This is a genomic window from Micromonospora coerulea, from assembly GCF_016598485.1.
GTDB lineage: Bacteria > Actinomycetota > Actinomycetes > Mycobacteriales > Micromonosporaceae > Micromonospora > Micromonospora coerulea.
Genome location: NZ_JAEMUW010000004.1, coordinates 57,672 through 381,369 on the forward strand (window position 1 = coordinate 57,672; position 323,698 = coordinate 381,369).

At 72.5% G+C, this 323,698-nt stretch carries 312 protein-coding genes, 6 tRNA genes, 4 pseudogenes and 1 riboswitch; of the genes and pseudogenes, 203 read left to right on the forward strand and 119 right to left on the reverse strand.

From position 1 onward, the window contains the following. Positions 1 to 14: 14 nt before the first annotated feature. The 3 genes from I8N68_RS06870 to I8N68_RS06880 all read right to left on the reverse strand — a co-directional run bounded on the left by I8N68_RS06870 (position 15) and on the right by I8N68_RS06880 (position 1,594). Entirely contained in the window at positions 15 to 611 is a 597-nt protein-coding gene (locus tag I8N68_RS06870; protein WP_200209014.1) for a PadR family transcriptional regulator, read from the reverse strand. A gap of 84 nt (positions 612 to 695) precedes the next feature. Beyond that, positions 696 to 1,145 carry a ferritin-like domain-containing protein gene (locus I8N68_RS06875; RefSeq protein ID WP_200209015.1) on the reverse strand — a complete coding sequence of 150 codons (450 nt, stop codon included), beginning with the start codon at positions 1,143 to 1,145 and terminating at the stop codon, positions 696 to 698. After that, positions 1,142 to 1,594, reverse strand: a complete 453-nt coding sequence (locus I8N68_RS06880; RefSeq protein WP_200209291.1) for a hypothetical protein — start codon at positions 1,592 to 1,594, stop codon at positions 1,142 to 1,144. Before I8N68_RS06880 ends, I8N68_RS06875 begins: the two co-directional genes overlap by 4 nt. A gap of 234 nt (positions 1,595 to 1,828) precedes the next feature. Here I8N68_RS06880 and rimP point away from each other — a divergent pair, with 234 nt between their 5' ends. The 11 genes from rimP to I8N68_RS06940 all read left to right on the forward strand — a co-directional run bounded on the left by rimP (position 1,829) and on the right by I8N68_RS06940 (position 12,286). Then, positions 1,829 to 2,524, forward strand: a complete 696-nt coding sequence (rimP, locus tag I8N68_RS06885) for a ribosome maturation factor RimP (protein ID WP_200209016.1) — start codon at positions 1,829 to 1,831, stop codon at positions 2,522 to 2,524. Continuing rightward, on the forward strand, positions 2,521 to 3,564 hold the full coding sequence (gene nusA, locus I8N68_RS06890; protein ID WP_200209017.1) for a transcription termination factor NusA: 1,044 nt from the start codon (positions 2,521 to 2,523) through the stop codon (positions 3,562 to 3,564). The genes rimP and nusA overlap by 4 nt, the downstream gene beginning before the upstream one ends. Positions 3,565 to 3,580: 16 nt before the next feature. Next, positions 3,581 to 3,913, forward strand: coding sequence for a YlxR family protein (locus I8N68_RS06895; protein ID WP_200209018.1), 333 nt, complete (start codon positions 3,581 to 3,583; stop codon positions 3,911 to 3,913). A gap of 93 nt (positions 3,914 to 4,006) precedes the next feature. Next, the gene (gene infB / locus I8N68_RS06900; RefSeq protein WP_200209019.1) at positions 4,007 to 7,024 is read left to right on the forward strand and encodes a translation initiation factor IF-2; all 3,018 of its coding nucleotides are present in this window, start codon (positions 4,007 to 4,009) and stop codon (positions 7,022 to 7,024) included. Between the two features lie 88 nt (positions 7,025 to 7,112). Further along, positions 7,113 to 7,406: a DUF503 domain-containing protein gene (locus I8N68_RS06905; RefSeq protein WP_200209020.1), complete on the forward strand. Its 294-nt coding sequence runs from the start codon at positions 7,113 to 7,115 to the stop codon at positions 7,404 to 7,406. A gap of 169 nt (positions 7,407 to 7,575) precedes the next feature. Next, on the forward strand, positions 7,576 to 8,058 hold the full coding sequence (gene rbfA, locus I8N68_RS06910; RefSeq protein ID WP_200209021.1) for a 30S ribosome-binding factor RbfA: 483 nt from the start codon (positions 7,576 to 7,578) through the stop codon (positions 8,056 to 8,058). After that, the gene (locus I8N68_RS06915) at positions 8,055 to 9,092 is read left to right on the forward strand and encodes a DHH family phosphoesterase (protein WP_200209022.1); all 1,038 of its coding nucleotides are present in this window, start codon (positions 8,055 to 8,057) and stop codon (positions 9,090 to 9,092) included. The genes rbfA and I8N68_RS06915 overlap by 4 nt, the downstream gene beginning before the upstream one ends. Before the next feature lie 67 nt (positions 9,093 to 9,159). After that, positions 9,160 to 9,567, forward strand: a complete 408-nt coding sequence (locus I8N68_RS06920; RefSeq protein WP_200209023.1) for a hypothetical protein — start codon at positions 9,160 to 9,162, stop codon at positions 9,565 to 9,567. Next, the gene (locus tag I8N68_RS06925) at positions 9,567 to 9,776 is read left to right on the forward strand and encodes a DUF6186 family protein (protein ID WP_200209292.1); all 210 of its coding nucleotides are present in this window, start codon (positions 9,567 to 9,569) and stop codon (positions 9,774 to 9,776) included. Before I8N68_RS06920 ends, I8N68_RS06925 begins: the two co-directional genes overlap by 1 nt. 476 nt (positions 9,777 to 10,252) lie before the next feature. Beyond that, positions 10,253 to 10,765 (forward strand): P-loop NTPase family protein, encoded by a 513-nt coding sequence (locus tag I8N68_RS06935; RefSeq protein ID WP_234038931.1) that lies wholly within the window; start codon positions 10,253 to 10,255, stop codon positions 10,763 to 10,765. Between the two features lie 186 nt (positions 10,766 to 10,951). Continuing rightward, the gene (locus I8N68_RS06940) at positions 10,952 to 12,286 is read left to right on the forward strand and encodes an MATE family efflux transporter (protein WP_200209024.1); all 1,335 of its coding nucleotides are present in this window, start codon (positions 10,952 to 10,954) and stop codon (positions 12,284 to 12,286) included. A gap of 122 nt (positions 12,287 to 12,408) precedes the next feature. Here the strand turns inward: I8N68_RS06940 and I8N68_RS06945 are convergent, their stop codons facing one another. Beyond that, complete coding sequence (locus tag I8N68_RS06945) at positions 12,409 to 13,242, reverse strand: hypothetical protein (protein ID WP_200209025.1); 834 nt, start codon at positions 13,240 to 13,242, stop codon at positions 12,409 to 12,411. 293 nt (positions 13,243 to 13,535) lie between these two features. Between I8N68_RS06945 and truB the strand changes: the two genes are divergently transcribed. From truB to I8N68_RS06990, 9 genes and pseudogenes are all read left to right on the forward strand, one after another. Then, the gene (truB, locus tag I8N68_RS06950; RefSeq protein ID WP_200209026.1) at positions 13,536 to 14,420 is read left to right on the forward strand and encodes a tRNA pseudouridine(55) synthase TruB; all 885 of its coding nucleotides are present in this window, start codon (positions 13,536 to 13,538) and stop codon (positions 14,418 to 14,420) included. A gap of 59 nt (positions 14,421 to 14,479) precedes the next feature. Continuing rightward, entirely contained in the window at positions 14,480 to 15,409 is a 930-nt protein-coding gene (locus I8N68_RS06955) for a bifunctional riboflavin kinase/FAD synthetase (RefSeq protein WP_200209027.1), read from the forward strand. A 204-nt stretch (positions 15,410 to 15,613) separates the two neighbouring features. Continuing rightward, positions 15,614 to 15,883: a 30S ribosomal protein S15 gene (rpsO, locus tag I8N68_RS06960; RefSeq protein ID WP_109804764.1), complete on the forward strand. Its 270-nt coding sequence runs from the start codon at positions 15,614 to 15,616 to the stop codon at positions 15,881 to 15,883. Between the two features lie 222 nt (positions 15,884 to 16,105). Further along, complete coding sequence (locus I8N68_RS06965; protein WP_200209028.1) at positions 16,106 to 18,490, forward strand: polyribonucleotide nucleotidyltransferase; 2,385 nt, start codon at positions 16,106 to 16,108, stop codon at positions 18,488 to 18,490. Positions 18,491 to 18,668: 178 nt separating this feature from the next. Then, positions 18,669 to 20,042: a M16 family metallopeptidase gene (locus I8N68_RS06970; protein ID WP_372433682.1), complete on the forward strand. Its 1,374-nt coding sequence runs from the start codon at positions 18,669 to 18,671 to the stop codon at positions 20,040 to 20,042. 47 nt (positions 20,043 to 20,089) lie between these two features. Then, on the forward strand, positions 20,090 to 20,863 hold the full coding sequence (gene dapB, locus I8N68_RS06975) for a 4-hydroxy-tetrahydrodipicolinate reductase (protein WP_200209030.1): 774 nt from the start codon (positions 20,090 to 20,092) through the stop codon (positions 20,861 to 20,863). A gap of 91 nt (positions 20,864 to 20,954) precedes the next feature. Beyond that, positions 20,955 to 21,263, forward strand: a pseudogene (locus tag I8N68_RS34180) (helix-turn-helix domain-containing protein); the annotation flags it as partial. A 115-nt stretch (positions 21,264 to 21,378) separates the two neighbouring features. Next, positions 21,379 to 21,879, forward strand: coding sequence for a hypothetical protein (locus tag I8N68_RS06985; RefSeq protein WP_200209031.1), 501 nt, complete (start codon positions 21,379 to 21,381; stop codon positions 21,877 to 21,879). 63 nt (positions 21,880 to 21,942) lie between these two features. Next, the gene (locus I8N68_RS06990; protein WP_200209032.1) at positions 21,943 to 22,419 is read left to right on the forward strand and encodes a GNAT family N-acetyltransferase; all 477 of its coding nucleotides are present in this window, start codon (positions 21,943 to 21,945) and stop codon (positions 22,417 to 22,419) included. A gap of 71 nt (positions 22,420 to 22,490) precedes the next feature. Here the strand turns inward: I8N68_RS06990 and I8N68_RS06995 are convergent, their stop codons facing one another. The 3 genes from I8N68_RS06995 to I8N68_RS07005 form a co-directional block, all read right to left on the reverse strand. Further along, positions 22,491 to 22,871 carry a VOC family protein gene (locus I8N68_RS06995; protein ID WP_200209033.1) on the reverse strand — a complete coding sequence of 127 codons (381 nt, stop codon included), beginning with the start codon at positions 22,869 to 22,871 and terminating at the stop codon, positions 22,491 to 22,493. Between the two features lie 70 nt (positions 22,872 to 22,941). Beyond that, the gene (locus I8N68_RS07000; protein ID WP_200209034.1) at positions 22,942 to 23,901 is read right to left on the reverse strand and encodes a sigma-70 family RNA polymerase sigma factor; all 960 of its coding nucleotides are present in this window, start codon (positions 23,899 to 23,901) and stop codon (positions 22,942 to 22,944) included. Between the two features lie 48 nt (positions 23,902 to 23,949). Continuing rightward, positions 23,950 to 24,531 (reverse strand): GNAT family N-acetyltransferase, encoded by a 582-nt coding sequence (locus tag I8N68_RS07005; protein WP_200209035.1) that lies wholly within the window; start codon positions 24,529 to 24,531, stop codon positions 23,950 to 23,952. A gap of 35 nt (positions 24,532 to 24,566) precedes the next feature. On the opposite strand from I8N68_RS07005, the gene I8N68_RS07010 reads away from it, so the two are divergent. Beyond that, positions 24,567 to 25,904 (forward strand): glycosyltransferase family 87 protein, encoded by a 1,338-nt coding sequence (locus I8N68_RS07010; RefSeq protein WP_200209294.1) that lies wholly within the window; start codon positions 24,567 to 24,569, stop codon positions 25,902 to 25,904. Here I8N68_RS07010 and I8N68_RS07015 read toward each other — a convergent pair. Further along, positions 25,803 to 26,354 carry a GNAT family N-acetyltransferase gene (locus I8N68_RS07015; RefSeq protein ID WP_200209036.1) on the reverse strand — a complete coding sequence of 184 codons (552 nt, stop codon included), beginning with the start codon at positions 26,352 to 26,354 and terminating at the stop codon, positions 25,803 to 25,805. The genes I8N68_RS07010 and I8N68_RS07015 overlap by 102 nt on opposite strands. A gap of 78 nt (positions 26,355 to 26,432) precedes the next feature. On the opposite strand from I8N68_RS07015, the gene I8N68_RS07020 reads away from it, so the two are divergent. From I8N68_RS07020 to I8N68_RS07045, 6 genes are all read left to right on the forward strand, one after another. Further along, positions 26,433 to 27,662, forward strand: coding sequence for a winged helix-turn-helix domain-containing protein (locus I8N68_RS07020; protein ID WP_200209037.1), 1,230 nt, complete (start codon positions 26,433 to 26,435; stop codon positions 27,660 to 27,662). A gap of 4 nt (positions 27,663 to 27,666) precedes the next feature. Then, a complete protein-coding gene (locus I8N68_RS07025; protein WP_307812665.1) occupies positions 27,667 to 28,329 on the forward strand; it encodes a DUF2752 domain-containing protein in 663 nt (220 codons plus the stop codon). A gap of 201 nt (positions 28,330 to 28,530) precedes the next feature. After that, positions 28,531 to 29,268, forward strand: a complete 738-nt coding sequence (gene thyX, locus I8N68_RS07030) for an FAD-dependent thymidylate synthase (protein ID WP_200209296.1) — start codon at positions 28,531 to 28,533, stop codon at positions 29,266 to 29,268. A gap of 53 nt (positions 29,269 to 29,321) precedes the next feature. After that, on the forward strand, positions 29,322 to 30,248 hold the full coding sequence (dapA, locus tag I8N68_RS07035) for a 4-hydroxy-tetrahydrodipicolinate synthase (protein WP_200209038.1): 927 nt from the start codon (positions 29,322 to 29,324) through the stop codon (positions 30,246 to 30,248). Positions 30,249 to 30,300: 52 nt separating this feature from the next. Further along, entirely contained in the window at positions 30,301 to 31,989 is a 1,689-nt protein-coding gene (locus tag I8N68_RS07040; protein ID WP_200209039.1) for a ribonuclease J, read from the forward strand. Positions 31,990 to 32,173: 184 nt separating this feature from the next. Beyond that, entirely contained in the window at positions 32,174 to 33,418 is a 1,245-nt protein-coding gene (locus tag I8N68_RS07045) for a S1 family peptidase (protein WP_200209040.1), read from the forward strand. A gap of 52 nt (positions 33,419 to 33,470) precedes the next feature. On the opposite strand, the gene I8N68_RS07050 is transcribed toward I8N68_RS07045, so the two are convergent. Together I8N68_RS07050 and I8N68_RS07055 are read right to left on the reverse strand one after the other, a co-directional pair. Continuing rightward, the gene (locus I8N68_RS07050; protein WP_200209041.1) at positions 33,471 to 35,156 is read right to left on the reverse strand and encodes a type III secretion system chaperone family protein; all 1,686 of its coding nucleotides are present in this window, start codon (positions 35,154 to 35,156) and stop codon (positions 33,471 to 33,473) included. After that, positions 35,153 to 35,632, reverse strand: coding sequence for a type III secretion system chaperone family protein (locus I8N68_RS07055; RefSeq protein WP_200209042.1), 480 nt, complete (start codon positions 35,630 to 35,632; stop codon positions 35,153 to 35,155). Before I8N68_RS07055 ends, I8N68_RS07050 begins: the two co-directional genes overlap by 4 nt. 113 nt (positions 35,633 to 35,745) lie before the next feature. Here I8N68_RS07055 and I8N68_RS07060 point away from each other — a divergent pair, with 113 nt between their 5' ends. Continuing rightward, positions 35,746 to 38,202, forward strand: coding sequence for an FtsK/SpoIIIE family DNA translocase (locus I8N68_RS07060; RefSeq protein ID WP_200209043.1), 2,457 nt, complete (start codon positions 35,746 to 35,748; stop codon positions 38,200 to 38,202). Positions 38,203 to 38,274: 72 nt separating this feature from the next. Here the strand turns inward: I8N68_RS07060 and I8N68_RS07065 are convergent, their stop codons facing one another. Together I8N68_RS07065 and I8N68_RS07070 are read right to left on the reverse strand one after the other, a co-directional pair. Continuing rightward, entirely contained in the window at positions 38,275 to 38,520 is a 246-nt protein-coding gene (locus I8N68_RS07065; protein ID WP_200209044.1) for a hypothetical protein, read from the reverse strand. Between the two features lie 110 nt (positions 38,521 to 38,630). Then, complete coding sequence (locus tag I8N68_RS07070; protein WP_200209045.1) at positions 38,631 to 38,945, reverse strand: DMT family transporter; 315 nt, start codon at positions 38,943 to 38,945, stop codon at positions 38,631 to 38,633. Between the two features lie 54 nt (positions 38,946 to 38,999). Beyond that, a riboswitch (guanidine-III (ykkC-III) riboswitch) is annotated at positions 39,000 to 39,060 on the reverse strand. 122 nt (positions 39,061 to 39,182) lie between these two features. Between I8N68_RS07070 and I8N68_RS07075 the strand changes: the two genes are divergently transcribed. The 7 genes from I8N68_RS07075 (at position 39,183) to pspM (ending at position 45,615) form a co-directional block, all read left to right on the forward strand. Beyond that, positions 39,183 to 40,106, forward strand: coding sequence for an ornithine cyclodeaminase family protein (locus I8N68_RS07075; RefSeq protein WP_200209297.1), 924 nt, complete (start codon positions 39,183 to 39,185; stop codon positions 40,104 to 40,106). 78 nt (positions 40,107 to 40,184) lie between these two features. Then, positions 40,185 to 41,738, forward strand: coding sequence for a 30S ribosomal protein S12 methylthiotransferase RimO (gene rimO, locus I8N68_RS07080; RefSeq protein ID WP_234038933.1), 1,554 nt, complete (start codon positions 40,185 to 40,187; stop codon positions 41,736 to 41,738). A gap of 77 nt (positions 41,739 to 41,815) precedes the next feature. Beyond that, a complete protein-coding gene (pgsA, locus tag I8N68_RS07085; RefSeq protein WP_200209046.1) occupies positions 41,816 to 42,397 on the forward strand; it encodes a CDP-diacylglycerol--glycerol-3-phosphate 3-phosphatidyltransferase in 582 nt (193 codons plus the stop codon). Positions 42,398 to 42,516: 119 nt separating this feature from the next. Then, positions 42,517 to 43,071, forward strand: a complete 555-nt coding sequence (locus I8N68_RS07090; RefSeq protein ID WP_200209047.1) for a CinA family protein — start codon at positions 42,517 to 42,519, stop codon at positions 43,069 to 43,071. Positions 43,072 to 43,311: 240 nt separating this feature from the next. Further along, a complete protein-coding gene (locus tag I8N68_RS07095) occupies positions 43,312 to 43,752 on the forward strand; it encodes a helix-turn-helix domain-containing protein (RefSeq protein WP_200209048.1) in 441 nt (146 codons plus the stop codon). Between the two features lie 188 nt (positions 43,753 to 43,940). Further along, positions 43,941 to 44,813, forward strand: coding sequence for a PspA/IM30 family protein (locus tag I8N68_RS07100; protein ID WP_200209049.1), 873 nt, complete (start codon positions 43,941 to 43,943; stop codon positions 44,811 to 44,813). A gap of 22 nt (positions 44,814 to 44,835) precedes the next feature. Beyond that, positions 44,836 to 45,615 carry a phage shock envelope stress response protein PspM gene (gene pspM / locus I8N68_RS07105; RefSeq protein WP_200209050.1) on the forward strand — a complete coding sequence of 260 codons (780 nt, stop codon included), beginning with the start codon at positions 44,836 to 44,838 and terminating at the stop codon, positions 45,613 to 45,615. A gap of 13 nt (positions 45,616 to 45,628) precedes the next feature. On the opposite strand, the gene I8N68_RS07110 is transcribed toward pspM, so the two are convergent. The 5 genes from I8N68_RS07110 to I8N68_RS07130 form a co-directional block, all read right to left on the reverse strand. After that, positions 45,629 to 49,234 carry a multicopper oxidase domain-containing protein gene (locus I8N68_RS07110; RefSeq protein WP_200209051.1) on the reverse strand — a complete coding sequence of 1,202 codons (3,606 nt, stop codon included), beginning with the start codon at positions 49,232 to 49,234 and terminating at the stop codon, positions 45,629 to 45,631. Positions 49,235 to 49,399: 165 nt separating this feature from the next. Next, on the reverse strand, positions 49,400 to 50,260 hold the full coding sequence (locus I8N68_RS07115; RefSeq protein WP_200209052.1) for a zinc finger domain-containing protein: 861 nt from the start codon (positions 50,258 to 50,260) through the stop codon (positions 49,400 to 49,402). Between the two features lie 226 nt (positions 50,261 to 50,486). After that, positions 50,487 to 50,747 carry a CPCC family cysteine-rich protein gene (locus tag I8N68_RS07120; protein WP_307812667.1) on the reverse strand — a complete coding sequence of 87 codons (261 nt, stop codon included), beginning with the start codon at positions 50,745 to 50,747 and terminating at the stop codon, positions 50,487 to 50,489. 26 nt (positions 50,748 to 50,773) lie between these two features. Next, positions 50,774 to 51,604 carry an SAM hydrolase/SAM-dependent halogenase family protein gene (locus tag I8N68_RS07125; protein ID WP_200209054.1) on the reverse strand — a complete coding sequence of 277 codons (831 nt, stop codon included), beginning with the start codon at positions 51,602 to 51,604 and terminating at the stop codon, positions 50,774 to 50,776. 105 nt (positions 51,605 to 51,709) lie between these two features. Then, a complete protein-coding gene (locus I8N68_RS07130) occupies positions 51,710 to 56,434 on the reverse strand; it encodes an Lhr family helicase (protein ID WP_372433683.1) in 4,725 nt (1,574 codons plus the stop codon). Between the two features lie 181 nt (positions 56,435 to 56,615). Here I8N68_RS07130 and I8N68_RS07135 point away from each other — a divergent pair, with 181 nt between their 5' ends. The 10 genes from I8N68_RS07135 (at position 56,616) to I8N68_RS07180 (ending at position 66,920) form a co-directional block, all read left to right on the forward strand. Further along, positions 56,616 to 57,002 (forward strand): hypothetical protein, encoded by a 387-nt coding sequence (locus I8N68_RS07135; RefSeq protein WP_200209055.1) that lies wholly within the window; start codon positions 56,616 to 56,618, stop codon positions 57,000 to 57,002. Between the two features lie 198 nt (positions 57,003 to 57,200). Beyond that, a complete protein-coding gene (locus I8N68_RS07140; protein WP_200209056.1) occupies positions 57,201 to 60,035 on the forward strand; it encodes a Na+/H+ antiporter subunit A in 2,835 nt (944 codons plus the stop codon). After that, positions 60,032 to 60,508, forward strand: coding sequence for a Na(+)/H(+) antiporter subunit C (locus I8N68_RS07145; RefSeq protein WP_307812668.1), 477 nt, complete (start codon positions 60,032 to 60,034; stop codon positions 60,506 to 60,508). The genes I8N68_RS07140 and I8N68_RS07145 overlap by 4 nt, the downstream gene beginning before the upstream one ends. Continuing rightward, positions 60,505 to 62,013, forward strand: a complete 1,509-nt coding sequence (locus I8N68_RS07150) for a Na+/H+ antiporter subunit D (protein ID WP_307812669.1) — start codon at positions 60,505 to 60,507, stop codon at positions 62,011 to 62,013. The genes I8N68_RS07145 and I8N68_RS07150 overlap by 4 nt, the downstream gene beginning before the upstream one ends. Continuing rightward, complete coding sequence (locus I8N68_RS07155) at positions 62,010 to 62,633, forward strand: Na+/H+ antiporter subunit E (RefSeq protein WP_200209057.1); 624 nt, start codon at positions 62,010 to 62,012, stop codon at positions 62,631 to 62,633. Before I8N68_RS07150 ends, I8N68_RS07155 begins: the two co-directional genes overlap by 4 nt. Then, complete coding sequence (locus tag I8N68_RS07160; protein WP_200209058.1) at positions 62,630 to 62,893, forward strand: MrpF/PhaF family protein; 264 nt, start codon at positions 62,630 to 62,632, stop codon at positions 62,891 to 62,893. Before I8N68_RS07155 ends, I8N68_RS07160 begins: the two co-directional genes overlap by 4 nt. Beyond that, on the forward strand, positions 62,890 to 63,222 hold the full coding sequence (gene mnhG / locus I8N68_RS07165; protein ID WP_200209059.1) for a monovalent cation/H(+) antiporter subunit G: 333 nt from the start codon (positions 62,890 to 62,892) through the stop codon (positions 63,220 to 63,222). Before I8N68_RS07160 ends, mnhG begins: the two co-directional genes overlap by 4 nt. A gap of 161 nt (positions 63,223 to 63,383) precedes the next feature. Beyond that, on the forward strand, positions 63,384 to 64,739 hold the full coding sequence (locus I8N68_RS07170; protein WP_200209060.1) for a hemolysin family protein: 1,356 nt from the start codon (positions 63,384 to 63,386) through the stop codon (positions 64,737 to 64,739). Continuing rightward, on the forward strand, positions 64,736 to 65,800 hold the full coding sequence (locus I8N68_RS07175) for a hemolysin family protein (protein WP_200209061.1): 1,065 nt from the start codon (positions 64,736 to 64,738) through the stop codon (positions 65,798 to 65,800). Before I8N68_RS07170 ends, I8N68_RS07175 begins: the two co-directional genes overlap by 4 nt. Before the next feature lie 199 nt (positions 65,801 to 65,999). Then, a complete protein-coding gene (locus I8N68_RS07180; RefSeq protein WP_200209302.1) occupies positions 66,000 to 66,920 on the forward strand; it encodes a sporulation protein in 921 nt (306 codons plus the stop codon). Positions 66,921 to 66,996: 76 nt separating this feature from the next. On the opposite strand, the gene leuE is transcribed toward I8N68_RS07180, so the two are convergent. Continuing rightward, on the reverse strand, positions 66,997 to 67,665 hold the full coding sequence (leuE, locus tag I8N68_RS07185; RefSeq protein ID WP_200209062.1) for a leucine efflux protein LeuE: 669 nt from the start codon (positions 67,663 to 67,665) through the stop codon (positions 66,997 to 66,999). Continuing rightward, a complete protein-coding gene (locus tag I8N68_RS07190) occupies positions 67,662 to 68,906 on the reverse strand; it encodes a bifunctional pyridoxamine 5'-phosphate oxidase family protein/GNAT family N-acetyltransferase (protein WP_200209063.1) in 1,245 nt (414 codons plus the stop codon). Before I8N68_RS07190 ends, leuE begins: the two co-directional genes overlap by 4 nt. 38 nt (positions 68,907 to 68,944) lie before the next feature. Here I8N68_RS07190 and I8N68_RS07195 point away from each other — a divergent pair, with 38 nt between their 5' ends. The 24 genes and pseudogenes from I8N68_RS07195 to I8N68_RS07310 all read left to right on the forward strand — a co-directional run bounded on the left by I8N68_RS07195 (position 68,945) and on the right by I8N68_RS07310 (position 85,959). Then, positions 68,945 to 70,285, forward strand: coding sequence for an aminotransferase class I/II-fold pyridoxal phosphate-dependent enzyme (locus I8N68_RS07195; protein ID WP_200209064.1), 1,341 nt, complete (start codon positions 68,945 to 68,947; stop codon positions 70,283 to 70,285). 239 nt (positions 70,286 to 70,524) lie between these two features. Then, positions 70,525 to 70,941 (forward strand): uracil-DNA glycosylase family protein, encoded by a 417-nt coding sequence (locus tag I8N68_RS07200; RefSeq protein WP_234038935.1) that lies wholly within the window; start codon positions 70,525 to 70,527, stop codon positions 70,939 to 70,941. Further along, on the forward strand, positions 70,868 to 72,763 hold the full coding sequence (locus I8N68_RS07205; protein ID WP_200209065.1) for a recombinase family protein: 1,896 nt from the start codon (positions 70,868 to 70,870) through the stop codon (positions 72,761 to 72,763). Before I8N68_RS07200 ends, I8N68_RS07205 begins: the two co-directional genes overlap by 74 nt. A 282-nt stretch (positions 72,764 to 73,045) precedes the next feature. Continuing rightward, positions 73,046 to 73,459 (forward strand): helix-turn-helix domain-containing protein, encoded by a 414-nt coding sequence (locus tag I8N68_RS07210; RefSeq protein WP_200209066.1) that lies wholly within the window; start codon positions 73,046 to 73,048, stop codon positions 73,457 to 73,459. A gap of 209 nt (positions 73,460 to 73,668) precedes the next feature. Continuing rightward, positions 73,669 to 74,094 carry a WhiB family transcriptional regulator gene (locus I8N68_RS07215; protein ID WP_200209067.1) on the forward strand — a complete coding sequence of 142 codons (426 nt, stop codon included), beginning with the start codon at positions 73,669 to 73,671 and terminating at the stop codon, positions 74,092 to 74,094. 156 nt (positions 74,095 to 74,250) lie between these two features. Continuing rightward, the gene (locus I8N68_RS07220; protein ID WP_200209068.1) at positions 74,251 to 74,601 is read left to right on the forward strand and encodes a hypothetical protein; all 351 of its coding nucleotides are present in this window, start codon (positions 74,251 to 74,253) and stop codon (positions 74,599 to 74,601) included. 108 nt (positions 74,602 to 74,709) lie between these two features. Further along, entirely contained in the window at positions 74,710 to 75,498 is a 789-nt protein-coding gene (locus tag I8N68_RS07225; RefSeq protein WP_200209069.1) for a RecB family exonuclease, read from the forward strand. 2 nt (positions 75,499 to 75,500) lie between these two features. Further along, positions 75,501 to 76,250: a hypothetical protein gene (locus I8N68_RS07230; protein WP_200209070.1), complete on the forward strand. Its 750-nt coding sequence runs from the start codon at positions 75,501 to 75,503 to the stop codon at positions 76,248 to 76,250. Between the two features lie 21 nt (positions 76,251 to 76,271). Next, positions 76,272 to 76,709 (forward strand): D29-gp49 family protein, encoded by a 438-nt coding sequence (locus I8N68_RS07235; RefSeq protein ID WP_200209071.1) that lies wholly within the window; start codon positions 76,272 to 76,274, stop codon positions 76,707 to 76,709. Between the two features lie 100 nt (positions 76,710 to 76,809). Next, positions 76,810 to 77,034 (forward strand): hypothetical protein, encoded by a 225-nt coding sequence (locus tag I8N68_RS07240; RefSeq protein ID WP_200209072.1) that lies wholly within the window; start codon positions 76,810 to 76,812, stop codon positions 77,032 to 77,034. Next, positions 77,034 to 77,831 carry an AAA family ATPase gene (locus I8N68_RS07245; protein WP_200209073.1) on the forward strand — a complete coding sequence of 266 codons (798 nt, stop codon included), beginning with the start codon at positions 77,034 to 77,036 and terminating at the stop codon, positions 77,829 to 77,831. The genes I8N68_RS07240 and I8N68_RS07245 overlap by 1 nt, the downstream gene beginning before the upstream one ends. Beyond that, a complete protein-coding gene (locus I8N68_RS34185) occupies positions 77,743 to 78,267 on the forward strand; it encodes an endonuclease domain-containing protein (protein ID WP_372433684.1) in 525 nt (174 codons plus the stop codon). Before I8N68_RS07245 ends, I8N68_RS34185 begins: the two co-directional genes overlap by 89 nt. A gap of 131 nt (positions 78,268 to 78,398) precedes the next feature. After that, positions 78,399 to 78,542: pseudogene (locus I8N68_RS34190) on the forward strand (CHC2 zinc finger domain-containing protein); the annotation flags it as partial. Between the two features lie 28 nt (positions 78,543 to 78,570). Then, entirely contained in the window at positions 78,571 to 79,299 is a 729-nt protein-coding gene (locus I8N68_RS07260; RefSeq protein WP_234038937.1) for a toprim domain-containing protein, read from the forward strand. Continuing rightward, the gene (locus tag I8N68_RS07265; RefSeq protein WP_200209077.1) at positions 79,296 to 79,754 is read left to right on the forward strand and encodes a hypothetical protein; all 459 of its coding nucleotides are present in this window, start codon (positions 79,296 to 79,298) and stop codon (positions 79,752 to 79,754) included. Before I8N68_RS07260 ends, I8N68_RS07265 begins: the two co-directional genes overlap by 4 nt. After that, positions 79,744 to 80,121, forward strand: coding sequence for a hypothetical protein (locus I8N68_RS07270; RefSeq protein ID WP_200209078.1), 378 nt, complete (start codon positions 79,744 to 79,746; stop codon positions 80,119 to 80,121). The genes I8N68_RS07265 and I8N68_RS07270 overlap by 11 nt, the downstream gene beginning before the upstream one ends. After that, positions 80,118 to 80,909, forward strand: coding sequence for a hypothetical protein (locus I8N68_RS07275; protein WP_200209079.1), 792 nt, complete (start codon positions 80,118 to 80,120; stop codon positions 80,907 to 80,909). The genes I8N68_RS07270 and I8N68_RS07275 overlap by 4 nt, the downstream gene beginning before the upstream one ends. Further along, positions 80,909 to 81,589 (forward strand): hypothetical protein, encoded by a 681-nt coding sequence (locus I8N68_RS07280; RefSeq protein ID WP_200209080.1) that lies wholly within the window; start codon positions 80,909 to 80,911, stop codon positions 81,587 to 81,589. Before I8N68_RS07275 ends, I8N68_RS07280 begins: the two co-directional genes overlap by 1 nt. A gap of 30 nt (positions 81,590 to 81,619) precedes the next feature. Next, a complete protein-coding gene (locus tag I8N68_RS07285; RefSeq protein WP_200209081.1) occupies positions 81,620 to 81,820 on the forward strand; it encodes a hypothetical protein in 201 nt (66 codons plus the stop codon). Positions 81,821 to 81,899: 79 nt separating this feature from the next. Then, on the forward strand, positions 81,900 to 84,017 hold the full coding sequence (nrdJ, locus tag I8N68_RS07290; protein ID WP_234038988.1) for a ribonucleoside-triphosphate reductase, adenosylcobalamin-dependent: 2,118 nt from the start codon (positions 81,900 to 81,902) through the stop codon (positions 84,015 to 84,017). Positions 84,018 to 84,276: 259 nt separating this feature from the next. Further along, positions 84,277 to 84,885, forward strand: a complete 609-nt coding sequence (gene thyX / locus I8N68_RS07295; RefSeq protein WP_200209083.1) for an FAD-dependent thymidylate synthase — start codon at positions 84,277 to 84,279, stop codon at positions 84,883 to 84,885. Positions 84,886 to 85,053: 168 nt separating this feature from the next. Beyond that, positions 85,054 to 85,353 carry a hypothetical protein gene (locus tag I8N68_RS07300; RefSeq protein ID WP_200209084.1) on the forward strand — a complete coding sequence of 100 codons (300 nt, stop codon included), beginning with the start codon at positions 85,054 to 85,056 and terminating at the stop codon, positions 85,351 to 85,353. Positions 85,354 to 85,408: 55 nt separating this feature from the next. Continuing rightward, on the forward strand, positions 85,409 to 85,561 hold the full coding sequence (locus I8N68_RS07305; RefSeq protein ID WP_200209085.1) for a hypothetical protein: 153 nt from the start codon (positions 85,409 to 85,411) through the stop codon (positions 85,559 to 85,561). After that, entirely contained in the window at positions 85,558 to 85,959 is a 402-nt protein-coding gene (locus tag I8N68_RS07310) for a deoxycytidylate deaminase (protein WP_200209086.1), read from the forward strand. Before I8N68_RS07305 ends, I8N68_RS07310 begins: the two co-directional genes overlap by 4 nt. A 113-nt stretch (positions 85,960 to 86,072) precedes the next feature. Here the strand turns inward: I8N68_RS07310 and I8N68_RS33540 are convergent, their stop codons facing one another. Next, on the reverse strand, positions 86,073 to 86,201 hold the full coding sequence (locus tag I8N68_RS33540; protein ID WP_267909536.1) for a hypothetical protein: 129 nt from the start codon (positions 86,199 to 86,201) through the stop codon (positions 86,073 to 86,075). Positions 86,202 to 86,418: 217 nt separating this feature from the next. Here I8N68_RS33540 and I8N68_RS07315 point away from each other — a divergent pair, with 217 nt between their 5' ends. The 16 genes from I8N68_RS07315 to I8N68_RS07390 all read left to right on the forward strand — a co-directional run bounded on the left by I8N68_RS07315 (position 86,419) and on the right by I8N68_RS07390 (position 94,321). Further along, the gene (locus I8N68_RS07315) at positions 86,419 to 87,090 is read left to right on the forward strand and encodes a SprT-like domain-containing protein (RefSeq protein ID WP_200209087.1); all 672 of its coding nucleotides are present in this window, start codon (positions 86,419 to 86,421) and stop codon (positions 87,088 to 87,090) included. 532 nt (positions 87,091 to 87,622) lie between these two features. Continuing rightward, positions 87,623 to 87,835 carry a hypothetical protein gene (locus tag I8N68_RS07320; RefSeq protein WP_200209088.1) on the forward strand — a complete coding sequence of 71 codons (213 nt, stop codon included), beginning with the start codon at positions 87,623 to 87,625 and terminating at the stop codon, positions 87,833 to 87,835. Between the two features lie 140 nt (positions 87,836 to 87,975). Continuing rightward, positions 87,976 to 88,293 carry a hypothetical protein gene (locus tag I8N68_RS07325; RefSeq protein WP_200209089.1) on the forward strand — a complete coding sequence of 106 codons (318 nt, stop codon included), beginning with the start codon at positions 87,976 to 87,978 and terminating at the stop codon, positions 88,291 to 88,293. A gap of 67 nt (positions 88,294 to 88,360) precedes the next feature. Beyond that, positions 88,361 to 88,627 (forward strand): hypothetical protein, encoded by a 267-nt coding sequence (locus I8N68_RS07330; RefSeq protein WP_200209090.1) that lies wholly within the window; start codon positions 88,361 to 88,363, stop codon positions 88,625 to 88,627. A 168-nt stretch (positions 88,628 to 88,795) separates the two neighbouring features. Then, positions 88,796 to 89,047, forward strand: coding sequence for a hypothetical protein (locus I8N68_RS07335; RefSeq protein ID WP_200209091.1), 252 nt, complete (start codon positions 88,796 to 88,798; stop codon positions 89,045 to 89,047). 161 nt (positions 89,048 to 89,208) lie between these two features. Next, the gene (locus I8N68_RS07340; RefSeq protein ID WP_200209092.1) at positions 89,209 to 89,454 is read left to right on the forward strand and encodes a hypothetical protein; all 246 of its coding nucleotides are present in this window, start codon (positions 89,209 to 89,211) and stop codon (positions 89,452 to 89,454) included. A 440-nt stretch (positions 89,455 to 89,894) separates the two neighbouring features. After that, complete coding sequence (locus I8N68_RS07345) at positions 89,895 to 90,068, forward strand: hypothetical protein (protein ID WP_200209093.1); 174 nt, start codon at positions 89,895 to 89,897, stop codon at positions 90,066 to 90,068. 284 nt (positions 90,069 to 90,352) lie between these two features. Then, positions 90,353 to 91,006 carry a DUF2637 domain-containing protein gene (locus I8N68_RS07350; RefSeq protein WP_200209094.1) on the forward strand — a complete coding sequence of 218 codons (654 nt, stop codon included), beginning with the start codon at positions 90,353 to 90,355 and terminating at the stop codon, positions 91,004 to 91,006. 16 nt (positions 91,007 to 91,022) lie between these two features. Next, complete coding sequence (locus tag I8N68_RS07355) at positions 91,023 to 91,421, forward strand: histone-like nucleoid-structuring protein Lsr2 (protein WP_200209095.1); 399 nt, start codon at positions 91,023 to 91,025, stop codon at positions 91,419 to 91,421. A 139-nt stretch (positions 91,422 to 91,560) separates the two neighbouring features. Next, the gene (locus tag I8N68_RS07360) at positions 91,561 to 91,767 is read left to right on the forward strand and encodes a hypothetical protein (protein ID WP_200209096.1); all 207 of its coding nucleotides are present in this window, start codon (positions 91,561 to 91,563) and stop codon (positions 91,765 to 91,767) included. A gap of 78 nt (positions 91,768 to 91,845) precedes the next feature. Continuing rightward, entirely contained in the window at positions 91,846 to 92,148 is a 303-nt protein-coding gene (locus I8N68_RS07365; RefSeq protein WP_200209097.1) for a hypothetical protein, read from the forward strand. Between the two features lie 254 nt (positions 92,149 to 92,402). Beyond that, on the forward strand, positions 92,403 to 92,657 hold the full coding sequence (locus tag I8N68_RS07370) for a hypothetical protein (protein ID WP_200209098.1): 255 nt from the start codon (positions 92,403 to 92,405) through the stop codon (positions 92,655 to 92,657). Positions 92,658 to 92,782: 125 nt separating this feature from the next. Further along, positions 92,783 to 93,217 carry an Rv1352/Rv1906c domain-containing protein gene (locus I8N68_RS07375; RefSeq protein ID WP_200209099.1) on the forward strand — a complete coding sequence of 145 codons (435 nt, stop codon included), beginning with the start codon at positions 92,783 to 92,785 and terminating at the stop codon, positions 93,215 to 93,217. 1 nt (position 93,218) lies between these two features. Further along, the gene (locus I8N68_RS07380) at positions 93,219 to 93,386 is read left to right on the forward strand and encodes a hypothetical protein (protein WP_200209100.1); all 168 of its coding nucleotides are present in this window, start codon (positions 93,219 to 93,221) and stop codon (positions 93,384 to 93,386) included. A gap of 146 nt (positions 93,387 to 93,532) precedes the next feature. Then, positions 93,533 to 93,700, forward strand: coding sequence for a hypothetical protein (locus I8N68_RS07385; RefSeq protein ID WP_200209101.1), 168 nt, complete (start codon positions 93,533 to 93,535; stop codon positions 93,698 to 93,700). 150 nt (positions 93,701 to 93,850) lie between these two features. Then, the gene (locus I8N68_RS07390; protein WP_200209102.1) at positions 93,851 to 94,321 is read left to right on the forward strand and encodes a WhiB family transcriptional regulator; all 471 of its coding nucleotides are present in this window, start codon (positions 93,851 to 93,853) and stop codon (positions 94,319 to 94,321) included. 65 nt (positions 94,322 to 94,386) lie between these two features. On the opposite strand, the gene I8N68_RS07395 is transcribed toward I8N68_RS07390, so the two are convergent. The 15 genes from I8N68_RS07395 to I8N68_RS07465 all read right to left on the reverse strand — a co-directional run bounded on the left by I8N68_RS07395 (position 94,387) and on the right by I8N68_RS07465 (position 110,814). Next, the gene (locus tag I8N68_RS07395; RefSeq protein WP_200209103.1) at positions 94,387 to 94,641 is read right to left on the reverse strand and encodes a thioredoxin family protein; all 255 of its coding nucleotides are present in this window, start codon (positions 94,639 to 94,641) and stop codon (positions 94,387 to 94,389) included. Then, complete coding sequence (locus I8N68_RS07400; protein ID WP_200209104.1) at positions 94,638 to 94,928, reverse strand: hypothetical protein; 291 nt, start codon at positions 94,926 to 94,928, stop codon at positions 94,638 to 94,640. The genes I8N68_RS07395 and I8N68_RS07400 overlap by 4 nt, the downstream gene beginning before the upstream one ends. A 25-nt stretch (positions 94,929 to 94,953) precedes the next feature. Beyond that, positions 94,954 to 95,793, reverse strand: a complete 840-nt coding sequence (locus I8N68_RS07405; RefSeq protein ID WP_200209105.1) for a peptidoglycan recognition protein family protein — start codon at positions 95,791 to 95,793, stop codon at positions 94,954 to 94,956. After that, positions 95,793 to 96,125 (reverse strand): hypothetical protein, encoded by a 333-nt coding sequence (locus tag I8N68_RS07410; protein WP_200209106.1) that lies wholly within the window; start codon positions 96,123 to 96,125, stop codon positions 95,793 to 95,795. The genes I8N68_RS07405 and I8N68_RS07410 overlap by 1 nt, the downstream gene beginning before the upstream one ends. Further along, a complete protein-coding gene (locus I8N68_RS07415) occupies positions 96,122 to 96,640 on the reverse strand; it encodes a hypothetical protein (RefSeq protein ID WP_200209107.1) in 519 nt (172 codons plus the stop codon). The genes I8N68_RS07410 and I8N68_RS07415 overlap by 4 nt, the downstream gene beginning before the upstream one ends. Positions 96,641 to 96,709: 69 nt before the next feature. Next, a complete protein-coding gene (locus tag I8N68_RS07420) occupies positions 96,710 to 100,291 on the reverse strand; it encodes a hypothetical protein (RefSeq protein WP_200209108.1) in 3,582 nt (1,193 codons plus the stop codon). Next, positions 100,288 to 102,351 (reverse strand): tape measure protein, encoded by a 2,064-nt coding sequence (locus I8N68_RS07425; RefSeq protein WP_200209109.1) that lies wholly within the window; start codon positions 102,349 to 102,351, stop codon positions 100,288 to 100,290. Before I8N68_RS07425 ends, I8N68_RS07420 begins: the two co-directional genes overlap by 4 nt. Positions 102,352 to 102,477: 126 nt before the next feature. Beyond that, complete coding sequence (locus tag I8N68_RS07430) at positions 102,478 to 102,786, reverse strand: hypothetical protein (protein WP_200209110.1); 309 nt, start codon at positions 102,784 to 102,786, stop codon at positions 102,478 to 102,480. A 461-nt stretch (positions 102,787 to 103,247) separates the two neighbouring features. Continuing rightward, positions 103,248 to 104,216: a phage tail tube protein gene (locus I8N68_RS07435; RefSeq protein ID WP_267909537.1), complete on the reverse strand. Its 969-nt coding sequence runs from the start codon at positions 104,214 to 104,216 to the stop codon at positions 103,248 to 103,250. Between the two features lie 28 nt (positions 104,217 to 104,244). After that, on the reverse strand, positions 104,245 to 104,670 hold the full coding sequence (locus I8N68_RS07440) for a hypothetical protein (RefSeq protein ID WP_200209112.1): 426 nt from the start codon (positions 104,668 to 104,670) through the stop codon (positions 104,245 to 104,247). Beyond that, positions 104,667 to 105,479 (reverse strand): hypothetical protein, encoded by an 813-nt coding sequence (locus tag I8N68_RS07445; RefSeq protein ID WP_200209113.1) that lies wholly within the window; start codon positions 105,477 to 105,479, stop codon positions 104,667 to 104,669. Before I8N68_RS07445 ends, I8N68_RS07440 begins: the two co-directional genes overlap by 4 nt. A 292-nt stretch (positions 105,480 to 105,771) precedes the next feature. Further along, entirely contained in the window at positions 105,772 to 106,977 is a 1,206-nt protein-coding gene (locus I8N68_RS07450; RefSeq protein WP_200209114.1) for a phage major capsid protein, read from the reverse strand. A 92-nt stretch (positions 106,978 to 107,069) separates the two neighbouring features. Continuing rightward, a complete protein-coding gene (locus tag I8N68_RS07455; protein ID WP_200209115.1) occupies positions 107,070 to 107,684 on the reverse strand; it encodes an HK97 family phage prohead protease in 615 nt (204 codons plus the stop codon). Continuing rightward, positions 107,677 to 108,939, reverse strand: a complete 1,263-nt coding sequence (locus I8N68_RS07460; protein ID WP_307812673.1) for a phage portal protein — start codon at positions 108,937 to 108,939, stop codon at positions 107,677 to 107,679. The genes I8N68_RS07455 and I8N68_RS07460 overlap by 8 nt, the downstream gene beginning before the upstream one ends. Positions 108,940 to 109,080: 141 nt before the next feature. Then, positions 109,081 to 110,814: a terminase large subunit gene (locus tag I8N68_RS07465; protein WP_234038939.1), complete on the reverse strand. Its 1,734-nt coding sequence runs from the start codon at positions 110,812 to 110,814 to the stop codon at positions 109,081 to 109,083. An 88-nt stretch (positions 110,815 to 110,902) separates the two neighbouring features. Between I8N68_RS07465 and I8N68_RS07470 the strand changes: the two genes are divergently transcribed. Further along, a complete protein-coding gene (locus tag I8N68_RS07470) occupies positions 110,903 to 111,181 on the forward strand; it encodes a hypothetical protein (RefSeq protein ID WP_200209117.1) in 279 nt (92 codons plus the stop codon). A 44-nt stretch (positions 111,182 to 111,225) separates the two neighbouring features. Here I8N68_RS07470 and I8N68_RS07475 read toward each other — a convergent pair. The 3 genes from I8N68_RS07475 to I8N68_RS34195 all read right to left on the reverse strand — a co-directional run bounded on the left by I8N68_RS07475 (position 111,226) and on the right by I8N68_RS34195 (position 112,536). Continuing rightward, positions 111,226 to 111,298 (reverse strand) — tRNA-Asn (locus tag I8N68_RS07475). 225 nt (positions 111,299 to 111,523) lie between these two features. Continuing rightward, positions 111,524 to 112,024, reverse strand: coding sequence for a phage terminase small subunit P27 family (locus I8N68_RS07480; protein WP_307812675.1), 501 nt, complete (start codon positions 112,022 to 112,024; stop codon positions 111,524 to 111,526). Between the two features lie 206 nt (positions 112,025 to 112,230). Next, positions 112,231 to 112,536, reverse strand: a complete 306-nt coding sequence (locus I8N68_RS34195) for an HNH endonuclease (protein WP_200209119.1) — start codon at positions 112,534 to 112,536, stop codon at positions 112,231 to 112,233. 486 nt (positions 112,537 to 113,022) lie between these two features. On the opposite strand from I8N68_RS34195, the gene I8N68_RS07490 reads away from it, so the two are divergent. From I8N68_RS07490 to I8N68_RS07505, 4 genes and pseudogenes are all read left to right on the forward strand, one after another. Then, the gene (locus I8N68_RS07490) at positions 113,023 to 113,268 is read left to right on the forward strand and encodes a hypothetical protein (RefSeq protein ID WP_200209120.1); all 246 of its coding nucleotides are present in this window, start codon (positions 113,023 to 113,025) and stop codon (positions 113,266 to 113,268) included. Positions 113,269 to 113,488: 220 nt separating this feature from the next. Beyond that, positions 113,489 to 114,148, forward strand: coding sequence for a hypothetical protein (locus tag I8N68_RS07495; protein WP_200209121.1), 660 nt, complete (start codon positions 113,489 to 113,491; stop codon positions 114,146 to 114,148). Continuing rightward, positions 114,145 to 114,351, forward strand: a complete 207-nt coding sequence (locus I8N68_RS07500; protein ID WP_200209122.1) for a hypothetical protein — start codon at positions 114,145 to 114,147, stop codon at positions 114,349 to 114,351. The genes I8N68_RS07495 and I8N68_RS07500 overlap by 4 nt, the downstream gene beginning before the upstream one ends. A 339-nt stretch (positions 114,352 to 114,690) precedes the next feature. Continuing rightward, a pseudogene (locus I8N68_RS07505) lies at positions 114,691 to 115,104 on the forward strand (uracil-DNA glycosylase family protein); the annotation flags it as partial. A gap of 45 nt (positions 115,105 to 115,149) precedes the next feature. Here I8N68_RS07505 and I8N68_RS07510 read toward each other — a convergent pair. Beyond that, positions 115,150 to 115,446, reverse strand: a complete 297-nt coding sequence (locus tag I8N68_RS07510; RefSeq protein ID WP_200209123.1) for a YciI family protein — start codon at positions 115,444 to 115,446, stop codon at positions 115,150 to 115,152. Positions 115,447 to 115,511: 65 nt separating this feature from the next. Next, a complete protein-coding gene (locus tag I8N68_RS07515; RefSeq protein ID WP_200209124.1) occupies positions 115,512 to 116,030 on the reverse strand; it encodes a DinB family protein in 519 nt (172 codons plus the stop codon). 106 nt (positions 116,031 to 116,136) lie between these two features. On the opposite strand from I8N68_RS07515, the gene I8N68_RS07520 reads away from it, so the two are divergent. The 6 genes from I8N68_RS07520 (at position 116,137) to rny (ending at position 123,229) form a co-directional block, all read left to right on the forward strand. Next, positions 116,137 to 117,279 carry an acyl-CoA dehydrogenase family protein gene (locus tag I8N68_RS07520; RefSeq protein WP_200209125.1) on the forward strand — a complete coding sequence of 381 codons (1,143 nt, stop codon included), beginning with the start codon at positions 116,137 to 116,139 and terminating at the stop codon, positions 117,277 to 117,279. 75 nt (positions 117,280 to 117,354) lie between these two features. After that, positions 117,355 to 118,698, forward strand: a complete 1,344-nt coding sequence (locus tag I8N68_RS07525; protein WP_200209126.1) for an MFS transporter — start codon at positions 117,355 to 117,357, stop codon at positions 118,696 to 118,698. Positions 118,699 to 118,702: 4 nt separating this feature from the next. Next, on the forward strand, positions 118,703 to 118,903 hold the full coding sequence (locus I8N68_RS07530) for a DUF3046 domain-containing protein (protein WP_200209127.1): 201 nt from the start codon (positions 118,703 to 118,705) through the stop codon (positions 118,901 to 118,903). Between the two features lie 185 nt (positions 118,904 to 119,088). Further along, positions 119,089 to 120,135: a recombinase RecA gene (recA, locus tag I8N68_RS07535; protein WP_088963361.1), complete on the forward strand. Its 1,047-nt coding sequence runs from the start codon at positions 119,089 to 119,091 to the stop codon at positions 120,133 to 120,135. 15 nt (positions 120,136 to 120,150) lie between these two features. Then, a complete protein-coding gene (locus I8N68_RS07540) occupies positions 120,151 to 120,855 on the forward strand; it encodes a regulatory protein RecX (protein WP_200209128.1) in 705 nt (234 codons plus the stop codon). A gap of 607 nt (positions 120,856 to 121,462) precedes the next feature. Beyond that, positions 121,463 to 123,229, forward strand: a complete 1,767-nt coding sequence (gene rny / locus I8N68_RS07545; protein WP_200209129.1) for a ribonuclease Y — start codon at positions 121,463 to 121,465, stop codon at positions 123,227 to 123,229. A 148-nt stretch (positions 123,230 to 123,377) separates the two neighbouring features. Here the strand turns inward: rny and I8N68_RS07550 are convergent, their stop codons facing one another. From I8N68_RS07550 to I8N68_RS07565, 4 genes are all read right to left on the reverse strand, one after another. Continuing rightward, a complete protein-coding gene (locus I8N68_RS07550) occupies positions 123,378 to 124,262 on the reverse strand; it encodes an amino acid ABC transporter permease (RefSeq protein WP_200209130.1) in 885 nt (294 codons plus the stop codon). After that, a complete protein-coding gene (locus tag I8N68_RS07555; protein ID WP_200209131.1) occupies positions 124,262 to 124,936 on the reverse strand; it encodes an amino acid ABC transporter permease in 675 nt (224 codons plus the stop codon). Before I8N68_RS07555 ends, I8N68_RS07550 begins: the two co-directional genes overlap by 1 nt. A gap of 79 nt (positions 124,937 to 125,015) precedes the next feature. Further along, positions 125,016 to 125,882: a glutamate ABC transporter substrate-binding protein gene (locus I8N68_RS07560; protein ID WP_200209132.1), complete on the reverse strand. Its 867-nt coding sequence runs from the start codon at positions 125,880 to 125,882 to the stop codon at positions 125,016 to 125,018. A gap of 58 nt (positions 125,883 to 125,940) precedes the next feature. Continuing rightward, positions 125,941 to 126,696 carry an amino acid ABC transporter ATP-binding protein gene (locus I8N68_RS07565; protein WP_200209133.1) on the reverse strand — a complete coding sequence of 252 codons (756 nt, stop codon included), beginning with the start codon at positions 126,694 to 126,696 and terminating at the stop codon, positions 125,941 to 125,943. 197 nt (positions 126,697 to 126,893) lie between these two features. Here I8N68_RS07565 and selD point away from each other — a divergent pair, with 197 nt between their 5' ends. Further along, positions 126,894 to 127,883 (forward strand): selenide, water dikinase SelD, encoded by a 990-nt coding sequence (gene selD / locus I8N68_RS07570; RefSeq protein ID WP_200209134.1) that lies wholly within the window; start codon positions 126,894 to 126,896, stop codon positions 127,881 to 127,883. Positions 127,884 to 128,084: 201 nt separating this feature from the next. Continuing rightward, a complete protein-coding gene (locus I8N68_RS07575; RefSeq protein ID WP_200209135.1) occupies positions 128,085 to 128,564 on the forward strand; it encodes a hypothetical protein in 480 nt (159 codons plus the stop codon). Between the two features lie 29 nt (positions 128,565 to 128,593). On the opposite strand, the gene I8N68_RS07580 is transcribed toward I8N68_RS07575, so the two are convergent. Then, a complete protein-coding gene (locus I8N68_RS07580) occupies positions 128,594 to 128,821 on the reverse strand; it encodes a DUF2277 family protein (RefSeq protein WP_174530346.1) in 228 nt (75 codons plus the stop codon). A gap of 52 nt (positions 128,822 to 128,873) precedes the next feature. On the opposite strand from I8N68_RS07580, the gene miaB reads away from it, so the two are divergent. Continuing rightward, the gene (gene miaB, locus I8N68_RS07585; RefSeq protein ID WP_200209136.1) at positions 128,874 to 130,373 is read left to right on the forward strand and encodes a tRNA (N6-isopentenyl adenosine(37)-C2)-methylthiotransferase MiaB; all 1,500 of its coding nucleotides are present in this window, start codon (positions 128,874 to 128,876) and stop codon (positions 130,371 to 130,373) included. Between the two features lie 163 nt (positions 130,374 to 130,536). Here miaB and I8N68_RS07590 read toward each other — a convergent pair whose 3' ends face one another. Continuing rightward, positions 130,537 to 131,745, reverse strand: coding sequence for a DUF349 domain-containing protein (locus I8N68_RS07590; RefSeq protein ID WP_200209137.1), 1,209 nt, complete (start codon positions 131,743 to 131,745; stop codon positions 130,537 to 130,539). Positions 131,746 to 131,897: 152 nt separating this feature from the next. Here I8N68_RS07590 and I8N68_RS07595 point away from each other — a divergent pair, with 152 nt between their 5' ends. Genes I8N68_RS07595 through dapF form a run of 3 tightly spaced genes read left to right on the forward strand, consistent with a single transcriptional unit; the run spans position 131,898 to position 134,432 of the window. Then, positions 131,898 to 132,677 carry a class III extradiol dioxygenase subunit B-like domain-containing protein gene (locus I8N68_RS07595; RefSeq protein WP_200209138.1) on the forward strand — a complete coding sequence of 260 codons (780 nt, stop codon included), beginning with the start codon at positions 131,898 to 131,900 and terminating at the stop codon, positions 132,675 to 132,677. Then, the gene (gene miaA, locus I8N68_RS07600) at positions 132,674 to 133,579 is read left to right on the forward strand and encodes a tRNA (adenosine(37)-N6)-dimethylallyltransferase MiaA (RefSeq protein ID WP_200209139.1); all 906 of its coding nucleotides are present in this window, start codon (positions 132,674 to 132,676) and stop codon (positions 133,577 to 133,579) included. The genes I8N68_RS07595 and miaA overlap by 4 nt, the downstream gene beginning before the upstream one ends. A 7-nt stretch (positions 133,580 to 133,586) precedes the next feature. Beyond that, positions 133,587 to 134,432 (forward strand): diaminopimelate epimerase, encoded by an 846-nt coding sequence (gene dapF, locus I8N68_RS07605; protein WP_200209140.1) that lies wholly within the window; start codon positions 133,587 to 133,589, stop codon positions 134,430 to 134,432. Positions 134,433 to 134,518: 86 nt separating this feature from the next. Here the strand turns inward: dapF and I8N68_RS07610 are convergent, their stop codons facing one another. Then, positions 134,519 to 135,991: an NAD-dependent malic enzyme gene (locus I8N68_RS07610; RefSeq protein ID WP_200209141.1), complete on the reverse strand. Its 1,473-nt coding sequence runs from the start codon at positions 135,989 to 135,991 to the stop codon at positions 134,519 to 134,521. A gap of 197 nt (positions 135,992 to 136,188) precedes the next feature. Here I8N68_RS07610 and hflX point away from each other — a divergent pair, with 197 nt between their 5' ends. After that, entirely contained in the window at positions 136,189 to 137,652 is a 1,464-nt protein-coding gene (gene hflX, locus I8N68_RS07615) for a GTPase HflX (protein WP_200209142.1), read from the forward strand. 50 nt (positions 137,653 to 137,702) lie between these two features. Next, positions 137,703 to 139,274: a hypothetical protein gene (locus I8N68_RS07620; RefSeq protein WP_200209143.1), complete on the forward strand. Its 1,572-nt coding sequence runs from the start codon at positions 137,703 to 137,705 to the stop codon at positions 139,272 to 139,274. Between the two features lie 68 nt (positions 139,275 to 139,342). On the opposite strand, the gene lexA is transcribed toward I8N68_RS07620, so the two are convergent. Continuing rightward, the gene (gene lexA, locus I8N68_RS07625; RefSeq protein ID WP_200209144.1) at positions 139,343 to 140,125 is read right to left on the reverse strand and encodes a transcriptional repressor LexA; all 783 of its coding nucleotides are present in this window, start codon (positions 140,123 to 140,125) and stop codon (positions 139,343 to 139,345) included. Between the two features lie 553 nt (positions 140,126 to 140,678). Between lexA and nrdR the strand changes: the two genes are divergently transcribed. Both nrdR and I8N68_RS07635 read left to right on the forward strand, forming a co-directional pair. Beyond that, positions 140,679 to 141,179, forward strand: coding sequence for a transcriptional regulator NrdR (gene nrdR, locus I8N68_RS07630; protein WP_200209145.1), 501 nt, complete (start codon positions 140,679 to 140,681; stop codon positions 141,177 to 141,179). A 65-nt stretch (positions 141,180 to 141,244) separates the two neighbouring features. Beyond that, a complete protein-coding gene (locus I8N68_RS07635) occupies positions 141,245 to 144,136 on the forward strand; it encodes a vitamin B12-dependent ribonucleotide reductase (RefSeq protein ID WP_200209146.1) in 2,892 nt (963 codons plus the stop codon). A gap of 175 nt (positions 144,137 to 144,311) precedes the next feature. Here I8N68_RS07635 and I8N68_RS07640 read toward each other — a convergent pair whose 3' ends face one another. Then, positions 144,312 to 144,521 (reverse strand): helix-turn-helix transcriptional regulator, encoded by a 210-nt coding sequence (locus I8N68_RS07640; RefSeq protein WP_109805215.1) that lies wholly within the window; start codon positions 144,519 to 144,521, stop codon positions 144,312 to 144,314. Between the two features lie 420 nt (positions 144,522 to 144,941). After that, positions 144,942 to 145,193 (reverse strand): hypothetical protein, encoded by a 252-nt coding sequence (locus I8N68_RS07645; protein ID WP_200209147.1) that lies wholly within the window; start codon positions 145,191 to 145,193, stop codon positions 144,942 to 144,944. Between I8N68_RS07645 and I8N68_RS07650 the strand changes: the two genes are divergently transcribed. Together I8N68_RS07650 and I8N68_RS07655 are read left to right on the forward strand one after the other, a co-directional pair. Next, on the forward strand, positions 145,192 to 146,127 hold the full coding sequence (locus I8N68_RS07650; protein WP_200209148.1) for a DUF2332 domain-containing protein: 936 nt from the start codon (positions 145,192 to 145,194) through the stop codon (positions 146,125 to 146,127). The genes I8N68_RS07645 and I8N68_RS07650 overlap by 2 nt on opposite strands. A gap of 88 nt (positions 146,128 to 146,215) precedes the next feature. Continuing rightward, complete coding sequence (locus I8N68_RS07655) at positions 146,216 to 147,187, forward strand: hypothetical protein (protein ID WP_200209149.1); 972 nt, start codon at positions 146,216 to 146,218, stop codon at positions 147,185 to 147,187. Here the strand turns inward: I8N68_RS07655 and I8N68_RS07660 are convergent, their stop codons facing one another. After that, on the reverse strand, positions 147,188 to 148,456 hold the full coding sequence (locus tag I8N68_RS07660; protein ID WP_200209150.1) for an MFS transporter: 1,269 nt from the start codon (positions 148,454 to 148,456) through the stop codon (positions 147,188 to 147,190). A 194-nt stretch (positions 148,457 to 148,650) separates the two neighbouring features. Here I8N68_RS07660 and I8N68_RS07665 point away from each other — a divergent pair, with 194 nt between their 5' ends. The 4 genes from I8N68_RS07665 to I8N68_RS07680 all read left to right on the forward strand — a co-directional run bounded on the left by I8N68_RS07665 (position 148,651) and on the right by I8N68_RS07680 (position 151,263). Continuing rightward, positions 148,651 to 149,301: a class I SAM-dependent DNA methyltransferase gene (locus I8N68_RS07665; protein WP_200209151.1), complete on the forward strand. Its 651-nt coding sequence runs from the start codon at positions 148,651 to 148,653 to the stop codon at positions 149,299 to 149,301. A 35-nt stretch (positions 149,302 to 149,336) separates the two neighbouring features. Then, on the forward strand, positions 149,337 to 150,275 hold the full coding sequence (locus I8N68_RS07670; protein ID WP_200209304.1) for an asparaginase: 939 nt from the start codon (positions 149,337 to 149,339) through the stop codon (positions 150,273 to 150,275). Between the two features lie 118 nt (positions 150,276 to 150,393). Then, positions 150,394 to 150,636 (forward strand): DUF5522 domain-containing protein, encoded by a 243-nt coding sequence (locus tag I8N68_RS07675; RefSeq protein ID WP_200209152.1) that lies wholly within the window; start codon positions 150,394 to 150,396, stop codon positions 150,634 to 150,636. A 78-nt stretch (positions 150,637 to 150,714) separates the two neighbouring features. Then, positions 150,715 to 151,263, forward strand: coding sequence for a hypothetical protein (locus tag I8N68_RS07680; RefSeq protein WP_200209153.1), 549 nt, complete (start codon positions 150,715 to 150,717; stop codon positions 151,261 to 151,263). 13 nt (positions 151,264 to 151,276) lie between these two features. Here the strand turns inward: I8N68_RS07680 and I8N68_RS07685 are convergent, their stop codons facing one another. Further along, a complete protein-coding gene (locus I8N68_RS07685) occupies positions 151,277 to 151,963 on the reverse strand; it encodes an iron-dependent transcriptional repressor DtxR (RefSeq protein WP_200209154.1) in 687 nt (228 codons plus the stop codon). Between the two features lie 98 nt (positions 151,964 to 152,061). Between I8N68_RS07685 and I8N68_RS07690 the strand changes: the two genes are divergently transcribed. The 3 genes from I8N68_RS07690 to I8N68_RS07700 are packed head-to-tail and all read left to right on the forward strand — an operon-like array spanning position 152,062 to position 156,720. Next, positions 152,062 to 152,919, forward strand: a complete 858-nt coding sequence (locus tag I8N68_RS07690; RefSeq protein ID WP_200209155.1) for a sulfurtransferase — start codon at positions 152,062 to 152,064, stop codon at positions 152,917 to 152,919. A gap of 38 nt (positions 152,920 to 152,957) precedes the next feature. After that, complete coding sequence (locus tag I8N68_RS07695; protein ID WP_200209156.1) at positions 152,958 to 154,139, forward strand: acetoin utilization protein AcuC; 1,182 nt, start codon at positions 152,958 to 152,960, stop codon at positions 154,137 to 154,139. A 25-nt stretch (positions 154,140 to 154,164) separates the two neighbouring features. Then, positions 154,165 to 156,720 carry a bifunctional acetate--CoA ligase family protein/GNAT family N-acetyltransferase gene (locus tag I8N68_RS07700; protein ID WP_200209157.1) on the forward strand — a complete coding sequence of 852 codons (2,556 nt, stop codon included), beginning with the start codon at positions 154,165 to 154,167 and terminating at the stop codon, positions 156,718 to 156,720. A gap of 9 nt (positions 156,721 to 156,729) precedes the next feature. On the opposite strand, the pseudogene I8N68_RS07705 reads toward I8N68_RS07700, so the two are convergent. Next, positions 156,730 to 157,138: pseudogene (locus I8N68_RS07705) on the reverse strand (VOC family protein). A gap of 91 nt (positions 157,139 to 157,229) precedes the next feature. Next, positions 157,230 to 158,267, reverse strand: coding sequence for an RNA polymerase sigma factor SigB (gene sigB, locus I8N68_RS07710; protein WP_234038941.1), 1,038 nt, complete (start codon positions 158,265 to 158,267; stop codon positions 157,230 to 157,232). A gap of 225 nt (positions 158,268 to 158,492) precedes the next feature. Between sigB and I8N68_RS07715 the strand changes: the two genes are divergently transcribed. Continuing rightward, positions 158,493 to 159,281 carry a sporulation protein gene (locus I8N68_RS07715; RefSeq protein WP_200209159.1) on the forward strand — a complete coding sequence of 263 codons (789 nt, stop codon included), beginning with the start codon at positions 158,493 to 158,495 and terminating at the stop codon, positions 159,279 to 159,281. A gap of 38 nt (positions 159,282 to 159,319) precedes the next feature. Here I8N68_RS07715 and dtd read toward each other — a convergent pair whose 3' ends face one another. After that, the gene (gene dtd / locus I8N68_RS07720) at positions 159,320 to 159,742 is read right to left on the reverse strand and encodes a D-aminoacyl-tRNA deacylase (protein ID WP_200209160.1); all 423 of its coding nucleotides are present in this window, start codon (positions 159,740 to 159,742) and stop codon (positions 159,320 to 159,322) included. Further along, on the reverse strand, positions 159,742 to 161,211 hold the full coding sequence (locus I8N68_RS07725) for a DUF7782 domain-containing protein (RefSeq protein WP_234039024.1): 1,470 nt from the start codon (positions 161,209 to 161,211) through the stop codon (positions 159,742 to 159,744). Before I8N68_RS07725 ends, dtd begins: the two co-directional genes overlap by 1 nt. A gap of 206 nt (positions 161,212 to 161,417) precedes the next feature. Here I8N68_RS07725 and I8N68_RS07730 point away from each other — a divergent pair, with 206 nt between their 5' ends. Continuing rightward, on the forward strand, positions 161,418 to 162,002 hold the full coding sequence (locus tag I8N68_RS07730) for an HhH-GPD-type base excision DNA repair protein (protein ID WP_200209162.1): 585 nt from the start codon (positions 161,418 to 161,420) through the stop codon (positions 162,000 to 162,002). A 25-nt stretch (positions 162,003 to 162,027) separates the two neighbouring features. Next, positions 162,028 to 163,257, forward strand: coding sequence for a low temperature requirement protein A (locus tag I8N68_RS07735; protein WP_234038942.1), 1,230 nt, complete (start codon positions 162,028 to 162,030; stop codon positions 163,255 to 163,257). Between the two features lie 50 nt (positions 163,258 to 163,307). Here I8N68_RS07735 and I8N68_RS07740 read toward each other — a convergent pair whose 3' ends face one another. Further along, positions 163,308 to 163,619 (reverse strand): YlcI/YnfO family protein, encoded by a 312-nt coding sequence (locus tag I8N68_RS07740; protein ID WP_200209163.1) that lies wholly within the window; start codon positions 163,617 to 163,619, stop codon positions 163,308 to 163,310. A gap of 13 nt (positions 163,620 to 163,632) precedes the next feature. Then, complete coding sequence (locus I8N68_RS07745; RefSeq protein ID WP_307812677.1) at positions 163,633 to 163,920, reverse strand: hypothetical protein; 288 nt, start codon at positions 163,918 to 163,920, stop codon at positions 163,633 to 163,635. Positions 163,921 to 164,025: 105 nt separating this feature from the next. Here I8N68_RS07745 and I8N68_RS07750 point away from each other — a divergent pair, with 105 nt between their 5' ends. After that, positions 164,026 to 164,382, forward strand: coding sequence for a DUF3099 domain-containing protein (locus I8N68_RS07750; RefSeq protein WP_200209165.1), 357 nt, complete (start codon positions 164,026 to 164,028; stop codon positions 164,380 to 164,382). Between the two features lie 90 nt (positions 164,383 to 164,472). On the opposite strand, the gene I8N68_RS07755 is transcribed toward I8N68_RS07750, so the two are convergent. Further along, positions 164,473 to 165,372, reverse strand: a complete 900-nt coding sequence (locus tag I8N68_RS07755; protein ID WP_200209166.1) for a carbohydrate kinase family protein — start codon at positions 165,370 to 165,372, stop codon at positions 164,473 to 164,475. Then, positions 165,369 to 166,304 (reverse strand): pseudouridine-5'-phosphate glycosidase, encoded by a 936-nt coding sequence (locus tag I8N68_RS07760; RefSeq protein ID WP_200209167.1) that lies wholly within the window; start codon positions 166,302 to 166,304, stop codon positions 165,369 to 165,371. Before I8N68_RS07760 ends, I8N68_RS07755 begins: the two co-directional genes overlap by 4 nt. 88 nt (positions 166,305 to 166,392) lie before the next feature. Between I8N68_RS07760 and I8N68_RS07765 the strand changes: the two genes are divergently transcribed. The 3 genes from I8N68_RS07765 (at position 166,393) to I8N68_RS07775 (ending at position 169,163) form a co-directional block, all read left to right on the forward strand. Further along, complete coding sequence (locus I8N68_RS07765) at positions 166,393 to 166,611, forward strand: DUF3039 domain-containing protein (RefSeq protein ID WP_007456912.1); 219 nt, start codon at positions 166,393 to 166,395, stop codon at positions 166,609 to 166,611. A 40-nt stretch (positions 166,612 to 166,651) separates the two neighbouring features. Beyond that, positions 166,652 to 167,278: a trimeric intracellular cation channel family protein gene (locus I8N68_RS07770; RefSeq protein WP_200209168.1), complete on the forward strand. Its 627-nt coding sequence runs from the start codon at positions 166,652 to 166,654 to the stop codon at positions 167,276 to 167,278. Between the two features lie 151 nt (positions 167,279 to 167,429). Then, positions 167,430 to 169,163, forward strand: coding sequence for a DEAD/DEAH box helicase (locus tag I8N68_RS07775; RefSeq protein WP_200209169.1), 1,734 nt, complete (start codon positions 167,430 to 167,432; stop codon positions 169,161 to 169,163). Between the two features lie 161 nt (positions 169,164 to 169,324). Here the strand turns inward: I8N68_RS07775 and I8N68_RS07780 are convergent, their stop codons facing one another. After that, positions 169,325 to 169,558, reverse strand: a complete 234-nt coding sequence (locus I8N68_RS07780) for a DUF7455 domain-containing protein (RefSeq protein ID WP_200209170.1) — start codon at positions 169,556 to 169,558, stop codon at positions 169,325 to 169,327. 247 nt (positions 169,559 to 169,805) lie between these two features. Further along, complete coding sequence (locus tag I8N68_RS07785; protein ID WP_200209171.1) at positions 169,806 to 171,407, reverse strand: RNA polymerase sigma factor; 1,602 nt, start codon at positions 171,405 to 171,407, stop codon at positions 169,806 to 169,808. Positions 171,408 to 171,694: 287 nt separating this feature from the next. On the opposite strand from I8N68_RS07785, the gene I8N68_RS07790 reads away from it, so the two are divergent. Continuing rightward, positions 171,695 to 172,516, forward strand: coding sequence for an inositol monophosphatase family protein (locus I8N68_RS07790; RefSeq protein ID WP_200209172.1), 822 nt, complete (start codon positions 171,695 to 171,697; stop codon positions 172,514 to 172,516). Between the two features lie 158 nt (positions 172,517 to 172,674). Here I8N68_RS07790 and I8N68_RS07795 read toward each other — a convergent pair whose 3' ends face one another. Beyond that, the gene (locus I8N68_RS07795; protein ID WP_200209307.1) at positions 172,675 to 173,193 is read right to left on the reverse strand and encodes a LytR C-terminal domain-containing protein; all 519 of its coding nucleotides are present in this window, start codon (positions 173,191 to 173,193) and stop codon (positions 172,675 to 172,677) included. Between the two features lie 433 nt (positions 173,194 to 173,626). Here I8N68_RS07795 and I8N68_RS07800 point away from each other — a divergent pair, with 433 nt between their 5' ends. Beyond that, positions 173,627 to 173,923 (forward strand): DUF4193 domain-containing protein, encoded by a 297-nt coding sequence (locus I8N68_RS07800; RefSeq protein WP_007075406.1) that lies wholly within the window; start codon positions 173,627 to 173,629, stop codon positions 173,921 to 173,923. Between the two features lie 278 nt (positions 173,924 to 174,201). Then, positions 174,202 to 174,939, forward strand: a complete 738-nt coding sequence (locus tag I8N68_RS07805) for a hypothetical protein (RefSeq protein ID WP_200209308.1) — start codon at positions 174,202 to 174,204, stop codon at positions 174,937 to 174,939. A 14-nt stretch (positions 174,940 to 174,953) separates the two neighbouring features. On the opposite strand, the gene I8N68_RS07810 is transcribed toward I8N68_RS07805, so the two are convergent. Then, positions 174,954 to 175,451, reverse strand: coding sequence for a DUF3093 domain-containing protein (locus I8N68_RS07810; RefSeq protein WP_200209309.1), 498 nt, complete (start codon positions 175,449 to 175,451; stop codon positions 174,954 to 174,956). A gap of 91 nt (positions 175,452 to 175,542) precedes the next feature. Here I8N68_RS07810 and dut point away from each other — a divergent pair, with 91 nt between their 5' ends. The 4 genes from dut (at position 175,543) to I8N68_RS07830 (ending at position 178,035) form a co-directional block, all read left to right on the forward strand. Beyond that, the gene (dut, locus tag I8N68_RS07815; protein WP_200209173.1) at positions 175,543 to 176,073 is read left to right on the forward strand and encodes a dUTP diphosphatase; all 531 of its coding nucleotides are present in this window, start codon (positions 175,543 to 175,545) and stop codon (positions 176,071 to 176,073) included. A 25-nt stretch (positions 176,074 to 176,098) separates the two neighbouring features. Continuing rightward, on the forward strand, positions 176,099 to 176,758 hold the full coding sequence (locus tag I8N68_RS07820; RefSeq protein ID WP_200209174.1) for a DUF3710 domain-containing protein: 660 nt from the start codon (positions 176,099 to 176,101) through the stop codon (positions 176,756 to 176,758). Positions 176,759 to 176,974: 216 nt separating this feature from the next. Continuing rightward, a complete protein-coding gene (locus I8N68_RS07825; RefSeq protein WP_200209175.1) occupies positions 176,975 to 177,355 on the forward strand; it encodes an OB-fold nucleic acid binding domain-containing protein in 381 nt (126 codons plus the stop codon). Continuing rightward, on the forward strand, positions 177,352 to 178,035 hold the full coding sequence (locus I8N68_RS07830) for a DUF3159 domain-containing protein (RefSeq protein ID WP_200209176.1): 684 nt from the start codon (positions 177,352 to 177,354) through the stop codon (positions 178,033 to 178,035). The genes I8N68_RS07825 and I8N68_RS07830 overlap by 4 nt, the downstream gene beginning before the upstream one ends. A 52-nt stretch (positions 178,036 to 178,087) precedes the next feature. On the opposite strand, the gene I8N68_RS07835 is transcribed toward I8N68_RS07830, so the two are convergent. Together I8N68_RS07835 and I8N68_RS07840 are read right to left on the reverse strand one after the other, a co-directional pair. Continuing rightward, positions 178,088 to 178,777: a potassium channel family protein gene (locus tag I8N68_RS07835; RefSeq protein ID WP_200209177.1), complete on the reverse strand. Its 690-nt coding sequence runs from the start codon at positions 178,775 to 178,777 to the stop codon at positions 178,088 to 178,090. A 2-nt stretch (positions 178,778 to 178,779) separates the two neighbouring features. Further along, complete coding sequence (locus I8N68_RS07840; RefSeq protein ID WP_200209178.1) at positions 178,780 to 179,445, reverse strand: potassium channel family protein; 666 nt, start codon at positions 179,443 to 179,445, stop codon at positions 178,780 to 178,782. 159 nt (positions 179,446 to 179,604) lie between these two features. On the opposite strand from I8N68_RS07840, the gene I8N68_RS07845 reads away from it, so the two are divergent. The 4 genes from I8N68_RS07845 (at position 179,605) to dxs (ending at position 186,212) form a co-directional block, all read left to right on the forward strand. After that, a complete protein-coding gene (locus I8N68_RS07845) occupies positions 179,605 to 181,674 on the forward strand; it encodes an APC family permease (RefSeq protein WP_200209179.1) in 2,070 nt (689 codons plus the stop codon). After that, on the forward strand, positions 181,671 to 182,951 hold the full coding sequence (locus tag I8N68_RS07850) for a class I SAM-dependent RNA methyltransferase (protein ID WP_307812680.1): 1,281 nt from the start codon (positions 181,671 to 181,673) through the stop codon (positions 182,949 to 182,951). The genes I8N68_RS07845 and I8N68_RS07850 overlap by 4 nt, the downstream gene beginning before the upstream one ends. A gap of 9 nt (positions 182,952 to 182,960) precedes the next feature. Beyond that, positions 182,961 to 184,166 carry an anhydro-N-acetylmuramic acid kinase gene (locus I8N68_RS07855; protein WP_200209180.1) on the forward strand — a complete coding sequence of 402 codons (1,206 nt, stop codon included), beginning with the start codon at positions 182,961 to 182,963 and terminating at the stop codon, positions 184,164 to 184,166. Between the two features lie 96 nt (positions 184,167 to 184,262). Further along, the gene (gene dxs / locus I8N68_RS07860) at positions 184,263 to 186,212 is read left to right on the forward strand and encodes a 1-deoxy-D-xylulose-5-phosphate synthase (protein WP_200209181.1); all 1,950 of its coding nucleotides are present in this window, start codon (positions 184,263 to 184,265) and stop codon (positions 186,210 to 186,212) included. Between the two features lie 115 nt (positions 186,213 to 186,327). On the opposite strand, the gene I8N68_RS07865 is transcribed toward dxs, so the two are convergent. Continuing rightward, positions 186,328 to 187,521, reverse strand: a complete 1,194-nt coding sequence (locus tag I8N68_RS07865; protein ID WP_200209182.1) for a hypothetical protein — start codon at positions 187,519 to 187,521, stop codon at positions 186,328 to 186,330. A gap of 243 nt (positions 187,522 to 187,764) precedes the next feature. On the opposite strand from I8N68_RS07865, the gene I8N68_RS07870 reads away from it, so the two are divergent. Both I8N68_RS07870 and I8N68_RS07875 read left to right on the forward strand, forming a co-directional pair. Then, positions 187,765 to 189,561, forward strand: coding sequence for a DUF6311 domain-containing protein (locus tag I8N68_RS07870; protein ID WP_307812698.1), 1,797 nt, complete (start codon positions 187,765 to 187,767; stop codon positions 189,559 to 189,561). After that, positions 189,519 to 191,366: a DUF6311 domain-containing protein gene (locus I8N68_RS07875; protein WP_200209184.1), complete on the forward strand. Its 1,848-nt coding sequence runs from the start codon at positions 189,519 to 189,521 to the stop codon at positions 191,364 to 191,366. Before I8N68_RS07870 ends, I8N68_RS07875 begins: the two co-directional genes overlap by 43 nt. A 6-nt stretch (positions 191,367 to 191,372) precedes the next feature. Here I8N68_RS07875 and I8N68_RS07880 read toward each other — a convergent pair whose 3' ends face one another. After that, positions 191,373 to 193,241, reverse strand: coding sequence for a DUF6311 domain-containing protein (locus I8N68_RS07880; RefSeq protein ID WP_372433685.1), 1,869 nt, complete (start codon positions 193,239 to 193,241; stop codon positions 191,373 to 191,375). Between the two features lie 201 nt (positions 193,242 to 193,442). Here I8N68_RS07880 and I8N68_RS07885 point away from each other — a divergent pair, with 201 nt between their 5' ends. Then, entirely contained in the window at positions 193,443 to 194,732 is a 1,290-nt protein-coding gene (locus tag I8N68_RS07885; protein WP_200209185.1) for an outer membrane protein assembly factor BamB family protein, read from the forward strand. An 8-nt stretch (positions 194,733 to 194,740) separates the two neighbouring features. Here the strand turns inward: I8N68_RS07885 and I8N68_RS07890 are convergent, their stop codons facing one another. Beyond that, a complete protein-coding gene (locus I8N68_RS07890) occupies positions 194,741 to 195,934 on the reverse strand; it encodes a C39 family peptidase (RefSeq protein WP_234038944.1) in 1,194 nt (397 codons plus the stop codon). Positions 195,935 to 196,094: 160 nt separating this feature from the next. Here I8N68_RS07890 and I8N68_RS07895 point away from each other — a divergent pair, with 160 nt between their 5' ends. The 4 genes from I8N68_RS07895 to I8N68_RS07910 all read left to right on the forward strand — a co-directional run bounded on the left by I8N68_RS07895 (position 196,095) and on the right by I8N68_RS07910 (position 201,371). Further along, on the forward strand, positions 196,095 to 196,763 hold the full coding sequence (locus tag I8N68_RS07895) for a response regulator transcription factor (RefSeq protein ID WP_200209186.1): 669 nt from the start codon (positions 196,095 to 196,097) through the stop codon (positions 196,761 to 196,763). Continuing rightward, the gene (locus I8N68_RS07900; protein ID WP_200209187.1) at positions 196,760 to 197,932 is read left to right on the forward strand and encodes a sensor histidine kinase; all 1,173 of its coding nucleotides are present in this window, start codon (positions 196,760 to 196,762) and stop codon (positions 197,930 to 197,932) included. The genes I8N68_RS07895 and I8N68_RS07900 overlap by 4 nt, the downstream gene beginning before the upstream one ends. A gap of 290 nt (positions 197,933 to 198,222) precedes the next feature. Then, the gene (locus I8N68_RS33545) at positions 198,223 to 200,763 is read left to right on the forward strand and encodes a malectin domain-containing carbohydrate-binding protein (RefSeq protein WP_200209188.1); all 2,541 of its coding nucleotides are present in this window, start codon (positions 198,223 to 198,225) and stop codon (positions 200,761 to 200,763) included. Positions 200,764 to 200,984: 221 nt separating this feature from the next. Further along, positions 200,985 to 201,371, forward strand: a complete 387-nt coding sequence (locus I8N68_RS07910) for a VOC family protein (RefSeq protein ID WP_200209189.1) — start codon at positions 200,985 to 200,987, stop codon at positions 201,369 to 201,371. A 67-nt stretch (positions 201,372 to 201,438) separates the two neighbouring features. On the opposite strand, the gene I8N68_RS07915 is transcribed toward I8N68_RS07910, so the two are convergent. The 4 genes from I8N68_RS07915 to I8N68_RS07930 all read right to left on the reverse strand — a co-directional run bounded on the left by I8N68_RS07915 (position 201,439) and on the right by I8N68_RS07930 (position 207,448). After that, entirely contained in the window at positions 201,439 to 202,428 is a 990-nt protein-coding gene (locus I8N68_RS07915; protein WP_234038945.1) for a resistance to Congo red protein, read from the reverse strand. Positions 202,429 to 202,735: 307 nt separating this feature from the next. Beyond that, positions 202,736 to 204,802, reverse strand: a complete 2,067-nt coding sequence (locus I8N68_RS07920) for a 3-hydroxyacyl-CoA dehydrogenase NAD-binding domain-containing protein (RefSeq protein ID WP_200209190.1) — start codon at positions 204,800 to 204,802, stop codon at positions 202,736 to 202,738. After that, entirely contained in the window at positions 204,799 to 205,992 is a 1,194-nt protein-coding gene (locus I8N68_RS07925) for a thiolase family protein (RefSeq protein ID WP_200209191.1), read from the reverse strand. Before I8N68_RS07925 ends, I8N68_RS07920 begins: the two co-directional genes overlap by 4 nt. 127 nt (positions 205,993 to 206,119) lie before the next feature. Next, positions 206,120 to 207,448 (reverse strand): ribonuclease D, encoded by a 1,329-nt coding sequence (locus tag I8N68_RS07930; protein ID WP_200209192.1) that lies wholly within the window; start codon positions 207,446 to 207,448, stop codon positions 206,120 to 206,122. Between the two features lie 227 nt (positions 207,449 to 207,675). Between I8N68_RS07930 and I8N68_RS07935 the strand changes: the two genes are divergently transcribed. After that, positions 207,676 to 209,103, forward strand: coding sequence for a S1C family serine protease (locus tag I8N68_RS07935; protein WP_200209193.1), 1,428 nt, complete (start codon positions 207,676 to 207,678; stop codon positions 209,101 to 209,103). A 147-nt stretch (positions 209,104 to 209,250) separates the two neighbouring features. Beyond that, positions 209,251 to 210,015 carry a hypothetical protein gene (locus I8N68_RS07940; protein WP_200209194.1) on the forward strand — a complete coding sequence of 255 codons (765 nt, stop codon included), beginning with the start codon at positions 209,251 to 209,253 and terminating at the stop codon, positions 210,013 to 210,015. A 101-nt stretch (positions 210,016 to 210,116) separates the two neighbouring features. Here the strand turns inward: I8N68_RS07940 and I8N68_RS07945 are convergent, their stop codons facing one another. Next, entirely contained in the window at positions 210,117 to 210,689 is a 573-nt protein-coding gene (locus tag I8N68_RS07945) for a DUF3000 domain-containing protein (RefSeq protein WP_200209195.1), read from the reverse strand. Positions 210,690 to 210,867: 178 nt separating this feature from the next. On the opposite strand from I8N68_RS07945, the gene hemE reads away from it, so the two are divergent. The 3 genes from hemE to hemQ are packed head-to-tail and all read left to right on the forward strand — an operon-like array spanning position 210,868 to position 214,076. Beyond that, complete coding sequence (gene hemE / locus I8N68_RS07950) at positions 210,868 to 211,959, forward strand: uroporphyrinogen decarboxylase (protein ID WP_200209196.1); 1,092 nt, start codon at positions 210,868 to 210,870, stop codon at positions 211,957 to 211,959. Between the two features lie 9 nt (positions 211,960 to 211,968). Then, the gene (gene hemG / locus I8N68_RS07955; protein WP_200209197.1) at positions 211,969 to 213,378 is read left to right on the forward strand and encodes a protoporphyrinogen oxidase; all 1,410 of its coding nucleotides are present in this window, start codon (positions 211,969 to 211,971) and stop codon (positions 213,376 to 213,378) included. Beyond that, positions 213,375 to 214,076: a hydrogen peroxide-dependent heme synthase gene (gene hemQ / locus I8N68_RS07960; protein WP_200209198.1), complete on the forward strand. Its 702-nt coding sequence runs from the start codon at positions 213,375 to 213,377 to the stop codon at positions 214,074 to 214,076. The genes hemG and hemQ overlap by 4 nt, the downstream gene beginning before the upstream one ends. 60 nt (positions 214,077 to 214,136) lie before the next feature. On the opposite strand, the gene I8N68_RS07965 is transcribed toward hemQ, so the two are convergent. The 3 genes from I8N68_RS07965 to I8N68_RS07975 all read right to left on the reverse strand — a co-directional run bounded on the left by I8N68_RS07965 (position 214,137) and on the right by I8N68_RS07975 (position 217,489). Beyond that, positions 214,137 to 216,455, reverse strand: a complete 2,319-nt coding sequence (locus I8N68_RS07965) for a peptidoglycan recognition protein family protein (RefSeq protein WP_200209199.1) — start codon at positions 216,453 to 216,455, stop codon at positions 214,137 to 214,139. 117 nt (positions 216,456 to 216,572) lie between these two features. Then, the gene (locus I8N68_RS07970) at positions 216,573 to 217,019 is read right to left on the reverse strand and encodes a GNAT family N-acetyltransferase (protein WP_200209200.1); all 447 of its coding nucleotides are present in this window, start codon (positions 217,017 to 217,019) and stop codon (positions 216,573 to 216,575) included. 209 nt (positions 217,020 to 217,228) lie between these two features. Continuing rightward, positions 217,229 to 217,489, reverse strand: a complete 261-nt coding sequence (locus I8N68_RS07975; RefSeq protein ID WP_200209201.1) for a metallothionein — start codon at positions 217,487 to 217,489, stop codon at positions 217,229 to 217,231. 156 nt (positions 217,490 to 217,645) lie between these two features. Between I8N68_RS07975 and I8N68_RS07980 the strand changes: the two genes are divergently transcribed. Beyond that, positions 217,646 to 217,921: an isoamylase early set domain-containing protein gene (locus tag I8N68_RS07980; RefSeq protein WP_200209202.1), complete on the forward strand. Its 276-nt coding sequence runs from the start codon at positions 217,646 to 217,648 to the stop codon at positions 217,919 to 217,921. A gap of 46 nt (positions 217,922 to 217,967) precedes the next feature. Here I8N68_RS07980 and msrB read toward each other — a convergent pair whose 3' ends face one another. Continuing rightward, positions 217,968 to 218,372 carry a peptide-methionine (R)-S-oxide reductase MsrB gene (msrB, locus tag I8N68_RS07985; RefSeq protein ID WP_200209203.1) on the reverse strand — a complete coding sequence of 135 codons (405 nt, stop codon included), beginning with the start codon at positions 218,370 to 218,372 and terminating at the stop codon, positions 217,968 to 217,970. A 47-nt stretch (positions 218,373 to 218,419) separates the two neighbouring features. Between msrB and ligD the strand changes: the two genes are divergently transcribed. The 5 genes from ligD to I8N68_RS08010 all read left to right on the forward strand — a co-directional run bounded on the left by ligD (position 218,420) and on the right by I8N68_RS08010 (position 227,180). Continuing rightward, positions 218,420 to 219,448: a non-homologous end-joining DNA ligase gene (ligD, locus tag I8N68_RS07990; RefSeq protein WP_200209204.1), complete on the forward strand. Its 1,029-nt coding sequence runs from the start codon at positions 218,420 to 218,422 to the stop codon at positions 219,446 to 219,448. 107 nt (positions 219,449 to 219,555) lie between these two features. Further along, positions 219,556 to 222,753 carry an ABC transporter permease gene (locus I8N68_RS07995; protein WP_200209205.1) on the forward strand — a complete coding sequence of 1,066 codons (3,198 nt, stop codon included), beginning with the start codon at positions 219,556 to 219,558 and terminating at the stop codon, positions 222,751 to 222,753. Then, positions 222,750 to 225,470, forward strand: a complete 2,721-nt coding sequence (locus I8N68_RS08000) for an FtsX-like permease family protein (protein ID WP_200209206.1) — start codon at positions 222,750 to 222,752, stop codon at positions 225,468 to 225,470. Before I8N68_RS07995 ends, I8N68_RS08000 begins: the two co-directional genes overlap by 4 nt. Position 225,471: 1 nt before the next feature. After that, the gene (locus tag I8N68_RS08005; protein ID WP_200209207.1) at positions 225,472 to 226,464 is read left to right on the forward strand and encodes an ABC transporter ATP-binding protein; all 993 of its coding nucleotides are present in this window, start codon (positions 225,472 to 225,474) and stop codon (positions 226,462 to 226,464) included. Continuing rightward, positions 226,461 to 227,180, forward strand: a complete 720-nt coding sequence (locus tag I8N68_RS08010) for an ABC transporter ATP-binding protein (RefSeq protein ID WP_200209208.1) — start codon at positions 226,461 to 226,463, stop codon at positions 227,178 to 227,180. Before I8N68_RS08005 ends, I8N68_RS08010 begins: the two co-directional genes overlap by 4 nt. Before the next feature lie 36 nt (positions 227,181 to 227,216). Here the strand turns inward: I8N68_RS08010 and I8N68_RS08015 are convergent, their stop codons facing one another. Continuing rightward, entirely contained in the window at positions 227,217 to 227,669 is a 453-nt protein-coding gene (locus I8N68_RS08015) for a GNAT family N-acetyltransferase (protein WP_200209209.1), read from the reverse strand. A 72-nt stretch (positions 227,670 to 227,741) separates the two neighbouring features. On the opposite strand from I8N68_RS08015, the gene I8N68_RS08020 reads away from it, so the two are divergent. After that, on the forward strand, positions 227,742 to 228,254 hold the full coding sequence (locus I8N68_RS08020; protein WP_200209210.1) for a potassium channel family protein: 513 nt from the start codon (positions 227,742 to 227,744) through the stop codon (positions 228,252 to 228,254). Here I8N68_RS08020 and I8N68_RS08025 read toward each other — a convergent pair. Both I8N68_RS08025 and I8N68_RS08030 read right to left on the reverse strand, forming a co-directional pair. Next, positions 228,181 to 229,749 carry an alpha/beta hydrolase gene (locus I8N68_RS08025; RefSeq protein ID WP_307812700.1) on the reverse strand — a complete coding sequence of 523 codons (1,569 nt, stop codon included), beginning with the start codon at positions 229,747 to 229,749 and terminating at the stop codon, positions 228,181 to 228,183. The genes I8N68_RS08020 and I8N68_RS08025 overlap by 74 nt on opposite strands. 55 nt (positions 229,750 to 229,804) lie before the next feature. After that, complete coding sequence (locus I8N68_RS08030; protein WP_200209212.1) at positions 229,805 to 230,917, reverse strand: ATP-dependent DNA ligase; 1,113 nt, start codon at positions 230,915 to 230,917, stop codon at positions 229,805 to 229,807. A 135-nt stretch (positions 230,918 to 231,052) separates the two neighbouring features. On the opposite strand from I8N68_RS08030, the gene I8N68_RS08035 reads away from it, so the two are divergent. Further along, on the forward strand, positions 231,053 to 231,265 hold the full coding sequence (locus I8N68_RS08035; protein WP_200209213.1) for a hypothetical protein: 213 nt from the start codon (positions 231,053 to 231,055) through the stop codon (positions 231,263 to 231,265). A 51-nt stretch (positions 231,266 to 231,316) separates the two neighbouring features. Here I8N68_RS08035 and I8N68_RS08040 read toward each other — a convergent pair whose 3' ends face one another. Next, positions 231,317 to 231,811 (reverse strand): GNAT family N-acetyltransferase, encoded by a 495-nt coding sequence (locus I8N68_RS08040; RefSeq protein ID WP_200209214.1) that lies wholly within the window; start codon positions 231,809 to 231,811, stop codon positions 231,317 to 231,319. A gap of 98 nt (positions 231,812 to 231,909) precedes the next feature. Here I8N68_RS08040 and I8N68_RS08045 point away from each other — a divergent pair, with 98 nt between their 5' ends. Then, positions 231,910 to 232,413 carry a DUF1990 domain-containing protein gene (locus I8N68_RS08045; RefSeq protein ID WP_307812682.1) on the forward strand — a complete coding sequence of 168 codons (504 nt, stop codon included), beginning with the start codon at positions 231,910 to 231,912 and terminating at the stop codon, positions 232,411 to 232,413. 55 nt (positions 232,414 to 232,468) lie between these two features. On the opposite strand, the gene I8N68_RS08050 is transcribed toward I8N68_RS08045, so the two are convergent. After that, on the reverse strand, positions 232,469 to 233,389 hold the full coding sequence (locus I8N68_RS08050) for a DNA-3-methyladenine glycosylase family protein (protein WP_200209216.1): 921 nt from the start codon (positions 233,387 to 233,389) through the stop codon (positions 232,469 to 232,471). A gap of 466 nt (positions 233,390 to 233,855) precedes the next feature. Between I8N68_RS08050 and I8N68_RS08055 the strand changes: the two genes are divergently transcribed. The 5 genes from I8N68_RS08055 to I8N68_RS08075 are packed head-to-tail and all read left to right on the forward strand — an operon-like array spanning position 233,856 to position 243,450. Then, entirely contained in the window at positions 233,856 to 235,739 is a 1,884-nt protein-coding gene (locus tag I8N68_RS08055; RefSeq protein ID WP_200209217.1) for a stealth family protein, read from the forward strand. Further along, positions 235,732 to 237,789, forward strand: a complete 2,058-nt coding sequence (locus tag I8N68_RS08060; RefSeq protein WP_200209218.1) for a PIG-L family deacetylase — start codon at positions 235,732 to 235,734, stop codon at positions 237,787 to 237,789. Before I8N68_RS08055 ends, I8N68_RS08060 begins: the two co-directional genes overlap by 8 nt. Further along, the gene (locus I8N68_RS33850) at positions 237,786 to 239,432 is read left to right on the forward strand and encodes a stealth family protein (RefSeq protein WP_200209219.1); all 1,647 of its coding nucleotides are present in this window, start codon (positions 237,786 to 237,788) and stop codon (positions 239,430 to 239,432) included. The genes I8N68_RS08060 and I8N68_RS33850 overlap by 4 nt, the downstream gene beginning before the upstream one ends. After that, positions 239,429 to 241,669: a glycosyltransferase family 4 protein gene (locus I8N68_RS08070; protein WP_200209220.1), complete on the forward strand. Its 2,241-nt coding sequence runs from the start codon at positions 239,429 to 239,431 to the stop codon at positions 241,667 to 241,669. Before I8N68_RS33850 ends, I8N68_RS08070 begins: the two co-directional genes overlap by 4 nt. Before the next feature lie 2 nt (positions 241,670 to 241,671). Further along, positions 241,672 to 243,450, forward strand: a complete 1,779-nt coding sequence (locus I8N68_RS08075) for a stealth family protein (protein WP_200209221.1) — start codon at positions 241,672 to 241,674, stop codon at positions 243,448 to 243,450. Between the two features lie 159 nt (positions 243,451 to 243,609). Here I8N68_RS08075 and I8N68_RS08080 read toward each other — a convergent pair whose 3' ends face one another. The 8 genes from I8N68_RS08080 to I8N68_RS08115 form a co-directional block, all read right to left on the reverse strand. Continuing rightward, positions 243,610 to 244,269: a hypothetical protein gene (locus I8N68_RS08080; RefSeq protein ID WP_200209222.1), complete on the reverse strand. Its 660-nt coding sequence runs from the start codon at positions 244,267 to 244,269 to the stop codon at positions 243,610 to 243,612. A 205-nt stretch (positions 244,270 to 244,474) separates the two neighbouring features. Then, complete coding sequence (locus tag I8N68_RS08085; protein WP_200209223.1) at positions 244,475 to 245,263, reverse strand: anti-sigma factor family protein; 789 nt, start codon at positions 245,261 to 245,263, stop codon at positions 244,475 to 244,477. Further along, positions 245,260 to 245,958 carry a sigma-70 family RNA polymerase sigma factor gene (locus tag I8N68_RS08090; RefSeq protein WP_200209224.1) on the reverse strand — a complete coding sequence of 233 codons (699 nt, stop codon included), beginning with the start codon at positions 245,956 to 245,958 and terminating at the stop codon, positions 245,260 to 245,262. Before I8N68_RS08090 ends, I8N68_RS08085 begins: the two co-directional genes overlap by 4 nt. 82 nt (positions 245,959 to 246,040) lie before the next feature. Beyond that, positions 246,041 to 246,898 (reverse strand): spermidine synthase, encoded by an 858-nt coding sequence (locus I8N68_RS08095; RefSeq protein ID WP_200209225.1) that lies wholly within the window; start codon positions 246,896 to 246,898, stop codon positions 246,041 to 246,043. Continuing rightward, entirely contained in the window at positions 246,898 to 247,860 is a 963-nt protein-coding gene (locus tag I8N68_RS08100; protein WP_200209226.1) for a hypothetical protein, read from the reverse strand. The genes I8N68_RS08095 and I8N68_RS08100 overlap by 1 nt, the downstream gene beginning before the upstream one ends. A 20-nt stretch (positions 247,861 to 247,880) precedes the next feature. Then, a complete protein-coding gene (locus I8N68_RS08105; RefSeq protein ID WP_200209227.1) occupies positions 247,881 to 250,355 on the reverse strand; it encodes an AAA family ATPase in 2,475 nt (824 codons plus the stop codon). Continuing rightward, positions 250,355 to 251,503, reverse strand: coding sequence for an exonuclease SbcCD subunit D (locus I8N68_RS08110; RefSeq protein ID WP_200209228.1), 1,149 nt, complete (start codon positions 251,501 to 251,503; stop codon positions 250,355 to 250,357). The genes I8N68_RS08105 and I8N68_RS08110 overlap by 1 nt, the downstream gene beginning before the upstream one ends. A gap of 12 nt (positions 251,504 to 251,515) precedes the next feature. Continuing rightward, entirely contained in the window at positions 251,516 to 253,258 is a 1,743-nt protein-coding gene (locus tag I8N68_RS08115; protein ID WP_200209229.1) for an ATP-binding protein, read from the reverse strand. Positions 253,259 to 253,492: 234 nt separating this feature from the next. On the opposite strand from I8N68_RS08115, the gene I8N68_RS08120 reads away from it, so the two are divergent. Then, positions 253,493 to 255,127, forward strand: a complete 1,635-nt coding sequence (locus I8N68_RS08120) for an alpha/beta fold hydrolase (protein ID WP_200209230.1) — start codon at positions 253,493 to 253,495, stop codon at positions 255,125 to 255,127. A 95-nt stretch (positions 255,128 to 255,222) separates the two neighbouring features. On the opposite strand, the gene I8N68_RS08125 is transcribed toward I8N68_RS08120, so the two are convergent. Continuing rightward, positions 255,223 to 256,056: an alpha/beta fold hydrolase gene (locus I8N68_RS08125; protein WP_200209231.1), complete on the reverse strand. Its 834-nt coding sequence runs from the start codon at positions 256,054 to 256,056 to the stop codon at positions 255,223 to 255,225. A gap of 77 nt (positions 256,057 to 256,133) precedes the next feature. Here I8N68_RS08125 and I8N68_RS08130 point away from each other — a divergent pair, with 77 nt between their 5' ends. Next, complete coding sequence (locus tag I8N68_RS08130; protein WP_200209232.1) at positions 256,134 to 257,198, forward strand: sigma-70 family RNA polymerase sigma factor; 1,065 nt, start codon at positions 256,134 to 256,136, stop codon at positions 257,196 to 257,198. A gap of 47 nt (positions 257,199 to 257,245) precedes the next feature. On the opposite strand, the gene I8N68_RS08135 is transcribed toward I8N68_RS08130, so the two are convergent. Further along, positions 257,246 to 258,031 carry a pyrimidine reductase family protein gene (locus I8N68_RS08135; RefSeq protein WP_200209233.1) on the reverse strand — a complete coding sequence of 262 codons (786 nt, stop codon included), beginning with the start codon at positions 258,029 to 258,031 and terminating at the stop codon, positions 257,246 to 257,248. A 151-nt stretch (positions 258,032 to 258,182) separates the two neighbouring features. Between I8N68_RS08135 and I8N68_RS08140 the strand changes: the two genes are divergently transcribed. The 6 genes from I8N68_RS08140 to I8N68_RS08165 all read left to right on the forward strand — a co-directional run bounded on the left by I8N68_RS08140 (position 258,183) and on the right by I8N68_RS08165 (position 264,886). After that, positions 258,183 to 258,728, forward strand: a complete 546-nt coding sequence (locus I8N68_RS08140; RefSeq protein WP_200209234.1) for a plasmid pRiA4b ORF-3 family protein — start codon at positions 258,183 to 258,185, stop codon at positions 258,726 to 258,728. Between the two features lie 253 nt (positions 258,729 to 258,981). Next, on the forward strand, positions 258,982 to 260,295 hold the full coding sequence (locus tag I8N68_RS08145; protein ID WP_200209235.1) for an ABC transporter substrate-binding protein: 1,314 nt from the start codon (positions 258,982 to 258,984) through the stop codon (positions 260,293 to 260,295). A 119-nt stretch (positions 260,296 to 260,414) separates the two neighbouring features. Then, the gene (locus I8N68_RS08150) at positions 260,415 to 261,395 is read left to right on the forward strand and encodes a carbohydrate ABC transporter permease (protein ID WP_200209236.1); all 981 of its coding nucleotides are present in this window, start codon (positions 260,415 to 260,417) and stop codon (positions 261,393 to 261,395) included. 9 nt (positions 261,396 to 261,404) lie between these two features. Beyond that, positions 261,405 to 262,304: a carbohydrate ABC transporter permease gene (locus I8N68_RS08155; protein WP_234038946.1), complete on the forward strand. Its 900-nt coding sequence runs from the start codon at positions 261,405 to 261,407 to the stop codon at positions 262,302 to 262,304. Continuing rightward, positions 262,301 to 263,758, forward strand: coding sequence for a GH1 family beta-glucosidase (locus tag I8N68_RS08160; protein WP_200209237.1), 1,458 nt, complete (start codon positions 262,301 to 262,303; stop codon positions 263,756 to 263,758). Before I8N68_RS08155 ends, I8N68_RS08160 begins: the two co-directional genes overlap by 4 nt. 81 nt (positions 263,759 to 263,839) lie before the next feature. Further along, the gene (locus I8N68_RS08165) at positions 263,840 to 264,886 is read left to right on the forward strand and encodes a LacI family DNA-binding transcriptional regulator (protein ID WP_200209238.1); all 1,047 of its coding nucleotides are present in this window, start codon (positions 263,840 to 263,842) and stop codon (positions 264,884 to 264,886) included. Between the two features lie 102 nt (positions 264,887 to 264,988). Here I8N68_RS08165 and I8N68_RS08170 read toward each other — a convergent pair whose 3' ends face one another. Beyond that, positions 264,989 to 266,077 (reverse strand): phosphotransferase family protein, encoded by a 1,089-nt coding sequence (locus tag I8N68_RS08170; protein WP_200209239.1) that lies wholly within the window; start codon positions 266,075 to 266,077, stop codon positions 264,989 to 264,991. Between the two features lie 149 nt (positions 266,078 to 266,226). Between I8N68_RS08170 and I8N68_RS08175 the strand changes: the two genes are divergently transcribed. The 7 genes from I8N68_RS08175 to I8N68_RS08200 all read left to right on the forward strand — a co-directional run bounded on the left by I8N68_RS08175 (position 266,227) and on the right by I8N68_RS08200 (position 271,829). After that, on the forward strand, positions 266,227 to 266,931 hold the full coding sequence (locus I8N68_RS08175) for an ACT domain-containing protein (RefSeq protein ID WP_200209240.1): 705 nt from the start codon (positions 266,227 to 266,229) through the stop codon (positions 266,929 to 266,931). 80 nt (positions 266,932 to 267,011) lie between these two features. After that, positions 267,012 to 268,070 carry a GNAT family N-acetyltransferase gene (locus I8N68_RS08180; RefSeq protein ID WP_200209241.1) on the forward strand — a complete coding sequence of 353 codons (1,059 nt, stop codon included), beginning with the start codon at positions 267,012 to 267,014 and terminating at the stop codon, positions 268,068 to 268,070. A gap of 181 nt (positions 268,071 to 268,251) precedes the next feature. Next, positions 268,252 to 269,289: a recombinase family protein gene (locus I8N68_RS08185; protein WP_200209242.1), complete on the forward strand. Its 1,038-nt coding sequence runs from the start codon at positions 268,252 to 268,254 to the stop codon at positions 269,287 to 269,289. Further along, a complete protein-coding gene (locus I8N68_RS08190; protein ID WP_200209243.1) occupies positions 269,222 to 269,833 on the forward strand; it encodes a hypothetical protein in 612 nt (203 codons plus the stop codon). The genes I8N68_RS08185 and I8N68_RS08190 overlap by 68 nt, the downstream gene beginning before the upstream one ends. Before the next feature lie 84 nt (positions 269,834 to 269,917). After that, positions 269,918 to 270,385, forward strand: a complete 468-nt coding sequence (locus tag I8N68_RS08195) for a DUF2637 domain-containing protein (protein WP_372433686.1) — start codon at positions 269,918 to 269,920, stop codon at positions 270,383 to 270,385. A 661-nt stretch (positions 270,386 to 271,046) separates the two neighbouring features. Then, positions 271,047 to 271,181 (forward strand): hypothetical protein, encoded by a 135-nt coding sequence (locus I8N68_RS33555; protein ID WP_267909539.1) that lies wholly within the window; start codon positions 271,047 to 271,049, stop codon positions 271,179 to 271,181. A gap of 489 nt (positions 271,182 to 271,670) precedes the next feature. Beyond that, complete coding sequence (locus I8N68_RS08200) at positions 271,671 to 271,829, forward strand: hypothetical protein (RefSeq protein ID WP_200209244.1); 159 nt, start codon at positions 271,671 to 271,673, stop codon at positions 271,827 to 271,829. A gap of 188 nt (positions 271,830 to 272,017) precedes the next feature. Here the strand turns inward: I8N68_RS08200 and I8N68_RS08205 are convergent, their stop codons facing one another. Together I8N68_RS08205 and I8N68_RS08210 are read right to left on the reverse strand one after the other, a co-directional pair. Next, positions 272,018 to 273,586, reverse strand: a complete 1,569-nt coding sequence (locus I8N68_RS08205) for an aldehyde dehydrogenase family protein (RefSeq protein ID WP_200209245.1) — start codon at positions 273,584 to 273,586, stop codon at positions 272,018 to 272,020. A gap of 458 nt (positions 273,587 to 274,044) precedes the next feature. After that, positions 274,045 to 274,806, reverse strand: coding sequence for an LPXTG cell wall anchor domain-containing protein (locus I8N68_RS08210; RefSeq protein WP_200209246.1), 762 nt, complete (start codon positions 274,804 to 274,806; stop codon positions 274,045 to 274,047). Between the two features lie 413 nt (positions 274,807 to 275,219). Here I8N68_RS08210 and I8N68_RS33855 point away from each other — a divergent pair, with 413 nt between their 5' ends. Then, positions 275,220 to 276,206 carry a GlxA family transcriptional regulator gene (locus tag I8N68_RS33855; protein WP_307812685.1) on the forward strand — a complete coding sequence of 329 codons (987 nt, stop codon included), beginning with the start codon at positions 275,220 to 275,222 and terminating at the stop codon, positions 276,204 to 276,206. A gap of 70 nt (positions 276,207 to 276,276) precedes the next feature. Here I8N68_RS33855 and I8N68_RS08220 read toward each other — a convergent pair whose 3' ends face one another. Continuing rightward, complete coding sequence (locus I8N68_RS08220) at positions 276,277 to 277,494, reverse strand: YbfB/YjiJ family MFS transporter (protein ID WP_200209247.1); 1,218 nt, start codon at positions 277,492 to 277,494, stop codon at positions 276,277 to 276,279. Positions 277,495 to 277,700: 206 nt separating this feature from the next. Here I8N68_RS08220 and I8N68_RS08225 point away from each other — a divergent pair, with 206 nt between their 5' ends. Next, positions 277,701 to 278,228: a DUF488 domain-containing protein gene (locus I8N68_RS08225; RefSeq protein WP_200209248.1), complete on the forward strand. Its 528-nt coding sequence runs from the start codon at positions 277,701 to 277,703 to the stop codon at positions 278,226 to 278,228. A gap of 50 nt (positions 278,229 to 278,278) precedes the next feature. Then, the gene (locus I8N68_RS08230) at positions 278,279 to 278,815 is read left to right on the forward strand and encodes a GNAT family N-acetyltransferase (RefSeq protein ID WP_200209249.1); all 537 of its coding nucleotides are present in this window, start codon (positions 278,279 to 278,281) and stop codon (positions 278,813 to 278,815) included. Positions 278,816 to 278,833: 18 nt separating this feature from the next. Here I8N68_RS08230 and I8N68_RS08235 read toward each other — a convergent pair whose 3' ends face one another. The 3 genes from I8N68_RS08235 to bioB are packed head-to-tail and all read right to left on the reverse strand — an operon-like array spanning position 278,834 to position 280,534. Then, a complete protein-coding gene (locus I8N68_RS08235; protein ID WP_200209250.1) occupies positions 278,834 to 279,340 on the reverse strand; it encodes a GNAT family N-acetyltransferase in 507 nt (168 codons plus the stop codon). A gap of 4 nt (positions 279,341 to 279,344) precedes the next feature. Beyond that, positions 279,345 to 279,542 (reverse strand): biotin synthase auxiliary protein BsaP, encoded by a 198-nt coding sequence (bsaP, locus tag I8N68_RS08240; protein WP_307812687.1) that lies wholly within the window; start codon positions 279,540 to 279,542, stop codon positions 279,345 to 279,347. Further along, positions 279,539 to 280,534 (reverse strand): biotin synthase BioB, encoded by a 996-nt coding sequence (bioB, locus tag I8N68_RS08245; protein ID WP_200209251.1) that lies wholly within the window; start codon positions 280,532 to 280,534, stop codon positions 279,539 to 279,541. Before bioB ends, bsaP begins: the two co-directional genes overlap by 4 nt. 183 nt (positions 280,535 to 280,717) lie before the next feature. Between bioB and I8N68_RS08250 the strand changes: the two genes are divergently transcribed. After that, complete coding sequence (locus I8N68_RS08250; RefSeq protein ID WP_200209252.1) at positions 280,718 to 281,914, forward strand: 8-amino-7-oxononanoate synthase; 1,197 nt, start codon at positions 280,718 to 280,720, stop codon at positions 281,912 to 281,914. Between the two features lie 23 nt (positions 281,915 to 281,937). Further along, positions 281,938 to 282,642: a dethiobiotin synthase gene (gene bioD / locus I8N68_RS08255; RefSeq protein WP_200209315.1), complete on the forward strand. Its 705-nt coding sequence runs from the start codon at positions 281,938 to 281,940 to the stop codon at positions 282,640 to 282,642. On the opposite strand, the gene I8N68_RS08260 is transcribed toward bioD, so the two are convergent. The 3 genes from I8N68_RS08260 to I8N68_RS08270 are packed head-to-tail and all read right to left on the reverse strand — an operon-like array spanning position 282,635 to position 285,008. Next, positions 282,635 to 282,940: an antibiotic biosynthesis monooxygenase family protein gene (locus tag I8N68_RS08260; protein WP_200209253.1), complete on the reverse strand. Its 306-nt coding sequence runs from the start codon at positions 282,938 to 282,940 to the stop codon at positions 282,635 to 282,637. The two genes, bioD and I8N68_RS08260, sit on opposite strands and share 8 nt — an antisense overlap. Further along, positions 282,940 to 283,965, reverse strand: a complete 1,026-nt coding sequence (locus I8N68_RS08265; RefSeq protein ID WP_200209254.1) for an SDR family NAD(P)-dependent oxidoreductase — start codon at positions 283,963 to 283,965, stop codon at positions 282,940 to 282,942. Before I8N68_RS08265 ends, I8N68_RS08260 begins: the two co-directional genes overlap by 1 nt. Then, on the reverse strand, positions 283,950 to 285,008 hold the full coding sequence (locus I8N68_RS08270) for a methyltransferase (protein WP_200209255.1): 1,059 nt from the start codon (positions 285,006 to 285,008) through the stop codon (positions 283,950 to 283,952). The genes I8N68_RS08265 and I8N68_RS08270 overlap by 16 nt, the downstream gene beginning before the upstream one ends. Before the next feature lie 242 nt (positions 285,009 to 285,250). On the opposite strand from I8N68_RS08270, the gene I8N68_RS08275 reads away from it, so the two are divergent. Genes I8N68_RS08275 through I8N68_RS08285 form a run of 3 tightly spaced genes read left to right on the forward strand, consistent with a single transcriptional unit; the run spans position 285,251 to position 287,213 of the window. Then, complete coding sequence (locus I8N68_RS08275) at positions 285,251 to 285,721, forward strand: anthrone oxygenase family protein (protein ID WP_234038948.1); 471 nt, start codon at positions 285,251 to 285,253, stop codon at positions 285,719 to 285,721. Next, entirely contained in the window at positions 285,718 to 286,473 is a 756-nt protein-coding gene (locus I8N68_RS08280; RefSeq protein WP_200209256.1) for an SDR family NAD(P)-dependent oxidoreductase, read from the forward strand. Before I8N68_RS08275 ends, I8N68_RS08280 begins: the two co-directional genes overlap by 4 nt. A gap of 29 nt (positions 286,474 to 286,502) precedes the next feature. Then, positions 286,503 to 287,213 (forward strand): SchA/CurD-like domain-containing protein, encoded by a 711-nt coding sequence (locus I8N68_RS08285; RefSeq protein WP_200209257.1) that lies wholly within the window; start codon positions 286,503 to 286,505, stop codon positions 287,211 to 287,213. 264 nt (positions 287,214 to 287,477) lie between these two features. Here I8N68_RS08285 and I8N68_RS08290 read toward each other — a convergent pair whose 3' ends face one another. From I8N68_RS08290 to asnB, 5 genes are all read right to left on the reverse strand, one after another. Continuing rightward, the gene (locus tag I8N68_RS08290) at positions 287,478 to 288,971 is read right to left on the reverse strand and encodes a peptide MFS transporter (RefSeq protein ID WP_200209258.1); all 1,494 of its coding nucleotides are present in this window, start codon (positions 288,969 to 288,971) and stop codon (positions 287,478 to 287,480) included. A gap of 145 nt (positions 288,972 to 289,116) precedes the next feature. Beyond that, on the reverse strand, positions 289,117 to 289,959 hold the full coding sequence (locus I8N68_RS08295) for a PadR family transcriptional regulator (protein WP_200209259.1): 843 nt from the start codon (positions 289,957 to 289,959) through the stop codon (positions 289,117 to 289,119). Continuing rightward, entirely contained in the window at positions 289,956 to 290,771 is an 816-nt protein-coding gene (locus tag I8N68_RS08300) for a DUF4097 family beta strand repeat-containing protein (protein WP_200209260.1), read from the reverse strand. Before I8N68_RS08300 ends, I8N68_RS08295 begins: the two co-directional genes overlap by 4 nt. A gap of 130 nt (positions 290,772 to 290,901) precedes the next feature. After that, complete coding sequence (locus I8N68_RS08305; RefSeq protein ID WP_200209261.1) at positions 290,902 to 291,543, reverse strand: thiaminase II/PqqC family protein; 642 nt, start codon at positions 291,541 to 291,543, stop codon at positions 290,902 to 290,904. Between the two features lie 66 nt (positions 291,544 to 291,609). After that, on the reverse strand, positions 291,610 to 293,484 hold the full coding sequence (gene asnB, locus I8N68_RS08310; protein ID WP_200209262.1) for an asparagine synthase (glutamine-hydrolyzing): 1,875 nt from the start codon (positions 293,482 to 293,484) through the stop codon (positions 291,610 to 291,612). A 366-nt stretch (positions 293,485 to 293,850) separates the two neighbouring features. On the opposite strand from asnB, the gene I8N68_RS08315 reads away from it, so the two are divergent. The 10 genes from I8N68_RS08315 (at position 293,851) to I8N68_RS08360 (ending at position 304,971) form a co-directional block, all read left to right on the forward strand. Beyond that, positions 293,851 to 295,587: an MFS transporter gene (locus I8N68_RS08315; RefSeq protein WP_200209263.1), complete on the forward strand. Its 1,737-nt coding sequence runs from the start codon at positions 293,851 to 293,853 to the stop codon at positions 295,585 to 295,587. 129 nt (positions 295,588 to 295,716) lie between these two features. Next, positions 295,717 to 297,813 (forward strand): multicopper oxidase family protein, encoded by a 2,097-nt coding sequence (locus I8N68_RS08320; RefSeq protein ID WP_200209264.1) that lies wholly within the window; start codon positions 295,717 to 295,719, stop codon positions 297,811 to 297,813. 185 nt (positions 297,814 to 297,998) lie between these two features. Further along, positions 297,999 to 299,231, forward strand: a complete 1,233-nt coding sequence (locus tag I8N68_RS08325) for a ketosynthase chain-length factor (RefSeq protein ID WP_200209265.1) — start codon at positions 297,999 to 298,001, stop codon at positions 299,229 to 299,231. Between the two features lie 82 nt (positions 299,232 to 299,313). Continuing rightward, entirely contained in the window at positions 299,314 to 299,571 is a 258-nt protein-coding gene (locus I8N68_RS08330) for an acyl carrier protein (RefSeq protein ID WP_200209266.1), read from the forward strand. A 1-nt stretch (position 299,572) separates the two neighbouring features. Further along, positions 299,573 to 300,043: an SRPBCC family protein gene (locus I8N68_RS08335; protein ID WP_200209267.1), complete on the forward strand. Its 471-nt coding sequence runs from the start codon at positions 299,573 to 299,575 to the stop codon at positions 300,041 to 300,043. 50 nt (positions 300,044 to 300,093) lie between these two features. Continuing rightward, the gene (locus tag I8N68_RS08340) at positions 300,094 to 300,846 is read left to right on the forward strand and encodes an SDR family NAD(P)-dependent oxidoreductase (RefSeq protein WP_200209268.1); all 753 of its coding nucleotides are present in this window, start codon (positions 300,094 to 300,096) and stop codon (positions 300,844 to 300,846) included. Further along, positions 300,846 to 301,196, forward strand: coding sequence for an antibiotic biosynthesis monooxygenase family protein (locus tag I8N68_RS08345; RefSeq protein ID WP_200209269.1), 351 nt, complete (start codon positions 300,846 to 300,848; stop codon positions 301,194 to 301,196). The genes I8N68_RS08340 and I8N68_RS08345 overlap by 1 nt, the downstream gene beginning before the upstream one ends. Before the next feature lie 133 nt (positions 301,197 to 301,329). Further along, positions 301,330 to 303,048 (forward strand): acetyl-CoA carboxylase carboxyltransferase subunit alpha/beta, encoded by a 1,719-nt coding sequence (gene accA / locus I8N68_RS08350; protein ID WP_200209270.1) that lies wholly within the window; start codon positions 301,330 to 301,332, stop codon positions 303,046 to 303,048. Position 303,049: 1 nt separating this feature from the next. After that, positions 303,050 to 303,589, forward strand: a complete 540-nt coding sequence (gene accB, locus I8N68_RS08355) for an acetyl-CoA carboxylase biotin carboxyl carrier protein (RefSeq protein WP_200209271.1) — start codon at positions 303,050 to 303,052, stop codon at positions 303,587 to 303,589. Continuing rightward, entirely contained in the window at positions 303,586 to 304,971 is a 1,386-nt protein-coding gene (locus I8N68_RS08360; RefSeq protein WP_200209272.1) for an acetyl-CoA carboxylase biotin carboxylase subunit, read from the forward strand. The genes accB and I8N68_RS08360 overlap by 4 nt, the downstream gene beginning before the upstream one ends. Positions 304,972 to 305,099: 128 nt before the next feature. Here the strand turns inward: I8N68_RS08360 and I8N68_RS08365 are convergent, their stop codons facing one another. The 3 genes from I8N68_RS08365 to I8N68_RS08375 all read right to left on the reverse strand — a co-directional run bounded on the left by I8N68_RS08365 (position 305,100) and on the right by I8N68_RS08375 (position 310,245). Then, a complete protein-coding gene (locus tag I8N68_RS08365) occupies positions 305,100 to 306,926 on the reverse strand; it encodes an AfsR/SARP family transcriptional regulator (RefSeq protein WP_200209273.1) in 1,827 nt (608 codons plus the stop codon). 972 nt (positions 306,927 to 307,898) lie between these two features. After that, complete coding sequence (locus tag I8N68_RS08370) at positions 307,899 to 308,414, reverse strand: flavin reductase family protein (RefSeq protein ID WP_307812690.1); 516 nt, start codon at positions 308,412 to 308,414, stop codon at positions 307,899 to 307,901. Between the two features lie 64 nt (positions 308,415 to 308,478). Beyond that, complete coding sequence (locus I8N68_RS08375) at positions 308,479 to 310,245, reverse strand: tryptophan halogenase family protein (protein WP_200209274.1); 1,767 nt, start codon at positions 310,243 to 310,245, stop codon at positions 308,479 to 308,481. Between the two features lie 312 nt (positions 310,246 to 310,557). Between I8N68_RS08375 and I8N68_RS08380 the strand changes: the two genes are divergently transcribed. After that, complete coding sequence (locus I8N68_RS08380; RefSeq protein ID WP_200209275.1) at positions 310,558 to 310,722, forward strand: hypothetical protein; 165 nt, start codon at positions 310,558 to 310,560, stop codon at positions 310,720 to 310,722. Positions 310,723 to 310,785: 63 nt separating this feature from the next. Here I8N68_RS08380 and I8N68_RS08385 read toward each other — a convergent pair whose 3' ends face one another. The 3 genes from I8N68_RS08385 to I8N68_RS08395 are packed head-to-tail and all read right to left on the reverse strand — an operon-like array spanning position 310,786 to position 312,796. Continuing rightward, the gene (locus I8N68_RS08385; RefSeq protein WP_200209276.1) at positions 310,786 to 312,039 is read right to left on the reverse strand and encodes a beta-ketoacyl-[acyl-carrier-protein] synthase family protein; all 1,254 of its coding nucleotides are present in this window, start codon (positions 312,037 to 312,039) and stop codon (positions 310,786 to 310,788) included. Continuing rightward, on the reverse strand, positions 312,036 to 312,464 hold the full coding sequence (locus I8N68_RS08390; RefSeq protein ID WP_200209277.1) for a cupin domain-containing protein: 429 nt from the start codon (positions 312,462 to 312,464) through the stop codon (positions 312,036 to 312,038). Before I8N68_RS08390 ends, I8N68_RS08385 begins: the two co-directional genes overlap by 4 nt. Then, positions 312,461 to 312,796, reverse strand: coding sequence for a TcmI family type II polyketide cyclase (locus I8N68_RS08395; protein WP_307812692.1), 336 nt, complete (start codon positions 312,794 to 312,796; stop codon positions 312,461 to 312,463). Before I8N68_RS08395 ends, I8N68_RS08390 begins: the two co-directional genes overlap by 4 nt. A 172-nt stretch (positions 312,797 to 312,968) precedes the next feature. Here I8N68_RS08395 and I8N68_RS08400 point away from each other — a divergent pair, with 172 nt between their 5' ends. Continuing rightward, positions 312,969 to 314,216, forward strand: coding sequence for a cation:proton antiporter domain-containing protein (locus tag I8N68_RS08400; RefSeq protein ID WP_234038950.1), 1,248 nt, complete (start codon positions 312,969 to 312,971; stop codon positions 314,214 to 314,216). Between the two features lie 397 nt (positions 314,217 to 314,613). Here the strand turns inward: I8N68_RS08400 and I8N68_RS08405 are convergent, their stop codons facing one another. Next, positions 314,614 to 315,777: a cytochrome P450 gene (locus I8N68_RS08405; RefSeq protein WP_200209279.1), complete on the reverse strand. Its 1,164-nt coding sequence runs from the start codon at positions 315,775 to 315,777 to the stop codon at positions 314,614 to 314,616. Between the two features lie 9 nt (positions 315,778 to 315,786). Further along, positions 315,787 to 316,455 (reverse strand): class I SAM-dependent methyltransferase, encoded by a 669-nt coding sequence (locus I8N68_RS08410; protein WP_200209280.1) that lies wholly within the window; start codon positions 316,453 to 316,455, stop codon positions 315,787 to 315,789. A 231-nt stretch (positions 316,456 to 316,686) separates the two neighbouring features. On the opposite strand from I8N68_RS08410, the gene I8N68_RS08415 reads away from it, so the two are divergent. Together I8N68_RS08415 and I8N68_RS08420 are read left to right on the forward strand one after the other, a co-directional pair. Further along, complete coding sequence (locus I8N68_RS08415) at positions 316,687 to 317,523, forward strand: hypothetical protein (RefSeq protein ID WP_234039132.1); 837 nt, start codon at positions 316,687 to 316,689, stop codon at positions 317,521 to 317,523. 55 nt (positions 317,524 to 317,578) lie between these two features. Next, positions 317,579 to 318,805, forward strand: coding sequence for an alkane 1-monooxygenase (locus I8N68_RS08420; RefSeq protein ID WP_200209281.1), 1,227 nt, complete (start codon positions 317,579 to 317,581; stop codon positions 318,803 to 318,805). Here I8N68_RS08420 and I8N68_RS08425 read toward each other — a convergent pair. After that, positions 318,741 to 319,343 carry a TetR/AcrR family transcriptional regulator gene (locus tag I8N68_RS08425; protein ID WP_200209282.1) on the reverse strand — a complete coding sequence of 201 codons (603 nt, stop codon included), beginning with the start codon at positions 319,341 to 319,343 and terminating at the stop codon, positions 318,741 to 318,743. The genes I8N68_RS08420 and I8N68_RS08425 overlap by 65 nt on opposite strands. Positions 319,344 to 319,548: 205 nt before the next feature. Here I8N68_RS08425 and I8N68_RS08430 point away from each other — a divergent pair. The 3 genes from I8N68_RS08430 to I8N68_RS08440 all read left to right on the forward strand — a co-directional run bounded on the left by I8N68_RS08430 (position 319,549) and on the right by I8N68_RS08440 (position 319,814). Beyond that, positions 319,549 to 319,621: transfer RNA gene (locus I8N68_RS08430), tRNA-Gly, on the forward strand. 34 nt (positions 319,622 to 319,655) lie between these two features. Next, positions 319,656 to 319,726 (forward strand) — tRNA-Cys (locus I8N68_RS08435). A 13-nt stretch (positions 319,727 to 319,739) separates the two neighbouring features. Further along, positions 319,740 to 319,814 (forward strand) — tRNA-Val (locus I8N68_RS08440). Between the two features lie 73 nt (positions 319,815 to 319,887). Here the strand turns inward: I8N68_RS08440 and I8N68_RS08445 are convergent. After that, positions 319,888 to 320,184, reverse strand: a complete 297-nt coding sequence (locus I8N68_RS08445) for an ArsR/SmtB family transcription factor (protein ID WP_307812694.1) — start codon at positions 320,182 to 320,184, stop codon at positions 319,888 to 319,890. Between the two features lie 40 nt (positions 320,185 to 320,224). Between I8N68_RS08445 and I8N68_RS08450 the strand changes: the two genes are divergently transcribed. Continuing rightward, positions 320,225 to 321,043, forward strand: a complete 819-nt coding sequence (locus I8N68_RS08450; protein ID WP_200209283.1) for an isocitrate lyase/PEP mutase family protein — start codon at positions 320,225 to 320,227, stop codon at positions 321,041 to 321,043. 99 nt (positions 321,044 to 321,142) lie between these two features. Here the strand turns inward: I8N68_RS08450 and I8N68_RS33860 are convergent, their stop codons facing one another. Further along, positions 321,143 to 321,382 carry a DUF6458 family protein gene (locus I8N68_RS33860; protein WP_200209284.1) on the reverse strand — a complete coding sequence of 80 codons (240 nt, stop codon included), beginning with the start codon at positions 321,380 to 321,382 and terminating at the stop codon, positions 321,143 to 321,145. Positions 321,383 to 321,531: 149 nt separating this feature from the next. On the opposite strand from I8N68_RS33860, the gene I8N68_RS08460 reads away from it, so the two are divergent. From I8N68_RS08460 to I8N68_RS08470, 3 genes are all read left to right on the forward strand, one after another. After that, positions 321,532 to 321,604: transfer RNA gene (locus tag I8N68_RS08460), tRNA-Gly, on the forward strand. Between the two features lie 66 nt (positions 321,605 to 321,670). Further along, positions 321,671 to 321,745: transfer RNA gene (locus tag I8N68_RS08465), tRNA-Val, on the forward strand. Between the two features lie 288 nt (positions 321,746 to 322,033). Next, positions 322,034 to 323,680 (forward strand): PKD domain-containing protein, encoded by a 1,647-nt coding sequence (locus I8N68_RS08470; RefSeq protein WP_200209285.1) that lies wholly within the window; start codon positions 322,034 to 322,036, stop codon positions 323,678 to 323,680. The last annotated feature ends 18 nt before the right edge of the window (positions 323,681 to 323,698 follow it).

Sequence of the window (323,698 nt, forward strand, 5' to 3'; positions counted from 1 at the left end):
CTCACTCCTCGCGCTCACCGGTGGGCCTCCCTTCCGGGCCGGTCCACCACCACCCCGGCGTCCCCGCTGTCGGGCGCCGGCGGGCGGAGCGGGGCGGGACGGTAGCGGACCAGGCTCGTCTCGCAGTGGTCCAGCCAGCGGATCTCCGCCTCGGCCTGGAAGACCATCGCGTCCAGCACCAGCCGCCAGGGCAGGTCCTCCGGCTTGTCGCTGGCGTACTTCAGCCGGGTCAACTCCTGCAACGCCCGCATGGTCGCGCTGCGCTGGGTCTGCACCACCGCGCGGACGTCCACGCCGGGGGTCGTCAGCGCCAGGGCCAGCTTGATCGCCAGCTCGTCCCGGGGCCGGTCGGTGCGGCTGATCGGGGTGGCGAACCAGAGCGCCAGGTCCGCCCGCCCGGCGTCGGTGATCTCGTACGGTCGCTGCCCGGCCTCGCTCTCCGGCAGCGGGCGCACCAGGCCGTCCCGCTCCAGGCGGGAGAGGGTGGTGTAGACCTGCCCGATGTTCAGCGGCCAGGTCGCGCCGGTGGACTCCTCGAACGCGGCGCGGAGCTGGTAGCCGTACATCTGGCCGCGCTCGAGCAGGGCGAGCAGCCCGTGACGGATGGACATGGCAACGGAGTATGCATACCTGGTATGCGGTCCGCAACCGGAACCACCCGCAGGGTGACCTGGGCCGCTGTCCGCCCGACCGGCTCAGGTGGGGCGGCCCGGGAAGGGCACGGTGAGCGGGGTCACTCTGGCGGTGCGCCGCCACCGGGTGGCGCGCAGCGCGCAGTCGGTCAGCGCGGCCAGGGCCCGGTTCCGGTCCGCCCCGGTGGTGTGCGGCAGCGCCGCCCGCCAGAACCCGGCGGTCCGCTCCTCGATCTCGATCGCCAGCTTGAGCGCGCTGGCCCGGTCGTTCACCGGGTACGGCAGGGCGTAGCCGGCCCGGTCGGCGGGCACCTGACCGCCGCCGGAGCTGAGCTGGAGGATGAGGGCGTCGCGGCGGGCGCGGTGGGCCGCCTCGGCGGCGCGGGCGGCCGTCCGGGCGGCGTCGGTGAGGCGGACGCCGATCGGGCCGTACGCCCAGATCGCCGCGTACTCCGCGGTCAGGGCGGCGGCGAGGGCCTCGGCGGGGCCGGTCGGCGCGGTACGGGGAATCACTTCAACGCCTCCAGATGGGTGGCCCGGGCGGCGGCGATCGAGCCGAGCAGCGCGGCCCGCTCGGCGGGCGCTGCCGCGCACGCCTTCGCCGCGTTCTCCCGACCGGTCTGTTCGGCCGCTTGGAGCTCGGCGAGCAGGCCGTCGGGCTCGGCGGCGCCGGAAGCGGGCGGGGCGCCGGCCGGCGTGCCCGAGGGCGCCGGGCGGCCGATCACCCGGCGCAGCTCGTCGGCGTGGGCCTGGTGGGCGTCGGCGATCGGGGTCAGCCGGTCGGCCAGGCTCGGGTCCGCGGCGAGCGCGGCCCGGTGCTGGGCGGCCAGCGCGGCGGATTCCGCCGCCAACGGCTCCAGCGGGTCGGGCGCCGGCGGCTCGTCGTCGTCGTCGAAAAGATCACAGCCGGTCAGCGCCACGGTCGCCCCGCCGGCCACCACCAGCGCCCCGGCGCGCAGCAGGTTTCGCCGGGAATGCCTGGGTGCCCCGTCGCGCTGTGTTGTTCTGCCAGTCGCCACCGGACAAGTCAACACCATCTGTGGTCGCCCGTGGGCCACCGGCGTCGGTGCGCCGCCGGGTCCGTCGCCCGCTGCGCGCGTTACGCTCTGCCCAGCCACCGGGCGCGATTGCCCCGGTGGCGTGCCGGCATGGCGGGCCGACCCGGCCCGAACCTGATCAGGAGAAGGGTGCGCCAGATGACGCAGCGTGGCCGTGCCACCAGGCCGACGGGGCCCTCCGGGCGTCCCCGGCGGGCCGACGGCCCCCGTGACGGGGACCGGGCCGGCGCACCGCGCGGCGGTGACCTGGGCGCCCGGCGCGCGCGACTGCGCGAGGTGATCGAACCGGTGGTCACGGCGGCCGGGTACGACTTGGAGGACCTCGCGGTCTCCCGGGCCGGCCGGCGGCACATCGTACGGGTGATCGTGGACGCCGACGGCGGGATCAACCTGGACGCGGTCGCGGACGTCTCCCGGGCGGTTTCGGTGGCGTTGGACGCCGCCGAGGAGGCCGGCGGTGACATCGTGGCGGGGGAGTACCAGCTCGAGGTCAGCTCGCCGGGCGTGGACCGCCCGCTCACCCTGCCCCGGCACTGGCGGCGCAACGTCGGCCGGCTGGTCAAGGTGACCGTGCGCGGCACGCCGGGCCGGCCCGAGCAGCGGGCCGCCGGAGACCGGCAGGTCACCGGCCGGGTGATCGAGGCCGACGACGAACGCGTGGTGCTGGAGACCGATGCCGGCCGCGCGGAGCACAGCTACGCCGAGCTCGGACCCGGTCGGGTCCAGGTCGAGTTCGTCCGCCTCGACGAGGCGGACGAGTCCGACGAGGCCGGCGACATTGACGACATTGACGACATCGACGACGAAGATGATGTGGAGGACGAGGAGAGGTGAACATCGACCTCGCGGCGCTGCGCGCACTCGAGCGCGAGCGGGAGATCCCGTTCGACACGATCCTCGCGGCGATCGAGACCGCGTTGCTGACCGCCTACCGGCACACCGAGGGCGCCGAGGCGCACGCCCGGGTGGAGATCGACCGCAAGTCGGGCGCGGCCCTAGTCTACGCCCAGGAGCTGGACGACGACGGCACCGTGGTGCGGGAGTGGGACGACACCCCGCACGACTTCGGCCGGATCGCCGCCATGACGGCGAAGCAGGTGATCCTCCAGCGGCTGCGGGAGGCCACCGACGAGGTGCACTTCGGCGAGTACGTCGGCCGCGAGGGCGACCTGGTCACCGGCGTGGTGCAGGCGCACGAGGCGCGGGCCGAGAAGGGCATCGTCAGCGTCAACCTGGGCAAGCTGGAGGGCGTCCTCCCGCAGTCGGAGCAGGTGCCCGGCGAGCGGTACACGCACGGCGAGCGGATCCGCTGCGTCGTGGTGCACGTGGCGAAGGGAACGCGCGGGCCGCAGATCACCCTGTCCCGTTCGCACCCGGCGCTGGTGAAGAAACTCTTCGCGCTCGAGGTGCCGGAGATCGCCGACGGCACGGTCGAGATCGGCGCGATCGCCCGGGAGGCGGGCCACCGGACGAAGATCGCGGTCCGCTCGACCACCCCGGGCGTCAACGCCAAGGGCGCCTGCATCGGCCCGATGGGGCAGCGGGTCCGCGCGGTGATGAGCGAGCTGCACGGTGAGAAGATCGACATTATCGACTGGTCGGACGACCCGGCGACCTTCGTCGGCAACGCGCTCTCGCCGGCCCGGGCGCTGCGGGTCGAGGTCGTCGACCTGGCCAGCCGCACGGCCCGGGTCACGGTGCCGGACTTCCAGCTCTCCCTGGCGATCGGTCGGGAGGGGCAGAATGCCCGGCTTGCCGCCCGGTTGACCGGTTGGCGGATCGACATCCGGTCGGATGCGGAGCAGACCGGCACGGCCGGCCGGGGCGCTGCTGATCACGTCCCGGAGCCGGGCGGCGCGATCTCGAGCAGCTAGGGGTAGACTTTCTCCAGTGGTACGACGCGCGCTGCCGGAGCGCACCTGTGTGGGCTGCCGGAGACGTGCGCCGGCCAGCGAACTGCTGCGGATCGTCGCGATCGGTGACGAGGCTGGTTACAGCCTCCGGCCCGATCCGGCCCGCAGACTGCCGGGTCGGGGAGCGCACATGCACCCGGATCCGGCCTGCTTCGCGCAGGCGGTGCGCCGCCGCGCCTTCGGGCGGGCACTGCGCATCACCGGGGTCGTCGATCACGGTGAGCTGGCGGAGCACGTTGCCGCGCCAACCACGACGTCCGGTCAGCCCGACCGGGCGAGGGTCGCTAGCAAGGTAGGACGACCGACATGAGCACACGATGAAGTCCCTGAAATGACCAGGCTTCAAGTGCAGGAGTGAGGTCGCTGCGGGTACTGCCCGCACGACCTCGGAGTGAGGAGTGCAGTGGCAGGTAAGGCCCGCGTACACGAGCTGGCAAAAGAGCTCGGGGTCGAAAGCAAGACCGTTCTCGCTAAGCTGAAGGAAATGGGCGAGTTCGTGAAGTCCGCGTCCAGCACCGTCGAGGCGCCCGTCGCCCGACGGCTGCGTGGCGCATTCGTCGCGTCCGCCGGTGGTCCCTCGGCTTCGGCCGCCCCCGCGGCGGCCGCCCCGAGCCCGGCGCCGACCCCGACGCCATCCCCGACCCCGGGTGCCCCCCGGGTGTCGGCCAGGCCGATGCCGCCCCGGCGGCCGACCGCGCCGACCCCTGGACCGAAGCCCAAGGGCCCGGTCCCCGGCCCGCCGCAGCCGGCGACCCCGGTCGCCAAGCCGGCGAGCGCGCACGACATCGAGGTGGCGGCCGCCGAGGCGCGCGCCGCCGCCCTCAAGGCTGAGCAGGAGGCCGCGGTCAAGGCCGCGCAGGCCGCCCGCCAGCAGCAGCGGGAGAACGTCCGCCGGGAGCCTCCGGCCGAGGGCGGTCCCCGTCCGGGTCCGGCTCCGCGTCCGGGTCCGAACGCGGTGCCGCCGCGTCCGGGTACCCCGGCCGCCGGTCGTCCCGGTGGCCCGACCCCGGGCCCGGGTGCCCGGCCGGGCGGTCGTCCGCCGGCGCGCGGCGCCGGTAACAACCCGTTCGGCATCCAGGGCGGCCAGCAGCAGCGGCCCCCGGCCGCCGGTGGCCCCCGGCCCAGCCCGGCGGGCATGCCGCCGCGGCCGAGCCCGGCCTCCATGCCGCCGCGGCCCAGCCCGGCCTCCATGCCGACTCAGCGCCCCACCACGGGTCGCCCCGGTGGCCCCGGTGGCGGTCGTGGCGGCCCCGGTGGCGGCGCGGGTCGCCCCGGCGGCGGTGGCGGTGGCTTCCGCCCCGGTGGCGGTGGCGGTGCCGGCGGCGGTGGCGGTGGCTTCCGCGGCGGTCCCGGTGGCGGCGGCGGTGGCGGTGGCTACCGTGGCGGTCCCGGTGGCGGCGGCGGTGCCGGTGCTCCCGGTGGCGGTTTCCGTCCCGGTGCGCCAGCCGGCGGCGGTGGCCGTCCGGGTGGTGGCGGTCGTGGCCGTGGCGGCGGCGCCGCGGGTGCCTTCGGGCGTCCGGGTGGTCGGCCGACCCGTGGTCGCAAGTCCAAGAAGCAGCGCAGACAGGAGTTCGACAACCTGTCGGCCCCGACCATGAGCTCGGGTGCCCCCCGGGGTCAGGGTCAGGTCGTCCGGCTCTCCCGTGGCGCCTCGCTGTCGGACTTCGCCGACAAGATCAACGCCAACCCGGGTTCGCTGGTCCAGGAGATGTTCAACCTGGGCGAGATGGTCACCGCGACCCAGTCCTGCTCCGACGAAACCCTGCTGCTGCTGGGTGAGCACCTCGGTTTCGATGTGCAGATCGTCAGCCCGGAGGACGAGGACCGCGAGCTGCTCGCGCAGTTCAACATCGACCTCGACGCCGTGGTCGCGGAGGAGCGCCTGGTCAGCCGTGCGCCGGTGGTGACCGTCATGGGTCACGTCGACCACGGTAAGACCAAGCTGCTCGACGCGATCCGTAAGGCGAACGTCGTGGCCGGCGAGGCGGGTGGCATCACCCAGCACATCGGCGCGTACCAGGTCCACGTCCCGCACGAGGGCGAGGACCGCGCGGTGACCTTCATCGACACCCCGGGTCACGAGGCGTTCACCGCCATGCGTGCCCGTGGTGCCCAGGTGACGGACATCGTGGTGCTGGTGGTGGCGGCCGACGACGGCGTGATGCCGCAGACCATCGAGGCGTTGAACCACGCCAAGGCGGCCGACGTGCCGATCGTGGTCGCGGTCAACAAGGTCGACAAGCCGGAGGCCAACCCGGACAAGGTCCGCCAGCAGCTGACCGAGTACGGGCTGGTCGCCGAGGAGTACGGCGGCGAGACCATGTTCGTCAACGTGGCGGCGAAGCCGGGCATCGGCATCGAGGAGCTGCTCGAGGCGGTCCTGCTGACCGCCGACGCGTCGCTGGAGCTGACCGCTCCGATCGACGGGCCGGCGCAGGGTGTGGCCATCGAGGCGCACCTGGACAAGGGCCGCGGTGCGGTGGCGACGGTGCTGGTGCAGAAGGGCACCCTGCGGGCGGGCGACTCCATCGTCGCCGGCGGGGCGCACGGCCGGGTCCGCGCGATGCTCGACGAGAACGGCAACCAGGTCGCCGAGGCGGGTCCTGCCCGTCCGGTCCTGGTGCTCGGTCTGACCGCGGTGCCGGGTGCGGGTGACACCTTCCTGGCGGCCGAGGATGACCGCACGGTGCGCCAGATCGCCGAGCAGCGACAGGCACGGCGGCGGGCGGCGTCCTTCGCCAACTCCCGTGGCCGGGCCACCCTCGAGACGCTCATGGAGCAGCTCAAGGAGGGCGAGAAGACCTCGCTCAACCTGGTGCTCAAGGGCGACGTCTCCGGTTCCGTGGAGGCCCTCGAGGACGCGCTGTTCAACCTCGACATCCCGGAGGAGGTCCAGCTCAGGATCATCCACCGGGGCGTGGGCGCGATCACCGAGAGCGACGTCATGCTCGCGAGCGCCTCGTCCGAGGCGGTCACGATCATCGGCTTCAACGTGCGGGCCGCCAACAAGGTCCGCGAGATCGCCGACCGCGAGGGCGTGGAGATCCGGTACTACACGGTCATCTACCAGGCCATCGAGGAGATCGACGCCGCGCTCAAGGGGCTGCTCAAGCCGGAGTACGAGGAGGTCGAGCTGGGCTCCGCGGAGATCCGCGACGTCTTCCGCTCGTCCAAGGTCGGCAACATCTCCGGCTGTATCGTCCGGTCCGGCGTCATCCGCCGCAACGCCAAGGCGCGGCTGCTGCGGGACGGGTCGGTCGTGGCGGACAACCTCACCATCAGTTCCCTCAAGCGGTTCAAGGACGACGCGACGGAGGTCCGCGAGGGCTTCGAGTGTGGTCTGACGCTGGCCGGTTACAACAACGTCCAGGTCGGCGACATCATCGAGACCTTCGAGATGCGGGAGAAGCCGCGCGCCTGATCCGGTACTGACACAGTGATCAAGGGGTTTACGCCAATCGGCGTAAACCCCTTGATCATGTCAGGGGGTGACCGTAATGTCCGGGGCGATGTTCACCGGAACCGCGGTCTTCGACCTGCTGCTGCCGAGCGACTCCCGGTCGCTCAAGGCGAAAAGATCATATGTACGGCCGATCGTCGCGGCGCTGCGCCGCTTCGAGGTGTCGGCCGCCGAAGTGGGAGCGCTCGACCTGCACGGTCGGGCCGAGATCGGGGTGGCCGTGGTGGCCGCCGAGGCGGCCCACGTCCGCGAGGTGCTCGACTCGTGCGAGCGCCTGGTGGCCGAGCGTCCCGAGGCGGAGCTGCTCTCGGTGCGCCGCCGGCTCTACGGCGAGGAGGACTGACTGACGCCCCGGCCATGCGGTACCACCACGGGCGTGGCCGCCGACACCGGCGGCTGCGCGCGACGGTCACGAGCGCGCGGGTAGTGTTCGAGGTGTTGGGCGGTCGGGCCCGGCGGTGCCCCGCACCGTCGTTTCCGGTCGGGAGCAGAACGCCCTGGAGGTGGGGGAGATGACGGATCCGGCCAAGGTACGGCGGCACGCGGAGCGCATCCGCGAACTGGTCGCGTCGGTGGTGCGGAGCCAGATCAAGGACCCCCGGCTCGGGATGATCACCATCACCGACGCCCGGATCACCGCCGACCTGCGCGACGCCACCGTGTTCTACACGGTGCTTGGCGACGCGGCGGCCCAGGCCAGCACCGCCGCCGCGCTGGAGAGTGCCAAGGGCATGCTCCGCAGCACTGTCGGCAAGGCCCTCGGCCTGCGGCACTCGCCGACCCTGACCTTCGTCCTCGACGACGTGCAGGACCAGGTCAAGCACATCGACGACCTGCTCGCCGCGGCCCGCAACGCCGACGCCGAGGTGCAGCGGCTGGCCGCCAGCGCGAAGTACGCGGGCGAGCCCCAGCCGTACCGGCTCGAGGACGAGGTCGAGGACGCCCAGGTCGAGGACGTCGAGACCGAGGACGAGCCGCGCAGCGAGCGCCGGTGACCGACCCCGCCGCGGGCGCCGCCGAGGCGCCCACCGGGGCCGAATGGGCGGCCGCGGTCGCCGCGGTACGCCGACTCCCCGCCGACGCGCGGGTGCTGCTGATCTGCCACGTCAACCCGGACGGGGACGCGCTGGGCAGCATGCTCGGCTTCGGGCTGGGGCTGCGCCGGCTGGGCGTACGCCGACTCCAGGCGACGTTCCCCGGGCCGCCGGAGCTGCCGGAGCCGTTCCGGTGGCTGCCCGGGCGTGACCTGCTCGTGCCGCAGGACGCCGCGTACCCGGACCCGGACCTGGTCATCTGCTTCGACGCGGCGAGCGAGTCCCGGCTCGGTGACCTGGTGGACCGGCTCGACACGGCGGGCACGGCGCTGGTGCTCGACCACCACGCCTCGAACACCCGCTTCGGCGGCGTCAATCTGGTCGACCCGCACGCGGCGGCGACCTCGGTGGTCGCGGAGGGGCTGCTGGACCGGCTCGGGGTGCCGCTGGACGCGGACATCGCCGCCTGCCTCTACGTTGCGCTGAGTACTGACACCGGCTCGTTCCGGTTCGAGGCGACCACCCCGGCGGTGCACGAGATGGCCGCCCGCCTGCTGGCCACCGGGATCCGGCCGGGGGACATCTCCCAGCGGATCTACGACACCCGGCCGTTCGGCGCGGTCCGGCTCTTCGGCGAGGCGATCGGCCGGGCCCGCCTGGAGCCGGGTGCGGCCGGCGGGCGCGGCCTGGTCTGGACGTACGCGACCCTGGACGACCTGGCCCGGCACGACCAGCCGCCGTACGTGCTGGAGGCACTGATCGACTCGGTGCGCTGCACGGCGGAGGCGGACGTGAGCTGTGTGGTCAAGCAGGTGGCGGCCACCGAGTGGGCGGTGTCGCTGCGGAGCAAGGGCGCGGTGGACGTGAGCCGGGTCGCGGTGGCACTGGGCGGCGGCGGTCACCGGTTCGCCGCTGGGTTCACCGGGCGGGGCAGCGCCGACGAGGTCGTCGACCGGATCCGCGCCGAACTCGACGAGGCGTTGCTGCCGGCCTGAGATCTCCGGGTCGGCTCCGGGGCGTCGCGGTCTTCCCGCGCTTCGTGACGGTGGGGACAATCGGGTGATGGATCACTCCCGCGAGCTCACCGCCGAGGCGCCCCGGACGTGGGACCGTCCCGTGGTCTCCGTACCGGTGCTGATCTCCCTCTCTCTGGTGGGCGGGCAGCTGCCGTCCTTCTCCGCGCAGGCGAACCTCTACACCTTCGGCACCGGCGGGGCGCTGATCTGGCTCGGGTTGAGCAACCGGGTGCCCCGGCGGCCCGCCCCCCGCCGGCTCGCCCCGGGGGCGGTCTGGTGGCTGCTGCCGGCGGCCGTCTTCGGGGTCCTCGAGGGGGCGACCTTCGTGCTCTCGGTGGGGGACGACTTCCCGACCTTCTCCCGGCTGGCGGATCCGTTGCTCGACGACGAACTGGTCCGGTCCACGGCATGGTTCGCCTGGCTGGCCGCGTTCTGGGGTCTGGTGCGGCGATGATGCGGGCGCTGGCGATCGGCGGTTTCCTGACCGCGGTGCTGCTTTTCACCGCGGTGGAGTGGGCGTCGCGGCGGGAGGGCTCCCGCGTTCCGACGCTCGGCGACGTCTGCGCGTTCGTGATGCGGTACGAGGTCGGTCCGGTGCCGGTCGGGCGGATCGGCCTGTTCGGCTTCTGGTGGTGGCTCGGCTGGCACTTCCTGGCCCGCTGACCCGCGCCTGGTCGTCCAGATGTCGGGAACACTGGGCAGTATGTGGACCTGAACGATAGCTTGGGTAAGGACCGGCGCCGTGCCGCGACGCAGGTCGTGGGCGGTGGCGCCACACCAGGTGCCGCCTCCCTGCAGGGTCAGACCGACCCGGGCTCACGCTGCCAGGCGAGCCGCTCCGGGGATCCCGGACCGCTGTCGGGCGCTCAGCAGGACCGCCCGTAGGGCCACCGTGTCGTGGTGGTCCGCGCCCTGGAAGGGATTTCCCGATGGCCACCAAGCCCACCCGCAAGCCGCAGCCGGAGACCACCGACGAGGCCCGCGAGCAGATGCGCCGCGCGCTGCAGACCTCGATGGACACCCGTCAGTGACGTACCCGGTCCGGCGGTGACGCCGACGTCGTCGTCGCGTCGCCTGCGTCACCGCCGCCCCGACCGTCCAGGCCCACCGGCCGGCCCGCCCGGCGCTATCGTCGCCCGGTGCGCCGCATCCTCATCGTCGGCAGCGCCGGCGCGGGCAAGAGCACCCTCGCCCGCGAGGTCGCGCGACGGCTCGACCTCCCCCTGATTCACCTCGACCGGCACTACTGGCGGCCCGGCTGGGTCGCCTCCGACGACGCCGGCTTCCGCGCGGAGATCGCCGCGCTCGCCGCCCGCCCGGCCTGGGTGATGGACGGCAGCTACGGCGCCACCCTCGACCTGCGCCTGCCCCGCGCCGACCTGCTGGTGCTCTGTGACCCGCCCCGGCTGCGCTGCCTCGCCCGGGTGCTCCGCCGCCGCTGGGTCGACCGCGCGACGACCCGGCCCGACCTGCCCGACGGCTGTCCCGAGCGGCTCGACCTCCCGTTCCTCCGCTACGTCTGGCGTTACCCCCGGCACTCCCGCCCGCGGGTCCTCGCCGCCGTGGCGTCGGTCGCCCCCGACCTGCCGGTGGTCCGCCTGCGTACCCGCGCCGAACTCCGCCGCTGGCTCGCGTCCCTCCCGACGACCTGATCCCCACGCCCCACCCCTGCTGGCGCCCCCGCCCCCGCCCCACGGCGTCGATCATGAAGTTGTGGTGTCCGGCCCCGGCGTGTCGTGACAACAACGTCGTGATCAACCGACTCGGAGGAGGTGGAGGGAGGGTAAGTGGTGGGTGGGGTTGCGGGGCTTACGGGGGGCGTGCCAGGATCGTCGGCGATGAGTCAGAGCGTCGCCACCACCTCGCCCGCGTCCGATGCCGCGTCGCCACGGCGGATCGCCGCGCTCGCCCTGCCGGCGCTCGTGGTGCTGGCCGCCGAGCCCCTCTACGTCCTGGTCGACACCGCGGTGGTCGGGCACCTGGGTCGGGTGCCGCTCGCCGCGCTCGCCGTCGGCGGCACGGTGATGACGCTGACCGCCTGGATCGGCACCGTGGTCGCGTACGGCACGACGGGGCGGTCGGCCCGGCGGTTCGGGGCCGGCGACCGGGCCGCGGCGGTGGCCGAGGGCGTGCAGTCGTCGTGGCTGGCGCTGGCCGTCGGGGTGCTGGTGGCGCTCGCCATGCAGGTCGGCGCCGGGGCGTTGGCGCGTACCCTCGCCGGCGGCGGGGGCGACGTGGCCGGCGCGGCGGCGCAGTGGCTGCGGATCGCGGCCCTGGGCGCCCCCGGCCTGCTGCTCGCCGCCGCCGGCAACGGCTGGCTGCGCGGCATCCAGGACACCCGCCGGCCGCTGCTCTTCGTGCTCGCCCCCAACCTGCTCTCCGCGCTGCTCTGCCCGTTGCTGGTCTATCCCGCCGGGCTCGGTCTGGCCGGCTCGGCGGTGGCCAACGCGATCGCGCAGACGCTTTCCGGCGGCCTCTTCGCGGCGGCGCTGGTGCGTGAGCGGGTCTCCCTGCGGCCTCGGCCGGGGCTGATCCGGCAGCAGTTGGTGCTGAGCCGGGACCTGCTGATCCGCGGCGTCGCCTTCCAGGCGAGCTTCCTCTCCGCCACCGCCGTCGCCGCCCGGTTCGGCGCGGCCGCGGTGGGCGCCCACCAGATCGCCCTGCAGCTCTGGTTCTTCACCGCGCTGGTGCTGGACGCGCTGGCCATCGCCGCGCAGGCGCTGATCGGCGCGGCGCTCGGCGCCGGTGACGCGGCCGGCGCCCGCGCCCTCGCCCGCCGGATCGCGCTGCTCGGCGGCGCCTGCGGCGTCGCCTTCGCGCTGCTGATCGCCGCCGGCGCCGGCGTCGTGCCATCGTGGTTCAGCTCGGATCCGCAGGTACGCGAGCAGGCCATGGTGGCCTGGCCGTGGTTCGTGGCGTTGCAGCCGATCGGCGGGGTGGTCTTCGCCCTCGACGGTGTGCTGATCGGCGCGGGAGACGTCCGCTACCTGCGGAACCTCACCATCGTGGCGGCGCTGGGTGGGTTCCTGCCGGCGATCTGGCTCGCCTACGGGCTCGACCTCGGGCTGGGCGGCATCTGGGCCGGGCTGATGCTCTTCGTGGTGCTCCGCCTGGTGGCGCTGCTGCTGCGGGTGCGCTCCGGTGGCTGGGCGGTGGTCGGCGCGGTCCGCTGACGACCGCCCAGCCGATCGGTCAGCACTCCTCGCCGTCGCGCATCCAGTCTGGCAGGTCGACCCGGGGGCGGTTGTCGGAGGAGGAGGGGGTGCTCATGTGGTCCCCATCGCTGAGGGGTGGTTCAGTCGTGCAGGCCGCAGGTGTCCGGGATGTCGAGGGCACGGTCGGGGTCGTAGAGGGAATCGGGGTCGACGGTGGCGGTGCCGGTGATGGCCTGCTCCCGGTCGCTCGCCTCGCCGCTGTTCAGCAGTCCCTTGTCGAACGCGGCGCAGTCGATGTTCACGCCATAGGACTGCATGTGGGTGAGCCAGAGACCGTTCGCCCGGGACCGGACGTCGCCCGGGTACGGCAGCTCCCACACGAGCGTGTCGTGCACGATCACGACCCCGTCCCCGGGGGCGACCGGGGCGGTCCGGAAGGCGTACGCCCAGACGAAGTTGGTGGTCACCTCCAGCACCCGGACGCCGCGCGCGTTCCGGTGCGCCCGATAGGTGATCCGCCCCTTGACCCGGGGCTGCTGCGGGGCCAGCCGGGCGCCCGGCGCGAGCCGGGTCGCGAAGTTGGCGAACGCGTCGGAGGCAAAGTCCTGGCGAATGCTGGCCCGCTGGTCGGACGCGAACTGGCGGACCAGCCGCTCCGGGTCCTTCGCCGTCATGAAGGTCCGGTCCAGCCGGGCGGTGATCAGGGCGGTGCGGATCTTCGCCAGGCCGGCCGACACCTGCTTCGCGGTGAAGTCACCGGTCCGCTTGGCCGGGGGCAGGGTGATCCCGGCCGCGCCCGCGGGGAACGCGGCGGCCGGGGTGCCGTCGAACGGCCCGGCGGCCGGGGGCGGCGACGCGCTGCTGGTGGCGTACACCCCGGGCGGCTGGCTGATCGTCGGGTACGCCTGGGGGCCCGGACGCCGGGCGTAGCCGTAGCCGACGGTGCCGAGCGTGGCGACGAGGGCGACCGCCACCAGTGCGCCGAGACCGGCGAGCAGCCGGCCCCCGCGCCCCGGAACCAGATCCGCAGTCGTACCGAGCGGCCGACCCGGATCTCCTTTTCGAGCTGGTGCAGCCAGTCCGGGAACGCCTCCGGCCCGGGGCGCGCCGGGTCCGGCCGGGACGACGGTTCGGGGGTGGGGTCGGCGCTGGTCATCGGCGGATCCCGGGGTCAGGCGGGGCGGGGGGCGGATGATCTTTACACCCGAGCTGCCGGTGCGGTATCCCCCGCGGGCGTCGGGATTCTTCTCTGGCAGGCTTGGGGGTCGTGAGCACAGACGGTCTGATCGTGGTCGACAAGCCCGGCGGCATGACGTCGCACGACGTGGTGGCGCGGATCCGCCGACTGGCCCGGACCCGCCGGGTGGGGCACGGGGGCACGCTCGATCCGATGGCCACCGGCGTGCTGGTGATCGGGGTGGGCCGGGCCACCCGGCTGCTCACCTATGTGATCGGGGCGGGCAAGAGCTACACCGCGACGATCCGGCTCGGCCAGGCGACGGTCACCGACGACGCCGAGGGCGACGTGATCGCGACGACGCCGGCCGGCACGGTGACCGACGAGTCGGTCCACGCCGCCCTCGCCGCGCTGACCGGGGAGATCGACCAGGTGCCGAGCGCGGTCAGCGCCATCAAGATCAACGGCGAGCGGGCGTACAAGCGGGTCCGCGAGGGGGAGAGCGTCGAGCTGCCCGCCCGCCGGGTCACCATCTCCCGGCTGGACGTGCTCTCGATCCGCCGGGGGCAGGCTGACGTGGTGGATGTGGACGTGGACGTGAACTGCTCGTCCGGGACGTACATCCGGGCCATCGCCCGGGACGCGGGTCTGGCGCTCGGGGTCGGCGGTCACCTGACCGCGCTGCGGCGGACCGCGGTGGGCGGCTTCACCCTGGCCGAGGCGGCCACCCTCGACGAGCTGGAGCAGCGCGCGCCGGAGGTGGTCAACCTGCCGCTCGACGCGGCCGCGGACCGGTACTTCGTGCGCCGGGACGCCACGCCGGAGGAGGCGAAGGTCCTCTCGCACGGCGGGCCGCTGGACCCGGCCGGCATCGCCGGGCCGTACGCCGTCTTCGGCCCGGGCGGTGGCCTGATCGCTATCGTCAGCGAGCGGGACGGGCGGGCCCGCGCGGAGATCGTGCTCGCCCCGGCCTGACGGCCGGGCGCGGATCACCCGGCCGGCGCCGGCCGGCGGGACAGCAGGGGAGGAGCGGCATGCAAAGGTGGCGGGGGTACGAGGCGGCGCCCGGTGGCTGGGGGCGGTCGGTCGTCACCATCGGCGTCTTCGACGGCGTGCACAAGGGGCACCAGGCGACCATCGGCCACGCCGTGGCGCGCGCCCGCGAGCTAGGCGTCAAGTCGGTGGTGGTCACCTTCGACCCGCACCCGGCGGAGGTCGTCCGCCCTGGTTCGCACCCGGCCGTGCTGACCGAGCCGGCCCGCAAGGCGGAGCTGATCGAGGCGCTCGGCGCCGACGTGCTCTGCGTGGTGCCGTTCACCCCGGAGTTCTCCCGGCTGCCGGCCGAGGAGTTCGTGCACGACATCCTGGTCGAGCACCTGCACGCCGCGCTCGTCGTGGTCGGCGACAACTTCCGGTTCGGGCACCGGGCGGCCGGCGACGTGGCCCTGCTGGAGCGGCTGGGCCGGACCTTCGGCTTCGGGGTGGAGGCCGGGCCGCTGGTCGCCGAGGCGGGCACGGTCTTCTCCTCCACCTACATCCGCTCCTGCGTCGACGCGGGAGACGTGGTGGCGGCGGCCGCCGCGCTGGGCCGTCCCCACCGGGTGGAGGGGGTGGTGGTCCGGGGTGACCAGCGCGGCCGCGAGCTGGGATATCCCACCGCCAACCTGCTCTGCCACCGGTACGCGGCGATCCCCGCCGACGGGGTGTACGCCGCCCGGCTGGTGCGCCGGGGGCACCGGGAGCCGCTCGCGGCGGCGGTGTCGATCGGCACCAACCCGACCTTCTCCGGGCGGGAGCGCCGGGTGGAGGCGTACGCGCTGGACTTCACCGGCGACCTGTACGGCGAGCGGCTGGCCCTGGACTTCGTCGCACACCTGCGCGAGCAGCGGACGTACGACTCGATCGAGCCGCTGGTGGCGCAGATCGCCGAGGACGTGGAGCGGACCCGCCGGGCCGTCGCCTGAGCGTCCCGTCGCGATTCCGGCACCCCGCCGCGGCCCTTCGCCGGGCGGGCCCGGCGAGGACTGGTAGGCTGGCGGAGACGTCGGCTGACCGACGTGGGGCCTCGCGTGCCTGCACGACGCCGCGGGTGCGAGGTTCGTCCGTCTCCGGTCCTTCGAGATCATGACGACGGACATCAGTGATCAACCCATCGAAACAGGGAGAACATGGCGCTCGACCAGGAAGCCAAGGCCAAGATCCGCACGGAGTACGCGACCGCCGAGGGCGACACCGGTTCGCCGGAGGTGCAGGTCGCGGTCCTCACCAAGCGGATCGCCGAGCTCACCGAGCACCTGAAGGTGCACAAGCACGACCACCACAGCCGCCGTGGGCTGCTGCTGCTGGTCGGCCGGCGCCGTCGGCTGCTCAACTACGTCCAGAAGAAGGACATCAACCGCTACCGGTCGCTCATCGAGCGGCTCGGCCTGCGCCGATGACGTGACGGGGGAGTGGCCACTCGGCCGCTCCCCCGTTCTGGTACCACAGAAGAACAGGGCCGCGCGACCACCCGACAGGGAGCCGGTCAGCGTACCGGTCTCCGGTAGTGGCCTCCGGGAATCCCGGCATCATGCCGGCCACCCGGGCGCTTCGATCGAAGACCGGCCGTCTGAGCAGCTCCCCATGTCGTGGGCCCACGACGCGAAGGAGCAAGACAACACATGACCGAGACCAACCTCGGCACGGAATCCCGCACCGCCGTGATCGACAACGGGTCCTTCGGCACCCGTGAGATCACCTTCTCCACCGGCCGGCTGGCCCGTCAGGCCGCCGGTTCCGTCATCGCCCAGCTGGGCGAGACGGTGGTCCTCTCCGCCACCACCGCCGGCAAGCAGCCGAAGGAGCAGTTCGACTTCTTCCCGCTGACCGTCGACGTCGAGGAGCGGATGTACGCCGCGGGCCGGATCCCCGGCTCGTTCTTCCGCCGCGAGGGTCGGCCCAGCGAGGACGCGATCCTCACCTGCCGGCTGATCGACCGGCCGCTGCGCCCGTCGTTCGTCAAGGGCCTGCGCAACGAGGTCCAGGTCGTCGAGACCATCCTCGCGCTCGACCCGCAGCACCCGTACGACGTCGTGGCGATCAACGCCGCCTCGATGTCGACCAAGCTCTCCGGCCTGCCGTTCTCCGGCCCGATCGGGGCCACCCGGATGGGGCACGTCGACGGTCAGTGGGTCGCCTTCCCGACCTACGAGGAGCTGGCCCGCGCCACCTTCGACATGGTGGTGGCCGGCCGTGCCCTGGCCGACGGCGACGTCGCGATCATGATGGTCGAAGCCGAGGCCACCGAGCACACCGTGAAACTGGTCGCCGGCGGTGCCCCCGCGCCGACCGAGGAGGTCGTGGCCAGCGGGCTGGAGGCCGCCAAGCCGGCCATCCGTGAGCTGTGCCGGGCGCAGAGCGAGCTGGCCGAGGTGGCCGCCAAGCCGGTCGCCGAGTTCCCCGTCTTCCTGGACTACCAGGACGACGCGTACGAGGCGGTGGCCGAGCTGGCCCGCGCCGACGTCGCGGAGGCCCTGAAGATCGCCGGCAAGCATGACCGCGAGGAGGCCCTGGACCGGGTCAAGGCCCGGGTCGCCGAGGAGCTCGGCGGTCGCTTCGAGGGCCGGGAGAAGGAGCTCTCCGCCGCCTTCCGGTCGCTGACCAAGTCCGAGGTGCGCAACCGGGTGCTGCGCGAGCAGGTCCGCATCGACGGTCGCGGCCCGCGGGACATCCGCCCGCTGACCGCCGAGGTGGGCGTGCTTCCGCGGGTGCACGGCTCGGCGCTGTTCGAGCGCGGCGAGACCCAGATCCTGGGCGTCACCACGCTGAACATGCTGCGCATGGAGCAGTCGCTGGACACCCTGTCCCCGGACAAGTCCAAGCGCTACATGCACAACTACAACTTCCCGCCGTACTCGACCGGTGAGACCGGCCGGGTGGGCTCGCCGAAGCGGCGCGAGATCGGCCACGGCGCCCTCGCCGAGCGGGCGCTGATCCCGGTGCTGCCGGCGCGTGAGGAGTTCCCGTACGCCATCCGGCAGGTCTCCGAGGCGCTCGGCTCCAACGGTTCCACCTCGATGGGTTCGGTCTGCGCCTCGACGCTGGGCCTGCTCAGCGCCGGTGTGCCGCTGAAGGCGCCGGTCGCCGGCATCGCCATGGGCCTCATCTCCGACGAGGTCGAGGGCAAGACCCAGTACGTGACGCTGACCGACATCCTCGGCGCCGAGGACGCGTTCGGTGACATGGACTTCAAGGTCGCCGGCACCCGGGACTTCGTCACCGCGTTGCAGCTCGACACCAAGCTCGACGGCATCCCGTCGGACGTGCTGGCCGCCGCGCTCCAGCAGGCGCACGAGGCCCGGCAGACCATCCTCGACGTGATGCAGCGGGCCATCGAGGCGCCGGCCGAGATGTCGGACTACGCGCCGCGGGTCACCACCGTCAAGATCCCGGTCGACAAGATCGGCATGGTGATCGGCCCGAAGGGCCAGACCATCAACGCCATCCAGGACGAGACCGGCGCCGAGATCTCCATCGAGGACGACGGCACCATCTACGTCGGCGCGACCAACGGCCCGTCGGCCCAGGCCGCGGTGGAGCGGATCAACGCGATCGCCAACCCGACGCTGCCGAAGCTCGGCGACCGGTTCCTCGGCACCGTGGTGAAGACCGCCGCGTTCGGCGCCTTCATCTCGCTGCTGCCGGGCCGCGACGGCCTGCTGCACATCTCGAAGGTGGGCGACGGCAAGCGGGTCGAGAAGGTCGAGGACTTCCTCAACGTCGGCGACCGGGTCGAGGTGGAGATCGCGGACATCGACGCCCGCGGCAAGATCTACCTGGACAAGGTCCGCCCGGAGGGCGCCGAGGCGCCCGCCGCCGGTGAGGCCGCCGAGGGCGACCGGCCGGCCGGGCGGGGCGGCGACCGGGGTCCGCGCGACCGCGGCGACCGGGACCGTGAGCGTGGCAGCCGTGGCCCGGAGCGTGGCGAGCGCGGCCCGGGCGGCGAGGGTGGCGGCGAGGGTGGCGAGGGCGGCGAGCGTCCGCGTCGACGGACCCGCCACAGCTGAGCAGTGACCGGCCGGGTGGGGACATCGTCCCCACCCGGCCTTCGACGGCTCCAGTCCGGCGCGTCTCGCGCCGCGCCGAACTGGAGCCGTCGCCGTGACACCCCACCCCTCGTCGAAGTGAGAGCAGGTTTCCGTGAGTCGGGCCCAGCGTTCGTCTTTTCCTGCGGGTCGACGGGGGGTGGCGCCGTCCGGCGCCGTTCGGCACGCCGCCGGTTCGCCCGGGCGTGCCGGCGTGCCGGTCCGGGCGGTCACCCGCACGCTGAGTGACGACCCGCTGGGTGGCACCGTACGCCGTACCGTGCTGCCGAGCGGCCTGCGCGTGCTGACCGAGGCGATCCCGGCGATGCGCAGCGTCTCCTTCGGCATCTGGGTGGCGGTCGGCTCCCGCGACGAGACCGGCCCGCAGGCCGGGGCCGCGCACTTCCTGGAGCACCTGCTCTTCAAGGGCACCAAGAAGCGGACCGCGATGCAGATCTCCGCGGAGATCGAGGCGGTGGGCGGCGAGACCAACGCCTTCACCACGAAGGAATACACCTGCTACTACGCGCGGGTGCTCGACGAGGACCTGCCGCTGGCCATCGACGTGATGTGCGACGCGGTCGCCGACTCGGTGCTGGAACCGGCCGACGTGGAGACCGAGCGGGGCGTCATCCTCGAAGAGATCGCCATGCACGACGACGAGCCCGGTGACGAGGTGCACGACCTGTTCGCCCGCGCCGTCTACGGCGACCACCCCCTGGGCCGGCTGATCTCCGGTACCGAGGAGACGGTCACCCCGATGACCCGTCGGCAGATCCAGAGCTTCTACCGCCGCCGCTACACCCCGCCGCAGATCGTCATCGCCGCCGCCGGCAACCTGGATCACGCCACCGTGGTGAAGCTGGTCCGCCAGGCGCTGCGCGGCACCCCGCTGGACACCGACCCGGCCGGGCCGGCCCCGCACCGGGCGGCCACCCCGGCGGTACGCACCAGGCTGGCCGCCACCGTGGTCGAGCCGAAGGAGACCGAGCAGGCGCACGTCATCCTGGGCTGCCCCGGCATCGACCGTACCGACGAGCGGCGCTTCGCCCTCGGCGTGCTCAACAACATCCTCGGCGGCGGGATGTCGAGCCGGCTGTTCCAGGAGATCCGGGAGCGGCGTGGCCTGGCCTACTCGGTCTACTCCTACGCCAGCCAGTACGCCGACAGCGGCCTGTTCGCGGTCTACGCCGGCTGCGCGCCGGGCAAGGTGGACGAGGTGCTGGAGCTGACCCGGGTTGAGCTGCGCCGGGTGGCCGCCGACGGCGTCACCGCCGACGAGCTGGCCCGGGGCAAGGGCATGTCGAAGGGCTCCTTCGTGCTCGGCCTGGAGGACACCGGCTCGCGGATGAGCCGGCTGGCCAAGGGGGAGCTGCTCTACGGCGACCTGATGCCGGTGGACGAGCTGCTCAGCCGGGTCGACGCGGTGACCCTCGAGGACGTCAACGCCCTCGCCGCCGAGCTGCTCAGCCGGCCGATGTCGCTGGCCGTGGTCGGCCCCTTCGAGGAGAACGCGTTCGCGGTGTCCCGCTGACCGGTCCCGGCGGGTGACGCCGTCCCGATTGGGATAGGTTGTGCCCCGTGACTGACGAGCAGGAGAAGAGCCAGGCCGAGCCGGTCCGGGTCGGCGTGCTGGGTGCCCGCGGCCGGATGGGCGTGGAGGTCTGCAAGGCGGTCGACGCGGCCCCCGACATGGACCTGGTCGCGATGATCGACCAGGGAGATTGGCTGTTCAACGCCTCCGACGCGGGCGCCGAGGTGGTCGTCGACTTCACCACCCCCGACGTCGTCATGGACAACCTGCACTGGTGCATCGACCAGGGCATCAGCGCCGTGGTCGGCACCACCGGCTTCACCGAGCAGCGGCTGGAGCGGGTGCGCGGCTGGCTGGCCCGCAAGCCCGGCGTCGGCGTGCTGATCGCCCCCAACTTCGGCATCGGCGCGGTGCTGATGATGCAGTTCGCCGCCCGCGCGGCCCGGCACTTCGAGTCGGTCGAGATCATCGAGCAGCACCACCCGCGCAAGCTGGACGCGCCGAGCGGCACCGCGACGCACACCGCTCGGCTGATCGCGACGGCCCGCGCCGAGGCCGGCCTCGGTCCGGTGCCGGATGCGACCAAGGACGAGGTGCCGGGCGCCCGCGGCGCCGAGATCGACGGGGTACGCGTGCACGCCGTCCGGGCCACCGGCCTGGTCGCCCACCAGGAGGTCCTCTTCGGCACCACTGGGGAGACGCTGACCATCCGGCACGACTCGTACGACCGGGCGTCCTTCATGCCGGGCGTCCTGCTGGCCGTCCGCGCGGTACGCCACCGCCCGGGTCTCACCGTCGGCCTGGACGCGCTGCTCGACTGAGGCCGCGCCGGCCGGTCCGGGCGTGGCCCGGACCGGCAAGTGCGCAACGGCGGTCAAGCACCGGACGGGGTCCCCGGTGCACGCTGAAGCCATGACCACCACGGACGGGTTGACCAGCATCCTCGACTGGGTGCAGAGCGGCCTCGACGATCCCACCATCAGCCCGGCCGACCTCGCCGCCCGCGCGCATCTGTCCCGGTTCCACTTCGACCGGCTGTTCGCCGCGGCGATCGGGGAGCCGCCCGGCGCGCTGCGCCGGCGGCTGCTGCTCGAGCGGGCGGCGCACCGGCTCACCACCACCGGCCGCACCGTCCTGGACATCGCGGTCGAGGCCGGGTACGGCTCGCACGAGGCGTTCACCCGTGCCTTCCTGCGCGCCTATGGCCGGGCGCCGACGGCGGTTCGACGACGGCGGCCGCTCACCTTCTGGGAGCTGGAGCTGCCCTGTCCCAGTGGTGTCCACTTCCACCCCCCCCGGCGGCCTACGGCTGCCGGCCGCGCACGAGGAGACCCCGATGAACGTGCTGCAGCATCTGGTCGACCACCACGTCGAGACCCTGACCGCGGTCATCGGCCGGGCCGCCCGGCTGGACGAGGAGACCCTCGACCGGACGGGCACCGTCTCGGTGGAGACCATCGACGACCGGCCCACCCTCCGTTCGCTGATCAACGCGATGGTGACCCAGGAGGAGCACTGGCTGTCGGCGCTGCGTGGCGACGGCTGGCCGGACGAGAGCGACCGGTCGATCGCGGGACTGGCCGCCCGGCACGCGGTGGCCGGCCGGGACTACCGGGCCTTTGTCGCGCGGACCCTGGCCGACGGCACCCTCGGCGACACCATCGTCGACACCACCTGCACGCCGCCCACCACGCACACCCTGGGCGGCGTCATCGGCCATGTGATCACCTACGCCGCGGTCCGCCGGACGCTCGCCATCGGCGCCCTGCACACCGCCGGCGTCACCGACCTGGGTGCGGGCGACCCCCGGCCGTACCTCGACGCCCACGCCGGCTGAGGGCGCCGGCGGCGCGGGCCGAAAGCGCTCGCCCGGGAACGGGCGAGCGCCTAGGCCGCGCCGGTGATCGATTCTGGGCTACGCGACCGGGCCGGTCGCCGGGTCACCCTGCGGCCGGTGGACGACGCGAACTGGCGGGCGGTCGCCGACGTCGCGCCCCGCGACGACCAGCGCGACTGGGTGCCCGCCCTGGCCGCCCGGTACCTGGTGCTGACCATGCACTCGGCGGTCTGGACCTCGCTGGCCGTGGTCGCCGACGAGGCGGTGGTCGGGCACGTGATGTGGGGGGTCGACGACGACCGCTCCCGCTGGATCGGCGGGATGCTGATCGACGCCGCGGAGCAGGACCGGGGCGTGGGGCGGGCCGCCGTCCGCACCCTGGCCGACTGGCTCGGGGCGCAGGACGGCGGCCACCCGGTCCGGCTGTCGTACCACCCGGACAACACGGCCGCGGCCCGCCTCTACACGTCCCTGGGCTTCGTCCCCACCGGCGCGATGGAGGACGACGAGGTCGTCGCCGAGCTGTCGCCCGCCTCCTGACCCGCCGGAGTGCGGGGGCGCCGGCGCCGGCCGGACGGGATTCGACCGTCAGGTGAACGACCGCCGACGGCTCACCGCTGTTCGAGCACCGACAGGACGTTGCCGGCCGGGTCGGTGAACCAGGCGATCGTCGGGCCGTGGCCGCGCATGATCCCCTTCTCGTCCTGGCGCATCCCCTCGTAGCGCGCCATGCGCACTCCCCGCGCGGTGAGCTCGTCGACCGCCCGGTCGACGTCCGCCACCGGGAAGTTGAGCACCGTGTAGCTGGCCGGCACGTGGTCGGCCTTCGGATAGACCAGCACCGGCCGGTCCCCGGCGAGGTGCAGCGTCAGCAACCCGCCCATCTCGTCGTCCCGCGACACCCGCAGGCCGAGCGTGTCGGCGTAGAACCGTTCGGCGCGGTCGGTGTCGTCCACCGAGAACCCGCTGAACGCCTTCGTGTCCCTGAACATCGCACTCCTTCTCGTTGCTTACGGGGGGGTTGACGACCGGGCTGCCCCGGACTCATCGCGGGGGTGGAAATCAGGGATCGAGGCGGCTCGGCAGCCCGAACACCGGGAAGAGCCGCGGCTCGAGGAAGTGGAGCAGCCCCGTGATCCGGCCGCCGGAGCACGTGACCAGCTGGATCGAGAACGGCCGGTGTCCGCCGGCCGGATCCGGCCGGTACTGGGCCAGCGCCGGGCCGCCGTTCGCGGTGGTCTCGACCAACCGCGAACCTCGGCAGCCGGCCCCCGGCCCGCGCAGCCACCGGCCGATGTCGGCGGCGCCGCGCAGCCACATCGGGTACGGCGGCATGGCGTGGACCGCGTCGTCGCGCAGCAGGCCCACCAGGGCGTCGATGTCGTAGCGCTCGAAGACCCGCACGTAGCGGTCGAGCAGCTCCCGGTGCTCCCGGTCCAGCGCCGGGGCCGGCGCGGTGGTGTCCCGCTCCGCCATCGTGGCCCGGGCCCGTTGCAGCGCACTGTTGACGGCGGGCAGGGTGGTGTCGAGCAGGGCAGCGACCTCGTCGGCGTGCCAACGCAGCACGTCCCGCAGGATCAGCACCGCCCGCTGTCGGGGCGGCAGGTGCTGCAGCGCCGCGACGAAGGCCAGCCGGACCGACTCGCGCGCCACGGCCTGCTCGGCCGGGTCGCCACCGGTCGGCAGCACCGCCGCGTCCGGGACCGGCTCCAGCCAGCTTCCGCCCTGGGTGCCGAGGGCGGTGGCCGTCGGGGCGGTCGGGGCCCCGAGATCCATCGGCAGGGCCCGCCGGTCCCGCCCCCGGAGCTGGTCCAGGCAGACGTTGGTGGTGATCCGGTAGAGCCAGGTGCGCAGGCTGGACCGGCCGTCGAAGCGGTCCCGGCCGCGCCAGGCCCGCAGCAGGGTCTCCTGCACCGCGTCCTCGGCGTCGAAGACCGAGCCGAGCATCCGGTACGCGTAGCCGGTCAGCTCGACCCGGAACTCCTCCAGTTCCGTGGTCGCCCGCGCCGTCGCCGTGGTCATGGAGCCACGGTAGGCCGACCCTCCGACACCCGCACGGGCGACGCGCGATCAGTCCTGCGGCTCCGGCTCGGTCGGGACCGCGACGTGCAGGCGGAGCTGCGGGACGAGCATGTCGTCCACGTCCAGCGCCCGGGCCGCGCCGTCCGGCTCCCAGCCGGTGCTGGTGAGGAACTTCCGGGTCGCCTCGTCCCCGTCGAACGCCCAGGCCACCGCGTGGGTGAAGCCGTCGGCCCGCCACAGGTCCACGGCGGCGGCGAGCAGCCGGCTGCCGTGCCCGCGCCGGCCCCAGCGCGGCTCGACCAACAGGTCGGTCACCGCCACCACGCCGTCGGCGAGCGCCTCGGCGGGCTCGCCCGGGGCGAGCGCCTCCGCGTCGGCCGGACCGGACGCGGCGAACCCCACCAGATACGATTGCTCGGCCTGTTCGACGGCGACCAGCACGCGGTGCGCGCCGGAGGGCGGCTCCTGCACCGCCGCGCTCCACCGCCGGGCGAGGTACGCCTCGTCCAGGTTGTCCAGGACGTGCCGGGGCAGGATCCGGCGGTACGCGACCCGCCAGGTCGCGAGCTGGATGCGTGCGATCTCGCCGGCGTCCTCGGGACGCGCCGGGCGGACGTACCCGAGAGCCATGGCACGTGAGCCTACGCAGGGCAGGAGAGGTGACGGTGGCGCAGGGTGCCAGGCGGACGTACGGGCAGGTCGCCGGCGTGGTGGTGCTCGCCGCCGCGGTGGCCGCCTTCCTCTCGGTCGCGGCCGTGCGGCACGGCTTCTTCGACCTGAAGGTCTACTACGGCGCGCTCACCTTCTGGGTGCACGACGGCGGGGAGATCTACGACTTCCTCAAGGCCGGCACCCAGTACGGCTTCACCTATCCGCCGTTCGCTGCGCTGGTCATGCTGCCGATGGCGTACCTGCCCTGGCCGGCGGCGATCACGGTGAGCGTGCTCGCGAGCGTGACGACCAGCGCCGTGCTGATCTGGTGGCTGCTCGACCCGATCGCCCGCCGTGCCGGGTGGACCCGCTGGTTCGCCCTCGCGGTCGCGCTCTGCCTGGCCGCCGCCTTCGAGCCGATGCGCGAGACGGTCAACTTCGGCCAGGTCAACACGCTGCTGCTGTTCCTGGTGGCGGTGGACCTGCTGCGCCTGCTGCCGGCCGGCAACCGGTGGGCCGGGGTGGGAATCGGCGTGGCCACCGCGATCAAGCTGACGCCCGGCGTCTTCATCGTCTACCTGCTGGTCACCCGCCGCTGGCGGGCCGCGTTCACCGCGATGGGCGCCTCGGTCGCAGCGACGCTCGTCGCTGCCGCGCTCTTCCCCGACGCCTCCCGCGAGTTCTGGACCGAGGCGCTGTGGAACACCGGTCGGGTCGGGGAGCTGGCGTTCGTGTCCAACCAGTCGCTGCGCGGGGTGGTGGCCCGGCTGGATCCGGAACAGCCCAGCACGCTGGCCTGGCTGGCGCTGGTGCTGGCCACCCTGGCCGTCTGGGCGTGGCGCTCCCGGGCCGCGGTCGCCGCCGGTGACGAGGCCACCGGCCTGGCGCTGACCGGGGCGATGATGTGCCTGGTCAGCCCGGTGACCTGGGTGCACCACCTGGTCTGGCTGATCCCCGGCCTGATCCTGCTGGTGGACAACGCCATGGCCGCGCCCGCGCGGGCCCGCCGGCGCCGCCTGCTGCTGGCGGCCGCGATCATCGGGTACGGCTTCCTGATCAGCCGGATCGTCTGGGCCTGGGAGAAGGACTTCACCGGCGTGGACGGCTTCCTGGGCAGCAACACCTACGTCTGGATCAGCCTGGCGCTGCTGCTCGGCCTGCCGATCCGCAGCTGGGGGGCACCGGCGCCGGCCGGGCCGGCGCGGGGGCCGGGGCCGGCGGGGTCGGTCGGGGAACCGGGGCCGGCCGGGTCAGCCGTCGAGCCGGGCGGTGTAGCGCAGCTCGACCAGCGCGACGGGGTCGCGCCCGCCGGAGAGCGGAATCCGGTAGGTGGACTCCGCGCCGTCGACTGACAGCCCGGCCCGTTCACAGAAGAGCCGGGCCCGGACGTTGTCGGCCAGCACCCAGAGCCGGTACTCGGTCCAGCCCCGCTCGGCCAGCCCGGCGCGGGCCGCGGCCAGCAGCGCCCGGCCGGTCCCGCCGCCCCAGCGCGCCGGCTCCACGTACATGGTGACGATCTCGCCGTACGCCGGGTCGAGGTCCGCCCGGTCCTGGTTGTTCCGGTACGGCCCGAAGGTGGCGAAGCCGGTCACCGCCCCGTCGAACTCGGTGACCAGGGTGGTGAACGGGTGCTCCGGGTCGGCGGTGCCGAGGTCCCGGCGGCGCTGCGCCCAGGCGGCCGGGTTGAGCCGGCGCAGCACCTCGTCCGGCATGATCCCGGCGTAGCCGGCCTGCCAGCTCCGCACGTGCACCCCGGCGATCGCCTCGGCGTCGTCCGGCGTCTCCCGGCGGATGGTGAGCATCCGTCCGTTCTATGCCGTCCCGGGCGATCGGTCCAGTGTCCGCTCCGGTGTCGTACCGGTGGATTAGGGTGCCCGACGATGGCTGTCCCGGAATCGCTCTCGCTCGCCCAGGCCCGGCGGGTCACGCTCGCGGCCCAGGGCTTCGCCGACCCCGCGCCGGCCGGCGCGCCCACCCGCCGGCACCTGCGGCGGGTGCTCGACCGGGTCGGGCTGATCCAGATGGATTCGGTCAACGTGCTCCAGCGCGCGCACTACCTGCCGCTCTACAGCCGGCTCGGGCCCTATCCGACCGCGCTGCTGGACGCCGCCGCCTACCGGCGCCCCCGCGAGCTGTTCGAGTATTGGGGGCACGAGGCGTCGCTGGTGCCGGTGGAGCTGCACCCGGCGCTGCGCTGGCGGATGGCCAAGGCGCAGGAGGACGCCTGGGGCGGCATGCGCCGGATCGCCCGGGAGCAGCCCGAACTGGTGGCCTGGGTGCGCGACGAGGTGGCCGCTCGGGGGCCGCTGACCGCCGCCGAGATCGAGCATGACGCCCCGCGGGAGACCGGCCACTGGGGCTGGAACTGGTCGGCGGTCAAGCGGGCGCTGGAATACCTTTTCTGGGCCGGCGAGGTCACCGCCGCCGAGCGCACCACCTCCTTCGCCCGCCGCTACGACCTGCCCGAGCGGGTGCTGCCGGCCGCCGTGCTGGACGCCCCGACGCCGAGCGACGCCGACGCGTGGCGCGCCCTGGTGTCCATCGCCGCCCGGTCGCTCGGCGTGGCCGCCGAGCCGGAGCTGCGCGACTACTTCCGGCTGCCGCTGGCCGGCGCCCGGCGAGCGGTCGCCGAGCTGGTCGAGGCGGGGGAGCTCACGCCGGTCACGGTGCAGGGCTGGCGGCAGCCGGCGTACCTGCACGCGCAGGCCCGGCTGCCCCGATGGGTGCGCGGCAACACCCTGGTGAGCCCGTTCGACCCGCTGGTCTGGGAGCGGGCGCGCACCGAGCGGCTCTTCGGCTTCAGCTACCGGATCGAGATCTACGTGCCGGCGCCGCAGCGGGTGCACGGCTACTACGTGCTGCCCTTCCGGCAGGGGGAGCGGTTCACCGCGCGGGTCGATCTGAAGGCCGACCGGCGGGCGGGGGTGCTGCTCGTGCCGGCTGCCTGGGTCGAGCCCGGCGTCGACCCGGGGGAGACCGCGGTGGCCCTGGCCGCCGAGCTCTACCGGCTGGCCGGCTGGCTCGGCCTCGAGGCGGTGGCCCCGCCGCAGGCGGGGGACCTCGCGGTCCCGTTGGCCGCCGCGCTGGCGGGCGTCGCCGGTGTACGGTGAGCGCGTGACGAGCGTCGACCGGCCGGCCATCCAGCCGGGCCAGCAGGTCCCCGACGGTGTCGCCCCGACCGCCCCGGCGGTCCCCGGCGCCGGGCACGCGGAGCCCGGCCCGGCCGCCTGGCCCACCGGCGACGTCCCGGCCGCCGGGCCGACGGCCCCCGGGCCCACCGGCGACGTTCCGGCCGGCGGCTGGTCGCCGGCGGCCTACCAGCCCGTCGAGCCGGACCGGTTCACCCGACTGGTGGTCCGCCTGCACGAGCGCGCCCCGCGCTGGGCGGTGCCCCTGGCCGCGCTCGGCTGCGTCGGCATGGGCATGGCGTACGCGCTGGTCAGCGACCCCACCCGCAGCGACCCGGACGCCCGGCCGACCTGCCTGCTCAAGCTCACCACCGGCCTGGACTGCCCGGGCTGCGGCGGCACCCGTGCCCTCTGGTACGTGCTGCACGCCGACCTGCCGGCCGCCGCCCGGCACCACTTCCTCTTCGTCTTCTCGCTGCCCTTCCTCGCCTACCTCTTCGTCGCGTGGGCGGGGAACCAGGCGTTCGGCTGGCGCCTGCCGGAGCTGCGGGTCAGCTCCAAGGTGATCGGTGGCTTCCTGGCCGCCTGGCTCGCCTTCTCGGTGGTGCGCAACCTGCCCTGGGCCCCGTTCACCTCCCTCTACGTCTGATCCACCCGCCCGGCTCGCGGCATCGGTGTCGCGGGCCCGCTCGGGGTCGCTGCCCGCTGCCGGCGCGCCGAGATCTTGGACACCTGGCGCTCGCCGTGACCGCAAGGTGTCCAAGATTCGCCGATGGTGGGCGCTTTCACGTCCGCGCGCCCAAGTTTCGCCACCCGGCGTGCGGCCACTACAGTCCCAGGCATGCCGGAGATGGTGCAGCCCCAGGTCAAGCTGATCGCGTGGACCCAGTTCCAGGCCCCGGACGACGTGCCGTGGTCGACCGACGCGGAGGGCGGCCAGGCGCTCGCCGAGTTCGCCGGCCGGGCCTGCTACCAGAGCTGGAAGAAGCCGAACCCGGCCACCGCCACCAACGCCGGCTACCTGGCGCACATCCTCGACGTGGGGCACCTGAGCGTGCTGGAGCACGGCTCGGTGAGCTTCTACTTCAGCGGCGTGTCCCGCTCGTTCACCCACGAGCTGATCCGGCACCGGCACTTCTCGTACTCCCAGCTCTCCCAGCGGTACGTGCCCGAGCGCGACGCCGCCATGGTCGAGCCGGCGGTGATCGCCGACGATCCGGAGCTGCACAAGAAGTTCGTCGAGGCCGCCGAGGCGAGCGTCCGGGCGTACACCGAGCTGCTGGAGGGCCTGGAGCAGCGGTTCGCCGACGAGCCGAACCCGACGCTGCGGCGCAAGCAGGCCCGGCAGGCGGCCCGCGCGGTGCTGCCCAACGCCACTGAGACCCGGATCGTGGTCACCGGGAACTACCGGGCCTGGCGGCACTTCATCAAGATGCGCGCCACCGAGCACGCCGACGTGGAGATCCGCGAGCTGGCCGTGGAGTGCCTGCGACAGCTCAAGGGCGTCGCGCCGAACGTCTTCGCCGACTTCGTGATCACCGCCCTGCCGGACGGCACCGAGGTGGCGGCCACCCCGCACGCCGAGTGACTCCTCGACCCTTCCCCGCCGGGGCCCCGGTGGTCGTCCGCTAGGTTGTGAACATGACGCACGACCACCCTGCCGCCCCCGACCGGGGCGCGTCGCGCCCGTTCGGGCGGCTGCTCACGGCCATGGTGACCCCGTTCACCCCGGACGAGTCACTCGACCTCGACGGCGCCGTACGCCTGGCGCAGCACCTCGTCGACGAGCAGGGCAACGACGCGCTGGTGCTCAACGGCACCACCGGCGAGTCGCCGACCACCACCGACGCGGAGAAGGAGGCCCTGATCCGGGCCGTCGCGGCGGCGGTCGGCGACCGGGCCAGGATCGTGGCCGGGGTCGGCACCAACGACACCCGGCACACCATCGAGCTCGCCATGTCGGCGGAGAAGGCCGGCGCGCACGGTCTGCTGGTGGTCACCCCGTACTACAACAAGCCGCCGCAGAGCGGGTTGCTGCGGCACTTCACCGCGGTCGCGGACGCCACCGGGCTGCCGATCATGCTCTACGACATCCCGGGCCGGTCGGGCGTGCCGATCGCCACCGAGACGCTGGTCAAGCTGGCCGAGCACGGCCGGATCGTCGCGGTCAAGGACGCCAAGGGCGACCTCACCGCGACCTCCTGGGTGCTCGCCCGCAGCGACCTGGCCTACTACAGCGGGGAGGACGCGCTGACCCTGCCCGCGCTCGCTGTCGGCGGCGTCGGCCTGGTCGGCACCTCGACGCACTTCACCGGGGCGCTGGCCAAGCAGCTGATCGAGGCGTACGACGCGGGGGACGTCGCCACCGCGCTGAGCCTGCACCGGCGACTGCTGCCCCTGTTCACCGGCATCTTCCGTACCCAGGGCACGATCCTGGTGAAGGCGGGTCTGGCGGCCAAGGGCCTGCCCGCCGGCCCGGTACGGCCGCCGCTGGTGGACGCCACCGCCGACGAACTGGCCCAGCTGCGGGCGGACTGCGCCGCGGCTGGCCTGGAACTGCCCGAATGATCGAACGACACGATGGACGCCGATTGATGGCGTCGCAGAATGAGGTGGACGCGTGACCGAGGCGCACTTCGAGGGCGAACCGCCCCCGCCGCTGCCGGAGGGCGGCCTGCGGATCATCCCGCTCGGCGGACTCGGCGCCATCGGCCGGAACATGACCGTCTTCGAGTACGACGGCAAGCTGCTGATCGTCGACTGCGGGGTGCTCTTCCCCGACGTCGAGCAGCCCGGCGTGGATCTGATCCTGCCCGACTTCGGCCCGATCCTGGACCGGCTCAACGACGTCCAGGCGATCGTGCTGACCCACGGTCACGAGGACCACATCGGCGCGGTGCCGTACCTGCTCGCCCACAAGCCGGACATTCCGCTGGTCGGCTCCCAGTTCACCCTCGCCCTGGTCGAGGCGAAACTGGCCGAGCGGCGGATCCAGCCGTACACGCTGACCGTGCGGGAGGGCGGCCGGGAGCGGCTCGGCCCGTTCCAGCTGGAATTCTTCGCCGTCAACCACTCGATTCCGGACGCGCTCGCGGTGGCCATCCGCACGCCGGCCGGGCTGGTGCTGCACACCGGCGACTTCAAGATGGACCAGCTGCCGCTCGACGGCCGGATCACCGACCTGGCCGGCTTCGCCCGGCTCGGCGCCGAGGGCGTGGACCTGCTGCTGTCGGACTCCACCAACGCGGAGATCCCCGGCTTCGTCACCCCGGAGCGGGAGATCGGGCCGGTGCTCGACTCGATCTTCGCGAAGGCGAAGGGGCGGATCATCGTCGCCTCGTTCGCCTCGCACGTGCACCGGGTGCAACAGGTCTTCGACTCGGCCGCCGAGCACGGCCGCAAGGTGGCGCTGATCGGCCGGTCGATGGTCCGCAACATGGGCATCGCCCGGGACCTCGGCCTGCTCAACATCCCGGCCGGCCTGGTCATCGGCATCGAGGAGGCGACCACGCTGCCGCCCGAGCAGATCGTGCTGATGTCGACCGGATCGCAGGGCGAGCCGATGAGCGCGCTGGGCCGGATGGCCAGCGGCGACCACCGGCACATCACCATCGCCCCGGGCGACACCGTGGTGCTGGCCTCGTCACTGGTGCCCGGCAACGAGACCTCCGTCTACCGGGTGATCAACCGGCTGGCCCGGGCCGGCGCGGTGGTCGTGCACAAGGACGTCGCCAAGGTGCACGTCTCCGGCCACGCCCCCGCCGGCGAGCTGCTCTACCTGCTCAACATGGTCCGGCCGAGCAACCTGATGCCGGTGCACGGCGAGTGGCGGCACCTGCGCGCCCACGCCCGCCTCGGCATCGAGTCCGGGGTCGCCCCGGACCGGGTGGTGCTCTGCGAGGACGGCGACGTGGTCGACCTGGTCGAGGGCCGCGCCAGCCTGGTCGGGCACGTGAAGAGCCGGTACGTCTACGTCGACGGCCTCGCCGTCGGTGACGTCAGTGAGTCGCTCCTGACCGAGCGGCGGATCCTCGGCGACGGCGGCTTCATCGCCACCACCGTGGTGGTCGATTCGGTCACCGGCAAGGTGGTCGGCGGCCCCACCCTCTCGGCGAAGGGCTTCTCCGAGGACCCGGAGGCGTTCAACCCGGTCGTCCCGCTGGTCACCGAGGCGCTCAACCGGGCCGCGGCGGACGGCATCACCGACCCGCACCAGCTCCAGCAGATCGTCCGGCGCACCGTCGGGCGCTGGGTCAACGACAAGTACCGCCGCCGGCCGATGATCGTCCCGACCGTGGTCGAGGTCTGACCCACCGGCTCCGCACGCCGGTCCACCGTCCGCGGTGGGCCGGCGTCGTCGTTTTCCGGGTACGCCCCGACATCGCCCGACCATGCTGCGCTGATCCCGGTGCGATCCGTTCAACCGATCGGCGGTCGTCTCCGTACTCCGCTGCGGCAGGCGTGCTCCGCGCCGGCCGGAAGGAGCGTGGCGGATGGACCGCAGACGGGTCACAGCCATCGGCGTACTGGTGGCGGCGGCGGGAGCGGCGGCAGCGGTGAGCCTGCCGTCGTTCGCCGGCGAGAACGCGGCGCCGCGGCGGACGGCGCCGGTGGCGTCCGACGGCGTCGCGCCGGAGGTGCTCGACGCGATGAGCCGGGACCTCTCGCTGACCCGCGACCAGGCGGTGCAGCGCCTGACGGCCGAGCGCCGGGCCGCGGACACCGTCAGCCGGCTGCGGACCGCGCTGGGCGAGGACTACGGCGGCAGCTGGCTCAGCGCCGACGGAGCGACGCTCAACGTGGCGGTGGCCGACCCGGCCCAGGCGGCGCGGGTGCGGGCCGCCGGAGCGGTGCCGAGGCAGGTCGACCGCAGCATCCGCGAGCTCGACGCGGTCAAGAGCCGGCTCGACTCGGCCGGCGGCAAGGCCAGCCCGGACGTCTCCGGCTGGTACGTCGACGTCGCCACCAACTCGGTGGTGGTGCTGGCCCGGCCGGGCACCGAGGCGGCCGGCCGGCGGTTCGCCGAGGCCAGCGGGGTGTCCGCCGGGTCGGTGCGGGTGCGGACCGCCGCGGAGGCGCCCCGCACGCTGTTCGACGTGCGCGGCGGCGACGCGTTCTTCATCAACAACGCCGGCCGCTGCTCGGTCGGCTTCTCGGTGGTCGGCGGCTTCGTCACCGCCGGGCATTGCGGCCAGCCGGGGGACCGGACCACCGGCGCCAACCGGATCGCCCAGGGCATTTTCACCGCCTCGTCGTTCCCCGGCGACGACTGGGCGGTGGTCGAGGTGAACGGCGAGTGGACGCCGCAGGGCGTGGTGAACGACTTCAACGGCGGCACGGTGCCGGTGAACGGCTCCACGGCGGCCCCCGTCGGCGCCTCGGTCTGCCGCTCCGGCTCGACCACCGGCACCCGGTGCGGGGTCATCCAGGCGAAGAACGCCACCGTGAACTATCCGGAGGGGACGGTCACCGGGCTGACCCGCACGGACGTCTGCGCCGAGCCGGGCGACTCCGGCGGCGCGTGGCTCTCCGGCGACCAGGCGCAGGGGGTCACCTCCGGCGGGTCCGGCGACTGCACCCAGGGCGGGGTGACCTTCTTCCAGCCGGTCGGCGAGATCCTCCAGCGCAACAACCTGACCCTGGTCACCGCGAATGGCCAGTCCGCGCTGTCCACCGCTGGCGGCACCTCGTTCCAGACCGTGGCCAGCGCCGACACGTCCGCCGGGTGGCCCGGCTGACCGCCGACACCCCGGCCCGCGTCCACCGCTACCGGTTGTCGCCCTCGGGTGGTCAGGGGAGGGCGGTGGCGGCGGCGGCGTAGCTGACGCCGGTGGCCACCGTCGCGTCGATCAGCACGTCGAGCTGGGCGGGGGCCACCCCGTGCGCCAGGTCGGTGGTGACGTCCCCGGCCAGCAGCAGCTCGCCCTCGGTCGGCTCGTGCACGTACGCCTTGGGCAGCAGCCGGTCGTGATTCCAGGCGTTGCAGAAGGCGTACGCCTCGGCGAGCCGGGCGGCGGGCAGCCGGCGGGTGGCGACCACCCGCGCGTGCAGGATCTCCCCGCGCCCGCCCAGCCGGCGAAACTGGATCACCGCCTCACCCCAGCGACCCACCACCGTGCCGTCCGGTTCCGTCGCGTACCCGTCGCCGCGCCGGTCCAACGCGGCGGTGACCAGGGCCAGGCTCAGCGGGGCCGGCTCGTCCGCGGCCGGTTCGGCCGGCCGCGTCGTCGGTTCGTCGGCCGGCCACTCGTCGGGTGTGTCGTCGGCGGGCAGCGGCACCGGCTCGGCCACCGGCCGTTCGGCCAGCCAGGAGGCGATCCGCCCGGACTGGTGCCCGGTGCCGTTGCGGGCGTCGAAGCTGCCGGCCAGCTCGGTCGCGAGCGCGAGCAGCTCCGCGCCGAGCCGCACCACCGCCACCTCGGCCGCCGGTCGGGCGTCGTGGCCGGGGCGATAGAGGCGCCGACCGCCCCGCCCGGTCTCGGCGGCCAGCGCGCAGAGCAGCGCGCCGGCGGCGGCGAACTCCATCGTGGACAGGTCGTCGTAGGGGTGGTCCAGCCGGGGCAGCTGCTCGGCGAGGATGTCCAGCCCCCGGTCCAGGTGCCCGCCGAGGGCGCAGAACCGCAGATGGGCGGCGAGCTGGGGGAAGGCGGTCCGTTCCCGCCCGTGCCGCCGGTACGCCCGCACGTGCGCCCGGGCCGCCCGGTCCGGCTCGCCGGTGCGCAGCCACGGCAGCAGCGCCACCGCCAGGGCCCGCTCCGGCTGATCGGTGCACCGGAGTCCGCCGTCCAGCACCGGCCGCAGCGCGTCGAGGGCCGCCGCAGGCTCGCCCCACCCCGCCAGCAGGTCCGCCCGGCGGGCCGGGGCGCAGCCGGGGCAGCCGCCGGCCGGGTCCGGCCCGCCGGCCGTCTGCTCCGGGTCGCGGCGCGGCGTCGGGCCGGGCTGGTCGTACGACTGGTCCGGGTCGCGGCGCCGGGTCGGGCGCGCCGGGCCGGAACCACCGTCGCGCCAGCGGTCGTACTCCCGGCGGGCGGTCGGCTCGTCACCGAGGTGGTCCGCGATCCGGCAGCGCAGCTCGGCGACCGGCTCCGCGTCCGGGCCGAGCCGGGCGGCGAGGTCGTCCAGCAGGGACCGGGCCTGGTCCAGCCCGACCCGGGGGGTGCCCAGGAACGCCTCCACCGCCTGCCGCTGGTGCCGGCGCAGTGCCTCGGCGTCGCCGGGGCGGGCGTCGAGCAGGCCGGGCATCCGGTCGACCGCCGTCAGGCAGCGGCGCACCGGCTCGAGCAGCCGCCACCGCTGGCCGTGGTGCAGGTACGCCTCGATCAGCGCGAACCGGGCGGCCAGGGCGGTGGCCGGGTCGCCGGTCGCGTCGGCCTGCCCGGCGATCCGCTCCAGCTCGGCGTAGCGGGCCTCGCCGTCGGGCAGGTCCCGGGCGTCGGCGAGCGCCTCGACCAGCCCCCGGTCGCGGGAGGTGGTCACCGGACCGACCCGCCGGGCAGGGCGCCGACGGCCGTGGCGAGCTGGCAGCCGGTGACGATGCCGCAGTCGATCAACTGGTCGAGCTGGTGCGGTGTGACCCCGCGTTCCAGGTCGGTGGTGACCTCGCCGCAGATCTGGGCCAGCCCGTCGTCGGCGACGTGCACGAACGCCTTCGGCCAGAGCCGGTCGTGGTTCCAGCCGTTGCAGAAGGCGTACAGCGCCGGCACGTGCTCGATGCCGAAGCGGGGCGCGGTGACGGTCCGGACCTGGAGCAGCTCGCCCGCGGCACCCCGGCGGAAGAACCAGATGAGGCTGTCCTCCCAGCGCCCCACCAGGTCGTCGTCGCCGTCCGCGGCGACCGTGTAGCCCCGGTTGAGCAGCACGGCGGCGATCAGCTCGCCGGTGAGCGGTCGCAACGCCTGCGGGTGTCCGGCCAGGGGGCCGTCCGGACCGTCCTCGAATTCCGGCGACGCCATCGGGCATCCCTTCTGAGGCGAATAACACAACGGACGGCGCGGTCCGTGCTGCGACGCGCGGACACGACCCGGAAAAGCGGCGATCTGCCGGGTGACGCCGTTACGGTGACTGTATGGCGGGCCGTACCTCTCAGGCGAGCCGGCGACGCGGCGCGTCGCCGCGCGGCACCACGAACAGCCGTGCCCGCCAGCCGGCGAAGAAGACCACCCGGGCGGCGGCCCGGCGGCGGCCCGCGGCCCGACCGGGCCCGGCCGTCTATCTCGGACGCGCGGTCGGCGCGGTCTGGATGGGGCTGGCGCACGGCGTGGGCTGGGCCGTCCGGGCGGCCGGTCGGCAGGCGGCGTCGGCCCGCGACCTGGACCCGGAGCACCGCCGTGACGGCGGTGGCCTGCTCCTCTTCGGCTTCGCCATCCTCACCGCGGTGGCCATCTGGTTCGGCGGCGCCGGGCCGGTCGGCGCGCGGCTGGCCGACACCGTCCGGCTCTTCCTCGGCGCGATCGCGATCGTCGTGCCGGTGCTGCTGATGATCGGCGCCTGGCGGCTGATGCGCACGCCGGCCGACCTCGAGCACCGGGGCCGCGGCCTGGTCGGCTGGGGGTCCATGCTGGTCGCCACCGCGGCGATGCTGCACATCGGACAGCACCCGGTCGACTCCGTGCAGCGGGACTACGCGGGCGGGCTGGTCGGTGCCGGCATCGGCGACCTGCTGGAGAGGGCGATCACCGCCTGGGTGGCGGTGCCGCTGCTGATCCTGCTGCTCGTCTTCGGCCTGCTGGTGGTCACCGCGACGCCGATCAACAAGATCCCGGAGCGGCTCGGGCTGCTCGCCGGCACCCTGGTCGCTCCGCCCGACGCCGCCGACGCCGGGACCGAGGCGACGGAGAAGCCGGCCCGCCGGCGGCCGGCCAAGCGACTGCCCCCGCCGCTGGACCCGGACGACCCGCACGCCGACCTTGACGGCGTCGACCTCCAGGACACCCTGGTGCTGCCCCGCAAGCCGCCGGCGAAGGTGCCCGGCAGCCGCAAGCCGGTCGAGCCGCCGGAGCACTCGCCCCTGCCCAGCCGGGCGGAGCAGCTCGCGCTCACCGGGCTGGCCGGCGACTACACCCTGCCGCCGGCCAACATGCTCAGCGCCGGCGCCGCCGCGAAGACCCGCAGCAAGGCCAATGACGAGGTGATCGCCGCGCTGACCGGCGTCTTCGACCAGTTCGACGTGGACGCCGCGGTCACCGGCTTCACCCGGGGCCCGACGGTCACCCGGTACGAGGTCGAGCTCGGCCACGGCGTCAAGGTCGAGCGGATCACCCAGCTCTCCCGCAACATCGCGTACGCGGTGAAGTCGCCGGACGTGCGGATCCTCAGCCCGATCCCGGGCAAGAGCGCGGTCGGCGTGGAGATCCCGAACACCGACCCGGAGAACGTCGCGCTCGGCGACGTACTGCGCTCGCGGGCCGCGACCAGCGACCACCATCCGATGGTGGTGGCGCTCGGCAAGGACATCGAGGGCGGCTACGTGGTGGCCAACCTGGCCAAGATGCCGCACATCCTGATCGCCGGCGCGACCGGCGCGGGAAAGTCGTCCTGCCTGAACTCGCTGCTGGTGTCGATCCTGACCCGGGCCACCCCGGACGAGGTGCGGCTGCTGCTGATCGACCCGAAGCGGGTCGAGATGACCGGGTACGAGGGCATCCCGCACCTGGTCACCCCGATCGTGACCAACGCGAAGAAGGCGGCCGACTCGCTCGACTGGGTCGTCCGCGAGATGGACATGCGCTACGACGACCTCGCCGCCAACGGGGTCCGGCACATCGACGACTTCAACCGCAAGGTGCGCAACGGCGAGATCAAGGCCCCGCCGGGCAGCGAGCGGGAGATGCGGCCGTACCCGTACCTGCTGGTGATCGTCGACGAGCTGGCCGACCTGATGATGGTGGCGCCGCGCGACGTGGAGGACTCGGTCGTCCGGATCACCCAGCTCGCCCGGGCCGCCGGCATCCACCTGGTGCTCGCCACCCAGCGCCCCTCGGTCGACGTGGTGACCGGCCTGATCAAGGCGAACGTGCCGTCCCGGCTGGCCTTCGCCACCTCCTCCCTCGCCGACTCGCGGGTCATCCTCGACCAGCCGGGCGCGGAGAAGCTGCTCGGCCGCGGCGACGGGCTCTTCCTGCCGATGGGTGCCTCGAAGCCGATAAGGATCCAGGGCGCCTGGGTGACCGAGCGCGAGATCGCCGACGTGGTCAAGTTCTGCAAGGACCAGCGCGAGCCGGAGTTCCGCCCGGACGTGCTCGCCCCGGCGCAGGAGAGCAAGAAGAAGATCGACGAGGACATCGGGGACGACCTGGACCTGCTGGTGCAGGCGGTCGAGCTCGTGGTCACCTCGCAGTTCGGCTCGACGTCGATGCTCCAGCGCAAGCTGCGGGTCGGCTTCGCCAAGGCGGGCCGGCTGATGGATCTGATGGAGACCCGGGGCGTGGTCGGCCCGTCCGAGGGCTCCAAGGCCCGGGACGTCCTGGTCAAGCCGGACGAGCTGGAAGAGGTGCTGGTCGGCCTGCGCGGCGGCGAGGAGTAGGTCCCGCCCGTCGGACGCCCACGCGACAAGGCCCGCCGGGATCCGGCGGGCCTCCTGTCGTGGCGCGGGCCGTCAGGAGTTGAACAGGGCGGCGGCGATGATCAAGCCGAGGATCGCGCCGACCACGCTGGCGGCGGCGGCGTACCAGCCCAGCGGCTTGTCGCCGAGGACCGCGCCGACGATGCCCAGGATCAGGCCGGCGAGGCCGAAGAACGGCGGCAGGAAGAAGACCGCGATGACGGCGAAGACGAAACCCAGGATGGTGCAGACGCGCGCGGCGCTGCTGCGCGGGCGGGCGGTGGCGTGGATGTCGGCCATGATGTCCTCCGTGGGTAGGCCCTTCGATGGGGTCGGCCGAGGTCTACCCATTCGGCGCTCGCGCTACGCATCCGGCCGCATACCGGGCGGTTGGGGCGCCCGCCCAAGGCTCAGTGGAAGAGCTTGAGCCCCACCACGCCGGCCACCACCAGCGCCAGGCAGGCGATCCGGGGCAGGCTGGCCGGCTCGTTCAGGGCCAGCATGCCGACCACCGCGGTGCCCACCGCGCCGATGCCGACCCAGACCGCGTAGCCCGTGCCGACCGGGATGTCGCGCAGCGCGTACGCCAGGCCGGCCATGCTCAGCACCAGGGTGACCGCGAAGACGGCCGTGGGCAGGGGGCGGCTGAAGCCGTTGCTGCGGTCCAGGGCGATCGCCCACGCCGTTTCCAGCAGTCCGGAGAGCACCAGCACGATCCAGGCCATGGCGGTCACCTCTTGCGGCGGCCCGGCCACCAGGGCCGGGACGAGTCGTCGTCGTCCGGGGCGTCTTGGCCTGACCGGGTACGCCCACGACTCGTCCGGGGTGGCCGGCCGGACCTGCGTCGGCGGCAGCCACCGGAGCCGACGCTAGCACCGGCCGGGAGCGCCGGTGGCCGATGTGGTGACGAAGCCCACCCGGGGGTGGATCTCCACTTCACTTCAGGTTGCAGGATGAGATCCATGACCCTGCTCTTCTCCGACGCGGACGTCGCCGCCACCCTGGACGCCCCGGTCACGGTCGCCGCGATGCGGGAGGCGCTGCTGGCCGCCCACGCCGGCCGGCTGGTCGCCCCGCCCCGGGCGAGCGCGCCGCTCGGCGGCGGTCGGATGGTGCTCACCGCCGGCCAGCTCACCGGCGAGTGGTACGGCTTCCGGTCGTACGACACCTTCGGACACCCGGAGGGCGGGCAGCTGGTGGTCCTGCACGACGGGCGGACCGGGGCGGTGCGGGCCATCGCGGTCGGCGAGGAACTCGGCTCCCGGCGGACCGGCGGGCTGGGTGGGGTGGCCGTGGACGCGCTGGCCCGCCCCGACGCGGCCACGGTCGGCGTGGTCGGCTCCGGCCGGCAGGCGTGGACCCAGGTCTGGGCCGCCGCCGCGGTGCGCCCGCTGCGGGAGGTGACCGTGCACAGCCGCGCCGCGGCCCGGCGGGAGGCGTTCGCCGCCCGGGTCCGGGCGGAGCTGGGCGTGCCGGCGCGCGCGGTGCGGTCCGCCCGGGAGGCGGTGGCCGACCGCGACGTGGTCGTGCTCGCCACCACCGCCACCACGCCGGTGCTCGACGCCGTCGACCTCGCCCCGGGCACCCACGTCAACACGGTCGGCTTCAAGCAGGCGGACCGGCACGAGTTCGGCACCGACCTGCTGGACGTCGCCGACCTCCTGGTCACCGACTCGCCGGCCCAGGCGGCGGCGTACGCCCCGCCGATGCTGGCCGCGCTGCCGCCGTACGCCGATCGGCTGCGCGACCTGGGCGCGGTGCTGGCGGGGGCGGTCCCCGGCCGGACCGGCGCCGACCAGATCTCGGTCTTCTGCTCCACCGGCCTGGCCGGCACGGAGGTCTTCCTGCTCGACCGGCTGGCCCGGGTCGGCGCCGCCGTGCGCTGACCGGCCGCCCGAATGTGAGCGGGTCGATGCCGACGGCCCGCCGTTGGCGGGGTCCCCGACGCGGCCCGGTACCCTCGGATGGTGTCTGCCACCTCCCCCTCCGACAATTCCAGCTCGGCGCGTCCGGCGCCGCGCCGCGACCTGGAGCTGTCGTCCGCCCCCGACGGCCGCCGCGTCGCCCTGCTGACCCTGGGCTGCGCCCGTAACGAGGTCGACTCGGAGGAGCTGGCTGCCCGGCTGCACGCCGACGGCTGGCAGGTCACCACCGACGGTGAGGGTGCCGACGTGGTGCTCGTCAACACCTGCGGCTTCGTCGAGAAGGCCAAGCAGGATTCCATCCAGACGCTGCTCGCCGCCGCCGACACCGGCGCCAAGGTGGTGGCCGCCGGCTGCATGGCCGAGCGGTACGGCCGGGAGCTGGCCGACAGCCTGCCGGAGGCCCAGGCGGTGCTGAGCTTCGACGACTACCCGGACATCTCGGCCCGGCTGAACGCGGTGGTGGCCGGCGAGGCGATCGACGCGCACACTCCGCGCGACCGCCGCGAGCTGCTGCCGCTCACCCCGGTCTCCCGCCGGGACAGCGCCGTCTCGCTGCCCGGGCACGGCACCCCCACCCGGGCCGTCACCGAGACCGACGAGCACACCCCGGCGCACCTGCGCCAGGTGCTGCGGCACCGGCTCGACACCGGTCCGGTCGCTTCGCTCAAGCTGGCCAGCGGCTGCGACCGGCGGTGCGCGTTCTGCGCCATCCCCGCCTTCCGCGGCGCCTTCGTCTCGCGCACCCCGGACGAACTGCTCGCCGAGGCGGAGTGGCTGGCCAAGTCCGGCGTCCGGGAGCTGGTGCTGGTCAGCGAGAACTCCACGTCGTACGGCAAGGACCTGGGCGACCCGCGGGCGCTGGAGAAGCTGCTGCCGCAGCTCGCCGCGGTCACCGGCATCGTCCGGGTGCGGGTGAGCTACCTCCAGCCCGCCGAGACCCGGCCCGGCCTGGTCGAGGCGATCGCCACCACGCCCGGGGTGGCGCCGTACTTCGACCTGTCGTTCCAGCACTCCAGCGAGCCGGTGCTGCGCCGGATGCGCCGGTTCGGCTCCACGGACCGGTTCCTGGAGCTGCTGGCCAGCGCCCGCGCGCTGGCCCCGGAGGCGGGGGCGCGGAGCAACTTCATCGTCGGCTTCCCCGGCGAGACCCGGGCCGACGTGGACGAGCTGGTCCGGTTCCTGACCGAGGCCCGGCTCGACGCGATCGGCATGTTCGACTACAGCGACGAGGACGGCACCGAGGCCGCCGGCCTGCCCGGCAAGGTCTCCGCCGCGACGATCAAGCGCCGGTACGACAAGCTCAGCGCGCTCGCCGACGAGCTCTGCTCGCAGCGGGCCGAGGACCGGATCGGTGCCCCGGTCGAGGTGCTGGTCGACTCCGTCGCCGACGGGGTGGTCGAGGGTCGGGCGGCCCACCAGGCCCCCGAGGTCGACGGCTCGACCACCCTGGTCGCGCCGGATGGCGGCGGGGTGGACCTGGCCGCGCTGCGTCCGGGCGACCTGGTCCGGGCCACGGTCACCGCGACCGAGGGTGTCGACCTGGTCGCCGTGCCGGATGAGATGATCTCGGCGGCGCCCGGCGCGGCACGGTGACGACGGGCCCGGACAGAGCGGGGGAGCCACGTGGTGTGGTGCCAGGTACGCCACGGCGGCCGGAGCGGGGTGCGGCGGTGACCGGGGCGGAGTCGACGGTGGTGGCCCCAGTGCCGGTGGTCAACGCGGCGAACGCGCTCACCGCGCTGCGGCTGGTGCTCGTACCGGTCTTCGCGGTGACCGTGGTCGTCTCGGACATGACCCACGCCGGCTGGCGGATCGCCGCCTGCCTGATCTTCGCGGTGGCCTCGGTGACCGACCTGGTGGACGGCTGGATCGCCCGCCGGTTCAAGCTGGTCACCTCGGTCGGCAAGGTCGCCGACCCGATCGCCGACAAGGCGCTCACCGGCGCCGCCCTGGTGCTGCTCTCCTGGTACGACCGGCTGCCCTGGTGGGTGACCGCGGTGATCCTCGCCCGGGAGCTGGGCATCACGGCGCTGCGCTTCTGGGTGATCCGGCACGGCGTCATCGCCGCCAGCCGCGGCGGCAAGGCCAAGACGGCGCTCCAGATCCTCGCCATCGCCTGGTACCTCTGGCCGATGCCCGCCGCGCTGGCCATGGTCGGCCCCTGGATCATGGCCGTGGCCGTGATCGTCACGGTGCTGACGGGCTTCGACTACGTCGCCCAGGCCCTCCGCCTCCGCCGCCCGACCCGCTGACCTCCCGCCCGGTGATCAGCAATGGTCGTCGACGGCGTGGCGGTCGCGCCGACAGCGTCATGATCAGCGAATCCCCGCGACGATGAGTAGGGCGGGGTGCGCAGGGAAGGAGAGCGGGCATGGGGACGGATCGGAAGCATGAGCAACCGGCCGGCAGTCCGGCGGCGGGCGTGGTGCACAGCCTGCACGAGCGGCACGAGACGCTGGCCACCATCGAGTCCCTGACCGGTGGGCTGCTCTCCGCCTCGGTCGTGGAGATCGCCGGGGTGAGCGGCGTCTACCGGGGCGGCCTGGTGGTCTACGCCACCGAGCTGAAGTCCGAGCTGGCCGGCGTGCCGGCGGAGTTGCTGGCCGAGCGCGGGCCGGTCGACCCGGACGTGGCGGCCGCGCTCGCCGAGGGCGGCCGCCGGCGCTGCGGGGCCGACTGGGGGCTGGCCACCACCGGGGTGGCCGGGCCCGAGCCGCAGGACGGCAAGCCGGTCGGCCTGGTGTACGTGGCCGTCTCCGGCCCGATCGGCACGGACGTCCAGCAGCTCGACCTGGACGGCGGCCGGGACCACATCCGCTCGGCGGCGGTGATCGAGGCGCTGCGGCTGCTCGCCGAGCGGATTCGTGACGCCGACCAGGCCGACGCGACCCGCGACGCCGACCCGGCGGGCGCCGGTCACCGGTGACCGCCGCGGTGGCACGGACCCCGGCCCGCCCGACGGCGCGGCCGTCGCCGACCCTGCCGTCTGGGCCGGCGCGGCCGATCGGCGGGACTGGAGGGGCGGGGCGGGATGTCGCCGGGCGGGTCAACGGGTACGGTTGCGGGAAGGCTCCGACGGCCGACGTCGGCGCCGGGGGCGGCCCGCCGCGTCCGGCGCGGCCCACCGGGCCGGCTGGAGATGGTGATCCCGTCAGGGGGAGGTGCGATGGTCCTGCTACGCCGCGTGATCGGTGACGCACTGCGGGCGCGCCGGCAGGGGCAGCACCGCACCCTGCGCGAGGTCTCCTCCGCCGCCAACGTGAGCCTGGGCTACCTCTCCGAGATCGAGCGCGGCCAGAAGGAGCCCTCCAGCGAGCTGCTGGCCGCCATCTGCGACGCGCTCGGCGCCCGGCTGTCCGAGCTGCTCCGCGAGGTGAGCGACACCGTCGCCCTGGCCGAGCAGATGCCCGGGGTGCTGGTCCCGGTGGCCGACGAGCCGACCCCGGTCCCGGCGTCCGCCGTGCGCAAGGCCACCAACCGGGGCGTGCGCCAGGTCACCTCCGACGGCGCGGTGGCCGTCCAGGTCCGCCAGGATTCGCCGCTCAAGGCCACCCTGCACAGCACCCGGGTCCGCCCCAAGGACCGGGACGTGGTCTGCGCCGCCTGACCGGCGCACCATGGCCGGGCTGGCCCCCGCCGCGTAGGGTTTGATCAGGGTTGCGTGACCGTCCCCTCGTCGTACGGATGCCGGGCTGGCGCCGGGCTGGGACGATGGAGGCACGCCGCGGGGCCCGCCGGTCGGCCCCGTCCGGCTCGGCCGAGGCGGAGCGACGCTACTGAGGGGACAACGCGGAGATGGCTAACCCGTTCGTCAAGGGTTGGAAGTACCTGATGGCGCTCTTCGGCGCGAAGATCGACGAGCACGCCGACCCGAAGGTGCAGATCCAGCAGGCCATCGAGGAGGCGCAGCGGCAGCACCAGGCGCTGGTGCAGCAGGCGGCCGCCGTGATCGGCAACCAGCGCCAGCTCGAGATGAAGCTCTCCCGGCAGATGTCCGAGGTCGAGCAGCTCCAGGCGAACGCCCGGCAGGCCCTCGTCCTCGCCGACCAGTCCCGGGCCAAGGGCGACGAGGCCGAGGCCGGCCGGTACGAGCAGTCCGCCCAGATGCTGGCCACCCAGCTGGTCTCCGCCGAGCAGGCCACCGAGGATTTGAAGACCCTGCACGACCAGGCGCTCGGCGCGGCCGGCCAGGCCCGCAAGGCGGTGGAGAACAACTCGATGATCCTCCAGCAGAAGCTGGCCGAGCGGACCAAGCTGCTCAGCCAGCTGGAACAGGCCAAGATGCAGGAGAGCGTGGCCCGCTCGCTGGAGTCGATGTCCTCGCTCACCGCGCCCGCCAGCACGCCGTCGCTGAACGAGGTCCGGGACCGGATCGAGCGCCGGTACGCCACCGCGATGGGCCGGGCCGAGCTGGCCGGCAACTCGGTCGAGGGCCGGATGCTGGAGATCCAGAAGGCCAGCCTCGACTCGGCCGGGTCGGCCAGACTGGAGCAGATCCGGTCGAGCATGGCCGGCGAGCAGCTCACCGGCCGGCAGGAGCGGCCGGCGGTGGCGCAGGGCGGCGAGAGCGGGCCGGCCACCGACCCGGCGGCCGCCGCCCGGCTCGACGAGATCCGGGCCAACATGAGCCGGGAACGCGGCACCGGGGACAGCACCGCCGGGAGCTGACCGGCGGGGCGAGGAGGCGGGGATGGCAGACGAGCGAGCGCGACACTTCCGCCGGCTGCGCCGGTTGCGGGGTGCCGCCCGACGGTGGAGCGTGCTGGCCGGAGGGCTCGGTGGGGCCGCGGCCGTGCTGACCCCGTACGCCGGGCTCGGCCTGCCCGACGCGGCCTGGGCCGGCGCCGCGGGCAGCGCCATCGCGGTCGCCGCCTGGCGCTGGGTCGACCTGCGGGCGCTCGCCGCCGCGCCGGTGCCCCCGGCGCTCGACCCGGCCGAGGCCGCCGCCCGCTCCCGGGCCCGGCTGGTCGCCGCCGTCGAGCGGCTGCCCGTCGGCCCCGGCGTGCTGGCCGAGGTGCGCCGGGTGCGCTCCCGGCTGGCGCTGCGCGGCACCACGGCCGCCGAGGCCTGGGCCCGGCTGGACCGGGCGGCGCTGACCCTGGCCGGGATGGCCGGCCGGCTGACCGGGCTGGCCGAGCCGGCGGTCCGGGAGGCCGCCGCCGCCGACCGGTCCCTGCGCGACCTGGCCGACCGGGTGGCCAGCGTGGAACGCGCGCTGCGGCTCGCCCCGACCGAGGCCCGGGCGTCGTTGGCCGAGGCGCACGGCACCCTGGTCGCCCAACTCGACGCCGGGGTGTCCGCCTACGAGCGGCTGGTGGTCGCGGCGGCCGGCTACGTCGCCGAGGACGCCCGGCCGACCACCGAACATCCCGCCGCCGGACGGCTGACCGAGGCCACCGACCTGCTGCACGGGGTGGCTGCGGCCCTCGCCGAGCTGCGCACCGTCGGCACGCCGCTGCGCACCCCCTGAGCCCTGCGCCGGTTCAGGCCGGCGTGGTGACGGCGATGGGGCCGGTCCACGGGGAGGTGCCCACCACGTTGAACGACCGGATCCGGTAGTGGTAGGTGACGCCGCGGGCCAGCCCGGTGTTGGTGAAGCCCCGCCCGCCGACCGTGAAGGTGGCCGGCTCCCGGGCGAACGCCGGGTCGAGCGCCCGCTGCACCACGAAGCCCGAACCCGCCCCGGTCGGGGTGCTGGCCGACCAGCTCAGGATCACCGTCGCGGTGTCCGGGCTGGGCGCGGTGGCGGTGACGGTCACCGCGCCCGGTGTCCCCGGCCGGGGCGGGGTGCTCACCGTCGCGACGGTCGACCAGGGCGACGCCGCGCCCAGGTAGGTGGTGCGGACCCGGTAGTAGTACGTGGTGTCCGGGGCGACGGCCGGGTCGACGTGGCTGTCGCCGACCGCGATCGCGGTGGTGCCCGGCCAACTGGTGAAGGTCGGGTTGGTCGCCCGCTGCACGTCCACCCCGGTGGCGAACGAGCGGTTGGCCCAGCGCAGCGCCACCCGCAGCGGCGCGGCCGGCGGGACCGCCGCGGTCACCTTCGTCGGGGCGGTGAGCTGCACCGCCGCCGGGACGCTGTTCGACCAGGCCGAGCAGCTCACCGCGTTCTCCGCCCGGATCCGGTAGTGGTAGGTCACCCCCGGGGTGACCGTGGCGTCGGTGTACCGGGTGGCGGCGGCCGCCACGGTGAGCTCCGTGAGCCCGGCGGTGAAGGTGACGTCGGTCGCCCGCTGCAACAGGTGACTGGTGGCCGGCGGGCGGCTGCCGTTGCCGGTCCAGGCCAGCGCGATCGCCGGCAGCGCGGTCGCCGAACCGGGCGCCGGGGTGGCGGTCAGCCCGGTCGGCGCCTTGGGGGCGACCCGCAGCACCAGCGGGCGGCTCATGCCCTGGTCCCGCAGGCCGGCCGCCCGGGTCTGCCAGCGGTACTCCCAACCGAGGTTGACCAGTTGGTTCACCACCGTGGCGGGCCGCCCGTCGAGCGGGCTGACCGGGGAGGCGTCGAGCCGGGCGCCGGCCGGCCGGGTCGGGTCGAGCAGCCGTACGCTGTCGCCGAGCTTGAACGGCAGGGTGGGCGGCACCGGGCGCAGCGCCACGATCACGTCCTCCCGGGGGTTGACCCGGACGGTCTCCTTCCAGCCCAGCTCGTTGGCGTCCGGCGGGCGGACCGTACCGTCCCAGCCGACCCGGTTGACCAGTTGCACGTCGCAGCCCTCGACGTGCACCGGATGGGTCTGCGGGGCGGCGCCGACGATCCGCCAGAGCTGGGTGCCGTCGACCCGGGCGCCCACCGGCACGGTCGGGTCGGCGGCGAAGAGCACCTCAGTCGCCGGGTCGGTGGGACCCAGCGGCAGGGTGGCCGGGGCGAGCGGGCCGGCCTGCGGGTGGCCGACGCCGAGCCGGCCCACCGCGCGGCCGTGCCGCGGCTCGAAGACCTGCCCGACCGCCTTCACGGCCAGCGGCAGCGTGACCGGGGCGGCGGCGCCCGGTGGGGTGAAGCTGACCGAGGTGGCGCGCGCCGGCACCAGCGTCTCGCGGGGCGTCCGGGTGCCGAACGCCGGATCGTACGCCGGCTGCGGCACGATCGGCGGACGCTGACTGGCCGCGTACGCGCCGGGCAGGCGCTCGGCGAGCCGGGCGAGGTCGTACCGGGGAGCCGGGTCACCGGCCACCCGGATCTGGAGCAGCGTCCGGGTGTTCGGGCCGTACCCGGGCCGGGTGGGCGGCAGGCCGCCGGCAGCGGTGCGGTCCGGGCCGCCGGTGCGGTGGTCGTACCGGGGGTCGAAGCGGGGCAGCGGGGCGGGGCAGTCGTTGTAGAGGATCAGCGTGCTGCCCGGGGGGACGGTGGAGAAGTCCACCACCACGTCGGCCCGTTCGCCGGGGGCGAGCAGCAGGGTGTGCCCATCCACGTTGAGCACGGTCGAATCCTGCCGGTCGTACCGGAAGCTCACCGGCCGGTTCGGCAGCACCACCGGGGCGGGCAACAGGCCGCCCTCGTTGCCGATCTGGATCAGGTCCGGCCCCGCCGCGTCCGGGTCCGGGACCCCGCCGTCCCGCCCGTCGGTCGGCCAGCCCGCCGGCCGGTCCGGTGCCCGGACCGCCTCGACCATCGGCACCTCCCCGGCGTCCGGGTCGGGCGGGCCGTCGTCCGGCCACATCGGTCCGTCCGAGCGGGCCCGGTAGAGCTGGAGGTTGAGGCCACGGTCCGCGCAGGCGTTGAGGATGCGGAACCGGTAGACCCGCGGCTGCACGGTCAGGTACGGGTAGGCCGCCCCGTTGACCAGCGGGGTGTCCCCGTACGCGTCGGGAACGGCCGACGGGTGCGGCACCCCCGGGGTCAGCGGCGGCTCGTCCGGCTCGGCGACCGGGTCGTGGTGCGGGTTCGGCACCGGGGCGACCCACGGGCTGCCGCCGCCGTCCGGATCGTGGGCCCACGGCCCGTAGTCCCAGCGGCCGGTCGGGTTCCGCCCGTCCGCCCGGTAGGGGTTCTGCCGGGGTTGGTAGACGTGCGGGTGCCAGAGGTTGCCCTTGGCGCCCCAGCGGTCCCGGTCCCAGGTGGGGTCCTGCGCGGCGAGCTGGTCGTCGTCCGGCACGAAGGTCTTGTCCTGGATCACCAGGGGCAGTTGGTCGGCTGGGAGCACGCCGTCGGCGACGAGCCGCTCCTCCGCCGGGTCGGTGAGCAGGCAGAGCGCGAGCTGCCCGGCGTAGACGGTGAGGCGGGACAGGCCGACGCTGTTGTCGTGCAGCCACATCAGCCGGCCGCTCTGCTCGTTCGGGAAGTAGAGGGTGCTGGCGCCGGCGCCCGGCGGCGGCATGTCCGGCACCGGCGTCGTTCCGACCCCGGTCGGGTACGGGGTGATCTCGCCCGCCGGGGTGACCCACCGCCACGGGTTGCCGGCGCTGATCCAGCCGGTCTGCGCGCCGGCCAGGTGCGGCGTCGCCCGGTTCTGCGGGTACGGCGCCGGCCCGTCCAACGGCCCCACCCCGGCGCCGTCGACGGTCTCGTCGACCGGCAGGAAGAGCTCCCCGGCCCGGCCGGTGGGCAACTGGTTGATGAACTTGATCCGGACCGGCCGCCCGTGCCGGGCCATGATCAGCGGGCCGAGGTGCCAGGGCCGGTCCGGCGGGACGACGGTGTTGTGCCCGGACGGGTCGGTGCCCAGGTTGAGCTGGCGGTAGCCGCGCAACCGGGTGGCCGGCAGGTCCCGATGCAGCCGCTGGGTGTACTCCTGCAACCCGATCTCGTAGTAGTCGCAGCCGGGCCAGGTGATGGTGTCCGGCACCGCGACCGGCAGGTGTGCGCCCAGGCCGTTGCGCCCGAGCGGCCCGGGCAGCGGCAGCGCGTCGACGAACTTGCGGATGCCGGTGCCGGGCACCGGCCGCCCGTGCCGGTCCACCACCGGTAGCGGGCTGCCGGCGACGTTCGGCACCGGACCGAAGCAGCGCGGCACGGCGGCCGGATCGAGGCTGGCCGGCGTGGGATCGGCCGGTTCGCCGGCCCGGGTCGCGGGCACGGTCGGGGCGTGGTCCTCGCCGGTGCGGAGGGCGCGGTCCGCCCAGCGCGGTCGCAGTCTGCGGAACAGGGCCATGGTTCTCCCCCCGAACTCCGACGCGGCGGCCGCACTCCGGCGTGACGGGCATCCGCGCTGCTGACGATCGGTGAGCACTCCACCGCAGCATGCGACGCGTACGTCGACGGAGGGAACTACCCAATCGTCCGTATCTCGGGCGATCTTGACCGGTTCGTGGAAGTTCTACGGCGCGGGGCGTTCCGGCTGGCAGACCGGGCACCAGTAGGTGACCCGCTCGCCCAGCTCCTCCTTGCGGATCGCGGTGCCGCAGCGACGGCAGGGCTGCGCCCGCCGGCCGTACACGTAGCTGGTCTGACCCCGGTGCAGCGAACCGGTGGTGCTCTGCGTCCAGCGCCCCCGGTTGGCCGCCAGCAGCCGCTGGGCCAGGGTGACGGTGCCGGCCAGGTCCGGCACCGCGCCGACCGGCGTCCACGGCGAGACCCCGCGCAGGAAGAGCACCTCGCACTTGTAGAGGTTGCCCACCCCGGCCAGGTTGCGCTGGTCGAGCAGCGCCTCGCCGATGGTCGCGTCGGGGTGCACGGCCAGCCGGCGGACCGCCTCGGCCGGGTCCCAGTCCGGGCCGAGCAGGTCCGGCCCGAGGTGGCCGACCAGCGACTCCTCCTCGGCGGTCGGGATCAGCGCCAGCTCGTGCAGGTGGTAGCCGACCGCGACCGCGCCCGTCGCGCGGAGCACCACCCGGATCAGGTGCGCCGGACGGGCGGCCCACCGCTCGCCGGGCGCGTACGCCCGCCAGGCGCCGTCCATCCGCAGGTGCGAGTGCAGCGTCCAGTCCCGCCCGCCGCCCGGGCCGCCGGAGCGCGGGGTGCCGGGCGTGCCGTCGGACCCGTCGGCGGGCGTGCCGGCCGGGGCGGTGAGCCGCAGCAGCAGGTGCTTGCCGCGGCTGGCCGACTCGCGGACGGTCCAGCCGGTCAGGTCGGTGGCGGCGAGCTGCGGCACCCGGAAGTCCGAGCCGGTGAGCCGGGCCCCGGCAAGCGCGCGCTGCAGCACGCGGGCCGTGTTCCAGACGGTGTCACCTTCGGGCACCTGCCCATTGTCCCTCGGCGCGACCGACCGGACCGTCCTGCTCACCGCGACCGTCGCGTCGACCCGTACGCCGCCCGCGGCCTCGCCTACGCCGCCCGCGGCCTCGCCGCCCGGTACGCCAGCGTGCCGATCCAGTGCTCCGCCGGCGGGCAAGCCATCGCCGGACCGTACCGCACCAGCAACTGGTGGGATCGGCTGGCCAGCGGGCAGTACGGCCGGCGGGCGGTCAGGGTCGTTCGTCGGGGCGGGCGGCGCGGACCATGTCCTGGTAGCGCGGGTGGCTGGCGCCGTAGACGGCGAAGTTCAGCCGGGCGTGGGTCAGGCTCAGGTCACCGTTGGGACCGCCGCGCACCGCGTCGGCGTCCTCGTCGGACTGACCGTCGTCGGTCCAGAAACAGACCGGGCAGGTGCCTCCGCCCGTCCGGGACGCGCAACACGGACAGCGAACGGGACTCCAGTACTCACCCACCGGAGCAGCATTCCACACTCCACGCCGGCCGGGGAGTCATGATCTCAGCCGCCGGTCACCGGCAGCACGTCCCCGGGGCGTACGCCGAGCAGGTCCACCGCGCGCCCGGCGTGCACCGCCACCGCCACCAGCCCCGCCGAGTCGGCGTACGCGACCAGGTCGCCCGCCGGCACGTCGGCGAAGGTACGCCCGCGCACCGCCGCCCGCCCGGCCACCCGGACCCGCGTCGGCAGCCCGTTCAGCAGCTCGGCCGGGGCGGCGAGCTGGACGTTGCCGAAGTGGTCCACGGTGAGCACCTCGGCGGCGAACCCCTCGGCGGTGCGCCGGAGGACCGGCACCGGCAACCGGACCAGCGTGTCCGGGTCCACCGCCGGGCCGGCCCCGGCCAGCGGAGCGCCCAGCGCCAGCCGGGCGGCGACCGGAGCGAAGACGTCCCGGCCGTGGAACGTCCGGGAGACCTGCGGCGCCAGCCACTCCGGGTTGGTCAGCTCGACCGCCGCGGTGATCCCGCCGAGGGCCTCGGCGGCGGCCGGCAGCAGCCCGTTGTCCGGGCCGACCAGGAACCCGCCCGGGGTGGCCAGCCCCACGCCCCGGCGGGCGCTCCCCACGCCCGGGTCGACCACCGCCACGTGCACCCCGACCGGCAGGTACGGCACGGTCTGGGCGAGCACCGCCGCGCCCCGGCGCACATCCGCCGGGGGGATCAGGTGCGTCACGTCGATCACCCGGGCGGCGGGGGCGAGCCGGGCCAGCACCCCGTGGCACGCCGCCACGAACCCGTCGGCGAGGCCGTAGTCGGTGGTCAGCGAGATCCACGGGCCGGTCACGGCGTCGTGGTCGCGCGGCTGCGCGGGTCGTGCTGCGATGCTGGCCATCCCACCTGTCCTCGTCGTCGCGGTCGGGCCGGCCACACCCTATTCAGCGCGCGCCGCTCCGACCGCGCCGTTTCCGGCGCCCGGTCGGCTCAGGCGCGCAGCCGCTCAGCCGCGCAGGCGCAGGCCGCGCGGGGTGGCCCGGAAGCCGGCGGCGGTCAGCGCGTCGCGCAGCGGCGACGAGTGCACCGCCTCCCCGTCGGCGCGTTCCACCGACATCGCCCCGAGCGCCCCGGAGTGCACCGCGTCGGCGAGCGCCTTGCCCGCCGCGGCGAGCGCGTCGGTGTCGTCGGTGAAGGAGAGGATGGTCCGCCCGCCCCGCTCCACGTACAGCGCCAGGTCACCGCCGACCAGCACGACCAGCGCGCCGGCCTTCCGCCCGGCCCGGTGCCCGCTGGCCGGGACCGCCCCGTCACCCGAGTCGACCACCCGTTCCGGCCAGGGCAGCGCCGCGCCGTACGGGTTGGCCGGGTCGGTGGCGGCGAGCACGAGGGTGGGCCCGCCCCGGCCCCGGCCGCCGTCGGTCGGGTCGGCCAGGGCGCGGATCCGGTCCACCGCCCCGGGCACGGCGAACTGGGCGGCGCCCAGCCCCTCGACGAAGTAGCCCCGACGGGCCGCCCCGCGTTCCTCCAGCGCGGACAGCACCGGGTAGACCGCGGCGAAGCCGCCGACCACCTGCTCGGCAATGACCGCGCCGCGGGTGACCACGCCGTGCCGTTCGAGCAGCAGGTCGGCGAGGGCGGCGGCCCGGCGGGTCGGGTCGAGGTCCCGTTCGGGCAGCCGGGACCAGCGGCCGGCCACCGTCGGTGGGCCGCCGCGACTGGGCAGCGCCATCCGGCCGGGCCGGCGGTAGCGGGTCCGGGGCGCGCCGGGCCGGGACCGGTGCGCCCCGCCACCGCCGAGCACCGCCCGCAGCGGGGCGAGGGTGTCGTTGGTGAGGTGCCCGGCCCAGACCAGGTCCCAGAGCGCGGCGGTGAGCGCCGCGTCGTCGGTCGAGCCGACCCGGTCCGACAGCGAACGGAAGAAGAGCGCCTGCCCCTCGCCGAGCGCGTCGAGCACCGCCTCCTGCGGCGGCGTCAGGGTCAACGCCGCATCCGGCGGGGGCAGCAGCAGCGGCGCGGCGTCCGCGTACGCCAGGGTGACCCAGCCGTCGCCGCCGGAGATCGCCCCGGACCCGGCCCAGACCAGCTCGCCGCTGGCGCAGAGCTCGTCGAGCTGCGCGGGGGAGTAGTCGGCGACCCGGGCGGGCAGCACGAGGCGTTCCAGCGCGGAGGCGGGCACCGCCACGCCCTGCACCTGCTCCAGGGCGGCGGCGAGCGCCTCCACGCCCCGGGCCGACGAGCCGACCTGCTGCCAGCGGGGCAGGAACGCGGCCAGGGCCCGGGGCGGCACCGGCTCGATCTCGCGGCGCAGTGCGGCCAGGGAACGGCGGCGCAGCAGCCGCAGCACCTCCGCGTCGCACCACTGGGTGCCGACGCTGTCCGGGGCGAACTCCCCGGAGACCACCCGCCCGGTGGCGGCGAGCCGGCGCAGCACCTGCTCCACCACGAAGACGCCCAGCCCGAACCGGGCCGCGCAGGTCGCGGCGGCGAACGGGCCGTGGGTGCGGGCGTACCGGGCCACCAGATCGCCGAGCGGGTCGGCCACCGGCGCGAGGTACGCCTCGGCCACCCCGACCGGCAGCGCCACCCCGAGCGCGTCCCGCAGCCGGGCGGCGTCCTCCACGCCGACCCAGCGCTCCTCGCCGGCGATCCGGACCCGCAGCACCCGGCGGGCGGACTCCAGCTCGGTCAGCCAGGCCACCGGCGCGCCCCGCTCGGCCAGCTCCGCCTCGCTCAGGTCGCCGACGACGCGGAGCAGCTCGACCACGTCCTCGGCGTCCCGGGGGCGGCGCTGCTCGGTGCGCCAGCGCAGCTGACGCTCGGTCTCGGCGAGCACCGTCGGGTCGAGCAGCTCGCGCAGGTCGACCCGGCCCAGCAGCTCACCGAGCAGCGCGGAGTCCAGGGCGAGGGCGGCGGCCCGCCGCTCGGCGAGCGGGGCGTCTCCCTCGTAGAGGAACGCGCCGACGTAGCCGAAGAGCAGCGAGCGGGCGAACGGGGAGGGCCGCTCGGACGTCACCTCGACCAGGCGTACCTTGCGGGCGGCCAGGTCGCGCATCAGCTCGGCCAGGGCCGGCTGGTCGAAGACGTCCTGAAGGCACTCCCGGGCGGCCTCCAGGGTGACCGGGAAGTCGGCGTACTCGCGGGCGACGTCGAGCAGTTGGGCGGCGCGCTGGCGCTGCTGCCACAGCGGCTGCCGCCGGCGGGGGTCGCGGCGGGGCAGCAGCAGGGCCCGGGCGGCGCACTCGCGGAACCGGGCGGCGAACAGCGCGGAGGTGCCGACGGACTCCTCGACGAGTTGGGCGATCTCGTCGGGCTCGAAGACCACCACGTCGGCGCCGGGCGGCTCGTCGGCGGTGTCCGGGAGCCGGACCACGATGCCGTCGTCGGAGGGCATCACCTGGGCGTCGACCCCGTACCGCTCGGCGAGCCGGCGGCCGATGGCCAGGGCCCACGGCCCGTTGACCCGGGCGCCGAGCACCGAGTGCACGGCCAGCCGCCAGTCGCCCAGCTCGTCGCGGAACCGCTCGACCACCACCGTCCGGTCGTCCGGCAGGGAGCGGGTGGCCTCCCGCTGCTCGCGCAGGTACGCCATCAGGTTGCCGGCTGCCCACTCGTCCAGCCCCCCGGCGCGCAGCGCGGCGACGGCCGTCTCGTCGTCCTGCCGGAGCAGGGCGCGAACCCGGGCGCCGATGGCCCGGCCCAGCTCGACCGGGCGGCCGAGCTGGTCGCCCTTCCAGAACGGCATCCGGGCGGCCTGGCCGGGGGCGGGGGAGACCAGAACCCGGTCGGGGGTGATCTCCTCGATCCGCCAGGAGGAGGAGCCGAGCAGGAAGACGTCGCCGACCCGCGACTCGTAGACCATCTCCTCGTCCAGCTCGCCGACCCGGGCGGCGCGTTCCGCCCCCGCCAGGAAGACCCCGAAGAGTCCCCGGTCGGGGATGGTGCCGCCGCTGGTGACAGCGAGCCGCTGCGCGCCGGGCCGGCCGGTGAGCACGTCGGTGGCGCGGTCCCAGACCAGCCGGGGGCGCAGCTCGGCGAAGGCGGTCGACGGGTACCGCCCGGAGAGCATGTCCAGCACCGCATGCAGGGCGGAGTCGGGCAGCTCGGCGAAGGGCGCCGCCCGGCGGACCAGCACGGCCAGGTCGCCGAGGCGCCACGGCTCGAGCGCCACCATCGCGACGATCTGCTGGGCCAGCACGTCGAGGGGGTTGCGCGGGTAGTGCAGCTCCTCGATCGCGCCCTCGGCCATCCGCTCGGCGACCACCGTGCAGGAGAGCAGGTCGCCGCGGTGCTTGGGGAAGACCACGCCCCGGGAGACCGCACCGACCTGGTGCCCGGCCCGGCCGACCCGTTGCAGGCCGGCGGCGACGCTCGGCGGCGCCTCGATCTGCACCACCAGGTCGACCGCGCCCATGTCGATGCCAAGCTCCAGGCTGGAGGTGGCCACCACGGCGGGCAGCTGGCCGGACTTGAGCGCCTCCTCGATGTGCTTGCGTTCCTCCCGGGAGACGCTGCCGTGGTGGGCCCGGGCGATCACCGGGGCCGCCCCGGCGGCGGCGCCGGACTGCGCCATCACCTCGGCGGGCTGCCGCGGCGCCCGCATCGGCCCGGCCGGTCCTTCCCAGGCGTCGCGCCGCCCGCGGGCCGGTCCGGCCGCCGGGTCGCCGTCGCCGGCCGCCGGGCCGCCGTCGCCCGCCGATCCGTCCGGTACGCCCACCGGCCCGCCGCCGTGGGCGGTGCGGCTGCCGTCCGGGCCGCCCGCGACCGCGCTCCCCGCCGCCTCCAGCTCCGCGGCGGCCAGCTCGTTGAGCCGGGCGCAGAGCCGCTCGGCGCTGCGCCGGGAGTTGGTGAAGACGATGGTGGACCGGTGCGAGCGGATCAGCGCGAAGACCCGTTCCTCGACGGCCGGCCAGATCGACGCCCGGCGCGGGCCGCCCAGGTCGTCGGCCGGCTGCTCCTGCTCGTCGAGGCGGGTCATGTCCTCCACCGGGACCTGGACGCTGACCTCGATGGTCTTGCTGCTGCGCGGCTGCACCACGTCGACCGGGCGGGCCCCGCCGAGGAAGCGGGCGCAGACGTCGATCGGCCGGACGGTGGCGGAGAGGCCGATCCGCTGCGCGGGGGTCTCCAGCAGCTCGTCGAGGCGTTCCAGGGACAGGGCCAGGTGGGCGCCGCGCTTCGTCCCGGCCACCGCGTGCACCTCGTCGACGATCACCGTCTCGATTCCGCGCAGCGAGTCGCGGGCCGCGGAGGTGAGCAGCAGGAAGAGTGACTCGGGGGTGGTGATGAGGATGTCCGGCGGGGTGCGGGCGAAGGCGCGGCGCTCGTCGGCCGGGGTGTCGCCGGTGCGCATCCCGACGGTGATGTCCGGCGGGGCGACGCCGAGTCGGGTGGCGGCCTGCCGGATGCCGGCGAGCGGGGCGCGCAGGTTGCGTTCCACGTCGACGGCGAGCGCCTTGAGCGGGCTGACGTAGAGCACCCGGCAGCGCTGCCGCGCCTGCTCGGGTCGCGGCTCCTTGGCGAGCCGGTCCAGCGACCACAGGAAGGCGGCGAGGGTCTTGCCGGAGCCGGTGGGGGCGACGACCAGGGCGTTGCGCCCGGCGGCCACCGAACGCCAGGCGCCGGCCTGGGCGGCGGTGGGTGCGGCGAAGGCCGCGGCGAACCACTCCCGGGTCGCCGCGCCGAAATTCGCCAGCACCGCCGCGTGCCCGCCGGCCACCTCGTTCGCCACGCCTCCCATCCTGCCCCGCCGGTACGACATCCAGCTCCTGCCAAGGCGGGGTTCTGTCCGGGTCCGGCTCTTACGCGCCGGATGCGGTGATGAACGTGTTAAGTCTCATCTAACTGCTTGCTTGTACGGCGCAACATAAAGTAACTTCACTCACAACGCAGCGTGGGGTGGAGGGCTCTGGATGACCGTCGAGGGGCGAGGCTCCGGGCCCGGGACCGACGTGCTCATCCGTAAGGTCGACAGCCACCTCGCCGCTCTCCGCGCCGGCCTGCACGGCCCGGAGCTGGAGCTCGCCGAGCAGCTCGCCGGCTGCCTGCGGGAGCTGGTCATCGCCACCGCACACTCCAGCGCCGCCGACCGGGGGCTGGTCCGCGCCGCCGTGCACTACTTCGTCCTGCGCCGGGAGAGCCGCGGCCGGCTGCTCTCGGTGCGCTCGCTGGCCGCCGCGCAGCGGGTGGTCAACAAGGCCGTCCGCCAGCTCGGCCGCCCCGACCTGTTGGTGGAGACCCGCCGGGAGCGGCCGTCCCGGGCCCCGGCGCTCTCCGCCGGCGACAGCATCGGGCGCTGATCCCCGCCGGGCGGCGACCGCCGCTCATCCCCCTCGGCGGGCCGCTGATCCGCCCGGCCCGCCGGTCCGCTGACCGGAGCCGGTCCCGCCGGGGCGGGTTTCCGCAAAACCGCCCCTGTGCCGGCGATCTGACGTCTGATCGGTCGTGGCCGGAGCGTGCCCGTCCCGGCGTGCGGTTCCCGTCTAGATGGAGCGCGCGTGCTCGTACTGCTGATCCTGCACCTGGTGGCGGCCCTGCTCGCGCCGCTGCTGGTCCGCTGGTGGGGTCCGCGCGCCTGCTACCCGCTCGCCCTGGCGCCGGCCGCCGCGGTCGGCTGGGCCGTCGTGCACACCCCGGCGGTCCGCGACGGCGGCGCCGTGGTCGAGACGTACCCCTGGATCGCCCAGCCCCGCCTCGACCTGGCACTGCGGGTCACCACCCTGTCCTGGCTGATGGTGCTGCTGGTCGGGGGCGTCGGCGCGCTGGTGCTGGTCTACTCCGCCCGCTACTTCCACCACGGCTCGGTGGGGCTGGCCCGGTTCGCGGCCGTGCTGGTCGCCTTCGCCGGGGCCATGCTCGGCCTGGTGGTCGCCGACGACCTGTTGCTGCTCTACGTCTTCTGGGAGCTGACCACCGTCTTCTCCTACCTGCTCATCGGGCACAGCACGGAGCGGCGCTCCAGCCGCTGGGCGGCCGCCCAGGCGCTCACCGTGACCACCCTCGGCGGGCTGGCCATGCTGGTCGGCTTCCTCCTGCTCGGCCGGCACGCCGGCGGCTACCGGTGGTCGGCCATCGCCGCCGCCCCGCTGCCCGGCGGCGGGTACCTCGCCCTGGCGGTGCTGCTGATCCTCACCGGGGCGCTGGCCAAGTCCGCCGTCGTGCCGTTCAGCGCCTGGCTGTCGGTGGCGATGGCCGCGCCCACCCCGGTCAGCGCGTACCTGCACGCGGCGGCGATGGTGAAGGCCGGGGTCTACCTGGTCGGGCTGCTCGCCCCGGTGCTCGCGATCGCCGGCCCGTGGCGGCCGGTCACCGTGGTCGCCGGGCTGGTCACCCTGGTCGTCGGGGGCTGGGCGGCGCTGCGGCAGACCGACCTCAAGCTGCTGCTGGCGTACGGGACGGTCAGCCAGCTCGGCCTGCTCACCGTGGTGATCGGCGCGGGCACCCCGAAGGCGGCGCTGGCCGGTACCGCGATGCTGCTGGCGCACGCGCTGTTCAAGGCGGCGCTGTTCCTCGTCGTCGGCCTCCTCGACCACACCTCCGGCACCCGTGACCTGCGGGAACTGTCCGGGGTCGGGCGTACCGCGCCGCTGCTGGCGGTGGTGGCCGGGCTCGCCGCCGCCTCGATGGCCGGGCTGCCGCCGCTGCTGGGCTTCGTCGCGAAGGAGGCCGTCCTCGCCGCCTTCGCCGATCGGCCGCTGGTGCTCGCCGTACTGGTCGGCGGCACCGCCCTCACCGTCGCGTACAGCATCCGGTTCCTCTGGGGGGCCTTCGCCACCCGTCCGGGTGAGCCGGCCACCGAGCTCGCCCCCGCGCCCGCCGCGATGCTGGCGCCGCCGGCTCTGCTCGCCGCCGTCGGGCTGGCCGCCGGTCCCGCCGCCGGTTGGCTGGGCGGGCTGCTCCACCCGTACGCCGAGCTCTTCGGCCCGGTGGAGGAGCACCTCGCGCTCTGGCACGGGCCGACGCCGGCGCTCGGGCTCTCCGCGGTCGCGATCGCCGGCGGCGTCGCGCTGCACCTGGCCCGCGGCCCGCTCGCCCCCGCGCTGGCCCGGCTCCGCTTTCCGGTGGGCGGCAACCAGGGCTACGAGTGGATCACCCATCGCTTCGACCGGGTCGCCATCGAGGTCACCGGCGCCACCCAGCGCGGCTCCCTGCCGCAGTACCTCGGCACCGTGCTGCTCGCGCTGGTGCTGGTGCCCGGCACGGCGATGCTGGCCGCCCGCCCCTGGCAGGCGGAGATCGCCATCTGGGACACCCCCGCCCAGTTGGTGGTCTGCCTCGTGATCGCGGTGGCCGCGCTGCTCGCGGTCCGTGCCCGCCGCCGGCTCACCGCGATGCTGCTGGTCGGGGTGACCGGCTACGGCACCGCGATGATGTTCGTCCTCTACGGCGCGCCCGACCTGGCGCTCACCCAGTTCCTGGTGGAGACGGCCACCATCGCGGTCTTCGTGCTGGTGCTGCGCCGGCTGCCGGATCGCTTCTCGGCCCGGCCGCTGCGCCGCAGCCGGTGGCTGCGGCGGGGCATCGCGGTGGCGGCCGGGCTGGTGCTGGCCGGTCTCGCCCTGGCCGCGGCCGGCGCCCGGCGGACGCCGTCGATCTCGCTCGCCTTCCCCGAGCTGGCGGTCGCCCAGGGCTACGGCCGCAACGTGGTCAACGTGACCCTGGTCGACATCCGGGCCTGGGACACCATGGGCGAGATCGCCGTGCTGGTGGTGGCCGCGACCGGGGTGGCCAGCCTGATCTTCGAACGCTCCCGCACCGGGCCGCGACCGCGCCGTCCCGTGCCGGCCGCGCCCCGCCGGGACCGGCGGCCGGTCTGGCTACGCGGGGGAAGCACTCTGCGTGAGCGGCGCCGGTCGATCGTCTTCGAGGTGGTCACCCGGCTGATCTTCCACACCGTGCTGCTGCTCTCCCTGTTCGTGCTCTTCTCCGGGCACAACGCCCCCGGTGGCGGCTTCGCCGGCGGCCTGGTGGCCAGCCTGGCCCTCACCCTGCGCTATCTGGCCGGCGGCCGGTACGAGCTGGCCGAGGCCGCCCCGGTCGGGGCCGGGACGGTGCTCGGCACCGGGCTGGCCGTCTCGGTCGGCAGCGGCGTGGCCGGTCTGCTGTTCGCCGGCTCGGTCCTGCAGAGCGTCAAGGTCGACCTCTGGCTGCCCCTGCTCGGACACCTCTACCTGGTCACCTCGCTCTTCTTCGACATCGGCGTCTACCTGGTCGTGGTCGGGCTGGTGCTGGACATCCTGCGCAGCCTCGGCGCCGAGGTGGACCGGCACATCGAGGCCAGCGGCAGACAGGACGGGGGACTGGCGGTCGAGCGGGAGGGGGAGCGGACGTGAGAGGCGGGGCGGGACCGACCCTGGTCCTGGTGGTCGCCGTCGGGGTGCTGGTCGCCACCGGCGTCACCCTGCTGCTGGAGCGGAGCCTGACCCGGATCCTGCTCGGGGTGATCCTGCTCGGCAACGGGGTGAACCTGCTGATCCTGCTCGGCGGCCGGTCCGGCGCCGCGCCCCTGGTCGGGCTCGCGCCGGCCGGGCAGACCAGCGACGCGCTGCCTCAGGCGATGGTGCTCACCGCTGTGGTGATCACCTTCGGGCTGACCGCGTTCGTGCTCGCGGTCGCGTACCGGAGCTGGTATCTCAGCGGCGACGACGAGGTGCAGGACGACCTGGAGGACCGGCAGATCGTCCGGCTCGCGGAGCGGAACGAGGTGCCCACCGCGGACCTCGGCGGCGAGGGCCCGGACAACGACCCGGAGCAGGTCGATCCCGGACCCGCGCTGCGCCGGCTGCGCCGGGGAGACCGGCGGTGACGCCCCCGCTGGTGCCGTTGCCGGTGGTGCTGCCGCTGCTCGGCGCCGCGCTCACCCTGATCCTGGCCCACCGGCCCGGGCTGCAACGGTCGGTCAGCGTGGTCGGCCTCACCACCACCCTCGCGGTCGCGGTGGCACTGCTGGTCCAGGCGTACCGGCACGGGCCGGTGGTGGTCCAGGTCGGTGGCTGGCCGGCCCCGGTCGGCATCGTGCTGGTCGCCGACCAGCTCGCCGCGCTGATGCTGGTGGTCTCCTCGGCGGTGACGCTCTGCGTGCTGCTCTACTCCATCGGCCAGGGGCGCGGCGAGATCGGCGAGACCGCGCCGGTCAGCATCTTCCACCCCACCTACCTGGTGCTGACCGCCGGCGTCACCAACGCCTTCCTGGCCGGAGACCTGTTCAACCTCTTCGTCGGCTTCGAGATCCTGCTGGCGGCGAGCTTCGTGCTGATCACCCTCGGCGGCACCGAGACCCGGATCCGGACCGGCTCCACGTACGTGGTGGTCAGCATCCTCTCCTCGATGATCTTCCTGGCCGCGGTGGGCCTGGTGTACGCGGCCACCGGCACCCTCAACATGGCCCAGCTCGCCGGGCGGCTGGACGGCCTGCCCGACGGCGTACGGCTGAGCCTGCAGCTGATGCTCCTGCTCGCCTTCGGCATCAAGGCGGCGGTCTTCCCGGTCTCCGCCTGGCTGCCGGACAGCTACCCCACCGCGCCGGCCCCGGTCACCGCGGTCTTCGCCGGCCTGCTCACCAAGGTCGGCGTGTACGCGATCATCCGCACCGAGACGCTGCTCTTCCCCGGCGGCGAGGCGGACCGGCTGCTGCTGGTGGTGGCCGGGCTCACCATGCTGGTCGGCATCCTCGGCGCGGTGGCGCAGTCCGACATGAAGCGGCTGTTCTCCTTCACCCTGGTCAGCCACATCGGCTACATGATCTTCGGAGTGGCGCTCAGCAGCGTCGCCGGCCTCTCCGGGGCGATCTTCTACGTGGTGCACCACATCACCATCCAGACCACCCTGTTCCTGGTCGCCGGCCTGGTCGAGGAGCGGGCCGGCAGCACCGACCTGCGCCGCCTCGGCGGGCTGGCCCGGGTCGCCCCGCTGCTCGCGGTGCTCTTCTTCGTCCCGGCGATGAACCTCGCCGGCATCCCGCCCCTCTCCGGCTTCCTGGGCAAGCTGGGCCTGCTCCAGGCCGGCGTGGCGGCCGGCGGCGTGCTGCCCGGGGTGCTCGTCGCGGCGGGCGCGGTGACCAGCCTGCTCACCCTGTACGTCGCCTCCCGGGTGTGGAACATCGCGTTCTGGCGGGCGCCCCGGCTGGCCACCGCCGAGCCGACCGTACGGCTGCCGGCGCTGATGACCGGCGCGACCACGGCCCTGGTCGCGCTCGGCGTGGCGCTGACGCTGGCCGCCGGGCCGCTGTTCCAGGTGACCGCGGACGCCGCCAGCGACCTGCGGGCCCGCACCCCGTACGTGCGGGCGGTGTTCCCGGGCGGCGTGCCGTGACGCCCGGTGCCGGCGTCGGGCCGGCGGCCGGCGACGGTCCGGGCGGCCCGCGGCGGGTGGCGGTCGGGCGCGGTGGCCGGCGCCGCGACCAGGCGGTCGCGCTCGGCTGGCTGGTACTCATCTGGCTGCTGCTGTGGGGGGACGTCTCCTGGGGCAACCTGCTCGGCGGGCTGGTCGTCGGCGTCGCCGTGCTGCTGTTCTTCCCGCTGCCGCCGGTCACCTTCGGCGGCCGGCTCCGCCCCGGCGCGCTGCTCGTGCTGGCGGCCACCTTCGCCGCCGAGCTGATCAGCGCGAGCGTCCGCGTCGCCGCGGTCGCGGTCCGCCCCGGCTACCGCCCGCGGGGCGCGATCATCGCGGTGCCGCTGCGCGTGCGCACCGACCTCAACCTGGCCCTCACCGCCGAGGTGATCTCCCTGGTCCCGGGCACCCTCATCCTCGACGTGGACCGGGACCAGGGCGTCCTCTACGTGCACGTGCTCGACGTGCGCGGGCCCGGCGACCTGGCCGCGAGCCGCGACCGGGTGCTGACCGTCGAGCGGCGCGTCGTCCGCGCCATCGGCTCCGCCGCCGAGGTACGCCAACTGCACACCCCACCCGCCGACCGGAGGAAGAAATCGTGACCGCGCTGCTCGCCGTCGTGCTGACCGTGCTGTTCTCGGTCACCGCCCTGCTCGCCCTGGCCCGCATCTATCGGGGGCCCTCGCTGGTGGACCGGGTCGTCGGCGCCGACCTGCTGCTCTCCGTCATGCTCGGCGCGGTCGGTGCCGAGGCGGCGATCAACCGGCACGCCAGCACCCTGCCCGTGCTGGTCGCGCTCTCCCTGCTCGGCTTCGTCGGCTCGGTGGCCATGGTCCGCTTCGCCGTTCGGGAAGAGGCGTGACGGGCCTGGTGGCCGACTGGCTCGGCGCGGCCTGCCTGACCGCCGGTGCGCTGCTCAGCCTGGCCGCCGGGATCGGCGTGCTGCGCTTCCCCGACGTGCTGGACCGGATGCACGCCGCCACCAAACCGCAGGTGCTCGGGGTGCTGCTCCTGCTGGCCGGGGTGGCGCTGCGGCTGCGTACGGCGTCCGACGTCGGCATGCTCGTGCTGGTCGCGGTCTTCCAGCTGGCCACCGCGCCGGTCGCCGCGCAGATGGTCGGCCGGGCCGCGTACCGGTCGGGCCGGGTCGACCGGGCGCTGCTCGACACCGACGAGCTGGCCGACCGCTGAGCGGGGAGAACCGGACAACTGCGCCACCTTCAGCGGGCGTCCAGCCAGCCCCGATAAAATGGGGGCATGATCGACTCCTCTGCCCAGGAGGGCAGCAGTAGCCAGCCGGGTCGTGCCCGGCATCCGCTCGCCCCGACGACCCCGGGAGCCCTGAACCTCCCGTGCTGATCGTCGTGGGTCTCGTACTCATCTTCGTGCTCACCGCCGCCACCGGTTACTTCGTGGCCCAGGAGTTCGGCTACGTCGCCGTGGACCGCGGCAAGCTCAAGCAGCTTGCCGACGGCGGCGACGTGTCCGCCGCCCGGGCCCTGGAAGTGACCGGCCGGCTGTCGTTCATGCTCTCCGGCGCCCAGCTCGGCATCACCGTGACCGCCCTGCTGGTCGGTTACGTCGCCGAGCCGTACCTGGGCGCCGGGCTGGCCGAGCTGCTCGGCGTCGCCGGGATCTCCACCGGGGTCAGCCTGCCGCTCTCGGTGGTGCTGGCCCTGATCCTCGCCACCGTGGTGCAGATGGTCCTCGGCGAGCTGGCCCCGAAGAACCTGGCCATCGCCCGCGCCGTACCCATCGCGCGGGCGCTGAGCCGGTCCACCCTGCTCTACCTGAAGCTCGCCGGCCCGGTGATCACCCTCTTCGACCGGGCCGCCGTCCGGCTGCTCCGCCGGATCGGCATCGAGCCGATCGAGGAACTGCCCAGCGGCGCCACCCCGGAGGACCTGGAGCAGATCATCGCCGAGTCCCGCGAGGAGGGCAGCCTCGACGCCGAGATGTCCGACCTGCTCGACCGGGGCCTGGACTTCCGCGAGCTGACCGCCGGGGAGGCCATGGTGCCCCGGGTCGACGTGCACACCGTGCGCGCCGACGAGCCGGTCAGCCGGGTCGTCGAACTGCTCGACACCGGCCACTCCCGCTTCCCGGTCCGCGGCGCGGAGGGCGTCGACGACCTGGTGGGCGTGGTCGGCATCGCCGACGTGCTCGGCGTGCCGCCGGCGCGGCGGGCGACCACCCGGGTCGGCGCCGTGGCCGTACCGCCGCTGCTGGTGCCGGAGACGCTGCCGCTGCCGACGGTGCTGGACCGGCTCCGGGTCGGCCACCGGCAGCTCGCCTGCGTGGTCGACGAGTACGGCGGCTTCGCCGGCGTGATCACCCTGGAGGACATCGCGGAGGAGCTGGTCGGGCCGATCCGCGACGAGGACGACCCGCCGGAGCGGGCCCCGGCCCGGCAGGACGACGGCTCCTGGGTGGTGCCGGCCCGCTGGCGGATCGACGAGGTCGCCGACAGCACCGGCATCTCACTGCCTGAGGCCCCCGAGTACGACACCATTTCCGGGCTGGTCATGCGGGAGCTGGGCCGGGTGCCCGAGGTCGGCGACCGGTTGGAGATCAGCCTCGCTGCCGACGGCGAGGAGCCCGACGTCGAGCCGCGCGCCCTGGTCGAGGTGCTGGCCGTGGACCGGCACGTCGCCGACTCGGTCCGGCTCCGGATGGCCGGGGTCGAGGGTCGGGAGGAGGCGGCATGAGCCCGGGCTTCGCGCTCTTCTTCTCCGCGATCCTCCTGGCGCTGAACGGCTTCTTCGTCGCCGCCGAGTTCGCCCTGGTGGCGTCCAAGCGCTACCGACTGGAGCAGGCGGCACCCGGCGGCGGTCGGGCCGCCCGGGCGGCGCTGGACGGCGTCCGCGAGCTGTCGCTGATGCTGGCCGGCGCGCAGCTCGGCATCACGCTGTGCACCCTGGGGCTGGGTGCCCTGGCCGAACCGGCCATCGAGCACCTGCTCAGCCCGCCGCTGCACGCGGTGGGCCTGCCCGACGCGGTCAGCCACCTGGTGGCGCTGCTCTTCGCCCTCGGCCTGGTGACGTTCCTGCACCTGGTGGTCGGCGAGTTGGCCCCGAAGTCGTGGGCGATCACCGACGCGGAGCGCTCCGCGACGCTGCTGGCGCTGCCCTTCCGGGCGTTCGCCCGGGTCGCCCGTCCGGTGCTCTCCGCGCTGAACGCGCTGGCCAACCTGATCCTGCGGCTGCTCGGGGTGCAGCAGCAGGACCAGCTCGCCCAGGTGCACGGCCCGGACGAGCTGCGCATCCTGCTGCAGCAGTCCCGCGAGCGCGGCCTGCTCGGCGCGGAGCAGCACCAGCTGCTGACCAGCATGCTGGAGCTGCAGGGCACCACGGTGGCGCAGGTGATGGAGCCGTTCGACCGGATCGTCACGGTCCGCCGGGATGACACCGCCGAGCGGATCGAGCACGTCTCCCGGGACAGCGGCCGATCCCGGCTGGCCGTGCTCGACGCCGGGGGCGAGGTCTGCGGCCTGGTGCACGTCCGGGAGGCGGTCCGGGCGGTCACCACCGGCCGGCCGGCGACCGCCGGTGAGCTGATGAGCCCGGCCTTCACCGTGCCCGGGGAGGCCTCGGTCACCGAGGCGGTGGCGGCGATGCGGGGCCGGCAGGCCCAACTGGCGCTGGTCAGCAACGGCGGCGGCCCGACCCGTCCGATCGGCTTCGTGGCCCTCGAGGACCTGCTGGAGGAGGTCATCGGGGAGTTCGACGACGAGACCGACCCGGTGCCCAGGGGCCGTCGTCTGCGCTGACGCTGCCGTACGTCCGATCGGCCGCCGGGTCCCCCGACCCGGCGGCCGGTCCGTCTCCACCGGGCCCGCCGCGCCCGGCTGCCGGATGGACGGGTGGCGGGCCCGGTCGTCGGTGTCGAGGTCAGGAGTGCCGGGCCGGGGACCGGGAATGCCGCCGGAGTCGGCGGCGAGGGCCCGGCGACGGGGATCGGGGGACGCGGTGCGGCTGACCGGGGTGTCGGCGGAGTCGGCCTGGACCGGGCTGTCGGTGAGCACCACCCTGACCAGTCCGAGCACCCGTCCCGGCCTGCGCCTGCCCGGTCGGGTGACGCTCGCCGCCGCCGGCGAGGACGTGCCGGTACGGCACATCCGGCTGGGCCTGGTCGCCCAGGCGGAACCGGAGGAGCCGAGTTCGCCGCGCCTGGTGCAGTACCACCAGGTGCCGGTCGCCGGCCGGTTCGTGGTGCCGGCCGGGCGGCGCCGGGCGGTGGACTTCGCGCTGCCGCTGCCCTGGGAGACCCCGGTGACGATCTTCGGCGGGGTGCCGCTGATGGGTCTGCGTACCGGTCTGCGGACCGAGGTGTCGGTGGACCCGGACCTGGACCAGGGCGCGATGGTGCCGGTCTTCGTCCATCCGCTCCCGACCCAGCAGCACATCCTCGCCGCGCTGGAAACCCTGGGCTTCGTGATGCGGCAGGCGGGCCTCCAGCAGGGCCGGCTGCCGGGGGTGGAGCAGACCCTGCCGGTGTACCAGCGGCTGGGCTACTGGGTGGCGCCGCTGTACGCCGGGCCGATCACCGAGTTGGAGGTGATCCTGGTGACCAACGCGGCGGGGGTGGAGGTGCTGCTCTGGATGGACCGCCGGCTGTCCTTGGCCGGGGTGACCCACCAGAGCATCAGCCGGTTCCGGGTGTGGCACGCGGGCCAGGAGCGGCGCGACTGGGTGGCCACCGTCGACGGGTGGCTGCGGCACGCCATCAACCGGCACGCGGCGGCAGCCTCCCACGCCGACTGGTCCGCGACGATCCGCGAGTCCGCCCATGTCAGCCGCCACCCCGACGAGCCGGTGGCCCCCGGCTACGGCCTGGGCGGCACGGCCGGCAGTGGCGGCATCGGCGGCGGCGGTAGCGACGGCACCTGACCTCGCCCCGCGCGCCGCCCTCCCGCGCCGATCACAAAGTTGTGGTGCCCGTTGTGCGACGAACGACGGCTCCGGGTCAGACGGAGGCGGTGGCGAGCTTGATGCTGAAGCCGAGGAAGAGGGCGGCGACCGCCGTGGTCCCGCCGACCGCGAGCGGGCGGCGGCGGTGGAACTGGGCGGCGAGGAAGGTGCCGGCGAAGATCAGCGCGGTCAGGTAGAGCGCGCTGGTGACCTGGGCGATCAGGCCGAGTAGCAGGAACGACAGCGCCGGCCAGGCGTACCCGGGCTCGACGAACTGGATGAAGAACGAGATGAAGAACAGGATCGCCTTCGGGTTGAGCAGGCTGATCACCAGCGCCTTGCGGAACGGGCTGCGCACCGCCGCCGGCTCGGCCGCGTCGATCAGCCGTGGCGTGGCCGGGTCGTTGCGGTCGCGCCAGCGCCGCCAGGCCCCGCGCAGCATCATCAACCCCACATAACCGAGGTACGCCGCGCCGGCGTACTTGATCACGAGGAAGAGCGGGGGGTACGCCTGGAGCAGCGACGCCACCCCGGCGGCGGAGAGGATCATCAGCACCGAGTCGCCGACGAACACCCCGCCCGCGGCCCGGTAGCCCGCCCCCACCCCGCGCCGCGCGGCGGTGGAGAGCACGAAGAGCGAGTTCGGCCCGGGCAGCAGGATGATCGCCACGGTCCCCAGCAGGTACGTCCAGATGTCGGTGATGCCCAGCACGCCGGTCATCATGACGCCACGGGCGCCGCCGGGCGAAGCCTTTCCCGGAGCCTGGCCTGTGCGTTCGGCCACTCGTCGGCGAGCATGGAGTAGAGCGCCGACTCCCGCCAGGTGCCGTCGGACCGGCGGCGGTTGGACCGCAGGGTGCCCTCCCGGGTGGCGCCGAGCCGCTCGATGGCGCGCTGCGAGCGCTCGTTGAGGGTGCTGGTCTGCCAGGTGACCCGGACGGCGTCCAGCTCCTCGAAGGCGCGGGTGAGCAGCAGCAGCTTCGCCTCGGTGTTGATCCCGGTGCGCCACCAGGCCCGGCCGAGCTGGGTGAAGCCGATCTCCATCGACCGCAGGTCCTCGTCCGGCTGGTAGTAGGAGGTGGTGCCGACCACCGCCCCGGTGGCGGCGCAGCGCTGCACCCACGGCACCCGTACGCCCCGCTGGTGATCGGCGAGCGCGACCCGGATGTAATCGGCCATGCCGGCCACGTCGGTGGGGCGGGGGCTGCCGACGTACCGCCAGACCTCGGGGTCGTCGAGGGCGACGTACAGCTCCTCGGCGTGCGCCAGGTCCAGCGGCTCCAGCAGCACGTGCTCGCCGCGCAGCACCGCCGGCTCCAGCCAGGGCGAGCGGGCCGGCCGCAGGTACGCCGGCACCGGCGCGGTCACCCCGGCGGCCGGCTCGGGCACCCCGGGGGTGAGCCGCAGCGGCAGCACCCCGGCCCAGTACGGCAGGTCGAGGTCGGCCGGGTCGTCGTTGACACCGCCGGTGCGGGCGCGGACCGACACCTCGCGCAGCGGCAGCGCCAGCACGGCCGTCTCGGCCAGTTCCCGGCGGCTCGGTGGGCGGCTGTCCGCGCTGCGTCCGGCGGCCTTCTCGACGAGCGCGGTGAGCGCGGCCACCTTCTCCCGTTCGTCGGTGACCAGGTGGGCGGTGCCGTGGGCGACCAGCGAGCGGTAGTTGGCGCTGTGGTGGAACTGGGAGCGGCCGTAGATCAGCGCGTCGAGCAGGGTCACCGCGACGCAGACCGGCAGGCCGGCTTCGCCCCGGGCGGCGAGCAGCGGCCGGCTGCCGGTGGAGCCGTGCAGGTAGAGCGTGTCGCCGACGCGGACGTGCAGGGTGGGGAGCACGCGCGGCTCGCCGTCCACCACGAATCCGAGCGTGCAGTGGTACGCCTCGTCCAGCACGGCGTGCGCGGCGGGCTCGTCGTAGCTCATCCGGTCCCGGGTGCGGGTGGCGGTGGTCCGGTCGGTGCGGGGGTACATGCGACATCCCACCTTTGTTCTAGTACAATCATCAAACTGTGGCAGCACATTATCAGATCGGTGGGTCGTCGTCGGCCGCCATTTCGGCAAGCGTGGAGGCCGGCATTCGGGGCGGAACGCTCGCGCCGGGCGACGCCCTGCCCGCCGTCCGGGCCCTCGCCGCCGAGCTGGCGGTCAGCCCGGCCACCGTCGCGAAGGCGTACCAGGAGCTGCGGCAGCGCGGCCTGGTGGTGACCGCCGGGCGGCACGGCACCCGGGTCCGCCCGCGGCCGCCGGTCGCCGCGCGCCGGGCCGGCCTGCTGCCGCCACCGCTGCCCGGCGCCCGTGACCTCTCCGCCGGGCAGCCCGACCCCCGGCTGCTCCCGCCGCTCGGTCCGCACCTGGCCGGGCTCGCCGCCGAGATCGGTGCGCCCACCGGGTACGCGGTCAGCGCCGTCGTCCCCGAGCTGGCCGACGCCGCCCGGGAGCGGCTCGCCGCCGACGGCGTGCCGGCCGCCGAGATCACCGTCACCGGCGGCGCGCTCGACGGCATCGAGCGCCTGCTCGCCGCTCACCTCCGCCCCGGCGACGCCGTGGCGGTCGAGGACCCCGGCTGGGCCAACCTGCTCGACCTGGTGGCCGCGCTCGGGCTGCGCGCCATCGGGGTACCGGTGGACGACGACGGCCCCACGGTCCCGGGCGTTCGGGCGGCCCTCGCGGCCGGGGCCCGCGCGCTGATCGTCACCAGCCGCGCCCAGAACCCGACCGGCGCCGCCGTGTCGGCCGACCGCGCCGAGGAGCTGCGGACGCTGCTCACCGGCCGGTCCGACCTGCTGCTGATCGAGGACGACCACGCCGCCGAGCTGGCCCGCGTACCGCTGCATCCGCTCGCCGGGGCGACCGCCGCCTGGGCCTTCGTCCGGTCGGTGAGCAAGCCCTACGGTCCGGACCTGCGGCTGGCGGTGCTCGCCGGGGACGAGGCGACGGTGGCCCGGGTGGCCGGCCGGGCCCGGGTCGGCGCCGGCTGGGTCTCCACCGTGCTGCAATGCCTGGTGCTGGCGCTCTGGCGCGACCCGGCCACCGCCGACCTGGTCCGCTGGGCGGGGGAGAGCTACGAGCGACGGCGGGACGGGCTGGTGGACGCGCTGGCCGCCCACGGCCTGGCCGCCCAGGGGCGGACGGGGATCAACATCTGGGTGCCGGTGGCGGACGAGACCATGGTGGTCACCGCGCTGCGCGACGCCGGCTGGTCGGTCGCCCCCGGCGCGCTGAACCGGATCGCCGCCGCCCCCGGTGTCCGGATCACCGTCAGCCCGCTCGACGAGGCCGACATCGAGCCGCTGGCGGCCGCCGTGGCCCGCGCGGCGCGCCCCGCCACGCCGGGCGGGTTCACCGCCTGACGGCCGGACGCATGTTCGCCGCCCGCGCGGGAATCCCGGGCCCGGAGGTGGTCGACCATGGCCTCGAACAGGTCCAGGACGCGAATCTTGATCGCCGTCGCGGTGGTGGTGATCATCGCGATCATCGCGATCGTGCTGGCGACGCGCGACGGCGGCGGTGGCGGTTACTGACGGTCGGAAACGTGCCGTCCGGCCGGCCGCACCCGGCGTCGGCCACGAAACCGGTATATAAAGTCGACATGGCCGAGCAGACCGAGCCCGCCCCGGGTGCCCAGGAGTTCATCCCGCCGCAGGCCGACACCATCGACGAACTGCGCGCCGCGGCGGCCGGCTGCCAGGGCTGCCAGCTCTACCGGAACGCCTCGCAGACCGTCTTCGGCCGGGGCGACGAGAGCGCCCGGGTGGTCTTCGTCGGCGAGCAGCCCGGCGACCTGGAGGACCAGAAGGGGCTGCCCTTCGTCGGGCCGGCCGGGCGGCTGCTCCGCAAGGCGGTCGACGACGCGGGCATCGACCCTGGTCACATCTATCTGACCAACGCCGTCGCGTTGTTCCGGGGATGTAGATACGCTACTGTCTCCGCCCATGACCTCTCCTGTCAGCGGAGCTTTACGACTACTAGGTGCCATCCGTCTATCCCGCCACCGGGGAGACGCTGACCCCACCACCAGCCCGGACCGTCAAGAGGCCGCCATCTTGACCGGGGCCGCCCTCCCCGACATCCGGGGGGAGGTGATCGGGTGGGCTAAAGACCTGGACGTGTCCGCCATCAAACTTAGCCCGTTTGAGCGTCCCGCCCTCGGGGCGTGGCTCCGGTCGGACCGTGTAAACGAGTTTGACGGCATCATGTGGTCCCGGCTGGACCGGGCCGTACGGTCCATGGCTGACCTTCACACCCTCGCCCAGTGGGCCACCACGCATCGAAAGCTGTTGGTGTTCGTCAGCGGCCCCGGTGGCGGGGCCATGAAGCTAGACATGCGGGCCGGACCCCTGGACCCGATCCCCCACCTCATCGTGACGATCCTTGCGTTTGCCGCCCAGATGGAAGCTCAAGCCATCACGGAACGCATCAAGGAAACCAAGGCGTACATGCGGCAGTCTGGCCGATGGGGCGGGGGCATGTACCCGTACCACCTGATCCCCGTTCGTCACGGGGTGGGCTGGAAGCTGGCCGACAACCCCGAAACCATGCCCATCCTTGAAGAAATCTTGAAGCGGGCCCTACGGGGGGACTCCAAGGCTTCCATTGCTGACTACCTGAACCAGCAGGGCTACCCGTCGCCCCGGGACTACCGCCACGAGAATTTGGGGCGTACCTGTACCGCCCCCATCATGGGGCGGGTGGAGGAAATCGGGGAGCTTGAAGGTATCGGGAAGGGCTTGACCATCCGCCCGGAGGCGGAGGGGGACCCGGTGAGGGTTCGCCTGTTCCCTGTCCACGCTCAATGGGCCGTGGAGGTTGGGGACCACGTAACCGAGGGTCAGCGGTTGACCCTGCCGATTCTGTGGAACGGTAAGACCATCCGGGACATGCTTTCGGATCGGGTGCTGTTGGGTGAGACGACCCTTGCCGGCAAGCCCGTTCTTGGCCCGGACGGTATGCCCGTTAAGCGGGCTGACCCGGTGATGAGTCGGGAGGATTGGGCCCGGTTGCAAGCCGTCATCAAGGAAGCCGGGGGAAGCCACGAGGGGAACGGTGGTGCCAGCAATAGAACCACCGGAGCGTCCCTGATGCTGGACATTGGATTCTGTGCCCTCTGCGGGGAAAAGCTCAATTTCCGGGCCCAAGCCAAGACCTACGCCAACCCCTACACGTATGCGTATTACAACTGCCGGAGTGCGTGGGGACAGCTCAAGCGGCAGACCAAGGAAGAACGCTGCCCGGCTAAGGCCATGGTTTCGGACGCGGTTGAAGCCCTGGCGGAGAAAATCCTCATGCACCACATCGGGGATGAACAGGTGTTGATTGAGGTTCCGGTTGCCCGGGAGTCTCACAAGGAAGAGTTGGAGGCCGCTACCGCCGCCCTAATCGACCTGACGGAGCGGACCATTGGCAAGCCGGAGGCTGTGCAGGCTATCTACCGGGGGCAGATTTCCGCCCTTGAGGTAAAGGTGGCGGAGCTGGCCGCCATGCCCGACCTTGAGGAACGGGTGGACTTCCGGGAGACGGGGAAGACGTACCGGCAGCTCTGGGAAGTCTCGGACCGCCAGGACCGCCGCCGGCTGTTGATGGAATCCGGCGTACGGGTGGAGGCCCGCCGCGTGATGGTCGGCAGCCCCCGACCGGGCCAGAGGCGAACCGACACCGGGGCTGGCGTCTCCCTCGGGCTGTTCCAGCGCCCGGAGCGGTACGGGGACGCTGCCGTTGAGCTGATCCTTGAGGACGGGGTACAGGTGGCCGTGTACCTGCCGACTGACCTCCGCAAGCGGGCCGGAGGCCGGGGTATCCCGCTCAGGTACGACGTGCTAACCCTGTTCTAAGCCGGCTGGACCTTGGGCCCCTGCCACCCTCCGGGGTGGTGGGGGCCCTATGCATCTTCGTTACCGTGTGGGGCGTTTACACGGGCCGGAAGTGGTCCATGCCACCCGGAGCATCCCCCGTTCGGTTGGAAGTTGCAGCGTGCGCAAGTTAAGGTTGGTATCGGGTTTACAAGATCCGGACAACAGGGCACACTCAACCATGACAAGCGCCCAACAGACCTAACCACCGCCCGGAAGGAACAGAGCATGCCTGCTCCCCGACTGCTCCCCGAGAATGAAGTCTTGACCGACTACCGCCGGCAAGGCTGGACGTACGCGCAGATTGCCGCCGAGTACGGGGTTAGCGAGCAAGCCGTTTACATGCGTCTCCGGAAGGCTAACGCGACCCGCAAGACGCCTGGCTATAAGCACCTAATCCCGTGGCGCGTGAAGCGTGAGCACACTTTCGCATTCCCTGCTCAGATGCTCCGGCTGTTGGGCCGGATCGAAAAGGGGGAGGTGCTGCCCCCCGTGAAGCAACGGATGCTGGACAAGTGGCTCCGGGAGGTCAAAGAGGCTGACGTTGTGGTGTCCTACAGCCCGGACCAGCCCCCGAACTACGCCAGCAAGGTTGGCGGGTTCTACTACAGCCGCCGCCGGCCCGAGGACGGTGATTCCCTCATCCGGGTTGAGGAAGGGGCGGAGGTTCGCACCTAAGAACCGGACAGCAAGGCAGAGGGGCCCCCACGGGGGCCCTTTCTGCTGGTCAGGGTGTTACGGGCCCCTGGACGCGCCCTGTTGGGGACGTGTAAGGTTTGGAACGTAAGGCAGAGGGGCACGGCCAACCGGACGGCACATCCGGGAAAGTCACCGCCCCTCTCCCTTGCCCCTCAACGTTTGGTCTGGAATCTTGGAGGCACCCCGAAATGACTGCCGCTTGTGACACCAACCCCGACCTGTTTTTCAGCGACAGCCCCGCCGACGTGGAAGCCGCTAAGGACGGGTGCCTTGACTGCCCCCTGTCCCGCTTCAACGCTTGCCAGGCTGAGGGTTGGCGGCATGAGTACGGGGTGTTCGGGGGGCTGTCCGGGGATGACCGGAAGGCCGCCGACCCGGCGCGGTACAAGTACCTGGTGATGGGCAAGCAGTACGACGGGGCCCGGGTGGACAAGCGGATCATTGCCGGCCGGATGACGGAGACTGAGGCCGCCCGGGAGATGGGCGACCAGTCGCCCCGGGACAAGGCCCTTGCCCTGCTGACCGCTGGCAAGACTTCCAAAGAGGTAGCGGACACGTTGGGCGTCAACCGCAACACCGTCCGGTATTGGGCCGCTCAGGCGCGGACCAACTAGCCCTCTACCTGCAAATACGTGGGATCTGTCACAGAGTGTCAGCTAGTGATCTTGTTTAAGTGAACCTTAAGATCATGGCCTGCCCGGTGATCCCCATTCACCCCCCGGTTCGGGGTGGAGGATGAAACTCCCGGGTACAAAAAAGGGGAAGCACCAATGACCGCCGTTGCCAGCAGCGCGAGTGATACCGGAATCATGCTCCGAGTCAGCCCGGAGGCCCTGGCTCAACCTTTCCTGTTGCTGGACGAGGGGCACACGGCCCACGTCCGGGACATGGACGTTTTGCTAGACCACCCGGAGGTTATCTCTGTGGTCCGGTTCCACTTCTACACCGGGACTGGCTATGAGGTGCTTTTCTCCGGGGCGTGTGAGGCGGACGACTTTGCCGCCTGTATCGCGCTAGTCAGCCGGGCTAACATCGTTCACGTTGAGCCGTGGGGCTGGAACGCCAGCGGCTACGCGGTGACCCGCTCTCTGCACTGGGAACGGTCCAACACCTACAACTGAACGCCGGCCCGGGGGCCCTGTTGGGGCCCCCTATTATTGGGGGGAAGGTTTGGTCTGTATAGCTAGAGGGGGTGAGGCGTGACGGTAAAGCACCGGAGCGTTAGTCAGTTGTCCACGTTCAGCAAGTGCGGAGAGCAGTACCGGCTAGAGAAAGTGGCTCGGGCCCCTGGCCGCCCGGCTGCCTGGTTCCACCAGGGAACGGCGTTCCACACCGTGGCGGAGGCTTGGGAGCGGAACTACCGGCAGGATTTCCCCGGGGACATGCTGGACCTGTACGAAACCGAGTTTGACCGGCTGGTTGCTGCCGACATGGAGCGTGAGCCGAACCTAGCCCGGTGGATGACCGGGGGCCGGGTGAAGGCCGAGGATGACATAGCCCGTAGGCGCGTCAGAGGGGCTGAGCAGGTCCAGGGGTACATGGACTATGCGCTAGCCGATTCCGGCCGCGTGTGGCGAGATAAGGACGGTCTACCGGCCCTTGAAGTTGAATTCCGGCTAGACCTGGACGGCGTGGAGGTTGTGGGCTTCATTGACCAGCTCTGGGAATGGCCCACGGGCCAGGTTGGGCCCCGTGACCTCAAGACCGGAAGCAAGCTGCCCGATTGGCTGGTGCAGCTAGGCGTATACCGGCTGGCAATTGAAGACCTGTACGGCTTCCTGCCCATGTGGGGTGACTACTACATGGCTAAGAACAACCGGCCGGAAAAGCCGTACGACCTCACCACGTTTACACGGGAGAGGGTCACCCGGTGGTTTCACGACCTGGACAACGGAGTAAAGGCGGGAGTCTTCCTGCCCAACCCGGGGGACGGTTGCCGTACGTGTGGCGTCTCGGATTTCTGTTCCGCCGTTGGCTCCCGTGCCGACGAATACCCACCCATCCCCAAGGAGGTTTAAACGTGCTGGCTTACAGCTTCAAGGTGAATGACCGTGTGCGGTACACGGCCAAGAGTGCGGAGTACAACAATCCGCTCATGGTTGGCAAGCTTGGCAAGGTGGTTGCCGTCACTGGCCCCGATTCCGTCCGGGTGCAGTGGGATGGACAGGACCACGACCAGGGGCACTTTCCGGAGAATCTGGAAAAGGAATGGTTCACCAAGGATGACCGGGTGGTGTTCCGCCGCAAGCGGGGTGCTCAGCGCACGAACCTTGAGGGGAAGACTGGCACCGTCGTTGTCACTCCGCTAGTCCATAACGGGCTGGTGCGGGTGCGGTTCGACCATGACGGGGTGGCTTCCCTCTGCTACACGGACAACCTTGAGCGGACCACTGAGGCTAAGCGATTCCGCGAGGGTGACCGGGTGATCCACCGGGCCAAGCGGGGGAGCTTCCCTGCCCTTGAGGGCATGTTCGGCACCGTCAAGATTGACCAGGGCAACAGTGACATTGTGCGCGTCCTATTCGACCACCAGGGGGACCGGGTGAGCGTGTGGGCGGAAAACCTCGGATACGCCGGCGTGTTGGCGGAAGGTAAGGTTAGTACGACCGCTGCGAAGCCGGGTGAAACGCTCCGACTCCGGGCCCGGAAGCTTGAGGATGAGGCCAAGGCCCTTGAGGCTGAGGCTTCCGCCAAGGGCGCTGAGGCGACCGTCAGGCGACAGCAGGCCAAGACGCTACGGGACGCCGCCGTAATCGTGGAAGCTGCCTAACAACCAATGGAGGTACCTACTTTGATTGACCCGACCCGTGACGATTTCGTGCTGAGCTTCAAGCCGCACGCCGGTTACGACTCCCCGCTACTGGCAATCAAGGACGCTACGGCCGCCGGCCTGGCGGACAAGGTGGGAAGCGTGGAGGCTACCGGCCTGTTCGCCATCATCGGCAACGCTGACACCGCCTTTAAGGCCGCCTGGAATCTCGCCAAGGGGCTTGACGCAACCCCGGTTGCCCACCCCTCCACCGTGCCGGCTACGGGCTACGCTCCGCCGGCTCAGGCGGCCCCTGCCGCCGCTCCGGCTGGTGCCCCTCCGGGTATGACCGCCCCGAGCTGCCCCCACGGCGTGAAGACGTACAAGACGGGCCAGAGCGCCCGGGGTGCGTGGCAGGCGTGGATGTGCCCCGCCCGGAAGGGTGACCCGGGCCAGTGCCCGCCGCAGTGGATTAAGTGACCTCTCTCCTTTTTTTTTGAGGGCAAGGTTTGGTCTGGATTCTTTGGGTCCGCCGGCAACGATGACCGGCGGGCCCCCTCCCTGAGAATGGAGCTGCCCCGTGACGTACCCGGTAAATGAGTCCCTGGCGGAGCGGGTGCTTGCCACCCTCAAGAACACCCCGGAGGGGCTGACTGACTTTGAGATTGCCGGCCGTTTAGACGCCTACCTTTCCAGCGTCAACGCCACCCGTAATGCCCTGATGAAGCGGGGGAAGGTTCGACGCTCCGGGGTTTACCGGCCCTCGGGCCGGGGCGGCATGGCTACCGTGTGGGTAGCCGCCTAATGCTGACCCTGACCCGTGCCAAGCTTTCCCGGGGTTCCGCTGGTGAACCTCTGCCCACCGTCTTTAAGAGCCTGGCCGCTGAGGGAATCCATTTCCGGCGGGGACAGCTCACCTTGATTGCTGCCGCTCCGGGTGTCGGTAAGTCTGTGATGGCCCTGACTAACGCTCTCCGGGCTGGTTGCCCGGGGTATTACGCCTCCGCCGATACAGACGCCTTCACCATGTACCTACGGGCCGGAGCCATGTTCACCGGGTGGAGTACGTCCGACATTGAGCATGCCGTTATGCACGGCAACACCGCTCAGGTAGACGCCTTGCTTGAGAGCAAGTCTGATGTGCGGATGGATTTCGCCGGCCGTATTGAGCTGGATTCGCTAGAGGCTGACCTCAAGGCGTACGCCATGACGTACGGGGAATGGCCGCACTTCATCGTCATTGACAACATCTCCAACCTTGAAAGTGAGGGGGAGGGCTACCAGGCGTTGGAGGCGTCTTGTGACTACCTCCACGAATTGGGCCGGGAAACCGGGGCTGCCATTATCGCGCTCCACCACGTAACGGGTGAGTACGACGACGGCATTAAGCCCGTGCCCCTGTCGGGACTCCGGGGCAAGATTTCCAAGGTGCCGGAGATGATCCTTACCCTGTTCCGCAACCAGGAAAGTAACCGGCTCTTTGTCTGCCCGGTGAAGAACCGGACCGGCAAGAATGCTGCCGCCGCTAACTGGTTTATCCCGCTGGACTACGACCCTTCCTGTATGCGGCTGGCCGACCTTCCGGCGGGTGCCAGTGCGTGAGTGCGTGGTGTGTGGTGGGGAGCTGACCGGGAGCCAACGAAAGTACGACGGGGAAGCGTGCCGCAAGGTGCAGGGCCGGGCTGACTGGATTGCCAAGACATACGGGGTAACCCTGATGGAGTGGCAGGCCATTTGGCTACACCAGGGGGAACAGTGCGCAATCTGTAAAAGGCCACCGCGGACCAAAGCGGACGGCACGGAAGAAACCTTTCACCTGGACCACGAACACGCTAAGGGCCAGGCCGGGCCAGTGCGAGGCATCCTGTGCCCGTACTGCAATACCCGGCTGGTAGGCCGCCTCAAGAGTGCTGAGCGGGCCCAAGCCCTAGCGGACTATCTCCACGCTCCGCCGGCTACGTCCGCCCTCGGGCGGGTTGTGATCGCACCTGGCAGGCCACCCAAGAAACGGCGGCCCCGCCGCAAGCGGGCCGCTTAGCTGTTGGGTGATGATAAGGTTAGGAACGTAAGGGAGGGGGGCACGGAATGAGCGAAGAGAAACCGCCGATTGATCGAATCCTTGAGCACTACGGGGCAAATTCCGTGCCCTCCGGTGGCGGATGGCGGAGGATGCGGTGCCCTTTCCAGGAATACGACCGGAACCCGTCAGCGTCCGTGAACACGGTTATTGGCCGCTTCAAGTGCTTTAGCTGTGGAATCAATGAAGACGCATACGGACTAGTCATGTGGAAGGGGGATGCTAATGACTTCCCTAGTGCCAAGCGTTTCGTCCAGGACCTTTATGGACGAAGCTTCGGAGACGTATTACCAGAGTCTCAAGACGGCAGAAAACGCCGTGGAGTATTTGAGGAGTCGGGCCCTGTCCGGGGCCAACGTTCAGTATTTCAGGCTCGGGTACGTCGAAAGCCCCTTAACGGGGCATGAGAAATACGCGGGGAAGCTGTGCATTCCCTACGTCACCCGCTCGGGTGTTGTCTCCCTCCGGTTCCGGGCCATCCCGGAGCGGAACCCGGACCACCAGCCGGAGACGGACCCGTTGCTAGACACCGTTTACACGGGCCACCTCCCGGAGCTGGACGCTGAGATTGACGAACAGTTCCCGGAGCAATCCGAATGGTTGCCGATTGCGGGCCCTAAGTACATGAGCATGCCGGGGGACATGCACCGCATGTTCAACACCCGGGACCTGGACCGCCGGGAATCGTTCGTGTGCATCACTGAGGGCGAGTTTGACGCCATGGCCGCCCACCAGGCCGGATTGCCGGCCGTAGCGGTTCCCGGGGTTAACGGCTGGTCTAGCTGGTGGGCACGGTGCTTCAAGGGTTATGAGGCCGTTTACATCCTCTGCGACAACGACGACAAGGGCCAGGGTGCGGCTTTCGGGGACAAGATTGCCGCCCAAGTTTCCAACTCCCGGGTAGTGCTGATGCCTCCCGGACATGACGTGAATTCGTTTGTGATCGCTGAGGGCCCGGAGGCCCTGGCCGCAAAGATTGGGGGGAAGCCGTGAACGTAGGTGACCGGGTAATCATCAGGGGTCGGAACACGGGTGGCACCCACCGGACCGGGGACGTTGGGCTTATCACCGGGTACGACCCGGAGGAAGACGCCTGGCCGTATGACGTGAGCGTGCGCGGGTTCTCCCACCCGTACGCCTCCGATGAGCTGGCGCTAGTGCCCGGCTACAACCTCCCTCCCGTGGTCCCTGAGGGCATGACGCCTGACGCCCTGGCGGAGTACGTGGGGGCGTTCGTGAAGCTGGCTCAGGGCCGAATCAAGGGCACCGGGGCTGACCAGTACGCCACCCCGGAGGGGCAGCGATTCGAGCGGATGACGCCCGGGGAGCTGGTCGAGTGGGCCCGAGAGGAAGCGCAAGACCTGGCCGTGTACGCGGCAATGCTTGACATCCGGCTTGCCCGGGTTGCTGACGCCCTTAAGCGGAAGGGGATTGCTGATGCTGCGTAACTGGTTCCGCCGGCCGTCTGCTGACGACACGTACGCGGTTGAGATTACGGATGAGCCGGAATACATGCCGGCCGTGGAGGTTTCCGGGGTTGAAATGGCTATCCCGGTTCGGAAGCTTGCCGCCCTCTTTGTTGAGCAGGGTTGGCAGCTAGCCATTGACGGTAAGCGTCCAAAGGAAGCCGACCCGGACGACATCAAGGCGGTAATTGCTGGACTGATTGACACCCTGGCTACTTCCCCGGATGTCACGTACGCCACGGGTTTTCGCTTCCTGATGCTCCGGGACCAGGACTACACCAGCGATTTTGACCTGTACCTGTACGCCGGCCGCGTGACCCTTGCAGACATGGAGGATGAAGCCGAATGACTGAACGAATCGTCATCCTTCCCGATACTCAGTTTCCGCTACATGACCCGATCTTTACCCGCAAGCTGGCCGAATTCATTTGGGACTACCAGCCTGACGCCGTGGCCCACGTCGGGGACCTGACGGATTCCTCGGAGTTGGGTCGGTGGGTGCGGGGACTCCGGGGCCAGTTCTCCGGAGGGCTGGAAGGTGGCTTCCAGGCCACCCGGGATTGGCTGGCCTACATCCGGAAGGGCTATGACGGGCCCTTTCACCTCAGCCGGGCCAACCATGATGACCGGCTAGAGAACGCCATTGAGCGTTACCTCCCGGAGCTGGCCGGGCTGACCGTCAAGGGGCACGTCTTGAGCATTGAGAACGCCCTTGACTATGACGGGTTCGGGATCGACTACCACCGGGACTACTACGAGCTTGCCCCGGGCTGGTTGCTGACTCACGGGGATTGGGGTTCCCTGTCGTCCATCCCTGGCAACACCGCGCTATTGCAAGCCAAGCAGCTTGGCAAGTCTGTTGTCTGTGGTCACACCCACCGGGCCGGGCTGGTTGCCGGCCCCCTGACCTCCAACCACCAGAGCGTGGAGGTTATGGGCATGGAGGTTGGGCACGCCATGGACCAGCGGCAGGCCACCTACCTAAAGGGTGGCAAGAACGCCTGGCACCACGCTTTCGGAATCCTCCGGGTTGAGCGTGGGAACAAGAAAAAGGCGCGGGTGTACCCGGAAATCGTAATGGTTCAGTCTGACTATTCATTCATGGTGGATGGTCAGCGTTGGAGGGGGGAGCGGTAATGGCCGACAATGACGAGGTTTTCGCCAATCGAATTCTTGAGATTTCGGAAGACATCGCCACTACCTATGCCTTCCTCTACAAGTGGGAAAAGGACGAGGTTAAGAGCCTTGCCATTGAGGCGGCATACGTCCGCCGACAGTTCCTTGATGTGACGCTTGCCGAGAACAAGGGCATGGTCTACCACATCTTGCAGCAAGCCGTTAAGACGCACATGCGCAAGGAACGGGTCCGGTCCCTGGCGGAAACTGACGCTTACTTTTATGACCCGGAGTACGTGCGGCTGTTCCTCCCGTATTTCTTTGCCCAGGAAGATTGGGTCAAGGGCCCGCTCAATGAGGACAGCGTGGCCGAGTTCCAGACCACGGAAGCCATTGACACCGCCCTTGACATCAAGGGGGCATGGTCGGGACTCAAGGACCATCAGTACGCCGTAATCATGGCCCGGCATGTCACCGCCCGCCCCACGGATGACGGGGGCGTTGATTGGGACCTGATCGCTGAGGTTGTGGGCCGGAAGAACAGCAAGAGTGCCCGGGAGGCGTACACGGAAGCCACACGGGAGCTGACTTTCGCTATGAACGTCAGCCGGACTCGCCGAACCAGCGCCCACCAGGGCCCCGGGGCCCGCCAGGCAATCAGTAACGCGGCGGCTGGTGTCGCCATTTCCTCTGGCAAGTAAGTTTAGTCTGTAACCTTTGGAGGTTCACTCATGCAGTTTGACTTTAACGGTATCGACCCTAACCGCGTGATGCGTTTCGCCATGGTGGCAATTGCGCTTGTGGTTGTCCTGATGGTCAGTCTTTCCCTGGCCGTGGCGGTAATCGTTACCGCCCTCTTCGGAACGCCGTTCCTGCTCACCCTGGCAATCAGCTTTATCGGGGTTTACCTGCTGTTCCGGCTGTTCAGCTAACAGCCCCCATCCCGAGCCGTTTACACGTAGTCGGGTCCACCCCTCCGGGGGTGGGCCCGGTGGATTGGAGTTACACACCTTGACTAATTGGGGCCCCACGGGGCAGACCGTTTATGAGCGCACTTACTCCCGGACCAAGCATGACGGCAGCAAGGAAGCCTGGCCCGAGACTGTGGCCCGCGTGGTCCAGGGCAACATGTCGCTTGTCTACGGCCACCCTGACCGCTGGACGCCGGAGCTTAAGCATGAAGCGGCAACCCTCCGGGAGTACATGGAGGCTTTCAAAATCCTCCCGGCTGGTCGGCACCTTTGGGCGTCTGGCGTTCCTGGCCGTCAGTACCTTTTCAACTGCCACGTTGCCGGGTGGGGTGCCAAGCTTTCCGACCATTACCAGTTCAGTTTTTCAAGGCTGATGGAGGGTGGCGGGGTGGGTGGCAACTATTCCAGCCACTACCTAGAGCCGTATGGGGCCCCCCGCCGGCAGCTCCGCACCCACATTGTGTGTGACCCGTCGCACGCTGACTACGGCAAGATGCAGGCCGCCGGCCTGCTGTCGGCTGACTACTCCCATGAGTGGACGGGTGCCTACCCGGTGGAGGACTCCCGGGAGGGATGGGCCGCCGCCCTGGTGGACCTGCTAGACACCTTCATGACGGATGCTGAGGTCAAGCACGCTAACCGCGTGTATGACGTGTCCCGGGTGCGTCCGGAGGGTTCCCCCCTCCGCACGTTTGGCGGTACGGCTTCCGGCCCTCTGCCGTTCGCCCGAATGATGGAGAACATCTGCCGGGTGATGAACGGGGTTAGCCGGGAGGTTGGGCACCTCAACCCGGTTGAGGCCATGGAGATTGACCACGAAATCGGGGCGTGTGTGGTTGCCGGTGGCAACCGGCGGAGTGCCCGAATGTCTATGGTCCATTGGGCCGATCCGTTCATCTTCAAATTCATTGACTGCAAGGCGGACCCGGCTAAGCACTGGACCACCAACGTAAGCGTTGAGATTGACGATGAATTCATCCGGCACCTTGACCAGCTCCGGGGAGGTGCCCCGAGCCGGGGTAACCGCAACCACGCTGAGCGGGTCCATAAGGCCGTGGTTACCGGGATGCTCACCAACGGGGAGCCTGGCTATTGGAATAGCTCCCTGAGCAATGAGGGGGAGCCTAACCCGGTCATCTGCACCAATCCTTGCGGTGAGATTGCCCTACGTGAATGGGAGAATTGCAATCTTGGGCATGTGAACCTTGACGCCTTTATCAAGGAAGCCGGCAAGGCTGACCATGAAGGGCTGTTGAAGGCCCACCACCTGATGACCCGCTTTCTCATCCGGGCCACCTACGGGGACGTAACCGACCCCAAGCAGGCCGCCATGCTGGCGGACCAGCGGCGGATTGGCGTTGGGCATTTCGGGGTTCAGGGTTTCTTCTCCAAGATGGGCATTCCGTTTACACGGGTCCCGGAATCGGAGTACGCGGGAACCCTGCTGGACATGCTTTACCGGGCCGTCCGGGATGAGGCCAGGGCTTACAGCTTTGCCCTCAGAATCCCGGAGCCGGTCAAGGTCACCACGGTTGCCCCTACGGGGACGATTGCCAAGCTGGCTGGCCGTACGGAGGGCATCCACCCTGTCTACGCCCGGCGGTTCATCCGACGTGTCAGGTTCTCTGACGTGGACCCGGACCAGTGGGCCACGGTGCTACGGCTGGTTGCCGCCGGCCACACGGCGGAGCCGGACCGGGCCGCCGCCAATACGTGGGTGGTGGAGTTTCCGACGACGGAAAGCCTTGTGGCTGAGGTGGAGGCGTTGGGGCTGGACCCGGGGGAGCTGGTGGAGTCTGCCGACGAAATCCCGCTTGAGCGGATGTTGGCTTACCAGGCGTTCTATCAGGAGCGGTACGCGGACAACGCCATCAGCTTTACCGTCAACGTCCCGGCGGAGCCGCACCAGCTAGCCGCCCTGGCGGCTGGTGAGTCCACCCCTCCGGCCCCTACGCCGGAGCGTGTAAACACCGTGGCGGCTGAGCTTGCCCGGTGGCTGCCGACCCTCAAGGGAACAACCCTGATGATCGACGGGAGCCGCCCTCAGGCCCCGTACGAGCGGCTAACGGATGACCAGTGGGCGGAGCTGACCGCCCCTACGTCGATCGCTGACAGCGTGGACGAGGAATGCGCCACCGGGGCTTGCCCCGTTAGGTAACCCCCCGTAGCCGGGCAGTAGCCCGCGGCGCCCTGTTGGCTGATAGTAAGGTTTGGATAGTAAAGCGGTGGGGGCCGGAAGTTCCCTGAGTGGCCCGGCCCCCATTCTGCCGCCCCCGTTTCCCCATCCCAAAGACAAGGGAGGTTTTACGTTGCGCGTAACCCCTATTGCTCACTCCCTGATTGACTGGAACCGGCTTGCTCCGCTGGTTGCGGGTACCAAGTTTGCGGAAGCCGCCGTTGAGTTTGGCGTTACCGACATGGACCACCTGGCGGAGTTTGCCGGCCGGAGCTGTTACAAGGCTTACGACCGTAAGCGGCCGGAGACGGCTACCACCGCCGGCTACCTGGCAAACATTCTGGACCAGGCGCATTACTCCGTACTGGAACACGGTTCGGTGACGTTCTTTGTCCAGGACGTTTCCCGGGCCCTGCTGGTGGAGCTTGAGCGGCACCGCTTCCTGTCTTTCAGCGTCGAAAGTCAGCGGTACGTGGACCAGGTCAAGAGTCACCCCAACCCGGTTATCCCGCCGGCCCTGGCCGCTGTCCCTGCCTCCGGGCCGTACGCGGCCCTGATGATGCACTACGCGGATTCCCTGACGTACTACGAACAGGCCGTGGCGTACCTGACTGCCCGGGGCTACCCCATCAAGCAAGCCCGGGAGGCCGCCCGAGCGTTCCTGCCCAATGCCACCCCGGTTGACCTGGTGGTGACTGGCAACCTCCGTTGCTGGCGGGACGTTCTCGGCAAGCGGTACCACCCGGACGCTGACGCGGAAATCCGGGAGTTTGCCGGGCTGGTGCTGGACCACCTCCGGGAGCTGGCCCCCCACAGCGTCCAGGACATCCCGGAGTTGCCCGTTGCTTGAGCGGGGTAGCCGGGTGCGGTTCGGAATGCGTACGGGCCAGGTGATCCGGCTTGAGAGCCGGGTTGGGCTGCCGGGGGCAATCGTCCTCCCGGATGCCCTCACGGTTGGCGACGGCTACGCCCCTACGTGGGTGCCCGTTGGTGGCCTTTCCCGATTGGAGGAAGGCCAGTGAAGCCGATTAGGGCCGTCATCCTCGGAGGCAAGAAACACGGGGAGCGGATAGCGACCCGGAGTGACGTAGTGAGCATGCCGGAGATGCCGAAACTCCGTGACCTGTACCTCACCACGGATGAAATGCGGTACCTGTACGACCTTCCCGTGTCGGTAGTCAACTACCGGCTTAAGAAACTGGCGTTTCCCGGTGGGCGGTTCGTTGCCGCCTACGTTCACCCGGACATCACGGATGACACGGCGGAGCGGCTACTAGCAGACCTGGTAATTGCCGCTTGGGAGCGGCAAGACAGATAGGGGAAACAGCATGCGACTTAGCGCGACTATCCGAGGTGCCACCCTTGGGGACCTGATGACCAACGCTCACGCGGCTTGTGTGCGGTTCTTCGGGGACACCCCGTATCAGATCATCATTCAGGATTGGGACCAGGCTTACGCCGAATACGACGAGGCCGGCACGCTTACCGGGTTCCAGTTTTCGATGCTGGCGATTAAGGCTCAGTGAGCCGGCCCGGTTGGGATGACTACTTCCTTGCCATCGTCCAGGCGGTAGCCCTCCGGGCTGACTGTTCCCGGCGCAAGGTGGGGGCCCTGGTGGTCAGAGACAACCGGATCGTTGCTGCCGGGTACAACGGTTCTCCCCCTGGTGGCCCTAGCTGCCTCCGGGGGGAGTGCCCCCGGGGCAACTCCACGGTTGACCCTGGCAGCTCATACGACACGGGCCCCGGTTCCTGTCACGCGGTCCACGCGGAAGGTAACGCGGTTATCTACGCCGGCCGTGACGGTTGCCTCGGGTCCACCCTCTACGTCACGGATGAACCGTGCCAAGGGTGCGGAAAGCTGGTCAGAGCGGCTGGAATTGCCCGGCTGGTCTGGCCCGGTGGAGCTATCACGCTCCCGTGAGCTAAGCTTGACCACGGAACCAACAGCGCCAGTTTTTCCCTTTCTGGCGTTCCTTGCTGACACTCGGAGAGGTTCCCGGGGCCCCCTGGCGTATGCCGGGGGGCCCCTTCCGTTTACACGGTGGGAGTGAACCCGCCCTTGCGGTTCCACTCGTCCAGGGCCATCCACAGCTCCCGGAAGTCTTCCCAACGCCCCTCCCGGAGCGCGTCAAAGATGGCGTCAATGGTCGCCTGAGGGTCCATGCCCTATCCCCTTTTTAGTTATCAACCGGCGGCCCGTCCGGGCCCCCGTCTTGCTGACATCTAAAGCTTAGGTGTTGGAACGTTTAAACGCAATACCGGGGGATGTGAGCCAGGCCACACCATGTTAAGGGTTGGAAAGTTTGACAGCGTTTACACAACCGAGTAATGTTCTCCCTGTCAGCAAGGAACAACCACCCCCCACCAGAAAGGCAAGACAATGACTGAGAACATCGCCCCCCAGATGACCCGTGAAGCTTGGCTGCTCAGCGCGGTTGAGGTCTTCCGCCCCCGGTTCGTTGAGGTCGGAATGCCCCTCCCGGAGCGCATCCACGTTTCCGTGGGATTCGGGTTCGGGACCAAGGCGGAGAGCGCCAACATCCTTGGTCAGTGCTGGGCGCGGCGGGCTTCCGAGGATGGCGTTAACCACCTCTTCATCAGCCCGGAGGTTGCCGACACGGCTAAGGTTCTGGCCTGCCTGCTCCATGAGCTGATTCACGCCGCTGACGATTGCGTCAACGGCCACAAGGGGGCGTTTGCTGAGGCTGCCACCCGGTTTGGCTTCACGGGTTCCCTCCTGACCCTCAACCCTTCCATTGAGCTTGCGGCGGAAATGATGGCCCTTGCCGCCAGCCTCGGGGACTACCCGCACGGTGCCCTGTCTGCCGCCTCCCGGATGCGTACCCGTACGCCGGAGCTGGTGCCGGCCGGTGGCGACGCGCCCAAGGGCAAGATTTCCTCTGGCCCGGGTACTCAGACCACCCGGATGCTTAAGCTGGTCTGCCCCGGTGGTGAGTCCTGCTGTGGCGGGTACACGGTCCGGACCACGGCCAAGTGGGTTGCCGTGGGCATGCCTTCCTGCCCGCTCGGTACGGAGATGGTGCAGGCGTGACGATCGGGAACGGGGGCCCCTCCGGGGGCCCCCTGGCCCGGAAGGGCGGAGCGTTGTACGACAGCCGCCGGAGGCAATGGGTACTGACCGGGGGAAGCCTGGCGTACTGGCTCCCGGAGCGTGGGCCCCATGTGCGCGTGGTCGTCGAGCTGGTTACCCGGGATTGGGTGTACTTCAAGGCGACCGGGGATGACGCGGGGATGACCCGGGGCCAGGTCTGGCGGGAAGGCCGCTACAGCCGCCGCGTAGTGCCCCGTGAGGCCGCCTACGTGTACGGCGGGAAGGTCCATGTGGATTGGGCTACCGTGAGCGTTAGAGAGGCTTAGAGCGGGCCCCCTCCGGGGGGCCCCTTTCTTTGACCGTGTGGGGCGATTTTCAAACCTTCTCCACCGTCTATGAATCTACGTTACAAACACAAGCTTTGTCCAGCCCGTGTGACGTATCCCATCGTAAGGTCTGGAAAGTTGACTCCGTTTAAACGGTCCGGTAGATTCTTACTTGTCAGCAGGGAGCACGACGAAGGGAAACAAAAATGAACGCGCAGCCCACCACCTGGAACCCGACCCGCGCGGCCCGGATCATCCTCTGGGACCTGTTCGGGGGCGACAAGGCCCGAGCGGTCGAGATGGTGGAGGCCACCGGCCCGGAGATGATCCGGAAGGGGATGGAGTTTACCGAGGCGAACCGGCGGCAGATGGAGGAACTGGCCGACGCTATCCGGGCGGCCAACCCCGACCACGCCTAGCCAACAGGAACGGGGCCCCTTCGGGGGCCCCAATCCGCCGGAGTGAGCTAAGCCACAGAACGTGTAAACGGCTTCCGTTCTGATGGTTAGGTCTGTATAGTTAGTCATGTCAGCAGGGAACACCAACAAAGGGAGTCACAATGAACGCCACCACCACCGCCCCGATCACCACCACCAACACCGCCGTTGCCGCCCTCCGGGTGGCCGGCTACTCCCTCCGGATCACTCCGGCCTACCGGGGCGCGGTGGAGGTTGTGGCGACCCGGGAGGATGGCTCTGGCGTGGTCCTGGTGGTGGGGGAGCGGTCCAACGCCACCCTCCGGGCTACCTTCCTCCCGCTCGCGTGGCGTGAGCAGATGGGCCGCCCGGAGCTGGTTGTCCGGGGTGCCCGGGACGTTTACCGTCACCTCGGGTGGTTCCTCTCCTGCGCTTGCTGGGATTGCACGAACGGGAACTAATCCCGGGCCGGGGGCCCCTCCGGGGGCCCCTGGTTTGACCCCCAAGGTTTGGTTTGATACACTCATCATGTCAGCAAGTCAGGGCAGCGAAAGGGAAACGATGCTTACTCTCCGGGGCGTTCAGATTGCCTTCAAGGGCAAGGATGGCCGCACGGCCACCGTGACCATGGACCGCTACGCGGGGACGCTGCCGCCGGCCGCGTACGCCTCTGACGAGGCGTTCCGGAATCACGTTGCCTCTGCCGCCCTCGGGGCCATCATGCGGGACAGCAACTACGGCCCGGGTTGGGTGGCCGATTACCAGGTAATCGACATCCCCGACATGCACCGCTAACCAGCCGGGAACGGGGCCCCTCCGGGGGCCCCTTTCTCTTTGTGCGATAGCTCACACCGTTTACACGCCCCCTGGCTGGACGCCTCAAGGTTAGGTCTGTATAGTTACAGGTGTCAGCAAGGCCCGGGGGGAAACCTCCGGGGTTGAAAATTAAAAAGGGGAGCGGGAATGTTCCAGTTCAACGGTGGTCCGATTCCGAACGATGCGCCGGCTACGGTCACTGCGCGATTCCCGGATGGACGCCTTGTGGTTCACATCCTGGACAGCCCGGCGCGGATCGTTCAGACGGTCCACGCCACCGGGGAGCCGGTCCGGGTGGTCAGCGTTCAGAATTTCTTGACCATGGCGGATGCGGCCGGAGAGATGCCCCGGATTGCCAAGGATCAGCGGCGGAACGGGGCGAGGGTCAAGACCTGCTAACGGCCACAATGGGGCCCCCTCCGGGGGGCCCCTTCCCCGTTTCCTGGACCTCACCGCGGCCTGTGACCTGGACCACATCCGGCGCCCTTGGCTGGACATGGGAACGTTAGGTCTGTAAGCTTTAGATGTCAGCAAGGGAAGCCGCAAGAAAGGGAACGCCAATGCGAATCAACACCGCTCACCTCCCCGCCGACCTCCGGGCCCGGATGACCGATGCGATTTACGGTCACATCCTGGACGGGGCGGACGTACTGGACGCCGTGGCCCTGGCCGCCGGTGACGCTCGGGCGGAGGCCCTGGCCGCTGGTTGGGCCCCGGTAATGGTCCGGTTCGTCGGGGACACGGTGACCGCCCTCGGGCGGGAGCTGGTGGCGGACATGGTGCGGAACCTGGCTGCCGCTAGCTGACACGGTGGGGGCCCTCCGGGGCCCCCGCCGACCCCTCTCAACCTCTCTGAAAGGCTCCGCCATGACTTACCAGCCGCCGCCCCCGCCGCCGCCCTACGGGCCCCGTCCGCCCCACCAGCAGTACCCGCCGGCTAACCCGGTCATGGGCGAGGCTGCCGGACTCATCCGGGCCGGCAAGGTGGCCGTATGGGTATGGATTGCCCTGGCCGTGGTGCCCATCCTCGGAATCCTGGCCTGTTGTGGCCTGTGCGGGTTGGGTGGCGTTATCGGGGCCGGTAGCCCGTCGCCTACGCCGTAGTAGTGGGGGCCCCTCCGGGGGCCCCTTTCCCCTTTGTGGCCTACGCCACACCGTTTACACGTCCCCGGATTAGACAGACCATGGTTAGGTCTGTATAGTTATAGGTGCAGCAAGGAACACCACAAAACAAAAGGGGAACGAAATGGTCACCAAGGGAAACGCTCGTCAGGTTCTCAAGGCTCAGACCACCCGCCGGGCGGAATGCCTGGACGCCCTGGCCGACGCGGCTGAGGCGGCTTTCCGGGACTACTGGACTGACGCCCTGGCGGATGCCGAGTCTCTGATCCGGGATGCTGAAATGGAGATGGCCCGCTAGTCGGGTCGGGGGGCCCTCCGGGGCCCCCTTTCCCGTTGGGGCATGCTAAGGTTTGAAGCGTCAGGGAATGAACCAGCCAGGGAGGTTTACAGCATGTCTCGCACTATCAAGGGCACCGACCGGGACGCCATCAAGCGGGCCCGGAAGTATGAGCAGGCCACCCGCAAGATTCGGCAGGAAATCTCCCGGGCTAACGGCCGATAGGCTCCCCCCGATTTGACCCCCGTAGGTTAGGTGTGTATCGTTAAGGGTGTCAGCAGGGAACAGGGAGAAAGGGACCAGCCGTGAAGGGTCTTACCAGGGTTACCGGGGCCGGGGTGCTGTTGCTCACGGTGGGGGCTTTCGTCCTCAGCTTTGCCAAGCTGTACGCGGTGGCCCTCCGGGCTGGTTACGGGGACCTGGCGTGGATTTACCCCGGGATCGTTGAGGGGTTCACCACGATTGCCACCCTGGCCGCTTTCCTCCGCCACGGACAGCGCGGGGCGTGGTACCCCTGGACGGTTGGCCTTGCGGCTTTCTCTTACAGCCTGTGGGCCAACAGTGTTCCCCAGAGTGTCCCGGTTGAGGTTGTACGGGCCGTGCCCGTAATCTGTATCCCGCTATCGGTTCACATGTTCATTATCGTTGCCGGACTGGCCGACCGGGCTGCCGCCCGTGCGGCGGAGCTGGTCGCCACGGTGGAGGTTCCGGAGGTTCCGGAGTTTGACACCCTGGCCGACATGTTCCCGGTTTCTCCGGCCCCCATGGACCAGCCGGAGGCGGACCAGCCGGAGCCGGTGGAGATTGCCGACCAGCCGGAGCCGGAAGGCACCCGGACCAGCAAGCCGCGCAAGCGGGCCGCCCTGGCTAGCCCGGAGGCGTACCTACGGCTTGCGGATGAGGCCAAGACGCCGGAGCGTCGGCAGTTCTGGCAGACCATGGCCGCGCAAGCGGTCTGAGACAGGGAGAGCAGTAATGGCGCGTCAGGTGATTACCAGGCTGGTTGACGACATCGACGGTGGGGAGGCTTCCCAGACGGTGGAGTTTGCCCTAGACGGTGTGACCTACAGCATTGACGTTAGCGACGAAAACGCGGTGGCCCTCCGGGAAGCGTTCGCCCCGTACGTTGCCGCCGGTAGCCGTACCGGCCGTGTCGGCGGAGGCGTGGCCCGGGTTGCCCGGGGGACCAGCCCGGGGGCCGGGAAGGCTAGCCGGGAGGATAACCAGGCCATCCGGGAATGGGCCAAGGCCGCCGGCTACGAGATTTCCGAGCGTGGCCGTATCCCGGTGGACGTGGTGGAGGCGTACCGGAACCGGGGCCAGGCCCCGGAGACGCCGGCTAAGCCGGCCGGGAAGGCTGCCAAGCGCAAGTAGCGGGGGAGGGCCCGGGAAACTGGGCCCAAACTTTTTCCCCGATAGGTAGGTTTGAAGTTGACGCGGGAACGTTTGGTCTGACATAATAAATCTTGTCAGCGGGGAACGCGGACAGCTTGAAAACTACAAAGGGGAAAAGATGGCAAAGGCCAAGATGCCCAAGACGCCGGTTGAAATTGTCAAGCTGGCGGAGGCTCAGGGGTTCAGGGTTCAGACGATCACTCACGGGTGGTTCATCTGGGCCAAGGACGGGAGCAACCGCAAGGCTTGGATCACCCGGAACACTCACGGGCTGTGCATGCCGAACAACCGCCAGGACGCTAAGCGGATCGGGGTTGTGTGGTAGAAAGTCAGGGGGCCCCTCCGGGGGCCCCTTTTCCCCTTGTACGGACTAAAAGCGTTTACACGGTTTGGAGGATTCAGAGTGACTGAGTACGTGGTTGAAATCCAGGTGGAGACGCTGAGCCGGGAGCCTGCCGACGTGGTGAAGCTGGACGCCGTGGGCGGGCGGCTTGCCACCCATGAAGTAGCTATGCGGACCCACGATGCCCGGGTGTGGGTGACGGTGACCGTGGGGGCCGCCGGCCCTCCGGATGCCCTCGGGATGGCTTACGGGATCGTTGCGGGGGCCCTGGACGCCGTGGGGGAGCCGGGGGAGTACCGAGCCGCCACCGTCTGGACGGGCGGGGAGTATGACCGGCTGGTCCGGGAGGAAGCCGGAGACTGACAGCCGCACCAGCAAGCAAGGGGGCCCCGGAGGGGGTCCCCTTTTTTGTGGCCCGGGTCACACCGTCTAAACGGCTGCGGAGTAGACAGGGCAAGGTTAGGTCTGTATAGTTATGGATACGGGGGCGAGCAAGGAGCCCAGCCGCACAGAGGGAGTCCCCACCAATTGGCTCCCGCCGGTCGCAAGAGGTCCGGCGGTTGGGGATTCCCACCCGGAGTGTCAGCCCGGGGTTGAAAACAAAAAAGGGGAAAGACATGCAGAGCGTCAAGGACAAGCGGACCATGACCGAGGTTTCCGAGATGCGCTACGAACAGGGTTCGATTGCCCCTGACGGCGGGTTCGGAATCGATTACTACACCGTGGTTGTGAGCCGCCAGGACTGGCACGCCGGGCAGTACGCGGGACGGTCCTACAAGATTGTTGACACGTACATGCACAACGCTCCCGGCAAGCCGGGGGGCTACCGGGGGCAGCGTGTAAACAGCACCAGCAGCCCTTGGAAGGATTGAGGTAACGGGGGCCCCTACGGGGGCCCCCAAGCCGTTTAAACGGGTTTGGTTTGACGTCCAGACCTTACGGGGTGTACGTTCCTCCGGCACGGCAAGATCAGCCCCCGTACGGAGGAAAAAAGGGAATGCGCAAAACGATTGTGGGAGCCGGTTTCCTGGCCCTGGCCCTAACCGGGATTGCTTGCGGCGGAGCCGGGAGCGACAGCAAGACGGGGGCGGAGAAAGCCGCCCCGAGCGTGGCCGTGACGGACGCCGTGAAGCCCTCCGCCAGCCAGGCCGCCAGCAAGCCGGCCGCTCCGGCTAAGCCGGCTAAGCCGCCGATCCCCACCATTGAGGATGGCACCTGGACCGTAGGGTCCGACGTGCCCGCCGGTACCTACCGGACGGTTGAAAAGGTGGACCCGTCCGCCGGCTGTTACTGGTCCATCACCAAGACCGGCAGCAACGGGGCGAACATCATTCAGAACGACATTGTGAGCGGTGGACTGCCCCGGGTGACCTTGAAAAAGGGGCAGGATTTCGAGACGAACCGTTGCGGCGTCTGGCAGAAGATTGGCTGACATGACCGAGCTTGAAGAACGAATCCGGTTCATCATGGCCCGCATCGTGGGCGAGCGGAACAGGTGCGCGCTAGCCCGGGACCGGGTGGCCGTGACCATGCACGACATCCGGCTAAACACCCTCCGGGAAGCGTTGGGGGAGCCGCAGGAATGGACCAAGATTGACTAGCCGGTAACAGCAAGCAGGGGGGCCCTCCGGGGCCCCTCTTTTTGTGCCCCACGTCACAGCGTTTACACGGTCCAGGATTGGACGCGGGAAGGTTGGGTCTGTATAGTTGTCCATGTCAGCAAGGAACAACTAAAAAGGGGTACGACATGAGCGACATTCTCGCTGAGCTGATGGCCGAGGCTGGCAGCTACGACAACACCGCCGACATTGAGGCCGCCGCCGAGCTGGCCCGCAACACCCCTCCGGCGGAGTGGAAGCCCGACATCCACAGCGACGCTTACCGCGAGGCCCGCCGCTGGGTCTACGGGTACTGAGAAGAGGGGCCCTCCGGGGCCCCTTTTTCGTGCCCCGTGTAAACGGCCGCGGCCTGTGGCCCCGGTCACAGGCACCCCGCTTGACCAGCGGAAACCCGGCAAGGTAAGGTTTGTACGTCGGCAAGGGAAAGTTAGGAAGGGAATCCAGACATGAGCTGCCAGAGCAACCCGGACATGTTCTTTGACCCCACCCGTGAGGCCGAGGCCGCCACGGTGTGCGCCGGGTGCCCCCTGGTGGACGGTTGCCGCATCAAGGGCCAGGCCGAGGAATACGGCGTGTGGGGCGGAAGCACCCCGCTTGACCGGGCCGTTGCCCGCTTCAAGGCCACTACGCCGGCTAGCCGGTTCCGGGTTCACGCCTTCACTACGGTTGTAGAGCTGGCCGCCGAGCGGGGCCACGAAACGCCGGCGCAAGTTGCCGCCGCTACCGGCCTGGCCTATTGGGCGGTAGCTAAGCGGATGGAGGGTAGCCACACGTACGCCGAGATGGACGCCGAGGTTTCCACCCTCCGGGCGGACGGGCTGACGCTGGCCGAGATTGGCCGCCGTACCGGCTACGACCGGAACCAGGTTTACCGGGCCGTCAACCGAATCACTCAGGCCGCCGGTATGGCCGCCTGAGCCGGCCCCACAACGACGAAAAGCCCCCCCGCCCGGGAGTTACCCGGGTCGGGGGGTTCATTCGTTTAGCGGGCGTCTAGGGCCGCATTGAGGCCAGTAACAAGGGCTTGCCCGGAACCCGTGTAAACGACATCCGAGCCGTCCAGCAGTACCACCGTGGGGATGGACCGCACGCGGTAGCGGGCCGCCAGCTCCGGGGAGCCGTCCACGTCGACGACCTCCACCGGGACACCGTGCCGGGCCGCCACCGCGTCCGCCACCGGGCCCAACGTCTTACAGGGGCCGCACCACGTAGCGGTGAAGCGGAGAACCCGGGTCACCGGGCGGTGTCCGTGCCCTCAAGCTGGGCCAGGTAGTCAGCCTCCCCGGTCACCTCCGGGGTAGGGGCCGTGGTGTTGAGAGCGTCCTCAACGGCCAGGTCGTGCTTAGCCACCGGAACCACCTTGGCCCGGGTAACCAGCGTCAGCACCGCCAGGACGGCACCAGCAACCACAACGTCAATGCCCGGGGGAATCGGCAGACCGAACAGCACCAGGGCCGCAAGGACGTACTTAACCAGGTCCAGCAGGACAACCGGGTTGTCCTTGATGTAGGCAACAAACCGCATAGCGTTTAAACCTTCCTAACTTAAGTTATCGGACGATAAGGGCGGTGTAGGTAGCGGGGCCAACCACACCGTCCGGGGTCAGCCGCCGGGCACGCTGGAACGCCTCAACCGCCTTGTCAGTGGCGGGGCCGAAATCCCCGTCAACGGTCAGCCGGTAGCCGTGGGCGTTCAGTAGCCCCTGAACGTTCTTGACCACCTGGCCCTTGGCACCAACCCGGAGCGTAGGAAGCGACATGATGAGCTTTACCGTCCAATCGGTAGAGGGGGCCGGGGCCGGCTTAGGCACCGGGGTAGGAACCGGAGCCGGCTTAACCGGCGGGATGACCTCAGTAGGGGCGTCAACGGCCATGGCCCGCTTAACCGCCTCCACCAAGTACGCCTTGGGGAAGTTGGGGCCCGGGTCCGTGTGGGTGGTGCCACCCCACGCAATCCGCATGTCGTTATGCGTCACAAACCCGGTGGTCTTACCGTCCCGAGCCTGAGCCGTGGTGAGGAACTGAGGGGTGATCCCGTGGACCTTGCAGACCTGAGCCAGCACCGGGGCGATACGGTCAATGACCTTCCGCCAGTAGGCTTCCGTCCAGGCGTTGCCGCCGACCAGCTCCCACGCGATAGCCCGGGAGTTACCCGTCCGGGAACCCGCGTGCCAGGCGTCAAGGCTGGTGTCTAGCGACTGGACGACCGTTACCGGGTCAGCGTAGAAATGCGAGGAAACCGAATCGGTCCGGTTCATCGCGTAATTCGCCTCCGCCTTGGGCGTGGCATCGTTGGCGGTGTTGTGAATGGCTACATACATCTTGGTAGCCCCGGACTTGCCGTAGCCCCGAGGCGGACCGAGATAGATAGCACCCGAGAAACGGGCCATTACTCCCCCTTTACTTGGTGGGCAATGAGAAGATTGGAAAGCGTGGAGAATCCGGAGGTGATCGCATCCCGTAGGGCGTTCATTTCCTCGCGGTTGTCGTGAAGGGCCCGGAGCATCTTGTTTTCGGATTCCAGGTGGTCCACCCGCTTTTCAAGGGCGGAGAAAGACTCATCCAGCCGGATAGCGCGTGCCTTCCACGCCTCCGCTTCCTCTTTCCAGAGGGCCGCCGTAGTCTCATCAGAGGTGGAACGCCACCGAATGAATGCGGCAGCAATAGCGCCAACGGTTGCGATGCTGCCCCAAATGACACCGGCAATCGCAAGCCAGCTCACAAGGAAACCCACTCAGCCTGTAGGTAACAGCCACCGTTAGCGGTGTCGAAACCGACCGTGCCGACGCCGGAGGTCTGCCACCCGCCGATCTGCAAAAAGTCACCGACGTTCAGCCGCATTGTCTTAGCGCCGCCACAGTTAGTGCCGATAGTGCCGCCAGCGGCCGGGATAACGGCGGCGGCGGTTGTCGCACCGTTCTTCCAAAGGAACATGCCTCGCGCACCAGCGGCGTTATTGTTGAACGCCATTTGAAAGGTGACCCGGTAAAGGCCCGCCGCAGTAATGGTGATCCTGTTAGCGGTAGCCGCCATGCCTTCCGTGTCTTCAATGATGGTCGGCACGCTTACCATGGTGTTAGTAGTGCTGGACGCGAGTAGCTGAGGGGCGGCGTTCTGCAAATGGCAGAACGGCTTGTAATAGACCGCCTCTTCAATGGCCTGCTTAGTGTGTTCGTTCAGCTTTGCGGCAGTGACCTTTTCGCCTGCCTGAAAGCCCGAAAGAACGGGAATAGCCATAGGGGAACCTCCCGAATTTGGGCACACAAAAGGGGGCCCCCGAAAGGGCCCCCCTCTATTGGTGGCTAGCTAGTAGATTGCGACGCAAGACTCACTGTCCAGGGTTCCGGAATCACCTTCCAAAACCCATGCGTCAGACCGCCTCGCGTCGGAAACGGCCAGGGTGGTAACCCACCGCCAAACGGAACCGTCCCGAACGATGTTGACTTGGATGCCCTCAACGAAGAACCCGAGCTGGTCCGCCGGGGCGGTGTCGGGGAGGTCGACCAGGGAAACCCGGTCAGACAGCCTCGCCCCGTACGCCAGGGCCCGGAGGGGCCCGTCAGTGCTGCCGTTCAGGGTGTGGGCGGCAATCTGCAACGTGTCACACCGGGGAACCGGGGTGCCGTAGCGGTGAAGCGTCCACCAGGCCGCGTCTTCAATCTCCAACGGATCGGCAACGTCCCGCACCAGGGTTAGCGCCTTGGCCCCGTACTCAGCGATGCTTTCGGCATCCTCCGCCACCCGGTACAACCCGGAGGCCCGTTCAACCCGAATGCTGTTGAATAGCTGGCTGTCGTCAATCTCGAAACGAAGGCCAGGGTTCCATTCCCGCACCGTGTAAACGGCAGGGGCCCCGATTCGACGCTGCCGGTTTTGGTAGATAGCCTCACCCGCCGGCCCGACAAAGAACATGCCGCCGGCACTTTCCGCCGTAGCGTCCAGCACTGAACGGCCGTCCGTGCCCTGATTCCAACGGGGGATAGCCAGGATGGATTGCCACGGATCAACGATCCGGGGGCCCTTCCAGCCCACGTTGTCCAGCACCCGCGTAAAGCGGTACGTCTCCCGCTCAGTGAACGTGTCCTGTGCGTACTGGTGAATGGTGGTATGCAACCCGCCGGGGAGGTCAAACAGAACCATCATGTGCGCGATGGTTCCGCGAATCGTATTCCAGTAGACGCGGTTACCGTTGGCGTACGTGGTGAGGTGAGCCCCGAAGTTCGCCCGCGAAATGCGGGGAGCCGGGTAGGGGCCATTGTTTGACATGAAGTTGAAAGCAACCGGGCTGTCATCAACGGTGATGGTCAACGTAGGCGTGTAGGTGCTGGTGGCGACCGTAACCTCTAGGTTGATGTGATGGGACTTGCCAGCCACAATGACACCAGCCGCCGACTTGCACGTAATCGTGCCCGTGTCGTCATTCCTGTAGCTGACCGCCTCAATTGACCCGTCAGTGTTGACCCACAGTTGCGAATGCACCTGAGACGTATTGACGAAGGCTTCCCACAGGTAAGCCTTAACGGCCAGGTCGGTAGGCTTGTACCAGAGGTCAACCTCAGTGCGGGAGGGCCGCCCAATGTCCGGGCGGTAATCCCGCGACCACTCAAGGGCCGCACCCTTTTTGTTGTCGGTACTGCTCTCACCGACAGTGAAGCCGCCGGAGTTTTCACCGTCGCTCCACGTCATCACCTTTTCAGTGGTGAACCCGTAAGACTCAGGGGCAAACTCCGCTTGCTTCACCTTGAGGGGGGCGGTTCCGATTACGGGGCTAGCTTGGGTGGCATCCTCGCCCTCAACGCCAGGCCAGTACGACACCTGGCCCGGGGTAGCCTCCACGCCCTCAAGCCAGCCACGGATGCCCGAACGGTAGAGGGTGTCAATCGGGGCCGTCAGAACGGCCGTAGAGTCCACACACTCAACCGTGACCGTGGATAGCGTGGAGTCGTATTCCTGCGTCCAGCGTTCAACGTAGCCCCGGAAAACGGGGAACGTGCCCGACACCTCAGCGATAGCCGACGTGCCACCGTTTACACGCACCTTGAGGTCAGCCACATAGCAGGACGCCCGAAGGGCCGTAAGCGACTCGCACTGAACCTGAGCCTTCACGGCACCGTCCCACGGGGCCGTCCATGAAATCTCAGAGGCGTTCAGAACGCCAGGGTTAGCGGTGAACCAGGCACCGTTGGCCCGGTTGTTCCAAAGTTCCTCGCCGTACAGGGCGGCAACCACGCACAGCCGCACCCGGCCGTCAGTGCCGCTATCGGCAGTGTTCCCAACCTTGGCAGAGAAGGTAACAACGTCACCCTTCTTTACGGGGATAGCGTCGGCATCCCCTTCCGCGTGCGGGAGGAACATGGTGTTTCCCTGGTCCCATGAGTCCATCCAAAACACGTCCCGGCCGCCGATCGTGGCCCAATCAGACCACCAATCAACCTCGGTCACGTCATGGAATGAGGGGTTAAGGCTCCACCGCCACAGGCCGTCAGTGTTTAAACGGTTTGCGTTCACAGCGTCAACGTGTAGCCGGTTATCGTCCGCCACGCCGTACACCCGGACCGGCTTACGGGGCTTCACCTTCCCCGCGTACGGGGCCGCAGCCTGAACCCGGATGGAGGCAAGCTCCGCCGTGAGCGGGTAGACGTTCTCCCCAACGGTAGCGGGGATAATGACAACCGCTACCCGCATGTGGTCATACGTCGGGGTAGACACCAAATCGGGGGCAGTGAAGCTGCCCGTAACCGTCGTCCATGAACCGTTAGAGGGGATCATGGCCGCGTCTTCAAGCGGGCTGAGGTTGCCTGCCGCGTCCGCCCAATACTTGCGGATACGAACCTGAGCCTTCCCCGTGCCGCCAGTGATGTAGGCCCGAACCTTTGCGGTCACCTTGAATAGCTGACCGGCTGGCACCTTAACGTCAAGCATGCCCTTAAGCGTCGCGCCCGTGTCCGACTGAGCCGAAAGGCTGTTGTGCGGAGATGCCGGGTCAACCCACCCGTAGGAAAAGCTGCCGGTAGTGGTGCCGTCAAAGTACGTGAGTAGCGACGAACCCTCTTCAAGATGGGCAGCGTCGTACCAGACCGGCGTACCGGAGGGCGGGAGCGTCCCCGTGGTGTAGCCCGTCAGGGTCACCAGGGACGCACCAGCGGGGGCGGTGCCCGTAACGTCTACACGGGTCCAGGTGGCCGCCGGAATGGCGACCGGGGCCCCGCTAGCGGAAGGCAGGAGCTTTGTTCCGCCGGCATCCTTCCACTCAATGACCGGCGTAATCTGCACGGCAACCGTGGAGTAGACATACATGGAGGCCGTATAGGTACGCCCGCCGGCAACGGTGCCCGGGTTGCTGGACACGTAGCCGCCGCCGGTGGTGCCGTTGGTAATCGCCTTCCAGGAACGGGTACCCCGGAAGGACTGTGCCGTATCGAAACCGCTACCGGCCAACTGAGCAAAGAACCCCCACCCGTTCGCACCCTCAGCGGACGGGTTGTGGAACAGGTTGAACCGCCGGTAAAGGCCCCGGGGGGCGTCAACCTTGACGCCCCCCTCAGTCATAGGCGTAATGCTCGCCCCGGTACCGGCTACGTTCTGAACGTAGAACCGGCCCGAGCCAGCCATTACCGACGTGTCCGCCCCCGTGGTGGAGGCGGAACCCTGGACCGCCCCGAAATACTCGGACAGCACGGGCAGCCAATCGCTGCCCGGAGTGAATCGGCCATCCGCGTTATCAAATTCCAGCTTGGCCGTACCAGCCTCAATCCTGTCCAGCTCGTACGTCCGGCCCCGCTTGCCAGCAATCGCGTTGACGTAATCGGTAACGTCGGTCCACTGAACCAGGGTGTCACTGACCTTGGAGTCAAACCCTACTTCCGCGTAAACGGTTGTATCACTCACAGCCCCGTAAAACCTCCATTCCGCTTACCGTTTCGGGAAATCTCATCCCGAACAGTCATTGCAATTGCCTTTGCCAAATCCCGCTCAGCCGTGACGTGTCCGCCAACGTGAACGACGACGTTTGCGCCATGCTGCGAGTTGGCAGCCGCAAGCGACCGGGAGTACAGGCCGCCCGGGTGGGCACCCTTGACCATGCCCCGGGTTGCCTTCACCACCAGGCCCCGCCGGCTGGCAATACCCTTAGCCAGTGCCTCCGGGATGCTCCGGCCGGAATACAGCGTCCAGCCCTTGCCGCTAAAGGGACCTTCCTTTGCGGGAGAGAACGGGAGCAGCCGACGCGCACCCGCTAGAACGTCCTTAACCGCGTCCTTGACCTTGCCCATGCCGGCCCGGATGCCGTCTGCCAGGCCGTCAATGATCTTTGCCCCGGACGACTTGAGCCAGCCGTAAGCGCCCGACAGGGCACCCATGACCTTGCTCTTGATGCCGGTGACAAGGGCCATGGCCTTACCAATGACAGAGCGAATGATGTTCACCCATGCATTCCAGGCCGAGGAAGTCAGGGACTTAATGGCGTTCCAGGCCCCGGAGATAATGGCCTTCCAGCCGTTGATGCTCCGGCTGATGACACCCTTAATGAAGTTGAACACCCCGGACAGAACCGCCTTAATGGCGTTCCAAACGGCAGACGTTACCGCCTTGATTGCCGCCCAACCCTTAGTAAAAATGGCTTTGTAAAGGTTGAAGAAAAACATCAGGTACGCCTTAACGGCGTTGAACACCGTTAGGATAATGGTTTTCCAGAGGTTGAAATAGAACTTCACGGCTGCAACGACAGCCGCAAACACCGGGGGAATGTACGTCTTGAACCAATTAACCACCGCCATAACGGCGCCCTTAATCGCATTCCAGACTGCAATTACCACCTTGCGGAAGGTTTCGTTGTTCTTCCAGAGGTAGGCGATAACAGCAATGAGAGCGATAATCGCAATGATGATTAGGCCAATTGGGTTGGCCGCCTGCAACACGTTTAGAACTGCCTGAACGGCTGCCCAGATACGCATTGCCACCGTGACAACGCCGATAATCACACCAAGGGCGGCAAGCTGAGCCACGAACGGCTCAATGAGGTCCCAGTTTCGCTTTACGAAACTGGCAACCTCGCCGAGATGCTTAGCAAACTTGGAAGCGGCCGGGATAACCTTGGTGGTCATGGTGACGCCAGCCTTAGCCGCCAGCTCCGAAAGCTTGGGGAGCCACTGCTTAATCATGGGGACCAGCGGCTTAACCATGTCCATAGCCGCCAGGCTCACATTGTCCTTGAGCGTGGACCACAGACCGCTAAGCGTCTGTGACTGCTTATCCATTGCTCCGGCAAAGTTGTTCTTGGTGTACGTCTGAGTTGCTTTCTCAAACGTGGAGGCGGACAGCTTCCGAGCCTCAATCTCCTTGCGGAGTTCCTTAACGCTCTTGCCCGTGGCAGCCGTCAGCATGTCCCAGATAGGCACGCCGTTATCAATGAGCTGGTTGATGTCCTCCATGCCCACCACGCCGGCCGCGTGGACCTGGCCGAAAATCTTGCCAAGGTCGGGGAGGGCGGATGACGGGAGGCCAACAGCCGCCGCCATTTCGCCCATGTTCATAACGAAGTCTCGCCGCACCTGAGTTGACTTGAAGCCGAAACCAAGTAGCACCTGGTCAGCCTTGGTCAAGTCTGAAAGCTCAAACGGCGTAGCCGCCGCCTTTTCCTTGAGCCACTGCATTTCTTCCTTGGCCTTGGCACTGGACTTAAGCAAGGTGCCGAAAGACACCTCCATGTTTTCAAAGTTGGCGGCAGTCTTGATGCCCAGCATGCCCACGGCACCAGCCGCAACCCCGAGGCCGGCAACAGCCATACCGCCGGCCGCGAGGATGGACCCACCAAACCCGGTCCAGGCCCCGCCGGCATCGTTGGCCCGCCGGCCGAGGTGTTCCGTTTCCCCGCCAAGCTTCCTAACGGCATTCTCCGCCGACTTGGCATTACCGACGATTACGACCTTAAGCGTTCTAGTTTCACTCACTACGCTTCTCCAAATAATCGCGCATGTAATCCGCGAAAGCCCGGTATTCCAGAATCGTCAAGCGCCGGGCTTCCTCCGGCGTCATTCGGTAGAAGTGGCAGAATGCGGCCCGATCCTTAAGCCGCTCTAGCCGTTTCCCTGCTCAGCCTCCGACTCCCCGCCGACGACAAGGGAAGTCACCTTGACGTTTCGGGCGTCAGCAACGGTGAAGTCAGGGTTAGCCTTGCGCTGAGTCAGCCAGACCAGGCAGATAATCGCCTTGGTAGAAACCTTTACGGTCATCTCCGGGCGGCCCTTTTCGTCAAAGGTCCGCTTGCCCTCATCGTCAAGAACCGGAACGGGCTTAATCGCCTCGTCAATGCTCTTGCCGGTGAAATCCTCGAAATCCTCAAGGTCACCAAGGGTCAGGTCATCGGGGTTAATCCTCAGGTCCACGTTTAAACGCTCCGTTCTATCCGGGGAATGCCTCAGCGGCCAACTCGTCAAGCCGCTTCATGTAGTCGTCAATGAGCTTCCGAGCGTCGTTACGAATCGTCGGATGCAGGAAGTAACCGGGGCCGCCATCCCAGCCGCCCCACTGATTGCCGCGCCACGCTTTGAACTGGCCGTATCGCTTAGACCCGAATTCGGCACCCCAGAAATACGGGTACCGGGGGCCACCACCGGAAACGGCGGAAGCGTTGGCGGAGCGGGAGGCCCGGAGGCTTGCAGCAGCCTTCCGGGCACTCCCACCCTCACCCATTGCCCGCGTCTTAGCCCGGGTGGCAACCTCGCGTGCCAGGTCGTAGTTAGCGTCCTTTACCTGTTTCGGGTACTGGTCGCTAACTTGCTTGAGGGCCCGGTTGAAATCCCGTAGTCCCTCAATCTGAATCGAACCGCCAGAGAACGTGGCAGCCTTACGGGGTGGCATCCTTGGTCTTGTAGGCGATAGTCACCGGGGAAGCCGCGCCATCCCAAAGGACAATTCCCTTGAGGCCCTGCTCAATAATCTTGGCCCCGTCAAAGTTGACGTCACCCTCATCAAACCGGCTAGCCGGCATGGTCACCGTGAGCTGTCCGCCCTGAGGGCTTGCCCAAGTGAGCGTGACCGAGGCGATAGCGCCGGAGGCGACAGCAGCCGCAACCCGGTTAGCGTGGGCCAGGCCCTCAAACTCACCCTTAAGCTCAAACTCGTATTCGCGCATGCCCTCTTCCAGCGGCTCACGCTTGCCGGTCGAAAGCCAACGGTCAGTCTTGAGCTGGTTATCGCCCTTGAACGAAACGTCAGAGACGCCGAACGGGGCACCGCCAACGTCCACGGTGCCGCCCACGAACGTAAAGAGCTGGCCCGTGGTGGTGTAGGTGGGGGTGCTGGCCGCGTACGCACCAGCGCCGGCCCCGATCGTCTCCTTTTCAAAGTCAAGGGAGAACTGAGCCTTGAGCACACCATCAACCGCGTTGGACAGCTCAAAGCTGGCAACCTTGCCACCCTCGTAGGTGAACGGGTAGAGGGTGCCCGTGTTATCGACACGGCCAACCTGAACCGTCAGGCTCTTACCCTTGAGGTCACCAACGGTGAACGTGTGGGTAGTGAAGCCGCCGACAGGGGCAGCCGAGGAAAACGCGCCCATGGAGTGCTTAAAGAGCATGCCAAGAGTGCTGTCCATGCCCTCAAGGTCAATGTCACCCTCCGCACCCTTGGGGTTCGGCTGGAAACGGTCCTTGTGCAAGACACGCTGACCGGCCCGGAATGCCTCCGAGTCGATCCGCTCATACTTGCCCTTGATGCCTTCCTTGACCATCTCAAGGAATCGGACAGGGGCAACGGCGGTGCCGTAGGTGATTTCCTCCGCCATGCCAAGGTAGCTATCGTGAATAGAGGCCATCAGCCCTCAAACCATCCTTACTTTGATTTCAGGGCCGGGCGGATGCCCTGACCTCAGTTTCAAACTGGCTTTCGTACGCGCCGTCAATCGGCCAAGATTTCAGGCTCTTAGGGGTGAACGTGCTAGTGATGCACCGCCCACCAATCGACGGATCAGCAGACACCAGGGATTCAAACTCCGCCGCTAGCTGGATTGCGTACGCCTCGCATTCGGCGGACGTGCCGCCGGCTGTCTGTACGGAGAAAATGACGGAGACAGCGAACGTTTCCGTACGGCTCCGGTTGGTCGCCCAATCGGCGGTGTCCCACCGGACTTCCCCGACAACCGCCCACTTCCGTTCCGGGGACCGGGTGGGGAACCCGTAGGTAACCTGTACGTTGTCCAGCGTCGTAATTGCCATACCGTCCAGCAGGCCCTTAAGGGCCGTCTTGACTGCAACCGCCTTGGTACTCACCCGAGGGAAACCCCCTCAATGAGCTTGAAGCGGAAGCCGTCAAGCACCGCGTCAACGGTCGGAATGCCAGTCTCGGAACCGGCACGCCCCGGGGTAGCCAGGGTGTAGGTGCCGCCGTCCGCCGGCTGAAAGCTGGTGGCTCTGTCCGGGATGCTGGAACGTTCCTCCAACAGCAGCCACCGGGCGTAAAGCTTGGCCGCCCGGCTAATGCCTGTAGGCACTGACTGGAAGCCGTAGACAACCTCAATCCCGGTAGCGCCATCCGGCAGCTCTGGCATAAAGGCCAACGGGCCCACACGCTCAAACGCGAGGGAGGCCGCGGTGCCCCCTGTAGTGGTCACAGAGGCCACGTCAAGGAAGGGGAGTGGGTCGCCACACTCCGGAAGCTCAGAGAGGCTTAGAAAGGCCGTACGGGGCGTGAAGCTCCGGCCGGTAATCCGCTGAAACTCAGCTTCAACCACTTCCCGGGTGAGGCGAACCTCAGCCGCCGGGTATCGGGCAACCGTCAGGTCTTCATCCGAGGCCCGTAGCTCCGGGATGGTGAAGACGTAGCCGCCGACAACCTCCACCGTCTCCACGTCCACGGCGGTAGCCCCGCCGTCCCAACGAACCGTGTAAACGCCAGGGGTAAGCATCCCGGGGGAGTACGTGTAAACGCTCCCCGTCTTGGTGGCCGTCCCCGTAGCGGTGGAGCTGGTGGCACCAGCCCGGGTGATGGTCACAGTGACCGCCGCCGGGGTAAGGGCCGTCTCATCGTCAAGGAACGTGTGTGCCAGGTTGACCACCCGGCCGCTCAGGAATCGGCCCACGGCTTAGCCCTCCGTCTTACGGGGGCGTCCTGGCCGCTTCTCTGCCGTCTCCCGGTTGGGGGTAGCCCGGCCCACCACGTCATCAACCAGTTCCGCGTAACCGTCTCCCAATAGGGAGATGGCCGTTGCCTGCTCTAGCTCATGCTCAGTGCCGGCCGCCAGGTGAACGAAATTCACCCAACCCGGGACCGTGCGAATGATCCGAACCTTCATGAAGACACCTCCCGTTATCGTCGTTTAGGAAAAGGAAGGGGGCCCACCCCGAAAGGTGGGCCCCGGTCCTAGTTGCCTATTAGGCGGTAACGGTCAGAGCCTTAACGCTGTTCAGGTCGAACAGGTCGCCCGAGCCGCGCCACATGACCTTGAAGGCCACAACGTCACGGTCGTAGCCGTACTCATCCGAGCGGGTGACCTTGAGGCCGTTAACCTGACGGATCAGGTACTTGGACGGGTCGCCGAACAGAACCGCCTTGGCCGAAGCGCCAACGATCGGAAGGTTCGGGTCAGTGAGAACCGGCTTGCCCCAGATGGTGTCCGGCTCGCCCGCCTGCACGCTCGGACGCCACATGTAGTTACCCGTGCCGTCAACAATCTTGGACAGGACCGGCACCGCAGCGTCGTTGAACATGTAAACGCCGTTCCGCCGGTAGGGGGCGGTAAGGCTGTACTGAAGGTCCAGCAGGTTAGCGAACGTGATACCCGCCAGGTTGGCAGCGTTGACGCCCGAGGTGGCCGCCCGGAAGGACCAGCCCGCCGGCTTGTTGGTGCCGTTGCCAAGCAGCAGGTCAGCAACAACCGCGTCCGCGACAGCCTCGCCAGCGTCCGCCGCCAGGATCGACAGAATCGGCAGGGCCGAGTCAGTCACGATTTCCTGAGTAGCCTCAACGATGACACCGTACTTATACGCGCCAATGTTGGTCTTGGTCCACGCCTGGTCACCCTTGGGGTAAGTACCCGGAGACTCAGACACCAGGGCCGCACCCGAAACCGGAGCGGTAGCCGGGTTGAGAGCGTTCTTGATCGGCCACTCCATGACCTCACCACCGGCGGTGGTCATCAGCCGGGCCCGGCCGAAGAACTGGCTACGGTTGCGCATAGCCTCAAGCACCTGAGAAACAAAGGTGGTCTGCTTGGTGTTACCCGCGTTACCGGCAGTACCAGTGGTGGCGGTACGGAGGTCGAAGTTGACCTCAGACACCTTGCCCAGAGCCAGTGAGCGAAGCTCCGCCGACTCGTCCCGGCCCTGGCCGCGCTGGTCACGGTTGCCAGCCAGGTTGGCCGCCCGAGCGTTCAGCTCCCGGTGCTCGACTTCCTGCTCAGCCGAACGGATGTGGCCCTCAGCCTCACGGCCAAGAGTGGCAATGTCAGTGTTGATCCGCTCGGAACGCTCGTCCCGGGCCGCGTCAGTCAGGGTGGCGTCACCCTGGACCGCGCGCAGCTCCGCAAACGCCCGCGCCCGCTTCTCAAGAGCAGCGTTAGCAAGCTCGATGTAGTCCATTAGACCTCTTTCGGAAATGGGGAAGAACCCCGAATTTGGGCAAACAAAAAACCCCGAGCCGTGTAAACGGCCGGGGTTGTGCGGCGGGGTTCTTACCCGCGCAGATTCAGCAGGCGCATGAACGCGCCAATTTGCAGGTTGTCATCCTGCGTGAGAATCGGCTTAACCTGGCGAACGTCGGAAACAAGGGCAGCCGCATAGTCAATTGCGCGCTTGTCAACCTTGCTCTCACTCGACAGATAGGCCGGGTAGGTCACCGGGGAAACGTCAAACAGCGACATAGCCCGGATGGTGCGCAACGGGAAATCGTCCTCATCCCGCGTCCAGCTCTCGCCCTTGGGCATGACCTGGAAACCAAAGGACGACTGAGTAACGTCTCCCCGCTCAAGGGAAATGAGCAGGTCCCGCACGTAGCTCTGCCGCTCGTCCGCGTCAATCTCGTACTCAAGGCCCGTGGAGTCCTCGGCCAGACGGAGCGTGCCCGCCTTGTTTCGGCCAAGGATCAGATTTGCGTCATGGTTGACAAGGGCCCGGATGTCGTCACGCTCAATCGCGTCCTTGCCGGCACCCTCAAGGATTGTTTCCTTGAAGCCGCCCAAATCCTGGCTACGCGCATTGAACTTGTAGGCGTAGCCGGCAATGACAATCCGACCCTCCCCGGCGGACCGGGTTTCAACCTCTGACGGGAGTACGCGCCGCTCAATCACTGGCACTAGTCCCCTCACTGTTGTTGTCTGCCGGAGGTTTTTCCTCCGGCGGGGTTTCCGCCGGCTTGGGGGCCGGAGCGGGCTTGACCTTTTCCGCACCCACCGGGGTTACGTTCATTGGCCGAACGTGCGTCTTGCCCTTGCCGCCCGGGATTGGCTCCATGTCTTCCAGGGCCCGCACCTCATCAAGCGACATAATCCCGTTGTTGACTGCCGACACGTACGCGGCGAATCGTTCAGCCGTCTTGGCCCTCAGTCGGGCGTCAACGTTGAATTTCACGTACTGGCCGTTAGGCAGCAATCCGGAAATGGCCTGCTCTAGCCGGGTAAGCCAGGGAATCAGGGTGTAGTCAACAAAGAACTTGTTCTGTTCCTCAACACCCGTGCCCCAAGAGCTGGTTACCGTAGGGTCGATAAGGTGCGGAGGCACCCGGTAGACCTGAGCAATTTGGATGTTCTGGAAACGTCGCGTTTCCAAGAACTGTGCTTGCTCCGGGGTGATGGAAATTGATTTCCAGGCCGCGCCGCCCGTGAGGATGCCCACCGCGTGGCTGTTCTTGATGCCCGCGTGGCTTTTCTTCATCATCTTTGCCAGCACGGCAACCTCACCCGGCTTGGGGGTGCCCGGGTGCTCAATGACGCCTGACATGGTGGTGCCCTGGCTAAAGAACCGGGCCCCGAATTCCTCCGCCGCAAGCCCGAGGCCGATAGCCTCGCGTGCGTGGTCGATTACCGACAGGCCCTTACGCTGACCGGGAACCGTGAAGGCAGGAATGTGGAGAATTTCCTTATCGGAAAACTCAACATCACCCACCCGGTACAGGGGCACGGCGGAGTCTTCATCAATCGCCACCGCCAGGGGGTCAACCGCGTAAACGCTGATGATCTGCCCGGAGCTATCCCGCACCGTGCGGATGTAGGCGTTACCGTTCTCCCCCAGGAGGGAAATCATGACCTTGTGCCAGAACGTGTACGGGGTTTCAAACGGGTTCGGCTTGGTGAGCCACACCGGGTTGTCTAGCTGTTCCCGCTTGCCCTTGTTCTTGATGCGCCGGTACGTGTCGATGGGCAGGGAGGCAATGCCGTCAGCAATCAAGCTCTGACAGGACCAGACCGCAACCAGCGTTCTAGCGGACTGAGGGGACACCTCAACGCCCGAACCGCTAGCCCGGGTAGACCGCTCAACGTCCCGGTCCCAAACCGCGCTAGGCCCGCTCAGGGCCGCCCGCGTTTCGATCCGTTTAAACAGGCTCACTCGTCAACCGCCCAACCGACCAGGCAGAGGAAGGCACCCAAGAGGAACAGCCCGAGCCACAGCGCCAGGACGAAACCGCCGGCCGCAAAAACGGCCAAACCGGCAACCTGTAGCCCGGAAGCCTGGTGGCCCTTGACCGCGTTAATCGTCGTCAGCGCCCCACGCTTCAAGGTATTCCGCCAGTGCGTCATTCTCTTCATCCGTCATGCCCTCCCCTCCGTCGTAGTTTTGGAAATCAATAAAGGAAACCTGCGCTTCCGCCTCAAGCGGAATGGCGGCACAAAACAGGGCGGTAGCCAGAGCGGCTATGCCGTCGATTTTTTCGCCAGACTTTTTCTTTGACGGCTTCATTAGGCCGTCACCCGTAACCTCAAGCTCAACGTTGTCCGCCATCCAGCGGAGAACGGGGTTACCGCCGTGGTAAAGCTGACGCTCCGCTAGTCCCGCCTCAATCGCCTTGCACGGGTCGTTTAGACGGGGTGCCGTTTGAGGCACCTTGACCGTGAGCTGTCCCCTGTCCTCAAGTAGCCCGATGAGGTGGGTTGCGTTCCACGGGTCGTAACCGACCAGGCGAATACGGAACGTCTCAGCGTCCCGGGTGATGTGTTCCAGGATGACGCTGTAATCCGTCGTGACGCCCTCTGTGACCGTAAGAACGCCGTCCCGCTCCCATACCTCCATCCGGTCCCGCATGTTGCTACGGGCCGTTACAGCGGGCCGAGGAACGAAGAAATGCGGAAGCGCCGTGAAGCCGTCCGCCTCCGGATCGGTAGGCGAACCCTTGAACAGCAACAGCCAGGCCGTGAAGTCTTGCGTTGAAGCAAGGTCCAGGGCCCCGAAGCATTCCCGGCCCTTGAGCTGGTCCCGTGTAAACGTCTGGGAGCCGTTGGCGTCCCAAACGCTCATGTCTAGCCACCGCTCCGCCTGGCTAACCCACTGGTTGAGGCGGAACACCCGGAAGGCGTTCTGAGCTGAGGGCTTTTCGGCAGCTTCCTTAGCCTCCGCCCGGAGGTTGTTGATGTTCAGGAAGTCACCAAGGGCAGGGTTGGCGAAATACCAGCCAGTGCCCCGAGGATTCTCGGGGGAGGGCGGTAGCCCCTCGTCCTGCCAATCAGCGTCCCGGGGGACACCCCGGATGAACACGAACCGGGAAGGGTCCGTGTCCGGCGTATCAAGCAGCCGGAGGCCGTACTCATGCTCCGCCAGGGCGAAAGCCGCCGTGGTGTACGCGGCTGTAGTGGCCGCGATCAACAGGGGAGCCGCACGGGTACCGAAACCCTGCCGCAAGCTGTCCCATAGGTGCCGGTCCCGTTGGGTCAGCACCTCATCAAACAGAACGGCTGACGGGTTGGTGCCGAGAGCGCCGGCAGCGTCACCGGGGAGCACCTGGTAAAAGCTGTTCGTCCGGGCGTACACCAGCCGCTTTTTGGAGTCGATGATTTCGACGTGTTTAGCTAGCGCCGGCTGTAGCTCCACCATCCGCTTAGCGGTGTTGTAAACCAGGGAAGCTTGGTCCCGGTCAGCGGCTACGGAGTAGACCTCCGCCGACTCTTCACCATCAGCTATGAGGTGATAGAGGGCCAGGGCGGAAAGAACCTCAGACTTGCCGTTCTTGCGGGCCATCTCAAGCCACGCAATCCGGAACTGCCTAACGTATTCGTCGTACTGGTCGTCATACGCAACGGTCCCGTAGAGGGGCCGGATGATTTCGTCTTTCTGCCACGGGGCCAGGATGAACGGGGCCCCGGCATGCCGTCCCTTGGTGTGGACGATGAACCGCTCAATAAAGTTGATGGCCCGCTCAGCGCGCGTGGAGTCATACCGGAAGATGCCCGGGGCCGGATCAGCCGGCCCGTACGGGGAGATTGGAAACAAGGCACCTCCCCGGGTTGACAAACTTTCCAGACCTAAGCTATCGTTTACACGTCAGCAGGGAACGTTGAAAATTACAGAGAGGGAAACGATGATCCAGCTTGAGGCTCACATCTGCGACCAGCGCCGGAGCTACCGGGTTACGTTCGCCACGGAAGCTCAGGCCATCCAGTTTGTGCAGGCTCGTAGCTCCACCCACGTTGTCACCGAGATTGAGGAAGACGGCGGTTTTGATTACGACGCTTACCCCAAGCTTTGTGACCTGCTCTACCCGACGTGCGAACACGGTATGACCGGAGCTTGCTACGGGAGCCAGCACTACTACTTTGATGAAGAGGAGCAGGCCCGAGGCATGCTCAACGGCTACTGAGCCGTGTAAACCCGAGGGGGCCCCGATAGGGGGCCCCCTTTTTGCTTGCCCGGGTGGACTCGAACCACCAACCAACGGCTTAACAGGCCGTCACTCTGCCGATTGAGCTACAGGCAACCACGCCGGCCGCGCGCTACGTCACTCCGCTACGCATGCACCGCCGGCATCTAGCCCGGTTCTACCCGGGCCAGGAAGTTTCAGGACGGCCGGGGAGCTGATGGCTCAACCCGCTTGCGTCCCGGGGCACTCACCCCCACGGGAACCGTCCGCCCCATCCCAAGGGCAACTTAAAGGGCGGGGGGGTCACAGCGTCAATCGCCCGTGACCGCCACCCCGCCCGGCTTACAGCGCGCCTAGCGCCTGGTCTAGTTCATCCTCACCAGTGTCGGCAGAGCCAATCCCGAGGTTCTGTCGATCCTTGGGAGTGAAGCCGAAACGCTGGCCGTAGCTCAGCATGATTGCCGCAGCATCCTTCATGATCTGAGCGGCAGGATTCTTGACGTAACCGCCATCCCGCCCCATGACCAATGGGCCGTGTTCCTCTAACGCCAACCGAGCATCATTGAATGATGCCCAGGCGGAACAGTAAACGACTAGTGCCGCGTGGTCCACGCTCTCAATGTGGCCCACCTTTTCAAGATAGGTGGTAATCCGCGACCATTCCGCGAATGCCTCCCCCTTGAGGTCAGCCGGGGGGCGTGGCCGCCCCGTCTTTGACTTAGCCGGGGTGTTCTGCTTTTCGTTGGAGGGGTTGCCGTGAAGTAGCTTCAACTCCGGGGGCTTTCTGTCCCTTGCCACGGTATCCCCCCTCCTATGCATTCCTGATGTATAAGTATTCCGCATGATTATGCGGAACCTCGGATTATCTGTGCTTACTTACCGTGAATTCCCACATACTTAGCTGAATCCCAGGCACACAAGTTTTCCTAAGGACATGGGTTCCAGGAAGGGAGGCCGGGAAGTTTTGACTCCCCCCTCCCCCTATGGGGGGATTGGCAGTGCATACCTATGCATAACCTGAGCAGGCAAAATGTTTAAACCCTGTATGGTTATGCGGAGCGATTGCCCCTGCCACTGTTGCATGCCTTGTGCGCTGGCTTGAGGTTGCTTAGGTCATTGGTACCACCCCTGCTAAGGGGTGTTACATGGTCTGCTGTGTTAGCACCATACCTACCACACAACCAGCATCTATCATCCTCAGCTAACAGGGTTACTCTATTACGCTGATACTCAGCGTCATAACCCCTCTGCTGTCTACTAAGTGTGTGGTTACGCTTAGGCTTATGCTTAGTGCATCTACTACCTACACCAAGGGGGATGAGGGTTCTACAGATAGAGCAGGTGTTAAAGCTCATTCCCTGCCCCTCTATAGTAGGGGCCCTGTTGGGCCCCGTTATAGTTAGTAGTTACTACTACTAAGGGCCCCTTGAGGGGGCCCGTTATTACTTACTACTAGTAGTAGGCAACCCTTGAGGGGTTGCCGTAGTAGTGGGGTTGTTCGTTCGGTCGGTCGCTTTCGCTCCCTCCCTCACTCTTATAAAAGTCCTGCCAAACGGCATGTCTACAGGAGTGACCCCGGTCACAGCTTCCCTGAGGGGGGGGGTGTTGGGGCAAGGTAAGGTTTGAGATGCAAGTACGGCGGAGGGATTCGCACCCTGACGCCGGGCATGCGGCCTGGTAGCTCAAGTGGTAGAGCAGGCCCTTACCCCCACCGTGGCGACGGTGGGACCGGGGCCGGTTGCGGGTTCGAGTCCCGTTCAGGTGCGAAAAAGGGGCCCTGTGCCGGGGCCCTTTATTCGACTCCGATAGTTAGGTTTGGATTATGAGAGTGAGGCTTTCTAGTGCAGACGTTCGCCACGGCCACCACCAAGGACCCGATTTCCGTTCTCCGGCCCTTCCGGGCGCACCGCCTCTACCCGGCTGCCGTGGAGGCCGTCCACCGCGTCAAGGTCGCTGAGGGTGCGGTTGCCGCCGGCAACCTGGCCGCCCGAATCGCCTTGGAGTTTGAGGAAGTGGTTTTGCGGGAGGCTTCCAACCGAATTCGACTGACCATGGAATCCGCCCCGGGTGAGAACGACTGTGACTGAGGTTCTAGCCGTTCTCCTGTTCGCCCTTTCTGAAACTCCGCCGGCTACGGTGGCCTACCTGTGGGGGAGGGTTTCCCAATGGAAACTGTGATTGTCTGTGTGGTCTGCTTCCTGATTGGCTGGTTCCTGTGGGGGACGGTGAATAAGTGAGCATTCTTGTTCCCATCCTGGTTGTTGTTGTCGGGGCCGTTGCTGGATTCGCTTTGGGGTACCTGCTGGCATGATTTCCTTTGTTGCTGATAACGAGCTACTAGCCCGAGGGCTGAGTAACGCTCTGGCGTTCATCCCGGCAAACTCCCGATACGTCAACGTCTGGATTCGTGTAAACGCTGAGGCTCGGACCCTGGAAATCATGGGAACGGACAGCTACGCCGCTGGACTGGCTACCGTTCCGTTTGACAGCTACCAGGGGCCGCCCGAGGGTGCCGAAATCCTGGTTCACAAGGGCAAGGCTGACACCAAGACCGCCGAGGGTGCCGCCGGCCTTGAGCGAACCGTCCGGATGGCTGGTAAGGGCCCGTGCCGGGTGGTGATGGCTGAGGGAGCCGTAACGGTTGAGCCTATGGGTGGGGACACCCTGGTTGCCCTGATGGCTTACGCCCCGGAGCTGTTCTCCGCCTACCAGGGGCTAGCCGACATCATGACGATTGCCGAAAAGCGGCCCGAGGCCGTCCCGGGGGTTATCTGCCTTGACCCGGCCCTGTGGTCCCGGTTTTCCAAGGTGAAGGCGGACAAGGGGCAGCGGATGGCTGACCTGCTCTTTGGGGACAGCCCGCTAGACCCGGTTTTGGTGAAGATCGGCCCTGACTTCCGGGGACTGCTGATGCCCATTGACCGGGAAGTCAACGGTAAGAACATCGGAGAGGATGGCTTGTGGTGACGATTGATGAGGCCCGAGAGGCTGTCATGCAAGCCGCCCTGTCCCTGGCCCTGGCCGAGCGTCAGGAGCTACCGGGCCGCCCCAAGGGGCACCCGTACCACCGGGCCCACGTCAGGTATTGCCAGGACGAGCTAGCCGTAGCCGCCCGGGAGCTGGTGCAGGCCGTAGAGAGCAAGCCGCATGAGCTACCCATCGGCTGGTAACACCCCCAGAGAACAGAGCAGGGCCCCACCTTGACGGGTGGGGCCCTTTCTGGCGTTTACACGCTGTCTCAGTCGATCGGAACTACGGCATGTCCTCGGGGAGTCTTGGGAGGCTCCGGCGTCTCCGCCGGGGGCCCGTCTAGGCCGAGGTTGAACAACTCCACCACCGGGGCAGCGTCCCGGGTGCAGAGGCGTAGAACCCGCATGTCGGGCCCAACGCTGATGGTCACTGGCGGCATGTCCGCTTCCTGACCACACACAACGCACTGACGTACTGGCATGCTCGGCAGGGTACCCTATCCGGCCCCTGACCAGCGCGGGGGATTCCTACAAGGCCGGACTAACGCTGTCAAGCACTTCCGCTTCGAGCTGCGCGGCAAGCGCCGCATCCACCAGACCCCCGACCGGGTGCACATCACCGCCTGCCGGCCCTGGTTGGTCGCCGAGTTCGCCCGGCTGCACCCGCAGATCGTGGTGGTGCTCGGCGCCACCGCCGCCAAGGCGCTGCTCGGCCCGACGTTCCGGGTGACGAAGCAGCGTGGCGAGCTGCTGCCCTGGCCGGCGTCCGCCCAGCACCCCGAGGACTTCACCCGGGTGCCGGTGGACAACGCGGGGAAGGTGGCCGACGCCCCGGAGGCCCGGCTGCTGGCCACCATCCACCCGTCGGCGGTGCTGCGCGCCGACAACCAGGACGTGGCGTACGACGGGCTCGTGGCCGACCTGGAGGTCGCCGCCCGCGCGCTGGCCGCCTAGGGCGCGGGCGGTCGGTCATGGAAGCCGGCTGACGGCGGCGGTGCCTTACGCGCGCCGTCCATCGAGCCGGATCGTCCACGGCTCCACACTGTCGACCCGCAGATGCGTCCCGCTCCACGGATCGCGGGCGAGGGTGGCGCGGACGAGGTCCTCGGACTCGGCGTCGACCACGAGCACCACCCTGTGCTCGTCCGCCAGCGGTCCGCCCAGGATGACGAAGCCCGCTGCCACCAGCTCGTCCATGAACGCCGCGTGCGCGGGCCAGTCGGACTGCTCCTGCATGGGCCGTGCCGGGTCCCACCGGGGGCCGGATCGGCGGAGCAGGACGAGAAACGTGGCCATGCACGGACATTACTGCATCGCGACCGGACCGGACCCGGCGACGACCAGCCGCCACCGGCCGACCCTCAGACGCCCTTTGCTCCGTCGATGGCTTGCCGCAGCAGGTCGGCGTGCCCGTTGTGACGGGCGTACTCAGCGATCATTTGCAGGTACACGTAGCGCAGCGACGCCACGTCCTCGTCGGGAAAGGTGAAGGTGTCGTCCATCGAAGCCGTGGCCACGGCCCTGCGGGCGAGTTCTGTCTCCTCGATCAGCAGGGCATAGTCGGATTGCGCCCTCGCCGGGTCGGTGCCCTCGAAGTCGGCATCGCGCCACTCCGCGGTGGAGTGCAGCGTCTCCAACGGTTCACCGCGGAAGAGCGTCCGAAACCAGGTGCGCTCCACTTTGGCCAGGTGCCGGAGCAGGCCGAGGAGCGAAAGGTTCGAGAAGGTCAGGGGCGCCCGCGCCAGTTGTTCGGCGTCAAGGCCGGCGCACTTGTGAAGCAGCGTGGCGCGATGCCAGTCGAGAAGATTCCGGAGGTGGTCGGCCTCCGGTGCGATGAGGACGTCACCGGGCCGGCTCACATCAGGGGCGGTCCATGTCATCGGGCAATGATGCCACGCACTGAGGCGCCAGCAGTGCCTGCTGGTGCGCGTCCCGAGGACGGCTCGCCTCTGGGCAGCGCCGGTGTGTGGTGCCAGACTGGCCGGCATGGAGCAGCACCTCTACGAGCCCGTCCACGAAGAGTTCCGGGACCTGTGCCGGCAGTTCCTGGCCCGGGAGGCCGTCCCGCACCACGAGCGCTGGGAGGCCGACGGCATCGTCGACCGGGAGGTCTGGCGCAAGGCGGGCGCCGCCGGGCTGCTCGGCATGGACGTGGACCCCGAGTACGGCGGCGGCGGCCAGCCGGACTTCCGGTTCAACGCGGTGCTGGACGAGGAGATCGTCGCGGCCGGCTGCTCCGGGCTCGGGTTCGGCCTGCACAACGACGTGGTCGCGCCGTACCTGACCGAGCTGACCACCGACGACCAGCGCAAGCGCTGGCTGCCCGGGTTCTGCTCCGGCGACCTGGTGACCGCGATCGCGATGAGCGAGCCGGGCGCCGGCAGCGACCTGGCCGGCATCCGCACCAGCGCGGTCCGCGACGGCGACTCGCTCGTGCTCAACGGGCAGAAGACGTTCATCACCAACGGCGAGATGGCCGACCTGGTGATCGTGGTGGTCCGTACCGCACCGGACCAGGGCGCGCACGGGGTGAGCCTGATCGCGGTCGAGACCGGAACCCCCGGCTTCAGCCGGGGTCGACGGCTGGCCAAGGTGGGCCTGAAGGCCAACGACACCGCCGAGCTGTTCTTCGACGACTGCCGGGTGCCGGCGGAGAACCTGATCGGCACCGAGAACCACGGCTTCTACCACCTGATGGGCAACCTGCCCCGGGAGCGGCTGAGCATCGCGGTGGCCGCGGTGGCGGCGGCGGAGAAGCTGCTCGCGGTCACCCTCGACTACGCCCGCTCCCGCGAGGCGTTCGGCCGGCCGATCGGGAAGTTCCAGCACAACCGCTTCCTCCTGGCCGAGCTGGACACCGAGGTCACCATCGCCCGCACCTTCGTCAACCACTGCGTCGCCGAGTTCAACGCCGGCCGGCTGTCGGTGACCGACGCGGCGAAGGCCAAGTGGTGGACCACCGAGCTGCAGAACAAGGTCGCCGACCGCTGCGTGCAACTGCACGGCGGCTACGGGTTCATGCTGGAGTATCCGGTGGCGAAGGCCTGGCTGGACGGGCGGGTGCAGACCATCTACGGCGGCACCACCGAGATCATGAAGGAGATCATCGGCCGGGGGCTCGGCCTGTAGCGAAACCGGGTGCCGCCGGTCGGGGCGCATACGCAAGGATGGGGCACCGTCTGACCCCTTACCGAGGAGGCCGGTATGGCCACCGAACTGACCACGCCGGTCCGTACCCGGCCCGATGTCGCGCCGATCCAGCGGCGGACCCTGCGCCTGCTCTTCACCACCCAGATCATCGGTGGGATCGGCGTGACCATCGGCATCTCGGTGGGAGCGCTGCTCGCCGCCCGGGTCGCCGGCACCGCGGTCGCCGGCCTGGCGCAGAGTGCGGCCGTGGTGGGCGGGGCGCTGCTCGCCGTCCCGGTCACCCGGATCATGAACGGGCACGGCCGCCGGCCGGGACTGGCCGTGGCCTACCTGGCCGGCGCGGTCGGCGCCGTGCTGGTGGTGCTGGCCACGGTCACCCGCTTCGTGCCGCTGCTCTTCCTCGGCATGCTGCTCTTCGGCGGGGGCACCGCGGCGAACCTCCAGGCCCGCTACGCCGCCGTGGACCTTGCCGAGCCGGCCCGCCGGGGCCGCCAACTCTCCCTGATCGTCTGGGCCACCACCATCGGCGCGGTGGCCGCGCCGAACTTCGCGGCGCTCGCCGACCACACCACCAGCGGGTGGGGACTGCCCGCGCTGGCCGGCCCGTTCGCCTTCTCCGCCGCCGCGTTCACCCTGGCAGCGGTCGTACTGCTGGTCCTGCTGCGGCCCGACCCGCTGCTCACCGCGCGCCGGCTCGCGGCGGCCGACGCCCCGGTCGCCGCCGCGCCGCCGGACGTCACCCCGCCGGCGGACGCCCTCGTCGCGCCGGCCCGGACCGCCCGGCGCGGTGCGGGGATGCGGCTGGCCTGGCAGGTGGTACGCGTCCGCCCCGCCGCCCGGCTCGGCATCGCCGCCGTGGCGGTGGGCCACGTGGTGATGGTGGCGGTGATGTCGATGACCCCGGTCCATCTCGGCGAGTCGCACTCCGACGCGGACGTCCTGCGGGTGGTGGGCATCGTGCTGAGCCTGCACATCGCCGGGATGTACGCCCTCAGCCCGGTGGTGGGTTGGCTCACCGACCGGCTGGGCCGGCGGGCGGTGATCCTCGCCGGCGTCGGGCTGCTGCTCGCCGCCTGCGCGGTGGCCGGCACCGCCGGGCACCACACGCCGCGGCTCTCGATCGGCCTGGCCCTGCTCGGGCTGGGGTGGTCCGGCACCATGGTGGCCGGGTCCACGCTGCTGTCGGAGTCGGTGCCGGCGGGGGTCCGCCCGAGCGTGCAGGGCTTCGCCGACCTGACGATGGGGCTGGCCGGCGCCGGGGCCGCCGCAGCGAGCGGGTTTGTCATGCGGGGGCCCGGTTATCCGGTGCTGACCCTGCTGGCGGCGATCGCGACGGTGCCCCTGGTGGCGCTAGCGTTGCGTCCGGTGCCCGGCCGGGCGCCGGACGAAGAGGAGTGATCACGTGCGGCTGACCGACTTCTGGACCCGCCTGGAGGAGGCGTTCGGGCCGGGCTACGCGGCCAGCATGGCTCGCGACCAGGTGCTGTCCCAGCTCGGCGGGCGGACCATCGAGCAGGCGCTGAGGTCGGGTGAGCAGACCCACGTGGTGTGGCGCGCCGTGGTCGCCGCCTATCCCGACCGGGTGCCCGCCCGGCTACGCTGAGCAGCCTGTTCGCCCCATCCGCGTGTCGCTTGCCGAGTCGTACACCTGTTCGGCTATTGTCCACAGCGGGGTGCTCGTCCACAGCTCGCGGCCCGTCGGCTGGTTTTCTGTCGGACCCAGCGCCTAGCGTGTCCCGCGTGACGCGAAGCTCAGGAAAGACGCCGGCGAAGGCAGGGGTGGCAAACATGGCCGCAGGGCCCGACCGGGAGAAGGCACTCGACCTTGCTCTCGCTCAGATCGACAAGCAGTTCGGCAAGGGTTCGGTGATGCGGCTGGGCGAGCGCCCGGTCATTCAGACCTCGGTCATTCCGACCGGCTCCATCGCGCTCGACGTGGCGCTCGGCGTGGGCGGTCTGCCCCGCGGCCGGGTCGTCGAGATCTACGGTCCCGAGTCCAGCGGTAAGACCACGGTCGCCCTGCACGCGGTGGCCAACGCCCAGCGGGCCGGCGGCATCGCCGCCTTCATCGACGCCGAGCACGCGCTCGACCCGGACTACGCGAAGGCCCTCGGCGTCGACACCGACGCCCTGCTGGTCTCCCAGCCGGACACCGGTGAGCAGGCGCTGGAGATCACGGACATGCTGGTCCGCTCCGGCGCGATCGACATCGTCGTGATCGACTCGGTGGCCGCCCTGGTGCCGCGCGCCGAGATCGAGGGCGAGATGGGCGACAGCCACGTGGGCCTCCAGGCCCGGCTGATGAGCCAGGCGCTGCGGAAGATCACCGGTGTGCTCAACAACACCGGCACCACGGCGATCTTCATCAACCAGCTCCGCGAGAAGATCGGCGTGATGTTCGGCAGCCCGGAGACCACCACCGGTGGTCGGGCGCTGAAGTTCTACGCCTCGGTCCGGCTCGACGTACGCCGCATCGAGAGCCTCAAGGACGGCACCGACGTGGTCGGTAACCGGACCCGGGTCAAGGTCGTGAAGAACAAGGTCGCCGCGCCGTTCAAGCAGGCCGAGTTCGACATCATGTACGGCAAGGGCATCTCCCGCGAGGGCTCGCTGATCGACGTCGGCGTCGAGCAGGCGATCATCCGCAAGTCCGGCGCCTGGTACACCTACGACGGCGACCAGCTGGGCCAGGGCAAGGAGAAGGCCCGGGAGTTCCTCAAGGAGAACCCGGACGTGGCCGCCGAGATCGAGAAGAAGATCCTGGAGAAGCTCGGCGTCGGGGTCGGCGCCGGCGACGCCGCCGGTGGCCCGGAGCTGCCGCCGGTCGACTTCTGACCGGTCGCCGGCTAAGTGGCAGGACGACGCGCCCGCCCGGGGCGGGGCTGGGACGCGAGCCCGCCCCGGGCGGGTGACGACAACACGACTCCTCGACCCCGGCGCGGCCGCCGCGGCCGGTCCGACGAGGCCGACCCGGAGGCGCCCCCGGCGCCTCCGCGCGACGAGGCCGAGGTGGCCCGGGAGATCTGCCTGCGGCAGCTCGCGGTGCGGCCGCGTACCCGGGCGGAGCTGGCCGGCGCGCTGGCCAAGCGGGGCATCTCCGACGAGGTCTCCGCGCAGGTGCTCGACCGGTACGACGAGGTCGGCATCATCGACGACGCCGCCTTCGCCCGGGCCTGGGTCTCCAGCCGGCACGCCGGCCGGGGGCTGGCCCGCCGAGCGCTCGCCAACGAGCTGCGCCAGCGCGGCGTGGACGGCGACGTGGCCAGCGAGGCGCTCGGCGAGCTGGACGAGGAGACCGAGGCGGAGACCGCCCGGGCCCTGGTCGACCGGAAGCTGCGCTCCGCCCGCGGTGAGCCCGACGCGGTGTTCCGCCGCCTGGTGGGCATGCTCGCCCGCAAGGGATACCCGCCGGGCGTGGCGATCCGGGCGGTGAAGGACGCCCTCGCCGCGCAGAGCGCCGAGGCGGCCGAGTTCGCCGAGCAGATCGACGCCGACGCCCTCGCCGACGCCGACGCCGAGGGCGAGCTCGACCGCGACAACCGGCCCCTTGGCTGACCCGAGCAGGTCCGGAAGGGGACTCGCCGCCGGCTGCTGCGGGCCCTTTGTCTGCTCGTGTCCGGCATGCCATCAGCTACCGGTGACGGTCCAACTTCTCTCCGTCCGGGTGGTTTGATCATGAGTCCTTGACCGAACCGCCCCCGGCGACCTAGCCTCGCCATACAGGCTCACATTGCCCGACCAAGCGCAGGCTAAGCGCACAACATAGATCTCGTAACAGAACAGCATCACTTTGGCCAGCTTCACCGGCCCTTGACGGCAGCTCCGGACAGCCGGTCCGGAGCCGACCGACAACTGCAACCGGCCGTCGGCGATGCCCTCTCGGGGCACCGCCGACGGAGAGCTACCCACTGCCAGCCGCTCCGGTCGGGCGTCCAGAGCCGCAGGTGCGTGCCCCCGGCACGTCTCCTGCGAAGTCCGACGTTCAGGGGGAGGCGGCCATGGCGGGGCGGCACAGGTTCACCGGCGGTCTTCCACGCATCGCCGGCCGGTCGGGCGCCGACCACGCCACCGGCGGTCGGGAGACGGCTGCAGGCTCGGGCTGTCGGGAGACCGCCGCGGGCTCCGGCGATCGGGAGTCGACCGCAGGCTCCGGGGCGACGGCATGAGCGCATTCAACCTCGTCATCCTCGCGGCGGTGCTGCTGCTGGCCGCCGTGGTGGTCGGGGCCGTCCTGGTAGGCGTCCGGACGCTGCGTCGGATCACCGTGGCGCCGGCCCCCGGGGACCCGGCCTTCATCGCCGAGAAGGACCGGCAGGAGCAGTCCCTCGCCGCCCTGCGCACCGCCGCCGACGAGGCGAACAGCACGATCGACGTGGCGAAGTCGGCCGCCGCCGCGGCCCGCGCCGAGGCGGCCGCCGCGAAGGCCGAGGCGAAGGCGGCCCGGGCCGAGGCCGGGCGGGTGCTCGACGATGCTCGCGCGGAGGCCGACACCGTCCTGGAGCGGGCGCACAAGCAGGCCGAGGCGGACGCCGAGCAGCTCCGCACGGCCGCCCGGCGCAGCGGTGAGCGGGAGGTGGCCGTGCTCGCCGCGACCACCCGGGAGCAGGCCGCCGAGGTGGAGCGCCGGGCCGCGCGGATGGACGAGCGGGAGCGGCTGCACACCGAGGAGGTGGAGCGGCTCGCCGAGCGGGAGCGGCAGCTCACCGCAACCAGCGCCGCCCTCGCCGCCCGGGAGAACGCCCTGGCGGAGCGGGAGCGGGCGGTGGCCGAGGCGGAGGAGCAGCGCCGCCGCGAGCTGGAGCGGGTGGCCGGGCTCACGGCCGACGCCGCCCGCGCCGAGCTCGTCGAGGTAATTGAGGGGCAGGCCAAGCGGGAGGCGGCGCTGCTGGTCCGGGACATCGAGTCGGACGCCCGGAACACCGCCGAGCAGCGGGCCCGGCACATCGTGGTCGACGCCATCCAGCGGGTCGCCAGCGAGCAGACGGCGGAGAGCGTGGTCAGCGTCCTGCACCTGCCCGGCGACGAGATGAAGGGGCGGATCATCGGCCGGGAGGGCCGCAACATCCGCGCCTTCGAGTCGGTCACGGGGGTCAACCTGATCATCGACGACACCCCGGAGGCGGTGTTGCTCTCCTGCTTCGATCCCGTCCGCCGGGAGGTGGGCCGGCTCACCCTGGAGAAGCTGGTCCTCGACGGGCGGATCCACCCGCACCGGATCGAGGAGGTCTACGAGCTGGCCCGGCACGAGGTGGAGGAGCTGTGCCACCGCGCCGCCGAGGACGCGCTGGTCGAGGTCGGCATCACCGAGATCCACCCGGAGCTGGTCACCCTGCTGGGCCGGCTGCGCTACCGGACGTCGTACGGGCAGAACGTGCTCAAGCACCTGGTCGAGACCGCACACATCGCCGGGATCATGGCCGCCGAGCTGCGGCTGGACGTGCCGACCATCAAGCGGTCGGCGTTCCTGCACGACATCGGCAAGGCGCTCACCCACGAGGTGGAGGGCAGCCACGCCATCATCGGCGCCGACCTGGCGCGCAAGTACGGCGAGAGCGATGACGTCGTCCACGCCATCGAGGCGCACCACAACGAGGTGCCGCCGCAGACCATCGAGGCCGTCCTCACCCAGGCGTCGGACGCCTGCTCGGGCGGCCGGCCGGGCGCGCGCCGGGAGAGCCTGGAGGCGTACGTCAAGCGGCTGGAGCGGATCGAGGAGATCGCGGCGAGCAAGGCCGGCGTGGAGAAGGTCTTCGCCATGCAGGCGGGCCGGGAGATCCGGGTGATGGTCAAGCCGGACGACGTCGACGACATCGGCGCGGCGGTGCTCGCGCGGGACGTGGCCAAGCAGATCGAGGAGGAGCTGACCTACCCCGGTCAGATCCGGGTGACGGTGGTCCGCGAGTCCCGGGTCACCGAGATCGCCCGCTGAACCGTCCCGCCGCCGAGGCCCGGGCCCGACGCGCGAGGTGGCCACGCTGTGGAGCTGATGTCGTAGCGGAATCGCTCCCCGAACGGCGACGCCGTGCCACCCCGTCCGCTGGGGACGGGACGCGGCACGGCGTCGACTCTGCCGGGGGTCAGCCCTGCGGTTCGGAAACGACCGCCCCGCCGGCCGGGGTCGAATCCGGGGCGGCCTGCTTGGGGATCCGGAACGAGCGCCGGCGGGTCCGCCGGTCCAGCCAGTTCGCCAGCGCGGTGAGCAGCGAGTTGAACACGATGTAGATCGCGGCCACCACGATCGCGGCGGCGATCACGTTGCCGTAGTTCGCCGAGAGGTCGTTGACGCCGCGGGCGAGCAGCTCGGGGAAGGCCACGATGTAGCCGAGCGCGGTGTCCTTGAGCAGCACGACGAGCTGGCTGACGATCACCGGGAGCATCGCCCGGGCGGCCTGCGGCACCAGGATCAGCTGCATCACCTGGCTCTTGCGCATGCCCACGGCGTAGGCCGCCTCGGACTGCCCGCCCGGGATCGACCGGATGCCGGCCCGGAAGGCCTCGGCCAGCACCGACCCGTTGTAGAGGGTCAGGCCGGCGACCACGGCGGTGAACGCCGTCACCGGGCCCTGGATGAGGAACGGTACGCCGTAGAAGATGAAGAAGATCATCAGGAGCAGCGGCACGGCCCGGAAAAACTCCACCACGATGCCGGCCGGCACCCGGATCCACCGGTGGTCGGAGAGCCGCCCCACCGCGAAGACGATGCCGAAGGCGAGCGACAGCACCATGCCGGTGCCCGCGGCGACCAGGGTCTGCCAAAGGGCGGGGAGGATGAACTCGGTCCAGATCTTCGCCTGGGTGAAGGGCTCCCAGAGCCTGCCCTCCCACTGGCCGGCCTCGTCGAACTTGGTGTAGACCCACCAGAGCAGCGCGACCAGCCCGATGCCGAAGACGACGCTGAGTACCGCGTTGCGGACGCGGGCGCGCGGCCCCGGGTGGTCGTAGAGGACGTTGCTGGTGCTCATCAGCGCTTCACCGCCAGACGGTTGGCCAGCCAGCCGAAGAAATAGCCGGTCGGGATGAGGATCGCGGCGAAGGTGCCGGCGAAGACCAGGAAGATCGCGATGACCGCGTCGCCGTTGCTGTTGATCAGATCCTTCATCACGCTGGACGCCTCGATCAGTCCGATGGTGCCGACGATCGTGGCGTTCTTGCACAGCGCGATCAGCACGCTGCCCAGCGGGGCCACCACCGCGCGCCCGGCCTGCGGCAGGATCACGATCCGCAGGGTCTGGAAGAAGGTCAGCCCGATCGCCCGGGCCGCCTCCGCCTGGCCGGCCGGGACGGTGTTGACGCCGGAGCGGACGGCCTCGCAGACGAACGCCGCGGTGTAGACCGACAGGCCGATGACGCCGAGCCAGTAGTTGTTCCGGTCCAGGTCGTCAGAGAGGCGCAGCCCCAGCGTGGAGTAGAGGCCGAAGAAGCAGAAGAAGATGATCAGGGTCAGCGGCGTGTTGCGGAAGATGCTCACCCAGGCCGCGCCGACGGCGCGCAGCACGGGCACCGGGGAGACCCGGAACGCGGCGAGCAGCACGCCGAGCACCAGCGCGAGCACCGCCGACGCGCCGGTCAGCTTGAGAATCCAGAGAAAGCCCGACAGGTACGCGTCGAGGTTGGTCGGATCAGCGAATACGTGCATGCGTCGACTCCCGGGGCACGTCGTCGGCGTCGTGACAGACCGGGGCCGGCACCCCTACGGATGCCGGCCCCGGAACCGGTCAGACGCTGCCGCAGTTGGTCAGCTTGGTGGTGTCCAGCTCGGGCGCGGCCTTGCCGCTCTTGCCCAGGGTGGCGTCCCAGGCGGCCCGGTAGGAGCCGTCCGAGGCGGCGGCCTTGAGGATCTCGTTGACCTTCTCGCAGCCGTCCTTGTCGTCCTTCTTCAGGCCGATGCCGTACGGCTCGGTGGAGAAGGGCTTGCCGACCACCTTGAACTTGCCGGCGTACTGGGACTGGGCGGCGTAGCCGGCGAGGATGATGTCGTCGGTGGTGACGGCGTCGACCTGGCCGTTCTCCAGCAGCGGCAGGCACTTCGAGTACGAGTCGAACTGCTGGAGCTTCGCCTTCGGGTGCTCGGTCTGGATCCGCTTCGCGGGGGTCGAACCGGTCACCGAGCAGACCGTCTTGCCGTCCAGCGCCTCGGGGCCGGCCAGCGTGGAGTCGGCCTTGACCAGCAGGTCCTGCCCGGCGATGAAGTACGGCCCGGCGAAGTTCACCTTCTGCTTGCGCTCGTCGTTGATCGTGTACGTGGCCACGACCAGGTCGACGGTGCCCTGCTGGATGAAGGGCTCACGGTTGGCGGAGACGGTGGTCTTCCACTCGATGTTGCCCGCGTCGACGCCCAGACCCTTGGCCACGATCTTGCCGATCTCGACGTCGAAGCCCTCGTAGTTGCTGCCGGTCTGCAGACCCAGGCCCGGCTGGTCGGCCTTGACGCCGATGACCAGCTTCTTCTGGCTCTGCGCCTTGCCGATGATGCCCTTGCCGCCCCCGCTGCCGGAACCGCTGTCGCTGTCGCCGCCACAGGCGCTCATGCCGAGGGCCAGGGTGGCCGCCGCGGCTACCGCCGCCACGCGCTTCATACGCATACTCAATCTCCTTCTTCGACGGAGCCCACCGGGGGACGGCGTGCTCCACTACGGACGCTCAGTGCGTGAGGATCTTGGAGAGGAAGTCCCGGGCCCGGTCGCTGCGCGGGTTGGCGAAGAACTCCGTCGGCGGGGCGTCCTCGACCAGCCTGCCGTCGGCCATGAAGATCACCCGGTTGGCCGCATGCCGGGCGAAGCCCATCTCGTGGGTGACCACGACCATCGTCATGCCGTCGCGGGCGAGTGAGGTCATCACGTCCAGCACCTCACCGACCATCTCCGGGTCGAGCGCGCTGGTCGGCTCGTCGAAGAGCATCGCCTTGGGCTGCATGGCCAGCGCGCGGGCGATCGCCGCCCGCTGCTGCTGGCCACCGGAGAGCTGCGCCGGGTACTTCTCGGCCTGGTTGGCGATGCCGACCCGGTCCAGCAGGGCCAGGCCGCGCTCACGGGCGGCGGCCGGCTTTTCCTTGCGGACCTTCACCGGGCCGAGGGTGACGTTCTCCAGGATCGTCTTGTGCGCGAAGAGGTTGAACGACTGGAACACCATGCCGACCTCGCTGCGCAGCTTGGCCAGCGCCTTCCCCTCGGCCGGCAGCGGCGTGCCGTCGAAGGTGATGGTGCCGGAGTCGATCGGCTCGAGTCGGTTGATCGCGCGGCAGAGCGTCGACTTGCCGGAGCCCGAGGGACCGATGACCACGACCACCTCGCCCTTGCCGACGGAGAGCGACACGTCGTTCAGCACGTGCAGTGGGCCGAAGTGCTTGTTGACCCCGTCCAGCACGATGAGCGGTTCGCCCGTCGTCACGTCGTCCACCGTCCCTGTCGTCCGCCCGCGGAAGTGGGGTCGATCGACCCCTGGTTGGGCCACTGTAGGCGGGGCGACGTGGCCGAACGCAACTCGGATGGTCACGGAGCGGTAACACCATTCCCCGCCGTACCCGGGAGTCCGAATTCCGTCGTGCGCCGAGCCGCCCGCTGGCGGCGGCGGCGTCAACCGGAGATCATGTGGGGATGACCGACGCGATCCGGCTGACCGATTACGCCCGCGGTGGCGGCTGCGCCTGCAAGATCCCCCCGGGCGAGCTGGAGCAGATGGTCGCCGGGTTGGCGCCGGCCTCCGGCAGCGCCGACCTCCTGGTCGGACTGGAGCACGGCGACGACGCCGCGGTGGTCCGGCTGGACGAGCGGACCGGCCTGGTCTGCACCGCCGACTTCTTCACCCCGGTCGTCGACGACGCGTACGACTGGGGCCGGATCGCCGCGGCCAACGCGCTCTCCGACGTGTACGCCATGGGTGGCACCCCGCTGGTCGCGCTGAACCTGCTCTGCTGGCCCCGGGAGCGGCTGCCGCTGGAGTTGGCCCGGGAGGTGCTGCGCGGCGGTCAGGACGTGGCCCGGGAGGCCGGCTGCCACCTGGCCGGCGGGCACAGCGTCGACGACGACGGCCCGAAGTACGGCCTCGCGGTGGCTGGCGTGGTCCGCCCCGAGGAGCTGATCACCCTGGACGCCGGCCGGGCCGGCCTGCCGCTGTCGCTGACCAAGCCGCTCGGGGTGGGGGTGCTGAACACCCGGCACAAGCGGACGGGGGAGCGGTTCCCCGAGGCGGTGGCCTCGATGAGCGCGCTGAACCGGGACGCCGCCCGGGGGGCCGTGGCCGCCGGCGTCCGCTGCGGCACCGACGTCACCGGCTTCGGCCTGCTCGGGCACGCCTCGAAGCTGGCCCGGGCCAGCCGGCTCACGGTCGCCATCGACGCGGCCCGGGTGCCGTACCTCCCGGGCGCCCGGGAGGCGCTGCGGGACGGGTACGTCAGCGGTGGCACCCGCCGCAACCTGGACTGGGTGACTCCGTGGACGGACTTCGGCCACGCCGACGAGGCCGAGCGGTTGCTGCTGGCCGACGCACAGACCTCGGGCGGCCTGCTGGTCGCCGGTGAGGTGCCCGGTGGCACCGTGATCGGCGAGCTGCTGCCCCGGGGCGAACACCTGGTTCAGCTCCGCTGATCCCGCGTCGATCCGCGGAATCGGCCACCATACCCGATAAACTGTCACCTTCCTGCTACTCGGCGCAATGGTGCTCGGGTAAATTTTGCCCGGAATGGTCACAGACCGGTAACTTGCCCCCGGCTGAGGTCATATGCACCCCACTATCGTCAGTAAGGCCCGATCCGGAGGCCGGTGGGACGAGCACAGCGAGGAGGCGGCATGACCGAGCTGTGGAACTGGAGAATCGACGGGGCGGCACCCGTGGAGGTGTACCCGGCGCTGGCCGAGGCGCTCGGTCGGGTGGTGATGCCCCTCGCCGTCGCCGACCCGGCCCGGCTGCCGGCGTACGCGGTGGTCTGCGACGTGTGGGAGGCGCCGGGGGAGTTCGGCACGATCGTCGACTGCTACGGGGTGCCGGAACGGCTGCCTGAGCTGCCGAGCATCGCGGCGCTGGCCCGGCTGCTGGACCGCAACTGCCTGATGCGCGACGACACCCTGGACGCCGGCCGGCACCTGCTGGTCGCCCCGGACGGCACCATTCGCCCGGTGCACTTCACGGTGACCGAGACCGACGAGGGTGAGGTGCTGACCGACCAGCGGCTCTGCACCGTGGCCGACCCCGGCTGCCGGGGCTGGTCGCAGTGCCACCGCTCGCGGTGGGCCCCCGACTCGATCGCCCCGGCGTTAGCCGCGGCCTGAGCCCGGGCCGACGGGGGAGTCGGGCTGCCTCAGCCGCGGGCCGTCGGCTGCTGACCGCGCACCACCAGCTGGTCGAGCAGGGTCGCGGTGGCCGCCGCCACCGCGTCCACCGCGGCGTCGAAGGCCGCCGCGTTGTGGGCGGCGGGCGTCCGGAAGCCCGAGATCTTCCGGACGTACTGCAACGCCGCCGCGCGCACGTCCTCCTCGGTCACCACCGGGACGTACGGCTCACGCAACGTCTTGATGCTCCGGCACACGGCTCCTCCTCGTTCGGTCCGACCAGCTCGGCCCGGATACGCTGTCCGGGTCATGACTACCGCAGCCGCGGGCAGCCCGCGTACCTATCAGGTGCGCACGTACGGCTGCCAGATGAACGTGCACGACTCCGAGCGCATCTCCGGCCTGCTCGAACAGGCCGGCTACGTGCGCGCCGCCGAGGCCGACGATAACCCCGACGTGGTGGTCTTCAACACCTGCGCCGTCCGGGAGAACGCCGACAACCGGCTCTACGGCAACCTGGGCCATCTGCGCCCCGTGAAGGACAAGCACCCCGGGATGCAGATCGCCGTCGGCGGCTGCCTGGCCCAGAAGGACCGCGGCGAGATCGTCCGCAAGGCCCCCTGGGTGGACGTGGTCTTCGGCACCCACAACATCGGCTCGCTGCCGGTGCTGCTGGAGCGGGCCCGGCACAACGCCGCCGCCGAGGTGGAGATCCTCGAATCCCTCGACGTGTTCCCCTCCACGCTGCCGACCCGGCGCGAGTCGACGTACGCCGGTTGGGTGTCGATCTCGGTGGGCTGCAACAACACCTGCACGTTCTGCATCGTGCCCTCCCTGCGCGGCAAGGAGAAGGACCGCCGCCCCGGCGACATCCTCTCCGAGGTGCGCGCCCTGGTCGACGAGGGCGTGCTCGAGGTGACCCTGCTCGGGCAGAACGTCAACTCCTACGGCGTCGAGTTCGGTGACCGGTACGCCTTCGGGAAGCTGCTGCGCGCCTGCGGCGACATCGACGGGCTGGAGCGGGTCCGGTTCACCAGCCCGCACCCGAAGGACTTCACCGACGACGTGATCGCCGCGATGGCCGAGACGCCCAACGTCTGCCACTCGCTGCACATGCCGTTGCAGTCCGGCTCCGACGACGTGCTGCGGGCGATGCGCCGGTCCTACCGCTCCGAGAAGTACCTGGGGATCATCTCCAAGGTCCGGGCGGCGATGCCGGACGCGGCGATCACCACCGACATCATCGTCGGCTTCCCTGGTGAGACCGACGCCGACTTCGAGCGCACCCTCGACGTGGTCCGGGAGGCGCGGTTCTCCGCGGCGTTCACCTTCCAGTACTCCAAGCGCCCCGGCACCCCCGCCGCCACCATGGACGGCCAGCTGCCCAAGCAGGTCGTGCAGGAGCGCTACGAGCGGCTGATCGCCTGCGTCGAGGAGATCACCTGGGCGGAGAACAAGCGCCTGGTCGGCGAGACCGTCGAGGTGCTGGTCGCCGTCGGCGAGGGCCGCAAGGACGAGCGCACCGGCCGGATGTCCGGCCGGGCCCGCGACGGCCGCCTGGTCCACTTCGACGCGGGCTCGCTGGCCGGGCAGATCCGCCCCGGCGACATCGTGCACACCACCGTCACGTACGCCGCCCCGCACCACCTCAACGCCGACGGCGAACCGCTGTCGCACCGGCGTACCCGGGCCGGCGACGCCGCGGCGGCGGGGCGCTCGCCGCGTACCCCCGGGGTGCTCCTCGGCCTGCCCACGATCGGCGCGCCGGCCGCGGCGCCCGCGCCGACCACCGGCTGCGCCGCGCACTGACCGACCGTCGACGGCCGGGACCTCCGCACGGAGGCCCCGGCCGTCGTGCCGTCCGGCCCGACGCGGGCCGGGACCCGGACACCTCTGCTCAGCAGGGGGATGGGGTGGGTGTGCGGGAGCCCCGGTCCCATTGAGGGACCGGGGCTCCCGGAACGCTACGGCGTCAGCCGGCCTGCTCGGCGAGCTGGAGGAACTGCCGCTTGGAGGCGAGCGCCTGCTCGGCCTCCTTGACCCGGCGGGCGTCCCCGGCGGCCTGCGCCCGGGCCAGCCGCTCCTCGGCCTCGGCAACCTGCGCGCGCATCTGCGCCAGCAGCGGGTTGTCCTCCTTAGTGGTGCGCCGCCACGCGGAGTCCATCACCTCGCGGACCTTGTCGTCGATGGCGCGCAGCCGGCGCTCCAGCCCGGCGGCGGCCTCCCGCGGCACCCGACCGGCCTCGTGCCACTGCGCCTGGATCTCGCGCAGCTTCGCCTGGGCGCCCTTCGGGTCGCCCTCGACGTCGAGCGCCTCGGCCTCGGCGAGCAGGGCCTGCTTGCGCTCCAGGTTGGCGCGCTGCTCGTTGTCCCGGGCGGAGAAGACCTCGCTGCGCCGGGTGAAGAAGTCGTCCTGCGCGGCCCGGAACCGTTCCCAGAGCTTCTGCTCGGCCTCCTTGGACGCCCGCGGCGCGGCCTTCCACTGGGTCATCAGGTCCTTGAGCTGGTTGGCGGTGACCGCCCAGTCGGTGGACTCCTTCAGCTTCTCGGCCTCGGCGACCAGCTCCTCCTTGACCGTCTGCGCCTGCTTGCGCTGCTGGTCGAGGGAGGCGAAGTGGGCGCCCCGCCGGCGGGTGAAGCCGTCCCGGGCGGCGGCGAACCGCTTCCACAGCTCACCGTCGGTCTTCTTGTCGACGCCGCGGATGGTCTTCCACTCGTCGAGGATCTCCTTGAGTCGGTCCCCGGCGGTCTTCCAGCCGGTCGACTCGGCGGCCAGCTTCTCGGCCTCCTCGACCAGGGCCGTCTTGCGCGCGAGCGCCTCGACCCGGGCGGCGTCCCGGGCGGCCTTCGCCTCGCCGGCCTTCGCCTCGGCCACCTCGGCGAGCTTGTCGAGCCGGGCGGCCAGCGCGTCGATGTCACCGACGACGTGCGCCTCGGCCAGCCCGGCGCGGATGCGCCGGATGGTGCTCAGCGACCCGCCGGCGTCGGCCGCGCCCGAGTTGAGCCGCGCCTCGGTCAGGTCCACCTCGGTCACCAGGTCGGCGAAACGCCGGGCGAAGTGGGCCAGCCCTTCCTCCGGGGCCCCCGCCTGCCAGGATCCGACCACCCGCTCGCCCTCGGCGGTCTTGACGTACACGGTGCCGTCCGCGTCCACCCGTCCGAAGGCAGTCCAGTCGCTCATGTGCCCATCCTCGTTCTCCCGGCGTCGACGGGAAGGTCCCCGCGATCGCCGCCACGGCGCAGCAAAGTTACTCCCGGCATTGTCACAGGTCCGACCCCGTCCGCGTCGAGCGCCTGTCGTCGACCGTGACCATACGGTGTCCTAGCTCCCGGATGACCGGATCGGCGCCGGGACGCACCGGGGAACCCCGCTACGGTGAGGGCGTGTCTCTGGTCGCCGCCGCCGTCTGCCCCCACCCGCCGCTGATCGTTCCCGAGCTGGCCGGCGCCGCTGCGCCGGAGCTGGACGACCTGCGTACCGCCGCCGACGCGGCAGTGTCCCGGCTGCTGGGCGCCCGGCCGGACTGCCTGGTGGTGCTGGGCACCGGCGCGGTGACGGGCTGGATCATCCCGCCCGCCACCGGGTCGTTCCGCCCGTGGGGCCTCGACCTGACCGTCCCGCTGGTGCCGGCGCTGCCCGACGAGGGGAAGCGGCTTCCGCTGAGCGTCACCGTCGGCGCGTGGTTGCTCGGCCGGCAACCGGTGGGCGCGCGGGCGGGTGTGCGGGTGGTCGGCGCCCAGGTGAGCGCGGAGGCGACCCCGGCGGAGCTGGCCCGGCTGGCCGGCCAGGTGCACGAGTACCGGCCCCGGGTGGCGCTGCTGGTGATGGGGGACGGGTCGGCGTGCCGGGGCCCGAAGTCGCCCGGCTACGACGACCCGCGCGCCGAGGCGTACGACGACGGGGTGGCCCGGGCCCTGGCCGACGCGGACGCCGACGCCCTGCTCGGCCTGGACCCGGCCCGGTCGGCGGAGCTGAAGGCCGCTGGGCGGGCGCCGTGGCAGGTGCTGGCCGGCGCGGTCCGCACGGCCGGCGGCGGCTGGCGCGGCGAGCTGCGCCACCACTCGGCCCCCTACGGCGTTGCCTACTTCGTGGCGTCGTGGGAGCCGGCATGACCGTCGTCGCGGTGGTCGGGCCAACCGCCGCCGGCAAGTCGGCGCTGAGCATCGCCCTCGCCCACGCCCTCGACGGCGAGGTGGTCAACGCGGACTCGATGCAGCTCTACCGGGGCATGGACATCGGCACCGCGAAGTTGACCCCGGCCGAGCGGGAGGGCGTGCCGCACCACCTGCTCGACATCTGGCCGGTGACCGAGCCGGCCAGCGTCGCCGAGTACCAGCGGCTGGCCCGGGCGGCGGTCGACGACATCCTGGCCCGGGGCCGGGTGCCGCTGCTGGTGGGTGGCTCCGGGCTGTACGTGCGGGCGGTGCTGGAGCAGTTCGAGTTCCCCGGCACCGACCCCGCCGTACGGGAACGGCTGGAGGCGGAGTTGGCCGCGGCCGGCCCCGCCCCGCTGCACGCCCGGCTCGCCCAGGCCGACCCGGTCGCGGCGGCCGGCATCCTGCCCGGCAACGGCCGGCGGATCGTCCGCGCCCTGGAGGTGATCGAGCTGACCGGTGCGCCGTTCACCGCCTCACTGCCCGAGCCGAGGCCGTACTACCCGGCCGTGCAGGTCGGCGTCGACCTGGACACCGCGCTGCTCGATGAGCGGATCGCGCTGCGGGTGGACCGGATGTGGGCCGACGGCCTGGTCGCCGAGACCCGGGAGTTGGTCGGGCACGGCCTGCCCGAGGGCCGGACGGCCAGCCGGGCGCTCGGCTACCAGCAGGTGCTGCGCTTCCTCGCGGGGGAGCTGACCGAGGCCGAGGCGCACGACGAGACGATCCGGGCCACCCGGCGCTTCGTCCGGCGGCAGCGGTCCTGGTTCCGGCGCGATCCGCGGGTGCACTGGCTGGACTCGGCATCGCCGGAGCTGGTCGAGACTGCGCTGCGACTGGTCGCCGACCATCGGGGATGATGGGACCGTGGAGTTCACCAAGGGCCACGGCACCGGCAACGACTTCGTCATCCTGCCCGACCCGGACGGCGCGCTCGACCTGACGCCCGAGCTGGTCGCGGCGCTCTGCGACCGGCGCCGGGGCGTCGGCGGGGACGGCGTGCTGCGGGTGGTGCGGGCGGCCAAGCACCCCGACGGGGCCGCCCTCGCCGGCGAGGCCGAGTGGTTCATGGACTACTGGAACGCCGACGGCTCGGTCGCCGAGATGTGCGGCAACGGCGCCCGGGTCTTCGTCCGCTACCTGCTGGCGACCGGGCTGGCCGCGCCGTCCGGCGCGGCGCTGCCGGTGGCCACCCGGGCCGGCGTGGTGCGGGCGCGGGTGGCGGGCGAGGCCATCGCCGTGGAGATGCGCCGCCCCCGGCTGTACGCCAGCGCCACCGCCACCCTGGGCGGGCTCACCCTGCCCGGCGCGGCGGTGGACGTCGGCAACCCGCACCTGGTCTGCGCGCTGCCCGCCGGGCTGGAGCTGACCTCGCTGGACCTGACCCGGGCCCCGGATTTCGACGCGGCGGTCTTCCCGGCCGGGGTGAACGTCGAGTTCACCGCCCCCGGCGACCCCGTGCCGGGCACCGACGGGCACGTGCTGATGCGGGTGTACGAGCGGGGCTCGGCCGAGACGCTCTCCTGCGGCACGGGTGCCTGCGCGGTGGCGGCGGTCGCCCTGCGCGACGCCGGGCGGGACACCGGCACGGTCACCGTCGACGTTCCGGGCGGACGCCTCACGGTTCGGATGACCGACGACTCGTGCTGGTTGTCCGGCCCGGCGGTCCTGGTCGCCGCCGGCGAGCTGACCCCGAGCGACCTGCTGACCTGAGCCGGCCGTCCCGGTCGACGCGTCGCGGGGGCCGGTTCGGGTGCGTTTCTGGTCGCCAGCGCGACGAGAAACGCACCCGGAGCCGGTCAGGGGGTGGCGCTGGCGTTGGCGGCGATCTCCGGCAGGTCGGCCGGGCCGGGGTCGGCGGCCGGGGCCGGGGTGGTCTTCGGGTTCTGGGCGGCGGCGCGGACGGCGGCGGCGACCGCCGGGGCCACCCGGGAGTCGAAGACGCTCGGCACGATCACCGTCGGGTTGATCTTTTCCTCGCCCACCACGTCCGCGATGGCGCGGGCCGCGGCGATCGCCATCTCCTCGGTGAACTCCTCGGCGTGCGCGTCCAGCATGCCCCGGAAGACGCCCGGGAAGGCGAGCACGTTGTTGATCTGGTTCGGCTGGTCGGAGCGGCCGGTGGCGACCACCGCGGCGTGCTTGCGCGCCTCCCGCGGGTCCACCTCCGGGTCCGGGTTGGCCAGCGCGAAGACGATCGAGTCCTTGGCCATGGTGGCGATGTCGTCGCCGGTGAGCAGGTTCGGCGCGCTGACCCCGATGAAGACGTCCGCGCCGGCGATCGCGCCGGGCAGGTCGCCGGCGTAGTTCTCCTTGTTGGTGTGCTCCGCCAGCCACTGCCAGGCCGGGTTGAGGTCGGGCAGCCCGCGGTGCAGGGCGCCCTGCCGGTCGTACGCGATGATGTCGCCCACGCCCTGGCGCAGCAGCAGCTTCATGATCGCGGTGCCGGCCGCGCCGGCGCCGGAGACCACGACCCGGACGTCCGCGAGCCGCTTGCCCACCACGCGCAGCGCGTTGGTCAGCGCGGCCAGCACGCAGATCGCGGTGCCGTGCTGGTCGTCGTGGAAGACCGGGATGTCCAGCAGTTCGCGCAGCCGCGCCTCGATCTCGAAGCAGCGCGGCGCGGCGATGTCCTCCAGGTTGATCCCGCCGTACGCGGGCGCGATCGCCTTGACGATCGCGACGATCTCGTCGGTGTCCTGGGTGTCGAGCACCACCGGCCAGGCGTCCACCCCGCCGAAGCGCTTGAACAGCGCCGCCTTGCCCTCCATCACCGGCAGCGACGCGGCCGGCCCGAGGTTGCCCAGGCCGAGCACGGCCGAGCCGTCGCTGACCACGGCCACCGTGTTGCGCTTGATGGTCAGCCGACGGGCGTCGGCCGGGTTCTCGGCGATGGCCATGCAGACCCGGGCCACCCCCGGGGTGTACGCGCGGGACAGCTCGTCGCGGTTCCGCAGCGCGACCTTCGAGCTGACCTCGATCTTGCCGCCGAGGTGCAGCAGGAAGGTCCGGTCGGAGACCTTGCGGACGTCCACGCCGTCCAGGGCGGTGAGCGCGTCGACCACCTGGTCGGCGTGGCTGGCGTCGGCGGTGTCGCAGGTGAGGTCGACGATCACGCTGGTCGGATCGGAGTCGACCACGTCCAGCGCGGTGACGATCGCGCCGGCCTCGCCCACCGCGGTGGTCAGCCGGCCGATGGAGGAGGCGTCCGCGGTCACCGCGATCCGGATCGTGATCGAGAATCCCGCACTAGGAAGTCGGGTGATGGCCACGGATAATCCCTCCGTCAACACTGAGCGGTTCGCCCCGCATTTCTACCCGCCCGCCCAGGTCGCCCGGCATCCGGCCCCGTTATTCGGGGCGTACGCCACGGGCATATAGCAGGTGCGTTGGGCGTTGACACATGTCAGGATTGCTCGGTACAGGACCGATTCCCTCGGTACCTGACAAAACGGACAGGAGACGCGGTTTGCGAGACCAGGAGACCTACGTTCCCTTCGAGGACGACGAGCTCGAGGCAACCACCGGTGAGTTCGAGCTGTCGGAGCGGCAGGCGTTGCGGCGGGTCCCCGGCCTCTCGACCGAGCTCACCGACATCACCGAGGTCGAGTACCGCCAGCTGCGGCTGGAGCGGGTCGTCCTGGTGGGGGTCTGGACCGAGGGCACCCAGGACGACGCCGAGAACAGCCTCACCGAGCTGGCGGCGCTGGCCGAGACGGCCGGCTCGCAGGTGCTCGAGGGGCTGATCCAGCGACGCAACCGGCCGGACCCGGCCACCTACGTCGGCCGGGGCAAGGTCGAGGACCTGGGCGCGATGGTGCTCGCCACCGGCGCCGACACGGTGATCTGCGACGGTGAACTCTCCCCGTCTCAGCTGCGCAACCTGGAGCAGCGCACCAAGGTCAAGGTGGTCGACCGGACCGCGCTGATCCTCGACATCTTTGCCCAGCACGCCAAGAGCGCGGAAGGTAAGGCGCAGGTCGAGCTGGCCCAGCTCGAATACCTGCTCCCGCGGCTGCGCGGTTGGGGCGAGACGCTCTCCCGGCAGACCGGTGGTAGCGGTCGCGGCGGCGGCGCCGGCGGCGGCGTGGGCCTGCGCGGTCCCGGTGAGACCAAGCTGGAGACCGACCGGCGCCGGATCCGGCACCGCATCGCGCGGCTGCGCCGCGAGATCAAGGGCATGAAGACGGTACGCCAGACCAAGCGCGCCCGCCGTTCCCGCAACGCGGTCCCCGCGGTGGCTATCGCCGGCTACACCAACGCCGGCAAGTCCAGCCTGCTCAACCGGCTGACCGGCGCGGGGGTGCTGGTGGAGAACGCGCTCTTCGCCACGCTGGACCCGACCACCCGCAAGGCCACCACCTCCGACGGGCGGCTCTACACCCTGTCGGACACGGTCGGCTTCGTCCGGCACCTGCCGCACCAGATCGTCGAGGCGTTCCGCTCGACGCTCGAGGAGGTCGGCGACTCCGACCTGGTGGTGCACGTGGTGGATGGCACCCACCCGGACCCGGAGGAGCAGGTTCGGGCGGTCCGCGAGGTGCTCGCCGAGGTGGGCGCGGACCGGCTGCCGGAGCTGGTGGTGGTCAACAAGGTCGACGCGGCCGACGAGGAGACGCTGCTGCGGCTCAAGCGGCTCTGGCCCGACGCGGTCTTCGTCTCCGCGCGCAGCGGGCGCGGGGTCGACGGGCTGCGCGAGGCGATCGAGGAGCGGCTGCCCCGCCCGGCGGTGGAGGTGCACGCGGTGCTCCCGTACGACCGCGGTGACCTGGTGGCCCGGCTGCACCGGCAGGGCGAGGTGCTGAGCACCTCTCACCTCCCGGAGGGGACGCTGCTGCACGTGCGGGTGGGCGAGGCGCTCGCCGCCGAGCTGGCCCCGTTCCGCGCGGGTGACCGGCTCACCGCGGAGGAGCGGGTGGGCGTCGGCCGCTGAGGCGTCCGGCGTAACACCCCCGACCAACGGGACGTGCGACACTGGGCTCCATGCGGCACGTTCTCTCCTCGGTCACGGTTGCGCTCGGTCTGCTGGGCGCAACCGTGGCGCCTGCCGGGGTCGCCCTGGCGGGTCCCGCCGCGGCCCCCGTGCAGGCCGCGGCCCCCGGCAAGAAGAAGTGCACCATCGACGACGAGCGGCTGCGCGAGCTGTCCGGCCTGGTCGCCACCAGGACGGGCTACGTCGTGATCAACGACGGCACCGACATCCCGAGCCGCAAGCGGGTCTTCTACCTCGACACCAAGTGCGAGATCTCGAAGGAGCCGGTCCAGTACTCGGGTGCCGGGCCTCTCGACACCGAGGACCTCGCGCTCTCGCCGGACCGCAAGGCCCTCTGGATCGCGGACACCGGGGACAACATCACCAGCAAGACCCGCCGGGAGCGGGTCGCGGTCTGGACCATGCCGGTCGGCGGGTCGAAGCAGCCGGTGCTGCACCGGCTGGCGTACCCGGAGAAGAAGCCGCACGACGCCGAGGCGCTGCTCATCGGCAACGATGGCAAGCCACTGATCATCACCAAGGAACTCTCCGGCAAGTCGGAGATCTTCACCCCGACGGCCGCGCTGAAGGCGTCCGGTGACACCGAGGCCGTGCCGATGCGCAAGGTCGGCGAGGTCACGCTTCCCAAGACCACCACGGACAACAAGTTGGGCGCGACCGGCCGGCTCCTGGTCACCGGCGCGGCCCGGTCGCCCGACGGCACGAAGGTGGTCCTGCGGACGTACGCGGACGCCTTCGAGTTCACCGTGACCGGCGGTGACATCGTCGGCGCGCTGACCAAGGGCACGCCGCGGGTCACCCCGCTGACCGACCCGTTCGGCGAGGCGATCTCCTACACCGCGGACGGCAAGTCCTTCGTCACGGTCTCCGACGGTGGTCAGCTGGCCCCGGAGGACCCGATCGAGATCCTCAGCTACGTCCCGTCGACCAAGGGCGTCGAAGCGTTGCCCGCCGCCGGCGAGGTGGCCAAGCCGGCCGCGGAGAAGTCCTGGGTCGAGGGGCTGACCCTGGACGAGATCACGTACCTGATCGCGGCCGTCGGTGCGCTGGGCGCCCTGCTGGTCGGTGCCGGCATCTTCGGCATCCTCCGGTCCCGGCGTCGGCCCGCGCCGGACGCGGACGGACCGGATCGGGACGAACCGCCGCACGGTGGCTTCGACGCCCCCGCCGCCGAGGGCGGGTTGCGCGGTGGCGTGTACGGCGGCGGGCCGGCCAGCGGCGGCTTCGGCGGCGGTCCGGTGAACGGCGCGCCTGGGCGTCCCGGCGCGCCCGCCGGTGGCGGCGTGTACGGCGGTGGCCGTCCCCAGGGCGGCGGTCGTCCGCAGGGCGGGGTCTACGGCGGCGGTGGCGGTCGCCCGCAGGGCGGCGGAGTCTACGGCGGTGGTGGCGCACCGGGCGGCGCCCCGCACGGCGGCGCGTACGGCGGTGGCCGTGCCGAGCCGCCCCGGCGCGAGCCGGACTACCGGGAGCCGCGCGGCGGCCGACGCAGCGGTTACGACGACGGGCGGGGCCAGTACGGGCAGGTCTCCGGCGGCCGCGAGTACCGGGGCGACCGTTACTGACCGCACCACCCACCGGGTGACCGCCGCGCGGCGGTCACCCGGGCCAGGTGTCAGCTCCGGCGCCGCGCTCAGATCCGGCGCAGCACGGCCACGACGCGACCCATGATGGTGGCGTCGTCACCGGGGATCGGATCGAAGGCCGGGTTCTGCGGCATCAGCCAGACGTGCCCGTCGCGACGCCGGTAGGTCTTCACGGTCGCCTCGCCGTCGAGCATGGCGGCCACGATGTCGCCGGCCTCGGCGGTCGGCTGCTGCCGGACCACCACCCAGTCGCCGTCGCAGATCGCCGCGTCGAGCATCGAGTCGCCCTTGACCTGGAGCATGAAGACCTCGCCCTCACCGACCAGCTCGCGGGGCAGCGGGAAGATGTCCTCCACCGCCTGCTCGGCGAGGATCGGGCCACCGGCGGCGATCCGGCCCAGCATCGGCACGTACGCCGGGGTGGGCCGCTGCGCGCGGCTCAGCTCGTCGTCGGCGTCGGCGGGGGCGCGGACGTCGACCGCCCGGGGGCGGTTCGGGTCGCGGCGCAGGAAGCCCTTCTTCTCCAGCTCCTTGAGCTGGTAGGCGACGCTGGACGGGGAGACCAGGCCGACCGCCTCGCCGATCTCGCGCACGCTCGGCGGATAGCCGTGGCGCTCCACCCAGGTGCGGATGAACTCCAGGATCCGGCGCTGCCGGGCGGTCAGGTCGATGGTGGTGGGGTCGGGAAAGCTGCTGACCACCTGGGTGACCGGGCGCACGGCGGGCTGGCCCGTCCGGCTGCGCGCGGCGCGGGGCCGTCGGGTCGCCGGCGGACCCGCCCCGTCGATCGGCTGCGGGTTCTTCTGCCGGCTGGCCCGGTCCTCGGTCACGTCCGTCCCTCCCTGGTCGGCGCTGGGTGCCTTGGCGGCTCGTGGTGCGCGCGGATGGTGGTGCTGCCGACCGGTCGCGGCGACACGCCGTGCCCGGTCGTTGTTGACCGTATAGGTGAGATCGGCCATTTTCAAACATCTGTACGACGTCTTGTCGGCGTGTCGGAGCAGTTTCCTAGATTTCCGAACGCCTGTTCTGATAAATGATACGTCGACTTCGAACGCGTGTTCGATGAAGCGGTGGTGCGTGACCGTGGCCGGTGTTGGCCGTTGGGACCCTCGGCGGCCCACGGGTGAGGTGGGGTGGGTGAGTGATGCTGATGACGCGCCGGACACGCCGGCCAACTTGACCTCGCTTGGGCGACGACATACGGTCGACCCCTAGATGTAGTAGTCACACGGGCGTAAGTTGCCTACAGGTTGGGTTCGGCTACCGACCGCACTCCCGTACCGCCGACCCGGCGGCGGCCATCGAACGATGGGCGTCGTCGTGCCGACGCGTGCCCGGACGTGCGTCGGTGCGGCCCCACGATCGACGAAGGAGGTCGGGCGAATGCGGTGTCCGTACTGCCGGCACGCCGACTCCCGGGTCGTCGACTCGCGGGAGGCCGACGACGGCCAGCTCATCCGGCGGCGGCGGTCCTGCCCGGAGTGCGGCAAGCGGTTCACCACCGTCGAGGAGGCGGTGCTCGCGGTGGTCAAGCGCAGCGGGGTGACCGAGCCGTTCAGCCGCACGAAGATCATCGGCGGGGTGCGCAAGGCGTGCCAGGGCCGGCCGGTCGACGACGACTCGATCGCGCTGCTGGCGCAGAAGGTCGAGGAGACCGTCCGGGCCAAGGGGGCCGCCGAGATCCCGAGCAACGAAGTGGGGCTGGCCATCCTGGGGCCGCTGCGCGACCTCGACGAGGTGGCGTACATGCGGTTCGCCAGCGTCTACCGGTCCTTCGACTCGCTCGCCGACTTCGAGCGCGAGATCGAGACGCTGCGCGCCGCCGCACGGGCCCGGGAGGGCGCCGGGGCCGACGCGGTGGAGGCCGCCGGCCGTACCAGTTGAGTTTTCGGATTTCTGACAGTGACGAACGCGCGGCGGGTGGCCGCGCAGACGAGGGGGCGGATGAGATGGCGGGGGACGGCGTGACAGCAAGCAAGTCGCGGACCCGGGCCGGCGCGACGGCCGGGCTCAAGCTCGAGCGGGTGTGGACGACCGAGGGGGTCCACCCGTACGACGAGGTGGCGTGGGAGCGCCGCGACGTCGTGATGACGAACTGGCGGGACGGCTCGATCAACTTCGAGCAGCGCGGGGTGGAGTTCCCCGAGTCCTGGAGCGTCAACGCGGCCAACATCGTGACCACCAAGTACTTCCGGGGCGCGGTGGGGACCCCGGAGCGGGAGTGGTCGCTCAAGCAGCTCATCGACCGGGTGGTCACCAGCTACCGCAAGGCCGGCGAGGAGCACGGCTACTTCGCCACCCCGGCCGACGCGGAGATCTTCGCGCATGAGCTGACCTGGATGCTGCTGCACCAGGTGTTCAGCTTCAACTCGCCGGTCTGGTTCAACGTGGGCACGCCGTCGCCGCAGCAGGTCAGCGCCTGCTTCATCCTGAGCGTCGACGACTCCATGGACTCGATCCTGGACTGGTACAAGGAGGAGGGGCTGATCTTCAAGGGCGGCTCCGGCTCCGGCGTCAACCTGTCCCGGATCCGCTCCTCCCGCGAGCTGCTCTCCTCCGGCGGCAACGCCTCCGGCCCGGTCAGCTTCATGCGCGGCGCGGACGCCTCCGCCGGCACCATCAAGTCCGGTGGCGCCACCCGGCGCGCGGCCAAGATGGTCATCCTCGACGTGGACCACCCGGACATCCAGGAGTTCGTGGTCACCAAGGCGCGCGAGGAGGACAAGATCCGCGCGCTGCGGGACGCCGGGTTCGACATGGACCTGGGCGGCGCCGACATCGTCAGCGTGCAGTACCAGAACGCCAACAACTCGGTCCGGGTCTCCGACGAGTTCATGACGGCGGTGGAGAACGACGGCGGGTTCGACCTGCGCGGCCGGCTCGACGGGCAGACCATCGAGACGATCGACGCCAAGAAGCTGTTCCGCGCCATCTCCCAGGCCGCCTGGGAGTGCGCCGACCCCGGCCTGCAGTACGACGACACCATCAACGACTGGCACACCTGCCCGGAGACCGGGCGGATCACCGCGTCGAACCCGTGCTCGGAGTACCTGCACCTGGACAACTCCTCGTGCAATCTGGCCTCGCTGAACCTGATGAAGTTCCTCCGCGCCGACGGTGGCTTCGAGGTGGAGAAGTTCGTCAAGTCGGTCGAGTTCGTCATCACCGCGATGGACATCTCGATCTGCTTCGCCGACTTCCCGACCGAGAAGATCGGCGAGACCAGCCGCGCCTACCGGCAGCTCGGCATCGGCTACGCCAACCTCGGTGCCCTGCTGATGGCGTCGGGCCTGCCGTACGACTCGGAGCAGGGCCGTTCGGTCGCCGCGGCGATCACCTCGCTGATGACCGGCACCGCGTACCGTCGCTCGGCCGAGCTGGCCGGCGTCGTCGGTCCGTACGACGGCTACGCCCGCAACGCGGAGCCGCACAAGCGGGTCATGCGCAAGCACGCGGCCGCCAACGACGAGATCAAGCCGGCCGGCACCGTGGCCACCGCCATCGTCCGTGAGGCGACCAAGCAGTGGACCCAGGGCAACAAGATCGGTGACAAGTTCGGCTGGCGCAACTCGCAGGCCAGCGTCCTCGCGCCGACCGGCACCATCGGCTTCATGATGGACTGCGACACCACCGGCGTGGAGCCGGACCTGGCGCTGGTCAAGTTCAAGAAGCTGGTTGGCGGCGGCTCGATGCAGATCGTCAACCAGACCGTTCCGCGCGCCCTGCGCAGCCTCGGCTACCCCGAGGAGCAGGTCGAGGCGATCGTCGAGCACATCGCCGACCACGGCCACGTGGTGGACGCCCCCGGGCTCAAGCCGGAGCACTACCCGGTCTTCGACTGCGCGATGGGCGAGCGGACCATCGCGCCGATGGGTCACGTGCGGATGATGGCGGCGATCCAGCCGTTCGTCTCCGGCGCCATCTCCAAGACGGTCAACATGCCGGAGGCGGCCACCGTCGAGGACGTCGAGAAGATCTACTTCGAGGGCTGGAAGCTCGGCCTCAAGGCGCTGGCGATCTACCGGGACAACTGCAAGGTCGGCCAGCCGCTCTCGGTGGCCAAGTCCAACAAGGCCACCGAGCCGGCGGCCGTCGAGGCCGCCCCGGCCGCGCCGGTGGTGGAGAAGGTCATCGAGTACCGGCCGGTGCGCAAGCGGCTGCCGAAGAAGCGCCCGTCGGAGACGGTCTCCTTCTCCGTCGGCGGTGCCGAGGGCTACCTCACCGCGTCGTCGTACCCGGACGACGGCCTCGGCGAGGTCTTCCTCAAGATGTCGAAGCAGGGCTCGACCCTGGCCGGCGTGATGGACGCCTTCTCGGTGGCCATCTCCATCGGTCTCCAGTACGGCGTCCCGCTGGAGACGTACGTCAGCAAGTTCACCAACATGCGCTTCGAGCCGGCCGGCATGACCGACGACCCGGACGTGCGGATGGCGGCCTCGGTGATGGACTACATCTTCCGTCGCCTGGCCCTGGACTTCCTGCCGTACGAGCGCCGCGCGGAGCTGGGCATCTTCACCGCCAAGGAGCGGGCTGCCCAGCTGCGGGCCGAGGCGGAGGCGGAGGCGAGCGGTGCGGACCTCACCGCGATGGCCGCCTCCGCCCCGGTCGAAACGCCCGCCGCCGAGCCGAAGACCGGCCCGGTCGCCCAGCCGGCGCAGGAGGTGGCGGAGGTCGCCGCCGCCAAGCCGGCGCCGACCGTGGGTTCCAGCACCGAGCTGCTGGAGGCCGTGCTCGGCAAGGCCGCGGACGCGCCGCTCTGCTTCACCTGCGGTACGAAGATGCGGCCGGCCGGTAGCTGCTACGTCTGCGAGGGCTGCGGCTCCACCAGCGGCTGCAGCTGACCTACGCCGACAGCAGCGAGCCCCGGGCGTTCCTGCGCCCGGGGCTCGCTGCTGTGCTGGCGGCTGCCGTTACGTCGGCTGCCGCAGTCGCTTCACCGCATGAACGGAGGCAACGGCTTCCTTGCCGCCGCAGGTTGAACTGCGGTGTCTCGGCGGCCAGTCGTCGAACGTCCGGTCAGCGGTCCTCGTCGCCGTCCGTGGGGCGGGGCGGGCGGTTGTGTCGGGCCCATTCGTCCACCTCGTCGGCGTCCCAGATGGTTGTTCCGATCAGGCGGGCGATGGGCTCGGGGAAGCCGGGCCGGCGGGTGATCTGTAGAACCCGCTGCCGCGACACGCCGAACAGGGCGGCCAACTCGCCAGGCCCGTACAAGCGCGGTCGCTTCACAGCCTGAAGCTAGGCATGGTCGCCCCTTTACCTTCGTCACTTACAGATTGACAACCCGTAAGAGCGTGGTGTGTGGTGGAGCAAGGCGCCGCCCAGGTCAAGGTGCTCTCCGACTGGCGGGGGACCAGCGAACCGGGTAGCCACCTCGGAGGTTGAATGAACCAGCGCCACGCTCCCTTGAGACCCATCTGGATCTGCACGGGCTGCGCCCACCCCTGGCCCTGCGAGCAGGCCCGAGCCGAGCTGCCGGCGGAATACGCGGGGGACCGCAGAAACCTCGCCATCGACCTCGCTGACCTGCTGGGCGAGGCGACCAGGGACCTGAGCCGCCTGTACCCGAGCCCTCCCGACCCAGTGGAGCTGTACGGCCGCTTCCTTGGCTGGGTACGCCGTCTGAGGGTGGAACGGCCAGACGGCTGATCACCATGCGCCCGGCCTGGTCGTCCAGCCACTCCGACGAGCGACCCGATCCGCAGTCGATGGCTTCGGCGATGCGGGCGGTGAGATCTCGGCGCCGTTGTCCAGCAGGTCCAGCGCCGCCCGGTACGCGTCCGCCGTCTCCCGCTGCCGCCCGAACCGGCGCAGCAGGCCGGCCTTGATCGCCGGCAGGTAGCGGTAGCCGCCCCAGTCGGCGGCGAGCTGGCCGCGGCGGGCGATGGGATCATGAGGCATGACGGTCGCCGAGGTCTACACCAGGTTCGCCGCCCGGGAGGCGCACGGCGTGTCGCCCGCGTACGAGCGGCTGGCGCTGGCGGTCGCGCGGGACGACGAGCTGCACGCCCTGCTCCGCGGGCTCCCGCCCGCCAAGCGGCAGCCGAACCTGTTGTTCGCCGTCGTCCGGTTGCTCGGCGGCCCCGTCGAGGACCCGGCCGCGTTCCATGACTACGCGGTGGCGAACTGGCCGGCGATCGCGGCGGAGATGCGCAGCCGGGCCACGCAGACGAACGAGGCCGGGCGGTGTGCCGTACTGCTGCCGGTGCTCGCCGCGCTACCGCAGCCACTCGCGCTGCTGGAGGTCGGGGCGTCCGCCGGGCTGTGCCTCTACCCCGACCGGTACGCCTACCGCTACGGCGACCACCAGGTTGGTTCCGGGGAACCGGTCCTCGATTGCGTGGCGACCGGCGTGGCGCCGCCGACCCGTCTACCCGAGGTGGTGTGGCGGGCCGGGCTGGACCTGAACCCGCTCGACGTGACCGACCCCGCGGACCTGGCCTGGCTCGATGCCCTCATCTGGCCGGAGCACACGCACCGCCGGGCCCGACTGCGGGCCGCGGCGGCCGTCGCCGCGGCCGAGCCGCCGCTGCTGGTCCGCGGCGACCTGGTGGACGACCTGCCGGCGCTGGCCGCGCGGGCGCCGGCCGGCGCCACCCTGGTGGTGTTCCACACCTCCGTGCTCTACCAGGTCCCGGTGCCACGGCGGGAGGCCTTCGTCGAGGTGGTACGCGGTCTCCCAGGGCACTGGATCGCGAACGAGGCACCGGACGTGCTGCGCCACGACGCGCTGCCGGCCCCGCCGAGCGGGGCGTCGCACAACGTGCTCGCGCTGGACGGGGCGCCGCTCGCCTGGACCCGAGGGCACGGGCAGGCGCTCGGCTGGTTCGCGTGATGCGGGGGAGGGCTGCTTGCCCACCGCCGCCCGGACATGGTGCCTCCTAAAAGGACCTGCCCTGGTGGCGGTCTGACATCATGCCGGCATGGCCTGGCCACCGAAGCTGCCCCGGAAGTGGAATCCGGTCGTGGCGGTCGCGTTCAGCGCGCTCGTCGGCTGGGCCCTGCTCGTGGTGCTGATGAGCGACGCGTCGCTGGACCGGGCCGACAAGGCGGCCAGCGTCATCGGCATGCTGGTCGGCCTGGGCGCGCTCATGGTCGCGGTGGTCGAGCTGCCGAGGCGTGGTTCAGCCGGCGGCGGGACGGAGACCGAAGACCCGCGTCCGCCGTTGTTCAGGCGGCCCAGCGTGGTGGTGGCGCTGGCCACGATGGCCGTGGGCCTGCTCGTGGTCATCATCATCGGGCTCGCCGGTGGCGGCGGGTCGCCGGCGGCGGCCCCGACCACCCCCGTTCCCTCCGACACCGGCCTCGACGAGGCGGCGACGACCGGGCCGCCCGCGACGACCGGGACCACGGCGGCCCCGGCCGAGCCGTGCGCCTCCCAGGCCGCCGTCGCCGCGTCCCCGAGTCCGGGCCCGTCGGCCGAGCTGGTCCGCCACGACGGGACGCTCCTGCTGTCCAAGGGCTACTACGCCGACCTCGACTCGCTCTGCCCGGACTGGGACGTCACCGACGTGCTCGGGTCCAGACAGGACATCGGCAACGACGGCACCGGGCTGGTCCGCAGCCTCACCGCCGGCACCCAGATCGCCGTCGTGGAAAGCGACGCGCCGGCCACCTACGCGATGTGCTCGGCGAACACCGACTACGTCGCGGAGGCCCTGCGGTACGCGGATCTGCGGCCCGGATCCCGGTACTGCGTGCTGACCGACGCCGGCCGGCGCAGCCTGCTCACCGTCAAGCGGGTCCGCCGCAACGCCGTCCAGGTGCAGGTGCGGACGTGGGCGGAGAAGCGGCCCGGCGAGGAGACCAACTACGTGCCGTGGATCATCGGCGGCATCATCGTGCTGCTGCTGCTTGGTGGGGGAGCGAAGAAGGCCACCTCGGACGCGGCGTAGTCAGGCGTCGGTCGGGAAGTCGCGCATCCGGCGCAGCGGGGAGCAGACCACGAAGAGCGACGCGCTCCAGGTGCCGAGCACGCAGATCCACAGCGCCGGTCGCAGCCCCAGCTGGCTGCCGAGCGCGCCGCCGAGCAGCGCGCCGAGCGGGATCACCCCGAAACAGATCCACAGGAACGCGGCGTTGACCCGGCCGAGCAGCTCCGGCGGGGTGATCCGCTGCCGGTACGACATCGCCGCCACGTTGAACAGCACGGCGTTGGCGGAGAACGCGGCGAGGCCCACGCCGTAGAGCAGCACGCCCCATCCCGGCCGGGCCAGCGGCATCAGCGCGTAGAGCGGTCCGGGTGCGGCCATCGCCACCCAGATCACCCGGGCCGAGCCGATCCGGCGGGCCAGCCGGTTCGCCGTCGCCCCCGCCAGCAGCCCGCCGACGGCGCTGACCGAGAAGACGAGCCCGACCATCGGCGGCGAGGCGTGCAGCTCGCGCAGCATGAAGGTGACCTCGATCGAGCCGGTCGCCATCACGAAGAAGTTCGACGTGGTCGTACAGGCGAGGATCTTCAGCAGGATCGGCTGCCGGCGGACGAAGGCGAGCCCGCCGGTCAGGGCGGCGCGCAGCGGCACCCGGTCGGTGCCGGCCGCTCGCCCGGCCGGTGCCCCGCGGATCAGCAGCAGCGTCACCGCGCTGGCCGCGAAGGCGAGCGCGTTGCTCCAGAACGTCCGGGCCGCCCCGACCAGGCCGGCCAGCGCGCCGCCGAGGCTCGGCCCGATGAGCTCGGCGAAATCCTGGCTCATGGTGAGCTTCGCGTTGCCGTCCAGCAGGTGCTCGTCCGCCACCAGGCGGGGCAGCCAGCTCTTGTATGCCACGGTGAAGAACACGGTCAGCACCCCGCCGAGCCCCACGACGACGTACAGGAAGGGGAGGGTCAGCGCGCCGGCCAGCGCCGCCACCGGGACCGACAGCATCAGCGCCGCCCGTCCCAGGTCGCAGGCGATCATCAGCCGCCGCTGGTCGACCCGGTCGGCGACCATCCCGGCGGGCAGCGAGATGAGCAGGTACGGCAGCCAGGCCAGGAAGGTCAGCAGGGAGACCTGGAAGACGGTGGCGTCCAGGGTGGCCGCCGCCAGCAGCGGCACGGTCACACCGGAGATCCGGGTGCCGACCTCGCTGACCGTCTGGCCGCCCCAGAGCAGCAGGAAGTTCCGGCTGCGCCAGAGCGAGGGGCGGCGCAGGGGCGGCGCCTCCTGCGTCAGTTGCTGCGTCATTGCTCAAGCCGTCCGTCGGGGTGCGCGACCGGCTGGCCGCGCGCCCGGGCACCCTATCCGCGGCTCCCCGAGCCGGGCAGCCGATTTTCGGTTGGCCGGCCGCCACCGTGGCCGGTGATCATGCGGCCCGGTCCATGCCGGGGCGGCGGTGTGCGGACGCCGCCGCGCGCGTCGGCCCGCTAGGGTGTCCCGTCGTGACGGAACCGCACTGGATGATCGAGACCCGCGCCGCGTACGACACGGTCGCCGTCGACTACGCCCGGCTCATACCCGACGTGGAGGAGGGGACGCTGGACCGGGCGATGCTGGCCGCGTTCGCCGAGCAGGTCGGCGGAGCGGGTCCGGTGGTCGAGGTGGGCTGCGGCACCGGACGGATCACCGCCCACCTGCGCGACCTCGGACTGGACGTCTCCGGGATCGACCTGTCACCCGGCATGGTCGAGGTGGCCCGGCGGAACCACCCGGAGCTGCGCTTCGCGGTCGGCTCGATGACCGACCTGCCGCTGCCCGACGGCGCCCTCGCCGGTCTCGTCGCCTGGTATTCGATCATCCACGTGCCGCCGGCGCTGCTGCCCGGCGTGTTCGCCGAGTTCCACCGAGTGCTCGCCCCCGGTGGTCGGCTGCTGCTCGCCTTCAAGGCCGGCGACCGCCTGGTCCGGCTCGAGGAGGCGTACGGCCACACCGTCTCGTACGACGTGCACTGGCTGTCACCCGACCGGGTCGCCGAACAGCTCGCCGAGGCCGGGTTCGGGGTGCACGCCCGGCTGGACCGGGAGCGCGAGGGCCGGGACAAGGGGCCGCAGTCGCTGATGCTGGCGGTCCGGGCGGACAGGATCGACCGGTGAGCGTCGTCCTGTTCACCCTTGGCGGCACCATCGCGATGGCCGGGGCCGGGCCGACGGGCGTGGTCACCCGGCTGACCGGCGCCGAACTCGCCGCCGCCGTGCCCGGGCTGGCCGACCTCCCGCTTGACGTCCGGGACGTCCAGGCGGTGCCGAGCGCGGACCTGACGTACGCCCGGATCCTCGACCTGGTGGCGGTGGCCGGCGCGGCGGTGGCGGACGGGGCCACCGGGGTGGTGGTCACCCAGGGCACCGACACGCTGGAGGAGACCGTGTACCTGGCCGACCTGGTCTGGCCGCACGCCGCGCCGCTGGTCTTCACCGGCGCGATGCGCAACCCGACCCTGGCCGGCCCGGACGGCCCGGCGAACCTGCTCGCCGCCGTCCGGGTCGCCGCCGCGCCCGCCGCCCGCGACCTCGGCGTCCTGGTCGCCTTGAACGACGAGATCCACGCCGCCCGGTACGTCCGCAAGACCCACAGCACCAGTACGGCCACCTTCGCCTCGCCCAACGCCGGCCCGCTCGGTCACGTCATCGAGGGGAAGGTACGGCTGCTGACCCGGCCGGCGCGGCACGCCCCGCTGGCGTCGGTGGACCGGGACCGGCTGGCCGCCAACCGGGTGGCCCTGCACACGGTCACCCTCGACGACGACGTGGCGCTGCTTGACGGGCTGGCCCAGGGCCGGCAGGGGCTGGTGGTGGCGGGCTTCGGGGTCGGCCACGTGCCCCCGGCCTTCGCCCCGGCGCTCGGCGCGCTCGCCGACCGGATGCCGGTGGTGCTCACCTCGCGCACCGGCGCCGGGTCGGTGCTGCGCCACACGTACGGCGCGGTCGGCTCGGAGACCGACCTGCGGCGGCGCGGACTGGTCAACGGCGGGCTGCTCGACCCGTACAAGGCGAAGGTGCTGCTCCGGCTGCTGCTGGCCGGCGGCGCGGACCGCGCGGAGGTTGCCGCCGCCTTCGCCCGCCACGGCTGACCGGCGCGCCTGATTCACCTACGACATCAGCTCCACAGCGGGCCGGCGAGGTTCCTGACCCGCGCTCCGAGCCCCCGTCCACCGATCCGTCGGGGCGGGGGCTCCGTAGACTCGCCCGGTGACCGGAGAGCGACGACCGTTGGCGGACCGGCCGCTGACCGAGCCGCACCCGTCCCGGCTGTCGCCCGAGCACCCCGAACGGGCGCGCATCCTGGCCGCGCACGCCGCCGCGCTGGCCGCGGGGGAGGCCGGTTACCTCGATCCGGCGACCGGGCTCTTCGTGCTCAGCGCCGGCTTCCTGGCCCGGCGGGGCACCTGCTGTGGGCGAGGGTGCCGGCACTGTCCGTATGTGGACGATTGAGGGCTTCCGCCCGACCAGGGCAGCCCGTACGGTGTCCGACGGACAACCGGCGGGGACCCGCCGGCGAGGAGGGGTGGCGTGCACGGGCGGATCTGGCTCGCGGGCGCGGTCGTGGCGCTGACCGCCGGCTGCGCGGCGAAGGCCGAGCCGGTGGCGGTGCCCCCGGTGGAACCGGTGACGGTCGAGGTGGCGGCCGCCTCCTCCGGCGGCGCCTGCCGGCTGCTCGACTTCGCGGTCATCGCGAAGCACACCGGCGGCCGGTTCGACGTCGCGGCGGCCAGCGACCGGGGGGACACCCACACCTGCGTGGTCCGGGCCGAGCAGGCCATCCTGCCGGAGCTGACCCTCACGGTCACCGAGACGTCGATCGACAAGTCGACCTTCACCCTCGACGTCCTGCCCGACGGGGCGAAGAAGGTCACCAAACTCGGGCAGATCGCCTACCGCCGTACGCTGCCCAAGACCGCGAAGGCCGGGCCGGCGGCCGAGGTGGGCTGGCTCGCCGCCGACGGGCGGCTGGCCAGCCTGACCTGGACCTGCCCGCGCGCCAGCGACAAGGCGGCCGCCGAGGCGGCGGCCGGCAAGCTCGTCACGCTGGCGAAGACGGTGGACACCCGACGGATGTAGCCCGCCGGCGGACTCAGTGGGCGGCGACGAACACCCGTGAGGCCACCTCGCGGGGCAGCCGGATTCGGTCACCGGAGCGGTCGATCGACACGCCGTCGCGCTCCTGGGCCACCATCACCGTGGCGCCCGGGTCCACGCCCGCGGCGTGCAGCTGCCGGAGCACGTCCGCGTCGGTCTGCACGCTCTCACAGATCCGCCGGACCACGACCGGACCGGAGAGGCCGGGGAAGGCCAGGTTCCGCTCGCCCTCCGCGATGTCGGCGTGGGGCTGCTCGGTGCTGCCCAGCTCCTCCAGGCCCGGGATCGGGTTCCCGTACGGCGAGCGGGTCGGCCGGTTGAGCAGGTCGTAGACCCGCTTCTCGACCGCGTCGCTCATCACGTGCTCCCACCGGCAGGCCTCCTCGTGGGCCTCCTCGTAGGGCATCCCGATCACGTTGACCAGCAGCAGCTCGGCCAGCCGGTGCTTGCGCATCACCGAGACGGCGGAGCTGCGGCCCTGCGCGGTGAGCGCCAGGTGCCGGTCCCCCTCGACGGTGAGCAGGCCGTCGCGCTCCATCCGGGCGACGGTCTGGCTGACGGTGGGGCCGCTCTGCCGCAGCCGCTCCGCGATGCGGGCACGCAGCGGGGGCACCCCCTCCTCCTCCAGCTCGAGGATGGTGCGCAGGTACATCTCGGTCGTGTCGACCAGGTCATGCTTCACGTCAGCGGCCTCCCGGTGGTCGATGCTACCCCGGCACCCCGACTATCGGCCGCCGGCGAACCGCGAGGTCGCTGCCCGGATGGTGTTGACTGGACCGCATGTCCGGAACCGAGGAGCTGCTCGTCGAGGCCGACCGGCTCGCCGCCGAGCTCCACCGCGCCGATCCGCCCACCCTGCTCGACGTCCGCTGGCGGCTCGCCGGCCCGCCCGGCCGGGACGACTACGCCGCCGGCCACCTGCCCGGCGCCGTCTTCGTCGACCTGGACACCGAGCTGTGCGGCCGGCCCGGCGCCGCCGGCCGGCACCCGCTGCCCGACCCCGCCGCGCTCCAGTCCGCGCTGCGGGCCGCCGGCGTCCGCGCCGGCCACCCCGTCGTCGTGTACGACGGCGGTGACGGCATGGCCGCCGCCCGCGCCTGGTGGACGCTGCGCTGGGCCGGGCACCGCCCGGTACGCGTGCTGCACGGCGGCTTCCCGGCCTGGGTGGCCGCCGGCCTGCCCACCTCCACCGAGCCGCCCACCCCGACCCCGGGCGACGTCACCGTCGCACCCGGCGCGCTGCCGGTCCTCGACGCCGGCGAGGCCGCCCGCCTCGCCGCCGCCGACCCCGGGGTGCTGCTCGACGTGCGGGCCGCGCTCCGCTACCGGGGCGAGACCGAGCCGATCGACCCGGTCGCCGGGCACGTGCCCGGCGCGGTGAACCTCCCTGCCCCCGAGTACGTGGGCGACGGCCGCTTCCCCGCCGCCGAGGCGCTGCGCGAACGGTTCGCCGCGGCGGGCGTGACCGACGCGGCACCGGTCGGGGCGTACTGCGGATCCGGGGTGACCGCCGCCCAGGCGGTCCTCGCGCTGCACCTGGCCGGCCGGCCCGACGCCGCGCTCTACGTCGGCTCGTGGAGCAACTGGGTCGCCGACCCGGCCCGGCCGGTCGCCACCGGCGGGACACCCGGACGCTGAGCGGCGCGGTCGCCGGGGCCGCGTGCGACGATGGCCGCATGGCCGACGACACCGTGGTGGTGTGGGACGAGGCTCTCCTCGCCTACGACATGGGTGACCATCCCCTCGACCCGGTCCGGGTCGAGCTGACCATCGCGCTCGCCCGCGAGCTCGGCGTGCTGGACCGGCCCGGCGTCCGCCTGGTCAAGCCGGAGCCGGCCGACGACGCGCTGCTGACCCGGGTGCACGATCCCCGGTACCTGGACGCCGTCCGGGCGGCACCCCGCGATCCGCTCTTCGCCGGCTTCGGACTGGGCACGTCGGACAATCCGGTGTTCGAGGGCATGCACGAGTCCAGCGCGCTGATCGCCGGGGCCAGCGTGGCCGCGGCCGAGGCGGTGTGGCGCGGCGAGGCCCGCCGGGCGGTCAGCGTCGCCGGGGGCCTGCACCACGCGATGCCCGCCCGCGCCGCCGGTTTCTGCGTCTACAACGACCCGGCGGTGGCCATCGCCCGCCTGCTCGACCTCGGCGCGGAGCGGATCGCGTACGTGGACGTGGACGTGCACCACGGCGACGGCGTGCAGGAGATCTTCTACCGCGACCCGCGGGTGCTCACCGTCAGCCTGCACGAGACCCCGCTCGCTCTCTTTCCCGGCACCGGTTTCCCGGACGAGACCGGCGGGCCCGAGGCGGAGGGCAGCGCGGTCAACGTGCCGCTGCCGCCCGGGATCGGCGACGCGGGCTGGCTCCGCGCCTTCCACGCGATCGTGCCGTCGGTGCTGCGGGCGTTCCGGCCGCAGTTGCTGGTCACCCAGTGCGGGGCGGACGGCCACCGGTTGGACCCGCTGGCCGACCTGCACCTGTCCGTGGACGGTCAGCGGGCCACCTACCTGGCCCTGCGGGCGCTCGCCGACGAGCTCTGCGACGGCCGCTGGGTGGCCTTCGGCGGCGGCGGGTACGCGCTGGTCGAGGTGGTGCCCCGGGCCTGGACCCACCTGCTGGCCGTGGCCACCGGCGAGCCGGTCGACCCGGCCACGCTCACCCCGCCGGGCTGGCGGGAGCTGGCCGCCGCCCGGGGGCCGGGCCGGGAGGTGCCGCTGCGGATGACCGACGACGCCGACCCGTCGTACGAGCCGTGGCAGCCGACCGGCGAGCCGAACGCGGTGGACCGCGCCATCGCCGCCACCCGCCGCGCGGTCTTCCCGCTGCTCGGGCTCGACCCGCACGATCCGCGCGACTGAGCCGGCGGTGGGGGAGGACCGAGCGGTGACGACTGTCGAACAACCCGTGGACGTGCTGCTCAGCGACGGTACGACCGTCCAGCTGCGACAGATCCGCCCGGACGACGCCCCGGCGATCGTGGCCATGCACTCGCGCTTCTCCGAGCGCACCCGCTACCTGCGCTACTTCTCGCCGTACCCGCGCATCCCGGAGCGGGACCTGCAACGCTTCGTCGTCGTCGACCACCGCGACCGGGAGGCGTTCGTGGTGCTGGCCGGTGACCGGATCGTCGCCGTCGGCCGGTACGAGCGGCTCGGTCCCGGCTCCCCGGAAGCCGAGGTTGCCTTCGTGGTCGAGGACGCGTACCAGGGCCGGGGCATCGGCTCGGTGCTGCTGGAGCACCTGGCCGACACGGCCCGCCGGTACGGCATCGTGCACTTCGTCGCCGAGGTGTTGCCGGCCAACGGGGCGATGCTGCGGGTCTTCGCCGACTTCGGCTACCAGGTCCAGCGCCAGTACGCCGACGGCGTGGTGCACCTGAGCTTCCCGATCGCCCCCACCGAGGCCACCCTCGAGGTGCAGCGCGGCCGGGAGCACCGCACCGAGGCCCGCTCGATCGCCCGACTGCTCGCCCCGCGCGGCATCGCCGTCTACGGGGCCAGCGCCACCGGGCAGGGGGTCGGCGCGGCGGTGCTCGGGCACCTGCGCGACGGCGGCTTCCTCGGGACGATCGTGCCGGTGCACCCGACCGCCGCCACCGTGGCCGGGCTGCCCGCGTACCCGTCGGCGGCCGACGCCGGGCTCGACGTCGACCTGGCGGTCGTCGCGGTGGCCCCGGAGGCGGCGACCGAGGTGGTCGCCGACGCGGCGAAGGCCGGCGCGCACGGCCTGGTGGTCATCTCGGCCGGGTTCGCCGAGGCCGGCCCGGAGGGGGCGGCGGCCCAGCGGGCCCTGGTCCGCGCCGCCCACCTGGCCGGCATGCGGGTGGTCGGCCCGAACTGCCTCGGCGTGGCCAACACCGATCCGGCGGTACGCCTCAACGCCACCCTCGCCCCGGTGCTGCCCGCCGCCGGCCGGGTCGGCATCTTCAGCCAGTCCGGCGCGTTCGGGGTGGCGCTGCTCGCCGAGGCGTCCCGGCGCGGGCTCGGCCTGTCCAGCTTCGTCTCGGCCGGCAACCGCGCCGACGTCTCCGGCAACGACCTGCTCCAGTACTGGCAGGACGACCCGGGCACCGACGTGATCACGCTCTACCTGGAGACCTTCGGCAACCCGCGCAAGTTCGCCCGGCTGGCCCGCCGCATCGGCCGGGGCAAGCCGGTGGTGGCGCTCGCCTCGCTGGCCCGCCCGCCCGGCGTCGGCGACGCGCCGGCCCTGGACACCGCGGCGGTCAGCGCCCTGTTCGCCCAGTCCGGGGTGATCCGGGTGGACACGGTCGCCGAGCTGCTCGACGTCGGCGTGCTGCTGGCCCACCAGCCGCTGCCGGCCGGCCGCCGGGTCGCCGTGGTGAGCAACTCCTCCGCGCTGACCGGCCTGGCCGCCACCGCCTGCGCCGGCCAGGGCCTCACCGTCGCCGACGGTTACCCCCGCGACGTCGGCCCCCGGGCCGGCGCCGCCGAGTACGCCGCCGCGCTCGCCGCCTCCGCCGCCGACGCCGGCGTGGACGCGGTGGTGGCCGTGTTCGCCCCGCCGCTGCCCGGGCAGCTCGCCGACCCGGAGGCCGACTTCACCGCCGCCCTGCCCGACGCGCTGGCCGCCGGCAAGCCGGTGGTGGCGACCTTCCTGGCCGGCCGGGTGCCCGCCGGGGTGCCGGCGTACCCGAGCGTGGAGGAGGCGGTCCGCGCCCTGGCCCGGGTCACCGACTACGCCGACTGGCTGCGCCGCCCGCCCGGCGTGCCACCCGAGCTGGACCGGGTCGACCCGGCCGCCGGGCAGGCCGCGCTGCGCCCGGAGACGGCCGATCCGGCGGCGCTGCTGGCGGCGTACGGGATCGACGTGGTGGAGTCCGCGCCGGCGCGGACGGCCGACGAGGCGGCGGCGATGGCCGGGCGGCTCGGGTACCCGGTCGCGTTGAAGGCGGCCGCACCGGGCCTGCGGCACCGGCTCGACCTCGGCGCGGTCCGCCTGGACCTGGCCGACCCGGCCGCGCTGCGCCGGGCGTACGCGGAGTTGGCCCCGGTGTTCGGCGCGGACGTGCTGGTGCAACCGATGGTCCCGCCCGGGGTGGCCTGCGTGGTGGAGCTGCTGGAGGATCCGGCGTTCGGGCCAGTGGTCGGGTTCGGCCTCGGCGGCGTCGCCACCGAGCTGCTCGGCGACCGGGCCTGGCGGGCGGTGCCGCTGACCGACCGGGACGCCGCCGAGCTGGTCGACGAGCCGCGGGCCGCGCCGCTGCTGCGCGGCCACCGGGGCGCCGCGCCGGTGGACCGGGCCGCCCTGATCGAGCTGCTGCTGCGGGTCGGCCGGCTCGCCGACGAACAGCCCCGGGTCCGCTCGCTGACCCTCAACCCGGTGCTGGCCCGCCCGGACGGCATCTCGGTGCTGCACGCCGCCGTCCGGGTCGGCACCGCCACCGACCGCCCCGACACCGGCCCCCGCCGGCTCTGACGGTCGGCGTCAGCCGCGGCTGGAGATCTGCTGCACCCCCCAGGCGTTGCCGTCCGGGTCGGTGAAGAAGACGAACCCGACGTTGTCCAGCGGGTGCGGCACCGGGCGCGGATTGCGCCCCACCACCTGGATCTCGCTGACGTCGACACCCCGCTCGACCAGTTCGGCGCGGGCCTTCTCCAGGTCCGGCACCACCAGTTGGAGCCCCTTGAGCGACCCGGGCGGCATGTCCGGGACCGCTCCGGTGCCGATCACGATCGAACAGCCCGAGCCCGGGGGAGTGAGCTGCACGATCCGTACGTCGTCGCCGATCCGGGTGTCGTGGTCGACGGCGAAGCCGAGGCGGTCGGCGTAGAACTCCTTGGCCCGGTCCACGTCGGAGACCGGCACCACCACCACTTTCCAGGGTCCAGTTCATGCCTTCGCACCCTGCCCGACCGCAGCGGAGAGTCAAGGGCGCCACACGGCGAAGGCCCCGGCGAATCGCCGGGGCCTCCGATTCCGACCGCTCAGCAGGCGTACGCCTCCAGGCGGTTCGCCCGCTCCGGGGCGCGCAGCTTGAGCAGCGTCACCTTCTCGATCTGCCGGATCCGCTCTCGGGACAGGCCGAACTCCCGGCCCACCTCGTCGAGGGTACGCTGCCGGCCGTCGTCCAGGCCGAACCGGAGCCGGATCACCGCCTGCTCCCGCTGGGAGAGGGTGGCCAGCACGATCCGCACCTCGTTGCGCAGTTCGCCGTTGGCGGCGGCGTCGCCCGGCTCCTCCCGCGGGTCCACAGAGGCGACGAAGTCGCCGAGGGCGCTCTCCCCGTCGTCGCCGACCGCCTGGTCCAGGCTGACCGGCTCGCGGTCGTACGAGATCAGCTCGATCACCTGGAACTCGGGGACGCCCAGCGCGGCGGCCACCTCGGCGACGGTGGGCTCCCGGCCCAGCGAGACCGACAGTTCCCGGCGGGCCCGGACCATCCGGTTGACCTGCTCGACCATGTGCACCGGGATGCGGATGGTGCGGGCCTGGTCGGCCATGGCGCGGGTGATGGCCTGGCGGATCCACCAGGTGGCGTAGGTGGAGAACTTGTAGCCCTTGGTGTAGTCGAACTTCTCGACGGCGCGGATCAGGCCGAGGTTGCCTTCCTGGATCAGGTCCAGGAACGCCATGCCGCGACCCGTGTACCGCTTGGCGATGCTCACCACCAGCCGCAGGTTCGCCTCCAGCAGGTGGTCCTTAGCGGCGCGGCCCTCGGCCGCGATCAGCGCCAGGTCGGCCCGCAGCTCCGCGGACACCGGGGTGCAGGCGGTGAGCTTCTCCTCGGCGAAGAGGCCGGCCTCGATCCGCTTGCTGAGCTCGACCTCCTGCGCCGCAGTGAGCAGCTTGGTGCGGCCGATCCCGTTCAGGTACGCCCGGACCAGGTCCGTGGAGACGCCGCGCTCGTCGGTGGCGTCCAGGTCGGTCAGTGTGGCGTCCACGTCCGTCGGGGTACGGGTGCCGGGCTCGGCGTCGACGGTGGCAGCCGGGCGGGTCTGGTGCTCGATCATCTGCAGGGCCATCTCTGTCTCTCCCCGTGTCCTTGGTGCCGCGTACCGGCTTCCGCGCCGTGCCGGCGCGGTGGTGCCGGTGAGAAACAGCTTGGCGGTCGGGGCGTGAAACGGGAGTGAGGCGATCGGGGAACCGACAGCAATACCGACGGAACGTCGGGTGCCTGTTGCCCGCTGCGGTTACCGTGCCAGCGGCCGGCCACCTTGGCGCGGCAGCACAGGCGATCGGAGGACACGGTGGTCTTCAAGCGGCTCATGCAGGCGATGGGTGTCGGCGGTCCATCGGTGGAGACGGTGCTGACCAACCCGAACTGCCGGCCCGGCGGGCACCTGGAGGGCCGGATCCAGGTGGTGGGCGGCGACCACCCGGCGGACGTGTCCTATGTGGCCCTCGGCCTGGTCACCCGGGTCGAGGTGGAAGGCGGTGACTCCCAGTACGACGCCAACCAGGAGTTCGGCCGCCGTCAGGTCACCGGGTCGTTCCGGCTCGAGCCGGGCCAGCGGCACGACATCCCGTTCCGCTTCGACGTGCCGTGGGAGACGCCGCTGACCGACCTGTACGGCCAGCACCTGCACGGGATGACGATGGGGCTGCGGACCGAGCTGGAGGTGGCCCGGGCGGTCGACTCCACCGACCTGGACGCGGTGGCGGTGCACCCGCTGCCCACCCAGGAGCGGCTGCTGGAGGCGTTGCTGCGGCTGGGCTTCCGGTTCGCCCGGGCGGACGTCGAGCGGGGGCACATCTACGGCGTACGGCAGAGCCTGCCGTTCTACCAGGAGATCGAGTTCCACCCCGCCCCGCAGTATGCCCGGGCGATCAACCAGCTCGAGGTCACCTTCATCACCGATCCGCAGCAGGTGCAGGTGGTGCTGGAGATGGACAAGCGCGGCGGCCTCTTCACGGAGGGTCGCGACGCCTTCGGCCGCTTCACGGTCGACCACGCCACCGCCGACCGGACCGACTGGACCGCCCAGCTCGACGCCTGGCTGCGCCAGTCCCTCCACCGCCGAGGCCTCTTCTCCTGACCCCAACCCCCACCCCCTCAGCCGGCGGGGGTGGGCGGTCAGAGGTCGAGGAGGAGGGTGCGGGGGCCCACGTTGACGCTCTCGACGAGCATGTGGGTGCGGAAGCGGCCGGTCTCGACCTTGGCGCCGCGGGCGCGGAGTTCGTCGACCACCGCGGTCACCAGGGGTTCGGCCAGCTCGGCGGGGGCGGCGGCGGTCCAGCTGGGGCGTCTGCCCTTTCTCGCGTCGCCGTAGAGGGTGAACTGGCTGACCACCAGGATGGGGGCGCCGGTGTCGGCGGCGCTGCGCTCCTCGTCGAGGATGCGCAGCTCGTGGATCTTCCGCGCCATCGTGGCGGCGACCTGCGGGGTGTCGGGGTGGGTGACGCCGAGCAGGACCAGCAGGCCGTCGGAGATCGCCCCGACCACCTCGCCGTCGACGGTCACGCTGGCCCGGCTCACCGTCTGCACCACGGCACGCATCAGTCGGTCACCGGCTCGATGACGCCCCGCTCGACCAGGTGCGCCACGATCGGGCCGGCCGCCTCGGCCAGCTCGTCGGGGGCCACGTCGTGCGCGGCGGCCAGCAGGGCGAGCTGGTCGCGCAGGGACAGCCGGCCGTCCGCGCCGCCCACCAGGGCGAGCACCAGCGGGTCGATCTCCTCCGACCAGCGCAGCCCGTGCGGCATGGCGAGCACCTGCCGGTCCACCGCCCAGCCCTCGTCACCCATGGTGGCCTCCTGCCGGAGCTGAAGGCCCTCGGCGGCCCGGTAACGCTCGGCGAGCAGGGCGTCGGTGTCGCGTACCCGGAGCCAGTCCTGGCGGTCGAACCAGGCGGCGATCCGGTCGCCCAGCGGCGGCTCCACCCGCTGCCGCAGATCCTCCACCCGGACGACCGGCTCGTCGTGGCCGGCGCGGCGCAGCGAGACGATGCCGAAGCCGACCGCCTCCACCTTGTGCGCGTCGAACCAGTCCAGCCAGGTCGCCATCCGCTGCGGTTCTGCGGTCTCGCCCGCGTCGGTGAGCCACAGGTCGACGTACGCCATCGGGTCGGCCACCTCGCGCTGGATCACCCAGGCGTCCAGCCCGGTGCCGGCGAACCAGCCGGCCACCCGCTCGTCCCACTCCTCGCCGGTGACGTGCACCCAGTTGGCCAGGTACTGCATGGTGCCGCCCTCGGTGAGCAGCCGCGGCGCGGCGGCGGCCAGCTCGGCGCCGATCGCGTCGCCCACCCGGCCCGAATCCCGGTAGACGTGGGTGGTGGTGCCCGGCCCGACCACGAACGGCGGGTTGCTCACCACCAGGTCGAAGCGGCGCCCGGCGACCGGGGCGACCAGGTCGCCGCGGAGCAGCTCCCAGTCCTGGCCGTTGAGCGCGGCGTTGGTGGCGGCGAAGCGCAGCGCCCGCTCGGAGACGTCGGTCGCGGTCACCCGCCGGGCGTGGGTGGCCAGGTGCAGGGCCTGTACGCCCGAGCCGGTGCCCAGGTCCAGCGCGCTCTCCACGGGACGGCGGACGGTCGCGCCGAGCAGCGTCTGGGTGGCCCCGCCGATGCCCAGCACGTGTTCGGCGTGCAGCGGCCTGCCGGGCCGGGCGCTGGCCGGCAGGTCGGCGAGCACCCACCAGTCGTCCCCGTACGGCTCCAGGTCGACGCCGGCGCGCAGCCCGTCGCCGGACCGCTCGACCAGCCCGCCGGCGAGCGCCTCCTCGACGGAGAGCGGGGCGAGCGCGGCCGCCACCGCCGCCTCCGCCTCGGTCTGATCGCAGATGAACACCCGGATCAGGGTGGCGAGCGGGTCGCGCTCCTCGGTGGCGCGCAGCGCCGCCCGGAAGTCGTTGCGGGCCACCGCGCCGGTGGCCAGCGGGCCGAGCCGGGCGGCGATGCCGTTCGAGGTGAAGTCCGCCCCGGTCAGCGCGGTCCGCAGCGCCTCGACGCCGGCGGGGGAGAGCAGCATGTCAGCATCCACGTCGCCATCCTGCCTCGCGGCCGGCACGCATCGGCCGGCACCCGGGACATCGGGGCCGGGTCGGCCGACGTCTCGGGCGCCGGCCGGGTCGGACGGCCCGGTACCGGCGCGGACCGCGCCGGCGAGCCCACTCCGACCGTGCCGCCGCGCCGACTCGGGGAGTCGGCGCCGCCCGGGCCGGGTGGACGGGCAGGATGGGGGGCATGACGCTCTCCCTGCCCATCGACCCGGAGGCCAACCGGCTGCTGGAGCGCAGCCCACTGGCGCTGCTCCTCGGCATGGTGCTGGACCAGCAGGTGCCGATGGAGAAGGCGTTCTCCTCGCCGTACGTGCTGATCCAGCGGCTCGGTCACGAGCCGGACGCCCGCGAACTGGCCGGGTACGCCCCGGAGGCACTGGTCGCGCTCTTCGCCCAGCCGCCGGCCCTGCACCGCTTCCCCAAGGCGATGGCGGCCCGGGTGCAGGAGGTGTGCCGGGTGCTCGTCGACCGGTACGACGGCGACCCGGCCGGGCTCTGGGCGGACGTCGCCGACGGCCGGGAGTTGTTGCGCCGGGTCGGCGAGCTGCCCGGCTTCGGCAAGCAGAAGGCGCAGATCTTCGTGGCCCTGCTCGGCAAGCGGTACGACGTGCGGCCGGACGGTTGGCGGGAGGCCGCCGGCGGATACGGCGACGCGGACGCGTACCGGTCGGTGGCCGACGTGACCGACCCGGAGTCGCTGCGCCGGGTCCGCGAGTTCAAGCAGGCGGCCAAGGCGGAGGCGAAGGCCGCGAAGAGCTGACGCAACCGGCCGGTACCCCGGGTCGTTGAATTCCGCGACGGCGGCGACGGGGCGGGTGCGGGTGGACGAGCGGGGCGCGGCGCTGCTGCGCGGCGGCATCACCTCGCCCCGGGCCACGTTCCTGGAGCTCTTCTTCGACCTGGCCTTCGTCTTCGCGCTGACCCGGGTCTCCCAGCGGATGATCGACAACGTGTCCGTCCGCCGGGAGGACGTGCTGCGCGATTCGGCGGAGACCGCGGTGCTGTTTCTCGCGCTGTGGATGGTCTGGTCGCTGACCGCCTGGGTGACCAGCCGGTACGAACCGGAACGGACGGCGATCCAGGTGGTGGTGGCCGCCTCCATGTTCGCCAGCATGGTGATGGCGGTCGCGATGCCCCGGGCGTTCGCCGAACGGGCGGTCGCGTTCGCGGCGGGCTACGTGGCCGTCCAGGTCGGTCGCCCGCTCTTCCTCACCCTGGCCCTGCGCGGTCACCCGCGCCGGTCGGTCACCGTCCGCGTCCTGATCTGGTCCGCCATCGGCGCGGTGCCCTGGCTGCTCGGCGCGCTCGTGCCGGCGGCGCAGCGGGTGCTCTGGGTGATCGCCCTCGCCTGGGACTACGCCGGCCTGGCGCTGGGCTGGCCGCTGCCGGGCCGGGGGTCGGCACGGGCCGCCGGTTGGGCCGTGACCGGGGAGCATCTCGCCGAGCGCTACCAGCAGTTTTTCCTGATCGCGCTCGGCGAGACGATCCTGGTGATCGGGGTGACCTTCAGCGGCGGCCCCTTCTCGTCCGACCAGGCGCTGGCCTTCACCGTCTCGTTCATCATCACCGCGCTGCTCTGGCGGATCTACTTCCACCGGGCCGGGCACGTGCTGGCCGAGGCCATCCGCGCGGCGCGCTCACCGGGCGTGCTGGGCGAGTCGGCGAGCTGGACCCACCTGGCCATCGTGGCCGGGGTGCTGCTCACCGGCGTCGGCTACCAACTGGTGATCGCCCATCCGTACGGGCAGAGCCCGCTGGGCTGGATGGTGTTCGTGATGGGCGGGCCGGCGGTCTTCCTGGCCGCCCGGGCCCGCTTCGAGTACGAGATCTTCGGGCGGGTGTCCCGCAGCCGGCTCGCCGGGGTGGCGCTGCTGCTGGCGTCGGCCCCGGTGGCAATGCTGCTGCCGCCCGTGGGCGGGCTCACGCTGAGCGGGCTGGTGCTGGCCGGGATCGCGGTCGGCGACGCCGCCCGGGCGCGCGGACGGCCGTTGGAGCAGCCCGCGTCGCCGTTGTAGGGGGCAGGGTCGCCGCCGTCATTCCGGCTTGGCCGGGGCGGACGCCGGGGTCAGGCCGCGGTGGGGCGGGAGAGGGCGGCCAGCGCGCGGCGCACGTCGGCGAGGGAGACCGTCGCCGAGTCGTCCAGGTCGGCCAGGCCGGCCTCGATCCACTGTCGCATCAGGGTGGTCACCCCGATGCCGCGGGCGTCGGCGGCGGCCCGGACCCGCTCGTACGTCTCCAGCGGAAGGCGTACCGAGCGGCTGACCATCGGCACGTCGGTGTCGGGGGTGGGCAGCTCCGCCGGCTGGCTTTCGTCGATCAGCTCGGCCAGCGCGTCGTGGCCGCCGTGGAAACGCTTGGTCGCCTCGTTCCGGTCCATCGTGACCGCCTCCTCATCGGCGAGATCTCCGTACCGCCTCGTCGTAGCGCTTCGCCTCGACGTCGCTCAGCTCGCGCGCGGACAGGACGTCCCAGTCGTGGTCGGCGCCGTCGGCCTCGGCGAGCAGCACGGCGAGCCGTCGGCCCCGGTGGGACACCGCGTAGACGACCATCACGTCGTCGCCGAGGTGCCGGATGACCCGGCGCGTGCTGTGCAGGGCCTCCCAGACTTCCCCGGGCGTGACGTCGTAGACCCGCAGGTTGTCCAACGCCTCGTCAGTGAAGCTGAACCGGCTGCCCACGGCCGGAGCGTACCACGCGCGTAACACGCGCCGGGATGAGTCGATTTTCGCTGATCACGCGGCTCTGGTGACAGGATTGGGGCGTACCCCTCGAGGAGGTCCGTGGTGAAGCGTCAGGCGTACCAGCCGATCCTGATCACCGACGCCTCGCGCAGCCAGGACGACCAGCTCACCAGCCGGCAGAAGCGGTACGTGCTGATGATGGGCATCCGGGTGGCGTGCCTGGTGGTCGGAGCCGTCCTGGTCGTGGCGAAGGCACCCCTGCTCTGGCTGTGGCTGCCGCTGCTCGGTCTCGGGATGGTGCTCATCCCCTGGTTGGCGGTGCTGCTGGCCAACGACCGCCCGCCCAAGGAGGAGCATCGCCTGGCGAACAAGTTCCACCCCCGCCACCGCGACGACACCCCCCCAATGAGCCTCACGGCCAACGACCGCCCCCACAAGATCATCGACGTCGAACCCTGATCCCCGTCCCCGCGATCTTGCACTCTGTGCCCCGGCGAATCGCCCCAACCGGGACAAAGCTGGGGCACTAACTGCAAGATCGCGAGGAACTCAGGGGGTGGGGCGGGCGCCGACGGTGGCCACCGCGGTGGCGCCGAGGTCGGCTGCGCGGGCCAGCGCGGCACGCGGGTCGGCGCCGGCGAGCCAGGCGGTGAGCAGGCCGGCGGCGAAGGCGTCGCCGGCGCCGGTGACGTCGACGACGGCCACCCGGCGGGCCGGTGCCACGCCGACCGTGGCGTTTCGGTCCACCCAGACCGCGCCCGCCGCGCCCTGCTTGACCACCACCCGCCGGGCCGCCGCCGACAGTGCCCGTGCCTGCGCCGCCGGGTCCAGCCCGCCGGCCAGCACCGTCGCCTCGTCCGTGTTCACCAGCAGCAGGTCGACGTCGCGTACCCAGGTCAGGAACGCCGCCGCGCCGACCCGCCGCAGCGGCGCCGCGGAGGCCGCGTCGACGCTGGTGGTGAGCCCGCGCTCGCGGGCGGCGGCCAGCGCCCGCAGTCCCGCGCCGCGCGACGAGGCGTCCAGCAGGGTGTACGCGGACAGGTGCAGATGCCCGGCGTCGGGCGCCCCGGCCAGGGCCCGGTCGACGTGCGCGGCGCTGAGCCGCAGGTTGGCGCCGCGCTGGCTGACCATGGTGCGCTCGCCGTCGCCGGCCAGCACGATCACCGTGCCGGTCGGGTAGCCCTCGTGCCGCTCCACCACGCAGTCCACGCCGACCCGGGTCAGCTCGGCCACCCGGTCCCGGCCCGCCTCGTCGTCGCCGACCGCGCCGACCAGCGTGACGGCTGCCCCCTGGGCGGCGATCCAGGCGGCGGTGTTGGCCGCCTGCCCGCCGCCGCTGAAGCTGATCTCGGCGGCGGTGTCCGAACCGGTGGCGAGCGGCCCGGAGAGCACCGCCACCACGTCGGTGATCACGTCGCCGACGACGACGATGCGCGACCGGCTGTTCATGCCGCGGCGTCGGCGGGACGGCGGGCGGCGGCGACGGCGATCCGGGCGGCCAGGTCGGCGTTGCGCAGGATGATCCGCACGTTCACCGCCAGGCTGGCGCCCTGGGTGGCGGAGTGGAAATGGGCCAGCAGGAAGGGCGTCACCGCCTTGCCGGTCACCCCGTCGCGGGCCAGCATGGCCAGCCCGTCGGCGAGCGTGCGGTCGTGCAGCGCCGGGTCGAGCTGCTCGTCGACCGGCAGCGGGTTGGCCACGATCAGCCCGCCGTGGTGGACGCCCTGCTCCGCCCGGGCGGCCAGCACCGCGGCCACCTGCTCCGGCGAGTCCACCGACCAGTCCAGGTCGAAGCCGGCGTCGGTGAGGTAGAAGCCGGGGAAGCGGCGGGTGCGGTAGCCGACCACGCTGACGCCGAGGGTCTCCAGCCGCTCCAGGGTCGCGCCCACGTCGAGGATCGACTTGACCCCCGCGCAGACCACGGCGATCGGCGTCCGGGCCAGGGTGACCAGGTCGGCGGATTCGTCGAAGGTCTGCGCGGCCTCCCGGTGCACCCCGCCGAGGCCGCCGGTGGCGAAGACGCCGATCCCGGCGGCGGCGGCCACCGCGCTGGTCGCGGCCACCGTGGTGGCGCCGTCCGCGCCGGTGGCGGCGGCCACCGCCAGATCGCGTACGGAGAGCTTGCTCACGCCGTCGACGGTCGCCAGCCGGGTCAGTTGCGCGTCGTCCAGGCCCACCACCAGCTCACCGGCGACCATGCCGATGGTGGCCGGGACCGCGCCGGCCTCCCGTACCGCCTGCTCGATCTGCCGGGCCACCCGGAGATTGTCCGGCCGGGGGAGGCCGTGCGAGACGATGGTGCTCTCCAGGGCGACGACGGGCCGACCGTCGCGCAGGGCGTCGGCCACCTCGGTGCCGTAACGGATGTGAAAGTTGGTCACTTCGGTTACGTTACGGCCCGCTCGCGGTTGGGGCCCAGGTGGACCGGACCGGACCGACCTGCAAAACTGGAGCGTTGGAGGTGGAGACGTGAGTACAGAGGTTCTCGAGCGTCCCGAGCTGAAGGACGCCGACACCGGCCCGGAGATGTTCCACTACGTCCGCAAGGAGAAGATCGCGGAGAGTGCCGTGATGGGCACCTTCGTGGTGGCGCTCTGCGGCGAGACCTTTCCGGTGACCAAGGCCGCCAAGCCCGGCTCGCCGGTCTGCCCGAAGTGCAAGGAGATCTACGACTCGTACCGCGAGTGATCCCGGGTGGTCGTCCCGGCCGCCCACGTAACCTGCGGCGGTGACCACCTCCACCGCCCTGCTCTTCGCCGACCTGACCGGGGTGGCCGTCTTCGCCGCCTCGGGGGCCTCCGCGGCGGTCGCGAAGCGGCTGGACCTCTTCGGCGTGGTCTTCGTCGGCGTCGTCGCCGCACTCGGCGGCGGGATCTTCCGCGACCTGGTGATCGACGAGGTGCCGCCGCTGGCCTTCGCCGACTGGCGGTACGCGGTCACCGCGGCGGTCACCGCCGCCGCCGTCTTCCGGTTCCACCCGCAGCTCGCCCGGCTGCGCACCACCGTCCTGGTGCTGGACGCGGCGGGTCTGGCGCTGTTCACCGTCACCGGCACGCTCAAGGCGCTGGACGTCCACGTGCCGGCGGTCGGGGCCTGCATGATCGGCATGCTCACCGCGATCGGCGGCGGGCTCGGCCGGGACCTGCTCACCGGTGAGATCCCGGTGGTGCTGCGCCGCGAGATCTACGCGGTGGCGGCGCTCGCCGGGTCGATCGTGGTGGCCCTGCTCTCGACGTACGGGCATGCGACGACGGCACCGCTCACCGCGGCGGCCGTCTTCGTCTTCGCGCTGCGGCTGATCTCGCTGCGCCGGCGGTGGTCCGCCCCGGTGCCCGGGCGGGGGGTGCAGATGTGACCAGCGTGGCGTCGAGTGGGGCGGACGGGCCCCGCTGGTTATGCTGAGTCGGCCTTCGCGGCATCTTCTGCGCGGAGGCGTTTTCATGGGCGGCGGTACCGTGGCCCTCGGCCCGGGTCCGCCATCGGTGCGGTCGGAGAGGAGCCTTCGCGTGGCAGCCCGGACGCCGGCGCTCGAGACGTTCCCGCCCCTGCGTGCCTGGCAACGCAGGGCGCTGGTGGAGTACCTGCGCCGCCGGACCGAGGACTTCACCGCGGTCGCCACCCCGGGCGCCGGTAAGACGACCTTCGCCCTGCGGATCGCCGCCGAACTGCTCGCCGACGGCACCGTCGAGGCGGTCACCGTGGTCGCCCCGACCGAGCACCTGAAGACCCAGTGGGCCACCTCGGCCGCCCGGGTCGGCATCCAGCTCGATGCGGCGTTCCGCAACGCCGACCTGCACTCGTCCGCCGACTTCCACGGCGCGGTGGTCACGTACGCCCAGGTCGGCATGGCGCCACAGGTGCACCGGCGGCGCACCATGACCCGGCGGACCCTGGTCATCCTCGACGAGATCCACCACGCCGGCGACTCCCGATCCTGGGGCGACGGGGTCAAGGCCGCCTTCGAGCCCGCGGTCCGCCGGCTGATGCTCACCGGTACGCCGTTCCGCTCCGACGACAACCCGATCCCGTTCGTCAGCTACGAGCGGGGCGGCGACGGGCTGCTGCGCTCCCGCGCCGACTCGGTCTACGGCTACGCCGACGCGCTGCGCGACAACGTGGTCCGGCCGGTGCTCTTCCTGGCGTACTCCGGGGAGACCCGGTGGCGTACCAACGCCGGTGAGGAGCTGGCGGCCCGGCTGGGCGAGCCGATGACGCAGGACCTGGTCGCCCAGGCCTGGCGTACCGCGCTCGACCCGGCCGGCGACTGGATGCCGCAGGTGCTGCGGGCGGCCGACGCCCGGCTGACCGTGCTGCGCAACGCCGGGATGGCCGACGCGGGCGGCCTGATCATCGCCAGCGACCAGCAGACCGCCCGCTCGTACGCCAAGCTGATCGAGCAGTTGACCGGCGAGAAGGCCACGGTGGTGCTCTCCGACGACCAGGGCGCGTCCGCGCGGATCGCGACGTTCGCGGCGTCCGAGCAGCGCTGGCTGGTCGCGGTGCGGATGGTCTCCGAGGGTGTCGACATCCCCCGGCTGGCGGTCGGCGTCTACGCCACCAGCGCCAGCACCCCGCTCTACTTCGCCCAGGCCATCGGCCGGTTCGTCCGGGCCCGCCGGCCGGGGGAGACCGCCTCGGTCTTCCTGCCCAGCGTGCCGCACCTGCTCGGGCTGGCCAGCGAGATGGAGGCCGAGCGGGACCACGTGCTGGGCAAGCCGAAGGACTCCGACGGGTTCGACGACGACCTGCTGGAGCGGGCGCAGCGGGACGACCAGGCCAGCGGCGAGCTGGAGAAGCGCTTCGCGGCACTCTCCGCCACCGCCGAGCTGGACCAGGTGATCTTCGACGGGGCGTCGTTCGGGACCGCGGCCCAGGCCGGCACGCCGGAGGAGGAGGAGTACCTCGGCCTCCCCGGGCTGCTCACCGCGGACCAGGTCTCCCTGCTGCTCACCAGGCGCCAGGCCGAGCAGCTCGCCGCCCAGCGCCGGCGGTCGGCCACCCGGACCGCTGAGCCGGCCGCTGAGAGCCCCGCGGCGGCCCCGCCACCGATGAACGCCGCCCAGCGCCGGGTGGCCCTGCGGCGCCAGCTGAACGCCCTGGTGGCCGCCCGCCACCACCGCACCGGCCAGCCGCACGGCAAGATCCACGCCGAGCTGCGCCGCCTCTGCGGCGGCCCGCCGAGCGCCCAGGCCACCATCGAACAGCTCGAAGAGCGCATCGCCACCGTTCAGACCCTCTGACCCACACCCCACCGCCCGCCCCAGGGGTCAAGGGGCGGCGGGTTCACGCTCTCCGGGCGAGTGTGCGCAGCTTGGCGCGGGTGCGTGGGGTACACGAAAGCCGGCCGGAGGCTCCCCGTAGGGGCCTCCGGCCGGCTATGTCGTGGTTGTTCTATGCGGTTTCAGTTCGCCATCAGATCGGCGCCACGCCAGCTGAACTCGGGGTCCGTCGCGTACCGCACGGTGATCTTCACGAGATCCTCCGCGTACTTGTTCGCGTGGTGCCCACAGAACACCAGCTCGCTCCCACCCGCCAGAGTGATCCGGAGCTTGCCGGCAGCATTGCAGCGGTCGCACCGTTCATCGGCGGCTAGGGGAGCCACCGTCTCGGGCGGCGGCGTGAGGGTCGCGGTCATCGCCTTCCTCCTCTGGTCGTCACCGATGAACACTCTCTTCGGTCGTTGCTCACCTATCGTGCAACACCCTTCTCGGGCCCTGCCTTCCCTGTGTGCCCGCGGGGGACCGAGGTCACACCTGGCGTGGAGACAGTGTGCCGTGCACCAAGGGTGCCACGTCAACGATCACAAACAGGCAACCGACCGATCACCATCGAGTGTTGTACGGCTGGTGATCAAAGTGACACGTCTAGTTGACGGGAACGGGTCAGTCCAGGTAGTCGCGGAGCACCTGGGAGCGCGACGGGTGCCGCAACTTGGACATGGTCTTGGATTCGATCTGCCGGATGCGCTCCCGGGTCACGCCGTACACCTGGCCGATCTCGTCCAGGGTACGCGGCTGGCCGTCGGTCAGGCCGAAGCGCAGGCGTACCACGCCCGCCTCACGCTCGGAGAGCGTCTGCAGCACCTGCTGGAGCTGATCCTGCAGCAGCGAGAACGACACCGCGTCGACCGCGACCACGGCCTCCGAGTCCTCGATGAAGTCGCCGAGCTGGCTGTCGCCCTCGTCACCGATGGTCTGGTCGAGCGAGATGGGCTCCCGGGCGTACTGCTGGATCTCCAGCACCTTCTCCGGTGTGATGTCCATCTCCTTGGCCAGCTCCTCCGGGGTGGGCTCACGGCCCAGGTCCTGGAGCAGCTCGCGCTGGATCCGGCCAAGCTTGTTGATCACCTCGACCATGTGCACCGGGATGCGGATGGTGCGAGCCTGGTCGGCCATGGCGCGGGTGATGGCCTGGCGGATCCACCAGGTGGCGTAGGTGGAGAACTTGTAGCCCTTGGTGTAGTCGAACTTCTCGACGGCGCGGATCAGGCCGAGGTTGCCTTCCTGGATCAGGTCCAGGAACGCCATGCCGCGACCCGTGTACCGCTTGGCCAGCGAAACGACCAGTCGGAGGTTCGCCTCCAGCAGGTGGTTCTTGGCGCGCTCGCCGTCGCGGGAGATCCACAGCAGGTCGCGCTGCATGTCCCGGGTGAGCTTCTCCTCGCCCTCCTCGGCGGCGCGCAGCCGCTCGGCGGCGTACAGGCCGGCCTCGATCCGCTTGGCGAGCTCGACCTCCTGCTCGGCGTTGAGCAGCGGCACCTTGCCGATCTGCTTGAGGTACGCCCGCACGGAGTCGGCGGAGGCGGTCAGCTCGGCGTCCCGGCGCGCCTGCTTGAGCGCCTCGGACTCCTCGTCGTCCCACTCGAAGTCGTTGTCCGTGGCGGAGGCGGCGGCGTCGGTCTCGGCGGCCTGGGTCAGCTCGGCCGGCTCCTCGACCACCACGTCCTCGATCGCGGCGGCGAGCTCCTCCGGGTCGATGTCGCCCTCGGCGCCCTCGGCCTTGGTGCCGCCCTTGGCCGGCTTCACCGCGGCGGTCTTCGCGGCCACGGTCGCCTTGGTGGCCCGGGTCGTCTTGGTGGCCTTGGACGGCGCGGCGGCTCCCTCGGCGGTGGTGCCGGTGGCCTTGCGCGCGGTCGCCTTCCGCGGGGCGGGGGCCGGGGCCTCGTCGGCGGCGGGCGCCTGCTTCGGGGCGGGCGCGGCGGCCTTCTTGGTGGTCTTGGCGGTGGTGGCCCGGGACGCCGGCGTGGCCGAGCGGGCGGCGGCCACCCGACGGCGGGTGCTGGCGGAGCCGTCCACGACCACCGTCACGCCCGCCTCGGAGAGCGCGCGCAGGATCTTCTTGGCCTGGGCCGGGGTCACCTCAGCGGACTCGACAGTGCGCGCGAGCTGGGCCGACGTGAGCTGGCCGCCGGCGCTCTGCGCATGGGCGATCAGGGTGTCGGTGAGCGAGCGAACGTCGGCGCCGTTCTGGCGGGGTTCTGTCACGAATGACCTTCCGGAGGCGAAGAGCGAGCACGGCCGGGTCGTCCGGCACAGCACGGAACGCCGTGCCGGGCGATGTCGTTGAGGGACCCCCGTGTCCCGGGCCGGCCGGTCGCTGGCGGTCCGTGGCGCGTGGGCAGGGTGAATTGTAACGCCGTCTGCCGCGATCATCCCGCGCCGCACGGCGGACAGGTGACACGGACCGCCGATTGGGCGCAGATGTGGACTTTGTAAGGATGATACCCGCGCGCGACCCGGGAGTCCCGGGTCGTACGGGAAGGGGACCAATCATGATCCGCTCGGCGCCGCCGAAGCAGGAACTGCTGGAGATCGCTATCGACGTCGCCCGGGACGCGGCCGCCACCGCCCACCGGATGCGGGCCGAGGGGGTCTCGGTCGCGGCGACCAAGAGCACCGCCACCGACGTGGTCACCGCCGCCGACCGGGCGGTGGAGCGGCAGGTGCTGGATGCCCTGCGGCGGCTCCGCCCGGACGACGCGGTGCTCGGCGAGGAGTACGGCGCGGGGGAGACCGGGCCGGTCGACGCGGGCGGGGTGCGCTGGATCGTCGACCCGATCGACGGCACGGTGAACTACCTGTACGGGCTGCCGTACTGCGCGGTCTCGCTGGCCGCCGAGGTGGCCGGCACCGTGGTAGCCGGGGTGGTCCGCAACGTGGCCACCGGCGAGGAGTGGACCGCCACCGCGGGCGGCGGCGCCTGGCGGGACGGCGAGCGGCTGCGCTGCTCCACCGAGACGGACCTGGGCCAGGCGCTGGTCGCCACCGGGTTCGGCTACGACGCCGGCCGGCGGGCGCACCAGGCCCGGGTGGTCGCCGAACTGATCCCGCACATCCGGGACATCCGCCGGATGGGTGCCGCGGCGCTGGACCTCTGCCTGGCCGCCGAGGGCCGCGTGGACGCCTACTACGAGAAGGGACTGGCCGCCTGGGACCTGGCGGCCGGCGGGCTGGTCGCCAGCGAGGCGGGGCTGCGGGTGACCGGGTTGAACGGCCGACCCGCCGGCCCCGACCTGGTCATCGCCGCGCCGCCGGCGCTGTTCATGCCGCTGCACACCCGGCTCGCCGCCCTGGACGCCTCCGGCGGCCCCTGACCGTCCCTGATCCGGCTGGGCCCTCCACCGCTCTGGCAGGCCCCCTGGCCGGGGGGGCCGAGGCGGACAGGGAACGGCGCCCGGCCCTGGGCCGGGCGCCGAGGGTGCGGCTTCGTGCCGGTGGGGGCGCCGCGCTGGTCGGGGTGAGTGCGGTGGGGCTACTTGTCGTCGACCGGCATCGGGCAGGAGCCGGGGGGTGCCTCCGGGGAGCCCAGGTCGCCGAGGGACTGGTTGACCTCGGTGGTGGTGGCCAGCTGCTGGAAGCCGTTGCCCAGGACCACGTCGACCGTGTCGTCCTTGCGCTTCGCGTCGTACTCCTGCTTGGCGTTGTTCAGGAAGTAGGCCCGCAGCAGGTGAGCGGAGCCGACGCCCTTCGGCCCGAAGCGCAGCACCGCGACGTCGTCGACCCGCTTCTTCGCGTCGTCCACCTTCTTGACCTGGAACTTCCGGTAGCGGAAGTCGTCCGCCACGCTGCCGGCCAGGCCCGTCTCGTCGGTGGCGTTGTAGACGTTGACCTTCACGTCCTTCGGCTCGCGCAGGGTGACGTCGGCCAGCGGCCAGCCGTCGGGGCAGCTCTCCGCGGAGGCCACCCCGCCCTGGCTGTCGCGTACCACGGCGACGACGACGAAGACCAGCGCGACGACCGCCAGCAGACCGACGACAACGAGTGCCCGCACTCGCGCAAAACTCATCAGGGCGCTCCCCGGACATATGGGTGGCGGCGGCCGTTGGCGGTCGGGCCGCCCCGCCGGCCGTCGAGTACGCCGCTGAGGTTAACGGTTGTCCGGCCGTCGCGTGGAAACAGTCCGACATGCCGGCGCGCCACCCGGGAACCGGGTACTACTACCCCTATCTTCGTGTCGCCTGAGTCACATTGGGAACAACTTCGGGCGCAAGGGCGTACATCTCTCCCGCGAGGGCGGTATACATGCCTCGCCCAAAGGGGGGGTAAGGTTCCGCGCTTCGCCGGGGGAGTTTCCCTGGCGGACTCGGCGCACCGGTCGTCGGGTCGGGTGACCGACACAGATGGTGGCCGGCCAGCGGAACCGAAACAGCGTCGTCCGGCGTTACAACCGGAAGCGACCATATCGATATTGGAGAGTGAAACCGATGGCCACCGACTACGACGCCCCGCGTCGCGACGAGGTCGACCTCGGCGAGGACAGCCTCGAGGAGCTCAAGGCCCGGCGGGTCGACTCACAGTCGGGCGCCGTGGACGTCGACGAGGCCGAGGTGGCCGAGAGCTTCGAGTTGCCCGGCGCCGATCTGGCCGACGAGGAGCTCACGGTCAAGGTTCTGCCGATGCAACAGGACGAGTTCCGGTGCGCTCGCTGCTTCCTGGTCCACCACCGCAGCCAGCTGGCGGTCGAGCGCAACGGCGAACTGATCTGCCGCGAGTGCGTCTGACCCCGACACGTGTCACCGGCGGCGGCCCTCTCGACGGGGCCGCCGCTGTTCGAGCCGCCGTGCGCCGGCGGCGGGAAGCTGCTTGACTCGGATCAGGCGGTTTCCAGCCGGCGGGGATGCGGGAGGTCGGACGGGTGAGCGAGCGCAGCGAACGGACCAGCGGGCCCGACGCCGACGGCACGGGTGTGCGTGCCGAGCGGGACCACGCGGCGGGGGGCGCCGGCCCACCGTCCACGCCGGCTGACGCGGCCGCCACGGCGGGCGGCGACGCCGACCAGCTGGGCGCGACCGTCGCGGCGCTCACCGCGGACGACCTCGCGCCCGCCCGGCGGCGGCAGCTGCTGACCCGTCTGGTCGGGCAGGCGCGTGCCCGGGGGCTCGGCGACCTGTTCAAGCCGAAGGCCGCGGTCCGCTGGATGGCGGACACCGTCGCCGAGGTCGCGCCGCACGTGCCGATCCGTGACCTGGCCACTCTGCGCCGGCATTTTCCCGGCCTCGACGACGAGGAACTGGCCGACCGGCTGGTCCGCAACGCCGCCCGGGCCACCGCCGGGGTGGGCGCGGCCGGCGGCGGGGTCGCCGCCGTCGAGTGGGCGGTCACCCCGACGCTGCTCTCCGCGCCGGTGCTGCTCGCCGCCGAGACGGTCACCGTGGTGGCGATCGAACTGAAGTTGATCGGCGAACTGCACGAGGTGTACGGCATGGCGCTGCCCACCGGCGGCACCCAGCGTGCCGTGGCGCTGATGCACTCCTGGGCCAGCCAGCGGGGGATCAACCCGCTGATGCCCGGCGTCGGGGTGAGCGCGGTACTCGGCACCACCGCCCGCAAGGAGCTGCGGGACAGCCTGCTCAGGCGCTTCGGGCGCAACCTGACCACCCTCGGCCCGTTCCTCACCGGCGCGGCGGTGGCCAGCTACCTCAACCGGCGGTCCACCCGGAACCTGGCCGACCAGCTCCGCCGGGACCTGCGCCGCAAGGGGCGGGACCTGCCCGGCTCGCGGCCCGCGCTGCCCTGAGCCGCGCAGCCGGCTCAACCGGCGTCGCGGACCGCCATGATCGCCGCGGCCAGCTCGACCGGGCGCCGGGAGCTGACCACCCAGAACGGGGTCGGATCCGCCGGGTCGTCCAGCACCACCTGGACCGCGCCGCCCACCCAGGGCCGCTGCACCACGAAGGCGAGCGGGTCGGAGCCGACGCCGAGCACCTCGCGGCGACCGGCGGCGTCCAGCGGGATCGCGTCGGCGACGAAGCGCACCGGCAGGCGGGCGTCGTCCACCCGCAGCTCGCCGTCGACCACGGCGACCCGGATCCGGCCGAGCCACCACAGGGCGGCCACCGTCGCCGGCAGCAGCAGCGTGAACGGCACCCAGGACCGCCACCCGTCGGCGCCCAACCAGAGCTCGGCGGCGAACAGCCCGGTCAGGCCCAGCCCGGCCAGCCAGTACCACCAGGGCAGGCCGAGCCGCTCGGCGTACGCCGGGGAGACCGGCGGCGCCGGGGCCTTGGCGGGCGACGAGGATGGCGACAGGCTCACAGTCCGAGGGTACGGCGCACGACGGGGCCGCCACCCGGCAGGATGGCAGGGTCACCCCGCGAGGACCGGACGGAAGAGGAACACCGTGACAGACGTCGTACCCGTGCCCGTACGGCAGCTCGACCCGGACCTGCCGCTGCCGGCGTACGCCCATCCCGGCGACGCCGGCGCGGACCTGGTGGCCGCCGCGGACGTCGAGCTGCCGCCCGGCGGGCGGGCCCTGGTCCCCACCGGGGTGGCGCTCGCCCTCCCCGAGGGGTACGTGGGGCTGGTCCATCCCCGATCGGGGCTGGCGGCCAGGCTCGGCGTGACGGTGCTGAACGCGCCCGGTACGGTCGACGCCGGCTACCGGGGTGAGATCCTGGTCAACCTGATCAATCATGATCGGGACGTGCCCGCGAAGATCAGCCGTGGCGACCGGATTGCGCAGCTCGTCGTCCAGCGGGTGGCGCGGGCCGAATTCCAGCCGGTGGCGGAGCTGCCCGCGTCCCGGCGCGGCGCCGGTGGGCACGGCTCGACCGGCGGACACGCCGGGCTGGTCCCGGCCCCGGCCGGCGACGGCGGGCGGGAATCGCCGGAGCACGCGGGCGGGCGGACGGAAGAGGTGGCAGGGTGAGTGCGAACAGCGGAGGGTGGGCGCAGTGATCTTCTCCCGAAAGCGGGCCGGTGGCGCGCGGCACGCGCGTGACGAGCGGGCCGCCGAGGTCCTCGACTCCCAGGAGGTCGAGGAGAGCCCGGTGCCGTCCCGGGGTCCGTACGACGTCTCCGAGGCGCCGGACATGCCCCGGCTGGACCTGGGCAGCCTGCAGATCCCGGCGGTCCCCGAGGTCGAGGTCCGGGTGCAGGCCGACCCGCAGGGCGTGATCCAGCAGGTCGTGCTGGTGTACGGGGAGAACGCCCTCCAGCTCGGTGTCTTCGCGGCGCCCCGCTCCGAGGGCATCTGGGACGAGGTGCGCGAGGAGATCCGGCAGTCGCTGTTCAACGACGGCGCCGCCGCCCGCGAGGTCGAGGGGGAGTACGGCACCGAGCTGCACGCCCGGGTCCGCACCCCGGACGGCCTGACCGACCTGCGCTTCGTCGGCATCGACGGGCCGCGCTGGATGGTCCGCGGCGTGTACCAGGGCGCCGCCGCCACCGACCCGGACGCGGCCGGCCCGCTGGCGATCTGCCTGGACGGCCTGGTGGTCGACCGCGGGCAGGAGGCGAAGCCGGTGCGCGAGCCGCTGCCGCTGCGGCTGCCCCGCGAGATGGCCGAGCAGGCCAGCCAGGAGAACCCCGCGCCGGGCCAGCGCGAGGCCTGAGGCGTTCCACGCCGGGCCCGGACCCGTCGGCTCCCACCGACGGTGCCGGGCCCGGCGCGTGCCGGCCGCCGGTGCCGTACGCCGGGCAGGTGCCGCCGTGGACGCCGGGTCCGCCCGGCGGCCGGATCGGCGTACGCTGGCGGGACGGTTCCGGCATTCCGGGGCCGGGCCAGCGCCGGCGCGGACCGGCCAGCGTGGAGAGGTGACGCGGAGGTCATGACGACCGACGAGAGCCGGGTGTCGCTGCGGCGCATCCTGCAACGGCTCACCGCGAGCGAGGCCGAGATCGAGGCGCAGGAGCTGCGCCGGGAGAGCGCCGAGTCCGGCGGCACCCCGGCCCGGCAGTGCTGCCGGGGCCAGGTGGTCTCGGTCGCCGGGCGGCTCCGCACGGTGGTCTACACGCCCCGGACGAACCTGCCCACGCTGGAGGCGGACCTCTACGACGGCAGCGACGTGGTCACCCTGGTCTGGCTGGGTCGCCGGCACATCGCCGGCATCGAGCCGGGCCGGCACCTCACCGCCCGGGGCCGGGTGGCCGTACGGGACGACCGCAAGGTGATCTACAACCCGTACTACGAGCTGGAGTCGCCGAAGTGACGACCGGACAGCACCGGACCACCGAGCCGGAGACCGGGCCGCCGGGTGACGAGCGGCTGCCCAGCCTCGCCGAGCAGATGGCCGACCAGCTCGGCGGCTGGCGCGGCCTGGTCGAGTCGAGCATCCCCGTGGTGGTCTTCGTGCTCGCCAACGTGGTGGGCGAGCTGCGCCCCGCCGTGGTCGCGTCGGTGGCGGTGGCGCTGCTCATCGCCGGGCTGCGGCTGGCCCAGCGCCGGCCCGTCCGGCACGCGGTCAACGGGCTGTTCGGCATCGCGGTCGGCGCGGCCATCGCCTGGCGCACCGGCGAGGAGCGGGACTTCTACCTCCCCGGCATCTTCTACGGCATCGGCTACGGCCTCGCCCTGCTGGGCTCGGCGGCCGTCCGGCAGCCCCTGGTGGGCTGGATCTGGTCGGTGCTGGTCGCCAAGGGGCGTGCGGAGTGGCGGGACGACCCGCGCCTGGTGCGCACCTTCACCCAGCTCACCGTGCTCTGGGGCGTGGTGTGGCTGGCCAAGGTCGGCGTGCAGGCCGGGCTCTACCTGGCCCACCAGGACACCGCGCTGGGCGTGGCCCGGCTGGCGCTGGGCTACCCGCCGTACGCGCTGCTGCTGCTCATCACCGTCTGGGCGGTGCGCCGGGTGACCCGGGACACCGCCCCGGAGCCGCTGCCCGGCGCCTGAGCACCCCTGCCGGCCGTCCCCGAGGCGGCCGGCGGTGCGTGCCCGTCGGGTCTCAGCCCCCGCCGCGGGTGCGCTCGACGCTGTCCGGGCCGAGGATCACCGCGCGGACCTCGTCCTCCACCTGCGCGGTGCACACGAAGATCAGCTCGTCGCCCGCCTCGATCGGGTCGTCCGGGCTCGGCACCAGCACCCGCTTGCCGCGCAGGATCGCCACCAGGGCGGCGTCCCGGGGGATCGGCACCGCGTGGATCGGCTGGCCGACGTAGGGCGCGGTGGGCGGCAGGGTGATCTCGACCAGGTTCGCCTCGCCCTGCCGGAAGGTCATCAGCCGGACCAGGTCGCCGACGGTGACCGCCTCCTCGACCAGGGCGGCCATCACCCGCGGCTTGCTCACCGCGACGTCGACGCCCCACTGCTCGGTGAAGAGCCACTCGTTCTCGGCGCGGTTGACCCGGGCCACCACCCGGGGCACCGCGAACTCGGTCTTGGCCAGCAGCGAGACCACCAGATTGACCTTGTCGTCACCGGTGGCGGCGACCACCACGTCGCAGCCGGCGACGTTGGCCTCCTCCAGGCTGGCCAGCTCGCAGGCGTCGGCGAGCACCCAGTCGGCGGCCGGCACCCGGTCCGGGCGGAGCATCTTGGGCTGCCGCTCGATCAGCATCACCTGGTGGCCGTTGTCGATCAGCTCCTGGGCGATCGACCGGCCGACGTTGCCGGCGCCGGCGATGGCGATGCGCATGCTCACTGCCCTCCTTCCGGCGGCGTCGCCGCCGCCGACGTGACCGGGGCCATGATGTCGTCGGTGACCAGCATGAAGACCTGGTCACCCTCCTGCACCACGGTGGAGGCGGTGGGCAGCATGCCGATCCCGAACCGGATCAGGTACGCCACGCGGGCCCCGGCGGACTCCTCGAGCTGGCGCAGCGACCGGCCGATCCAGTACTTGTGCACCGGCACCTCGACGATCGACACCGTGCTGGTCGGGTCCCGGAAGATCTCCACGTTCCCCTCGGGGACCAGGTGCCGCAGCATCCGGTCGGCGGTCCACCGGACGGTGGCCACGGTGGGGATGCCGAGCCGCTCGTACACCTGGGCGCGGCGCTGGTCGTAGATGCGGGCGGCCACCCGGGACACGCCGAAGGTCTCCCGGGCCAGCCGGGCCGAGATGATGTTGGAGTTGTCGCCGCTGGAGACCGCCGCGAAGGCGTCCGCCCGTTCGATGCCGGCCTGCCGCAGCACCTCGCCGTCGAAGCCGGCCCCGGTCACGGTGATGCCGGCGAAGTCGGGGCCGAGGCGGCGGAAGGCGTCCGCGTCCTGGTCGATCACCGCCACCGAGTGCCCCCGGGACTCCAGGCTGTGGGCGAGGGTCGACCCGACCCGACCGCAGCCCATGATCACGACATGCACGGTGTCCGCTCCTCCCACGGTGCTCCCCGGTGGGCCCGTCGTCTGCGAGCCTGCCACGTCCCCGCCGCCGGCGGGGGACCGACCGTACCGCGCGGCTGCCCGTGCGGTTGATCAGGCACCCCAGACGAACGGCGCGGGGTGGTCGTACCCTTAGCGCTTGTGGCCAGTCCCACCTCGCTGCTGAAGCGACTCCTCGTCGGTCGACCGTTCCGGTCCGACCGGCTCCAGCACACCCTCCTGCCCAAGCGCATCGCGCTGCCGGTGTTCGCGTCCGACGCCCTGTCCAGCGTCGCGTACGCGCCCGACGAGATCCTGCTGACCCTCTCCATCGCCGGCGCATCGGCGTTCTTCTTCTCGCCGTGGATCGCGCTCGCGGTGGTCGTGGTGATGCTCACCGTGGTGGCGAGCTACCGGCAGAACGTGCACGCCTACCCCTCCGGCGGCGGCGACTACGAGGTGGCCACGGTCAACCTCGGGCCGCGCGCGGGCCTGGCGGTGGGCAGCGCGCTGCTGGTCGACTACGTGCTCACGGTGGCCGTGTCGGTTTCCTCGGGCGTGGCCAACCTCGGCTCGGTGGTGCCCTTCGTGGCCACCCACAAGGTGCTGATCGCGGTGTCCGCGGTGGTGGTGCTGACCGCGGTCAACCTGCGCGGCCTACGCGAGTCGGGGACCGCCTTCGCGATCCCCACCTACGGCTTCATCATCGTGATGGTCGGGATGATCCTCACCGGGCTGATCCGGATCTTCGTGCTCGGCCACGACCTGCGCGCCCCCAGCGCCGGGCTGGAGATCCAGGCCGAGCACAGCGTGGCCGGCTTCGCCCTGGTCTTCCTGCTGCTGCGCACCTTCTCCTCCGGCTGCGCCGCGCTCACCGGCGTGGAGGCCATCTCCAACGGGGTGCCGGCGTTCAAGGCGCCGAAGAGCCGCAACGCGGCCACCACCCTGCTGCTGCTCGGCACCATCGCGGTCAGCATGCTGGTCGGCATCATCTGGCTGTCCCAGCTCACCGGCCTCCAGTTCGTCGAGGACCCGTCGCAGATCGTCTCCGGGCCCGACGGGTACGTGCAGAAGACCGTCACCACCCAGCTCGGCGAGACGGTCTTCGGTTCCGGTTCGGCGCTGCTCTTCGTCGTCGCGGGAATGACCGCGCTGATCCTCTTCCTGGCCGCGAACACCGCCTTCAGCGGTTTCCCGGTGCTCGGCTCGATCCTGGCCCAGGACCGCTACCTGCCCCGACAGTTCCACACCCGGGGCGACCGGCTGGCCTTCTCCAACGGCATCGTCTTCCTCGCGGCCTTCGCGATCGTGCTGATCGTCGGCTTCCAGGCCGAGGTCACCCGGCTGATCCAGCTCTACATCGTCGGGGTGTTCGTCTCGTTCACCCTGTCGCAGGCCGGCATGATCCGGCACTGGAACCGGCACCTGCGGACCGAGCGGGACCCGGCGGAACGCGGCCGCATGATCCGCTCCCGGGCGATCAACGGGTTCGGCATGGCCATGACCGGCATCGTGCTGGTGATCGTGCTGATCACCAAGTTCGTGCTCGGCGCGTGGATCGCGATCGTCGCGATGGCGGTGATCTACCTGCTGATGCTGGCCATCCGCCGGCACTACGACCGGGTCGCCGCCGAGCTGGAGCCGACCGAGGCCCGCGGTGTGCTGCCCGCCCGCAACCACGCCATCGTGCTGGTCAGCAAGGTGCACCAGCCGACCCTGCGGGCCATCGCGTACGCCCGGGCGACCCGGCCGGACACGCTCACCGCGGTGACGGTGAACGTGGACGAGAAGGACACCCGCCAGCTCCAGGAGGAGTGGGAGCGGCGGGAGCTGCCCGTGCCGCTGACCGTGGTCGACTCGCCGTACCGGGAGATCACCCGGCCGATCCTCAACTTCGTGGCCTCCGTCCGCCGGGAGTCGCCGCGCGACGTGGTCACGGTCTTCATCCCCGAGTACGTGGTCGGCCGCTGGTGGGAGAACCTGCTGCACAACCAGAGCGCGCTGCGGCTCAAGGGGCGGCTGCTCTTCGAGCCGGGCGTGATGGTGACCAGCGTGCCGTGGCAGCTCGCCTCGACCGCCAGCAAGAACCTGGACCGGCTGGACGCCACGCTCAGCCGCGGCCCGGCGCGCGGGCCGCGGGTGGCCCCGCGCAGCACCCTGCCGCCGACCGTTCCGCCGGTGGTCCCCGCGCCGCCCGGCGAGTCCGGCCCGTCCGCGGGGAATCGCGCGTGACGGCCGGGGCCGGGCGCCGTGGCGTGGACGCCGACGCGGCGGCCGCGGAGCGGCGCGGGCTGGAGGAGGCCGAGCGGGTCGAGCTGACCGTCGACGCGGTCGCCCCGGGCGGGCACTGCGTGGCCCGGTTCGACGGCCAGGTGGTCTTCGTCCGGCACGCGCTGCCCGGCGAGCGGGTGGTGGCCGAGGTGACCGAGCTGCACCGGGGGTTCGCCCGGGCCGACGCGGTGGAGATCCTCGACGCCGCACCGGACCGGGTCGAGCCGCCCTGCCCGTACGCGAAGCCGGGCCGCTGCGGGGGCTGCGACCTCCAGCACGTGGCGCCGCAGGCGCAGCTCGACTGGAAGACCGCCGTGGTGCGCGAGCAGCTCACCCGGCTGGGTGGCCTCACCGAGGCCGAGATCGACGGGCTCGGCGTGCGGGTCGAGGCGCTGCCCGGCGGGTCGCTGGGCTGGCGGTCCCGGGTCCGGTACGCGGTCGACGCCGCCGGCCGGGCCGGGCTGCTCAAGCATCGCTCGCACGAGGTGGTGCCGATCGACCGCTGCCTGATCGCCCACCCGGCCATCCAGGAGCTGCCGGTGCTCGCCGCCAGCGGGGCGCGCTGGCCGGACGCGGACGCCGTCGAGACGGTCGCCTCCACCGGCGGCGACGTCAGCGTCGTGGCGATCGCCGAGGGGGTGCCGACTCCGGTCAGCGGACCGGCCGTGGTCCGCGAGGTGGCCGCCGGGCGGGACTGGTCGCTGCCCGCGTCCGGCTTCTGGCAGGTGCACCCGGCCGCGGCGGACACCCTGGTGGCGGCGGTCCTCGACCTGCTCGACCCGCAGCCCGGCGAGTCCGCCTGGGACCTGTACGGCGGCGCCGGGCTCTTCGCCGCGGCCCTCGCCTCTCGGGTCGGCGACGCCCGGGTCACCCTGGTCGAGTCGTCGGAGCAGGGCGTGAGCGCGGCCCGGGAGAACCTGGCCGACCTACCCCGGGTGGAGGTGGTGGCGGCCCGGGTAGAGACCGCGCTGGCCCGCCGCCGGGTCACCGGCCCGGTCGACCTGGTGGTGCTGGACCCGCCGCGCTCCGGCGCCGGCGCCCCGGTGGTGCGTGACGTGGTGGCCGCCCGTCCGCGCGCGGTGGCCTACGTGGCCTGCGATCCCGCCGCCTTCGCCCGGGACGTGCGTACCTTCACCGGCCTGGGCTGGCGGCTGGCCGCGCTGCGTGGCTTCGACCTGTTCCCGATGACCCAGCACGTGGAACTGGTCGGCCTGCTCCTGCCACCCCCCTCCCGCTAGCCTGGCCCGATGAAGATCGTCGGGCTGATGTCGGGGACGTCGTACGACGGGGTGGACGTGGCCGCGGCCGAGTTCAGCCGGGACGGGGACACGCTGCGGCTGCGGCCGCTCGGCACCGCCAGCCTCGACTACGACGACGGGCTGCGGGCCGAGATCGGCGCGCTGCTGCCGCCGGGCGGCACCACGATCGAGGCGGTCTGCCGGCTCGACAACCGGCTCGGCGAGGTCTTCGCCGAGGCGGCGGCGGTCGGCGTGGAGCTGGCCGGGGGTCGGGTCGACGCCGTGGTCTCCCCGGGGCAGACGGTTTTCCACTGGGTCGAGGCGGGTCGCGCCCGGGGCACCCTGCAACTCGGCGCGCCGGCCCGGGTGGCCGCCCGGGTGGGCGTACCGGTGCTGTCCGACCTGCGGTCGGCGGACATCGCGGCCGGCGGGCAGGGCGCGCCCCTGGTGCCGGCCTTCGACGCGCTGCTGCTCGACCCTGGTGGCCCCGACGGCGGCGGAGACGAGCAGCGCCGCAGCGGGCCTGCCGTCGGCCCGCGGGCCGCGCTCAACCTCGGCGGCATCGCCAACCTCACCGTGGTCGCGCCCGGGGCGCCCGTGCTCGGGTACGACGTCGGCCCGGCCAACGCGCTGCTGGACGCGGCCGCCCGCCGCTTCCTCGGCCGTCCCTGTGACCTCGACGGCGCCCGCGCGGCGGCCGGGCGGGTGCACCCCGAGCTGCTGGAACTGCTGCTCGCCGAGCCCTACTACGCCGCGCCACCGCCCAAGTCGACCGGCAAGGAGCTGTTCCACGCCGGTTATCTCGACGGCATGCTCGCCGCGCTCGGCGCCCCGGTGGCCGCCGACGACGTACTGGCCACGCTGACCGAGCTGACCGCCCGTGCGGTGGCGGCCGAGTGCGACCGGTTCGGGGTGACCGAGGTCGTCGCGGCCGGCGGAGGTGTGCGCAATCCCACACTCCGGGGTCGGCTCGCCGCCCTCGGGGACGGCCGCTGGCGGCTGCGCACCACCGATGAGCTGGGCGTTCCCGCGCAGGCCAAGGAGGCGTACGCGTTCGCCCTGCTCGGCTGGCTCTCCTGGCACGGCCTGCCCGGGGCGATCCCGTCGGTGACCGGGGCGCGGCGGGCCGCCGTGCTGGGTTCCTGGACCCCGGCCGGGCCGGCGCACGGCGTGGTTCCGCCGACGCCGCCGCGCCGGCTGGTGGTCACCGCCTGACCCACCAGGCGGGACTGAACCCGGCATACCGGTCCCCACCTGCGATGATCGCGGGCCGCGCTGCGAGTTGTCGGGTGGCCGATAGACTCTTCCGTCATGAGTGTTGAAGAGGGCACGGCCAACCACGGTCGACTGCTGGGCACCGTCCGTGGTCCGCAGGACGTGAAGCGGATGACCGCCGAGCAGCTGGACATCCTCGCCGCCGAGATCCGTGACTTCCTGATCGCCAAGGTCTCCCGCACCGGCGGGCACATCGGGCCCAACCTCGGTGTGGTAGAGATCACTCTGGCCATGCACCGGGTCTTCGACTCGCCCCGCGACCGGCTCCTGTTCGACACCGGCCACCAGGCCTACGTACACAAGATCGTCACCGGCCGGCAGGACGGCTTCGACAAGCTCCGCCAGCGCGGTGGCCTCTCCGGCTACCCCAGCCAGGCCGAGAGCGAGCACGATCTGATCGAGAACTCGCACGCCTCCACCGCCCTGTCGTACGCCGACGGGCTGGCCAAGGCGTACGCCCTGCGCGGCGAGCAGCGCAGCGTGGTCGCCATGGTCGGCGACGGCGCGCTGACCGGCGGCATGTGCTGGGAGGCGCTGAACAACATCGCCACCGCCGGCAACCCGCTGGTGATAGTGGTCAACGACAACGGCCGCTCGTACTCGCCGACCATCGGTGGTCTCGCCGACCACCTCTCCTCGCTGCGGCTCAACCCCGGCTACGAGAAGGTCCTCGACACCGTCAAGGACGCCCTCGGCTCCACCCCGCTGGTCGGCAGGCCGATGTACGAGGTGCTGCACGCGGTCAAGAAGGGCATCAAGGACGCGGTCGCCCCGCAGGCCATGTTCGAGGACCTCGGCATCAAGTACGTCGGCCCGGTCGACGGCCACGACATCACCGCGGTCGAGTCGGCGCTGCGCGCCGCGAAGAACTTCGGCGGCCCGGTGATCGTGCACGCGGTCACCCGCAAGGGCTACGGCTACCGCCCGGCCGAGGAGGACGAGGCGGACTGCCTGCACGGCCCGGGCGGTGCGTTCGACGTCGAGACCGGCCAGCTGGTCGCCGCGCCGTCAGTGAAGTGGACCCACGTCTTCGCCGACGAGCTGGTCAAGATCGCTGACGAGCGTCCCGACGTGGTGGGCATCACCGCCGCGATGGCCGAGCCGACCGGCATCGCCACCCTGGCCCGCAAGCACCAGCACCGGGTGTACGACGTCGGCATCGCCGAGCAGCACGCCGTCACCTCGGCGGCCGGCCTGGCGATGGGCGGCCTGCACCCGGTGGTGGCGGTCTACGCCACCTTCCTCAACCGCGCCTTCGACCAGGTCCTGCTGGACGTGGCGATGCACAAGCTGCCGGTGACCTTCGTGCTGGACCGGGCCGGCATCACCGGCCCGGACGGGCCCAGCCACTACGGCATCTGGGACATGTCGGTCTTCGGGGTGGTGCCGGGCCTGCGGATCGCCGCGCCCCGGGACGCCGGCAGCCTCCGCGAGGAGCTGCGTGAGGCGGTCGCCGTGGACGACGGCCCCACCATCGTCCGCTTCCCGACCGGCACCGTGGCCGCCGACCTGCCGGCCGTGCGCCGGGTCGGCACGGTCGACGTGCTCGCCGAGTCGGCGCGTACCGACGTGCTGCTGGTCGCCGTCGGCTCCTTCGGACAGCTGGGCATGGAGGTCGCCGCCCGGGTCGCCGAGCAGGGCTACGGGGTCACCGTGGTCGACCCGCGCTGGGTCCGCCCGGTCCCGGCCGAGCTGGTCGAACTGGCCGCCGGGCACCGGCTCGTGGTCAGCGTCGAGGACGGCGTCCGGGTCGGCGGCGTCGGCGCCGCCCTGGCCCAGGCGATGCGGGACGCCGACGTCCGGGTGCCGCTGCGCGACCTGGGCGTACCGGCCGACTGGCACCCGCACGGCACCCGCGCCCAGATCCTCGCCGATCTCGGCCTGACCGCGCAGGACGTGGCCCGGGACGTGACCGGCTGGATCTCCGGCCTGGACGACCAGTCCGGCGAGACGGTCCAGGCCGACGAGGCCGCCGCCAAGAACTGACGCCCCGCGCAGCGGGGTGACCCTGTTGGTCCGGGTCACCCCGCTGCCATCAAGGGATCAAGCCTGACCGCCCGGAGCGGGTGAGCCGGCCTCGAAGCCCACCACGGCAACGACGTCAGCGGCCGCCGACCGACCGGTACCAGGTCTTCTCGGTGCCGGCCAGGCTGAACGTCTGCTTCGTGGCCGGCTGCGGCAGCACCACCAGCCCCGGCCGGTCCACCAGCCGCATGGTGCCCGGCGGCGCCGCGAACGACGCGTCCCGGGTGGCCCGCCAGCTCAGCACCGCCAGCGACTGCCCCGGCACCGGCAGCAGGTACGCCTGGAGGGTGGTGGCCCGGTCGGCGGGGGAGACCACCGGGGGCCCGCCGTCGGCCGGGCGGTAGACCACCGCGGTCATCGTGCCGGTGGCGCTCTCCCAGGTCAGCTGCTCCAGCTCGGCCGGCTCGACGCCGGCGAGGGCGACCTCCCCGAGTGAGCGGACGGCGAGCCGCGCCATCGGCCAGGACTCGGGTGCGGAACGGGTCGCGTTCCGGTCGCCGATCCGGCGCGGGATGCTGCCGAACGGGCCCCGCTCGCCGGCCAGCACGCAGGTGTCCAGGCCGGTCAGGGCCCGCCGGCCGGAGCCGGTCTCGTCCCGGATCAGCGGGTACCGGGGGTCGGCGGTGGCCGTACCCAGATCGAGCAGGCGGTCCGCGGCCCGGCCGCGCGGCAGCGACCGGGTGGGCCGCAGCGTCGCGGTCAGCGCCACCGCCCGGCAGGCCGGCACGGCGACCGGCCCGGTGAGGCCGTCGGCGGTGGGCAGCGCCCGGCCGTCCGGGCCGAGCAGCCGCTCGACCCGGGCGGAGACGAGGTAGCGCCGGCCGTCCGGGACCTGGACCGGCAGCACGTCGGAGTAGACCAGGTAGCCGGGGTCGGTGTACTCGGTGGCGTGGCCGACCACGTAGCGGTCGCCCGCGCGGGTGAGCTGGAGCAGCCAGGAGGCGCCCTCGCCGGGCACGTCCGCGGCGACCAGGGCCAGCGGTGTCCCGCCCACCTCGCCGGACCAGAGGATGCCGGACGACGGCAGGTGCGCCCGGTCGTCGATCGGGGAGCGCCAGTCGCGGACCGCCGCGGTGACCGCCGCCGCCGCCGCCGCGTCGCCGGCCAGGCTGCCGCGCGCCGGCCAGACCGCGAGGGACCCGTCCAGGCTGTCGTAGCCGACCGGCAGGGTCGTCGCCCGCCGGTCGGCGACCGGGCCGCAGGCGGTCGCGGTCAGCAGCAGCGTGAGCAGTGCGATGGCCGTCGTGCCGCGCCGGCGGACTGAAGCCACCTGTACGCCCCCGATCGCGTCGCCGGTCGTGTTTTCGAAGCCACATGGTACGAGATGTCCGGTCGGTGTTCCGCGCCCGCCTCGCCCCGGTCCGGGCACCACTCAGGACGGTGCGGTGCGTTTCGTGCCGTTTACCCGCTCCGGTAGACTCCGCCGACTGTGACGTCTGCCGAGACCCGTGTCGACTCCCCACCGGACGCCGACGCCCCGACCGGCTCCCCGCGCGTCACCGACGCCGGCCGGATCAGCGACGCCGACCCCGACCGAGAGCCCGGCCGCCCGGCCGCGCGGCGGCGCTGGCGGTGGACGCCGCGCCGGCAGGACCTCGCGGTGCACGGCGCCTTCCTGCTCGCCGCGGTCTGGGTGACCAGCCGGATCTGGGCCGACCCGGCCGGACGCGTCGCCACGCTCTACAGCAGCGACCCGGCGCAGGTGCAGTTCTTCCTCGCCCACTCGGTCCGGGTGGTGCTGCACGGCGAGTTCCCGTTCTACACCGAACAGTTCAACTACCCCGACGGGGTCAACCTGATGGCGAACACCGCCATCCTGGCCCTCGGCATCCCGATGGTGCCGGTCACCCTCCTGTTCGGACCGGCCGTCTCCTTCGTGGCGCTGGTCACGTTGGGCCTCGCCGGCACTGCGGCCGCCTGGTACCACGTGCTCTCCCGGCACGTCGTGCGGACCCGGCTGGCCGCCGCCGTGGGCGGCTGGTTCTGCGGGTTCTCGCCGGCGATGCTCGCGCACGCCAACTGGCACCCCAACATCATCTCCCAGTTCCTGCTGCCGTTCATCGTCTGGCGGGTGCTGGTGCTGACCCGGTCCACCCGGCCGGTCCGCGACGGCGCGCTGCTCGCCCTGCTCGTCACCGCACAGGCGTTCATCAACGAGGAGATCCTGCTCTTCACGGCGCTGGCCTGCGGCGTCTTCCTGGCCGCCGGGCTCGCCCAGCGGCCGGCGCTCTGGGCCTCGGCGTGGCGCCCGCTCGGCACCGGGCTGGCGGTCTGTGCGGCGCTGGCCGGGGCGCTGCTGGCGTACCCGCTCTGGGTGCAGTTCGCCGGGCCGATGGCGTACCACGGGCTCAGCGACACGGTGCGTGACTACGGCAACGACATCGCCGCGTTCTTCGCCCCCGGCTCGGCCACCCTCGGCGGGAACGAGCGGGCCAACGTCAACCTCGCCCCGAACTACTCGGAGGAGAACGCCTTCTTCGGCTGGACCCTGTCGCTGCTGGCCGTCGGCATCGTGGTCTGGCTGCGGCGCGAGGTGGTGGTCCGGGCCCTCGCGGTGACCGGGCTCTGCTTCGCGGTGCTCTCCCTCGGCGAGCGGGTGTCCTGGTGGGACCGGGACCTGGTCACCGGCCCGTGGGAGCTGCTGGTCCGGCTGCCGCTGCTCGACGCGGTGGTGCCCACCCGGTTCGGCCTGATCACCACCGTGGTGATCGGGGTGCTGCTGGCGCTGGCGGTGGAGCGGGCCTGGTCGCTGCGGACGGCCGAGCGGCGGACCGTGCGGACGCTGGCCGTCGCCGGCCTGGTCGCCGCGCTGCTGCCGATCGCGCCGATGCCGTTGCAGGTCACCACCCGCCCGGCGGTGCCGCGGTTCATCACCGCCGACCGCTGGCGCGAATACGTCGGCCCGGACCAGACCCTGGTGCCGGTGCCGCCGCCCAGCATGGGCAACACCCACGCGATGCGCTGGGCGGCCAGCACCAACCTGGATTTCAAGATTCCCGGTGGCTACTTCCTCGCCCCGCGCAACGGGGTGACCGGCGACCCGGGCCGGTTCGGCGGGCGGCCGAGCGGCATCGGTGAGCTGCTCGAGGAGGTGGCCACCACCGGCCGCACGCCGAAGCTGGACGATCGGCAGCGCCGGCGCTGCCTGGACGAGCTGCGGCACTGGTGGGCCGCCATCGTGGTGCTGCCGCTGGACCAGCAGAACGCCGAGCCGCTGCGGCGTACGGTCGAGCAGCTGGTCGGCCCCGGCCGGCAGGAGCTGGACGTGTGGTTGTGGGACGTCCGGACGCTGAACGAGCGGTCCGCCTGACCGCCGTGCCGCCGGCCGCCGCCCCGGCCGACGCCGATCCCACCGACCGCGCCCCGGCCGCGCCGCCCGCCGCCCCGGTGGGCCGGTCCCGCCGCCGGCCGCGCCGGATCGACGTGCTGGTGGTCGCCGGCTACCTGGGGCTGGCGGCGCTGCTCACCGCCGGCCAGTGGGGCCGCCCGGAGCGGCTCTTCCACCAGGCCGGCGACCAGATGCTCTTCGAGTGGATGCTGGCCCGGGCGGCGCGGGCGGTGGCCGGCGCGGAGAACCCGCTGCACAGCACCGCCCTGAACGCCCCGGACGGGGTCAACCTGATGGCCAACACCTCGGTGCTCGGGCTGGGTGTCCCGCTGGCCCCGGTGACCCTGCTGTTCGGCTCCCAGCCGGCGTTCCTGGTGGCCGTGGTCTGCTGCCTGGCCGGCACCGCCACCGCCTGGTACGCCCTGCTCGCCCGCCGGCTGGTCCGTTCCCGGGTCGCGGCGGCGGTGGGCGGGCTCTGCTGCGGCTTCGCCCCGGGAATGGTCTCGCAGGCCGGCGCGCACCTGCACATGGCCGCCCAGTTCCTGGTCCCGGTGATCCTCGGGCTGGTGTTCCGGCCCGCCCGCGACCGGGTCCGCCGGGACGGGGTGCTGCTCGGGCTCGCGGTGGCGTACCAGGTCTTCCTGGGTGAAGAGGTGCTGGTCTTCCTGGCCCTCGCCGCCGGGGTGTTCGCCGGCGCGTACGCGCTGGCCGATCCGGCGGCGGCGCGGCGGCAGGCCCCCGCGCTGCTCCGCCGGCTCGGCGTCGGCGCGCTGGTGGCCGGGGTGCTGCTGGCGTACCCGCTGTGGTTCCAGTTCCGCGGCCCCGGCCACTACTCCGGGATGCCCTTCTACGCGCAGGGCTTCCGGCTCGACGCGGCCTCGTTCACCGCCGCCGCCCGGCAGACCGTGGCCGGGGACGACCACTCGGGCGGGTTGCTGTCACCGAACCCGACCGAGCAGAACTCCTTCTTCGGGCCGGTCCTGCCGCTGCTCGCCGTCCTGGTGGTGGTCCGGCTGTGGCGGCGGCCCCTGGTCCGGGCGCTGGCCGGCTGCGGGCTGCTCTTCGCCCTGCTCTCCCTCGGCCCGTCCATCCGGGTCGCCCAGCACGAGACCGGGCTGCCCGGGCCGTACCGGCTGGTGCGCGACGTACCGCTGCTCGACCTGGTGGTGCCGGCCCGGTTCGCGCTAGTCTGCGTGCCGGTGCTGGGGGTGCTGCTCGCCCTCGCGCTCCAGCGGGCGGACGACCACCCCGCCGGGCGGGCGCGACGGCTGCGCTGGACCGGGGCGGTGGCCGCCGCGCTGCTGCCGCTCGCCCCGACGCCGATCCGTACCGTCCCCGTCGGGCCGGTGCCGGCCTTCGTCGCCGACGGCGGCTGGCGGGCATACGTGCCGCCGGGGCGGACCCTGGTGCCGGTGCCGCCGGTGACCGGGGCGGCGGTCAGCCCGGCGACGTTCTGGTCGGCCCGGACCGGCCTGGCCTTCACCGCGCCGGGCGGCTTCTTCATCGGCCCGGCCGGCCCGGACGACCCGACCGCGCACTGGGGTGCCCCGGACACCCCCACCTCGCTGCTGCTGCGCCGGGCCGCGGAGACCGGTCAGGTGCCGCCGATCGGCGAGGCGGACCGCCGGCAGGCCGTGGTGGACCTGCGCCACTGGCGGGCCGCCGTCCTGGTCCAGGCCGGCTCGTCGCCCGCCGACCCGGTCCGGGCCACGGTGGACGCCCTCGTCGGCCCCGGCCAGGACCTGCCCGGCGCCCACATCTGGGACGTCCGCCCCCTGGTCCCCTGACCCGGATCAGGCCCGGTCGCGGACGTCCCAGAGCCAGACGTCGTCCACCCGCTGCGGCGGGCCGAGGAGGGCGGTCATCAGCTCGCGCAGGACCCTCTCGCGCGGGTTGGCGCCGAGCACCACCACCGACGCCTTCCAGAACCGCAGGTCCTCGACCGCCTGCCGGCGATGCTCGGCGGTCAGCGGCGGGACCCGGTCGGCGTCCATGGTGGCGTAGATCAGCGTGCTGGTCGGCCGGTTCGGCGCGCCGAACACGCCCTCGCCCTGCTCGTTCGGGCCGATGAAGTAGCCACCGGGGATCGGGAACTCCTGCCCGGTCAGCGCGCTCCACCGCAGCGTGGGCAGGCCGTGCACGTTGCTCGGGATGGGCACCGGCACCAGCGTGCGGCCGGTCGGGACGTACGGCCGCCAGCCGCCGGCGGTGATGAAGTGCGGCGGCGGGTCGATCTGCTGGGCGGGCAGCGGCCGGGGGACCAGCGGCAGCAGGGCGAGCGTGAGCGCCGCGTACCCGACCGGGCGCAGCCACCGCGGCCGCCGGGCGGCCCGCGGTGCGGCGGGCCCGGCGTCGGGCGCGGTGCGCGGGGCCGGCACCGGCGGGCGGCCGCCACCGCTGAGGGCGTCCCAGGCCAGCGCCAGCAGCACCCCGACCGCGGCGGCCACCACCAGGGAGAGCCGGGTCGGCATCATCATCTCGACCAGCGGCAGGTCGTCCGGAACGTACGCCCACGGCCCGTCGACCGCGGTCTCCACCCCGTTGAAGCGCACCTTCGGGCCGATCGCCGCGAGGCCGAAGACCACCACCAGCACGGCGATGATCCGGGCGGTCAGGCTGCGGCGGACCAGCAGCGCCAGGGCGACCAGCGCGACCAGCACCAGCGGCCAGCCGAACCAGGTGTTCTGCTCGGTGAGCCCGATGGTCCGCTCCACCGCCTCGTCGCCGGCGACGGTGTCCCGGGCGAAGGTGACGACCGCGGCGAGGTCCTCGCCCCAGTTGTGGAAGACGCCGCCCTGCAGGCCGCGGTAGGACTGCGGGCCGTTGAACTGGAACCAGATCGGGTAGGCGGCGAGCAGCAGGGCGAGCCCGCCGCCGACGCCGCCGGCGGCGAGGAAGGTGCCGGCCCGGGCCCACGCCGCGCGGGGCCGCTGCGCCGCGTACGCGGCCACCACCACCAGACAGGCCAGCGCGGTGAGCAGCAGCATCTCCTCGTTGATGAAGATCTGGTACGCGACCAGCACGCCGAGCGCGAGCCCGTTGCGCCACCATCGGCCCGGCTCGCCGAGGCGCAGCACCCGCACCACGATCAGCGGGAGCAGGAAGTTGGAGACGAAGTTCGGCTGCCCGTTGGCGTGGTGCACGATGCCGGGCGCGAAGCCGAGGAACCCGCCGCCGACGAAGGCCGCGGCGCGGGACCGGACCAGGTGCCGGGAGAGCAGCCAGTACGAGGTGCCGGCCGTCGCGGCGAGCGCCCCGCCCAGGTAGAGCGCGTACATCACCTGGGGGCCGAGGAGCATGGTGAGCGGGGCCAGCGGCAGGGTCACCCCGAGCAGCGAGGTGTTGGCCATCATGTTCACGCCGTCGGGGGCGTTCTGCCGGGCCGTGAAGAGCGGGTTCTCCAGGTGCCGTACCGAGTAGGCGCCGTGCGCGAAGAGCCACTCGAACCAGCTGTGGTCGGTCGGCAGGTGCGACGAGACCCGGTGCTGCACGTCGACCCAGTAGTTGAGGCAGACGAAAACGCCGAGCAACGCATAGGCTCCGATGGCCAGCACGTCAGCGCGGACCGGCCGGCGTCGCGGACGGCGCGACGGGCCCGCCACGGCGGGCTCGACCGCGACGGGCGCGGACTTCAGCGAGGGGTCTACCACCGGCACGGCCACGACGGGCCATCGTACAGGCGGCGCGGTCTCGTCCCGGCCGGCCGGTGCGACGCCGTGGGGCCGTCCGGCGGCGAGCCGGGGAGGGGTGACCGTGATCGTCATCGACCTGGGCGAGCTCCGCGACGACCCGGTCCGGCAGTCGGCACCGCGGCCGCTGGTCGGCCGCCGGGCCGACGGCGGCTTCGGGCTGTGGCGGCTGCCGTGAGCCCGGTCATCGAGCTGGGCCAGCTGCGGCACGGTGACGAGACCGAGCCGCCAGCGCCCGGCCCCGGCCGGCCGCCCAGCCGGCCGCTCCGCGTCACGGTGGTGCTGTGCGCCGCGCTGCTCGCGCTGACCGGCTCGGCGGTGAACCCCGGCCGAGGGCGGTCCGTGACGGTGCCCGCCCCGCAGGGTGCCGGCTTTCTGGTGCTCGGCGACCGGCTGGTGGTCGCCGACGGGCCGGGCACGGTGGGCCGGGCGGGCCGGCTGGTGACCGGGCACCGGCTGCCCGACGGGGCGCCACTGTGGCGGTTCGTCCTGCCCACCGGCGACCACGCGCTCGGCCTCACCACGGTCGCCGGCATGCCGCTGGTGATCAGCAGCCCCGCCGGGGCGGGCGACCCGGCCTCCACCGCACTGGATCCGGACACCGGGGCGGTGCGCTGGCGGCAGCCCGGCTACCCGGTCCGCACCGACTTCGGCGGAGTGCTCTTCGAGACGCCCCGGGCGGACGGGACGGGCACGGTGCGCGCCGTCGACCCGGTGTCGGGCCGGCCCCGCTGGTCGTTGCCGCTGCCCGGAAACGGGCTCGCCTACCAGGTCGGCGACCGGGGCGTGACCCGGGTGGTGCTGGTCACCGCCGCCGGCCGCGTCGAGGTCCACGACGCCGGCAGCGGCGTGCTGCTGCGCTCCGGCCGGGTCCCGCCGGCCACCGACGGGGTGTCCTACCGGTTCACCCAGGTCGTCGGTGACCTGCTGCTGGTCGACGGGGCGCCGGGCACGGTGACCGCGTACGGCCTGGACCGGCTGGACCGGCGGTGGAGCACGCCCGTCGGCCCGTCGGCCGTGGCCGGGTTCACCGACTGCGCCAGCGCGATCTGCCTGCGCGACCGGTCGGCCGGGGTGCGCGCGGTGGACCCGGCCACCGGGGGTCTGCTCTGGACCGACGACCACTGGCTCGGGATCAGCCCGGTCGGCGGCCGGCTGCTCGCCGCCGCGCCGGCCGTCGGCCTGGAACTGGAGCTGTCGGTGGTCGACCCGCGCACCGGCGTCACCGTGGCCGGGCTGGGCCGCTGGCGGCTGGGCGGCCTGGACCGGTACGGGCGGCCGCTGCTGGGGCTGCGCCGGCTGGGCGGGGACCGCACCCTCGTCGCCGAGCTGGACGTCCGGGCCGGGCAGGCCCGGTTCCGGGCCGTGCTGCCGGGCTCGTGGGACGACTGTGCCGCGACGGCCGCCGCCCTGGTCTGCCTGCACCCCTCCGGCGGCCTGGTGGTCTGGCCGGCCCCGGACTGATCAGCGGCTCACCAGTTGGCCTGTGCGGGGGCGGGCGGCAGGGGCACCGAGGCCGGCCGGATCACGTACGCCACGCCGCCGCTGCCGCCGAGCCAGGCGGCCTGGAACGGCTCCCGGTCCACCGTCCTGCGGACCGAGTCGTCGTCGGCGGCATACGGGTCGTTGAGCACCGGGTCGCCGTCGGCGGTGAAGCCGACCAGCACCATCAGGTGCCCCTTGGTGTCGTAGTCCAGCCCGGGCACCTCGCCGGCGCGGAAGGCGGCCGACACGATCAGCGGGATGCCGGCCGCGACGAAGAGTTCCGCCTCGGCCAGCGAGCGCAGCCGGGTCACGAAGGCCTCCACCCCGGGCCGCCCCGCGTACGCGGTGTTGAACGGCCAGTTCCCCGCGCCGGCGTAGGCGTGGTCGTAGCAGCCCCGGGCGGCGTGCACCACCACCGGCCGCGGGCCGGGCGGGGTCACCCAGGCGTACCGGTCCGGGGTGGGACCGGCGCCCCAGAAGTCCAGCACCATCGACACGCTGGTGGGGCTGCACCAGGAGTCCCCGCCGCCACCCCAGCGGGTCTCCCCGCCGGCGTGCAGCCGCTGCGCGTACCGGGGCACGTCGAGCACCCGCCCCCGGGCGGCGCGGACCGCCGCGGCGGCGGCCGGCCCCGCGGTCGGCGCCACGTCCTCCGCCGAGGCCACCGCCCCGACGGTACGCAGCACCGGGCTGGCCGCCGTGCCGTGCCGGCGGAACAGGGTGACCCGCGCCTGCCAGCCGGTGATCGCCGACCGGAGGGCACCCATCGTGTCGACCATCGCCCAGGCCTCGTCGTGGGTCTGGCCGGGCACGGAGCTGCGGTGGATGGTCGCGTCGTCGGCGGCCCAGTGGCCCAGCACGTACCAGTCGGTGGACGGCTCGCCGGAGTCCCAGCCGCGCAGCTCCACCCGCAGCCAGCAGCCCGCAGGGGTGTCGGCGGTCCAGGACGGCACGATCTCGTCGACGTCGAAACCGGTCCACACCACGGGGGAGGTCCAGGTCGCCAGGTCGTACCGGGCGGTGACGCCGGTGTGCGGGTCGGTGTGGTCGAGCTGCCCGACCGGCTCACCGACCACCGCGCCGGTCGCACCGGCGACCACCCCGTCCGCCGTCCCGCGGGCCAGGTCGACGGGGAGCCGGAAGCCCCGGTACGCGACGTCCCGCCCGAGTGTTCCGGTCATGGCAGCTCCGTCCGTTCGTCGCCGGCCGCCGCGCTGCGGGGCATGTCGGTGAATGCCGGGAAGCATCGCGTACCCGAAGGTTTTCTGCAACGACGGCGGGGGACGCTGGTTTGGTGACCGGCACTAGGTTGTCGGGAGGTCACGAGGCGAGGAGGCCGGAATGCGGGTGCTGGTGGTGGAGGACGAGCGCAACCTCGCCGACGCGATCGCGCGCGGGCTGCGCAAGCGCGGCATGGCGGTGGACGTCGCGTACGACGGCACCACCGGCCACGAGGCGGCCTTCGTCACCCGGTACGACGTGGTGATCCTCGACCGGGACCTGCCGGGCGTGCACGGCGACCGGATCTGCGCCGAGCTGGCCGCCTCCGGCACCCTGACCCGGGTGCTGATGCTCACCGCCAGCGGCACCGTCGCGGACCGGGTCGAGGGACTCCAGCTCGGTGCCGACGACTACCTGCCCAAGCCGTTCGCCTTCGACGAGCTGGTGGCCCGGGTCCAGGCGCTCGGCCGGCGGGCCACCCCGGCCGCCCCGCCGGTGCTGGCGGTCGCCGACCTGGTGCTCGACCCGGCCCGCCGGGTGGTCACCCGGGGCGGCGTCCCGGTGGAGCTGACCAACAAGGAGTTCGGCGTGCTGGCCGAGCTGCTCAAGGCCCGCGGCGCGGTGGTCTCCAGCGAGGAGCTGCTGGAACGGGTCTGGGACGCCAACACCGACCCGTTCACCACCATCGTCCGGGTCACCGTGATGACGTTGCGCAAGAAGCTCGGCGACCCGCCGCTGATCGAGACGGTGGTGGGCGCCGGCTACCGCACCGCCGAGGTGTCGGCGTGACTGCCGCCGCGACCCGCCGGCGTTGGCCGCGGCCGACCCTGCGGCTGCGGCTCACCCTGCTCAACGGGGTGCTGCTGGTCGGCGCCGGGGCGATCCTGGTGCTGCTCGCCTGGCTGCTGGTCCGCGACGCGCTGCGCCCGACCGACGAGCTGCTCCCCGGCACCACGGTGGTGCTCGCCGACGGCCGGACCCTCGACGCCGGGCAGTGGCAGCGCGAACTGGTCGACGCCGCGTCGCGGGAGCTGCTTCTCAAGGGCCTCGGCGCGCTGCTGGCGATCAGCGTGGCCGGCGTCGCCGGGGCGTGGCTGGTGGCCGGTCGGGCGCTGCGCCCGCTGCACCAGGTCACCGCGACCGCCCAACGGCTCGGCGAGGCCACCCTCGACCAGCGGATCGGCTGGTCCGGGGCGGACGACGAGGTGGCCGAGCTGGCCAAGACGTTCGACGCGATGCTGGACCGGATCGCCGCCGCGTTCGAGGCGCAGAAACGCTTCGTCGCCAACGCCTCGCACGAGCTGCGTACCCCGCTCGCGGTGATGCGGACCGAGATCGACGTGACGCTCAGCGACGACGAGGCGGACGCCGCCGAGTACCGCCGGATGGCCACCGTGGTGCGGGACGCCTCGGAACGGGCCAACAGCCTGGTCGACGCCCTGCTGGTGCTGGCCCGCAGTGAGGCCCAGGCCGGCCGCCAGCTGGGCCGCCGGGCCGAGTGTGACCTCGCGGTGGGTACCGCCAACGCGCTCTCCGCGGTCGCCCGCGAGGTGGAACGGATCGGGCTGCGGGTGCAGACCTCGCTGCGCCCGGCGCCGGTGGTCGGCGACCCGGGGCTGCTGGACCGGCTCGCCGGCAACCTGATCGAGAACGCGGTCCGCTACAACCACCTGCACGGGCGGATCTGGGTGCGGACCGGCTCGGACGGGCGGCGGTCCTGGCTGGTCGTCGGAAACACCGGCTTCGAGGTGGCTCAGGCCGACGTACCAGGCCTCTTCGAACCGTTCCGCCGCGGCGGCCAGGAGCGGACCGGGGCGCGCGGCTCCGGCCTCGGGCTCTCCATCGTCCGGGCGGTCTGCGACGCGCACGGCGGGGCGGTCGCGGTGGTCGCCCAGCCGGGCGGCGGTCTGGAGGTGACCGTGACCCTGCCCTCGGCCGACGCCCCCTGCCCGACCTGACCCCGACGGGCGAGCGGGCCGTGCCGACGGGCCGGCCGGATCCGCCGGATCAGCGCCCGGCGGCCAACTTTCGTGCGGCCGGCCCGACTGTCCCGTCCGGGCACCCCGGGTGGTCGGCGGGCACGCTCCCGTGGTCGGTCAGAAACCGCCCGCCCGGCTGGACGCCGGGTGGCGGGTGCCGCAGGGTGTGAGAAGCGCCAATGTCTCACCCGCCGTGCCGGACCGGGTGGCACGTCCCCGTCCCCGGCCGACCGGCGGTCCTGTCCGCGCGTGCCCAACCGGAGCTGCCAGTGACTCACCCCTCGGCCCTGACCCGCCGTGTCCTCGCGGCGCTCGCCGCGGTCGCCCTCACCGCCGCCGGCCTCACCTCCGCCGGCGGGGCCAGCGCCGCCCCCGACCACGCCACCCTGGTGAAGGAGGTGCCCTCCACCGCCTCGCCGGACATCATGGACGGCACCGTCGACGCCATCTACGACGCCGGTACGAAGATCATCGCGGTGGGTGACTTCACCCGGGTGCAGAACCACAACTCCGACGTCGACATCACCCGCAACTACGTCCTCGCCTTCGACAAGTCCACCGGCACGGTGGACACCGCCTTCGCGCCGACCGTCGACAACGAGGTCTACGCCGTGGTCGCCGGGCCCACCGCCGGCACGGTCTTCATCGCCGGCAAGTTCAACACCGTCAACGGGGTCACCCGGCGCAAGGTCGCCCTGCTCACCGTCGCCACCGGCGCGGTGGTCACCAGCTTCGCCGGGCCGGCCTTCAACGGGCTGGTCAACGACGTGGCGCTGGTCGGCGGCCGGCTGCTGGTCGGCGGCATCTTCACCACCGCCGGCAACACCAACCCGCGCGGCGGGCTCGCCTCGCTGAACGCCGGCACCGGCGCCGTGGACGGCTACCTCACCACCACGCTCACCGAGCACCACAACTACGACGGGGTCAGCGGGGCCAACGCGGGCGTCGGCGCGAGCAAGCTCGCCGTCTCCCCGGACGGCCGGCAGCTCGTGGTGATCGGCAACTTCAAGAAGGCCGACGGGGTGACGCACGACCAGATCGTCAAGCTCGACCTGGCCGCCACCGCGGCCACCGTCGCCGACTGGAACACCAGCCGCTACACCCCGCGCTGCGCCTGGTGGGCGTTCGACTCGTACCTGCGGGACGTGACGTACGCGCCGGACGGCAGCTACTTCGTGGTGGTGACCACCGGCGCCCCGAACGCGGGCACACTCTGCGACGCCGCTGCCCGGTGGGAGGCTGCCGCGACCGGCACCGAGCTTCAGCCGACCTGGGCCGACTACTCCGGCGGGGACACCTTCCTGTCGGTCGGCATCAGCGAGCAGGCGGTCTACGTCGGCGGGCACTTCCGCTGGCTCAACAACAGCTTCGGCGGCGACTCCGCCCAGGCCGGCGCGGTCGGCCGGCCGAGCATCGCGGCACTGGACCCGCGCAGCGGCCTGCCGCTGTCCTGGAACCCGGGCCGGCACCCGCGCGGGATCGGCGCGTCGGAGCTGCTGGTCACCCCCAGCGGCATCTGGGTCGGCTCCGACACCTCCTGGATCGGCAACTTCCAGTACCGGCGGGAGCGGATCGCGTTCTTCCCGCTGACCGGCGGGGCCGCCCCCCACCCGACCACCACCGGGGGCCTGCCCGGCAAGGTGTACCGGGCCGGTGTCCCGGCGCCGACCAACGTGCTGCACCGGGTGAACGCGGGCGGGGCCCTGGTCGCCTCGGCGGACAGCGGGCCGGACTGGGCGGGCGATGACGACGGCAACCCGAGCCCGTACCACAACGCCGGCAGCAGCACCGCCGGCTTCGCGCCGGTGGGCAGCGTCGACGCCACCGTGCCGGCGGGTACGCCGGCCGCGCTCTACGCCGACGAGCGATGGGACGGCGGCGGCGACCCGGAGATGCGCTGGCAGTTCCCGGTGCCGGCCGGCACGGAGGTCCAGGTCCGGCTCTACCTCGCCAACCGGTACGACGGCACCTCGGCCGCCGGCTCCCGGGTCTTCGACGTGTCGCTCGACGGGACGCTCGTCCTCGACGACCTCGACCTCTCCGGCACCGTCGGGCACAACGTCGGCACCATGCGGTCGTTCACCATCGTCAGCGACGGGTCGGTCGACATCGACTTCGGGCACGTGGTGGAGAACCCGCTCGTCGACGGCATCGAAATCGTCAAGACCGGGCCGCCGCCGGCGGGCACCGGCAACGAGGTGGAGGTCCGCCCGTACGACGGGGCCACCACGGTCGGCGCGACCAGCCCGGTGGCCAACCCGGACAACACCGCCTGGTCCACCGCCCGGGGCGGCTTCTGGGTGGGCGGCACGCTCTTCTACGGGATGAACGGGGCGCTGTGGCGGCGCAGCTTCGACGGCGCCACGTTCGGCACGCCGACGCTGGTCGACCCGTACCACGACGCGTACTGGGACGCGGTGGAGACCGACTCCGGGCCGGCCGGCCAGACGTACGCCGGGGTGACGACGAACTTCTACGCCGAGATCCCGAACGTGAGCGGGATGTTCTACAGCGCCGGCCGGCTCTGGTACACCCTCGCGGGACAGGGTGGCCTCCACTGGCGCTGGTTCAGCCCGGACAGCGGAGTGGTGGGCGCGGAGAAGTTCACCGCCGCGGGGGTGACCGGTCTCGCCGACGCGGGCGGGATCTTCCTCGCCGGGAACACCCTCTACAAGGTCAACCGGAGCACCGGTGAGCTCTCCTCGACGGACTGGGCCGGCGGGGCGCCCACCGGGCCGTTCACGGTACGCAGCGGACCGGCCGTGGACGGCACCGACTGGCGGGCCAGGGCGCTGTTCGTCGGGCCGTAGCGGGTACCCGTGGGGCGTCCGGCCCGGTCCCGACCTCGGGACCGGGCCGGGCTCATCCCCGCCTTGCGGGTGCCACCGGCCGGTGGCACGATCACACCGTCAGCTCGACGTGTGGAGAGGGGGTGCGGTCGATGTCCACCGTGCACAGTCCCGCGCCCCGCCCCGGTCACCGCTGACGTCACCCACCTCCGCGGGGCGCACCCGTTTCAGGAGGAAGCACCGTGAGTGCTCTGATCCACTGCGTCACCGTCGAGTCCGACGACCCGTACACCCTGGCCACCTGGTGGGCGCAGGTGCTCGACCGCACGCTGCACGACGACGACCACCCGGGTGACCCGGAGGCCGTCCTCGTCGCGCCCGGCGGCCACGGCCCGGACCTGCTCTTCGTCGAGGTCGGGGAGCGGCACGGCAAGGGGGCGTTCCACATCGACCTCCAGCCGGCCGACCGGACCCGGGACGCCGAGGTCGAGCGGGTGCTCGGTCTCGGCGCCGCGCTGGTCGCTGACCGGCGCCGGCCGGACGGCACCGGCTGGGTGGTGCTCGCCGACCCCGAGGGCAACGAGTTCTGCGTCTGCCGCGGCGCGGCGGAGCGGTCCGCCTCGGCATAGCCGCCGGTACGCCAACGGGCCCCCGCCGCCGCGCGGAGGGGGCCCGTTGCGCAGGTGCGGAGGGCGGTCAGCCCTTCTGCTCGATCTGCCCGCGCATCGTGACGAACTGGGCCTTCAGGTCCTTAACCGACTTGAAGTAGATGATGATCACGCCGAGGCTGCCGCGGTCGGCCCAGACGCAGACCCCCACCGGGACGTCGTCGGCCTTGCCGTCGCCGCACTTGGCGTCGCCGCCGAGCGGCCCGGCGTCGACCGTGCTGAAGGTGGTCACCCCGAGCTCGGTGGAGAGGTCCTTGGTGGCGTTGTCCAGTTCCTTCTTCGGGTCGGCCATGACACCCGAAGCGCCGGCGATCATGACCAGGTCCTTCTTCGCCGGGTTGCCGTAGAAGCCGCCGACGGTGCTGGTCGCGTCCGGGACGTCCTTTCTCATCTCCGCGACCATCTCCTCGGCGGCGGACTGCAGCTGCGGCTCGGTCACCTTGGGCCGCCCGGCCAGCGTCGTGGGCGCGACCACGCGGGTCTTGGTGGCGTCCACCACGTCGCCGACCTTGTCCTTGGCGGTGAAGAGGAGCACCGCGCCGCCACCCAGGCAGAGCACCACCACGACGGCGAGGGTGATCAGCAGGATCCGGCCGACGTTCGACTTCTTCGGCGGCGGGCCGGCCGGAGCGCCGTAGGACGGCTGGCCGCTCTCCAGGTAGGAGCCACCCGGCTGCTCTGCCGGGTAGCCGCCGTACTGCGGGCTGGGCTGCTGCGGCGGCGGGTAGTCCCCGCCGTACTGCGGGCCGGGCTGCTGGGGCGGGTAGCCGCCACCGTACTGCGGGCCGGGCTGCTGGGGCGGGTAGCCGCCACCGTCGTGCTGCGGTCCGGACTGCTGCGGTGGGTAGCCGCCACCGTACTGCGGTCCGGGCTGCTGGGGCGGGTAGCTGCCGCCGTACTGCGGTCCGGGCTGCTGCGACGGGTAGCCGCCCGGCTGCTGCGGCGGCGGGTAGGAACCGGGATAAGGATTGGACGGCGGCTGGGACATGGTCAGCTCCAGGTGAAGATCTCGACGCATGATCGTAGCCAGGCCCAGTCGACCCTTGCTCTCCGCCTGCCGTCAAGGTGACGAAACCGCCGCCCGGTCGTGACCGGGCGGGCGGTCGGCGGCCTCATCGGGCCGGATCGGCGGGGCCGCCACCTGGCCAGGTCCGCCGCCGTCCGCCGGGCGTTGCGGGTCGGCCCACCTGGCCGGGAAAGACGATCGCGGTGGCCGGTCCGTCCGGGAGGGACGGCCGGCCACCGCGATCGCGGGGGAGCGGGGGACGGGTCAGGCTGACGGATCCAGGTGGCGGCGCGGCGTCAGACGCGCCGAGCTGGAGATGTCACCGCAGGCTGGCGACCCCGCGGGGCAGGAACCGCTGGCCGGCGACCCGCTCGGAGGTGCCCGTCCGGTCCAGGTACGGCGTGACGCCGCCCAGGTGGAACGGCCAGCCGGCACCGAGGATCATGCACAGGTCGATGTCCTGCGCCTCGGCGACGACGCCCTCGTCGAGCATCAGCCGGATCTCCTGCGCCAGCGCGTCGAGCGCGTTCTGGCGGACCTGCTCCTCGGTGAGCGGCTGGTCGCCGACCACGAGCAGCTTGGCGACCTCGTCGTTGATCTGGTCGTCGGCCACGATCGGCTGGCCGGAGTCGGCGATCCGCTTGAGGTTCTCGCTGACCGCGAACCGGTCCGGGAAGGCGGCGTGCAGGGTGCCGCCCACGTGGTAGGCCACGGCCGGCCCGACCAGCTGGAGCAGGGCCAGCGGACGCATCGGCAGGCCCAGCGGGTCCAGCGCGCGGTTCGCCACCTCCAGCGGGGTGCCCTGGTCGACCGCCGCGAAGACGGTGCCGAGGAAGCGGGTGAGCAGCCGGTTGACCACGAACGCCGGGGCGTCGGAGACCAGCACCGAGGACTTCTTCAGCTGCTTGCCCACCGCGAACGCGGTGGCCAGGGTGGCGTCGTCGGTCCGCTCGCCGCGGACGATCTCCAGCAGCGGCATCATCGCCACCGGGTTGAAGAAGTGGAAGCCGACCACCCGCTCCGGGTGCTCCAGCTCCGCGGCCATCTCGGTCACCGACAGGCTGGACGTGTTGGTCGCCAGCACCGCCTCCGGCTTGACGATCTTCTCCAGCTGGGCCCAGACCTGCTTCTTGACGCTCAGGTCCTCGAAGACCGCCTCGATGACGAAGTCGGCGTCGGCGAAGACGGACGTGTCGACCGAGCCGCTGACCAGGCCGTACAGCCTGGCGGCGGTGCCCTTGTCCATCCGGCCCTTGCTGACGGCCTTCTCGATCTGGGTGTGCACGTAGCCGACACCCTTGTCCACCCGGGACTGGTCCAGGTCCGTCATCACGACCGGCACCTGGAGGCGGCGGGCGAAGAGCAGCGCGAGCTGGCTGGCCATCAGGCCGGCGCCGACGATGCCCACCTTGGTGACCGGCCGGGCCAGGCCCTTGTCCGGCGCGCCGGCCGGCCGCTTGGCCCGCCGCTGCACCAGGTCGAAGGCGTACAGGCCGCTGCGCAGCTCCTCCGAGAAGACCAGATCCGCCAGGGCCTCGTCCTCGGCGGCGGTGCCGGTGGCGAAGTCGGCGTCCTTCGCGGTCTCCAGCAGGTCCAGCGCCTTGTACGCGGCCGGGACCGCGCCGTGCAGCCGCTGGTCGAGGGTCTGCCGGGCGAAGTAGAGCACGCCCGCCCACATGTCCTTGTCGACCTCGGGCCGGGTCACGGTGACCTCGCCCCGGACCACGCCGGCGGCCCACTCCAGCGACCGCTCCAGGAAGTCCGCCGGCTCCAGCAGCACGTCCGCGATGCCCATCTCGGTGGCCTGCTTCGGCTTGAGCATCTTGTTCTGCATCAGCGGGTTCTGGATGATCACCTGGGTGGCGGCGGGGATGCCGATCAGGTTCGGCAGCAGCTGGGTGCCGCCCCAGCCGGGGACCAGGCCGAGCGAGACCTCGGGCAGCGCCAGCGCCGCCGCGCCGCCGGAGAGCGTCCGGTAGTGGCAGTGCAGGGCCAGCTCCAGGCCGCCGCCCATCGCCGCGCCGTTGACGAAGGCGAAGGTCGGGATCCGGCTGTCCTTGAGCCGGGCGAAGACCCGGTGGCCGAGCCGGCCGATCTCCAGGGCCTGCGCGCGGTCCGCGAGGGCCGGCAGGCCGACGATGTCGGCGCCGACGCAGAAGATGTACGGCTTGCCGGTGACCGCGATGAACGCCGGGTCCGCGGCCAGCGCGGCGGTGATCGCCTCGTCCAGGCTGGTCAGGCCGGCCGGGCCGAAGGTGTTCGGCTTGGTGTGGTCGAAGCCGTTGTCCAGGGTGATCAGGGCGGCCGGCTTGTCCAGGCCCGGCACCTGCACCGAACGCAGCAGCGCCTTGGTGACGACCTCGTTCGGGGCGGAGAGCGCGCTCACTTGTTTCCCTCCCAGTGCGGGTTCTCCCAGATCACGGTGCCGCCCATGCCGATGCCGATGCACATGGCGGTGAGGCCGTAGCGGACCTCGGGGTGCTCGGCGAACTGCCGGGCGAGTTGGGTCATCAGCCGGACGCCGGAGGAGGCGAGCGGGTGACCGATGGCGATCGCACCGCCCCACGGGTTGACCCGCGGGTCGTCGTCGGCGATGCCGAAGTGGTCGAGGAAGGCCAGGACCTGCACCGCGAACGCCTCGTTCAGCTCGAACAGGCCGATGTCGTCGATGGTCAGGCCGGCGATGCGCAGCGCCTTCTCGGTGGACGGGATCGGGCCGACGCCCATCACCTCGGGCTCGACGCCGACGAAGCCGAACGACACCAGCCGCATGGCGACCGGCAGGCCCAGTTCGCGGGCGACGTCCTCGGAGGCGAGCAGGCTCGCCGTGGCGCCGTCGTTCAGGCCGGCCGCGTTGCCGGCGGTGACCTTGCCGTGCGGGCGGAACGGGGTCTTCAGCGTGGCCAGCTTCTCCAGCGAGGTCTCCCGGGGAGCCTCGTCGGTGGTGGCCAGACCCCAACCACCCTCGGCGTCCCGGATCGCGACCGGCACCAGGTCGTCCTGGAGCTTGCCGTTGGCGTACGCCTTGGCGGTCTTCTGCTGCGAGGCGAGCGCGAAGGAGTCGGTCCGCTCCTTGGTGATGTGCGGGACCCGGTCGTGCAGGTTCTCCGCCGTCGCGCCCATGACCAGGGCGGACGGGTCGACCAGCTTCTCCGCGATGATCCGCGGGTTCGGGTCGACGCCCTCACCCATCGGGTGGCGGCCCATGTGCTCGACGCCGCCGGCGATGGCGATGTCGTAGGCGCCCATGGCGATACCGCTGGCGACGGTGGTGACGGCGGTCATCGCGCCGGCGCACATCCGGTCGATCGCGAAGCCGGGAACCGTCTTGGGCAGGCCGGCCAGCAGGGCGGCGGTGCGACCGATGGTCAGGCCCTGGTCGCCGATCTGGGTGGTGGCGGCGATGGCGACCTCTTCGACCCGCTCCGGCGGCAGCTGCGGGTTACGGCGCAGCAGTTCGCGGATGCAGCGGATCACCAGGTCGTCGGCGCGGGTGTTGGCGTACATGCCACCCGCCTTGCCGAACGGGGTACGGACGCCGTCGACGAAGACGACATCGCGAACTTCACGGGGCACTTGAGCCTCCTAGCCGGCACTGGCATTTCCCTCGGATGCTACTCGCCAGTAACCAACCCCGACAGCACCACCCGTGTGGCCCACCCCACACCCCCGCCCACCCATGACGGGGTGGACGGGGGTGGGGTCAGTGGGTCGGGGTGAGGTCCGCGAGGGCCTCGGTCAGGTGGGGGAGGAGGAGGGTGATCTGCCATTCGCGGGCGCCGAAGCCGCGGAGGACCTCCGCCACCGTGTCGTCGCTGATCTCGTCCGGCGGCTGCCAGGCCAGGCGGCGGATCGAGTCCGGGGCGATCAGGTTCTCCGGGGGCAGGGTGTGCTCGCCGGCGATCCGGACCACCACCTCCCGGCAGCGGACCAGCCGGCCGGCCGCCACCGGGTCCCGCTCCGCCCACCGGTGCGGCGGCGGCGGACCCTCCACGGCCGGGGACACCGGCAGGGCATCCTCCGGCAGCTGCCGGGCGTCGTCGAGGGCCGCCAGCCAGGTGCGGGCCAGCCGGCGTACCGACCGACCGCCGAAGCCGGGCAGGGTGAGCAGGGTCTTCTCGTCCTTCGGGTCCAGCTCGGCGGCGGCCACGATGGCCGAGTCCGGCAGCACCCGGCCCGGTGCGGCGTCCCGACGGGCGGCGATCTGGTCCCGGGCGTACCACAGGGACCGGACCCGGGCCTGCGCCCGCGCCCCGCGCACCCGGTGGATCCCGGAGGTGCGCCGCCACGGCTCGGCGCGCACCCGGGCCGGCCGGGCGCCCGAGCGGACCAGCGCGGCGAACTCCTCCGCCGCCCACGCCGACTTGCCCTGCCGGCGCAGTTTCTCGTCGAGGGCGTCGCGCAGGTCGACCAGCATCTCCACGTCCAGCGCCGCGTAGGTCAGCCAGGACTCCGGCAGCGGCCGGCTCGACCAGTCCGCCGCCGAGTGGTGCTTCTCCAGGGTGTAGCCGAGCAACTGCTCGGTCAGCGCGGCCAGGCCGACCCGCTCGAACCCGGCCAGCCGGGCGGCCAGCTCGGTGTCGAAGAGCCGGCGGGGCCGCAACCCCACCTCGGCCAGGCAGGCCAGGTCCTGGCTGGCGGCGTGCAGCACCCACTCGGCCTCGCCGATCACCGCGTCCAGCGCCGCGAGGTCGGGCAGCGGCAGGGGGTCGATCAGCGCCGTGCCGGAGCCGGCCCGGCGGAGCTGCACCAGGTAGGCGCGCTGGCTGTAGCGGTAGCCCGAGGCGCGTTCGGCGTCCAGGGCCACCGGCCCGGTGCCTGCCGCAAAACGGGTCACGACCTCGTCGAGCTCGCTCGGGGTGGCCACCGGCGCGGGCGTACCCTCGCGCGGCGCGGTCAGCGGTACAGGCCCGCCGGTGGTGGGTTCGGTCCCCGCGTCCGCCCGCTCCGGCGCGGCCGGTGACGGGTGCTCAGCAGCGTCTCCCGTACGGCTTTCGGCGGGCCGACGGCGCAGGGGTGGTTCGTCGGTCACCTGACAACCCTAGTGCGCGACCGGATCCGGTGTGTGCAGCCGGTCCGGCGCGTGTCGACCCGATGGCCGTCAGGTGTCGTGACGGGGCCCGGTGGCGCCGGCGTGACAGGCTGGGACATCGGGGGAGACAAACCCCGTTCGCGCAGGTACGGTCCATCGAGCCGCCGAGGCGCCAGGGGCCTTCGACGGCGTCGCTACGGGGCGTCTACGGGGAGGACGTGGCGATCATGACGGCTGGGTACGGTTCGGGCGAACCGACGCCGGGACGGCGCGCCGACGAGGCCGCGGAGGGTGACCGGACGGACCGCACCGAGACGGGCCGGCCGGGTCCACTGCCGCCGCGTTTCGCCCCGCACCCACCGGTGCCCACCACCCCGTCGGCCACCGGACACCCCGCCGCCCCGGCAGCCGGGTTCGGGCCGCTCGCACCGGCCCCGGAGGCCGCGACGACCGATGCGGGTCAGGCGGCCGTTCCGGGGCCCCGGACGAGCTGGTCCGGTCCGCCGAATACCGGTCAGTGGGGCAGCCCGACCGGTCCCGGCTCCGGCGCGCCCGCCACGGCACGGGGCTGGACGCCCGCACAGCCGGCCGCCGGGCAACCGTACGGTGCCGAGCCGCCGTTCCCGGGCGCGCCCGCCGGCCAGCCGATCGCGGGACCGGGACACCCGGCCGGGCCGCAGCTCTCCGCGCCCACCCACCCGGCCGGCCAGCCCGGGCCAGCGCCGACGTACCCCGGCGGGCAGCCCGTGTCGGCACCCGCGTACCCGGGCGGACCGCCGGTTTCGGGGCCCGCGTATCCGGGTGGGTCGCCGGTCTCCGGGCCGGCGTACCCGGGTGGACCGGCGGGGTGGCCGGCCGCGGCGGCCGGACCCGACCGGCGACGCCGGCTGCCCGTGGTGGCGGCGGTCGGGCTCGCCGTGGTGCTGGCCGTCGTCGCCGGGGTGCAGGCGTACCAGATCCAGCGGCTGGACGACCGGCTCGCCGCGACCGACCGGCGGCTCGCCGACGCGCAGCGCGCCGACGGCACCCGGCTCGACGACCTCGACCAGCGCGCGGAGGCCATCGAGAAGCAGGTGGGCGCCGCGTTCAATCCGGAGGCCGTGGCGAGCGCCGTGCTGCCCAGCGTGTTCCGGGTCCGGGCCGGGCAGTTCACCGGTACCGCGTTCGCGATCGGCAAGCCGCCCGCCGGTGGCGGCACCACCCTGCTCACCAACTTCCACGTGGTGGAGGCGGTGTTCGACGGCGGTGGCCGGAAGGTCTTCCTGGAGCGCACCGACCAGCGCTTCGAGGCCACCATCGTCAAGGTCGACAAGGCCAAGGACATCGCCCAGCTGCGGACCACCGCGAAGTTCACCGGCCTGGTCGCCGCCGGCACGCCGGTCAAGTCCGGGCAGCAGATCGTCGTGGTCGGCGCCCCGCTCGGCCTGCAGGACAGCGTCACCACCGGCGTGGTCAGCGCGTTCCGTAAGGACGAGGACGGTTCCGGTCCGGTCATCCAGTTCGACGCGCCGATCAACCCCGGCAACTCGGGTGGCCCGGTGATCAACGGCTCGAAGGAGGTCGTCGGCATCGCCACCGCCAAGGCCCGGGACGCCGAGGGCATCGGCCTCGCCGTCCCGATCAAGACCGCCTGCGACACCTTCAAGCTCTGCTGACCGGCCGAGCGGAGGGGCGGTTGACCGGCGGGCCTTGACCGCATCCCCCACCGTCGAACCAGTACGGCCGAGGGCATCGGCCCCTCGACCCAGATCCCGGCCCGTCAGGCCACCCCACGGGGAACCAGCAATCCGGAGGAAAGAGACATGTCCCAGCCACCGAACGGGCCGGAGGGCCACCCGCCCGCGTACCCGCCCCAGCCGCCGGCCGGCGGCGTCTACGGCAACCCGTACGGCGCCGGCCAGCCCGCCCCCCAGCAGTACGGTTCCCCGGCCCAGCCGGACCCGACCCTGGTGCAGCCCGGCGTGCCCGGGTCCGCCCCGCCGGTGCCCGGCCAGTACGCGCCGGGCGCCGCCCCGGTGCCGGGCCCGGCGTACCCCCAGCCGTTCTCGGCCCCGCCGATGTCCGCGCCGCCGGTCTCCGGTCCGGGCTACGGGCAGCCGATGTCCGCGCCGCCCGACTCGGTGCCGCCGTACGGTGCCCCCGCCGGGGGAGCCGGCAAGGGGCGCACCACGCTGATCCTCGCCATCGTCGCGGGACTGCTCTTCGTCCTCGGCGGCGTGATGACCGGCCTGTTCGTCACCAAGAGCGGCGAGCTGGACCGTACCGAAAAGAAGCTCTCCGCCCAGGTCAGCGAGCGGGACGGCACCATCGCGGCGAACAAGCAGGAGATCGACAAGCTCAAGACCGACCTCCAGGCGATGCGGGACAAGCTGGCCGACACCGAGCAGGACCTGACCGGCACCAAGAACGACCGGGACGAGCAGGCCCGGCAGAAGAAGGTCATCGCCACCTGCCTGGACAAGCTGACCCAGGCGATGGCCGCGGCGTCGGCCGGCAACCGGGCCGCCTTCGACAAGGCCAGCAAGGGCCTGGAGAAGGTCTGCGACGAGGCCGAGAACTACCTCTGATCCGCGGACCGGGCGTCGATCATGGGGTTGTGGTACCCGCCGAAAGGGGCGGAGCGCCACGAACGAGGCGCCACCACTCCATGATCGACCCCGGGGAGGGGTCAGGCGGCGCCGGCGGGGCGGCGGGAAGCCAGGGGCGTCACGCCGGGTGGCGGAAGGCCGGCGGTCGAGGCGAGCAGGGCGCACCAACCGAGCAGGTGCGGGGCCAGGTCGACGCCGAGCGGGGTCCAGGAGGCGCGGATCTCGATGTCGCCGGCCGTGGGTGGGCCGGCCAGCTCCCCGAACCGGGTCGACAGGGTCTGGGTGACCGTGCCGCCGATCGCCCGGTGCAGAGCGTGCTGCGCGTCCAGCGCGTCGGTCAGCCACGTCCAGCCCACGCCGGGCAGCAGCGGGTCGGCCGCGAGATCCACCTCGAGTTCGGCGGTCACGTAGGTGACCAGCCGCAGGGTGCCCTGCCACGCCTCGTGCCCCGCCGGGTCGTGCAGCAGGATCAGCCGCCCGGTGGCCACCTCGTCGCCGTCGCGCAGCACCGCGGCGGAGAGCGCGAACGCGTAGGGGGCCAGGCGCTGGGGCGCGCCGACCTCCTCCAGCACGATCTCCGGGCGGGGGGTGGCCGACCGCAGGCCGGCGACCGCGCGGGCGAAGGTTTCCGGGAGCGCGATCGGGGGGGCCATGCCGGCAGCCTATGCCGCCGTCCGCCCGGTCGGCGGTAGGGCGCGCCGGGGTTCCCGATCACGATCATCCGAGCGGGGCCGGGTGCGCCGCCACGGGTCGCGGCCGGCGTCGCGGGCCCCGTCACAAAAGGCGGCGGTGCCCGCTGGCGGCACCCGGCGGCGTGGCACGATTGCCGCGATGACCACCGACACCACGGGCACTGCCGCCCGAGACGGAGAAACCCGCCGCGGCGGGCCGGCCGACTCGCCCTTCCTCCGGGCCTGCCGCCGCGAGCCCGGCCCGCGCACCCCGGTCTGGTTCATGCGCCAGGCCGGCCGGTCGCTGCCGGAGTACCGCGAGATCCGCGCCAACGTGGGGATGCTGGAGTCCTGCCGCCGTCCCGAGCTGGTCGCCGAGATCACCCTCCAGCCGGTCCGCCGGCACGGGGTGGACGCGGCCATCCTGTTCAGCGACATCGTGGTCCCGGTGGCCGCCGCCGGCGTCGACCTGGACATCGTGGCCGGGACCGGGCCGGTGGTCGCCGAGCCGGTACGCACCGCCGAGGACGTCGAGCGGATCCGCCCGATCATCCGCGAGGACGTGTCCTACGTGGACGAAGCGGTCCGGCTGCTCGTCGCGGAGCTGGGCGACACCCCGCTGATCGGCTTCGCCGGCGCCCCGTTCACCCTGGCCAGCTACCTGGTCGAGGGCGGACCGTCGCGGACCCACGCGAAGACCAAGGCCCTGATGTACGGCGAGCCCGACCTGTGGCACGCGCTCTGCGCCCGGCTCGCCGAGGTCACCCTGTCCTTCCTGACGGTGCAGGTCGACGCGGGCGTCGCCGCGGTGCAGCTCTTCGACTCCTGGGCCGGCGCGCTGTCCGAGGCCGACTACCGCCGCTACGTGCTGCCGCACTCGGCGTCCGTGCTCGCCGGGCTGGCCGCCGCGGGCGTGCCGCGGATCCACTTCGGGGTGGGCACCGGCGAGCTGCTCGGCGCGATGGGCGAGGCCGGCGCCGACGTGGTCGGCGTGGACTGGCGTACCCCGCTGGACGTGGCGACCCACCGGATCGGACCCGACAAGGCCGTGCAGGGCAACCTCGACCCCACCGTGCTGCTCGCCCCTTGGCCGGTGGTGGAGGCCGAGGTGCGGCGGATCCTCGACCAGGGGCGGGCCGCCCCCGGTCACGTGTTCAACCTCGGCCACGGCGTGCTGCCGGAGACCGACCCCGACGTGCTGACCCGGGTGGTCGCGCTGGTGCACGAGGTGTCCGCGCGACCCGGCGAGTAGGGAGTGACCGTGCGGCAGCCGTGGCGGGTGGCGATCATCGGTGGCGGGATCACCGGGCTGGCCGCCGCCGTCCGGTTGCGCGACCGCGCCCCCGCCGGCACCGAGATCACGGTGTACGAGCAGGCCGGCCGCCTCGGCGGCAAGCTCCGTACCGGTGAACTGGCCGGGCAGGCCGTCGAGTTCGGTGCCGAGTCGTTCCTGATGCGTGACCCGGTCGGGGCGGAGTCCGCCGCGGTGGCCCTGGTCCGCCGGCTCGGGCTGGCCGACGCGATCGTGCACCCCACCGTCGGGCAGGCCGCCCTCGCCGTCGACGGCGGGCTGCGCCCGATCCCGGGCGGGACGCTGGTGGGCGTACCCGGGGATCTGGACCGGGTGGCGGCGGTGGCGGAACCGGCCGCGGACGCCGACCGCGACGGTGGCCGGCCGTTGCTCGGCCCGGACGAGGACGTGGCGGTCGGCGCGCTGGTCCGCGACCGCCTCGGCGACCCGGTGGTGGACCGGCTGGTCGACCCGATGCTCGGTGGGGTCTACGCCGGCCGGGCCGACGACCTGTCGCTGGTCACCACCATGCCGGCGCTGGCCCGGGCGGCCCGCACGGCGCACACCCTGGTCGGCGCGGTCCGCGCGGCGCAGGCCGCCGCGCCGCGCGCCCCCGGCGCGCCGGTCTTCGGCACCCTGGCCGGCGGGCTGAGCACCCTGGTCGAGGCGGCGGCGACCGCCAGCGGCGCGACGATCCGCCGGGACTCGGCGGTGCGCGAGCTGCGCCGCACGGCCACCGGCTGGGCGCTGACCATCGGCCCCACCCGCGACCCGGAGCTGGTCGAGGCCGACGCGGTGCTGCTCGCGGTGCCGGCCCGCCCGGCCGCCCGGCTGCTCGCCGGGCCCGCCCCCGAGGTGGCCACGGCCGTCGGCGGTCTCGACTACGCCAGCGTCGCGCTGGTCACCATGGCGCTGCCCGAGCCGGAGCTGCCGGAGCTGTCCGGGTTCCTGGTGCCGGCCACCGAGGGGCTGCTGATCAAGGCATCCACCTTCTTCACCACGAAGTGGAGGCACCTGCGCCGGGCCGACGGGCTGGCCCTGGTCCGCGCCTCCGTCGGCCGGTACGGCGACGAGACGTCGCTCCAGCTCACCGACGACGACCTGGTCGCCACCGTGCACCGGGAGCTGTCGACGGTGCTGGGCACGCCGCTGCCCGCCCCGGTCGCCAGTCACGTGCAGCGCTGGGGTGGGGCGCTGCCGCAGTACACCCCCGGCCACCTCGACCGGGTGGCGGTGGCCCGGGCGGCGCTGCGCGCCGCCCACCCCACGCTGGCCCTGGCCGGTGCGGGCTATGACGGCGTCGGCATCCCGGTCTGCGTCCGCTCCGGCGAGACGGCGGCCGAGGAGATCATCACAGCACTGGGAGGATCGGGATCATGACCGAGCAGACCAACGCGGCGCGGCTCAAGGAGCTGAACGCCACCGTCCGCTACACCATGTGGTCGGTGTACCGGGCGACCAGCCCGCTCCCGTCGCTGCGCGAGAACGTCGTCGACGAGGTCGAGTCCCTCTTCGAGGAGCTGGCCGGCAAGGACGTCACGATCCGGGGCACGTACGACGTGGCCGGCCTGCGCGCCGACGCCGACCTGTTGATCTGGTGGCACTCCGCCACCAGCGACGCCCTGCAGGACGCCTACCTGCGGTTCCGGCGCACCACGCTGGGCCGGGCGCTCACTCCGGTCTGGTCGCAGATGGCGCTGCACCGGCCGGCGGAGTTCAACAAGAGCCACATCCCGGCGTTCCTGGCCGGCGAGGAGGCCCGCGCCTACCTCTGCGTCTACCCGTTCGTCCGCTCCTATGAGTGGTACCTGCTGCCGGACGCCGAGCGGCGGGAGATGCTCGCCGAGCACGGCCGGCTGGCCCGCGGCTACCCGGACGTGCGGGCCAACACGGTGGCCTCGTTCGCCCTCGGTGACTACGAGTGGATGCTCGCCTTCGAGGCCGACGAGCTGCACCGGATGGTCGACCTGATGCGCGACCTGCGGGCCTCCGGCGCGCGGCGGCACGTCCGGGAGGAGATCCCCTTCTACACCGGCCGACGACGCTCGATCGCCGACATCGTCACCTGCCTGGTCTGAGCGCCGGCACGAACGCGACGGGCCCCGGAGTCTCCTCCGGGGCCCGTCGGCGTTCCCGGCTCAGCCGATGTAGGCCAGACCGTCGGTGATCACCCGGGGCCGACCCGAGGTGCCCACCACGACGATCTTCACGGTGTGCCGGGCGCTGCTGGACCAGCTCTTGGTCCACATCACCCGGCGGTAGTCGGTGGTGCTGTAACGCAGGTCCACCGTGGTCTGCTTGACGCCGTCCACCCAGATCTCCGCCTGCCCGGAGGTCGACGTCCGGGTCGCGATGAAGGCGACCGAGCGGCCGGTGACGGTCCACGTCAGCGAGGCCTTGGCGGCCGTCGCGGTCAGCGCTGAGCCGCCCAGGTACGAGCTGCTGGACGTGGTCGACCAGGTGCCGGTGCGGGTGGCCTTGGTCTCGGGGAGGAAGACCGGGGTCCAGCTCGCCGAGGCGGTGGCGGTGTTGCCGGCCCAGTCCTGGGCGCGCATCGACCAGGTCGTCGCGACGCTCGGCTTGGTGGTGGTGCCGTAGCTGCCGCTCGCGGCGAAGGTGCGGCTGAGCGGGGTGGTGAGCTGCACGGAGCCGACGCCGGTGTTGTCGGCCGCCCGCCAGTTCACCGTCACCGGCACCACGGTGCCGCTGACCTGCCCGGTCCGCAGCGCCAGGGTGGGTCCCTGCGGGAAGGTCGGCACGGTGGTGTCGGCGACGACCGCCTGGGCGGGGCTGGCGTTGACCCGGCCGATCCGGTGCACGCCGCGCACCAGGACGCTGTGCGTACCCGCCGGGACGGTGACCGCGGCGGAGCGGGCGGTGCCGGCGGCGGTGGCCACGACCACGCCGTCCACCACCACGTCGAAGCGGGAGATCAGCGTGCTCGGCGTGGTCGTCGTCCAGGACGCGGTGAACGTGCCCTTCGTGTAGTACGTCGTGCCGTTCAGGGTGCCGGTCAGGCCGGTCAGCCGCAGGCCGCCGACGGTGGCCGCCTTGGCGCGGATGGTGGCGAGCTGGCCGTAGAGCGCGTCGCCGGGGCACTCGGTGGCCACGGCGTCCCGGTGCCCGGAGATCCGGTTGAAGACCACCTGCTCGCCCAGGTGGAACTTGTCCTCCACCCCGGAGGTCAGGGTGACCTTGCCGTACGGGTCGTTGCCGTACTGGCCGAGCTTGTACGCGGCGACGTGCGCGACGGCGTCCTGCACCACGGTGGGGATGCCGCTGCTGATGTACGTGCCGAGCACGGCGATAGCGGCGTTGTCCGTGTTGAAGCCGTAGGTGTGCGCCCCGGTCACCGGCTTGTCGATGCCGCCCTTGCGACCCTCGAAGACGACCCCGCACCGGTCGACGAGGAAGTTGTAACCGATGTCGTTCCAGCCGTTGCTCTTGACGTGGTAGACCTCGATGCCCCGGACGATGGCGGCCGAGTCGGCGCAGCTGTAGTCGTTGGTGCCGGCGGTGTGGTGCACGAAGAACGCCTTGACCGTGGTCCCGTACGTGGGCGGGTCGGTGACGATCGACTCGTCGGCCTTCCACTCGGCGCGGGTGACCACCTTCGGCGTGGGTACCGGGTTCGCGGGCGTGGCGGTGGTGGGCGCCACGGTGGGGGCGGTGGTGGTGGGTGCCGGGGCCGTGGTGGTGGTCGGCGCGGGCGCGGTGGTCGCCGCCGGCGGCGCGGTGGTCTCGGTCGGCGCCGGGGCGGTGGTCTCCGCCGGCGCGGTCGTGGTGGGCGGATCGGCGGGGGCCGGCTCGGTCGGCGCGGGGTCGGTGGGCGTCGGCTCGGTCGCGGTGGGTTCGAGCGCCCGCACCTCGGCGACCGGCTGGAGGCGTGCCGGCCCGACCGGTCCGACACCGGCCGCGCCGGCCTTGCGGCGCTTCGTCTGCCCCGGGTCGACCAGTTCGAGGCGCAGCCCGGCGGGGAGGTGGTCGCTGCTGGCGCCGCCGGCCGCCGTGGCCCGCACCTCGACCCCGTCCGACGGGCCGACCCAGAGCGGGTCCGTGCTGCCGCGCGCCTTGCCGGCGGTCCTCTCGGCGCCGGGCTCCGGCCCGAAGTGGTTGTCGGTCTCCAACGGCCGCCAGTCGGACCACTTGCCGTCCACTGCGTGGGTGCGGACGGCGATCGAGCCGGTGAAGTCGACCTTCGGGTCCGTCCAGGTCACGCCGACCATGGCGAACCGCTCGGTGTCCCGCCTGGGGATGGTCACCTCGCGGCCGTTGGCGGCCGGGAACGCCACCGTGTGCAGCGCGGTGGTGACGGGCCCGTCCGACGCGCCCCACACGGCGAGGTCGTCACCGAAGCCCGCCGCGGCGAGGCTCGCCGTCCCGGCCACCGCGGTGGCCACTATCGCCGCGCCGATGCCGGCCGTTCGGCGGTTCCAGCGGATCCCCGTTGCTTTCACAGTCTGAGTCCCTCCAAATGATCTCACTGGAGGGCTCAGCGTAATCGCGGTCGATGGCGTTACCTCGCCGGGTGGCGGGTGCGGCGCGACGGCACCGCCCACGCTGGTCGGATGCGGTCAGGCGGGCCGGCGCATCGGGGTGTGCGGGATGCCGTCCTCGACGTAGCCGGGGCCGCTGACCGTGAACCCGTGCCCGGCGTAGAAGTCGACCAGGTGGGTCTGCGCCTCCAGGACGCACGGCCGGTCGCCCACCACGGCGAGCGCCTCGGTCATCAGCCGGCCGGCCAGGCCACCGCCGCGGGCCGCGGGCGCCACCACGACCCGGCCGATCCGCGCCACGCCGTCCGGATCGGCCAGGATCCGCAGGTACGCCACGACGTCGCCGTCCCGGGTCAGCCACAGGTGCCGGGTGCCCGGCTCGACGTCGCGGCCGTCCAGCTCGGGGTAGGGGCACGTCTGCTCGACGACGAACACGTCGATGCGCAGCCGGAGCAGGTCGTGGAAGGTGCGGGCGTCCAGGTCGGCGAAGGCGGCGACCCGGACCGCGAGGGTCTGCGACGGCATCCCGCGATGGTAGGCCGACTCCGCGTCACGGAAGCCGGCAGGGCTGGCCACCCGGGTGCGAGCGGGGTCGCGTCCGGAGGGGGCAACCATGGGCGAGCGATATACCTGAGCGGCATGAATATGACGCTCAGGTATATCGCTCCGGGTAGGTGCCGGTGCCGGTGCCGTCGAGTCGGGCGCGGGACGACGGCGGGGCCGGAGACCGCGACTCAGGCGGGGCGGGCGCCCACCGCGTCGCGGATCTCGGCGCCCTGCGCACCCTCCTCGGCCCGGGCGCAGTGCGCGGAGCAGAAGAAGCGGCCGGAGACCTCGACGCCGTGACCGACGATCTTGATCTGGCAGTGCTCGCAGATCGGCGCCATCTTGTGGATCGCGCACTCGAAGGAGTCGAAGGTGTGCACGTCCCCGCTGACCGTGTGCACCTCGAACGCCATCCAGTAGTCGTTACCGCAAACCTCGCAGGTAGCCATTGCAAAACCCCCCGTTACGGACACGTCACATCAGCGTCGGGCAACGGACACATCGGGGCAACCGAAACGGGCGAACCTGATCCGGCTCGACGGCGAGTCGCTCCCGGCGTGTCGCGCGTTAGGCCCTGGTGACAGCCTCGAACCCCGGAGGACCATGTGATCAAGCGCAACAAGCTCTTCGGCAACCAGACCCGGGTCACCTTCTGCCTGCCCCGGGACACCCCGCCCGGCACCGTCAGCGTCGTCGGCTGCTTCAACGACTGGCAGCCCGGCCGGCACGAGCTGGTGGCCCGCCGTGACGGCACCCGGACGGTGACCGTCCGGCTCGGCCCGGGCGAGTACCGCTTCCGCTACCTCGCCACCGGGGGCGTCTGGCTCGACGACGAATCCGCCGACCAGGTCGACGACCGGGGCAGCCGACTGCTGCTCTGACGGCCGGCGCCACCGCGGCGGGCGACGCCGGCCAGGAGGGTCAGGCCTACTTCGGCTCCAGCCGGATGGAGAGCGAGTTCACGCAGTGCCGGGTGTCCTTCGGGGTGAAGCCCTCACCCTCGAACACGTGGCCCAGGTGGCTGTCGCAGCGGGCGCAGCGGATCTCCGTACGGAGCGTGCCGAGCGTGCGGTCCGGGATCTCCTTCACCGCGCCCGGGATGGCATCGTCGAAGCTCGGCCAGCCGCAGTGCGAATCGAACTTGGCGTCGCTGCGGAACAGCTCCAGACCGCAGGCCCGGCAGTGGTAGACGCCGGGGGTCTTGGTGTCGACGTACTCGCCGGTCCACGGCGGCTCGGTGCCGGCCTCGCGGAGCACCCGGAACTCCTGGGGGCTCAGCCGGACCCGCCACTCTTCCTCGGTACGGGGCAGTTCGTTCTCGTCAAGACTCACCGCTCAACGGTACGTCGGGTGTCGGTGCCATCGCATATGGTCGCGCAATGGGTGGCAGCAGAGCCGCGGCCGCGGAGATCGAGATCGCCGGGCACACCGTCCGGTTGAGCAGCCCGGACCGGGTGATCTTCCCGCAGCGTGGCTTCACCAAGGCGGACGTCTTCCACTACTACGTCTCGGTCGGCGAGGGAATCATGCGGGCCCTGCGGGACCGGCCGACCACGCTGCAACGCTTCCCCGAGGGCATCGAGGGGGAGATGTTCTTCCAGAAGCGGGTGCCCACTCGTGGCGTACCGCCGTGGGTGCGCACCGCGGAGATCAGCTTCCCCAGCGGCCGGACGGCCGCGGAGCTCTGCCCCGCGGACCTGGCCCACGTCGCCTGGGCCGCCCAGATGGGCACCGTGGTGTTCCACCCCTGGCCGGTGCGCGCGGCCGACGTGGACCTCCCCGACGAGCTGCGGATCGACCTGGACCCGCAGCCCGGCACCGACTTCGCCGACGCGGCGACCGCCGCCGGCGAGCTGCGGGCGCTGCTGGACGAGCTGGGCGCCACCGGTTGGCCGAAGACCTCCGGCGGCCGGGGCGTGCACGTCTACCTGCGGATCCACCCGCGGTGGACGTTCACCGAGGTGCGCCGGGCCACCATCGCGCTGGCCCGGGAGCTGGAACGCCGCCGCCCCGAGCTGGTCACCACCGCCTGGTGGAAGGAGCAGCGGGGCAGCCGGGTCTTCGTGGACTTCAACCAGATGGCCCGGGACCGGACGATCGCCTGCGCGTACTCGCTGCGGGCCAACGCGCGGGCCACCGTCTCCACCCCGGTCGACTGGGACGAGCTGCCGCAGGTCGACCCGGACGACTTCCACCTGGGCAGCGTGCCGGCCCGGCTCGCCGAGCGGGGCGACCCGCACGCCGGCATCGACGACGACCCGTGGGACATCACCCCGCTGCTGGAGTGGGCGGAACGGGACGCCGCCGCCGGCCAGGGCGACCTGCCGTACCCGCCGGACCACCCCAAGATGCCCGGCGAGCCCAAGCGGGTGCAGCCGTCCAAGGATCGCGACCGGCCCCGGCAGTGACCAGCCGCCGCCGCCCCGGATAACGATCATGTAACGGGCGCGAACCTTTCCCGCTACCTGACTGGTCTTCCTGGTCGTCGGCCCGTCAGGGCCCGGGGAGGCGTCGGATGAAACTGGTGTGGAGGCGGGCCGTCGAGGCGCGGGGGCTGCTGCTCGCCGCCGCGATCGCGACCCTGGTGGCGGTCGCCCTGGTAACCGGCCTGTCCGACTACAACCGCCGCGCGGTCGCCGCCGGGCAGCGGGCGATGCTCCAGACCGCGCCCGCCGCGGAGCGCAGCCTGCTGGTGAGCGGCTCGGGCGGCCGGGACACCGCCGCCTACGCCGACCGGGACCGGGCGGTCCGCGCCCAGTTCGCCGACGGGCTGGGCGGGGTGCCGGTCACCGTCGCGGCCGCCCGCTACGGCACCGGGCGGGAGCTGACCGGCGACATCGGCGCGGCCCGCGTCGGCGACGACCCGCTCTTCGCCAACCTCGCCACCCTCGGCGACCTGGCCGGGCACGCCGAGCTGACCGCCGGCACCTGGCCCACCCCGGGGGCGACCCCGCTGCAGGTCACCCTGCCGGAGAAGGTCGCCGGTCAGCTCGGCCTGCGCACCGGTGACCGGGTGCCGCTGTACGACCGCAGCACCGAGCGGGCCGGCGAGGTGGTGCTGGCCGGCACCTGGCGGCCGCGCGACCCGACCGAGGCGTACTGGCGGCTGGCCCCGGGGGTGGGCGAGGGCGAGGCGGGCGCGGTCACCTCGTACGGGCCGTTCGCGCTGGACCCGGCCGACTTCGCCCGCACCTTCCCCGGATCGACCTCCGGCGCGTGGCTGGTCCAGCCGGACCTCGCCCTGGTCGAGCCGAGCGGGATGCCCGCCGTCACGCAGGCCGTCGCCGCGATCTCGGCGGAGATCCCGGAGGTCACCGGACTGGGCTCCTCCGCGCAGAGCGTCACCACGATGAACCGGCTGGCCGACCGGCTCAGCCGAGCGGACCTGGTCGGCCGGTCCGCGCTGCTCACCCCGCTCCTGCTGATCATGGTGCTCGGCGGGTACGCGCTGGTGCTGGTCGCCGCGCTGCTCAACGAGGACCGGCGGGGGCAGACCGCGCTGCTGCGCGCCCGGGGTGCGGCCCGCGGCCAGCTCGCCGGTCTCGCCGTACGGGAGGCGACGCTGGTGGTCGCGCCGGCCGTGCTGCTCGCGCCCGCGTTGGCCGGCGCGGCGTTGCGACGGTTCGGCGCGGACTCAACGGTGACCGACCTGCGACTGCCCGACGGCGGCGCGGGACCGGTCTGGGCGGTGGCGGTCGCCACCGCGGTCGGTTGCCTGCTCGCCATGGTGCTGCCGGCGCTGCGCCGGGCCGGCACCTACGTCGCCGACATGGCGGCCCGGTCCCGCCCGACCCGGGGCGCCGCCGTGCAGCGGGCCAGCGTGGACCTCGCCCTGGTGGCGCTCGCCGTGCTCGCCTGGACCCAGCTGCGGCAGTACTCCTCGCCGCTGGCCGGGGCCGGGGGGCGGCTCGGCATCGACCCGCTGCTGGCCGCCGCGCCGACCCTCGGCGTGCTGGCCGGAGCCGTCGTCGCGCTGCGGCTGCTGCCCCCGGCGACCCGGTTCGCCGAGCGGTTCGTCGACCGGCGGCCCTGGACGGCCACCATGTTCGGGATGTGGCAGGCGGGCCGCCGCCCGCACGCCGGGCCGGTGCTGCTGCTCGCCCTCGCCGTCGGCGCCAGCACCCTGGCCTGGTCGCTGGTGGCCTCCTGGGAGGGTTCGCAGCGGGAGCAGGCCCGGCACCGGGTCGGGGCGGACCTCCGGCTGGTCGAACGCGACGGCGCCGCGCCGGCCGACCGGGCCGCCGCGCTGGCCGCCATGCCCGGCGTGGACCGGGCGCTGCCGGCCTGGCGGGACGACGTCCGGGTCGGCCGCGACGACCTGCCGGTGACGGTGGTCGGCCTGGACGCGGCCGGCGCGGTCGGCGCCGTCCAGCTGGACGACGCCACCGGCGGCGCGTCCTCCGCCGAGCTGCTCGGCCGGCTGGTCCGGGGCCGCGCCGCCCCGGCCGGGACCGCCCTGCCGGCGACCGCGCGGCAGCTCACCGGCACGGTCCGCACCCCGGTGGAGGGGTACGGGACGCCCCGCGTCGAGGTGGCCGCGCTGCTCACCGGCGACCGCGGTACGGCCTGGCGGCTGCCGCTGGCCACCGCGCTGGGAGACGGTCGTCCGGTGTCCTTCACCGTGCGGCTGCCCGACACCGGCGGCGCTCCGCTGCGCCTGGCCGGCTTCGAGTCCGACGCCGGCGACGCGACCGGTGGCAGGTACCGGCTGCGCCTCGACGGGCTCGGGCTGATCGACGCGGCGGGCGCCCGGCTGCCGCTGGCGCTGACCGGCGGGTGGAACCTCGCCGACAGCGGACAGGGGCCGATCTCGGCAGCGCGGGTCGAGGGTGACAGCGTCGACGTCACGTACGGTGTGGTGATTCCAGAGGGCGGCCGGTTCGCCGACCTGCCGCCGTCCCGCTTCGCCGTGGTGCCCGCCGGCGACAACACGCCGGCGCCGGCGCTGCTGACCCCCGCTGCCCGGGCCGCGCTGAACGTCCGCATCGGCGACACCGTCACCCTCTCGCTGGCCGGCGTGAGCCTGCCGATCCGGGTGGCCGGCGAGGTCGAGGCCGTCCCCGCGACGGCGGAGAGCGGCGGTGGGGTGCTCGTCGACCTGCCCGCGGCCACCGACTGGCTGCTCCGCCAGCAGGGCGGGGTCCGTGCGGTGCCCGAGTGGTGGCTGCGCACCGACGCGGCCGGGCACGCCGGCGCGGCGACCACGCTCGCCGCGCTGCCCGGGGTGACGCTGCTCGACCGGAACGCCGTCGCGGCCGAGGCCGCGCGGGACCCGTACTGGCTGGGGGCGCGGACCGGGCTGCTCGCGGCCGCGCTCGGGTCGGTGCTGCTGGCCCTGGTCGGCCTCGCGGTCGACGTCTGGGCCACCGCCCGGCACCGGCTGACGGAGTTCGCCGTGCTGCACACGCTCGGGGCCACGCCCCGGCTGCTGGCCCGGGCGCTCCTGGCCGAGCAGGCCTTCCTGGCCGGCATCGGCGTCGGCGTCGGGCTGCTGGTGGGGGCGGGCGTCGCGGCGACCATGGTGCCCCTGGTGATCCTCACCCCGGCCGCCGGCCGGCCGGTGCCCGACGCGGCCTTCCTGTTGCCCTGGACACCGATCGGGCTGACCGCGCTCGGCCTGCTGGTGGCGGCCCTCGCCTTCAGCGCCGTGATCACCACCGGCCTCCGGCAGCGGGTGGCCGCCTTGCAGCTGCGGATCGGGGGAGAGCGATGAGTGTGGTCGAGGTGGCGCGGCGGGTGCGCGCGTACGGGGGCCACTTCCTGCTGCTCGCGGTGCTGACCCTGGTTACCGCGCTGCTGATCACGGCGGTGCCCCGGGTCGCGGACCGGCTGACCGGCCAGGGGCTGCGGGAACACATGGCCGGCCAGCCGATGGCCCACCGGGAACTGCTCTACACCACGACGGAGGAGCCGGTCACGGGGCCGAACGCGGCGGTCGCCGGCACCCGGGCCGGCGAGCTGAACTCGCTCCAGCAGCGGATGCCGCCGGCCGTGCAGGGGTCGATCGGTGAGCGGTGGTACGCGGCGCGCACCGCCTTCGGGCGGCTCACGGGGCCCGACCTGAGCGCCGACAAGGGACTGGTCGACCTGAGCCTGCGCACGACGGGCGGGGTCCGGGAGGCGGCCAGCCTGGTCGAGGGCCGCTGGCCGGAGGCGGGTGTGACCGACGACGGGTCGGTCGAGCTGGCCCTCGCCGAGACGGTCACCCGCCCGCTCGGGCTGCGGCCCGGCAATCAGCTCCGGGTATCCATCCTGGACTCCTCTGGCAAGCCGCTGAACCGGAAGAAGATCAGCCTGGTGGGCGTGTTCCGGCCGGCCGACCCGAGCGCTGGGGTCTGGGACGCGTTGCCGTCGCTGCTGCGGCTCACCCCGCCGGTGGGGGAGGGTCAGCCGTTCCTGATCGTCGGGGTGACCGCCGACCCCGGCATCGACGCGATGGCCGCCGCCGGTTGGCCGGTCGGCTTCGCCTGGCGGTACCGGATCGCGCCGGACCGGCTCACCCCCGGCCAGCTCGACGCGCTGATCGCCGGGTTGAGCACCCTGGAGCGCACCCGGCCGGCGGGCCTCTCCCTCACCCAGGGGGCGGACATCCCGCTACGACGCTTCGCCGCGTCGCTCGCCGCCGCCCGTACGCTGCTCGCCGTCATCGCCGCCGGGCTGCTCGCCACCCTGGCCGGCCTGACCATTCTCGCCGCCCGGCTGGCGGCGCGCCGGCGCCGCGACGAATACGTGCTGTTGCGCGCCCGGGGCGGATCGACCGGGGCGGTGCTGCGCCGCGGGCTGGCCGAGTCGGCGCTGGTACTGCCGGCCGCGGCCGGCGCCGGCTGGCTGCTCGGCGGCCTGCTCCCCGGCGGCGGTTCGCAGCTGCGCGGGGTGCTGCTGGCCGCCGCGCTGGCGACGCTGGCCCTGCCGGTCTTCGCGCTGACCGGGCAGCGGGCCGCCGGTCGCGCCGACCTGATCGGCGCCCGCTCCACCGCGGTGCGGCTCACCGCGGAGGTCAGCGTGCTCGGCGTGGCCGTGCTCGGGGCGTTCCTGCTGCGCCGCCGGGGGCTGGCCCTCGGCGGCTCGGTGGATCCGCTGCTGGTGTCCGTGCCGGTGCTGCTGGCGATCGCCGCGGCACTGCTCGCGCTGCGCGCGTACCCGTTGCCGTTGCGGCTGCTCAGCCGGGCCGCCGCCCGGGCGCGGGGCAGCGTCGCCTTCCTCGGTACCGCCCGAGCCGGCCGGGCCGCCGCGACCGCGCCGCTGGTGGTGGTCGTGCTGGCCGTCGCGACGGCCGCGTTCTGCGCCGTGGTGGCCGCCGGTATCGAGGCGGGCCGGGACCGGGCCGCCTCCCGGGCCGTCCCAGGGGACGTGCTGGTGGACGGGGAGCGGTTCGCGCCGGACACCACCACCGCGCTGGCCGCGCTGCCCGGCGTCCGGGCGGTCGCCCCGCTGCTGGTCGAGCCGGGGCAGCGGCCGTACGCCGACGCCACGGGCCGGTTCGGCGGGGTCGGCGAGACCCAGGTCCTGCTGGTCGACAGCGCCACCTTCGCGTCGGTCGCCCGCCGCCCCGGGATCACCGTCCCCGACGTGCCGGCCGCCGTCGGTGACGGCTCGACGCCGCTGCCGGCGCTGGTCTCCCCGGCGCTCGCCGCGGACCTCGCCGATGCCGGGCTCGCCGACGCCGCGGGCCGGCGACCGGCCTGGCTCGACGTCCAGGGCAACCGGCTGCCGGTGCGGATGGCGCGTACCGTCGACGAGTTCCCGCTGATCGACCGGGCCACCGAACGTTTCGTGGTGGTGCCCTGGCCGGCGCTGCCCGCGGGCAGCCCGCATCCCCTGGTCCCCACCGGTTTCGTGCTGGCCGGTGACGGCGTCGACGCCGCCGAGGTGAGCCGGGTGGTCGACGAGGGGCAGCGGCGCTACCAGCGCGAGGGGGTAGTCACCGGCGGGGAACGGCCCCGCGCGCCGGAGGTGCGCACCTGGTCGGCGGTGCGGGCGGAGCTGGGCGGCAGCGGGGTGAACGGGCTGCTGGTCTTCGGCTTCACCATCGGCGCCGTCGGCGGCGCCGCGCTGGGCCTGCTCGCGCTGGCGTTCGCGGTGCTGGCCGGGGCGCGTGGCCGAGGCCAGGTGCTGTCCCGGCTGCGGACCATGGGGTTGTCCCGCCGGCAGTGGCGAGGGCTGCTGCTGGTCGAGCTGACCCCGCTGGTGCTGGTCTCGGTGCTCACCGGCGCGCTGGTCGGCGCGCTGCTGCCGCTGCTGTTGACGCCCGTGCTCGGCCTGCCCGCCTTCACCGGGGGCGCGGCGGTGCGGGTGCGTTTCGAACCCGGTCTGGTCGCCGGCGTGCTCGGGCTGGCGGTGCTGGCCCTCGGTTTCGCGGTCGCCGTGGAGGCCCTGAACAACCGTCGGATGCGCCTCGGTGAGGTGCTCCGGCTCGGAGAGGAGAGCTGAGATGACAGCCACCGCCGAGGCGTCCGCCGTACCGGACCTGGCCACCCTGCAACAGCGGGCCGCGCAGCGCGCGGCCGAGCGAGCGGGCGGGCAGGACCGGCTGCGCGGACACATCGTCTGCGACGGCCTGGTCCGGATCTTCAAGACCGAGGGGGTGGAGGTGGTCGCCCTGCAGGGGCTCGACCTGGTCATCGACCGGGGCGAGCTGGTCGCGATCGTGGGCGCCTCCGGCTCGGGCAAGTCGACCCTGCTGAACATCCTCTCCGGGCTGGACACGCCCACCGCCGGCATCGCCCGGGTCGCCGAGTACGACCTGCTCGCCCTGTCGAACCGGCGTCGGCTCAGCTACCGGCGGCGGATGGTCGGCTTCGTCTGGCAGCAGACCGGCCGCAACCTGCTGCCGTACCTGACCGCGCGGGAGAACGTGGAGCTGCCGATGAAGCTGGCTGGCGGCCGGTCCCGCCGGGCCCGCCGGGAGCGGGCCCGCGAGCTGCTCGAACTGGTCGGCGTCGGCCACTGCGCGGACCGGCGGCCGGGTCAGCTGAGCGGCGGCGAGCAGCAGCGCTGCGCCGTGGCGGTGGCGGTGGCCAACGACCCGGAGGTGCTCTTCGCCGACGAACCGACCGGTGAGCTGGACGAGGCCACCGGCGCCGAGGTCTTCGCCGCGCTGCGCACCATCAACGCCGAGCTGGGCGTGACCATCGTGGTGGTCACCCACGACCACGCCGTGGCCAGCCAGGTCCGCCGGACGGTCGCGATCCGCGACGGCCGGACCGCCTCCGAGGTACGCCGCACCGCCCGGATCACCGCGGACGGCAGCACCGAGCTGGTCAGCGAGGAGTACGCGGTGCTGGACCGGACCGGCCGGATGCAGCTGCCGGCGCCCTTCGTCGACGCGCTGGCCCTGCGCGACCGGGTCCGGCTCAACCTGGAACCCGACCACGTCGAGGTGCGGCCCGGTGACCGGGCGCACGGCGAACGGAGTGAGGTATGACCGAGCAGCTGTCCGCGACCCCCGCGCGCGCGGCCACCACCGACGAGGTGGTCCGGGTCGACGGGGTGAGCCGTACCTTCGGCCGGGGCGAGCACGCGGTGCACGCCGTCCGGGACGTGTCGTTCTCCGCCGGGCGGGGTGAGCTGGTCGCGGTGCGCGGCCGCTCCGGTGCCGGCAAGACCACCCTGCTCAACCTGGTCGGCGGGCTGGACCGGCCGGACTCGGGTCGGGTGCGGGTGGCCGGGCACGACGTGACGGCCGCCGGTGAGCGGGAACTGCTGCGGCTGCGCCGGGGCACGGTCGGTTTCGTGTTCCAGACCTTCGGCCTCGTGCCGATCCTGTCTGCGGCGGAGAACGTCGGGGTGCCGCTGCGGCTGGCCCGGGTGCCGGCGGCCGAGCGGGAGCAGCGGGTCGCCGTCCTGCTGGAGCTGGTCGGGCTGGGCGGGCACGCCGCGCAGCGCCCGTACGAGCTCTCCGGCGGCCAGCAGCAGCGGGTGGCGGTGGCCCGCGCCCTGGCGAACGAGCCGGACCTGCTGATCGCCGACGAGCCCACCGGTCAGCTCGACTCGGAGACCGGCCGGTCGATCATGGACCTGCTCCGGGCGGTGGTGCACGCCCGCGGCATGACGGCGCTGGTCGCCACCCACGACCCGGCGTTGATCGAGCTGGCCGACCGCACCCTGACCCTGCGCGACGGCCGCCTGGTCGACGACTGACACCTCGCCGGGCGCGGGCGTGCACCGGGGCGCCGTTCAGAGCGCCAGCTTCATCCCCTCGTGGCTGGCGACGAAGCCCAGGTTGCGATAGAAGCGGTGCGCGTCCGCGCGGGTCTTGTCCGTGGTGAGCTGCACCAGCGCGCAGCCGCGCTGCCGGGCCTGGTCGATGGCCCAGGCCATCATCTCCCGGCCGAGCCCCCGGCCCCGCACGTCCGACCGCACCCGGACCGACTCGATCAGCGAACGCTCCGCGCCGTGCCGGCCCAGGCCCGGGATGTACGTGATCTGCATGCAGCCGACCAGCTCGCCGCCGACGTCGGCGACGACCAGGTGGTTGCGCGGGTCGGCGGCGATGTCGGCGAACGCCTTCTCGTACGCCTCGTCGACCTCGGTGAAGTCGCGGGCCTTGCCCAGCACGTCGTCGGCGAGCAGGGCGATGATGGCGGGCAGATCGGCGCGGACGGCGTCCCGGAAGATCACGTCGGTCATCCCGGCAGCCTGACACAGCGACACCGGGCGATGTGCGGGCGTCCCTTGCCGGCACGGGGCAGCATGTGCGCCATGGAGCTCCTGCTGCTGCCGTTCCGCTGGATCTACCGGGGTCTCGTCTGGTTCGCCAACTCGCCGCGCACGCTCATCACGTCGTACCTGTTGATGATCGTGGTGGCGGGCATCCTGTACAGCCACGCCGAGCGCAAGAGCGCCGCCGACTCCGTCTGGTGGGCGGTGGTCACCGCCTCCACGGTCGGGTACGGCGACATTTCGCCGACCACCTTCGAGGGGCGGTTCCTCGCCGCCCTGCTCATCTCCACCATGGTGCTGCTGGTCATCCCGCTGATCACCGCGCACTTCGCCAGCCGGCTGATCGTCGACGACGACGCCTTCGAGCACTCCGAGCAGGAGGAGCTCAAGGCCGACATCCGGCGGATGCGCGCGCTGGTGGAGGAGTTGGCCGCCCGGCAGGGCATCGAGGTGCCACAGCCGCAGGGCCGGCCGCCGCTCAACGCGCCGGACAGCGAAGCCCCTCTCTGGGAACGGTCAACGAGATCAAATAGGCGTCGACGGCGGCGCTGATGCAGGCGGTCTGCGGGTACGCCGTGTGCCCCTCGCCCTCCCAGGTCAGCACCCGGCCGACACCGAGCATCGAGGCCAGCGCGGCGGTCTGCTCGTAGGGCGTGGCCGGGTCGCCGGTGGTGCCGACCACCACGATCGGCGGCGCGCCGGCCGCCCTGCCGGTCGGGTACGGGTCGCGCGCGCCGGGCCACTCCACGCAGGCGAGCATGCCCACGGCGAGCGCCGGGCCGAAGAGCGGGTACTTCTGCCGCCACTGGGACTGGAGCTCGCGGATCCGTTCCCGGGTCGGCTTCTCCGTCTCGTCGGCGCAGTTCACCGCCAGGTTGGCGTCGAAGAGGTTGGAGTAGTGGCCGTCGTCCTCGCGGCCGGCGTACGCGTCGGCCAGCTTGAACACCCCGGTCGGGTCGCCGCCCTGGAGCCGGTCGATGGCCTGGGCCAGCTCCTGCCACCCCGGCTCGGTGTAGAGCGAGGAGATCACCGCGTAGAAGACCCAGCCGGCGGTGGCCTCCCGCCCGTCCCCGCCCCGGACCGGGGAGACCGTCGCCTTGTCGATGGCGGCGGTGACGGCGCCCCGGGCGTCGGGAGCGATCGGGCAGCGGCCGGCGTTCGCGGCGCACCACCGGGTGAAGTTGTCGAACGCCCGCTCGAAGCCCTTCGCCTGGCTCTCCGACCCGGCGATCAGCTGCTGCTGCGGGTCCACCGCGCCGTCGAGCACCAGCGCCCGTACCCGCTCGGGATAGAGCTGCGCGTAGGTCGCGCCGAGCAGGGTGCCGTACGAGTAGCCGAGGTAGGTCAGCTTCTCGTCGCCGACCGCCGCGCGCACCGCGTCGATGTCCCGGGCCGCCTGCTCGGTGCCGTAGAGCGGGAGCTGCTCGCCGTACTTGTCGCCGCAGCGCTGACCGATCCGCCTGTTCAGCCCGACGAAGCCGTCGAAGGCGGCCTGGCTCTCCGGATCCGGGTCGTAGCCGAAGCTGGCGTCCAGGTCGGCGTCGGGGATGCACTTGACCGGGCTGGACCGGGACACCCCGCGCGGGTCGAAGCCGACGATGTCGAAGCGGTCGGTGATGGCGGCCGGCAGCCCGCCGAACGCCGGGCCGAAGGAGAGGTAGACGGCGGTGTCCACCCCGGACGCGCCGGGACCACCCGGGTTGATCACCAGCGAGCCGATCCGGTCGCGCTGCTTGTCCGACCGGATGCGCAGCAGCGCGATCTCGAACGTCTCCCCGGCGCCGGGTCCTGCCGTCGCGCCGGTCGCGGCGCCGCTGCCCCAGTTCCGGGGTACGGCGATCCGGGCGCACTCGTAGCGCATCCCCGATGCGCCCCGGCCGACCAGCTCGTCGGGCACCTCCGGGCAGGCCCGCCAGGTCGGCGCGCTGCCGGGGGCGGCCGCCTCGCCCTGGCTCTCGGTCCGCGGGGCGAACGCCGGCAGCGTGCAGCCGGCGGTGAGCACCACGGCCGCGGCGAACCCGGCCAGGGTCGGGCGGACCCGGCGGATCCGGTCGGAGAAGCGGGTCACGTGGGAGCCTTCCGTGATCGGGTCGACGGCCAGGCTACGCCGGGCCCGGGGCGCTGCCGACGGTTGCCGCCGGATCGCCGCGCAGCACCTGGTCCACGTCGTAGCGGATCGGGCGCTCCAGCTGGTCGTACCGGCAGGAGCGGGGGTCGCGGTCGGGCCGCCAGCGGACGAACTGGGCGGTGTGCCGCAGCCGGTCGCCCTCCATCGCGTCGTAGCCGACCTCGACCACCAGCTCGGGGCGCAGCGGCTCCCATTCGAGGTTCTTGGTGCCGGTCCACCGGCTCACCCCGCCCGGGATGCGCTGGCCCCGCTCGTGGTCGCCGTGCACCCACGGGTGGTCGCCGCCGACGTCCCGGTACGGCTCCAGCTCCGTCAGCAGTTCCTTGCGGCGGGCGGCGGTGAACGACGAGCTGACCCCGATGTGGTGCAGCACGCCGGCGTCGTCGTAGAGGCCGAGCAGCAGCGAGCCGACCACCGGGCCGGACTTGTGCCAGCGGAAGCCGGCCACCACGGCGTCGGCGGTGCGGGCATGCTTGACCTTGAACATCAGCCGCTTGCCCGGCTCGTACGGCAGGTCGGCCGGCTTGACGATCAGGCCGTCCAGCCCGGCGCCCTCGAAGACGTCGAACCAGCGCCGCGCCGTCTCCGGGTCGGTGGTCACCTGGGTGACGTGCACGGGCGGGCGGACCTTGGCCAGCGCCTGCTCCAACCGCGCCCGGCGCGCGGGATAGGGCTGGTCGAGCAGCGACTCGTCGTCGATGGCGAGCAGGTCGAAGGCGACGAAGTCGGCGGGGGTGGTCTCGGCGAGCAGCTTCACCCGGGAGGCCGCCGGGTGGATGCGCTGGGCGAGCAGCTCGAAGTCGAGTCGAGGCTGGCCCCCGGGGCCGTCCCGGCGGATCACGATCAGCTCGCCGTCGACCGCGCACCGGGCCGGCAGCTGCGCGCGGGCCTGCTCGACCACCTCGGGGAAGTAGCGGGTCATCGTCTTGCCGCCCCGGCTGGCCAGCTCGACGGAGTCACCATCGCGGAAGATGATGCAGCGGAAGCCGTCCCACTTCGGCTCGTAGGTCATGCCGGGGGCGGTGGGGAGCTGGGGCACGCTCTTGGCCAGCATCGGTTCGACCGGGGGGTTGATCGGCAGGTCCACGGCGACCAGTCAATCAGACGGGGCTGACAGTCGTGAGGCAGATCACCGCCGGTGCGGGGCGGCGTGTCCCCGCTCGGGCCCGTTCGTCACCCGCGCGCGGATGATGAAACCGCAGGTCAGAGCTACCTTCGCCGGGTGCGGGAGTGGGTGTGTGGCTGCTGCGGGCGGTGGCGGGTCAGCGTGGAACTGATCCGTGGCCGGTACCGCTACCGGCTGGCGCACCGCTACCGGCCGGAGTTCGGCGGCGGCACCAACGTCGTCGGCGAGGTCGCCACCGTGGCCGAGCTGGCGGAGCTGCTGCGCCGGCACGCCCCGGTCGACCTGGCCGACCTGCGCGAGGCCGCCTGAGCCAGGGTCGGCTCCGCGCCGGCCGGCCGCTCGGACCCGCTGTCTGCGGGCTCAGGCGTCGCTGCGCGCGGGACTGACCAGCGACTTCTCCAGTACGGCCAACCGGATGCCGTGCGGGTCCGCCCGGTGTGCCACGATCCGGTAGCCGTGCCGGTGGTACAGCCGCAGGTTCTCCGCGCTCTCCGCGCCGGTGAACAGCGCGCACCGGTCCGCCCGCCCCGCGCAGGCCGCCTCGATCGCGGCGAGCAGCCGCCCGCCGACGCCCCGGCCCTGCTGGTCGGGGGCCACCGAGAGCCGGCCGACGTGCGCGGTGCCCCCGTCGAGCTCAGCCCGCACCGAGCCGACCAGCCGTCCACCGACCCGGGCCGCCAGCACCGTCGCCGGCCCGGCCAGCGCGGCGCGTACCTCGTCGAGGGTCTCGGTCAGCGGCGGCAGGAACAGGTCGCCGTAGCGCCGCGCCTCGACCAGGTACGCGGCGCGCTGCACGGTCAGGATCTCGCCGGCGTCCGCGACGCTGGCCGGGACGATCGCCACCCGCTCGGTCACCCGCCCAGCTCACCACAGCGGCCCGCGCCCGCGGCGGGCGGCCCGCCCACGCCGGCCGTACGCTGGCGGGGTCCGACTCGACCATGGGGGTGCGTACCGTGCCGGAGCCGACCTACCCGGACGTGGGCGCCACCCGCGCGGGGCCGCTGCCGCCCGGCTGGCGGCACGTCCGGCACCGGCTCCGGCTGCCGGACGGGTGCTTCCCGGCGGCGTCGGACGCGGTCCTCGGGTGGCGGTTGCACCGGGCAGCCGGCATCCGGATCGAGGCCGACGCGCCGCGGGCCGCCCCCGGCGTGCGGGTGGTGTCCAACCTGGGCGTCGGGCCGCTGCGGCTCGCCGCGCCCTGCGTGGTGGTCTGGGCCGAGGACGACGACCGGCGGGCCGGCTTCGGATACGGCACGCTGCCCGGTCACCCGGCACGCGGCGAGGAGGCCTTCGTGGTCACCCGGGACGACGCCGGCGCGGTCTGGTTCGAGGTGCGCGCCTTCAGTCGCCCGGACCGCTGGTCCATGCGCGCCGCGGGTCCGGTCGGCCGGGCCTTCCAGCACGGGTACGCCTGGTGGCTCGGCCGCACGCTGCGCCGCCTCTGCGCGCGTCCCTGACCCGCCGTCCCGCCTGGCGTGCCCGCCGGGTAGGCGGGCGGGAGCGGTCGGGGGGTCAGAAGCGGGCGAAGGAGCGGATCGGGGCGCGCGGGCCGTAGCGCGGGGCGTGCACGCCGCCCGCCTCCAGCAGCAGGCAGACCCGGCCCCGATGGCCGCGGAACGGCTCCAGCAGTGCGAGCATCCGGGCGTCGTCGCCGCGCGGCTCGCCGGCGAGGGCCCAGGCCACGGTGTTCGGGATGTGGTAGTCCCCGACGCTGACCGCGTCCGGGTCGCCGTACGCGATCCGCACCACCTCGGCGGCGGTCCACGGGCCGATGCCGAGGATCGCGGTGAGCCGGCGGGTGGCCTCCTCGGCGTCCGCGCAGCGTTCCAGCCGGTCGGCGGCGGCGGCCGCGCGGCGCAGCGTCTCGGCCCGCCGCTGCTCCACTCCGAACGGGTGGAAGACCCAGTACGGGGCGGCGGCCACCGCCGCCGGCTCGGGCGGCAGCAGCAGCGGCTGCACCGGTCCCGGCGCCGGCTCGCGGAAGTGTCGGACGGTGGCCGCGTACGCCCGGTAGGCCTCCTTGCCGGTGACCTTCTGCTCGAAAACGGCCCGCAGCAGCCGGGGGAAGACCTGGCCGGTGGCGGGCATCCGCAGCCCGCGGTGCTGGGCGGCCAGCCGGGCCACCACCGGGTGCGCGGCGGCGAGCTCGGCGAAGCCGGTGACGTCGTCGCGGAGCCCGGCGATCCTGTCGGCCCGCTCGACCACCCAGTCGGCGCCCGGTCCGTACCCCTCGGCGACCAGCTCGCCGGCTGCCGGCCGCAGTGCGAGGGTGGCCGGTCCGGCCGGGGTGCGGGTGGCCCACCAGAAGCTGCCGGCGGCGATCCGGGCGCACGGGTCGTACGGGCTGAAGGTGAGCGACCGCACCGAGGCGGCCAGTCGGTAGCCGGCCGGTGGGCGCAGCGTCCGGCGGGCGGCGGGTCCGGGTTCGGTCACCCCGACACTGTGCCAGGTCGGGGCGCGCGGGCCACCGGACCGTCGGTGCGGGTGAGCCGGGAGACAGTCGTCACGGCTGGCGATGCTCGGCCGAACTGGTACCCGCGGCTCATCCGGACGGATCGTCTTTCCGGACGTGAAAGGCATCTGCCTCGCAGATAAAGCTTCATATCGGCCCGGCCGTCGTTGTTAAGAGGGTGAACAGGTGATGTTGTCTCGGTGAAACCGCTGTTAACGTCTGCCTCCGCCGCTACCCGTGTGGAGGCTTCGCCGCGTAGACGCACACCGTCCGCCCGGTGGGGAGAGATCGCGGGGCGGCCCACGGGGGAGTAATGAGAGGGCGATCAGCGATGTGTGCTGGTTCTGTGTGTGTCCAGGTTCCGGATCCGGCTCGGTCGGCATCGCTCTGCCGGCCCTGACCGATGGTGGTGACGCCAGCGGTCGTCACGGCTGACGGACCGCTCCCATGATCGCTCTCCGGATCTACCGCAGCCTGCCACGGACCGTGCGGCACCGGATGCTCAACCTGCTGCCGGCGGACCGTCGGCTGCGCCTGATCCGCTCCCTCACCGGGCTGGCCGGCGCCCCGGCGCCCCGGCCGGTCGGCACCCGCATCGCCGTCCGCGACGGCGACGAGCGCCTGTCCGCGATGGTGGTCGACGACGCGACACCGGCGGAGCTGTGGCACTGCAACCTCGGCGCGGTGACCGCCGCCCTCCTGGCGGCGGGGATCGACCACTTCTGCCTGCCCAACACCGACGCGTTGCGCAGCAGCGTCGCCGTGCCCGCCGACCGGCGCGCCGCGGTCCGGGCGGCGCTGCGCTGCGCCCCGGCCCTGCGGGGCGCCCGGGTCGTCCGGGTCCGGGTCCCGGTCGACGGCGACCCGCCGCGCGACGAGGAGGTGCTACGCGTCTTCTTCCCGGTCACCGACCCCCGGGGGTCGGTGGTGCTGGGCAGCGGATTCGCCTGCGAGATCGAGTTCTGGCACCGGGACGGCGACATGCTGCGCGCCCCCCGCCACAACCCGGTGACCCACGAGGCGCCTGCCCGGGCCGTGCTGGTCAACGCCTCCGCCAGCCAGCTCAGCGACTTCATCCCGCTGCGCGACTCCCGCCGCTACCGCACCCGCCGGGACTTCACCGTGGTCGCGCCGGACCGGGTGCGGTTCCCCATCGACGCGGTCTACACCTGGGTGGACGGTGCGGACCCGGAGTGGCGGTCCCGGAAGGCCGCCGCGCTCGGCCGGCAGGCCGGGCCGGTGCACCCGGTCGCCGCGAACGACAGCCGGTACGTCAGCCGCGACGAGCTGCGGTACTCGCTGCGCTCACTGGTCAGCTACGCGCCCTGGCTGCGCCGCATCTTCCTGGTGACGGACAACCAGCTCCCCGCCTGGCTCGACCCCGACCACCCGATGATCACCGTGGTCTCCCACGCCGACATCCTCGGCCCGGTCGGCCAGCTCCCGTCGTTCAACTCGCACGCCATCGAGGCGCGGCTGCACCGGATCCCCGGCCTGGCGGAGCACTTCCTCTACTTCAACGACGACGTGTTCCTCGGCCGGCCGCTGCTGCCACAGACCTTCTTCCACGCCAACGGCATCGCGAAGTTCTTCATGTCACCCGCCCAGTACGGTCTCGGCGATCCCACGGCCGACGACGCCCCGGTCAACGCCGCCGGGAAGAACAACCGGCGGCAGATCAACCGGATGTTCGGGGTGACGGTCCTGCAGAAGATGAAGCACACCCCGTTCTCGCTGCGGCGCAGCGTCCTGGAGCACATCGAGTCGGTGCTGCCCGAGCAGATCGCCGCTACCATCGGCCACCAGTTCCGGCACCGCGACGACCTCGCCGTGCCGTCCTCGCTGCACCACTACTGGGCCTACTCGATCGGTCAGGCCGTGCCGGGCACGATCGACTACGAGTACGCCGACCTCGGGCACCCGTCCACGCCGGCCCGGCTCACCGAACTGCTCCGCCACCGGCACCGCGACGTGTTCTGCCTCAACGACACTGACTCCGACCCCCGGGCGGTGGCGGAGCAGGAGCAGATGCTGGCCGACTTCCTCCCGCGCTACCTGCCCTTCCCGGCGCCGTTCGAGCTGCCGGAGGAGATGGTGGCCGAGCGCCGCACCGTCGGCGCGACCGCGTTGTGGCGGCAGGCCCGGGGCACCGCCGGGCTGGGGTCGCAGGTGGACGCGCCGACCGTGCCCACGCTCCGGGTCGGCCCGCAGGTGGACGCGCCCACCGTGCCATCCCGCCGCCTCGGTGTGCCACTCGCCGCCGACCACGGAACCAGCGCGCCGTCCGGCGCGGAACCCGCCATCAGACTGGGAGAGCGACGAGATGCCTGATCGCCTGGAATGGGCGGCACCGCTGCTCGCCCTCGGTCGCCGGGCCGCCGGCCGGCCACGCGGCGCCCGTAAGTCCACCCCGGTCGGCTCGCCGCGGTCGATGGCGATCATGGCGCACCAGGACGACGACCTCTACTTCCTCAATCCGCTGCTGGTCAACCAGTTGCGCAGCAGCGAGGAACACCTGACGGTCTGCCTGACCGCCGGTGAGGCCGACGGCCGCAACGCGCCGGACGGCACCCCGGAGAACGCCGCCACCCCGGTCGACTTCGAGTCCTTCGCCGCCGCCCGGTACAACGGGCTGCGCTGCGCGTACGCCGACATGGTCCTGGGTGACCGGGACGCCAAGTGGCGCCGCGAGGTGACCACCCTGGCCGGTGGCGCCGAGGCGGACGTGTCGATCCTGGTCGACGCGCCGCACATCCGGCTGGTCGCGCTCAACCTGTGGGCCACGGCCCCGGCCGGTTCGGCTCCGGGCGCCGGGTCGCTGCCCGGGCTGTGGACCGGCCGGGCGGAGTCGAACCCGACGATGATCCCGCTCGGCTCGCCGGTGCCGGAGGTGCACAGCTACACCCGGGAGAGCCTGATCGAGTCGCTGGTGCTGCTGCTGGAGCGGTTCGCCCCGACGCTGGTCTGGACGATGGACCCGGACCCGGACCCGCAGGTCCACGACCGCGCCAACCCTCGGCACGCGGACGCCGAGGGCTACTCCGACCACAGCTTCCACACGGCCACCGGCCTGTTCACCCACGAGGCCCTCACCCGTTGGTTCGCGGCCGGGGGCGGCCGCCGGACGTCGGTCGAGGCGTTCCGTGGCTACTACGTCCGGCGCTGGCCGTCCAACCTCAGCCCGGAGGCCCGCGCCGGCAAGCAGCGGTACAAGGACGTGTACGGCTGGGCGGACCGCCGCCCGAGCGACGATCCCGCCGGTCTGGGCGACCGGAAGGTCAGCGGCGACCTGATCGCCCAGGGCAACGCCTCCGGCACCACGCTGCGCTATCCCGGCTCGCGGTCCTGGGCCGCTCCGGGGGCCGACGGGCGGCTCTCCGCCTTCGCCGTGCGGGGCGGCCAGGTCGTGCACTGGCGGGAGGGTCGCCCCGGCGAGCTGGCCGAGAGCCGGCGGGTGCCCGGGCGCAAGCTGCTGCCGCACGTCAGCGCCGTGCCGACCGCCGACGGCGGCTGGCGCCTCTTCGCGGTGCGGCAGGGGCTGACCGCCGACCCGGACCGGCACCGGCGGGACCTGTGGACCATCCTGCTGCCGGCCTCCGGCGACTACCGCGAGGTGCGCTGGGAGTCGCTGGGCAACCCGAACGAGGGCAGTGCACCGGCGAAGCGGCGGAACATCGGGATGCCGCAGGCCGTCCCGCTGCCCGGCGGCCGGCTGCTGGTGGTCACCAGGAACGCGGGCAAGGGCCTGAGCGGGCGGCTGCACGACGGTGCGGCCTGGACGCCGTGGCACGACCTCGGCGGCCGGGAGACCCAGGACGGCCTGACCGCGGTGGCCCTGGACGACGGCTCGGTCGAGGTGCTCGCCGCGGGGCGCCACGGCATCGCCCGCTGGCTGGTCGACACCACGGAACTCACCGCCGACTTCTCGGTGGTGCGCACCGAGGCGCCCGCGGGCCCACCCACCGTGGTGCGGCTTCCCGACGGCGGCCGGATGATGTTCTGCCGGTGCCGGGACTCGGCGTCGACGGTGTCGTTCCGCACCCGGGACGACGGCCGCACCTGGGATCCCGCCAGCCTCACCGACCTGGGCGGGCACGGCGGGCCGGGCCCGATGGCCGCCCGCTACGTGCCGGACGCCGGCGCGGTGCTGCTCGCCGTCCGAAACGACGACTCGGCCACGAGCCTGATCTGGGTGCGGCCCGACGGTCGGCCGCGCGGCCCGTGGCTGCGGGAGCCCACCCCGATCGCCGGCAGCCACGCCGTGTCGGTCGACTCGGCCGGCCGGTCGCTAGTGCTGGCGGTCTCCGCCGCCGGCGGCCTGCTCGCCCTGCCGGTGACGCGCTCGGCGTCGTCGCTGACCTCGACGAAGGAAGTACCGTGAACCACGCATCCCCCGCCCCGGAGACGATCGCGGCCCCTCCGGTGCCCGGACCGGGCGGCGGGACCGGCCCGTCCACCGCGGCCGGTGAGCCGGACGACGTCCGCGAGGTGCTGGTGGACGGCGGACGCCGCCGCGCCCACGTGCACGCCGCCCTCACCCCGCTGCTGGCCCGCCAGCTCAACCTCACCGCGGTGACGGGGGCGTTGGAGGCGCACGGCGTCGACCACTTCGTGGTCCGTGGCATGGATGACCGGACGCCGGTGGTGGGGGTCGGGGAGGAGGACCGGGTCGCCGCGCTCGGCGCCCTGGAGAAGCTCGGCACGGCGGCCACCTGTTACGTCAGCCAGGTGCTGCCCAAGCCGCCGATCATCAGCGCGCTGCGGGATGCCGCCGACCCGGCGGCCTGGGCGGACCTGCAGCGGGCCCGGGCACTCAAGCTGACCTGGTTCCGGGTCGACCCGACGGCGCGGCTGGTCCTCGGCGCCGCGTACGGGTGCGAGGTCGAGTTCTGGCGGCCGGACCGTAAGGCCGACGTGCTCCGCGCGCCGCGGCGCAACCGGATGATGCCCGCGGTCTCGATGGCCGGCGTGCCGGTGGAAGCCAGCGAGCACCGGTTCACCCGGCTGGCCTCGGCGGCGAAACCGGGGCGGAGCTTCCGGACGAGGCCGGAGTTCGACCATCTGCTCCCGGACGACATCGACTTCCCGATCGACGTGGTCTACACCTGGGTGGACGGCGCCGACCAGGAGTGGCAGCGCCGCCGGGCCGACCTGAAGGGCGAGGCGTTCCACGCCGAGGCCGACAGCGAGTCGCGGTACATCAACCGGGACGAGTTGAAGTACTCCCTGCGCTCGCTGCACCTCAACGCGCCCTGGGTCCGTAACGTCTACCTCGTGACCGACCGGCAGCGGCCGGCGTGGCTGGACCTGAGCGCGGGGAACGTCTTCCTCGTCAACCACGACGAGATCTTCACCGATCGGGATGCGCTGCCGACGTTCAACTCGTGCGCGATCGAGAGTCAGCTGCACAACATCGACGGCCTGGCCGAGCACTTCCTCTACCTGAACGACGACATGTTCTTCGGCCGGCCGCTGGCGCCCCAGACGTTCTTCCTGGCCAACGGGAACACCAAGTTCTTCCTGTCCCAGAACCGGATCCCGCTCGGCCCGATCACCAGCCTCGACAGCCCGGTCGACGCGATGATCAAGAACAACCGGCGGCTGGTCGAGGAGCGGTTCGGCCGTACCCTCACCCAGGGCAGCCAGCACGTGCCCTACCCGCTGCGCCGCAGCATCCTCGCCGAGATCGAGCGGGAGTTCCCGGCGGAGCACGCCGCGACGGTGCGCAGCCGGTTCCGCAGCGCCACCGACCTCACCATCACCTACTCCCTGCACCACTACTACGCGTTCCTGACCGGGCGGGCCCTGCCCGGGCACGTCAACTACGGCTACGTGCAACTCGCGGTGCCGGATCTCGTCGCCCGGCTGAAGCGGGCCGAGGCCCGGCGGGACTGGGACACCTTCTGCATCAACGACGCGTTCTCCACGTACGCGCAGCTCCAGCAGCAGATGGCCGTCCTGGAGCCGTTCCTCGAGGCGTACTTCCCGGTGCCCAGCCCGTACGAGTTGGCGGGCCCACGGTGAAGTTCTCCTTCCTCATCCACAACTTCTACGGGGTGGGTGGCACCAACCGGGCCCTGCTGAACCTGGCCACCGCGCTGGTCGAGGCCGGCCACCAGGTCGAGGTCGCGTCGGTGTTCCGCCGGCTGGACCGGACCATGTTCGACGTCGACCGGCGCATCGCGGTGGTGCCGCTGGTCGACACCCGGCCCCGCCGGCCGGACCGGACCAACCCGCGGCACCGGGAACCGTCGACGCTGATCCCGGAGACCGAGGAGCTGCACCTCGCGTACAGCCGGCTGACGGACGAGCGGATCATCGGCTACCTGCGGTCCACCGACGCCGACGTGGTGGTGGGTACCCGGCCGGGGCTCAACCTCGCCGTGGCCCGGTACGCCCCGGAGCACGCCGTGCGGGTGGCCCAGGAACACATGACCCAGGACCTGATCGACGACGCGGTGAAGGCCGAGATCCGCCGGCACTACCCGCGGATCGACCTCGCGTACACGGTGACCGGCGCGGACGCGGCGGCCTTCCGCTCCGACAACCCGGTGCCGGGCACCCGGATCGAGGTGCTGCCGAACAGCTCGCCCCCACCGGGGGTCCCGCCCGCCGAGGGCGACAGTCGGATCGTGGTGGCGGCCGGCCGGCTCGACCCGATCAAGCGGTACGACCGGCTGATCAGCGCCTTCGCCCGGGCGGCGGTGGACTGCCCCGGCTGGACGTTGCGGATCTACGGTGACGGCGAGCAGCGGCAGGCGCTCGCCGCGCTGATCCGGGAGCTGGGCCTCTACGACCAGGTCCGGCTGATGGGGCGCCGGGACGACATGTCGACGGAGTGGGTGAAGGGCGCCGTCGCCGCCGTCTCCTCCGAGCGGGAGTCGTTCGGCATGACGATCGTCGAGGCGATGCGGCTCGGGTTGCCGGTGGTCAGCACCGACTGTCCGGTCGGCCCGCGGGAGATCATCGAGGACGGTGCGGACGGCCTGCTGGTGCCCGGCGACGACCTCGACGGGTACGCGGCGGCGCTGCGGACGGTGATGCGCGACGACGACCTGCGCGCCCGGATGGCCAAGATGGCCGTGGCGAACTCCGCCCGCTTCGACCCCGCCCACCTCGCCGGCCGGTTCGCCGCGGACTGCGCGGAGCTGCTGGCCACCCGGCGGGCCGGGACGCCCCGGCCACGCCGGACGGCGCGCCGGACGCTTCGCGGTGGGCTGACCCGGTCGGTCCTCGCCCGGGGCGGCGGGCTGCTGCCGGAGCCGGACCTGCTGCGGGCAGTGGCGGATCCGCTGCTGGGCGCAATCGCCCGGAACGAGCTCACCCGACGGGTGAGCATCGGCGCGCTCGCGCGGCTGGCCCGGGTTCGCCGGGTCCGCGGTGCGAGCACCCGGCTGCAGAAGGCGATCCGACGGCGGGCCTCCCTCGCCGCCGACGGCCCGGTAGCGGACTGCCTGGTGCTGCCCGACCTGGGGCTGCGCTGGTCCGTCGACGCGGCGAACTGCCCGCCCGGCGGTGCGCTGGTGCTGCGCAACCGCGACACCCGCGAGGTCGTCCAGGTGCCCCTCGTCCCCTCCGCCGACGGTCCGCGGCAGCTCGCCACGCTCGACGCGGACGCGCTCTCCGAGGGCCGGTGGAACGTCCACCTGCTGGACGGCAAGGGCGTCCGGCGCCGGATGCGTCCGCAGCGGCTGGACAGCCGGATCCTCGCCGGCGGCCCGGACGACGGCGTGGTCGCCGACCGGCCCGGGCTGCGGGTGCACGTGCCCTACCGCACCACCGACGGCTTCCTCGCGGTGCGGAGCTGGGCGCGCCCGGCGCACGCCGAGGTGCGCCGGGTGGAGCTGGATGGCGAGGCGATCACCGTCGCCGCCACCTGGCACGGGCCGGGGGCCCCGGACGGCGCGGTGCTCCGGCGTCGGGGTGACCGAGCGGAGTCGTTGGCCCTGTCGGCCGTGCCGGCGACCGACGGCACGGTGACGATCGTGGTGCCCCTGGACGCGCTGACCGACCTCCGGCTGGGCCGGTACGAGGACTGGGACTTCTTCCTCCGCCAGCCCGCCGGCGGGGCCGAGGTCCGGCTGGGTCGGTTCCTCGACGACGTCGTCGACAAGAAGCGCACCTACAACTACCCGGAGATCCAGCTGACCCGGGAGGTCGACCTGGACCTGGTCGAGGAGGATCCGGCCCCGAGACTGCGCCTGCGCCCCTACTACACGATCGACAGCGAGCTGTCGGTCGTGGTCATCGATCGGCCGTAGCCGTGACCGCGGAGGAGACGACGGCGGGGCGGGGCCCCGCGGACCCCGCACGGTCCATCGCCGAGCCGTCCAGGTTCGTCGAGACGTACCGGCGGGTGCTCAGCCCGCGGGCGCGCCGCGCCATCGCGGCCCGGGTGAGCCCCCGCGCCCGCCACCAGGTGAAGCAGTGGGTGGCGCAGGTGTCCGGCGACAACCAGGCGGCGGCGCGCCGCGGGGAGCGGCTGGCCCGCCGCCAACCGGAACTGCTGGCCGGCGGGGACCGCGCCGTGGTGGTGGTGGACCGGCGGACGCGGGTCGCGCTGGTCCGCCCGGACGTGTCGCCCTGGTCGGCGCGGGCCGCCAACCTCGCCGCGGTGACCGCGGCGCTCGACGAGGCGGGCGTCGACCATTTCTGCGTACGCGGGCGTTCCGACCGGTCGTCGGTGGTGGCCGTCGACGCGGCGGACCGGGACCGGGTGTACGCCGCCCTCGCCGCGGCGTGCCGCCGGGTGCCCGGGTACGTCGCCGCGGTGGCCGGGGGCGGGGAGTCACGCTCCGCGCCGGGGTTCGAGCCGCAGGTGTGGCGTCGGCTGCGGGACGCCGATGTGCTGCGGTTGACCTGGTACTGGACGGACCCGCGGCAACGGCTGGTGCTCGGCGCGGCGTACGGCTGCGAAATCGAGTTCTGGACGCGGCACGAGGACCGGCTGGTCGCGCCGCGGCGGAACCTGGTGGCGGAGCAGGTGCCGGCGGTTGCGGCGGGGGTCGATGCGCCCGCGGAGCTGTTCACCGCGCTCGGGCCGGCCGTCCCGACGGTGCGGGTCCGGACCCGTCCGGAGTTCGCGATCCGGCGCCCCGACGACGTGACGTTCCCGGTCGACGTGGTCTACACCTGGGTGGACGGCGCAGACCCGGCGTGGCTGCGCCGGCGCGCCGAGGTTGCCGGCGTCCCGTACCACGCCGAGTCGGCGAGCGCCGCCCGGTTCCTCAGCCGGGACGAGCTGCGCTACTCGCTGCGCTCGCTGCACACGTACGCCCCGTGGGTGCGTACCGTCCATCTGGTCACCGACGACCAGGTCCCGGCCTGGTTGGACGTGGACGCCCCGGGGCTGCGGGTCGTCAGCCACCGGGAGATCTTCCGCGATCCGTCTCTGCTGCCGACCTTCAACTCGCACGCCATTGAGAGCCAGCTGCACCACATCGACGGACTGTCGGAGAACTTCCTCTACTTCAACGACGACGTCTTCCTCGGCCGCGAGGTCACCCCGAAGGACTTCTTCCTGGCCAACGGCATCACGAAGTTCTTCCCCTCGCCGGCGCTGGTGCCGCCGGGTCTGCCGTCGGTGGACGACATCCCGGCGTCGGCGGCCGGCAAGAACAACCGGCGGTTGATCGCGGAGCGGTTCGGCACGGTCCTCACCCAGAAGATGAAGCACATGCCGCACGCGCTGCGGCGCAGCGTGCTGGCCGAGATCGAGGAGGAGTTCGCGGCCGAGCACCACGCCACCGCCGGCAACCGCTTCCGCAGCGTGGCGGACATCTCGGTCGCCTCGTCGCTGCACCATTACTACGCGTTCCACACCGGTCGGGCGGTCCCGGGGGAGTTGGAATACAGCATCGCCGAGCTGTCCCATCCCGACACGCCGGCGCGCCTCGCGCACCTGCTCGCGCGCCGGGACCGGCACGTCTTCTGCCTCAACGACGCGTACTCCACGCAGGAGGATCTGGCCGCCCAGGTGGCGGTGCTGGTCCCCTTCCTGGACACCTACTTTCCGGTGCCCAGTCCGTGGGAGAAGGGCTGACGGTCAGGCGGTACGCGCCACCGCGGCGCCGGCCCGGTGGGGCCGGCGCCGCAGCCGGAACGCGGGGCGTTGCCGGTACGCCCGGCGTCCGGGTCCATGACGGTGGCCGGCCGCGCCCTCCCCGGCTGCGACCGGCCACCGTGTCCGTGCGGCGCGGGATCAGTACGAGTACCCCGAGCTGCCGCCGTCGGAGCCGCCCGAGTCGCCCGACGCGGGCGGGGCGACCGCCTTCGGGGTGCCGGTGGGCAGGCAGGTCAGGTTCTTCTTGCCGTTCGGGTCGACCACGAACCAGGTGCCGCCGACCCCCTGGCCCTTCCACTGACCGGGCTTCTTGTCGCCGATGTATCGGTAGACCGGCCAGCCGCCGATGGTGATCTGCCGGGTGCCGTCCTGGCGGGTGACGGTACCGACCTTGTCGTCGGAGACGCCCTGCAGCTGCGGGTTGCCGTCGGTCAGCGCGGGCGGCCAGACCTGGGCGCACTTGTCCACGCAGTTGGACGACGGCGGGTCAGCGGAGTCCTTGTCGAAGCGGTAGAGGACCCAGCCGTCCTGGTCGGTCACCACCTGACCCATCCGGGGCAGCTTCTTGCCGACCAGCTGGTCGGTGAGCCGGACGTCCGCGGGGGGCGCCTGGTCGTCGGTGGGGGCGTCCGCGGTGGCGGAGGCCTCCGGTTCGGCCGCCGCGGTGGGCTCGGCCGCGGCGACGGCGACCGGCTCGGCCGCGCTCGAGTTCGCCCCGTCGTAACCCGCGGGAGCGCAGGCCGTTAGTGCGACCATCGCGCTCGCGACGATGACGGTCGTCCGCTTCAGGTGTGCCACGTGCCCTCCTCATTCTTGGCAGTTCACCGGGTAGTACGGGTGGTTCGCTGTCAAGGTTGAAGAGGAGAAGGTGCTCCATTTCACAGTGGATGGATTGAACCGCTCCGCGCGCGGGCGCGTGGGGGAGCACGTCGGGACCACCGCGGGCGGGCACGTCGAAGCGGCGCCGGGCGATGTCGCTGCCCGGCGCCGCTGTCGGAGCGGATCAGAAGTCGGCCACCGTCACCAGCGGGCTGGCGATTCCGTTGACGTCCACCGACTGCACCTGGATCTTCGCGATGTCACCCTGGCTGGCCGAGGTGGAGGCGCTCAGTTCCAGCGGCAGCTGGTTGAGGTTGGTCCCGTAGCCGCCCCCCGGCACCGACCAGGTGGACACCACCTCGCTGGTCTTGTTCTTCCGGACCACCACCAGCCGGCAGGTCCGCGGCCCGGGCAGCCTGGTCAGCTGGACGCTGATCTGCGTGCCGTACTCCTTTTCGGCCAGCCACATCATGGTCTGCACACCGGTGCCCGGGTCGGTGGCGTCGTGCGCCACGCCCTCGACCGGCTCCCTGTCGCCGCCGAATCCGTTCCCCGACCTGGTCGGGCCGGGCGACGGCGGGCCGGTGACCGGGGCGGTCAGGGTCGGTTCGGCCTGCGGGATGCGATCGTCGCCGTTGTCCACGAAGCCGGCGATGCCGACGCCGCTCAGGCCGCCGAAGACCACCACGGCCGCCGCCGTGGCGAGCAGCTGCTTGAACCGGGTCCGCCGGCGGTGCTGCCGCACCGCCACCAGCGTCCGGTCCAGCAGGGCCGGGTCGGTCTGGGTCTGTTCCAGCGCGGTCATCGACTCGCCGTCGATGCCGGCGAGCATCCCCACCACGGGGACCATCGTCTCCAGCTCCGCGGCGCACGCCCAGCAGGTGGCGAGGTGCTCCTCGAACCGTTCGGCGTCCTGCTGGTCCAGCACGCCGAGCGCGTACGCGGCCACGTCCATGTGGTCTGCCCGGCTCATTCCGTCACCCCCCGTTCCTGCAGAGCCGTGCGCAGCGCGCGCAGCGCGTAGTAGACGCGCGACTTGGCGGTGCCGAGCGGAAGGCCCAGCTCCTCGGCCGCCTCCGGCACCGTACGGCCCCGGAAGTACGTCGCCACCAGGATCTCCCGGTGCGACTGGCTCAGGGTACGCAGTGCGTCGGCGACCGTCATCGTGCGCAGCACCCGGTCCGTGCTGTCCGCCTCGGCGAACGCGGTGAGGTCCCGGTCGTACGTCTCCGCCGGGCGGGCCTGCTCGCTGCGGTGCTCGTCGATGGCGATCCGCCGGGCCACCGTGACCAGCCACGGCCGCAGCGACCCCTGCCCCTGCACGCCCAGCCGGTGCGCGTTGCGCCAGGCCCGCAGCAGCGTCTCCTGCACGATGTCCTCGGCGCGCTGCCGGTCGCCGCCGGTCAACCGCATCACGAACATCAACAGTGGACCGGCGTGCTCCGCGTACAGCAGCCGGATCAACTGGTCGGAATGACTGGCCTCGGTGGGCGTCGCCTGGTGACGTCCGGGCGCCGGTCGCGGCGTCACCGGGTCATTCTGGCGATCGGCGGGTCGCACGTCGACCCCGCGGCCCGCCCTCGACGCACGCGACTGGGGCTGTGCCCGGGCGAACATCCACTCGGGCCGCGCCATATCGCCGTGCCAGCCGGCCGCCACCGCATGCATGCAGACCTCCGGGTGTCCGATGACATCAGCCGGCCCCCACGGGCATGGCCGCCCGGTGGTACGGAGCGGTCCGCTCAGCGGATCAACGACGCACGGAAAAAATTCCGGGCGGGGGTGGGGTGGAGTCGGTGGCGTCGGCGTCCCGGACCACCGGCGCGCCGGAGGCGAACCGGTCCAGTTCGTCGCCGGCCAGCACCCGGCCCGGGAACCAGTCGCCGGCCGCCCGTCGGGTCAGCGCCGGCACCGGCGGCTCGGTCCGGCCGGCCACCAGCACCAGGTTGCCGTACCGCCGGCCGCGCAGCACCGCCGCGTCGCCGACCAGGCAGGCCCGGGGCAGCACCGAGCGGACCGTGGCGACCTGGGCGCGGGCGTGCCGCAGCGGTGGGCCGTCGGCGACGTTGGCCAGGTACCAGCCGCCCGGCCGGAGCACCCGGGCCACCTCGGCGGCGTACTCCACCGAGGTCAGGTGGGCCGGGGTGCGGGCGCCGGCGAAGACGTCCGCGACCACCACGTCGTAGCTGGCGTCCCGGCTGCTGGTCAGGGTGGCCCGGGCGTCGGCCACCCGCACCCGCAGCCGGGGGTCGGTGGGCCAGGGCAGCGCCCGCCGGACCAGCTCCACCAGCGCGCCGTCCAGCTCGGACACCCGCTGGGTCGAGCCGGGCCGGGTGGCGCTGACGTACCGGGGCAGGGTCAGCGCGCCGCCGCCGAGGTGCAGCACCCGCAGCGGGGCGCCGGCCGGGGCGATCAGGTCCACCGCGGCGGCCAACCGCCGGACGTACTCGAACTCCAGGTGCGTGGGATCGGTGAGGTCCACATGGGACTGCGGGGCGCCGTCGAGCAGCAGCGTCCAGGAACCCGGCCGGTCCGGATCCGGCACCAGCTCGGCCAGCCCGGTGTCGACCTGCTCGGTCACCCGGTCGGCGTCGCGTCGGCGGCCCATCAGCGCCGGATCCCGCGCGCCGCCGCGATCAGCACCCGGTGCAGCAGGCGCGCGTCGCCGAGCAGCCCGCGCAGCTTGCGTTCCAGCCCGGCGATGGGGACGAGGTTCTGCGGGGCGCGCGGGTCCTTGTACGGGGTGGAGGCGAACCGGGGCAGGGTGACCAGCGAGAGATCGGCCAGGCCGATCGCCTCCGCCTCGGTCAGGTCGGCGGAGCACTCCATCCGCACGATGCCGGCCCACGGCGCGCCGGGCGCCACCGGTAGCCGCAGGTACCACGAGTACCCGCCCCAGGCGGTGCCGAGCCGGAAGACGGGGGAGCGCTCGCCCGAAGCCAACCCGGTCACCACCGCGGTCAGCCGGGCGTCCAGGTACTGGCTGTGCTGCGTCTTGATGTAGCCCAGCGTGCGCGGCAGCTGCCGGCGGCTGCGCAGTGGACCGTCGACCACCAACAGGTCGCCGTCGACCCGGGCGGCGTCGGAGACCGCCACCTCCAGCGCGGTCAGCGGGCCCTGCACCGCCGCCGGGAGCTTGCTCAGCTCGCCGGTGCCGCCGACCCGGTGCACCGGGTAGTGGATCCGTCCGGCCACCACGTCCTGCGCGGACGGGCTGGCGGTGAACAGACCCCGGCCCACCCGGGCACCGGCCAGTTCCGCCGCGCCCCGCTCCAGGTCGCAGCGGACCACCCCGGCCGCGTACGAGGCGGCGATGCCGGGGAACGACCCGCCGTCCTCCTCGGCCGTCCAGACGCTGGCGTCGATCCGGCGTACCCCGTCGACCAGCAGCACCACCGCCGGGGCGGGCACGTCGCGCCGGGCCCCGATCGCCCGCCAGTCCGCCGCCGGCAGCTCCACGTCCGGGTCGACCTGAGCGCTGCTCGGCGCCGCCGGGCCGCCGGCCGACGCCTCGAACGACGCCCCGTACGCCGGGTCCCACGCGTCGACGAAGAACCGGGCCGCGCTCACGCCGCCCGCCCCCGCCCCGCTCACAGGCCGGTCCGTTCGATGCGGGCCGTACGGGCGTCCTTGCGGACCTCGTAGCGGACCGGGATCCGCTCCGCGAGGGCCGGCACATGGGTGACCACGCCGACCATCCGGTCACCCCGGGCGGCCAGGCTCTCCAGCGTGGCGGCCACGGTGTCCAGCGTCGCCGCGTCCAACGTGCCGAAGCCCTCGTCGAGCACGATCGACTCCAGGCTGGCCGCGGTGGTCGACATCCCGGCCAGCTGCTCGGAGAGCGCCAGCGCCAACGCCAGCGACGCCTGGAACGTCTCCCCGCCGGAAAGGGTGCGCACGCCCCGGCGCAGCCCGGCGTCGTGGTGGTCGACCACGAAGAACTCGCCCTTGTGGTGCACCAGGTCGTACTGGCCGCCGGACAGCTCCCGCAGGATCCCCGACGCGCCGTCGACCAGCAGGTCCAACGCCTCGGTCAGCAGCCACCGCTCGAAGTTGTTGGCCCGCAGGTGCCCGGCCAGGGCCCGGGCGACCCGGGCCTCCCGCTCGTGGGCGGCCCGCTGCTCGCGGAGCTCGGCGGCGTGCTCGCGCCGTTCGACCAGGCGGCGCAGCTCGGCCTCGGCGCGTTCCACCGCCACCGCGACGGCCCGGCCCGGGTCGTCGGCGACGTCCAGCCCGGCGGCGGCGAACAGGGCGGCGATCCGCTCCTCGACGTCGCCGGCCGCCGCCTCCGCCGCGGCGACCGAGGCCACCAGCCCGGCCCGGTCGGTCCGGCGCCGGTCGGCCTGCCCGCCGGCCCACTCGGCCAGCGTGGCCCAGGCCGCGGCGACGTCGTCGCGCTCGGCGGCCGGCGGGCCGAACCGGGCGAGCCGGTCGCGGGCCGTGTCGAAGTCGCGCCACGCCCGGCGCAGCCGTTCCTCGGCGCCGTCCAGCGCGCCCCGAGCCCGCCGGGCGGCGTCCCGGCCGGCGCGCACCGCGGTCGCCGCCTCCTCCAGCGCCCGGCGCAGCCGGGCGTGCTCGTCCAGGCCCGCCCGCAGCGCGGCCGGCGTGGCCGCGTCGGCGAGCTGGTCGTCCAGCTCGACCAGCCGGGCCCGCAACTGGTCGTGTTCGGCGCGGGCGCGCAGCAGCACCCGGTCCAGCTCGCGGGCGGCGGCGTCGCGCTCCTGCACAGCCCGCTTCGCGGCCTCGCTGGCGGCCCGGGCCGCCTTCCCGGCGGCGGTGGCCCGGGCCACCGCCGACCCGGCCGGCATCGCCGGCACCCGGGGCACCACCTGCTCGCAGACCGGGCAGGGCGCGCCGTCGACCAGGTGCGCCCGCAGCGCCACGGCCTGATCGGTGGCCTTCGCCGCCTCGTGCGCCCGGAACGCCGCCTCCAGCTCCGCGTCCGCCCCCTCGGCCGCCGCCCGCGCCTCGGCGAGGGCCCGCGCCGCCGCGTCGTGCTCGGTCTGGGCCGCGGCCACCGCCGCGTGCACCGTGTCCGCCTCGGCGGTCAGCCGCTCCCGGTCGGCGTGCGCCTTCAGCAGCAGGCGCAGCGCGCTCTCGTCGCCGGCCGCGGCCAGCTCGCCGCGCAGCTTCTCCTCCCGCTCCTCAGCGAGCGCCACCGTGGCGGCGGCGTCGCCGGCGGCGGCCCGCGCCGTGGTCACCGCCCGGGCCAGCTCGGCGATCCCGTCCGGTGTCCGCACCCCGGCCAGCACCGCCAGCTCCGCGTCGAGCGCGGCCAGCGTCGCCGCCACCTCCCGCGCCGTGGCCCGGGCCCGTTCCAGCTCCGGTACGGCGACCGCCACCGCCCCGGCCAGCTCGCGCATCCGCCCGACCCGCTCCTCGGCGCCGGCCAACGTCTCGTCGTCCACGGCGGCGAGCCCGCCGAGCATCCGGTCCACGGCCTGCAGCTTCGCCTCGGCCTGCCCGGCGCGTTCGGTGGCCCGCTTCTGCACCGCCTCGTAGACGCCGAGGCCGAGCAGGTTGACCAGGATCTGCTGCCGGGTGGCCGGCTTGGCGTGCAGGAAGTCCGCGAACTGCCCCTGCGGCAGCACCACGCAGGAGGTGAACTGCTCGTACGGCAGGCCGACCGCCTCCCCGACCGCGTCCTCCATCTCGGCCGGGGTGCCGGCGATCACCTCGCCGAGGTCGTCCGGGCTGAGCCCGGTGTCGAGCTTGGTCACGTCGAAGCCGGCCGGCATGAGCTGGAGCCCGGCGTTGGCGGTCTTGACCGCGCCCCGGCCGTCCCGGCGGACCACCCGGGTGGCCACGTACCGGTCGCCGGCGGACTCGAAGACCAGCCGGACCCGGGCCTCGGTGGCCGACGGGGCGAGCGCGTTGGCCAGGCCCCGGGCGCCGCCCCAGCGGGGCACCATGCCGTAGAGGGCGAAGCAGATCGCGTCGAGGACGGTGGACTTGCCGGAGCCGGTCGGCCCGACGAGGGCGAAGAAGTCCGCGTCGGTGAAGTCGACGGTGGTCTCCTCGCGGAAGACGGTGAAGCCCGCCATGTCCAGCCGGATCGGTCGCATCAGCGTTCGGCCTCCTCGAGGAGTTCGTCGAAGAGCTCCTGGACGCCCTCGTCGGCGTGTCCACGGCTGCCCAGGTAGTCGGCGAAGAGCTCGCGCGGCGACCGGCCGGCCCGCTGCGCGGTGCGGGTGCCGCTGCCGGGGGCCGGGACCAGCTCCGGGTCGATCCGGATCTCCAGTGCGCGGGGAAGCAGGTCCTGCACCTCCTCGCGCAGCCCGGCGCGGGGCTGCTCGCGGACGTACACCCGCAGCCAGCCCTCCGGGGCGTCCAGCTCGGCCAACTGGGCCAGCGTGCCCCGCACGGTGCGTAGCGGGGTCGTCCCCGGCACCGGCACCTCGCGGATCTGGGCGGCGGTCCGGGCGGTCACCTCGACGAGGGTCACCGAGCCGACGTTCTCCTGCTCGCCGAAGTCGACGGCCAGCGGGCTGCCGCTGTAGCGCACCGGGCAGGGGCCGATGACCCGCTGGGAGCGGTGCAGGTGGCCGAGCGCCACGTAGTGCGCGTTGCCGGGGAAGACGGTGGCCGGCACGGCGTAGCCGAGGACGGTGTGCGCGTCCCGCTCGCCGCCGCCGGTGCTCGCCCCGACCACGGTCAGGTGGGCGGTGACCAGGTGCACCCGGTCGGGCTCGGTGAAGTCCGCGCAGAGCCGGGCGAGGACCCGGCCGAGGTGGTCGGCGTACGTCTGGTTGGCCTCGGCGGCGGTGAGGTCGTACATCTCCACCGCGCGGACGGCGTACCGCTGGGACAGGAACGGCAGCGCGGCGAGCTGCCAGCGCTCCCCGTCGGCGGTGACCCCGTCGATGACGTGCTCGGCCGGATTGTCCCGAACGCCGCCGCGCAGGGTGATGCCGGCCGCCTCGGCCCAGGGGCGCAGCGCGTCGAGGGCCTGGCCGTTGTCGTGGTTGCCGCCGATCGCCACCACGTCGGCGCCGGTGCGCCGCAGCGCGGTCAGCGCCCGGGTGACCAGCCGGGTCGCCTCCGGGGTGGGCGCCGCGGTGTCGTACAGGTCGCCGGCCACGATGACCAGGTCCGGCCGCTCTTGCCGGGCGATCTCGATCACCCCGGCGAGCACCTGCGTGTGCTCCTCGGCGCGGGACTGCCCCTTGAGCACCTTGCCCACGTGCCAGTCGGAGGTGTGCAGGATCTTCATGGCTGGACCACCTCAGAACGGGATGTCGTCGTCGCCGGCGCCGACCACCGCGAACGGGTCGGCCGACTGGGTGATCGAGCGGAGCGTCTCCGACGGGGCCCGGCCGGCCTCGGAGACCCGGGTCGCCCAGGCCGGGAAGGGGAATTCCAGGCAGAGCGGGACCGGGATGTCCGGCTGGTTGACGAACATGGTGCCCGGCTTGGCCAGCAGGGCCCGCTGCCGCTGGGCCGGCGGGAGGAAGCCGTACTCGGGGCGGGACGCCTCGGCCGGGTCGAGCCGGCCGACCACCCGGATCGCCGAGTTGGTGACGATCCGACGCTCCACCTCGCTCGCCGTCTGCTGCGCACCGACCAGGATCACCCCGAGCGAGCGGCCCCGCTCGGCGATGTCCAGCAGCACCTCCTTGATCGGGGAGGAGCCCTCGCGGGGGGCGTACTTGTTCAGCTCGTCGAGGACGACGAAGAGCAGCGGCTTGGCCGTGCCGGCCTTCTCCTTGCGCTCGAACTCGCTCTTCAGCGTCACGCCGACCACGAAGCGCTGCGCCCGGTCGGGGAGGTTGTGCAGGTCGACGACGGTGACCTGGGCGCTCTCGGCGGTGTTGATCGAGTGCGGGCGGCGGGTGGCCAGGTCGCCGCGGATCAGCCGAGCCAGGTCCTTCTTGCTGCCGATCAGCCGGCGGGCGAACGCGTTGACCGTCCCGAGGCCGACCGCGCTGCCCGCCCACGCCGATCGGGTCTCGTCGTCGTTGAGCTGCTCGACGATGTGGTCGACCAGGTCGCCGTACGACCCCAGCCGGACCCCGTCGAGGCTGACCCCGCCGTCGGCCGGCTGGGCGTACCGGGCCAGGTGGGCGGCGACCGAGTGGACCACCATCGTGTACTGCTGGCGCTCGTCGTCGGCGTCGGCGAAGACGTAGGGCAGCAGCCGGTCGGCGCAGAACTCGGCGAGCGTCCAGTAGAAGCTGTCCACGCCGGTGAGCCGGCTGCTCACGTCCGGCGTGCCTGAGGAGTCGCCGACCCGGGGCGGGGCGTAGACCCGCACGTCGGGAAAGGCGCCGGCGTCGAGCCCGAGCTTCGCGTACCCGGCCCGGGTGGCGTCGTCGAGCCGGGTGTTGGGGTGGTCGAGGAAGAGCAGGTCCTCGCCCTTGACGTTGAAGATCAGCGCCTTGGCGTTGACCGCGTCGCCGCCGAGCACGCCGGAGCGGAAGACCGAGTAGAGCAGGAAGGTGGCGAAGCTGGTCTTGGTGGCCACCCCGGAGATGCCGGAGATGGAGACGTGCGCGCCCCGGGTGCCGTCGAGGAAGTCGGCGTTGAGGTAGACCGGAACGCCGTCGCGGCCCATGCCCATCGGGATGCGGCGTTCCATCCGGTCGAAGTGCAGCGCCCGGGCCCGGGCGTCGCCCTCGGCCCGGTGCACCACGGCGCCCGGGGTGGGCGGCACGTAGAACTCGGGGTCGACCCGGGTGGTGGTGATCTCCGCGGCCTCCTGCACCTGGGCGGGCAGGGTCCCGTCGGCGATGGCGAAGACGTCGGAGTCGAACTGCGCGCCCTCGTGCCGGGCACGGACCTGGGTGACCACGCCCGCGATGGTCACCGGCTCCCGGCCGGGCAGCTCGCGCCTGGTGACCACCACGTCGTCGAGCTGGAGGTAGCTGCCGGGGGCGACGGCGGTCCAGAACGTCAGCGGGGTGGCGTCGGCGGTGCCGAGCACCCGGCCGACCCCGTCGCCGGGGCCGTCGAGCAGATCGTCGGTCATCGGCGGACTCCGGTCAGCTGGTCGTCTCGGTCGCGGGGCACGTGGTGCATCCTGCCCGAGGGATGCGACAGGTTGCCACGCGACGCGGCGGACGCCACGCCAGCGCCTCCGGACCCTGGCACAGCGGAACCGCGCGGGTGCGGTCCGTCACCGGATCAACCCGGTTTCCGCCCGGCCCGCCGCCATCCGCGAGAACATGCAGGTAGCCCAAGATCCCGGGCGCGAGGAGCGACCGTGACTCCCTCAGGTAGCCGATGGGCCGCGCTGCTGGCCCTCGCCGTGCTGCCCCCGGTGCTGGAGGCGGCTCTACTGGTCGGGATCGGCTTCCACGCCGCCCGCGGCCTCGCTCCCCAGGTCACCGCCGTCTGGCCGTACGACTCGTACCACGACCTGCGGTGGCTGCTGGTCTACCACGACTCCTGGTGGTCGTTCCTGCTCGGTCTGCTGGCCCTCACCGTGTTCCGTGGCCTGGTGTCGGCCGGGCTCACCGCGTTGGCCTGGCCCGGGACCGTGGACCGCCCCGCGTTCGGGTGGCTGGTCAGGCGGAACGTGGAGGTCGCCGCGCTCGCCGCGGTGATCATCTCCCCGTGGGCCGCGCTCTCCGTCGCCTTCTCCGCCGTCGCGCTCTCCTGGTACCTGCTCGCCTCGCTCGTCCCGATGCTGGTGCTGGCCCCGTTCCTCCAGCGGGCGGGGGTGGTCGCGCACTGGTGGCGAGGGCTGCCCACGCTCAGACTGCTCGGCTGGTCCCTGGTCAACTTCGCGCTCCTCACCCTCGGGGCCGCCCTCATCACGAGCGTCCCGGGCTGGTGGCCGGTCGCGGTGGCCGCCCTCTGCGGCGTGGCGAACGGGCTGCTCTGGCGGCGGACCGTGGCCGCCGCGGCGCTGCCCGGGCGCATCCGCTGGCTGCGGGTGCCGGTGGCGCCGGTCGCCATCGTGCTCACCATGGCCGCGGCGGTGGGCGCCCAGCCACTGATCAACCTTTCGATGGGCAGGCCGGAGGAGTGGCGTCCCCCGGTCATCTCCGAGCGGTTGCCCGACCGGGTCCCGCACGCGGTGATCGTCATCGCCGGGCACGATTCCCGCTGGGACGGGCGGCCGCCGGCGGATCCGCGGGTCGAGCGTTTCTCCTACCGAGGGCTGGACGGCCAGGGCCGACCGCTGCCGTACGGGCCGATGGAGACCCACCAGTCGTTGGACGCCAGCGGCGTCCTGCTCGCGGCGCACGTCGACGCGCTGCACCGGCGGACCGGCCGGCCGGTGGCACTGCTCGGGTCCAGCGAGGGGGCCATGGTGGCGCGCATGTACCTGGACAAGTGGTCGAAGCCGACCCCGGTGGAGGCGGTGATGCTGTTCAGCCCGCTGGTGCAGCCGGGGCGCGCCTACTATCCGCCCCCGGGACACAGCGGCTGGGGATTGGCCGCGGGCTGGGAGCTGCGGGGGATCTTCGCCCTGGCGAACCTTCCGCAGGAGGTGAAGAACGACCCGGACCAGCCGTTCCTCCGCTCGGTCCTCGTCAATGCGCCGTTCCTCCGCAACCGCACGCTCTGCCCGGTGGCCGGCGTACGCATGATCGCCTTCCTGCCGACGGTCAGCGCGGTGGAGGCCCCGCCCGGCGAGTACAGCCGGGTCCCGGTCTTCCAGTTGCCCGCCTTCCACGGCGGCCTGCTCGACCGGCAGGCGGCGGAGACACGGGTCGTGAGCTTCCTGGCCGGCGATGAGGTCGACCGGCCGAGACGGGAGTACCGCCTGCTGCAGCGGTTGGGCGCGGCGTGGCAGCCACCCCCGCTCGCCGTGTCCGTCAATCCGGTCTGGTCGGCCACGCGGGAGGCCGACCCGGCCTTCACCGGCAAGATCTGCGAGGCGCGCTGAGCCGGCCGGCACCTCGAGGACCGGGCCGCGGGCGGGGCTGTCCGCGTACCCCCGGCAGAGCGCGCCGGCCGGCGGCCTTGCGCCGGCGGTGGGTCTCAGCCCTGCGCGAGCACCTCGCGCAGCCGGGCGGCGAAGGCCGGCGGGTCCTCGACGAAGCCGAGGTGCCCGCCGGGGAACATCGTGGGGGCGCCGCCCAGCGCCGCGGCGAGCGCCCGTGCGGTGCGGTCGCAGATCTGGCCGGTCGACCGCGCACCGAGGCCGACGACGACGCGGGTCGCACCGTCGCGGAGGGCGGCGACGTCGGGCTGGAACCGGGTCGTCCCGCGGATCATGTGGAGGTACTGGAAGTGCTCGTCGGCGGCCGCCTGCGGTTCGGGCTCACCGCCGAACATGCCCTGGACCAGCTCCTCCGGCAGTTGGATGTTCGCGTTGGCCAGGAACTGGCGCCCGGCGCCCAGCCGGTCCCCGGAACGGTAGGTGGCGATCATGTCGTCCTCCCGGGCCAGGAGTTCCGCCCGGTCGTCCAGCAGCCCGAGCAGCGGCGGCTCGTGCGCGATGACCGTGTGCACCTGATCCGGGTGGGCCTGGGCGAGGGCGAGGACGGTCACCGCGCCGCCGCTGGAGCCGAGCACGGCGGCCGGGCCGGCGTCGAGGTGGGCGAGGAGCCGGGACATGTCGTCGGCGCGCAGTTGCGGGGTCGAGTCCTGGTGCGGATCGTGCAGGACGCTGCGGTTGATGCCGCGCGGGTCGGTGGTCAGCACGGTGTGTTCCGCGGCCAGCAGGTCGGCCAGCGGGGCGAAGGCCCCGGCGTCCATCGGGGCGGCGACCAGCGCCACCAGCGGGCCCCGCCCGCGTACCTCGTAGTACAGCCGCCCGTCCGGGACCTCCAGGGTCGCGGCGGTGACATGCTCGGCGGAGATGCTGCTCATCGGGTCCTCCCGGGTCGTGGCGAATCGCGGTTCACCATGCAGACTCCCGTCCTGCGGCAGAATCGTCGCTTGTGAGCGTGACTTCGCCGAAAGACGCGCCGGGTCGCGGGTCGGACCCGGTCGACGGGGCCGCCTTCACCGCGCTCGTCGCACCGCTGCGCCGGGAACTGCACGCGCACTGCTACCGGATGCTCGGCTCCACCCATGACGCGGACGACGCCCTCCAGGAGGCCCTGCTGCGGGCCTGGCGGGGACTGCCGGGCTTCGCGGGCCGCGGTTCGCTGCGCTCGTGGCTGTACACCGTGGCCACCCGGACCTGCCTGGACCTCGTTGCCGGCCGCCGCCGCCGGGCCCTGCCCGTCGACCTCGGTCCGGCCAGTGAGCGGGCGGTGCCGGACAACCGCCCGGCCGACCACATCGCCTGGCTCGGTCCCTACCCCGATGCCGACCTCGCCGCCGGTCCGGCCGCCCCAGACGTGCGCTACGAGCGGCGCGAGGCCGTCGAGCTGGCCTTTGTCGCCTCGTTGCAGCACCTGCCCGGCAACCAGCGGGCGGCGCTGCTGCTCTTCGACGTCCTCGGCTTCTCCGCCGCGGAGATCGCGGCGATGATGCGCACCTCCACGACGTCGGTGAACTCGGCGCTCGCGCGGGCCCGGCGGATGGTCGCCGAGCGGGTCCCCGCCGCGAGCCAGCAGCGGACGCTGCGCACGCTCGACGACGCCCGCCTGCGGGAGATCGTCACCGGGTACGCCACCGCGCTGGAGAACGGTGACGCCGACGCCCTGATCGCCCTGCTCACCGAGGACGTCACCTGGTCGATGCCGCCGATGCCGCAGTGGTACCGGGGCCTCGCCGCGGTCATGGACTTCGCCCGTCAGGCGCCCCTGACCCGCTGCGGGAGTTGGCGACACCTGCCGACCAGCGCGAACGGCCAGCCCGCCGTCGCGTCCTACCTGCGCCGGGGCGCGACCGGGCCGTACCTGCCCTGGTCGATCAACGTGCTGACGCTGCGGGGCGCCCGGATCGCGGAGATCACCTCGTTCCTGGAGGTGACGCACTTCCCGGCGTTCGGGCTGCCGGACGCGCTACCGGCGACTCGGGGAGCGGGTCGGCACGTGGTCGCCCCGCCCGGGATCGCCTGAGCTGCGCCGCCGTCGAGACCGGGCGCCCGCCCGACCCGGGTACGTCCCTAGGCGGCGGGCGCGGCGCCGGCCGGCGGGGCGTCGTCCGCGTTCCGGGCGTACCGCAGCATGAGGGCCCCGTCCTCGGCGGCCAGCACGTGGCGCAGCGGCAGCCGCCGGGGCGCGCTGGCGTCCCCGGCGCTGATCCGCCCCGGGCCGCCCCCGGCCAGCAGCGGCGCGACGGTCAGGCAGAGCTCGTCGACCAGGTCGGCCGCGGTGAGCGCGCCGAACAGGTGCGGGCCGCCCTCGCAGAGCACCTGGCCCAGGCCGCCCCGGCGCAGCTCGGCCAGGCCGGCGGCGAGGTCCACCCGGTCCGGGCCGCAGCGGACCAGGTCCGCGACGTCGGTGAGCCCCGGCGGCGGGGTGGCGTCGTCCCGGGTGAGCACGACCGGCCGCACCGGCGCGTCGGCGAAGGCGCCCTGCGCGGGGTCGAGGTCGAGGGATCCGGAGACCACCACCAGCGTGGGGTAGTCGGTCAGGCCGTTCGCCCGGCGCCACGCCCGGCGCGGCTCGCTGAGCCGGACCGCCCGGTAGCCCTCGTGCCGCAGCGTGCCGGCGGCCACGACCAGGCCGTCGCAGAGCATCCGGAGCAGGCCGAAGACCCGCTTGTCCGGCTCTCCGGACAGGCCCGCGGAGTAGCCGTCCAGGGTGACCGCACCGTCGACGCTGGACACGAAGTTGACCCGCAGGTGGGGGCGCTCGGCGCGGCCGTAGAGCGCGGCCAGCTCCGGGTCGGTCAGCGGCCCGGTCGCGGGCGCGGGCCAGACCCGGGAAATCGGACTTTCGACGCTCATTCGCCGGCCGGACCCGTGACCGGAGGGGTGGGTTCGGGGGTACGGTGCTGGCAGTCGCACCACTTCCGGCCCGGACAGTCGTCGTGCCGTCGCTCGCGGCACGCTCGGCAGATCATGCTGGCAGCCTATGCCGAGGGAGGATGGGACACCCATGCCGCGTCAGATCTTGCAGCTCACGGTCGCACTGGCCGGGGTCCGACCCCCGGTGTGGCGGCGGGTGCTCGTCCCGGCCGGTTACACCCTGGACCGGGTACACCGGGTGGTGCAGCACGCGATGGGCTGGCGGGACTGTCACCTGCACTCGTTCGAGATCGACGGGCGCCAGTACGGCGAGCCGGACCCGGACGGCGAGCTGGCGGTCCGCGACGAGCTGGACGTCCGCCTCGACGCGGTGGTCGGCAAGGGCAGCCGGTTCCACTACACCTACGACTTCGGTGACTGGTGGGAGCACGCCCTGCTGGTGGAGGACGTCTGCACGGCCGACCCGGACGAGCGGTACCCGGCCTGCCTCGACGGTGAGCGGGCCTGCCCGCCGGAGGACGTCGGCGGCCCGGCCGGGTACGCCGCACTGCTGGCCGCCCTCGCCGATCCGGCCCATCCGGAGCACCGCGCGATGGGGGAGTGGGTCGGCGCCGGCTTCGACCCGGACGCCTTCGACGCCGCCCGGACCAGCACCCTGCTGCGCCGGCTCTGCTGATCCGGGCTCTCCCACCCCGCTGAGTTCGCCACGCATCGATCGACGCGGTAACGATATGGGAACGCTCCCATCCACCTATTGACACCCCTGACGCCTCCCGGCAATGTCATGGGAGCGCTCCCGGTGTGGCGCGGATCTCATCCGCGACCGTTCCGGGCCCCCGCCTGCCGACGCCGTCGGCCGGCGGCCCGGCGCTGCAACAGCACCCCCCACCACACAGACACCCGCCTCACCATCGAAAGAGGGGTCTCGGATGAGCGTCCCAACCCGTCGCCGCCGGTTCGCGGCGATCGCGCTCGCCTCCGTCGCGCTGCTCGCCACCGCCACCGCCTGCGGCGATGACTCGTCTGACAGCGGCAGCAGTGACGGCCCGGTCACCCTGGTCGTCGACGTCTTCGGCGACCAGGGCTTCGGCTACGACGAGCTCTACCGGCAGTACGAAGCCGACCACCCGAACGTCAAGATCCAGGAGCGCGGCAAGGGCCTGGGCCTGGGCGACTACAACACCCGGCTGACCCAGCAGATCACCGCCGGGTCGGGCGCCGGCGACATCGTCGCCCTCGAAGAGGGCACGATCGTGCAGTTCTACGCCCAGGCCGACAAGTTCGTGAACCTGGCCGACCACGGCGCGAACGACCTCAAGGGCAACTTCCTGCCCTGGAAGTGGGAGCAGGGAACCACCCCCGACGGCAAGGTGCTGGGCCTCGGCACCGACGTCGGCTCGATGGCCCTGTGCTACCGCAGCGACCTGTTCTCCGCCGCCGGCCTGCCCAGCGACCGCGAGCAGGTCGGGGCGCTCTGGCCGACCTGGGACCAGTTCATCGCCACCGGCCGGAAGTTCGCCGCCGCCGACAGGAAGCACAAGTTCGTCGACTCGGCGACCAACTTCTACAACGTGGTGCTGATGCAGACCGCCGGCGCCGGCACCGGCTACACCTACTACGACAAGAGCAACAAGCTGGTCATCGGCGAGAACCCGGATGTCAAGGCGTCCTACGACCTCACCACCACGATGATCGCGGCCGGCCTGTCCAACAACCTCCAGTCGTTCTCCAACGAGTGGAACGCCGGTTTCAAGAACGGCACCTTCGCCACCATCGCCTGCCCGGCCTGGATGACCGGTGTCATCAAGGGCCAGGCCGGTGACGCGGCCGCCGGCAAGTGGGACATCGCCAAGGCCCCCGGCAACGGCGGCAACTGGGGCGGCTCCTTCCTGGCCGTGCCGAAGTCCAGCAAGCACGCCAAGGAGGCCGCCGAGCTGGCGAAGTTCCTGACCAGCAGCAAGGGCCAGATCGAGGCGTTCAAGAAGCTCGGCAACCTGCCCTCGTCGCCGCAGGCGCTGGCCGACCCGGCCGTCGTCGACGCGACCAACGACTACTTCAGCAAGGCGCCGATCGGCAAGATCTTCGGTGCCGGCGCCAGCGAGCTGAAGCCGGTCTACCTCGGCCCGAAGAACAACGCCGTGCGAACCGCCGTGGAGAACAGCCTGCGCGCCGTCGAGCAGGGCAAGTCCGCGGAGGAGCAGTGGCAGGCAGCGCTGAAGAACGGCGCGGCCGCCGGTAAGTGACCCGGCCGGAGCCACCGCGGGTGGCGTCGACACCGCCGGCTGTCGGCGCCACCCGCGGTGCCCACCCCCCGGCGTCGCCCGTGTGGGCGGGTGACGCCGGCCGAGGACAAGGACCGTCAATGAGCCTCGACCTGCACGCCGCGGCGCCCCCCGACCCTGGACCGTCCCGCGCCGCCCGGCCAACGCACCGCCGTACCGCCTCGCTGACCCGGCTGGACCTGACGTACTCGCCCTACCTCTACGTCCTGCCGTTCTTCGTGATCCTCGTCGTGTTCAGCGCGTACCCGATCGCGTACACGGTCTGGATCGCGCTGACCGACCGGTCGCCGCTGAACCCGACGATCTCCTTCGTCGGGCTGGACAACTTCGTCGAACTGATCACCGACGACCCGCAGTTCTGGAACGCCGTGGTGAACACCTTCGGCATGTTCCTGCTCTCCACCGTGCCCCAGCTGCTGCTGGCGCTGGTGCTGGCCAACGCCCTGAACCGGAAGCTGCGCGCGCAGACCTTCTTCCGGATGGCCATCGCGATGCCGGTCATCACCTCCACCGCGGTGGTCGCGCTGATCTTCTCGATGATCTACGCCAAGGACTTCGGCCTGGTCAACTGGCTGCTCGACAGCGTCGGCCTCGGCCCGATCGACTGGCGGGCCAACCGGTACGCCTCCTGGTTCGCCATCTCGACGATGGTCGACTGGCGGTGGGTCGGTTACAACGCCCTGATCTACCTGGCCGCCATGCAGTCCATCAACAAGGACCTGTACGAGGCCGCGTCGCTGGACGGCGCCTCCCGGCGGCGGCAGTTCTGGTCGATCACCATCCCGCAGCTCCGCCCGACGATCATCTTCACGCTGATCATCTCGACCATCGGCGGGTTGCAGCTCTTCACCGAGCCGCTGCTGTTCACCAGCGGCTCCGGCGGCCTCTCCGGCGGCTCGGAGGGGCAGTTCCAGACCATCACCATGTACCTGCTCGACGTGATGAACCAGCGGTTCCGCTGGGGGTACGCCGGCGCGGTCGCGCTCGTGCTCTTCCTGCTCATCGCGCTGATGTCGACGGTGAACTACCTGCTGGCCCGCCGGATCAGCTCCGACACGTGAGGTGACGAGATGACGACCACCACGCTCCGCCCACCCGTACGCCCCACCGGGAAGGCCCGCGCCGCCGGTCACTCCGCCGAGCGCCTCTGGAAGGCCAGCCCGCTGACCTGGTTCGGCCTGGTCCTCGGGGTGATCCTCTCGCTGTTCCCGTTCTACTGGATGATCGTGATCGCCTCGCGCACCAACGACGCGGCGAACTCCTGGCCGCCGCCGTTTTTGCCCGGGGGCAAGCTCGGCGACAACATCCAGCGGGTGCTCGCCAACGGCGACGCCAACATCGTCAAGGGCCTGCTGAACTCGTTCCTGGTCGCCGGCACGATCACCGTGGCCACGGTCTTCTTCGGCTCGCTGGCCGGCTTCGCCTTCGCCAAGCTGCGGTTCCGGGGCAAGAACGCGTTGCTGCTGATCATCCTCGCCTCGATGATGGTGCCGATCCAGCTCGGCGTGCTGCCGCTGTACATCCTGATGGCGAAGCTCGACTGGCTGAACACCATGCCGTCGGTGACCGTCCCGCTCCTCATCGGCGGCTTCGGGATCTTCATGATGCGCCAGTACGCCGAACAGGCGGTACCGAACGAGCTGATCGAGGCCGCCCGGGTGGACGGCTGCTCCACCTGGAAGGTGTACTGGCACGTGGTGGTGCCGGCCCTGCGCCCCGCCGCCGCGGTGCTCGGCCTGCTCACCTTCATGGAACAGTGGAACCAGTTCTTCTGGCCCTTCGTGGTGCTGGCCGACCCGGCCAACCCGACCGTCCAGATCTCCCTGCGCAGCCTCAACACCGCCTACTTCGCCGACAACTCCCAGATCTTTGCCGGTACGTTGATCGCCACCCTGCCCCTGTTCATCGTGTTCGTACTGTTCGGCCGCCAGATCATCGGCGGCATCATGGAAGGCGCCGTCAAGTCGTGAGCAACCCAGCCAGCCCGCCCGCCGTCGGCGTCCTCGACCAGGGCCCGGAACTCACCTTCCCGCCCGGTTTCCTCTGGGGCGCGGCCACCGCCGCGTACCAGATCGAGGGCGCGGCGGCCGAGGGTGGCCGTACCCCCTCGATCTGGGACACCTTCAGCCACACCGAGGGCCGGACGGTGGCCGGGCACACCGGGGACGTGGCCTGCGACCACTACCACCGGATGCCCGAGGACGTCCGGCTGATGGCCGAGCTGGGGCTGAAGTCGTACCGGTTCTCGGTGTCCTGGCCGCGGGTGCAGCCCGGCGGCACCGGCGCGGCGAACCAGGAGGGCTTGGACTTCTACCGCCGGCTGGTCGACGACTTCTACCGCCGGCTGGTCGACGAGCTGCTGGCGCACGACATCGAGCCGTGGCTGACCCTCTACCACTGGGACGTGCCGCAGCCGCTGGAGGACGCCGGCGGCTGGCCGGCGCGCGACACCGCCGCCCGGTTCGCCGACTACGCCCAGCTCGTCGCGGACGCCCTCGGCGACCGGGTGACGTACTGGACGACGCTCAACGAGCCGTGGTGCTCGGCGTTCCTCGGCTACGGCTCCGGCGTGCACGCGCCGGGCCGCTCCGACGGCGGCGACGCGGTCCGGGCCGGGCACCACCTGATGCTCGGCCACGGCCTCGCGGTGCAGGCGCTGCGGGCGTCCCGGCCGCAGGCGCAGCTCGGCATCACGCTCAACCTGTACCCGGTCACCCCGGCCAGCGACGCGGCCGGGGACGTCGACGCCGCCCGGCGGATCGACGGGCTGGCGAACCGGTTCTTCCTCGACCCGGTGCTGCGCGGGTCCTACCCGGCCGACCTGCGGACCGACCTGCGCGAGGTCAGCGACTTCGGGCACGTCCGGGACGGCGACCTGGCGATCATCTCCAGCCCGCTGGACGTGGTGGGCATCAACTACTACAGCCGCCACGTGGTCGCCGCCCCGGTCGAGGGGGCGGAGCCGGAGGCGTACTGGCGGGCGCCGTCGTGCTGGCCGGGGAGCGAGGACGTCCGGTTCGTCACCCGGGGCGTTCCGGTCACCGACATGGACTGGGAGATTGACGCCCCCGGCCTGGTGGAGACGCTGGAGCGGGTGCACCGGGACTACACCGACCTGCCGCTCTACGTCACCGAGAACGGCTCGGCCTTCGTCGACGCGGTGGTCGACGGCCAGGTCGACGACCCGGACCGGCTGGCGTACTTCGACGCGCACCTGCGCGCGGCGCACGCGGCGATCAGCGCCGGAGTGCCGCTGAAGGGCTACTTCGCCTGGTCACTGATGGACAACTTTGAATGGGCCTGGGGTTACACCAAGCGCTTCGGCATGGTCCACGTCGACTATGACAGCCAGGTGCGGATCCCCAAGTCCAGCGCCAGGTGGTACGCCGAGGTGATCCGACGGAACGGTCTGGCCGCGCAGTAGGCTCCAGGCCAGCCAGTAACGGGCGGCCCGGCACCGACGCCTCAACCGGTGCCGGCCCGTCCGACGTCGGAGGAGCAGACCATGACAACGCAGCGCACGCGTTCGCTCGGGCGCCCGACCCTCGACGCGGTCGCGGCCCGCGCCGGCGTGGGACGCGGCACGGTCTCCCGCGTGGTCAACGGCTCGCCCCAGGTCAGCCCGGAGGCCCGGGCCGCCGTCCAGCAGGCGATCGCCGAGCTGGGGTACGTGCCGAACCGGGCCGCCCGGGCGCTGGTGACCCAGCGGACCGACTCGGTGGCGCTGGTGGTCTCCGAGTCCGGCGAGCGGGTCTTCACCGAGCCGTTCTTCGCCAGCATCGTCCGCGGCGTCAGCTCCGGGCTGCTGGAGACGCCGATGCAGCTCTGGTTGGCGATGGTGCAGTCGCCGATCGAGCGGGAGCGGGTCGAGCACCACCTGACCAACCAGCACGTCGACGGGGTTCTGTTGCTCTCGCTGCACGACTCCGACCCGCTGCCCACCCTGTTGGAGGAGCGCGGCCTGCCCGCCGTGCTCGGCGGCCGGCCGGCCCGGATGCTGCACCCCGACGCCCCGCCGGCCTGGTTCGTCGACGTGGACAACGTCGGCGGCGCCCGGCAGGCGGTGGAGCACCTCTTCGCGCGGGGGCGGCGGCGCATCGCCACCATCGCCGGGCCGCAGGACATGGGCGCCGGCCTGGCCCGGTTGGCCGGCTACCGGGAGGCGGTCCGGGCCGCGGGCGCCAGCGTCAACCCGGACCTGATCGCGTACGGCGACTTCAGCGAGGGCAGCGGTACCGCGTGCATGCGGCGGCTGTTGGCGGTCTGCCCCGACCTGGACGCGGTCTTCGCCGCCTCCGACCTGATGGCCTTCGGCGCCCTGCGTACGCTCCGCGAGGCCGGCCGCCGGGTGCCCGAGGACGTGGCGGTGGTCGGCTTCGACGACGCCCCGATCGCCCGGCAGGCCGAGCCCCCGCTGACCACGGTCTTCCAGCCGGTGGAGGAGATGGGCCGCCAGATGGCCCGCCTGCTGGTCTCCCGCATCCGCGGCGACGAGGTCCCGACCCCCCACGTCCTCCTCGACACCAAACTCATCCACCGCACCTCCGCCTGACCTCCGCCGCGGGGGAGGGTGCCGCCGCCGGCTCGTGTCGGGAGGTGGCCCGCCCGCCGGCGTCGCGACGGCAACTACCGGGCCGGACGGGACGAAGTTCCGTCACTTCCCCCGGACCGCGCGCAGGCCGTGCGCGACCAGCGGCGCCACCATGTCGCCAATCCGGTCGAAGCCGCCGCCGAGGGTCTGCCCGAGGGTGTGCCGGTAGTGGATCCCCTCGCAGATCACCGCGAGCTTGAAGCAGCCGAGCGCCACGTGCCAGTGCAGCGGGCCCACGTCGACGTCGCTGCGGCCGGCGTACCGGTCGATCAGCTCGTCGCCGCTGGGGAAGCCGGCGCGCGGGCCGATCCCGTCGGCGACGGGGTTGCCCTCGGCGAGTTCGCTGTCGCCGAGCACGCTCCAGTACGTCAGCAGCAGCCCCAGGTCGGCGAGGGGATCACCGAGGGTGGCCATCTCCCAGTCCAGCACCGCCCGCACCTCGACCGGGTCGACGGCGGCGAGGAGGTTGTCCAGCCGGTAGTCGCCGTGCACGATCCGGCCCGCGTTGGCGCCCTCGGGCACGGTGTCGGCGAGCGCGTCGCGGAGCTCGTCGATGCCGGGCAGTTCCCGGCTGCGGGAGCGGTCGAGCTGGCCGGCCCAGCGGCGCACCTGCCGGCCCAGGTAGCCCTCGGGGCGGCCGAAGTCGGCCAGTCCCACGGCGGCCGGCTCGACCATGTGCAGCGCGGCGAGAGTGTCCATCATCGCCATGGCCAGGTCGTGCCGCTGCCCGTCGGTGAGCGGGTCGGTCTGCGCCCGGGTCCGGTAGACCTCGCCCTCGACCTTCTCCATCAGGTAGAACGGCGCGCCGATCACCTCGGCGTCGGCGCAGAGCAGCAGCACCTCCGGGACCGGGACGTCGGTCGGCGCGAGCGCCGAGATCACCCGGTGCTCGCGGGCCATGTCGTGCGCGGTGGCCAGCACGTGCCCGAGCGGGGGGCGGCGCAGCACCAGCTCGCGCCCGCCGGCGCGCACCAGGTACGTCAGGTTGGACTTGCCGCCGGCGATCAGCCGCGCCGACAGCGGCCCGGTGGCCAGCTCGGGCCGGTGCTCCGCCAGGTACGCGGCGAGCCGGTCGAGGTCGAGCCCCCGGGGAGGCCGGTCGGCGGCCGAGCCGGTCGGGAGCGGGGCGGGATCGACGGCCGGTTCGGTCATCCGAATAGTTGATGGCACCTCAGCTTTGTTGTCAAGGTCGGTTTTCCCGCCGGGACATGCCGCTGCAACAGGGGCGAAATGGTCAACCGGCAGGCTGGTGCCCAGCCTGCCGGCCGCCACGGCCGGCCCGCCGAGCGGAGGGACCAGACATGTTGCTGAGAGTTCGGGTGACCCTGCCGGACCGACCCGGGACGCTCGGCCAGGTGGCCCGCACCCTCGGCGTCTCCGGCGCCGACATCGTGCAGGTGGTGGTGCTGGAGCGGCTCGGCGGCCGGGCGGTCGACGACTTCACCGTGGTCTGGCCGGGGGCGGCCCGGGTGGAGCGGCTGCTCGCCGGGCTGGCCGCGATCCCCGGCGTCAAGGTGGACGGGGTGTGGCGGGCGATCGGCGCGCCGACCACCACCGGCCAGGACGCCGAACTGCTCGCCCAGGTCGCCGCGAACCCGACCGACGGGGTGGCCACCCTGGTCGACGCGGTGCCCGGGCTGCTCGCCGCCGACTGGGCGGTGGCCGCCGTCGTACCGCTGGACTGGGCCTCGCGCACCGGCGAGGGCGATGCGGCGACGGTCGGGCACGCGAGCTGGCGGGCGCCGGAACCGCCGCGGCTGCCGGAGGTGACCCCGCTGCGGGCCCGCGCGATGACCACCGCGGACGGCGACCACTACGCGGTCGCGCCGTTCGGCCGCGCCGGCCTGGTGCTGGTGGTGGCGCGCGACCGCAGCGAGCCCCTCGCGGCCGCCGCGTTCCACGCCACCGAGGTGGACCGGCTGGCCCAGCTGGTGCGGGCCAGCGCCGTGATCCTCGGTGACCGCCTCGACCTGGTCGGTGCCCCGCCCGTGACAAGCGTCACCTGACCGGTCGGTGCGTGTCACCGTCGGGCAACGGCGGCGCAACAGCCACCCGGCAGGGTCTTGTGGTGAGGGAGGGAGCAGACATGACGCTATGGCGGATCCGAGCCACCGTGGACGACCGGCCCGGCTACCTGTCGGTGCTCACGGCGAGCCTCGCGTTGCGCGGGGTCAACATCCTCACCGTGCAGGTGCACACCACCGAGGTGGGCGCCGTCGACGACTTTCTCGTCGACGCGCCCGACGAGCTGACCGAGGCGGACCTGCTGACCGCCGTGGAGCGGGGGCGGGGACGGGACTGCTGGGTGGCGCGCAGCGAGGCGCGCGGCCTGGCCGACCAGCCCACCCGGGTGCTCGGCCTGGCCGGCCGGCTGGTCCGTGACCCGGACTCGACCGGGGAGGCGCTGCGCGCCCTGCTCGGCGCGGACGCGGTGACCTGGCGGCCGGTGCCGGTCGGCGGCCGGCCGGGGATCGGCGCGGCGACGATGCGGCTCGCCGACCCGACCGGCGGGTCGTTCGAGCTGCGCCGGGCCGCCCCCAGCTTCACGCCCGCCGAGTACGCGCGGGCGCAGGCGCTGGTGGAGCTGGCGGCCACCGCGGCGCGTCGGGCGGCGGACCAGGTCACCCTGCTGCTGCCCGACGGGGCGGAGCTGCTGGTCCGGCCGGCGACGGCGGACGACCTGGCGGGCGTGGTGGAGCTGCACGAGGGCTGCTCGGCGCGCAGCCGGCAGCGCCGCTACCTGGGTGGGGCGGGATGCCCGTCGCCGTCCCGGCTGCGCCGACTGCTCGAACCGGCGCGGGGGATCAGCCTCGTGGTGACCCGGTCCGGCTCCGGCGGGGCGGCGGAGTCCGTCGTCGCGATGGCGAACCTGCTCGCCGAGGGGGACGAGGCGGAGGTGGCGCTGCTGGTCCGGGACGACTGGCAGCGGCGGGGCATCGGCACCGCGCTGCTTTACCGCCTGGTCGGGCACGCCGAGCGGGCCGGGTACGCGGCCATGGTGCTGCACGTCCTGGCGGAGAACGCGCCGATGCTGCGGACCCTGGCCCGGCTGGGCCGCCCGGCCCCGGTGGAGCGGGACGGGTCCCTGCTGACCGCGACGGTGCCGCTGGTGGCCGGCGTGACCATCCCGGCCCGGTCCGGGTGAGCTGAAGGGAGCGTCGGCGTCGGGTGGTGCGCCCGGCGCCGGCGGGATGGCCGACCTCCGGTGCGGAGGCGGTGAAACGGCAGGGCCCCCGGTACGGGGGCCCTGCCCATGTCCGGGCTCAGGTGGCCGGGTAGCTGCTGTAGCCCGGGAATTGTCCCAGCACAGCGATACCGTCCGCGCCATGCCAACACCCCCGAAAACCTGCTCACTCTACCTGCGGATATCGGTCTCCAAAGATGAGTCCGACTCCCTGGAGCGCCAGGAGCGCGACCTCCGCCGCCTCGCGCTCGACGAGGGCTACCGCGTAGTCGCTACCCATGTTGACGACGGCCTGTCCGGCGCGCTCGCCGCGCGTCCGGCCTTCCTCGCGTGGCTCGACGACGCCGCGTCCGGCCGAGCCGGTGCGCTACTCGCGTGGCGCTTTGACCGCATCTCGCGCGAGGGCCTGCCCGCTGTGGCCCGGTTGCTGGAAGTGCTCAAAGCGTCCGGCGCCCGGATGTTGACATACGGCGACCGGATGGACAGCGACTCGCACGCCTTCCGCATCACGGCGGCCGTGCTTTCCGAAGTCGCCTACACCGAGCGCGAGACGCTGAAGGCCCGGGTCCTATCCCGCCAGGCCAACGACCGCCGCAAGGGTTGGTGGACCCGCGAACGGCCGTTCGGCTACGTCGTCCAAGACCACCGCCTCGTTCAGCACCCCGACGAGGCACCGATCGTCCGCGAGCTTGCGCGCCGCGCCGAGGCGGGCGAGTCGCTGCGCGCCCTGGCGCGGTGGCTCGACGAAGAGGGCGTGCCCACGCCGAAGGCCGCCAAGGGGCACAAGCGGCCCGACAAGCCCGCCCGCAACGGCCGTACCTACGACGGCCCGCTCACATGGCAGCTTCAGTCCGTCCGCGTCATCCTGCGCAACCCGGCCCTGGCGGGCTGGCTGCCGAACGAAGGCCGGCCCGTGCGCGGCGAGAATGGCGAGTTGGTCGTCGTCGCGGACGAGCCGATCCTCAGCCCCGGCGAGTGGCACCTCCTACAAACGGCGCTCGACGCCCGCTCAGCGCTCAACGCGGACGGCCGCCGCAGTCCGGCCGTAGGCGCTGCCCGGGGCAGTGGCGCACGAGCTGAGCCGGCTTCTGCGTTGCGAGTGCGGCGGCGCGATGACCTTTCAGCGAGGCGGCCGAGGCAAGCGGCAGAAGGGCGCGGACGCGTTCAAGTGCGTCCGTAGCTCGCAGGGCGCGAGCCCGTGCCCCGGTAACTACGTCAACGCCCCTGCGATCACGGCCGAGGTGACGATCCGCGTCGCCAAGCGCGTCGCCGCGCTGGAGCCCGGCTCCCCTGCGTTCGAGGCTGTCGCCGCGCGCTGGCTCCGCGAGCAGGACCCGGTAGACGATGCTGAGCGTCGCGCCGCCATCGCGGCAGTAGCCAACGCCGAGGCCGCCGTAGCGGACTTGGAAGCCGCCCGGTACGAGCGCGGCGAGTTCGTCGGAGAGAACGGCATCGCGCGCTGGACGGCGCTTTACGAGCGCGCCGCATCCCGTCTCGCAGCAGCGACCGCCGCCGTTCCCGAGGACAACCAGGTTACCGACGTCGGCGGGTTGCTCGACGCCTTCGAGCTATTCGAATCGCTCGACGGCGGCACCGCCGAGGAGCGACGAGCGCTTTACCGGCTCACCTTCGACACCGTGACGATCATGCGCGACCGGGCACTACCGCCGGAGGCGCGCTTCCGCGTCCACTGGGCGGGCGAGGACGAGCCCGCCGACGTGTAAGCGCCCGCCCCCTCCATAAGCAGGCGCCGGCCGAGCGATTGCAGCGCCGACCGAGGCCCTAACGGAACTTTGGATGTTTCCGCTATGCCCGAGCCTACCTACCGACCGACCCGCGCCCAGCGCGCCGAGTCCGTCGTCCTGGTTGCGATCCTGCTTGTGGTCGGCTTGGCCGCCGGTGCGGCCTCGTTTACACACGTCCACCACTGGACCAGGACCAACAGCCCCGCCGGTACGCCGGACTGGTTTGGCTGGGCCAACGCGTGCATTTCCGAGCTTGTGCCTGTCGCCGCGTTGCTCGATATCCGCCGTCGCCGCCGCGCGGACCGTCCCGCCGGGTACCCGCCGTCGCTCCTGATCGCCGCCGCGTGCCTGTCGCTGGCGGCGCAATTGGCCGTTGCCAAGCCTGGCCTTTCTGGCGCCGTACTGTCGGCCGTCCCGGCCCTGGCGTTCATGGCGCTCGTAAAACTCGTCTTCGCGTCGTCGGCGGCGCCTGTCGCCGACACGGTCGAGCCTGTCGCCCAGGTTGTCGCCGACGAGGCACCCCCAACGTGACGCCGGCCCGCCGTTCGCGTCGCGAGGCCCGACCCTCGCGTCAGTCGTCGGCCGACGCCATCCGGGCCGCCGCCGCCAAGCCGGGCGCGACGCCTGCCAGCGTCGGCGCCGCCCTAGGCGTCAGCGTCCGCACCGCCCAACGTCACTGGCCCCGCCCGGTCGTCGCGTCGCCCGCTCTCGTGGCGGGTGACGCCGTGACGGAACTGGAGCGCATGATCCCTCGCGATGGCCTCGTACGATGGCGCTTCTATGGCCAGTGATGACGTACACGAAGACCAGACCGTCAGCGCCATGCATGGCGCGCCGGCGCCCTGGCCGCGCGTCTACGCGCCGCCTACGAGGACGCTGGCCGCGAGGCCCTCCTCTGGGAACTCCGCCGGACCGTCTACGACGCCGCCCGCAACCGCGCGAGGACGCCGGAGGAGCGCCGCGCCCTAGCCGCCTGGGTCCGCTACACCCTCGCCGACGCCGAGCCGGCCTGGCTCGCGCACGCCGCCGCGCACGGCTGGCGCCGCCCCCAGCTAATGGCGCGCCCGGCCTAACCTGGGGCCGTGGTTCGAAAAATCGCAGACCTCCGCGCCGCAACCGATGAGCAACTCATCGCCGAGCATGACCACCCCGCCAGGAACACCGGCGTCGGGACGCAGTACTACGTGAACAATTGGAGCGCCACGAGCGCCGCCGAGCGCTTGAAGCCTCGGACCGGCTGGCACGCCGCGCCTACCGGCTCGCGTGGTCCAACGCCATCCTCGCGGCTGTCGCCGCCGTCGCCGCGATCATCGCCCTCTTCAAGTAGCGCAACGTCCACGGCCCCGCCCGGATGCTCTCCGGTGCGGGGCCTTTCGGCGTTTACACGCCTGCCGACGCGCCGCCATCGCGACCGTCCCTGGCCGCCGCCAGGACTGCCTCGGCCTGCGCCACGACATCCGCCCTCGCCGCCTCGTCGCCGCCCGCAACTCCTCGTTGATCCGGGCCGCGTGCGCGTCCAGACAGGTGCCATGCCAGCCCTGGAGTTTGTCCTGGTCCAGCGTCACCGGCTCGCCCGCCAGGATCTCGACGCGCCCCTTGACGACGACCGAGTCTTCGACCGTGATTCCCAGCCCGGCCGCGCGCCGGGCCTCGCGCTCCTCCTCAGGGACGATCAACCCACACTCAGGACAACGCCACATAGCCATGCCGGTCACGGTAGCGAGGGGCACCGACGCCCCGGCCCCTCCTGGCGCCTCTGCTCCCTCGACGCCGGACGTCGTCGCGGGCCCGCACCCTCGGCGTAATCTCAGGCCCTATGAGCGCCCACGAAGGAGACGACCCGACGCCGCTCGGCTGGCCCGCCGACTTCATTGACGAGCTGGCCGCATGGGTCGCCGACCAGTTGGGCGAGCCGCACCCCACGCGGCACCCGGTCTGTCGGCCCATGCCGACGAGCCGCCGCCGTCACGGCTGACCCGTGCCGCCCCCGTTTGGCCCCCTGGGAGCCCACATCGCGCGCCCCCGTCCGCGCCGGTCCCTAGCAACGGGCTCCGCGGCCGCGATCTCCGCGAGCCTGCGCTCCTCGACGAAAGGCCCGCCCCTAGTCCTACATAGCGTGCGGGCCTCTCGTCGTTCCTAGGGCGTCTCTCGGCCCCCGCGCGGTCAGAGGTTCGGCGGTAGCGCTGTCCAGTCTTGAAAGTTGCCGTAGAGCCGGCCGTCCCCGCCGACGGTGACCGCCTGCACCAGCAGGTCACCGCCGACGAAGGCGCCCTTCCACGAGGCGCCCCGGCCGCCGAACGGCTCATCCCGGTCGCCCCGGGACCGGGGCTTGTTGATGCCCACCTTGAACGCCTGGAGGTCGACCGCGAGCTTCGCCGCCTCGTCGGTGTCGTCGCAGGCCAGCGACGCCACGAGCGCGCCGTTGGAGGCGTTCATCGCGGCCAGCAGCTCGTCGGTGGTGTCCACCACCACGATGGTGTCGACCGGGCCGAACGGCTCGGCGTGCATCAGCCTCGACCGGCCGGGCGGGGCGAGCAGCACCGCCGGGGCCACGTACGCCGAGGTGTCCTGCCCGTCGAGGAAGGGCGCCCCGTCCAGCTTGCCCCGGTGCAGCGGCACCGCGCCGCCGCGTACCGCCTCGTCGACCTTGCGGCGCAGCTCCTCGGCCTTGGCGGCGCTGATCAACGGGCCGAAGTCCAGCTCGGGCAGCGGGTCGCCGGCCGCCCAGTCGGCGTCGACGGCGAGCGGGTGTCCGAACCGGACGGAGCGGACCACCGGCAGGTACATGTCGAGGAACTCGTCGACCAGGTCGCGCTGGACCACGAACCGCGGGTACGCGGTGCAGCGCTGCTTGCCGTACTCGAAGCCCTTCTTCAGGTGGGCGGCGAGCAGGTCCCACTGGGAGAAGTTCCAGATGCCCCAGGCGTTGAGGCCCTCCTGCTCGATGAAGTGCCGCTTGTCGGAGTCGAGCAGCGCGGCGGCGACCTTGCCGCCGTTGGAGCGGCCGCCGACGAAGGCGACCGCGCCGATCTCCGGCGCCCGGACGAGGACCTCGGACAGCTCCTCGCCGGCGCCGGAGACGAGCGTGGCGGGCAGGCCGGCGCGGCGCATCAGGGCGTGCGCGACGGTGAGGCAGACCGCGCCGCCCTGGGACGGGGTCTTGGCGATCACCGCGTTGCCGGCGAGCAACTGCACCAGTTCGGCGTGGACCAGCACACTCATCGGGTAGTTCCAGGAGGCGATGTTGCTGACCGGGCCGGGCAGCGGCTCCCGGCCGTCGGCGAGCATCCGGTCGATCTCGCCGACGTACCAGCGCACGCCGTCCAGGGCGCGGTCGACGTCGGCGCAGGCCAGCCGCCACGGCTTGCCGATCTCCCAGACCAGCAGCAGGGCCAGCAGGTCGCGGTGCGCGGTGAGCGCGTCCAGGGCGTCGGTGACCCGGGCCTTGCGCTCGGCCAGCGGGGTCTGGGCCCAGTCCCGGTGCGCGGCGGCGGCGTGGGCGACGGCCGCGCGGGCCGAGTCGGCGTCGAGCCGGGCCAGGTTGACCAGGACGGTGTTGTCGACCGGGGTGCGGACCGGGGTGGGTACCCCGACCGCCCGCCAGTCGCCCTCGACGAGGTTGTGCAGGGTGGTGACGCCGTGGGCCGCGGCCCCGAAGGCCTCCGGGGCGGCGGCCACCGCGCGGGCGAGGGTGTCGGACCAGGCGGTGCCGTCGGCGAGTCTGAGAGCCATCGCGTTCTCCTCAGCGTGGACCGGGAAAGCGGCGGCGTCGATGGCACCGCTGGTGTCGCGTACTGTCCCGCGCCGTCGAGCGCGACGGCAACCGTACGCTCGTATGCCAGGACACCAGGCCCGCCGTCCGGCGTCGGCTGCGGAATCACGCGGCCGTCGGCCATCGGCTCTGACCTGGACGTACGTTCCAATCTTATCGATCTGCACCGATGATGTGATCCATGCCCGGGCGACGTTGACCGGGTTACCCGTCAGTACGGATCAATACCGGATGCGGTTCAACGGCCGCTCAGGAGTCGCGCAGCGCCGCGACCGCCTCGTTTGTCGAGCAGACCGTGCCGAGCCGGCGGAAGCTGTAGTCGACGGCGAACTCGTGCTGTCCTCGGTGTGCCGTCCGGGACAGACGGAACCGGCCGCCGGACGGATGTCCGACGGCCGGTTCAGTTCACCGGCTGGTGTCAGCTGGTGAAGGTGATCTTGTCGCGACGGCGCCGGAGCACCATCAGCGCGACACCGCCACCGATCAGCGCGAGGCCGGTCAGCGCGGTGCTGGTCGCGGCCACACCGGTGAGCGGCAGGCTGCCGCCGGTGCCGTTCCCGCCGCCGTTGCCGCCGCCCGCCGAGCCCGACGGGTTCGCCGACGGGTTGTCGGATCCGCCCGGCGTCGGGGTCGGCGACTCCTCGCCCGGAGTGGACGGGGTCGGCGACGGCGACTCGCTCGACTCGCACGGCTGGATCCAGAACACCTTGTGCTTGGCCTTGCCGTGGCCGTCGGTCAGGTCGACAGTCAGCTTGACGTGGTAGCCCTGCTCCGGGTGGGCCTCCACGCCGGCCAGCGCCAGGTCATTGGCGGAGAACTTGATGACCTCGTCGTGGTCGTCGTTCGCGCCGCTGGCCGGGTCGTTGCTGATGATGTAGTTGTCGAGGAACTTGACCTGCTGGAACTTGCCCGACGGGGGCTGGGCGGCGAGCGTGATGTCCGCCGTGTCGCCCTCGTCGAAGTTGAAGAACTCGAGCTCGAACTCGCAGCCCACGTGCGGCTGGTTGTCGACATGGTCCTCGAACGGGGTGCCGTCGATCTTCACCGTGCCGTTGTCACCCGGCGGGTTGTGCGGCCCGGCGAGCGGGGCGGCCGCCCAGGCCGGAGCGGCGAAGGCGAGGCAGGCCGTGGCCGCGGCTGCGGTGAAGGCCGCGCGCGCCACGTGCCGACGCTGTGGCATGAGTATTCCTCCGAGATGCGATAGGGGACGGCACATGATCCCATGCCGGCCCGTCGATGGTGACATCGGACGATCGGTCTGAGCTGCGCCGACATGCCGTCGGAAGAAAAAAAATTCGTGACGAGCTGAGGTCGAATCCAGCGCGTGTCGGTGTAACGCCCCGCCGGTCTCCGACGCTGCGCAGCGCCCATCGCCGGGACCCTCCTACCGGGAGGGTGCGAGGGCGGCCGTCTCAATCAACCGGCGAACCCGCATTGCCTTGGCGATCCTGCGCCCACACCGGCAGCAACCCCCGGGCCGACCGCCTTCACGCTCGACGGCGTCCCCTGCCCGCGTCGCCCGATCCGTCGTCGGCCGGTTACCGGTCGTGCCGACCGGCACCCGGCCCCCATCCGGCTGACTAGGCTCGACCCGTGCGGGCCCAGGGGCGCAGTGACACCGTGCTCTTCGTCGTCTACGACGGGGTGCGGCTGCTCGACGTCACCGGGCCGTTGGAGGTGCTCGCCGTGGCCAACGAACACGGCGGCTCGTACCGGCCGCTGCTCGCCTCGCCCGACGGGCGGGACGTGGTGAGCAGCGCCGGCGCCCGGCTCGGGGTCGACCTGGCGCTGCCCGACGTGACCGGCCCGGTCGGCACCCTGGTCGTGCCCGGCGCGCCGGACTGGCAGGCCGCCGCCGGGGACCGGGCGCTGCTCGACCAGATCCGCCGGCTCGCCGCCGGGTCCGCCCGGACCGCCTCGGTCTGCGCCGGGGCCTTCCCCCTCGCCGCCACCGGCCTACTGGACGGCCGCCGGGTGACCACGCACTGGGACCTCGCCGACCAGCTCGCCGCGCAGTTCCCGAAGCTGACCGTCGACCCGGACCCGATCTTCATCGCCGACGGCCGGATCATCACCTCGGCCGGGATCACCGCCGGCATCGACCTGACCCTCGCGCTGGTCGAGGCGGACCTCGGCCCGGAGACGGCCCGCGCGGTGGCCCGGCACCTGGTGGTCTTCATGCAGCGCCCCGGCGGGCAGTCCCAGTTCAGCGTCCGGACCAGCACCCCGAGCACCCGCAACGACCTGCTGCGCCGGGTGCTGGACACGGTCGCCGCCGACCCGGCCGGGCCGTATGACCTGGCCGGTCTGGCGGCGCTGGCCGGGGTGAGCGCGCGGCACCTGGGCCGGTTGTTCCGCACCGAGCTGGGCATCACCCCGGCGGTCTACCTCGACCGGGTCCGGGTCGAGGCGGCGCAGGACCGGCTGGAGCGGGGCGACGACACCCTCGACGTGGTGGCCCGCCGGGTCGGCTTCGGCTCCCCGGAGACGATGCGCCGGGCCTTCCTCCGCGAACTCGGCGTCACCCCCGGCGCCTACCGCTCCCGCTTCCGCACCACGGGTATCAACCCCAACCCGTGACCCCGGCACGACCGGGCCTGCCGTCCGTGGGCAGGACGACAGGCCCGGCATCGACGGGGTCGGCGGCGGTTCAGGCCCGGGCGGCGACCGGTTCCCCAGCCTCGGCCGCGACCGTGTCGCGCTGGCGCAGCGCGACCAGACCGGCGGCGGCCAGGAGGGCGACGGAGAGCCAGAGCCCCACCGCGACGCCACCGGAGTCCGACAGCGCGCCCGAGATCAGCGGCCCGACCGCCTGACCGACGGAGAAGGCCACGGTCAGCAGGGCGATGCCGGCGGTCCAGCCGCCGGCGGGCAGGGCCCGGCGGGCGAGCACGGTGGCCGCCGTCGGGCCGGCCATGAACGAGCTGCCGAAGATCGCCGCCGACAGCAGCGCCGCGGGCAGCCCGGCCGGCAGCAGCAGCACCGGCAGCACGCCGACCAGCACCAGCGCCGAGACCAGCGCGGGCGCCCGGCCGCCGGGCAGCCGCCCCACCACCCGCCCCCACACGGCCAGCGTGGCCACCGCCGAGGCGAGACCGAGCACCACGAAGAAGGTGGCGATGCCCGGGATGCCGAGACCCTGGTCACGCAGGAGCGCGATGACGAAGGTCATGTAGCTGACGTAGCCGGCGCCGAAGAGCACGTACCAGGCGATGGTCGGGCCGAGCCGGGCCAGGTCCGCCCGGGCCAGGCCGGGGCCGGTCGTCCCGACCGCCGGTGGGACCCGCCGGACGGCGAGCAGGGCCGGCCCGACCGCGAGCACCGCCACCAGACCGAGCAGCAGCCAGCCGGCCCGCCATCCGGCGTCCCCGGCCACCGCGAGCGCCGCCGGCACCAGCAGTCCGGAGAGCACCACGCCGACGCCCACCCCGGCCATGTAGAGCCCGACCAGCAGCGCGGCCCGGCGCTGTCCGCCGCCGCCGGCCACCCGGGCGGCAAGCGCCGAACCGAGCACGAAGGAGACGGCCGTGGCCAGCCCACCGACGAATCGCAGCAGGCTCAGCGCCGGGTACCCGGCGGTGGTCGCGGTGAGCAGCAGCGCGAGCGCGCTGACGGCGAGGGCGCCCGCGAAGGCGGCCCGGTCGCCGAGCCGGCGGGCCCAGAACACCGCCGTCCCGGCGCCGATCACGTAACCGGCGGCGTTCGCGGTGTTCAGGCCGCCGGCCTGGGCGTACGTCCAGTGCAGGTCGCCGCGCATGGCGGGCAGCAGCAGGGCGTACGCGAAGCGGGTGAAGCCGAGCGCGACGACGGGCCCGGCGGCCAGGCCGAGCGCGATCAACGTCTCGCGCCGGCGTGGATTCGGGGACATGGTTCCTCCTCGGTCGGCGGGCTCGTCGGCCCGCTGTCAGGTGGAACCGGCACGGGTGGGGCCGCGATGGCCGTCCGGACGGACAGGTCACCCTCGGATCGGGACACCGACCTGCGCGGGCTTTCGTCCCCACCGGGAGGTTTGGTCGCGATCGTCCGCCGCCCCACGCGCGGGTAGGTCGCCCGGATTCGGGGCAATGCACCGTCGTGGCGGAACTGCTGACGGTGGGGCACGGCGCGGCCGACCGCGAGCGGCTGGGGGCGTTGCTGGCCGCGGCAAAGATCGCTCTAGTGGTGGACGTGCGGCGCTACCCGGCCAGCCGCACCAATCCCGACGTCCGGCGCGAGGAACTGGCCCGCTGGCTGCCGGAGCGGGGCATCGGCTACCGCTGGGAGGCGCGGCTCGGCGGACGCCGGCACGTCCCGGCCGGGGAGCCGGAGCTGGACACCTGGTGGACCGTACCGGCCTTCCGGGCGTACGCCGCCTACACCCGTACCGCCGGGTTCGACGCCGCGTTGGACGAGGTGCTCGCCGACGCGGCGGCCCGGACCACGGCGGTGATGTGCAGCGAGAGCGTGTGGTGGCGCTGCCACCGCCGGCTGATCGCCGACGTCGCGGTGCTCGGCCGCGGTGCCCCGGTGACCCACCTCATGCCCGATGGCCGGCTCAGCCCACACCGCCCGGCCGAGGGCGCCCGCCGCCGGCCCGACGGCCACCTGCTCTGGGACCGGTGAGGCGGGGAACGCGGTGGTCCGCCGGGCGCCCGCCCCGGTAGCCTCCCCGCATGCTGGAGCTGATCGCGCCCACCGCCCGCCTGCACATCGCCTGGCTGGCCGCCCGCGACGACTGGGGCCGCGGCGTCCACCAGGACGGCAGCGGGCTGCGGCCGGACGACGACGTCGACTCGCCGGCGGGCTTCGCGACCTGGGTACGGGGGCTGCGCGAGCAGGCGGACGAATCCCGGCCGGCGCCGGAGGGGCGCGTCCACGCCCTGTACTGGTGGATCGTCGACGGCGACGAGGTGCTCGGCGCGATGTCCCTGCGGCTGCGCCTCAACGATTTCCTGCGGCGCGCCGGCGGGCACATCGGCTACGGCGTCCGACCGTCGGCGCGGCGCCGCGGCGTGGCCACCTTCGCCCTGGGCGGGGCACTGACCGAGGCGGGCCGACGCGGCCTGGACCCGGTCCTGGTGACCTGCGACGTGGACAACGTGGCGTCCGCCCGCACGATCGAGCGGCACGGCGGAAAACTGGAGGACATGCGGGACACCGAGTTGGGGCGGGTGCGCCGGTACTGGATCCGCACCGCGTCGGTCGGGTAGCTGGTCGGCGAACGGGCGTCAGTCGGGCAGTTCGTCGGCGAGGAGGTCCATCAGGAGCGCGTCGTGCCAGCGGCCGTCGGCGCCCCGCTCGTAGCGGCGCATGATGCCGACCGGGCGGAAGCCCACCTTCGCGTACGCGCGGATCGCCGCGGTGTTCGCCGCCGCCGGGTCGATGGTGAACCGGTGATGGCCGTGCTCGTCGATCAGGTGCCGGGCCAGCGTGCGGATCGCGTCCCCGCCGAGGCCGGCGCCGCGTACCGCCGGGTCCAGGAAGATGTCCATCGCGGCATGGCGGTAGTCCGGGTCGGGCTCGGCGTACCACTGGATCGCGCCGACCACCCGGCCGTCGTGCTCGATGGCGTACACGGTCAGGTCGTCGTCGACCAGGTCGGCGCGGACGGCCTCGGCCAGGTCGTCGCCGCCGCGCCACCAGTGCCGGACCTCCGGGGTGGCCCGGATGGCGGCGAGGGCCGACACGTCCGCGTCCGTCGCCGGTCGCAGCGTCACCGCCCGCCCCCGCAGCACGGCCTCAGCCCCGGATCTCGCCGTGCTCGACGCAGACCGCCGACCAGCCGACCGGCAGCACCTGCACCTTCATCCGGCGGCGGCAGCGCGCGCAGTAGCGCGGTGGCTCCAGCGCCCGGGCCGCCGCGCACCCCGGGTGCGGACCCGCCGCGGCGGATTCACCGCAGCGGTCGCACCACAGCTCGGTCACCGTCGGCCTCACAGCGTTTCGGAGAGCGCCTTGACCGGCATCTTCAGGTCGTCCAGCAGGGCGAGATCGGCGGTCGCCGGCCGGCCCAGGGTGGTCAGGTAGTTGCCGACGATCACCGCGTTGATGCCGCCCAGCAGGCCGTCCCGGGTGCCCAGGTCGCCGAGGGTGATCTCGCGGCCGCCCGCGTACCGGAGGATGGTGCGCGGCATGGCCAGCCGGAACGCGGCGATGGCCCGCAGCGCGTCCTTGCCCTCCACCACCGGGCGGTCGCCGAGCGGCGTGCCCGGCCGGGGGTTGAGGAAGTTCAGCGGCACCTCGTGCGGGTCCAGCTCGGCGAGCTGCGCGGCGAACTCGGCGCGCTGCTCGACGGTCTCGCCGAGGCCGAGGATGCCGCCGCAGCAGACCTCCATGCCGGACTCCCGGACCATCCGCAGCGTGTCCCAGCGCTCCTCCCAGGAGTGCGTGGTGACCACGTTCGGGAAGTACGAGCGGCAGGTCTCCAGGTTGTGGTTGTAGCGGTGCACGCCCATGTCGACCAGCTCGTCGACCTGCTCCTGGCTGAGCATGCCCAGCGACGCGGCGACCTGGATGTCGACCTCCGCCTTGATGGCGGCCACGCCCTCGCGCATCTGCTTCATCAGCCGGGCGTCCGGGCCGCGCACGGCGGCCACGATGCAGAACTCCGTCGCCCCGGTCTTCGCGGTCTGCTTCGCCGCCTCCACCAGGGACGGGATGTCCAGCCAGACCGAACGGACCGGCGAGGTGAACAGCCCGGACTGCGAGCAGAAGTGGCAGTCCTCCGGGCAGCCGCCGGTCTTCAGCGACACGATGCCCTCGACCTCGACCTCCGGGCCGCACCAGCGCATCCGCACCTCGTGAGCGAGCTGGAGAGCGGCGGGGACGTCTTCGTCGGGCAGGTTGAGCACGGCGAGGACACCGGCCTCGTCGAGGCCGACGCCGTTCTCCAGCACCTGGGTTCGGGCCTGGTCGAGGATCTCTGGCATGGCTCGTACCCTACAAGGCCGCTCCGGGGTGGAGAAACGGCCGAGGCCCGACGCTCGATCGGCGCACCAGCGACGTCCGAGCAGCCCGGGCGGGGTGGTCCGCGCCACGCCGGTGCCGGCCGGCCGGGTGGTAACTTCGCCCGGCGGGAGCGCCGGTGGGCGCCGCGGACGAGGGGAGTAGGGGTGGCGGACTGGCTGGCAGCGCTCGACCGCCGCGCCGAGCTGCGGGCCCGGGCGGGGCTCACCCGCACCCTGCGCCCACGGGCCGCCGGCGACGCCGTGGTCGACCTGGCCGGCAACGACTACCTCGGCCTCGCCACCCACCCCGAGGTCACCGCCGCCGCCGCGCGGGCGCTGTCCGCGTACGGGTTGGGGGCCACCGGTTCGCGCCTGGTGCGCGGCTCCACCGACGCCCACCACGCCCTCGAGGACACCCTCGCCGGCTGGCTCGGCACCGACCGGGCGCTGGTCTTCTCCTCCGGCTACCTGGCCAACCTCGCCGCCGTCCGGGGCGTCGTCCGGCCGCGTACGCTGCTCGTCTCCGACGCCCACAACCACGCCTCGCTGATCGACGGCTGCCGGATCTCCGGCGCCGAGACGGTGGTCACCCCGCACGCCGACGTCGACGCGGTGGCCGCCGCGCTGGCCGCCGCGCCCGGCCGGCCGGCGGTGGTGGTGACCGAGTCGGTCTTCTCCGTCGACGGTGACCTGGCCCCGCTGGCCGCGCTGCACGCGGTCGCCCGGCGGCACGGCGCGCTGCTGCTGGTCGACGATGCGCACGCGCTCGGTGTGACCGGCCCGGCCGGCGCGGGCGGGGTCGCCGCCGCGGGTCTGTCCGGCGAGCCGGACGTGGTGGTCACCGCCACCCTCTCCAAGGCACTCGGCGGCGCCGGCGGGGTGGTCGCCGGACCGGCCGAGTTCGTCCGGTACCTGGTGGAGACGGGCCGGACGTTCATCTTCGACACCGCGTTGCCCCCGGCGGTGGCCGCCGGGGTCGCGGCCGCCGCCCGGCTCGCCCGCGCCGGCGACGACCTGCGCGCCGAGCTGGCCGACCGGGCCGCCCTCACGGTGCGCCGGCTCGGCGCGGCCGGGCTGCCCGTCTCGGCCCCCGACGCCGCGGTGGTCTCGGTGACCGCGCCGAACCCGGAGGCGGCGACCGCGTGGGCGGCGGACTGCCGGGACCGCGGCGTCGCGGTCGGCTGCTTCCGGCCGCCGTCCACCCCGGACAGCCGTTCCCGGCTCCGGCTCACCATCAGCGCCGGGGTGTCCCGGGTGGATTACGAGCGGGCGCTGGAGGTCATCGTGGACTGTGCACCCGTGAGCGCGCGGAGTGAGCCGGGTTTGCGAGCCCCGCAGTCGCGAACCGAGGTGGCGCCGTGAGCGATGGTGCGTGGGCCGGGCCGGTGCTGGTGACCGGCACGGACACCGGGGTGGGCAAGACCGTGGTGACCGCGGCGATCGCCGCGGCGGCGCAGGCCGCCGGCCTCCGGGTCGCCGTGGTGAAGCCGGGCCAGACCGGTACGGCCACCGGCGAGCCCGGCGACGCGGACTCGGTGACCCGGCTGGCCGCCCCGCTGACCGCCCGGACCCTGGCCAGCTACCCGGACCCGCTCGCCCCGCTGGCCGCCGCCCGGGTCGCCGAGCTGGCGCCGCTGGAGCTCTACACGGCGGTCGACGCGGTCCGCGCCGAGGCCGACAAGCACGACCTGGTGCTCATCGAGGGGGCCGGTGGGCTGCTCGTACCGATGGGGCTGCGGCCGTCGGGGGAACCCTGGACGGTGGCCGACCTGGCGGTGTCGCTGGGTGCCCCGGCGGTGGTGGTGGCCCGCGCGGGGCTCGGCACGCTGAACCACACCGCGCTCACCCTGGAGGCGCTGGAGCGCCGGGCCGTCCCGGCCGGGGTGGTCATCGGCGCCTGGCCGGCGGCCCCGGAGCTGGTGCACTGGACGAACCTGACCGACCTGGTGCCGAACCTGCTCGGCGCGCTGCCCGACGGGGCGGGCGGCATGGACCCGGGGGTCTTCCGCCGCTCCGCCCCGGGCTGGCTCACCCCGGCGCTGCACGGGGTGCTGGACGACTGGCGTACCTGGGCCGAGGAGATCAGCTAGGGTACGCCGCCACGGTCTCCAGGATCTCGTACGGCGGCTGCCGGCGCGGGTCCTGGTAGGGGCGCAGCGGCGCGGTGGTGCCCCGGTGGGTGGCGCCGCCCTCCCAGTCCTGGAACGCGGTCAGGCTGCTCCACTCGCTCATCACCACGAAGCAGGCCGGGTCGACGGCGGAGCGCAGCAGTTGGTTGCCCAGCAGCCCGGGGGTGCCGGCCAGCGCCCTGCTCACCCGGTGGTACGCGTCCCGCACCGCCGCGCCGTCGCCGTCCACCCGGTGCCAGAGCAGGATCCGGACGCTCATCACATCCCCCCGTCCACGGTGAGCGTCTCCCCGGTCACGCACCGGGCGAGGTCACCGGCGAGGAAGAGCACCGCGGCGGCGACCTCCTCGGGGGTACCCGGTCGGCCGAGCGCGACCGGCGGGTGAGCGTCGGCTGCCCCTGGCGCCGGTCCGCGCTCCGGGGTCGACCCGGGTGCCGGCGCCAGCGCGGCGGGCGGGGCGACGGCCGGGCCGAAGCCCTGCATGGCGGTGCCCACCCAGTGCCCCTGCGTGGCACTGCCCAGCCAGTGGCCCTGCGGTGCGCTCGCCGGGACCTGCGGCGCGTTCGCCGGGCCCGGCCGCGTCGGCGGGGCGGCCGACTCCGGTCCCGGGGTGGCGTCCGCCCGCCCGCCCGTCGCGGCGTCCGCCGGGCCGCCGGGGCCCGCGCCGGCGGCGTCCGCCGGGTCGAGGGCGATGCGCCCGGTGGCCACCGCGTTGACCCGGATGCCGTCCGGGCCCAGCTCCCGGGCCAGCGCCCGGGTCAGCCCGAGCACGCCCGCCTTCGCGGCCAGGTCGTGCGCCCGGGCCGGCCGGCCGCGCAGGGCCGCCGCCGAGGTCAGGTTGACCACCGAGGCGCCCGTCCCGAGCAGCGGCAGCGCCTCCCGGGTGACCAGGAACATCCCGGTCAGCGTGCCGTCGAGCACCCGGCGCCACTCGGCCACGGTCAGCGCCGCCAACCGGGCCGACCCGCTGGCGGTGTCCGCGTTGACCAGCACGTCCAGTCCGGAGAGCTGCCGCCGGCACAGGTCGAGCAGCTGGGTCACCTCGTCCGGGTCGGTGACGTCGGCCCGGACCAGGTGATGCATGCCGCCCCGCTCCTTGAGCCGGACCCGCAGATCCTCGACGCTCGCGCCCTCCGCGCGGTACGCGGCCACCACCGTCGCCCCGGCGTCGGCCAAGGCCAGCGCGGCGGCCCGGCCCACCCCCCGATCCACGCCGGTGACCAGGGCGCGCCGGCCGTCCAGCCGGGCACCGGCCCGCCCGCCCGCGCTCACGCCGGCCGGCATTCGAGCACCGCCCACCGCCCGGCCGTCGGCTCGCCGACCAGCTCGAAGCCGCCAGCGCGCAGCAGCTCCCGCCACTGCGCCGCGTCCCGTTCCCGGCCGCCGAAGCGCAGCAGCATGTCGATGTCGAGGAACTTGCCGTGGTCCCACGCGTTCAGCGGGGCCAGCACGTGTTCCAGCACCAGCAGGCGGGCCTGGGCGTCTTCGCCGATGGCGGCCCGGATCCGGCGCAGGATGGCCAGCGCGTCCTCGTCGTCCCAGTCGTGCAGCACCGCCTTGAGCACGTACGCGTCGAAGCCGCCGGGCAGCTCACCGAAGAAGTCCCCGGGCCGCACCTCGGCCCGGTCCGCCACGCCCCGGGCGGCGAACACCCCGGCCGCCACCTCCGCCACGTGCGGCTGGTCGACCAGCGTGCCGCGTACCGAGGGGTGCCGGTGGAGCAGCTCGGCCAGGAAGTGGCCGCGGCCGCCGCCCACGTCGGCCACCCGCGCGAAACGCGCGAAGTCGTACGCGTCGAGGAACTGCCGGGTGGTGGTCGCGCTCATCCGGGTCATCGCCCGGTCGAAGACCGCGCTCACCTCGGGGTGCGCCCGCAGGTGGTCGAAGAAGTCGGCGCCGAACAGCTCCGGGAACACCGGCTTGCCGGTACGCAGGCTGTCCACGATCCGTCCGTACGGCGCCCACATCTCCTCGGCGCCGTTGAACAGGATCATGTCGCGCTGGCTCTGCGGCACGTCCGCGCGCAGCGCCTCGGCCAGCTCGGTGAGCGCGAACTGGCGGCCCTCCCGCTCGGCGAAGACGCCGACGGCGGCGGCGCAGCGCAGCAGCCGGTACAGCGCTCCAGGTTCCGTGTCGGTACGCCGGGCCAGCTCGTCGACCGGCAGCGGGCCGTCGGCCAGCGCGTCCGCGACTCCCACCTCCGCCAGCGCGTAGATGACCTGGGAGATCCGCTTTCCGCTGGTGAGCAGGAGGAGCCGGGCGTGTGCCGGCAACGGCGCGTCGCCGAGCCCGGCCACCGCCTGGGCCCCTCGCCGGTTGCTGTCCATGGGTTCTCCGTTCTCGCCGGGTGTGTGCCGGCGGACCGACCGGTGCCCCGGCCACCGACCGCCACCGGCGACGGTGCCGCCGGGCGCTCGAGAACCGGTCAGGACGCGGTGGTGTCCGGCGCTCCAGTCGCCCTCCAGATCGGCTCCACCGGGCTGGCCGAGCATGGGCGCCGATCCGCCCGGCCGGAACGTCCGGGTGGCCGGCAGCCGCCTCGGGCCGCCGTGGCGGGGAGGAAAGGACGATGATGACCTGGATATCCGGGCTGCTCGGGGTCTCCGCGCTGGTGGCCAGCGGGATCACCGCCGGGGTGCTCTTCGCCGTCGCGGTGAGCGTGTTGCCCACGCTCTTCGCGCTTCCCGCGGGCACCTACATCCGGGTGCACCGGCTGCTGGGCAAGGGCTACCACCCGGTGATGCCGATCGTGGTGAACGTCGGGATGGTCGCGGACTTCCTGCTGGTCCCGGTCGCGCTGGACGCCGACCACGGCAGCTGGCTGCTGTTCCTGGTCGCCGGGCTGCTGCTGGCCGCCAGCCAGTTCGTCTCGCACCTCGGCAACGTGCCGATCAACCGGCAGGTCAAGCGGGTCGACCCGGACGCCGTACCGGCCGACTGGTGGGATCCGCGCCCGAAGTGGCAGGCGCTGCACCGGACCCGCACCTCGCTGGCGGTGGGCGCGCTGGTGCTCAACGCGATCGCCGTGGTGACGCTGTGAGCGCCCCCGCCCCGGCGGTCGACCTGCTGGGCCTGGCCGGCCGGCGGTGCCTGGTCACCGGGGGCACCCGGGGGATCGGCCGGGCCGTGGTCCACGCCCTGCTCGACGCGGGCGCCTCGGTGCTCACCTGCCACCGGGGGGACGCCGCGGCGGCGGTCGCCCTGGCCGAGTCGACCGACGTACCGCAGCGGTTGCGGGTGGTGCGGGCGGACCTGACCGTGCCGGCGGACCGGGAGCTGCTCGCCGCCGCCTGCCGCGAGGAGTTTGGTGGCCTGGACGTGCTGGTGAACAACGCCGCGGTCGACGGCGGGACGCCGTTCGCGGGGATGTCCGACGCGGAGTGGCGGCGGGTGGTCGACGCGGACCTCACCGCGGTCGCCGCGACCACCCGGGCGGTGCTGCCGCTGCTCGGCCCCGGCGCGTCGGTGGTCACCGTCGGCGCGGCGCTGGCCCTGCGGGGTGCCCCCGGCCGCAGCCACTACGCCGCCGCGAAGGCCGGGCTGCTCGGGTTCGCCCGCGCGCTGACCAAGGAGCTGGGACCGACCGGGATCCGGGTGAACACCGTCGCGCCCGGCCCGGTCGCGTCGCCCGGCGAGGAACCACCTCCGCCGCTCGCCGCCCGGCTGCGGGCGATGGCCGCGCTCGGCCGGCAGGCCACCCCGGACGAGGTCGCCGACGTGGTGCTCTTCCTCGCCGGCCGGCTCTCCGGCTACGTGACGGGCACCGTCGTCCACGTCGACGGCGGCATCTGACCAGTCCCACGACACCTCAAGGAGTGACCATGCCGTTCGGTGCCATCAGCTACGGGGTACGACCCGGCCACGAGGACGAGATCGCGGACATCTTCGCGGCCGGCAGCTTCCAGCGCGCCTCCTCGCCCACCCTGCGCGACCCCTCCGGCGCGGTGGTCGGTCGCCTCCTCGCCACCGGCCTGTTCATCCAGGAGACCGACATGGTGCGGGTTATCCAGTTCGAGGGCAATGGCGCGGCCATCGCGCGCCACATGGGCTCCCAGCCCGGCGTGCACCGGGCCGAGCAGCAGATCGCGCCGTACCTCGCCGAGGCCCGGGACACCGGCACCGTCGAGGGCTTCTCCGCCCACTTCAGCCGCGCCGCGATGCGCCCCGTGCAGCAGCACGTGCGCCGCGACGACGTGGCCACGGCGATGCTGGCGCTGCGCTGGCCGGTGGTGCCGGACGCCGCGCCGGAGATCGGCGGCGCGCTGGCCGCCACCCCGCCGATCTCCGCCGAGGACGGTCCCGTGCTGGCCACCGCGGCCTTCGTCCGGGACCGCACGCTGGTCCGGATCTACCAGTACGAGGGCGAGCTGGCGGCGGCGCTGGACCACCTCACCGGCTGGTCGGGGCGGGCGCTGGAGTGGGAGCGGCTGCGGCCGTACGTGCTGGGCCCGGTGGTGGCCCTGCCGGCCCCGATGCGGTGCATCTCCCAGCTCTCCGTGCTTAGCCTGCCGGCCGCCGCCCGCGGCGCCTGACCGCCTCCCGTCGCCCCGCTCCGGTCGCCCCGGCACCGCTTTCCGGTGCCGGGGCGACCTGCCGTTCCGGCCCCGACGCCGGCCCGGCGCGTCGGCGCCGGCTCTCCCGCCGGTCGCGGATCCCCGACGTGGCGGTGTCCGGCTGTGACGGATGCCGCCACCTCGGCGACCCGGAGCCGATGGTGGCGTCCCGCGCAGGGTGACCGGGCGCGGTCCGGCGCCCGCGCGAGGTCGCGCGGGCGCCGGCACGGGAGTGGAAGGGGGTCAGGCCGCCGGGATGCCGGCGGTGAGCAGGCGGCGGATGCGGACCCGGCGGGCGACCAGGAGCAGGCCGACGGCGAGCGCGACGACGGCCAGCGCCGCGTAGTAGGGCGGTTGCGGCAGGGTGGGGGCGAGCTGCCCGATCCGGCCACCGACGGCCGCGCCGACCGCGGCCGACAGCCACCACAGCCCCATCATCTGGCTGCGGTAGAAGGCGGGCGCGGCGGTGCCGGCGGCGCTGATGCCGACCGGGGCGAGCGCCAGCTCCCCAGCGGCCTGAAGCAGGAAGACCAGCAGCAGCCAGACCGGCGACACCGGTCCGTCGGCGGCCAGCACCGCCACCGCCGCCATCAGCAGGTAGCTGGCGGCCACCAGGCCGAGGCCGAGCGCGAACTTGACCGGTACGCCCAGCCGGTCGCCGAGGCGGACCCAGAGCCAGGCGGCCAGCGGCGCCACGGCGAGGATGAACAGCGGGTGCAGGGACTGGAACCAGCTGGCCGGCACCAGGAAGCCGAAGACCTCCCGGTCGACCGACTCCCGGGCGAACTGGCTGAGCACCGAGCCGGACTGCGTGAAGATCATCCAGAACACGGCCGAGCTGAGGAAGAGCCGGATGAAGCCGGACACCCGCAGCCGCTCCACGGCGGTGATCGCCGGGTGCCGCAGCAGCCGCCGGAACAGCACCACCGGGACGGTCAGCACGGTCAGCCCGAGTGGGATCAGGGCGTGCTCGATGCGCAGCGTGCCGGCCAGCGCGTCAACGCCGAGCAGGGCGGCCACCACGGCCACCAGGTACCCGGTGCGGCGGAACAGCCGCCGGCGGGCGGCCGGCGCGATCGGGTGCGCCGGCTGGGCACCGACCGTCCCGAAGTGCCGGCGGCCGAGGGCGAACTGGAGCACTCCGGCGTACATGCCGACGGCCGCGGCGGCGAAGCCGAGGTGCCAGTCCACGGTCTCGCCGAGGAAGCCGGTGACCACCGGGGCGATCAGCGCGCTGACCTGGATGCTCATGTAGAAGATGGAGAACGCCGCCTCCCGGCGGGTCACCTCGCCGTCGCCGTAGAAGTCGCTCAGCAGGACGCCCATGTTGGGCTTGAGCAGGCCGGTGCCGGCGACCAGCAGCCCGAGCCCGGCCCAGATCGACCAGGCACCGGGCAGCGCCATGCAGGTGTGCCCGGCGGCGATGACCAGGCCGCCGGACAGGGTGGCCCGCCGGGCGCCGAGCAGCCGGTCGCCGACCCAGGCGCCCGGCACGGCGGCGAGGAAGACCATCGCCATGTAGAGCCCGAAGAGCGCGGTCGCGGTGCCCACGCCCAGCCCGAGGCCGCCGTCGGCCCGGGGCGCCACCGCGTACAGGAACAGGATCGCCTGCATGCCGTAGAAGCTGAAGCGTTCCCACATGTCGGTGAGGAAGAGGGTGACGAACCAGCGCGGCATGCCGGCGAGGCGGCCCGGCGCGGTCGTCGGCGCGGGCGGCGCCAGTTGGATCCGTGTCATTGCGTCCTCCCGGTCCGGCGCGGGAGGCGTCCCGCGCCCCTGTCCGCGGCAGGCTCGCACCGGCTACTCGACGGGGGCTGGACGACCGCTCGACGCCCCGGGGTGCGGCGATGGGCCGGGCCCGCTCCGGTCACGGGGGGACGGGTCAGATGCCGACCGCCCGGCGGATCCGGACCAGGGCCTCGCCCAGCGCTTGCCGGCACTCCTCGATGGCGTGCGCGTCGGCGGCGTTGCCCTCCTGGAGGGCCCGGCGGGCGTCCTCGCGGAACCGGTCCACCATCTTCTCGACCTGCCGGGCGTTGTTCCCGAAGGCGAAGTAGTCGCTCCACTCGTGACGCCACTCGGCGCCCCAGGAGAGCGCCTCGCGCCACTCCCGGGGGCCCCAGTTCTCCGGCCCGGTCGCAGTCCGGTCCGGCTCCGCCGGCACCGGCCCGCGCTGCGCGTCCGCCCGGCCGGTCGGTGTCGGCTCGGCGCGCCGTTCCTCCACCGCGTGCTCCGGCGTCGCGGCTTCCTCGGCGGCGCCCTCCGGCCCGCCGGCGGCCGGCTCCGGCTCGTCGCCGCGCCGGAACCAGCCGCGCCGGTTCTCCGGGGCGCGTACCCGCCGGCCGCGCCGGGCCTCGGCGCGCAGCCCGGCCGCCTCGGCGCGGACGTCGGCGTCGGCCTCCCGGGTGATGTCGGCGATCGACCGGTCGATCTCGCGGGACAGCTGGTCCAGCTCCGGGGCGCGCCGGCGCAGCTCCTCCTCCCCGCCGGAGGTGATCCGGTAGATCTTCCGGCCGCTCTCGTCGACCTCCCGGGAGACCAGACCCTCGGTCTCCAACCGGGACAGTCGCGGGTAGACGGCGCCCGCCGAGGGGGCGTACGCGCCGGCGAAGGTCTCCTCGATCAGCTTGATCACCTCGTAGCCGTGCCGGGGCTGGTCCCGGAGCAGGGCGAGGAGGTAGAGCTTGAACTGGCCGTGGCCGAACGGGGACGAGGGTGCTCTCATCGCTGCTCCTCGGTCCCGATGGCCGGCGCGGGCGCCGCCGGTGGCGGGGTGGGCGTGCCGGGCCCGGCCTGCCGGACCAGCGCCACCTGGCCGGAGACGGTGGTGCCGCGCACCTGGACCGCCTGTGGGGCCCGACCGCGGCGCAGGCGCAGCCCGACCGTCGCGCCGCCGGAGGTGCGACTCTCCAGGCCCGGCGTGCCGTCCGGCAGCTGGGTGACGACCCGGCCGCCCTCGGTGGTCAGCTCGACGTCCAGGCTGGCCGCGTCGTCGGGCACGCCGACCAGCAGCGGGCCGGAGACCGCGGCCAGGTCCAGCGCGACGGGCTCCCGCCCGGTCACCACGGTCACCTCGCCGGAGACCGTCTCCAGGTGGGCGCGGCCGGTGCAGCCGCGGGCGAGGATCCGGGCGGAGACCGTCCGGGCGCGCAGCTCGGGACCGCCCCGGTCCACCACGATCTCGCCGGTGAGGCTGGTCAGCCGGGTGCTGCCGGAGAGCCCGACGGCGACGATGCCGGCGCCGACGGTCTCCACCTCGACCTCGGTGCCGGCGGGCAGGGCCAGCGCCAGGCGGCACCGGCGCCGGAAGGCCGGCGGGAAGTCTCGCCACCAGGGGCGGTGCAGCCCGTGGTCGTGGCGCAGTTCGAGCAGGTCACCGGTGAGGCTCGCGCGCAGCGGCGGGCCGGCGACGTCGGTCACTTCCAGCAGCGGCGGGCCGCTGGTCAGGTCGACCTCGCCGCCGACGACCCGGACCCGGACCCGCCGGGCGGGCGGCAGGTCCAGCCGCTCGCCCTCGCGTACCTGCCACTCTCGCACGCCACACTCCTTCGGGCCGACCGCCTGTCCGGACCAGCATACCCACTATCGCGATAGTGTGACGCGCTATATCTCATCGGCGCCGGCGCGGGGGTGCGCCCCGATCGCCGCGCACCCCCGCGCCGGCGGCTCAGGCGGTCCGGGGCAGCCCGGCGTCCCAGAGTCGCAGCTCGAACTCGGCCGCCCGGGCGAACAGCGCGGCCAGCCGCTCCCGCTCGTCCGGCGCGGCGTCCGCGCCAACGGCGTCCGCCCGTTCCAGGGTGGCCTCCACGATCGGCAGGTACGCGTCGTGCAGGAGGGTGTCGATGAACTTGCGGTAGGCCTTGTCGGGCGAGCCGCGCCGGCGCAGCTCCTTGCTGAACTCGGCGTGGAACCACATCCGCGGCAGCGTCGCCACCACCACGTCGGCGTACGTGCCGGTGTGCGCGACGGCGGTGATGAAGTCGTCGTACGCGGGATCGACGGTCTCGCCGGGCTCGGCCGCCTTGCCGCCGAGCATGCGCAGCACCGCCACGCTCTTGCCGGTCGCCGAGTAGCTGGAGCCGATGGCGATGCCGGCGAAGTGCGACAGGTCTGCCAGCTCCGGCGCCCGGGCGGCGAGCAGGGCCTGGGCCCTGGCGAAGGTGCCCAGGTGGACGATGTCGGCCCGGATCAGCCGGGCCAGGTCCGCCTTGGGCAGGGTGCCGTCGCAGATGCCGACCGGTACGGGGTGGGCCAGCAGGGCGTCGAAGCTGGCCTCGCCGGCGGCCCAGAGTTCCTTGCGAAATGACATCTCGTTCCTTCCACAGCGGTACGGGTGGCGGCCGGCGCTCGCCCGGCCGGCGGGTCGGGTACGCGGTCAGTTGTCCAGGTCGAGCCGGACCTGGTACATGTCGAGCCACGAGTTGAGGGTCAGCACCTGCTCGATGTGGGTGCGGTTGACCCAGGCGATCGGGCCGTTCGCCAACTTGGCCGGGGTGTCCAGCAGCCGCCGGGCGGCCGCGATGTCGACCAGGGCGTGCGCGGGCTGGTCGGGGTCGTCCAGGATCTCCCGCAGGGACTCGCTCAGGTAGCGGGTGTACAGCGGGTCCTGGGTGACCGGGAACGGGCTCTTCTGCCGGTCCAACACCTCGGCGGGGAGCAGGTCCAGCCCGGCCGCGCGCAGCAGGGCCTTCTCCCGGCCGTCGTGGCTCTTGAACGCCCACGGCGCGTTGAAGACGTACTCCACCAGGTCCGGGTCGGTGTACGGGACGCGCACCTCGAGCCCGACCGACATGCTCAGCCGGTCGTCCCGGGTGAGCAGGTGCTGCAGCCAGCGGGACAGGTGCAGGTGGGTGATCTCCCGCATCCGCTTCTCGGTGCCCGTCTCGCCGGGCAGCTGCGGCACCTCGGCCAGCGCCTCCCGGTACCGGTCGACGCTGTAGGTCTCCAGGTCGAGCAGCTTGAGCAGCCCCGGGTCGAACAGCCCGCTGCCCAGCCCCGGCCCCTCGCAGAAGTGCTGGTAGAACGCGATCCACGGGAACGCCTCCCGGTGGATCAGCTCGGGCACCCAGGCCCAGTGATAGCCACCGAAGACCTCGTCGGCGGCCTCCCCGCAGAGCGCCACGGTGGCGTGCCGGCGGACCTGGTCGAAGAGCACCCAGAGCGAGGCGTCCATGTCGCCGAGCGGGGTGGGGCGGTCCTGGGCGGCGATGGTGCGCCGGCGGATCTCCGGATCGGCGAGCCGTTCCGGCGTGATCACCACCGGGGTGTGCCGGGAGCCGACGTGCTCGGCCACCATCCGGGCGAACGGCGCGTCCGGGGTGTCGCGGACCTCGTCGGCGCGGAACCGCTCGGTGTAGCGGGTGAAGGTGACCGAGAAGGTCTGGATCGGTTCGGCGCCGCGCCGGGCCCGGGCCTGCGCCGCCAGCGCGGTCATCACGCTGGAGTCCAGGCCGCCGGAGAGCAGCGAGCCGACCGGTACGTCGGCGACGAGCTGGGCGTCGACGACCTCCTCCAGCTTGCCGCGGATGGTGTCCACGGTGGTCGGCAGGTCGTCGGTGTGCGGCCGCGAGGCCAGCCGCCAGTAGCAGCGGTGCCGGATGCCGGTGGCGTCCACGGTGACCACGTGCCCGGGGCGGACCTCCTCGACCCCGGCGAAGACGGTGCGTCCGGGGGTCCAGACCTGGGTGAGGATCTCCCGCAGGTTGTCCGTGTCGGCGCGGGGCGCCAGCAACCCGGTGGCGAGGATCGCCTTGATCTCGGAGGCGAAGAGCACCCGCCGGTCCGGGGTGCGGTGGTAGAAGAGCGGCTTGACGCCGAGGTGGTCGCGGACCAGGACGAGCTTCTCGGCGCGGACGTCCCAGATGGCGAAGGCGAAGATGCCGTTGAGGTGGGTGCCCAGGTCCGCACCCCATTCCAGGTAGGCCCGGAGCACCACCTCGGTGTCGCCGTCGGTGTGGAACCGGTGGCCCCGCCCGGTCAGCTCCGCGCGCAGCTGCCGGTAGTTGTAGAGCTCACCGTTGTAGCTGAGCACGGCGAGCTCCCGGCCGTCGGCGTGGGCCGTCATCGGCTGGGTGCTGGCCGCCAGGTCGATGACCGCCAGCCGGCGGTGGGCCAGGTGCGCGTGCGGTGCGGTCCACAGTCCGTCGGCGTCCGGGCCGCGGCAGGCGAGGGTGCCGGACATCGCGGTCACCGGTGACCGGTCGGTGGGCAGGGTGCGTTCGAAGTCGACGAGACCGGCGATGCCACACATGCGCGTGCTCCCCCTGAGTTCGTTGGGCCGCCCGGGTGGTGACCCGGACGCCGGACGCCCGGCGGGCGCGGGCCGGCGGGTGGCGTCGCCCCGCCGCCGACCGGCCGATCCTCGGGCCCGTCGCTCGAGTCCCGCTGGGCCCGGGATCCAGGGGGCGCTCGAGCGGCCGTCGACCGACGCTTCAGGGTGGACTGGAACAGTCGCGACTGTCTCGCGACACTCGCGACCGATCCGCAGCGGACGTGTTTTCGCTGGTGGCAGTCGTCTTGTCGGCACTCTGCGGAACCGCCTTGACCGTTTGCGTAGTTGCGATATAGCGTGACTGGCCGAGAGTTGTATCGCGATATCCCCGTCAAAGGAGTCGTCATGACCGACAACACCGCCCCACCCCTGGCCGGCACGCGGCCCGAGTCGCCCGACCCGCCCGACCGTCGGCGGTGGATGGTGCTGGTCATCCTGCTCGTCGCCACCTTCATGGACCTCCTGGACGTGACGATCGTGGCGATCGCCGTGCCGTCGATCCAGCAGGACATCAGCGCGACCTACACCGCCGCCCAGTGGGTGCTGGCCGGTTACTCGCTCGCCTTCGCGCTGCTGCTCATCACCGGTGGCCGGCTCGGCGACATCGTCGGCCGCAAGCGGATGTTCCTGCTCGGCATGGGCGGCTTCACGCTCGCCTCGGCGCTGTGCGGCCTGGCGCCCAACCCGGAACTGCTGATCACCTCGCGGGTGCTCCAGGGGGCCATGGCGGCGATGATGGTGCCGCAGGTCATCTCCTCGATCCAGGTGATGTTCTCGCCGAAGGAGCGGGTCGCCGCGTTCAGCGTCTACGGCGGCGTCGCCGGTCTCGCCACGGTCAGTGGGCCGCTGCTCGGCGGGCTGCTGATCAAGGCGGACATCTTCGACCTCGGCTGGCGGACCATCTTCCTGATCAACGTCCCGATCGGCCTCGCCGCCCTGGTCGGCGCGCTGGTGCTGATGAAGGAGCTGCGCACGCCGCACGCCCTGCGGCTGGACCTCGCCGGCGTCGGCATCATCACCGTCACCATGCTGCTGCTGGTCTACCCGCTGATGCAGGGGCGCGAGAAGGACTGGCCGACCTGGATCTTCGCGATGATGGCCGCGTCTGCGGTCGGGTTGGTCGTGTTCGCCGTCCACCAGCGCCGGCGCTCCGCCCGGGGCGGCTCGCCGCTGGTGCCGATGGAGCTGTTCAAGGAGAAGGCGTTCGTCGGCGGACTGCTGGTGAACCTGGTGTTCTTCGCCGGGATTGTCTCCTTCTTCCTGGTCTTCATCATCTATCTCCAGGCCGGCCTCGACAAGTCGGTGCTCGCCGCCGCGATGGCCAACCTGCCCTGGTCGGTCGGCATCGCGCTGGCCAGCGGGGCGTCGTTCCAGCTCGCCCCGAAGCTTGGCCGGACCGTGCTGCACATCGGCACCGCGCTGATGACCGCGTCGATGGTCGCGATCATCCTGACCATCCAGTTCGTCGGCACCGACGTCTCGGTGTGGCACTTCGTGCCCAGCATGTTCGTCGGCGGCGTCGGCATGGGCCTGGTGGCCCCGCTGCTGGTCGACGCCGTCATCTCCGGCGTCCCGCACCACGAGGCCGGCTCCGCGTCCGGCGTGCTCAGCGCCGTCCAACAGGTCGGCGGCGCGCTGGGGATAGCGCTGATCGGCGTGATCTTTTTCGGCCTCCTCGCTGACCGCGCCCAGGGCGTCGCGGAGGCCAACACCGCGCCGATCCGCGCGGCGCTGCAGTCCGCCGGCGCACCGGTGGACGCCCAGCGCCAGGCGGTGGCCGGCTTCGTCCAGTGCTTCGTCGACCGGTCCGCGGAAGAGGACCCGACCGCCGTCCCGGTGAGCTGCCGCGACACCGACCAGGCGGCGCCGGCCGCGGTCACCCGCGCATACACCGACGCGGCCACCGACGCCCGTCGCGAGCTGTTCAGCGACGCCATGAAGTGGACCGCCTGGTACAACGCCGGCGTCTTCCTCCTCGCCTTCCTGCTGGTCTTCCGGCTGCCGCGCCGGATCAACGTGCACGCCGAGGCGGAGGCCGGCCTCGACGAGGAGACGCCGGCCGACTCCACCCGCGTCCACTAGGCCGCCCGCGCCGCCGTAGGTGGCGGCCGTCCAGACAGGCCGGTGTCGGGGGCTGGCGCGCCCCCGCGCGGTCCCCCCCGGGTCCCCGACACCGGCCGCCCGCCCCCGCCTAACGGAGAGAGGACAGCTGTGTTCGAGCCGTCGATCCCCGCGTACGACGACAACTTCAACTACGACTTCCTGGTCGCCCTCGTACTGCTCGGCTACTGGGCCGTGCTGGCCCGGCGGCTGCACCGGCTGCCGCACGCGCCGACCGCCGCCCGGCTGCGGCGCTCCAGCCGCCGCCTGGCGCTCGCCGCCGTGATCGGCGCGCTGTTCGTGCCGGCCCGGCTGGTCACCTCGCTGGTGCTCTACGGGTACGGCTGGCACTTCGCCGCCGACCGGCTGCTGATCGGCGTACCCGTGGTGGCGCTGCCGGTGCTGGCCACCCTCGTGCTCACTGTGCCGGCGCTGCGGCGGCTCGGCGCGCCGGCGCCGCAGGGCGCGGCGGAGACCGAACCCGCACCGGCGACCCGCGCCGCGGCCGCCGCGCCCCGGGTCTCGTTCCCGGCCCGCGCGGTCGCCGTGGCCGGGCTGGTCTCCTTCGTCATGATCCTCTTCGCGCCGGCCCCGCCGCTGCTGCTGCCGGCGCTCGTCAGCTACGCCGTCCTGGCGCTGGTCCTGGTGGTGATCTGGCGCCGGCACGCCGACCGGGTGCGCGCCGGGGTGGTGCGGCCGCTGCCGCGCGGTGCGGCCCGGGTGCGGCGGGCCGCGGTGGCCACCGGGGCCGTCCTCGTCCTGATCGGCGGCTACGCCGGCTGGGACTGGCAGACCAGCAAACTGCCCGACGACTACCGCATGACGGAGCACGCGATGACCTATGGCACAGGCCCCGGACCGGTCGACCACGCGGCGCACACGCACCGCGCCGGGCTGCCGGACCGCCCGCTGACCGAGTTCACCGGCCCGGCGGGCAAGCCCGACAAGCGGTACACCCTCATCGCCACCGACGCCAAGCTGAAGCTCAGCTCCGGCGCCACGGTGGACGCGACCGCCTTCAACGGCCAGATTCCCGGCCCCGAGCTGCGGGTCCGCCAGGGTGAGCTGGTCGAGGTGACCCTGGTGAACCGGACGGCGGACACCCCGACCACGGTGCACTGGCACGGGCTCGACGTGCCCAACGCCGAGGACGGCGTCGCCGGTCTCACCCAGAACGCCGTGCCGCCCGGCGGCAGCCACGTCTACCGGTGGCGCGCCGAGCAGGTCGGCACCTACTGGTACCACTCGCACCAGGCGTCCTCCACCCAGGTCCGGCGCGGCCTGTTCGGACCGCTGGTGATCGACCCGGCGCAGCCCGGCCCGGCCGGGGTGCGGGAGTTCGTGGTCGCCGCCCACGTCTTCGACACCGACAAGGGCGACACCAGCACCCTCAACGCCGCCGACACGCTCCGGCCGGAGGCGGTCGCCCCCGGCACCCCGGTCCGGATCCGGCTGATCAACGCGGACAACTTCCGCAAGTACTTCACCCTGGCCGGCACGCCGTTCCGGGTCAGCGCGGCCGACGGCGGCCCGGTCAACGCCCCGACCGACCTGCACCGGACCAAGCTCATGCTCGGCGGCGGCGGCCGGTACGACCTGGAGTTCACCATGCCGTCCGCGCCGGTCCGGCTGACCGACCTGGCCGCGGTCGGCGCCGGCCTGCTGCTCAGCCCCGACAGGCAGGGCGACCTGGCGCCACTGACCGACGGGCCGGAGTTCGACCCCACCCGGTACGGCAGCCCGGCGGCCACCCCGTTCGGACCGGACAGCGACTTCGACCGCAGCTTCGACCTGGTGCTGGACAACCGGCCCGGGTTCTACGACGGCCAGCCCTACTACCTGTGGACGATCAACGGGCACGTGTCACCGCACGTGCCGATGCTGATGGTGCGCGAGGGCGAGCTGGTCAAGGTGACGATCAGCAACCGCAGCTTCCTGGAACACCCCATGCACCTGCATGGTCACCACGTTCTGGTGCTGAGCCGCAACGGCCACCGGGCCACCGGCAGCCCACTCTGGCTGGACACCGTCACCCTGCTCTCCGGGGAGTCGTACGAGCTGGCCTTCCGGGCCGACAACCCCGGGCTGTGGATGGACCACTGCCACAACCTCACCCACGCCGCCATGGGCATGACCATGCACCTCGGCTACGAGGGGATCAGCACCCCGTTCCACGCCGGCCGGGCCACCGGCAACACCCCCGAGTAAGGCCGCCCCGTCCCGCACGGCCGCCACCCCCGTCCACCAGGGCGGGGGATGGCGGCCGTCGCCCGTGGCGCTGCCGGCTCGGCGGGGAGCGTCGAGCCGGCCTTGAGAGGAACTGGACAGCTCCCGGGTGCACTGGCAGCGGCCCGAGGAGAGGCCCGTGGCCACACAACGGGAAGGTGGTGCTGATGAGCGCATCGGACGCCGACGTCGGCGCGGTCGTCACCGGCATCGGGGTCACCGCGCCGACCGGCATCGGGATCCAGGCGCACTGGCAGTCGGTGCTGGACGGCAAGACCGGGATCGGCCGGATCACCCGCTTCGATCCGGAGAGCTACCCCGTCCGGTACGCCGGGCAGGTCCCCGGCTTCGCCGCGCGGGAACGGGTGCCCGGGCGGCTGATCCCGCAGACCGACCACTGGACGCACCTGGCCCTGGCCGCCGCCGACGACGCCCTCGGCGACGCCGGGGTCGACCCGGCCGGCCTGCCGGAGTACGAGATGGCCGTCGTCACCTCCAGTTCCTCCGGGGGGACCGAGTTCGGCCAGCACGAGATGGAGCGGCTGTACCGCAACGGCCCGTCCTGGGTCGGGGCGTACCAGTCGATCGCCTGGTTCTACGCGGCGACCACCGGTCAGGTGTCCATCCGGCACGGCATGCGGGGCCCCTGCGGGGTGATCTGCGCCGAGCAGGCCGGTGGGCTGGACGCCCTGGGGCAGGCCCGCCGGCTGGCCCGCTCCGGCTACCGGCTGGTGGTCAGCGGCGGCACGGATTCGTCGCTGTGCCCGTACGGACTCGCCGCGCAGCTGGCCACCGGCCGGCTCTCCACGGTGGACGACCCGCTCCGGGCGTACCTGCCCTTCGACGCGGGGGCGAGCGGGTACCTGCCCGGCGAGGGCGGGGCCATCCTGATCGTGGAGAGCGCCCGGCACGCCCGCGAGCGGGGCGCCGGCGAAGGGTACGGCAGCATCCTGGGCTACGCGGCGGGCTTCGACCCGCCGCCCGGCTCCGGCCGGCCCCCGGCGCTGCGCCGCACCATCACCGCCGCGCTGGCCGACGCCCGGGTCGACGCGGACGGCGTCGACGTGGTCTTCGCCGACGCCGCCGGCAGCCCCGACCTGGACCGGGCCGAATCCGCGGCGATCGGCGCGGTGTTCGGCCGGCGCGGGGTGCCGGTCACCGCCCCCAAGACCCTCACCGGCCGGCTGTACGGCGGTGGCGCGCCACTGGACGTCGCCACCGCGCTGCTCGCCGTCCGGGACGGGGTCGTCCCGCACACCGTCGGGGTGACCGAACCCGACCCGGACCTGGACCTGGTCCTCGGCGAGCCGCGGGAGCTGCCGCTGCGGCGGGCCCTGGTGCTCGCCCGGGGCCACGGCGGCTTCACCGCCGCCCTGGTGGTCGGCACGTCCCACCGCTGACCGGCACCTGCCGGATCCACCTCGACACCCGCCGGATCGAGCACCGATACCGGCCGAATCCACGACGAACGGAGCGCAACCGATGACGAGCTTCACTCTGGACGACCTTCGCGAGCTGCTGGGCAGCATCGCCGGGGTCGACGAATCCACCGACCTCTCCGGCGACATCGCCGACGTCCCGCTGGCCGACCTGGGCTACGACTCGCTGGCCATGCTGGAGCTGGCCGGCCACGTGCAGCGTCGCTACGGGGTGCCGATCCCGGACGAGGCCGTGGAGCGGATGACCACCCCGCGCAGCACCGTCGAGTACATCAACGCCCAGTTCGCGACGGTGGGCTGAGATGGCCGGGCACACCGACAACGCGGTGGTCATCGACGCCCCGCTCGAACTGGTCTGGGAGCTGACCAACGACATCGCGTCGTGGCCGCGGCTGTTCAGCGAGTACGCCGAGGCGACCGTGCTGGAGCACCGGCCCGACGGCTCGGTGCTGTTCCGGCTCGCCCTGCACCCGGACGAGAACGGCAAGGTCTGGTCCTGGGTGTCGGCGCGGGCGGCGGACAAGGACACCTGGACGGTCCGCTCGCACCGGGTGGAGACCGGGGTCTTCAAGTACATGTCGCTGTTCTGGGAGTACACGCCGGTCGAGGGCGGGGTGCGGCTGCGCTGGGTGCAGGACTTCGAGATGAAGCCCGGCGCCCCGCTCGACGACGCGGGGATGCAGGAGCGGCTCAACCGCAACACCGTCGTCCAGCAGCAGCTGATCAAGGAGAAGGTCGAGGCGGCCGCCCGCCGGGGCGTACCGGTCAGCTGAGCGCCCGGCCCGGCGCACCGGGCGCGGCGAACCGACATGGAGGAACCACGATGGATCTGGAACTGGCCGGAAAGAAGGCACTGGTCACCGGCGGCACCCGGGGCGTCGGGCGGGGCATCGTCCTGGCCCTGGCCCGGCACGGCGTCGACGTGCTCACCTGCTACCGGCAGGAGAGCGAGGCGGTCAGCTCGCTGGAGCGCGAGCTCAAGGAGATCGGCGGCCAGCACCACCTGGTCCGCGCCGACCTGGCCGACCCCGAGCAGGTCGCCGCGCTGATGGCCGAGGCGCGCAGCCGGTTCGGCCGGCTCGACCTGGTGGTCAACAACGCCGGCGCGATCAGCCACGTGCCGTACGAGCAGCTCACCCTGGCCCAGTGGCAGCAGGTGATCGACACCAACCTGACCGCGGTGCACCTGGTCACCCAGGCCGCGATCCCGATGATGACGGCCGGCGGCTCGGTGGTGAGCATCGGCTCGAAGTCCTCCGAGGTGGGCATCCCGCTGCGGGCCCACTACACCGCCACCAAGGCGGCGCTGCGCGGCCTGACCCGCTCGCTGGCCAAGGAGTACGGGGTGAAGGGGCTGCGGTTCAACGTCCTCGCCCTCGGCGTCATCCGCACCGAGGCGATGGACGCGATGCCGGCCGAGCAGCGTGAGCTGCTGACCAAGCGCTACCAGGACAAGACCGCGCTGGGCCGGCTGGGCGAGCCGGACGAGGTGGCCGGCGCCGTGCTCTGGTTGGCCAGCGACCTGTCCCGGTACGTCACCGGCGCGACCGTGCACGTCGACGGGGGGATCTCCTGATGGCGCGGGGACCGTTCCGGGTGATGCTGCGGATGCAGATCAAGCCCGGCATGCAGGAGGAGTTCGAGCGGGTCTGGCTGGAGGTCGGCGACTCCGTCACCAGCCACCCGGCGAACCTGGGGCAGTGGCTCTCCCGCGACGACGAGGACGAGGGCGTCTACTGGATCGTCAGCGACTGGGTAAACGAGCCCCGGTTCCGCGAGTTCGAGCACAGCGACCGGCACCTGGAGCATCGGACCAGGCTGCACCCGTACCGCTCGGGCGGCTCGATGACCACGATGCGGGTGGTCGCCCACCTCACCGGCGCGGCGAGCGCCGGGAGCCACGGGGAATGGGCCGGCGTCCGGTGACGCGCCGGCCGCCCGTCCGGCGGGCCGGGGGACCGGGCGCAGGACGGGCGGCCGGCCGCACCGCACGACCGGCAACCGACGGCGGTAATCCCGCGCCCCGCGCGAGGCAGGGCACGGACGATCGGAGCGGAACATGACCAGTACGGTTCCTGCGCCGGTGCGGGGCGCCACCGCCGCGCCGGCGGTCCCGGCCGCCGCGGCCGACGCGGAGTGGCTGACCTGCGGTGGCTGCCGGGTGCTGCTGTACCGCAAGCGGTTCGACCGGCTGCTCGGGGTGTGCCCGGAGTGCGGGTGGCACAGCCGGCTGACGGCGGGCCAGCGGCTGGACGGCCTGCTCGATCCCGGTTCGGCGCGGGCGGTGACGCCGGCGGAGTCGGTGCACGACCCGCTGGGCTTCACGGACCTGGTCGACTACCCGGGCCGGCTGTCCCGGGCCCGGGACAGCACCGGCCTCGCCGACGCGGTCCGGGTGGTCCGGGGCCGGATCCAGGGTCACCCGGTGGTGGTGGCCGTGATGGACTTCCGCTTCCTGGGCGGCAGCCTGGGGGTGGCCGCCGGGGAGGCGGTGACCGCCGCCGCGGAGGCGGCCCTGGCCGACTCCTGCGCCCTGCTGATCGTCACCGCCTCCGGCGGGGCCCGGATGCAGGAGGGCGCGCTGGCGCTGATGCAGATGGCCAAGACGGCCAACGCGCTGCGCGCCCTGGACGAGGCGGGACTGCTCACCGTCACCCTGGTGACCGACCCGACCTACGGCGGGGTGGCGGCCTCGTTCGCCACCCTCACCGACGTCATCATCGCCGAGCCCGGCGCCCGGATGGGCTTCGCCGGCCCACGCGTCATCGCCCAGACCATCCGGCAGGAGCTGCCCCCGGGCTTCCAGACCGCGGAGTTCCTGTTGGCGCGGGGGCTGGTGGACGGCGTGCGGGCGCGCGGCGAGCTGCCCTGGGTGCTGGGCCAGCTGCTGGCGGCGGCCGCCCCGGCGCCCGCCGACTGGGGCGGCGGGGTGGTCGACGCCGTGCTGCGCGACCCGGCCACCCTGGTCCGCCGCCCGCCCGCCGAGGTGGTCCGGCTGGCCCGGCACCTCGACCGGCCCACCCTCACCGACCACCTCACCGAGTGGCTGGACGGCTTCGTCGAGCTGCGCGGCGCCCGGGACGGCGCGGGGGACTGCCGAGCCGTGCTCGGCGGCCTGGGCGTGCTGGACGGGCTGCCGGTGATGGTGATCGGGCACCAGAAGGGGCACAGCACCGAGGAACTGGTGCGGCACTCCTTCGGCATGCCCTCGCCCGCCGGCTACCGCAAGGCCGCCCGGCTGATGCGGCTCGCCGCGAAGCTGCGGGTACCGGTCGTGACGCTGGTCGACACGGCCGGCGCCCACCCCGGGCTGGAGGCGGAGGAGCAGGGCCAGGCGGTCGCCATCGCCGAGTCCATCGCGCTGATGGGCAGCCTGCCGGTGCCGGTGGTCACGGTGATCACCGGGGAGGGTGGCAGCGGCGGCGCGCTGGCGTTGGGGGTGGCCGACCGGGTGCTGCTGACCGAGCACGGCACGTACTCGGTGATCAGCCCGGAGGGCTGCGCGGCGATCCTCTGGCGCAGCCCGGAGCGGGCCGGCGACGCGGCGGCCGCGCTGGGCGTGGACGCCGGGTCCCTGCTGCGGCTCGGCGTGGTCGACGGGGTGGTGCCGGAGCCGCCGGGCGGTGCCCACCTCGACCCGGCGCGCGCGTCCCGGCTGGTCCGTGACGCCGTGGTCGTCGCCCTGCGCGAGCTGCGGACCAGTGAGGGGCCCGCCCTGGTCGCGACGCGGCGGGCCCGGTTCCGGCGGTTCGGTCTGACCAACGATAGGAGGCCCTGACATGACCATCACTCCTGCTCCCACCACCCCGACCCCGGTGCCCGCCGACCCGGGCGGGCTGGACGCAGCGGTGGCGGTGCTGCACGCCGAGGCCGCGATGGAGGTGCTGCACCGCAGCGTCCTCGGGGTGGCCCGCTCGGTCAGCGGCGCGCCGAGCCGGATCAGCGTCCGCTTCGGCTGCGCCAGCATCGACGTCGAGTGGCCGGACGCCACCGCCGCCGGCGGCGCGGCGCCCGTCACGGTGCTCGCCGAGACGCCGGCGACGCAGGTCGACGCCGAGGCGGAGGCCGACCGGCACGAGCTACGCTCGCCGCTGGTGGGCACCTTCTACCGGTCGATCGAGCCGGGCGCCAAGCCGTTCGTCGAGGTCGGCGACATCGTCGAGGTCGGCCAGCAGGTCGGCATCGTGGAGGCGATGAAGCTGATGAACCCGCTGGTGGCCGACCTGGCCGGGCGGGTGGTCGACATCCCGGTGGCCAACGGCGAGCCGGTCGAGTACGAGCAGCCGCTGCTGGTGATCGAGCCCTGGGAGGGCGAGTGAGCGGGCGGGAGGTCACCTTCGACACGGTGCTGGTGGCCAACCGCGGCGAGATCGCGCTGCGGGTGGTGCGTACCTGTCGGGAGATGGGGATCCGCAGCGTGGTCGCGTACTCCACGGCGGACCGCGAGTCGGCGGCGGTGCGCGCCGCCGACGAGGCGGTCCAGATCGGGCCCGGCCCGGCCAAGCAGAGCTATCTGTACCCGCCGGCGTTGATCGAGGCGGCCCTGCGTACCGGCGCGCAGGCCGTCCACCCCGGCTACGGCTTCCTCTCCGAGGACCCCGACTTCGCCGAGATCTGCGCCCGCAACGGTCTGGTCTTCATCGGGCCCCGGCCGGAGGTGATGGCCCGCCTCGGCGACAAGGCGCTGGCGCGGCGGCTGATGACGGACGCCGGACTGCCGGTGCTGCCGGGCACCCTGGAGCCGGTCGGCAGCGCCAGCGAGATCCTCGCCGCCGGGCACCGGGTCGGGTTCCCGGTGATCATCAAGGCCGCGGCGGGCGGGGGCGGCCGGGGAATGAGCGTGGTACGGCGCGCCGAGGAGCTGCTGCCCGCGTTCCGGGCCACCCGGGCCGCGGCCCGGTCGGTCTTCGGCGACGACCGGGTCTACCTGGAGCGCTTCCTGGAGCGCGCCCGGCACGTGGAGATTCAGGTGCTCGCCGACGGGCACGGGAACGTGGTGCACCTCGGTGAGCGGGACTGCTCGGTACAGCGCCGGCACCAGAAGCTCGTCGAGGAGAGCCCGGCTCCGGGCCTGCCCCGGCGGATCGCCGAGGCGCTGGCCGAGGCGGCGGTGCGCGGTGCGCGGGCGGTCGGCTTCACCGGGGCGGGCACCTTCGAGTTCCTGGTCGCCGGGGAGGAGACCGCGTTCATCGAGGTGAACTCCCGGATCCAGGTGGAGCACCCGGTCACCGAGGCGGTCACCGGCATCGACCTGGTCCGCGAACAGATCCGGGTGGCCGCCGGCCTGCCGCTGCCGGTGACCCAGGACGACGTCCGGCCGCGCGGGGTGGCGGTGGAGTGCCGGGTCAACGCCGAGGACCCGGCCCGGGACTACGCCCCCTGCCCGGGTGAGCTCACCGAGTTCGTCCCGCCCGGCGGACCGTTCGTCCGGGTGGACACCCACGCCTACCCCGGCTGGCGGATCTCGCCGTACTACGACTCGCTGCTGGCCAAGGTGATCGCCTGGGGGCCGGACCGGGACCAGGCGCTGGACCGGATGGACCGGGCGCTGGCCGAGTTCCGGATCGCCGGGCGGGGCGTCCGCACCACCGTGCCCCGGCTGCGCGAGGTGCTGGCCGACCCGGTGTTCCGGGCCGCGGAGCACTCCACGGCGTTGCTGGACGAGATGGCGGCGGCGCAGGGCGTACGCCTGGCCGGGTGACCGGTCGGTCCCGGTGGCTCGATCCCGGGGAGCGGGTGCGGCGACGGCCGCGACGGTGTGTGACCGTCGCGGCCGTCGGCGTTGCGGGCCGGTGTCCCCCGGGCCGGTGGGGCCGACCCGGGGGTGGTTCAGCGTCCCACCGCGAGCTGCTGGCTGATGCTGCGCACCGTCGGCAGGAAGCGGTAGTTGTAACCGACGAGCTGGTCGTCCGGCGGCTCGGCGCCGATCAGGTGCAGCTCGACCAGTTCCTCCAGGACCGACTCGGCGGCGTGCTCGTCGACGCCGAGCACGCTGGCGGCGGTGCCGAGCGAGACCGGCTGCTGCACCAGCCCGGCCAGCTGGCCGAGCGCGGTCTGCACCGCCCGCGGTGCCAGCCGGTAGGTGCGTTCCACGCTGGCCCGCAGCCGCAGCGGGTCGCCGCTGGGCCGGTCCATCTCCCGCCGTTTCCAGGCGATCAGCCGGGCGATGCTCCAGTGTGGCCGGGAGAGCAGCATCGACGCGGCGACGTGCAGCGCCGACGGGAGCCCGTCGCAGAGGTAGACCAGCTCCCGCGCGATCAGCGGTTCCCGTTCGATGCGCCGTCGACCGAGCGCGCCGGCCAGCAGTTGCAGGCTGCCGTCGACGTCCAGCGGAGGTAGGTGCAGCGTCTCGCTGATCGACGGCGTCGAGAGCCGACGCCGGCTGGTCACCAGCACCGCGCTGGCCCGGCTCGACGGCAGCAGCGGCGCGAGCTGGTCGCTGTCGGCCACGTCGTCGAGGAGGACGAGCACGTTGCGGTCCGCGGTCACCGAGCGGAACATCCGGCTGCGCTCCTCGAGTGTGGTGGGCAGCGCCTCGTCGGGCACCCCCAGCGCCCGCAGGAAGCCGCCGAGTACCTCGCCCAGGTCGGCGCGCCCGCCGTCGCCGTCGAGCAGCCGGGCGTAGAGCTGACCGTCCGGGTGGTGGTCGCGGACCTGGTGGGCGGCGTGCACGCTGAGCGCCGTGGCGCCGCAGCCGGGCGGTCCGGCGACGACCACCACCGCCGGGGCGCTGCGGGGGGTCCGGCCCAGCGCGGCCAGCACCACTGCCAGCTCGGTGTCCCGGCCGACCAGCGCCGGCCCCTTCGGCGGCAGCTGGCTCGGCGGCGCGGCGCGGACGACGACGGTGGCCGGCTCGGGCGGCGCCGGCGGCGGCTCCAGGGCGAGGTCGCCCTCCAGCATCGAGCGGTGCAGCCGTTGGGTGTCCAGGGACGGGTCCAGGCCCAGCTCCCGGGCCAGCGCGGTGCGCAGGTTCTGGTAGACGGCGAGCGCGTCGGGTCGCCGGCCGGCCCGGTAGAGGGCGAGCATCAGCTTGGCGTGGAAGCCCTCGTGGGTGGGCTGCTTGGCCACCAGCGCGGTCAGCTCGCCCAGCACCTCGTGGTGCCGGCCGAGCTGGAGGTCGGCCTGGATCCGCGACTCCAGCGCGCTCTTGTGCATCTCCTCCAGCCGCAGCGCCTCGACCTGGAGCAGCGGGCCGAGGCTGACGTCCACCAGGGACGGACCGCGCCACAGCCGCAGCGCCTCCGCCAGCGTGCCCGCCGCGGTGGTCGGGTCGCCCGCCTCCAGTTGGGCCCGCCCCAGGGCGGCCAGCCGGCCGAAGCGGCGGGCGTCGAGGGCGTCCGGCGCGAGCGAGAGGACGTACCCGTAGGCGGAGGTCCGCAGCGACGGCGCGCCCGCCGTGGGCGGTAGCTGCCCGCGGGCGTTGGGTACGCCGAGCCGCAGCAGCTTGCGCAGCTGGTAGACGTACGTCTGGAGTGTGGTGGTGACGCTGGCGGGAGGGTTGTCCTCCCACAGTTCCTCGATGATCTGGTCGGTCCGCACGACGACGTTGCCGTTGAGCGCGAGAAGGCTGAGCGCCCGGCGGAGTTTGGGCGCCGAAGGTGTCACGACCGCGCGGTCGCGTACCACCTCCAGCGGTCCTAGGATCGAAATCTGCACGACAACCACTTCCCCCTTGTGGTCGAAGTCGCCGCTGTCCCGCCCCGCACCGGGTGGAACGTCGACTTCGAGAGTGCCTGGGATCAGGCTGGGTCGATGCCATCTTTCAGCGCTCGAAAAGCGCTGGAGCGCGGATAGAGCCCCCTTTCTCGACATCCTCCTGTCGTCCCTTTTCGCGGGAATCGCCGGTCGAATGCACACGTGGAGTGGATGCGCAATGCATTAATATCCACCAATCGGTTGACCCCTGCCTCGGACGGTCCGCCGAGAGGGTGGGGGTCGATCAAACCCGGACAGTCGGGGCATATCCCCGAAACTTGTGCGCCCGCTCCGACCGTGGTCGGGTGTGGCCGTCCTCGCCGGAAAACTCCATACGGATCCCACGGCGTTCGACAATCCGTCATTCCGAGCGTCCGCGCAATGTCGGATCTCCGGCTTTCCGCCGGGCTCGGCTCTTTCCTTACCGAGAGTGCCCGAAACAATCGGTAACAATTGGCGGTCGGGCACCTGTCGGAAAGTCTCCGCTATTGGCCGGGCCGGCGGAGAAAACATTGCCAAGCGACGCATTAATGGGAATCTGGACAAAGCCGCCCGGACCTCGCCCGGATCGCCCGTCGGCCGTGGTGGCGGCGTTGCGCGCGGCTCGTCCGGCACCCGGCGTCGCGCGAACCGCGCGGTGCACCCGGGGGTGCCGCGGCGGCTCGCCGTCCGGCAGGGGTATCACCGACAGTGATCGCTTGAGGTGGGATTTGCCACGGTTGCAATCGCCGCGGTGTCCACGACGTGGGTTCGACCCCCGAAGGACACAATTCCCGTACCCGCGACGCGGGCCCGTCCGCGCCCGGCACGATTCCCGCGCCGGGGACCGCGCGGGCCGGAGACCAACGATCCCCGGGCCCGGGGACCGGGCCGGCGCGGGACGCGACGGCGAACGGTCCCGGGGGCCCGGGGATCGGTCTGGACGACCGGCGGTCAGCCCGCCGGCCAGGCCGCGAACCGGCGCTGCCCGTACAGCAGCGGCTCCCGGCCCGGCTCGCGGACGATCTGCCGCACCTCGCCGAAGACCACCATGTGGTCGCCGACCGGCTCGGTGCGCGCCACGGCGCAGTGCGCCACGGCGAGCGCGTCGTCGGCCAGGTACGGCCCGGCCGCGTCCGGCCCGGCGGCCCAGCGCACCCGCAAGAACCGCTCCGGATCGCCGGAGGCGAACAGCCGTGCGGTCGCCGATGCATCCTCGTGCAGCAGGTTCACCGCGAACCGGGAGCCGGCGACGATCGCGGCCAGGGTCGGGCTGCCGCTCCACACGCAGACCAGCAGCGTCGGCGGGGCGAGGGTCACGCTGCACACGGACGAGCACGTCATGCCGTGCGGCCGGCCGTCCGGCCCGAACGCGGTCAGCACGGCCACGCCGGTGGGGAAGTCGGCCATCAGGCCCCGGAAGTCGGTCGAGGTGGGCCCGGCGGCCCGCTCGGCGAGGGAATCTGTCACGTCGCACCACCTCAGGGATCGGGCGGGGGTCCGCCGGCGAGCCGGACCGGACCCCCGGCGTCGGTCAGTTCATCCCGATGTACGGGGCGATGTGCCGGCCGGCCCAGCTGTCGAAGTCCTCCAGCAACTGCTTGTTGAGCTCCGGGTGCTCGGCGAAGGCCTGCAGCGCGTCCGCCTGGCTCATCGCCTTCGCCACCAGTGCGTCGGCCGCCTTGCGCCGCTGCCACCAGTCGTCGTTGGTCTCCGTCCGCTCCAGCTTGGTCGCCGGCACCTTCTGCCCGAGCAGCAGGTTGTCGATGCCGGCCAGGCCGAAGAAGGTCGGCGCGGCGCCGAGCGCCAGGTCCAGCAGGAACGGGTCCCGCCGGGTCAGCGGCGCCCCGTTGGCGTACAGGTCCAGCAGGGGCTTGAAGCCGGAGACGTCGCAGCGGTCCCGGACGTCCTTCCAGAACGGGGTGTCCACCTTGGTGTTGAACTTGTAGTGGATGCCGAGGAACCAGCGGATCGCGTCCCAGCGCTGGCCGAGGCCGAGGTTGACCACGTCCCGGGCCGGGGTCTCGGACCAGGAGGTGGGCAGGGTGGCCACCATCGCCTGGATGGACAGCGCGCTCATCAGCAGGCCGGTGGACTCCAGCGGCTCGACGAAGGCGTACGAGTTGCCGATCGCGTAGACGTTGCCCCGCCAGGCCTTGTCGTGCCGGCCACTGCGGAAGCGCACCTGGCGCAGCCCGTCAACGGTGGGGAAGCGCTCCTTGATCTCGTCGGCGGCCTGCTCGTCGCTGATGTGGTCGGTCGAGTAGACGTAGCCGATGTGGTCGCTCTCCGGGGTGGGGATGTTCCAGGTCCACCCGGCCTGCATGGTGGTCGCCGTGGTGTACGGCTTGAGCACCCCGTCGTGCGGCATGTTGCCGGTGACCGCCGAGTTGGTGAAGAGCGTGTCGGAGTAGCTGTGGAACGGCGTGCCGAGGGTCTTGCCCAGCAGCATCGAGCGGAAGCCGGTGCAGTCGACGTAGAAGTCGAACGTCAGCTCCCGCCCGTCGGTGGTGGTCAGGTGGTCGACCCATTCCTCGCCGCCGAGCACCACGTCGGCCAACCGCGCCTCGACGTGCGTGATGCCGCGCTGCTCGGCCAGCTCGGTGAGGTAGCCGACGAACCGGGCGTTGTCCAGGTGGTACGCGAACGGCAGGTACTTCATCAGCGAGACGGGCTTGCCGTCGACCTCGAAGACCGCCGAGCGGTCGGCCATCATCATCAGCGACTGGAGGGTGAAGCCGTTCACGCTGCCGGTGGCGTCGAGCGCACCCAGGCCGCCGATTGAGTGGTGGTGCCAGTCGAAGGTGGCCATGAACGGCTCGTCCTCCGCCGGCCCCCAGTCGAACTTGATGCCGAGCTTCCAGGTCGGCATCACCTTCCGGTACAGCTCGTTGGCGTCGATGCCCAGGTAGTGGTGCAGGAACATCACCATGTAGGTCACCGTCGCCTCGCCGACGCCGATGATCGGGATCTCCTTCGACTGCACCAGGGTGACGTTCAGCCACGGCCGCTTCGCCTTCAGCGCCAGCGCCGCCATGTAGCCCGCGGTGCCGCCGCCGATGACGCCGACCGAGCGGACCCCCTGCGGGTCGTCGTCGGCCGGGCGCCGCCGGTCGCTCGCCACCGCCTCGTGGTGCTGGGTGAGCGCCCGCGGGTTGAGCACACCCGGCATGCCCTGACCGTTCGCGCCGCCCAGCCAGTCCCGTACCGCGTCAGCGTCGGACTCGGTGAGGCTCTCGACCAGGGTGTCCAGCTGGGTCCTGGTGGTGGGGCCGCCGAAGCCGCCCATGTTTCCGTACATTTCGCACTCCCGACCGTCGTTGGATGGATGGCCCCGCCAGCTCCGTCCGGGCGGGGCGGGGTGCCGCGAGGGTGGCCGGGCCCGTCGGCGCCGGCGCCGCCGGCCGGGACCGACCCGGCCACGGCCACTGTGCGCAGATCGGCTCGAGCCCCGCTGGAGCGTCGCTCAGGGTGCCCGGGCCCGCGCCGGGCCGGCGTGCGCGCGCATCCGCCGGCTCGCTCGCCGGTCGAGCTGGGTTCGAGGGGTACGCGCCACGCTGGCCGGCGGCCGGCCGCTGCCGCGGCGGGCAGGGGGCCAGGGAAGGGGCGGGCGATGGTGGCGGACGACGGCAACGGGGCGGGGTACCCGTCGAGACTGGTGCGGATCGGTCGGCTGCTCTGGGCGGGCGCCCAGATCCAGGGGCTGTTCCTGCTGGGCTTCCCGCCGCCCCCGGTCCGGCCTGCCGACCCGGCCGATCCGGCCCGGACTGCCCGCTGACCGACCGACCGACGACGACCGGCCGCCCACGGCAACGTGGGCGGCCGGTTCGTTCGTACGGGGTCAGACGCGGGCGAGCAGCATGGCGCTCTGGAAGCCGCCGAATCCGCTGCCCACGCTGAGCACGCGGTCCATCCGGTGCTCCCGGGCGGTCAGCGGCACGTAGTCCAGGTCGCACTCCGGATCGCGCTGGTGCAGGTTCGCGGTGGGGGGCACCACCTGGTGTTGCAGGGCCAGCGCGCAGGCTGCCACCTCCAGGGACCCGATCGCCCCCAGCGAGTGCCCGATCATCGACTTGATCGAGCTGACCGGCACCTGGTACGCCCGCTCGCCGAGCGCCCGGATGAACGCGGCCGTCTCGTGCCGGTCGTTCTGCTTGGTCCCCGAGCCGTGCGCGTTGATGTAGTCCACCTCGGACGGAGCGATGCGCGCCTGGTCCATGGCGACCCGGATGGCCTCGGCCATCTCCCGGCCGTCCGGCTTCAGGCCGGTCATGTGGAAGGCGTTGCTGCGGCTGGCGAAGCCGGTGATCTCGGCGTAGATGCGCGCCCCGCGGCGCCGGGCCGCCTCCTTCTCCTCCAGCACCAGCACCGCCGCCCCCTCGCCGAGGACGAAGCCGTCCCGGGTGGCGTCGAACGGGCGGGAGGCGTGCTCCGGGTCGTCGTTGTTCGGCGAGGTCGCCTTGATCGCGTCGAAGCAGGCGGAGGTGATCGGGGAGAGCGGGGCGTCCGTCGCGCCGGCCACCATCACGTCGGTGCTGCCCTCGCGGATCAGCTCCACCGCGTGCCCGACCGCGTCCAGACCGGAGGTGCAGCCGGTCGAGATCAGCGCCGTCGGCCCCTCCGCGCCGGCCGTCCAGGCCACCTCCACCGCGAGCGTGCTCGGCACCATGTACCCGTACAGGTGCGGCACCCCGTAGGTGTGGTCGACCAGCCAGTTGCGGCCGTCGTCCGAGAGCACCGCGTACTCCTGCTCCAGGCCCATCGTGCAGCCGACCGCGCTGCCGATGCTCACCCCGACCCGGGCTGGGTCTCCGGCGGCCAGGTCCAGGCCGCTGTCCGCGACCGCCTCCCGGGCGCTGACCACCGCGAACTGGGCGGCCCGGTCCATCCGCCGGATCTCCGCCGAGGTCAGGCCGCACGCCCGGGGGTCGAAATCCACCTCCGCGGCGATCCGGGACCGGAAGGCGGCGGCGTCGAAGAGACTGATCCGCCGGGTCGCCGTCCGCCCGGCGGCGAGCAGCTCCCAGTACGCCTCCCGGCCCACCGCCCCCGGCGCGACCGCGCCGATCCCGGTGATCACCACCGACCGGGTCATGCCGGACCCCCCACGTCCGGGTTCGCCGCCTCGGGCCGGGTCGGCTCCTCGGTGTCCACGTGGCCCAGCTCGGGCCGGGGTGCCAGCGGGGAGAGGTGGAAGACCACCCGGGCGGCCGTGCCACCGGTGTTGACCAGCCGGTGCTTCACCCCGATCGGCACCAGCAGCGAGTCGCCGGGGCCGAGCCGGACCGGCTCGCCGTCCAGCCGGATCTCCAGGTCGCCGTCGACGACGTGCAGGAACTCCTCCGAGTACGGGTGGTAGTGCTCGGTGACGTACTCGCCGGGGGCGAGGGTGAGCACCCCGCCGAATCCGGAGGTGCAGCCCACCGTCTTCGGGCTCAGGGTGAGCCGGATGTCGCCGCCGCGGCGGCGGTTCGGCGCCACCTGGTCGACGTGCACACGCAGTTCGCGGGTCGTGGTCACCGGGTCCTCCCGTCCTTCGCCGTCCACACGTAGAACGGGGCGGCCATCGCGTCCTTCGGTTCCTTCCAGTTCGGGTCGTACGGCGACACGAACTCCGTCAGCCGGGTGTTGATGTCCTGGTACAGCGGGTGGCTGCGGGCCTTGTACAGGTTGGGCGAGATGTCGTCGTCGGCCTCCACCAGGTGCAGGTACAGGTCGTGGAAGGTGAACAGCAGCCGCCGCGAGACACCGATCATGTGAGGCAGGTCGGTGGCGTCCGATTCGGCGAAGACGTCGCCGATGCGCTGTGGTTCGTCGGTCTTCAACTTCGCGATGATCAAGGTGCGGTGCACGGTGATCCTCCTGGCGTCCGCTCCGATGGGCCCGCACATGCTCACAGCGCCGGCTGGAGCCCTACTCGAACCCGGCTCGGCGGCCCCGCCGCTGGACCGGTGGTCGAGCCGGGCCCGAGCCGGCGACGTGACGATCGCCCGGTCAACCGTCGGACGTCCGGTCGGAGGACCCATGTCAACCACGCAGGCGACCCGTCTCCTGCTCGCCCTCGCGATCATCATCGTGGCCGCCCGCCTGCTCGGCGCGCTGGCCCGCCGGCTGGACCAGCCGCCGGTGATCGGCGAGGTACTGGCCGGGATCGCGCTCGGCCCCACGCTGCTGCACGGGACCGTCTCCGAGGCGGTCTTCCCCACGGACATCCGGCCGTTCCTCGCCGCGCTGGCCAACCTGGGGGTCGCGCTGTTCATGTTCATCGTCGGCCTGGAGCTCGACCACGCGCTGGTCCGGGGCCGGGGCCGACTCGCCAGCAGCGTCTCCATCAGTTCGATCGTGCTGCCGTTCGGACTGGGCGCCCTGCTGTCGCTGTACCTGATCGGCAACCACCCGAGTCGGGATCCGCTGGGCTTCGCCCTGTTCATGGGCGCGGCGATGTCGGTGACCGCGTTCCCGGTGCTGGCCCGGATCCTCACCGACCGGGAGATGAGCCACACCCTGGTCGGCCAGGTGGCATTGACCTGCGCGGCGGTCGACGACGTCCTCGCCTGGACGATGCTGGCGACGGTGGTGACCGTGGCCGGCGCCGCCGCCGACCAGGCCCGGCTGCTGCTGTTGGTGCTGCCCTATCTCGCGGCGATGTTCCTGGTGGTCCGCCCGCTGCTGCGCCGGGTGGCCGCGGCGCAGCGGGCCGCGGGCCGGCTGACCAGCAGCACGCTCGCCGTGGTGCTGGCCGGGGTGCTGCTGTCGGCGGCGGCCACCGAGGCGGTCGGGCTGCACTTCATCTTCGGCGCGTTCCTGTTCGGCGTGGTGATGCCCCGGGAGGGCGGTGCCGCGCTCCGCGCCGAGCTGCTGGAGCGGGTCGGCCAGGTCAGCTCGGTGCTGCTGCTGCCGGTCTTCTTCATCGTCGCCGGCCTGCGCGTCGACCTCTCCGCCGTCGGCTCCACCGGACTGGCCGAGCTGGCGCTGATCCTGCTGGTGGCGATCGGCGGCAAGTTCGTCGGCGCCTACCTGGCGGCCCGGGCCAACGGGCTACCGGCCCGGGAGTCGGGCGCGCTGGCCACGTTGATGAACACCCGCGGCCTGACCGAGCTGGTCATCCTCAACATCGGCCTGCAACTGACCCTGCTGGACACCCGGCTGTACTCGCTGATGGTGGTGATGGCGGTGCTCACCACCGCGATGGCCGGGCCACTGCTGCGGCTGCTCTACCCGCCCCGCCACTACGCCCCGGCGGCTCCGGTGGCGACCGCCAGTCCCGGCTGACCGGCGCGCCCCGGCTCCGCACCTGACTTTCGTCGGTGTCCGGGCCGGCGGCCCGTGCCCCCGCGCTGCCCCTGCCCCCGCCCCGCGCCGGGTCGCCCGGCGTCTGGCCGCTCGCGCCACCGGGTCCGCGTCGCGCCAGAGGTACCGCCACCGTCCTTTGGAGCTGAACCGCTTGCGACATCACGCTGCGCCGGGTGGCGTGGCGGCGTCCGCTCGCCCGGTGATTCGTCTGCGACATCGGGCTGCGCCGGGTGGCGTGGCCGCGTCCGCTCGCCCGGTGATTCGTCTGCGACATCAGCTCCAAAGGCACTGCGGGGACAGGCCCGGGCCGCCCGGGCCGCCCGGGTGACCAGGGGCGCCGCCGACGGCGCGGCGGCCGGGCGCGGTGTCGACGTGGTCAGGCGCGGCGGATGACGAAGGCGTCCGGCATCCGGAAGGTCAGGTTGTCCGGGCACCACGGCGGGCGGACCACGGTCACCCCGTCGAGCAGCGCGGCCGCCTCGGCGACCACCACCGCCGCCTCCATCCGGGCCAGCTGCGCGCCCACGCAGCGGTGCGCGCCCGCCCCGAAGGCCAGGTGTCGGCGGGAACCGGGCTGCCCGGGCCGGAAGTCGGCCGGGGCGGCCACCACCTCGGGGTCCCGCCCGGCCCGGGCCAGCCACGCCACGATGCTGGTGCCGGCCGGCACCGTCGTACCGCCCAGCGTGGTGTCCACCGCGGCCACCCGCCGCCAGGTGACGATCGGCGGCTCCAGCCGCAGCCCCTCCTCGACCACGTCGCCGACGGCAACCTCGCCGGCGCGCAGCCCCGCCCGCACCTCAGGCTCGCCGGTCAGCCGGTGCAGCAGCAGGGTGAGGAACTGCGAGGTGGTCTCCTGGCCGGCGACCAGCAGGAAGAACAGCGCGCCCACCACCACGTCGGGGGAGTGCCCGGCGGCCCGCAGCCGGGCGGCCAGCCCGCCGCCGGTGGCGGCGAACCCGCGCAGCACGGTGTGGAACCGGCCGACCTCGGTGGCGAGCGCGAGCTGACGCTCGGCGTCCAGCGGCGCCCAGAACAGCTCCAGCGCGGCCCGGGCGAAGTCCTTGACCGCGCCGACCGGGGCGTCCGGGAGTTCCACGAGGCGGGCCAGCACCAGCAATGGCAGGTCGGCGGCGAGTTCGGCGTACAGGTCGACGGCGGCTCCCGCGTCGAGGTCGGCGGTGAGCCGGGCCACCCGGTCCCGGACCAGCGCGGTCAGCCAGGGCTGCTGTGCCGCGACGCGGGTGGGGTGCAGGGCGTCGGCGACGATGCCGCGGATCTCCGGGTGGCTGGCGCCGGAGTTGTTGGCCAGGGTCGGCGGCAGCCGGAAGCGGTGCCCGGCGAGCACCCGCAGGGCGGCCACCGGCATCGGCGTCACCGCGTCGAGGGCGTTGTCCGGCCGGAAGGTGACCGGGTCGGTGAGCACCTGCTTGACCAGCGCGTGCCGGGTGACCACCAGGTGCCCGACGCCGACGTGGTCGACGACGGTCGCCAGGTCCGGCCACCGCCGGTCGACGGACTCGCCCCAGCCCCGGAACAGCACGCCGACACGCTAGCGGGCGGCCCCCGGGGGCGCGGGATCCAGCTCCCATACGGTGGTGCGCTTCACCCGTACGCTCTCCAGCGCCTCCGGCACCGGCACGTCGTACGCGGCCAGCTGGCGGAAACGCTCCCGGGGCAGGAAGGCCCGCCCCGGGTCGCCGACCAGAACGCGGGCGCCGGACCGGGCGGCGCGGAGCAGGAAACGCAGCATCCGCCGGGCCATCGCCTCGCTGTAGAAGACGTCGCCGGCCAGCACCACCTCGGCGGCCCCGGCGTCGCCGTCGAGGATGTCGCCGAGCTCGGCGTCGACGCGTACCCCGTTGGCCGCGGCGTTGAGCGCGACGGCCGCGACGGCCCGCTCGTCGACCTCGACGGCGCGAACGGACGCCGCGCCGGCGCGGGCGGCCGCGATGGCGACCAGACCGGAGCCGGCGGCGAGGTCCAGCACCCGGCGGCCGGCGACCAGGTCCGGATGGTCGGTGACGTAGCGGGCCAGGCCCTGCCCGCCGGCCCAGGCGAAGGCCCAGAACGGCGGGGGTTGGGCGCTGCGGAACTCGCCCTCGGTCAGCTCCCACAGCCCGATCGGCTCGTCGGCCTGGTGCAGCCGCACCTCGGGAACGAAGGCGACCGGGGCGAGCCGGGCGTGCAGCCGGACGAAGGCCGCGGACAGGTCGGACACCCGGTGATTCTGCCCCCGGCGCCGGTCCGGCCGCCGGGCGGGCCCCGGGACCAGCGGCCGAACAGGATCCCCGGCGTGTCGCGGCGGGCCGGTGACCGGTTCACCACTGTGCGTGAAATCGCCACCCGCGCTTGGCGATCGGTGCGAACACGCCCGTCTACCGGCTTGCCCGGGCCGCTCCTAGCGTTGCCAGGTGGACGCGACCGACGGGAGGACGAGGCGGTGGTGAGCATGTGGCGCAACGCGCTGCGGATCGGGATGGTGCTGGCCTGTCTGTCGGGGCTTGGTCTGGGCGCGGCCGCGCCGGTGCGCGCGGCGGTCGGCTTCGCCACCGAGCTGAGCGGCCTGCCGGACGAGTTCACGGCCGGCGACGGGGTGGAGACGGTCTCCGCGGTGGTCTCCCGCTCCGACGGCGGCGGCTGCGTCAAGGTGCGCTGGTCGATGGTGCTCGGTGTGCAGGGCCTGCGGTTGGACCAGGTGAAGATGGACCGGGTCGAGGACAGCGGCTCCTTCCCGCTGGAGATCCGGACCGAGGGGGACGTGGCCCGGCTGACCGACCGCCAGCTGGACCCGGGGATCCTCTGCCCGGGGCGGACGGTCACGGCCCGCTACCGGGTGGCCTTCGCCGACGACGTCACGCGGGGGCGGGTGAGCTTCGCCGCCGAGGCGTACGACGAGAACCTGCGCCTGCTGGCCCGGCGGACGGCGACCCGGCAGGTGGTAGGGGAGGACGCGGAGGCGTCGCCGAGCGGGGCGGCGGAGCCGACGGAGAGCTCGGCCGCGCCCAGCGATCCGGCCGGTGAGCCGGCCGCCGACGACCCGGTGGAGGAGCCGACGCCCAGCGACGAGGCGGTGGCCGAGCTGCCGCCGCCCGGGGCGGCGGGCCGGCCGGTGGCGCAGTCGGGCGGGTTCGGGGCGGTACAGGCCGCCTTCCTGCTCGGCGGTCTGCTCCTGTTCCTCGGTGCGGGTCTGCTGCTGCGGCTGCGTCACCTCTTGCGCCCGGCCGGGGGTGCGGGGGCGGACGACCGGCGCGACCCCAGCCGCTTTACAAAAAGTTCCTACTTGTAAAACTGCGTGACGGCTGCCACAGTCTGGAGAGGAGTCAACAGATCGGAGGCTGACGATGAGCACCGGCACCGACGCGACGCCCCTCGCCTGGCGCGACACCCGCAAGCCGCTCTGGCCGCTCGCCCTGCTCGTCCCGGTGCTGCCCTTCGTCGGCTGGCTGGGGTGGCGATCCACCGGCGGTGCCTGGGCGTGGTGGCTCACCCCGGTGGTCGTCTTCGGGCTGATCCCGGTGATCGACCTGCTGATCGGCGACGACCGGCGCAACCCGCCCGACGAGGTCGTCCCGCGCCTGCAGGCCGACGGCTACTACCGCTGGCTCACCTACCTCTACCTGCCGGCCCAGTACGCCGCGCTGGTCCTCTGCTGCGCGGTCTGGGCCCGGGGTGCGTTGTCCTGGCTGAGTGCGGCCGGCCTGGTCGCCACCGTCGGTGTGGTCAACGGCATCGCCATCAACACCGCCCATGAGCTGGGCCACAAGCGGGAGTCCGCGGAGCGCTGGCTGTCCAAGGTCGCTCTCGCGCCGACCGGGTACGGGCACTTCTACGTCGAGCACAACCGCGGCCACCACACCCGGGTCGCCACCCCGGAGGACCCGGCCAGCTCCCGGCTCGGCGAGAGCTTCTGGGCCTTCTGGCCGCGCACGGTCTCTGGCAGCCTCCGCTCGGCCTGGCGGCTGGAGACCAGCCGGTTCCGCCTCCGCGGTCGCAATCCGTGGACCTGGCACAATGACATCCTGAACGCATGGGCGATGACCCTCGTGCTGTACGCGGTGCTGGTGCTCGCCTTCGGTCCCGGGGTGCTGCTCTTCCTGGCGCTCCAGGCGGTGGTCGGCTTCTCGCTGCTGGAGGTGGTGAACTACCTGGAGCACTACGGGCTGGCCCGCCGGCGCACCGCTGCGGGCCGGTACGAGAAGGTCGGTCCCGGGCACAGCTGGAACAGCGACCGCACGGTCACCAACATCTTCCTCTTCCAGCTCCAGCGGCACAGCGACCACCACGCCAACCCGCTGCGCCGCTACCAGACCCTGCGCAGTTTCGACGCGTCGCCGCAGTTGCCGGCCGGCTACGCCACCATGGTGGTCGCCGCGCTGGTCCCGCCGGTCTGGCGGCGGGTGATGGACCACCGGGTGCTCGCCCACTACGGCGGCGACCTGGAGCAGGCCAACGTGCACCCGCCGGCCCTGCGCCGGCTGCGGGAGCGCCAGCGCGGGTCGGGGTTCAGACCAGTTGGGCAGGCTCCAGGCCCAGCTCGCGGGCGGCGACCAGCCGGACCCACTCGGTGAACTGGCGGCGGGTGAGCACCCGGTCGTGCACCGCGAGCTGGACCGCCAAGCCGTCCATCACCGCGTTGATCCGCCACGCCGCGCCGGCCGGGTCCGCGCAGTCGAAGGTGCCGTCGGCCACCCCGTCCGAGATCACCTGGGTCAGGTCCTGGCGCCACCGCAGGTCGAGCCGGCGGGACGCCTTCTCCAGCTCGGGGGTGCGCAGCGACTCGGCCCAGCCGTCGATCCACATCGACCAGGAGGTCGACCGGCCGGCCGGGGTGTAGAGGCGCAGCATCCGCCGCAGCTTGGTCAGGGGTGGGGCGGAGGAGCGGACCACCGCGTCGAGCCGGGCCAGGTCCTGCTCGACGGCGTAGGCGAACGCCTGCGCGAGCAGCCGTTCCTTGGTGGCGAAGTGGTAGAAGACGAGGGCCTGGCTGACCCCGGCGGCGGCCGCCACGTCGGCGGTGCGGGTGTTCGCGAGTCCTCGTTCCACGATCACGTCACACGCCGTGCGCAACAGGGCATCCAGGCGGATCTCGGCGGCACGTCTCGTCACGCCGCTACCGTAACCCACTGATGTGAGCACAAGGAGTAACCAACCCCGCCGGTCTAATCGGACATCAAGTCGGAAACCCGACAGCAGTTCAGGCGGCAGCGCCGGGGTCGCCATCACGCGGGACGCGCCGGCGGGACCCCGATTTGGCAACCGTTCCGGACCTCGGCTAAAGTTCTCATCCGTCACCGGTAAACGCCGGGGGCGTGCGGACGTAGCGCAGCTGGTAGCGCATCACCTTGCCAAGGTGAGGGTCGCGGGTTCGAATCCCGTCGTCCGCTCGGAGCTGCCGCCACGCATGTCGGGGGCAACCTCGGTGGAGTGGCCGAGAGGCGAGGCAACGGCCTGCAAAGCCGTGTACACGGGTTCAAATCCCGTCTCCACCTCGGCAGTTGACGAGGGCGATTGGCGCAGTGGGAGCGCGCTTCCTTGACACGGAAGAGGTCACTGGTTCAAACCCAGTATCGCCCACCAGTTGGATGAGCAGATGGCTCGTCACCGGACGACGGTGACGAGCCGTTCTGTATCTCCGGCGGCCCGGGCCCGGTCATACCGATGCGGTTAGCAGCGCCTCCGCCACGGGGGTGCGGCTGCTCAGCAGCGACCGGCCCGCCCGGTGCGTCACCACCAGGCCCGCCGCGCGCAGCGTGGTGAGGTGCTGCGACACCCCGGCGAGGGAGAGGCCGGTGCGCCGGGCCAGCTCGGTGGTGGACCGCGGCGCGTCCAGCTCGGCGAGCAGCCGGGCCCGCCCCCGGCCGAGCACGGCGCCCAGGGCGTCCGGCGCCGCCGGCGGGCACTCCCACAGCGTGCCGAGGCCCCGCACCGGGTACGCCAGCTGCGACACGTCCCCGGCGGCGATGCTGCCGGAGGCCCAGACTGGGCCGGTGAACGATCACCACACTCGAGCCCTGCACTTCCGTTCCCTGCACGTACCCGGCGAGCCGCTGATCCTGGTGAACGCCTGGGACGCGGCGAGCGCCCGGATCGTCGCGGCCGCCGGCGCCCGCGCGGTCGCCACCACCAGCGCCGGCGTCGCCTGGAGCCTGGGCGCGCCGGACGGCGACGCCCTCGGCCGGGACGCGGCCATCGACCTGGTCGGCCGGGTCGTCGCCGCCGTGCCGCTGCCGGTCACCGCCGACATCGAGTCCGGGTACGGCCACACCCCCGACGAGGTCGCCACGACCGTACGGGCGGTGGTGGCGGCGGGGGCGGTCGGCGTCAACGTCGAGGACGCCCGGCACGACGGGGGAACGCCGCTGCGCGCGGTCGACGAGCAGTGCGCTCGGCTGTCCGCCGTCCGCAAGGCGGCGGACCACGCCGGCGTGCCGCTCTACGTCAACGCCCGGATCGACACGTTCCTGCGCGGCGTCGGCGGCGTCGAGGAGACGGTGTCCCGGGCCCACGCCTACCTGGCGGCGGGCGCGGACGGGGTGTTCGTGCCCGGCACGGTCGACCCGGCGACGTTGGCCGCCCTGGTCGCGGCGATCCCGGCCCCGCTGAATGTGCTGGCGGGGCCGGGCGCCCCGCCCGTGCCGGAGCTGGCCTGCCTCGGCGTGGCCCGGGTCAGCCTCGGCTCCGCGGTCGCCGAGGCCGCGTACGGGGTGGCCCGCCGGGCCGCCGAGGAGGCGTTCGGCGCGGGGACGTACGACGCGCTCGCCAGCGCCTTCGACTACGGCGCGTTGAACGCCCTGATGCGCGGCTGAGCCGCACACGAGGGGTGCCGGCCGCGTCGGCCGGCACCCCTCGTACGCGTTCCTGGCACCCCGTTACCGATCAGCTTCGTCGGCCCCGGGTCGGTCGGGTCACAGCGGCGGGCCGACGTCCCGGCGCTCCTCGACCCGCCGGTACTCCACCGGCTCGGCCGTGGTGACCACCTCGCGGCGGCGACCCCAGACCAGGGTGGTCATGATGAGGCCGAGCACGCCGACCGCCATCAGGATCCAGCCCACGACGTCGAGGTTGATCCCGCCGATGCTGGCGTCCAACGCGAACGTGAGGATCGCGCCGACCGCGATCAGGAAGATGCTGGTACCGATTCCCACGACAGCCTCCTTCAGGGGGACGTGGTGTGCTGTCGAGGGGATCAGTACCCAGCCGGTGAGCAGCGCAATCCCGGGTCCTCGGGCCTGTGGTCGTGGCGATCTTGCGATCGGGTAGAGTTCTCCCCGTCGCCGACGCAAGCCGGCGGCACGCGGACGTAGCGCAGCTGGTAGCGCATCACCTTGCCAAGGTGAGGGTCGCGGGTTCGAATCCCGTCGTCCGCTCGCGATCCGCCCCCTCACGGGGCCGACCGTCGCCGGCGCCGGTGTGACCCGCCCCGGCGAGCGCCCGGGCGATTGGCGCAGTGGGAGCGCGCTTCCTTGACACGGAAGAGGTCACTGGTTCAAACCCAGTATCGCCCACCAGCTGCATTGGCACGCCGGACGGCTCGTTACCGCACCTCGGTGACGAGCCGTCCGTCGTCCGGGACCGGGCCGGTCGAGACGGTCCCGGCCGCTCGTCCCGCGCGTCGGGCCGACCGCCGGGAGTCACCCGTCACTCGGCCGTGGTGCACCGCGAGCCGGTCGCCGGCACCGACCACATCGGTCACCGGCCGCTGCCCGCAGCGGGCACCGGATCCGCCCAACTGGCCATGGAACCGCCTGTCCCGGCGTGACAGGGTGAGGGCCCGCAGACCCCTGGGAGGCGATCGCATGCGGTCAGGCACCGGACGACGTTGGCAGCGTGTGGTGGGTCGGCTCGGCGTCGCCGCCCTGCTGTCCGGGGCGGGAGTGGGGCTGGCTGCCTCGCCGGCGCAGGCGACCGCCACCCGGACGGTGGCGTTCTGGAGCATGGACGAGCCGGCCGGGGCCAGCGTACTGCGCGACAGCAGCGGCAACGGCCGCGACGGCACCATCGGCACCGAGGTGGTGACCGGCGCGTTGTACGCCGGGGCGACCGGGCACCGGTTCGCCACCCACCTGCCCACCGACATGGAGTACGTCCCCGGGCACGTCAACCTGGTCCCGCACAGCACCGAGTTGAACCCGGACGCCGGGGACTTCTCGTTCACCATCCGCTACCGGACGACGTACTCCTTCGGCAACATCCTCCAGAAGGGGCAGGGCGCCACGGCGGGCGGTTACTGGAAGTTCGAGGCCCCCGGCGGCAAGCCGAAGTGCCTGTTCCGCGGCGGCGACGGCGCCTCGCGTACCGGCTACACCGACGTGCCGATCGCCGACGGGCAGTGGCACACGGTCACCTGCAACCGCACCTCCACCTATGTGGAGATGTACGTCGACGGGGTGCGGACCAGCCGGCTGACCGGGCCGACCGGCACCATCGCCAACAGCCGGCAGCTCTCCATCGGCGGCAAGAGCTCCTGCGACGGGGTGAACGTCACCTGCGACTACTTCGCCGGCGACATCGACTACGTCAAGATCCTCAAGGGCGCCGGCGGCACCACCAACCAGGCACCGGTGGCGGACCTGGCGCCGTCCTGCTCCGGGCTGGTCTGCACCTTCTCCGCCGCCGGCTCCACCGACGCCGACGGCGCCGTCCAGGACCACCGGTGGGACTTCGGCGACGGCGCCACCGCCGACACCGCCTCCGTGCCGACCACCTCCCACACGTACGTGGCGGCGGGCACCTACCCGGTCACGCTCACGGTCACCGACGACCGCGGCGCCACCGACACCGCCACCGTGGACGTAACGGTGGCACCCGTCGCCGAGCGGATCTCCTTCGTCGGGCAGGCCACCGCGAACGCCAACTGGACCAGCCACGCGGTGGTGGTGCCGTCCACCGTCCAACCCGGCGACACCCTGCTGCTCCTGCTCAGCCAGAACACCCACACCGGCACCGGCCAGCCCACCGGAGTCACCGGCTGGACCCAGCTGGACCGGCTCGACGGCGGCTACGCCACCACCACCGCCTGGTGGAAGACCGCCGCCGCCGGGGACGCCGGCTCGACCGTACGGGTGACGCTCGACGCGCAGTCCAAGGGCAACCTCGTGGTGGCCGCGTACCGGGGCGTCGAGCCGACGGCGCCGACGTTCGTCCCGGCCACCGACACCGCCAGCTCCGCCACCCGGATCACCCCGTACGCGACGGTGACGGCGGCCCAGAGCTGGGGGGTGTCGTACTGGATGCACGGGGACGGCCTCTCCACCGGCCTGGTTCCCCCGGCCGGGGTGCAGGTACGCAGCAACAGCTCGCAGACCGGCGGCGGCCGGGTGACCGGCCTGCTCGCCGACTCCGGCAGCACCGTGCCGACCGGCAGCTATGGCGGCCTGACCGCCACCGGCGCCGCCGCCAGCACCACCACCACGACCTGGACGCTCATCCTCCGCCCCGCCTGACAGTCGCGGTCCGTGGAT

Coding starts and splice junctions, on each gene's coding strand:
- recA (WP_088963361.1), top strand. CDS start 119,089: ATGGCCGCAGGGCCCGACCGGGAGAAGGCACTCGACCTTGCTCTCGCT.
- I8N68_RS07360 (WP_200209096.1), top strand. CDS start 91,561: ATGGCAAAGGCCAAGATGCCCAAGACGCCGGTTGAAATTGTCAAGCTG.
- I8N68_RS07660 (WP_200209150.1), bottom strand. CDS start 148,456: ATGACGCAGCAACTGACGCAGGAGGCGCCGCCCCTGCGCCGCCCCTCG.
- I8N68_RS07575 (WP_200209135.1), top strand. CDS start 128,085: ATGACCGAGCTGTGGAACTGGAGAATCGACGGGGCGGCACCCGTGGAG.
- I8N68_RS07260 (WP_234038937.1), top strand. CDS start 78,571: ATGGACGAAGCTTCGGAGACGTATTACCAGAGTCTCAAGACGGCAGAA.
- I8N68_RS07285 (WP_200209081.1), top strand. CDS start 81,620: ATGCAGTTTGACTTTAACGGTATCGACCCTAACCGCGTGATGCGTTTC.
- I8N68_RS07835 (WP_200209177.1), bottom strand. CDS start 178,777: ATGCGCATCGCCATCGCCGGCGCCGGCAACGTCGGCCGGTCGATCGCC.
- I8N68_RS07190 (WP_200209063.1), bottom strand. CDS start 68,906: ATGTACCCCCGCACCGACCGGACCACCGCCACCCGCACCCGGGACCGG.
- I8N68_RS08210 (WP_200209246.1), bottom strand. CDS start 274,806: ATGCCACAGCGTCGGCACGTGGCGCGCGCGGCCTTCACCGCAGCCGCG.
- I8N68_RS08275 (WP_234038948.1), top strand. CDS start 285,251: ATGATGACCTGGATATCCGGGCTGCTCGGGGTCTCCGCGCTGGTGGCC.
- I8N68_RS07400 (WP_200209104.1), bottom strand. CDS start 94,928: ATGCGGTTTGTTGCCTACATCAAGGACAACCCGGTTGTCCTGCTGGAC.
- I8N68_RS07405 (WP_200209105.1), bottom strand. CDS start 95,793: ATGGCCCGTTTCTCGGGTGCTATCTATCTCGGTCCGCCTCGGGGCTAC.
- I8N68_RS07345 (WP_200209093.1), top strand. CDS start 89,895: ATGGTCACCAAGGGAAACGCTCGTCAGGTTCTCAAGGCTCAGACCACC.
- I8N68_RS07495 (WP_200209121.1), top strand. CDS start 113,489: ATGATTTCCTTTGTTGCTGATAACGAGCTACTAGCCCGAGGGCTGAGT.
- I8N68_RS07635 (WP_200209146.1), top strand. CDS start 141,245: ATGGCGGGGGACGGCGTGACAGCAAGCAAGTCGCGGACCCGGGCCGGC.
- I8N68_RS07940 (WP_200209194.1), top strand. CDS start 209,251: ATGTCCCAGCCACCGAACGGGCCGGAGGGCCACCCGCCCGCGTACCCG.
- I8N68_RS07595 (WP_200209138.1), top strand. CDS start 131,898: ATGACCGGATCGGCGCCGGGACGCACCGGGGAACCCCGCTACGGTGAG.
- sigB (WP_234038941.1), bottom strand. CDS start 158,267: ATGGCCCTGCAGATGATCGAGCACCAGACCCGCCCGGCTGCCACCGTC.
- I8N68_RS08200 (WP_200209244.1), top strand. CDS start 271,671: ATGAGCGCCCACGAAGGAGACGACCCGACGCCGCTCGGCTGGCCCGCC.
- I8N68_RS08020 (WP_200209210.1), top strand. CDS start 227,742: ATGGAGCTCCTGCTGCTGCCGTTCCGCTGGATCTACCGGGGTCTCGTC.
- I8N68_RS07280 (WP_200209080.1), top strand. CDS start 80,909: ATGGCCGACAATGACGAGGTTTTCGCCAATCGAATTCTTGAGATTTCG.
- I8N68_RS07755 (WP_200209166.1), bottom strand. CDS start 165,372: ATGAACAGCCGGTCGCGCATCGTCGTCGTCGGCGACGTGATCACCGAC.
- pspM (WP_200209050.1), top strand. CDS start 44,836: ATGGCAGACGAGCGAGCGCGACACTTCCGCCGGCTGCGCCGGTTGCGG.
- I8N68_RS08315 (WP_200209263.1), top strand. CDS start 293,851: ATGACCGACAACACCGCCCCACCCCTGGCCGGCACGCGGCCCGAGTCG.
- I8N68_RS08220 (WP_200209247.1), bottom strand. CDS start 277,494: ATGTCCCCGAATCCACGCCGGCGCGAGACGTTGATCGCGCTCGGCCTG.
- I8N68_RS08325 (WP_200209265.1), top strand. CDS start 297,999: ATGAGCGCATCGGACGCCGACGTCGGCGCGGTCGTCACCGGCATCGGG.
- asnB (WP_200209262.1), bottom strand. CDS start 293,484: ATGTGTGGCATCGCCGGTCTCGTCGACTTCGAACGCACCCTGCCCACC.
- selD (WP_200209134.1), top strand. CDS start 126,894: ATGACCGACGCGATCCGGCTGACCGATTACGCCCGCGGTGGCGGCTGC.
- I8N68_RS07555 (WP_200209131.1), bottom strand. CDS start 124,936: ATGCACGTATTCGCTGATCCGACCAACCTCGACGCGTACCTGTCGGGC.
- rimO (WP_234038933.1), top strand. CDS start 40,185: ATGGTGTCTGCCACCTCCCCCTCCGACAATTCCAGCTCGGCGCGTCCG.
- I8N68_RS07015 (WP_200209036.1), bottom strand. CDS start 26,354: ATGCTCACCATCCGCCGGGAGACGCCGGACGACGCCGAGGCGATCGCC.
- dxs (WP_200209181.1), top strand. CDS start 184,263: ATGAGTGTTGAAGAGGGCACGGCCAACCACGGTCGACTGCTGGGCACC.
- I8N68_RS08330 (WP_200209266.1), top strand. CDS start 299,314: ATGACGAGCTTCACTCTGGACGACCTTCGCGAGCTGCTGGGCAGCATC.
- I8N68_RS08285 (WP_200209257.1), top strand. CDS start 286,503: ATGCCGTTCGGTGCCATCAGCTACGGGGTACGACCCGGCCACGAGGAC.
- I8N68_RS07135 (WP_200209055.1), top strand. CDS start 56,616: ATGACCGTCGAGGGGCGAGGCTCCGGGCCCGGGACCGACGTGCTCATC.
- I8N68_RS07855 (WP_200209180.1), top strand. CDS start 182,961: ATGAAGATCGTCGGGCTGATGTCGGGGACGTCGTACGACGGGGTGGAC.
- I8N68_RS07380 (WP_200209100.1), top strand. CDS start 93,219: ATGACCGAGCTTGAAGAACGAATCCGGTTCATCATGGCCCGCATCGTG.
- I8N68_RS06995 (WP_200209033.1), bottom strand. CDS start 22,871: ATGTTCAGGGACACGAAGGCGTTCAGCGGGTTCTCGGTGGACGACACC.
- miaB (WP_200209136.1), top strand. CDS start 128,874: ATGACTACCGCAGCCGCGGGCAGCCCGCGTACCTATCAGGTGCGCACG.
- I8N68_RS08270 (WP_200209255.1), bottom strand. CDS start 285,008: ATGGACAGCAACCGGCGAGGGGCCCAGGCGGTGGCCGGGCTCGGCGAC.
- I8N68_RS08400 (WP_234038950.1), top strand. CDS start 312,969: ATGTCAACCACGCAGGCGACCCGTCTCCTGCTCGCCCTCGCGATCATC.
- I8N68_RS07320 (WP_200209088.1), top strand. CDS start 87,623: ATGAACGCGCAGCCCACCACCTGGAACCCGACCCGCGCGGCCCGGATC.
- I8N68_RS08175 (WP_200209240.1), top strand. CDS start 266,227: ATGTTGCTGAGAGTTCGGGTGACCCTGCCGGACCGACCCGGGACGCTC.
- ligD (WP_200209204.1), top strand. CDS start 218,420: ATGGGTGGCAGCAGAGCCGCGGCCGCGGAGATCGAGATCGCCGGGCAC.
- I8N68_RS07390 (WP_200209102.1), top strand. CDS start 93,851: ATGAGCTGCCAGAGCAACCCGGACATGTTCTTTGACCCCACCCGTGAG.
- I8N68_RS07790 (WP_200209172.1), top strand. CDS start 171,695: ATGATCCGCTCGGCGCCGCCGAAGCAGGAACTGCTGGAGATCGCTATC.
- I8N68_RS07060 (WP_200209043.1), top strand. CDS start 35,746: ATGGCGGGCCGTACCTCTCAGGCGAGCCGGCGACGCGGCGCGTCGCCG.
- I8N68_RS07325 (WP_200209089.1), top strand. CDS start 87,976: ATGAACGCCACCACCACCGCCCCGATCACCACCACCAACACCGCCGTT.
- I8N68_RS08090 (WP_200209224.1), bottom strand. CDS start 245,958: ATGCATGCGGTGGCGGCCGGCTGGCACGGCGATATGGCGCGGCCCGAG.
- I8N68_RS08420 (WP_200209281.1), top strand. CDS start 317,579: ATGAGCACCGGCACCGACGCGACGCCCCTCGCCTGGCGCGACACCCGC.
- I8N68_RS08170 (WP_200209239.1), bottom strand. CDS start 266,077: ATGACCGAACCGGCCGTCGATCCCGCCCCGCTCCCGACCGGCTCGGCC.
- I8N68_RS08385 (WP_200209276.1), bottom strand. CDS start 312,039: ATGACCCGGTCGGTGGTGATCACCGGGATCGGCGCGGTCGCGCCGGGG.
- I8N68_RS08290 (WP_200209258.1), bottom strand. CDS start 288,971: ATGACACGGATCCAACTGGCGCCGCCCGCGCCGACGACCGCGCCGGGC.
- I8N68_RS06905 (WP_200209020.1), top strand. CDS start 7,113: ATGTTCACCGGAACCGCGGTCTTCGACCTGCTGCTGCCGAGCGACTCC.
- I8N68_RS06965 (WP_200209028.1), top strand. CDS start 16,106: ATGACCGAGACCAACCTCGGCACGGAATCCCGCACCGCCGTGATCGAC.
- I8N68_RS08380 (WP_200209275.1), top strand. CDS start 310,558: ATGGTGGCGGACGACGGCAACGGGGCGGGGTACCCGTCGAGACTGGTG.
- I8N68_RS07370 (WP_200209098.1), top strand. CDS start 92,403: ATGCAGAGCGTCAAGGACAAGCGGACCATGACCGAGGTTTCCGAGATG.
- I8N68_RS08375 (WP_200209274.1), bottom strand. CDS start 310,245: ATGTACGGAAACATGGGCGGCTTCGGCGGCCCCACCACCAGGACCCAG.
- I8N68_RS08155 (WP_234038946.1), top strand. CDS start 261,405: ATGACGACCACCACGCTCCGCCCACCCGTACGCCCCACCGGGAAGGCC.
- I8N68_RS07450 (WP_200209114.1), bottom strand. CDS start 106,977: ATGGACTACATCGAGCTTGCTAACGCTGCTCTTGAGAAGCGGGCGCGG.
- I8N68_RS34195 (WP_200209119.1), bottom strand. CDS start 112,536: ATGAGCTTTAACACCTGCTCTATCTGTAGAACCCTCATCCCCCTTGGT.
- I8N68_RS08230 (WP_200209249.1), top strand. CDS start 278,279: ATGCTGGAGCTGATCGCGCCCACCGCCCGCCTGCACATCGCCTGGCTG.
- I8N68_RS08115 (WP_200209229.1), bottom strand. CDS start 253,258: ATGACCGACGATCTGCTCGACGGCCCCGGCGACGGGGTCGGCCGGGTG.
- I8N68_RS07340 (WP_200209092.1), top strand. CDS start 89,209: ATGCGAATCAACACCGCTCACCTCCCCGCCGACCTCCGGGCCCGGATG.
- I8N68_RS08305 (WP_200209261.1), bottom strand. CDS start 291,543: ATGTCATTTCGCAAGGAACTCTGGGCCGCCGGCGAGGCCAGCTTCGAC.
- rimP (WP_200209016.1), top strand. CDS start 1,829: ATGACGCAGCGTGGCCGTGCCACCAGGCCGACGGGGCCCTCCGGGCGT.
- I8N68_RS07935 (WP_200209193.1), top strand. CDS start 207,676: ATGACGGCTGGGTACGGTTCGGGCGAACCGACGCCGGGACGGCGCGCC.
- I8N68_RS07100 (WP_200209049.1), top strand. CDS start 43,941: ATGGCTAACCCGTTCGTCAAGGGTTGGAAGTACCTGATGGCGCTCTTC.
- accB (WP_200209271.1), top strand. CDS start 303,050: ATGACCATCACTCCTGCTCCCACCACCCCGACCCCGGTGCCCGCCGAC.
- dapA (WP_200209038.1), top strand. CDS start 29,322: ATGACGCACGACCACCCTGCCGCCCCCGACCGGGGCGCGTCGCGCCCG.
- I8N68_RS07480 (WP_307812675.1), bottom strand. CDS start 112,024: ATGCGGAATACTTATACATCAGGAATGCATAGGAGGGGGGATACCGTG.
- rbfA (WP_200209021.1), top strand. CDS start 7,576: ATGACGGATCCGGCCAAGGTACGGCGGCACGCGGAGCGCATCCGCGAA.
- I8N68_RS07975 (WP_200209201.1), bottom strand. CDS start 217,489: ATGGCTACCTGCGAGGTTTGCGGTAACGACTACTGGATGGCGTTCGAG.
- I8N68_RS08140 (WP_200209234.1), top strand. CDS start 258,183: ATGCCGCGTCAGATCTTGCAGCTCACGGTCGCACTGGCCGGGGTCCGA.
- I8N68_RS08335 (WP_200209267.1), top strand. CDS start 299,573: ATGGCCGGGCACACCGACAACGCGGTGGTCATCGACGCCCCGCTCGAA.
- I8N68_RS06985 (WP_200209031.1), top strand. CDS start 21,379: ATGAACGTGCTGCAGCATCTGGTCGACCACCACGTCGAGACCCTGACC.
- I8N68_RS07215 (WP_200209067.1), top strand. CDS start 73,669: ATGACTGCCGCTTGTGACACCAACCCCGACCTGTTTTTCAGCGACAGC.
- I8N68_RS07055 (WP_200209042.1), bottom strand. CDS start 35,632: ATGGCGTCGCCGGAATTCGAGGACGGTCCGGACGGCCCCCTGGCCGGA.
- I8N68_RS07690 (WP_200209155.1), top strand. CDS start 152,062: ATGTCCGGAACCGAGGAGCTGCTCGTCGAGGCCGACCGGCTCGCCGCC.
- I8N68_RS07645 (WP_200209147.1), bottom strand. CDS start 145,193: ATGCCTCATGATCCCATCGCCCGCCGCGGCCAGCTCGCCGCCGACTGG.
- I8N68_RS06940 (WP_200209024.1), top strand. CDS start 10,952: ATGAGTCAGAGCGTCGCCACCACCTCGCCCGCGTCCGATGCCGCGTCG.
- I8N68_RS08055 (WP_200209217.1), top strand. CDS start 233,856: ATGATCGCTCTCCGGATCTACCGCAGCCTGCCACGGACCGTGCGGCAC.
- I8N68_RS07655 (WP_200209149.1), top strand. CDS start 146,216: ATGGCCTGGCCACCGAAGCTGCCCCGGAAGTGGAATCCGGTCGTGGCG.
- I8N68_RS07890 (WP_234038944.1), bottom strand. CDS start 195,934: ATGACCGGAACACTCGGGCGGGACGTCGCGTACCGGGGCTTCCGGCTC.
- I8N68_RS07020 (WP_200209037.1), top strand. CDS start 26,433: ATGGCTGTCCCGGAATCGCTCTCGCTCGCCCAGGCCCGGCGGGTCACG.
- I8N68_RS08145 (WP_200209235.1), top strand. CDS start 258,982: ATGAGCGTCCCAACCCGTCGCCGCCGGTTCGCGGCGATCGCGCTCGCC.
- I8N68_RS08295 (WP_200209259.1), bottom strand. CDS start 289,959: ATGAGAGCACCCTCGTCCCCGTTCGGCCACGGCCAGTTCAAGCTCTAC.
- I8N68_RS08415 (WP_234039132.1), top strand. CDS start 316,687: ATGTGGCGCAACGCGCTGCGGATCGGGATGGTGCTGGCCTGTCTGTCG.
- I8N68_RS07695 (WP_200209156.1), top strand. CDS start 152,958: ATGGCCGACGACACCGTGGTGGTGTGGGACGAGGCTCTCCTCGCCTAC.
- miaA (WP_200209139.1), top strand. CDS start 132,674: ATGACCGTCGTCGCGGTGGTCGGGCCAACCGCCGCCGGCAAGTCGGCG.
- I8N68_RS08195 (WP_372433686.1), top strand. CDS start 269,918: ATGCCCGAGCCTACCTACCGACCGACCCGCGCCCAGCGCGCCGAGTCC.
- I8N68_RS07725 (WP_234039024.1), bottom strand. CDS start 161,211: ATGCTGCTCTCCCCCGCCGGCGTCGAGGCGCTGCGGACCGCGCTGACC.
- I8N68_RS07995 (WP_200209205.1), top strand. CDS start 219,556: ATGAAACTGGTGTGGAGGCGGGCCGTCGAGGCGCGGGGGCTGCTGCTC.
- I8N68_RS08205 (WP_200209245.1), bottom strand. CDS start 273,586: ATGGCTCTCAGACTCGCCGACGGCACCGCCTGGTCCGACACCCTCGCC.
- I8N68_RS08185 (WP_200209242.1), top strand. CDS start 268,252: ATGCCAACACCCCCGAAAACCTGCTCACTCTACCTGCGGATATCGGTC.
- I8N68_RS07560 (WP_200209132.1), bottom strand. CDS start 125,882: ATGCGTATGAAGCGCGTGGCGGCGGTAGCCGCGGCGGCCACCCTGGCC.
- I8N68_RS06955 (WP_200209027.1), top strand. CDS start 14,480: ATGCAAAGGTGGCGGGGGTACGAGGCGGCGCCCGGTGGCTGGGGGCGG.
- I8N68_RS07650 (WP_200209148.1), top strand. CDS start 145,192: ATGACGGTCGCCGAGGTCTACACCAGGTTCGCCGCCCGGGAGGCGCAC.
- I8N68_RS07090 (WP_200209047.1), top strand. CDS start 42,517: ATGGGGACGGATCGGAAGCATGAGCAACCGGCCGGCAGTCCGGCGGCG.
- I8N68_RS08150 (WP_200209236.1), top strand. CDS start 260,415: ATGAGCCTCGACCTGCACGCCGCGGCGCCCCCCGACCCTGGACCGTCC.
- I8N68_RS07620 (WP_200209143.1), top strand. CDS start 137,703: ATGCGGCACGTTCTCTCCTCGGTCACGGTTGCGCTCGGTCTGCTGGGC.
- I8N68_RS07730 (WP_200209162.1), top strand. CDS start 161,418: ATGGGGGGCATGACGCTCTCCCTGCCCATCGACCCGGAGGCCAACCGG.
- I8N68_RS08095 (WP_200209225.1), bottom strand. CDS start 246,898: ATGGGCCGCCGACGCGACGCCGACCGGGTGACCGAGCAGGTCGACACC.
- I8N68_RS07070 (WP_200209045.1), bottom strand. CDS start 38,945: ATGGCCTGGATCGTGCTGGTGCTCTCCGGACTGCTGGAAACGGCGTGG.
- dtd (WP_200209160.1), bottom strand. CDS start 159,742: ATGCGTGCCGTGGTGCAGACGGTGAGCCGGGCCAGCGTGACCGTCGAC.
- I8N68_RS08125 (WP_200209231.1), bottom strand. CDS start 256,056: ATGAGCAGCATCTCCGCCGAGCATGTCACCGCCGCGACCCTGGAGGTC.
- I8N68_RS08000 (WP_200209206.1), top strand. CDS start 222,750: ATGAGTGTGGTCGAGGTGGCGCGGCGGGTGCGCGCGTACGGGGGCCAC.
- I8N68_RS08190 (WP_200209243.1), top strand. CDS start 269,222: ATGACCTTTCAGCGAGGCGGCCGAGGCAAGCGGCAGAAGGGCGCGGAC.
- I8N68_RS08340 (WP_200209268.1), top strand. CDS start 300,094: ATGGATCTGGAACTGGCCGGAAAGAAGGCACTGGTCACCGGCGGCACC.
- I8N68_RS08005 (WP_200209207.1), top strand. CDS start 225,472: ATGACAGCCACCGCCGAGGCGTCCGCCGTACCGGACCTGGCCACCCTG.
- I8N68_RS07335 (WP_200209091.1), top strand. CDS start 88,796: ATGTTCCAGTTCAACGGTGGTCCGATTCCGAACGATGCGCCGGCTACG.
- I8N68_RS07220 (WP_200209068.1), top strand. CDS start 74,251: ATGACCGCCGTTGCCAGCAGCGCGAGTGATACCGGAATCATGCTCCGA.
- I8N68_RS33540 (WP_267909536.1), bottom strand. CDS start 86,201: ATGGACCCTCAGGCGACCATTGACGCCATCTTTGACGCGCTCCGGGAG.
- I8N68_RS07375 (WP_200209099.1), top strand. CDS start 92,783: ATGCGCAAAACGATTGTGGGAGCCGGTTTCCTGGCCCTGGCCCTAACC.
- I8N68_RS08135 (WP_200209233.1), bottom strand. CDS start 258,031: ATGAGCGTCGAAAGTCCGATTTCCCGGGTCTGGCCCGCGCCCGCGACC.
- I8N68_RS07915 (WP_234038945.1), bottom strand. CDS start 202,428: ATGCGTCGAGATCTTCACCTGGAGCTGACCATGTCCCAGCCGCCGTCC.
- accA (WP_200209270.1), top strand. CDS start 301,330: ATGACCAGTACGGTTCCTGCGCCGGTGCGGGGCGCCACCGCCGCGCCG.
- rpsO (WP_109804764.1), top strand. CDS start 15,614: ATGGCGCTCGACCAGGAAGCCAAGGCCAAGATCCGCACGGAGTACGCG.
- thyX (WP_200209083.1), top strand. CDS start 84,277: ATGGACCACCTGGCGGAGTTTGCCGGCCGGAGCTGTTACAAGGCTTAC.
- I8N68_RS07415 (WP_200209107.1), bottom strand. CDS start 96,640: ATGGCTATTCCCGTTCTTTCGGGCTTTCAGGCAGGCGAAAAGGTCACT.
- I8N68_RS07510 (WP_200209123.1), bottom strand. CDS start 115,446: ATGGCCACGTTTCTCGTCCTGCTCCGCCGATCCGGCCCCCGGTGGGAC.
- I8N68_RS07825 (WP_200209175.1), top strand. CDS start 176,975: ATGACGACCGACGAGAGCCGGGTGTCGCTGCGGCGCATCCTGCAACGG.
- I8N68_RS06870 (WP_200209014.1), bottom strand. CDS start 611: ATGTCCATCCGTCACGGGCTGCTCGCCCTGCTCGAGCGCGGCCAGATG.
- I8N68_RS07045 (WP_200209040.1), top strand. CDS start 32,174: ATGGACCGCAGACGGGTCACAGCCATCGGCGTACTGGTGGCGGCGGCG.
- I8N68_RS08015 (WP_200209209.1), bottom strand. CDS start 227,669: ATGACCGACGTGATCTTCCGGGACGCCGTCCGCGCCGATCTGCCCGCC.
- thyX (WP_200209296.1), top strand. CDS start 28,531: ATGGTGCAGCCCCAGGTCAAGCTGATCGCGTGGACCCAGTTCCAGGCC.
- hemE (WP_200209196.1), top strand. CDS start 210,868: ATGACCACCGACACCACGGGCACTGCCGCCCGAGACGGAGAAACCCGC.
- I8N68_RS07330 (WP_200209090.1), top strand. CDS start 88,361: ATGTCAGCAAGTCAGGGCAGCGAAAGGGAAACGATGCTTACTCTCCGG.
- I8N68_RS08470 (WP_200209285.1), top strand. CDS start 322,034: ATGCGGTCAGGCACCGGACGACGTTGGCAGCGTGTGGTGGGTCGGCTC.
- rny (WP_200209129.1), top strand. CDS start 121,463: ATGAGCGCATTCAACCTCGTCATCCTCGCGGCGGTGCTGCTGCTGGCC.
- I8N68_RS07355 (WP_200209095.1), top strand. CDS start 91,023: ATGGCGCGTCAGGTGATTACCAGGCTGGTTGACGACATCGACGGTGGG.
- I8N68_RS07205 (WP_200209065.1), top strand. CDS start 70,868: ATGACCTCTCCTGTCAGCGGAGCTTTACGACTACTAGGTGCCATCCGT.
- I8N68_RS07315 (WP_200209087.1), top strand. CDS start 86,419: ATGACTGAGAACATCGCCCCCCAGATGACCCGTGAAGCTTGGCTGCTC.
- I8N68_RS07095 (WP_200209048.1), top strand. CDS start 43,312: ATGGTCCTGCTACGCCGCGTGATCGGTGACGCACTGCGGGCGCGCCGG.
- I8N68_RS07200 (WP_234038935.1), top strand. CDS start 70,525: ATGGCCGAGCAGACCGAGCCCGCCCCGGGTGCCCAGGAGTTCATCCCG.
- bioB (WP_200209251.1), bottom strand. CDS start 280,534: ATGCCAGAGATCCTCGACCAGGCCCGAACCCAGGTGCTGGAGAACGGC.
- I8N68_RS07175 (WP_200209061.1), top strand. CDS start 64,736: ATGAGCCCGGGCTTCGCGCTCTTCTTCTCCGCGATCCTCCTGGCGCTG.
- I8N68_RS06920 (WP_200209023.1), top strand. CDS start 9,160: ATGGATCACTCCCGCGAGCTCACCGCCGAGGCGCCCCGGACGTGGGAC.
- I8N68_RS07520 (WP_200209125.1), top strand. CDS start 116,137: ATGGAGCAGCACCTCTACGAGCCCGTCCACGAAGAGTTCCGGGACCTG.
- I8N68_RS07740 (WP_200209163.1), bottom strand. CDS start 163,619: ATGGACCGGAACGAGGCGACCAAGCGTTTCCACGGCGGCCACGACGCG.
- I8N68_RS08110 (WP_200209228.1), bottom strand. CDS start 251,503: ATGAAGATCCTGCACACCTCCGACTGGCACGTGGGCAAGGTGCTCAAG.
- I8N68_RS07945 (WP_200209195.1), bottom strand. CDS start 210,689: ATGGCCCCCCCGATCGCGCTCCCGGAAACCTTCGCCCGCGCGGTCGCC.
- I8N68_RS34185 (WP_372433684.1), top strand. CDS start 77,743: ATGCTGCCGCCGCTAACTGGTTTATCCCGCTGGACTACGACCCTTCCT.
- I8N68_RS07005 (WP_200209035.1), bottom strand. CDS start 24,531: ATGGCTCTCGGGTACGTCCGCCCGGCGCGTCCCGAGGACGCCGGCGAG.
- I8N68_RS07110 (WP_200209051.1), bottom strand. CDS start 49,234: ATGGCCCTGTTCCGCAGACTGCGACCGCGCTGGGCGGACCGCGCCCTC.
- I8N68_RS07435 (WP_267909537.1), bottom strand. CDS start 104,216: ATGGCCTCTATTCACGATAGCTACCTTGGCATGGCGGAGGAAATCACC.
- I8N68_RS08265 (WP_200209254.1), bottom strand. CDS start 283,965: ATGCCGGCCGGCGTGAGCGCGGGCGGGCGGGCCGGTGCCCGGCTGGAC.
- I8N68_RS08165 (WP_200209238.1), top strand. CDS start 263,840: ATGACAACGCAGCGCACGCGTTCGCTCGGGCGCCCGACCCTCGACGCG.
- I8N68_RS07525 (WP_200209126.1), top strand. CDS start 117,355: ATGGCCACCGAACTGACCACGCCGGTCCGTACCCGGCCCGATGTCGCG.
- I8N68_RS07590 (WP_200209137.1), bottom strand. CDS start 131,745: ATGAGCGACTGGACTGCCTTCGGACGGGTGGACGCGGACGGCACCGTG.
- I8N68_RS07895 (WP_200209186.1), top strand. CDS start 196,095: ATGCGGGTGCTGGTGGTGGAGGACGAGCGCAACCTCGCCGACGCGATC.
- I8N68_RS07125 (WP_200209054.1), bottom strand. CDS start 51,604: ATGGCCAGCATCGCAGCACGACCCGCGCAGCCGCGCGACCACGACGCC.
- I8N68_RS07515 (WP_200209124.1), bottom strand. CDS start 116,030: ATGACATGGACCGCCCCTGATGTGAGCCGGCCCGGTGACGTCCTCATC.
- I8N68_RS08085 (WP_200209223.1), bottom strand. CDS start 245,263: ATGAGCCGGGCAGACCACATGGACGTGGCCGCGTACGCGCTCGGCGTG.
- I8N68_RS08345 (WP_200209269.1), top strand. CDS start 300,846: ATGGCGCGGGGACCGTTCCGGGTGATGCTGCGGATGCAGATCAAGCCC.
- nrdR (WP_200209145.1), top strand. CDS start 140,679: ATGCGGTGTCCGTACTGCCGGCACGCCGACTCCCGGGTCGTCGACTCG.
- I8N68_RS07275 (WP_200209079.1), top strand. CDS start 80,118: ATGACTGAACGAATCGTCATCCTTCCCGATACTCAGTTTCCGCTACAT.
- I8N68_RS07550 (WP_200209130.1), bottom strand. CDS start 124,262: ATGAGCACCAGCAACGTCCTCTACGACCACCCGGGGCCGCGCGCCCGC.
- I8N68_RS08010 (WP_200209208.1), top strand. CDS start 226,461: ATGACCGAGCAGCTGTCCGCGACCCCCGCGCGCGCGGCCACCACCGAC.
- I8N68_RS07000 (WP_200209034.1), bottom strand. CDS start 23,901: ATGACCACGGCGACGGCGCGGGCGACCACGGAACTGGAGGAGTTCCGG.
- I8N68_RS08060 (WP_200209218.1), top strand. CDS start 235,732: ATGCCTGATCGCCTGGAATGGGCGGCACCGCTGCTCGCCCTCGGTCGC.
- I8N68_RS08105 (WP_200209227.1), bottom strand. CDS start 250,355: ATGCGACCGATCCGGCTGGACATGGCGGGCTTCACCGTCTTCCGCGAG.
- I8N68_RS07470 (WP_200209117.1), top strand. CDS start 110,903: ATGATCCAGCTTGAGGCTCACATCTGCGACCAGCGCCGGAGCTACCGG.
- I8N68_RS07800 (WP_007075406.1), top strand. CDS start 173,627: ATGGCCACCGACTACGACGCCCCGCGTCGCGACGAGGTCGACCTCGGC.
- I8N68_RS07385 (WP_200209101.1), top strand. CDS start 93,533: ATGAGCGACATTCTCGCTGAGCTGATGGCCGAGGCTGGCAGCTACGAC.
- leuE (WP_200209062.1), bottom strand. CDS start 67,665: ATGATGACCGGCGTGCTGGGCATCACCGACATCTGGACGTACCTGCTG.
- I8N68_RS07075 (WP_200209297.1), top strand. CDS start 39,183: ATGACCCTGCTCTTCTCCGACGCGGACGTCGCCGCCACCCTGGACGCC.
- I8N68_RS07065 (WP_200209044.1), bottom strand. CDS start 38,520: ATGGCCGACATCCACGCCACCGCCCGCCCGCGCAGCAGCGCCGCGCGC.
- I8N68_RS07245 (WP_200209073.1), top strand. CDS start 77,034: ATGCTGACCCTGACCCGTGCCAAGCTTTCCCGGGGTTCCGCTGGTGAA.
- I8N68_RS06925 (WP_200209292.1), top strand. CDS start 9,567: ATGCGGGCGCTGGCGATCGGCGGTTTCCTGACCGCGGTGCTGCTTTTC.
- I8N68_RS07780 (WP_200209170.1), bottom strand. CDS start 169,558: ATGACCGCGACCCTCACGCCGCCGCCCGAGACGGTGGCTCCCCTAGCC.
- I8N68_RS07305 (WP_200209085.1), top strand. CDS start 85,409: ATGACCAACGCTCACGCGGCTTGTGTGCGGTTCTTCGGGGACACCCCG.
- I8N68_RS07970 (WP_200209200.1), bottom strand. CDS start 217,019: ATGCCGTCGCAGACCCTCGCGGTCCGGGTCGCCGCCTTCGCCGACCTG.
- hemQ (WP_200209198.1), top strand. CDS start 213,375: ATGACCGAGCAGACCAACGCGGCGCGGCTCAAGGAGCTGAACGCCACC.
- I8N68_RS08260 (WP_200209253.1), bottom strand. CDS start 282,940: ATGAGCGTCCGGATCCTGCTCTGGCACCGGGTGGACGGCGACGGCGCG.
- I8N68_RS07670 (WP_200209304.1), top strand. CDS start 149,337: ATGGCCGGGGCCGGGCCGACGGGCGTGGTCACCCGGCTGACCGGCGCC.
- I8N68_RS08180 (WP_200209241.1), top strand. CDS start 267,012: ATGACGCTATGGCGGATCCGAGCCACCGTGGACGACCGGCCCGGCTAC.
- I8N68_RS07270 (WP_200209078.1), top strand. CDS start 79,744: ATGCTGCGTAACTGGTTCCGCCGGCCGTCTGCTGACGACACGTACGCG.